Raw genomic sequence first — 461,373 nt, forward strand, 5'->3', positions numbered from 1 at the left:
ATGGATGAAAATTTAAATTTAATTTGGGATAAATGCCTTCAGTTTATGAGAGATAATCTCAATGCAGCGGAGGATCATTCTGACCTTAAGAAATTGGAAAATTCTTTTGATTTATTATTTGATAAAGTTAAACCATTATCTTTAGTGAATCATAATTTAACGTTATTTGTCCCAAGTGATTTTTATAAAGAATATATTGAAGAAAATTACTTGTCTTTGTTATCTGCTGCACTTAAAAAATATATTGGAAAAGGTGTTAAGCTTTGGTATTCTGTTATGGAAAACAAGCCTACAGGACAAGAAGCGCCAATTACAGTTAATGTAAAAGGCAACAGCACACAAACACCAAAAATCCAGGAAGCATTACCAGTTCAGAAAGAAGTTAACATCAATCCTTTTGTAGTACCGGGCATCAAAAAAGTGAATATTGAGTCTAACCTAAAAGCTGATTTGTCTTTTGATAATTTTGTAGAAGGTGAGAGCAATAAGTTGGCTGCAACAGTAGGGAAAACCATTGCAAAACGTCCTGGCTCGACAGCTTTTAACCCTTTATTTGTGCATGGTGGTTATGGTGTAGGGAAAACGCATTTGGCACAAGCTATCGGATTAGAAGTTAAAAACTCTTGTCCAGATAAAGTGGTATTGTACCAATCTTCAGAAAAATTTATTCAAGACTTTATAAAAGCAGCGAAGTCTCAAAACAAAACAGATTTCCAAAATTATTATCAATTGGTTGATGTTTTAATCATTGATGATATTCAGTTTTTGTCAGGAAAAGCGGCAACACAAGATAGCTTTTTCCATGTTTTTGATTATCTCCACCAAAATGGAAAACAGATTATATTAACATCTGATAAAGCACCAGCCGATATTATGGACATCCAGGAACGTATTGTTTCTCGTTTCAAATGGGGATTAACTGCAGAGATCAAATCACCAAACTTCGAGACAAGACGCCAAATTATCGTTGATAAATTGAGTCGCGATGGGATTGTGCTAACAGATGATATGTTGGATTTCTTAGCAACTGAGGTGAAAACCAATGTTCGCGAATTGATGGGCGTTATCAATTCTGTGATTGCATATTCTACGGTTTACAAATCGGATTTAAGTTTAGAACTTTTAAAAGAAACAATCAACAAAATTGCAACGACTCAAAAGAAAACCATCAATATTCCCTATATCCAAGAAGTGGTTTGCGAATATTTTGGAATCAACAGAGAGTTGCTGTTGTCAAAATCTAGAAAAAGAGAAATTGCTTTGCCCAGACAGTTAGCTATGTATTTTGCTAAAGAATATACCAATTCTACATTTACCAAAATAGGCGAAGAAATGGGCGGAAAAGACCATTCGACGGTCATGTATGCTTGCGATACCATTCGCGACGTATCAAAGATTGATAAAGAAATTAAAAAATACATCAAAGATTTGAAAGAGCGTATCAATCATTAATCGATGTAAAATAATACTATAAAAAGGGTTTAAAATTTTTTAAATCCTTTTCTTTTTTTATAAATTCATCACATGAAAATTTTAATGCTTTGTTTAGGGAATATTTGTCGAAGCCCTTTAGCCGAAGGTATCTTAAGAAGTAAACTTTCTAACGATCATGATATTGATAGCGCCGGAACTATCGCTATGCACGAAAGCGAAAAGGCCGATAAGCGTTCTATAAAAACGGCTGACAATCATCATATCGACATTAGCGAGCATCGCTCAAGACCAATTACTTCGAAGGATTTTGATGATTTTGATCGTATTTATTGTATGGATCTTCATAATCTTGAAGATGCTATTTCTATGGCAAAGACCAAAGAACATCGTCGAAAAGTAAGCTTGATTTTGGATGTTTTGGAAACGGGGAATGATAACGAAGTTCCGGATCCGTATTGGGGCGAGATGTCCGATTTTGAAAAAGTTTATCAAATGTTAGATAAAGCCTGTGACATCATCGCAAAGGATATTAAACTTAATTTTAAAACCAACTAAATGCTGTATTTATTACCTGCGTATTTGTCAGAAAATTCACCGATTGATTATTTTGCGCCGACAATCCGTGAGATTATTATGAATCTAGATCATTTTTTTGTGGAAAACGAAAAAACAGCGCGTCGCGTGATCAAATTTTTTGCACCCGAAAAAAAACAATCCGAATTAAAACTTTATGTACTCGATAAATATTCCGAAACTGCAGATTTAAAAGACGCGCAAGACTTGATGAAATCGGATGTCGATTTTGGTTTGTTGTCAGAAGCTGGACTGCCCTGTATCGGTGATCCAGGAAATATCATGGTGAAATGGAGCCACCAACATAACATAAAAGTTATTCCTGTCAATGGACCAAGTTCTTTTGTTTTGGCTCTGGTGGCGAGTGGTTTCAATGGGCAACAATTCAGTTTTAGTGGTTATTTAGCAATCGATAAACAAGAAAAGAAAAAGCAAATCCAACATCTCGAATCTTTGATGCAAAAGACAGGTTTTACCCAAATTTTTATGGAAACGCCTTATCGTAACAACCAAATGTTAGAAGATTTGTGCAAATTTCTTTCGCCACAGACGCAGTTGTGTGTCGCCGCCAATATCAACGATCCAGAACACGAATTTATAAAAACAAAATCGATTAAAGATTGGTCAAAACAAAAACCAGATTTACATAAAATTCCTGCTGTTTTTTTGATAGGAAAATAACAGATTAAAAACACCAACATCATGAAAACAACCTTTCCATTCTATCTAAAATTATCATGTGTACTTGTCAGTATTGTCGTTTTGGGGTTTTTAGCCAAACTTGGCGAACGCATTATTGTGCCTATGATTTTGGGTTTGCTTTTTTCAATTTTGTTGACACCAGCATGTCGATTTTTAGAAACTAAAATTAGGCTTCCGAGGAGTTTTGCATCCATTGTTGTATGTATTTTGGCGATGTTAGCAATTTCGGGAGTTGTGTATGTTATGGCGTTGCAGATCGGGAAGTTATCCCAAGATTGGCCAGCTTTTCAAAAACAAATTATGGATTTGTTCGACCAATTGCAAAGTTGGTTTTATAAAACTTTTGGTGTTAAACAAAGTGAGCAATTAACTTATATTAACGATACCGCCAGAAAAAGCATCAGCACAGGGACGGCTATTCTTGAAAAAATTGTCAGTTCGGTTTCTTATGTTTTGATGATTTCGGCATTCACATTTTTGTTTACTTTATTTTTTCTAATCTATCGAAGTCGACTGGTGCTTTTTCTGGTCATGAGCTTCAGTGATGATAGTCATAAAAATTTGGTCTACGAAGTGGTAGAAAACATTCAGTTTATGGTGAAAAAATATCTTGTAGGTTTGTTTTTACAAATGCTGCTTGTGATGATTTTGTCATTCATTGCCTTTACGATTATCGGGATAAAATACAATGTCATGTTAGCCGTTTTGACAGGTGTTCTTAACATTCTTCCATATATTGGGATTTTTACTGTTTTGTTAATTGGTGTTTTAATTACGTTCGCAACATCAGGTTTGAGCAGTGTTTTGTTCCTTGTTATTTCTATCATAATTATTCATGCGATCGACGCCAATATCATCATGCCAAAAGTTGTAGGCTCGAAAGTTAAAATTAATTCTTTAGTTGTTATCATCGGTTTGGTTATAGGAGAAATGCTTTGGGGGATTTCAGGGATGCTGTTAACGATTCCGATTTTAGCAATTGCCAAAATTGTTTTCGATAGGATAGACCATACCAAAGCTTGGGGCTATCTCATGGGTGAGGAAGAGGAATAAAAAATGATAGTATCATTTATGAATATTTGTGGAATATTTAACCAATGTTAACTCTGGACTTGCATTAGTTTTGCAATTAATATATCAAAACACTTTAGACAAAGATTCGTTATTAAGTTTAATAGTTGAGCGAAATTAAATCAAATTAAACAGTCTAAAATGCAATATTTCAAATTAAATTTTTCAATATTAAAACCATTCTTCGGAGTGGTTTTTTTATGCGTTAGTTTTTGGTTTTATTTAGATTTAAATATTTAAAATCGTTTTTATAACGGCAGCTTTTTTCGTATTTTTGTTAAAATCGAAAATATAGCAATTATGATTTCTAACAAGTATTTGGAATATTTACAAAACGAATTACAAAACATCGAAAACGATGGACTTTATAAAAGAGAACGTATTATTACATCTCAACAATCTGCGGAAATTGAAGCTAATGGAAAGAAGCTACTCAACTTCTGTGCCAACAACTACCTAGGACTTTCTAACAACTCTGAAGTGATGAAAGCGTCACAAGATGCCATTGCATCACATGGTTATGGGATGTCGTCCGTACGTTTCATTTGCGGAACACAAGATATACACAAAGATTTGGAAGCTAAGATTTCTAAATTCTTAGGTCTTGAAGATACCATTCTTTATGCAGCGTGTTTTGATGCCAATGGTGGGGTTTTCGAACCATTGTTTACCGAAGAAGATGCCATAATTTCCGACGAGCTCAATCATGCTTCAATTATTGATGGCGTAAGGTTGTGTAAAGCTGCAAGATACCGTTACAAAAACAACAATATGGAAGATCTGGAAGCGCAACTTATTGAGGCTTCAAAAAAAGATCATCGTTTCAAAATTATCGTAACAGACGGTGTTTTCTCAATGGATGGCATTGTTGCGGATCTTAAAGGTGTTTGTGATTTGGCAGACAAATATGACGCTTTGGTGATGGTGGATGACTCTCATGCAACTGGATTCATCGGGAAAACAGGCCGTGGTACGCACGAAGCTAACGAGGTTATGGGACGTGTGGACATTATCACATCAACTTTAGGAAAAGCTTTAGGTGGTGCTTTGGGAGGTTTTACTTCGGGAAAAAAAGAAATTATCGACATGCTTCGCCAAAGATCAAGACCTTATTTATTCTCAAATTCTTTGGCGCCAGGTATCGTGGGTGCAGCTTCAAAAGTTTTGGATATGATTTCGGATGATACAAGCCTAAGAGATAAGGTGATGGAAAATGCATCTTATTTTAGAACCGAAATGAAAGCAAAAGGTTTTGATATCCCAGATGGTGATGCTGCTATTGTTCCTGTAATGTTGTACGATGCACCACTATCTCAGAATATGGCGGAAAAACTGATGGATGAAGGTATTTATGTAATCGGATTCTTCTATCCAGTTGTTCCAAAGGGCAAAGCGAGAATTAGAGTTCAGTTATCTGCGGCACATACCAGAGCACATTTGGATAAAGCCATTGCTGCTTTCGAAAAAGTTGGAAAAGAATTAGGTGTAATTTAATACATCTAAATTATTAATACTTAAAAATCCCGTTCCTTGAGCGGGATTTTTTAATGGCAATATTCTTGCTTAGATTTTAGCCTAACATTCAATCACCATTATTATGAAAAAATTATCACTAGGAATTATTGCAATATTTGCACTTTCCATTTTAACAAGTTGCGAAGCCATTAATACTATTTTTAAAGCAGGAATGTGGTGGGCGTTTATACTCATGTTTGGAGGTATTGCTTTGATTATTTGGTTGCTTTCCAAATTTATGGGAGGTGGCAAAAAATAAAAAGGTGGGAAATTTTCCCACCTTTTATTTTATATAAACGAACTCAAATTACATCGTCTCATCTGCTGAAGGTCCATAGATTCCCGGAACAGGAATGTCTAATAATCTTAGATACACACTAAGTTGTCCTCTGTGATGGATCAAATGATTGGTGATGACAAATCGGTAAGCGCCCATTTTTTGCATCACACCGATAACATGTTCTCCATATTTGAAAGTCCATTCGTCAAACCAAAACTCATCGGATTTAGAATTTGCAAATTCGATGTTTTTTGCTAAACCCGCTTCTAAAATTTGGATAAGTTCTTCAAAAGTAGCTGATGGGTTAGGTTGGTAATCGGTTGCATAATTGAAAGAATCGCCTTCCAGCGCATTTGGTAACCACGATTGCAGCTCTACAATATGTTTTGCTAATGCACCTGCAGATATCGATTTTTCATGAGGTTTCCAAGTCCAGTGGTCTTGGTTAAGACGCTCCAACAGACGTTTCGTATTATCTGTTTCGCGTTGCATTTCTATGATCAAACTTTCTTTAATGCTCATCTTGTTAGATATTTTAAAGAAAATTATTGTTTAAGATTTTCAAGAACTTCGCTCAAATCACTATAAGCCCCACCATTGTAAACATCTGTCAAACCTTCTGCCTTGAAATATTCTGTAGCTTTTCCAGAACGATTTCCGCTTCGGCAGAAAAATATTTTTGTACCACTTAGGTTAAGAATTTCTTGTTTACGATCTTCCAACTCGCCTAACGGAATATTTTGTGCTTCTTCGATGTGACCATCCATTTCCAATTCCATAGGTTCGCGAACATCGATGAGATGATAATTTCCCGATAATAGGATATCTTCAATTGCCATTTTAATTTTTTTTTATTGTTATTAAACAAAACTACAATTTAATTTTTGGATTCAACTTTTCAACAATTATAAATTTTAGTAAAAACTTTTAAAATTTAATTTCATCGAAAATTTTATATTTAATTATAACTTTGCAGCAGTGATTTTTAATGCACAAAATACACAACTTATCAAAGAGAAAGCTAAGAAATTTGGCTTTCAGTCTTGCGGTATTTCCAAATCAGAATTTTTGGAAGAAGAAGCACCTCGTTTAGAAGAATGGCTAAAAAATAATTACCAAGGCGAAATGCAGTACATGGAAAATTATTTTGACAAACGTCTTGATCCAAGATTGTTGGTAGAAGGTTCAAAATCGATTATATCGTTAAGTTATAACTATTTTCCCAAAGAAGATATTTTTGAAAATAAATTTCAGAAAATCTCAAAATACGCCTACGGACAAGATTATCACGAAGTTATTAAAGAAATTCTACGCGAAATGATTTTGGAGCTTCGGGATGAGATTGGCGATTTCGAATGTCGTGTTTTTGTAGATTCAGCGCCAGTTTTGGAGCGGGCTTGGGCAAAAAAATCAGGCATTGGATGGGTTGGCAAAAACGCAAATCTTATTACAAAACAAAATGGTTCTTTTTATTTTTTAGCGGAAATAATTTGTGATTTGGATCTAGTTTATGACAATCCAACAACCGACCATTGTGGGACTTGTCGCAAATGTATTGAGGCTTGCCCTACCAATGCGATTGTCAGCGATAAGTTAATCGATGGATCCAAATGTATTTCTTACGCCACCATAGAATTAAAAGAAGAAATCCCGTCTTTTTTCAAAAATAAAATGGAAAATTGGATGTTCGGATGCGATATTTGTCAAGATGTCTGTCCTTGGAATCGTTTTTCGGCACCCACTTTAGAAGAAAAGTTTCAGCCTAATGAAGCTCTACAAAATTTCACCAAAAAAGAATGGATAGAGATGACGCAAGAGATTTTTTCTTCGGTTTTCAAAAAATCGCCTGTTAAGAGAACCAAATTTGCTGGGCTTAAGCGCAACTTGGATTTCCTGTCAGATTAGATTTTTTTGGTGTACTTTTAGCCTGAATCTCAATCGAGGCTTTTTCTCTCTATTTTGCATAGAATAATTTGTATTTATCTGCCCGAAATTGCTTATTTCGCGTGTTAAGAATATTATTTTTTTATGTTAAAAATTTTAAATTTTATTCTATATTTATTTTTTTAAATTCAGTTAATGAAAAAAATACTAATCAAAGTTTTAAAAATGATTGGCCTTATCATCGGTGCCGTTTTTTTGTATCTCATTTTAGCGTTTTTGCTACCCATGATTCCTGTCCAAGCCGAGGAAACCAAGAATCCCAAAGTTGTCGAAGTCTATATTCTGACCAATGGTGTCCATACGGATATTGTTGTGCCAACAAAAACTTCACACATCGATTGGAGCACCAAAATTTTATACGCGAATACCAAAGGGAAACAAACGGATTTCAAATACACTTCTTTCGGTTGGGGCGACAAGGGCTTTTATTTGGATACGCCGACTTGGGCGGATCTCAAATTTTCAACTGCTTTCAATGCTGCATTTTGGTTAAGCGATTCGGCTATGCATGTCACTTTTTACAACACCATGAAAGAAGGCAACGATTGTAAAAGAATGATGCTTACCGAAAAACAGTATAAAAATTTGATAGCCTTTATCGACAAAAAATTTGTTAAAGATACTAACGGAAAATATGTTTTAATTCCTACAGACGCTGTTTATGGTAAAGATGACGCGTTCTATGACGCCAATGGAAGTTATAGTTTTCTCTATACTTGCAATACCTGGGCAAATAATGCGCTGAAGGCAGCAGGACAAAAAGCAGCACTTTGGTCACCGTCCGACTTTGGAATATTTAGACATTATAAATAGTTAAAATCAAAAAATAAGTTCTGATTTATAATTTTTTTTGGGCGGACAATTCGCGCTATCCGCTATATCTTTTATTGAGCCTTTCCTTTTCCCAAAGCTTTCAATAAAAGGATGCCGCTTCTATCGCGGCCGCAATCCCAATTTAAGCCTTGTTAGGGCTCAAAGCCCTAACAAGGCTCTGCAAAAAGCCATTTTAAAATAAGAAAAGCTTGTTTTTTTTATTCCTAAACTCTTTAAAAATCACTAAATTTGCCAACTTAGAAAACGCTTAAAGCCTATAGCTTTTTGCTTAAAGCCAAAAATATGACTTCACAAGAAATACGCCAGCAATTTTTAGACTTTTTCAAAAGCAAAGAACACCTTATTGTGCCTTCTGCGCCTATTGTTTTGAAAGATGATTCCACTTTAATGTTTTCCAACTCTGGAATGACGCAGTTTAAAGATTATTTTTTAGGATACAAAGAACCAAAAGCCTCTAGAATTGCCGACACTCAAAAATGTTTAAGAGTTTCAGGAAAACATAACGATCTGGACGATGTTGGTCGTGATACCTATCACCATACCATGTTCGAAATGCTAGGAAACTGGTCTTTTGGCGATTATTTCAAGAAAGAAGCCATCGATTGGGCTTGGGAATTATTGACGAAAGTTTACGGAATTCCAAAGGAAAATCTTTACGTCACTATTTTTGAAGGCGACGCTTCCGAAAATTTAGCTAGAGATACCGAAGCTTACGATTTCTGGAAAGCGCATATCGACGAAAGCCGCATCATCAACGGAAATAAGAAAGACAATTTCTGGGAAATGGGTGCAAGTGGACCTTGTGGACCCTGTTCAGAAATTCACGTGGATTTAAGAACGGATGAAGAAAAAGCAAAAGTTTCTGGTCTTGAATTGGTGAACAACGACCATCCTCAAGTGGTGGAAATCTGGAATCTTGTTTTCATGCAATACAACCGTAAAGCAGACGGAAGTTTAGAAAATCTTCCTGCAAAACACATCGACACCGGAATGGGCTTCGAGCGTCTTTGTATGGCTTTACAACACAAAGAATCGAATTACGACACTGATGTTTTCACACCTTTAATTGCTAAGGTTGAAGAACTTTCAGGAAAAAAATATACCGGAATTTTAACCGACGAAAAAGATATCGCAATTCGTGTGGTTGTAGATCATATTCGTGCGGTTTCTTTCGCTATTGCAGACGGACAATTGCCTTCTAACAACGGCGCTGGCTACGTGATTCGTAGGATTTTAAGAAGAGGAATTTCTTACGCTTACCGTTTCTTGGGTATGAAAGAAGCTTTCCTTTTCGAATTAGTTTCAGTTTTGAAAGCTCAAATGGGTAAATTCTTCCCAGAACTTGAAAAACAAGGCGTCATTGTAACGGAAGTGATTAAAAGTGAAGAAGAATCTTTCCTAAAAACCATTGAAAGTGGCTTGGTACGTGTTGAAAAACTCATTGAACAAACCATCGCTAAGAACGAAAAAGTACTTCCAAGTGAAGAGGTTTTCGAGTTATATGACACTTACGGTTTTCCAGACGATTTAACGAGAATTATTGCGGAAGAAAAAGGTTTAACCATTGATGAAGCTGGTTTCGAAGCGGAAATGCAAAAACAAAAGCAACGATCTAAAAAAGATTCTGCTGCTAAAGTTTACGATTGGGTGGTTTTGGAAGAAAAACCTGAAAATTTCGTTGGTTACGACAAAACAGAAAACGAAGTAACGATTACACGTTACAGAAAAATTGAAAATAAAGACGGTGAATTCTACCAAATTGTTCTCGATAATACGCCTTTCTATCCTGAAGGTGGTGGACAAGTTGGTGATAAAGGAAGTTTAGAAAACGCCATTGAAAACATCGAAGTTTTAGAAACTAAAAAAGAAAATAACTTGATTATTTCTTTAATTAAGGAACTTCCAAAAGATGCAAGCGCTGTTTTTTACGCTAAAGTAAACGCTTCCGACAGAAGAAATTCTCAAGCCAACCATAGCGGAACTCACTTGTTGCACGAAGCTTTGAGAGATGTTTTGGGAACTCACGTAGAGCAAAAAGGCTCTTATGTAGGTCCAGATTATTTGCGTTTCGACTTCTCGCATTTTTCTAAGATGAATGAAGAAGAATTGGCTTTGGTAGAGCAAAAAGTAAATGCTAAAATCAAAGAAAATATCGCTTTGCAAGAATTCAGAAGCATTCCTATTCAAGAAGCTTTGGATAAAGGTGCAATGGCTTTATTTGGTGAAAAATACGGTGATAATGTAAGAATGATTCAGTTTGGATCGTCTAAAGAACTTTGTGGAGGAACGCATGTAAAATCAACGGGTGAAATTGGTCACTTCAAATTGGTTTCCGAAGCGTCTGCAGCAGCGGGAATCAGAAGAATTGAAGCTATTTCTGGCGATAAAGCTCAAGAATATTACCAATCTTTAGAACATCAAATTTCAGAACTATCTCAGTTGCTAAAATCGAAAGATGTTTTAAAATCTGTTGAAAAATTATTGGAAGAAAACCACAGTTTAAAAGCTGAATTAGACGCTTTCAAAAAAGAAAAAGCAAAAGGTGAAATATCCGACTGGAAAAACGCTTACGAACAAAAAGGCGACAAGCAACTCTTAGTAAAGAAAACATCTTTGGATGCCGCTTCTGTAAAAGATATCGTCTTTGAATTGAAACGTGAAATTCCAAATTCTGTAACCATTATTCTTTCTGATGCCGATGGAAAACCAATGATTACGGTTGGCGTTTCTGCAGATTTAGAAAAAACCTACCAAGCGGGAGCTATCGTGAAAAATTTAGCGAAGGAAATCCAAGGCGGCGGCGGCGGAAATCCAGGTTTTGCAACCGCAGGTGGTAAAAATCTTGACGGAATTGAAAATGCTTATCAAAAAGCCTTAGCGCTTTAAAATTTAAAAGCCTTATAAAACAAACAATCGGGAGTAACAATGTTGCTCCCGATTTGTTTTTGGTTAACTAAAAAAAATGATTAATTATATAGATAGTATTAGTGTTTTTTAAATTTTAAACTTTAAAAAAAGTAACAATTCATTCGACCTAGGCTACAGGAAGACGATAAAGCAAGTAGTAATATCCTTTTAGCAGTTTTTATTTTATAGATGTTAGATTGAAAAACTTTAAGTTTTCTTGATTTCGGATTGTGTTCAAATACGAAGTTTTCTACAAAATATTGACTTGTCGAATGATTGTTACAATTTTTCCTTAGTTCAAACAATACAAATCACCTACTTGCTTTTTTTGTTATTTTGCTGTACGGTAAGGGAAGTAGTTAACGACCTTTTCCATAAGATTGTTCATAAGCTTGTCCGTTTCATCGATTAGAGAATATTTAGACCCTGCATTTTCGTCAAGTTTCCAAACCCAATCGCCGGTTTTTCCATCGAATAAAGTGATTTTGATAACGCCAGATTTGCTGTCTTTATTTTTCATTTGTTGATCAAAGTCACCTGCAATTACAGCATCTACGCCCAAAGCTTTAGCGATTTCTTCTTTTGAAGTTGTGTAAAGCGTTGGCATAATGCCACTATTTTTTAGTTTTAAATTAGTGGTGCTAATGTCTTGGAATTCAATGGAATATTTGTCTTGATTTCTAAGTAAGAATTTGTAAAGACTCTCTTGGATTTTTTCCTCGATTTCTTTTTCGTTTCTTACACGTTCTTTTTTACTGGTAATTTGCTTTTTGTTTTCACCCTCAATTTCTACTGAAAAAGGGAGAATAGCAATGGTTTTGTGTTCTTTGATATAGTCGTCATAACGCTTGGATAAAAAGATATTTTTGTTCTTTGACTTGTCCAAGCTTTTTTGAATATCTGTACTTTTTTGAAATAAAATACCAGTTAACGGATCTCCGCCAAGTACGCCTCCTGTGGCTGCGCTTAGTAAAATATTACCTACACCAGAGCCTTTTTTCTTTTTTGGTTGTTCTGTAATTGTAGTTACAGCGGTTGTGATAGCATTAGCTGTATTATTTGTATTTGCAGCTGGTGTTGATGTATTAGCAGATGCTGAAATCATATTGATGTTTTTTGGTTTTTTTACCAAAGCATCGATTAAGCCAGGGTTGCTGTTAAGCGTGTTGACAATATTTGGATTCATGCTTAATGCTAAAACAACATCGTCATTTTTGGTTAACATTTTTAAAAAATCTGGGCTAGCATTTATCGTATTGATAATTGCAGGAATGTTTGTTACCAAATTTAAGATTTGAGGTTCATCAACTACTGCATCTAAAAGCTTTTCGTTCATATTTAATGAATTAACAAGCTGAGGATTAGCATTGATGGCATTTAGGAGTTGAGGGTTTTTCTTAATCGCCTTTGTAACTTGCTTACTTGGTGGCATCAGCATTTGCGCATCTAGTTGTGGCAAAGCACTCAAAAGAAATGCAGTGAATAGAAGTTTCTTCATGATTCAAGATTGTTTGTTATTATTTATTTTCGAAATAAGGGAAATTTTTGTTAAGTCGTTTGATGACATTGGCTACAGTTTTTGACATATCATAAATTCTGGTTTTAGAATTTTCGTTGATATATTGCCATAGAACCCTGTCATCATCTTTACCGAAAATGTTGATGGTAAACTTCGATTTGTCTTTCGGGTCAAGCGTTGGATCTAGGATAGATGCCGTTGTTTGTGAGAAGGTTTTTTCTCTTAAACTCACATTGTCGTATTTGTGTGACAGCGCATCTCTTCCGAAATCAAAGAACTGAAGATCAATCATATCGTTGAGTAACATTTGATTGATTTTTGAGTTAACGATAACTTCGGCTACCGTTTTTTGTTCTTGGGTTAAACCTTTTGAAATTTGTTTATAAAGATGCTTGTCGATGCCCAATTCTTCTTTAATTTCTGGACTTTCGAAGTTGGCGAAGATTTCTTGCTCATCACCTTTTACAATTCCGTTGAGAATGCCTTTGCTTTCTGAAATTTTATAAGCTAAAACTTCAATTTCTTCTGGTGTTTTATTAAGGATTGTAAAGTCTTCATCTGTAGAAATTCCTAAAAGACTATTGATTTTTGAACGATTATTAATCAGAATATCTGCTGCTTTTTCATTATTTCCTAAAAATCCTGAAAGTGCTGTTTTGTCACCTTTTAGAAGCGAAACGACAGCGTCTTTGTTATTAAGAATTGCATCAGAAGCTTTAGACATTGCAACGTCGTCAAGCCCTAGGTTAAGGTCTGAAAACCAAGCTTTCAAAGTGCCAGTTGGCGAATCGTCTTTTAGTAGATTTCCAAGAACGCCTGTCGTACTGCTAACAATTTGTGCAAATTGACCAATCTGGCTGAAGTTAAGCTCTATTCCGAAAAGATTCCTATTTTGTTGTAATAATGACGTTACAATATTGCTAATATTTCCACTGTTAATATTACTGATGAAATCTTTGTTATTGCTGATAAATAATCCTAATTTTTGAATGTCAAGACCTTCAATATTATTACCAAATAATTGACTGGCATTACTTGTCAGATTGTTAAGTATTTCATCTTGGTTGAGATGTAACAAACCTGAAATATTGTTTTTGTCTAATAATATGGATGTGTATTTTTGAGCTTCATCTGTATTGAGTTTGTCTCCCAAAATGACAGTGCTATTAGTCAAAGCGAGATTTACCAACCCAGAAATATCACCATTTATAATGCTGCTAACATTGTCTTTATTTTTTAGGATTAAATTGGTGTAGAACGATGTTGACTCATCACCGATGCTTCCTACCAATCTGCCAACATTGTTCGTGAGCGCGTCTTTAAGAGCATCAGATGCATCGCCAGAAGCTAGTTTGCCGATAAGTTCTGTATTGTCAATCAAGATATTTCCAAATTCGCCCAATTGATTTTTGTCCAGAACTGTTCCCAAAATTTTGCTGTCTTTGGAGAATAGGGAAGATAACATATTTTTGGTGTCTCCGTTTACAGCACTTCTTAAGAATTCTTTATTATCGCCCACTAACTTTGCAAATTTCTGTACGTCAACATTTCCTATCTGATCACCAAATAATGCCAAACCTTGCTCCGACAGTGTTGTAACAATAGATTGTGTATCGCCAGACAAAAGACCTTTTATAGCATCTTTGTTATTGAGTAAAGCGCCATATTTTTGTGCTTCTTCAGCAGGTAACAATTCGCCTATCAAAGATGTATTGTTCATTAATAGATCGGTGGTGAAAGATGAAAGATCACCGCTCATCGCTTTGCTGATTAAACTCTGATTTTTAACAATTAAATCCGTGTAGAACGAAGACGAATTATTTGCCACAACGCCTGATAAACTCGAAATGTTTTTACTTAAAACATCTTGTAAAAGATTTGAAGTATCGCCAGATGCTAACTTCACAATAATATCTGAGTTGTTGTTAAGTATTTCCCCGAATTTCCCTAACTGCGCACTACTCAAAGCGGTTCCTAAAATGTTACTGTCTTTACTAAGTAGCGAGTTCAGCATTTTTTTAGGATCCCCATCCAGCGTACTTTGTATAAAGTCTTTGTTGTTAGCAATCAGTTTTGCAAATTTCTGAACGTCAGCATTTCCGATTTGGTCACCAAAAAGTTGTGCACCACTTTGTGTTAAAGTTGTGATAATGGATTGCGTGTTTCCAGAAAGAAGTCCTTTTACGGCATCTTTGTTCGCCAGTAGCGCTGCATATTTTTGTGCTTCACCGAGAGGTAGTTTTTCCCCGATTAAAGAAATATTGTTAACCAACAGATCTGTAGTTAATGATGTAAAGTCACCTTTCAGCGCTTTACCTACCAGATCTTTATTATTTAAAATTAAATTTGAATAAAATGATGCGTTGTTACCACCAATCATGCTGGTAACTTGTCCAATGTTTTTATCTAAAACATTTTGCAAAAGGTTACTCGTATCACCAGTTGCTAGTTTTGCAATAATACTTGCGTTGTTGCTAATAGCTGTATTCAGAAACGAATTTTGTTCTCCCGCATATTTGCTGGTAATACTTCCAACATTGCTGGAGATAATATCAAACATAATTCCTTTGGTATTGCCGTCCATCACATTCTGTACAATCTTGGTGTTGTTTTGGATAAGCTTTACAACTTGTGGATTAAGATTAAGCTCGCTTCCTAAAAGTGATGCGTTATTCGAAACCAAATCACTGAATAAGTTGGAGGTATCTCCCTTTGCTAGTTTGTTTATCGTTTTCGAATTCTTAGCCGCAATTTCGGCAACTTTTTGCCAATTACCTTCTGGTAAAAGGGCTCCGGCAATAGATGTAATCGCGGCAATATCACCAGATTTCAACTTTTGGAAAAATTCGCCTGGCTTTGTAATAACATCTATTAAAGCATTTGGGTTTTTAATAAATTTTAATGCGTGGATACCAGGGATATTTCCTTTAAGTTGAGAAATTGCCAAATCGCTCATCGCTTTAGATAAATTCTGCCAACCCGTTTTTTGGTTATCAACTTCTAAGTCATAGGTACATATAAGAACGGCGTCTACATTTAATAATTTAGCTAAATAAGAAGGCGGAAAATCTCCTGGATGTAGAAAATAGCCAATATCCTGAAGAAGTTTATTGGTAATCCTAATGTCCTGAAGATAAATTTCGGATTTGTAATTGTCGAAAACATCCCAAAATTGTTCTTGCAACAATTTGCCTACCATTTGTTGATTTTCAAATTGTGTTTCTGCCTCTTCCTCGGTATATTCTGGAGGTTTTATGTAGCTAATGGTCGTGTTAAAAGGGATAATGGCTATCTTAACATGATCTTCAATCTCTTGATCGAGGTTTTCATCGGCGTAGATAACATCATTCTGATTAGATTTTAATAAAGTCGCGTACTTGCTAGCGATACTAATTACAGAAGTGATTTGACCAATTTGTCCATTGAACTGGGCAATAGGGAATAAGGTTGCCCCAAACAGTAAAAGAATTGAACACTTTCTTCTAAGCATGGTTTTTAGTATTAGTGGATAAAAGTTTAGTTTTTTTAGAATCGAAATCCTGTTTTTTCAATCTAGGGCAAAAATGCTCTTAATTACTTCTAAAACTGAATTTTTTCAAGGTAGTTTTGAGGTAGTTCAACAACTACCCGCATGGGTAGTTTGTTGTAAGGTTTTGATAGTCAATAACTAAATTAGTTTGATGAAATTTTAGTTTTATTTTTTATGAACTTAAAATTTTTGGAAAACACAGCGGTTATATTATTTTATACTTCTAAGGGTTTACTCAATTTGGGTTTATAAATCAAAAAAAGACGAATAATTTATCCGTCTTTTATTTTTAAAATACCAATATTAAATTAGCGATTTTTCTAATTTAATGGATTATCTTTTTAAAATTAATGAATTGATTTTGGAGAATAGAAATATAAAAATTTCTTTTTTGAAGTTTCAAAATCGGACCAACTGTCACAGTCTATTTCATATCCCGCAACACCACAAGTGGGAAGATTAACAATTTCGTCGCTTAGATAATTTGCAAAATTCGAGATGCCATTGTTATGGGAAAAAATTGCAACTGAGTTAATATCATCGGATAATCCATAAATTAGATTTTCAAAGTGAATTTCTCGGGCATTATACAATTGTTGTTCGGTATCGAAATCTTTATCATAAATTTTTGAAAACACGTCGCAGGTATCTTTTGCGCGTTTTGCGGGACTACTAATAAAACAATCGATTGCTGTATTTTTCTCTTTAAGAAATTCGGCCATTCTTATAGCGTTGGATTTTCCAACTTCTGTTAATGGCCTGTCAAAATCGTCTATGCCTTCTGGCCAATCGCTTTTTGCATGTCGTATTAGTAGAATTGTTTTCATAGTTTTTGCAATTTTTGGAAATTAAAATTAAGAAAAAAATCTTTTTAAAATGACTTTTATTTTAAAATCAAACTGCTATACATAAAAAAAGAGAGAAAACTTATGTTTTCTCTCTTTGGTGACCTTGACGAGCGTATCTTCAAACACTTTTATCGATGATTTGGTTCGATTAAGTCAAATTAAGAATGAATTATATTCTTCCATCTTATCAAGCAAATTCTGTTAAACTTTTTGTTTAATGTAATTTAATAATCTAAAAATTTAGAAATTAACATTCGAATAGTAAGTATTTATTTAGCTGTTGTGGTCTTGTATTGATAACTAAAGAAATATCGAAATGTTTAATGTAAGATTTGGAAAAAGGTTTGAAAAAAAACGGTGAATGGCTTCTATCAGTATCTATCTTTATTTATTTTCACTTTCTTTGCAAAACCTGTATTTAATATATTTGTTAAGGTCAATATAATTTATGCTGTTTATACTATTTAACTGAATAACAATGAAAACAAAAATACCTCTTTTATTATTAATCTTTAATATTGTTTTTTTTTATTCTCAGGAAAAAAAAACAGAAAAGCAAATCGACAGTATAACCACTGCTCTCTGGAGCTCTAAATTTTTTAATGATGAAGGACTTGTAAAACTAACAGAGCTTTACTATCAAGCTAAAGAAATAGATTATGAAGAAGGTCAGATAAGGTTATTAAAAAGAATTGTAGAAATTAAATCATCATACTCAGATTTTATATCAGCACTTCAATACTTAAAATATCTGAAATCTCTCTCTTTGTCGGTCCAACAATACGAAGAATATATTTATGCAAATTGTCTTGAAGCAAAGATTTTTTTCATGGATAAAAATTATTCTCAGGCAAAAAAAGTTCTCAATCTTGCAGAAAGATATCTTTATAAGATTCCGGATAAAGAAAAAAGGAGAAAAGCGAAAACTGAAATCTATATCTATCAATGGTATAATTTTGAAAAATCGAAACTTCCGAAATCTTCTTATGCAGATTCTTTATTATCTATTTCAAAAAAACTTTATAACGAAGCAGTATTAATCGAAAATGATCATAAGCGTGCAAAAAGTGTTCTGTATTCGACCAATTTAATGGTAAACTCTCTTATTCTGTTAAAAAAGTATGAAGAAGCAGTAAAATATTTAAAAATAGGAGGACAAGAGCTTAAGACATTCGGAGAGGTAACTTATCTGGGAGTTGATTATTATGAAGCAAAGGGCGATGTGGAATTTAATTTTAAGCATTATAAAGGTTCTTCAAATGACAGTGCATTAGCAAGCTATAATAAAGCCATAAAAATTGGAGAAGCGCTTGGATATACGGCTAAGACAAAAGAATTATATTCTAAAGTAGCTGAAATCTATAGAGAGAAAGAAGATTACGCAAAGCAAGCGCTGTTTTTACAAAAATCTAGTAATCTGGAAGATAGTATCCAGGTCAAAGAAAACAAAGGATTAAATGAGGTCAAGTCTCTACTATATGCTAATAAAGGAGACGTAACTGAAACTCCTTCTCAAAATAGGACACTGCTTTATTTCTTGTCGGCTGTTGCTTTAATAATTATAGTAATTGGAGGTGGAAAACTTTATTTCAATAAAAAGAAGAATAAAATACAACCTCTGGAAAAAGTAACTTCTGAAAAAGACCCGATTGTCAAAACGAATGCATATAATCATCTTATCAGTCTTGCATTAAAAAATGATTCTTCGTTTTATTTAACTTTTCTAGAAGCATTTCCTGACTTCAGTGAAAAGCTTCTTAATATTAACCCCTTGATGAAAATATCCGATATAGAATTTTGTGCATACATTAAACTTAATCTTGAAACCAAGCAGATTGCAATAATGAAAAAAATATCTGTAAGAGCCGTGGAAGGGAAAAAATATAGAATCCGGAAAAAATTAGGAATTTCAGCAGAGGAAAATATGTATATCTGGTTTTTAAAATTATAGCCAACATATATCTTTTTTACAAATGTAACATTCTAAAAATCAAAACAAAATAAATATCGTGTAGCTTCGTGTAGTTTGCGTGAAATACCGATAACACAAAATTTATACTAAACTGCACATGAAAAGTAATTTTGTAGATTAGAAAAATGACATACTATTTTTCAATACAAAAATTACACATTTGCAAAAACCAAATTTAAAATTATTTAGCGTTTCTGGGGTTATTTCTTTCAAAATGACTTCATTTTTTGCGTTGATATGTCTGTTTTTTGCCAATCTGATCTATGGAAAAATCAGCACTTCGGAAAGTAACGACGACTCTAAAATTATTCTATCAGGAAAAGCTATTGTTTTTGGGTCGGGAGACTTTGTAAATATTGAAAGAGTCCAGAGTGAGGATTTAAAAGAAATAAAAACTGAAAAAGCACAGATTTTTATTTCTGATAATGCTACAGTTTATAATATTGAAGCACTTAGCAAGGCTGAAATCAAAACAATAAAAAAGAATAAAACATCTTCTATCAAAAAAAAGGTTGTTAAAAAAACAGTAACTAATAAAGCCTTAATTGCTTATGTTCAAAAAGAGCCATTGCGGGCGTATTATAATTCTACACATCACTCAGATTTAATATCTCAGAATCAAAAAGAGAAAATTGTTTTTACTACAGGCAGCAGTCAATATTTAATTAAAATAATAATTTCTTTAATCAAAAGATCAGAGAGACGCTTGTATCTAATCACAGGACAAGTTTTTAGTTACTCGGATCCAAGTATCAGACTTTGTTATTTCTCTGGCAAACATTCGGTGAGGCCACCCACACATTTATCTTAAGTAACGTTTTCTGTTCGTAAGGACTGAAACTTCGATCAAAACACAAATTATTTGCCGCTTAAATTTCAGATAATCAGCACTTTGAATGGTTGTCTTAAGAAGTTGTATATCTATTTAAAAAATACAAATGATAGAAAAAGACCACTTTTTTTCTGCGCCGCCTGAAAGCAGAAGAATTCCGGTAAGTACACTTTTAAGGTTATTGAATGAAGATAGTACTTCATTTTATATTGCTTTTTTAGAAACTTATCCCGACTTCACCGAGAAATTGCTAAAAATTAATCCGGCAATGAAGTTCTCAGATATTGAGTTCTGTGCATACATAAAACTCAATTTGGAGACTAAGCAAATTGCGCAGTTTAAAAAAATATCCACAAGAGCAGTAGAAGGCAAAAAATACAGAATTCGGAAAAAACTGAATATTCCTCCCAATATCAATATGTATATATGGATGTCCAGACTTTAAGCTCTCAACATTAAACATCATTAGTTTATGATGCATTATGTCTATAATGATAAAAAAACATAAAAATTAAAAATAATTAAAATTAACAAATGATTAAATTAAAACAAATTTTGGCATTGCTGCTGGTCGTGTTTTCGGCGGTGGTATATGCGCAGTTGCCGGTGCCAACCTATGTTGGGTCGGCGAAATTTTCTGCCATAGGCAGTGGACTCACAGGTATCCCTACCATTAATTTTACCATCCCCAACGGTACAACCAATAAAAACAGGATGATGGTGATTACAATGGCAGGCGAAAGATATAATGCAGGAGCTCTTTCTAACTTTTTTTGTAATAGAAATAGTCCAGCTTCTAATAATTCTAATGTAATCGATTTGCCAGATGTATATGTTAATGGAGTAATATCGACGTTTGAAAATGGATATCATAAAAATGCCCTTAACAGTACCCCTACTGATTTACAAAATTGGAGCGGAGCAACATGGTCTTACAAAATGCCGGATAGTATGACAGGTACTTTACCAATCACTTTTCAATATCTACCAAATCCTCAAACGGCAAATGATGAAATTTCTTTCATTATTTCGGTATATGAAAATGTGAAATCCTCGCAATGGATTAATGGCCTTAATGATTTTGGATATACTAACGTAACAGCCGCACTAACTCCTACGCTGGGTAGAACTGCCCAAGAAATTATGTACATGGTAAATGGCGGTATTACTTATGATACCAATTTGTCTACACCATCTGGCTGGTCATTAGACCAGTTTAATAAAGTTACGAATAATGGTGTTGCTTGGTCTATTTCTCCAAATGAAAACGATGGGATTGCCCATATTGTAGCTCATAAATCTAATATAAGTGGAAATCCTACTGCACTAATAAATGTAACAGGCATACTTGGCTACTATTCAGGTGGATATGTATTCCATGGATTACTTCCTCTTGCCTCTCCCTCTGTTACTGGGCAAGTTGTAACTCCAACACTCAACTCCGCAACTGGCACACAAGGTGGTGGGCTTTGGATGAATGTAGTGGACAAAGCTACCAACAAAGTAGTAGCCGTAGTAGCTGTAGATGCAAGTGGTAATTTCACCATACCAAACGGTGCTTTGGTAGAAACCTATAACTATGATTTTATACTAAGCAAAAATGCAGGTTTTATTAATACCACCAACCCTATAACTGTTGCGCTCAATCCGGGTTGGACTACCGTGGCAGAAGGCATCAACGGCACAACTCCTGATGGTACAGCCAACAGTATTTTCAATTGGACTGCCGGAGATGTTAATGTTACAGGGGTAAGGTTTGCAATAAAAACTATAGACCCTTGTAATGCTTTGGAATCTGGCAATTTAGATTCAGATGGCGATGGCATATCTGATATTTGTGATTTGGATGACGATAACGATGGTATTTTAGATACCGATGAAGGCTTCTGCTTATCAACTCCATTATTGATTGCAAGTAAAACGTTTTCCGCAACTGGTAGTGGTCTAGCAGGAAGGCCAAATATTACATTTAGTGCTCCTACAACAGGTACGGGTAAAAGGTTAATGTTTTTAACACTTACTATTGAGCGAGATCACACACCTACACCTTACGGTGATAACTGGGAATCTACCTTGCCAGCCACTGGTAATTTTGCAAATGCTCCGGTGGTGAAATTTGGCAGTAATGATATGACTGCACGTGCCTACAGTTATTCTATGAAATCTTTAGCTAGTAATAAACATTCAGACGCAACAATTTCGGTTACACAATATGTTTATACATTATGGGATTCTCAAATTTCTCCCGGTTTAAACTCTATTGATTTATCAAAATTTCAATTACCAAAAAATGCTGGCGACGAATGGCATGCCGAAATATTAGTATTTGATAATGTAAACAATCTTGAATACATTGACAGTCAGAGTTCAAGTCAAGCAACAAATGATTTATCAATATCAGGTAATATGCTAGCTAGTAGTCAACCAGCGGGTACTATTCAACAAAATAATGTTTTATTGGCATTTGGTGCAACGTCAGCTCAAAGTGGAATGTCAATCAATTCTGGCTGGAACGCTATAACAACTAATTCTGTAGCCAATACAAGCGGAACTTATGCAACAGACCCAAATACATCAGATGATGTTTTACCTGAAAACGATGGTATTTCTGTATTTACTGCCACAAAAACGGGGGTTACAGGTAACCAAACTGCTACCTTTAGTTTTAATAAAAGTATGTCAACAGCAATAATGTACAGATTAATTCCATATCCTTGTAATCTTAGAGATACAGATGGTGATGGTATTCCAGATTATTTAGATTTAGATTCAGATGCTGATGGTTGTCCTGATGCTATAGAAGGCGATGGAAATTTTACAGCTTCTCAATTAACGTCAGCTTCAGGAACGCTTACATCTCAAACACCTAATCAAAATTTTGGTACTACGGTAGATGCTAATGGTGTGCCAACAGTAGTTGGTGCTAGTGGGCAAGGTATAGGTAATTCTCAAAACGAGATGCTGAACGATTGTATTGAGTTTGTTTGTCTGCCTGACCCTTACGCTGCACAGCAAACTTGGTGGTTGCCTTTTCAAGGAAATAAGGTAAGAATAGATTTCCAATCAGGCTCTGCTGTGCTTAATAATCCTGGGATAGGGTTTTTAGGACAGGGCGTTACTACTGATGGATTTGAAGGAAATACTGCCGTAACACATCCTGTAACCAACGAATTACTTTTCGTGACAGATGGTAATAAAGTGTATAAAGGTTCTACAGGTATTGCTGCTACAGGTTCGGTTGGAGGTAAGGCTTCAGCAGAAGAGGCTGCTGCAGTTATCCCAGATCCTCAAGGGGTTAAAGGTAGGGATTTTATCATTTTTGGTAATGCAACAGCAGATACAGCAGGGACTTTAGTAAGTGCAAAATATAATTTAGAGGCTAATACTCTTACCAATATTACTACTCCTCTTTTACCAGCTAGTTCTATTTACGAAGCGTTGGAAGTTATTCCACATACTAATGGTACTGATTATTGGATTTTAGTGAATACGGCTGATCAAAATGTAAAATCATATTTGTATTCAGAAGTTTCTGGTTTTAACTCGACTCCTGTTTCGTCAATTAGTGTTCCTAACCTTTCAGGGGTACTTGCTGCTAATATTGCTGGATATTCATTTATTACATGGGACCCAAGAACTCCTGGTAAAGTACTTATTGCTAGGCATAATAAAATGGGAATGGCTAATTTTAATCCTGCCACTGGTGCATTAGGAGTTTGGGACGTAAAGGTTACTGTTTCTACAGGTGTTCCAGATACGGACAAACTTTTGGGCTATTCAGTAGCTTTATCTCCTAACGGAAAGTATATTTATTATAAAAATGGAGGAGCCTTGATGTATTATGATAATACAACAGGAGTATCAACTCAGGCAGGAACTCTTCCTTCTATTTATGGATTGAAAGTTGCTAAAGATGGTAGATTATATATATCTAGTCATCCGGATCATCATGGACTATATTATTTGCCAGATGCAAATAATCCCACAGCTTCTACAGCTACACCATCATTCTTTTCTACTGACACAAGGCAGGTTTCTTATCAACTACCAAATAATGTTTACTGGGGATGTATCACGTGTCAGTCAGGTACAGCCGCGCCTGTTTTAACAAATCCTACTATTACGGTTTTACCATCAACGGTTGGTAATTTAATCAACTTGTTAACCGCTAGTAACAAACCTGCTGGTACTGCATTTTCTATCCATTCTGATGCAACAGCTACAGATGCTAATAAGCTATCAAGTTCAACACCTTTAGTGGCTGGAACTACATATTATATATCATTTTATGATGGTTTAGCGGTTTGCTATAGCCCTACAATATCCATAAAAATTGGAGAGACATTTTGCTACAAGCCAGCTATTACAGATGGTAATACTTATCCGTCAAAACATGGGATTACTGCCTTAGGAAGAGCAGGAACAGATAGTGACAATTGGCCAATGGTAAGACAAAGTGCTTGGACAGTTCTAGAAGCTAAAACAAAAGGGTTTGTCATCAACAGAGTGAAATTCAACACCAGCAATCAGCCTGTTGCAGATAATGGGACAACGTTGGTAATTACCGATCCAGTTGAAGGAATGATGGTTTATGATACCACTAACAATTGTTTGAAAGTTTATACAACTACCGACGGAACTACTTTCGCTTGGCATTGTATGACTACACAAGCCTGCCCTAATTAATATAAACACAATTTCATATATAAGAGGAGTTTTCCAAACGGGTGGCAGTAAAATCTTGCCACCATTGGAAATCTCAATTAAAAAACAGAATCAAAATTTAACAAAAAATAAATTACAGCTATGAAAAAAAAGACAACTATTTTAGTATTGATTGGAGTTTCTACAATGGCATTTTCTCAAGTAGCTATTGGAAAATCAGAAATCACGAAGCTATCGGATAACATCACGCCTAATCCGGGAATTTCTTTAGAATTTGGTCCAGATACAACCGAAAAAAAGGGAATTGTACTTCCTTGGGTGACAGCAACTACTAATTCTTCTCCTTTTATTACAGGATATGCAGGAAGTAACACAGTGGTAGACGGGACAATCGTTTATGACACATCTGATCACAAAGTAAAATATAAAAAAGCCGGAATCTGGTTTGATTTGAGCGTAGATGCCAATGGAAATGCAGATACCACATTACAAGATTCTAAATCAGATTTACCTAATGCAAAAGCAGCAATAGGAACAAACGGTGCAACGGATACTACTCCTGGAATTTTAGTTCTCACCGATACAGATAAGGCTATGATTTTGCCAAAAGTTGCTTTGCCACACCTTAATATTAAAAATCCGGCAGCAGGAATGTTGGTTTATGATACCACAAATAGACAATTAGCTGTTTTTAATGGTACCAATTGGTCATTTTGGAAGCCTTAAAATAAAGTAATCAATGTTGCTTTCAGTCTAAAAATGTCATTTGTGTTTTTAGAGATCTTTCAGATTTCTTTTTTCTTTTTTAGCTGAAGGCTTTTTTTAAATTAACCCCAAAGAATAATATTTGAGATTAGCCATCAATGATTTTTAGGTAAAACAAAATGTTCATCAATTATAAAATATTATTCAGGAATCACATATCGAAATTACTATGACATTAAATGATTTTTCAGATAAATATTTTGATCAGAATGATTTTTTAGATTCAAAAGACAGAGAAAAACTTTTAGAACTGGTTCAATTTGTCACTATTCCAAAAGATAAAATCTTACTTCATAGAGGTGAACAGATAAAACAGGTAGGAATAATTCTAAAAGGACTAATAAGAGTTTATAATAAGAATAATAGAACGGTTTGGTTTGTGCAAAATAATGGAATTTATGGATCAATAGATACTTTAGCTCTTGATCGCGCTTCATCCCTCACTTTTGAAACATTAGAAGAGACGAGTATGTTTTTACTTAATTATGATGATTTAGAAGAAGCAATTATATCATATCCGAATATTGCCAGCTTGCTTCTAATGTACTGGAAAAGAACAGCGGTAGAAATTTACCGTAATTTTTATACATCTTTAAGCTTATCTCCAGAAGAAAAGTATTTAGAAATTTTGCAAAAAAATCCTCAATTAATTTTAAATGTAAAATCAAAAGATCTTGCTTCTTATTTAGGAATTCATCCTACCTCATTAAGTAGATTAAAAAGAAGATACTTCGTTTCAAAAGAAAATAAAGATTGATTTACTGCGTGTTCTCATCTTTTGTTTATAATGTCATTGTCTATTGCTAATAATATAAATAGCGAAAGTATATTATTCTTCGTAATCGGATTTTTTATTTAATAATAATATGTAATTATTTTATTTTCGTTGAAATATTAAAATAAAAATTGATGAAATTTAAAATTTATTTCGAAAAAATTATTTATCAAATGAATTATAAAATGAGATCAAAAAGATTGATTAGTAATTCTTTAAATAAATTTAACCTAATAACACTAGATGAAGATGCAGAAACTTGAAAAAATCTCCCAACATAAATTTATTGAGTATAAAGAATGATTCATTCTTAGGGTAGAGTTCCCATTCAAAAGTTTCCTGTTCCGGACAAAATCTCTTAAAACAAAGCTAAATGTAAGCACCACACAGTTTCTAGGTAGCCCTACGCACCCAAAGCCTGTGACAACGGAGGTGTAAACTCCGAAAAAGATGGTAAAAAGTTATTGCAACAGCCAAAGAATAACTTCAAAAAACAAAACATAACAATCCAACATGAAAACTTAATGATTATGAATGTAAGATTTAAAAATTTTTTAGCATTGCTGGCAGTAGCGATTTCTGTTTTCTGCTATGCACAAACACCTACTCTCATTGCCAGTGGTACATACAAAGCAAGCGGTAGTGGGGCTTCTGGAATACCTCCGGTTAGTATAGATATACCTGCAGGGAAAAACAGAGTAATGATTATTAGCACTTTTTCCGAAAGAGTTCATAGTACATATAACAGTAATTTTGTATATAACACCGATGGAGCAACAGATGGAGATTATGCACATCCGATTTTTGTAAATGGTGTCTCTGGAACATTTTTATCTGCTCCTTGGACATCTAATAAAAATATCAGTGGTAACTCAGCTACTGTAAATTTTTCTACTAATAACACAGTAAGATATGTCTCAGATGCAATGGGACTGCCTACTGGAATAGCAACTGTAACATTTACTGGGATTAATTTGCCGGAAAATTCTGGTGATGAAATGATTGTAAATGTAGCTGTTTTTGCGAATGCAAGTGCCAATCTTTCTTTACTAAGCTGGAATAACGTTACAGATTTTGATACTACACCCTTTTTAACACTATCAGGTACTACTCCTACGATTCCTGTTGGAAATACAATTGGAAATATTGTTTTCTTAGGAACTGGTGGCATTACACAATCTAAAACCGTTACGTTTTCCACTGGATGGACAGCAATACAATCAGATATAGTAACTAATACAGCAGGAAGTTCTCCCTATACACTTTCTCCCAATGAACACGATGGTATTGGTTTTACTACAGCCTATAGAACCATCGCATCTGGTAATCCTACTTTCACATTGTCAAGAACAGCAACAAATCCTTCAACAGAAGCAGCATCTGCCAACTTAATTTCTATTTTGCCAATGGCAAGACCTTCTGTTTCTGGTACCGTTTATATTGACAATAATGGCTTAACAGGCGGAATAAACAATGGAGGGACAGGTGGAGGTATCTGGAACATCGCCAATGCATTATATGTAAATGCGGTAGATACCAACGGAAATGTTGTGGCTACAGCATTGGTTAATACATCTGGAGTTTTTACATTTGCTGCAGGTGGTGCATTGATAGAGGGAGATGTTATCAAATTTCAGTTAAGTAAAACACAGGGTACAGTAGGGCAACCTGCTCCAGTAAAAGAGTTGCCTGTAGGTTGGGGCACCGTGGGTGAAAGTACCACTAACGGAACTAGTGACGGAACTATTAATGGTGAATTTACCCTAACCATTGGTACTGTAAACAGCCCGAATAATACTACCAATAGATTTGGTGTTACTGCTTGCGCTGCAGGAACAGTTGCGCCAACAGTGGAAAATCTTTTCATCAATTGTCCTGCTACGTTTGTAAATCTTAATACAGCTCATACAGGTACAGTTCCTGCAAACACGTCCTTAGTATGGTTTACCAACAATACCCATACAGGTACAGCTTTATTCGGAACACAAATTACTCAGGCAGGAGCGGGTACTTATTATGCTTTTTATTATGACAGTACTAATATTTGCTACAGCCCAGCAGCTACAGTTAACGTTATTGCAAATACTATAGATTCTGATGGAGACGGAGTTCTAGACACCTGCGACCTTGATGATGATAATGATGGAATTTTGGATAGTAGCGAATGTCAATCATCCGATAGAATATCAAATGGAGTATTTCCTACTTCTGGATCTCTTACAGGATGGACTACAAGTGGTTCTTACTCCTTAACTTCCAGAGGTTTGGAATTCACAGCAGATAATAGTACAATTACTACTGTAAGCCAGAGCTTAACTGGTGTTTTCGCAAATAGCAATATATATGTAAATGACATCAATTGGCTTACAACAAATACTTCTGGTGCTACCTCAACGCTTGTTACTGAATTTTTGTATAATGGTACTGTTTATGCTACCATAGACACAGGAACTGGAGTAGCGGGTAGTATTCCTACTGTTAGAGGAAATAATGGTGCTGTAACCAATATCAGTACTTTACCCTCTATTGGCTCTGCTGGTACTTGGTCTACTACTAATACAGATTTGATTATAACTTTACCTCCAACTATTTCTTCATCCAGTGGTACTTTTCAAATCCGTTTCAGAGCAGGAACAAGTGGAAATTCAGTAGATGATATTTCGATAAGATCTGTGCAGCTTATTTCTTGTTCAGACTTTGATGGTGATGGAATTCCTAATTTTCTGGATTTAGATAGTGATGGCGATGGCTGTCCGGATGCGGTAGAAGGATCTGGTAATTTTAATCCAACTACTACAGCTTCAGGTACGCTTACATCTCAATCTCCAAATATCAATTTTGGAACAGCGGTAGATGCTAATGGTATTCCTACAACAGTTGGAGCAAGCGGACAAGGTATTGGAGACTCTTTAGACACCTTAAAACATTGTAAAGATTCTGATGGAGATGGTATTCCGGATTGGCAAGATCTTGATGATGACAATGATGGTATTTTGGATTGTGTGGAAAACGGCCTCAACACTACGGTTGATAAAATTTTTAAAGCCAATAATAGCGCTACCTTAATTACAAGCCCTTCTACAGGACCAGTACATCAATTTAGATTAACAAATGGAGGCTCTCAAAATGGACAGGTTTGGTCATATGGAAAGGTAGATTTTACAAAAAGTTTTTCTTTACCTATGAAGGCATTATTATCTGATGCCGATGGTATTGCCATTGTGTTTCACAATAGTCCGCTTGCACAATCAGCATCTGGCACAAATGGACAAGGTCTTGGCGCAAGAGGAATTGCCAATGGAATTGCTTTAGAATTAGATACCTTTGTAAATAGTTGTGCAAATGATGCTAACAATGGTGCAAACTGTGATCCAAATTTTGACCACGGAAGTATAAGAACCACCGCTGGTTGGATTGATGCTGGAAAATTGGCAGGGGACACTCAATTAGGTGATGGAACTGTAGATGACGGAGTTTGGCACAATGTTGTAATCAATTGGAATGCTGCAACCAGAAACCTTTCTTATACATTTGACGGCGTTCCTGTTACCAATTATACTTTTCCAACAACAGGTGCTAATGCTATCGAAACTATTTTAGGTGGAAATTCAGCGTATTTTGGATTTACAGCTTCCACAGGTGGAGCAGGTAATAATAATTCTGTAGGTTTTGATGATTTATGTGCTTTACCGTTAACATTAGATTTTGATAATGACGGTATTCCAAATCATTTAGATTTAGACAGTGACGGAGATGGCTGTACAGATGCCATAGAAGGTGCTGGAAATTTTACAGCTTCTCAATTAACGTCAGCTTCAGGAACGCTTACATCTCAAACACCTAATCAAAATTTTGGTACTACGGTAGATGCTAATGGTGTGCCAACAGTTGTTGGAGCTAGTGGGCAAGCTCTAGGAGATGCACAGAACGCTAGTGTAAATTCTCAATGTAATACTTTCTGCTACAAACCCGCTATTACAGATGGTAATACTTACCCATCAAAACATGGTATAACAGCTTTAGGAAGAGCAGGCGTAGAAAATGATAACTGGCCAATGGTAAGACAAAGTGCATGGACTGTTTTAGAAGCAAAAACGAAAGGTTTTGTAGTGAACAGAGTTAAATTTAACACCAGCAATCAGCCTGTTGCTGATAACGGAACCACTTTAGTTATTACCAATCCTGTTGAAGGGATGATGGTTTATGATACTACCAACAATTGTTTGAAAGTTTATACTTCTAATGATGGGGGAACAACTTTTAATTGGTATTGTATGAGTACACAGACTTGTCCTAATTAATCATTTTATAATATAAATAATTGAGGCGGAAATATGATTCAAACAAATCATACCCGTCTCAATTATTTAAAATTAACAATCTAAAAAAATTAAAATATAGGCTAAACCTTATGTAATCCAAACTGAGCACAGGATCACAACCTGACAAGTTCAATACTTTCATAATAGAGAAGTTTTTTAATAATTTAAAAGATAATGCTAATTCTAACAATTACAGTAAGCAATAGATAAATTGTTTTTGTTCTAAAAATTTGTTGCTTATTTATACCAAAATACTACGGCACAAACTGAAGTTTCTCAAGTTATAAGACCAAGATATCGTATGAGTTGAAATAATTTTAGAAAAAAGAAGACAAATAAAAGCGGATTCAATCCGAAAAAGAAGACAAATATATAATCAAGAAAAATTAGTAAGTTTATAACCCGAAATCCTCCTTAAGGATTGAATGAAATTTGTCCAAATTAGTTTGAAGACTTACAATTAAAATTAAGTTTTGTTTCATAGATTTAATACGTACTATTTTTTTGTGAGATTACATCTAACGAAAAAGTATTGGCGAAGTGCGGGAATTCGAAGGACTGAAAGTTCAAGAATTCAGAAACGAAACCGATGCTTTTTCACTTCTGCTAACTTACGAAAAATCGCAGAATTGAAAAGCATTCGGCGGAATATTTTTACAAAATTTCAACGTTTACAAAATCCCGCATTTTTCCAATACACTGTTAGCTGTAGTCCGAATTTACGGCTTTATTTTCACGATTTTATTCTCTTGAATTACAACAATTTCACTATTGTTTTTTCGTTTAAATTCAAGCATTTTTTCATAGGCTTTTTCAAGACCTTTTATTATTTTATTTCGTCTTTCTGTTTTAGCTTCTTTTGTCATAATAATTTTTTAATTCATTAAACTTTTCTTGATTGTGAATTGCAATATCTTCATCAAGATTTTTTTCTGCAATTAGCTCATGTTTTCCTTCCGAATTATCAAAAATCAAAACTTGATCCACAATTGGAAGATATATTTTAAAAAGATTATTGATGCCGTTTTGATAACGTCTTTCAATTACTTCTGTTGGAATATTATGTCCTCCTTCTTGAACTCTTATTTTTACTCTTTCTTTTGCCAATTCTGGGTTTTTCAGCCAAAAAAATAATAGAGTAGTATTGTATTTATTTTTTTGTGCGTTTAGAATTTTTTGCTTGTAAGTTTTTGTCGCTAAAGTTGTTTCAAATGCAAAACTTTCATTATATTCAAAAAGCTCATCTATTCTATTAAGCATTATTCTTCCTGCTTCAAAGGAAACTTTTTCAGGCTGAAATGGAGAAAGACCTTTTGCAATTTCATCAGCATTTACAAATTCTTTACAATCGAGAATTTCAGGCAAAATAGTAAAAGATGCTGTTGTTTTTCCAGCACCATTACAACCAGCAATTATGTAAAGATTTTTTTCTTTCATAATTACAAAGTTAGGATTTAATTTCTTGTTTTATAAAATTTTCTTTTGATGACGAAATTTCAAATCGGATTACAGCTAACGGAAAAAGTATTGGCGAAGTGAGGGAATTCGAAGGACTGAAAGTTCAAGAATTCAGAAACGTAGCAAATGCTTTTTCAGATTGTCTAATTTAGGTAAAAAAACAATATGAAAAGCAGTTGCGAATTTTTTTGACGAAATTTCAATTTATGACTAAACCCCGCATTTTGCAAAACCTATGTTAGCAGAAGGACTTTTATTTTATTTGTTTTATAATCCAATTCATTGTATCATTTGAATCCATTATACTCCAAGAATGTGGATGTTTCGTTCCGTTTAACCTTTTTCCTTTATTAAATGTCGATATAATTTCTGCATTTTTGTTTCCATTAAGTTGTAGCAGATTAATCATTGCAGAAATGTTTGTACAATTCAAATCATATAAATCTCGGTGTCTATTTTCTAACTGCCATTCAATTCCTGGTTCTGTATAAATTCTTATTGGAATGTCAATTAAGTATTTTGCGTTTCCACCATCTTCTTTTCTATATGTAAACATAGAGTATTTTTCATATTCGTTTGGAAAATCAGTAGGACTTCCACCAAAAGTTGTATTGAAATCATTAATTACCCAATTTGCTTCACTGACTCCAATCTCTGAAAAATTTCGTTTAATTTCTCGTTGTGCTCTCTCATACATTTGCTCATAATCAAGAGGAACATCAATTGCAAAAATTGCTTTTGGAATAAATGATGTATTTTTATCTCGAACAGCTCTTTCAGCAAAGGTAATGGAAAGCATTCCGCCTCCAGAAAAACCACCCAAAACAATTCTATTATTTGAAATATTATATTCTTTCATTAATTGATTTGCAATTATATTTGTAGAATTTATTTCTTCAAACATTTTTGTAGAATCATTTGAAAAATGGGGTAGAATGACTAAAAAATTATTTTTACTAGCTAATTTAGGCAATTCAATTTGTTTTAAAATATCTTCTGGGGTTTCTCCACCACCGTGAAATAAAAATAAAATTGCATTAGGTTTACCTTTAGGAATTATTTTTAGATAATAATCTTCAGGATTTTCTAATTTTATTTTTTCTGTTTTTTGTGCGAAAATATTTAATGAAAATGTAAAAATAATCAGAAATAAAATTTGGTGTTTCATTTATAGAGTACTGTTTGGTAAGTCTTTCTGCTAACTGAAAAAGGCTTTGCGAAGTGCGGGCTTAATTTGAACGAAAGTTCAAGTTCAGACCAATCGTAGCCAATATTTTTTCAATGGAACTAAGTTAAACAAAAATGTGGAATTGGAAAATATTGGTGGCTAAATATTACAAAAAGTTCAATTTCGCCTTAAATCCCGCATTTTGCCAATACAATGTTATTAAAAGTATTAAATCGTATGTCGCTTTTTGCACTCAAATACATAATTATCAATAAGTTATAAAATAAGAAAGAACAGAATAACGCAGAAAAAAGCAACGAAAAGTTAGGCTTGTTGTACCAAATGTTGTAGCTTTGTATCAGGTTGCACCGCTTTGAAATAACTGATTTATAAAGGGTTTCATCGTTTTGCACTCGATTGTTTTTTTTAGTACAACAAATATAATACTTTTTCTTATGGCTTCAATAAAATTAGTACTTCGGACAAATCAGGAAGATAAAACAGGTCATAGCCCTTTATATATAAGGGTTATAAAGGATAGGAAAGCCAAATTTGTAGCCACAGGCGTAAAACTGAAAAGCAACGAATGGGACGATGATAAGCAGAAGATAAAGAAGAACCACACCAACAGTGCGAGAATGAATGCCTTTATTTCTCAAAAGGTAGCAGATGCAGAGGGAACAGTTGCAGACCACGAACGCAAACGTAAATCCGTATCAGCCCGAAAACTAAAAGAAGCAATAAAAGGTAAGGATATGGCAAACTTCTTTGAATATGCTTACAACCGTTGCGAACGTATCAAAGGAACGGTATCGGTTGCCACTTACAGGAACTACAAACAGTATGTAGCCAAGTTTGAAAAATTTATCGGGTATAGAGAAATATACTTTGATGATATTACCGTTACGATGCTGAAAGATTACATCAATCATATGTCCAATAACTTGAAGAACGGAGCAACTACAGTACACTATTCTTTATTGATTTTATCCGTAATGTTTCGTGATGCCCAAAGGGAAGATATTATAGGCGAACATATTTACCCATTCTCAAAAGTTCGTGTGAAACGTGATAAAGGAAAGCGTTTATTTCTGAACAAAGAGCAGGTAGAAAAGCTACGCAATTTTAAAATCGAGTACACAGGCAAGGACGAAGTATTTAGAGATATGTTCATTTTTTCGGTGTATGCAGGTGGCTTGCGTTTTAGTGATGTAGTGAGCTTGAAATGGGAAAATTATAACGAGAAAGAACAACGCATTACAAAGACCATTCGCAAAACAGGAAGAACGCACAACTTTAAAATCGGGCAGATTGCGATTGACATTTTAAATAAATACAAAACCGAAATATCATTGCCAAGCGATTTCGTTTTTCCGATATTGGAAGACGTAGAAAGGTTTGATACTGATACCGATTATCAGGCATATATCATCAATGCAAAAAATATCCTATGCGGTCAGAAGTTACGTAGGTTGGGCAAGGATATGGAATTACCGTTTACTTTATCGTTCCATTTAAGCCGTCATACTTTTGCTACCAATGCTCTAAATAATGGTATGCGGATAGAATATGTTTCAAAGCTGTTAGACCATTCAGATATTGGTATTACACAGATTTACGCCAAAGTAATCAGTGAGGAATTAGACAAGGCAGTTGAGCAATACATCAATTAAAATGCTACCGAGATACTTATTTTTAACTTCGTAGTATAGTATTTTTAATACTGACAACTTGTTCCCCTACATTGGTTTCCGATTATCAAACACAACTACCCGATAAAAAGCTGTTACAACAGAAACTACACGAGTTGTTTGAAAACAGCCCAACGGAAGAATAATCTCATTTTTCATCCTTCTTAATTGCTTTGTTTATCAATGCGTTGCATTAAATTTCACAAATTTGCTGTAAAAATACTATCTCCATTAAAAAACTATCTCTATCTTTGTTAGCGAATGCTAACTAACATAATTTTGTTAGCAAACAAATAATATGGAAAAGTTCACAGACAGGCAAATAGAAATAATGGAAGCTGCAACGGCTCGGATTGATGCTTACGGTATTCAAAACCTGACTATCAAAACGCTGGCTGCCGATATTGGTTTATCCGAACCGGCTTTATACCGTCATTTTAAAAGCAAGAATGATATTTTACTTGGTTTGCTCAACTATTTCATAACAGGAATGAAAAACCGCCTCAATAATATTCCAGTAAACCCTGACGCAACAGCAGGAGATGAATTGAGAGCTATTTTTAAATCGCAACTGCAAACCTTTACAGATAAGCCTGCGATTGTTAGTGTCATTTTTGCGGAAAGTATTTTTCATTATGATGAGGGATTAAGTTATAAAGTTTCCGAAATAATGGAATTAATGCACCAATATGTCAATGCAAACATTGAAAAAGGACAAAAGGCAAGGCAGTACGGCAAGCTCATCAATGCTTCCACGCTTACCACTATTATACTTGGAGGAATGAGAATGACGGTTTTGAAATGGAAATTGTCAGGGCATAAATCCAACCTGATGAAAGACGGGAAAGCAGTTTTAGAGGGAATTTTAAAAATGATTGAAAAAAAATAATTGAGATATGAAAAAAGTAATTGTATTTGGAATGAGTCTTATGCTTTTGTGGGGATGTAATAATTCCACTGAAAAATCAACCACACATCAGGAAACAGAAAACCACGCAGAACATCGCCACGATGAGAGTTCCGAAGCTATTGAACTCAACAATGGCGAAAAATGGTTGGTGAACGAAGAAATGAAACCCTTTGTATTGAAAGGCGAAGAACTGGTAAATGCTTATATCCAAAATAATCAGACCGATTATAAAGCATTAGCTAAACAATTAAAAGAGCAAAACAACCAGCTCATAAAAAGTTGTACAATGGGCGGAAAAAGCCACGATGAATTACACAAATGGTTGCACCCACACCTTGAAATAGTAAAGGCGATAGAAAATGAAACAGATGCAAAAAAAGCAAATGAAACCGTTTTGCACCTGCAACATTCGTATCAGCACTATCATAAGTATTTTAACTAAATTTTCTAAGTAATGAAATCCCAACAAAAATTCACAATATTTCATCGGGTACTGCATTGGATAATGGCTTTTGCAATGCCTGTTTTATTCATTACAGGGTTTCTTCGTATGTATTGGATGAATAAAAACAATATTGTTGCTGTTATTGAAAGTAAAACATCGGCAATACCTAAAGAACAAATGACGGACATTGCCAAAGCGATAAGAGAACCAATGTGGCAATGGCACGAAGTTTTTGCTCACATAATGATTTTTGCCTTTTTAGCACGGATTATTTATATGCTTGTAAAAGGTATTCGTTTTCCAAATCCCTTTAAAAGCAATCAACCGCTTAAAGAACGGTTACAGGGTTTTACTTATGTGTACTTTTATCTTTTTGTTTTTATTTCGGCTGTTACAGGTATCTGTATAGAAAAAGGATTTTTACCACAATGGAAAGAAGATATTGAAACCGTACACAAATGGGGAATTTACTGGTTTCCTATTTTTATTCTTTTGCATTTGGCAGGAATTATAATCGCAGAATTTTCTAATAAAAAAGGAATTACCTCAAAAATGATAGGAGGAGATTAAATAATTTAAAATAATAAAAAACAAAAAAATTTGCTCAATCATGTTAGTGAACACTCACAAACTACTTATTATTCCGTTGATATTTATCGGGTGGAATACTGTTCAGGCACAAGAAGTCTGGACACTGAGACAATGTATTGATACGGCACAGGTCTATAACAAAACCCTGCAAATCAACAGAAACCATATCCGCATCAGCGAACAAAGGGAAAAAGAAGCAAAAGCCAATCTCATTCCGAAAGTTACAGCCAATGCCGATTACAAATATTTTATGGAATTGCCTACACAGCTAATGCCGATGAATGCACTCAATCCGCAAGCACCCGAAGGGCAATTCAGAGATTTGCAATTTGGTGTTCCGCACAACATCAATGCAAATGTGCAGTTGGCAATGCCGTTGTATAATCCGCAGGTTTATGGAGCGATTGAGAATACAAGAATTGCCAATGCACTGACACAGCTTCAATTTCAAAAATCGGAAGAACAGGTTTTATACGACATCACTACGCTGTATTATAACGCTCAAATATTGAAACATCAATTGGATTTTTTGGAAAGCAATCTGATAAATACCCAAAAGCTCTTAAAGAATATGGAACTTTTGAAAGAACAGTTATTGGCAAAGGGAACAGATGTGAGTAAAGTGAAATTGCAAGCCGAGCAGTTAAATACCCAAAGGGAAAACTTTCACAATAAATACATTTCAATTCTAAATGCACTAAAACTGAATATCGGTATCCCATTGGAGCGAAATATTACCGTTGTTTCTGAAATCGAACAGCAAACCTTGACGGAAAATAATGTAGAAAATATATTGGATTTGAAGATTATTCAGACACAAAACAAACTATTGAACAGCGAATTGAGTACGTTTAACAAATCACGATTTCTACCCTCGCTTAATTTGATTGCTTCCTACGGAACAACAGGTTTTGGCTACGACAAAACCCCAAATGACTTTCTGAAATTTTATCCCATAGGCTTTGCAGGCTTGCAACTGACTTACCCGCTTTTCAACGGAACAGTTACACAGCGAAAAATAAATCAAAAAAAACTGGAAATCAGCAATAACGAATTGCAGGCTCAACTGATTGGTGATAAAAACAAAATGGAAACTGAAAATGCTTTAAGGCAAAGAAAGATTGCACAGCAAACAGTCATCAATACCAAAAATCAAATCACTTTGGCTCAATCTATTTATGAGCAAACCATTTTACAACAAAAGCAAGGTACGGCAACACTTACCGATGTTTTATTGGCTGATAATGCACTTCGTGAAGCACAGCAAAATTACCTGTCGGCAGTTATAGATTATCTGAAAGCGGATTTGGAGCTAAAAAAGCTGGCAGGAACAATTACATCAATTAAGAATTAAGAGTTAAGAATTATAAATAAAGAATATGAAAAAGATAATCGGGATAATTGCTTTGATTGCGGTAATAGCACTTGTGTTTTTTAAGTTGAAAAACAATAAAGAAACTACCGAAAGCAAGGTGTATCAGTACGACAAAGAAAAACCGATTACTGTAAGTGCTGACACCATTCGTTTGCAGACTATTGATGATGCAACTACTTATACAGGCACATTTGAGCCGAACAAAGAAAGCAAAATCAGTACGGATATACAAGGAAAAATCAATGCTGTTTTGGTAGATGTGGGAAGCTATGTTTCCAAAGGACAAACACTTATTCAGTTGGATAATTCGTTGTTAAAGTTACAACTGCAAACGGTTGAAGTGCAGATTGAGGGTTTGGAAGACGATGTAAAACGATACACCATTTTAACGGAAGCCGATGCCGTTCAGGGCATACAATTGGAAAAAGCAAGATTGGGATTGAAATCTGCAAAAGTTCAGAAAGCGACTTTATTGGAGCAAATCAGTAAAACCACTATAAAAGCACCTTTCAATGGTGTGGTAACTGCCAAGCTCAATGAGGAGGGCGGTTTTGCAGCACCGGGTATTCCGTTGCTACAAATTACGGATATAAGCACTTTACGTTTTACGGTTAATGTTCCCGAAAATGATTTGGTGCAGTTTCAAAACAATCAAACCTACAAAATCAATGCTGATGTTTATCCCGATATTTCCCTTTCGGGAAAAGTAATAATGACAGGAAGCAAAGCCAATCTGGGCAATAGCTTTCCGGTACAGTTTCAGGTTACTAACACCAAAAACTTAACCATAAAATCGGGAATGTTCGGCAAGGTAAATCTTTCTGAAAGCAAGCAAGAGCAAGGTATTCTTATCCCTACATCTGCCATTACAGAAGAAAATGGAAAAGCGAAAGTGTATCTCATAAAAAACGGAAAAGCCGTATTGCAATCTATTACCATATCAGGAAATATCGGCAATAGAACGATTGTATCAGACGGATTGGCAACAGGCGATATTGTGGTAACGAATGGCTTTATCAATCTGTTTGAAGGAGCAAATGTGTCAATTAAGAATTAAAAATTAATAGTTAAGAGTTAAGAATATGAAAGAGGATATCATACAGCAAAAGAGTTTCGCATTTGCAATAAGAACAGTAAATGCTTACAAATATCTACAATTAGAGAAAAAAGAGTTTGTTTTATCGAAACAGCTTTTACGTTCTGGAACGAGCATTGGTGCTAATATAGAAGAAGCAACAGGAGGTCAATCTAAAAAAGATTTTATTGCGAAAATGTCCATTGCATATAAAGAGGTAGAGAGACCAAATATTGGATAAAACTCTTAGCTGCAACTGAATATCTTGAAAGTGATATGTCGAAATCATTATTAGATGATACAGAAGAATTGTACAAAATACTTTCTTCCATTTTGTTGAGTTCAAAACAAAACAATTCTTAATTCATCATTTTTAATTTTTAATTGAACAAAATGAATATTACAGAAATATCAATCAAACGTCCCTCGCTGATTATCGTACTTTTCAGCGTATTTGCCCTGTTGGGAATTATCGGCTACAAGAATTTGAGCTATGAACTGATGCCCGATTTTAATCAGCCTGTTGTAGTAATCCGAACGGTTTATCCCGGTGCAGAACCCAACGAAGTGGAAACTTCCGTTTCCCGAAAAATTGAAGATGCACTTTCCAATTTGGAGGGTGTAGATTATTTGCTTACCAAATCATTACCCAATGCTTCAATCATCATAGCCAACCTGAAATACGGAACGGATTTGGACAAAACAATGCAGGACGCTCAACGCTATATTGACAATATCCGAAAGGACTTGCCTAACGATATTCAAAACCCTGTAATGAGCAAAGTATCGCCTAATGATTTGCCGATCATGTCGGTAAGTGCAACAAGCAATTTAGAGCCGACAGTGTTTTATCAAAAAATGAAAGACGATTACCTGCCACAAATCCAACAGCTAAAAGGAGTGGCAGAGATAACCATTTTAGGTGGGGAAGAAAGGGAAATTCAAATCAAGGTAGATAAAGAAAAACTGAAGCTCTATAAAATTTCTTTGTACCAGGTTGTGGAAGCCGTCAATCGTTCGGGGATTGATTTACCTGCCGGAAAATTGCAAACCGATACAGAAAATAATTCGGTACGTTTGGTAGGAAAGTTCAACACCATTACGGACATAAAGAATGTTCAAGTTGCTATGCCTTTTCCAAACAGCCCTGTTTATGTGAAAGATATTGCAGAAGTAACGGACGGTATTAAAGAAACCGCTTCTTACAGCCGTTACAATGGTAAAAACGGTATTGGTTTAATGATAAAAAAACAAGGCGATGCCAATGCCGTTGATGTTTCAAAACTGATTAGAGAAAAATTTCAGTCCATTGAAAAACAAAATACCAATGCAGATGTAAAATTTGTAGTTACGGATGACAGCACCGATAACACCATTGCAGCCGTTAATTCGGTGGTATTTGACTTGATTTTAGCCGTTATTTTAGTGTCGTTAGTAATGTTGCTGTTCCTGCGAAGTTTCAGAAACTCACTGATTGTGTTGGTCGCTATTCCTACTTCCTTAATTACCGCTTTTGCCGTGATGTGGCTTTTGGGCTATACGCTCAACCTGATGACTTTGCTGGCGATGTCTTTAATCATCGGTATTTTGGTGGACGATGCTACCGTAGTTTTAGAAAATATCCAACGTCATTTGGATATGGGTAAAGAAAAAAGAACGGCAGCTATGGACGGAAGAATGGAAATCGGTTTTTCGGCATTGTCTATTACATTGGTTGATGTGATTGTGTTTCTGCCGATTTTATTCTTACAGGTTTTTGTTGCCGATATGCTCAAACAGTTTTCGGTGGTGGTTATCACTTCTACACTTACCAGTTTACTGGTAGGTTTTACTTTAACGCCTTGGCTGGCTTCACGCATCGGGAAAAAAGAAGATTTGCAGCCGACTAATATCTTCAACCGTTTTTTGCTTTGGTTTGAACATCAGTTAGACCAATTTATCAATTGGTATGGCAGAACATTGAATTGGGTTTTACATCACAAACTCATTTTTACAGGATTTGTTTTGTTGCTGTTCGTAGGGACGGCAGCAATGATGAAACAGGGAATTATTGGAAAGGAACTCATTTCCACAGGCGACCAAGGGAAATTCCGTTTGGCATTAGAGTTTGATAAAAGTACTTCCATTCAGCAAAACAATTTGGTTTCAAAAAAAATAGAAAACTATATTTTGAAGCAACCCGAAGTTGAAACAGTTTTCAGTAATGTGGGCGGACCAAGCACCGGTATTGGAAGTTTGGGAGTTGGCTCTGCCAATAAAACCGAATTTACCATTCAGCTAAAATCCAAGAAAGAAACAAATCATCTCTCTACCGAAACCTTTATGCGTAAATTGAGAACTGATTTGCAAAAAGAATATTCAGGCATCAATTTTTCAATGATAGCATTAGGCTTAATTCCACGTTCTGCACCGATAGAAATTACATTAAGCGGAAGCGACTTAGACCAGGTAATGCAGACAGGTAATGACTTAAAAACAGTGATTGAAAAAATACCCGGAGCAGATAATGTACGGCTTTCGGTAGAAGCAGGAAGTCCTGAATTAAAAGTAATTCCCGACAAAAACAAAATGCAGCGTTTGGGTTTGAATACGGCTTATGTGGGAATGAATTTGCGTACCGCTTTTACAGGAAATGACGATGCCACTTTAACGGAAAACGGAACAGAATATCCTGTACGGATTTGGTTGGATAAATTCAGCCGTAAAAATTATGATGATGTAAACCAACTCAACATTATAAATCCAATGGGCATTCCGATTGAAGTTTCACAGTTTGCAACTATTGAAAGAGATAATTCGCCTTCGCTTTTAGAACGAAAAGACCGACAACCTGCCGTTACCCTAACTGCTGATGCTTTGGGTCGTCCTTCGGGAACAGTTGCCGATGAAGTCGTAGCTTATGTAAAGAATAATCCCTTACCAAAGGGCATTGAAATGACTTGGGGGAGCGATATTAAACGGCAAAACGACAGTTTCGGGGCCTTGGGTTCGGTATTGCTAATTTCATTCTTACTGATTTATTTGATTATGGTAGCATTGTACGACAGTTACATTTATCCTTTCGTTGCATTATTTGCTATTCCAGTAGCAGCTATCGGAGCATTTTTAGCCTTGAATTTATCGTTAAGCAATTTGAGCTTATTTGCTTTGCTCGGCTTAATTATGCTAATGGGATTGGTAACAAAAAATTCTATCTTGATTGTGGACTTTACCAACCAGCTCAAAGCCGAGGGCAAACATTACAAAGAAGCATTGATTACCGCAGGAAAAGAACGAATGCGACCCATTTTGATGACAACCTTATCTATGGCAATAGGAATGTTGCCCATAGCATTAGCCAGCGGAACAGCAGCCGAATGGAAAAACGGTTTGGCGTGGGTAATTATTGGCGGTTTGCTCTCTTCATTGGCATTGACGGTTTATTTAGTGCCAATGGTTTACTACGGAGTAGATAGAATGAAAGAAAAATTGGGTTCAAATAAAAAACAACAATAAATGAAAGCAACAATTTTTATTATACTGACAGTTGGGTTATGTTTTTTTCTCTGTTCATTTTCGGAAAATCAGGCAGAAACCTACATCTTGACCGTTAAGGTAGAAAATTTACGAAATTCAAAGGGTGTTGTTCAATTCGCCCTCTATAACAAAGATAATTCAATCCCCGATGAAGATTACAAAAAATATTACCGATTAGAGAAAGCGAAAATCGGAAATGGGAAAGCCGAAATTACTTTTAAAAATCTGCCCCAAGGGAAATATGCCGTAAATATTTTACACGATGAAAACAATAACGGAAAGATTGATAAAGGTTTGCTTTTACCCAAAGAGGGAATTGGATTTTCTAATTATCAGTCAATAGGGTTAAGAAACAGCCCCAATTTTTCCAAAGCAAGTTTTTTATTAAATGTAGACAAGACGATTAGTGTAAGGATAATTTATATGTAAACAACAGAAATGATAAACAATATTCAAATAAAGCAAACCGTTCAATTTCCCGAACAAACGGCAGTTCCGAAAGAGCAGTCTGAAAATGCTTTGTTTGATATTTTGCAGGAAAACGTAAAAGATAATGATACCTATTGTCAGGAACTCATAAACAGAATACTAAAACTTCCTTACGCCAAATTGCCCGATTTCTTTTCTCATCATTGTGATTTTGTGGAAGACCCGATAAAATGGCTGAACAAGTTTGAAAAGCTGATTTCAGAAAATGAAGAACTATTTGTTTGCACTACCAAGCGTGGACGGATGATGAAGTGTTACACTATTATAGAAAGTAAACGGAAAGAATTAGAGATATTAAGAAACAGGCACACCCACGCCAAACCACCAATGCAATACATCAATGCCGAATGTGAAGAGCGGTATTTTTCATTCAGAGAAGTAAAAAGTAAAGTAAATGCAATGGGCGATTATACAGATAAAATAATGTTTTTGACAAATGAAAAGTTCGATTACGAACAGGCAAGTATAGATTTTATTAACCCAAAACTGCCCGATTATTCCGACCAATGCCAAAAGGAAATAGACCAGATACAGCATTTAATCCGTTTAACCGATGAATTTTCTAAACAACAGATGCAGAAGAATACAAACGGCATTCCTTTCAATAAATTAAAAATCAACTGTAATATCAATCAGTTAGTAGATATATTTTACCAACTGCACAGGGAACTGTTTACAGACGGCAAACCCATTATTGACGGCAATATAAATGATTTTGTTGCAGTCATTGTAAACAGCTTTGTAGATAAAGACGGCAGGGAATTAAGTCCCGAAACCGTAAAAACAATGCTTACACCGTCAAAGACCGATAAACGTCCCAAGCCCCACAAAAGAATAGACATTGATAAAATGTTGTAAATAAATCTTGTCCCGAAAGACCAAGTACGGACATAATGACTTTTTTATGTTGCTGTCCTTTGCTTCCATAATCATAAATATTTATACAAATGGAAGCAATTATTTTAAGCAAAGACCAATACACAGAATTGGTAGCAAGGTTAGACGAAATCGCAACACGTCTTAATGCAAAGAACGAACCAAAAAAGGACACGTTTTTAGACAATCAGGAGTTTTTAATGCTGATGAAAATTTCCAAACGTACAGCTCAAACGTGGAGGGACGAGGGGCGTATTTCATTCAGTCAGGTAGGCAACAAAATTTATTACAAGCTGTCAGACGTTGAAAAACTGTTGCAGGAACATTACAACAAAGCATTTGCTAAAAAGTAGTGCAGGTAAGGGTTTCACAACAATAAAAAACGTTTGATTATGGTAGTAAGTATTTTTAAAAACTTCAATGAAGTGGTAGAGAACCAAAAAATCATTGAGGTACTCAACGACATCAAAACAGGTAAGTATATCAATGTGATAACTTATTTAAGAAAGTCATTGGCAGAAAGCAAAATGGAAGCATACGAAAGGGCAAAGAAATCTTTGCCCGCTTTCAAGCCTTCGGCTTCCTTTAAAGGTGGCAGGAAATTAGAGTTTGTTACTGCATATACTCAAATTGTGGTATTAGACATTGACAAGCTCACAAAGGAACAATTAACCAATGCTAAAGCATTGGCACAGGAAACGCCTTATACTTATTCGGCTTTTATAAGTCCGTCAGGTAATGGGTTAAAGATTTTTGTAAAAGTCAATTCATCACAAGAAAACCACAAAGAAGCCTTTATAGCACTACAAAAATTCTATGAAGATTTTTTAGGATTGCCTATTGACAAATCAGGCAAAGACGTTCCAGTTCGGTTTTATCGTCTAAAACCACTTCTTTAGGCAGACCCCCATCATAATTTATAATTTGGCAATCGTCATATCAAAGAGTTGCGCTATCTTTTGGGCTTCTTCAATAGCCAAACTTCTTAATCCTTTTTCAATTTTAGAATAAGCAGACTTATCAACACTAATATAGTTAGCCACTGTATTTTTGTGGGAGTTTATTATTTTCAGCGCAGAAATTTTCCAGTGAGCCCATGCTAAAATGAGTCATTACTGAATACATAGTACTGAACACAGTATCATCAGATATTCTTATAAATGGTTTTTCCTGAACAGGATTTCCTAATAAAAAATGATCAACCTCAGCATCCTTTAAATCACCAAATTCAAAACTTATTTTTTGAAATATTTCCTTTAATCTATCCTCGGAAATGCTTGTATAAGTAGCTAAATTTTTTAAATCAAAGGAGAATATTTTTTCTAAAAAGTAATCAGAATGCATAAGGAACATCGCTTTAAGGTTTCGAAGATTTTTACCGAAATGTTTCCATAGATGATCATGATTTTCCTTAGGCATTTTATCAACCGGAAAAAGGGATTCATAGCTTTCGATAACAGATCTGTAAGAAGATTGCTTACAAAACTCTACTGTTTTGAGTCTATGTTCGTTAATCTTTTCCTCTACTATCTCTGTCATTTTATATAAAAGTTCTAAAAAATCGACTGGATCAAAACCATGATGATCTATAAAATTGGACGTTATTTTTTTTGCAATATCTAAAGTGATTTTCTTCATTTTGTGATCATAAGACCAATTTCGAACAGCTGTTGTATGCATAATCATTTCAGTCCGAAGAAGATGATGAGGAAGATCTTCAGCTGTTAAGACTGTATCAGGAAAATGCAATTGTTTGGTTCTGTATAATTTGCCCATTTCCTGTAAACTTTTTTTGAAATTACTAACCTCATTAGAAAACGGTGCTGCCTCATAAGATCTAGGCATCGTTAGTGCAAAAGCCTGCAATAATTCTTGATAGAAAGCAGGAAATTCTAATTTTCCTTTTACAGCTTCCTCATCATATCCTGCTTCAGATGTTAGGAAATAGTAAAAGCAAAAAGAGAGTAATTTGGGCTGATCATATTTTTGAAACCAATCCTGAATACTTTTATATTGTTTAGGAAATTTTTCGGCGGCAAGACTTCAAAATTCTCTTACTGATTCAAGTCGCTCTTCCACGGTATTTTCTAAATCACTTATAGATGCTTCAAAATATTTCATTTTAATCGGCGCTGGAGCAGAGCTATTATTCTTAAAATCTGAAGAATTTATACTACTTTTTGTAGATCTTTTTCCTTTTTGAGATGACTTACTATTTTTTCTTTTTTTGCGTGACATTTGTTATTAGTTTCATATAAAATTAGGATTTTTTTTAAAAAAAATATTGAACAAAATCGTAGGGATTATCTTTAGTAAAACATATTGATTAAGGATAAAATCGTGAGAAATGACACTATAATTTTTCATCAAAATAAATTTGAAAAATAAAACAATCAATATTTGACATATTTCGAAACTGTATTCAATACAGAAATTTCATCGTTACTACGAAAAGGTAGTGATTTTATCAGATATTCATAACTGAACTTTACCTCACAAAAGTTGATCAGCTGTTCAAAACATTTTAACATCAAAAATCACAGTTATGAATATCGAAAGAACAGAATTTTTAGCATGGATGGAAAGGATCATGGAACGATTCGACATCCTTAAAGAACAAATTATGTCCAATCAATCCAAGTTTATTGAAATCGATGGTGAAGTGCTGCTTGACAATCAGGATGTACTGCAACTCCTAAAAATAAGCTCAAGATCCCTGCAACGTTATCGTACCAATAAAAAACTACCATATTACACCATTAGTGGTAAGCTATATTACAAACTTTCTGATGTACATCAACTCATCAGAGAATGTTTAAGTTCCTAATTAAAGAAAGACAACGAAAGCCAATGATGTAGCTATCCCCTTAGTTTCCAAAGATTCGAATTGTTTGAATCTAATTTCACTGAATTAAATCTATTTACAATGGAAGAATTAATAGAAAATTCAGATAATGAAATCAAGCCAGCATCAGATACACTGTTAGTCCTTAACATCCATAACAATAAAATCGAGATGGTTCAAGGCGTTGATAAGGAAGGGAATCTTCAAAAATTCCCACCCGAAGAAAAAAAAGAAAATAACCAGTTGATTAGAGTTGATAAACATGGAGATATTTTCTCCAATTTCTTTTCCAATTTCTACAGGCAACTTAAAAATCCCACCCGTTTCAATTTTTTCAAGGTCTCAGAATATGATGCTTTGAAAACAGCTAAAGATTTACAGCAATATGTTAATCAGGCTAGTCCCGAAGAAAAGGAAAAGCTGAAAGACTATGATGTATCACCAAAAAATACAAACCCATTAAAAAATAAGAATACAATGGAAAACAACACAGACAATCAGGAATATCGTTTTCAGCCTGAGCAAATCGACTGGAAAACAATGGAGAAATTCGGGCTTAATCAGAAGAAGCTTGAAAAGATGAATGTAATGGATTCATTACTCAGAGGGTATAAGACCAATACTTTGATTCCTATCACCATTAATTTAGGAACAGCAGTTAGTAAAATGGATGTAAGGTTATCACTTCAAACCAATGACAGTGGAGAAGTTGCCGTCAATATTCATGGTATAAGAAGGGAGCCAAATCTCAATCAAAAATTTTTGGGTCACGAGTTCAGCGATGAAGACAAGAAGAATCTCAAAGAAAACGGAAACATGGGAAGAGTGGTGGATTTGGTCAATCCTAAAACCGATGAAATTATTCCCTCAGTTATCAGCCGAGACAGGTTAACAAACGAGCTTGTGGCTTACAGGGCAGAGTATATGAAAATCCCTGAAGAGATCAAAGGTGTTAAATTGAATGAACATCAAAAACAAACTTTATTGGAAGGAAAGCCTCTTTATCTGGAAGGAATGATTTCTAAGAAAGGTGATCCGTTTGACGCTACCTTGCAGTTCAATGCCGATAAGCGTTACGTGGAATTTATTTTTGAAAATAATCAAAACCAGCAAAAATCACAGCAGCAGTCCTTTCAACAACAACAACAACAACAACAACAACAACAACAACAACAACAAAATAACGGAGAAGCTCCAAGAATTTTCAGAGGCAAAGAATTGGATGATGCACAGTACAACAAATTTAAGGCAGGAGAGACCGTTTACGTGGACGGGCTTACCGACAGTAAGGGAAAATCTTACCAAGGTTACATTACTTTTAACAAAGACACCTCCAAAACTGATTTTTCGTTTACGAATCCCAATCAATTGAAAGAAAAAGCGCAGACAGAAGAAGAACATAAAACTCAGAAAGCGGTTAATACCGATGGTAAGACAAATGAAGCGACAAAAAATGTGAAAGACGCCTTAGAGCCTAAACAGCAACAATCCACCAAAAAACAGCAAGAGGTTCAACAGAAAAAGCCAACCCGATCACGAGGCCGTAAAATGTAGTCTAACTAAAAATCCAAACTTATGAAATGTATTATTGCAGAAAAACCCAGTGTTGCCAGAGAGATTGCCCATTTGCTAAATGCCAATGAAAGAAAAGAAGGTTACATTCAAGGTAACGGCTATTGTGTTACCTGGGCATTAGGGCATTTGGTTACATTAGGAATGCCGGAAGATTATGGGATAAGAGGTTTTGACAAAGCCTCTTTACCTATCTTTCCCAATCCTTTCCAGCTCACGCCCAGAAAAATAAGACAGACAAAACAATACGCTCCTGATCCTGCCGCAATGAAACAGCTGAAAGTCATTAAAACATTAGTCAATCGATGTGACAGTATTATTGTTGCAACCGATGCAGGAAGGGAAGGAGAGCTTATCTTCCGATATATTTACGAATATCTTGACTGTAACAAACCTTTTGAACGTTTATGGATCAGTTCCCTGACCGAAAAAGCCATACAGGAAGGGTTTAAAAAACTCCAGCGAGGATCAAATTTTGACGGCTTATCTCAGGCAGCAAAAGCCAGAAGTGAAGCTGACTGGCTAGTGGGAATCAATTCTACTCAGGCACTGAGTATTGCTGCTCATCAGGATATCTATTCGTTAGGGAGAGTTCAGACTCCCACATTAGCTTTAATCTGTAAAAGATTTGAAGACCATGACCAATTTACAAAACGAAAATATTGGCAGATCCAATTACAGCATCGTAAAGATTATATCAATTTTACAAGTCTATCAAATCTGCAATGGGAAGAAAAGAAACAGGCAGAGCAAGTTTTTAAATCCATAGAAAGAGAAGGGAAGATTATTGTTGAAAATGTTGCTGTTAATCCTGTAAAAGAACAGTCTCCCTTGCTTTTTGATTTGACAGAACTTCAAAAGGAAGCCAATAGAAAATTGGGATTATCGGCGGATGAGGTACTAAGTAGTGCTCAAAGCCTGTATGAGAAGAAATTTATTACCTACCCAAGAACAGGAAGTAAATATATTCCTGAAGATCTTTGGCCAGAAATTCCCGAGCTTGTTAGAATACTGAATATGACTGAGCAATTCAAACCGGCTATTTCAACTTTAAAATTTGGGAACTTCAATAAACGAATGGTCAGTAATTTAAAAGTCACGGATCATCATGGACTTCTGCCGACCACAAAGCTTCCATCAGCTTTAAAAGCTAGTGAAAAAGCCATTTATGATATGATTGTTTATCGATTATTAGAGTCTTTATCAGAACATTGCTTAAAAGAAGTCAGACAGATAATTGTCAAAGTCCATCATTATGAATTCAGCACCAAAGGTTCAAGGATTATCCGTAAAGGATGGCGTTCCATCAAAGGTATTTTGTCTGACATTAGTGACTCAGATAAAACTATTAACAATCATCAAAACACCCACGAAACCCTTAAGGAACTTCCAGAATTCAAAGTTGGTGACGAACTCAAAATCTCTCAAATTGAGTTACAGGAAAAAAACACCCAGCCGCCAAAACTTTATACCGAAGCTGATCTCTTATGTGCCATGGAAAATGCAGGCAGACAGATTGAGGATAAAGACCAACAAAAAATCTTGCAGAACATTGGTATCGGAACATCTGCAACGAGAGCATCCATTATTGAAACACTTTTCAGCCGAGACTACATCATCAGAAAAAACAAAACATTAGTTCCCACTGAAAAAGGTTTGCAGGTTTACAAGCTTGTCAAAGATAAAAAAATAGCCAATGTGGAAATGACTGCAGAGTGGGAAATGGCTTTACATCAAATTGAGAAGGGAGAACTCGACAAAGATCAGTTCATTAATGAAATTCAAGCATACACGAAAGAAATTACCCACGAACTCTTGTCACTCCACATACCCCAAGAAAATATGCCGGAACTAAAATGTCCGAAATGTAATCAACACAACTTAATCATAAAAGAAAAAGTTGTCAAATGCCCTGATGAGCAGTGCAACTGGATTTTATTCAGAATCATCTGTGGAGTTCAGCTCAGCGTCGAATACATAACTTCCCTCATCAACAATAAAAGAACAGCACTCATTAAAAATATGAAGACCAAAAACGGCAAAAAGTTCAGGGCATACATCGTTTTGAAAGATGACCACCAAAGCATATTTGAATTCCCCGATCACTAAATTTATTCTAAAAATAAGTATCTTAGAAATAAAAATTATGAAAGTTTTTTTATGTTACCAAAACGGATCAATAGAAATCAAATGGAACCTCCCATTCCTCCCCCGTATCGGAGAATATATTTCAACCACTGAACTTTTATCGGAGAAAGAATCCAAACAACTACGAGCCAAAACTGATTATCTCAAAATTATTAACATCTCATGGTTTCTGTATAAAGATGGCAGACAGTCTTTTGTGGAAATTCTGCTTGAGTAATCGGTAAATAGAATTATTGTGTACAGGCTATTATAATATTAAGCATTTTGACTGCTTCCCAACAATGCCGCTATAAAAGAAACTCCATTGCTCTCCAGTTTCTCAAAAATATTTTTTGTCGCCGAATTATTGCTTGAAACAACAGCCACACTTTGATTATTCATCACCGCATTGGCGATAATATTAAGAATGGTCTGTGTCTTTCCTGTTCCTGGTGAACCTTCAATTACACTTAACGGATTTGAAAATGCATTGTCAACTCCAGTTCTCTGACTTAAATTAAAAAAACGGAAAGATTCCAATAGGAGAGGCGCAGTAATTCCTACTAGGTTCTTTTCCATTGAGGAAATTGTAAAGAATAGATGTCGCAGGAATAAAAGATATCTTCCCATAACTAGACACTATCCCATAAAGTGTGTAAGTTAAAAAGTTAGGGCTTGGATTTTATAATCTGAGCCTTTTGTCAAAAATAATCATAAATTGGTTTAAAACAATTCCCCAATTGTGAATAGGCATTGTCCACTTCTTAGTAGATTCTTTGAGAGCTAAATAAACAGATTTCAACACGGCATCATCGGTAGGGAAAGACATTTTGTTTTTGGTATACTTTCTGATTTTCCCATTCAGATTTTCAATGAGATTAGTGGTATAAATGATTTTTCGAATTTCAAGTGGGAATTCAAAAAAGACGGTTAATTCATCCCAATTGTTTTTCCCAGATTGAATAGCGTACAAATATTTACTTTCCCACTTGGTTGCAAAATCTTCTAAAGCTGCTTTTGCAGCATCTTTGTTAGGTGCTGTATAAATGTGTTTCATGTCGGCAGAAAATTCTTTTCTATCCTTCCAGACTACATATTTACAAGCGTTCCTGATTTGATGAACCACACAAATTTGAGTTTGAGATTCAGGGAAAACCGAGCGAATAGTCTGAGTAAAACCATTAAGATTATCAGTAGCTGTAATCAAAATATCCTCAACTCCACGAGCTTTTAAATCCGTTAAAACATTCATCCAAAAACTGGAAACTTTCGTTTTTTCCAAGCCACATACCAAGAACATCTTTTCGTCCTTCTCGGTTTAATCCAACGGCTAAGTAAATGGTTTTGTTGATGACTTTTGAGTTTTCTCTGACTTTAAAAACTATTCCATCCATCCAAACAATAAGATACAAATCGTCTAACGGTCGGTTTTGCCAAGCAACTACTTCATTGGCAACAGCACTAGTAATTCTGGAAATGGTGGAGGTAGAAACATCAAAATCATACATTTCTTTAATCTGTTCTTCGATATCCGAAACGCTCATTCCTTTAGCATAAAACGAGATGATGATGTTCTCCAAACCATCAATAATATTGTGTCTTTTGGGAACTAAGGTGGGTTCAAAACTACCTTCACGGTCTCTGGGAACTTTAATCTCCGATTCTCCAAATGAGGATTTTATTTTCTTAGTTCCATGTCCGTTTCGGTAATTTCCACTTAATGTTTTTTCGTGTTTTTCATTGTCCAGATGGCTGTCTAATTCAGCATCTAGCATATGTTCTACTGCTTTTTTGTGCAGTTCTTTGAAAAAAGTGGTTAAATCTTCTCCATTCTTAAAGGACTTGTAAAAATCCTTGTTGTTTAATAATTCTTCTTTGTCGATCATAACTATGTAATGTTTAAAAATAGTAAAAAGTTATTTCCGAAAAATTATTTGAGCTTTGAGGGCTCATAATTTTTCAGAATAACTTTTCAACTTACACAGTTAGTGGGACGCTACCCATAACTATTGGCAAAAATATTATTGCATTCCTCTGTCTTCAAACCAACACTTTCTGCAATCGCCTTTAGATAATAAAAAATATTACCGGCTCTCTTACTTTGAATAGCAAATCTCACCATTTTAATTCTATGTTGAGGATAAGAATAGGCTTTAACACTATTTTTATATACTACTACACATTTATTGCCCTCAAAAGAATAAGATTCTATCTCGTCACTTATGTCTTTATTATCTATGTATAATGCTTCTCTTCTAACGTTTGTGTATAAATGTCTATAATAGTGTGCTAATCTAGATTCATGTCCTGTAAATGGTGCGTACTTAATATGAAGATCAATTTTCCCCGAGTTTAAATCAAAATCTTTCTTTCCACCAAAAGTTTCCTTATGTTCCTTTCTCTCATCTTTTAACTTAGCTCTACATTCCTTTATAAATATTTTATATTCATCTTCATTAATTAATTGTGAAAATGAACCAAAAAAGAAAAATCTATATCCGATTTTTAAAATAATATCATTTGGAACTTGCAAAGAATCTCCCATATCTTTACAAAAAGATAAACATGCGTTGAGCTCTTTAACCATTGAAACAAATGTCTTTCTTCCTTCAACTACTCTTTCAATTTGTGTTTTCGTTATAGTTTCATTTAAAGTATCACAAGAATTATGAGTAGTTGACAAGTGTTGTATTTCTTAATTTAACGTCTAAATTCTTTTCTTAAATGTTGTGGTTTAGTTATTAGTTTCATTGTATATTCTAAGTGGTATTTTTATCATTATTTTTTCATACCCATAATAATATCTTTTAAAATTTCAAATTCAGCATCGTCTAAAATATCTAAAGCATTATTTGTCGCCAATAATATTGATTCTCTGCATAGACTTATCCTGCGCAGCAAGGGTAGCACGATAGAATTTCCGTGTTGAACATATTTTTTTATTTCGTTATGGTTTACAGGTATTTTATACCCCTCACGACTGCTGCCAATCAGAATGCCTTTGTCTCTGAGGCCACCTACCATATTTACGAATTGCTCTTTACTCAGCTTAGATTCCCTATTAACATTAAGATGTTCGATAAATTCCTGGGCTGTTGTATAATTCTTGTAATGATTGGCTTCATGATACCGAACCAGTACCTTAAGAAAATTTATTGAATCCTGCATCTGTTGAGTTTCTGGTGATGCAGTATCAAGATAATCGAAAATACTTCGGAGACTGAGATCGGTTATTGCCTGGCTATAAAATTCATCCGCTTTCGCTTCATTATACTCATTGATTTTATAAACTTTTGGAAAATGATTAATACTAATGATTTTTCCGGATAAAATCTCTAAAAACTGCTGGGAATAATCACTCTTTTTATGTTCGTCAAAAATATATCCTAAAGTTCCGGCAATAAAATCTGCAACTTGTACTCCTAATTCTTTGTCGCTTTTATTGACAAAAAATTCAGAGCCTTCAAATAATGTACGAATGTGATTTTGTCGTACATACTCTTTAAATTCAAGCATAAATTCATTTCCTCCGTGTTCGTCTACTTTCAGTTCAAGCTTTGGAAATGTTTTATAAAGCTCTTTATACAAAATGCCGTTTAGATATTTGTAAAAAGATTTTTTGTATTTAAAACCTTCGCCATATAGTTTTGTTTTATCGACCACAACAGAATAAATATTGAACTTGAGTTTTGACAGCTCATTTAAAATAAGCAATCTTCTTCTGTGATTATCTTTTACTTTTGATGATTTAATTTCTCCGGTCTGAAAATATTTTGATCGGATTTTTTCCACCTCATTATAAAATTCTTCCAAGTCCTCATAATTGACAATAATACTAGCAATGATAAAGTGAGAACTTTCCGTAGAAAATTTAAATGAATTATTTCCGAATTCGTCGGCAAAGGCAATAACCTGTTTCATATCAATAAAGTAATACTATAAAAATACTGAAAAAAATGGTTTATCAGAAAAGTAACATCTAATCTTAAAAACAGTTTAGCTCATCTACTAAAATCAATATTTTACAAATCAAAATCAGTTAAATACTTATAATTGAATTTGCAATTCTTTTTTCCCCTCCAATTGGTGTTGTATAAAATCTTTGCTGTATTCCCCATAAAACAAATTTCAGATCATCATCTGTTTCAATTTTAAACTTTCCATCTTCAAAGACTACTTGACTATATTCGCTCGTGTAAGAATATACAGCTTGTTTTTCGGAATCCGATAAATTATTTAATGTCTCCATAACTAATGCAATTCTTTTTCTGTTGAGCACTGAAACACTTCTGTGGTCAAAATCAGAATCTACTTCAAGAAAATCTTTTTGTAAAAAAGAATCAGTCTCTGTAGCAGTTGCTTCTTTATATAACTGATCCATCCCTTTAAAAATTTTTTGAGCAGCCGTTAACCTTTTAAAATATAGCGTATCAGAATGTTTATCGTAGATCGCGTCGGCAAACGGATTCACTGTTATAATAGGTTTTTCTGTTTCAAGTGTCAGCTCGTCAATTGAAAACCATTTTTTACTTATAAAAATGCTAGAATTAATAATCTGGAAAAAATAGAGATTATTCTGTACCGTACAGATAAACGAAAGTTTTGTTAGATCAGTTCTTGTAATCTGGTCGTGATTTACAGAATTTAGATCGTTTTCTAAGAAATCAAAAGAATATCCAGATTGAGAAAATTGTGAAACCTTATAAAGTTCTTCATTTTCGATAATGGTAGCAGGATTATATTCAACTCCAGTTAAATTTAACTGTGAAGTATTATATACATCTTCTTCGGTTTCAATTACACGAAAGATGTTATTTTTTCTTTTTACTTTCCCATAAATAAAGGTTGCCATAAAAAATATTATTTTTAAAGTTCTATAAACGTATAATTATTGATTCTTCTTAAGCTATCAAAGCTATCATTGCCAGGAATTTTCAGTTGTTTTTTAGTTATTAAAAAGATTTTAATATTTGCCGAAGTTTTTATAAAATAAAAATGATATCCAAATAATAAAAAAATTGGATTGAAATAAAGTGTCTGTGATAAATATGTAAAAATATAAATGATTAAAAAGACAATTATTAGTGTCGGAATATCATTTATCCCTAGAGAAACAAAAAAGTAACCTAAATAAGTCGGTAAGAAATTATTGTTGGCTAATTCAATTTCCGTAACTGAACTTGCTTGTAACTGATCTCGAGGCAGTTTTCTAGCAATAAGAAAGCTTAAAGCTGTAAAGAGTATCGGAACTAAAATAAATAGCCCCCAGGATAAATACATTGAATATTGTTCAAGAAAATTAAAAACAAATTTATCTTTCACCAGAAATACAACAATGATTAACCACGTTGAGTTAAAAGCTAAAAATAATTGATAAAAATATTTCATTTCTTTTATTTTCTACATGATGATAAAATTGTAAAATTTTGAAACTATTGCAAATATAGCCTGTATATTTTCTTAATCATTACGGTTTCCCTTAAAAGCAAAAATATATATAAACTGAGTTTTTCAAATCCGTATTTTCACTGAAAATTTACTTTTATTAATTAAAACTTTATTGATTTACTTATATTAGTAAAATTAGAATATAATAACCACTAAAAAAACTAAAAAATGACACTCAATGAATTTATTGCAGAATCTTCTTCATTAGATAATTCTACAGGCAATTTCGCAAAGAAAATCTTAGATGATGAGAGATTTCCAGCTGAGCAATCAGAAAGACAAATGCTGGATTATTTAGATTTTGAAACCCGAAAAGAAGGAGTGAACAGAACATTCCAAAGATTTCTTGCAGAATTTAGAAAGAAAAATAATAAAACACTAAAGATTGTCTTAAATTTTTTAAAGGAGAATAATATACAATCACTCAATGATGCGACTGAAAAAGGAATAGCAATGGGCTACGTGGAGGCTTGCGGTTATATAGTAACTATACCTCTGGGAAATGATTATCCGCCATCTATATCGAAAGATATGGATCAGCTTGGAGAAATGAATATGCAATGGGTTGATATTTCGAATGGAGAACAAGTACAAAGTTTTTTATTTGATGGACCTAATTTAGGAGATGGTATAACGCTTCGTTTTTGTTGTCAGGAAATACAATTTAACTTTTTACTTTCATTAATAGACTAATAAATATTAAAAATGTAAAATTTAATTTCCAGAATTAGATTTTACATTTTTTTAATGCGCTTTTTTCGGTAGCGTCCCACTAACTGTGTAAGTTAAAAAGTTATTCTGAAAAATTATGAGCCCTCAAAGCTCAAATAATTTTTCGGAAATAACTTTTTACTATTTTTAAACATTACATAGTTATGATCGACAAAGAAGAATTATTAAACAACAAGGATCTTTACAAGTCCTTTAAGAATGGAGAAGATTTAACCACTTTTTTCAAAGAACTGCACAAAAAAGCAGTAGAACATATGCTAGATGCTGAATTAGACAGCCATCTGGACAATGAAAAATACGAAAAAACATTAAGTGGAAATTACCGAAACGGACATGGAACTAAGAAAATAAAATCCTCATTTGGAGAATCGGAGATTAAAGTTCCCAGAGACCGTGAAGGTAGTTTTGAACCCACCTTAGTTCCCAAAAGACACAATATTATTGATGGTTTGGAGAACATCATCATCTCGTTTTATGCTAAAGGAATGAGCGTTTCGGATATCGAAGAACAGATTAAAGAAATGTATGATTTTGATGTTTCTACCTCCACCATTTCCAGAATTACTAGTGCTGTTGCCAATGAAGTAGTTGCTTGGCAAAACCGACCGTTAGACGATTTGTATCTTATTGTTTGGATGGATGGAATAGTTTTTAAAGTCAGAGAAAACTCAAAAGTCATCAACAAAACCATTTACTTAGCCGTTGGATTAAACCGAGAAGGACGAAAAGATGTTCTTGGTATGTGGCTTGGAAAAAACGAAAGTTTCCAGTTTTTGGATGAATGTTTTAACGGATTTAAAAGCTCGTGGAGTTGAGGATATTTTGATTACAGCTACTGATAATCTTAATGGTTTTACTCAGACTATTCGCTCGGTTTTCCCTGAATCTCAAACTCAAATTTGTGTGGTTCATCAAATCAGGAACGCTTGTAAATATGTAGTCTGGAAGGATAGAAAAGAATTTTCTGCCGACATGAAACACATTTATACAGCACCTAACAAAGATGCTGCAAAAGCAGCTTTAGAAGATTTTGCAACCAAGTGGGAAAGTAAATATTTGTACGCTATTCAATCTGGGAAAAACAATTGGGATGAATTAACCGTCTTTTTTGAATTCCCACTTGAAATTCGAAAAATCATTTATACCACTAATCTCATTGAAAATCTGAATGGGAAAATCAGAAAGTATACCAAAAACAAAATGTCTTTCCCTACCGATGATGCCGTGTTGAAATCTGTTTATTTAGCTCTCAAAGAATCTACTAAGAAGTGGACAATGCCTATTCACAATTGGGGAATTGTTTTAAACCAATTTATGATTATTTTTGACAAAAGGCTCAGATTATAAAATCCAAGCCCTAACTTTTTAACTTACACACTTTATGGGATAGTGTCTCGAAAAAATAAAACAGACGGCAAAATTTTCTGCCCTCTGTTTTTCTTTACTAATTACAAATGTCTGTCATCTGCAAATGATATGTAAGCTGTAGAGCTTAATATACAATGGTCGAGCAATTGAATATTTAAAAACTGTGCAGCCTCTTTTATTTTCTGCGTCATTTTTAAATCTTCCTGAGATGGCTTCAAGTTTCCCGATGGGTGGTTATGTGCTAAAATAATTCCTGATGCATTGCACAAAAGTGCTGCTTGCATAATGATTCTGACATCAACAATCGTTGAAGATATTCCAGATTCTGAAATCTTCTTTATTCCTAAAACTCTGTTTGCTTGGTTTAAGTAAAGGGCAAAAAAAGATTCTCGGTAATCCATTTCATCACTGTCAAAATGCTCTTTAAAAATTTTGACCGCATCCCGTGAAGTAGTAATTAATTTTTCACAATTTCCTTTTCTTGAATAGCTTAACTTTATTTCGTTTACGATATTGAATTTCATATTTTGTACTCTGACTACGGCAGAGATTTGTTTTTCCCGTAATTGCAGTGATTAAAAAATTAGTTCACTAAAATTGAATCAGTTCCAAAACCTGCAAACTTTTCGCATAGTTCAAAAGCTTTTTGTGATTTCATTTGAGCTGTTCCACCCATAACAATAGACTTTAGTTTAGCTTCATCATCTTTATAGGTTTTTACATTCTGATAAAAGCCTGTCACCGCATTATATGCACCGAATAAAGTCCCTTTTGTGGTTTCCATTTGTTGAGTGTCACTCATCATTGCATAGGCAAAAGCATCATCAACAGTATTTTTAAAAACGGTTGACAGCTCGTCAAGATTTCCTTTTTGCAGATGTTTTAAAGTTTCTTTATTGGGACAGAGTGCCAACTGAATTAATTTTTTCATTTCATCGTCACCGACTTTAATTTTTGCCCAATAATTAAATGTTTCTTCTAATTGAGTGCTTAATGTATTGGCTAATCCCATAACTTTATGAGCATCTTCCAAACGTTGTTTAGCTCCTGCGGTATGTCTGATTCTTATGACATTGCTCATATTTTTAAGAGATGCGTTTAGAGTATTTTGACAAACAATACGAATAGGTGTAAAAGCGGCGGTAATACTTCCGCTCCCATCATGTGAAGTTGTCAAGAAAATGTATTTTTCTGTAATATCGTCACCGTTTCCAACTCGGATATAGTCGGGAAGTTTTGCGGTAATAAAAATACGCTCACCATTTCCCAAAGCTCCTGCAGTCTCATATAAAATACCATTTCCACCACCTACAATAGAATCAAAGAAAGAAAACGCTTCACGGTTTTGTACAATTTGGTAATCTTTTCCCACTACACCCAAAACAGTATTATTATCTGTTCGGATATTTGCAAAATAATTAGGAACTTCCAATTCAGAATCATTCATAATGATGTTATCATCTGTTTCAATGATGCCTGAACCTTTTGTAAACAATGCAGATTTTTCGACCTCGTAATCTAGACCTGCAAATCTTATTGCTTCTGCACTTGTGGGATATTCTTCTACCAATTGACCCAAGTTGTGCCAAGCTTTTTCTTTAACTGTGAAAAATGAATATTTTCCTGTTCTGCTGTTGAAATTTAAATTATGTGCCATTATGTTTGTATTTTAAAAATTAGAAAAATGTTTGAGAATATTTTTAGAATGGTAAATTGTCATCCTTTTCATTTTTGTCTGACGTTGATTTTTGAGCTTTAGTCTTTGCTGATTTAGGACTGTTTTTAGAAGCCGTTTTAGTAGCATCTGACTTATTTACTCCTCCATGAAATTTGATTTGTGAGGTATGGAAATTTAATCCTGCGTGTGCTTCCCCATCTTTTCCAATCCATGCACTTGTGTAAGCTCTTCCGCTTAATTCTACTAATACCCCTTTAGTGAAAATCTCAGCTACTTTTGGAGAAATCCAGTAAGAGCAATCAAAGTATGTTGTTTGCTCAATTCGTTCGCCTTGTTTATTGCGATAATTGTCATTGGTAGCAACTGAAAAATTTACTACTTGCTTTTTGTTTGACAGTGTACGGACCTCCGCATCTCTTGTCAGTCTTCCGATAATGTTCATAACATTGCTTTTTTAAGATTGTACATTTTGCTTTGTTCACAATCTCTTCTCCGCCCTTTCTCTAAAAGCCTCGCAAGGCTTCGCTTAATATTTTTCAAAAGAAAAACCGGAAAAAAGAAAGCAGATAATCTTATAGGGCAATAGGAAAAGCCAAGAGGAAACGGAATAATTGGAGGGTACCTTTAGGGAGGAAACCGTTTATGCCGTAGTCTTTTGGCTGGCATTAAGAATTGGATGAACTATATACCTTAGCTGCCTTTTTACCGGTTTATTATGGAAAATATTTATTACAATATTATCTCAATAAATATTTGTAGAATTTACTTTCTGTTCTTTTATAAATTTTGGTGAACTCTTACTTTTAAAAAATATTATAATTTAAAAATGTTAGAAAAATAAAGCCAATTCATGACTTACAAAGAAGTAAAAATAAAGTGATATAGCTGCTTTTCTAAATTACAATTATTGAGATACAATTCTCAATAAGATTGTCATGAAGAGAGAAATATCAAAGGAACAAAACATCCAAAAAGTTAAAATCGATACATACATTCCAACAATACAGTTAAAGAAAATTCCACCGGAAAAAGCTTTGCAGTTGCTTAATAAGGCTGGTTATGAAATAAATAGAGATGAGGCAGAAGAAATTATGGAATTTTTATATACTATCGTAAAACTTACGCTCAAAGAATTTTTTACATCTGATTGATAATTTGTATCTTAGCTGTATATCGGAATGATGAATTTCTATAGCATCACAATTTCTTTGATGCTTCCTAAACTAAATTTTAACGAAATCAATACAATTATGATTATTGCAGATTTGTATATAAGGGTGTCAACCGATGAACAGGCTGAAAAAGGTTATTCACAAAGAGATCAGAATGAAAGATTAAGAAAATATTGTGCTAACCACGATATAGCTATTAATAGGGTTATCTATGAAGATCATTCAGCTAAAAGTTTTGAACGTCCTGAATGGAAAAAATATCTCACTGAGATTAAGAGAAAAAGTCATAAAAGCAGTTTAGTTTTATTTACTAAATGGGATCGCTTCAGTCGTAACACTGGGGATGCTTATCAAATGATAAGTTTACTGCAAAAAAATCATATAGTTCCTCAGGCTATTGAACAGCCTTTGGATATGTCGGTTCCTGAAAATAAACTCATGCTGGCAATCTATCTTTCGACTCCTGAGGTAGAAAATGACCGAAGAGCTTTGAATACTTTCCACGGAATGCGAAGAGCAAAAAAAGAGGGTCGATTAATGGGAATCGCTCCTTACGGTTATATAAATAGAAGTCAAGAAGATGGTAAAAAATACATTGCTATAAAAGAACCAGAGGCATCAAATATCGTCTGGGCATTTAATGAGATTTCAAAAGGACATACTCCAGCTGACCACGTGAGACTGCAAATGAATAAAAGAGATGGTTTATCAATGTCACGGAGTGCATTTGCGAAAGCTATGAGAAACCCTGTTTATTGCGGTAAAATATATATAGAGGACTATAAGCGAGAAGAGGCTTACTATACTGATGGGAAACATGAAGCACTTGTAAGTGAAAAACTTTTTTATCAAGTTCAGCAGATAATGGACAAGAAAAGGAAAGTAGAAGGTCCTGGAGGGAGGGTTTTAGGTAATGAGAGGTTTCCGCTTCGAGGTCTTCTTACGTGTCCAAGATGTGGCAAGAACCTTACTGCAAGTGGTGCTAAAGGGAAATCAAAAACGTATTACTACTATCATTGTCATTACAAGTGTGGTTTTAGATTTGACTCTGATAAATTGAATGAACTTTTTGAAACAGAAATCTCAAAATTAGAGTACAATCCAATCATCAAAGACTTGATGAAAGAAATACTTTTAGACAATTATAAACAATTCACTTTTGATATTGATTCGAAAAGAAAATCTATTTCAAAAGAGATTAATTTGCTTAATGAAAAAGTTGCCAATGCAAGAGATAAATATCTAATTGATAAATTGGATGAGGATGACTATAAAGAGATAAAAAATCTCACAAAAACCCAAATTGAACAGTTGGAATTGGAACTTCAGCATATTGTTGCAGAAAGCAAAGAACTTGACATCAAGACAAAAATAGAAAATGCATTAGATTCAATGGAAAATCTTGTAAACCTCTATCAGCAGGGCGATTTGCAAACAAAAAGGACGATAGGGTGTTTGATATTTCCTCAAAAAGTCGAATTTGACGGAAAAAGTTTTCAAACACCTAAAATGAACATAGTTGCTCAATGTATTTATCAGTATAACAATGGGTTAGGAAATAAAAAAAACCGACATAAGAGAGTAAAATCTACAAATGTCGGTCTTGTGACCTCGACAGGATTCAAACCTGTAACCTTCTGAGCCGTAATCAGATGCGCTATTCAGTTGCGCCACGAGGCCTTGTATTTCGGTTTGCAAATATAGCAATATTTTCTTTACTTTGAAATATGAAAGCAACTTTTTTAAATTTATTTTGTTTTTTATTTCTTATCTCTTGCCAGAAAAAAAATGAAAAACAACTGGATGATTTCATAACTATTTCAGACAGATTGGGTTATCGCTATGAAGTTTCAGATTTGGTTATTAAAACTGGAAAATTCGAAAATCGCATCGACACAGAAAAATTAGGTTTAAAAAAAGTGGTTCTTCTCAATTCTTCGCTTTTGGGTTATTTTTCGGAGTTAAATCTGGTTGATAAAATCATTGGAATCTCTAGTCCCGAGTATATTTTTGATGATAGTATCAGAAATAAAGTTGAAACGGGTAAAATAGCAAATGTAGGAAATGAACAAAAATATGATCTTGAGAAAATAATTGCTTTGCAGCCCGACGCGGTTTTTACCAACTACGTTCCGAGTTTCGGAAATACTTATGATATCTTGAGACAATCAAACATCGAAGTTATTTTCCTAGACGAATATTTGGAAACGTCTCCATTAAGTAAGAGTAAATATTTATTGCTTTTTGGAGAGTTATTTAATGTTAAAAAAGAAGCGGAAATACGTTATAAAAAGATAGAGGACGATTATCATCAACTGCGAAATCTAGCGCAACAAGCGACGGAACAACCCGTTGTTTTGTGTAACGAAATCTACGGCAATCAATGGTTTTTGCCTGGCGGAAAATCATCTGCAGCTATTTATTTTAAAGATGCCAATGCTAGTTATATTTTGTCGGATAATCAGGAAGTCAATGCAATTCCGTTCAGTTTTGAAGAGGTTTTCAAAAAAGCAGAACAAGCAAAATATTGGGTTAATATTGGGTCTTACCAAAGTAAAAAAGCAATGTTAAATATCAACGCAAATTATGCTAAAATGAAGGTGTTCCAAAACGGAAAATTATACATGATAAACAATCGCGAACATGGATTGGCAAACGATTATTTCCAAAGTGGAAATGTGCGCGCCGATTTGGTTTTGAAAGATTATATCAATATTTTCCACCCCGAATTGTTCCCGAACGAAAATCTTTATTATTTTAAAGAATTGAAATAACGATGAAATCTACAATACTGCCATTTAATTTTTTTGCCGCCGTCATTTTGTTTTTAGGACTTTTGACTGGACAAATGTTAATCGCTCTTTTGGGCGTAGCTTGTCTATATTTTTTACATATCGACTATGCGGCATCGCCAGTATTTATGATTGTTGGTTATATTGTCAGCATGGCTTTCCCAGTTTTGTTTTATTATTTATTTATTCTAAAACCTCACAAGCTAAAACTACAATTTGATTTTAAAAAGAATTCTTTTTTAGTGTACTTGTTGGCATTCCCATGTATGTTTGGGATGATGTTGATGGCAGAATATTTGGTGACTTTTGTGCCAACAACAGGTCCTGTTTTTGGAGAATTGTACAAAAGTTTTGTAATGCAAATGTCGTCGTTGGCAATGGATAATGTCACGATGATTTTGTTAACGGTTATTTTAGCACCCATATTAGAAGAAGTATTATTCCGTGGTGTTATTCAAAAATCTATTGTAAAAAATGGGATTAATCCCCGAGTTGCAATCCTGATTTCGTCCTTTGTTTTTGGTGCTTTTCATGTCTATCCATGGCAGTTTGTTGGGGCTTTTTTGTTGGGACTTGTCTTGGGATTAATCTATGAAAAAACGCAGTCGTTATTGTTGCCAATACTTTTGCATGCTTTTAATAATCTTATTTCAGCTTTGCTAATGATGAAGTATGGCGCAGAAACATCACAAAACATTCTCTCTATTGATCCGATTTATAGTTTTATGATTGGTGCAGGGATTTTTAATGTTTTTATGTTGGCTCTAAATGTTTATTTTAAAAGAAAAGCTAGTATCTTTGAAGGATAATTTATGCGCGATGGAAATATTGGTAGCTACCCATAATCTTCACAAAAAAGAAGAAATTCAACAAATATTAGGATCAGATTATTTTGTATTAAGTCTTACCGATTATAATCTTAATGAAGAAATTATTGAAGACGGAAACACTTTCGCTGAAAACGCACTGATTAAAGCAAAATACTGTTTTGAAAAAACTGGAAAACCAAGCCTTGGTGATGATAGTGGATTGGTGGTTGAAGCATTAGATGGTCGCCCCGGAATTTATTCGGCGCGTTATGCAGGCGATCATGACTTTCAAAAAAACATCAAAAAAGTTTTGGAAGAAATGAAAGAAGAGACCAATCGACGTGCTTATTTTATAACTGTTTTGTGTTTGATGGACGAAACTGGCGAACATTATTTCGAAGGACGCGTGTATGGTAATTTGACAAAAGAAGCCTTTGGTGGTGGCGGTTTTGGTTATGATCCGATATTTATGCCAGACGATCATAATACCACTTTTGCTGAAATGCTGACAGAAGAAAAAAATAAAATTAGCCACAGAAGCGAAGCGCTTAAAAAATTTTTGGACTACCTTTCTGTTCATCCTTTGTAATTAAAATTTGTGAGCACTTATCTTACCATATTAGGATTTAATTCCGCAATTCCGACGATTAATTCTTCACCAACAGCACAACTTTTGGAGATGGAAGAACGTATGTTTCTCATTGATTGTGGCGAAGGGACGCAAGTGCAATTACGGAAAGCTAAAGCTCGATTTTCAAAACTTAATCATATTTTTATATCGCATCTTCATGGCGATCATTGTTTTGGATTACCTGGATTAATCGCTTCTTTCAGACTTTTGGGAAGAACTAATCCTTTGCACATCTACGGGCCGAAAGGTATCAAGAAAATGTTGGAAACGATTTTTACAATCACAGAAACCTACCGTGGATTCGAGCTTATTTATCATGAATTGGACAAAAAAGTTTCCGAAAAAATCTATGAAGACAAAAGAGTAGAAGTTTTTACAATTCCTTTGGACCATCGTATTTATTGCAATGGTTATTTGTTTAAGGAAAAACCAAAAGAACGCCATCTTAATATGCATGCTATTTCGCAATATTCGGAAATCGAAATTTGTGATTATCAAAATCTTAGAAATGGAAAAGATTTCGTTTGCGAGGATGGAAGTGTAATTCCAAATCAAGAATTAACAACTGATCCCAAAGCTTCGGTTTCTTACGCCTTTTGTAGTGATACAAGATATAAAGAAGATATTATTCCTCTTATAAAACATGTTGATGTCTTGTATCATGAATCAACATTTCTTCACGAACTGAAAGAAATGGCAGATTATACAGGCCACACAACAGCCCTAGAAGCAGCTACAATTGCGAAAAAAGCAGAAGTCAGTAAGTTGATTATGGGGCATTTTTCAAATCGTTATGATGATCTTACAGTAATGACTAACGAAGCGCGCCAAATCTTCCCCAATTCTTATCTTCCAAAAGCTTTAGAACCAATTAAGCTTTAGCAATTCGGTATTTTCGAAAGAGAAAGTCTCTATTTTACAGCTTTTATTCAATATCTTTGACTTCATAATTTATTAAGTATGAAGAAAAGATTTATGCTAATGTTCGTTTTGGCAACGTCTTCTTTTTGGGCGCAATTGCCAGAAGCCAAGCTAGACGAACTTATCAAAAACACCATCACAACTTTCGATGTTCCAGGAATGTCTGTCGGCATTGTAAAAGATGGTCAAGTGGTTTATTCTAAAGGATTCGGTGTACGATCGCTGAAGAATAATCTTCCTATGGATAGCAACACTTTGGTGGGGATTGCTTCCAATTCTAAAGGTTTTACGGCAACAGCATTGGCTATTTTAGCTGATGAAGGTAAATTGAATTGGGACGACAAAGTTTCCAAATTTATCCCAGAATTCCAGATGTATGATCCTTATGTTTCGCAAGAAATTACGATTCGTGATCTTATTACCCATCGCGCTGGTCTTGGTCTAGGACAAGGCGATTTGATGTTTTTTCCAGAAGGCGGAACACAAACAATCAAAGATATTGTGCACAATGTTCGGTATTTGAAACCAGATCATTCTTTCCGCACAAAACTTGAATATAACAACATTATGTTCATTGTCGCTGGAGAAGTTATTACAAGAATTAGTGGACTTTCTTGGGCGGATTTTATAGAGCAAAAAATTCTAAAACCAGTGGGAATGACCTCTAGTTTTGGATCTTATAATCGTGCAAAATCTTCATCAAACATCATTGATGCACACGCACCAGTTGACGGAAAAGCTATTGCGGTTCCGCATGACTGGAACGAAACAGCCAACGCAGCTGGCGGTATCATGAGTAACATTACAGATATGACGACGTGGGCAGATTGTCTGTTGAATAATTTTGTTATGAAAAACGGAAAACGTTTGGTTTCTCAGAAAAATGCACATGAGCTTTGGTCTTTGCAAATTTCAGATAAAGTGGCACCCAAAAATCCTTATGATTCCAAATTTTATGGTTATGGATTGGGTTGGTTCTTGACGGATGTTAAAGGCAAATTACAAGTTCAGCACAGTGGTGGACTTATTGGGACGGTAACTTTATTTACTTTAATTCCAGAATTAAAACTCGGTGTTGTGGTGTTGACCAATCAACAATCTGGCGCCGCATTTTCTACGGTAACCAATGCTATTAAAGATAGCTATCTCGGTATTGAGGATCGTAATTGGCTCAAAACTTATTCTGAAAGAATGACAAAAGCTGAAGAACGTTTTAACAAACAAAAGAAAGAGGTGTATAATCAAGTTAAAGTTGCTGAAAAATCAAATATTCTCAAACCAGAACAGTTTGTAGGAGCCTATAGAGATGCGTGGTTTGGCGATGTTGAAATAAAACAAGAAGGCAAAAAATACCGATTGTATTGCAAATCTTCTCCGCGTTTGAAAGGCGACTTGTTGTCTTACAATAATAATACGTTTGTGGTCAAATGGGACGACAGAAGTTACGATGCAGACGCATTTTTTGTGTTAAATTTTGATGAAAATGCAAAAGCGACTTCCGCAACGATGAAACCGATTTCTGATGTTACCGATTTTAGTTTTGACTTTGGCGATTTGGATTTGAAGAAAGTGAAATAATGCGATTGCAAATTCAATTATTATAATTAAAATGGTAAATCAACTGGTTTACCATTTTTTTCTTCTGAAATAAATAAATGTTACAATAACAATAAAAGCCATCACGCTCAAAGTTGCAAAATAACCGTAAGGATTCTTGAGTTCTGGCATGTTTTCAAAGTTCATTCCGTACAATCCTGCAATGAAAGTTAGTGGCAAAAAATAAACCGAAAACATGGCAAGAAGTTTCATCACCTGATTGGCTTTTTGATCAGACAATGCCAAAAACATCGATATCAAGTTGGTAGTTTGCGCGTTGAGGTGGTCAAAATCTGCTATTGCATCTTTCTGCTTGTCCACAAGGTCCATAACTTCCACATCTTCCAATTCCAAAGTATGAAATTTGTTAATCCATTCCGACGAAATATTTAAGATTCTTGTGTTAAGTCCCGATTTGCGTTTTAGTTTGTAAAGACGACGAATTTGATTGGTTTGGTTGGAGTTTTTAAGAAAAATTTCGTTTTCCATATTGTCCAGAACTTCCAGCAGATGTTGGCTTTCGTCATCGTAGGTTTTCATGACTTGCAGGGCAAGTTTTAGTGAGAGTTTATCGGGTTTTATTGTATTTTTTAATTCGGGTTTTTTCTCAATTTCTTCGACCACTTCGCGGATGCTTTTGCTTTTCATACGATGCACGCTGATGATGAGATTCGGTAATACAAAAAGACTTAGCTTGGTACTTACATCACTTATCGAGTTCAGGCTTTGGCGCTCAAGGTCGGTGTTTTCGCGCATCAAGAAGAATTTTACTTCATCAACTTCTTCATATTTAGGAAGGTGATTCGGGTCTATAGTATCTTCTAAAAGGAGATTGTTGATGTGATAACGATTGTGCAGAAAAGCTAAATCTTCTTCGGTTGCCATTTCAACATCGAGCCATTCACAAAATTCGTTTTTTAAAATACTTTCAATTGCCATAGCGCAAAGCTAAATATTTTTTGTAAAAATTGGTGTTTTTATGTAAAGGATAGTAATTATCATTTATTTAATTAAATGTTGGTTATATTGTATGATGTGTGTGTTGTTGGTTTAAATTATTTTTAAAATTTTATAAAATGTAAATATTGGTATTAAATTATAAATAAGTTATTATGTAATAAATAAAATATTATTTTTGCATAACTATTTGTAAACTTAAAATATGTTTAAAAGTAAAATTATAGGTGTAGGACATTACGTTCCTGAAAATATAGTAACCAACGATGATTTGTCAAAGTTAATGGCAACCAATGATGAGTGGATTACCGAAAGAACAGGTATTAAAGAAAGACGTCACCGTAAGAATAGAAATGACAGCGAAGAAACAACCGCTTTTTTAGGTTGTAAAGCCTCAGAAATTGCTATTAAAAATGCTAATCTTACAGCAAAAGATATCGATTATATTATTTTTGCAACTTTATCTCCAGACTATTTTTTTCCAGGAAATGGTGTGTTGTTGCAAGAAATGTTAGGTTGCGATAATATTGGCGCACTGGATGTCAGAAACCAATGTTCGGGTTTTGTCTATGCAATGAGTGTTGCCAATGCCTTGATCGCTTCAGGAACATACAAAAATATTTTGGTTGTAGGCGCAGAAATTCACTCATTTGGTTTGGATTTTTCAGATCGTGGTCGTGGCGTTTCGGTTATCTTTGGAGATGGCGCTGGCGCGGTGGTTTTATCGGCCACAGAAGATGAGAATGCTCAAGGTATTTTGGCTGTTAACATGCACTCGGAAGGGAAATATGCGGAAGAATTGGCTGTTAAATTCCCAGGATCCAAATTTGGCTGGTCGGATAGATTGTTAACAGAACCAGACGCTATTACTGCGGAAGATCTTTATCCTGTGATGAATGGGAATTTCGTTTTCAAACATGCGGTGACAAGGTTCCCAGAAAGTATCCTAGAAGCACTTAACAAAGCTGGAAAAACATTAGACGATTTGGATTTATTAATTCCACATCAAGCTAATATTCGTATTGCGCAATATGTTCAGCAATTGTTAAAATTACCAGACGAAAAGGTGTTTATTAATATTCAAAAATACGGAAATACAACGGCGGCTTCTATCCCAATTGCTCTAAGCGAGGCTATCCAAGAAGATCGAATGAAACGCGGCGATTTGGTATGTATGTCAGCTTTCGGAAGTGGATTTACTTGGGGAAGTGTTTTGTTTGAATATTAATTTTAAAGAAATTTAGTTTTAATAAAATAGACTTTTTGTAAGTCAAAGTCGGGGAATAATCTTCCGACTTTTTTGTTTAGATAATATAGTTTAGCATTATTAATTCCATTCAAAAAAGCATACATGATATTTTATGACGAGAAGATTTATAAAAATTATTTTACCAGACAATCTTTTTATGCTATTACACGTTTTTAGATTTTAAATACTCAACATTAATCGTATATTTAACGACCAAAAAAACGAAGCATTGAAAAATTATATTTCCTTATTTCTTTTGATGACGCCTTTGGCTGTTTTCTCTCAAATTAATTTAAAAGTTTTGGACGAAGATGGTAACGCAGTTGGGCAAGCAAAAGTCACTTATAACAATCAAGAATACCAAACCGATACCAAGGGTTTTATTAAAATTCCTTTAGCAGACCAGGTTACAAGCCTTTCTGTTGAGAAAGAAGATTTCAAATCTTTTACTAAAAGTATCCCGACTTCTCCAAAAACGCAGAATTTAAATATTTTGTTTTTGCCTGTTAATAAGGTTAATGAGATCAAAGAAGTGGTGTTTCAAAAAAGAGTTAAACCAAAATCTAATGATCTTAGCTCGATAGAAATTTCGCCTCGTGAAGCTCAAATTGTAGCTTCGCTTTCTGGAGGTGTCGAAGGATTGATTAAAACTTTACCCCAATTCAACTCCAATACAGAGCTCAGTTCGCAATATATGGTGCGTGGTGGTAACTACGATGAAAACCTAATCTACATCAATGATGTCGAAATCTACAGACCTTTCTTGATTCGTAATTCTATGCAAGAAGGGATGAGTATCATCAATCCTGATATGGTGGGATCTCTTAATGTTTCTGCCGGAGGTTTTGAAGCGCGCTATGGTGATAAGATGTCGTCTGTGCTTAATATCTATTACAGACAACCGAAAGAATTCGAGGTTTCTGGAGAAGCATCGCTTATTGGTGGACGTTTGACCGTTGGTGGTGCAAGCAAGGATAAAAAGTTTTCTGCATTGGTAAGTGGACGTTATAGAAATACCAATTTGGTATTGAATACGCTAAATGAAGATACAGACTTCAATCCTCAATATATGGACATACAGTCTTACATCAATTATGATTTTAATGACAAACTAAAATTATCATTTTTAGGATATTTTTCTAAAAACGATTACGAGATGATTCCAAAACAAAAAGATGTTGATTTTGGATCATTATTACAACCAATTCGTTTGACGGTGGGTTACAACGGTAAAGAAGATGACCAGTATAAAAATATGATGGGAACTTTGAGCCTTAACTATAAACCTACAAAAAAATGGAATATTGGGATTGATGCTTTTGCTTATCAAAACCGTGAGCGCGAATATTACAGCATTGCTTCGGGATATATGTTGCAAGCATTCGATCCAGAAACTGGTGATCCAGTGGCAACTTACGATGCGGGAGGACAAATCGATCATGCCAGAAATGATCTGAGAGTTCGTACAATGGGCGCGCAGGCGAAAGCACGTTTTTCCCCAAATGTGAATACCGATTTTGAAGTTGGCGTTAAATTCGAAAAAGAAAAATTACAAGACAATACCAACGAATGGCAATTGGTGGACTCGTTAGGTTATAATGTGCCGAGAGATTTTGTACTTCCAGGAAGTCTGGATGCATCTTCATTAAAACTAAAATACCTTATCGCAGGCGCTAATAATATCGATGCGACGAGAGTTTCGGCTTATGCACAATATTCTCAAAAATTTAATTGGGGCGACAACAAAGTATTTGTCAATGCTGGAGTGAGAATGCAAAACTGGAGTTTTAATAAAGAAACCTTGATTAGTCCAAGAGCACAGTTTGCTATAAAACCGAATTGGGATATGGACATGTTGTTTAAGTTAACCGGAGGTGTATATTACCAAGCGCCTTTCTATAAAGAGATCAAAGACCTTAATGGAGATTTTAACTCAGACATCAAAGCACAACGTTCTTACCAAATTATTTTAAGCAACGACTACGAATTCCGTTTGGGAAGCAACCGCGATTCAAAACCATTCAAATTGACAACAGAAGCTTATTATAAGAAATTTGATAATTTGATTCCTTATTATTTAGATAATGTAAGAATTCGTTATTCTGGTAAAAACAATGCGGAAGGTTATGCTTATGGTCTAGATACGCGATTGTTCGGTGAGTTTGTGCCAGGGGTTGACTCGTGGATTTCCGCAAGTTATGCCAGAGTTTACGAAAATATTGATAACAAAGGTTACATTCCAAGACCAACAGATCAGCGTTTCAGATTTTCATTATTCTATCAAGATTATATGCCAAAATTCCCGAGTATGCGGGTTAACTTGACATTGACGTATGCTAGCGGATTACCTTCTGGGACTCCAGTAATGTTTGATGATAATGGACAACCAGACTATTTGGCAGCCTATAATTATCAAAGAACTTTACCTGCTTATAAGCGTGTTGACATCGGTTTGACAAAAGTATTTATAGATCAAAAAGACAATAAAGTGGTTGGCGGATTTTGGTCTAACTTCCGCGAGTTGACGTTGGGTGTTCAGATTTTCAATGCCTTTAATATTAATAATACAGTTGCTAATCAATGGATTAACGATGTTAATAGTACGGGATATTATCCAGTTCCGGTTCGATTGACAGGACGATTCTTCAATGTGAAATTAGAATTTAAACTATAGCAATAAAAGCTTCGAAACATTTTCGAAGCTTTTATTTTTTTGGGCATATCCTCGCTCGGTAACTTCCGGCGCTTGCTACGCCGCGCCTCCAGTTCCTCACTCGGTCGGGCTGTCCGCTGTATCTTTTTTGTCACTCGGTCGGCTCCGCTTCGCTCCGCCACCTCGTTCCAAAAAAGGATGCCGCTTCCATCCCTTATGCGAAAAGTGAAATATTCCTGATGTAATTGAATCATATTCCCGAAATTTGTGCTTAGGAATTAGGAACAAGGAACAAGAAATTAGAAACAAGAAATTAGAAACAAGAAATTACATTTTAGAAAAAAATAAAAATGAACATTATATTAGCATCGACGTCAACCTTGTATGGAGACGAATATTTAGAGTATTTAAGATCAGAATTAGAACAGCTTTATCAAGATGTCACCGACATCCTTTTTGTGCCATTTGCCCGTCCAGGTGGAATATCGCATGAAGATTACACTGCAAAGGCCGCTGTTTTTTTTGAAACGATTGGTAAAAAAGTAAAAGGACTTCACGAGGTTAATGACAAAATCGAAGCCATTAATAGCGCCCAAGCTTATTTTACTGGAGGAGGAAATACTTTTCTGTTGGTAAAAAACTTACATGAAAACAACCTCATGTCCGTTCTTATGCAAAATGTAAAATCAGGAAAGCCTTATTTAGGTTGTAGCGCAGGAAGCAATATTGGCGGTGTTAATATGAGAACAACCAACGATATGCCGATTGTCTATCCATCGAGTTTTGACTGTATGGGATTGGTACCTTTCAACATCAATCCACATTATTTGGATCCAAATCCAGATTTGCATCACAATGGTGAAACCAGAGAAACGCGTATCCTCGAATTTTTAACACAAAACGATTTGAAAGTTGTCGGACTCCGCGAAGGCAACTGGATTCGTCGTGTAGGAGACAAGATAACAGTAGAAGGTACACATCTGACAAGGATTTTTGAACAAGGAAAAATGCCGTACGAAATTGAAGTTGGAACTGAATTATAAAAAAAATGAAACTACAAAAAGAAATCGATTTTATCCTAGCTGTTGACGCACTCAAAAATGTTAACAGAAGAAATTATAACGCTGACGACTCGCGGCGGGAAAACACGGCAGAACACAGCTGGCAAATCGTGATTCTTGCGCAGATACTTTATCCTTATGCGAAAGACAAGGGAAATGTCGATTTGCTACGGGTGATTCGTATGTTGTCGATTCATGATCTTGTGGAGATCTATGCTGGCGATACTTTTTTGTTTGATGAAAATGCCATGGAAGGCAAGTTCGAACGTGAGAAAATTGCGGCACGCAAGATTTTTGGCATTTTAGGAGAACATTTAGCAGATGAGTTTTACAATCTTTGGATAGAGTTCGAGGAAGAACAGACGCCAGATGCTATTTTTGCTTGTTCGATAGATCGTATTATGCCTTTTATACTTAACACGCATACTTCCGGGAAAAGCTGGACAGAAGCCAATGTTAAAGAAAATCAGGTTCGTCATATGTTGGAAGATGCCATCAAAAAAGCGTCCGACGAAATGGGCGAGGCTTTTGATATTTTGTTGCAGAAAGCTTTGGATCAAAATCTATTAATTCAGGAATAAATATTGTTCTTATTTCTAATCCATTTTTGTTTAAATAATATTAAGATTTAAACTATTGATTTATAGAGTTTTAATAAAATAATTGATGTTCGCAGTATGCTTTTGTATTTCCTTCTAAATAGGGTTTAAAAAAAATTAACAAGCTTTAACTATAAAAATAGTTGTACGAATAAAAAATTAGTTTACATTTGTATTACTAAGAAATTAGTGATATAAGATTGATTGACTTTTAAAAGAACTGACTATGACTAAATTAACAAAAGCCGAAGAACAAGTAATGCAATATTTGTGGCACATCCAAAAAGGTTTCTTAAAAGATATTTTGGAACTTTTTCCAGAACCAAAACCGCATACCAATACGGTGTCTACCATTTTGAAGATTTTGTTGGAGAAAGGTTTTGTCGATTATACAACCCACGGACGTCAACACGAATATTTTGCAGTGATTACCAAGGAACAATACAGTGGCAGAAGCATCAAAAGTCTGGTGAAAAACTACTTTGAAGGTTCTTACAAAAACGCGGTTTCTTTTTTGGTTGAAAAAAACGAAATAAGTGTTGAAGATTTAGAACACCTGTTAGACGAACTCAAAAACAAGGACTAATGGACGCTTTCTTACTTTATCTCATCAAGATGATGGTCTGCTCTGCGGTGATGTACGCTTATTATCTGTGGTTTCTGAAAGATAAAACCTTTCATCATTACAATCGTTTTTATCTTTTGTTGACGGTCTTTATTAGTTTCAGTTTGCCGTTGTTAAAGTTGTCTTACTTTACCATTGATATCAACCCGAAATTAATGTTTTTAATACAAAATTTACAAGAATCTCAAACAACTTCTACAGAACATGGTTTCCATATTTATCAAATTTTTTATGCTATTGTTGGATTGGTTTCAATCCTATTTTTAGCAAAACTTCTTTTAGGTTTATTAAGAATTAATCATATCAAAAAATCTTTTCCTCATGAGGAATTGCAAGGCATTAAGTTTTATCAAACCAATTTGGAAGAAGCACCATTTTCGTTTTTTAGGAATCTATTTTGGAAAAATTCTATCCAAATGGAATCTGCTGTTGGACGACAGATTTTAAAACACGAAATGGTCCATATCGAACAAAAACACACTTGGGACAAACTCTTCATGCAAATTGCGAAATCTATATTTTGGATGAACCCTTTGTTCTACATAATCAACCGAGAAATCAATCTTATACACGAATACTTAGCGGACAACAAAGCTGTAAAACGTTCTGACACCAAAGCATTTGCGCAGATGCTTTTGGAAAGTCACTTCCCGGGAACGACAATTCCAGCTACAAGTCCATTTTTATCATCTAACCTCAAAAAAAGATTAAAAATGCTTACAAAAAGTAAAACCAAATACAGTTATGCGCGCAGGATTTTTGCTTTGCCGCTACTGTTTATGCTATCTTTCGCGTACCTCGTAAATGCGAAAAACAACGAAATTAAAACAACCAATCTACAAATTGATAAAGCTGTTGACCAAATTAAAAAAGATACAGCCATTGTAGTGGAGACCAACATCTTGCCCGACAAAGTTAACCAAGCCCATGACGGATTGAGAGAAACCACAAAACAGATTTCTAAGGATAATCAAATGATTGCGGATATCAATAAAAAAATTGCTGATAAAAATAAAGCGATTAACGAATTGATTAAAAATAAAAAAACCGATACGCAAGAATTTGTTGATAAAGAAAAAGAAATTGATTTTCTAAATCTGCAAGCGGATAATATTATTAATTCTGAGCGTTATCAAAATCTTTTGAAGCAATCTGACGAATACGGAAAACAAATCGATGATTTTTATAACTCAGCAGAGTGGATCAATAAAGTGGCAGCAATAGAAAAAAATGCGGCGGAGATGGAAGCCAAATACAACTCTCCAGAATGGAAAAAGAAAGTAGCAATTATGGAGAAACGTGCGGCTGAGATGGAAGCCAAATATAACTCTCCAGAATGGAAAAAGAAAGTGGCGGCTATGGAGAAACGTGCTTCAGAAATTGAAAAACGCGTCAATTCTTCGGAGTTTAAAAAGAAAATTGAAGAAGCTAAAAAAAGCGGAAACAATGTTTATTTCTTTAACGATGCTAATCTAGCAAAGGCTTTTGAATTGAAAGATATCAATTTTGATGATTTTAAATTTAATAATGAAGAAGTTAAAAAATTATTAAAAGACTTACCAACTTTTGAATTGAAAGACATTAATTTTGGAGATGTTGCTTTCGGTAGAGAAATGACGCCAAAAGAAAAACGTCAGTACGAAAAGCGGAAAAAAGAAGTCAAAGAACTTCAGAAAAAACTCAACGAAAAACGTAAAGAACTTGGTGCTAATAATTTGATTGTTGATCGTCCTTGGATTGTTTCTAATGCTAAGGCCATGACAATTCCGAGATTTAATAACGGTATTTCGATTAATAAAAATGATAGCAAATCTGAGATTAATGGCAGCGATTTTAGAAATTATACTTCCGGAGATATGAAGTTTTTTATAAATGGTAAAGAAGTTTCTAAATCTGAAATGGACAAAATAAGTCCAAAAGATATCAAAAGTGTGAACGTCAACAAGTACAATGACAAAGGTGAAATAAAAATCGAAACCAAATAATCACATTAAATTTACAATAATCAGCCTCATTAGTTAATTTTAAATGGGGCTTTTTTTAACCCATTTTACAGAATACATGAAATCAGTTTTCTTAGCTTTTAGTTTTTTGATGAGTTTAAATTTACTTTCTCAAAATCAACGCTACATTTACGAATACAAATTAATAAAAGATTCTACGAACAAAACCAGTCAGCGCACCGAAATAATGTACCTCGACACCTCGAAAGAAGCTTCCAATTATTATAGTTATACCGCTTTTCATTCAGATTCTTTAGTTCGGGCCAATCTGGAAATGCAGCTGAAAGCTACGGGCGTTATTAACATCAAACCAAATATGAGAGTAGATGCAGAACGTTATTCGGTTTCAAAAACTTATCCAGATTTCCGAACAGAATTACATACACGAATTGGAATGGATGCTTACAAAATTCTTGAGAATCGAAAAATGAATTGGAACATTCTCCCCGAAAAACATCAAATAGGGAAGTGGCAAACGCAAAAGGCGACTTTGGATTTTGGTGGAAGACATTGGAAGGCTTGGTTCGCGACAGAAATTCCGTTGCAGGATGGACCTTACAAGTTTGCTGGACTACCAGGACTTATTGTTAAAATTGAAGACCAAACGCAATCTCATATTTTAGAATTAAAAGGTATTAAGAATCTGAGTTCTGAGGAATTTAGTGCGGTTCGAAAACCAAGAAATGAAATTTCGCTTAGTTTAAAACAATATCAAAAGTTGTTAGCCGATTATGCAAAAGATCCAACACTAGGTTTGAAACAAGCGACGATGGGTGCTGTTGTTATGATGGGTGCAGAAGGCGATAATAAAAAATGGATAAAAGAGCGCGAAGCCAAAATGAAAGAAGATCTTAAAAAAGATAATAATAACATCGAGTTAAGTTTTTAATAAATAAAAAGCCAAAGTTCAAAACTTTGGCTTTTTTTATCAATGTTAGGATTAATTATCCCATTTTTTTAGCGTCTGCTACAAATTGCGCAAGTCCACTATCTGTTAAAGGATGTTTTAACAAATTAAGAATTGAAGCTATTGGCGAAGTGATAACATCAGCACCTATTTTAGCACAATTAATAATATGAATAGGGTTTCTGATAGATGCTGCTAGAATTTGAGTGTCAAAAAGATAATTGTCATAGATTGTTCTAATATCTTGGATAAGCTCGATACCATCTACAGAAATATCGTCTAATCTTCCTAAGAAAGGCGATACATAAGTTGCACCAGCTTTAGCTGCTAACAAAGCCTGACCTGCTGAGAATACTAATGTACAATTGGTTTTTATACCTTTATCAGAGAAGTATTTTAAAGCTTTTACACCATCTTTTATCATTGGGATTTTAACAACGATTCTTTCGTGTAATGCCGCAAGTTCTTCTCCTTCTTTGATCATTTCATCATAAGTTGTAGAAAGTACTTCAGCTGATACATCACCATCTACAATGTTGCAGATATCCACATAATGTTTGTTGATAGCTTCTTTACCAGCAATTCCTTCTTTTGCCATTAACGAAGGATTGGTTGTAACACCATCCAAAATTCCCAAATCTTGAGCTTCTTTAATCTGCTCTAAGTTGGCAGTGTCGATAAAAAATTTCATTTATTTAGTTTTAATAATCTTAGTTACAAAGATAGTTTAAATATTCTGTTATACTAAAATTGGAAGCCGAGGCTCCCAATTTTTTTTATTTTTTAAGTTCTGCTTCTTTAGCTTTGAACTCATTAAATTTCGCAGTGTTTTGCGTTGCGTTGTAAAAGGCTTTGAGAAGTGAAACCATGTCAGCATCTTTTGGGTCTAATGCATAGGCTTTTTCCGCGTATGGAATAGCCTTTGCAAATCTTGCACGTCTTTGTTCCATTACTTTATTAGCTTCATCGATTTTCTTGGCTTTTCTTAATTCGTTGTAAGAGTTAATTGCTTTTTCGTCATCTCCCATAATTAAATATACCATATTGGTAAAGGCTGTTCTATTAGTAGGATCTATGCTGATTGCTTTATTAAAAGCTTCTTCAGCTTCTTTTTGTTTTGCTGGATCTTTGCTATAGATAACCCCTAGATTGTAATAAGCAATAGCATCGTTAGGATTTTTACTAATTTGAGATTTTAAACTTGTAACGAACTCTTCAGTTTTGCCAGCTTTGTAATAAGCGAGTCCTAGCGTATTTGCTAATTTAGCATTATTAGGGAATTTTTTTAATCCTTTTTGCGTAACTTCAATAGCTTCGTTATATTTTTCTAACTCCATTAATAAAGCCGATTGGATATCATAAATCTCTTCTTCTTTACTTGCTGTTCTCTCTTCTTTGAAGTCTGTATAATCGCTCGTAGCTCCCATCTTTTTGTAAAGATCGAAGGTGGTTTTATCTAAATTATCAATCGTGTTTGACTTTTTGCTTTTTGCGGTGTAAATAGTTTCTACACCAGTAAAATTCATTGCAATTAACTGATCAAAAATTTTAGAAGATTCCTCTTTTTTATTTCCTTGAGCATAGGCAACAGCTGATGAATACAACAGATTTTGATTTTCAGCACCAGCGGCTTTGGATAAAAAATAAGCTTCTTCGAACAACTTAGCAGCACCAGCGAAATCTTTTGCTTGGTATAAATCGTAGGCTTGCTTGTTGGTAGATTGATAAGAAGCGTTAAGTTGATTTCCTAGTTTGCTAGCCAAAGAAGGTGTGTATTTTTCTTCTTTTAGAGAAAGTCCAGCTCCAAATTTGTCAGCTGCTTCTTTACCTACAAAATAGACTTTCTTCTTGTCATTGTCTTTTCCTGTGTAGATTGTTGCTTTTCCTAAATCACTTATTTTTGACAAAATTTGTGCGCCTTCTGCAATTTTTCCAGATTTTACAAGACCTAAACCTTTTGCATAATAGTATTGTTCTTGTAAAGACGGTTCTAATAAATAAATTTTATCTCCAAAAATAGCTTCTGCTTTAGAAATTTCTGAGGCAGTTGTATTGGCATCACCTTGATCTGCCGCTTTAACAGCATTAGAAATTTCCTTTTTTTGAGCATAAGACAGCGAGGCTGCTATAATTGTTAAGCTTAAAAATAGTTTTTTCATATGATTATATTAAAATTTATTCTTCGTTATTGTTATCTTCTATATTGTCTAGGCTTTCTGTATTAGTCGGGTTTTCTGAGTTATCTTTTACTTCTTCATGTTCTGATATTTCTCCTTCGTCTTCTACATCTTTATCCATTTCGACTTTTGCAATAGCCGCAATCTCATCATTAGACTTAAGATTGATAAGTCTTACACCTTGTGTATTTCTACCCATAACACGAAGTTCTGAAGTATTCATACGGATGGCAACACCAGAACGGTTAATAATCATTAATCCATCTTCGTCTGTTACGGATTGTATCGCAATAAGATCCCCAGTTTTTTCAGTGATGTTAAGGGTGATAACACCTTTTCCACCACGGTTGGTTATACGGTAATCTTCCACTGCGGTACGCTTACCATATCCTTTTTCTGAAACTACTAATACGGTGTCATTCTCCAAGTCGTTAACTACAATCATCCCGATAACTTCATCTTTATCAGCGAGATCGATACCTCTAACACCAATAGATGTTCTACCTACAGCTCTTACTTTTTCTTCAGGGAAGCGGATACATTTACCAGCTTTTGTTGCAATCATGATTTCAGAATTTCCATTAGTCAATTTTGCACCAAGTAGCATATCGTCTTCACGGATTTCAATAGCGTTAACACCATTGGTTCTTGGTCGTGAGTAAGCTTCCAAAGATGTTTTCTTGATGGTTCCGTTTTTCGTAATCATCACAACATTCATCTGGCTTGTGTAGTCTTGGTTTTTCAAATCCTTGGTACGGATATAAGCTTTGATTTTGTCGTCCGGCTCTATGTTGATAAGGTTTTGGATAGCTCTACCTTTTGCTGTTTTTGAACCTTCTGGAACTTCGAATACTCTTAGCCAGAAACATTTTCCTTTTTCTGTAAAGAATAATAAATACTCGTGGTTGGTTGCTGACACGATGTATTCTAGGAAGTCTTCATCACGTGTTGTTGCGCCACGGTTACCTACGCCACCTCTAGATTGTACTTTGTATTCTGAAAGTAAAGTTCTTTTGATGTAACCAGCATGGGAAATTGTTAATACAACTTTTTCGTCTGGAATAAGATCTTCGATAGACATTTCGCCACCTGAGAAATCGATTTCTGAACGTCTTTCGTCGCCATATTTTTCTTTAACTTCTTGTAGCTCGTCTTTAATGATTTGGTATCTTCTGGGCTCGTTGGTTAAGATATCTTCCAAGTCGTGGATCAAAGCCATGATTTGTTCGTACTCATCACGGATTTTGTCCAATTCCATACCTGTAAGACGTGCAAGTCTTAGATCAAGAATGGCTTGTGCTTGGATTTCACTTAGTTCAAAAGCTTCGATTAATCCTTCTTTTGCAGCTTGTGGATTGGCAGAGTTACGAATGATTGCGATGGCTTTATCTAGGCTTTCTTTGGTTGCAATAACCTTCATGAAACCTTCTAAAATGTGCGCTCTTTCACGTGCTTTTTTCAGTTCGTATTCAGTACGTCTTACAATCACTTCGTGTCTGTGATCTACAAAGTGAAGTATGATCGATTTTAAATTAAGCTGCTCTGGACGACCTTTAACTAACGCAATATTGTTAACACTGAACGATGTTTGTAATGCTGTGTATTTGTAAAGAAGGTTGAGAACGACATTAGGAATAGCATCATTTTTAAGTTCGTAAACAATGCGTAGACCATTTCTGTCAGACTCGTCGCGGATCTCGTAGATACCAGGGATTTTTTCGTCCTTAACCAATTCAGCAGTACGTGCAATCATTTCGGCCTTGTTAACTTGGTAAGGAACTTCGGTAACGATAATCGCATTACGATTTCCGATTTCTTCAAAACCAACTTTAGCTCTCAAAATAATGCGTCCACGACCTGTATGGAAAGCATCTCTAACACCATCGTAACCGTAGATAATACCACCAGTTGGGAAGTCAGGCGCAATAATATGCTTCATCAATTCATCAATTGTAATTTCACGATTATCGATGTATGCGCAGATGGCATTAATACTTTCTGTTAAGTTGTGGGGAGCCATATTTGTCGCCATACCAACGGCAATACCAGATGTTCCGTTAACCAAAAGATTAGGGATTTTGGTTGGTAAAACTGTTGGTTCTTGCAAAGAGTCGTCGAAGTTGTTTTGGAAATCAACCGTTTCTTTATCAAGATCAGCAAGAATTTCGTCAGAGATTTTTTTCAGTCTTGCTTCTGTGTAACGCATTGCTGCTGGCGGATCACCATCCATCGATCCGAAGTTACCTTGCCCATCAACCTGTTCGTAACGAAGACTCCAAGGTTGTGCCATACGCACCATCGCATCGTAAACAGATCTGTCGCCATGTGGGTGATATTTACCCAAAACATCCCCAACAATTCTGGCAGATTTCAAATATTTTCTATTGGAAAAAACGCCCAAACCATACATCCCATAAAGGACTCTTCTGTGTACAGGTTTTAGTCCATCTCTTACATCTGGTAAAGCTCTCGAGACAATTACCGACATCGAGTAGTCGATGTAAGATGTTTTCATTTCATCAACAATGTTGATAGGAATTAACTTTTCTCCTTCTGATCTCATCTATATTCTTTAAAATTAATCGGGAAAATTCCCTATTTTTCTTTAATTAAAATTTGTTTTTAAATACTTTTTTGCTAAAAATCTTTATTAGCAAACGCATCTGCTAAAATACGAAAATTTTGCCTAATATTGCCTACAGAATTCAACTAATTATCTAATCAAAATCAAATAAATGAGTATTTTAAGTATTACTTTTCACACCACGGAAAACAGAATTACAGAATGGGATGATTATTGTGTGAATGAGCTACATACAATGATCGAAAATCTTATGGATGTTGACAAGTATATTTTGTCAGAAGTCCATTCGGACATGGTTAATGAGGGGCGCAATACCAATCTGTTATTGGTGTTTGCTAATGGTGATTTGCGATCCGATTTTTTACTTAGTGAGCTTCCTAATATAGAAGAAAGAGTTATGAAAAATTTTGGGCAAGAAGTTATGATTTTCCCAACCATGCTAAATCCAAAAAGGCTCAGATTTTAACATCCGAGCCTTTTCTTTTTTATATAGCGATTTGATTAATCCTTTCTACTCATCAAAATTCTTAAAATATACCAAAACAGTAACATAATAGATGCGAATAGTTGCAAGGATGCGCCAACATATTGGTTGGTAGCATAGACATCTTTTAGTTTGCTGGTTTCGTACAAAATGCTGGCAGAGGCAATTAAAACCATTCCAACAGAAAACCACAATCCTAAATTGAAACCGAAAATTGCGCCCGCAACGATTAATCCTAAAGCCACAAATCCACCGATGACAATAATTGATCTTAGAAAAGAAAAATCGGTTTTGCTAAAAAAAGCATAAGCGGTTAATCCAACAAATAATGCTAAAGTCAATACTGCAGCTTGATAGATTACTTCGAGTCCTGTATAGGCGACAGCGATATAGATTAAAGGAAGAAAAATAAGGGCTTCTAAGACGATATAAAAACCGAGTCCTAAATATTGGGTAGAACGACTTTGGGACAAAGTCCATTTGTTAGCCAACATAGATGCTAGCCAAAAAGCACCCAAGATAAATAACCATAAGAATTTTCCCGAAACCATAGCTACGATATATTGTTCAGGAACAATATTGATTAAAAAGCTTTCTACGGCAATAAAAATTAAAATCGCCAAAGCGACGTGTCCATAAGTTTTTTTGTAAAATTCCGCTTTTTCAACTTCGGAAGCTTGTGAAACAAGTGTTTGCATATTGAGATGTTTTGTATTCTTTTTTCGAATATAGAAAAATAAAGTTTTGTAACAAAAAAAGAATCCCGATCGAGATTCTTTTTGATGATATTTTTAATTAAAAATTATTCTGTAGGACCTTTTGGTTCTTTTGCTGGTCCACCAAAAAAGAACTTAATAACCACCGGAAGCGTTGTAATCAAAACGATGATGATAATGATCCATTCTAGATGAGACTTCAAATCTATTCCCAATTGGTCTTTGAAAAATTTGTCCAAATAATGTCCGGCAAATACCAAACTAAATGACCAAAGTACAGCACCAATAATGTTATCGATTAAAAAACGTTTTTTATCCATTTTTACAATTCCTGCAACGATAGGGGTGAAGGTTCTCACCACCGGTAAGAATCTCGCCATAATCACCGCAAGACTTCCGTGTGTTTCGAAGAAATCGTGTGCCTGGTAAAGATATTTTTTCTTAAAAAGCATCGAGTCTGGACGTTTGTACAAAGCAGGCCCAGTTTTAACACCGAAAAAGTATCCCACTTCGTTACCGATAATAGCTGCTAAAGAAATACAACTTGCAAGGATGGTCGTGTCCAGAAGATCGTTGCCAGTTCCGCCAAAAGTTTCCTTAATAATTTCAACGGCATAAATCCCTGATACAAAAAGCAAAGAATCCCCTGGCAAAAAGAACCCAACGAAAAGTCCTGTTTCTGCAAAAACGATGAATAATATTAGCCAAAATCCACCCATTTTGATATAAAACTCAGGGTTTAATAAATCTTTCCAACTTTCGAAGTGTTCCATAATAATTTTTGTGGCACAAATATACTTAAATGATTAATTTTATCTATTAATAAGGGCGTTAATTTTAGTTAAAATTTATCGCTCTTAAAACTGATTTTCGTCAGTTTCTGCTTGGCCTTCCGCCATAAGGAAGGATTTTAGAAAACCTGTAATATTTCCATTCATAACCGACTCTACATCAGAAGTTTCGTAACCAGACCGTACATCTTTTACTAATTTGTATGGATGCATTACATAATTTCGAATTTGACTTCCCCATTCAATTTTCATTTTATTGGCTTCAATTTCGTTTCGGGCGCGCATTTTTTCTTCGAGTTCTATTTCATAAAGACGCGATCTCAAAAGCTGCATGGCTTTTTCTTTGTTCTGAAGCTGGGAGCGCGATTCGGAATTTTCTATAATAATTCCTGTTGGTGCATGGCGCAGTCGTACTGCGGTTTCTACTTTGTTAACGTTTTGACCACCAGCACCAGAAGATCGCATGGTTTCAAAACTGATGTCTGCTGGGTTAATATTAATTTCTATAGTGTCGTCCACCAAAGGATAAACATAGACGGAAGCAAAACTCGTGTGACGTTTGGCATTGCTGTCGAATGGCGAAATTCTCACCAATCTGTGGACGCCGTTTTCACCTTTCAGATAACCAAAAGCAAATTCGCCTTCGATTTCTAAAGTTACTGTTTTGATACCCGCAACGTCGCCTTCCTGGAAGTTGAGTTCTTTGACTTTGTAAGCTTGCTTTTCTGCCCACATGATGTACATGCGCATCAGCATGCTCGCCCAGTCGCAACTCTCTGTGCCGCCTGCGCCAGATGTAATTTGGAGTACTGCGGAGAGTTCGTCGCCTTCGTTAGAAAGCATGTTTTTAAATTCAAGGTTTTCGATTTTTTCAACCAATTTTGGGAAATTGTCGTCCAATTCTTTTTCGCTTTCAGGATCTTCTTTTGCAAATTCTAATAAGACTTGCAAATCCTCAAATTCGGTGAAAATATCTTCGTAATCTTCAACCCATTTTTTTTTGGAACGAAGTTGTTTTAAAAAAACTTCTGCTTCTTTTGGATTGTCCCAAAATTCTGGCGCAGCAGTTTTTTCGTCATCATTGCTGATTTCGATTTTCTTTTTTTCGATTTGAAGATATTTGTATAAATCTTGAATTCTTGCGTTGACTTCTTTGATTTGGTCGTTGTTAATCACTGGAATTTGAAAATTTGTTTTGCAAAATTAGACATTAAGAGCTACAAATAATAATTTTAGGCCAACTAATTATTGTATGGGTGTTCTTTATTAAATCCAATGCTTCGCATAGGCTCTTCTTTTTTTATGTAAAATTGAAGTTCGTCTTTAAGTGTTACAATTCTCTTGTAAAATTCTTCTTCCGAGTTGATGCTGACTTCTTCTAAAAAAAGTAGAACGCTGTTGAGGTATTCTTCGGTTAATTTGCCTGTCGCTTCTTTCAATGCGGCATCCAGAAGGCTTTGGTCAATTTTTAAACTTATAACTTCTTTTTTAAGATAAAGATTTCGGATTCTCTTTTTCAAACTTTGGGTAAAGTCGATAATCATCGTGTTTGAAAAAGCTTTCATCTTTTGTGCGCTTTCTCGCCAGAAGGGTAATTGGTCTGCTTTGTTGAATTTCAGAACTTCTAAAAGTGTGGCATCTTGCGTTAAATTTTGTAACATATAATACAAAATCATTTCGGCGCGTTCCTGTGGATTGGGTGGGAATATCGGAATCATCATGTCAAATCGGCCAGGCGCTAGAATTTCTGGATCGATGTCTGATACGTTTTTTGCCGCGCCAATCATTAATATCTGTTCTTTCTCAAACTTGTCAATGGTATGGAGAATAATATTTTTTGTTTCTTTAAGCTCCCAGATATAATCTTCTTTTTCCTCTTTTTCTTCCATGATAACATCGAAATCATCAAGAAATAATAAGACTTTTTTCTGTTTCATGATCGATACCAAAAAGTCGTTGAAGTCTGATTTTTCGTGGTCGAAAAAGTTGGTTTTTAAAAATGATTTTCGGATCGCCTCAAATTTATATTTAATAATATCTGCAATACGTTTTGCCCAAAATATTTTGCCACTTCCTGGAGGTCCATACAAGATGATCCCCGCAGCGCGATGGATTCCCCAATTGTTGAGTTGGTTTTCATCTGTAAAGGGTTCTAGCATGTCTATAATATAAAAATACAAATCGCTGTAACCGATAAAATCCTTTTGACATAAAGGCGATTTTTTTCCGAAATAATCGTAAACGAATCGATAATCGCCACCCAATTCTCGATCGATATTAAAACTGGAAATCGAGGTTTTGTAAGGTCCATTGTCAAAAATGTTTGTATATTCTTTTTTGATGAGGTCTTCAACATCTTTAGATGGTTTTTGTATCGTGTTGGCAATGTCTTCGGTTGATTTTTCTTTTTCTAAATCTTCGCTGTATTTGGAAAGAAAATCTTTTTGCTCTTTGACAAATTTTGTGAATTCTGGGGTGACATTCATTTCGTTCGTTATTACAGAACTGAGGCTTAATTCAAAATCTTGCACGAATTTTTTTAAATTTTCGGTCGGTATGTTGATGTCTTTAGCAAGACTCGAAAAATCTTTTAGCATGTTTTTGTTTTGTTTAAAATTATCAAAAATTATACAAAATCAATTTTTAAGTAGTTTGTTTAAGTAATTTATTCGCTTTAATTTTGTGAAATGACATGGGAAGAAGTTTTAGCACCAATTAAAGAAACCGAGTATTTTAAAACATTATGGGAAAATGTAACCTATGAATATAGTGTTAATAAATGTTTTCCTCCGAAAAATCAAATTTTCAGAGCTTTGAAGGTGACGCCTTTTGATGTTATAAAAGTTGTAATTATCGGCCAAGATCCCTATCATAATGACGGCCAGGCCAATGGTTTGTCTTTTTCTGTTGCAGAAGGTGTGAAAGCACCACCTTCGCTTAAAAATATTTTTCTCGAACTAAAGTCGGATCTCGGCATTGAACGTTCCCGAACCGATCTTGAGGATTGGGGAAAACAAGGTGTTTTGATGCTGAATGTAAGTTTAACGGTTAAAGCGCATGAGCCAAATTCTCACAAATACCTAGATTGGTCAAGGTTTACAGATTTTATTATTCACCAAATCTCGGACCGAGGTGAGCATGTTGTATTTGTACTTTGGGGCGCATTTGCACAAAAAAAAGCAGCGTTAATCAACCCTGCCAAGCATTTTATTTTGACATCCGCACACCCGTCACCATTTTCGGTACATCGAGGTTTTTTTGGAAGTCAGCCTTTTTCTAGAATTAATCAATATCTTGAACAGCATTCAAAATCGTCAATTAATTGGTAGTTTTTATTCTGTTTTTGTGATGTCGATTAAAATGTTTTTTTGTGCCTCATTTTGTTTTCCTGATTCTTTTGGATAGGGATTTACGGATTTTAAAGTAAAATTATAACCATAGACATTTTCTGTGTTTTTCAGATTTCGGCTAGGCAAATCCATAGTTGCCAACTGGATCGTTCTTGGGCGCGACGATGGTGTCATCACTTCGATCTCGACAATGGCAACGCCAGCCCACACACAAGTTACACCTTCTGGACATCGGCTATCTTCTATAATTTCTTTAAAAGTAATATTGATTTTTCCATCGGCGATTTGGGTGTCTTTTCCTTGCAGAATTTCTACATTTTTATACATATTGCTTTGTGAAGTTTGCTTTGGTGTATCATTATTTTGCACCATTGTTTTTTGTGATTCGCAGCTTAGTAAACTTGCTAAAATCATTGTTGTAATAATCGTGGGACGTATCATAATTTATTTTATTTAAAAGAAAGCATAATAAAGTACTACCAAAAACATGGCCAATCCAATCATAAAGCTAAAACCTGCGCCATATATAAAGCCGATGAAAGCACCTTTCATAGAATTAAAAGCTTTTTTCTTGTCGCTGATGTCGTGCAAAAGCTCGCCAAGGAAAACGCCTAAAAGCATCCCAATAAGAAAGCCAAAAGGAATAGGGATTAAAAATATACCAGCTATAGTTCCGATAAAGGAGCCAATGCTTCCCCAGCGTGTTCCGCCATATTTTTTGTTGGTTCTTGCAGGAATGATATAATTAAGAATGCCTGAAATAATCGTTAAACCCGAAAAAATCCAAACATATAACATTGGCATTTCTGAGTCGGTCCCGAATTTAAAAATTAAAAGTCCAGCAAGACTCACCACCAAACCAGGTAAAACTGGTAAAAAAGTGCCGAGAAGCCCAATAATTAATAAAATGATACTGAGTAAGCTAATCAGTCCAACATCCATATTTTTATATTTGATATAAAAGTAAGGATTTTCGGTTAGGTGAAAAATAAATTGTTAATTTTGTCAATATGAAAGACGAGTTGGACGATACCAAAGATTTTTTGCAAAATATCAGTGATCAGATTAATGTCTTTTTTGATCAGTATTTCCGCGGAGATATCGCTTGGATTTTTCAGGTGACCTGCAAGATTTTGGTTCTTTTGGGCTTTTTGTTTTTGATGGATTTTTTAATAAAATTGGCTTTTAAACTGGTGTCCAACTATTTTTCGAAGCCCGAAAAATATCCATTTATTTATTCCTTATTCAAGGCGAAGTTTTTTAATTCTATTGCACATATTATTGCTTTGGGGCTTTGTACGTTTGCTTTAGATTCGATTTTTTATGCAGGTATGCACAGGATTACCAAAGGGGTTTTGGACAAGATTGTGGATGTCGGCCAAGTGGTTGTTATCGCGGGATTGGGGCTTCGACTTTATAACGCCGTCGAAAATTATTATATCTTAGTCAAAGACAGTTACAAGTTGATCGCTTTTCGTGCAATTTCTCAAACGCTAAAGATTTTTGGAGGCGTTGTATTGCTTTTTATTGCGATAAAAATTATTTTCAATATCAGTTCGGGGACTATTTTAGGAAGTCTAGGGGCGATAACTGCGATGTTGGTTTTGGTTTTTAGAGATACCATTTTGGGCTTTGTAACGGGGATTCATGTGGCAACTTCCAGAAGTCTGAAAGTAGGCGACTGGATCGGAATTCCAAAATATAACCTCGAAGGAAATGTGATGGAAATAAGCCTACTGACAACTAAAATTTTGAACTTCGATAAAACCATTTCTACAGTTCCGACTTACGATTTGATGACCACAGAGATTCGAAATTATCAAGTAATGACCGAAGGTAATCTTCGTCGTATAAAGCGTTCAATGATTTTTAATATTAAATCTTTCCATTTTTTGTCAGAAGAAGATCTTGATCGTTTAGAAAAAGTAAACTTAATTGCTGATTATATCAAATTAAAACGTTCCGAAATCGCCAAAGAACTTAATGATTATCATAATCCAGAAAATGATCTTAACCGCCAACAATTAACAAATATTGGTGTTTTTAGAAAATACGTCGAAACTTATCTCAAGCATAATCCTGATATCGAACAGAAAGAAATTATCCTCGTTCGACAACTAGAAAATACGCCGCAAGGTCTTCCATTGGAGATTTATTGCTTTACTATTTATTCGAATCTTGCGGATTATGAGCGTGTACAGTCCGATATTTTTGATCATCTTTTGGTAGGTGCTCAGGATTTCGGTTTAGAAATTATGCAAGTCAATAAAATTTAATCTTAATTATTTTAAACTTAAAATGACAACAAAACTTAGTGTCAATATTAATAAAATAGCCACTTTGCGAAATGCTAGAGGGGGCGATGTGCCAAGTGTTACTCAAATTGCGGTGGATGCTCAAAAATTTGGCGCGCAAGGCATCACCATTCATCCACGTCCAGACGAAAGACACATCACGAGAAAAGATGTTTATGATCTAAAGCCTTTGGTGACGACAGAGTTTAATATCGAAGGTAATCCGCATCCAGACTTTATCAAAATGGTTTTGGACGTGAAGCCAGAACAAGTCACGCTAGTGCCCGATGCTGATGATGCTATAACTTCTAATGCTGGTTGGGACTGCAAAACGCATTTGGATAAGTTGACGGATATTGTTGCTCAGTTTAAAAATGCGGGCATCCGTACATCCATTTTTTTGGATCCAAATCCAGAAATGGTGGAATGGGCGGCCAAAACAGGAACCGAGCGTATCGAACTTTATACCGAAGCTTATGCAAAGCATTATCTAGAAAATAAAGAAGCTGCGATTAAAGATTATTACGAAACGGCTGTTAAAGCAACCGAATATAACTTGGGCATCAATGCTGGACATGATTTGAGTTTAGAAAATTTAAAATATTTTTCAGATAATATCCCGAATCTTTTAGAAGTCTCTATCGGTCATGCTTTGATTTCTGAAGCTTTGTATATGGGATTAGAAAACACGATACAAGCTTATCTGAAGCGTTTGGCGAAATGGTAAATTGTTAAGTTAGAAGTTAGAAGTTAGAAGTTGAAAATTCGGTTTTGAAATTCAGAATCAAAAATTTAAAATCAAAAAATGGAAATTTTACATTCAAAAATATATGGAGAAGACAAATCTGGAACGCCGCTTTTGGTATTGCATGGTTTGTTTGGGATGTTAGACAATTGGGGAAGTTTTGGAAAAGAATTTGGAGAGCTGATGCCAACACATTTGTTGGACCTTCGCAATCATGGACGCAGCTTCCATTCTCAGTCGATGACACACGATGATTTAGCGAATGATATTATGAATTACATGCAAGCGCATCATATCGAAAAAGTTTATCTGCTAGGGCATTCTTTAGGAGGAAAAGCCGTGATGCAATGTGCGATAAATTTCCCTGAAAAAGTTGAAAAATTGATTGTTGTTGATATTTCGCCAAAAGCTTATCCGCCACATCACCAAGGTATTATAAAAGCCTTACAAACGGTTGATTTTTCTAAAGTAGAATCGCGTCATGATGTAGAAGAAGTGTTGAAGCAGTATATTCCAGAAACTTTTGTTATTCAGTTTTTGATGAAAAATTTGTATTGGAATGATGACAAAAAATTGGATTGGCGTTTTAACCTACAGACTTTAGCAGATAACTATACAGAATTTGTTTCTAATGCTATTAAATTCGGTGTTTACAACGGACCAACATTATTTATTAAAGGGTCAAAATCCAATTATATTTTGCCTCAAGATGATTTTTTAATCAAGCAACAATTCCCGAACTCTAGTTTGGCGGAAATTGCCAATGCGGCACATTGGGTACAAGCGAATAATCCTGTGGATTTTGCAACAGCGGTTAAGACATTTTTGTTTGATAAATAAGAAATTTTAATTTAGAGTTTCAATGCGTATCTTTGTCGGGATTTGATTAATTAATAACAACAGATTGGAGGCACATCCACAAGATCAATTTATTTTAGTAACGGGAGCAACAGGCATTTTGGGGCGCGTTATTGTTTTGGAACTTCTGAAACAAGGTAGAAAAGTACGAGCTACAAAACGTCCTAATAGCGATACAAAAGACGTGTTAAACTCGTTTAAGTTTTACACAGAGCAGCCCGATTTTTATTTTAATCAAATTGAATGGATTGATACCGATTTTAATGATGTTTTTTCTTTAGAACAAAGTCTACAACAAGTTTCCGAAGTTTATCATTGTGCTGCAAAAGTCAGCTTTCATCCGAAAGATCGCGACAAAATGTACAAAACCAATATCGAAGGCACCAAAAATCTTTTGTATGCCACTCAAGATTCTTCGGTTGAGAAGTTTTGTTTTGTGAGTTCCATCGCAGTTTTGGATGGTTTTAATGAAGATGGTTTTCAGGACGAAACTTGCGATTATAACTCTAAGTTCGAGCATTCTTCTTATGCCAAGTCCAAGCATTTTTCTGAAATGGAAATTTGGCGTTCCGCGGCAGAAGGCCTTAATGTGGTGATTGTCAATCCAGGAATTATCATAGGTTCTGGAAACTGGAAATCGAGTAGTGGTGAGATGTTTGGACAATTGGCGAAATCAAATTTTTCTACAGAAGGTTCGTCGGCTTATATCGATGTTCGCGATGTTGCTAATATTGCCATTTGTCTGATGGATTCTAATGTTTTTAGTGAGAGATTTGCTTTGGTTTCAGAAAATGTTAAAAACGAAATTGTTGCAAATAAAGTACGGCACACCGTTGGAAAATCGTCCGTTAGCATTATTTCTAAATCGATTTTAAATATTGGAAAAGCGCTTAATTTTCTTTTAGGATGGCTTATACCAAGCCTTAAAATGGCCAATAAAGTCAACATAGAAGCCATAACTTCCGAATCCAAAATCAGCAACAAAAAAATTAAAAAACAATTGGATTATCAGTTTATTCCAGTCATGGAAAGCCTCGATTTCCATTTGAAAAATTATATACAAGATCAACGATGAATATTGCGAATTTCCTAATAACGAATGCACAAAACTATCCTTTAAAACAAGCGATTGGCTTCAAAAGTGGCGCCGGTTGGTCGCATATTACATGGCGGAAATTCAAAACGGTGGTTTTCAAAACCGCAAATGCTTTGAAGGAGGCTGGCATCCAGAAAGGAGATCGCGTGGCAATCTATTCCGACAACTCAGCGGAGTGGATTACGATGGATTTGGCAATTCTCGCCATAGGTGCGGTTACGGTACCAATCTATGCGACCAATACGAAGGATCAGGCAAAATACGTGGTTCAGGATAGTGGTGCCAAAATGATTTTAACGGGCAACAAAGAGCAATATGACAATGCTATTGCGATGTTGGAAGAATGTCCAAATTTGGAAAAAATCATTGTTACCAAAACCTACGAACGTCTTATCCATGAGCAGAGTTTTCATCTTCAGAAGTTTATATTAAAAGCCAGCGAGCAATTGGAAATCGAAGATATGGCAGAAGATGATATCGCAACCATTATCTACACATCGGGGACAACTGGCGTTCCGAAAGGAGTTGTGTTGATGCATTCTAATTTTGTGAAAGCTTTTGATGCCCATTTTGAATTTTTTAAATTTAAAAATTTCGAGGATGAACATTCGTTTGCATTTTTGCCATTAACACACGTTTTTGAAAGAAGCTGGACATTGCTATCCTTGTATGGTGGTGCTAAAGTTTCGTTTTTGACAAATACCAAAACGATTGCAGAAGAACTTCCGATTGTAAAACCAACGATGATGTGTTCTGTTCCTAGATTTTATCAGAAAATTTACATTAAAATTCAGGAAACCATCAAAAATTCTTCACCAGCCAAACAGAAGATTTTCAATTGGGCATTGGCTATTGGGGCAGAATATCACGAATTAAAACGATTAGAAAAGTCAATTCCATTGGGATTGTCTGTAAAATATAATGTTGCCAACAGCTTAGTTTTCAAAAAAATTAAAAACCAACTAGGTGGGAAACTTTGGTTTATGCCATGTGGCGGCGCTTCGATATCGCCTGAGATTGCTAAGTTTTTTGACGCGTTGGGCATTCATTTAACCATTGGCTACGGTTTGACAGAGACTACGGCAACTTTGGCGCTTTATCCATTAACCAACTTTGTTTATGGAACAACTGGACGTGCTTTGCCTGGTGTTCAACTTAAAATTGGGGACAATGAAGAAATTCTTGCAAAAGGTAATGGTATTATGAAAGGTTATTACAACCGTCCCGAAGAGACAGCAGCGGTTTTCACAGAAGATGGCTGGTTCCGCACGGGCGATTGCGGAACGATTGACAAAGATGGAAATCTAACAATTACAGACCGCATCAAGGATTTGATGAAGACATCCAACGGAAAATACATTTCGCCACAAGCTATCGAAAACCTTTTGACCAACGATGCTTTTGTACAGCAAGCAGTTCTTGTTGCGGAAGGACGCTCGTATGTAACCGCGATTATTGTTCCGAATTTTGAGACTTTGGATGACATGGCAAAACAGCAAAATATTACATGCTCGTCGCACGAAGAACTGATTGAAAATCCCAAAATCATTGAATTTTATAATTCAAAAATTAATGAGCTTCAAAAGGATTTGGCGGATTACGAAAAAATCAAAAAAATAACATTATTACCTCGAGATTTTCAAATGGATTTGGGAGAAATGACTCCTACTCTTAAAGTAAGACGAAAAGTCGTTTTGGAAAAATACAGCAAGCTTATCGAAAAAATGTATAACTAATTGTAGTTTGACTTTACGAAGTCGAAGCCACAATACAACGATAAGGAAAATCAATAATTAAAATAAAATAGAAAAAGTGGAAAGCCAATTTTTAGGAAATAAAGATTTTAAAATTACTAACCAAAACGTGACAGAATCTTGTCCTTCGAATATTGCGATTATTAAATATTGGGGAAAATATGAAAATCAAATTCCAGCTAATCCCAGCATTAGTTATACTTTGAATCATTGCAAAACCAATACTTCAATGGAGTTTGTGGCTGGCGAAGCTTTTTCTGTTCAGACTTTTTTATCAGGAAACGAAGAGAAAAAATTCGCTGAAAAAATAGAAAAATATTTTAAAAGTATTGAAGTTTATCTTCCGTGGATTCTTCAAGGAAAATACATTATTAAGACCGAAAATACATTTCCACACAGCTCGGGAATTGCAAGTTCTGCATCAGGTTTTGGTGCCATTGCAAAATGTTTGATGACTTTGGATGAAGTGTTTAATCCAGAAGCTTATTCATTAGAATTCAAAATCCAGAAAGCGTCTTTTTTAGCAAGATTAGGAAGCGGAAGTGCTTGTCGTAGCTTGTATAACGGACTAGTTGTTTGGGGAAAAACGCAGGAACTTGCGACGAGTTCTGATCTATTTGCAGTGGCATATCCGAATGAGGAAATTCATCCAATATTCAAAAATTTTAATGATTGGGTATTGTTGATTCATGAAGGTGAAAAAAGCGTATCCTCAACGGTTGGACATGGTTTGATGACTACCAATCCTTATGCAGAAAGACGTTTCCAAGAAGCGCACGAAAATTTTGAAAAACTGAAAAGTATTCTAGCAACTGGAGATTTGGAAGCGTTCATAAAATTAACAGAGCATGAGGCTTTAACGCTTCACGCGATGATGATGATGAGCGATCCTGCTTTCATTTTGATGAAAACGGGGACTTTAGAAGTCATTAATAGAATTTGGGATTTCCGTAGAATTACTGGTTTGCCGTTATTTTTTACCTTGGATGCAGGGGCAAATGTCCATTTGTTATTTCCGAACGATTTGCAACAAGACAAAATTGAAAATTTCATCAATCAAGATTTATTACAATTTACCCAAAAAGGTGGCGTTGTAAAAGATGTGATGCAGTTTTAATCCTAGTTTTTAATGGGAGTATCCACTTACAAAACTAATAATCATGATGCAGAGAACGATTGCCGAAATAATAACGTAAGTGTAATCTTTCTCTTTCAAGTAACCGATTAGCGCAAAAATAATTCGCATCAACGGTGTAAGAATTAAAATTAATATTCCGAGTTGGATAATGCCAATTCCTTCAAAATTGGTTAAAGATGTCCAAAAAGTTTGCCATACATGATCTGTTGGCGTGCTAAGATCTTTATAATTTTCAGGCATTTTGAAGCCTTCCAGATACAATTTTATAAAACCAATTAATGACGTTATAACTGACAAAATAACCCCAAGACGGAGCAGATTGCCAACAGAACGATTAAGGTCGATGTCTGTAAATTCTTTTTTCATTTAAAATTATTAGTTACACCGTTATACATCATATATATTGACAAAATTGTAATGACAATCGCGAAAAAAGTTTTCAGTTTTTTAGTTTTAGAAACCATCAAAGTTTTAGAACCAATAAAACTTCCTACAACAACGCCAATAAGAACAGGCGCTACAATTACAGGAATAATTTCCCCACGTTGAAAAAAGATTAAAGCACCGGCTACAGCCGTTACGCCAATCATAAAATTACTCGTCGTGGTAGAAACTTTGAAGGGCAATCTCATCATATTATCCATGGCTAAAACCTTCAACGCGCCAGAGCCAATTCCTAAAAGTCCAGACATAGCACCTGCGAACATCATCATAAAAAATCCTGGAATTGTATGTCGGGCCGAATATTTTTTAATAACGCCTTTATCAGGAAAAGTGCCATAAAGTTTTAGTTTGTGTTCTAGACTGCCTTCGATAAGTGGTTCCTGATGGTCGGGCTTTCCTTTAAGATTTAGAATAACTGTTAAAATCAAAATACTTGCGAAGATGATTCCTATGGTATTGGGATTTAACATTCCTGATACCAAAGCTCCCAAAATAGCGCCCGCGGTTGTGGCAATTTCTAAGAACATCCCAATCCGCATATTTGTAAAACCTTCTTTTACAAAAGCTACGGCTGCACCAGAAGATGTTCCGATGACTGATATCAAAGAAGCGCCAATCGCATAATGCATAGGTACGCCGAAACCTAATGTTAAAAGCGGGATAATAATGACGCCGCCGCCTAATCCTGTTAACGATCCCAAAAGTCCTGCTGCGACCGCGCCTAAGAATAAAATGATGATTTCCGTCATGCCACAAATATAATTCTAATGCTTTGTTTTTACAAGATAATCGGGATTTTTCTCAGGGAAACTTTAGGTTCTTGTTTTTCTTCGGTATATTTGGGCTACAAATTTTAAAATTCTAAAAAATGAGCGATACACATATTTGCCCAAAATGTCAGTCGGAGTACACTTATGAAAACGGAAATCTTATGACTTGTTCACAATGTTTCCACGAATGGGATCCCGCAGAAATTGATATGGAAAGCAAAATTCTCGATGCCAATGGAAACGAATTACAAAATGGAGACTCTGTCGTTGTTGTAAAAGATCTTCCCGTAAAAGGTGCTCCAAAACCTGTGAAAGCAGGAACTAAAGTGAAAAATATTCGCCTTAATCCAGATAGCGATCATAATATCGATTGCAAAATTGATGGTTTCGGATCCATGGCTTTGAAGTCAGAATTTGTCAAAAAAGCTTAAGAATTCTTTTAAATCAAATAAAAAGTAAAAAGTAAAATGAAAATCGGAATTCTTGGAGGCGGACAACTGGGACGTATGTTTATACAAAATGCTTTGAAATATGACGACGAATTTTATACAATAGATCCCTCTGCTGATGCGCCTTGCCACAATATTTCTTATTTCACGAAAGCTAGTTTTAATGACTATCAATCGGTTTTGGATTTCGGAAAAGATAAAGATGTTGTCACCATAGAGATAGAACATGTTAATGCGCTTGCTCTGGAAGAATTGGAAAAACAAGGTGTAAAAGTGGTTCCTAATTCTCAAATTATTAAAACCATTCAGCAGAAAATTCTTCAAAAAGAATTTTACAAAATACATGACATTCCATCGCCAGATTTCGAAATTATGGATGGCACTTCCGATGAAATAAAAATGCCTTTTCCTTTCGTGCAAAAGCTTAACACAGGAGGCTATGATGGCAAAGGGGTTCAGCTGATCAAAGATGCTAACGATTTGGCAAAGCTTTGGGTGGAAGATTCTGTTTTAGAAAAATTGGTCGATATTGATAAAGAATTATCAGTAATTGTGGCTAAAAATGAGAATGGTGAAACCAAAACTTTTCCCGTAACAGAAATGGTTGCCGATCCAAAATTGAATTTGCTGGATTTTAATATTTGTCCAACCAACATTAGCGACGATGTAGCAAGGCAGATAGAAGCGATTACTGAAAAATTCTTAGCAGTTGTCGATTCGCCAGGACTTTTCGCCATCGAGTTATTTTTGGACACGGAAGGCAAAGTTTGGGTTAACGAAACCGCGCCAAGACTTCATAATTCGGGACATCAAAGTCAAGAAGGAAATGCCAATTCTCAGTTTGAGCAGATGTACCGCGTGGTGACCAATGCGCCTTTGGCAGATACCGACACGTTTGGTTTTTCGGGCATGTTAAACCTTGTCGGTGCAGAAAATTTTTCAGGAAAAGTCATTTATGAAGGTTTGGAAAATGTTCTCAAAATGCCGAAAACTTATGTTCACCTTTATGGAAAAACGGAAACAAAACCTGGACGAAAAATGGGACATATCAATGTTTTGGCGGATTCTCGTGAAGAATTGTTGGAAAAACTGATTCAGATTAAAACAATGATTAGGGTAAAAGCTTAGATAAAATTCTAAATCATAAAATAATAAAAACGAGTTCAAAAAATGTTTGAACTCGTTTTTTATTTGTAAGCTTAAAAGTTGAGGAAAACACCCAAATTAAAACTTCGGCCGCGTTCTAAAATCCGTTGTTGCGTATTGTCGCTCAAAGTTCTTGAAAGATGTTCCGCATAAGCGCGATTAAACAAATTGCTAACTTCAAACTGGAATTGAATGTTTGAATTTAATTTAAAATTCGAATACCAATCAAACACCGAAAAATCTTTGGTTTTCAGTTCTCCAAACTCTGGATGAATGCGGTTTTGTTTTCCAGAAAATCGATAATTTAATCCTAAAATAAGTTTCGAATATTGCGCTTCCAGATTCCATTTTATATTAATCGGAGCAATTTCTGCCAATGGCGTTTTCTTTTCTAAATCTTCTGCATAAGTGTATGCCACCGCCAAATCGGTTTTATAATTCGGTAAAAATTGCCAATGTGCTCTCGATTCAAAACCTGTTTTCATGGCTTTTTTAATATTCTGAATTTGTCGTACCGTCGGATTTTGCATAGATCCAGTTATCAAGTCACTTCTAAGAACGCCGCCAATATAATTTTGCATCAAAGCATAAAAAACGTCCGCTTGAAAATGAAAATTATCGGTATGAAACGTATAAATAATGTCCGCCTGATTATTAGTTTCGGGTTTTATATGCGGATTTCCTACCACTTCATAACTGTCGTTTCCCACCGCAAAACGATTGATAAAACGCTCTGTTAAACTTCCACTGCGTTGTCCACGTCCCACCCAAATGGCAAAATCCGAATGCGAGGCCAATTGCTTTTGAAAACCTAAACTAAAACTATGATTAATCTGCTCGCTATCAGCTTTTCCGTACAGTCTTTCAAATAATTTGGACAAATCTTCGGCGTTTGCAGTATTGTAATCCATTCGGTAAGAAGCGGTCAATTTGCTATTTCCAAAGCTTTTAGTAAACTCATTAAACCAACCTAATTGATTGATATGTGAATCTTGCCAACTGCTTCCATCGCGTGGCATCATTGGCATTTTCGAGGTCATAGAAAGACTTTTTGCCTCTTCATGTTTAACATCAAGACCAGAAAAAAGTTGCCAAGTCGATTTTTTCCAAAAGCTTTCTATACGTCCGCCATAAGTTTTAGAAGAAACATTGCTCACCATATTTCGGTTGGGCGATCCCATGGAATGGTCAACATTTGTGAGGTAGGCAGCGTAAGAAATTTCTTTTAAAACCGAATTTCTAAAATTTGTTTTGTGTTGCAATTGCGCCATCCAAGTTTTGTCATAAATAAGATCCATTTTTAAAGCCGCAAATTCTACATTTCTTCCTTGATTGGTTGTTACATTCAGGCTCGTAACATTATTTTCATTCCATTGATATTGCACTTTTGTCCCCACAGAATAGCGTTTGAAGGCTGCTCGAACTTCGTCGCCGTTGCCATCTTTGTATCTGTCGCCATCGTTGTAACTGGCGAAAATATCAAGATTGAATTTCTTTGAAGTTAATTGACTTAACCATTCATTTTTAAAAATGCTACCATTGCTGTCGTAACTGCTAGAAAAACGGTTTCTAAGTTTTAAACTGTCGTTGAACTTTGGCTTTTCTGATACAAAATTAATGGTGCCGCCCACAGCAGGACCAAAACGAAATTGATAAGGTCCTTTGTAAATGTTCGCTTCTTTTACGGTATTCATATTAATCTGCGAAATAGAAGGATCCATGCGGCTCGGACAAGCGTTGATGGCGTAGGTGGAACCATCTGTTACGATATTGAGTTGCTCGTATTTGAAACCACGCAAAACGGGATCTGTGCCGAAGTTTCCAGCTTTTTTAACTCCTGAAAATTCTGGAAGCGTTTTTAGGAAATTTCCCGCATCGTGATCCAAAAGTTGGTTGGAACTTACCTTGATTTGTTTAGAATTTTGATGGTTTTTTGATGTGAATTTTGTGAGTTTTACGACTTCAATATTTTGTATTTGAAGGCTGTCATTTTGTTGTGCATGAAGAAAATTAAGGCCAGCAATACTGCAAAAAAGACCTAGGCTAATCTTCGGAAAAGCTTTTATAATTGTATGAGACATGATTAATTTATTAATAATTAAACGGAACTTGATATATGAAACCAAGCTTAATAAATCTTAGAAAAAGTCTATACAGTTGGCGGTTCTTCCGCGATTTCAAAAGATGGAGAAATATAAATTTGGTTTTGGAAAATATTTACATCACGATTTTGTAAAGTGAAAGAAACTTTTTCTTCAAAATTGATGATTTTTGGACTAATAAAACTGTAATCGAAACAAATTTTCAGAAGTTGAGAATTGGCAATATTGGGATTTTCGGTTTGTGACATTTGACATTTTCCATGACAATCGAGCTCTGGTTGGTCTTTGTTCTCACAATGCAATTCGTAGAAATCTTGGTTAACGGCATAATCCAACTGTAGCAATGCAGATTGGCTGCTGCAAAGCAAAATTAAGCTAGAATATAGTATGGAAAACCAAAGTTTCATAGCCCAAATGTAGCCTCTATTCTCAATAATTTCAATATGACTTTTATCTTACATTATTAAATATAGAATTGTGATTTGTTGAATACTAAATATAAAAAACTGGATATTAGTGTGTTATGTTATTACTTTAAGATGTTTTATTCAAAATATTGAAATTTTAATAGCACATTTTATTCAGGCTGAAATTTATCATATTAAAATAAAATACCTTTTAGTCTTTTATTATTTAGATTTACATGTTTTTAAAATTTAATCATTAAAAATTCAAAATCATGAAACGTATCATTCTCTTATCAGGTTTTTTGTGTTTCGGAATGACAAGTGCCCAAGTTCCGCAAGGGACTCAGTTTATTTCTGGACAAATAGGCTTTTCAAACACCAAAGATCATTCTAAAAACAGCAGCATGGAATCCTACAAGTTTTTGCCGACTTATGGATATTTTTTTGCGCCCAATTGGGCAGTTGTGCTGAGTGCAGGTTATAAGCAGGACATCGACAAATCGCAATCTCAGAATGCAACATTGGATGTTCTTAGTTTAGAAAACAAAACTTCGGCTTTCGTTGTGACACCTTCTCTTAGAAAATTTTGGGTTCTGGATTCTAAATTCAGTTTGTTTTGTCAATTAGATTTTCCTTTAGAATTTGGAAATGTAAAACACACAACAATTTCTAACAATGGAGTAGGTGATGCACAAAGCAAAAATTCGTATTCTAGTTTTGGTGTAAGCATAAAACCCGGAATTGATTATTTTTTGAGTCCACGTTGGAAAATTGCGGCAAGTATCGGTGAAATTGGATATTTCAATACGAATTATAAAGAGAGCGATGCTAGTAAAAATCGTTTCAATATGGAAGCTAATTTGGCCAATATCCAATTGGGAGTGAAGTATATTATTCCCGCAAAAAATAAAGCTGATTAAAGTCATATCCAAATAAAAGAGTTTTTTATCTTTTATTGGAGAATTAGATTTAACTTTGTCATAGAAAAAAGAAAGAATATGTTTTCCAAAACTTGTGAATACGCTTTGAGAGCCTTAATCTACATCACTCAGCAGACGAAAGATGGCGGAAGAATTGGTATTAAGGATATTGCAAGCGGAATAGATTCTCCTGAATATTTTATCGCAAAAATATTGCAGGATCTCAGCAGAAAAGGTTTCGTACAATCTGCAAAAGGACCAACAGGCGGTTTTTATTTAGATAGTATTAGTCTTAACCGTTCTTTAGCAGAAATTGTAAAAGAAATGGATGGCGACAAAATTTTTACAGGTTGCGCCTTAGGATTGAAAGAATGTTCAGAATCGCATCCTTGTCCAGTTCATAATGAGTTTAGGCATATCAGAAATAATTTGCAAAATATGCTGAATGAAATGAAAATTGGAGATTTTGTTAGCCAATTAGAAGCTCAGAAAATATTTTTAAGAAGATAGAGAGAAATCTATTTTTCACATAAAAAAAGATAAAAATATATTATAGTATTTAATTAAATAAATTAAAGTTCAGTTATTCTTTATTAGTCTTAATTCAAATAAATAAAATAAAAATTACAACCGTTCACTATTAAATGTAAACCATCATGAAAAAGTACATTTTCCCCTTAGCCATTTTACTTGCAGGACTTTCGATTAATGCATGTAAAGAAAATACATCAGGAGCAGCTTCGAAATCTGCTGATACAGAAAATATCGCAGTTGCAGGAGAAGCAGAAGAAGCAAAATTGACAGAAGCTCCCAACGTTCCTGCTCCCATCGGAGATCGTGCTGCCAAAAAACTCATCGTTCGTCTTGAAACTATTGAGAAAACAGGAGAGTTAGCGGACGGAACGCAATACAATTTCTGGACATTCGGTGGTTCGGTTCCAGGAAGTTTTATCCGTGCAAGAGTAGGTGACGAAATTGAATTTCACCTTAAAAATAATGAAAACTCAGTTTTCCCTCATAATATCGACCTTCATGCGGTAAATGGTCCTGGAGGTGGTGCAGAAGCTACTTTCGTGGCACCCGGAAAAGAAGCGGTGTTTAATTTTAAAGCTTTAAATCCTGGATTGTATGTGTACCATTGTGCCACTGCACCAGTTGGAATGCACATCGCCAACGGAATGTATGGTTTGATTTTAATTGAACCTGAAGGAGGTCTTCCAAAAGTGGATAAAGAATTCTACATTATGCAAGGTGATTTCTATACCAAAGGAAAATTTGGAGACAAAGGATTGCAAGAATTTGATATGGATAAAGCCATTGCAGAACATCCAGATTATGTAGTGTTCAACGGACATACAGGTGCTTTGCTAGGTAAAGGAGAATTGGAAGCCAAAGTAGGCGAAACAGTAAGATTCTTTGTAGGAAACGGTGGTCCAAACATGACGTCTTCTTTCCACTTAATCGGGGAAATTTTCGATAGAGTATATGTTGAAGGTGGAAGCTTAATTAATGAAAACGTGCAAACTACTGTAATTCCTCCTGGAGGCGCTGCCATTGCAGAGTTTAAAGCAACTGTTCCTGGTGAATATGTGATTGTTGACCACGCTATTTTCAGAGCTTTCAACAAAGGCGCTTTGGGTAAAATTAAAATTACTGGGCCAGACAACCATAAGGTTTTTAAATCAAATAAATAGCTCCATAGTAATAGTTTTTTAAACTTTTGATAACCATTGAGTGGTTCACTTTTAAAATGAAAAATTGGATTTACATAGTATTTGTTTTGTTATTGTTTTCTTGCGGAGAGTCGTCTAAATCTTCACAACAAAAGCAAGAGCAGCCTAAGTTGGCATTCATTTCCAGCCATAAAAAAATGCAAAAAATTGACGGCGGTTACTACAAAGCATTTGTTGGAAAAGAAAACGATAGCCTAACCTACGTGAAATCCTTTTATCTGGACGAAACAGCCATAACTAACAATGAATACTTAGAATTTTTAAAAGCGAATCCTCAATGGGTCAAAAGTAAAATTATTAAACTCTATGCAGACAGCACATATCTCCATCATTGGAAAGGGGATTATGAGTTGCCAGCCGATGTAAGTCCCGATGCACCAGTTACCAATGTTTCTTGGTACGCCGCAAAAGCTTACGCCGAAAGTGTCGGAAAACGATTACCAACAGTGGATGAATGGGAATATGCAGCCAGAGCCAGTGAAAATCTAAAAGATGCAACCGAAGATCCTGATTTTACAGTGAAGATTTTGAATCTCTATCAACAAAAATTGTGGTATAAAAAACCTGTAAAACAGCACGCACCAAACGCTTGGGGAATTTACGATATGTACGGAACCATTTGGGAATGGACAGAAGATTTCAGCTCGGTGATGATTACAGGAGAATCCCGAAAAGACAATGCCGCCAACGAAACTTTGTTTTGTGCAGGTGCGTCGGTAACGTCATCGGATCTTAGGAATTATGCAGCCTTTGTTCGCTTTGCAATGCGAGGAAGTATGCAAGCCAATTATACGGTTAACAACCTCGGATTCCGTTGTGCAAAAGATAATATTGAAAAGTAAGAAATCATGAAAAATATATTTAAAACCATCGCAATAGCTTGTATTTCAGTCCTTATTTTGGGAAGCTGCAGCAAGCAAAAAACTGAAAACTTAGATCCCAATTCTATTTTCAATTTAAGTTCAAAATGGGAGCAACCCGATGGAACAAAAATTCAACTGGAAGATTTGAAGGGTAAAGTTCTTACAATGGTCATGGTTTACACCTCTTGCAAAACGGCATGTCCGAAATTAACCTTAGACATGAAACAAATTGAAGCCAAGGTAGCTCACAAAAATCCAGATGATTTGCGCTATGTTTTTATTTCTATTGATCCAGAACATGATACACCAGAAAAAATGCAAGAGTTTTTGAAAACTTATAAGCTAGACGGAAAACAATGGCTTTTCTTACGAAGCAGCGAAGCCAATACCCGCGAACTTGCCAACGTGTTGGCGATGAAATACAAACAAATTTCACCAATGGACTTTTCGCACTCCAATATCATCAGCGTTTACTCAAAAGATGGACTTTTGGTTCATCAAAAAGAAGGTCTTAATATCGACATCGATAATACAGTAAATGCCATTAAAAAAGAATTGAATAATTAAAATTAAATAGTAACATATAATAACAAAAACATCATGAAAAAGTTAATCTTAACAGGAATGCTAGCATCTTTAGTTATTGTGTCTTGTTCAAAAAAAGAAGCTACTGCAGAAGTACCCCAACAAGAATCTAACGTTATGTTAGAAGAACCAACTGAAAAAGCAGAAGCTGCTGTAGCAATGTCACCAGAAGAAGAAGGTAAACAATTGGTAGAAGGTACAGACTGTATGTCTTGTCATAAAATTGATGCCCAATTGGTAGGTCCTTCTTACCATGATGTCGCAGCTAAATATACTGAAGCCGACATCGATATGTTAGCCAATAAAATTATTGAAGGAGGAAAAGGAAATTGGGGGGAAATCCCAATGACTCCTCACACAGGATTAAGTCCAGAAAACGCAAAATTGATGGTGAAATATATTCTATCACAAAAAAAATAATTAACTTAGCTGTTCTAGAACTTGTTTTTTAGGTTAACATACTCCAACTATGTTTATTTTTTAAGATCTAGAGCAGCTTTTTTCGCTTAAAAAATTTTACAACAATAAAGGATAAAAAAGTATTTTATTATGAACACAAAAACAGATTTAATAGGGGATATGGTTGCTGAAGATTTTAGAACAGCAGCTGTTTTTAAAAAGTATGGTATCGATTTTTGTTGCAAAGGTGGCAGAACCATCGAAGAAGCTTGTGAGAAAAAAGATTTAGACCAAAATAAAATTTATGCTGAATTGGAAAGCCTTCCAAAAGCAGGCGCTTCTGGCATCGATTTTAAATCTTGGCCTTTGGATTTATTAGCGGATTATGTGGAAAAAACACACCACCGTTATGTAGAGGAAAAAACACCCATTATTCAACAGTTTTTAGACAAACTTTGTAAAGTACACGGTGGAAGACACCCAGAATTGTTCGAAATAACCAATCTTTTCAATGCTTCTGCACAAGATTTAGCAGCGCATTTAAAGAAAGAAGAAATGATTTTGTTCCCTTTCATTAGAAAAATGGTAAATGCAAAAATTTCTGGTCAAGCTATTGAACAACCTCATTTCGGAACGGTAGAAAATCCTGTAGAAATGATGAAACACGAGCACACAGTAGAAGGAGAAAGATTAGAAAAAATTGCAACATTAACGGATGGCTATACACCTCCAGCAGATGCTTGTAATACTTATCGTGTCACTTTTGCTATGCTTCAAGATTTTGAAAACGACTTGCATACGCATATTCATTTAGAAAATAATATTCTTTTTCCAAAATCTATAGAACTTGAAAAACAGTTTTCAGTAGCTAACTAAAAAATAAAAACTATGACACCTAAAAAACTATGGGGCTGGTTAGCATTTGTCATCATTGCTTCCTTTGCCGTGCTTATCTTCTATGGCGTTGATATTTACCGAAAAGTACCGCCAGTACCAGAAAAAGTGGTTACCACAGACGGAACATTACTCTACACAGGTCAAGATGTTAAAGATGGTCAAAATGTCTGGCAATCTATTGGTGGACAAACTGTTGGTAGTATCTGGGGACACGGGGCTTATATCGCTCCCGACTGGAACGCCGATTATCTTCACCGCGAATCCTTGCTTCTTCTTGATGAATTGGCTCTTAAAGACGGAAAAGTTTACAAAGACCTTCCCGATGAGGAGCAAGTGAAGTATCAACACTTACTTAAAAAAGAGCTTCGCACCAATACTTTAGACGAAACTACGAATACCATTACGTTCTCACCAGAACGTGCTAAAGTTCAAGCAAAATTAGCAGATTATTATACCAAGCTTTTCATGGATGTGGCTTCCATGGCTGAACTTCGTGATAATTATGCGATTCCGAAAAATACCGTGAAAGACAAGGAAAGAATGGACAAAATGAACGCCTTCTTCTCTTGGACCACTTGGGTGTGTATCACCAATCGTCCTAACGATGATGTGTCCTACACTAACAACTGGCCACACGATCCAACGGTAGGGAATATTCCTTCTAGTTCATTGCATTTATGGTCTGGTTTCAGTGTTTTAATGCTTTTGGTGGGTGTTGGCGCTTTGGTTTTCTATCATGCTAAAAACAGAGAAGAAGAAATATCTGAAGCACTTCCTTTGGAAGATCCAATGAGGAATATGAAGCCTACGCCTTCCATGCGTGCTACTTTAAAATATATTTGGGTAGTTGCTTTATTGATTCTTGTTCAAATGTTGGCGGGCGTTGTAACAGCGCATTATGGTGTGGAAGGAAGCGCATTTTATGGACTCCCTTTGGATGAAATCTTACCGCAACAAGTTTCCCGAAGCTGGCACGTTCAGTTGGCTATTTTCTGGATTGCAACTTCTTGGCTGGCAACAGGATTGTACATTGCACCTGCAGTTTCTGGCTACGAACCAAAATATCAAAAATTAGGTGTCAATATTCTATTCGGAGCGTTGTTAATTGTTGTTTTTGGATCATTAACGGGACAATGGTTTGGTGTGATGCAAAAATTAGGATATGTAGATAATTTCCTTTGGGGGCATGCAGGATATGAGTATATTGAACTGGGTAGAGTTTGGCAAATTTTATTGCTTGTTGGATTAGTTCTTTGGTTGATTTTAATGCTGAGAGCTTTGATGCCAGCGTTAAAACGCAAAGATGAAAACCGTCACATGCTTACCTTATTCGTAATTGCTTCTGTTGCTATTGCAGTATTCTACGCATCTGGATTAATGTACGGAAGACAAACGCACTTAGCCATTGCTGAATATTGGAGATGGTGGGTGGTTCACCTTTGGGTAGAAGGTTTCTTCGAGGTTTTTGCGACCGTTGTAGCAGCGTTCTTATTCACAAGATTAGGTTTATTAAGAATTAAATCGGCAACAGTTTCGGTATTATTCTCCACCATTATTTTCCTTGCAGGAGGTATTTTAGGAACGTTCCACCATTTGTATTTCAGTGCTACACCAACAGCGGTTTTAGCTTTGGGAGCTACTTTCAGTGCATTAGAAATTGTTCCTTTGGTATTAATTGGTTACGAAGCTTATCATAACTATCAAATTTCAAAATCTACAAAATGGATTAAAGCTTACAAATGGCCAATCTATTGTTTCATCGCGATGTGTTTTTGGAACTTCTTAGGGGCAGGAATCTTCGGATTTGCCATTAACCCACCCATTGCATTGTATTATATTCAAGGCTTAAATACCACTGCAGTTCACGGTCACGCCGCATTATTTGGAGTGTACGGAATTCTAGGAATTGGTTTAATGCTTTTCATCTTGAGAGGGTTGTACCCAGATAGAGAATGGAATGATAAATTAATTGGATGGGCATTTTGGCTAACAAATATCGGATTGTTTGTGATGACTACCATTAGTATTCTCCCAATCGGAATTATGCAGGCGGTAGCTTCTATTCAAGAAGGATATTGGTATGCACGTTCCGCAGAATTTATGCAAACCGAAATCATGCATTTCCTAAGATGGATGCGTGTTCCAGGAGATATTTTACTGGCCTTGGGTGAATTATTACTCGTAATTTTCATCATCGGATTAAAATTCGGTTGGTCAAATAAAGAAAAAAGATAATTTAAATTTAATTTGTTACCCCATCGTTTTTTAGGAAATGATGGGGTTTTTAATTCTATAAAATTTAAAAAAAATGAAAAGAAACGAAAACATCGTTGAGCTGTCTCGCGATCATCATTTTGGATTGCTTTGTTCATGGAAAATCCGCCAAGGCTTAAAGAAAAATATTGATGCAGAACGTATAAAAAAATATATAGACTATTTTTGGAATTACCATTTAAAAGAACATTTCCGTGAGGAAGAAGAAATCCTTTTTCCTTATTTAAAAGACGAAATGTCGGAGCGTATTGCCCAAGAACATTTGGAAATTAAAAATTGGGTTCAGAAAATTGTCAACGAAAATGAAGTTTCCAATTTTGAAAATCTCGCTGAGGTTTTAGAAAAGCATATCCGTTTCGAAGAACGAGAATGGTTTCCGCATTTGGAGAAAAACCTCAATGAAAATCAACTTTCAGAAATTGGAAAAGCTTTACAAGAAATTCATTCCCAGGAAAAAGATGATTATCAGGACGAATTTTGGAAGTAAATTTTATTTTTTGATAGTTCAATTGTTATAGGTTGGTGATTAATTAGTATTATTTTTGAATACTTAAAAAAAAATAAACGAGTTATGAAAAATCTTGTATTGATGTTGGCTTTAGGAAGCTTAGCTGCTTGTAGTACACCAAAAATGATAGGAAACGATAAAGACAGTCACGGTTGCAAAGCTTCTGCAGGACAAACTTGGAGCGAGTTGAAACAAAATTGTATTCAGGTTTTTAACGAAGGAACAAGACTGAATCCTATTGATTTTCAAAAAGATGAAGCTATTATCAGTGTATTTTTGGTTTTTAATGGTGATCAATCCAAAGCTGAATTGTTTTTATCTGATAAACCTAATGTAATTTTGAATAAAATTCAAGACGGAAATTTTACAGCTGGAAAATATGTATATAATTCTTCGGAATCTACTTTATACATTGATGGAAAAGCTGTTTACAAAAAAGAATAAATATTAAGCAATCATGAAAATTCTTCTCAAAAGAGTTTACGAAGATGCTTCACCGCAAGATGGTTATCGAGTTTTGGTGGACAGATTGTGGCCAAGAGGAATGTCTAAAGAACATGCCGATATTGATGAATGGAACAAAGATTTGGCACCTTCTACAGAATTGCGCTTGTGGTTTCATCACGATGTTTCTCGTTGGGAAGCGTTTTCTGAAAAATATTTAAAAGAACTTCAAGACAATAATTTTGGTCCAGATTTTCTAAAACGTTTACAACAACAAGAAATTGTAACATTAGTTTACGCCGCCAAAGATGAAAAACATTGTCATCCTTTGGTTTTAAAAGAATATTTGGAAAATTTGATGTAATCTTTAATTGCGATCAAATAAAGATAAATCCGAATAATTATAGGCATGCACAGCTTTCGCATAATGTAAAGCCTTCGATTCTGATCTTTGGAAAATAGAGCCTAAACATTGTGGTGTTTTGATATGGCAATGCTGAAAAACAGGCAAAAAAGTAACACCGTACATAAACCACGGAAAGTTTTTCGAATTTCAACATTCGGTAATATCTTCTAACAACAACTAGATTAATTCCCCTACGTACTAATATTTTTATCTTTTTTTATTATTAATTTGTTATAGTTTTTAAGATGGGAGGTTACAAAGAATTATAGATAATGTTAATTTTTTCTAAAACTTTCATTTGTAAGATAGCTTGATAAAAGCAGTTAAAAATTCTAAATTTAACGTTCTTTATATTAATATGTGGAATCCTTTTAAACGAAAAAAGAAAATGAAGTTTGATTTTGATTTTCAGACATTTAAGAATTTATTTAACCACCTTCAAAATGAAGAAAATCCTGTAGTAGTCTTAGTCGGTGGGCAGGAAGGAGAGTCGGAAATGACTTGGTATGAGTTCCCAGGTTCTTATGAAGATTCTGATGATGATAAAAAAGTTTTGAAAGAACGCGGCTTCAAGAATTTTTATGAATTACTAAATGTGCTTCACGAAAAAGCGGGAATCAGTCCAGTCGATATTAATCGGGATCTCGAAGTTAATGAACAATATAATTTGATGATTTTCAATTATTATGTTCCTCCAACAGCCGAAGAAAAATCTTTTTTTAAAAGTATAAAATGCAGTTTTTATTTATTTTTTGTTTGCGAAAACGAAGCCGAGGAAGTTAATGCTTTTAGAATTTTTTATTCAAAAGGGCTTGATTACAGAATTAGTGATCTGCTGGACGCTCAATTTTTAGTAGATATTAACAATCCTGACTTAAAAGATGAATTTTATATTGCAGAATTAGAGAAACTTGTCGCGGCGCTGGCTACTAAAACCGAAGTGGAAATAAATTCTGAAATTTTGAAGAAGCATCCAAAAGCTTTGTTGTCATCTGAGGTTTCAAAGAAAGATTTTTTAGAAGCTTTGGATTATCTTAATTTTTGGAAATTAGCAGATGTCGAGGAGAAGGCGCAAAAGTTTTATGAGCAATGGACGAAAGATTGGTCAGAGCTTTTTGAAGAAGATACTTATTACGATGACGCTTATTTTCCTTTGAGATTCGAATTTTTTAATGACGATAATACATGGCATAGCGATTGGAAATTCGATCCCGAAGATTTGGAAGGTATAGTTGCCCATATTTTGAATGAAGAAGATTGGACGTTCCAATATCCCGAAGAAACTTATAGTGACGATTTATTTCCTTATGTCCAAAAAGCATTGTCGGAGCGCGGTTTTGAACTTATGCAAATGAATACTTTGGGCGACTCTTACCAGTTTTTTATTACCAAAAAAGAAAATGTGCTACCACTGTTACATATCTCCAACAAATTAAAACTTGGCGTAGAGCAATTGATGTAAGCATTCTGCAATTTCTGTATCTTTGACGTTCTAATAAAAAATTAAACATGATAGGAATAATTATGGGAAGCCAAAGCGATCTTCCAATTATGGAGCAAGCCGCAAACTTCCTACAAAGTCTAGACATCCCTTACGAATTGACCGTGGTGTCGGCGCACAGAACACCAGAAAGAATGTTAGATTATGCAAAAACCGCAAAAGAACGTGGTCTGAAAGTCATCATCGCAGGCGCAGGTGGCGCGGCACATTTGCCAGGAATGGTCGCGAGTTGCACCACACTTCCCGTAATCGGTGTTCCTATTTTGTCCAGCAATTCTATAGATGGTTGGGATTCTGTATTGTCAATTTTGCAAATGCCAGGCGGTATTCCTGTCGCGACAGTCGCGTTAAATGGCGCGCTGAATGCCGGGATTCTAGCCGCAAAAATCTTAGGCGCAGCAGACGAAAATATTGCTAAGAAAATGCAAAACTACCAAGATACTTTAAAAGAAAAAGTATTGGGAACGGTAGATGACATTAAAAAATTGCACCCAAACAAATTCGATTGATTATATTTGAGATACTAACTTTTAAAACACAATATTATGCCAGTTATGTATTCTCTAAGTGAAAAAGGAATCCCCGGTAATCCCACTGCTCCAAAAAAATTCTATGCCACGGCAAAGTCTTCTGGCGAGGTAAGCTTCCGTAGTCTAAGTAAAGAAATTGCCGCAAGCTCTACCACCGTTAGCGATACAGATGTGCTTGCTGTTCTTAATGACCTTAGCAAAGCTTTGTCCAGACATCTTTCGGAAGGCAAAATTGTAAGATTTGGTGATTTTGGATCCTTCCAAATTAGCCTTAGCAGCGAGGGGGCAGATGTGGCTGCAAAGTTTAATCCTACACTTATTAAGAAAAGTAAAATCCTTTTCCGACCAGGGATAGACCTGCGCGAGATGCTCGCTATTGTAAAATATGAAAAGTCCAAATAACAGGTCGCAAAAGCCCTTTGTTAAAGCTTTTGTACAAGTGTATAAAATCATCGAGATCTTTTACTAAAAAGGTCTCGATGGTTTTATAAAAAGGTCTCGATGATTTTGTGAAAAGATCTCGATGTTTTTGTAAATTCATCATTATGATTAAAGAAAGCCCAACAGACCCGCCTTTTGTAATTCTCGACAATAATCATTTTTTAGTAAAAGGATTACCTCTTTGTTAGGCTTTTTGAAAGAGGTTTCTGTATTTTTGCCTTATGGATCTTAACCAACTTTTTACCAACCAGCGTACAGGAAATCACCAATCGAATTTTGTTTCGAGAACAGATTTCCAAAGAGATTTTGACCGTATTATTTTTTCGTCGGCTTTTCGAAGATTGCAAAACAAAACCCAAGTTTTTCCTCTGCCAGGAAGCGTCTTTGTACACAACCGTTTGACACATTCTCTGGAGGTTGCCTCGGTTGGTCGTAGTTTGGGAAGTTTGATCGGCGATTTTATTTCAAAAAAATACCAAAACGATTTGTCGGAGGTTTCGACCAACTTTTACCAATACCAACTAAGTGACGTTATTGCGGCAGCTTGCCTTTGCCATGACATCGGGAATCCCGCCTTTGGACATTCTGGCGAAGATGCTATTGCCAGTTATTTTGAGCAAAATGAAACCTCTATAAAATCGCTTTTCAATGAAAAAGAATGGGCAGATCTTGTCAATTTTGAAGGCAATGCCAATGCCATTCGCGTGTTGACACATCAACAGCAAGGCAAAGATGAAGGCGGGCTACAGTTAACTTATTCTACTTTAGCGAGTATTGCCAAATACCCTTGCGAAGCGATTGCAAGAAAAAAAACAATTATCCATCGTAAGAAGTTTGGTTTCTTCCAAAACTCAAAATCCAATTTTCTAGATATTGCAACATCTACAGGAATGCAACGCGAAAGCGACGATCCTATTATCCACAAAAGACATCCTTTTGTTTGGTTGGTAGAGGCGGCGGACGACATCTGTTACAGCATTATCGATATGGAAGATGCACACCGTTTGGGAATTGTTAACTCCAAAGATTGTGAAGAATTGTTTATTGATTTGATAAAATCTGTAAATCCTGACGATCTGAAACGCGTGAAGGACAAACTCGATATTATTTCGAACCCAAATGAGCGGGTTTCTTATCTAAGAGCAAAAGTCATTAATTCTTTAATTAATAAATCGGTTTCGGTTTATCAGTCGAATTTTGATAAGATTATTGCGGGCAATATGGACATGGCTTTGTTGGATATTTTCAAACAAGAAAGTTCTTCTTTAACAGAAATCGAACGTTTTTCCATTGACAAAATTTACAATCATAAAGCGGTTATCGAAATAGAAAATGCGGGTTACAATGTGATGTATGAGTTGTTGGATCATTTTATTCCATCCATTATTTTAGAAAAACCAGCGCGTAAAAATTATGATAAAATGGCACTGAAACTGATTCCAAAACAATTTGTTTATGAAGAGGGAAGTGCTTATGACAAAGTCTTGGGCGTTCTCGATTTTGTGTCTGGGATGACGGATAATTACGCAACGGATCTTTACAGAAAAATCAAAGGTATTGATATTGGAATGACGGTTTAGACATTTAATACATTATAAATAAAAACGACTTCAGAATAGAAGTCGTTTTTGTTTTTTAAACCAATTCGCAACCGAAAACCTCTACGAAATGTTTTTTAATTTTCTGTTTTACTTCTTCCACATCGACTTCGTGTTCCAGCTCGTTTTTAAGAGAAGTTACCTGTTTGTCGGTAATTCCACAAGGTACGATGTAATCGAAATATTTCATATTGGTGTTGACATTAAGCGCAAATCCATGGATGGTTACCCAGCGTGATGCCTTCACGCCCATGGCGCAAATCTTTCTGGCGTAAGGTTTTCCGACGTCTAGCCAAACGCCAGTTTCGCCTTCCGACCTCGTGCCGTGAAGTCCATATTCTGCAATTGTTCTGATGATAACTTCTTCCAAATCGCGCATATAACGGTGGATGTCTGTATAGAAATTTTCCAAATCCAAAACTGGATAACCTACAATCTGCCCGAATCCGTGATAGGTAATGTCGCCGCCGCGGTTGACTTTTACATAAGTAGCCTCAATTTCTTTAAGTTTTTCGGCATTGGCCAACATGTTTTCCTCGTGACCACTTTTTCCTAAAGTATAGACATGTGGATGTTCTACAAAAAGTAAATGATTCTTGGTTTCTGTTTGTTCTTCAGGTGCGGTATCTCTGTTTTTTACTTTGATATCGAGGTTTTCTTTCATCAATTCCTCTTGGTAATCCCAAGCTGGCATATAATCTCGAGTGCCCAAATCTTCGAAACGTACCTTTTTATTTAGTTTGTGGTTCATGTTCTAATTTATCTAAATACAAATTTAAGTTTAATTTCTTGATTTTAGAAATAGGCTTTGTTCTAGTTTTTTTGATTTTGTCATGGATAAATTCTTAATTTTAAATATTTTAAAAAAACAAAATTCTAATACACCAATTTTATATGATGAGATTTTTATTATTTAGTCTGCTAATAAGCCTTAATATAGCTTTTGGCCAAAAGTTTAGCAAGGAAGAACTTAGCATTATTAGACAAGGAAAAACCACTACAGCTTTGCCAATCTACCAGACGAACGTGGAAGCAGAGCATAAAAGTTTATTAAAAAGTTCGACAGACATTCAGGTTTTTGATAAAAATACTGAAATATTGATTAACCGAATGAAGTTATCATTACTCGCTTCTGGCGGGGTTGGTATTGCAGCGCCACAAGTTGGAGTCAATCGTAATGCTATTTGGGTGCAGCGCTTTGACAAACGAAATTCACCTTTTGAGTATTTTATTAATTCTAAAATTTTATGGAAATCGGAGATTCTTAACTTTGGTTTGGAAGGTGATTTGTCGATTAAAGACTATAAAAATATGTTTTACAGAAGTCAGGTTATACAAGTGCAATATCAAGATCTGAAAGGAAAAAAATATACAGAAATTGTGGAAGGTTTTACAGCAGTTATCTTCCAACACGAAATAGATCATCTTTTCGGTATTTTGATCGAAGATAAAGCCAACTCTGAGACCGACTCTACTGTTATAAAAGTCGAAGCTTACAAAAGAATACCTGTACAGAATTAGATTTTCAGCGAGTTTTTTGTATCTTTCCTAGTGTTTAACCCATAAATAAAGTAAACTATGAGATTAATAATTAACCTTCTTATCACTGCGGTTTCTGCATTTTTATTGAGTAAAATTTTGTCAGGCGTTCATTTTGAGGACTTTGGATCCACCATAATTTTTGCTATTGTTTTAGGAATTCTGAATTTGTTAGTACGTCCAATTTTAGCGATTCTGTCATTACCTATTACAATTCTTACATTAGGATTGTTTTCATTGGTTATCAATGCAGCAATTATTTTGTTATGCGATAATTTTATGGACAGCATGACGGTAGATGGCTTTTGGTGGGCTTTCTTATTTAGTATTTTACTTTCAATAGTTACCTCTGTTGTTGGTGCGCTTTTCGGGAAAGATTAAAAGTGATTTTAAATAAGAGCATAAAAAATCCGTAGAATTTCTGCGGATTTTTTGATTTTTAATTAAAACTAAGATTTACTTTATCGATCTTCTATTAATAATAAAATATATTGGCAAACCTATTAATATTAATCCAAGTCCTGGCCAAGTATATTGCGGTTTGTAAATGAATAGTAAAACGCAAAATGAAATTCCTATGATTAAATATAAAATGGGTGTAATTGGATATAACCAAGTTTTGTAGTCGCGTTGGAGTTCTGGCTTTTTGATGCGAAGATAAATCACGCCAGCCACGGTTAGCATATAAAATAAAACGATAACAAACGAAATCATATCCAACAAATCACCATATTGTCCACTAAGACAGAGCAAACTTGCCCAGATGCCTTGCATCCATAACGCGTTTTCGGGAACTTCAAAACGATTGTTTCTAATAGCTGATTTCAAGAAAAGCCCGTCCTTGGCCATCGTTTGGAAAACACGTGCGCCAGCCAAAATAATTCCGTTAACACAACCGAATGTTGAGATCATTACCAAAATCGCAACAATGGCTGTACCCGCGCTACCAAAGATGTTCTCAGCCGAAGCCACTGCGACACGATCATTAGCTGCAAATGCAATCTGATCGCGATCCAAAGTGTTGAGATAGACAAGATTAACTAATAGATAAAGTGCCATTACAGAAATGGTTCCGATAATCATAGCGCGAACAATATTTTTGCGAGGATTTTCAATTTCACCTGCCACAAAGGTTACATTTTCCCAAGCAACAGAACTAAATACGGAGCCAACCATAGCCGCAGCAATGCCTCCAAGAACTGTTGTTCCAGAAATACTGAGCCAACTAACAGTTTGTTTTTGACCATTAACTTCGATACCGAAATTTTGAAAAGCCTCCCATCCAAACTGAAAGTTATTTGCAAATTGAGAATGTTCCACAAGAACAAAACCTAAAATAATAAGCCCTAAAAGTGCAATAATTTTTGAAGATGTAAATATATTCTGTAGCAACTTACCACTTTGGACGCCTCGTGTGTTGATAAAAGTTAAAACCAAAATCACCAATATTGCTAAAAGCTGTATCCATGTTATTTTGAAAGTTCCACTTTGGAGGAGTGGCGCAGCATTGTTAAGACTTGGGATGAGGTAAGCGGTAAACTTACCAAAAGCAACAGCTACTGCGGCAATTGTGCCTGTTTGTATAACACTGAACATGCCCCAACCATAAAGAAAACCCATCATTTTTCCATAGATTTCGGTGATGTAAGTGTACTGCCCACCAGCTTTCGGAAACAATGCGGAAAGCTCGCCATAGCTAATGGCTGCGGCAACGGTCATAAGAGCGGTAATGAGCCATACGACAATCAGCCAATATCCCGAACCTAAATTGCGCATAATATCCGCACTCACAATAAAAATTCCGCTGCCAATCATAGATCCCATAACAATCATTACAGCATCCCAAAGTTTAAGCTTTTTCTTCATAGTTTAATTTGTACCAAATATATAAAACTGTTAAAAATAATTAATAAAAAATGATAAAAATACAATTTGTTTGGTTAAAATATAAAGCTATGCTATTAATAATGAATTCTGGAAACTTGAATATTTTTAACTTTAATTAATAGGTTGCCTTACGAATAAGCTCTAAATTTGTTTAAATCAATAAAAAATTAAATGGAATTAGAATACAAAGATCACCTAAGTCCCGTCTTAAAAGATGGTGTGAAGAATTACCTTATTGATATCGATGGTACTATTACCGAAGATGTCCCGAACGAAGAGCCAGAGCGTATGTCCACTTGTGAGCCTTTTGCCGATGCCTTGGAAACGATTAATCGTTGGTATGACGAAGGCCACCAGATTTGTTTTTTTACTTCCAGAACCGAGGATTTGAAAGCCATTACAGAAGAATGGCTGAATCGCCATGGTTTCAAATACCATAGTATTTTGTGTGGAAAACCGCGTGGTGGCAACTATCATTGGATTGACAATCACCTTGTTAAGGCTACGCGTTATCGAGGCAAATTCACAGATTTGGTGGAGAAAAATGTTAAAATTCAAGTTTTTAAAGATTAAATTCCCAATTGATAACCTAAGTTTTAGCCCCGATTGAACGGCATGTCTGAGCTCATCTTTTTTGAAAGGGAAAGTTGTGGCGAAAGATAGCGAGTAGTGAAAGCGGGAAAAAGCTTCTAAAAAAAATATGTATTTATATGAAAATTTTAGCAAATGACGGTTTGACCAAAAGTGGTGTAGATGCCCTTACAGAGAAAGGTTATACCGTTATTACCAACAAAGTTCCCCAGGAAGAATTAACGGATTACATTAATCGTGAAGCTATTAAAGTTCTTTTGGTACGCAGTGCAACTAAAGTAAGAAAAGATATGATTGATGCGTGTCCAGGTTTGGAAATTGTTGGGCGCGGTGGTGTTGGTATGGATAATATTGATGTGGAATATGCTCGTGAAAAAGGCATACATGTAATTAATACACCTTCGGCATCGTCGGAGTCGGTTGCAGAGTTGGTGTTTGCTCATCTTTTTGCAGGATGTCGATTTTTGCAAGAATCAAATCGTGCTATGCCAATGGAAGGACAGACGACTTTTAATGCCTTGAAAAAATCCTATGAAAAAGGCATCGAACTTCGTGGAAAGACCATTGGTATCGTTGGTATTGGACGCATAGGTCAGGAAGTTGCACGGATTGCGCTAGGACTTGGGATGAAGGTGATAGCTTCTGATACCCGAATCGGAAAAGCGAGTGTCCGTGTGGATTTTTATAATAAACAATTCATAAATGTTGAAATAGAAACCGAACCTTTGGAAGATTTGATAAAACATGCGGATTTTGTAACCTTACATGTGCCAGCGCAAGATGGCGCTATTATCGGTGCAAGAGAAATCGAAATGATGAAATATGGCGCCGCGATTGTTAATTGCGCGCGTGGTGGCGTGGTGGACGAAGTCGCGCTGATTAAAGCTCTAGATTCTGGCAAGTTGGCATTCGCAGGTCTTGATGTTTTTGAGAACGAACCGACTCCTTCGGAAGAAATTCTTAAACATCCTAAAATATCATTGACACCACATACAGGTGCTGCAACGCTGGAAGCGCAAGATAGGATAGGTACAAGTCTAGCAAAACAAATTGATAGTATATTCCATGCACAATAAGATAATCAAAACTCAGTTTTCGAACTGAGTTTTTTGTTTTTTGGAATTGGGAATATTGTTTATTTTTGAGCCATGAAAAGAAAAGTGCTTATCATCTACACAGGCGGTACCATTGGTATGGAAAAAGATTATAAAACGGGAAGTTTGGTACCTTTTGATTTTTCAAATATTTTTAAACGAATGCCAGAAATGAACCTTATGGAATGTGAGGTTTCTGTGAAATCTTTTGATTATCCCGTGGACTCGTCCGACATGGGACCGAAACAATGGCAAGGCATTGCGAAAATTATTAAAGAAAATTATGAAACTTTTGATGGTTTCGTTATTCTGCACGGGACAGATACCATGTCTTACACCGCATCAGCGCTTAGTTTTATGCTTCGGAATCTTAACAAACCTGTTGTATTGACGGGATCACAATTGCCTATTGGGGATTTGAGAACGGATGCCAAAGAAAATCTTTTGACGAGTCTTTATTACGCCAGCCTATACGAAGATGATGAAGCCGTAATTCGTGAAGTGACGCTTTATTTCGAATATAAATTATTGCGTGGCAACCGAAGTTTAAAAGTTTCCGCGGAATATTTTGATGCCTATCAAAGTCCAAATTATTCGATATTGGGACAATCTGGCGTCCATTTGAATATTGATAAAGAAAGTTTGCTAAAACCTAAAAATACTGATTTTGAAATCGATTTGCATCTCGATGAAAATGTATTGTTTTGGCGTATTTTTCCAGGAATGAATTTTGATTTTTTACTTGAGGTAACTTCTGTTAAAGTTATCATTCTTCAGGTTTTTGGGTCGGGAACGATTTTTAATAACGAAAAAACAGCGCGTGTTTTGGAAGAATTGCGCAACAGAAATGTTGAGATTGTCGTTATCAGCCAATGTGTTTCTGGTGGAATTAGTTTTGGAAAATATAGCAATAGCAACATTTTTAGTCAGGTTGGTGCTATTAATGGAAAAGATATGACTGCGGAAGCTGCGATTACCAAAGCCATGCATCTGCTTAATAACCCTTATTATCCGGGAGGTTTTGCAAGTAATTTTAATAAGGATTTGTGTGGCGAAGTAAGCAAAGATTTTCACTGAAAAGATTAGTAGACTTCAAATATTTGTCTATATTTGCAAACTGAAAAAGAGAGGTGTCCGAGTGGTTGAAGGAGCTAGCCTGGAAAGTTAGTATAGGGGTAACTCTATCGAGGGTTCGAATCCCTTCCTCTCTGCAATATCGACTGATTATCAATGGTTTATGATAATTACAGCCAAAAATACAGCCAAAACTTATCAAGTTTTGGCTTTTTGTTTTTTATGAGATTGTTTGATACTCAAAAGAAGATATAACGTAAAATACTAAATGTATCAAATTTTTACTACTTTAATACAACCTGCATTTTACCAATATCATATTTATAATTCACGATATTACCATTCATAAACAAATCGATTACTGTATTTATTTCCTCTAAAGGAACAGAAAACCATTCTCTGGGAATGTATCGATTGTCTTGTTTATCATACAAATCAATATTCAAACAAGCTTCAGCAAAGAAACGATGAATTAGATTTTCAAATTGATGAATATTGAGATTGTAACAAGCAAAAGAATCTACAATTTCTACATCAGCAAAAAGATAAGTAGCTTCTTTCTTCGCATTCTTTATTCTTTCTTTCACTGGTAATTTAGAAAATCCAATTTTATAAAGATTGCGAATGTTTTGGATTTCTTTATTTTCTGATTTCGATTTTAAAATATAAATCCAACCACTTTCAACATCTTCTTCTTTTACAATTCCAGCATTTTCAAATAATTGCTTTTCGATATTCTCATCAGGATTGGTAATCAGCTTACCATTCTTTTGAATAGCTTTACCCAAGGAACGAAACAGCATATTGGAAATGGTTGCATTCTCAAATATCGTTACAGTACGACCTTCCAATCTCATTCTGTCACCTGATTTATTTTCTCGAAGTACCTTTTCTGCTTTGGAAACTTTCAAATAACAAAGTAAACCATCTACTAAATAGAAATTGCCTTCCATCAAATTATCTTCAGCATTTTTAAATTCTAAAAATTTACGCTTGCCTTCTTTTAATTCACGATGGACTTGCCTGAACATCAGATCATATCTAGCGAATTCCGCTTCCGACATCGATTGCCTTTGTGCAACATAATCTGCTTTATCACGACTTCCGCTTTTGGGCGTATGTTTAAATTCAAAAATAGATGTATCTCCGCCGTTATCTAACAATCCTAAATCATCATCATTTAAGATATCGTCCAAACTTTCTATTTTCGTTTCAATTTTGCCAAGCAGGTTATGGCGGTCGAAAGTTTTCAAAAACGCTTTTCTATTTTCATTGGCTTTAAATTCCTTCAAGCGTGAAAACAGTGCATATTCTGACATGGACGCTTGCTTTGGTTCGCGTTTGTTTTTCTCAAAAAAATCGTTTATTTCTTCAAAAGATTCAATAAGACGATCTTCATCTGTTTTGATTTCAGATTTTTGAATTTTAGCATCTAAAAGTCCAAATTCATCATCATTTAAAATATCATCTAGACTCTTAGCCATTTTGCGCTTTTCTACGTTTTAAATCTTGAATAAATAATAATGCTTGAGCTAATCTTTGTTCTCTTGGATCATAAGAATTAATATCGGGAGGATTTCCGGTCTGTTGTTTCCAGCGTTTAATGCCTTCCCAAGATGCAAAAGCTTCTTCCTCAGTCATTTCAATACGGGTAATATTAATACTGTCTTGAATGGATCTCAAAACAGAAGTGGTTACGCTTTTAGAAAGGATTTCAAATGCTTTTTGGAAAGGGTTAACGGTATCAATTAAATCAATATTAACATCATCAATATTCACAAAACTTCCCGCCATACGAATGAATTTTTTAGAACCATGATCTTCGACAGTTCCGTTTTTTATAACTGAATCTACTACGACATGTTGACGAATAGCTTCAATATCTTCTTCGTTTAAATCAGGATATTTCTCTCGAATTATTTTTGGAATTAAAACCGTATTGATGACTTCGGGTTCAAGATTTCCAGGCATAGCTTTTAGCATGGTGTCATCTTGCAGAATGGTAGCTTTAAGATCATTCAAATCAGATTCGATAATGTCTTTGGCTCTTTGAGAAGTCGGTTTTTTGAATCCACGGATTTTAATAGTGTTTTCATCATCACCTTCATCATCAGGATCATCCATTGGTTTGAATTTGAAATTGGGAGCCAAAACTTGCTCCATCAATAACGAAGCTGTAATTGCTTTTAGCATGTTATTCACTGCTAATTTCACATCATCATCTACAGCATCGGGTTGTGCAATAAGATTGGTAAACTGTGCATGATTTTTATTGTTGCTGTCTCTGGTTGCTCGACCAATAATCTGAATTATTTCTGTTAAAGAACCTCGATAACCAATTGTTAAAGCATGTTGGCAAAAAGGCCAGTCAAAACCTTCTTTTGCCATTCCGAGGGCTATAATAATATCGATATCTTCCTCCGACTTTACCCCTCGTAAATAGGCTACAATTTTATCCCGCTCTTTCTGATTATCATTTACCAAATCCGCAACTTTTAAAATGCGTCCTGAACGTTTACTTTTGACATACAAAACGCCTGTTTCGGTATCTTGATATTCTAAAACTCCAAGGCAATCTATAATATGATCTACTTCTTGCGTTTTTTCTTTGGAAGATTCGGCTGAATTTACGCTTGGAATGTGAATAATGGTTTTAAGGTTTTCATCTAAAATTTCTTCCAATGCGGACATGCCTTTTTCATCATCGTGTTTGTAATATCTTCCACGATAAAAATGATAACCTATTCCTAGAGATCTCAAAAATTCATAGCCATTCAACTGATCGTAATAGTTATAGGTAACATTCGTAAATTTAGCCTCATCCTCTGGAGTTAAAACTGGAACACTATCTCCACGGAAATAAGATCCTGTCATTGCAATAATATGCGCATTGGATTTGGACATCATATTTCGCAGCACATTTCCTAAAATATTATCGCCATCAGCAGAAACATGATGAAATTCGTCAATCGCAATCAAACAATTATTAAAATCCTCTTCTTTCAATCCTTCAAAAGCAAAACGCAAAGTAGCATGTGTACAAATCAAAATCCTTTCTTCTGATTCTAAAAAATCGTAAAATGCTTTCACTTTCGATTTATCACTTCCTGCGGTACAAAGGTTATAACGTTGGTTATATTCCCAATTGGTAAAAAACCCATATTTGGATAATTCTGTAGGCGCAAAAGAATTTCCTATGGAACGTTCAGGAACTGCAACGATGGCTTTTTTAATGCCTTGATTTTGCAATTTATCTAACGCCAAAAACATTAACGCTCTCGATTTTCCCGATGCAGGTGGTGCTTTTATTAAAAGGTATTGAGCGGTTCGTGCTTCGTAAGCTTTGGCTTGCATTTCACGCATTCCCATTTCATTGGTAGATTTACTTTTACCTGTTTGGTCGTAAGTAACATTTACCAAATTGATGGGTTTTATATATTCTGGATGTTTGATTTCCATTGTTGATTTTTCTTTTTTTACTTGCTCTTTGGATTGTTGAGCTGTGGCATTATGATATTCTTTATCTGATTTTGAATCATATACAATTGATCCTAAAAGCAAATTGATGGTATCAGAAAACAATTCATGACCTTTTGGGTCTAATCCATTTGGATAGCCTGATTTATTGATTACCCAACCTTTTAATGTTATCAAAATACGTGGACTATCAGGATTGTACCCTCCTTGCAACAAAAGATGGGTAATGGGTTTTGGTTCAGCATACTTTCCTCCTTTATCTTTTTTATACAATTTATTCAGATAAAAATCGGTCAAATCTCTGTATTCTACATTTTTAACACCATTGCGCATTTCATCTATATACACATTTTTAATCGTCATGTATAGTATGTTTTCTTTGCGTAGATTTAGTTCATCTATTGTTTCTTGCAATTCGGTTGAATATCCCACGTTTTTTTTAGTTTTTATTTTCTATTGAGGACTATTTGATCTAGAGTTTGTCTAAAAGTTTGTCTAATTCTAAATTTTTATTTTAGATGTAGTTTAGTCGTTATAAATCAATCAATTAAATGTTTTTAATTTTAATCTTACGTCTAAAAGTATGTCTAAAGTTAATCTAATTAGATAATTATTTAGTCTTTTTAGATAAACTCAAAACCTAATTTATTTTTTTCCATTTTTTTACACCCTCACTAATCGCATCAATGGTTCAAAAGAATACAATGCAGCTCTTCGCCCTGACGCTTCTTCTTTTACAACCAAATAATCATTTTCCACAAGTTTTTTGATAATTAAAACAGCTGTTGCGTTTGGTATTTTTGTATTACTTACAAACTTATTATTTCTAAATACAGGATTGGTAAATATATAATCTACAATTTCCATATTCCATTTAGAAGAAAGCAAATCAGAAAATTCCATTTTCGTTTGTTCATACAAATTTTTGATATTTTCTGCAATTTGTAAATTTTTGACTGCTTGGCTTTCTACTGCTTTTAGAAAAAACTTAATCCAATCATCCCAATTATTTTTATTAGAAACTTCCCGCATTTGTTCAATGTATTCATCTTTGTTTTCTTCAAAATAACCACTGATGTAAAAGTGAGGTTGAGACAATATTTTTTCTCGCCATAAATTAAGTGTAATAAGCATTCTTCCTATTCTACCATTACCATCTTGAAATGGGTGAAGTGCCTCAAACTCGAGATGCATTAAAGCAGTCTTAATAAGTGGCGGAATATCTGAATTTTGTAAAAAAGAAAATAAATTATCCAAACCTTCTTCTAATTTTTCTGGATTAATGGGGACAAATTGGATTTCTTTTTTGCGCTTATCTGCTAAATAATTCTGCTCTTTTTTGAATTCGCCTGGTGATTTACTTGCTCCCCTTCCAAGATACAACAATTGCTGATGCATTTGTTTGATAAAATTGATAGAAAAAGGATAGCCACTCTCTAAAGCTTCCTGCGCATTCTTTAATGCTCTTTGATACAAAATAGTCTCAATAACATCAGATTTCACAGTAGTATTTTCAGTACCTTCATGATCTGCTTCATATTGCAAGATTTCATCCATAGTACTAATGGTTCCTTCTATACGAGAAGATATTACCGCTTCTTGATTACGTAAAGGTGCTAATAAGATTTCGGTATTGTGTAGGTTTTTCAACATTTGGTCAAACCTTGCCAAAGCATCGGTAGCACTCACCAGTTCTTGGATAAAGTGTATATAATCCACCTTTTCTGGAGGAAATTTTCCATAGTGATAGCGTACCGCATTGCTCAAATTATACTCCATAATCCTATTAATTTATTGACTACAAAAATAATAAAAAATCATCATCCAAATACATTTGCTTACAAAATATATTGTTTTTTTGTAAGCAAATATATTTGATGTCAGAAATTGTAAGCAAGCTTTTTTGTTTACAAAATATTACTTAAAATTGTAAACAAACTTTTTTGTTATCAAGAATTGTAAACAAAAACACTTGCTTCCAAAAATAATGCGTTTATTGTAAGCAAATATTTTATCCTGAAAAATAATTCGCTGAAATATTATTCTCAGACAACCATTCTGAAAGCACATCAAAACAATCTGCTCTGTCTTTCAGCATACTTACTAAGTGATCAAACATTTCTTCTTGCGGCACTTGCAACGCTTTCGCTACAGATTGTAAATGCGTGGTGGTTAAACTTCTTTCATATTCAAAATCTGGGGCAAGATCCTGCAAATCTATACGAAGAGTTCCCCCTGATTCTGTAGCCATACTTTACGCCCAAATTTATCACTATATAATTCTACGGTCATAATTATCTTTATTTCTTCTTCCTCGTTTTTTTCTCCTTTGCAAACAAGTTTTCTTTGGTGGTCATTTCCTCATAGAGTTTGAAAAGATACGCCAAACGTTCTTCGTCGGAGTTGAAAGGCGCGAGTCTGTAGATGCGTTCTATAGCTAGATCCAGCTCATGATGAGCTTGTTTTAAACCCGAAGGCATGGTTTCTGGGTTGTAAAGCCAAGCCATGGTTTTTTCTGGAAACTTAGCACGCTCGTCTAATACCGAAAATACATATTGCGTGATGCTTTCTTTTTGTTTCTCATTAAGCGTAGGGAACGGAAAGGTGTTGTAACATAATTTGGCAGAATAGCGGTAACGTGTTTCTAATTTACCACCCACAGCATCTACCCAAACCATGTGCATTTTAGAATGAAGAACGCCGAAAAGCCAAGGTTCGGCATCGTAAACACTCTGAACAGAATTTAAGGAAACATAATTTTTCTCAAAAACACCAATAGGAATATAATCTCTTGATTCTGAAGAAGTGCAAGGTATAATAAATTGTTGTTGTCTCGGCATATGTCTATACCTAAATTGATGAGATCTTTTAGATAAGGTACGAGCTACTTCACCACCATTAATTCTGAAATTTTCAACTAACGCAATTCTCTTTTTTATTTCATCAAATTGTAATGCTTCTTTTAATTCATCATCTTCAATCCAAAAACAATATCTATTTTGTCCTTTCAAGAATTCTTCTCCTCCAATTACCTTTCTAATAAATTTTTCAATTCCATAAAACTGAAAAACTTCTTTCTTTTCTTCTTCTGAAAATCTTAAAAATCCTCCTTCTAAAGGCATGTTACCATAAATCATTAATGGTAAATTTGAAATTGATTTGACATTTCCTGTTACGAATACATTTGGAGCATCCAACAAATAAGGATTAATGTTTTTCGATTCTTTAGCGACAGCATCAGTAAACAATAATTTGGGTTTTGCAGAAACATTTCTTAAGCCTACAATAATTACCGTAACACCAGCATTACCTTTCGCATTATTGGTCCATTTAAAGGATTGATAGGCGAAACCAATTTCTACTTTGTCGTTTAAAATCCGTTGCCACGTTAAAACTATTTGCTCACCTTGACATACAGAATTAGTAGAAACCAAAGCCAATTGTGCATTGATTCCTTCAATATACTTTGCGCCTTTATAAAACCAGATAGAAACGTAATCTAAACTTTTATAATCTTTCTTAAAAACCAATTCCAAATCCGATTTTTGTTCCGGATCTTGGTTTCTACTTCCCAAATACGGCGGATTTCCGATGATGTAGATTTCGTCGCCATCATTTTTTTGGCAAACATTTTCCCAATCCATTCTTGCGGCATTTCCTGCAACAATGTTTCCTGCTTCTTTTAAAGGAAGTATGGGTTTAGATTGTCCAAAATCCAACAATTCGGTTTCAAAAACTTGGTTCATTTGGTGCTCTGCCAACCAAAGGGATAAGATTGCCATTTCGTGCGCAAAATCTTTAATCTCTATCCCATAAAATTGGGTAAGTGAGATTTCGGTAAAAAACAATCGGTTTTCTCCCAAATCCAACAATTGTTTGATGATCTGGATTTCTAGATTTCGGAGTTCTTTATAGGTGATAATCAAAAAATTTCCACTTCCACAAGCGGGATCAAAAAATTTTATTTTGGACATCCGCACCAAAAGTTTGTTCAGCTCTCGGGCATTGTCTTTATTTTTTTCAAACTCTTCGTACAATTCATCGAGAAACAAAGGTTTGATGAGTTTCAGAATATTGATTACAGAAGTGTAGTGCATCCCAAGATTGTTCCGTTCTTCAGGATCTGCCACCGCTTGGATCATAGATCCGAAAATATCAGGATTGATGTCTGCCCATTCCAATTCGCCTGCATCTATCAGCATTTGCCTTGCTTTTTTGGAGAATTTAGGACATTCTATCGTATCTCGAAACAAGCCCCCATTAACATAGGGAAAACCAGAAAGATAATCGGGGAAAGTTATTTTTTTGTCGGGATTGCTGTCTAATTTAGTAAAAAGAGCATCCAAAAACTCGTGCATATCCGATCCATCTGGTTTGGTGTTGTTCACCATAGCTTCGGTAAAAACATTTTTGGTGTCAAAAATACCTGTGTCTTCCGCAAAAAAACAAAACAACAAACGGGAAAGAAAAAGATTGAGATGATGGCTTCCTTTTTCTACCCATTCAGGATTTTCTTTTACCAAAAGGTCATACAATTCACCTAGTTTGTAGGCTGCATCCCGATCGGCTTTGTTGTTATTGCTTACCCGATAGATTTCTGCACCCGAAAGCGGAAGGAAAAAATCGACTTGTTCTAATTCTCCTAAATCTTTAAGATCAAATACTTTGTTTAAGCTTTTCTTTGTATCTATCGCAACTCCTTTTTCAAAATCGGTTACAAAAAGGAAACGAGGTTTTTGTCGGGCAATTTTTTCGTCTTTAGAAATCTCATCAATCGTATGCAGTAAATCGTCTGATTTTTCTATTTTAAAGAAAATTTTTCCTTTATAGAATAGCTCTCCTTCTTTTTTAGAAAGATTGTAATCGCCTTTTTTAAGTCTAGTAATGGTAGTTTTGGAAAGCCCAAAAGACAATAAAAAATCATAAATAAAATTTTCTCCGTCTATATTTTGAGCTATATATTTGAGTTTGTCTTGGATTTCAGTTTTTTTCATTCGGCAGTTAACGTCTTTGCTAAAATTTTTAAGGGATAAAGTTAAGAAAATTACAGGAGGTATATCTCATGCTAATTTGAATATATGTCGTACTTCAATTTTATATAAATCACACTAATTAATAGCCTACAACCACATCATTTTTAAGATTTTCAAAGAGTTAAAGTTTTGGATTTGCTGAGATAATTCCATTTCTGAAAGCTTAATAACTTTTGCTGTCATTAGGGTTGGATTTTGCCCAATTTTTTATCATTCTCCCTAGCTTTTGTTACTGATCCATTGTCTTGTGTTTTTATTGATAATTATAGGTTTTATTCATTTTGTTTGAGGTTTATTATTTTGTGCATTTGTGTAAGTGTTTGATTAATAATTGAATATGTTTTGGTTTTTTAGTTAATCTTGTTTTTGGCATAAATTTTTCAAGTACTTAGCTCGTAAAACAAAAAAATTGAATTATGAAATTTTTAAAACAAGCATTATTTACAATTGGTGTATTAGCTGGAGGTCTGGCTTTCGCACAAGATTCGAATATGAACAATATGATTAAAGTTGGTGTTAATGGTGGTATATCCACAGGAGGTAATACTTCTGCCAATGTCGGATTGGACGTATCTTACCAGAATTTGGTTGCACCAGGATTTGGTTTGGGGATAGCAACGGGCTATAACCACTTCTTCGGAAAATCAGCAACGATTAATAACGTAAAAGTAGAGAATAACGATTTCGGTGTTGTACCTGTTGCTGCGTTATTTAGGATTTATCCTCAGCAATATGGATTTTATCTAGGCGCCGATCTTGGTTATGGATTTATCGTTGGTGATGACACCGTTACAAACAACGAAGTTTATAATACACAAAGACCAGATGGCGGTTTTTATATGCGACCAGAAATTGGTTACCATAACAAAGATTGGAATTTCTATGCACATTATACAAAAGTATTCACTGGAGATAAAGGTCAGGTTGCTGATCAGAAGTACAATGCAGGTACAGTTGGTGTAGGGGTTTCTTACAATTTACCTTTAGGAGACTAATCAATTTATTATAATCTTTTTTTTAAAGTCTATCTTCGGGTAGGCTTTTTTTAAATCAAATTCTTAACATAAATCAATTTTTATTTAGAATCATTATTGGTATGTTTGCACCAGAAATTTTTAAACAAATATATAATGAAAAAATTAGCATTGGTAGCCTTAATGATGGGTGGTTTAGCATTTGGTCAAACTAAAAAAGTGGTAGCATCAGATGTACATTGGTGGGGTTACAAAATTGCAAAATCAGAAGCTTCTTCACATGATGGTACAGTTGATGTAAAATCAGGAAATATTGTTGTTAAAGGAAACAAAGTGGTAGGAGGGTCTTTCGTATTAAATATGACCACTATTAGCGCTACGGATCTCCAAGGTGAGTACAAAGCAAAATTGGACGGACATCTTAAAAACGGCGACTTTTTTGAAGTTGAAAAATATCCAACTGCAACTTTTGTGATTACTTCTGTAAAACCAAATTCGGACAAAGTGTTTAATTCAACTATTACAGGTAATTTAACGATAAAAGGAAAAACAAACCCAGTGAGTTTTCCAGCAAAAGTTGGTGTTAGCAAAGGCGTTGCAAGCATCGTAAGTGACAAATTCAGTTTTGATCGTCAAAAATTCGATATCGCATACAAATCTACAATGCAAGATGTTTTGGTAAAAGACGATATCGATATGAAAGTAAAAGTTACTGCAAAATAATTGCAAACTTTAAGAATATTTAAAAAAGAACAGCTTGTCTGTTCTTTTTTTGTTTCCTAATTTTGGGAGTATTTTAGTGTATGAAATTATATGTTGTAAGCGGTCTCGGAGCCGATTTTACCGTTCTCGAAAAGTTAAATTTTGATCAAAATCTAGAAGTCGTATTTTTGGATTGGCTCATTCCGGAAAGTCAGGAAGAATTTTTACATTATGTCAAAAGAATGGCTGATAGGATAGATGATTCTCAAGAATTTTGTTTGTTGGGATATTCATTTGGAGGCATTATTGTACAAGAAATTCACCGTGTGAAGCCCGCCAAAAAAGTCGTTATTTTGGGCAGCATCCGTTCTGACGAAGAAAAATCCCATTTAATAAAATTTGGAGGTTACACAAAAATTCCAAGATGGATGCCCGAGCGTTTCTTTAATGACAATTCCACCATTGTCTATACCTTCCTCCGAAAGCTGTTTGATCCCAAAAATCCGCGTATTAACAACTACTTCCGTGTGCGGAATCCTTATTATCTTAAGTGGTCTATTGAGAAAATATCGGAGTGGAAGTTCAAGAAAATACCAGATATTATCCAGATAATGGCCGACAAAGACATCGTTTTTCCCATCAAAAATTCGAAGCCCGATTATATTATTAAAAATGCAACCCATTTATTCCCAGCGACTAAACCAAAAGAAGTTTCTGCAATTCTCCACGAAGTTTTTAAAATCTAACAAATTTTAAATTTGGTGCTTTTTAATTTGTAATTTGATAGTATCTTTAGAGCCCTAATTTTATTAAATGGAATCGATCAGTGTTTTTGAAATTATAAAAGTCGGAATAGGACCTTCTAGCTCACATACCATGGGACCTTGGAATGCTGCCGAAATGTTTTTGAATCTTATTAAAAAAGATAGAAAGCTTGAAGAGGTTAAAGAGGTTTTTGTGGAATTTTTTGGTTCTTTGGCAAAGACCGGAATTGGGCATGGGACAGATATTGCCGGCATGTTGGGACTTTCTGGTGAAGATTTTAAAACCATCGATACTACAAAAATTGATGAAAAGATAGAAACCATAAAAACATCGCAACATCTTTATTTGGACGGAACTCACAAGATTCCTTTTGTTTACGGTTTTCATTTAATTTTAAATAAAGAAAAAACGCTAGATTTTCATCCTAACGGTATGATTTTCAGGGCTGTTTTTAACAATGGTCAAGAATTAGTACAAGATTATTATTCGTTGGGTGGCGGTTTTGTCGGTACGAAAGAGGATAATACGTATAATGATATGTGTATCAGGACTTTGTATCCTTGCCATCAGGGTCGAGATATTCTTAAATATGTGGAGCATTTAAAGCTTGAGCGTATTTCAGATTTAATTTATCTCAACGAAGAATCTTGGCGTTCCAAAGAAGAAACCAATCAACAGGCATTGGAAATATGGAGAAATATTAAAGAATGTATTTATAAAGGAATCAACAAAAAAGGTATTCTCCCTGGCGGGCTCAATGTAACGCGCCGCGCTTCCGAAATGAACGAGAAACTTCTGGGCTCCAAAATTTATAAAAACCTGCATGAATGGTTTAAGTTGGTTTGTGAAGAAGAAAAAAGTTTTAATTCTATAACCAAATGGGTGAGTTGTTTTGCCTTGGCGGTTAACGAAGAAAACGCAGCTTTTGGCAGAATTATAACCGCACCAACCAATGGTGCAAGTGGTGTAATTCCTGCTGTGTTGATGTACGCACAGACTTTTACAGAATTTAATAAAGAAGACGATGTCATCCGTTTTATACTGACAGCTGGCGAAATCGGAACTTTATTCAAAAAGAATGCAACCATTTCGGCTGCCATGGGCGGTTGTCAGGCAGAAGTTGGCGTGTCATCAGCTATGGCTGCCGCAGCTTTAACAGAGATTTCAGGTGGTAGTCCAGGACAGGTTTTGATGGCTGCAGAAATTGCGATGGAGCATCATCTTGGCTTAACTTGCGATCCTATTGGCGGTTTGGTGCAAATCCCGTGTATCGAAAGAAATTCTATGGGCGCTATTAAAGCTATTACAGCATCATATCTAGCTTTAGAAGGCGATCCTAGCAAGGCAAGAGTTTCTCTAGATAATGTTATTAAATCCATGTGGGAAACTGCGCTGGACATGAATTCTAAATACAAAGAAACATCAGAAGGTGGTTTGGCTGTAGCAGTCAATGTCCCAGAATGTTAAGATATAGAAGGCGTACAAATTTTTGTACGCCTTTTTTTATTTATCCAAAATTCCTCGGATTTTGTTAGCATTGAGAATTAATTCTTCTAGGAATTCAAAATTTTCTTTTTCTAAAGCCGATTTAAATTTTTTGAGCTGCGAAATATGTTCATTTAAAACATCTAAAACATTTTCTTTATTTTGTTTAAAAATGGGAACCCACATTTCGGGATGCGATTTTGCGAGTCTTACCGTACTCGAAAATCCTGAACTTGCCAATTGGAAAATGGTATCTTCTTCGCGTTCTTTTTCCAAAACTGTATTGGCTAAAGCGTAGGATGTAATATGTGAGATATGTGAAATATAAGCCGTGTGCATATCGTGTTTTTCGGCATCCATGTAGAGAATATTCATGTCGAGATTTTCATAGATTTGTTTTACATATTCTATGGCAAAATCATAAGAATCTTCAGGATTACAAATAACAGCAGCACGATTGCTAAAGGCATCAACGGTCGCAGCGTTTGGACCACTATGTTCGGTTCCCCACATCGGATGGCTTGCAACATAGTTTTTACGTTTCGGATGATTGTCAACTATTTTTGAAATTTCATGTTTTGTGGAGCCTACATCCATAACGATTTGCTTATCAGAAATCCTGTCAAGAACTTCTAGCAAAACGACTTTCGTAGCTTCAACAGGTAAAGCGATGATGATGATTTGCGAGTTTTTTATCAAGCCTTCGAAACTAGAAATTCTATCAATAATCTGTCGTTCTTTCGCGGTTTGCAGATGCACATCACTTTTATCAAAAGCAATAATTTCTGAAGTAAATTTTTTTTCTTTGAGTTTTAAAGCCATGGATCCGCCAATGAGTCCAACGCCGATAAGTCCTATTTTCATTTTATATTTTAGTATTTAAAAACAAAAAACCCCGTCCTAGGACGAGGTTAATATCATGTACACGAAATGTTCATCCTAGATGCAGGTTGATATTCCGTAATAATATGTTGCTGGGCTAAACATGAATGCAAAGCTATGAAAAGTCTGTCAAATGTTTATCGGATTTTTTTGAAAGTTTTAATGTTTAATGAATCTTTTCCTTTTTCGTAAGTGATTTCGTACTTCGGATTTTTTTCCGGTGACGTCAAATAATATTCTGGAAAAGGCTGTTTTTGAGCCTGGCTTTTATCAAAATCGATTTTTCCTTTTCCAATGATGGAATCTTTAAGAAAAGCTTTGTCAATTTGCAAATTGGTTAATTCTGTTTCGATGTTTTTAGGTAACGAAACAGGTTTTGTCATACTTTCAGCGATAACGCGGTCGTTCGGAAAGTAGGAGCAACTCGTGCCTTTTTTGTTTAAAATAAACAATACAACGAGAAGTCCTGGAATAAATCCAATAAAATAAAATTTAAGTTTTTTGAGCATTATTTAATTTTAGAAAATCAATAAGTTGATGTCGTGATAGGGTAAATCGAATTTTTTACAAATAATTTGTTTGGTATGGCGACCTTTGTACATGTAAAGACTTTGCTTGACCTCTTTTTTTTGAAGTAGCAGATTCTCGAAACCGCCATCTTCGTCATTTCCAAGAATGTAGCTTAAAAAGAAATTACTAATTGCCTTGGTTGTGGTTCTTGGCATTTTCGATGTTAAATTGGGAAGTCCGCAATGTACAACGTCGTGTTTGGTGATGAAAGGCCTTTCTAGACTGGTTAATTCTGATGTTTCAATCGCTTTTCCGTTATCCACAGTGATGTCAATAATAACGCTTCCTTTTTTCATTTTTAAGACCATATCTTCTGTCACTATAGGCGGAAGGTTAGGACGTGGAAGCGCACCAATAATCACGTCAGCACGTCTTATGGCTTTGGTTAATTCGCGCGGATCGATGATGGAAGTCGGCACACGATGGTCAATTAAAGAATGCAATCGTCTTAGTTTTGACAACGAATTATCAAAAACACGAACGCTTGCGCCAAGTCCGATGGCTGCTTTGGTTGCAAATTCGCCAACGATGCCTGCACCGATGATGACCACTTCTGTAGGCCTAACACCTGTAATGCCACCTAACATCAAACCACTGGAAGACGCCAAAAGTTCTGAGGCGTAAAGTATCGAAATACTTCCTGCGATTTCTCCAATGAGTCGTACCAATGACAGTTGTTGATATTCGTCGGTGATAAATTCAAAAGCAATGGCATTCACTTTTTTCTCGGACAATTGTAAGAAATAATCTTTACTTTGAAGATTAAGTTGTAGTGCAGAGATGAGATACGTATTGGATTTTAAAAAACTAATTTCCTCTGATGTCGGTGGATTTATTTTTAAAATAATGTCTTGCGAAAAAGCTTCTTTGGGATCATCTGTAATAATGGCGCCCACCTCGGCATATTGCAAATCTGTAAAATGAGAGCCTTCGCCAGCACCACTTTCGATAATCACTTTGTGACCAGCTTGTACCAAAATATGGACGGCGTCTGGGATGAGGCAAAGTCTTTTTTCTGAAAGACAAGTTTCTTTTGGAACGCCTATACTATGCATTTTCCCTTTACGTACAATCTCTAACTTTTCCTCTTTCGGAATAAGTTCTTCCTCTTTGAAAGGTGTAAATATGGTAGAAGTATGACTCATTAACTCTGCAAAATTTATATTTTATTTAAAGATACAAATATAATCAACTTGCCTATTACTTTATTAACTGAAATTAATTATGCGCGCATCACCCGTATTGGTGATTTGCATGTCGTGAAATTCGGATGGCAAAAGTTCTGTTTCATAGATTTCGGGCCATTCGATAATGCAAAGAAAGGCGTTGTCCAGATATTCTTCGATACCGAAATCATAGGCTTCTTCAATGTTTTTTAAACGGTATAAATCGAAATGAAAAATTTTCCCTTGCGGAGAATTGTATTCATTAACAATGGAATAGGTTGGCGAGCTGACTTCGTCTTGACTTCCAAGCGCTGCAACCAATTGTTGCGTAAAAGTTGTTTTGCCAGCACCCAAATTTCCTTTTAATAAAAGAATCGGTCGATCCAGTTGTTCTTTAACATAATCAACGATAGATTGCCATTCTTCAATATTTTTAATCTTGAATTCCATTCTTAAAAATTTGGACAAAATTAAGTCTAAAACTTTTATTTAAAAACATTTATATATTTAATCTTTAAATATTAGCCTTCATCTTAAATTCAAATCTTAAATTTGTAAACTTTTATACAACGATTTTTAATACAATTCTGATATAATTGTGATAACCAAAGAGACAATTGATAAAATATTTTCCACCGTTCGTATCGAAGAAATTATCGGCGAATATGTGCAGCTCAAACGGGCAGGCTCTAACCTAAAAGGTCTGAGTCCTTTTGTGGATGAGAAGTCACCGAGTTTTATTGTGTCACCGAGTAAGCAGATTTTCAAAGATTTTTCTTCTGGTAAAGGTGGCGGTGTTATCACGTTTCTTAAAGAATTAGAAGGATTCTCTTATCCTGAGGCTTTACGTTTTTTAGCAAAAAAATATGGTATTGCCGTGGAGGAAGATGTTGTCGAGATGTCTCCTGAACAAAAGCAGCAACGTGACCAAAAAGATTTGATCTATAAAATCCATGAGGTTGCCAACGATTTCTTTATTCATCAGCTGTGGGATGACGAGGAAGGTCAACAGATCGGACTTTCGTATTTTAAAGAAAGAGAACTTCGACAAGATATTATTAAGAAATTTCAGTTAGGATATTCGCCAGAAAAGAAAGATGCTTTTACAGAATTTGCTTTAGCGAAAGGCTATGACAAGGAGATTTTAGAAAAATCGGGACTTTCTGTTTTTCCAGAAAATGCGCCAAAAGGTGTAGATCGTTTTCGCGAAAGGGTGATGTTTCCCATCCATAGTTTTTCGGGGCGTGTTTTAGGATTCGGAGGTAGAATTCTCAATAATACGATAAAAACGGCTAAATATCTTAATTCCCCAGAAACGGAAATTTACCACAAATCCAATGTTTTGTATGGTTTGTTTCAATCCAAACAAGCTATTTCGAAGCAGAATTTGTGTCTGTTGGTGGAAGGTTATATGGATGTTATTGCGCTGCATCAGGCTGGTATAGAACATGTTGTGGCGAGTAGCGGAACGGCCCTTACGGTAGAACAAATCAAATTAATCAAACGTCTTACGGAGAATGTGACGATTCTCTTCGATGGTGATGCAGCGGGTATTAAAGCGAGTTTCCGAAGTATTGATATGTTGCTTTCCGAAGGGATGAATATCCGCGTATTGTTATTTCCAGATGGTGATGATCCAGATAGTTTTTCCAGAAAGCATCCGCAAGATTACGTAGAATCTTTCATTCAGGAACATGCGCAGGATTTTATCGATTTTAAAGCTGAAATTCTTTTCAGAAATACAGAAAATGATCCGATAAAAAAAGCCGAAGCTATTCGCGAAATTGTAAAATCTGTAGCTTTTGTAACTAATGGATTAAAACAGGAGATTTATCTCAAAGAGGTTGCTAATAAGTTTAAACTTAGCGAGCAGAACTTGTTTAATGAGCTTCAGATACAGAAAGATTCTAAAGATAAAGAACACAAGCCGCGACCACAACAACTTCAACAAGTCCAAAAACTAGAAGTTGTCACAGAGCCAGAAATCAAAATCAGTCCACTTTTTGTGCTAGAAGAAAAGTTGATAGAATTGATGATGAAATTTGGTGATGTGGTTATAGAACGCAAGGATCCAGAAGGTGAATCTTACAAAATAACGGTGATAGAGGAGATTATCCAGCATTTGGAGGAAGACGATTGCCAACTTCAAACAGAGATTAATCAAAAAATTGTTCAAGAAATAAAATTGGGACTTCAAGAAGATGAGTTACGATCCAGTTCATTTTTCTTCTCATTATTGGACGAAGATATTTCGAGCAAAATGGCAGATACACTTATTAACCCTTACGAAACAAGTGATTGGTCGAAGTATAATATTTATTTCAGTTCAGAGGAAGAAGTGGTTCCCAAGATGGTACAAGATACCATCCTTCGTTACAAGCGTGAATATGTGATGAAAATCGTTGAAGAACTCAAACACCAACTGGAGGAAGAAGAACACAAAGAAGATATTTATTTAAAAATTATAAAACTGACGCAACTTCGTAACCAACTAGATGCTTTATTGTATAGGATTTTGTGACAGAATGACTTATTTTAGCAAAGGAATAGATATTGCAAAAGAGAACTAAGAAAAATACCAATCTATATGGACTTAAAAAAAGAATTTAGAGATTTCGCGGTAAAACACCAAGGGATCAACGGCTTAGCAACCGATCAATATATGGGATTGTTTAATCCAACCAATTTGACGCCTTATATTATGGAAGAGCGTCGTATGAATGTCGCACAAATGGATGTTTTCTCAAGATTGATGATGGACAGGATTATCTTCCTAGGAACTGGGATTGACGATCAAGTGGCAAATATCGTAACCGCTCAACTTTTGTTTTTAGAAAGTTCAGATCCGTCAAAAGATATTCAGATTTATATCAATTCGCCAGGTGGTAGCGTTTATGCAGGTTTGGGAATTTACGATACGATGCAGATTATCAAACCCGATGTAGCAACAATTTGTACAGGTATTGCAGCGTCTATGGGAGCAGTGCTGTTAGTAGCTGGTGAAAAAGGAAAACGTTCTGCTCTTAAGCATTCTCGTGTGATGATCCACCAACCAAGTGGCGGCGCGCAAGGTGTAGCATCGGATATGGAAATTAATTTGAGAGAAATGTTGAAGTTGAAAAAAGAACTTTATGACATTATTTCCCAACATTCTGGACAAACCTACGAGTGGGTGGAGAAAGCTTCGGATAGAGATTATTGGATGACTTCCGAAGAGGCTAAAAGCTACGGAATGGTCGATGAGGTCTTACAAAGAAAAATCGAAAAGTAATATATAAAACTCAGTGAAAACTGAGTTTTTTTATTTTTTAACATTCAGTTAATCTATGATGTTGAATTATTTTATACCTTTATTACAGAAATAATGGAAATGACACGTTCTACAAGACCTATTTTCGATATTACTATATTTGATTTGATACATTTTGAGATGGCTGGTTAGCTATCTCTTTTTTATAGAGTACTAACTAAACAAAATGAGATGTCTATCTACTGGAGCAGTTCCTAAAGAGCTGCTTCTTTTATTCAAACTCCTTGCTGATGCCAAGTCCGAATAAAGCATAATCGTACACGGCAGGATCATTATTATTAAGCTCTCGAAGAACCAAATCCAATTCTTCCAAAGTTTTCCAATCGTTTTGTTTGCGATTCACGAGATTAAGTTTTCTCGAAATATTGGCGGTATGTACATCCAACGGGATAGAAAGATATTTTTGATCAATATTTTTCCAAATGCCGAAGTCAACCCCACGATTATCTTCGCGTACCATCCATCGCAAAAACATCATGATTCGTTTGGAAGCAGAATTTTTGTACGGTGAGCTTAGATGTTTTTTGGCGCGATGTTCTTCTTGGATAAAAGTATTTCTGAAACGTTCTATCGCGTGATAAAAATTGGTTTCGTTGTCTTTTAAAAGGAACAAATCTTCCAAACTTTCATGTTTTAGATAGATTCTTTGGAATTGTTTTAAAAAATATTTTAAATCTTCCATGTGAAACGTACGATGCGCCGCTTTGTCAGGAAATGATTTTAGATCAGATTCTTTAAAATTAAGAACAAAATCATAAAGCGAATATTCTAGCAAAGACATGATAAAATCAGCATTTTTGATAATCGCTTTTCGGTTGCCCCACGCGATGCTTGCGGAGAGAAATCCCGCAATTTCAATATCTTGTTTTATCTCGAAACGATGCGGAATTTGGATAGGATCATTTTCTATAAAATCGATGTGATTGTAGAAGTCTGCTTTTTCATTAAGAAGATTGATGATATCTTGTGTAGGACGTTTCATATTGCAAATTTCCGAATTTTAAGCCGATTTTCCACGATTCGTAGCAAAAGCATACTTCTTTTTTACAAATTAAATTTTAACTTTGTAGAAAGTGAAAAGTAAAAATGGAAAGTAAAAAAGAATTCTTTTTAGAATGCTACAAACTAGGGATTATCAAATTTGGTCGCTTCACCCTAAAAAGTGGAATAGAAAGCCCTTTTTATGTCGATCTAAGACCTTTAGCATCCGAACCCAAAATTCTCAAAAAACTGGCAAATTATCTTTTGGATATGTTGCCTTTGGACAATTTTGATGTGATATGTGGTGTGCCTTATGCAGCGCTTCCCATGGCAACGGCGATGTCTTTGGAAAGTTATATTCCATTGATTATTAAAAGAAAAGAAGCCAAAACCTACGGGACCAAAAAACTTCTCGAAGGAATTTATAAAAAAGGCGATAATTGTCTTTTGGTAGAAGATGTCATCACTTCTGGAAAGTCTTTGATAGAAACTATTGATGAGGTAGAGAACGAAGGTCTTAATGTTTCCGATATCGTTGTAGTACTTGACAGAGAGCAAGGCGGAAAAGAAAAACTAGAAGCTAAAGGCTACAATGTTCATACATTATTCTCCATTTCGGAAGTTGTTGAAATTTTGAAAGAAGTTGAACAGCTTACTGATGAAGAAGTTCAAAGAATTAATGATTTTCTTAGCGGAAACCAAGTTCAGTTTCAAGAGAAGAGAAAAATTTCTTATGAAGACAAACTACACATTGTGGAACATCCGATGGGCAAACGACTTTTGGAAATTGCCATCGCTAAAAACTCAAACCTTATTGCTTCGGCTGATGTTTTGTCAACCAAAGAATTGTTAGACTTTGCAGATATGGTGGGACCGCATATTGTTGCGCTAAAAACACATATCGATATTTTAACCGATTTTGATCCAGATTCTACGATTTTACCATTAAAAGACTTAGCACAAAAACATAACTTCCTCATCATGGAAGATCGAAAATTTGCAGATATCGGAAATACACAGGAATTGCAATTCTCGTACGGCATGTACAAGATTTCCAATTGGGCAGATCTGGTAACCGCGCAAGTTATTGGTGGTAGCCAAAGTCTGGACGGTTTTCATAACGTTGGCGTTGTTGCTATTTTGGGGATGTCTTCCAAAGGAACTTTGACCGATGCACATTATCGTGAAGAAGCCACAAAAATCATCGAGTCACAAGCTAACGTGATGGCTTGTGTTGCACAAAACCAAATTGCAGATAATCTGCTGTTGATGACGCCGGGTGTCAACCTTTCGGATGCAGGCGATAACAAAGGTCAACAATACAATACGCCAGAGAAGGTGATTACAAATTATCATACCGATTTCATCATCGTAGGACGTGGCATTTATAAAGCTGAGAATCCAGAACAAGAAGCTGTGAAATACAAAATAGCGGGTTGGGAAGCTTACAAAAATGCTTTATAATTTGCCCAAATATTTAATTAATGTAAAAGCTGTCTTCGAGATTTATCGAAGGCAGCTTTTTTTTAAAAAAGTATTTAAATATTAAATTAGAATTAAGAAAAATTGAATCCTAATCGGTTTCATTGATAGGATTTTATAAAGAAAATCGAATTATTTTTTTGTAGATTTGATTATTCCAAATATTTGATGAAGAAATTATTTTTGAGTAGCTTGTTTTTGATGGGAGGATTTTGGTGTTTTGGACAACAAGATAGCATTAGGATTTCCGCAAAATTATCTGCTGATGCACAAAGTTTAATTGTGGCGCAGCAGATCGTTTATCACAATCCGTTTGATAAGCCTACCGACAAAATTAAACTTCAAAATTGGGTGGCTGCTTACCAAAACAGAAGTACGCCACTTCTTAAAAGAAAACTCCAAGACCGTAAAAAAGATTTGTATTTTGCAAAAGCCAATGAGCTTGGTGCACTTAAAAATCTGCATATTGAAGGCGCTAATAATAGCAAAGATTATGAGCAGCTTAACGAGGAGTTTTTATACTTTTATCTGGATAAAATGTTGGCACCAAAAGAAGCCATAACAATTAATTTAACTTATGAAATAAAACTCCCTAATGCCAAATTCACAGGTTATGGCGTTGGGGAAAAGGATATTAATCTGAAATATTTTTTCATCGTTCCGGATAGTTTTGAAAACGAAAATCAGTACCCGAAACATTTTTTGGATATCGAGCAGAACCTGAACAGCAATTCTTATTGGAAAGTCCATTTTGAGCTTTCAGAATTGTATAAATCGGAGTCGAGTCTTGTCAAAACAAATCCGCATACTTTCGAAGGTGTGTCCACCAATGATCCCGAATTTTTTATCAGTTATAACAAGATTGATGCGCTCGATGTTGAGGTTGATAACGAAACTATAAAACTCGTTTTTGGCTATGCAATTACCGAAGAAGACCGCCAAAGCTTGGCTTTTTTTGCACCGCTTCATTTTAAATTTTTGAAGAAACGCTTTGGAAATCTTCCAAAAAAGATATTTATAAGTGAAAGGTACAGATCCAGCGAAAAATTTGTCGGTATTGATGATATTAAGTTTTGGAAGTTTCATTACAAATTATTTTCTGATGCCGAAAAAGTAGATCTTCATTATTTTAGCATTTTATCAAAACAGCTTATGGATGCTTTATTTATTAATGAAAAGAATGAAGACCATTGGCTGAAAAACGGTTTGCAAACCTACAGCGAGATACAATATATTAAAGAATTTTATCCCCATCATAAACTTTTGGGCGATTTGCCAGAGCAAGCCAAAATTCTTGGGATGAAGCCTCTGAAAATCTTCCATGCGTCAAAACTTAAATTGACAGAGCGTTATCCGTTGGCTTATCAATATATATTGACGCAAAACTTAGATCAAAGCATTAATTCTAATTTTGAAGATCTCAGTAAGTTCAATACAGAAGCGATTAGCCATTTTGAAACAGGCCTCTTATTTAATTTCTTAGCGGATCAATTGGGACATTTTAAGTTTGACCGTTTTTTGAATTCTTATTTTTCAAAACATTACCAACAAACTGTAGTGGCACAAGATTTTTTGTCGGCTTTGGAAACAGAAACTGGTGGCAATTCAACTTTTCTAAAATCCTTAATTGAGGAGAAAAACCGAATTAATTTTAATCTTAAACGATTTACGCGTCAGGAAGATCATTTTGTTGTTAAAGTCAATAAAGTAGGTAAGGAGAAAATTCCGTTTAAACTTCAAACCGAATCGGAATCTATAATAAAAGAAACCGAATGGAACTTGGCAGACAAAGCTTCTGGACAATATAGCATTCAATCTAAAGATGCGGACAAACTGATTGTTAACGATGAGTTTATCTTTCCAGAAACCAATTTTCGGGACAACTATCTTTATACCAAAGGCTTGTTTTCGAATATGAAGCAAATTCGACTGAAACTTATTAAAGATGTCCCGAATCCTGAGTATAACGAACTTTATATTTCGCCACGGGCAAGTTTCAATGCGTATGATAAGGTCATGTTAGGTTTTAATCTGGTCAATCGTGGTGTTTTTGATCAGAAATTTGTTTATACCTTAACACCTTATTATAGTACTGGGACGGGAGAGTTAACCGGGAAAGCGGGTGCTTCTTACAACTTTTTACCAGCAGATAGTTTCTTTAGAAGCTGGCAGTTGGGTGGTGGTGCGTCGTATTTTCATTACGATTATGACTTGGCTTACCAGACTTACAATGTCTTTACCAATTTTTTGTTTAATAAAAATCCGAGAAGTGCCGTTAGCAGAAGCTTGTATTTTAGTTATGCCCATTTTCAAAAAGACCTGGACGAAAAACGTATTTTGGCGAAAGAATACGGCAAGTATAACTTGTGGAGTTTAGGATATTCTTATAATGACAATGCTGCGATCCACGAAAAATATTTCAATACAGGATTTCAGTGGATGGAAGATTTTCAAAAATGGTCCACAGAAGCTTTCTATCGTTGGGAGTATGCCAAGAATAAAAAGATAAGTTTCCGTTTTTTTGGTGGCTTATTTTTAAATAACAAAACGCAGAATGATATTTTTGATTATGGTATTTCGCGCGTTTCCAATTATGCCTTTTCCTATGGACTATTGGGACAGAGTGCAACGACGGGTATTTTGTCTCAACAATTTGTTTTAGCAGAAGGCGGCTTCAAGTCGGATTTTAAAACCAAATCCAATCAATGGATTACGAGCATCAATGTGGATGCTCATTTGTGGAAGATGTTCAACCTTTATGCGGATACTGGATTGTACAAAAGTAGGGGAGCGTCAACAAAATTTCTTTGGGATTCTGGTGTTAAACTAAAGATTATTCCAGATTTTTTTGAAATCTATTTCCCGATACAATCATCTTTGGGCTTCGAGCCCGCTATGAAAGATTATGGCTACCGGATACGTTATACCTTGATTTTTAATCTTAGTGCTTTGACGAGTAATTTGCGCAGAGGGGTTTATTAATTGTTTTTTAGAGCCTTGTTGAAGCGCCTTGCTCTAACAAGGCTTTTATATAAGTATGGAAAAATAGTTAGAAAGCTGTGGCTTTATAAACAACAAGGTGTTTTCATAAAAACCTCAAGGTGTTTTCATAAGAACAACAAGGTGTTTTTGGGAAGTATATAGTCTATTAAAAAAAATAGGTTGGTGTATTCATTTTTTTTTTTACATTAGTTTAGATATTAAAAACCAAATGTTTAACAAAAAATTTATTAGTTATGCCAATCAAATTTAATGTTGTAGCGCGCAAAAATCCAAGAGATTTTGCCGCACCACCCAAGTATTATGCCAATATCGTAGGCGATGGCAAGACCACACTAGAAGATCTTGCAAAGTATGCAGCCAGCACTTCTACAGTGTCCAAAGCGGATATACTGGCGGTTCTGGAAAGTACCTTTTCCAAAATTGCCGATGATGTTAGCGATGGTAAGATTGTCTATGTTGGTGAGTACTTTACCCTACAAGCAGGTGGCTCTAGCGAGGGCAAGGACACGCCAGAGGAAGTAGGTGCCAGTAGTATAAAAAGTGTAAAAACAGTCTTTCGACCGGGGAGGCTTATCAAGAATGCGATAAAGCTTTCTAGCTTTCAGAAAAAATCCTAAACACAAAAAAGGCTTCCAAATTTTGGAAGCCTTCTCTTTTTCTAAGAAAAATAATTATTTTTTGATAACTTTTTGAGAAACTGCTTTACCATTAACTGTTGCAGTAACGATGTAAGTTCCTTTTGTTAAGTTAGAAACATCTAGTCTAGTGTTTTCTTTAACTTCTGCAGTTTTAACAACTTGACCAGCCATGTTGATTACAGATACGTTAGCAGCTTGTCCGAAGATTAATTCGTTAGCAACTACTGTATTTTTCACCAAGTTAGCTTTAGTTCCGTTAACATCACCTACTGCTAATGTTGCAGTTCCTTTGATATCATCTACGAACAATGCGTTAGTTGAACTTTTTTGAAGTTTGATAGAGAAAGAATTAGTATCCCAAGAAACACCAGTAAGGTCTAATGTAACAGTAATCCAATCGCTAGCGTTGATACTTCCTGTATAAGCATTTTGCGTAGCAGCTGATAAAGTTACGTCGCTAGTTGTGTTAGCAGGAACGTTAAAAAACTTATCACCAGCATTGAAAGAGATACCTCCAGAAACACCTTTGAATTTAACAGTAATATAATTGATACCTGCAGTATTCATATTTTTATTAGCTGTCATAACGTAGATGTTTGACGTCGAAGTATTGTCAGTGATTTTTAAAGCACCTGTACCACCTACACCACCATCAACACTTTGTTCTCCTGATTTAAGAGCAAATCCTAAGCTTGATTGAAATGCTGCCCAGTCGTTAAAATCTGAACCTGCAAATAAATTTGTTTGAGCACTAGCAAACATTGCTGCAGATACACCTAAAATTGTAAAGATTTTTTTCATAATATAAAAATTTAAGTTTTATTAAAAATTGGATTGCTAATTTACATATTTTTTTAATTTGAAAAACAAAACATGAAAATTTAACAAATATTTAATCTTTCTTTATATAATGTTAAATACAAAAAAAGCTTATTAGATAATGCTTTAGCTAAAACAATAAGACTTTATCTTCTTATTATCTATTGCAAATTTAAGCATTATTTACACATTATAAATATGATACATATTATGTTTGTATGAACAAAAAAGCCTCCCAAAATAGGAGGCTAGCTTGTTTTTCGGCGTGAAAAACTATTTTTTGATGATCTTTTGTGATACCGCTTTACCGTTAACAGTAGCAGTTACAATATAAGTACCTTTTGCAAGATTAGAAACATCTAGTCTAGCATTTTCTTTAACCTCAGCCGTTTTTACAACTTGACCAGCCATGTTGATTACCGATACTTTTGCATCTTGACCGAAGATGATTTCGTTAGCTACCACTGTGTTTTTAACCAAGTTAGCTTTTGTAGCGTTGCTGTTACCAATAGCTTGAGTTGGAGTAGTTACTTTAATATCATCGATAAAGAATCTGGAGTTAGAAGCTGTTTCTCCTTCGAATTTAATTTTTACATCTCCGCTTGCATCAGTAATATTTACAGTATAAGTATCGAAAGCACCTTTTTGTAAAGTAACTGTCGCTAAATCTAGTGTAGCACCTGTAGCAGAAATTTTTAATGTTGTTTTCTCATTATTACCATTCCAAGCACCAGCTCTGAAAGTTAAGGTTGCTGTACCTTCAACAGTAATAGAGGGTGTTGTAATTGACCCTAGTTTAGAACCAGATCCCAGCTTTACAGAAGAAGCTCCTTTGTATGCATTGGCAAGTTCCCATGTTCCTCCTGTTGTATAAGAATTTAATGCTGTTCCAGCTATACTACCTGACCAGCTACCATCGTTACCACCAGTTCCGTCAACATCATCAAAAGTTGCTTCGAAAATTGTTTGTTGTGCGTTAACACCTACAGACATAGCAGCAATTGCTAATAAAGAATAAAATTTCTTCATAATAAAAAATATTTAAGTTTAAGTTTATCTTTTGCAAAGTTAATTTATGTTTCTCTATCTTAAAGTTTTAAAGGTTAATAAATGGTTAAGGATTTATATAAACTCGTTTTTTTTAAGAAAGGGTTACAAATATAAACTTTTAAATTGATTGTAAAATTTTTGTTCAAAATTCTCGTTAATCACTTGTAAATCTTTTATACATCTGTATTATTCGTAGATTTATGCTCAGAAATTATTTGAAATTGTATCGACAGATTTTTACCATTTTGTTGTGTTGCCTAGCTTGTGGACTTTTACAAGCTCAAATTTTTTCATGGAAAAACCCTAATATTCCCAGAGATTCGGTAAAAAAAGACAGCATTCTTTCCGCTAGGATTGATAAGGATTATTTTACCAAAGACACTTTAGATTTTATAAAAAAAGCCTCCCAGTTGGTGTATGACGAAGAGGTTTTGGTGAAAAATACGAAAGCCAGAATTCTTGGCGACCTCAATTCCAAAGGTTCTATCGTGCGGGGTATCACTTTTGGGAACAACCAAGGATCTTCGGTACAAAGTTCTATGGATATGCAAATCTCCGGAAAACTAAGCGAAGATGTTTCGATATTAGCATCGATTTCGGATCACAATTTACCAATTCAGGCGGATGGTTATACCCAAACTTTGCAAGAGTTTGATAAAATCTATGTTCAGCTAGATATCAAAAAACATAGCATTATTCGTGCAGGACATTTGGATTTAGATGATGACAGAACTTATTTCGGACGCTACCAAAGACGCAGTATGGGACTTCAATTTTTAACCAGCTGGGAACATAATGGCAACAAAACCAGTCTGGACGTTTCTGGAGGTATTGCAAGAAGTGAGTTCAACAGAATGCGATTTCAGGGGATTGAAGGCAACCAAGGACCTTATCGGCTACTCGGGAAAAATGGCGAACAGTTTATAACCATTATCTCTGGCTCCGAACAAGTTTATATAGATGGCGTATTGATGAAGCGTGGCGAAAACCTCGATTACACCATTAATTATAATACAGGCGAAATTACTTTCACGAGTTTTCGACCAATTTATAAACAGAATTTTATCACGATTACTTATAACTACACCAACCGCAATTATACACGCTTTCTTCTTACAGGAAATATCCAGCATCAGCGGGAAAAACTTAAGCTAGGTCTGTCGTGGTTCATGGAGAATGATAACAAAAATGCGCCACTTTCGCTTAATTTGAGTGACGAAGACAAACAATATCTCATCAATGCGGGTAACAATGCTGAGATGATGTATGCGCCTTCTGGTGTGAAAACCGATTATGATGTTAATAAAATTTTGTACAAAAAAGTAGTTTCCGGAACCAATTATCACTACGAGTTTTCTACCAATAAAGAGGATGAACTTTACCAAGTGAGTTTCACCTATTTTGGTAATACCAAAGGCGATTATAGAATCTCGCAAACCACGAATAATGGACGCGTTTTCGAATATGTAGGACTCGGGCTTGGTGATTATCTCGCGGTTCGTCGATTGCCAGCACCAGAGAAAAGCCAAGTCTTTTCAACCAATGCAGAATATGCTTTAGAAAACGGTGTTATCGGCGTAGATGCATCACTGAGTAATAACGATCTTAATCTTTTTTCATCCAAAGACAACAAACAAAATATTGGCTACGCAACAAGAATATATGCTAATAAAAGCTTTACCAAAAACAATTGGAAAGGAACACCAATGTTCGAATATCAGCATATCGACAAGCAATTTAAAGTTCTGGACAGAATTAACAATGTCGAATTTTGGCGCGATTTCAATCTAACAGAAGAATTTAGCCAGATTACTCAAAACAGATTTGTATTTGGTTTTGATAATATTTGGAAAGACCGAACTTTTTTAAATTATAAAATCAATTACCTCGATGAAAAAGCCAATTACAAAGGCCTGAAAAATGATTTTAGCTTTGGTTGGAAAAATCAACGTTGGATAACGCTTGCCAATGCGTCTTATCTTGATACCAAATCTACCGCGATGAATACGCAGTTTATTCGGGCAAATACTTCCGCGGAATTATTAACAAAGAAGGGAAGTTGGTCAGTCGGCGCAGCACTAGAACATAATCTTAAAAAATACAACCAAACGGGACTTTATGATGTGTCGAGTTTTAGCTGGAATGAAGTCTTTTTGCAAAAGAAAATTGCAGACAGCGCGCGGACAAAGCTTTTAACGAAAGTCTATTTGCGGGATAACGACTCCATTCGGGATAATCGTTTGCAACAGATGAACAATATTTTGGGAATTATGGCAGAAAGCCAAATCATTAAAACCGAAAAAACACAATTGTCGGCATTGGTGCATTATCGTAAATTTTTCTATAAAGATCAAACTTTAGCGAACGATCAAAATCAAGATTTTGTTGTCGGAAACATTATGTACAACCAACAACTTTTCCAAAACGGAATGCGTTTGCAAGCTTTTTATGAATTAGGAAATGGACAAGAAGCGCAACGCGAATTTCAGTACATCAAAGTGACAGATGGACAAGGCGTTTATAAATGGACGGATTATAATGGCGATGGCATTCAGCAACTGGACGAGTTCGAGGTCGCAGAATATATCGACCAGGCGCAATACATTAGGGTTTACACCAATACAGTCAAATATTTGGCTTCCAACAAAAACAAATTACAATTGGCCTTGTTTGTAAATCCCGCAGTAATTTTTAGTTCCGAAAACGAGTTTTTAAAACGTTGGAATTTCAATGTGTCCATGTTGTCGCAAAATGCTTTTATGAAAGGCGATCGCGTCGTGGTGCTCAATCCTTTTGCAAAGGAAAGCGACCAGATTATGAAAACCCAAAACATCTTGTTTTCGGCATTGTTCAATTCCAATGACAAATCTGGTTGGAACGCCAATTACCGCTACTCGGCGAATGACAATTTGCTCAACGCCAATTATAGTATAGAGGAGCGTTCACAAGATTCGCATTTCTTTAATTTGGGATATTGGTTTAATAAGAACTTCCGTGCCGATTGGGAAAATCAACTGCAAGATATTACCAATCACTCACAGATGTTCAGCACGCGCAACTATCTTTTACAAAATTGGGAAACCAAACCCAAAGCCACATACCGCCTAACGGAAAGTCTGCAAGCCGAACTTTTTGGCGCGCTTCGCCAAAAGAAAAGATCCGATGGCGACGAGCGTCTCAAAGCTTACGAACTTTCTGGGACTTTGCAATGGGATCACAAGAAAACCTCTTTGCGTGCTAACTTTTCATTTATCAATAACGAGTTTACGGGCAACAGTTTTAGCATCGTTGGGAACCAAATGTTGGAAGGTCTCAAAGCTGGGAAAAACCAAGTCTGGAGTGTTATTTTGCAACAAAACCTCAATTCATTTTTGCAGCTCAATGTCAATTACGAAGGTCGCAACTCTGGCGAACGCACCATCCACACGGGAAGCATGCAGATTCGCGCAAGTTTTTAGAAGTTTTATTTGGGCGGCATTTCGCGCTATTCAGGGGTTTCGTCTTCAGAAGCCAAGCTTTGTCCTGTCGCTGTTCTTCAGACCGCTCGCTTCGCTCGCGCCCTTACTATCCCGGCCGCAGATTCTAGATGATATTTTGGTGTTGTCATGCAATAAAAGCGTTGTTAGGGCTCAAAGCCCTAACAACGCTCAATACTCAATTATTTAAAACTAAAAAGAACACGTATAAATAATGTGTTAACTGCTTTATTTAGTAATTTTGAGTTTTAATTATTTCCCATGCCTTTGTACAAAGATTTTTCTGATGATAAAGCCAAAATTCTGATTTGGAAATTTGACGAAAACGAACATCTAGATATCAATACTTTATTAGAACCCGAAAATTATAATAAAGTCAAAGATTATCATCCCAAAAAAATTAATGAATTTTTGATGGTGCGTAAGATGCTACTGGAATTGTTGCCGGGTTATAAAATTTTATACAAAGAAAATGGCGAACCTTTTTTGGAACCCAGCGACTACAATATTTCCATAAGTCATTCTTTCCCATTAGCTGCCATTGCGATTTCAAAGATGAAAGTTGGCATCGACCTCGAACTCAAAAAAGAAAAAATAAAACACATTCGCCACAAATTTGTCCTTCACGAAAACGACTTTATAAATAATGATGCGGAAGTCGATTTTTTAACTGCGATCTGGAGTGTCAAAGAATCTTTGTACAAAATCCACCATTCCAAATATTGGTCTTTGAAAAAACATTACGACATCCAAAGTTTTGAACCAAGCGAAAATTTTAATGTGAAAGCCCGCGTCTATGACCAGAATTTTGAAGATGTTTTCGAAGTCAAGGTGAGAAGGCTTGGTGATTATTATTTTTCGGTCGTTTTGGAATAATCAATAATCAGTCATTCTTGTGTCGGTAATAGTTTTCGACCACTTTTCGTTGATCTTTTGCTACATCATAAATCAGTTCTAATAAATCCTGAATGTTTTTCAGCTCGGTTAAATGACTTATTTTTGTTGGATCTCTATGGTCAATATAGTCTCTTTCATCAAGTTCTTGTCGGCGTTTTTCTAGAAGTTCGTCCACGTGATCGTCGGGTTCTATTTTGCTTTGGTCGATAATTTCGTAATCAAATTCTTCCTTACGCAACAGCGAATTGCTTCTAATAAGTTCTGACGAAATTTTTATTTTCCAACTTTGGCTATCAATTTCGGGATACAACTCTTGATTTTTAGCAAACTGAGACAAAGACGCGGTATAAGCTGTTAATAGGTGAGAAGTGGTCACAAATTGATGAACTGTTTCTAATTTTTTTCGTTGATCTTTTGGATCCGAAATCATTCGTTGAAAGTTGTCGGATAAGTTGGCAAGGTCGATAATGGCGTTTTTTCTTTTGAGACGATAGTCTTCATCGTTTTCTTTTTTGTTAATGAAAAGATCCATCACCACCCGAAAATAATCGAGGTTGCTTTTTCCTGATTTTTTCATCAGTTGCAAATTTTGGGTGTATTCCCAAACCGGAAATACAAAATAGGCAACCAAAAATGTCACTGCGCCTGCAATAGCCGTATCTATAATTCTGTCTTTAAAAATGAGATTAATATTCCCTGGTTTTAAAAAATTAAACGAGAGAAAAACATAAATGGTCATAAAAAATACAGCCCAAAAATATTTTGATTTTAAGAGACTAAAACATAAAGTCATTGTCGTTAACAATATAGCTAGCAATAGACTTTGGTCGGTGATGTAATACAAAAGGATATATGCCGCGATGCCTCCTGCGACGGTGCCATACAGTCTGAGGAGATTGCGATGCTTGGTTGTGCTGTAAGCGGGTTTCAAAATAGCAGTTATCGTAATCATAATCCAATAGGCATGACCGATTCCTAAAAACTCGAGTTTCGAGATGATATAACCAATAAATAAGGCTAAAGTCACACGAACGGCATGGCGGAAATGCCCAGAATGCAAAGAGATATTGCTCAACAAAACCTTGCGGTTGAGGCGTTCTTCTTTTGGAACAAACTTGTTAAGATCCAGTCCTGTAGAAAGACTTTTGGCAAGTTTTATATCTTGGTCAAAGACACGGAAAATAGTTTTGATTTCGTCCGTAACTTCTGTTATTCTCATCAAAACCTGACGCAAAAGCATGAAATCTTCTAGGTTATCTGCATTGATGACTTCTGCGCGATGTTCGTAAAATTGGTGGTAAATATTTTTTAATTCTTTATCAAAATTATATTGTTCTTTGGTTCTGATGTTGCCTTGTAAAGCGATACCAATGTTGGTAATCTCGTTGGCCATATTCATCAGATAATCGTGCATTTGGTTTAGGATTTTAGTTTCTCCAAAAACATGATTTAGTTTTCGATAGTCGTTTTCTGAAGTTAAAAGTTTTTCAAATAAATCAATTGAATTCAGGAACATTAACATCAGGATTCTACTTTGTGTCGTAGATTCATTTACGATTTTTCTGGTTTTAAAAACGATTTCTCGGGTTGCTTCTTGTTGTTCTTTTATTTTTATTTGTTGTGCAATCAATTGGTTGATGAGGCCATCGACATTTTCATTTTTTTTATAAAATTTGGCTTTAATTCTTAAATAATCGGCAAGTTCGAGGTAGTTTTCGCCCACCATTTGACTTGCTAATTTGTAAGGTTGTAATGTAGAAACGACTAGGAATACAATGATAAACCAAATACAACCTGCTAAAAATACGATTAAGCTATGGAAAACATCATCCCCCGTGAGATGCCCATCGATAAAAATGCTGAGAACCACTAATGATAACGAACCAACGCCCGCGAGTCGACTTCCATAGACGCCAATCAATGAGAAAAACATTCCAAAAACTATGATTTCCAAATAGACGATCCACTGAAAATCTTTGACGAGACTGGCTATTAATGCAACTAAAAAATAAGAAATAACGGCAAAGGCTAATGTATTTCGTCGTCTTACGAAAGGTCCTGGTTGATCTGTTAATCCGACAAAGCTCGTGCCCATTGGGAATAAAAAATATTCTTGTAACAAACCGAAATGCGCCAAAATAATACTTGGAATAACAATGGCAAGCGCTATTCTTGTCCCTGCAAAAATATATTGGCTTGTCAGAAATTTTTTGAGTTCCGCAGTATAATTCATATAACAAAAATAAAAGAAAAATGCCTCATATTTGAGGCATTTTGAAATATTATCAGATTAATTATTAATAATCTTGAGAGTTGTAAGTTTCACCTCCGATGTTCCAAGTTAGACCAAATCTAAGTGTATTGTCTAAAGCACTATTTACTTTTGACATATTAACTAAGTATGATAAATCTAAACCGAAAGATTGATATTTGAGACCTACACCCACTGTTGCATATTGTCTAGCGCCTTGCTCTGGACTTTCTGTAAAGTACCCAGCACGGATTGCAAAGGCATCATCATAAGAATATTCTGCCGCGCCCGAGAACATGATACTTTTTTTGTTACCGAAAGATTTTCCGATACCTTCCATTACCCCAACATTCGGAATTCTGAATACAGGTTTTCCATTGGCGTCATATTCTGCGATTTCTGGACCAGGAACTAAAAGTTTGGATGCTTCACCACTGATACTGAATCTGTTAAGGTCGTCGATGAATAAGTCATAGCCAACACCCAATCTTGCCATTGTCGGAAGATAAGAGCGAGAATTTTCGTCACCCGTATAGTCTAATCTAGGACCTAGATTTTGTACTGCCCAACCAGCATTAACACGACCTTCGTAGTCACCAATACTTTGATGCTTAGGTGATCTATAGTAACCAGAAACATCTACTGCAAAGGTGTTAGCAGGTTGTAAAGTATTGTCAGAATTGAAACTACCGCCTAAGTCTGATCTGATGAAACGACCAGTAACCGCCATAGAGTAGTAGTCAGATAGTTTAAGACCATAAGCAACATCGATAGAGAATTCGTTTGGTTTGGTTGTACCACCAGAGATAACTTCGTTACCAACTAATGATGTTAAATCTACTTGTCCCATATTGAAATAGTAGATACTAGCACTCAACGTTGATCTTTCATCATCACCTAAAAATGTGTAAAAAGATCCGTATAATAAAAATACATCATTGGTCAGTTTACTCATATAGGGCGTATAGTTAACCCCAACACCAGAAGTGTTTTTCGCGAAAGGATATTTTGCTGCGTTCCAAAATTGTGAAAAAACATCAGTTGATGTCGCAACCCCTTGATCTCCCATACCTCCTGCTCTTGCGTCTGGCGAAATTCTTAAAAAAGGAGCTCCTGTTAGTACTGTGTAGTCAGACTGAGAGTAGGCGGCTATGCTCATCCCTAAACCCAAACCTAAAAAGAGTTTTTTTGTAAAATTCATAATTAGTTAGTTATTGGTAAAATTTACCGTTTAAATATTTATATTTTGCTATTTTAATAATACCATTTTTTCGACTGCTGTGGCGCTGCCTTTACACTTGTCTTGGTTTTGACTTTTTGCAAATATCTTAAAAATATATGTACCTTTTGCTACGGTATCTCCAAAGTCATCTTTTCCGTCCCATTCGATAGCTTGTCTTGGCGTTCTGTAACCTTCTAAAAATGGTTCAGCGGTTATGGAGTTACTTAGTGTTCTTACCAGTTTTCCAGTAATGGTAAATATCTGAACATTAACGTCCAAAATATCATCACAATTGTGCTCGAACTGTACATATGTTTTGTTGGTGAAAGGATTTGGCCAATTAAGCGGTCTGTTGATGATCAATTGTTGCTGGCTTTCGTCTTTCACTACAAAGTTTAACGTAGAGGTCGTTGAATTATTGTTAATATCCCAAACTTTAAATGTTAATTGATGCTCTCCAGGTTTCAAATTGCGGAAAGGATAACTCACATTTCCTTTTTGATAATCAGCCAGGCTCGGATTAACACAACCATTGCCTTCTCCCGCAGAGAAATAATCATTAAGCACTTTGGTATTGATAACCTCGCCGTCCAAAAGAACAGTTATATCATGCCCAATACCAGAGCCTGTAGAATTTATCCCGATATTGTCCGTAACGCAGGCTAAAAGCATTGGGTTTTGATCTGTAATACCACCGTTAGCAAAGTTAATATTATTCATGTAAAGATTAACTTTCGGAGGTTCGGTGTCGTTAATTCCGTTAGGGTTGATATCACCAATAGTTACCGATCCGTTATAGAAAACGTCGTGGGATTTGTTGTCAGCATAGATTAGAATTCTACCAGATCCCAAGTCATAATTAATATCTTTGGGTACATAGAATTCAATGGTGTAATTTCCATTAACGACTTGTCCCGAAGCCTTTACAATAGGGCTTCCTTCTTCAATATATTCTAAAATAGGAAGCATCTTAGGATTGTTGTCGTTGTTGAGGGTTTTCTTTTTAAGTTTTTTGTCATAGATATTGACTACAGCACGCCCATTAAAGCTATTGTCTAATGTGCCGTCTGGCTTTGTTACATGACCTTTTACCTTAACGAAATCCAATGCACGGATTTTTCCAGGTTCTGGAGATTCTATCTCATCAATCTTTGCAAGTCGCTGCGGACGAGAAAGTGTCATCGCAGGATCACCAAGATAATTCACCTTTAAGTGATTAATGTTGTTGCCTTGTTTTCTTTTGGCTTCAAGAAAAGAATCGCCTAGAGTACGGAATTTGTCGTTGTTTAATTTGAAAATACTCTCCGTAAAATTACCTGTAAATTGTTCCCCATATACCACTGCAATGGCGCGACTTGATGTAATCATGTTGGCAGCGCCACCCGATTTAAGCTTAATTACTTGTTCTCCAACGGAATTAGTAGCAGGGTCATCCCAAAGCGTGAATTCGCATGTGATGGTAGATACCAACGGAAATCTGCTATAAAGTGAAGTGTAATTATTGAAATTTTGAACTTCGGTCGATGTTAAAACTCGTTCTTGTGACCAACCATTGATTCCGCCATGACCGAAATAAAGAAGGAATGCGCTATTGCCGACATCATTGCTAATGGCTTGATTAATTTGTGGATAACGTTGTCCCCCCGCAGAGGTTTCCGCAGGAAAAGCATCGAGGTATAGTTTTCTAACATTATATTCAGATCTTGTGGTTCCTGTTTCAAAATTTGATACCAGAGATGTATTCATTGTATTGTGAAAAGGAGAATCATTATCTGCGTCGTCATCTACCACAAAATCCAATTTCATTCGCCATTCACCAAAAGGGGAAGATTGACCAGGGAGTGCATTGTAATAGGCTAATGTTTTGTCAATTAATAATTTAGCTTCTCCAGGATTAGCCGCAGGAAGTCGACCGATAGGTATGTCTGGTAACATACTTCCAAGGTCATTAACTGTTTGTGGTGAAGTCATTACAAAATAATCATCGGTCACATAAGTATTGGCATAGTCGTGACTTTCTTCACTTTGATAACTTGGAATAACGTCTGTATTATTAGCCAATCTGTTTTTGAAATCATAAGAGGTGTCTCCAAGTAAAAAGACGTATTTCAAAGTACCTTTGGGCGAATTAAGTTTAGATACAAAATCTCTTACGGCTGTAATGTCTTTGCTTCCACTACTAAATTCGTTGTATATTTTGTTAATATCAACAACTTCTACATTCATAGCATTGGTTGTCCGATGATAGTTGGCAAGACGTTGCGCATCATTCATCATGTTTGGTTGTGTAATGATGAGGTAGTCGACATTGGAAAGCCCAGATAGATTTTGCTGGTCTATACGTCCAACAAATGCTGGATTATAAGCAGCAGATGAACTAAAAGCGACAAATTCGTTATTGAAATAAGTGTTATTGGCAATATAGCCGATATTGTACACATTAGAATTTCCGCTACGATTATTTTTCCTTTTGACATTCGTAATGTCCGACACATCCCAGACTTGCTCTAAGCCTGCAATATTTGATAAAGAAAAGCCATATAGATTATTACTTGCTTCCTCTATACTGTAATCGCGGAAAGGCAATTGTCCAGCGTTGTTATAGGTAAGGTCTTGTTTGTATTTAACTTCAGCGTAATCCCAATAAAATTGTCCATAAGGATTATTCGCCGTATTCGGTTTGTAGGAAAAAGTAATACTAGAAGTTGGCGTATCTGTTATATTACCATTGCTAACTAAAAGTCCGAGGTCTTTGGAGCTGACATTCAGGTTTTTAATATCCTTGCCGTTTACGGAAAATTCCATCTGGTTCCTTTCACCATTTAGCGAGACGACTCTTGTCCTGTATGAAATGTTATCGTTAGCATTAAGCGGTGTTCGGAGATCAAATTTAACTTCTTTGTTTGTTGTAAATGCATCACCAACCCAAAGACGTCCCAACTTTATTAAGTTAAATTTTTCCTCATTGATATATTGGTAGTCATCATAGCGCGTTATCAGGTTATTGGGAGGAGCAATGTCGTAATCGCTAATTCTTTTTCCTGGACCGATATCAAAATTAATAAAGTAGTAAGAAAAATCTTCGTATAGATTGATAAAATTAGAACTTTTATCTTTTCTAGTTTCAGTTCTTTTATTATTGGTTTTTACATCTTGTGGGTTGTAAAGATTAAATCCATTAGGACCTTGTGCATAAAAAAGCACATAGTCCTGATCATTCCATACGCCATCTTCTTCGCCCACAACTTGGATAGCATTTTCCTGAAGTGCTGCGTAACGCGCATCTGTATTGTTTTCTGGAAGCATTAATCCACCATTTCCGTAGACACGAAAGTTTTTCGGATTAATCCCAGAAACATTAATGCCATTATCTTGTAAGAATTTTTTAGAAATTTTGAATACGCCAGATTTGTCCACTTTAATTTTATAAAAAGTACCGCTTTTCAAAGGGTTTTCTGTACTTCCCAAAGCATCCCCTTTTTTAAGAATCAGATTGTTGTTAGACAATTCGACATCTACAGACACCAAACGATAAATAGTATTAGCTTCTTTTTTAAAAGCAGGAATGTAGGCAGTGCCAATTTGAGCATTTTGTAGCTCATTAAAACTATAGGAAGCTTCGTAATGATCTGTGTTTACCAATAAGTCCTGGTTAATATCGTACAAATCTTCGGGTTTGGCCTTTTCCCAATTAAAGTTTTTAACAACAATTTCCTTACCCTCATTCTTTTTTTCGACAACTAGTGTAACGCCACGAGAACCAATATCATAACCACTATTTTTAAAAAAAGGCATGTTTTGCTTATAGGTACCAAAATCGAAAGTTTTGCTTCCTTCCCATTGTATGTTGACTTTTTGTCCAAAAGCACCTAGCGAGATAACAGCAAATAATAAAGAGTAAATATTCTTTTTCATTGAGTATGTATTCAATTTACAAAATAAACGAAAATTTCTAAAAAAAGATATATAACAATAAAACTTATTTATCCACGTTAGAAAAAAAGCATATCATTATTTGATTTATTAAAATATTTATTTTTTCTTTGTACTTTGTAAATGATTATATCAACTATGAAACAAATTAAATTGTTTTCACTAGCTATCGGCTCTGCTTTAGTACTTGCAAGTTGTGGCGGAGGTAATACGAAAAGTGGCGGTGGGACGAAACGTTTTACTAGTAAAACTGGTTGGAAACCAAACGAGAAGAATGGTTATTTCTTTTCGGGTAAACAACAAAAACAAAAAGGTTGGCCAGGCATGGTATATGTCGATGGAGGAACTTTTACAATGGGATTAGTGCAAGACGATGTCATGCATGATTGGAATAACACGCCCAGACGTATGCAGGTGAGCTCTTATTTCATTGGCGAAACCGAAATTACCAATTATGAATATCGAGAATATACGACATGGCTGAAATATGTATTTCCACCATCTGATCCTAATTTCAAAAATATTTATTCAGGCGCTTTACCTGATACTTTAGTATGGAATAATAAGTTATCAAGAAATTCTTATTCAGAAACTTATTTCCGTAGTCCAGAGTTTGACTATTACCCAGTTGTCGGTGTTTCTTGGCTACAAGCGACAAAATATTGCGATTGGTTAACCAACCGTGCCAACGAAAAAGCTTTAATGCAAAAAGGTATTCTTCCAAAAGATCTATACACCAACGAATCCAATTATCAAGGTGAAAGTACCTTCAACATGGATAAGTATAAATCCAATGATGCCGAGCTAGACGCTATTGTTGATAAAAATAAGTTACAAAAACAAACAGGTATTAAGACAACTAATACAAGATTGTTAGCCGCTAACAAAGGTGGTACATCTGGTTTGGTTGAAAAATTCAGATTGCCTACAGAAGTAGAATGGGAATTCGCAGCTTTAGGTATGCAAAAGAACCGTAAATACAACAATTACCTAGGTAAAAATCCTGAAATTGATAAACTAAAAGGTAAGAAAGGACGTAACAGAGGTATGTATCTTGAAAACTTTAAGATGGGTAAAGGTGATTACTCGGGTGTAGCAGGATGGAAAAATGATGGATCGCCAACCACTTCGGATGTTAAAAAGTATCAATCTAACGATTTAGGTATATTTGGGATGTATGGTAACGTTGCAGAATGGGTAGCAGATATCTATCGTCCACAGATTGATGAAGACTTTAATGATTTTAACTATTACAGAGGTAATGTTGTTTTAAAATCAGAGAAAAATGCAGACGGTACCTACAAAAAAGTTGGAAATGTAGAGATGAAATATGACACCATGGCCAACGGACAACTGGTATACAGAGGTCTTCCAGGTGAATATGAAAAACAAGTTGTTGCAGACGACAGAAATTATCGAGACGGCGATTATCAATCTTCTTTAGATATGTCTGGTGCTAATTCTGACAGTACATTCAATATGTATAATTCTGTAAGAAAAGGTTTCGTTGTTGACAAAAGCGGTAACGTTGTTCTTGAAAAACAGAAAAAACAAGTGACAACAGCTATCACTAACGAAGTAAGAGTTGTTAAAGGTGGATCTTGGCTAGATTCTTCTTATTGGTTAGATCCAGGACACAGAAGATACAAAGATCAAGGAAGAACTTTTAGTTGGATTGGTTTCCGTGTTGCTCAAGATGCTAAAGATAGTGGAAAACGAAGCAAAAGATAAAAATTCATATTAAGCAGTAGATTTTCTACTGCTTTTTTTATGCTCCTATTTTTTTAAATCTTAATTTTGAAGCATGAATATCGAATCTTTCTACAACTTATATAAAAAAGCTAACAACTGTATCATAGACAGTCGAAAGCTTCAAAATAACGACATCTTTTTTGCATTTTCTGGTGAAAGTTATAACGCAGCAGAAAAAGCCGAAGAAGCTATTGCAAATGGCGCTTTAGCAGTTATTGTTGAGGATATTACTTTTAGTAATCCAGGACGTAATATTTTTTATGTTGAATCGACTTTAAAGTTCTTGCAAGACTTAGCGATTTATCATCGTAGTCAATTAAAAATCCCGATAATAGGATTAACGGGTAGCAATGGTAAAACCACGACGAAAGAAATGATCAGCACAGTTCTCTCAAAGAAGTTCTACGTACAAAATACCTTTGGAAATCTTAACAATCATATTGGGGTGCCTTTAACAATTCTATCGATTAAACCTGAACACGAAATTGCAGTTGTCGAAATGGGGGCCAATCATCAAAAAGAAATAGAATCTCTTTGTAAAATCGCAAAACCCAATATAGGATACATCACTAATTTTGGAAAAGCACATCTCGAAGGTTTTGGCGGTTTCGAAGGTGTTATCAAAGGAAAGTCTGAACTTTATTATTATCTCAAATCCTATGAACAATGCATTTTGGTTAACGAAGCAGATGCGATACAGTTGGAGAAAACTAAAGATTATGTCAACAAAATAAGTTTTGGAAAATCAACTTCCGATTTCGTTTATGATGTTTTTGCTAAAGAGCATTTTGTAGGACTCATTTATCAAAACGAAAAATTATTATCCAACTTAACAGGTCAATATAATTTTACTAATTTGTCGGCGGCAGTTAGTTTGGGCTTACATTTTAAAATTGAATTCAAAGACATTAAAGAAGCTATAGAAAATTATTTTCCGAGCAATATGCGTTCGCAAGTTCAGAAAAAAGGTGACAAAACGCTGGTTTTAGATACTTACAATGCCAATCCGAGCAGTATGTCGGCGTCTTTGGATAATTTTAAAGAATTTGAAGGTTCAAAAACGATTATCATCGGCGATATGCTCGAACTTGGTAACGAGAGCGAAGCTGAACATCAATCTATTTATGAAAAAGCATCCCAGCTTAGTTTTGATCAAATAATTACTGTCGGAAAAGAATTTAAAAAAGTAAATCACCATGATTTAGCTTTTGAAAATACATCAGCATTAATCGATTATCTTAAAGAAAATCCTATTATCACACAGAATATTTTACTAAAAGCATCGCGTGGAATTGCTCTAGAACAAGCAATAGAATGTTTATGAAATATCGTGATTAGATAAAAAATCTTCGAGGACTAAAAGAATATTATTAAAAGTGGACTTTTCGACATCTTGTTGGATTTCCACTTTATTTTTCCATTCTACTTTGGTGATGCCTTCTTCTACTTGCGGAATTGGCGTTTTTGCATCGCTATAAGACATGTGGTACCAATAGGTTTTTTTAAGGACAGGCTGGGATTTTATATGATACATGTGATAAGTGGTGCTGATAAAGTCCAAAAGTTGCAAATTGCTCAAGCCACATTCTTCTTCAACTTCTCGCAAAGCCGCATCATCACGAGATTCACCAGATTCTATTTTCCCCTTTGGAAGATCCCATTTTCCGAGTCGGTAGATGAACAATATTTTGTTTTCAGGATTAATGACAATGCCGCCTGCCGCTTCGATAACCTGATAATGATTTTGAAATTTTGACCACAATTCTTCCACATCGTTGTGGTAGATCGCTACATCTTTGGTCGATGTATTCTGCAAAAGATCCATCGCAATATCGAATTGTAAATCCTGTTCAAAAGCTATGTTTCGCTCAACGATTTCAGGCTTTTCACTAAGGATTAATTTTTTTTCATTGATAAAAACTTTATACATTTGCGTAGCTTATTAATTATAATTACAAAAATAGAAAAATGAATCTAGAAGGACGAAAAATTATCGTAAATAAATCGGTTAAAGATTTAACAGAAATGCTGAAAAATGCTGAAGATTATAAAGCTTTGATGCCAGATAGTCTGCAAAATTTTGAAGCAAGAGAAGGTGGTTTCAAATTTGGATTGAAAGGAATGCCTGAGATTGCGCTTAAGATTCAGGAAGTTACAGAGCAAAAAGTGGTGTTGGCTTCTGCAAGTTCTAGTCTGGATTTTTCTTTGACAGGTAATATGTCACCAATTAGCGATAATCAGACAGAAGTCCAGCTATTGTTTGATGGGAAATTCAATCCGTTTATCAAGATGATGGTGGAGAAACCATTGAAAAACTTTATCGATGCTTTGACTGATAAAATCGAGCAACTTTAATATTTTAGAAAAATTCCTGATGAATGATCGTGTCCACTGCCTGTTACAGATGACAAAACGTTAACGTGATTATTCATTTTCAGGACAGCCATAAAAGCAAAAATCAAAGCCTCTTTGTAATCGATAATTTCTTTTGAAGGAATCTCGATTTGGGTTTTGGTTTTTGTTTTAATTTTTTTAATTAAATAATCGTTGTGCGTTCCACCGCCTGTAAATAGGGCGTTTTTAATATTATTCTCAGTTAGATTTTTAGCGATTTGTTCGGCAGAATGTTCTGTAAAAGTTGCCAAAATATCGATATCTGAATAGCCTTTTAATAAAGGAAAAATTTCAGTTTCTACCCATTCGTAACCCAAAGATTTAGGCGCATTTTTCTTATAAAATCCAAGTTGATTTAATGCTTGTAAAAGTTCAGGAATAATTTGTCCTTGTTTTGCTAAAAATCCGTCTTTATCGAAATTATAAGCTTGTTTCTGTGCAAAATAATTAAGAACAATATTGACAGGGCAAATGTCGTAACCGATTCTTTTATCTTCTTTTTTAAATGAAATATTAGAAAATCCTCCTAGATTAATACAAGCTTCGAAGTCTGAAAATAACAATTGATCGCCAATCGGGACCAACGGTGCGCCATTGCCACCCAAAAGCACATCTTGCATTCTGAAATCGTAAACGATATTCTTTTTCGTCAACAATTGCAAAGCGCGTCCGTCGCCTATCTGAACTGTGAAATTTTTTTGAGGTTGGTGGTAAACCGTATGTCCGTGAGAACCTATGATATCTAGGTTTTCGATATTATGATTTGAGATAAAAGCTTTGGTCAACTCACCAAGTAAAAACCCGTAATCTGAGTTAAGCTGGAACAAGTCTGGTGCATTGAGTTCGTTGGCTTTTCGAAGTTGATTTTCCCACGTTTCAGAATAAGAAATCGTCTCGGCTTGTAGAATTTCAAAAGACCAATGTTCATCAGTTTTCCAGAATTTTGAATAACAAATATCCAAGCCATCTAGGCTGGTTCCGGACATTAATCCAATTGCGAAATAATGTTTTGTAGCCATTATAAGCCAGTTTTTGGTAATCCTTTGGTGTTGAATTGTCCAGAGTTGTTGTAGAATGTGTATTCTGTAAAATCGTCTTTTGCCACCATACCGTTAGCACCAACCAAAACATTGCCATCTTGATCGGATACAAAAACAGTGTCTTTGGTGTACATTTTTCTATTTTTTTTGTCCCAATTAATAGTTTCTGTTACGAAAGTTCGGCCTTCGTTGGTGACAATTTTTACGCGACCTTTTGCAAAATAGAAATCTTTCTTTTCGTCGTATCTTGCATATTTGGCCCAAATTTTTCCAGGAACTTTTGGATTTTTTTTGTCAAAATATTCGAGGTAAATTCCTTTTTTGGCTTCTACGTAAGGCGAGTCAATCAGTTCGTATTTTTCGAGTAAAGCTGCATCGAATTTTACTTTGACTTTTCCAGAATCTCTTTGGACAATTTTCGCATTGTAAATCACTTGCGAAGGGAAATTGGTTTTTTTGTCTTGTTTTTTTTTCGTGATGTCTTCCTCACATGATTGCAAAACAAAAAGCATTAAGAAACTAAAAAAAATCTTGTTTCTTAATGCTGTATATTGTGATATTTTACTAATTCTAAAAATCATTAGTAACTATCTTTAATATTAGTTGTAAAGTCTTCTTCCGAACCATTTATCAGCAAAGTTAATACCTATCTTAAAGTTGATAAAATTCTGCTGAATAAGGTTGTTTTCCAAAGTTCCTCTGCGTCCTAGTTCTAAGCCAAGGTCAATGCTGTTCATTCTCGTTACACTACTTTTTTGGAAAGGTAATGTTACACCACCTGTGATAGCATATTTGTTGATGTCTTTTCCACCAATATTGAGCGCTCCTTTTTCATAATAAACACCATAACGGTAGATGACACGAGAAAAATAGTTTCTGAAGTTGTTGTAGTTAGGAACAATCCAGCCTCCTGCAGAAATTTTGTAAGAACTATTATATTTAAGCGTTTGTCCTAAGAAATTAAAGTTTTCGCCATTTTTATAATCCAACTGTGTTCCTACAAACCATTTGGTTTCATGACCGTAACCTAGACCCAATGAGAACTCTTGAGGTAAGAATTTTTTATCTCGGCTTTCTTTTTCATCAATGATGGTTTCGTAACCTTTAACATCACCAATACCTTTGAAATAAGTACTGTTGGTGTATACGCTTTCCATTTGACCAGTCGTTCCGAAAGTGTAAGTTGCTCCTAGTGTTAATTTATAATCGTTGATGAATTTTTTCTGATAGGTTGTACCTAGTGTAAAATTGAAAGAATTGATTTTGTTGCTGTTAGAATAACCGCTTATCAATTCGGCGTCAGAGAAAGTAACTTCTTCGATGTCGTACAATTTTCCAAAGTAATAATTGGTTCTCAAACCTAATGCAAAACTTGGCGTAATTTGATAGCCTAAAGCCGCTTGGATTGTGTTAAGCGTACCTTTGCCATTGTATTTATGGCCTTCGATATTGCCTTCAGAAGTCGTTAAAGTTCTTAGAATCTCGTATTGTTTAGAACTATATGGCTGGAAGCCCAATCCGAATTTTACTTTCTTGCTGAGAGGCATTGCAATGGCAATATTCGACAGATAATTAGAATGTTTGGTAACATTCGTATTGTTATAATCTGTTTTATAAAAGTTATTTTCGTTGGTACCTTCAACTTTAATAGTTGCCAATTCTAGGTTGGTATTAGCTGCTGGGTTTTTAAAATTGAAATTATTATTGAAATCCCAAATGTAAGCAGTAGAAACACCTCCCATAGAACTTACATCTACTGTGTTGTCATATTTTATATCACCAATTCCGTAGGCTGCATATGGAGAATTACCAATACTTTGGGCATGTAGGTAAAATCCCGCTGTAAGTAATGATGCGACAAAAGTCTTTTTCATTCGTTGTTATTATCAAAGCGCAAATATCTTAATTAATAATGAATCTCAAAAATTTATTTGGCGTTAAAGTTTGTTAAGTGCTTTGGGATTAATTTCATTCTTGCTATTTAGCCTTCTCAAATGACCTAAAGCTAGAACTTATTTTTTATATTTGTTGGCATGAAATGGGAAAAAATCGTCGGTCAAGAAAAATTGAAGCATCAGCTTTTGTCAAGTATTAATGATAATCGGGTAGGGCATGCACAATTATTTGTTGGAGAAGAAGGTTATGGCACTTTAGCGATGGCTCTTGCGTTTTCACAAGAGATTCTTTCGCGAGAAAATCCATTGGCTGTGCAAAAAGTAGAACATCTTAACCACCTCGATTTGCATTTCAGTTTTCCAATTTTTACCGAAAAAAATATTTCACTCAGCAAACGCTATTTCACAGAATGGCGTGAAATGATTCTTGCAAATCCTTATTCTAGTTTTGATGATTGGACCAATTATTTAGATTCCGAAAAAAAACAATTCTTTATCTCTGCACAAGAAGCCGAAGACATGCACACCAAATTTGCTTTAAAAAGCTTTGAAGGTGGTAGCAAAATTCTCATTATTTGGCGTGCTGACAAAATGAATGAAGAAGCGGCGAATAAAATCCTGAAATTCTTAGAAGAACCGCCCAAAAATACATATATTATACTTTGTGCTAATAGGATAGATACTATTTTGCCAACCATATTATCGCGTTGTCAAATGCTTGAAGTACCTCGTATTGAAGACGAAGACATTAAGAACGAATTGATAAAACGTTTCCCAAATCAGGAAGAATCATCTATTGATACGGTGGTCGGCCAATCGCGTGGTGATCTTAATATCGCTTCTAAAATCTTAGAAGCAGGAACTTCCGCCAACGAGTTCGAAGAGCTCTTTATCCAATGGGTTCGTAATGCTTTTATGGCGAAAAAGAAACCCGAAGTTTTGCGTGCAATTATCCGTTGGTCGCACGAGATCAGCGCATGGAACAGGGATAAACAAATTCGATTTTTAGAGTTTTGTACAGAAACTTTCCGTCTTGCATTGCTTCAAAACTATGCAAGTCCCAATTTGGTTTATAGAAAATTGGATAGCAATGGTTTTGGGTGGGATGCTTTTTCGACTTACATCAGCGGTGCCAATATTGAAGCTATTTTGGAAGAATTAACAGATGCCAGTTATCATATTTCTCGTAACGCAAATGCCAAAGTTGTACTTACAGATATGGGCATCAAATTGACAAGACATATCCATAAAAAGCACACATAATTTCAAAAAAAATAAATTTTAAGAATTAAAATCAATCAGTTGTTTGGTTTTTCTAAATACGATACATTTGCAAGTAAAATTGATGTGAATGAGAATCTCAAAAGAAGAAAATATTTTGTTTGCTGCCGAAAAACTTTTTGCTAAGAAGGGGTTTGGCGGTACATCTACGCGTGAGATTTGTAAAGAAGCAAAGGTTAATATTTCTATGATCTCCTATTATTTCGGTTCCAAGGACAAACTTTATGAACGTATTTTCGAATACCGAATGAACGAAAGTATCAGTTTTGGAAAAGATATTTTGGCACAACCCAAACTTAACGAATGGGAAAAATTAGTATTGTTAATTGATCAGTTTTGTGGTAAAATTATTCGTATGCGCGATTTTTATACCATTATGCAACGCGAACAATTATCGAATAAAACGCCTTATATTATTGATTTTTTGAAAACGTCACAAATGAATTTTTTAAACATATATGGTGCATTAATCACGTCTGGTTATCAAAATGCGGTCTTTACAAAATTACCAAGAGTAGAGTTTATCCATTCAACAATTTCTGGAACAATTTTCAGTGCAATTCATGGCTTACAGGTTTATAAAGAATTTGCTCATGCCGAAAATGATGCGAATTTTGAAACCCTTTATTTTACAGAACTAAAAGATCACTTAAAAAATATCTTAAAATATTTATTAGGCTATAACGAAAAATAAACATTTTTTTTAAAGCATACTAAAAGATTTTCGTAATCTAAAAATATTAAAACTGATACGCATTTATTTTTTCATCTTTCATTAAAATCTCAACGAGTTGTTGATGTTTGCTTAGTTTTCCTGTAAGTCGCCAAGTTGTAGAAATACTGTCTTTACCGTATTGTTGCCTGATAATTTCTTGTTTTAAATCCGTTTTTCGGAAAAGCATTTGACAATATTCGTAGTCGTTAACGCTTGTTGTAATTTTATAATCCCGAATTTTATTATTGCTGTCGATGATGTTTTGTAGAAATAGCAGAATTCTTAAAATCAACATTACCAAAAAAGTGCCCAACAAAGCCAAATAGATATGGCCAGATCCTACAGCCATCCCGAGCGAAGCGGTTGCCCAAATGGTGGTTGCTGTTGTTATGCCTCCGATTTTGTTATCATCTTTGAAAATAACGCCAGCGCCAAGAAAACCAATTCCGGTAATAATATTGGCTGCCAAACGGTCCGGATTATCAACACCTATTTTAAGACTCAGAATCGTGAAAATACATGACCCGAAACTGACTAAAATGAAAGTTCTTAATCCAGCTGATTTATTTTGATACTCGCGATCTGCACCGATAACAAGCCCTACCAATACCGAAATTAATATTAGTAAAACTTCGTTCTCAGTGCTTGGCATTCGTAGAATATCTAAGCTATCTTTGATGTCCATATTCTTTAATTCTGTATTAAAGTTAGGACTTTTCAGAATTAAATAATATTTATTTCTAAACTTTAAAATTCATATTCTGAATTCTTACCGCATTAAGAATCGCCAAAAGTGCGACGCCAACATCTGCAAAAACGGCTTCCCACATGGTTGCCAAACCACCAGCTCCCAGAATGAGAACAATAGCTTTTACACCAAAAGCAAGAATAATATTTTGCCAAACTACTTTTTTTGTGGCTTTACTAATTTTAATCGCTAAAGGGATTTTAGTCGCTTTATCATCCTGAATTACCACGTCTGCCGTTTCAATTGTCGCATCGCTCCCCAGCCCTCCCATCGCCATACCAACATCTGCCAAAGCCACAACAGGCGCATCGTTAACGCCATCTCCAACGAAGGCGACACTTCCGTATTGAGATCTTATTTTTTTAAGTTCAGCAACTTTATCTTCGGGTAAAAGTCCACCCGAAGCATGATTAATTTGGAGTTGCTGAGCCACAGACTCAACAACCTCTTTTTTGTCACCACTCAGCATAAAGCTGTTGATATTTAGTTTTTTAAGTTCTGCAATTGCTGTTGAAGCTTCAGGTTTTATTTGATCTGAAATTGTAATGTAGCCAACAAATTTATTATCGAAAGCAATAGCGATAAGACTTTCGGTGAAGTTTTTAGAATTGAGATCATGTGTGATTCCAAATTTTTCCATCAGCTTAAAGTTGCCTGCCAGAAAGTTTTTCCCCTGATAATTGGCTTTCAGTCCACGACCTGGAATTTCTTCAATATTTTCTAAAATTAAATTAGGATTTTGCTCCCCAACATATTCATGAATTGCCGTTGCAATAGGATGTGTAGAGTGGCTTTCTAATTTGTTTAAAACTTCAAGAATTTCTTTTTCATTAAAATCTTTAGAAATCTGAATGTCTTTTACTTTAAAAACACCTTCCGTTAAAGTTCCTGTTTTGTCCATTACTACATTTTTTATAGACGCCAAAGCATCGATAAAATTACCGCCTTTGAAGAGAATTCCGTTTTTGCTACCTGCGCCAATTCCACCAAAATAACCCAAAGGAATGGAGATAACCAAAGCACATGGACAAGAAATTACAAGAAAAATACAAGCGCGGTATAACCAAGTTTTATAATCGTAAACCTCGACAAATAGATAAGGAAGCACGAAAATACCTAATGCTAAAAAAGTAACTATCGGCGTGTATATTTTTGCGAATTTTCGGATAAATAATTCGGTGGGTGCTTTTTGCTGATTGGCATTTTGTACCAATTCTAAAATCTTACTGAGTTTGGAATCTTGGTAATCTGTTTTCACCAAAACCTCAGCGACAGAATTTAGATTAATCATTCCAGCCAATACTTCATCGCCTTTTTGTTTGGTGTCGGGTTTACTTTCACCAGTTAAAGCAGAAGTATTGAAAGAGGCTTGTTCACTAAAAAGTTCACCATCAAGGGCTAATTTTTCACCAGGTTTTAGAAGGATTTTTTGTCCAATGTTTACTTCTTTGGCTTTTACTGTTCTATGTTGATTATTTTTAATGATAGTTACCTCGTCAGGGCGCTGATCCATAAGACTTGCGATATTGTTTTTGGCTTTTTGTACTGCCAAACTTTGGAAAATTTCACCAACGGAATAAAACAACATAACGGCAACAGCTTCGGGATATTCTCCAATGATAATAGCACCAATTGTTGCGATTGACATCAAGAAAAACTCAGAAAAAATATCGCCATTTTTCATACTTTCAAAAGCTTCTTTTATAACAGGCCAACCGACAGGAAGATAAGCAATTGCATAAAGAATTATTCGACTCCAACCCTCAAACCAAGTTGGTTTAAAATAATAATCGAAAAGAATTCCGATAATTAAAACGACAAAGGAAATAATTGCTGGAGCGAACAATTGCAAAATGCTTTTGTCTGAGGTTTCATGAGAATGATCATGAGAATCATGAGAGTGTGAATGCTCATGGTCGTTTTTTATAGGTGGATTGCTACAACATTCTTTGTTACTCATATTTAAAGCTTTTACTCAAAGTTACAAAAGCAAAATTGATATCAAGAAAAAACCTATCACTTTTGATGATAGGTTTTAAAGTTTATTGATTTTAGTTTTTTATTTTGAATGAGCTCGGGTTTCGGCGGCAGCGAAGCTGCCGCCGAAAATTTTATCCTTCATTAATCAAATCCAAAAATTCTTGCTCATCCAAAATGGTGATTGTCCCAATATCCTGAGCTTTTTTCAATTTACTTCCTGCTTTTTCACCGACAACCAAATAATTTAAATTTTTAGAAACGGCTGAAATATTTTTTCCATTGTGTTTTTCCACCATTTCTTCGGCTTGTTCGCGCGTGAAAAGCGATAATTTACCAGTAAATAAAAAGGTTTTCCCTTCCAAAACATTGCTTAAAACTTCCTGCGTACTTTCCCCTTTTTCCAATTGAACACCATAATTTTTCAAGCGTTCAATCATAAGATTATTCTCAGGATTTTGGAAGAAATCAACTATGCTTACGGCAATTTTCCCACCGATGTCTTCCACTTGTGTAAGTTCTTCAATTGTAGCATTTTTCAAATCTTCGATTGTAGCAAAATTTTTAACTAATTTTTTAGCAACGGTTTCGCCTACATGTTTAATTCCGATTCCGTATAAAACTTTTTCAAATGGAATTTGTTTGGATTTTTCGATACCATCAATAATATTTTGAGCAGATTTCTCCGCCATTCTATCCAATGGAAGCAGTTGTTCTTTGGTTAAAGCATAAAAGTCGGCAGGATTTTCAATCAGTTTTTCTCGGTAAAGCTGTTCTATGGTTTCGCTGCCCAGATTTTCTATATTCAAAGCTTTTCTAGAAACATAATGTATCATTCTTCCTACAACTTGTGGCGGACAATGCAGATCGTTTGGGCAAAAATGTATGGCTTGATCTTCAATTTTCACCAATTCAGTTCCGCACTCTGGACAATTTTTTATGTATTCTATTTCTCGACTTTCAGACGTCCTTTTTTCTGTATTTACGCCAACAATTTTAGGAATAATTTCACCTCCTTTTTCTACATACACAAAATCATTTTCGTGCAAGTCCAATTTTTTTATGATGTCTTCATTATGCAAAGAAGCCCTTTTTACGATGGTTCCGGCCAACAAAACAGGTTTCAAATTAGCAACAGGGGTTATGGCTCCAGTTCTTCCGACTTGATAAGAAACACTTAAAAGTTCTGTTTCTACTTTTTCAGCTTTGAATTTATAAGACATCGCCCAACGCGGAGATTTTGCGGTGTAACCCAATTGTTTCTGCTGTTGAAGAGAATTTACTTTTATCACAATTCCATCTATTTCAAAAGGTAAATTGTGACGCTCAGCATCCCAAAAGTTGATGAAATTTTTAACATCATCTAAACTTGTGCACAATTTTGCTTGATCTTCAGATACCTTAAATCCCCAGTTTTTAGCCTTAGATAAAACATCCCAATGGGTTTGAGCAGGAAATTCCTCTGCGATATATTGATATAAAACTGCCGAAAGTCCACGTTTTCTAACCTCCGCAGAATCTTGCATTTTTAAACTTCCACTTGCTGTATTTCTTGGGTTCATAAACAAGTCTAAACCTTCTTCTTCACGCTGTTGGTTAATTTTATCGAAATTTTTTCTCGTTAAATAAATTTCACCGCGCATGAAGAATTTTTCAGGAAAATCACCTTTCAATTTTAAAGGAACATCCGAAATAGTTCTCACATTATTCGTGATTTCGTCCCCTTGGAAACCATCACCACGCGTTACAGCTTGAGAAAGTTTTCCGTTTTCATATAAAATAGAGATAGAAGCGCCGTCGTATTTTAATTCAGCAACAAATTCTACGGGCTCATCAATGGTTTTAATAATTCGTTTTTCCCAATCTTCAAGATCATTAAAATCGTAAGAATTATCCAAAGAATACATTCTGAATTGATGCAGAACTGTCGGGAAATTTTTGGTTACACCGCCACCAACACGCAAAGTTGGAGAATTAGCGTCTGCAAATTCAGGATGTTGTTTTTCTAAATCTTGAAGTTCTTTAAGCTTTGTATCAAATTCAAAATCTGAAATGCTTGGTTCGTCTAAAATATAGTAATTATAATTGTGTTGGTGGAGTTCTTCTCTTAGTTCTTCTATCTTCAATTGGATGTTTTCAGACATAAATAAATGTTTATAGCAAAGATAAAAAAACTTGCTTCTGAAAAGTGAATATCTTATTTTTAGAATTGAAAGATTTAGTAAAAAATGGAATGATGAAAACACAACTAATTGTGCATCGTGGATTTTGGAAATCCCAACCTGGAACTTCAGAAAATTCTATTCAAGCTTTAAAAAATGCTCAGAAATTAAAAGTTTACGGATCTGAGTTTGATGTTCAAATGACAAAAGATGAGAAATTAATTGTTTTTCATGATGAACAGATTGGCGATTTAGAAATTGCCGAAACAGATTTTGATATTTTAAAAAAGGTTAAACTTTCGAATGCTAAAAGTATTCCGAGGTTGGAGGATTATTTTATACAAGGTCAAAAATTTCCAAATTGTAAATTAATTGTTGAATTGAAACCATCTAAAAACCAAATATTAGAAGAGGTTATGGTTAGAAAAACCATGGATTTAATTCAAAAATACAATATTGAAAGTCAATGTGAGATTATATCTTTTAGCTTACATATTTGTTGTAAAATAAAAGAAATTAACCCAAAGATGTTAGTCTATTATTTGAACGGAAATTTAGCACCGAATGCATTGAAAAAGCTTGGCTTAGATGGTTTTGACTATGATTATGAAATACTTTTAGAACATCTGGATTGGATTGCGGAAGCAAGAAAAATAGGATTAAAAACCAATGCTTGGACAGTGGATGATGCCGAAGTTTATCAAAAATTAGTCAATGCCAATATTGATTTCGTTACTACCAATACACCAGATATATTTCTAAATGAATGATTGTTAAAAGGCTTTTTTAAGAAATTGCGTATTCATTTTGTACCTTTGCAGAAGATAAAGTTTAATCATAAAAACATAAGAAAATGACAAGCTTAAAAGGGAAAAATGCCATTATAACTGGTGGTGGAAGAGGTTTAGGAAAAGCCGTAGCTCTTGCTTTGGCTAATGAAGGTGTGAATATTGGAATTTCTGGAAGAAACAAAGAAAATCTTAAAAATACAGTTGCTGAACTTAGAAACTTAGGTGTAAATGCATCTTACTCAGTTTTCAGTATTGATGATGAAACGGCTGTTAATACAGGAATTAAAGCTTTAGCAAACGATTTGGGAAGCATTGATATTTTGGTGAATAACGCTGGTATTGGCGATTTCGGGAAATTAAATGATATGTCAACACAAGTGTGGGAACAAGTCATGAAAACCAATCTCTTCGGTGTATTATACACTTCTAAAGCGGTTTATCCTTTTCTAAAGGAAAAAGGTCAAGGTGATATCGTAAATGTAGCTTCTACAGCAGGTCTTAAAGGAGGCGCGGGAATGTCTGCTTATGCGGCTTCTAAAGCAGCGGTGATTTCTTTATCACAATCGATGATGGCAGAATGGAGAAAAGATAATATTCGTGTAATTACCTTAACTCCGAGTACTATTGCTTCGGATATGAGTATTCAAGGAGGTTTAACAGATGGAAATCCAGAAACAGTGCTTCAACCAGAAGATTTCGCAGAATGGGTAAGAGATATCTTGAAAATGAACAGAAGAGCTATGATTGCTAATGCTTCTATTTTCTCTACCAATCCGTAAATAATTATTTTAGTTTTAAAAATAAAAAATCGCAACCAAATTTTGATTGCGATTTTTTTATAATTTTAATTAAATAGGCTTGAACTCCAAATTTTGTTCAGCTAATAATTTTTCTGCTTGTTCTTTATAATGTCCATTAACTAGCTTGTCATGGATGGCCTCAAAAGCAGCCAACGTCTCATTAATCTCAGCATCTGTATGGGAAGCTGTAGGAATTAATCTCAGCAAAATCATGCCTTTCGGGATTACTGGATACACCACAACAGAGGTGAAGATGCCGAAGTTTTCGCGAAGGTCTTTTACCAAAAGTGTAGCTTCTACTGGTGTACCTTGCATCATAACTGGCGTTACACAAGTATTGGTATTTCCTAGGTTAAAGCCTCTTTCCGTAAGTCCGTTTTGTAATTTGTTAACGTTTTCCCAAAGTTTAGCTTTTATTTCAGGTCTTGTTCTTAATAGTTCTAATCTTTTAAGTCCACCAATAACCATCGGCATTGTCAAAGATTTAGCGAAAATTTGAGATCTAAGATTGAATTTTAAATATCTAATAATATCTTTATCTCCTGCGATGAAAGCCCCAAAACCTGCCATAGACTTAGCAAAAGTTGAGAAGTAAACATCGATTTGATCTTGACAACCTTGCTCTTCGCCAGCACCAGCGCCAGTTTCTCCCAAAGTTCCGAAACCATGAGCATCATCGACCAATAATCTGAACTTGTATTTATCTTTTAAAGCACAAATTTCTTTCAGTTTGCCTTGCTGTCCTCGCATTCCGAAAACCCCTTCAGTAATTACTAAAATACCGCCGCCAGTTTCTGCAGCGACTTTTGTTGCTCTTTCAAGGTTTTTTTCTAAACTTTCAATATCGTTATGCTTATACGTAAAACGTTTTCCAGAATGTAGTCTAACACCGTCAACGATACAAGCGTGAGAATCTACGTCATATACAATAACGTCATGGCGATCTACTAAAGCATCGATGGTTGATACCATACCTTGATAACCAAAGTTAAGCAGGTATGCGGAATCCTTTTTAACAAATTCGGCTAGTTCTTTTTCTAATTGTAAGTGCTGCTCTGTTTCTCCAGACATGGCACGAGCGCCCATTGGATAGAACATGCCGTAATCTGCTGCGGCTTTTGCATCTGCAGCAATAACTTCGGGATGATTACATAGTCCCAAATAATCATTGGCGCTCCAGAAAATAACTTCTTTGTTTTGAAATTTCATTCTTGGACCAATAGGTCCTTCTAATCTTGGGAAAATGAAATAACCTTCGCCATAGTCTGCAAATTGTCCTAATGGTCCAGGATTTTCTTTGATTCTGTCAAAAATATCCATTCTAATTTCTTTATTAAAAATAATCTCCCGATTAAGTATCGGGAGAAACTTTATTTTATGATTTCTGTTTTAAAAACTTCTTCGTAGTTGTGAAAGCAATTGTTAACAAAACCTTGTTCAGCCATCCATTTATCACTATATACTTTTGTGATGTAACGTGATCCATGGTCTGGGAAAATAACTACAACAACATGCTTCTCATTAAGAGGATTGATGTTGGCATACTGTATTAGCCCCTGTACTGCTGCGCCTGTAGTATAACCGCCCATAATAGCTTCTTTTAGAGCGATTTCTCTGGTACGGTAGGCACTCATTTCGTCATTAACTTTTACAAAATGGTCAACTTTATCAAACAAAAGCGCAGAAGGAATTAAGTTTTTCCCCATGCCTTCGATTTGATAAGGATGGATTTGGCTTTTGTCAATTTCACCCGTTTCATGGAAGGTTTTCAGTATGGAACCATCTGCATCAATACCAATAATTTGGATGTCAGGATTTTGTTCTTTTAGAAACTTAGCAGAACCTGTTAATGTTCCGCCCGTTCCTGTACAAGCAACGAGGTGCGTTATTTTACCTTGCGTTTGTTCCCAAATTTCTGGGCCAGTTGTTTGGTAATGCGCATCAATATTTAATTCATTAAAATATTGATTGATATAGATTGAGTTAGGTGTTTCGCTAGCGATACGCTTAGCGACTTCGTAATAAGATCGAGGATCGTCTGCTGCTACATTGGCAGGACATACAAAAACTGTTGCCCCCAAAGCTTTGAGGTAAGCAATTTTTTCGGGTTTTGTTTTGTCACTTACTGCAAGGATACATTTATAACCTTTGATAATACACACCATTGCCAGAGAGAAGCCTGTATTGCCTGAAGTTGTTTCTACAACTACAGAGCCAGGTTTCAATAGTCCTTTCTTTTCAGCATTTTCTATAATATGAAATGCGATTCTATCTTTGGTAGAATGTCCAGGGTTATAAGATTCCAACTTAGCGTATACAGTCGCAGGGATATCCTTTGTAACTTGATTTAATCTAATCAAAGGAGTATTCCCAATTAAACCAAGAATGTTATCGTATACATTAGTCATTATTTAACATTTTTCTCACTAAAAAAACTGTTTGCAAAAATACAAAAAAAATAATAGTAGTCTAATTCTTTGTGACTAAAAAAAATCAGCTATCCATTTTTTAGAGTATTTAACATTTGCAAAACTTCCAAATATTAAGCCAAAAATTAAAATTCTGTTAAAAGGAAGATAAAAATCAGTTAAAAGTCTTATTTTCGCACTAATTTGTGATAAAAATATGAAGAACTGGACATTTAAACAATGGAATACCATCTTAGGTTGGGTTGTTTTTGTAATTGCTCTTATAACTTATCTATCGACCATAGAGCATCGATTGAGTTTTTGGGATTGTGGAGAATATATTTCTTCTGCGGTTAAGCTGGAAGTGACGCATGCGCCTGGAGCGGCTCTATTCCAACTAATAGGTGCTGTTTTCGCTATTTTTGCGTTTGGAAATCCCGAAAATTATGCTTTGGTGATCAATGCACTTTCTGGGATTTGTAGCGCGGTAACCGTCTTGTTCTTATTCTGGACGATTACACATTTTACGAGACGATTATTGAATAAAGAATATTCTGAACTAAGCCCAGGTGAACAGATTGGTATTTTATTTTCAGGTGTCATAGGAGCCTTATGTTTCACATTTTCGGATACCTTTTGGTTTTCGGCGGTGGAAGGCGAAGTTTATGCCATGGCAACGATGTTTATCGCATTATTACTTTGGTTAATCACGAAATGGGAAAACGAATACCATGATCATGGAAACGAACGTTGGATTATTCTAACTTTCTTTATTGTAGGGCTTTCTGTAGGGGTTCACATGATGTGTATGTTGGCTTTGCCAGCGGCTTGTTTCGTCTATTATGCTCGTAATTATACATTTACTTGGAAGAACTTTATCATTGCAAATTTGGTAACTTTAGTTATTCTGGGTATTGTGTTTAAAGGGATTTTCCCCTTAATAATGACACTTTTCGGAAAAAGTGAAATCTTTTTTGTTAATGGATTGGGACTTCCTTTCCATAGTGGGACTATTTTCGCTTTTGCTATTTTAATATTAATTTGCTATTTAGTTATTAATTATTCAAGAAAGATAGGACAGTCACTTTATCAAACAATTGCATTGTCGCTTGTCTATATGATAATCGGATTTTCTTGTTGGATGGTGATCCCGATTCGTGCAAATGCCAATGCACCGATGAACCTTAATGATCCTGATAACGCCATTGGAATGTTGGATTATTACAACCGTGTACAATATGGTGATTGGCCTACAATGTATGGTCAAAACTATACTGCTTATCTTGATTATAATGGCATCCTTAAAAATGAGGACGGAAGCTTCCGTACAAATAAAACTGGAGATATTTACGAAAAAGATGAGAAAACAGGACGTTATCGTGTGGTTGGAGAGCGTTTTAATTACGTATTCAATCCGGCGCATGTAGGCTTTTTACCAAGAATGTTCAGTGAAGATCGTAGTGTTATTGCCAATTATATTTCGATGTACGGTGCGCCAGATTTTACCTTTAATTTTGATAATGAAGAAGCAGCAAACAGTCCAGAAGCACAACAATATTTTGATGGTTTAAGAAAAAAGTTTGAAGCTGGAACTTTGAAAGCGAGTGATTATTACGATGCAAAACCATTTGAAATAATCAATGTACAACGACCAAGTTTATCACAAAACTTAGACTATTTCTTTACTTTCCAAAATTATTATTATTTCGCGCGTTATCTACTTTGGAACTTCTCAGGAAGACAAAATGACCTTGAGGGAAATATGCAAAATACCAATGGTAACTTTATTACAGGTATTTCGTTTATAGATAATAATCTTTGGGGAAATCAGAGTGATATGCCTGCGAAATTCCGTAACGAAAGCACGGTATATTTTTTCATGTTACCTTTAATTTTGGGCTTGTTAGGTTTCTTTTTTCAACTCAATAGAGATTTTGGAAGATTCTATGCGATATTATCTTTATTTATATTAACAAGTGTTGGGATTGTCTTCTACACTGGTGTAAAACCTTTCGAAGTGAGAGAGCGTGACTATGCGATGGTTGGGGCATTTTATGCCTTTGCAATTTGGATTGGTCTGGGTGTGGCAACAGTATTTTCATTCGTTCAAAAGAAAGTTAAAACCAATGCAGCACAATGGGCAGTTGGGGTAATCATGTTGGGGATTCCGCTGATGATGGGCTTCCAAAATTATAATTCCCATGACAGAAGCAAAAGAACTGCAGCTTACGATTATTCTTATTCTTCTCTGAAATCTTTACCAAATAATGCTTTGTTATTTGTGTATGGAGATAATGATACTTATCCAGTCTGGGGATTGCAAGAAACTGAGGAATTCCGTTCGGATGTTAAAGTTGTTAACTTCACCTTATTGGCAACGCCTTGGTATTTGGATCAAATGAAGCGTCAAACTTATAAATCTGCGCCGGTGCCTTCGGTATTTACTCATGATGATTATCGCGATGGTGCTAACGACCAAATATATTTAATGACTAAAAAAGATTGGCAGAATATCTTTGCTAATCTTCAACAAGCTGGTGCGCCAGAAACCGAATTTGCAGAATATAGAAAATTCTTGGAACAAGACTCCATGACGGTGAAAGATGCGGTTAATTTCTTAAAACAAAAATCTGAAAATAAAACAGAAATCCTGAAAATGATTTTTGGAGAAAATAGCAAAACAGAGCGTTTTAATTTTATTCCGGTGTCCAAATTTGTGTTGCCTGTGAATGTTAATAATGCTGTGAAATCAGGAATTATTACACCAACAGAAGCTGCTTTGGCAGAACAATCGATTACAATCGATTATAAGAAAAACAGTATGTTCAAAAACAATTTGATGCTGTTGGATATTCTCGCAAACTTCGATTGGAAGCGACCTCTTAATTTCTCGAATGGCGGCGTTTATGATCCGGAAAATATTTTCTTCCTTCAAGATTATTTACAATTAGATGGTTTTAGTTATCGTTTGGTTCCTATCAAAACACCAGAGTCAGATTCTGGCGAAATGGGTAGAGTTAATGCTGACCAAATGTATAATGTCGTTAAAAACTACAAATGGGGCAACTTTAAGGATTTGAGTGTTCATTTTGATGGCACAGCTCAAGAAAATATTTTAGGTTATAGATTATCAACAAGTCGTACGGCGGTAGCTTTGGCACAAGCGGGACAAAAAGGAAAAGCTATTGAACTTCTCAATTTAATAAGCACAGAAATTCCTGGTTCCAAATACAATGATCCTAGATCGCTTAGCGCAATTGCCTATGCGTACATTGTTGCGGGCGATGAGAAAAAAGGTCTGGAAATGGCTGATGCCATCAAAAAAGATATCTTCACAGAGTATGATTATTATCTAAAACTTTCGCCTGAATACCGAGTTTACTCTGCTCGTCAAATGAATACCAAACCAATGGAATACGCTTATCTAGTGAATTCAATTTCGGATGCGTATCAAAAAATCGGTCAAAAGGAAAAAGCTTATAATTATACCATCAATGCAATTTCTGTTATTGACAAACGTTTTGATGCTTTTGTTAAAGAACTTCAAATGTTAGGCAAAGAAAAAGCGTTTGGCAGATTAGAAGAATCTCATAATATCACGAATTTTTATCAATATCTTTTCGATGTTACCAATAAGTTTGACACGACTTATGCTTCCGAAAAAGAAGAGCAAGTGACACGAGCTTTGATGAAAGTGGCGCAATAGATACTAACCCAATTATACAGCAGGTCTTGAGTTTTCTTGAGACCTGTTTTTAAAATACACAGATGAAGAAAAATTTACCTATCTATGCTTGTATCGCAATTGTGCTGATAAAGCTTTTGTTTTTGTTGACGCATCATATTCAGGAAGATGCATTTATCACTTGGCGTGTAGCCCAAAATCTTTTGGATTACGGCGTTATCGGTTTCAATGGTGACGAAAAGCTTTCTTCCTCTACCACGCATCTTTATGTCTTTGTTTCCTATTTTTTTAATTTGATATTTGGGAAGGCTTACTTCATGTATCCCATTCTCATTTTCAATTCTATATTATTTACGATAGGAAGTTATTTTTTGTCAAAAATGCTTCTGAAAGACTATTGGCAACAAGCTGTTTTCATTATTCTTTTTGGAATATTGCCGCCATCTATTAAGATTTCAATCTTGGGTATGGAATATGGCATTCTGTTTTTCCTAGAAATGGCTTTGCTCTATTATGCCTTCTATCAAAAGAAAAATTGGGCTTTGTTGGTGTTTCCGCCTTTAATTTTATTTACGAGAATCGATACCGTTATATTCTTAGGAATTGTCTTTTTGGTTGATCTTATTTGGAACAAAAAAATTAATTGGCGCTACATTCTAGGTGGTATTTTGGGCGTTGGGCTCGTTTTGGCGTTCAACTGGTTTTATTTTGGAGAAATTGTCAACAATACCATTACAGCAAAACAGATGGCTTACGATAAAGAATTTACACCGAGCCTTAGCTGGAAATATTTTTTGATTAATTATGGTAATTATTGGGGAATGTTAAAGATGACCACGACTTTCAATCCGTATACGATTTTGATATTGTTGTTTGAGTTGTGCGCTTTCATTTTCTTGGTTACTAAAAAGAATTCGCGCAATATTTTCTTGTGGATTATTTTCTTGTTTGCATGGGCAAAACAGATCATTTTCATATCTCAAAAATCTTATTTTGATTGGTATTATTGGGTGCCACAGATTTTACTTTTTGGGGTTATTATCGTATTTGTTTTAGAACAAAAATCAAAACGAAATCTTTGGTTGGCACTTTTAGTTTTATTTTATGTCGGACCAATGTTGGCGTACCAAACGATACATTCTATCGCGACGGGAAATGGCGAATGGAATTATAGACGAAACATCGGCATTTTTCTAGACCAACATGAAAAGGACAAAAGCCAATGGATTTTCTTAGAACCTGCTGGTTTTGTGCCGTATTTTTCACATCTCAAAACCATCGACGAAGTAGGTTTGGTTGACCGCGGTGTCCAGACAGAAATTGTGAAAGACAAAAAACATTATTGGTTTAATACCATTAAAAACAGACAACCAAAATATATTCTAGCTTACAAAGATATTTTTGAAGAACCAGAAGCGGATTATTACAAAACGCATTATAAATTATTGAAAGAGTTTAGGATTAAAGAGCATCTTAAAAGTGACAATCCGATTTTAGAAAAAATTTATAAACTAAAACCTTCTGGGAGAGATTACAATTTGTACGAAAGAATCCCGTAATTTTATAGCATGAAAAAATATTGCGCATTTCTGCGAGGTGTTAATGTCAACGGAACTTCCATGAAGATGAAAGAGGTTTGTGATGTTTTTACAAAAGCAGGAATGTTCGGTGTGCAAAGCATTTTAGCGAGCGGAAATATTTTGTTCGAATCGGATAAGAATGAATCTGATTTAAAATCAATTTTGGAAGAAGCCATGTCCAAAACGTTTAATTATGACGCTTTTCTCTTTATCAGAGATTTTAAAAGTATTGAAAATGTATTGATGAAAAAAGCTTTTGAGGACAAAGAGGATTGTCATAATTACGTTTTTATTTCGGATAAAAATACAGCGGAAAAGCTTCAACAATATTTTGAAGAAAAAGGAAATAAAGAACACGAATCTGCCAAAATTGTCGATGCGGTATTTTATTGGCAAACCCCCAAAGGAAATACGCTTAATTTTGAGTTTGGCAAAGTTTTAGGAATGAAAAGTCTGAAAGATAAATTCACCAGTCGTAATCTTAATACGATCGAAAAAATAGTTAACAAACTGAAATAATATCATGATACAATATTTAGAAAATATCAAACACAAAGATTCTAAAAACTTCTTTTTAATTGCGGGACCTTGTATTATCGAAGGCGAAGATATGGCGCTGCGCATTGCAGAAAAAGTTCTTGAATTAACGAATAAATACAATATACCCTATATTTTTAAAGGAAGTTTTAAAAAAGCCAACCGCAGTAGAGTAGATTCTTTCACAACAATTGGCGAAGAAAAATCTTTGGAAATCCTCAAGAAAGTAGGCGAGACTTTTGACATCCCTACAACCACAGATATCCACGAGAACGACCATGCAGCTTTGGCGGCGCGATATGTTGATGTATTGCAGATTCCAGCTTTTTTGGTGCGCCAGACCGACCTTTTGGTGGCAGCAGCGCAAACTGGAAAATGTGTGAGTCTTAAAAAAGGACAATTTTTGTCACCAGAAGCAATGCAGTTTGCGGTACAAAAAATTACAGATTCTAACAACCCAAAAGTTGCAATCATCGAAAGAGGAAATTCTTTTGGATACACAGATTTGGTAGTTGATTTTCGCGGTATTCCGACGATGCAACAATATGCACCAGTTATTTTGGATGTCACGCATTCGTTACAGCAACCCAACCAAAGTTCGGGGGTTACGGGCGGTCGTCCAGAACTTATCGAAACGATCGCAAAAGCAGGAATTGCTGTAGGAGCAGACGGTCTTTTTATAGAAACGCATCCGACGCCAGAAACAGCTTTGTCCGATGGTGCTAATATGCTAAGATTGGACAAACTAGACGATTTGTTACAAAAACTGACGCGTGTAAGAGAAGCGATTATTTAATATAAAAAGGAGTTTGAAATTGTCAAACTCCTTTTGTTTTAGTGAAAAAATTTTACAACATTAAAAATCTGAATGATTATTAAGCTTATAAAGCAAAGCTAAATATTTTGAATCTTTGTTATCTTAATTTTAAATTAAAATATAATTAAAATTTTTAATGCTTATTTAGTTTTAGAATCTGCAAAGTTTTTAGACTTTAATTTAATTCAAATCTTGCTTGTTGGATTCTGTGTTTTCCGATGTTTTTGATTTTTTCTTTTGCTGTCTTTTATAAAAATAAAATCCTATGCCTGCAATGATGAATATAGGCCAAAAAGGCAAAAGAAATAGAAAAATATCGCCCAAAACTTTGCCGCCATTTCCTATCGCATCCATCGCTTTTTGTGAGAAACTGGCATTAGGATTGGCTTCGTTTTCTTTTTTGGCAGATTGCGTTTCTATAATCGTAAGTTCTACAATACACAGTTGGTTGGACGAAAAATCTTCGCCTTTTATTTCAATGTTTTTATTTTTAATTGTTCCCAGATTGTTTGAAACCGCATCTACGAAATAATCAAATTTCGATAACGGAATATTTGCTACCACATACATCGTCTGGAATTCGTTATTGCTGACGATATTTTCGGACTGAATTCGGGCATCGAATTTCGAAATTTCATGATTTAGTTCCTGACGCGTTTGGGTCAGATTTTCCACATTGATTTCCAAATGGGCACTTTTAATTAAAGCATCTAGTTTGGGTAGATTTTGCGTCGGTTGTTGTTCTGGACGATTTTTGTAGATGACTTTAACTCGTTCTTTAACTTTTTTGAGTTGGTCAGCATTTTTTATTTTAGACTTTACAGAATCGATTTGTTGTTGGATGTCTTTTGATTCTAATTTCTCATTAAAATCCTTGATGTTTTTGCCTAAAGAGTCAATTGATTTTTTAGAATCATCAAAAACCTTTTCGAGCTTTTCTTTTTCTTTGATAATATGAGGAATGCTCACCGAATCCAAGTTAATGGAAAGCGAATCGATATTTTTAAGATGGTCGTTAACACTATTAATCAAACTGTCCGCGGAATTCAGGTGATCTTGCACTTTCTGAATTTCGGATTTTTGACACATCATCAAAGTGTTTAGAATAATGATGCCTGCTAGAATTTTTTTCATGCTCAAAATTTATGAGTTAAAACTAAAGGCTTTTTCGGAAATAAATTTGTAAATAACCAGTAAATCAATTGTATTGTCAAAAGCTTGATTGTCAGGATTTAAAATTTGATTTACAAAAATTTTACAAGAAAAAATACAGAGAAACGATTAATGATGGTGTGTTAAATGTCCCAGCATGGCTAGGCCGATACCCAGAATCACGAAAATAATTTTGGACCAATCCATTTTGTGATTCTTGTTGCTTTCAAAAATAATAACCGAAGAAATATGTAAGAATATTCCGGCAACAACGGCTAAGAAATATATTTTGTGTTCTGGGTTGAAATAATGTCCGATCCACATGCCCAGCGGAGAAGCCATTGCAAAAATCGCCACAACCAACCAAAACTTAGGAGAAAAGGTTTTACTTCTCGCCAAAAAGCTTCCCAAGACAAAAGAAATCGGAAGATTATGAAACAAAATTCCCGTTAAATAAGGTGATAAAACTTCTTTCTCCTGAGCCAACGGAATACCTTCGATAAATGCATGAACGAACAATCCTATAATCAGCGCCAAAGGTAAAATATGCTCATCTTCTGCATGGTGATGAAAATGGCCATGCTCAAAACCTTTGGTTAAACTTTCCAAAAGCATCTGAAGCAAAACGCCGCCAATTACAAAAATACCAATGTTATGATTGCCACTACCGTAGATTTCGGGGAAAACTTCATTGATACAAATGCTTATCAGAAACCCAGCACTCATCACCAAAAGATTTTTTGCAAACTTCTGCTGACTTCCAAAATATTTACCTAGAAAAACGCCCGATAAAACACTTAGTATCAATAAAATAACAATCATAATTCTATTATTTTTTTACGAATAAATTGATGCAACGTGGAGATGTGGCAGGATCAAAATCATTAAGTTCGTAATCGCCCCAGACTTTAGCACGCTCAAAACCAACTTGTTTGGCGTAAGCTTCAATCTGTTGTGGCGTTGACAATTTTACTTTTTCGAAGAAATGAAAATCTGTGCCTTCATCATGAAAATGAATGTCTTTAACAACGAAATTGTCTTCTATTCTTTTCGATATATTAAATTGAATGCCTTCTTTTTCAACAACCGCATGCGGCACCAAAGTATTTCTGACAAATCCTTCATTAAGAAAGTCCAGCACAAAATAACCGCCAGGCTTCATTGCATTATAAACCGATTGGAAAACTTTAAGATCATCCTCAGAGTTTTCAAAATATCCAAAACTGGTAAACAGATTGAAAACCGCATCAACAGGCTCGCTAACATGCATTGGATCTCGCATATCATGAATGGCAAAATTCAAAGTTTCGTTTTCGAATTGTTTGTTGTGAAGAATACTCTGTTCGGACAAGTCCAATCCCAAAACATTATAATCCATTTTGTTAAGGTAAATTGAATGTCGTCCTTTTCCACAAGCCAAATCTACGATCCGCGAATGAGGAGGCATTTCTAAATCCTTAATCAGCAGATTGATAAAATGTTCTGCCTCGTTGTAATCTCTATCTTTGTAGAGTATATGATAATAGGGTGTATTAAACCAAGATTCAAACCATTGCATAAGCGCAAAAATACGACATTTTAGGCATAGTAAATCTTAATAATTCTTTAAAATTTAATTCAAAATATCTATTAGATAACTTCTAGAAATAAAGAATTAAATTTCTAAGCATATTATTCCTAATTTTGCAGCATGAATATAGATAATCTGCAAATACAAATAAAAACTTTCTTTGGTCTGGAACCTATTTTGGCTGAGGAACTTAAAAAATTGGGAGGCCGCAATGTTGAGATAAAAAACAGAGCGGTGAACTGCGAAGGCGATCTTGGTTTTTTATACAAAATCAATTATTCTTGCCGAACGGCGCTTAAGATTTTGGTTCCTATAAAGAGTTTTAAAGCTTTTAATGAAGATCGTTTTTATGACAGATTGTTCGATGTTCAGTGGGACGAGTATATGTCGATCGATCAAAGTTTTGCCATAGATGCAACGGTTAATTCGGAGCGTTTTAGCCATTCCCAATTTATGACTTTGAAAATGAAAGACGCTATCGTGGATTTTTTTAAAATGAAATACAAAGAACGTCCCAATGTGGATAGCAAAAATCCAGATATCAAATTCCATTTGCATATCGACCGCGAATTGGTAGTCATCAGCCTTGACAGTTCTGGCGATCCACTTTTCAAAAGAGGCTATCGTCAAATCCAGACCGAAGCGCCGATTAATGAAGTTTTGGCGTCTGGACTTTTACAAATCGCAGGTTGGGATGGCAAAGGTAATTTCCTAGATCCTATGTGCGGAAGTGGCACACTTTTGATAGAAGCTGCCATGATTGCCATGGATCTTCCAGCGCAGATTTTTAGAAAGAAATTTGCGTTTCAAAATTGGAAAAACTACGACGCCGAATTGTTTAAAACGATAAAAGAATTCCGTATCAATCGCGTAAAAGAATTTACTGGAAAAATTGTCGGTTACGATATTGATCTTAAAGCTCTGAATGCTGCGAAAACTAATATTGAGTTTGCCGAAATGGAAGATGTGATTGAAGTTAGAAAGCAAAATTTCTTTGATTCTAAAAAAGATCTGTTCCCATTATTGATGGTTTTCAATCCACCATACAATGAGCGTATCGCGATAGATGTCGAAGATTTTTATAAAAAAATAGGAGATACTTTTAAACAAAATTATCCCAACACTTTGGCTTGGCTAATCACTTCAGACCTCGAAGCTTCTAAAAAAATTGGGCTAAGACCTTCCCGAAAAGTTAAGTTGTTTAATGGTAAATTAGAAACAAGATTCCTGCAATACGAAATGTATGAAGGCACCAAAAAAGCTAAATTTGACAATAAATAATTTCTCATTCAGAATTAAAATAAAAGAACATTGAACTCTATTTCCATCATCATAGCCATTTATAATCGTAGAGATGAACTCTTCGAATTATTAAATTCTTTAAGCCGACAATCCGATAAAGATTTCGAAATAATAGTTGTTGATGATGGTTCAAAAATAGATTTAAGTCATATAATTCAATTGTTTGAAAATCAATTAAATATATCGTTTTACCAAAAAAGCAATTCAGGTCCAGGATTAACTCGGAATTACGGTGCCAAACGTGCTAAAAATGATTGGTTGGTTTTTGTAGATTCAGACGTTATTGTTGAAAACGATTATATTGAAAGCATCAAAAAAGATTTAGAAACGACGTCTTGCGATGCTTTTGGTGGAGCTGATAAAGCGCACAAAGGATTCAATATTATGCAAAAAGCAATATCGTATTCTATGACTTCTGTTTTCACAACGGGTGGTATTCGCGGGAGTAAAAAAGCCGTTTCAAAATTCCAACCTCGCAGTTTTAATATGGGTGTTAACAAAGAAGTTTTTTTAGAAGTTGGTGGCTTTTCCGAAATGCGAATTGGTGAAGATCCAGATCTTTCGATGACACTTTGGGAAAACGGATACACCACGGCTTTTTTCGATAATATTGGTGTGTATCACAAAAGAAGGACTGATCTTGGTAAGTTTTCAAAACAAGTGTATCAATTCGGTTGTGCGCGTCCAATTCTTAACCAAAGACATCCAAAATATGTGAAGCCGACATTTTGGTTTCCGACATTATTTTTGCTCGGCTATGTTATGGGACTTTTCCACTATTTTGTTTGGGGTTATGGACTGTTGTTAGCGCTTTATGGCATCTACACCTTCGTTGTGTTTTTTCATGCTCTATTTGTGACGAAAAACGTTAATATCACCGCAATGGCAATTATTGCAACCTATGTCCAAATGTTTTCTTATGGTTATGGTTTTTTGAAATCTTGGTTTAAACTGAACATCCTTAGACAAAGTCCAAAACAAGCATTTCCTTCCCATTTTCATTAGGAAGGAAATGATATCTAAATTATTTCTTTAAATTTTAGTTGATTTTTAGCGCTTTATATTCGCTTTCGTTGCTCAGTTTATCAATGGCCTGAATGGCGATTGTGTTGAGGGATTTTCCATCTCTAGAGCTTGGAATAATAAGTGATGTGATGTCCGATGTTAGAATTTCTGTTTTCCAAGTATTAGCATATTTTGTATAAAGTACCCATTGGAAAACATTCGTGTTGTCTTCTGTGGACCAAAATGCTGTTGTATTTCCGTTGTCTTTTTTGTAGCCTAAAGTTGGTTTTTTCAAAGGTGTTATTTTTAACCAAGGACTTGTGGGAATTAAAGCTTTCTCTTGATAAACTTGCGTTTTGAGAGCATTTTGCATCGTATAACTTTTTGTTAAACCAGCGATGCTCCAATGGATTTCGCCTGCTTTATCTTTAAGAATTTCACGACTTATTTGGACTTGACTAACAATTTCTGTCGGTCTGTCAGAGGCTTTAACTTCCACGGTGTTAAGACCTGGCCAAAGATGTCTTTTCATGGTATTTTCACTTTCCCACCATTCTAAAAGCTTTGGAAAACTCTGTCCAGTAGAATTAATAGGCCAATACAATTGCGGTGCGAAATAATCAATCCAGCCTTTATTTAACCATAATTTAGCATCGGCATACAATTCGTCATATTGTGAAGAACCTTTGATGCCTTGTGGATATCCAGGTTTCCAAATTCCGAATGGACTTATCCCGAATTTAACATAATTCTTTTCTGTTTTAATTTCTTTGTAAATACGTTCTACGAATTTGTTCACATTGTCACGACGCCAATCTGATCTGGAAAGTTGGCCGCCAGCATTTTTGTATTGGTTCCAAGTTTTAGAATCTGGAAAATCTGCTCCGCCATTGTAGGTGGCGTATGGGTAAAAATAATCGTCAAAGTGAACGCCATCCAAATTGTAACGTTTTACCAAATCTTTTACAACTGTTGATGCATGATCCTGAATGATTTTGGCTGCGGGGTCGAACCAATACATGCCGTTTTTTAATCTGTAAGTATATTCTGAATATTTGTTGACCAAAGACGCGCTAGAAACTTTACCGCCATTGGAATGGTGAGCGCGGTAAGGATTTAGCCAAACATGTAGTTCCATACCTCTTTTGTGGGCTTCTTCAATCCAAAATTCTAATGGGTCGTAATAAGGAAATGGTTTTTTTCCTGTTTCACCTGTTAAGAAATAGGACCAAGGCTCGTGTGGGCTTTCGTATAATGCGTCACCAGAAGGACGAACTTGTAAAATGACCGCATTGAAATTGTTGGTCTTTAACATGTCCAATAACGCGATCGCATCTGTTTTTTGTTGATCTGTAGATAAGTTATTTTTTGATGGCCAATTGATATTGGCTACCGAAGCGATCCATGCACCGCGAAATTCTCTGTTTAGTTTAGGGAGTTCTACCTTGTAATCGTCAGATTTGGGTGGAGTAGGTGGTTTGGGCGTTGTAGGTTTTGTTGTAGTCGGCTTTGTGGTTGTAACTGGTTTTTTTTGACCGCCACAATTATAAAGTAAAAGTGCTAGAAGTAATAAAGAGAATGTCTTGAATCGACTAAAATCCCGTTTAAATGTCATTAGAAATAATTTAATGTTCGAAAGTAATAAAAAAGCCCCGATAATCGAGGCTTTTTATAATAATTAAGAATTTATTAAGCTTTCGCTTGTCTTTCTAATCTTTTTCTATCTTCTTCAGATAAGATTTTCTTTCTCATACGGATGAAGTTTGGCGTTACCTCAATCGCTTCATCAGCTTGGATATATTCCATACATTCTTCTAGTGAGAATAAGATTTTTGGAGCAACACCTGTATCTTTATCTTTACCAGCAGCACGCATGTTGTTCAATTGTTTTGCTTCTACGATGTTTACTACCAAATCTCCTGGTTTGTTTTGCTCACCGATAATCATCCCTGTGTAGATTTCTTCACCTGGATCTACGAAGAATTTGCCTCTATCTTGTAGTTTGTTGATTGAATATTCAGTTGCTGGACCAGTTCCTTTACTTACCAACACACCATTGTTTCTTCCTGGAATAGCACCTTTAAAAGGCTTATATTCTGTGAAACGGTGCGCCATGATAGCTTCACCTGCAGTTGCTGTCAACATTTGAGAACGCAATCCGATAAGACCTCTTGAAGGAATCTCGAATTCCATATGTTGCATTTCACCTTTAGTTTCCATAATGTGAAGGTCACCTTTTCTTTGCGTTGCTAAATCGATAACTCTTGAAGCAAATTCTTCAGGAACATCTACCACCAAAGATTCGTATGGTTCGCATTGTACACCATCAATTTCTCTTAAGATAACTTGTGGCTGACCAATTGTCATTTCATACCCTTCTCTTCTCATCGTTTCAATAAGAACTGACAAGTGAAGAATACCTCTACCGAAAACTAAGAATGTATTAGCATCATCCGTTTGTTGAACTCTTAATGCTAAATTCTTCTCTAATTCTTTTGTTAATCTTTCTTTAAGGTGGTTAGAAGTAACATATTTACCATCTTTACCAAAGAAAGGTGAATTGTTGATAGAGAACGTCATGTTCAACGTTGGCTCATCAATCGCTGTTCTTTCCAATGGTTCAGGATTTTCCAGGTCTACGAAAGAATCTCCAATTTGGAATGCATCGAAACCTACAACCGCACAGATATCTCCTGCCTTTACTTCAGTTACTTTTTTCTTTCCTAATCCTTCAAAAACGTAAAGTTCTTTTACTTTTCCTTTTACAATTTTTCCACCATCCTGAGCAAGACCAATCCATTGTCCTTCAGATACTGAACCTCTGGTCACTTTTCCGATAGCAATTCTTCCTAAGAAAGAAGAGAAATCTAAAGAAGTGATTTGCATTTGCAAGTTACCTTCTATAGTTTTTGGTTCTGGAACATATTGTAAAACACCATCCAAAATTGGTAAAATACTATCTGCTGGCTCCAATGAGGTGTTGAACCAACCTTGTTTTGAAGATCCGTAGAATGTTGGGAAATCCAACTGCTCTTCCGTAGCATCTAAAGCAAAGAATAAATCGAATACTTTGTCATGAACTTCTTCTGGACGACAGTTTGGCTTATCAACTTTATTAATAAGAACGATAGGTTTCAAGCCTAATTCTAGAGCTTTTTGAAGTACGAATCTTGTTTGTGGCATTGGTCCTTCAAAAGCATCTACTAACAAGATAACACCATCAGCCATTTTCAATACTCTTTCTACTTCACCTCCGAAATCGGCGTGACCAGGTGTATCGATAACGTTGATTTTTGTGTCTTTGTAGGTTACCGAAATGTTTTTCGATAAAATGGTGATTCCACGCTCTCTTTCCAGATCGTTGTTGTCCATAATCAGTTCTCCTGATTCTTGGTTTTCTCTAAAGATGCTGGTAGCATGGATAATTTTGTCCACCAAAGTAGTTTTACCATGGTCAACGTGTGCGATAATCGCAATATTTCTAATGTTTTGCATACAGAATTTTTACGAGCGCAAAATTACGGAATTTTCAGAAAAGAAAATTAAAACTAACAAAAAATTAACAAAAAAACAAAAAGCCCATTCAAGAGAATGGACTTTTTAAAATTTATAAGTGTAAAAATTAATTATTCCACAATTAATTTATCAGTTTGGACTACTTTTCCGTTTTCAGAAATACTTACTACATATACGCCTTTTGGCATGCTAGAAGTTGATACTGCTTCCACGCTGTTTTTCTTTCTGTCGAAAGATTTAATTACTTTTCCAGTAATATCCAACACTTCAACTTTTACCGAACCTTGGTTAAGTGTTGGTTTTCCAGCGATAAAGAATTCTCCTTTTGCTGGGTTTGGATAGACATTATAGGCTTTGTTTTTGCCAACTTCTGATGTTGCTAATTTACATTTTTCAGGAATGTTATAATCTTCTGTTTGGTCTTCCACGCTGTTGTTAGAGCCAGCATTAGCGTTAACACCAAGACCTCTTTTTGCAAAAACTTCCCAGATCATACATTCGTCAGCTCCGCCTTTTAGAGCATCGGCTTCTAAGATTGCATTTCTACCAGAAACGAAATCTGGTGAACAAGGTTGTAATTTAAGACCATCTACTACTAACTGCACAACTTTTGCACTACCGCTGTTAGGATTGGCTACAATGTCTGACGCATAGCCATATTTTTCTGCCATTTTCCAGTGAAGATCCCAAAGCATTGTTGCCCATACTTGACCAACATCGTGCGGTGAAAAAGCACCTCTAATATTGTTATATGTGTAGTTGTTAACTGCAAAATCAGGTGAATATTTTCTACCTCTAATACCTTGTCCTGTCGTTGATTGTCCCGAAGAATATGTTGCAATACCTCTAGCAGTTGCTTCAGTATATTCAGGTTTGTTGGTTAACATCAACGCGAAGAAGTCGGACCAGCCTTCACCCATTTGTTCAGCGTTGTTAAGGCATCCCATACTGTTACCTGTTAAACGGTTAGAGATTCCGTGTCCGTACTCGTGTATAATAACGCCATTATCAAAACTTGAGTTTTTATAGCCGTTGCCCATATCTCTCAAGTCAACATTAACAGTTATTCCGTTGTTAATTTGAGAAAGGATATAGTCGCCTTCGTCTTTTCCTAGCATTATAGAAGTCATTGTAATGCTATTGTCTACTCCTGACATATCGATTGGAGTATTGGAATTGGTTCTGTGAAGAACTGCTCCTTTTGCTCCTGCGGCTTGTGCATTTCTAACTTTGGTGATAGGAGTACATTCCCCAGCACCACCTGGTGAATATTGTATGAAAGCAATTTTCCCAGCCATAGAGGACATAGATGAGCATCCGTTTTGAACACTTGGAATTACAAGATCTCCTGTTATGGGGATGGAGAATAGTTGTTTGCCAAAGTTAGCGGCTCCTGCAGCTACTCCTGGTCTTGTTACAGCATCTGCTGGACTATTGTAGAATAATTTTTGTTTTAAACCTAAAGTACCAGACTTCCATAGATACATTTGCATTCTTGGTAGAGCAACAGAGCTTTCTGTTTCGTAGCCCGCGTTGAAGTTGGCGTTATTATAACCACTACCGTCAAAACCTTCGGCACGTACAGCATCGTTTCCTCTACCGCCTTTATCAAAATTATTTATTTGGAAATTTTTAGCCGATTCTGTAAAACCAAACTTGTAGAAAATGTCATGAATCATGTTGTTTGCGTAGAACAAGTTGGTAATTGCAGCGTGCTTATTAGAATAGGCTGAAATTTCTGCAGCTTCTGCATAAGGGAAATTAAAGTCTAAAGAAGAACCACCTTCTGTCATATCTGTATTTGGAGGTGAGTTGGTGCCAGCATTATCAAAATAAGCCCAAACATTATTTCCTCTTGTATATGTGAAGTTAGTGTTGCCTGTATCATGCCATCCTAAAGGAGAAGAGGCTATATCCCAAGGATCGGTTAATACGGATCTAGTTCCAAAAGTTGGTGCTTCTATAGGAAATGGGAAAACATTATATGAAGCACTTGCCACAGCTGCTGTGGAAGCTTTGTGAGCTTTATTGATTTGGTTTTCTACGTAAGCTGGCAAAAAGTGGCTATGCTCGTGTCCTTCGGTTTCTGTAGCGGCATATGCATCATCGTGAAAGTTACAAGAAATAACCATGTTGTTTTTTTCAAGAATCTCGTTATTCTCAAGGTTTACCATGATTTGCCAAAACGCATTATTCTTAGCATCATCTATAAAGAATAACCTAGAAGGAACCAACTTGTTATCTTTTTGGTAATAGTAAGCAAAATTAGCTACATCATTTGCTGAAGGATTGTCTAGTGTTGTACCGTCCGCTATAAGTTTGTAATTGGTGTTTGTTAAGCCTAAATGACTAAGAGCTGCCTCCAAAGCAGAAGTTACCGAGTTAACATTTGCATATTTGGAAACATTTAGGTTTTTATCAAAGTTATTTTTGAATGACCACATTTTTCCGTCTTTAATTACCGCTTTAGCCAAAGAGTGATAAATTGGAATACCATTCACTGTTTGTTGTACGTCCACAACATTAGATTTTAAACTAGAAGAACTATCTTCGTTTACAACTTTAAAATCCATTGGTTTTTGTACCCCTTTAAAACTTGCATCAGTTGAAATGAAATCTCTGATAATGTTTTCTGTACTTTGTCCGTTCACCACAGTCATAAAGAAGATTGCTCCGACCCCAATTGAACGCTTTAATAAAGAATTTTTCATATAGAAATAAGGAATTTTATAATTTGATTTTTGAATGGTCTAAAATTACATTATTTTTTAATGATTTTAAAATCTTATTAGGAAATAAATGGATTTATATTCAATAAATAAGAATGTTGAATTGTTATTTTGATAATTATTTGCATTTATAATGTTAATTTGATAATTGAATTGTTTTGAGTTATAAATACTTTTTTTAATTAAAATCTTTAGGCTAAGTCCCGAATAACCCAAAAAATATCTTTAATACTTAAAAAAGCAAAATTTATTATAAATTTAAAATAGCTTATGTATCTATCAAAAAAAAATGTATTTTTGTAAAAATTCAAAAAAAGTAAAAATGGCTGAATATAAGTTGTTATTACCTTCTATGGGAGAAGGTGTTATGGAAGCTACAATCATCAGTTGGTTATATAATGAAGGCGACATGGTCAAAGAAGATGATTCGGTTGTAGAAATTGCTACTGATAAAGTTGACTCGGATGTGCCGACACCTGTTTCAGGAAAAATCGTTAAAATTTTAAAACAAAAAGACGAGGTTGCAAAAATTGGTGAAGCTATTGCAATTTTAGAAACAGAGGCTGACGCTTCTTCTGATATTGCTTCTACGCAGACAGCTTCTACACCAGAGCCAGAAGTTATTAAAACTTTGGAAGAACCATTAGCTCATGTAACGACAACTAATGCGAAAGCTGCTATTTCTACAGATTTGTTTTTATCACCACTTGTAAAATCTATCGTTAATCAAGAAAACATTAGCGATGCAGAGCTTAAAACCATTACAGGTTCTGGATTGGAAGGCAGAATTACAAAAGAAGATATTTTAGAATTTCTTAAAAATAGAGGAAATACTCCAGTTGCAGCGCCAGTACAAACATCGCCAGCAGTTGTTGAAACTCCAAAACCAGTTGCTACAACGGCTCCGGTTACACCTATCTCTGTTGCTGAAGGTGACGAGATTATCCCGATGGATCGTATGCGTAAAATTATCGCAGAGAACATGGTGAAAGCTAAACATATTGCACCACATGTAACATCTTTCATCGAGACAGACGTTACGAATGTGGTAAGATGGAGAGCGAAACACAAATCAGCTTTCGAAAAAAGAGAAGGTGAGAAATTGACTTTCATGCCAATCTTTGTAAAAGCTGTAGTTAAGGCAATTCAGGATTTCCCGATGATCAATGTGTCCGTGAATGGTGACAACATTATCAAAAAGAAAAATATCAACATCGGTATGGCGACCGCTTTGCCAGATGGTAATCTTATTGTTCCCGTAATCAAAAATGCAGATCAATTATCACTTTCTGGACTTGCAAAAGCAATCAACGATTTGGCTTTTAGAGCAAGAAACAAAAAACTAAGACCAGAAGATACGCAAGGTGCAACATATACCATTTCCAACGTAGGAAGCTTCGGCAACCTTATGGGAACACCAATTATTCCACAACCACAAGTGGCTATTTTGGCAATTGGTGCGATTGTTAAAAAACCAGCAGTTCTAGAAACGCCAGATGGCGACGTTATTGCAATTCGTAACCTGATGTTCATGTCGCACTCATACGATCACCGCGTTGTGGACGGTTCTTTAGGAGGAATGATGTTGAAACATATTCACGATTATCTAGAAAATTGGGACATCAATACAGAAATTTAATTCTCATTATTATAGAATAAATATAAAGCCTTCAAATTATTTTGAGGGCTTTTTATTTGGGCGCCATTTCCGGCTGTCACTAGTCGCTGCGCCACGCCTTGGCTAATGCCCGCGCCTGCGGCGCGAGCTCCAACATGCCGTTCCATCCGGGGCGCAGAATGCTTATCCGTTGTTATTTTGCATCTTCAAAAGAAAAAGCCCTGTTAGGACTTAAAGCTCTAACAAGGCTCTCATAACTACAACGACATTGGTTTTAATTTTAATTTAAACCGATTATATAGGATTTAGAAAATATCGTTCAATACTTTGGCAAGACGAAGACCTCCATGCAAAAGTTGACGCTCCATCACTTCATTGAACTGATATTGATAATCGTAGGCCAACTTGCTGTCATTAGGTGTTGCAGCGTAAATTTCGTTGGCAATTTTATGCGAATCATACATCCAGTCTTCTAGTGTTCCTGCTTGTATAGCTTTTACTTCATTTTTAGTTTTAATGTCCAGAAGCTTTGCATATTCAGTATAACTGTATTTTTGAGAATCTACCAACTTCCCATCCCAAACCGAATGTAGATTGGTTTTGCTCCCAAAATAAGTCACGTTTATTCGGTTGCCACCAAGATCATCTTTGCGTCCTGTATGCATTGGTTGCGCAAGATCACCCACCAAATGAATCAAAAATATCAATGCGATTTTTCGATCATTTTCAGAAGTTTTTTCATCTTTTATTTGAGAGGAAAGTACGCGGATTTGCGTATATAGATTGGGACCTGCTTGAGCTTTTAGTTGTTCTTCAAAAGATTTAAAATCTGTCTGCGGATCAATGTTCACATAATGCCAAGTAGATGCTTCTTTCCATTTTCCTGTTTTATCAGATTTGATAAAGTCTGGCCAGTTGGCCCAGTAGGCGAGACGCTCTTGTCCCATTATTTTTTTTATTTCACGACGGGCTTTTCCGTTGAGGTTGTTTTCTGCAATTTCCGCAATAATGCGATGACCTGTAAGTCCCCAAGCATAAGTGTATAAAGAAGTTGTGATGCTGACTAATGTTAATACTTTTAACCAGATATTTTTCATATTTCTATCAATAAGATTTTAATTTACAAAGATAAGCACTGTAAGTACAAATATAACAAAGCTTGTTACTATTAAATTGAAGATATTGAATTTTAGTGAGTTTCTTTCTTATCCTTTTCAATTGCTGATATTTTTAGGATGAAATTTAATTCTAAATCTTAATTATACTAAGAAACCTTATGGGATTTTTTTGTTGCAATGATGTCTAAAGGTTTGATTATTCGTACCTTTGCAAAATCTATGGCAGAGCAAGAATTTATAGAAGTTTATGGTGCTAGAGAGCACAATCTTAAGGATATTAATGTAAAAATTCCGCGCAACGAATTAGTTGTTATTACGGGACTTTCGGGTAGTGGAAAATCATCTTTGGCGTTCGATACTATTTTTGCCGAAGGCCAACGCCGTTATATTGAAACTTTTTCAGCATATGCGAGACAGTTTTTGGGTGGTTTAGAACGTCCTGATGTTGACAAAATCGAAGGACTGTCACCAGTTATTGCGATCGAACAAAAAACAACCAACAAAAATCCACGTTCTACAGTGGGTACGATTACAGAATTGTATGACTTTCTGCGTCTTTTGTTTGCAAGAGTTTCGGATGCGTATTCTCAAACGTCAGGAAAAAAACTAGTAAGTTATTCGGAAGATCAAATTTTAGAAACCATTAAAGAAAATTTTAAAGGTCAAAAAATATTGTTGCTTTCGCCAGTTATACGTTCTAGAAAAGGGCACTATCACGAGCTTTTTGTTCAGTTGGCAAAGAAAGGTTATTCGCAAGCGAGGATTGATGGTCAACTTCAGGATATTGAATATGATCTAAAGCTTGATCGTTACAAAACCCACGATATAGAAGTGGTTATCGACCGTTGGATTATCGGTGAAAACGCTTCGGAGATACGAATGCCAAAATCCCTGAAAACCGCTATGGAAATGGGAGAAGGTATTATCGCAATACAGAAGATGGGCGAGGACGAGGTTCAGTATTTTAGTAAGAATTTAATGGACGATGCGACAGGAGATTCCTTAGCATTGCCAGAGCCTAATACCTTCTCATTCAATTCGCCAAAAGGAAGTTGCCCAACTTGTAAAGGATTGGGAACTATCAAAAAAGTGAATGTTGATTATTTTGTAGAGAATCCAAAACTATCGATTAACCAAGGTGCTTTGTTACCTTTAGAACAAATTAAGAATAACAAATGGATTGTTGCCCAGATCAAAACGATTTTAGAACAATTCGATTTGCCGATGTCCACTCCTTTTCAGGATATTCCCAAAGAAACTTTGGACATGATATATTATGGCGCGCATCAAGAGATTAACAAAGAGCTAAAACACGCTGGCATTTCTAAAAAACTAAAAATCAATTTTGATGGTTTGGTTGCAATTGTTGAAGAGCTAGTTGAAGAGCGGGAAAACTATGACGCGGTTGTTATGGAACGTAACTTTACAACCGAGGAGACTTGTCCTAGTTGTAAAGGCGCGAGATTGCAAGCCTCTAGCTTGAGTTTTAAAATCGATGGAAAAAATATCGCTGAAATCAATGCTTTGTCTTTGATTGATCTTAAAGTTTGGTTGGCAGAAGTTAAAGATAAATTCACTGAGAAAAATAAAATCATTGCGCACGAAATTTTAAAGGAAATAGAAACAAGGCTTCAGTTTTTGTTGGATGTTGGTTTGGATTATTTAAGCTTGAGCCGTAGTTCCAAAACTTTATCTGGCGGCGAATCACAAAGAATTCGTTTGGCAACTCAGATTGGATCGCAGCTTGTTAACGTTCTTTATATTTTGGACGAACCAAGTATCGGCTTGCACCAGCGCGATAACGAAAGATTAATAAAATCTCTTAAAAATCTGCGTGATATAGGCAATTCAGTTTTGGTGGTGGAGCATGATAAAGATATGATTTTGGAAGCCGATCATGTTTTGGATATTGGTCCGAGAGCAGGAAAATTTGGCGGAGAAATTCTTTGGCAAGGAAACCCAAAAGACATTACCAAAGCCAACACGATTACCGCAGATTACATCACAGGAAAAAGAAAAATTGAAATTCCTGAAAACAGGAGAGAAGGTAACGGGAAATCAATCGTTTTGAAAGGTGCAACGGGGAATAATCTTAAAAATGTAACCTTAGAAGTTCCTCTTGGGAAATTGGTGGTTGTGACTGGGATTTCGGGAAGTGGAAAATCTTCGCTCATCAACGGAACTTTGTATCCAATTCTTAATCGTCATTTTTATAGAGCTGTGCAAGAACCTTTGCCTTACAAAAGTATTGAAGGTATTGACAATATTGATAAAATTGTCGATGTGGACCAAAGTCCGATTGGTCGTACGCCGCGCTCGAATCCAGCAACTTATACAGGGATGTTTACCGATATTCGGAATCTTTTTGCCGAACTTCCAGAATCAAAAATCCGAGGTTACAAAGCGGGACGTTTCTCATTTAATGTGAAAGGTGGACGTTGCGAAACTTGCCAAGGTGGCGGTCTTAAAGTTATTGAAATGAATTTCCTTCCAGACGTTTATGTACATTGCGAAACTTGCCACGGCAAACGTTTTAACAGAGAAACTTTGGAAGTTCGCTACAAAGGAAAATCGATTTCTGACGTTTTGGAAATGACGATTAACGAAGCGGTTGAGTTTTTCCAGCCTATTCCCAAAATTTATAATAAAGTAAAAACACTGCAAGACGTTGGCTTGGGCTACATTACCATTGGACAACAATCAACCACTTTGAGCGGTGGAGAAGCACAACGTGTGAAACTGGCAACAGAACTTTCCAAAAAACAAACAGGAAATACGCTTTATATTTTGGATGAACCTACGACGGGGCTTCATTTTGAAGATGTTAAAGTTTTGATGGACGCCATTAATCAATTGGTAGAATTAGGGAATTCATTTATTATTATTGAGCATAATATGGATGTTATAAAACTCGCCGATCATATTATTGATGTTGGTCCAGAAGGCGGTAAACACGGCGGAACCATCGTCGCAAAAGGAACGCCCGAAGAAATTATTAGATCTAAAAAATCCTTAACAGGTAAGTTTTTGAAGAAAGAATTTTAAACAAAAATTTTAATAATTCAACACCAAATACCTTTTCTATTGAGAAGGTATTTTTTTTCTTTCAATATTAAATTTTAGGCTTAATGTTAATTTAATATTAACAGAATATTAAAAAGTTGTAACTTTGTATTTATAAATGATAGAACTAATCTAAAAATCAAACTATTATGAAAACAAATATCAAAATTTTATCACTTGCTATATTCACTTTAGGCTTCACAAGTTTTTTATCGAATGTCTCTGCACAAACGGCTCATAATGGCGAAATCCAAGGCGTTCTTGTTAAAGCGGGTGATGGTTTTGGCGAACTTAGAAACTTATTAAAAGATAATTTTGATTTCAATAACTCCGATTTTAAAGAAGGTGTTGTTAACTCGAATGTTAGCTTTAGCTTGACACCAGAAGGAAAATTAGCCAATGTACATGCAGAAGGAGATTGCAAAAATGTTAGTAAAGAAATCGAAAATGTTTTGACACATTTGTTATACAAAGTTGATACTTCGAAACTGAAAAAAAATATGATTGCTGAGAGTTATAATCTACCCGTTACGGTAACCATTGCTCAGCGTTAATTTTTATATTAAACTTTTTATAGAACCATACATTTAGAATGTGTGGTTTTTTTATTATTGAAATTAGCTTTCACAGAACAATTTCTTCAATAATTCTGATTGTTTAAAAATGATATTTTCAATCTTGGCATTTATATTGAATAAACTTAAACGAACGTAAAATTGAAAGTTATGAAATGGATTAAATTTTTGGGACTAAGTCTTGTCGGTGGTTTTTTGGCAATATCATGTTCAACAGGTTCTGTGTATGGAAAAAATGATAAAGTTTATCGTGCACCAGATGGAGGTATTTACAGACAAGGTGAAGTTTACCGAGATAGAAATGGTAGAGTTTATAGAAACGGGCAAATTATTGTTTATAACAAAAATTCTGGCGATTATAGAAGCCTTCCGCCAGGCCAAGCCAAGAAAATCTATGGCGACAAGTCAGCTAAAAAGTATGCACCTGGACAACGTAAAAAACATTATCGATATGACCAAGGCAATCAGGATGAAGGCAACAGAAAACACCATAAAAATAAAAAAAGTAAACATCACGACCACGATGATGATTAAAATAAAAACTCGGAGATTTTCCGAGTTTTTTGTTATATACCTTTGTTGATATTTCGATTGAGATAATTGCTGTAATTCGGGATTTCTACCAAATAGTCTTCGTCCATATATTTTGAAGTAATCAAAAAATCAGCACTTGCAGAATTGCTTGCTGTTGGGATGTTCCACACCACACAAAGACGAAGAAAAGCTTTTACGTCGCTATCATGCGGCTGAGACTCCATAGGATCCCAAAAGAAAATCACCATATTAATTTTTCCTTCCGCAATCATGGAACCGAGTTGTTGGTCGCCACCCAAAGGTCCACTTAGGACACGCTGGACGTCAACATTTAGGCTTTCTGAAATTAGTTTTCCAGTGGTTCCTGTCGCAACAAGATTGTGTTGGATAAGAATATTTTTATGCCGCTTTACCCAATCTAGAAGTTCGTCTTTTTTATGATCGTGAGCGACAAGCGCAATGGTTTTTTGCGCAGGAAGTTGTTTTTGTTCTTTCATGATTGTTCTTTCATGGCAAAGTTACGCATTTGCAAGAATAGATAGGTTTTCTTATAAGAAAGTTATGAATGTTAATCTTATTTTAAAATTAATATTAAATGATGTATATTTAGTAATTATCTTTTAATTTTAAATATAATTAAATAAGAATAATTAAATGTTAAATAGATGATTGGAATTGTATTAAAACAAATCAATTGATTTTATTTATCGAAAATTTAATTTTTATAAATTATAAAATCCGAGTTTGCAATTTATAAACCTATAGTTTTGCTACACTCAAAAAAATTATTAAAACAAATATATATGAACACAGAAAACGAGAAAGATAAATGCCCTTCCAATCACGGTGAAGGGTCCACAGAGAATAATCCAAATAAAGGAGAAACCATTCACAGCGAAAACGCAAAAGCGCCTAAAATAGAATCGGGTGCAAAATGCCCCGTAATTCATGGCGGACTTACTTCCAATAACGAATCGGTGATGGAATGGTGGCCAAATGCGCTTAATTTGGATATCTTATCTCAAAATGATACCAAAGTAAATCCATTGGGACAAGACTTTAATTACGCTGAAGAGTTTAAAAAACTAGATTTAGAGGCTGTAAAAAATGATATTAAAACATTACTAACGGACAGCCAAGATTGGTGGCCCGCAGATTACGGAAATTACGCTGGAATGTTTGCGCGTACGGCTTGGCATATGGCAGGGAGTTATCGTGCAATGGACGGAAGAGGAGGAGCGAATACCGGAAATCAACGCTTTGCACCCTTAAATTCTTGGCCAGATAATGTGAATACAGATAAAGGTCGACGTTTGTTGTGGCCTATTAAAAAGAAATACGGAAACAAAATTTCTTGGGGCGATTTAATTATCCTCGCAGGAACCGTGGCTTATGAAGCGGTTGGTCTTAAAACTTTTGGTTTTGGCGGCGGTCGTTTGGATATTTGGGCGCCCGAGAAAGATGTGTATTGGGGTTCGGAAAAAGAATGGTTAGCAGCTACAGAAAACCGTTATGGAAGTGATGAAAACCGTGATTCTTTAGAAAATCCTTTGGCAGCGGTGCAAATGGGTTTAATTTATGTAAATCCTGAAGGGGTTGATGGAAATCCAGATCCGCTAAAAACGGGTCACGACATTCGTGTAACCTTCAAAAGAATGGGAATGGATGATGAAGAAACAGTAGCTTTAACTGTTGGTGGACATACGATTGGAAAAGCCCATGGAAACGGAAATGCTTCCAATCTTGGTCCAGATCCTGAAGAAGCGGATGTTAACAGACAGGGGCTAGGTTGGCACAATTCCGAAGGAACGGGAAATGCTGGACATACCATGGTTTCTGGTATTGAAGGGGCTTGGACAACGCATCCAACACGTTGGGATAACGAATTTTTAACTTTACTTTTTAAATACGACTGGCAATTGACAAAATCTCCAGCGGGAGCCCATCAATACGAACCGGTAAATATCGCTGAAGAGGATAAACCTGTAGATGCTTTTAATCCAAATGTAAAGCGAAATCCAATGATGACGGATGCGGATATGGCATTGAAATTCGATCCTATTTATAGAGAAATTTCTTTGAACTTTTTAAATAATCCAGAAAAATTAAATGACGCTTTCGCAAGAGCTTGGTTCAAATTAACACACAGAGATTTAGGTCCTAGAAACCGATATTTAGGTGCTGATGTTCCTGCGGAAGATTTAATCTGGCAAGATCCAATTCCGAAAGTTGATTATACTTTAAATGATGCTGAAATTGCCGATTTAAAACAAACTTTATTAAACTCTGGATTATCAAGAGCAGAACTTATTAACACCGCTTGGGATTCTGCAAGAACCTGGAGAGGTTCAGATTATCGAGGTGGCGCAAATGGGGCAAGAATTCGTTTGGAACCTCAAAGAAGTTGGGTAGCTAACGAACCTGAAAGATTGAATAAAGTTTTAGCAAAATTAGAAGAAATTCAAGCTGGTTTGGCGAAGAAAGTTTCTATTGCGGATTTAATTGTTTTGGGAGGTTCTGCAGCCGTTGAAAAAGCAGCACAAGAAGCCGGAATCAGCATCACCGTTCCTTTTGTGGCGGGTAGAGGAGATGCGTTTCAAGACCAAACCGACATCGAATCTTTCGAATATTTGGAACCTTTGTACGATGGTTACAGAAATTTCTTGAAAGAAAACTATTCCGTAAAAGCCGAAGAATTGTTGTTGGATAGAACGCAATTAATGGGTTTAACAGCTCCTGAAATGGTGGTCCTTATAGGTGGAATGAGAGTTTTAGGAACGAATTATGGAAATTCTAAACACGGTGTTTTCACGGATAGAGAAGGTGTTTTGAGCAACGATTTCTTTGTGAATTTAACCGATATGCAAAACCAATGGATTCCTACAGGAGAAAATGTTTACAATATTGTTGACAGAAAATCTGGTGCTACCAAATGGACGGCCACAAGAGTGGATTTGGTTTTCGGATCTAATTCTATTTTGCGTTCTTATGCGGAAGTTTACGCTCAGGATGATAATAAAGAGAAATTTGTAAAAGATTTCGTGGCAGCTTGGGTAAAAATAATGAATGCCGACCGTTACGATTTAAAATAATGTAGCTTCTATAAAAGTAAAAACCTCAGGTGATGTCACTTGAGGTTTTTTGTTTATTAATTATTGGGTGATTTCATTATAATACATTATGCTATCGTCTTTTCCTATGCCGATGATGGTAACTTCAAAACTTTTAGCATCTTCATTATTAAAAAACTTAGCTCTTGGCGGAACATTGTCTGGTTCAGAAAGATTAGGATTCCAGTACAAAACTTCGCGAGAGTCGACGCTTATTTTTTTATAAATGTCTTTACTAAAATCTGGTAATTCGAATGGAAGAGATTTGTCGTATGTTTTAAGAGTTGTTTTGTTGTTTTTTGGAGTGCTTTTTTCTTGTGCAGCGCCCATATTTCCACGTTTTGTGTAGATGGCAACCGAATTACTAACAAGGCCACTATTTTTAAAAATTTTTACCATCGCAATATTAGAAATTGGTAAAGTGCTTATTAAGGTAGCATCCGTTTTTAATTCATCTAAGTAAATGTTGGCTTGCGAATTACGGATAAGTGGAACAAGATTTCCGCTAGAATCTCTTTGGAAAGTTAGTCCTGCTTCGCGGCCTTGCAGCCATTCAAAAATGTTTAGGCTGGTTGCTGCATCTTGGTTTTCATTAACAAAATTAAAGATTGTAGCGTCCTGAGAAGTGAACATTCCTCCAGATAGCTCCTCATTCAGTTTTTGTTTTAAATCTTGTTTTTTAGCAATGATTTTTACTTCCTCGATTTGGGTTTCATCGTCTTTAATTAGCTTTTCATTCGTTCTATTATTAATAGCTTTTGAAATGGAATTATTAATGGATGTTGCCGTTTTGGATGTTTTTAAATAATAATTAGTTTCGGGTAATTCGCCATTAAAAACAGTTGGCTCAACAAGATTCTGAAATAGTAATGTTAAGTTTTCTGGGATTTCTTCATTTTTATTTTTTGAGTTGAGATAATAATGTACGGTTACTGGCTCATCTATAAGAATATTGTTAAGAAAAATGTCGCCATTGGCATCTGTCACAAATCTTGATACATTGGAGTCTTCCGATTCTGTTTTAAAAATTAAATTAACAGGCGTATTGACCAACGGACGGCTATTAAGCGCAAGTCTTGCTTTATAGGAGAGAAAGTTGATTGGTTTATATTTTGTGTCAGGTAGTTCTCCTGATAAAACGCTATTCCAGTCGAAGCGTTGCCACTTTTCTGAAATTAATAAAGCATCCAAAGCTTCTGGATTGCTTCCCGATTGGAAATATTGAGCGGGTGAAAATATAGGACTCGAAAAATCACCACTTAACCAAAGACTGCTAAGGGTATTTTTTTTACTAAAATTTTGTCCTGCCAAAGCGGTATTGTCTTTTATAAGAACGCTATAATGTGTGTAGTTGTCATTTGGTGCAATATCAAAACTATTATAAGCTCTGGCTTTGGTATCCCATTTTTTACTTACAAAGTCGGGTTGATCAATGTAGATATTTTTAGGATTTATAAAATTAAGCCTTTGCGATACAGGATTGTCGTGTTGGTCAAATACTGTAAGTTGTAGCACGCCATTAACTTCGTCACTCGATTTCACAGGAATGATACTTGAGATTTCCTTATCGCCGGTTTTTATGTCTGCTTTGTAAGCCAGTCTGTTATTAATGGTCCCAACAACTTTATAGCCTTTAAGCCCTTCTGCCAAATTGTTGGAAATTAAAGTGTATTTAATGCCTTTTGAATCATCAGTAACTTTTATATTGACGCCTGTATTTTTTACATCAGGAAGAAGATAGGATTGTTTATTTCCTTTTTTATCCTCAACAACGATTTGGTACTTTTCAGTGTCTTTTGGGGTGAAAGAAAATAAAGCAACATTTTGATCAAGATTATTAAAAGTCACCAACTTTTCATTTGGTTTAGTCGTATTTACCAAATATCCAGACCAATTTTTGGGAGGTTCTGCTGCTGTAAGATAACGCACTGCGAGTTTTGTAGGAATATTATTTAACAAATTGCCACCTTCTGCTTGTGCAGAAATGGTCCATTTTGGATTGTCATGGATTGCTAGTTTTTGTTCCGATGTGGGATTAAAAATCGGAATCGTTTCTACAATTTCAAAATTTTGAGAAAAGTTTTCCATCCAAGTTGTGTAGGCTCTGATGAAGTAAATGTCTTCCTTAATATCATCTTTTAATTGAAAAGTTCCGTCGCTTTGTCCATGTTCTATCGGAAGCATTTTTTTATCAATGATTTTTTTATCACGATTATAAAGTTCAACAAACAAAGTCGTAGAAATATCAGTCGGATTATAAGCATTAAAAACAAAAGCTTTGAATCTTATCGGATCACCTGCGATATATTGATTTTTATCTAAAAGAAGGTAAACTTTTTCTTGTGAAAATTTATCCTGAATGGTTTTAATTGCTTGATCCAGTTTACTTTGTGCCTGGAATGTTGAGATTGAAAATAAATAAAGTAAAACGAAAGTAGTTTTTTTCATGTAATGAAGAATAATGACCTTTAAAATTACTCAAAATTTCTAGTATTAAAAGCTAATTAACGCGAGTTTAACATTTTAAAAATCAGTTTTATTAAAACTTATCAGCACAAAAAAAACGGCTACTTTAAAACAAAGTAGCCGATATCTTGAAATTTATTTCTAAAATCTTAAATTCCGTCAACTATAGCATTCAATGTAGCGCTAGGTCTCATTGCTGCGTAAGTTTTATCCTCATTTGGTTTGTAATAACCTTCAATATCCTGAGCTTTTCCTTGAGCGCCAATTAATTCTTCATTAATTTTAGCTTCATTTTCTTGCATTGATTTTGCAATTGCTGCAAACTTAGCCGCTAAATCAGCATTTTTAGTTTGAGCAGCCAAAGCTTCAGCCCAATACATAGCCAAATAGAAGTGAGAACCTCTGTTATCAATAGTTCCTAATTTTCTACCAGGAGACTTATCTGTTGCTAAGAATTTAGCGTTCGCTTCATCTAAAGCATCTGCTAAAATTTGAGCTTTTTCGTTGTTTTGAGTCTGAGCCAAATGCTCTAAAGAAGCTTGTAAAGCTAAGAATTCACCTAGAGAATCCCATCTTAAATATCCTTCTTCTAAAAATTGCTCAATATGTTTCGGGGCAGAACCTCCAGCTCCCGTTTCGAACAATCCACCACCATTCATCAACGGAACAATAGAAAGCATTTTTGCAGAAGTTCCAAGTTCTAAAATTGGGAAAAGGTCTGTTAAATAATCTCTCAATACGTTCCCAGAAACAGAAATAGTGTCTTTTCCTTCTCTAGCTCTTTTTAGAGTTTCTTTCATAGCATCTTTAACATCCATAATTCTGATGTCAAGACCTGTAGTATCGTAATCTTTTAAGTATTTCTCAACTTTATTAATGATTTGCTGATCGTGAGCTCTTCCTTTGTCTAACCAGAAAATTGCTGGAGTATCAGACAATCTTGCTCTGTTTACTGCAAGTTTTACCCAATCTTGGATAGGAGCATCTTTAGTTTGACACATTCTAAAGATATCATTAACTTCTACTTTTTGTTCTAATAATACATTTCCGTTAGCATCTTCCACTTTAATAGTTCCGTTGTCTGGAGCTTGGAAAGTTTTATCATGTGAACCATATTCTTCAGCTTTTTGAGCCATTAATCCAACGTTTGGAACAGAACCCATCGTTGTAGGATCTAGTTTTCCATGTGCTTTCATATCATCAACTACAGCTTCATAGAAACCTGCATAAGAACGATCTGGAATAATAGCAATTGTATCTTCTTCAGCACCATCTTTATTCCACATTTTACCGCCATTTCTTACCAAAGCCGCCATAGAAGCGTCAACAATAATATCTGAAGGAACGTGGAAGTTGGTAATTCCTTTATCAGAATTTACCATAGCAACACGTGGTCCATTGGCTAAAGCTTCATCGATAGCTGTTTTAATTTCAGCTTCTTGAGATTGGCCTTTAATTTTTTCGAAAAGATCAGCCAAACCGTTATTTGAATTAATGTCTAAAGATTTGAATAATTCGCCATATTTAGCAAAAACATCTTTGAAGAATGTTTCTACAATTGCACCAAAGATAACTGGATCAGAAACCTTCATCATGGTAGCTTTAAGGTGTGCAGAAAGCAATACATCTTTCTCTTTAGCTTCGTTAATAGCTTCTTGTACAAAAGATTTTAAAGCGTTAATATTCATTACAGAAGAATCAATCACTTCACCAGCTTTCAATGGAGAAAGGCCTTTTAGTTCTTTTGAAGAACCATCATTTCCGTAAAATACAATCTTAAATTGAGTATCGTTTTCAACAGTTGTTGAATTTTCAGTTCCATAGAAATCACCTTCAGTCATATTAGCAACTTCTGTTTTACTATCAGAAGCCCAATCTCCCATTTTGTGAGGATTAGCTTTTGCATAATTCTTAACTGCTTTTGGAGCACGTCTGTCAGAATTTCCTTCTCTTAAAACTGGGTTTACAGCAGAACCTAAAACTTTAGCATATTTAGCTTTAATCGCTTTTTCGTCATCATTTTTAGGCTCAGCAGGATAATTGGGAACCGCAAATCCTTTTGCTTGAAGTTCAGCAATAGCTTCATCTAATTGTGGAGCAGATGCAGAAATATTAGGGAGTTTAATAATATTTGCTTCTGGAGTTGTCGCCAAAGCTCCTAATTCTGCAAGAGCATCTGGAATTCTTTGTTCTTCTTTTAAGAATTCTGGGAAATTAGCCAAGATTCTTCCCGAAAGAGAAATGTCTGGAACTAGAATCTCAATATCTGCAGTTTTTGTAAAACCTTGAACTATTGGCAAAAATGAGTGTGTTGCCAGCATTGGTGCTTCATCTGTAAGCGTGTAATGAATTTTTGCTTGTGACATTATTGTAATTCTTTTTATTTACGATTTTAGCTACAAAAATAAGGATTATTATATGATTTTAAATTATTGAGAGCATGATTTTCAGACGTATTTGTAATGTGTTGCGTTAAATTTTCTTAAATCTTTTCAAAAGTTATAGGATTATAGAATTGCAAAACTTAAATTTGGTTTAAATAAAAAAAATTATGGCAAATATTACATTTAAAGGAAATCCAATTCATACCGTTGGCCAACTTCCAGAAGTAGGAACTTTAGCAAAAGATTTCAATCTTGTATCGTCTGATCTTTCCGAAAAAAAATTATCAGATTATAAAGGTAAAAAAGTTGTGCTTAACATTTTCCCAAGTATCGATACTGGCGTTTGTGCGGCATCGGCAAGACATTTTAACCAGGAGGCGAGTTCTTTGGAAAATACGGTTGTTATTAATGTTTCTCGCGATTTACCATTTGCGTTAAGTCGTTTTTGCGCGGCAGAAGGACTTAACGATGTTGAGGTTTTATCGGACTTTAGAGGACGTTTTGGTGAAGATTATGGCGTGACTTTGGAAGATTCTCCACTTTCTGGATTATTGAGCAGAGCGGTTGTTGTTCTTGATGAAAATGGAAAAGTGAAATACACAGAGCAGGTTCCAGAAATCGGACAAGAACCTAATTATAACGCAGCTTTGGAAGCTGTAAAATAATTTCTAAATCGATAGCAATAATAAAAAAGCATTTTTCAATGGAGAAAGATGCTTTTTTTATAATGTGTTGAAAAGAATATTGTTTAAAACTAATTAAATTTCGCTGTTTTTTTATTTTTACAAACAGCAAGAAAAATTTTCTCAATTAAATTTAGAATTAATGAATTTGGATACACCAGTTTTTAGGCATGTTTATCAACATTTTATGTTTTCCGAAGACGATTTGGAGCGCATTGCCGCATCACATGTTTTAATTAACATTTCAAAAGGTGAAACGATTTTAAAATCGGGCGAAATTCTGGATAGTTACTATCTTTTGGAGTCGGGGATTGTCCGTGCTTTTGTGCATGATTTTGATATGAACGAAATGTCCACGGAGTTTTTTATAAACAACGAAATTGTAATTATTCCAAGTTCTCTTTTTCAAAGAATCGCATCGCAAGAAACTTTGCAGGCGGTGACAGATTGTAAGCTTTGGCAAATTACGTATGATGATTTTCAGGTCTTGTTTCAGGAGATTCCAGGTTTTGCAGAGTGGGGAAGGATGTGGTTTACGTTTCAATTATTTTCTTTGAAACAACGTTCGCTCGACATGATTATGGAGCCTGCCAAAAACCGCTATTTAAAACTTTTGAAAGAACGTCCATCCATTGTACAAAATGTTCCGCTAAAGCAAATTGCAACTTACCTAGGCATTACAGACACATCGCTAAGTCGCATTCGTAAAGAGCTTGTTAAAGTTTAATTTTAAATATTTAAATAAAAAAAGCTACAAAATAATGTAGCTTTTAGAGTTATGAATTTGAAGATTTTGTAAGTTCTCGGGATTTTTCTTTTTCCTGTTTATTAAAAACATATTTGGATATAAAAATACTGAATTCGTACAATAATAAAAGTGGGAAAGCGGCAGCTAACATACTCAAGACATCGGCAGGTGTTATAATTGCAGCAACGACCATGATTAATACAATGGCGTGGCGGCGGTAAGTTTTAAGAAAAGTAGGGGTCAAAATTCCGATGGCCGTTAAAATATATACGATAATAGGGAATAAAAATACCAAGCCCATTCCCAAAACAACTTGTAAAAATAAAGTGGTATAATCGCTCAAATCAAAAAGTTGAACAATATTTTCGGAAACTGTAAAGAGTAAACCAAAATTAATCGCTAAAGGTAATATTAGAAAATAACCAGTTAATACACCAGCTAGAAACAAAATCCAAATAGCATTGATGTAAAGTAGAGAGTTTTTCTTTTCATTCGGCATTAATGCAGGACTTATGAATCGCCATATTTCCCAAATAATATAAGGAAAAGCTAGAATTATCCCACCAAATATGGAAACGGCCATCATCACATTGAACTGCTGAAATAGTTGCTTCTGTTGAATTTTAAATGTGTCTGGCAAAATAATACTATCCTGACCAGTGAATTCTCTAGAAAAATGATTGATGATTTTAAACGTTGGAAAATCGTTGCTTGTAGGACCAAAAAAAATATGATCCATAATCCAATTGATATTAAAACCAACAATTATTCCGCCCACAACAATAGCAATAATAGATCGCACAAGATGCGATCGTAGCTCTCCAACGTGTCCTAGAAAGGACATTTCCTTTTCTTCACTCATTCAGATATCTGCTTTACAGTATTTTCAGTTTGCGAAATTAAGAATAATCTAGCGAAAAACTTAGATAATTCCTTCGTCTAATAATTTATGCAAATCTATAATGCCGTAATATTTTCCATGGTCGGTAACGATAAGTTGTCCTATGTTGTTGTCTTTTAAAATGCGCATCGCTTCTTTTGCTAGTTCAGATTTATCAATATTTTTTGGATTTTTACTCATAATCTCTTTTGCAATAACGTTAGAAACATCATCTTGGTTAAGAAGCATTCTGCGCAAGTCACCATCGGTAATAACGCCTAAGATGTTATCATTTTCGGTAACAACAGTTATTCCGTGCTTAGAAGCGCTTACCGAAATTATCACCTCGCGAACGCTGGATTCTGGCTTAACCTCGGGTTTGGTTTGGGAAACAAATTGTTCCACTTTTGCAGTTAAATTTTTTCCTAAACTTCCTCCAGGATGGAATTTTGCAAAATCGATGTCTTTGAAATCTTTTAGTTCCATAAGGCAAACTGCCAAAGCGTCACCCAATGCCATTTGGACAGTTGTAGAACTTGTTGGCGCCAGTTTGTTAGGGCAAGCTTCTTTGTCAACATGTGTGTCAAGAATAATGGAGGAGGCTTGGCCCAGCTTGCTATCAGGATTTCCTGTCATACCAATAAGACAAGAAGAATAATCTTTGAGAAAAGGCAAAAGATTTACAATTTCTGGAGAATTTCCAGAATAAGAAATACAGAGTACAACATCTTGTTTTTGGATAACACCTAGATCGCCGTGTATTGCTTCCGCTGCGTGGAGGAATTGTGCTGGCGTACCCGTTGAGTTAAGAGTAGCGACAATTTTGTTACCGACATGGGCTGATTTTCCAATGCCGACTACAATTAGTTTTCCAGTAGCAGAATGGATGGTCTCTACGGCTTTAACAAAACTTTCGTTAAGACGATTTTTTAAAGATTCTAGTTCTGCAATTTCTATTGATAAGGCATTTTTTGCCAAGGAGAGAAGATTCATATTACTTATTTATTAAGCTTTATTTTTTTATTTTAAAATCACCATAAAATTTGCTATCTTCACGTTCCCAAAAAATATGGGAGTTTGGATTTTTCAATAAGCTTTAGTAACTTTAATTCATTAAAATCAACTTAATAGCTTTAGAAATTGGCAACAGGTTATTCTTGAAATAAATTTAACTTGTTATTCAGATTTATTATGCAAATTTAGTAAACAAAACTAAAGGATGGATACAAAGAACATCGACTTATCAAAGGAGTTAAAAAAATACTTTGGCTTTTCAACTTTTAAAGGACAACAACAAGAAATTGTAAAAACACTTTTGGATTCAAAAGATGTATTTGTTTTGATGCCGACAGGTGGCGGAAAATCACTTTGTTATCAATTGCCAGCTTTGATTTCGGAAGGTACTGCAATTGTAGTTTCACCGCTTATTGCCTTGATGAAAAATCAGGTCGATGCGGTTAATGGACTTTCAGAAGAAAGTGGTGTAGCGCATGTTCTTAATTCTTCTCTTAATAAAGCACAAACCAAACAGGTTTTTGATGATATTAAAACTGGAAAAACAAAATTGCTATATGTAGCACCAGAATCTTTGATAAAAGAAGAATATGTTGACTTTCTTCGCGATGTCAAAATATCTTTTGTAGCCATTGATGAGGCGCATTGTATCTCTGAATGGGGACACGATTTTCGTCCAGAATATCGTAATCTAAAAGGAATTATTGATAAAATTGCAGATGTTCCCGTGATGGCGCTTACCGCAACGGCAACGCCGAAAGTTCAAGACGATATCCAAAAAACTTTGGGGATGAATAATGCTCAGGTTTTTAAAGAAAGTTTTAACAGAGCCAATTTGTTTTATGAAATACGTCCTAAAGTTAATGTCGATAAAGAAATCGTAAAATTCATCAACCACCATAAAGGGAAATCTGGAATTATCTATTGTCTTAGCCGTAGAAAAGTTGAAGAATTTGCACAACTTCTTCAGGTTAATGGTATTAATGCATTGCCTTATCATGCTGGCTTGGATCAGAAAACAAGAATAACCAATCAAGATAAATTCTTGATGGAAGAAGTTGATGTTATCGTGGCAACTATCGCTTTTGGAATGGGGATTGACAAGCCAGATGTACGATTTGTCATCCATTACGATATTCCAAAATCTTTGGAAAGTTATTATCAAGAAACAGGACGTGCAGGCAGGGATGGTGGCGAAGGTCTTTGTTTGGCTTTTTATGATCCAAAGGATATTGAGAAATTAGAAAAATTTCTAGCTCAAAAACCTGTGTCAGAAAGAGAAATCGGTTTACAACTGCTTAACGAAGTTGTAGGTTATGTAGAAACCTCGATGAGCCGCCGCCAATATTTATTGCATTATTTTGGTGAAAAGTTTGATCCAGAACATGGACAAGGTGCCAAAATGTGTGATAACTCAGTTAATCCTCCAAAACTAATTGAAGCTGTTGTAGATTTAAAATTTGTTTTAAAAATTATAAAAGAACTTGGTGAAAAATTCAGAACCAAAGATCTTATTTCCATTATTGGCGGGAAAGAAACAGCTGTGACCAAGTCTTATAAATTAGAAAAATCAGAATTCTTTGGGGCTGGAAAAGAGAAAAGTGATAATTATTGGAAATCCATTATTCGCCAAGCGACCGTGCAGGAATATCTAAAAAAAGATATAGAAACCTATGGCGTTCTCAAGATTTCTGCGAAAGGATTGGAAATGCTAGACGGACAATGTACAGATTCTTTTTTCATCGCGGAAGATAGACAATATGATTTAGCTCAAACCAAAAAAACAGATGCTGAACAAGTCCAGGTACAAGCTGGAGGTGGTTTGGATCAGGTTTTATTCGGACAACTGAAAGAGCTTCGCAAGAAAATTGCCCACAAATTAGGAATTCCGCCGTACACCGTTTTTATGGATCCTAGCTTGGAAGATATGACGGTGCAATACCCGATTAGCTTGGAAGAAATTGCGAAAATCTATGGTGTTGGCGAAGGGAAAGCTAAAAAATATGGAAAAGATTTTGCCGAATTTATAAAAAAATATGTTGAAGAAAATAATATCGAGCGTATGCAGGATATGGTTCTGAAACAAGTCGCTAACAAGTCGAGTCATAAGGTTTTTATTATACAGAATACCGATAAAAAACTGGATTTTGAAGATATTGCAAGAGCGAAAAACTTATCAATGGTAGAGCTTTTGAAAGAAATGGAAGCTATTGTTTATCAAGGAACTAAACTGAATATCGATTATTATATTGATGAGAATTTTGATGAAGATATTGTCGATGAATTTATGGACTTTATGAAAGATTCTGAAAGTGACAGCATGAAAGTCCTTACAGGAGAATTTGGTGATGATCTTTCGGATGAAGAAATCCGAATGTTACGTATTAAATTCATTAGCGATGTCGCCAATTAAAATAGTATAAAATTTAAATAAACGCTTTACAAATCAGTAAAGCGTTTATTTTTTTATCTTTGGAAGGATGAAAAGAAAATCGATAATTTTTATTCTTCCAGATTTGGAAACAGGCGGTGCAGAACGTATTGTGATGACGATTGCCAACCATTTGCCACTCGAAAAATTCGAACCCAAAATCATGTTGCTTCGCAAAGAAGGCGGTTATTTGAAGTTTCTGCGTGAGGATGTTGAAGTTATTGACTTGAAAACACCGCGAATTCGCCATTCTTTAAAGCCAATTTTCAAAGAAATTAGAAAGAGAAAGCCCGATATTGTTTTTTCCGGATTTGGCGAGGTTAATGCCTATTTGTCTTTGTTTATCAAGCTTTTCCCAAAAACCAAATTTATCGCGCGCGAGACCAATGTGGTATCCCAACATGTGACCAGAAAAGAGATTCGTTTTTTCTATAAATTCTACAACAACTATCACAAAATCGTTTGCCAAAGCGATGATATGATGCAGGATCTGATTTCTAATTTTAAAATTAAACAAAGTAAAATCGAGAAAATAAACAATCCTGTTGATTTCGATTTTATTCATCAAAAATTAGAAGAATCATCTCGACCAAATGATTTTACAGAAAATTTTAAACATGTCGTGGCAATCGGAAATTTGTCTTCCAGAAAGGGTTTTGACAATTTGTTGAAAGTTTTTTATCATTTAAAAAATCAAAACATTCAACTTCATATTTTAGGCGATGGTCGTGATAAAGAGGTCTTGAATGATATAAAATCGGATTTGGAATTAGAGCATGTTATTTTTCATGGACGACAAGAAAATCCGTACCAATATTTGAAATTTGCTGATTTGTTCGTGCTTTCTTCACGCTACGAAGGTTTTCCAAATGTACTTTTGGAAGCGGGTGCTTGCGGCATTTTTTCCTTAGTCAACAATTGTCCTGGCGGAATTAATGAGATTATCCAAAAAGGAATTAATGGCGAAATTTCTGATATTGAAAATCATGAAGCTTTCGCAAACCGAATCCTAGAAGTTTTGGATGAAAATTACGACTCACAACTAATAATCAACAGTATAAAATCCCGGTTTTCTAAAGAAATTATTTTGGATCGTTACGAAAAATTACTACTGTCATTATAGTTTTTAATTTTAATTTTTTTTCAGTAATTATTTCGATAATTTATAACTTCTTAACAGAAAAAGTATATTATAGAAATAGATTGATTTCAATATTTGTAAACTTTTCTTATTGTGAAATATTTTAAATTGTTGTAAATCAATTATTTGGTTTTTATTATTTGTAAACTTTTTGTTATTCATAATTATTATTGTAGCTTTATATTGTTAAATAATAATCAAATATGGAGAGTTTAGTCTTAGAAAATAAATTACAAAAAGTTACATACGAAAAAGCAAATGCCGCAACATTAGATTACTTTAATGGTGACGATTTGGCAACAAGAGTATGGGTTAACAAATACGCGCTTAAAGATTCCGATGGTAATTTATACGAAACAACGCCAGACGATATGCATTGGCGCATCGCAAACGAAATTGCCCGGGTGGAAGCCAAATACGAAAATCCGCTTTCCGCAAAAGAGATTTTTAATCTAATCAAAAATTTCAAATACATCATTCCGCAAGGCAGCCCGATGACGGGAATTGGCAATCATTTTCAAATCGCTTCGCTTTCCAACTGTTTTGTCATTGGAAATGGCGCGAACAGCGATTCTTACGGCAGTATTATGAAGGTGGATGAAGAGCAAGTGCAACTGATGAAAAGACGCGGCGGCGTGGGACACGACTTGTCTTATATCCGTCCAAAAGGTTCTGCTGTCAAAAACTCTGCGCTTACTTCAACGGGGTTGGTGCCTTTTATGGAGCGTTATTCTAATTCTACACGAGAAGTAGCGCAGGATGGGCGCCGGGGCGCACTTATGCTTTCCGTTTCTATCAATCATCCAGATGTTCAGGATTTTATCGATGCTAAACTTGAACAAGGAAAAATTACAGGCGCCAATATTTCTGTACGTATCGATGACGACTTTATGAAAGCTGTAAAAGATGATACGCAATACACGCAAAAATATCCAATTCACAGTAAAAAACCGAAATTTACGAAAGAAGTTCAGGCAAAAGATATTTGGGATAAAATTGTACACAATGCTTGGAAATCTGCAGAACCAGGAATTTTGTTTTGGGATACTATTACACGCGAATCGGTTCCAGATTGTTATTCGGATCTGGGATTTGAGACGGTTTCCACCAATCCTTGTGGTGAAATTCCGCTTTGTCCCTATGATTCATGCCGACTTTTGGCGATTAATCTCTATTCTTATGTAGAAAATCCTTTCACTAAAAAAGCAAAATTCGATTTTGAACTTTTTAAAAATCACGCCGCTTATGCACAGCGTATGATGGATGATATAATTGATTTGGAAGTGGAAAAAATTGATGCGATTCTTCAAAAAATTGAATCTGATCCAGAATCTGATGAGATAAAATCTACCGAGAAAAATCTTTGGATTAAAATTCGTGAAAAAACTCTGCAAGGTCGACGAACAGGCGTGGGAATTACGGCGGAAGGCGATATGTTGGCAGCTTTGGGACTTATTTACGGAACTCAAAAAGCAACGGACTTTTCGGTTGAAATTCACAAAACTTTAGCATTGTCAGCTTATCGTTCGTCGGTGGAAATGGCGAAAGAAAGAGGCGCTTTTGAGGTTTACGATTCCAAAAAAGAAGCCAAAAATCCTTTTATACTTCGACTTAAAAAAGAAGATCCAGAACTGTATAAACTGATGAGCAAATATGGTCGCCGGAATATTGCTTTGCTTACCATTGCACCTACAGGAAGCACGTCGCTCTTGTCACAGACCACTTCCGGAATCGAACCCGTGTTTTTGCCAGTCTACAAAAGAAGACGAAAAGTGAATCCGAATGATAAAGACGTTCGTGTTGATTTTGTGGACGAAATTGGAGATTCTTGGGAAGAATACATTGTTTTTCACCATCATTTTAAAACTTGGATGAAAGTTCAAGGTCATGATGTCGAAAAAAATTATACGCAGGAAGAAATCAATGATCTTATTTCAAAATCGCCTTATCACAAAGCGACTTCTAATGATGTCGATTGGTTGAGCAAAGTTCACATGCAAGGTGCAATCCAAAAATGGGTGGATCATTCTATTTCCGTGACGATTAATATCCCGAACGATGCCACCGAAGAATTGGTTAATGATTTATATTTAACCGCTTGGGAAGTAGGTTGCAAAGGGGTTACCGTGTATAGAGATGGCTCTCGATCTGGCGTTTTGGTGTCAACAGAAGAATCAAACTCGAAAGAAGAATCAAATCCGTTGCAACATTTTTCAACCAAAAGACCTCAGGTTTTAGAAGCCAATGTGGTCAAATTTCAGAACAATAAAGAAAAGTGGATTGCTTTTGTAGGTTTGATGGATGGTAGGCCTTACGAAATTTTTACAGGTTTGGCAGATGATGAAGAAGGAATCGCTTTGCCACGCTGGGTTAACGAAGGTTTGATTATTAAAAATCGAGATGAAAACGGAACTTCTCGTTATGATTTTCAGTTTACAAATCTTCGCGGTTACAAAACTACTATCGAAGGGCTTTCTCATAAGTTTAATCCAGAATTTTGGAATTATGCAAAACTTATTTCTGGAACATTAAGACACGGTATGTCTTTAGAAAATGTGGTGGAACTTATTAACCGATTGGAGTTGGATTCAGAAAATATTAACAATTGGAAAGCGGGTGTAGCAAGAGCTTTGAAGCGTTATATCCCTGATGGAACCAATGCTGATGGACAAAAATGCAGCAATTGCGGATCGGATAAACTCATGTATCAGGAAGGTTGCCTCACTTGTAAAAGTTGCGGCAGCAGCAAATGTGGATAATCTCCGATAAACTAATGAAAATCCTTTTGGTGAAAACTGAAAGGATTTTTATCACTTATTTTACAATAAATTAATCCGCTTTTTTCTGTAGGATTTTTGTAATTTTGTAACGATACTGTTTATGAAAAGCAGTGAAATAAAAAAGTAAAACATTAAACAAAAAATAATATAATGTCACAATTCGATGTTACCGTAATCGGTTCTGGTCCTGGTGGATACGTTGCAGCTATTCGTGCGGCACAATTAGGTTTCAAAACAGCAATTATTGAAAAATACCCTACAATGGGCGGGACTTGCCTTAACGTTGGATGTATTCCTTCCAAAGCGCTTTTGGATAGTTCTGAACATTTCGCAAAAGCAAAACATGAATTTGCGGATTATGGCATCATCATCAACGAGCCCAAAGTAGATTTGGCGAAAATGATTGAGCGTAAAAACGGTGTTGTAGATATGACGACAAAAGGAATCAGCTTCTTAATGGACAAAAACAAAATCACTGTTTTTGAAGGCGTTGGGAGTTTCGAATCTGCTACAAAAATTAAAATTACGAAAAACGATGGTTCTGCAGAATCTATCGAATCAAAATACACGATTATCGCAACAGGATCCAAACCATCTTCGTTGCCATTTATCAATATCGATAAAGAAAGAATCATCACTTCAACGGAAGCTTTAAACTTAAAAGAAGTTCCAAAACACTTAATCGTAATCGGTGGAGGTGTTATCGGTCTTGAGTTGGGTTCTGTTTATTTAAGATTAGGATCTAAAGTAACCGTTGTAGAGTATATGGACAAAATTATCCCAGGAATGGACGGGGCTTTGTCTAAAGAACTCCAAAAAGTATTGAAAAAACAAGGCATGAAATTCGAGCTTTCTACAGCGGTTTCTGGTGTGGAAAGAAATGGCGATGCTGTAAAAGTAAGTGCTAAAAACAAAAAAGGCGAAGATGTAGCTTTCGAAGGTGATTATGTTTTGGTTTCTGTAGGTAGAAAACCTTATACGGACAGACTTGGATTAGAAAATGCAGGCGTGAATCTTGATGAAAGAGGAAGAGTACAGGTTAACGATCATCTTCAAACAAATGTTTCTAACATTTATGCCATTGGTGATGTTATTAAAGGTGCAATGTTGGCGCATAAAGCGGAAGAAGAAGGTGTTTTTGTAGCTGAAACTTTAGCAGGACAAAAACCTCACATCAATTATAATTTAATTCCAGGTGTTGTTTATACTTGGCCAGAAGTTGCCGGCGTTGGACAAACAGAAGAACAACTAAAAGAAGCTGGTGTAGACTACAAAGTTGGAAGTTTCCCAATGAGAGCTTTAGGAAGAAGCCGTGCTTCTGGTGATACAGATGGTTTTGTGAAAATTATCGCAGATGCTAAAACAGATGAAATCTTAGGTTTCCACATGATTGGCGCGAGAGCGGCTGACTTGGTTGCTGAAGGTGTTACCGCAATGGAATTCCGTGCAAGTGCTGAAGATTTAACAAGAATGTCTCATGCGCACCCAACTTACGCCGAAGCTGTAAAAGAAGCAGCATTGGACGCAACAGGAAAAAGAGCCATTCACATGTAAGATTTTATTACATCAAAATAATAGAAAGAGAAGTCAGTGTTGGCTTCTCTTTTTTAATGGGTTTTGTTGAGGTCATTTTTTGCACGTTTACGGCTTTTCATATTTCGGACATTTACCCCGTCGCGATCCGATAGTTTTAAATATTCGTAAAGTGTTACTAATCCTAAAATGCCAATGATGGCAAATGCCAAGTGGAAATCCTTAACTTGATATTGTCCTTCGGTGTCATTGAAAATGCTAGCGGTTTTTAACGAAAATGCCCCCAAAGTAATTCCCATTCCTAAAGTCATTTGTTGCGCTGTACTATATAGCGTATTCGCATTGTTCATCCTTTCTTTTGGAATATCGGCGTAGGCTAAAGTATTCAAACTACTAAATTGCATTGACCGCACACATCCTGAAACGAATAAAACCGTTACCGTCATCCAATGTGGCGTATCAGGGAATAAAAGTAGCATCGCAAAGGATGTCAAACTCAGTAAAAGTGTATTAGCCACCAAAACGCGTCTGAATGAAAATTTCTTTGTAATCCAAACGGTAGCGGGTTTCATAACCAAGCTGCCAATCATGCTGGCCATTAGCAAACTTCCAGATTCGAAAGCGCTTAACCCAAATCCAATCTGAAACATCAACGGCATAAGAAATGGTGCCATGCCAATAACCATTCTTGTAATAGAGCCAGAATAAATTGTAATTGCATAAGTTTTAGTTTTTAGTTCAGAAAAATCGAGTAGTGGATTTTTAACTTTTTTGGTATGTAAATAAAATAGATAAAAGATAATGATACTTACAGCGATCAGCGGAATACTGTAATAGATCGGCATCATATCGTTGGTAAAACTTTCTAGACCTAGCATAAAACCAATCATTCCCAAAGTACTTAGAACAAATCCTTTGACATCCAGTTTTTTATCAGTTCTTTCATAGGTGTCGGGAATATATTTCATGCTTAAGAAAAACGCTAATAACCCCAACGGAATATTAATGAAAAATATCCAATGCCAACTAAAATAAGTTGTAATGTAACCACCAACAAAAGGACCGAGGATAGGACCAATAAGGCCTGGCCAAGTAATAAAAGCAATGGCGCTCACCAAGTCGTTTTTCTCTGTATTTTTTAAAACAGAAAGTCGTCCTACGGGAACCATCATTGCGCCGAAAAACCCTTGTAAAGCTCTTGCAAACGTAAATTGTGTTAAGTTTTGACTAAATCCACAAATAGCAGAAGCAACCAAAAATCCTAAAATCGCGACACCAAAAACTTTTTTTACTCCAAATTTTTCAGAAATCCATCCGCTGACCGGGATAAAAACCGCAAGCATTATGATGTACACAGATACGCCAATACTCATGTGTAAAGGGTCGGCGGCAAAAGATTTTGCCATTTGTGGAAGCGCTGTCGTTATGACGGTGGAGTCTAGATTTTCCATCAAAAATGTTGCACCGACAATTAGAGAAACACGAAGAGCTTTGGCTTCCATAGTTTAGAATAAAATAGCAAGTCTTTGTTGCTAAAATAATGCCATGGCTTTATTTTAAAAACAAAAAAGCGACTGAAAAAATCAATCGCTTTATTTATATTTTTTTGATAGCTTTTACTGCTGTGCAGGCATCTGTGTTGCAGGAGCTGTAGAAGTAGCAGGTGTTTGTGCAGGCGCTTCTTGTTTTGCAGGCGCAGTTTTAGGAGCTTGGAAAGTTGTAGTTGGTTTACCAGTTACTACAATACTCAACAAGATCATAACGACGATAAAAATTCCTAAAGTCCAAGTTGCTTTTTCCATAAAGTCGTTGGTTCTTTGTACACCAAATGTTGCAGAAGAAGTACCCCCGAAAGTTCCTGAAAGACCGCCACCTTTTGGGTTTTGAGCCATAATAATAATGATTAGCAGAACGCAAGCGATCATAATCAATACCATAAATAGCGTAAATATAGTGCCCATGTAATTTTAAATTTTGAGTGGCAAATATAATGATAAAAATTTATTATCAAAAATATTAATAGCCTAATTTTTAATGAATTTCAGATAATGTTGAACAGCGTTATTTCCTAATAGTTTAATAATATAGGTTCCTTTTTGTAATTGTGATACATTAATCTCCTTTTCAAAATTTCTTTGAGCAATTATTTTTCCTGAAATATCTACAATTTGATAACTATCAAATTTGACATCAGACGTTATTTGTAGGATATCTTTTACAGGGTTTTCAGCAATTTTTACATTGGCAATTTTCGATGATTCTTGGGTGCCCAAAAGACAAGCTGGCGGATTGGTGATTGGCCCAGTACTAGAGTCATAATATACCGTATCTTCTGTAACAATGGTATATTCTACATAACTCGGTGATTGAGGAAGTAGACAATTGTTAAAACTAATATTTGACTTTCCAAAAGAGTAAGTCATTTTGTACCAACCTTCGCAAGCCTCCGTCATTTTTTGACCAGGAGGGTAAAAATCGATTGTTGTTTGTGGGTCCAACCAGTTCATATAAGAGCAAGGCTGGCCAGACCATGTTGTAGGTGGTTTAAAAAAAACATTTTTTTCAATCAAAGTATGCCAAAACTTTTGTATAAAAGTATTAGACAAGGTATTCTCTCCAGTTTTTAATTTGGCTTTGACTAAAGTATTTTCTGTGATGTTAAAGTCAATGTTGTTTTCTCCAAAAGACGAATTTAAAGTTGGTTCAGAACCATCTAAAGTATAATAAATTGTACCGTTGCCTGTAATACTAGCTTGGTAATTTTGACCAAAATTATAATTACTTTGAGGGGCGAAATAAATTTGTGAAAAAACAATTCCTGAGAAAATTGTTGTTAAAGAAAGTAGAATTTTTTTCATAGGTATTTGATTTAGGTTTATCGTTATAAATTTAATAAATTCGTTGTTCCAAAAAAATAAAAAATTCATGAAGTTAAAACATACATTAGTTGCGTTAGCAGCGCCCTTTATGATGAATGCACAACAAAATCTAACACCCGAAATCTTGTGGACGCTTAACAGATTAGGTGTTCAGGCTGTCTCTCCAGACCAAGCTTCTCTCATTTATAAACTTAGCAAAACAGACCTTAAAACCGAAAAATCAAATTCAACAACTTACTTCTTGAATTTGCTAAATCAGTCAGCAGACAAGATAGACTTTGGTAAAAAAGCCATTATCCAATGGGACAAAAATGGACTTTATGCCCTAGAAGGCGAAAAGATCCTTATTTCTAAAGATTCTGGAAAAACCTGGTCAGATTTTTATAGCATTGGTAAAGATGCCGAAAATATTGTGATATCTCCCGATGGGAAGAAAGTTGCGTTCAGCAAAGCGGTATTGGTAGAAGCGCTTATGGCAAAAGACAAATATGTAGATACGCCAAAATCTACCGCCCAAATCTATACCGACCTCAACCATCGTCATTGGGATGCTTGGAACGAAGGCAAGTACAACCATGTTTTTGTTGTTAATATTAGCGATGCTGTGGATAAGGCGAAAGATCTTTTGGAAGGAAAGAAATTCGATTCGCCACAAAAGCCTTTTGGTGGGAGTGAGGATTTTGTATGGAGTCCAGATTCTACAGAATTATTATATGTGACAAAAGCCAAAAGTGGCGCAGAATATGCGCAAAGTACCAATACCGATATTTTTGCATATAACTTAACAACTGGCGCAACTATCAATCTTACAGACGGAATGATGGGTTATGATGTGGCACCAAGTTTTAGTAAAGATGGCAAATCGCTGATGTGGCTAAGCATGGCTCGCGATGGTTATGAAGCCGACAAAAACGACATTATTGTGATGGATTGGCAGTCTAAAACTAAAAAAAATTTAACGCAATCTTGGGACGAAAGCGTTTCTGGTTCTACTTTTTGGAGTCAAGATTCTAAAAGTATTTATTTCACAGCAGCTTTTCGAGGGACAAAACAATTGTTTGGTGTGGATACAAAAGCCGCAAAAGTGACCCAAGTTACCAATGGACAATTTGATGTTAATGATATCTATGCGCAAAATAAAAATGGTTTAGTAGTTTCAAAAGTAGATATTAATCACAATGCTGATCTTTATAGTGTTGAATTAAAGAAAGGTCAATTGGCAAAAATGACCGATGTTAACAAAGCGACTTATGCTAAACTGGCTCAAGGAAAATCTGAGCTGAAAATGGTGAAAACTTCAGATGGAAAAGAAATGGGTGTTTGGTTCCATTATCCACCGAACTTCGATCCGAACAAAAAGTATCCAACTCTTTTGTATTGCCAAGGTGGGCCACAATCGGCTTTGACACAGTTTAACTCAGTAAGATGGAATTTTGCTTTGATGGCGGCTAATGATTATATCGTCGTAGCGCCTAACCGTCGAGGTATGCCAGGTTGGGGAACCAAATGGAACGAGGAGATTTCTGGAGATTGGGGTGGACAACCGATTCGTGATTATCTAGCAGCAACCGATTTTGCTAAAACTTTGCCTTATGTTGATAATGACAGAATTGCGGCTGTTGGTGCAAGTTACGGTGGCTATTCGGTGTTTATGTTGGCTGGCGTACATGAGAACAGGTTCAAGACTTTTATCGCGCACGATGGTTTGTTCGATATGACATCTTGGTACGGAACAACTGAAGAATTGTGGTTTGCAAATTGGGATTTGGGCGGACCTTATTGGAAAAATCCGACACCAAAAGCTTACACCGATTTTAATCCGATTAAAAAAGTAGGAAACTGGAATAAGCCTATTATGATTATCCAAGGCGGAATCGACTTCCGTGTGCCTTATGAGCAAGGACAGGAGGCTTTCCAAGCTGCAAAGTTGAAAGGTCTTAAAACTAAATTTTTGTATTTCCCGAACGAAAACCACTGGGTACTGCATCCTCAAAATGGCTTGGTATGGCAAAGAGAATTTTTCGATTGGTTGAAAGAAACTTTATAACAAACTGGGCATCTTAGCCCCGATAGAAGCGGCATCCTTTTTTGGGTGCCGTTTTGGTTGGGGAAGGCGGCGCCCAGAAAAGATATAGCGGATAGCGGGATTAGCTCCAAAAAAATAATTAAATTCGTAGCTCATGAAAAGGCTATATTTATTTTCTAAGATTAATAAATGGATTATCTACACGATGCTAACTGCCGTGGTTATTGGGATTGTGTTGGCATCGTCTGTGATGATTAATTATCTTCGGGAGAAAGAAACGGGACGTATCCAGTCGATTGCGACGGCGATGAAGTATATGCAAGATGTTAATTTTGATTATCGTCTTAACGAATTATCGCTGAATGTGATAAATGAGAATGAAGATATTCCGTTTATCTTGACAGATAAAAAAGGCAATTTGATTGAAAGCCGGAATATTCCTAAAGAAGTCTTGGAAGATCCAGAGAAGCTGAAAACAATTATGCGGCAGATGGAAAGTCGCTATCCGCCATTTGAGATACAGTTGCCAGAATATAACAATCAGTTTATTTATTATGATAATTCAAAACTGCTGAATAATCTAAGGTTTTATCCTTTTATTTTGGCATTATTTATTGGTGGCTATATTGCTTTTTCGTTTTGGTTTTTAAGAACATTGAAAAAAACGGATGAGGGTTTTTTGTGGGCTGGACTTGCAAAAGAAACAGCACACCAGATTGGGACGCCTTTGTCCTCGATGATTGGTTGGGTGGAAATTATGAAGCTGGAAGATGAGAATAGCCTTGGGGTGAAAGAGTTGGAACAAGATGTTGAGCGGTTGAAAACCATCTCGGAGCGATTTTCGAAAATCGGTTCTATTCCAACGCTTAATGATAGAGATTTGACGCAGACTTTGCAGCAGAATTACGATTACCTTAAAACGAGAATTTCTACTAAAGTGGATTTTACATTTCAGAAAACCTATGAAGATGTCATGGTTCCACATAGCCAAATCCTAATGAGTTGGGTTATCGAGAATCTTGTTAAAAATGCTGTTGATGCGATGAAAGGTGAAGGGAAATTGGAAATCCAACTTTATAAAAAAGGAAAAAATGTTTTTGTAGACGTAAAAGATAATGGGTCGGGAATGTCAAAAAGCCAAACCAGAAAGGTTTTTAAACCAGGATATTCCACAAAAAAACGGGGTTGGGGACTTGGGCTTTCGTTGTCACACCGTGTTGTTCACGAATATCATAATGGCGAAATAAAAGTGTCGCATTCCGAAATTGGCAAAGGCACGACTTTTCGTATTATTCTGAAAATACCAAAAGATGATAAAAAAGCGCAATCTTAGGAGTGCGCTTTTGGTTTGTATTGTTTGATGGTTTTATTAATCTACAAATTTGGCAATTACTTTTTTGTTGCTGTCAAGTAGGAATAATTTGTTGCTTTGGAGTTCGTAAAATTTAGCATTTTTTAGAACTTTTGCAAAAGACTGTTCTGCTTCCATGTTCTCACAAGCCATCATCGTAGAGATGCCTTGCATAAAATCGATTTTGTTGTCAGCGCTAATGTCAAACCCGCCGTTCATCTGGTTACAACCTGCATTTCCTGTAAAACGCTTTGTTTTGTCATCAAAGCTGATATAGCCTTCTTTTTTTGTAGTTTTCGACTTGTCAAATTGGATGCCGTACATTTCTTTTAATTTCCATTTTTTGTCAAAGATAGTCGCGTAATTTTTTGTTAAGGTGTAATGGTCTTTTAGAGAACCTGTAATTCTTTTACCATCTTGATCCAGCATGAATATGCGATTTTCACTAATGAAAAACTTCAGAGTTTGCCCATTTTTCGTTTTGGGTTTTAGCGTGATTGTATTACCTTCGTTGTTCCAAGAATAGCTTCCTTCTTCAAGAATAGTTGTGGTGCTTTTTCCTTGATAATTTTGTTTTAAAACATAAGTGTTGTCTTTATTAATGTATACACTTGTCGCGATGCCATCGCAGTCAGCACAAGGAAGTACGCCGTTATAGATACCGTTATAGTCTAACGAATTTTTGGCGTTGTGTTCATCAGAGAATGATGACTTTGGTGTTGACTTGCAAGAAGTCAAACTTAAAGTTATAATACTAACTGAAAGAAGACTGATGTTTCTTAATTTCTTTAGTGCGTTTTTGTTTATCATAATGTTATTTTTTTGTTGATATTCAAAATGTGTTCCTAAAATTAAATTAGATGTTTTTTAATTAAAAAATGCTTTTTCAAAAAAAGCTATCTTTGCGGAATGAAACCAAGTTTTGCAGACTTTGAGTTGCCAAAAGCCCTCAACGAAGCTTTGGAAAAGTTAAATATTTCCGAGCCTACACCTATACAGTACAAAAGTTTTTCTCCGATTCTGTCTGGTCGCGACATTATGGGAATTGCCCAGACGGGTACAGGAAAGACTTTAGCTTATCTTTTACCAATTCTTAAAGAGTACAAATATTCTAAAACGGATCAACCTAAAATTTTAATTTTAGTTCCTACAAGAGAATTGGTGGTTCAGGTTACGGAAGTACTGAACCAATTGACCGAATTTATAAATGCTAGAGTAATGGGCGTCTATGGTGGCGTTAACATCAATACACAAAGAAAAAATATCTACGAAGGGGGCGTTGACATCTTGGTGGGAACACCAGGTCGTGTGATGGATTTGGCGATTGACAACGTGATACAGTTTAAAGATTTAAAAAAACTTATCATTGATGAGTTCGACGAAATGTTGAGTCTTGGTTTCAAAAGACAACTCACGAATATCTTCACGATGATGAGTGAAAAACGTCAGAATATTTTGTTCTCGGCAACCATGACTGATCAGGTGGACGAAATGTTGACCGAATATTTCAAAAATCCATTAGAAATTTCGTTGGCAAGATCGGGGACGCCGTTGGAGAAAATTGCGCAATCCGTAGTACCTGTTCAGAATTTTAACACAAAGCTTAATCTTTTAATTCACTATCTCAATAAAGAAAATGATTTTGAAAAGATTTTGATATTTGCTAATAACAAACGCCATGCGGATTTAATCTTTACTAAAATTGATGAAGAATTTCCAGAGCAGTTTGGCGTGATACATTCCAATAAATCTCAAAATTTCCGTTTGCGTGTGATGGAGGAATTTTCGAATAATGAACTTCGCGGAATTATTACAACCGATATTATGGCGCGCGGTCTTGATATTCCGGATGTGTCGCATGTGTTCAACTTCGAGATTCCTGATATTCCAGAACAGTATATTCATAGAATTGGTAGAACAGGACGTGCAGATAAAGAGGGAATTGCTATAAGTTTTTATACGCCGAAAGAAGAAGCTTTGCTGCTTGATATTGAAGTGTTAATGAATAAAGAAGTCTCCAAAACCGAATTCCCTGCTGAGGTTAAACTTTCAGATGTCAAAATTGAAGCTGAGAAAGAGGTTGTCATCATGAAAAATCCAGTAGTAGTAAAAATCCAAGAAGGTGGAGGTGCTTTTCATGAGAAGAAAGACAAAAATAAAAAAGTCAATCTTGGTGGACCTACAAAAAGAAAACCGCCAAAGACAAAACCTGCCAACAGAGGACAACAAAAACAAAAAACGAAATCTCGAAAGAAAAAATAAATACTTAAATACAATCCGCGCCCGAACAAAGTTCGGGCGCGGATTGTATTATTATAATTAAAAAACTTAATAAGCCATTTCTACAATCTTTTTAGCATCGGCAGGACTTACCATTCGGTTTTCACCAAGTAGCCAACCACGAGATTCGAAAGCCGCTTGTATTTTTTCTGCCGTGCCTTCGTAAGCATCGGTATATTCCGAAAGTTTGGTTTTTATTTCTAAAGAGTGGAAGAAGTCTTCCATCGCTTCGATTGCTTTCTGAGCTTTTTCGTCGATAGAACCTTCCGTGATGTTCCATACACGTTCTGCGTATTGCGCTAATTTTTCTTTTTTCTTTTCAAAATAATAACGGTAATGTTGGGGAGCAACAATTGCTAAAGTTCTGGCGTGGTCGATACCATATTGTGCCGTCAGCTCATGCCCCATGCTATGCACCGCCCAATCCTGAGGAACGCCTTTTCCGATAAGACCATTAAGAGCCATGGTACAGCTCCACATAAATTCTGAAGCCGCTTCATAATCAAATCCGTCAGCCATCATTTTAGGTGCAATTTCTTGTAAAGTTTTCAAAATGCTTTCGGCAAAACGATCTTGCAAAGCAGCGCCAATTGGATAAGTCATATATTGCTCCAAAACGTGGGTGTAGGCGTCTGTAATGCCATTTGCGATTTGGTTTTTAGGAATCGATCGTACAACTTCTGGATCTAGAATTGAAAATTGAGGAAATAATCCTGGGCCCCCCATTCCTAGTTTTTCTTTTGTTGCACGACGAGAGATAACTGCTCCCGAATTCATCTCTGAAGCGGTCGCAGGTAAAGTTAATACACTCGCAAATGGCATACCTTGGCCTTCTTTGGTTACGATTCTTTTAGATAAAATATCCCAAGCTTCGCCTTCGTAATTAGCAGCAGCAGACAAAAACTTAACACCGTCAATCACCGATCCACCACCAACAGCAAGAATATACGTAATGTTTTTTTCTTTAATTACTTTAAGAGCTTCAAGCAGGACTTCGTATTCTGGATTAGCGGGTACACCTCCAAATTCTGTAAGTTGGAAGCCTTCCAAAGCAGCGATAACTTGTTCGTAAACGCCATTTTTTTTAATGCTTCCGCCACCGTACACCATTAGGATGTTAGCATCTTTAGGAATTTCGCGAGAAAGCTTTGCGATTTCGCCTTTTCCAAATATAATTTTTGTAGGATTTTTAAATTCGAAATTTAACATTGTTTTGTTTGTTTTTGAAAGCTATAAAATTACGCAATAAGTTTGTTTTGGACGTGACGTTTTAGGCCGTATTGAGGTTAAATATTGTTAAATTATAATATTGAATTTTTTGACTTAATTTCCGTGAGATAAAAGAATGAAATTAATTTCAATTTTGTCGTTCTTATTAATTTGAAGCTTTTTTTGTTTTTTTAATTCATATAATTAGCTCAATTTTTAATTCATTTCTTTAATTATTTATAATTTTTTATTAAAAATGTATAAAAAAATAGCAATATGCTTTTCATAAAATTATAATTATTCTAGAACTAGAATTGAATATTAAAAAAAGAGTTCAATATCTTCATTTATAAGTTGTTTTTAAAAAAATATATCATGTATTATAAGATAAGCTTATCATATTTTTAATGTTAATCTTATCATGTAAATTCGATAACTAAAGTATTGATTTATAGATAATAATGAATAAATATTTTTTTATATGAATTGAATTTTTATATTTGTAATGTTACGTAAATGTTAACAATTAATGAAACCGAATTTTATACATACTTATGTTTCTGTCGACTGTGTCGTTTTTGGCTTCGATCACGAAAATCAACTCAATATTCTTTTGGTGCAAAAACATGGTGCCAATTCTCAGGAGAAGTCACAACGCAAACTGCCAGGTAGTCTTATTTTTAGTCATGAAGATGTTGATGATGCGGCGCAAAGGGTTTTGCATGAATTGACAGGTATCAAAAAAATGGTTCTTAAACAGTTTAAATGTTTTGCGGATCCCAATCGCGCAAGTAGTAAAGCGGATATTAACTGGATGGCACAAGAGTATCAGCCCAATATTGATCGTATTATTACAGTGGCTTATTTGTCTCTTTGTAAGATAGATCATAAAATTAATAGTTCAAAATATGATACTGTTGACTGGTTCCCAATCAATCGGGTGCCAGAGTTGCCTTTTGATCATAATAAAATTATTACGGAATCTTTTGTAGAAATTAGAAAATGGATAGAGTCTGATTTTTCGATTATTTTCCAGTTGTTGCCAAAGAAATTTACTATTAGACAATTGTTTCAACTCTACAATGCTTTGAGTGAAAAACAAATTGATATTAAGAACTTTCATAAAAAGATTGCTGCTTTTGATTACATTATTGCTTTGGATGAAATTGAGACCAACGTAGCCCATCGTGCAGCACGATATTATAAGTTTGATCCAAAGATTTATAAAAAGAATAATACAAAACTTATTAAATAAATTTTTAACGCTATATGTATTTGTTAGGGTATGATATTGGTAGTTCTTCCGTTAAAGTAAGTCTTATTGAGGCTTCTAGCGGGAAAATTATAGCGTCTGATTTTTCTCCAAAAAAAGAGATGAAAATAATTGCCAATCAACCAGGATGGGCAGAGCAGAATCCGTCTGACTGGTGGATCAATCTTAAATTAGCGAACGAGTCTGTAATGCAGCAATCGAGAGTAGATGCTGAGGACATCAAAGCTATTGGTATTACCTGGCAAATGCACGGATTGATTTTGGTTGATAAAGATCAAAATCTTCTCAGACCATCTATCATCTGGTGCGATAGTCGCGCGGTTTCGTATGGAGAAAAAGCTTTTCAACAAATTGGAACCGAGAAATGTTTAAGCCATTTACTTAATTCTCCAGGTAATTTTACAGCGTCAAAACTGGCTTGGGTAAAAGAAAACGAGCCCGAAGTTTTTGATAAGATAGATAAAATTATGTTGCCAGGCGATTATATCGCTATGAAATTGTCTGGTCAAACAGGAATTACAATTGAAGGATTATCAGAAGGTATTTTTTGGGATTTTAAAAACCAATGTATTTCCGAAGATGTGACTAACTTTTACGGAATTCCGAAAAGCTTCTTTCCCGAGATTGTACCTAGCTTCGGTATCCAGGCAGAAGTATCTGCACAAGCCGCTGTTGAGTTGGGACTAAAAGCAGGAACGCCGATATCTTATCGTGCAGGCGACCAGCCTAATAATGCGATGTCTCTCAATGTGTTTAATCCAGGAGAGATTGCTTCTACAGCAGGAACTTCTGGCGTGGTATATGGTGTTTTGGACCAATTAGATTATGATCCGAAATCGAGAGTTAACACTTTTGCTCACGTTAATTATACAGAAGAATTGACAAGACTTGGTGTTTTGCTTTGTATTAATGGAACTGGGATTCTTAACTCTTGGTTGAAACATAATTTTGCAACCTCTTTATCGTCTTATGGTGATATGAACGAGCTGGCATCCCTCTCGCCAATTGGATCAAAAGGCATTAGTATTATTCCTTTTGGTAATGGGGCAGAAAGAGTTTTAGAAAATCAAGAAACAGATTGCTCCATTCATGGGATTAATTTTAATATTCATTCCAAAGGTGATATTCTACGAGCAGCTCAGGAAAGTATTGTATTTTCTTATGAATATGGGATGAATATCATGCGAGAAATGGGCATGGATATCAAAGTCATAAAAGCAGGAAATGCCAATATGTTTTTGAGTTCTATTTTTAGACAAACATTATCAAGTGTTAGTAATGCGGTTATAGAATTGTACGATACAGATGGATCGGTAGGTGCTGCGAGAGGTGCTGGTATTGGTATTGGCTTTTATGCCAATTCTGATGAAGCTTTTGCATCCCTCGAAAAAATCGCAATTATTGAACCTGAAACAGAAAAAAGAGAACAATATATAGAAGCCTATACCCATTGGATGAGACATCTCCAAGCGGCTTTATAAAATCAAAAAAACAAACATGAATGATTGTACTTACAAGTGTAAAAACTTGGTGAGCAGCTACAGTTATGTCAAAATTTAATAAACATTTTTAAGAAATATAAAACATACATTATGAACATTTTAAAAGGAACAAAAGAGTTTTTTCCTGGAATTCAACAAATCAAATTTGAAGGTAAAGAAAGCAAAAACCCAATGGCTTTTCGTTACTACGATGCTAACAGACCAGTCATGGGAAAACCTATGAAGGAATGGATGCGTTTTGCAATGGCTTGGTGGCATAGCTTATGCGCAGACGGTAGCGATCCATTTGGTAGTGGTACAATCCACCACCCTTGGAATGTAGGTTCTGATGCGCTTAGCCGGGCAAAATACAAAATGGACGCCGCTTTCGAATTTATGACCAAAATTGGTTTCGAGCATTATTGTTTCCATGATGTAGATTTAGTAGATCCTGCCAACAATTGGAAAGAATATGAATCCAATTTGCAAAGCATCGTAGATTATGCAAAAGAAAAGCAAGCGGCCTCTGGAATCAAATTATTATGGGGTACAGCTAATGTTTTTTCACACGAACGTTATATGAATGGCGCTTCTACCAATCCTAACTTTGATGTCGTAGCTTGTGCTGCCACGCAGGTGAAAAATTCTATAGACGCCACGATAGCTTTGGGTGGCGAAAACTATGTATTCTGGGGTGGTAGAGAAGGTTATATGACACTTCTAAATACCAATATGAAACGTGAAAAAGAGCATCTTGCACGCTTTTTAACAATTTCTAAAGATTATGCACGCTCACAAGGATTCCAAGGGACTTTTTTGATAGAACCCAAACCTATGGAACCTACAAAACATCAATATGATTATGACGCAGAAACAGTAATTGGATTCTTAAGACATTATGGACTGGATAAAGATTTTAAACTAAATCTAGAAGTCAACCATGCAACTTTGGCTGGTCATACTTTCGAGCACGAACTGCAAGTGGCTATTGACGCCGGCATGCTTGGCTCTATCGATGCCAATAGAGGAGATTATCAAAATGGATGGGATACAGACCAATTCCCGATTGATTATTTTGAACTAGCACAGGCTTGGTTAGCGATTCTCCCAAATGGTGGTATTGGTTCTGGCGGTATTAATTTCGATGCTAAGATTCGTCGTAATTCTGTAGATATGGAGGATTTATTTATTTCTCATATTTCTGGAATGGATGTTTTTGCGAAAGGACTTTTGATTGCTGCTGATGTTTTGGAAAACTCAGATTATAATAAACTTCGTACAGAACGTTACAGCTCTTTTGACTTTGGAAACGGAAAAGCTTTTGAAGAAGGAAAACTTAGCCTTCTTGACCTTCAAAAAATTGCTCACGAAACAGGAGAGCCTCAGGCAAAAAGTGGAAGACAAGAACTTTTTGAAGCGATTGTCAACATGCACATTTAATATAAACCAAGAGACTTTGGATTAAAATATCTTTTAAAAATTTTATTCTGAAGGTCAAATTCACAATCATTAAAAAATATTAATTATGAATCAATTTCATTTTATAAAACCGAACAAAGCAGCATTGTTTTTTGCAATGGCTTTGTTGCCGACTGGTTTGGCTTATTCGCAAGCTAAAAAAGACACTTTGGAGAAGGAACAAAAGATTGATGAAGTAGTTGTAATTGGTTATGGACAACAAAAGAAGGAAGCTGTTACAGGTTCTGTATCTTCACTAAGTGGAAGCGCTTTGAAAGAGGTGCCATCAGCAAACATCTCGGAGGCTTTACAGGGAAGATTGCCAGGTGTAGAAATAGGAAGATTGTCCAGCAAACCAGGTGCAGAACAGCAAATTAGAATTCGGGGGACAAGGTCTTTAACAGCAAGTAATGATCCACTTATTGTGCTAGACGGCATTCCGTTTGCGGGTTCTCTAGCGGATGTTAACCCGAATGATATCAAAAGTCTTGATATTCTTAAAGATGCTTCTGCTACAGCTATCTATGGATCTCGAGGTGCTAATGGGGTAATAATTATCACAACCAACCGTGGAACCAAAAATCAAAAGCCAAGGTTTTCATATAATGGATACACTGGCGTGCAAACGCTGTTTTCAAAATATCCAATGATGGATGGACCAAAATTTGAGGTTTTGAGAACTTTAGCTGATAAATTTACAAATGGGCCAGATGAAAAAAGTGGTTTGAATACAGATTGGCAAGATATGTATTATAAATCAGGAATGATCACCAGTCATGACATTGGTGTTACTGCTGGTACAGACGGAGGAAGCTATAGTACAGGATTAGCATATTATAAGCAAGAAGGTTTAGTCCCATTACAATATTATGAACGTTTGTCGATGCGGGCATCCGTAGATCAACAGATTGGATCATTGTTTCGAGTAGGGGTATCAACTTATAATAATTACTCAGTTAATAATGCTAATGGGCTTAATGCAGGCAATGTTTTACAATATTCTCCAATTGGCAACCCGTATAATGAGGATGGAACAAGAAAAACAATACTGAACACCGGAGCTGATCAAAACTGGGTATATTCCAAAGATAATCTAAACGCATTAGGTGATAGATATGTTGATAAAACAAAGACCTTTGCTTCATATAATAATTTCTTTGGGGAGTTATCAATTCCAGGAATTAAAGGTCTGAAATATCGTTTGAATGTCGGTCTTAATTTTAGAATGACAGATTCTGGTTCTTATGTAGGTACGGGAGTTTTTAACACAAATCCGTCATCAATTTCTAGTGCTGCAATAGGTCGTTCTAATATGACACAATGGGTTTTAGAAAACTTATTAACTTATGATAGAAACTTTGGGAAGCACAAAATTAACTTAACAGCTTTGTATTCTGCTGAAGAGAAAAGCTTTAATTCTTCCTACATTACAGCAAAAGATGTCCCAATTGATGCCTTTCAATACTTTAACTTAGGACATGCCCAAGGAGAAGTAACCATTGATCCAAAAAATCAAAATTATTATAAAACTGGCTTAATATCTTGGATGGGTCGCTTTATGTATCAGTACGATAACAAATACATGATAACGGCTACAATGCGATCTGATGCGGCTTCCGTTCTCGCTCCAGGTAACAAATGGCATACATATCCAGCGATTTCTGCAGGATGGAATGCGAAAAATGAATCTTTTCTAGTTGATAGCAAATATATTAGCCAATTAAAATTCAGGGTAGGTTATGGTGAAACTTCTAATCAAGCGGTAGGTCCATATTCTACATGGGGATTATTATCCACAGTTCCTTATAATTTTGGAGATTCTGGGACAGATTCTTACACCGTAGGTAATTATGTAACACAATTACCAAATGCAGATTTGGGATGGGAGTTTTCAGAAACTTGGAATTATGGTATTGACTTTGGCTTCTTTAATAATAGATTAACAGGGACTGTAGAATATTATAACACGCAGACAAAAGATATTCTATTATCTAAACAACTTCCACCAACTGCTGGCGCAGAGAGAGTAACGACAAATGTAGGACGTACCGAAAATAAAGGACTTGAAATTTCATTGAATGGTGTCATCTTTAATAATAATGATTTTGGTTGGGATGTAGGTGTCAATTTCTATTCAAACAAAAACAAAATTGTTGCACTGAACTCTAATCAATTAAGAGACGAAGGTAACTTGTGGTTTGTAGGACATAACATTAATGCAATTTTTGATTATCAAAATATTGGATTATGGCAAAATGGGGATCCTTATTTAAGTGTCCTTGAGCCAGGAGGCAACGTCGGGATGATTAAAGTTCTATATACTGGCGCTTATAATGCAGATGGTACACCTGTTAGAGCGATAGGTACAGAAGATTTGCAGGTAATTGATACGGATCCAGATTGGCAAGGAGGTTTTAGCTCAAAATGGAGATACAAAAATTTTGACCTTGGTGTTGTAGGAGGCTTCCAGCATGGAGGTGTTTTAATCAGTACACTTTATGGTTCTTCTAGTTATCTTAATATGTTGAACGGTAGAAGAGGACAAGTAGATGTCAACTATTGGACCGAAGAAAATCCAAATGTGAGATATCCTAAACCAGGAGGCATTACAAGTAATGATAATCCTAAATATGGATCGACATTGGGTTATTTCGATGCATCTTATTTAAAGATTCGTACCATTACATTAGGTTATAATTTCGAAAAATATTTTCTTGAAAACTTAAAATTAAGCAGCTTACGCATATATGCAACCGTTCAGAATCCGTTTGTATTTTTCTCACCATACCATAAAGAATCAGGCATGGATCCAGAGCCAAACTCAAGAGGTAATGAAAACCAAGCCGTCAATACAGCTTTCAAATCCCGACAATTAGTGATTGGAGCAACCAATCCTTCCACTCGTAATTTTTTAATGGGTATTAATTTAACTTTCTAAACGACCGAGTCATGATTAACATTAATAAAAAATTAGTTCTAGGTGTGCTTTTAGCCTCCTTAACACTTACCACAGCGTGTAATGATATCCTAGATGAAGAGCCAAAAGGGATATATACACCCGAAGATTTTTATACTGAAAGAGGAATTCAGCAAGGTGTTACAGCATTGTACCGCCATTTGAGATTGCTTTATGGTAATGGATATTACATGAGTACAACTATGGGCGGGACAGATGAGTTGACCTATGCCCAGAGTGCCGATAATAATTTTAAAGATTTAGACTTCTCAGGTGTCGGCAATTTAACACCAAGTTCTTTCCCTTCTAGTATGGTTTGGGCAGCTGTTTTTCCATACATTAATACTGCTAATGGCATTATTCAAAATGGTCCTACAGTCGGAATTAAAGAAAGTCTAATTTCGGAAGCTAGATTTTTCAGAGCTTTTGATTATTTCTTATTAGTACAGACTTATGGTGGCGTGCCATTAGATTTAGGCTCTGGAGATTTAAAATTTAACATCAGCGCATCAACATCTTCGAAACGTAATACTGTGTCAGAAGTTTATACCAAAGCTATTTTTCCAGATTTATTAACGGCTATTGATAATCTACCTGTTAGCCCGCGTGTGACAGGAGGTGTTACAAAAAATGTTGCAAGATTATATTTAGCAAAAGCTTATTTAACTTATGCTTGGTGGTTGCAAAATCCCAATAACATTCCAACTTACCCCGAAACTTCAAGAACAGATCCCAACGGACAATCAGCACAATGGTATTTTCAGCAGGCTTATGATGTAGCTTTAGAAGCTATTAATAATCCAGGACCTTATGCATTGCAACCGACTTATTATGATGTGAATTTGGGAGCGAATGACAGAAATAGTGAAACGATGCTTTATGCAGATCATACACAAAGTTCATCATTTTACAATGAAGGTGATCCATTTGGTTTTGCCTCAGGTTGGTCGCCAGATAATTTTGCTACATGGATTAGTACTTGGAATTATACCAACATTAGAAGTAGTTCTTCGGCAACTTCTTGGACTGCAGTAAGTTCTGTACAACGTGCTGCAACTCAAGATTTGGGACGTCCATGGACACGTATGGCGCCAACTATTGAAGCTATTAAAAATACCTTTGCAGACAAAACTCATGATTCTCGTTTCGATGGTACATTCCAAATGGTATTCCGGGCAAATTGGGACAAAGCAGGTCTCAAAGACGGCAATGGACAAGTCTATACAAAACTTTACAATGCTAACAACTTGGAGATTCATCCTGGAGATGCTGTATTATCTTTCTTGTCTGATGATTCTCAAGCCGATAATATTATCTACCCAATTGGCGCAGGAAAAAGCAATGTTGGCGCAGGAGAATTGCCTGGCAGAGCCGATTTTGTAATTCATACCAGTGGAATTAGCAGAATTGCATATCCTTCATTATGGAAGCTAGGAACCTATCGTACAGATGATCCCAATGGTCTAGGCTACCCAAATGCAGGGCTCACCCGACCAGGATATGCTGCAAAGTTTTCTGAATTTTATTTAATTGCTGCCGAAGCTGCTGTTAAAGGTGCTGCTGGAGCAAAATCTGCACGCGAACTTGTGAATGTGCTAAGAGCAAGAGCTGGAAAATGGAGATGGGATAATAATGGAAATATTGCTAAAAATATTGATTTTAGCGCAGAGATGATTGCTGCAACACCCGCTTCTATTGATATTGATTATATCTTAGCAGAGCGTTCTAGAGAGTTTTATGGTGAAGGTTACCGTTGGTATGATCTTGTTCGTACCCAAAGATGGGAACAATATGCAAAAACATACTCTATTGGTGGTAATAACTATGGTAATCACAGCCCTCAAGTTGTTAACAGAAATATCCAAGCGCATCACTATTTAAGACCAATTCCGCAAAGTCAGTTTGATTATATGGAAATGAGTGCTGCAGAAGAAGCTGCTTACCAAAATCCAGGTTACTAAATACTATTTTAATTACTTTTTATTTTTGACCAACAAGGCAGGTGTTTATCATCTGCTTTGTTTTCAAACAATTTTTTTAATATGGAAAAAGCATGGCGTTGGTTCGGTGAAAAAGATGCAATAAAACTCGATATGCTTCGTCAGATAGGTGTAGAAGCTATTGTCTCAGCATTACATGATATCAAAAATGGAGAAGTCTGGCCTTTGGAGGCGATCGCAGATTACAAAAACTATATCGAGAGTTTTGGTCTTCGATGGTCTGTTGTTGAAAGTCTTCCCGTTTCAGAATCTATTAAATATGCAGGTGATGATAGAGATCTGCTGATTGACAATTATATCCAAAGTTTAGAAAACCTCGGAAAAGCAGGCGTCAAAACTGTATGTTACAACTTTATGCCGGTTTTGGATTGGGCACGTACCGATTTGTATTACCAATGGGAAGACGGCTCATCATCACTGTATTTCGATAAGGCCAAATTTGCTTATTTCGAAATCCACATTTTAGGAAGAATTGAAGCTGTCAACGATTATTCAGAAGAAATTTTGAATAAAGTCAAAGCTATACATTCCTCTATTACTGAAAAAGAAAAAGAAGATTTAATAGATACAATCATTGTAAAAACTCAAGGTTTTGTCAATGGTAATATTAAAGAAGGAGAGCAGAATCCCGTTGAAAAATTCAAAAGCTTATTAACACTTTACAAAGGAATTGGTAAAGAGCAACTTCGCGAAAACATGAAATACTTCTTGGAGAAAATAATGCCTATTTGTGAAAAATGGAATATCCAAATGTGTGTGCATCCCGACGATCCACCATTTTCGCTGTTAGGTTTGCCAAGAATTGTAACCTGCGAAGACGATATTGATTGGCTTTTAAAAGCAGTTGATAATCCACACAACGGATTGACATTTTGTACAGGTTCGCTTAGCGCAGGAATTAATAATGACGTCCCCAAATTGGCGAAAAAATATGCATCACGAACCAAATTTGTTCATTTAAGAAGTACCAATATTTTAGAAAATGGTGATTTTGTCGAAGCGCATCATTTAGAAGGTCGCGGAAAACTGATAGACGTTATCAAAATTTTTGAAATCGAAAATCCAGGTTTGCCAATGCGCATCGATCACGGAAGATTGTTAACCGATGATATTGGGAAAAATTACAATCCAGGCTATTCATTTCTTGGAAGAATGTTGGCATTTGGCCAGATACACGGTGTTATAGAAACCCTTAAAGATGATTTAGAAAACTAAATTTTCAAACAAAATTACAAAACAATGAACGAGATTTTTAGCATAGCAGGAAAAGTAGCCATCATCACTGGAGCATCTGGTGTATTAGGCGGAAGTTTGGCAAAACATTTTGTAAAACAAGGGGCGAAAGTCGTGGCAATAGGACGTAGTTTAGAAAAACTCCAAAGCATCACTACTGAGTTAGAAAATGTGGGAGGCGATGTTTTAGCAATCGAAGCCAATGTTCTTGACATTCCGAGTCTAGAAGCGGCTTCAAAAAAAATTTTAGAGAAGTACGCAAAAATAGATATTCTTCTCAATATTGCTGGAGGAAATCTTCCCAATGCAACCTTAACAGCAGAACAATCCTTCTTCGATATGGCTATGGAAGCTTGGGATGAGGTTACTGATTTGAATATCAATGGAAGCGTTTATCCTTCTTTTGTTTTCGGTAAAATAATGGCAAATACAGGGTCAGGAAGTATCGTGAATGTTTCGTCGATGGCGGCATATTCGGCCATTACAAGAGTTGCAGGCTATTCGGCTGCAAAAACCGCAATTACCAATTTTACGCAGTGGTTAGCTTCTGATGTTGCACTCAAATTTGGGGACAAAATTCGGGTAAACGCCATTGCGCCAGGTTTTTTTATTGGAGATCAAAACCGAAAAATATTAATCAACGAAGACGGCACCTTTACAGATAGAAGCAAAAAAGTGATTGCCAAAACACCAATGGGACGTTTCGGTGATGCTGATGAGCTGAACGGCTCTGTACAGTTTTTATGCTCGGATGCAGCTAGTTTTATCACAGGTGCTTTATTGCCTGTTGATGGCGGTTTTAGCGCTTTCAGTGGTGTGTAATTTTTGAATTATTTTTTTCATATCAAAGCAAGATCTTACGCATGTCGTTGAAGATTTGTAAGGTCTTGTTTTTCTTTCAATTTTAAACATTTTATCATGCGTTCTGATTCTCAAAAAAGTGTTTTTAGCGATAATTTTTTATTAGATAACAAAGCGGCAGAGCAACTCTATTTTGGGTTTGCCGAGAAAATACCAATTATCGATTATCACAATCATCTAGAGCCCGATGTTATTTTCAATAATCAAAATTTCCGTTCTCCTACGGCGATTTGGTTGGATGGTGATCACTACAAATGGCGAGCAATGCGGAATTTTGGTATCGAAGAACATTTTATTTCTGGCGCAGCTTCCGATGGAGAGAAATTCCAAAAATGGGCTTTTGTTGTTCCGTATACCTTGCGAAATCCCTTATTCCATTGGACACATTTAGAACTCAAAAATCCCTTCGGAATTCAACATTATTTGAATTCTAATAATGCCGAAAATATTTATAATCAAATGCAAGAAAGCTTACAAACAGAAGCTTTTAGACCACAATCGATTATTAAAAATTTCAAGGTGACAACGCTTTGTACAACCGATGATCCTGCAGACGATTTAGGCTATCATAAAGCTTTAAAAACAAGTGCTTTTGAAACCCAAGTTTTACCTGCTTTCCGTCCCGATCTTTATATTAACATCATCAATCCAACAGAATATTTGAAGTCGATTAAAAAGTTAGAAAATGTGTCTGGAACAAGCATACAATCAACTTCTGATTTGTTAAATGCGCTTCAAAACCGAATCAATTACTTCGATGAGGTTGGTGCAAAAATATCAGATCATGGCTTCGAATATTTTCCAGATACCACGCTTTGGAACTCCGATTTAGAAAAAGAATATTCCGAATTTTTAAAAGGAAATAAAACAGCTTTTTCTAATCCAGATGCGCTTTGCGGTTATTTGCTGAAAGAACTTTGCAAGATGTATGCAGAGAAAAACTGGGTGCAACAATTCCATATTGGGGCAACCCGAAATAACAATTCTTTAATGCTTAAAAATATTGGGATTAATGCTGGTTATGACGCGATTGGTGAACAATATTTTGCACAACGAATGAGTCTTATGTTGGATGAACTCAATTCGGAAAACAAATTAGCAAAAAGCATTATATATAATCTTAATCCTGTTTATAACGAAGTTTTGGCTTCTCTTGCTGGAAATTTTAATGAAGCAGGAGTACAGTCTAAAGTCCAGTTGGGCGCCGCTTGGTGGTTTTTGGATCAACTAGATGGTATGGAAAAACACCTTAATGCCATTTCTAACATTGGGTTGTTAAGCACTTTTGTTGGGATGTTGACCGATTCGCGCAGTTTGTTATCCTTTTCTAGACACGATTATTTTAGACGTTTGCTTTGTAATATGTTGGGTTCCGAAATGGAACGTGGACTTTTGCCTAACGACGAACAGTGGGTTGGGAAAATCATACAAGACATTTGCTATAATAATACCAAAAACTACTTCGAATTTTAAAATGGAGCACAATAAAATATTATGTTTTGGAGAATTGTTGTTGCATTTTGCTCCTGATACAAGTGGTGATTGGTTACATAATCAATCATTAAAAATCTACGTTGGCGGTGCAGAATATAATGTGGCTTCCGCTTTAGCACAATGGAATAATCCAGTGAAATTCTTGTCTGCTTTGCCTCAAAATTTTATTGGAAATCAATTAAAATCAAAATTAAATAAACAAGGCATTGATGTTTTTTCTGATGATAATTCGGGACGTATAGGCACATTTTATCTTCCCTCGGATGGCGATATGCAAAATGCGGGTGTCATCTACGACCGTTTTCCGTCGGTGTTTACCGAGTCGGATTTTTCGAGTTGTGAGAACGAATTTATTTTTGATCAAGTATCTTGGCTGCACATCTCGACTATAACGCCAGCCTTAAGTGACAAAGCTTTTGAGAAGTCTTTGGATTTGATGCAAGAAGCAAAACGGAGAAATATTAAAGTTTCTCTAGATCTTAACTACCGTGAAGCTCTTTGGATTAATAAAAATCCAGTAGAGAAAATTGCGAAATTAATGCCTTACGTTAATGTTTTAATGGGGAATATTTGGTCTATTCAGCAGTTTCTAAACATCAAAATCGAATGTAATTTGAGTGGTCATTTTGATGATGAACAACTTTTGAAACAAGCCGAAAAATCAGCTTTAGAAATTCAGAAATCTTACCCGAATGTGGAAGCGGTGGCCAATACTTTTCGTTTCACACAAGGAGAAGAAGTCAACTATTACGCGACTTTGTTTACAAAGCAACAATTGTTGGTTTCAGAACAATATTATGCAGAAAAGCTAGAAGAACGCGTGGGAAGTGGCGATGCTTTTATGGCAGCTTTAATCCACGGAAATATACGCAACAATCCTCCACAACAAATCTTGAATGACGCGACCAAAGTGGCTTTCAAAAAGCTTTTTGTAAAAGGCGACACTATTGATAACAGTATTAATATCGAAAATTTATGAATCCAATTCATCACAAAATAAAAGAACAAAAAATTGTCCCGTTGTTTTACAATGCGTCTTTTGAGGTTTCTAAAAGCATAATCCAAACGCTTTACGATGCAGGAATTCGCGTTGTAGAATACACCAACCGAGGTGCGCAGGCTTTAGAAAATTTTAAAAATTTAAAAGAATATTCTATATCCGAATGTCCAGATTTATTTCTAGGTATCGGCACGATAAAAAATACAGAAGAACTCGATTTATTTATTAATGCCGAAGCGGATTTTATAATAACACCTGTTATTAATGAAGAGCTAATTCGACATGCGAAGGGCAGAAATAGCTTAATAATTCCAGGATGTCTTACGCCGTCGGAAGTTAATATTGCGTTTCAAAATGATTTAAAATTGGTAAAAATATTTCCAGCCGATGTGGTGGGTAAAAAGTATATCCAATCAATAAAAGCGGTTTTCCCTGGCATGGACTTTATGCCAACGGGTGGTATTTCTTCCGAGTTTGAAGATATTAAAGAATGGCTCAACGGTGGCGCGATTGCAGTTGGACAAGGCAGCGCTTTAATACAGAATAATCGCTCTTTAGAAGATCTAAAATCTAAAGTTCATGAATTGTTAAACCAACTAAAATCTTAAAATGCAAGCACCAAAAAAACAAAATTTAAGATGGTTTATGTTGTTCATGGTTTTTCTTGCAACAACAATTAATTACCTCGATCGTCAAGTTATGGGTCTTTTAAAACCCACATTGGAGGCCGAGTTTGGATGGTCGGAGAAGGACTATTCTTACATTGTTATGGCTTTTACAGCATCTTATGCATTAGGAAATCTTTTGATGGGACGTTTTATTGATAAAGTAGGTTCCAAAATAGGTTACGCTGTGTCTTTGGTGGTATGGAGTTTGGCTTCCGTGGGACATGGCTTCGTAAAAAGTACATTCGGTTTCTTGATTGCCAGAACTGCTTTGGGCGTTTCGGAAGCTGGGAATTTTCCTGCTGCAATTAAGTCCGTAGCAGAGTGGTTTCCCAAAAAAGAACGTGCTTTGGCAACAGGGATTTTTAATTCTGGTGCGACGGTAGGTGCCATTTTAGCGCCTATTTTGGTGCCCTTTATTTTGGGACATTATGGTTGGCAGGAGACTTTCGTCTGGATAGGTGCTGCGGGACTTTTGTGGATTATTCTTTGGTGGAAATTCTATAGCAAACCCGAAGACAACAAAAGATTATCAACCGAAGAATTGGCTTATATCAAAAGCGACCAAGAACAAATTGATAACCAACAAACCAATGTTCCGCTAAAAGACATTTTGAAACTAAAAGCAACATGGTCTTTCGCTATCGGAAAAATGCTGACAGATCCGATTTGGTATTTCTTTATGTTTTGGTTGCCAGCTTACTTTGCTGACGTTTTCAAAATGGATTTAACAAAACCTTCTTTACCCTTAATTTTGATTTATGGCGGTACCACAATCGGAAGTATTGGCGGTGGTTATATTTCTTCACTTTTAATAAAAAAAGGATGGAATATTAACAAGGCAAGAAGTATTACCATGCTAGGTTTTGCCTTATTGGTCGTGCCGGCTATGTTTTCAAAATACTTAGATAATATGTGGTTAATTACCGTAGTTATTGCTTTTGCAACGGCAGCGCATCAAGGTTGGGGAGCCAATCTTATGACCACAGTGGGCGATCGTTTGCCCAATCATTACGTTAGTTCTGTTATCGGATTTGGCGGGATGATGGGATCTGTCGCAGGGATTATTTTTCCATTGTTTATTGGGATTGTTTTAGATTATTTTAAAAAACAAGGGAACATTAATAACGGTTATAATATCATCTTCTTCATCGCAGGAATATCGTATATCCTCGCTTGGTGTCTTATTAAATACCTGAATCGTAAAGAAAAAAATGTCTTGAATTAATTTTAAAATTAAGCTTATGAATTTGAATGTTATGAATAAAAAAATCATTTTTTCGGCTGTAATGCTATCGTTATCGACTTCGATGTCGGCACAAGTTTTTTCAAATTTTAAATATCAAGGAAAAGATAAAATTTATGATGAAAATCCACTGAAAGAAGATGAGATGTATTCGCCGATTTTGCAAGGTTTTTATCCAGATCCTAGTATAACCAAAAAAGGAAACGATTACTATTTGGTAAATTCTTCATTTTCTGTATTTCCGGGTGTTCCGATTTTTCATTCCAAGGATTTGGTCAATTGGAAGCAGTTAGGACATGTTTTGGATCGTCCTTCTCAACTCAAAGTAGGCACGGCAGGTTTTTCGGAAGGCATCTACGCGCCAGCTATTCGATACAATCCTTACAACGATACTTTTTATATGATAACCACGCAAATTGCTAGTGGAATTGGGAATATGTTGGTGAAAACCAAAGATCCAAGACAATCTTGGAGCGAGGTGCAAAAGCTCAATTTTGATGGCATCGATCCTTCTTTATTTTTTGATGATGACGGGAAAGCCTATGTCGTTCATAACGATGCGCCACCTGTAGGAACCGAGCAATATTCGGGTCATCGTGTTATAAAAATATGGGAATTCGATTTAGAAAAAGATCAGGTTATTCCTAATACAGATAAAATCATAGTTAATGGTGGAGTTGACCTTTCTCAAAAACCTATTTGGATAGAAGCACCACATCTTTACAAAAAAGACGGAAAATACTTTTTGATGTGCGCAGAAGGAGGAACGGGCGATTGGCACAGCGAAGTTATTTTTATGAGTGATTCGCCAAAAGGGCCTTTTGTGCCGGCATCTAACAATCCGATTTTGACGCAACGCTATTTTCCAAAACACCGAGATAACAAAGTGGATTGGGCGGGTCATGCCGATCTGGTGGAAGGCCCAGACAATCATCATTATGGCGTGTTTTTGGGTGTGCGACCTAATAGCAAATGGCGCGTTAATACGGGGCGCGAGACGTATTTGCTTCCTGTAGATTGGTCGGGGGATTTTCCAGTATTCGAGAATGGATTACTACCTCTTAAGGCTAAAATTAAAATGCCAAAAGGGGTTAAAAACCAAACAGGACAAAATGGATTTTTACCAAATGGAAATTTTTCGTTTAATGATAAATTGAATAATGAAAAACTAGATTTTCGTTGGGTAGCCATGCGCGGTCCAAAAGAAGAGTTTGTTTCTGTTACCAAAAATGGGGTTAAGATTAATGCTTTCCAAACCAATGTTAAAGACAAAGCGCCTATTTCTGCATTATTTGTAAGACAGCAACATGTATCTTTTGAAGCCGAGGTACGTCTCGATTTCAAACCAAAATCCGAAAAAGAATTATCCGGAATTACTTGTTACCAAAGCGAAAACTTCAACTATGTATTCGGAATTGTTCAAAAAAATAAAGAAAATTTCTTGGTTTTAGAACGAACCGAAAAAGGACAATCCAAATTATTAGCAACAGAAAAAATCAAACTTACGCAACCAATTTTTCTTCAGGTGAAAGCTGATGGAGATGACTATCAATTTGGATATTCTTTGGATGGAAAAGATTTTAGAAATGTAGGAAATATCGTCTCTGGTGATATTTTGTCAACCGATGTTGCAGGAGGATTTTCGGGCACTTTAATAGGATTATATAGTACTGTAGGAAATGATGTTAAACTTTAAAAAGTAAAAATGAAAAGATTAAAAAGAAGTTTATTAATTATTGTAGTAGGATTAGGATTTGGTAAATTTTCTTGGGCAACCGAGCCTTTTATTATTAATAAAAAAACTAAAGAAAGCATCGCGCTGAAAAGCGGTAATGCTGTTTTCAAAATCTATACCGACGCTTCTTTAGATAAAGGTGTTTTGCGTGCCGTTCAGAATTTGCAAACCGATGTACAGCAGGTTTTGGGCGCTGCGCCAAGCTTGTATCATCAGGCTACAACTTCTAATGCAACTTTGATTATTGTAGGGACATTAGGACAAAACAGCATTATCGAGCAGTTGGTAAAATCCAAAGCAATCAATGCGAATGATCTTAAAAATAAAAGAGAAAAATATATCGTTCAGAACATCAAAAATCCATTTAATAAAAATCAGGATGCTATTGTAATTGCCGGAAGCGACAAACGTGGCGCCATATATGGTGTTTATGAATTTTCTAAACAAATAGGGGTTTCGCCTTGGCATTATTGGGCAGATGTTCCTGTTGAGAAAAAAGATAATCTTTACTTCAAAAAAGGAACTTATACCGATGGTGAACCAGAAGTTGAGCTTCGAGGAATTTTTTTGAATGATGAAGAACCTTCATTAGGCGGTTGGGCAAGACATACTTATGGAGGATTTAATTCTAAGTTTTATGAAAAAGTCTTCGAGTTGGTTCTACGTCTCAAAGGCAATTATATGTGGCCAGCGATGTGGGGAAGCGCCTTCTACGATGATGATCCACAAAATGGAGAATTAGCAAACGAAATGGGCATCGTTATGGGAACTTCGCATCACGAGCCAATGGCTTTGGCACAACAAGATTGGCGACGTTATATTAAGAAAAACAATTTGCCTAATATTTGGGATTATAATAAAAATGCTAAAGTCTTAAACGAATTTTGGACTAAAGGTATCGAACGCAGCAACAATTGGGAACGTCTGGTAACCATGGGTATGCGTGGCGATGGTGACGAAGCGATGGAGGAAGGGACTAATATTTCTCTTTTGGAAAATATCGTCAACAATCAACGTAAGATTATCGAAAAATCAACTGGAAAAAAAGCCAACAAAACACCGCAAGTTTGGGCTTTATACAAGGAAGTTCAGGATTATTACGACGCGGGAATGCGCGTTCCGGATGATGTCATGTTATTGTTTTGTGATGATAATTGGGGCAATGTGAGAAAACTTCCAGATCTTACAAAACCTTTACACAAAGGAGGTTACGGGATGTATTATCATTTTGACTATGTCGGAGGACCGCGCAATACGAAATGGATTAATATTAGCCCAATTCAAAGAATTTGGGAACAAATGAATCTAACCTACGAACATGAAGTGAAAAAACTTTGGGTGGTGAATGTTGGGGATCTAAAACCAATGGAATTTCCGATTTCATTTTTTATGGATATGGCATGGGATCCAAAACGTTTTAATCAAGATAATTTGATGGCTTATACCGAAGAATGGGCTTCGCAACAATTTGGAGAACAACATTCGAAAGCAATTGCCAGAATGATTAATTTGTACACCAAATACAACCGTCGCGTAACGCCAGAAATGCTGGATGATAAAACTTACAATCTCGAAAATTATAACGAATTCGAGCGTGTTGTTAACGAATACCAAAGCCTCGCGCTGGAAGCAAATAGATTGTATAACAAAATACCCCAAGCTTACAAAGATGCTTATTTTCAATTGGTTTTGTATCCGATAGATGCCTCTAGTAATTTGTACGAAATGTATTTCAATATCGCTAAAAATAAAAAACTCGCCTCAGAAAATAAACTTGAAGCTAATGTTTTTGCGGAGATTGCAAAGCAAAAATTCGAGTACGATACTCATTTGAGTAACAAATACAACAACGAAATTGCAGGCGGAAAGTGGAAACATATGATGGACCAAATCCATATTGGTTACACCAATTGGCAACAACCTCAAAAGAATGAAATGCCCAAAGTGCTTCATGTAGAAGATCATACTGCTTCAAAATTGTTTAAAGAACAAGACGGTTATGTTTCTATAGAAGCCGAAAACTTTGCCAGAAAAAATAATTCAACAACTATTGAATGGAAAGTGATTCCGGATTTCGGAAAAACAAAATCAGGGATTACAACTTTCCCACAAAAGCTTTACCCAACTTCAAAAGACGATTTGTATGTTGAGTATGATATCGATTTTGCAACAACAGGTACTTTCGATATCGAATTATTATTAGCACCGACGCTTAATTTTAATCACAACAAAGGATTACGTTACGAGTTGTCTTTAGACGGAAAAAATCCTCAAACAATTAATTTTAATGGACATTATAAAGGCGAATTGGCAGAATGGCAAGCAGAGCACATCATCAAATCAAAATCTAAAATAGCGATTGATAAGCGAGGAAAACATTCGTTGAGATTCAAAGTTTTGGAACCTGGTATTGTTCTTCAAAAAATACTCATTAACACTGGCGGGCTAAAGCCGTCTTATCTAGGCGCGCCAGAAAGTCCTTATACACAAAATTAAAATGACGATAAAACCAATTAACATACAGACAATTGGCGAAATGCCAGACGGGACTTTGGTTAAAGAATTTACGTTGACCAACCAAAATGGAATGTCGCTTAAAGTTATCAATCTTGGCGGAATTATCACATCAGTATCAACGCCTGACAAAAATGGAGTTTTCCAAGACATTATTTTGGGATATTCGGATTCTGCCGATTATATTCTTGGAAATCCTAATTATTTTGGAGCCATTATCGGACCTTATGCTAATAGGATTGCTGGGGGAAAGTTTAAAATTAATCATCAAGTTTATAATCTAGAAGTTAACGACGGCGAAAATACTTTGCATGGTGGAAACTCTGGATTCCATAACCAAATTTGGGATGTTGAGATTTTGCAAAATACGGTTTTCCAAACCTTGAAATTGACCTATATTAGTCCAGATGGCAAAGGTGGTTTTCCTGGAAATCTTAAAGTAATAGTTTATTATACACTGACCAATAATGATGAACTCCAGATTACTTACCAAGCTACGACTGACAAAACCAGCATTATTAATCTCACGCAACATGCTTATTTTAATCTTTCGGGAGATTTTTCGAAAGAGATTCTGGATCATGAGTGTCAATTCAATGCCTCTAGTTTTATTCCGATTGATAAAAATGCTATTCCGTTGGGAAATGTTAAAAGTGTTGAAAATTCCGCTTTCGATTTTAGAATTTCAAAAAAAATTGGCGAGCATATTAACAGCGAAGAAGAACAAATCCAAGTCGGAAAGGGTTACGATCATACTATGGTGATGGATGGTGCTGGGTTTCGATATTTTGGGGAAATTTTCCACACGACATCGGGTAGAATAATGCAGATTTTCTCGGATCAACCAGGTTTTCAACTGTATTCGGGAAATCATTTAGAATCTGATATTCGATGCAAAACTGATGAGAAGCTCAAAAAAAGAACAGGCTTTTGTATAGAAACTCAGGCTTTTCCAGATTCTCCAAATCAGGCAGAATTTCCAAAGTTTATCTTGAATCCAAATGAGACCTACCGTACCAAAACAGTTTTTAAATTTTTAATAAACAAATAAATAATGTATAACAAAACCAATATTAATAACGAAAAATTGGTCAATATTTAGCATTTGTATTGCGGTAATAAGTGCGATTTTAATTTTTTAATATCTTAAAAATCTTGATTGCCTCTATTTTTGGTGAATTTAATTGTTAATATTGATGTTTTTAAAGCAGTTATTAGATGAAATTATTAATAATTAAATGTTAAATTAATGTTAAAGTTAATCTATTGTCCTTTGCTTCAAAAGAAAATAAAAGCCCAAAAGGATATTGTAAAAAATACGATAAGTAAACTAAAGATTTTTTATAGACTTTATAAGACTGTTTTATAGCTTGTTATTAAAGATGTTGCCGTGAATAATTTGGACGGTTTTATTTTCTTATTTTGTATGATAAGTATGGGGCTTTTCTCTTTATTACTCGGTGTTTTGTTGTTGTGTTTTTGTTTGTATTCGCATTTTGTTGATTTGGATTCTTTGGTTTGTTAAGAGAAAATTTTATTTTAGAAAAACACAAATTGATGGTTTTGTAGATTATAAAATGATAAAGTGGATTTTATGGAGAATAACCACATTTTAATAAAACTTTTAACTCATTAATTTTTTTTTGAAATGCAGAATTGGCGTTAAGACACCAAGATCGCCATACTTAACTTTTTTTAGCACCAGTAATTATTATGAAAATATTTGTCAAAGCTTATCTCTCGCTTTTTGTTTGTTGCATTTTGGGAACGCTTCAAAATCTTGAAGCCAAAGTAAAACTTCCTGCTTTGGTCTCCGACGGAATGGTTTTACAACGTGACCAAAAACTTAGAATTTGGGGGAAAGCTGATGTGGGAGAAAAAGTTGATGTACATTTTAAGAACAAATATTACACAACAAAAGCCGATGCTAAAGGCGATTGGTCCTTAATCTTACCAGCAGTGAAAGCTGGCGGGCCATACACAATGCAGATTAATGATATTCTTTTAAAAGATATCCTCATAGGTGACGTGTGGCTGACTTCTGGACAATCGAATATGGAACTACCAATGTATCGTGTAAGAACACTTTATCCAGACGAGCTACAAAATGCTAACAATCCTAATATTCGGTTTTTTACAGTTCCTCAAAAATATAATTTTAAAAGTCCACAAACAGATTTGGAAAACGGAACTTGGGAAATCACGAATCCACAAACGATAAACAATTTTTCTGCGGCAGCTTATTTTTTTGCAAAAGATATTAACGCTAAATATAAAATCCCTGTAGGTATAATACATGCCAGTTTGGGAGGTTCTCCAATACAAGCCTGGATGGATATTAAAACATTAAGAAAATATCCCGAATATATTGCAGAAGCTCAAAAATGGAATAATGATGAACTTATAAAATCTACAGAGTTGAATGAAAAGTCATTAGCCGATACTTGGTATTCTGAGCTTAATCAAAATGATATTGGGCTTAGCCAAGATTGGAAAAGTAATCAGACAAATTATTCGGATTGGAAGATTATAAAAATGCCTAGTTCTTGGGAGAATCAGGAAAGCGCTTTCGACGGATCTGTTTGGTTAAAAAAAGAAATTTTTATTCCAAAAAATAAAGAAGGAAAAGCAGCTTTTCTTAATCTTGGTAGAATAAAAGATGCTGATGAAACCTACGTTAACGGAATTAAAGTCGGCAATATAACGTATGAATATCCGCCACGTTGGTACAACATTCCCTCAGGTTTATTAAAGTCAGGTAAAAATATTATCACCGTTCGTGTTATTAACGGAAGTGGAAAAGGCGAGTTTATCGCAGACAAACCTTATTATTTAGAAATTGACGGACAAAAAATAGATCTCAGGGGTGATTGGTATTACAAGATTGGGACAAAAATGGATCGCATAGCACCTGGACAAACTTTTATCCGTTGGAAGCCAACAGGATTATACAACGCAATGATACATCCTATAATCAACTATAATATAAAAGGCGCGCTTTGGTACCAAGGAGAAAGTAATACGAGCAAACCAAAAGAATATGGCGATTTGTTAACAAGTTTGATCGACGATTGGCGAACGAAATTTCAGCAAAAAAATATGCCTTTTTTAATCGTTCAGTTGGCCAATTTTATGGAACCAAAAAAGCAAGCATTAGAAAGTAATTGGGCAGAATTAAGAAATCAACAACGAAAAATTTCACAAAAGCTTTCTCATACAGGATTAGCTGTCGCGATTGATCTAGGAGAATGGAATGATATTCACCCTTTGGACAAAAAAAGCATCGGCGATAGATTGGCTTTACAAGCAGAAAAGCTTTCCTACAAAGCCAATATTATTGCAGATGGACCAATTTATCAATCCGTGAAATTCGAAAATAATAAAGCTATACTTAGTTTTAAAAAAGGAACTAATGATTTTCAAAATGTTCAAGAGCTGAAAGGATTTGCTATTAAAAATAAAGAAGGCAAATGGTTTTGGGCTAATGCCAAAATCCAAGCTGATAAGATTATTGTATGGAATGACGAGGTGTTAGAGCCAATTGCTGTTAGGTATGCGTGGGCTGATAATCCGGATCATGCAAATCTCAGAAACCAATCTGGACTTCCTGCGTCGCCATTTACAACAGAAGAATAATTAAATTAATTTGAAATGAAAAATATATCCTCAAAAATATCTGTCTTCGAAAAAGTAGGTTATAGTCTTGGAGATTTAGCCGCGAATTTGGTGTTCCAAACTTTAGTTACCTATTTAGCTTATTTTTATACAGACATTTATGGATTAAAAGCCGAAGATGCGTCTTTGATTACTTTATCGGTAGGTTTGGTCGCGGGCTTTGGATTCAATCCACTTATTGGGGCTTTGGCGGACAGAACATTGTCCAAATGGGGAAAATTTCGCCCATGGATTTTGTTTACTGCCATCCCGTTGGGGATTGCAGCGCTGTTGGCTTTTAGTACACCAGATTTCGATTATAAAGGAAAAGTAATATATGCGGCGATAACTTACAGCATTTTATTATTACTTTATGCTGCTAATAACTTGCCTTATTCCGCGCTTAGTGGTGTTATTACAGGCGATATGGGCGAGCGTAACAGCATCTCATCCTATCGTTTTGTAGCGGTGATGTTCGCGCAGTTTTTTGTTCAGGTTTTTATGTTGCCGATTATTTTATCCGTTGGTAATGGTGATAAAGCTGCGGGAATAGAGGTGGTCATGACATGGCTGGCTGTTATTGGAACGCTGATGTTGCTCATTACATTTTTTACTACTAAAGAAAGAGTTGTTCCTACCGAAGCGCAGAAGTCCGATCTGAAATCTGATTTGAAAGATTTATTTAAAAACAAACCTTGGCTTATTATGCTAAGTGTTACAACATTAGTTTTTATTACACTTGCCATGAAGGGTGGTGCTTACGTGTATTATTTTAATAACTATGTCGATGAAAAAGCTCTAGCAAGCTTTATCGCGCCAATAACAGTTTTTTTTAATTCCATTGGGATGAATTTTTTCGGTGAAGATGTTAAATCTGCTGGTTTTGGACTTTTCAATGCAGGCGGTATTATTATGATGATTATCGGAATTACTTTTTCTAAAAACTTAGCGGATAAATATGGTAAGAGAGATGTGTTCATGGCGTCTTTGTTTGTATCAACCTTGTTTATTCTAATGTTTATGTTTTACCCTCCCGAGTCGGTGTCAATGATGTTTTTATCACAGATTTTGCATGGCTTTTTCTATGGAATTGGTACACCCTTGTTATGGGCGATGATTGCCGATGTAGCTGATTACTCCGAATGGAAAAATAAGCGTCGTGCCACAGCCATTATTTTTTCAGCGATGATGGTTGGGCTAAAAGTTGGTTTGTCAATAGGAAGTGCTTTGGTGGCGTGGGTTATTAGCCAATATGGTTATATTTCAATTGAAAGTGGTGTACACATGACACAACCAGAAAGCGTTGCGGAAGGAGCCAAATTATTAGTGAGTGTTTTCCCTGCAATTCCTTTTCTTTTGGCTTGTGGATTACTTGCTTTTTACTCAATTAATAAAAAAATGGAAGTTCAAATCGAACATGATTTGGCTGAAAGACGAAATAAATAATTATGAAAAAACGTATTATTTTAATGACTTTGTTAGGATTAGTATCCTATAAAGTTGGTGCCCAAACTAAGAAGTCTGCAAGTTTGAAGCAGGCTTACGCTAAAGATTTCTATATCGGAACCGCGCTTAATCTTCAACATATTCATGACAAAGACAAAAAAGGAATTAACATTATTAAAAAAGATTTTTCCTCCATTGTCGCTGAAAACTGCATGAAAAGCATGTTCTTGCAACCTGTAGAAGGGCAATTCTTTTTTGATGATGCAGACAAGTTTGTGGCATTTGGTCAGCAGAACAATATGTTTACCATTGGTCATACTTTGGTGTGGCATTCGCAAGCGCCAGATTGGTTTTTTGTTGATAAAGACGGGAAAAATGTATCTGCTGACGTTCTCAAGCAACGTATGAAAAATCATATCCAAACCGTTGTTTCTCGCTACAAAGGAAAGATTAAAGGCTGGGACGTTGTCAACGAAGCGATTATGGAAGATGGCTCTTACAGGAAATCTAAATTTTATGAAATTCTAGGAGAGGAGTTTATTCCTTTAGCGTTCCAATGGGCTCACGAGGCAGATCCCGACGCCGAATTGTATTATAACGACTATAACGAATGGCATTCTGGAAAAGTACAACAAATAACCAAAATGATTAAAGATTTTAAATCTCGTGGAATCCGTATTGATGGTATCGGTATGCAAGCGCATGTCGGCTTAGATTACCCAAGTATTGAAGAATATGAAAAAGCCATTGTCGCTTATGCCAATGCAGGTGTTAAAGTAAGCGTAACCGAACTAGAAATTAGCGCTCTACCTTCTCCGCATAGGATATCATCCAACGTTGCCGATACACAAGCTTACGAAAAACAACTTAATCCTTACAATAATGGTATTTTACCAGCTGACGTAGAAGCGGCTTGGGAAAAACGCTATTTGGATTTTTTCAGTCTATTTCTAAAGCATAAAGACAAAGTGGAAAGAGTAACGCTGTGGGGCGTTACCGATGGCGATTCTTGGAAAAATGATTTCCCAATTGTTGGTCGAACAGATTATCCGCTCTTGTTTGATAGAAAATATAAGGAAAAACCAATTGTTAAAAAGCTGATACACTTAGCTAAAGAAAATTAGATTTTTAAATATTAGAAAAGATGATTATGAAGAAAGCAAAATATCTGTTCCCAAAAGATTATATGGCAGATCCATCTGTACATGTTTTTGAAGATAAAATTTATATCTATCCTTCACACGATCGCGAAAGCGGTATCGCAGAAAATGACAACGGTGACCATTTCGATATGGCGGATTACCATGTATTTTCTTTGGATGATGTAGAAAATGGAGAAGTTACAGACCATGGCGTTGTGTTATCGGTACAAGATATTCCATGGGCTGGCCGACAATTGTGGGATTGCGATGTGGCGCACAAAAATGGAAAATATTATATGTACTTCCCATTAAAGGATCAAAACGATATTTTCCGCATAGGCGTTGCTATAAGCGATAGACCTTATGGACCTTTTGTTCCCGAGAAACATCCGATAATGGGCAGTTACAGCATAGACCCATGTGTTTTTGAAGAAGATGGAAAACATTATATATATTTTGGCGGTATCTGGGGTGGACAACTTCAACGTTACCGAGATAACAAAGCTTTGGAAAGTGCCATTCTTCCAGAAAACGACGAAGCAGCAATTTGTCCCAAAGTGTCCATTCTTCGCGATGATATGTTAGAGTTTGGAGAAGAGCCAAAAGATGTTTTAATTCTTGACGAAAATGGAAAACCTTTGCCTCATGGTGACCAGCATCGATTTTTCGAAGCTTCTTGGATGCATAAGCACAATGGCAAGTATTATTTCTCTTATTCTACAGGCGATACGCATTTGCTTTGTTATGCAATTGGCGATAATCCTTACGGACCCTTCACTTATCAAGGTGTAATTTTAACACCAGTTGTTGGTTGGACAACGCATCATAGTATTGTGGAATACAAAGGCAAAACATATTTGTTCTTCCATGATTCTGTACCGAGTGGTGGTAAAACCTGGCTTCGTAGTATGAAGGTTATTGAATTAGAATATAATGAAGACGGGACTTTCAAAACCATTGAAGGTCTAGAAGCTTAATTTTTTCGGTTTTAAAAATAAAAGTTATGAATTTTAATCTGAGGCAATTAGCTTTCTTCTTACTGATTTGTTGCTGTATTCCATCATTTGTTTTAGCAGAAGACGGAAGCCAATTGTGGCTTCGTTTTCCTCATATTAAACAAGGGATTTCGAGTAATCAAATTTTTGTAAAAGGAAATTCGGCGACTATTAATATTGCAAAAAAAGAATTAATAAATTATTGGCAAGGTCAAGCAGTAGAACTAAAAACTGATACTTCTTTAAAATCTTTGAAAGATGGTTTTAAAATAACTTCTGATCCGAAGAAAATTACTATAAGTTCATCTACAGAAATTGGTTTGTTGTATGGGGTTTATCATATTTTGAGATTACAAGAAACTAAAGCGGATACGCAAAATCTTAATATCACCGAGAAGCCTTCTTATGACGTAAGAATCCTAAACCATTGGGACAATCTTGACAGAACGGTGGAGCGTGGCTATGCTGGTTATTCGCTTTGGAAATGGGACGAGTTGCCTAATGTAATTTCGCCACGTTATGAGGCCTATGCGCGTGCCAATGCATCAATTGGCATCAACTCTGTTGTGCTTAACAATGTTAACGCGTCACCTAATATTCTTAAAAAAGACTATTTGGAAAAAGTAAAAGTTTTAGCGGATATCTTTCGTCCTTATGGTATTAAAGTTTATTTGTCCGTTAATTTTTCTTCTCCAAAAGTTCTTGGAAATCTCGAAAACTCAGATCCTCTCAATAAAAGTGTAAAAGTGTGGTGGAAGGACAAAACTTCTGAGATTTATAAGCTCATTCCAGATTTTGGAGGTTTTTTGGTAAAAGCCAATTCGGAAGGCCAACCTGGTCCGCAAGATTATGGTAGAACTCATGCCGATGGTGCTAATATGATGGCAGATGTTCTGAAACCCTTTGGCGGTATTGTTATGTGGCGAGCATTTGTGTATAATCCGACGCCAGAAGATCGTGCAAAACAAGCTTATAATGAATTTGTCCCTTTGGATGGAAAATTTAGAGATAACGTAATCATTCAGATTAAAAATGGACCAGTAGATTTCCAACCAAGAGAAGCTTTTAGTCCATTATTTGGGGCGATGAAAAAAACTTCCAAAATGGTAGAATTTCAGATTACACAAGAATATTTAGGTTTTTCAAATCATTTGGTATTTTTAGCACCTTTGTTTAAAGAAACTTTAGACAGTGACACTTATGCGTTCGGAAAAGGCTCTAGCATTGCAAAAATAACCGATGGGACGCTGAAAACAACACAGTTGTCCGCGATTGCCGCTGTTGCCAATATTGGAGAAGATAACAACTGGACGGGACATCATTTCGCACAGGCCAATTGGTATGCCTTCGGGAGATTGGCTTGGAACAACGATTTAACATCTGATCATATTGCTGATGAATGGCTGAAGCAGACTTTTACCACTGAAACAAACTTCGTTAATCCAATTAAAAATATGATGTTGACATCGCGTGAAACGGCTGTCGATTATATGATGCCATTAGGATTACACCATATTTTTGCAAACGAACATCATTATGGACCAGAGCCTTGGGGAGATTATCCTGGAGCAAGACCAGATTGGACGCCTGTATATTATCACAAAGCAGATGCTAACGGATTAGGTTTTGATAGAACAATGTCGGGAAGTAATGCCGTGTCACAGTACAATTCTCCTCTTAAGGAAATCTACAATAATATCAACACAACGCCAGAAAACCTCTTGTTATGGTTTCATCATGTGCCTTGGGATTATCAAATGAAAAATAACAAATCCATGTGGGATAATCTGGCGTACAAATATGATAAAGGTGTAAAAGGTGTAAGAACTTATCAAAAAATTTGGGATCAAGTAGAATCGTATGTTGATAAAGAGCGATTTTTTGCGGTACAGTCTAAACTAAAAATCCAAGCTAAAGATGCTTTTTGGTGGAAAGATGCGTGCTTGTTGTATTTTCAAGGTTTTTCTAAAATGCCAATTCCTTATGATATAGAACGACCAATCCATGAGCTAGAAGATCTTAAAAAAATAAAGCTTAATATGAAACATCATAATTAATTATTAATATCAAATCTGTATAAAAATGATTAAAAGTAAAATCTCTCATAATCTTGAGAGATTTTTTTATAATTTGATTCAGAACTTTTATTCAAAAAGTGAAATCTAACAAAATAAGAACTAATTCGCGCGCGAAGGATAGTAGCGGATATCCTTTTTGTAAGCTTGGGAAAGTATGGTACAAAAAGATAGCAGCGGATAGCCTGACCCGAGTTGTGGGAAAAGCTTTGGCGAGGGACGCGCCCTAAAAATAAGATTTGATGAAGCGCAATTTGTGCGTATGTTTGTTTTGGTCTTTGTTGAAAATCCCCAAAGAGTCCAAATGGTCGATGCGAACTTTGCCGTGGGCATGGATGATTTTTTGATTTTCTAAAACGATGCCGACATGTACGATTTTCCCCTCCGAGTTTTCGAAAAAGGCGAGGTCGCCAGGTTGGGCCTCTTCTAGAAAAGTCAATGGCTCGCCACTTTCGGCTTGTTGTGAAGCGTCACGAAGAATTTTGAGGTCGTGGATTTTGTAAATCATCTGCGTAAAACCGCTGCAATCCAACCCGAAAAAGCTCTTGCCACCCCACAAATAAGGAACATTAAGAAATTCTTTGGCGCAAATGACAATGCTCTCGCGCTTGTCAGCACTGCGCGTGACAATGGGTGTTTTGTAAGTAACCTCCGAACCTAAAGACAAAAGAATATTGCCATTGTCTGTGGCTGCAGCGTCGAAAGTTTCTGTGATGTAATTGGTTTTTCGGGTGTTGAGATAAGTCTCGGAAACGGGTGTTATTTGTTTGGTGTCCATCCAGCCTTCGTAGCCATCGTAATGCATTTTGATTTTGGTAAAGTTGTTTTTCACTTCCAAAATATCGGCAGATTCGCCAAAAAGCATTTGTGTGACCATCTCGCTACGGTCAGTATTTTCGGCCCTTACTGGTGCTATGGATACATTACAAATTCCTTTTTCCATTATTTTTTTCTGATTAAATGAATACCGTCTCGCAAAGGTAAGATTAGATTTTCGAAATCGGGGTCTTCGGTCACGATTTTATTAACCAATTTTATCTGTTGTGTAGCTTTGTTGTTGGGATGTTCTTCCAAAACTTTGCCATACCAAAGTACATTGTCAATTAGGATAATGCTTCCAGATTTTAATTTTGGTTTTATAAGTTGAAGGTAATTTTCGTAATTTTCTTTGTCCGCATCAATGAATACCAAATCCCAGATAATATCTAAATTCTTAATTGTATGTGCTGCGTCGCCTAATATAAATTCGATTTGGGATGCATAGTCACTTTGTTGGAAATATTTTTGAGGAATATAAGCTAGGTCTTCGTTTTTGTCCAAAGTATAAATTTTTCCATCTTCGGAAAGCCCTTCTGCCAAACAAAGTGTAGCGTAACCAGTAAAAGTGCCAATTTCCAAAATGTTTTTTGGCGTAATCATTTTGGAAAGGATACTTAGTAATCGTCCTTGCAAATAGCCCGAAATCATGTGTGGCTGCGTTGTTTTTTGATAAGTTTCTTTACGCAGTTTTTTCAGGATGTCTGGTTCGGTGGAAGCGTGCGCTTCGAGATAACGATCCATAGGTAGGTCAAGTTCTTCGAAATAGCTCATTGCTTAAGGTTCAAAGTTTAAAAAAATTAAAAATCAAAGTTAAGATTATTTAAACAAAAAAACCTTGTCAAAGCGACAAGGTTTTATAGATTTTAGAAATTTTGAAAATCCCATTATTTCTTAACTGGTGCGATGTCCATCAACTTCATAAACTCGTCTAACTTCGGCATGATGATGATTTCTGTTCTACGGTTTTCTGCACGTCCAGATACAGAAGCATTGGTCGTTTTAGGATTGTATTCTGATCTACCTCCAGCTGTAATTCTGTTAGGGTTAACACCGAATTGTGTTTGCAGAATCTTCGCTACAGCAGTTGCTCTAAGTGCGGAAAGATCCCAATTGTCTCTCGGTACGGATGCGCTGTTAAGTGTTGCGTTATCTGTGTTACCTTCGATTAATACAGAATATGTGTCATAATCGTTGATAACTTTAGCAACTTTTCCTAAAACATCTTGCGCTGCTGGCAATACATCGAATTTACCAGTTTGGTATAGCATTTTATCCGACAGGGAAATCATTACAACACCTTTCAGTACTTTAACGTCAACATCTTGATCTGCGATATTGTCTAAAGAACGTTTTAGTTTGTTAGACAATGCCATATTCAAACTATCATTTTTAGAATTTGTAGAGATCAATTGCTTGATGTATTTGTTAGAAGCATTAATTTCTCCAACTAACTTGTCAATGTTGGTGGAGCTTTTTCCAGAATTGCTAAGGCACGCATCAAGACTAGATTTTAATGCATTATTTTGTCCCATTAGCAAGTCGTTTTGGCTTTGTAATCCAGAGTTTTTGGAAGTTAAATCTTGGATTTGTCTTTGTCTATCAGCGGCGTCGTTAACACATTGTTGATAGTTAAGGTTAAGGGCGTCGAATTGCTTTTTACTCACACACGATGTTGCAGTAATAGCCATTGCAGTGACACCAAGAATTTTAAATAATCTCATAGTTATGATTTTAAGAATTTGTCAAATTTACAAAATGCTTTTAAATAAAGGCTTATCTTTGCTTTGATTATAACGTAAAACTTAGTAATACATTTTGCTTAGTTCCTTTAATTTTAGCCAATCATTAAAAAAGCTTCTTCCACAAGCGCAGCAAAAAACATTCCTTTTAGCCGCGAGTGGTGGCGTGGACTCTATGGTTTTGCTGGATTTGTGCCATCAGTTGCAGCTTAATTTTGAAGTGGCGCATGTTAACTATCATCTTAGAAATGAGGATTCTAAGCTCGATATGCAACTGGTTGAAAATTGGTGCTCCGAAAAAAAAATAAAATTTCATCTTTACGAGGTTTCACAAAAAGATAACCAACCAAAAAATTCAATTGAGAATTGGGCGCGCGACATTCGGTACAGATTTTTTAATAAAATTTTAATAAAAAATAATATCGATTTTGTAATTACGGCGCATCATCTTAATGACAGATTGGAAACTTTTATCATTAATCTATCCAAAGCTTCTGGCCTGAAAGGCTTAAAATCTATTCCAGAAAAAACAGAAAAAATTCTGCGTCCTTTATTGGATTTTTCACGACAAGAGATTGAAGATTATGCGAAACAGCATCAAATAATTTTTCGCGAAGATTATACCAATGCAGAAAATATTTATGTAAGAAACAAAATCAGAAATCAGATAACGCCTTTGTTGAAAGAACTTAACAAAGATTTTCTAGAAAATTTTAAAACCTCACTCGAGATTATAAAAGATTCTAAAAACTTTATTGACCAACAAATTGATTTAGTTCTTGAAACGATTAAAATTCCGCATGATGAACTTTTAATTCTTAATCAAACCGAACTGGCTTTACAAACCGACTTTGTAAAATATGAAATCCTGAATCGCTTCGGAATGACAAGTTCTACAGAAATTAAAAAATTGATAACAGCCGAGAAAGGGAAAATTTTCTTTACACATTCTCATCAGTTTTCTGTGGGAAGACAAGAGATTTTAGTACAAGAACTGAAAGAAGAAATCGAAGTTGTTGAAGAATTTATTTTAGAAACAACTATAGTGTCTGATGCGGAAATTTTGGTTTCGGTTCCTGAAAATTTTAAAAATCCGTTTTGGGAATTTGATGCTGAAAAAATTGTTCTGCCTTTAAAATTAAGACCACTAAAAATCGGTGATGTTTTTTCTCCAAAAGGAATGAAAGGGAAAAAGAAAGTTTCAAAATTTTTGCGTGACGAAAAATTAAGTATTAGCGATGCTGCTGCTGTTCGGGTTTTGGTGGATGCTGAGGATCAAATTCTCGGCGTTTTTCCATTGCGACAATCTCAGCATTTTATTATTTCTGATAAAACAAATCAAACTTTAAAATTAATTTGATATCATATATTGGTATTTTTTGTTTTTGTGTTAATTTTTATTGTCTTTGAATAAAGAATTATGCTGTAATTAACATATTTTAATACTAGGTACGAAAATTGTAGTTCTGTTTTTAAGACATTTTCTAGTCTTATGAATTTCAATAATTGTTAATCTTAAAAATGTAATGCTATGGCAGATTTTCAACCCAATGCAAGAGGAGATTCTAAAGTGAGAACCCGCAAAAATCTAGTGAAAATGGATATGACGCCCATGGTTGATTTGGGCTTTCTATTGATTTCTTTTTTCATGTTTACGACCAATTTTTCCAAACCCAATGTTGTGGATCTTAGCCTTCCTGCTACGACCGAATCAAAAGGAAATGAGATTGATCTTAGCAATTCTATCACCTTAATTTTAGGTGAAGGCAACCGTGTTTTTTATCATCAATTGGATCAAAAATCCTTGACTCCCAATCTTCTGAAAGAAGTGTCTTATGATAAATTTGGTTTAACAAACTTAATAGAAAAAGCCAAAAAAGCAGCTAAGAATCCAAGCATCTTTACCATCATTATTAAACCGACAGATGATGCCAATTACAAAAACTTCGTTGATGCACTCGACGAAATGGCACTGACCAAAAGTCAACATTATGGCATCGCAGATATGCGAGAGTGGGAAACCAAAATCTATGATGACAAACTAAAGTAACCTTGAGACATTTTTCAAGGTTTTTGTTTTAAAATTGATTTATAAAATAATTCGTCTTGTATTTATTGACAAAAACGTCTTTTTTATATATTTTAGAGCAAAAATATAATTTATGAAAAAGCTGGTTTCTTTTTTGGCTTTAGTTGCGATAATCGCTTGTAAGAAGACAGACGAAACGACACATAAAAAGACAGATTCTTTAGAAATAATAGATTCCATTAACGCTGTAAGACAAAAGATTAACGATAGTATCCTGAGCCATAATCGATACAAAGATCTGGAAGGCGAACATGTTTTAACGCATAATATGATTAAAGGTCAAGGGAAAATCAGTTTCAAAAAAATAGGTAAAGACCAATACAAAATGGATGGTTTTCAAGAGTCTGGCAAAAATTATATTAAAATAAAAGGAACGGGAGAGATGATTTCTAAAAATAATCTGAGATTCCATGGACGGATAGAACAAAGAATCCAGGATTTCGAAAACGGAATGCTCGATGTCAGAAGTGGCAAGAAAATCTTTTATACAAAAGATGATGGCAAAAGTTTTAAATTACACGATGCTGTTAACCAAGCGGGTTTTCCGGATCAAATCTATATAAAATTTTAAAAAATGCTCAATTACGAAATTTCAGGAAAAGGCAAAGAAACGTTGATTTTACTTCATGGTTTTATGGAGAATTTGACGATTTGGGATGATATGGTGCCGAGTTTGTCCAAAGACTTTCAATTGGTAAAAGTGGATCTTCCTGGATTTGGAAAGTCAAAACCTACAGCAGAAATACAAACGATGGAATCCATGGCGGAAGATGTTAAAACATTGGTTGAACATTTGGATTTAGAAAAATTCCATCTTGTAGGACATTCTATGGGCGGTTATATCAGTTTGGCTTTTGCTGAAAAATATCCCGATTTTTTGAAAAGTTTTACTTTGTTTTTCTCAACTTATTTTGAAGATGATGCGGAAAAAAAGAAAATTCGCGAAAAAAGTCTTCGAGTGATTAAAGAGAATTACCAAGCTTATGCGGCTGCTGGGATACCAAATCTTTTCGGTCCCGAAGCTAGAAAATTAAAAAAAGATAAAATAGAACTTGCCAAGCAAATTGCTTATTCTGCGGATATAGAAGGTGTTTTGGCTTGTACGAAAGGAATGATCCTTCGTCCTGACCGCAAGTCTGTTTTAGAAAATTTTGACGGCAAAATCCTATTGTTGGCGGGAAGATTTGATAACGCTGTTAATGCTACAAAGACGATTGCAGAACTTCCAGAACGTGACAATATCAAAGCCTATCTTTTGGATTGTGGACACAACGGACATTGGGAAAAACCAAGTATTTGTACCGAGATTATTAATACAGAATTGCTGAATGAAATATAATCTCCCGAATATCACCTCGGCTAGATTTTTTCTAGCCTTGTTGGTGGTTTTGTTTCATGTCATGCAATTTGCTGAAAAACGCGGTTTTCCGAGCAATACAGATTGGGCAATTCTCAACAAAGGTACAGAAGCTGTTTTTGCATTTTTTTCGTTGAGTGGTTTTTTAATCATCAGAAACCTTTATCTCGAAAAGTTGAATACTGGAAGTGTGTCTATCAAAGATTTTTATAAACGAAGAATTTTCAGGATTTTCCCTTTGTATTATGCGGTTCTTATTTTCGGATTGTTGTATTACAATGTAATTTTGCCCTATTTTGGCTTCGAGATAGAAAGACTTTATTCTTATACTGAAGCGATATTGTTGGGCGGCACTTTTTTCTCTAATATTCTTAAAACCTATCAGCCAGGCGGCATTATAGAAGTTCTTTGGTCTATTGGTATTGAAGAACAATTTTACATTCTGATTGCCCCTTGTTTTTTAATTTTCTCTAAAAAGAATATTGTTTGGTTACTCGCTGTTTTTAGTATCGTCTATTTTATATTGTACAACTTTGACGTTATTGAATTTCTGAAGAAGTATGTGATGTATTTTTATTTCTTTTCAGTGAGTGGGCTTTTTGCGATTTTTACCATTCAATATCCGAATTATAAAATCCCGAATTGGATTAAAATATCGATTTACGCTTTTGTATTATTTTACTTTTTTTCGGATTGGATTTTAGAAAACACGGCAGAATGGATGTATCAATTGATAAGTACACTTTTTTTTCCTTTGATGATTATTAGTTTAATAAGTCAACCGATTTCTTTTTTAGAAAATAAAACGCTAAAATACTTCGGAAAAATCTCTTACGGAATCTACATGCTTCATGCCATCGTTATGCAGATTGTAGGATTTATGGTTTTAAAATTTATTCCGTTTGAGACGATTAATCCAAATCTATTTATCATTAGTTTTACGTTTGCAAATATAATTTTGACTTTGATATTTGCTCATATTTCCTATCAATATTTTGAAAAATTTTTCCTGAAATTAGGACACAAAAAAGAGGACTAAAAATCCTCTTTTTCTATAATGTTTTTAAAATCTTCGATAGTATCTTCTATACTTTTAAAGTATTTTCCGCCAGATGCGTTGATGTGTCCACCGCCGTTGAAGTGTTTTCTTGCCAACTGATTGGTGTCGACATCATCTTTGGATCGGAAAGATATTTTGATGAAATCTTCATAAAGATCTTCCATGAAAAACACGGACATTCTCGTCCCAGAAATACTTAATCCGTAATTAACAAATCCTTCGGTGTCACCTTTTTCGAATCCTAACGCTTTCAGTTCCTCACGTTTTAACCACATAATGGCAACTTTTCCATTGTTTACAACTTCAATACGGCTAAGAACGAGCGATAACAAATTGAGTCTAGAAATGGTGTTGTTATCCCAAGTATTACTAGAAATTTTTGCGGGATCTGCACCTTTTTCGATAAGATTAGCAACAATTCTGTGTGTTGTAGCACTTGTTGACCGAAATCTGAAACCACCAGTATCCGTCATAATACCTGTATAAAGACATTCTGCGATATCTTGATTAACCAAATCTTCTTCTTCTAAAGCCTGAATAAAATGATAAACCATTTGACAAGTCGCTGGCACATTGGTGTCGGAATAAACAAAATCAAATTGTTCTGGCATTTGGTGATGGTCAATCAATATTTTTTTTGCTCTTGATTTATAAATCCAATCTCCAATAATTCCTGCACGAACCGTGGCATTGTAATCCAAACAAAAAATAACATCTGCATTATAAATGGCTTCTCCAGCTTGTTTTCTTTTGTATTCTCCAATGATTGTTTTTTTTGCTTCGGGCATCCATTTTAAAAATTTCGGGAAATCATTTGGCGTAATAACCGTTGCATCAATACCTTTTGCTGCAAGAAAATGTTTGAGTCCAAGACTGGAACCTATAGCATCGCCGTCTGGATTATGATGTGTCGTGATGACAATATTTTTATCGGGAGAAAGTAGTTGTTTTATAGATGAAAGTTCGGAGTCGCTGAACATGATTTTTTTAATTTATAAGATTGCAAAGGTAATCAAATTCTATAGTTTTATTTTAACAAAGCATTTTTTGTAAAAAAATAGGTCTCAAATTTTGAAGTCTACTTGGTCGTTACTTTTTTTGTTTGTGCCTTAATATTTTAAACTCTTTTATTAAACATATTTCGTGATTCTCGATTTATAAATCCTTAACTTTGCAAATCTTAAAAGAATAAAAATGCACAAAGCAGGATTTGTAAACATAGTTGGTAAGCCAAATGCAGGAAAATCAACACTTCTCAATCAATTGATGGGCGAGAAGTTGGCGATTGTAACCCAAAAGGCACAAACCACAAGACATAGAATTTTCGGAATTTATAATGAAGAAGATTTGCAAATTGTTTTTTCTGACACGCCAGGCGTTTTGGATCCCAAATATGGTTTACAAGAAAAAATGATGGATTTTGTTAAAGAAAGTCTTCAGGATGCTGACGTATTCTTGTTTATTGTAGATGCTTTGGATAAAGAGGAACCGTCCGAATTTTTAATAGATAAACTAAATAAAATCCCAGTTCCTGTTTTATTGTTACTAAACAAAGTTGACCTTAGTAACCAAGCTGAATTGGAAGCAAAAGTAGAATATTGGCATAACAAAATTCCGAAAGCGGAGATCTTACCAGTTTCTGCGCTTAAAGCTTATAATACAGAATATATTCTTCCGAAACTGAAATCGCTTTTACCAGAAAATCCACCTTATTACGATAAAGATCAATTTACAGACAAGTCAGAACGTTTTTTTGTGAACGAATGTATTCGTGAGAAAATCCTTTTGAATTATGATAAAGAAATTCCTTATTCTGTAGAAGTTGTCACGGAGATTTTCAAAGAAAAAGAAGGCGTTATCTTAATCGACTCTATTATATATGTAGAACGCGATTCGCAAAAAGGAATTATCATAGGTCACAAAGGAGATGCGATAAAAAAAGTAGGTACAGAGGCAAGAATAGATTTAGAAAAATTCTTTGGAAAAAAAATCCATCTTAATCTTTTTGTAAAAGTGAAAAAAGATTGGAGAAAAAACGAACGTGATCTCAAAAATTTCGGTTACAGATAGGCCTTTTGGAACTTATTTTGTAGCTTTGGCTAAAAACGATCCCAAAAAACATACTAATGAAACTTATTTCATCCGAAACTAATCCTAGCTTAGTTAATGTAGCAGCGCTTGTTCTGCGCCTTTTTGTAGGTTTTTCAATGTTGACGCATGGTTATCCGAAATTAGAGAAATTAATGGGTAATGGCGAAATTCAGTTTATGGATTTCTTAGGATTGGGACCAATTATTACTTTGGTTTTAGTAGTCATTGCAGAAGTTATATGTTCCGTATTTATAATACTAGGTTTTTTAACGAGATTTGCAAGTTCGGTTCTCATCATGACCATGTTGATTGCTATATTTATGGCGCATGGCGCAGATCCATATTCAGGTAAAGAGATGGCGGTTTTATACCTTTTCCATTATATCGTTTTGATGCTTATTGGGCCAGGACGATTCTCAATAGATCAATTATTTACAAAAAAGAAAATTCGTTACTAGATAAGGTAACGAATTTTTTATTTCTGACTGCAACTTCCGAAAATTGCATCGGCACCAAAATAAAATATAGCCAACCAAACTAAGCCTTTTGCGGTGAAAAATATCAATCCGCCAATGCCAACTCTTTTGAACCAAAGTTTCAATTTGGAGTTTTTATTATCGTTTTGTTCCATTAAAAATTTTTAACAAATTTAAAACTTGGAATTGATTTAAACAAGTTATTTAGATTTAATGTAAATAATTAACAAACAATGGTTAGTTTGTTTCTGTGCCCATTATTATTGACTTTTTGTGGATTTCTGTTGTATGATTTTTATTTTTGAAACATGATTTTTGTTAGGATTTGAAAATTATTGTCTATTTTAGCCAAAGACAAATCAAATATAATAATGAATACACAAAACCAATTTTCAATTCAGAAATCATTGGAGAATTTAGGAATCAATGCCAAGAACTTAGGAAGCTCTACAGGTGTTGATTTTTTTGCATCAGGAGAAATTATCAAAAGTTATACGCCGACAGATGGGCAAGAGATAGCATCTATTGCGACAAGCTCGGAGGCGGATTACGACAAAGTTATTGCAAAAGCGGAGAAGGCTTTTCTAGAATTCAGACAAATACCAGCGCCTAAAAGAGGAGAAATTGTAAGACAATTTGGAGAAAAATTAAGACATTATAAAGATGACTTAGGAAAGTTAGTGTCTTATGAAATGGGGAAATCTCTACAAGAAGGACTTGGTGAAGTGCAAGAAATGATTGATATCTGTGACTTTGCAGTTGGATTATCCAGACAGCTTCATGGCTTTACTATGCATTCAGAAAGACCTGGACATCGTATGTACGAGCAATATCATCCTCTAGGAATTGTTGGGATTATCTCGGCATTCAATTTTCCAGTAGCTGTATGGAGTTGGAATACCACGCTTGCGTGGATTGCAGGAAATGTTTGTATCTGGAAACCTTCAGAAAAAACGCCTCTATGTGCGATTGCTTGTCAAAATATTATCGCAGAAGTTATCAAAGAAAACAATTTGCCAGAAGGAATTTCTAACCTTATCGTTGCGGATCATGTTATTGGTGACAAAATGGTGAATGATAAAAAAGTGGCACTTATTTCTTTCACAGGATCAACAAGAGTTGGTCGCGAGGTTAACAAAAATGTTGCAGCACGTTTCGGGAAAAGTATTTTAGAATTGGGTGGAAACAACGCAATTATTATCTCTAACCAAGCCGATTTGGATATGAGTATTATTGGTGCTGTTTTTGGCGCTGTTGGTACAGCAGGGCAACGTTGTACATCAACAAGACGATTAATCATTCAGGAAGATGTTTATGATGAAGTTAAAAACAGATTGGTTAAAGCTTATGGACAACTAAAAATCGGAAACCCATTGGATCAGCACAATCATGTGGGACCGCTTATCGATAAAGATGCCGTAAATCAATATCTTAATTCCATTGAAAAATGCAAACAGGAAGGCGGCAACTTTGTTGTTGAAGGTGGTGTATTAGAAGGTGTAGGTTATGAAAGCGGTTGTTATGTAAAACCTTGTATTGCAGAAGTTGAGAATAATTTTGCAATTGTTCAACACGAGACTTTTGCACCGATTTTATATTTAATCAAATACAAAACTTTAGACGAAGCTATTGCTTTACAAAATGATGTGCCGCAAGGTTTGAGTTCTGCTATTATGACTCAGAGTCTTAGAGAATCGGAGTTATTCCTTTCCAATGCAGGATCAGACTGCGGTATTGCCAATGTTAATATTGGGACGTCTGGCGCCGAGATTGGAGGTGCTTTCGGAGGCGAGAAAGAAACTGGTGGTGGCCGCGAAAGTGGATCCGATGCTTGGAAATATTATATGAGACGCCAGACCAATACGATCAATTATTCGACAGGATTGCCTTTGGCACAAGGAATTAAATTCGATATTTAAAATTTAACCAAATCAAACCAAAATAACTTAAAATAATATGAGTACAGTTACAACCAATGAAGTGAAAGAAGTCTTAGGAAGACATATTCTTGCAGATGGATTCGACTTCGTAATGGATTACGAAAAATCTCATGGATCTTGGATTGTTGACCGATTAACAGGCAAAGAATATCTCGATATGTTTTCGATGTTTGCGTCAGCATCTATCGGGTACAATCACCCATACGTTTTGCAAAGAGCAGAATGGTTGGGCAAAATGGCCGTTTACAAGCCCACACTTAGTGATGTTTATTTGCAAGAATATGCAGATTTTATGAAGGTTTTTGAACGTGTTGCCATTCCAAAAGAATTAGAATATTGCTTCTTTATCGAAGGTGGCGCACTTGCTGTTGAAAATGCTCTTAAAGCTGCTTTTGACTGGAAAACCAGAAAAAACTGGCAAAAAGATATCAAAACCGAAGGAAGCATTGCGATACATTTTAAACAAGCATTCCACGGAAGAAGTGGCTATACATTATGTTTAACCAATACTTCGGATCCTAGAAAATACCAATATTTTCCAAAATTCGAATGGCCAAGAATTCTTAATCCGAAAATCCATTTCCCAATTACGGAAGCCGGAATGGAGGAAACGATGAGAAACGAAAGTTTAGCATTACTAAATATTGAAGAAGCTATTTTAACAAATCCTGATAAAGTGGCATGTATTATCATAGAGCCCATCCAGGCGGAAGGTGGTGATAATCATTTCCGTGATGAGTTTTTTGTGGAGTTAAGACGTATCTGTGATGAGAACGATGTGCTTTTAATCTTTGATGAAGTGCAGACAGGTATTGGGATGACAGGCACAATGTGGGCTTTTCAGCAGAGTAGTATCAATCCAGATATCATCACGTTTGGGAAAAAAACTCAAGTTTGTGGCATTCTTGCCAATAAGGAAAAAATGAACATGGTGGCGCATAACGTCTTCACAGAAAGTTCGCGTATTAATTCGACTTTTGGCGGTAATTTTATTGATATGTTGCGTTTCCAATTGGTATTGGAAGTTATTGAACAAGAAGGCTTAATCGAAAAATCAAAAAAAGCAGGAGACTATCTTTTGAATGGATTGAAAGCTTTGGAACAAAAATTCCCAGATGAAGTATTTGCTTCCAGAGGAAAAGGTCTAATGTGCGCATTTGATTTAAAAGATGCTGAAACCAGAAATTGGTTGCAAAGCAGATTGTACCAAGAAGGAGTTATTATTTTAACTTGTGGCGATCAGTCTTTACGTTTCAGACCACACCTTAACGTAAAGGAAGAAGAATTACAAATTGTTTTAGATAAGATAGAAGAAATTTTATTAAAAAAATAAATCCAAAAACTTTTGTTGTTTTGTTAGAAAATTTGTAATTTTAAAAGCAGAAAGATAGAGGAAGTTGAATTAAAAATTCATTTTATGAGTGTTACAACAAAAGTTTCAGTTTTTGAAAGTAATAACCAGCAGGAGATACAATTGATAAAATCTAAATTAGAATCTGCGGGGATACAAAGTGAGGTTGATAATAGTTATTTATCATTTATGACGACACCAACTGCTACCAATATGATGCTGAAAGTGGATTTAAGAGAAGAACAAAAAGCATTTGAGATTATTGATGCTTATTTACAAGAGAACCAAAAATAATTTCATATTTTAAATTTTACGTTTTACAGAAATCGAGATTCAATTAATTTTGGGTCTCGATTTTTTTATGCTTTTTTGAAATATAAAATTATAAATTATTTGGAGTAGATATTTAGCCTTTAATACTGTTTAGTGAAAAATAGCAGAAAACAGCCTGTAGAAATCTGTCTAAAACCGCATGTGTAGGCAGTTTGTAATAGTGGAGAATACGGCTCTACTTTTTTAGATTTTATAAAACATACTAATTTTCCAAAATGTTCTATTTTAAGTATTTGTATCTTGTTTTGTGTTTAAAAGTGTTGCAAATAAAAATAAAAGGTTTAATTTTACCAAACAAAAATAAACAATTCTGTTTGGTAATATGGCAACTGTTTCCTACTTATATCGATCAACTAAACCAATAGGTTTTTTAACCGTTCGCGTTACTTTCAGATTGAAGTCTTCTGAGCCAATAAAAGGCTTTAAAGACGTTTATGAAATAAAGCGGAAAAACGGTCCCGTTATTTCGGAAATCACCAAAGAGAAAAATAGAGAAAGATATATCAAGGATGTGGTTCTTGTTGCTGCGACTAAAATTGAAGTCGAAAAACATTTTTATCTAAAACAATACAATTCAAAATCTAAAGACTCATCAATTCAAAAAAGGCAAGCTGAGATAAGTCAGAAAGAAAACGAGCTTCGAATATTTTTAACTGATGAAATTAGCAAATACCCACTAGAATCAATCAATACAGATTGGTTGAAGGCAACTGTGGGGCATTACTATTCACCCAAGGAGAAGATAGAAAATTCCGTCCCGCAAGATCTTTATAGTTTTTTACAATTTTATGCTGATGATAAGGCAAGAGAATTTGAAAAATACAATTCTTTACTTGAAGATAAGTCAATGCGTGAAAAGAACCCGATAACACTACGTAAGAAGCTAAAAACAATCCAAAAGAAAGTTTTAGAACTGCAAAATCTGGAAGGACGTCCGATATTGATAAGAGATGTTAATGTAAGTTTCAAAAATAGATATTTTGATTATTGCATGTCTATAAACTACGCTTATGATACTATTAAGAAAGATCTTGGATTCATTCGCTCTTGTTGCTACAAAGCCGAATCTCTTGGTATGGAAATAAGTAATGATGTCGCAGATGTGAAAATAAAAAATCTTACAAAATCAATAGAAGATGTTTATTTGTCATTTTCGCAATTAGACAAAATAAGAGATCTTGAATTAAAAACAGAAGACTTATACCTTGACAAATACAGAGATTGGTGCATAATATCTTGTTATTCTGGACAAAGAATATCTGATTTTTTAAGGTTTGAAAACAGTATGATAGAAAATGATATCATTTATTTCATTCAAGAAAAAACGAAAAAGAAAATTGCGGTTCCACTTCATCCAGAAATTAAAAGAATACTAGAAAAGTATGATAATGATTTTCCTCCAAAAGTTAGTGATCAGAAATATAATAAATACGTAAAAGAAGTTTGTCGCCTAGCTGGTTTTACTCAGCTGGTAAGAGGTCGGAAAAAAATCAAAAATGAAGAAGATCAATTTCGAAGTGTTACGAAGGATTATGAGTTCTGCGAGTTGGTTTCTGGACATACAGGAAGGCGGTCTTTTGCGACTAACTATTATGGAAAAATGCCAACATCATACATACGTCTTATAACTGGACATTCTTCAGAAAAACAATTACTAGAATATTTGAAAAAAGCTGATGCTGATATTTCAAAAGACATTGCAAATTATTTTTAATTTATAAATATTATTAATTATGAGATCAACTACACTACAAAACAGTTACATTAAAGAAAAGGGATTGCCAGGATATGAACCAGAAATGGAGATAGATATTTTGGTAAATATTGCAAAAAATGTTAATAGTAGCTTTTATGATGTAACGCAAGATAATAACGCAGGATTAGATATAGATAATATACTTAAAAGAGTTGAGAAGATAGCTGATAATCTATCTTATTTACTCGATTCTATTTATGATAAAAACATAATGTTTCACAAAGTGAATGAAGAAAAACATGATCTTAAAGGAAAATTTGAAACTGAAAAGTATTTAAAAAATTCGATGTATAGTTTGTTAGGAAAAAACAATTTACTCAATGAATATCATGATACACATAGGTATGCTTATGCATGGGATAATCCACTGGCTTTTAGTAAAACAAACATGTATTATGAATATAGGAACAAACTTAATCAGTCAGACCGGCTAAAATTTGATGATTTATTACGACGAGAGCGTGAAATAGAAGAAGATCACTTACAAAAAGTACAATAATGACAGCAGAACAAGCTTACCCAGCGATAAAAACTTTAATAGAGCAAGTGCAAGATTTGGGCGAACGTAAAAAATTAGAAAACTTGATACTAGGGGCAGTGGAAAGTAGAGAAAGAAAAAAAGCCCAAATTCTTGCCCAGCTCGATAAAAAGGAAAGATATCAAATAAAGTCTAAAACAAAGAAAAAGCTTTAGAACTGTATCAGAAACATCAATATAGAATTTAATTTATGTAATCTATGGACTATAAAAAGTATTTTGAAAATGATATAAAAAGTATTCCTTTTTCAGATGTAATTGACAAAGAAGCCTTTTACCTAGAATATAGAGAAACCGACGTATTTCCAGACATTAATATTTTTCTATCAAAAGCTTTTGAAAACATTAGTGAAAACTTAATTAATGATGAAATTGTACTTCAAAAAGAAGCTGAGTTTCTTGCATTAATGAAAGACAAAAGCAAAGCTGGCAAATTGAAGTTGTTAGAATACTCTAAGCCGTCTATAGCAACGACTAAAACATTTAAGGCTTTAGTACAAATACAAGAGGCTTATGATTTTATTTTGGATTTAATTGTAAAGGATGAAGATTACGAAAATGACAAGTTAACATTAATTCACTTAATTAGAAGTATTTTATCTCCCTATAATCAACAGGCTGTATTAAAAGCTATTATAGATGACAATAGTATAGCGACAAGAATTAAGTTAGGAGAGTTTGATAACAGTATGTCTAAGCTTGAAGCCGTACGATTTGACGGATTAAAAAACAGAACTAAGAAGGATGATTTAGATTTTACTAAAAAAAGCTTTGAAAAGCTTAAGCGGGATCTGAGAATGTTAATTCCTATAGAGATAAATAATCTTGAAAAGCCACATAGAGTCGAGCTTGATGAGAGAGTTTTAAAGTTTTTTTATAATGCTGAATTACCAGCAAAAATATTTACTGAGTGGAAATTGTTTTTTGGAAAAAAACACGCTTTAACACATTTTTCTTTTTTATTTTGGAAAATGGTAGATGATAATTTCATTGAAGATGAAAATGGGAAAGAAAGACCTAGAAAAACGCACAGGAATTATATTGATTTTGTTAATGAAATTTTTGACGAAGATGTAATAAATAGGAATCAATTAAAACGACCAAATGAGCCCGGATTAATGGATAATAATATTAGAATAATAAAATATAAAGAAGTAAAAGATTCTTTTATTTAGAGAGACTGTCCTTTTAAGACAGTCTCTTTTTTTTGAACACAAAATAACACGTAGCATGTCTATTGATAACACGCTACGTGTTATTTTTTTTGATTTTCGGTGGTCTACTTTTGTTAAAACATTTTAAAACCGAAAAGTAATGGATAAAACGACATTAGTAATGGTACCAGAAAGTGAATATAAAAATCTACTTCAAAAGGTGGATACAATATTCGATTCCATCGTAAAAAAAACACAAGAACCCATCTCCGAACATATTTCAAAAAATGAAGTTCTTTTTATGTTAGGGATTTCACGCGGAACATATTGGCGCTGGGTAAAAGACGGCAAACTTAAAGAATATGGCATCGGCGCAAAAAGATACTGCAAACGCAGCCAAATCCAAGAACTTTTAAAATAAAAAAAAGCCTAATCAGTGAAGGGAGACAGGCTTTAATTTAAATCTTAAAAAAAATGATATGGACAAATATACTACTGTTCCGGTTCAGGAGCAAAAATTACGGCAATTCTTTATCAGACACCAGCGGAATGGTGCCACTATGCTAATGGCAGCTAAGGCGACAGGCATCGAGCGCGCGAGCGTATGCCGTTATATCGCGGTTTTCGAAAGAAAAAATATTGTCAATTTCCACGGATTCCATTTGTGCCCTATTTCGGGTCATCGGGCTGGTTTTTACTCGATAAAAAAGTGAAATATAACATCAACATAAATCAGCGCGCCATAATGGAAAATAGTGCCAATATTGATATTGTGGATGCTGCCATACTTGACTTTATGGTTTCTTTTTCTGCTTCGCCTAAAATTGATAAAATCATAGAAAGCAACACTGTTTTCTTTTGGTTTTCACATGACGCGATTATTAGCCAATTACCTATGCTTAAGCTTAAAAAAGATAGTGTTTACAAGCGTCTAATCAAGCTTTGCGAAAAAGGGTTTTTAATAAAATTTCCAGCAAGTCAAAAACTAAACCGATCTTATTACGCTATCTCCGAAAAATCATTTGCGTTAAGCTTCGAACCTTCGGAAAATATTCCGAAGGGGTACGGAAATAAATCCGAAGGACCTTCGGAAAATAATCCGAACGATAATAATATAAGTAATAATCTAAATAAAATAAATACTACTACTTACTATGAGCCCGAAAAAGCAAAAATTTATTTAAAAAATAATCAACAAGTCCAAATGGATAGATTGATGATGCAGCATAAGCTTTCCAAAGATCAACTAGACTCTAAAATTGATGAATTTGTGAATTATGCTGAAAGTGTAAATAAAAATAAATGGATTGATAATTCTGATCTCGCAAGACATTTTGAATCTTGGTTATCCAAAAGACCGATTGTCATTAATAATTACAAGAACTGGACGGAAAAAGAATTTTGTGAGGAGGTTGAAAAAGTTGGCGGAAAAAACAGAAAAGAATATCTGCGAAAATTTATTGATGTCTTCAAACAAACTGGCGAAAATGGCAAAATGAGGTTTCAGAATCGTACAGCATGGGACACAGCAACAGAACTCAAATTGTTTATTCAAAAAGAGTTAAATAGTGTACATATTGATTTTCCAGCTAGACAAAAAGACAAGGTTTCGGCTAGGACGATACTCGCACAGCGACTTGCAGAAAATACTAAGCGAAATAAAGAAAACGGTAATACTACAATAGATATAGAAATTGTCGAATGAAAAATTTTAAACGTAAAATAAAAAAAAGCTATTCGTGGAATTATTTCAAAAAAAAGTATGGGATAAGCCTTTTTGAACTACATACAGAAAGATTATCTAATTTGATACAAATGTCCAGACTTTTTCCTGCTTTAGAATACTTGGAAGACTATGAAATAATTAATCGTAATAATGTAATTGATATTCTTTTAACTGAGTCGGCTCTAATTTATGTTGTTTATAAAATTAACGAAACTAATTTTTATGAGAAAAGCTCTCGCGTTAATATAAGAAAGTTGATAGAAGAGTTAAAATTTAAATGTGAAATAAATCAAGATTTTTCTTTGAATTGAAATTATGAAAGATCCAAGACAGAATAACATTGCCGGGAAAGGATTCGATAAGAACCCTCAAAACATTAATAGGAAAGGAAGACCTAGAAAAACCTATACCGTAATCAATGATATATTTAAAGACAAAGGCATTCAGCCTGTCTCTAAGTCGGAATACATTGAATTGTTCAGTAGGATAATGAATGCTACAGAAGCCGAAATAAATACGCTTAAAAGTGATAAAAACACACCGTTAGCTCTAAGAATAATCTTAGCAGAATTAAGCTCAAAAAACAAAAATAAAATTATTCGCGATCTACGAAATTTTATGTTTGGCCAATCTCAGCAAGAAATTATTCAAACCGTTAAAGCGCGCGTAATCACGCAAGAAGAAATTAAAAGATACAAGCGAATACTAGAAGATGAAAACTAAAAACAACGAGAAAACAACGAAACATAACATAATTATTAATCAAAATTTCAAAAAAATGGAAACAACTATTCAAAAAAGTGCAATTAGTGAAACACGAGTAAACAAAACTACTGAAGATGTCCTTTTAGACATTATTCTGGATCGAATGGAAGAAGATCTAATGATTGCTATCGAAAGAATGAGAGATTGCAGTGAAAAGGATTCTTTATGGCATGAAATGAAAGAAGAAGCCGCTAAGTTAACTGATGATCTTTTCATTGCGCAAAAGAATCGCGAGACTTTCAAACAATTACTAATTCAAAGAGCTAAAAATGAATATGGCTTAGATGTGAAAGAGATTACTTTCGAAAGAAGTGTTATTTATGATAGCGAAGAAGATTGTTTAGCTGGCGTAAATGGATCGGTTATGTACATTGATTCATTAAATGATCTTCCCATGATGTCACCGCAAGATATGATTTGTGAAATAGAACATCTTTTAAAAGATGGTTACATCGTGCGAGTTAAAGGAGAAGATTTAACACTACGATCATTGGAAGACATTGATAAAATATTCAAGCCACAATTTCCAGAATTACAGAGGGTAGCATTCGCAGATTTATAAAGTTCGAATCCTTATTACTCTATTATAGAATTTATTAAAGTATTAAAAATCAAGACTTTAAAAAATAATTTAACCTAAGTTGTTTGGTAAAGGTTTGGTAATGTGAAAACTCATTAAAAATGAAGATATCCAACTATGAAATTTTAGCGAATGTACTAAAAGTTAGCAGAATTTCTTTAAATGATTTTTTTGGAAAGACAAAGACGCAAAGAATTGTTTTTGCACGCGCATTATTTTCTAATGCTGCAAATGATAACGGATCTTCATTTGGTGAAATTGCCAAGTTTACCAAACAGCACAGGTCAACTTCCCATTATCATGTACAAAACTATGCTGTTTTCTTTAGATTCTATACTGATTTTAAAGAAAAAGCGGTGCAATTAAACAAACAATTATTAACCATAAAACAAATATTTGAAATGAGCGAGAAAATCGAAAAAGACGGGAAAGTCTATTATGAAGAATCAGCAGTTGCAAACGCAATTGGAACCGCGGTAAAAACTGCACTAGAAGCGGTTTCCGTTGGATTAGAAAAAAAAGAAGAAACGGATCAAGATGATTTGGAAGACAAAGAGCCAAGTTCAGGCGTAAAAGAGTATCTAAAAGATGCTTCAGGCGAAAGCCTTGGAGGTCGTGGGCTTGACTTTGATCGAGCAAAACAAAACTTGATGGCGAAGGGGCCGCTTGGAGGAAAAACAATTTAATATTCACCAAAACCGATGAATAATAGAAAATTAAAACAAAGATCGAGATTCAATAAAGTTGCGGCTATGGTTGCGTTGTATGAATTGAGAGCTGAAAAAGAGTCTGTTTATAGATACTTATTCAATGATTCTAATCCTTTTCTTTCGGAAATAGAATTTGGCTTTATTGACCGTTGTCAAACACGAAATATGATTCATGTAGCGTTTTATAATGCTCCAATACTTCAAGATTTTGAAATAGCAAAAACAAAAGATGAAGCAACAAACTACCTAATAGAGCTGGATAATCATTTTAAAGAGGTTAGCCATCATTCAGAAATTAATGATTTCTGTTTTACTCTATTTTGCAAATATGTGATTCGTGGGGAACTTCCAATTTTTACTAGTAAATCAATTATGTTAATCGAAATTTTTAATTTTTTCGCAAAACATGACTATGATATAAAAATTGTAAATGAGAAAGTTGAGCAAAATCCACTTTTAAAGAAAATGTTAAAAGATTTTTTGCCGATGTCAGTATTGAGACATGTCTTTTTAGAAATAGAAAATAAAATTCAAGAAGCTGAAAGTAATGGACAAAATTTGAAAGAAAAGTTAAGCGATATTATTTCAAATTTTACAGATAGAATTTTTCAAAAACTTAACTAAAAAACTAATAACCAAGAAAACTTAATTAAAATGGCAGGATTAGAAGATGGAATAAAATTTAAGATAGGAGCCGATCACAGCGAGTTTATGAAGGCTGTAGAAGAGAGTGGTATAAGACTTAAGGGATTTACTCAATTTGCACGTGAAGCAGGCGAAAACATTGATAGTGCTTTTGTTGAAGCTTTAAAAACTATTGAAGCACAAAAAACGGCATTAGCCGAGTTGCAGAAAAAATATGATGATCTTCAAAAAACACCAACAAAAATTGGAAATGATGAAGAAGTAGCGGCATTTACACAAGAGATTAATCGACTCAAGGAAGAAATTGATTTGTATAAAAATAAAATCAATGAAATGAATCTTGTTTTAGAGTCATTCAGCAATAAAAATGTCAATCTAACGCAGGATCTTGAAGAAGTCCGCGAAAAAATAGTTAAAACCACATCTGAAAACTACACTATTGAAGCTCTTGGCGTAACAAAAGAAAATATAGTTATCCAAAAGCAATATATTAAAGAACTGGAGTCACAATTAAAAGAACTTCAGAAAACTATTGACGACATGGCACCTAGTAAGGCTAAACTTACTGTTATGGGAGAAGCGTCTTCGATAGCTAAAGAAATTGAATTAGAAAAAAAGGCTTTACTAGAATTAGAGGAAGCTTTACGTAATACGGAAAAAGAGCATATTTCTTTACGTGAAAAATTATCGACTGTGCGTTCAGAAATGGAAGCGTTATCAGCAGATAACAAAAGAAATACAGCTGAATATAATGAGCTTAAAGAAAAGGCTCAAGAATATTCAGCGCAATTAAAACAAGTTGCTGACGATTTAAAGCCAAACATTGATAATCATGATAATCTTCGCGAAAAACTTTCTTCTGTAAAAACAGAAATGGAAGCTTTAATGCTTTCCGGTAAAGGACAATCCGAAGAATATGAAGAATTGAAGGGAAAGGCCCAAGAGTATTCTCAAATGATTGTCCAAGTCGCTAAAGATATTAAGCCGCTCGAAGAAAAAAACACCACATTACAATCCAAGCTACGTGCTGTAAAAGAAGAAATGCTTCAATTGGCTGCTGCTGGCGAAAAAGATTCAGCGCAATATAACGAATTGCGAAAGCAAGCTATCGCGTACCAAAGTGAGCTTCAACAGATGAATAAAGAATTAAAGTCTTTATCAGGAAGCACTAGCATCACCGCGATGGTTAATTCATTAGGATTATTGTCTGGAGGACTTTCTGCCGCCAATGGATTTATGGCAATGTTTGCAGGTAATAATGAAAACCTAGACAAAATTATGGTTCGTTTGCAGGCTACAATGTCGGCGGCGATAGGTATTCAGCAAATCCAAAATAGTTTGGCCAAAGAATCTGGCGTTATACAGTCCGTTGTAGCAGTGCAGACTTTAGCAAAGGCGAAAGCCGAAGCATTAGCAACAAAAAACACAATCGGCGCTACAATAGCGCAAAGAGCTTTTAATCTAGTCGCAAAAGCTAATCCTTATGTTTTATTGGCTGCTGGTTTGGTTACTGTTGTAGGCGCGTTGGTTATGTTTTCTGGTAAGACTAAGAAAGCGGCAGAAGATCAAGAAAAGTTAAATAAAGCCACAGCAGACGGTGCGGCCGAAAACATTGTTAAGTATAAGCAATTACAAACCGCTTGGAATGCACTTGGTGGTGATTTGAAGAAGCAACAAAAATACATTGAAGAAAATAAAGATAAGTTCCATGAGCTTGGTAGAGAAGTTAATAATGTTAATGAAGCTGAAAAATTCTTTAATACTAATTCAAATGATTTTATAGAATCTTTAAAGTTACGAGCTGAGGCAGCAGCTCACGCCCAAATCGCGGTTGAAAAATATAAAGAAGCGATTTTAGCCGATAAAGAAATAGAACAATTCGACAAAGATTGGGAAAACGCTGGTTTTTTTGGTAAAGTATGGCTGGGGGCAAAAGCTTCATATAATAGAATGGATGTTGCTGTAGGCGGTAAAGGTGGTGACAAATCAAGGGTAGAAGCTCAAAAAGAACTTGAGAAAGAACTTGAACTCAAAAAAAGAGCTGATGAACTAGGAAAAAAAGCTGCTAATCCATACAATGGAGGAAGTGGGAAAACACCCAAAACCAAAACGGCTAAAAAGGCGGCTGACGAGTTTCTTCCTCCTGGTTCTGTTGCTGAAATTCAGAAAAGATTATCGGAAATTGATAAAGCACTTTCAAAAGCAACTGGCGACAAACAAATTGCTGATCTAAAAACGAAGCGTATTGCTTTAGCTAAAGAATTGGCAGAAGCTGAAAAGAAAATCCAAATACAGAGCTTACAACAGCAATTTGACGAATCTCAAAAGCTTTGGACTGATTATTATTCAACGATCGAAAGCCTTGGAAAACCAACAGCTGACAAAATTTATGGTGATCTACTCGCAAATGATTCTTCCCAATTTGAGCAATTGCAAAAGAAACAGCAAGAACTTTTGGCGAAAGCCAACACGGCCGATAAAGATGGTAAATCTTTAATCACTGATGAAGAAAAAGAGGTTTTAAGCGAGGTTTCCCAAATCATTAATGAGATGTTGGGCAAGCAGTCACAACTGGACCAATTTAAGCAAAATGTCGCTGACACTCTTTCTACGATGGCCACAGAAGCGGAAAAAATTAAGTACTTAGAAGATATTCAAAAAACAGCTTCAAAAGACAGCGGTGAGTATGCTTATGTTGTGGAGCAGGAACGCGCAATACAAGACCAACTTCGCCAACAATACCAGCAATTCCTTAATGACCATAGAAGCTTTGAAGAGCAGAAAGCGATAATTACTGAAAGGTTCGCAAAAATTCGTGAGCAGATCGCAAGTGATGAAACTTTGTCGGCTTCTCAAAAAAGTGATGCTATGGCGAAAGCAGGGCAAGCAGAAGCAGACGAGTTTTCTCGTGCTTTTATGGATAGTATTTCAAACAATCCAGCATTCAGACAGGCTTTTGCAAACATGGAACATCAAGCTACTTCAAGCCTAGAAGCTTTACGTGGAAAATTAATTAAAAAATTAGAAGATTTAAAAGCATCTGGAAAAGGAACGATAGAAGCTATTGAACAACTTAAAAACTCTATTGGAAGCATCAACGATATGTTGTCTTCCAGAAATCCTTTTGTTGATTTAAAAAAGCTAATAAAAGACCTAGGAGATGAGAGTTTAACTACATCTCAAAAGATTGCCTTAATAAATGAAGCTAATCAGAAAGTGCAATCTAATATTGGATTCTTAAAAGGAGCCGTTAATGACATCCAAGGTATTGCAAAAGATTTAGGATTAAGCTTAGATAATGCGTTTGGAGATGCTTTAGAAAAGATAGGAGGGGTTTTAGATGGATTAGACCAGATGTCAGATGGTTTAACAGATATGGCGAAAGGCTTTGCAACAGGAAATCCAATCCAAATGGTTACTGGAGGGATCAAAGCGATTGGTGGTATTGTAAAAGCTGTGGGTTCTCTTTTTAACAATGACCGAAAAAAAGAAAGAAACATTAAAAAATGGGCAAATGAAGTCGCAAATTTAAAAGAACAATATGAGCAACTCCAGCACGCTATCAATAAAGCATTGGGAGAAGATGTCTATAAAAACCAACTAGATCAAGTTAAAAACCTTCAACAGCAACAAGCGAAATTGCGACAAATGATTAGCGAGGAACGCAGCAAGAAAGATACTGATGACGGTAAAATTGCTGATTGGGAAAACCAGATCAGACAAATGGATAGAATGATTGATGATATACGCGATAATATCATTAAAGATGTTCTTCAAACCGATGTTAAGCAACTAGCTTCTGGACTTGCTGATGCATTAGTAGATGCTTTTGAAAAAGGCGAAGATGCGGCAAAGTCACTAGATAAAGTTGCAAATGATGTGTTCAAAAACATGGTGAAGCACGCGCTTCAAATGAGAATGCAAGATGGTTTACAAGATGTCTTAAATCAAGTCTTAGCGGCTGCAGGTTTTGATAAGAACGGAAACGGATCATTTGCAGGATTCTCACCAGAGCAGATAGCCTATTACAAAAATCTCATTGCGCAGGTTGGATTACAACAACAAGGCTTTCTTGATGCTTACAGCTCATTATTTGCCGATGGTATTTCAGCTTCAAATCTTGAAGGCGCAATAAAAGGCGTAAGTGAAGAAACGGCTTCTATCATAGCAGGTCAAATGAACGCTATCAGAATTATGCAAGCGGAAGCCTTACAAGGGCAACAAAGTGGATTCGACTTAATGCAACAACAACTTAACCAACTCGTAATGATCGAATTTAACACGAGATATTTACGATTGATTTACGCCGCAATGGGAAAGTCAAATAACGATGATTTGAGAGCTAACGGATTAATTTAAAAATTTTATACAGATGGGATTTACATCAGATTTTGATTTGGAAGAGTTTAAGCGATATAGCGCGCAGTATGTAGATAATGTTTCAGCGGTTGTGTACTACGCTTTGGAATCCGCAATGATTGAGCTGGTTAACTATGCTAAAATGACTAATACCTACATAGATCAGACAAATAATTTACGTTCGTCAATAGGTTATGTTATTTACCAAGATGGAGAGTTAATAAAATCAAGTTTCTCAGCTTCTGGTTCGGGAGCGGGTGGCGATGGAAAAAAGGGGGTTGAAACAGGATTAGCTTTTGCTAAACGTGTTGCTGAAGAAGATGGGGATAAAGGACTTGTATGTGTTCTAGTAGCAGGTATGGAGTATGCAAAGTATGTTGAGAGTAAAAATCTAGACGTTTTGACGGGTGCAACTCTACAAGCTGATAATGTGTTTCAGGCAGAATGGAATAACATTAAAGATGCATTGAAGAAAATAAAATTCAATAAATAATAATTAGTAAATTTTAAAAAATGGAAAACGAGACAAAAAAAGTAGAATTTGAAAGAATTATAATTTCTTTCGATGAGGTGAGTTTTAATGAGGAAATAAATGTCCTGGAAGAAATTCTAAGCGAATGGAATACTGCAATAATTGAATTTAAAAATAAATTCAATTTAAAATTAAGCAGCAAGGAAACACAAGACATATTCTTGCAAAAATTAAATACTAAAGATTTTATACAAAAGTTATTTAGTGAAATAAAATCACCCTACTTACAGAAATTAGCTCAAGATGAAGTTGGTTCGTACTTAAAAAAAATGTTTAGTGAGTTAGAAGTTTATAAATGCTTTAAAAGTGAAAAATTTATTTATAAAGATGATGGGTTTTTACTATCTGAAAAGTATATTGAAGCGGTGAAAAAAAAGCATGAGAAAAGTATCAATTCAGCACAAGGAAAAGAATTTTACGATCTTCATGAGCAATCTTATCAAGCTATTAATAAGATGCTGGAAATTGCAAAAATAAAAGGAATTAACATGTCTTACTTAGCGCTTTTCGATATCAACCCTAAAACTTTATCATTCGAGAAACGAAGTTTAGCTTATGATAGGTTGTAACTAAACAAAATCAGTGAATGTTTTTTTATCATTCACTGATTTTGTTTTATGGATTAAAAACTGATAGTAACAATGTTAATCGCAGGTCAAAATATAGAAGTTTTGATGCTGACAGAGAACGTTTCAATATAGAATTTAGTTGCTTACTTAGTGACTATATCCGCAAATTTCTTGAAAAAGGAGTAATAAAAGTTTATTAAATTTAAATACGGTTTCAAACCGTATTATAAAACCAAAGTGGTTTGAAATCACTTTTGGTTTCAAAAGTTCGAAAATAGCACTTTTAAAATCAATAAAGAGGGAAAGGGGGAAACTACAATCCTACTTTCGGTCTCTACAGGCAAATTTTAGAGTAAAAAGACTGAAAATTATTTAGAAATATTATAAATTGCGTTCAATAGAATCAAAAGCAATCTAAAAGAATCTATTTTTTTACCAAACAAAAACCAAACATTCTATATTTTGTTTTGGTTTTTACTTCCTTATAATCAGTATGTTGCAATTTATAATAGTGGAGAATACGGGATTCGAACCCGTGACCTTTTGACTGCCAGTCAAACGCGCTAGCCAACTGCGCCAATCCCCCAGAGTTTATAGTTTGCAATGTTAACACAAAAACTTGACATTCGCAAAGAAATTTAAAGCATTTTCGTTATATTTGGGAGGTTTAAATGATTTTTAATGAAAAGTCTAGTCTATATTCTTATTGCTTCGGTGACTTTGTATTCTTGTTCAACCTCCAAAACGGTGAGTCGTAGTCACTCAAAGTCTAAATCCTATAAGTCGACGAGCAATATTAAAAAATACGCATCAAACAATTCTGGTTATAAAGTTTCTAAAGACCGCAACTCTGTTGTGAAAGATGCACAGCAATATCTAGGTGTTCCTTACAAATATGGAGGTAATACAAAAACGGGTTTGGACTGTTCTGGTCTTGTGACCAAGGTTTTTGATGAAAACAGTTACAAGCTTCCAAGACGTTCTTCGGATCAGGCTGAGGTTGGCTCTTCTATTCGTGTGGAAGAAGTGATGCCAGGTGACTTGTTGTTTTTTGCAACTGCTGGAGGACGCAACATTTCTCATGTCGGGATTGTTAACAATATTGAAAAAAATGGCGAAATTAAATTTATCCACGCTTCGACAAGCAAAGGCGTTATTATTTCATCTCTCAATGAGTCTTATTGGAATAAAGCTTTTCTTTTTGCGCGCAGCATTCTTTAATTTTGTTATTTTTGCGATGCGTTTTGCGTGAGGGCGAAGCACATTGTCGGAGCTCGTTATATTGCGGGCTGAGCGGTAGCGAAGTCCGCAATATAACAGCGACTGTGCGTAGACCGACCCGCGTGTTTTTTCGGAAGGCTTTAGTGCTTGGGAAAAACAAAGGGGCACGCCCAAAATTATAAATAAAAGTAAATTATTAAATATGTCTTTACAGGAATTAAGAGAAACCATTGAAAAAGTATGGGAAAACAGAGAGCTTTTGAAAGAAACTCAGTACACAGATGCTATTAGAAATGTTGTTGAAAAATTAGATTTGGGAGAACTTCGTGTTGCTGAACCTACAGAAAACGGATGGCAAGTGAATGAATGGGTGAAAAAAGCAGTGGTTTTGTATTTCCCTATTCAAACAATGGAAACTATTGAGGTGGGACCCTTCGAGTTTCATGATAAAATTCCTTTGAAGAAAAACTACGCAGAAAAAGGCGTGCGCGTTGTTCCTCATGCTATTGCAAGACACGGAAGTTTTGTTGCAAGTGGCGTTATTATGATGCCTTCTTACGTTAATATTGGAGCTTATGTAGATTCTGGAACCATGGTGGATACTTGGGCAACGGTAGGAAGCTGCGCTCAAATTGGTAAAAATGTTCACCTTTCTGGTGGTGTAGGTATTGGTGGTGTTTTAGAGCCTCTTCAAGCTGCCCCCGTAATTATTGAGGATGATGCATTTATTGGTTCACGTTGTATTGTTGTTGAAGGTGTAAGAGTGGGTAAAGAAGCTGTTTTAGGAGCTAATGTTTGTTTAACGATGTCTACAAAAATTATTGATATTACAGGCGATGAGCCAGTGGAAATGAAAGGTTATGTTCCGGAGCGTTCTGTGGTGATACCTGGAAGTTATACTAAAAAATTCCCAGCAGGAGAATACCAAGTTCCTTGTGCATTGATTATTGGAAAAAGAAAAGAATCTACCGACAAGAAAACCTCTCTTAATGATGCTTTAAGAGAAAATAATGTCGCGGTATAGCATTTATTTATAAAAAACTAATAACTAAACTTTGAAAACCAAATTCCTGAATTTTATATCGAATCCACGATATATAGGGATTATCTATATTGTTATAAGTGCCGTGTCGGCCTTGGCAAAGTACAACAGAGGACCCGGCGCTTATAATAATTATTTAATCTTTAAAAATGTATTTTTCAATACATTACAGCAACGCAACCTTTATGCATATTATCCCGATTTGTATTTTGATTGCAACCATTACGGGATTTTATTTAGTGCTTTGATTGCTCCTTTTGCTATAATGCCAGATTGGTTAGGGATTATATTGTGGAATGTTGCTAATACTTTGGTCTTTCTTTTCGCGATAAAAAATCTGCCTTTCAGTTCTAAGAATAAAGCTTTTTTTGCGTGGTTATGCTTGCAAGAATTTATTACCGCAGCGGTGAGTTTGCAGTTTAATATCGCATTGACAGGGCTTTTAATACTTTCCGCAACTTATATTTACAAGCAAAAAGAAATAAAATCTGCTTTGGCAATTGCCATAGGAATCTTTGTCAAAATATACGGAATTGTCGGTTTTTCCGCCTTTTTCTTTATTAAAAATAAAATCAAATTCATTCTTGCTTTAGCCGTATTTTGTGTTTTATTCTTTATAATTCCAATGCTGTATTCATCGACACATTTTGGCATACAATCTTATGTCGATTGGTACACAGAGTTGGTTCTTAAAAACAATAAAAACCAAGTTCTTGGAAATTATCAAGATATATCCTTGATGGGTTTTGTACGTCGTGTTTTGCAAGATGCCAGTATTTCTAATTTATCATTTTTGATGTTTGGTTTGCCATTGTTTGCTTTACCTTATATCAGAATCAGTCAGTACAAACATTTAGCATTTAAGCTTTTAATATTGTCTTCGACTTTATTGTTTACAGTGTTGTTCAGTTCTGGGTCGGAGTCGCCAACATACATTATTGCTGTTGCCGGAGTTATGATTTGGTTTTTAATTCAAAAAAACAAAAAAACTTTGGATATTGCTTTGTTAGTATTTGTTATCGTTCTGACTTGTTTCTCCAGTTCGGATTTATTTCCAAAATTTGTTAAAGAAAATTATATCATCAAATATTCGCTAAAATCTTTACCATGTAGTATTGTGTGGCTGAGAATTATTTATGAACTTATGACAAGAAATTTCGAAACCGATTATAAAGTTATTGCATGAAACAAGTCAGCATTGTTATCCCTGCCTATAATGAAGAAGGAAATCTAAATAAAATTTTCCATGAAATTGATTTGGTTTTTAAAGACTTAAAAAATTACAATTACGAAATAATCTTTGTTAATGACGGAAGTCGCGATAATACACAACATATTTTAGAAGAACTTTCCATAAAGTATCCACAAATAAAATACATTGAATTTTCTCGCAATTTTGGACATCAATTTGCCGTAAAAGCTGGTGTTGATGAGGCACACGGACAAATTGTAATTTCCATGGATGCAGACCTACAACATCCGCCTGTTTTAATTGTAGATATGATAAAAAAATGGGAAGAAGGTTATGACATGGTCTATACCATTCGGAAATATCCTAAGCAGATTTCGTATTTTAAAAAGAAAACGTCCAATTTTTTTTATAAACTTCTGAGTGCAATATCCGATGTACAAATTGATAAAGGAAGTTCGGATTTTAGGCTAATGGATAGAAAAGTGGTGGACAGTGTCAAGACGATTGGCGAGTCCGACCTTTTTTTACGAGGACTGGCAAAATGGGTTGGGTATAAACAATACGCCATACACTTTGTAGCAGACCAACGCTTTTCTGGAAATAGCAAATATAATTTTAACAAAATGTTGAAATTCGCGTTTACAGGTATTACCTCTTTCAGTGTAAAACCTTTGTATATGGCGGCTTATCTTGGCTTTTTGTTTTCTGGTATTGGGATGTTGTATATTCCTTACGTGATCTACGCTTTCATTACAAAAACTGAAATTTCGGGTTGGGCATCACTTATTATGACTATTGTGTTTTTTGGAGGTGTACAACTTATCATTTTAGGAATTATAGGTATCTATATGGGCAAAATGTTCCGACAACTAAAACAAAGACCAACCTATATCATTAGGTCAAAAAACTTTTAAACCATGATTTTACTGAGTTTCGATATTGAAGAATTTGATATGCCTTTGGAATATGACGGCCAAATTTCACTTGAGCAGCAACTACAAATTTCCAGAACCGGAACCATTGCGATTTTAGATGTATTAAAAAAATACAATGCCAAAGCAACATTTTTTTCAACCGTTATTTTTGCAGAGAGCAATCAAGATATTATCCATAGACTTCTAGAAGAAGGTCACGAGTTGGCAAGCCATACATGGTTTCACTCCGATTTTAAAAATGAACATCTTAAAAGCTCGCGAGAACGATTATCAGAACTTTTCGACACAGAAGTTATCGGCCTTCGTATGCCGCGGATGAGCCCCGTAGATGAAACCGAAGTTAAAACCGCAGGATACGTGTACAACTCGTCCATCAACCCGATTTTTTTGCCAGGACGTTACAATAATCTAGGTGTAAGCAAATCCTATTTTAAACTTAAAGAGGTTATCCAAATACCAGCCTCGGTTTCTCCAATTTTTCGGATCCCTTTGTTTTGGTTGAGCTTTCATAATTTTCCGACTTTTCTGTACCGTTATTTAGCGAAGCGAAGTTGGAAGGATAATGGCTATCTCAACATTTATTTTCATCCTTGGGAGTTTGCAGATATTAAAAATTCTGAGTTTAAATTGCCTAACTTTACAACCAAGAATACAGGACAAGATATGATTGCAAGGTTTGATACGTTCCTAGAATGGTTGGTTAAAAACAAGCAAAAATTTTGTACCATCAAAGAGTTTGTAGACATCATAAATTAGAGAAATTTGAAAATCGCATACGACGCCAAACGTTTTTTTAATAACACTTCGGGATTGGGTAATTATTCGCGCGACTTGGTGCGGATGTTAGCGCAATATTTTCCCGATAACCAATACAGTCTTTTGGCAAAACGCCAAAGTGAGCGTGGAAAAGAGATTCTAGAACTTTCAGCCGTAGATTTTCAGCCTATTTCTAAAGGAAATATGTCTCGACAGTTTAAAATGGGAATTGATGCTCAGAATCTCGATGCAGATATTTTCCATGGATTATCGGGCGAATTACCTTTAAAATGGAACAAAAAACCCATTAAGAAAATTGTGACCATCCATGATTTGATATTTGTGCATTATCCCAAATTTTACTCTTTTTTTGATCGTAAAGTTCATTTTTGGAAATTTAAAAAAGCAGCACATTCTGCAGACAAAATCATTGCTATTTCCGAGCAAACCAAACGCGATATTGTTAAATTTTTAAAAGTTCCGGAAGCTAAAATAGAAGTTATCTACCAAGGTTGTCACGAAGCTTTTAAAACCGAAAAAACCTTAGAAGAACTTAATGCCGTTAAAACTAAATACAATCTGCCAGAGCGTTTTGTACTGAATGTTGGTACGGTTGAAGAGCGAAAAAATCTTTTCTCTGTCGTTAAAGCCTTGAAGGGAACTGATATTCCGTTGGTTGTGGTTGGCCGAAAAACCAAATATGCAGACCAAATTTTAAGCTTTATAAAAAAAGAAAATATGACAGCGCAGGTTCAGTTTTTGGAAGGCGTATCGATGGTGGAGTTGGCTTGTATTTATCAATTGGCGGACATTTTTGTGTATCCCAGTTTGTTCGAAGGTTTCGGTATTCCTGTTATAGAAGCTCATTTTTCCAAAACGGCGGTTATCACCAGCAATACGAGTTGTCTTCCCGAGGCTGGCGGTAAAGATGCAGTCTATGTTGATCCTTTGAATAGTGATGATATCAAAGCCAAAGTTAATTTTATGTGGAATAATGCATCCGAAAGACAACGCCGCGCTGAGAGGTCTTATGATTTTGCAGTTGCTAATTTTAGTGATGAAAAAATTGCCAATGATGTGATGAGGGTTTATAATCAATTCATAAATTAGATTTCTCATGCTCATTTCGACCAGCTGAATGTTCATTCGAAATGACATTTTAGAGACAATTTCTTTATAGATAAAACTAAAAAAGCGATTCCTAAGAGTCGCTTTTTTTATGTTTCTTTTTCTTCTTGTCTTTGTCTTTCTTTTCCTTTTTGTCTTTCTTTTTGCTGTTTTTTTCGATAGTATGTTTTTCGACTTCAGAAGACATATTGTCTTTAGTTTTCGCATTTTCGTCTAAACTATCTTCGATAACTTCAGCAAGACTTTTTTCTTCTTTAGGCGCTTCTTCAATTTTGGAAGTTGTAGCAACAGAAATGTTTAAATCCTTTAACAGGAGCCGCTCGTCATTATTATAAAAAAGGTCGAGTAGATTTTCTAGTTGAAACTTGCGGTAATCCTCAAATTTAATTTTTGGGATATATTTAAAAATTCGGCCTTTCTTCTCAATGCTCAAATAGTTTTTCTCAACCAATATTTTTAAAAAAGTAGAAACCGTGTTTTGATGGGGTTTTGGTTCTGGATAAGCGGTCATAATGTCTTTCATATACGCAGAATCCAGCCCCCAAATGACCAACATCAATTGTTCTTCCGAACTTGTCAAACTAAGAATTTTCATGCTTTTCATGTTTTAATTAACCAAATAATAAGCGACGCCAACCAGGCAAGCCAAGTTGCCACCAGAAATGACTTCTGCTAAGGTATGTCTTTTTAAGATAATTCTTGTAATGCCGATAATAATAGATAGTATAAACCAAAAAATTCCCCAACGGATGTCAAAATTTAAAAACAAAAAAGCGACAAAAATATTGAGCGACGTGTGCATAGAACTTTTGATAAAAAAATTACTGATTTGCATCAAAATCAATAATATCCACAAAAACAAAATTTCATAATCCAGGTGTTGATGTACGACAAATTCAAAAGCCAAATAGATAAAGCACAGAAAAACGATGACGACATAGAGACTTTTGCGTTGTTCGCGATTCGAAACATCCATATTCGTGTAACGCCCTTTTTTAACATTCCAAATAATCCAAACGATGCAAGGCAAAGCTAAGATTAAGAGCAAAGCCCAAAGATTAGAAAAGCCTTTATCATAAGTCGTTTCGGCATTATTAAAAACGATATAATAAATAATTAAAGAAACAATAGGATTGAAAAAATTAGAAATAATTTTCGAAATACTGATGAGTAAAGAATGTTTTGATGTTTTCTCTTTCATTGATCCAATTAGAATAGGTTGCAATTTACGTTTTAGATTTTTAAAAGGAGTGATTTTAATCTTAATAAATCGGTTGATTTTTAAGCTTATACTAATTATAAACAAGGCTGTGCCAATAACTAAAGATATTTTCTTATTTTTGCTGAATATTTCGAAATCATATGAAAGAATTTTCCAAAGAGGTTTACCTTAAGTGGTACGAGGATATGACGATGTGGAGAAGGTTTGAAGATAAATGCCGTTCTCTTTATTTAAAACAAAAAATCAGAGGTTTTTTACATTTATATAATGGTCAGGAGGCAATTCCTGCAGGATTTACACATGCTATGGATTTGTCAAAAGATAGCATGATTACAGCATATAGATGTCATATACATCCAATGGCGATGGGGGTTGATCCCAAAAGAATCTTGGCAGAACTTTGTGGTAAAGCCACGGGAACTTCCAAAGGTATGGGTGGATCTATGCACATCTTCAGCAAGGAGCATCGTTTTTATGGTGGACATGGGATTGTTGGTGGACAGATTCCTTTGGGTGCAGGTATTGCCTTTGCAGACAAATATTTTGACAGAAAAGCAGTTAACATCTGTTTTATGGGAGATGGTGCTGTACGTCAAGGTGCTTTGCATGAAACTTTCAACATGGCGATGAATTGGAAACTTCCAGTAGTTTTCGTTTGTGAAAATAACCAATACGCCATGGGAACTTCCGTTAAAAGAACCGCTAATCACGAAGATATATACAAGCTAGGTTTGGGTTACGAAATGCCTTGTCTTCCTGTAGATGCTATGGATCCTGAAAAAGTTGCCGAAGCTGCTTACGAAGCTATCGAAAGAGCTAGACGTGGCGATGGTCCTACCTTTATCGAAGCCAGAACTTACCGTTATAGAGGACACTCGATGTCGGATGCTGAGCCATACAGGACTAAAGAGGAAGTTGCAGAGCATAAAAAAGATGACCCTATCGAAATTGTGAAACACAGAATTCTAGAAAATAATTGGGCAACAGAAACAGAACTTGAAACGATGGATGAAAAATCAAGAGCATTTGTGGAAGAATGCATAGAGTTTATGGAAAATTCTCCATATCCAGAAGCTTCACAAGTTTATGACTTTGTTTATGCAAGTCAGGATTATCCTTTTTTAGATAAATTAGAAAATTAATCATTAAATTATTTATTTGATGTTTGAAATTTGACGTTTGAATCTTCGGATCAAATCTCGAATCTCAAATCTCGAATCTCAAATCAATATAATTATGGCTGAAGTAATCACAATGCCGCGTCTGTCCGATACTATGACAGAAGGAAAAGTTTCCAAATGGCACAAAAAAGTTGGAGACGCAGTTAAAGAAGGCGATATCTTAGCAGAAATTGAAACAGATAAAGCTGTACAAGATTTTGAATCTGAATTAAACGGAACTTTATTATATATCGGTGTTGAAGAAGGTGCGCAAGCACCTGTTGACAATGTTTTAGCAATTATTGGTAATCAAGGAGAAGATATCTCTGCACTTATCGGTGGCGGTCAAATGCCTGCAAATAATGATGCTAAAGTAGAAGAAAAAACATCAGGAGCTGAGCCTGTTGCAAACGAGGTTGCGACAACTGCAGAAATGCCAGCAGGTGTTGAAATTATTACAATGCCAAGACTTTCTGATACCATGACAGAAGGTAAAGTTGCGAAATGGCATAAGAATGTTGGCGATGCTGTTAAAGAAGGTGACATCTTAGCAGAAATCGAAACGGATAAAGCGGTTCAGGATTTTGAATCTGAGTTTAACGGAACTTTATTATACCAAGGTGTTGCAGAAAATGATGCTGCAGAAGTGGACAAAATTTTAGCAATCATTGGCCCTGCTGGGACAGATGTATCTGCAATTGTGGCAGGAGGTAGCAAACCTGTAGCTGCAACGATGTCTAATGCTCCAAAAGATACTGCTACGCCAACGGGGTCAACCCAAACTTCAACCTCTCCAGCTACAACATCTTCTAACGGAAGTCGTGTTCATATTTCACCTCTAGCTAAAAAAATGGCCGAGGATAAAGGTATTGACATTCAGTCTGTACAAGGTTCTGGCGAAGGTGGACGTATCGTAAAAAAAGATATTGAAAATTATCAAGCGCCAGCGGCACAAACTTCTGCATCACCTGCTCCAAAAGTAGTTGCTGCTCCAGCGGTTAATTTCGTGGCAGGAGAAGATACAGAAACCGTTAACTCTCAAGTTAGAAATGTTATTGCAAAACGCCTAGCTGAAAGCAAATTTACAGCACCGCATTACTATCTAATGGTAGAAATTAACATGGATAAAGCCATCCAAGCGCGTAAAGAAATCAACAGCATTCCAGATACGAAAGTGTCTTTTAATGATATGGTGATTAAAGCAACAGCCATGGCTTTAAGAAAACATCCTCAGGTTAATTCTTCATGGGCTGGTGATAAAATCATTCACCATGCTAATATCAATGTTGGCGTGGCGGTAGCAATTCCTGACGGATTAGTTGTTCCTGTATTGAAAAATGCAGATTATATGAACTATACTCAGATTTCTGCTTCGGTAAAAGATATGGCTTCTAGAGCTAAAAATAAAGGTCTTAAAGCTAATGAAATGGAAGGTTCTACATTCTCAGTTTCTAACTTAGGAATGTTCGGGATTGAAACCTTTACATCAATTATCAACCAACCAAACTCAGCAATTCTTTCAGTAGGTGCTATCATCGAGAAGCCTATTGTAAAAGATGGTCAAATCGTTGTTGGTAATACTATGAAGTTATCTTTGGCATGCGACCATAGAGTGGTAGATGGTGCAACAGGTGCAGAATTCTTACAAACATTAAGGTTGTATTTAGAAAATCCATTATCTCTTTTGTTGGGCTAACTTGGGAGCTAAATACTTATGATATAAATCCTTTCGATTTTCGGAAGGATTTTTTTTGAATTCTAAAAAATAGAATAAATTTGCAACATGAAAAAATTACTCCTTCCATTTGTAATAATCTTAGGAATTGTCGCGCAGGCTCAAAACAAAGAAAATCTTTCAGGATTTAATATGCTTTCTTTTACGTATAAATTTGCCCCAAAATGGATGGCTTATGTAGAACTTCAGACACGCTCAATTGAAGATTATACTTATATCGATTACTACGAAACCAAAGGAGGAGTTGGCTATAGTATTAATAAAAACAATCAAGCATTTATAGGTGTAGGACGTTACGGAACTTATAAAAAGCACAAAATAAGCCAAGAAGAACACCGCGTTTGGTTACAATATACATTGACAAATCGTATCAAAAGTTTAAAGTTCGATCACCGTCTGAGGGCAGAACAACGTTTTTTTCACAATGCTATTACGGACGAAAATACGAATACACAGCGCTATCGTTATAGACTAAGTGCGACTTTGCCACTTAATAATACCAAAGTCCAACCAGGAACTATTTTTGCAAATGCTTTTGAAGAAGTTTTTGTTGGACCACAGGATCAATTTTTCAAAAGAAGTAGGACTTTTGCAGGAATTGGCTACCAATTCAATGATAATATGAATGCCACTTCAGGTTATATGTTCCAAAGAGAATTTGCTTCCAAAGGCAATACCACTTTACATTTCTTGTATTTTGCCCTCAATTTTACGATAGACCCTTCGGATGACGAAAGAGATATCCATATTCCAATGGCTGATTAATAAGTGCTCGTAAGATATTGATAAGCAGTTAGATATTTGTTAAGACGTTTTAGGTCTTTACTTTCTATGGGTCTTGTGAAACGGCGAAGATCCATATTGTCTTTCAAATCATTGATTTTGACTTTTACTGCCAACGGATTTTTTTCAATACGTTTGATAAAATCATCATAATTTTCTTGCAATTCGGGATCTCCATTATCGCGTTTGGTTAAGCATTCCACAGCCTCGACAATATAAGCCGGAAATCCTTGTTCCAAAAGGTATTCAAACGAAAATTGGGGATGATCTTCTACCACATCATGCAACGCGCCAACTATTTTTTCATCAATGGTTTTGCCCGCTTCCATAACACGGAAAACGTGTCCTAGATAGGGCGCATCGTATTTGTCAGTTTGTCTTTTGTGGGCTTTTTGTGCAATTTTAATTGCTTTATAAAGTAATTGAATATCTGCCATTAGATAAGTGTGACTTATGGATTATTTGCTAGTTATTTTTTGGTGAAATAGTTTTTATTTTCGAGACTTTTATCAAACTCAGATTTTTTTAACCAACAGATTTTAGAACGAATGTAATAATTAATACTTTCATAATCCTATTTTATAAAAGTAAAGTTATAAAATTGACTTATTAGATAATCGTTTTTATAAAATATTTATCCAAAAAAACGCCAATCTGTAGGAGTGACGTTATTTCTGTTTTTAAGATTTATAATTTATTATATAAAATGTAATAGTTTTTGCTAAATTCTACTGGTTGAAAAGATTTTAATTCCGTTGTTTGCCAAGTGTCTTTAGGAATGATGCTTTCTCCTGAAGGAAGATAAAGCGGCATAGTAAATCCTTTAATTGTATGTGTCCAGCGGTATTCTAGTTTAGTTCCATTTTGTTTATATTCCAAAGTTGGGATATAGGTTGTTGTTAAATATTGATCAAAAATCGACTGTAAATTAATCCCCGATTTTTGAATGAAATAATTTTCAATTTGCTTTCCTGTAACGGTTTGGTGGTAAAAATCTTTGTTAAGTCCTCGTAGTATTTGACGGAATTTTTCATCGTCATTTATTACTTGTCGGATGGTGTGCAACATATTTGCGCCTTTGTAATACATATCGCCACTGCCTTCGTGTCGAACACCAAATTTTCCAATAATAGGTCGGTCATTTTGTATGGCTTTTCTGGTTCCTATCACATAAGCATTGGCATCTTCTTTTCCAAAAAGGCTTTCGGTGTACAGCGTTTCCGAATAACTTGTGAAAGCCTCATGGATCCACATATCGGCTTGGTCTTTCGCTGTAATATTATTGGCGAACCATTCGTGTCCAGATTCATGAATGATAATAAAATCCCATTTTAGCCCAACGCCAGAACCAGAAAGATCGCGACCCAGATAGCCGTTTTCAAATCGGTTTCCATAGGCGACATTGCTTTGGTGCTCCATACCAAGATGTGGCGACTCCACAATTTTGTAAGAATCCTCATAAAATGGATAAGCACCGAACCAATATTCGAAAGACTTCATCATAGGTTTGACCTGAGAAAATTGCTTCTTGGCTTTATCAAGATTGTAGTCCAAAACCCAATAGCTAAGATCTAATTTTCCTTTTTCACCATCAAAAGTTTCATTAAAATTAACATATTTTCCGATGGATGGAATAATAGAGTAAGCATTGATTGGATTTTTAACTTCCCACAAATACGATGTTTTTTTACCTAATTTTTTTGTTTCTATAAGTTTTCCGTTGGCAACGCCGACCAAATCTTTTGATGTTATAATTTTAAAACTAATGCCATAATCTGGTTCGTCCTCCCAAATATCTTTGCAAGGTAACCAAATGCTCGCGCCAATCCCTTCGTCTGCAGCGGTCATCCAAGGATTTCCGTTGTTGTCTGTTGTGAAAATCCAGCCGCCATCCCAAGGGGCTTTTTGGGCTATTACAGGATTGCCCTCGTAGTCAATGGTAATGCTAAGTTTTTCACCTTTTTTAAATGTCCTTTTTGTGGGAATAAAAATAAAATCATCTTCATGCTTGTAAGTTGTGTTCTTGGCAAAACTGCTTTTTAGTTTTGCTGTTTTCATCGGTTGTTGAAGATCAATTTGGAAAGTTGGATTAACCACATCTGTAGTAATCTCAAAACTGATTTTGTTACTCCCTTTTATGCTTTTTGTTTGATAATCAGCTTCCAGAGTGATGTCGTATTTTTTAACGTCCCAAAAATTACGGTATTCTGTATTAGAACCCTTTAAAGTGTCTTGTTTGGTAAAATTCTGTCCAAAGATGCCAATCGATACAAAACTTAATAATAGTGCTGTTTTAGTCATAGTTACAAAAATAAGAGGTTTCTAAAAACCGCTTAAAGTTACAAATCATTTTATTTTGGCGTGGTCATAAATTTTGTTAAAAGAAAATTAAATTGTCTTATGACAAGTTTAGCTAAATCATTATTTAATTAAATTTGATTTAATAATATTTACAAATAATAGTATTTTTTATAATCTTGAATTATGGATAAAATATTAGTAAAAATAGAGATTAATAAACCAATTAACCAAGTTTGGGAAAGTTACAATGAGCCAAAACATATTACAAAATGGTGTTTTGCAAATGACGATTGGCATTGTCCGCATTCAGAAAATGATTTGAGAACAGGTGGCGCTTTCAAATCCCGAATGGAGGCAAAAGATGGAAGTTTTGGTTTTGACTTTGGCGGTATTTATGACGAAGTGAAAACCTTGGAACGTATACAATACCGCATGGAAGACGGTCGAGAGGTGGAAACTTGTTTTTCAAAATTGGATGCCAATCGTACAGAAATTGTTCAACAATTCGATCCAGAAATCGAAAATCCCGAGGAAATGCAACGCGAAGGTTGGCAAGCAATTCTTAATAATTTTAAGAAATATACCGAAACCGAATTTTAATTCAAAACAATCAACTCAGGTAAAAAAATAAAATTATGATTAGTTCTAATATATTTCCTTGTTTTTGGTTTAATGCTAATGGCAAGGAAGCAGCGGAAAAATACAGCAATTTGTTCCCAAATACCAAGATTACAGTAGATACGCCGATGGTCATTATGCTTGATATGAATGGTCAACAAATGATGTTGCTGAATGGCGGACCGACTTTTCAACCCAATCCAAGTATTTCGTTGATGGTGATGTGTGATACACCAGAAGAAGTTGAAAAATATTACAAAGCACTTTCACAAAATGGCGAAATTTTGATGGACTTGGGCGCTTATCCTTGGAGTGAAAAATATGCGTGGATTTCTGATGAATACGGGGTGAGTTGGCAATTTTATCTCGGTGAGCATAAGGGACAAAAATTTGTACCGACTTTAATGTATATCCAACAAAATAATGGAAAATGTCGCGAAGCTATGTCGCTTTATACTTCGGTTTTTCCAAATTCTAAAATCGATGGAATTATGGATCATCAAGAAGGCGATTTGAAAGGAATGATCGCGCATGCGCAGTTCACAATCGACGATTATTCGTTGTATGCGATGGATGGCGGAACGATGCATGATTTTAATTTTTCAGAAGGTGTTTCGATTGTTGTGATGACGTCAAATCAAGAAGAAACCGACAGATATTGGAACGCGTTAACAGCAAATGCTGGACAAGAAAGTATGTGCGGTTGGCTGAAAGATCCTTATGGCGTTAGCTGGCAAATTACACCGCGCCGATTGATTGAATTGACGAATGATGCGGATTCTGAAAAAGCCAAAAAAGTTTTTGATGCAATGCTTAAAATGAAAAAAATTATCATTGCAGACCTCGAAATGGCTTATTCATCTTAAATGTAAATTCGAATAAATAAAAAAAATGTCACCAAAAGAATCTGGTTTTAAGCAAGTTAATAGCATTAATCTCTATTACGAAATCTATGGAGAAGGAAAAACTTTGGTACTGATTCATGGCGGTGGCGGTTCTATTGTAAACGATTTTGGGCTAGTAATTCCTGTCCTTTCAAAATATTATAAAGTCCTAGGAATCGACTTGCAAAATCATGGTAGAAGCGATCATAGATCTACTCCTGAAACTTTTGAACAAGACGCAGACGATGTTGCGGAACTTTTAGAACAACTGGATATTTCAAGTGCTTCTTTTCTAGGATTCAGCAATGGAGGAAATACTGTGATGCAGATTGCGTATCGGCACCCAAAACTAGTGGAAAAATTGATTATAGGATCCGCCTTTTATAAACAGGAAGGCATGATTCCTAATTTTTTCAAAGATTTTGAACATGTAAGTTTAGAAATGATGCCAAAGTCCCTGCAAGATAATTTTTTACAATTAAATCCTAGTAATGAGAAACTTCTTAATATGTTCGAAAAAGACAGCCAAAGGATGAAAAATTTTAAAAATTGGGACGAGGACATTTTGAAATCCATTCAAGCGAAAACCTTGCTGATAAATGGAGCACAAGATATTGTTTTGAATGAACATATTTTGGAAATGAATCAGTTAATTCCGAATTCCGAAGTTTTGATTTTACCAGCAACTCATGGCGCATATCTAATGCCCGATTTTGAGGGGAAGATTAATCACAAGTTAATTGATTGTACAACCGAAAAGATTCTTTCTTTTCTTGAGAATTAAATATAACGACAAACAATATAGCTGTGTCAATCACTCGAATTTATGTCAATTTGCCCGTGAAAGATGTCCAAAAAACAAGAACGTTTTGGGTGAAATTAGGATTTTCTATTGACGAACTTTATTCTAACGAAAACGGAATTTGCGTCGTCATGAAAGAGGAAAACATCTATGTTATGTTTTTGTTAGAAACTTTTTTCCAGACGTTTACAGACAGGCCAATTGCGAAAGGCGATACAACGCAAACACTTCTTGCAATCTGTGTTAATACGAGAGAAGAAGTGGACAATATGCTAGATATAGCCATAGAAAACGGTGGCTCATCATATAGTGGGGCACGCGATTATAGTTGGATGTACCAACGTGTATTTACGGATATCGATGGACATCAGTGGGAAGTTTTCTTTATGGACGCCTCTCAGTTTCCAAAAGAATAATATTGTAATTTAAAAAAAAGGACAATGACTATTAGCGAAGTTTACATCAATTTGCCAATTAAAGACGTGTAAAAGACAAAAGAATTTTGGTCAAAGTTAGGTTTTCAAATCAATGAACAATTTTCTGATGACAAAGCTGTTTGCGTGGTTTTTAAAGAAAATAGTATTTCTGCTATGTTTTTGATCGAGGACTATTTCGAAACATTCTCCGAAAAACCAGTCGCAAAAGGCGACACAACGCAGGTTTTGGTCGCTATTTCGTTAGGTAGCCGCGAAGAAGTTGATAAAGTCGTTAATACTGCTTTGCAAAACGGCGCTTATCAACACGAAGAACCACAAGACGATGGCTGGATGTATCAAAATTCGTTTTGGGATATCAACGGTCATGGCTGGAATATTATTTTCGCTGACGTTTCGAAACTTCCAAAAGGATAATTTAATCTAGAAAAAAAACTTATGAAACATTTAAAATACAGCATCGAGATAGATGCGCCAAAAGAAAAAGTTTGGGATGTTCTTTGGAATACCAAAACTTATAATCAATGGACAGCTTTTTTCTCGCCAGGATCAAGTTTTGAGACCGATTGGAAAGTTGGCGGCGATACAAGATTTATAGACGCAGATTCCAAAGATGGGATGATTAGCACTATTAAAGAATTAAAAGAAAATGAACTTGTCAATTTTGAACACCTCGGTATGATAAAAGATGGCATTGTTGACAAAGATTCCGACGAAGTAAAACAGTGGTCTGGCATAACAGAGCGTTATGAACTTATCGACAACAATGGAAAAACACAGCTCAATGTTGATACCAAAACCAGTGATGATTATGTCGATTTTATGAATCAAGGTTTTGAAAAAGGATTGAATAAAATTAAAGAACTTTCTGAACAATAATCTCATGGATACACCCAAATCACAGAAATTAGAAATTATTCTTCCAGCTTACAGAATGCATTCGCAGAATTTTATAAATGTTCTCGATACAGTTTCTGAAGAAGATGCTTTGAAAAGAATTGAAGATAAAACCAATCATATTATCTGGATGGCAGGTAATTTTGTGAACATACGTTATGGTATGGCTTGGGTTTTGGGACTTCGCGAAGAAGATCCTTATTCTGATTTGTTTTTTCAAGGAAAAACTTTGAACACCGAATTAAAATACCCAAGTTTGGAAGCATTAAAAAAGAACTTTCATCATATCTCGCCTTTGGTTTATCAAAAACTTTTGGAAGCAACAGACGAAGATTTGGACAAGATGTTTCCTATGGGGATGAACATTGATTTCTGCATAGAAAACACTCTCAATTTCGTGGGAATGTGTATTAGCAGAGAAGATTATCTGTGTGGACAACTCGGGCTCATGCGAAAACTCTTAGGTTACGAAGGCATGAAGTACGAGATTCATTCAGAAATTAAATATTAAAACAAGGCTATGTTTAGTCTGTTAACTTTAATCACTAATATAACGTTAAATCATAAAACTATGGCAAAATTAAATTCGTACCTCAATTTTGATGGTCAAGCAGAAGAAGCATTCAATTTTTACAAATCCGTTTTCGGAGGCGAATTTGCTGGAGAAATCCACAGAATGGGCAATGCTCCAGGAATGGAGCAACTTTCCGAAGATTCAAAAAAACGTGTCATGCACATTGCTTTGCCAATTGGCGGCGACCTTTTGATGGGCTCGGATACCATTCCAGAATTCGGGCAAGCTTTGGTAAAAGGCAATAACAATTATGTTTCTATTTTTCCAGAATCCCGAGAAGATGCCGAACGTATTTTCAATGGACTTTCTGCTGGAGGCAAAATAGAAATGCCATTAGAGGATCAGTTTTGGGGTGATTATTTTGGAAGTTTCGAAGATAAATTCGGAATTGGCTGGATGGTAAATTACAGCAATGACGCTGGCTACGAAGGATAATTTTTTATTTAAAACTAAAAAAATACAGAAACGAAGGGAAATCTCTCTTCGTTTTTTTAATTTTGTCCAAGTTATCAGATGAAGGACTATTACTATTTTCTTGGTATTTCTCAAGATGCTTCTGCGGAAGACATCAAAAAAGTCTATCGAAAATTGTCAATGAAATACCATCCTGATAAAAATGATAACGATGATTTTTTCGAGTTGCGGTTCCGAGAAGTTCAGGAAGCTTATGAAGTTTTAATTGATACCGAACGTCGCAGATCTTACGATGAGCAGCTGAATAGCGCGCACCAGAATATAAAATCTAAACTTCCTCCAAAAATCCAGAAATTCCATTCCGACAAAATTAGAGCAAGATTAGGCGATGAGATCCGATTGTATTGGCAAACTTATGACGCCGATTTGGTGAAGATTTTACCTTTTGGTTTAGAAAAAGCGAGTGGTGAAAGACGTTTCAAAATAACGCAGTTTGATAGTCAGGGAAAATTTCAACTATTGTTACATGCGACCAATACAAGTTTACACAAAACCGTGGTACAGGCGATTACGATTACAAAATTGGGCGAAAATGAAGTAGAGGAGAAGCCCGAAAGAAAACAGCGACTAGAAAATCCGCGTCAAGAAGATAAGGTGAAAACCACTGAAAGGAAAAGTCAGACTGAGATTTTAAAAATCATCAGTTTCGTATTATTTGTTGTCATTGTTTTATTATTTGCAAAGAAATGCTTCTAAGCCATTTTGGCTCTTCCAGGACATTTTTTGCAACGTTTTCCTTTTTTAAACTTTTTGCAACAATTTTTTTTACTACAAAACATTTCATCACTTGCTGAAAATGCAGGTGTCAAAGCTGGAACTTTAAAAGCAATAATTGGCTGATTCATAATGCAAATATAAATTAATTTAGAATAATTACAAACAATACTTTTATTAATTCTAAATAGCATTATAAGATTTTTGTCATGTCATAAATACTTTTGGTAGTTTGGTAAAAGTTGATTTTTAAAAGTTTTTAAGCATTTGTCAATTCATAATTGATGTACAATTTTTAGTTTGTTTGAATTTTTATTATTTAATAATAGATTTCAGTCATAATTTAAGACATACTTTGTGGTTTTTTTGAAATGATGAAATTCATGTTTTCAATTGTTATGTTATCAATAATAGGCTTTGAGATTTCTGTTATTTATCGTAAATTTACACGCATTAATTTGATAATTTCTAATAAAAAGTATAGATGAATACACAGCAGTTTGTGAACCGTCACATTAGCCTGAATGACGCTGACAAAGCGGCAATGTTAAAAAGAATAGGCGTTGATTCTATTGAAGAACTCATTTCGCAAACCATTCCAGATGCCATCCGTTTAGAAAAAGATTTAGAGATTTCGGAAGCTCTTTCGGAGTACGAAATGCTTTTACATTCTAAAGACTTGGCTTCGCAAAATGCGATGTTCGATAATTACATTGGATTTGGATATCATAACACGATTTTGCCATCGGCAATACAAAGGAATATCTTAGAAAATCCATCTTGGTACACAGCTTACACACCATATCAGGCAGAAATTGCACAAGGTCGTCTAGAAGCTTTGCTTAACTTCCAAACGGTAGTTTGTGATTTGACCGGTTTTCAGTTGGCTAATGCATCATTGCTAGATGAGTCTACTGCGGCTGCAGAAGCTATGCACATGTTTTTCAACAACAGAACTAAAGATCAAAAGAAAAGTAATGCGATTAAGTTTTTTGTTTCGGATTTAGTTTTACCTCAAACGATTTCGGTTCTTAAAACCAAAGCAGAAGGTTTAGGAATTGACTTGGTTGTTGGTAATTATGAAGAACAACTTAACGATTCTTACTATGGTGTATTATTGCAGTATCCAGGGAAGAACGGCATTGTTATAGACTATACAGAAAAAATCGCGGAGTATAAAACATTAGACCTACAAGTGGTTGTAGCTTGTGATCCAATGGCGTTGGTGAAATTAAAATCGCCAGCTTCTATGGGCGCAGATTGTGCCGTTGGTACCACGCAACGTTTCGGAATTCCTATGGGGTATGGTGGCCCTCACGCGGCATTTTATGCTTGTAAAGAAGATTACAAAAGAGATATTCCTGGTCGTATCATAGGGGTTTCTCAAGATATATATGGAAGACGTGCGCTTCGTATGGCTTTACAAACGAGAGAGCAACATATCAAACGAGAGAAAGCAACTTCCAACATTTGCACAGCGCAAGTATTATTAGCCGTTATGGCAGGGATGTATGCGGTTTATCATGGGCCTCAAGGTTTAGATTTTATCGCAAATCAAATTCATTACAAAACGAATGCGCTAAAAAGCACATTGCAAATTTTAGGTTATGATGTGGTTGCAGAACCTGTTTTTGACACTGTTAAATTCAGAATGCAAGAGGAGGAAAAAACGGCTTTACGTATGTTGATGCTTGATCATAAGATTAACCTTAACTATTTCACAGAAGGTTTTGTAAGCATTGCTATTAACGAAACAAGCACACTTGCTAAACTTCAGAAATTAGTTAATACGCTTGCAAGCTTTAAGGGCAAACAAGCTTATCAATTAGAATTAAAAGAAGAAATTTCGATTCCTGCGGATATGCTTAGAAAAGACGAAATTCTAAAAGAAGAAGTCTTTAACAAATACCATACAGAAACCGAATTAATGCGTTATATTAAACGTCTAGAACGTAAAGATTTATCATTAACACACTCGATGATTTCTCTAGGTTCTTGTACAATGAAACTGAATGCTGCAACAGAAATGTTGCCTTTATCTTGGCCAGAATGGGGAAGTGTTCACCCATTTGTACCAAGAGATCAAGCAGCAGGTTACCAAAAATTAATTCAAGAATTAGAAAAAGATTTAGCTGAAATTACTGGTTTTGCAGGAACTTCACTTCAACCAAATTCTGGTGCGCAAGGAGAATACGCAGGACTTATGGTAATCCGCGAATATCATAAATCAAGAGGCGAACATCACAGAAATGTCGTTGTAATTCCACAATCTGCTCATGGTACCAACCCAGCTTCGGCAGCGATGGCAGGAATGAAAATCGTTGTGGTTAAAAACTTAGAAAACGGAGAAATTGATTTTGAAGATCTAAAAGCTAAAGTTGAGCAACACTCAGAAAATCTTTCGGCGATTATGATTACTTATCCGTCAACCTACGGATTCTTCGATAAAAACGTGAAAGAAATTACAGAACTTATCCACGCACATGGCGGACAAGTCTATATGGATGGCGCGAATATGAATGCGCAAGTAGGTTTCACAAGTCCAGGTAATATCGGGGCAGACGTTTGTCACCTTAACTTACACAAAACTTTTGCGATTCCTCATGGTGGCGGCGGTCCAGGCGTTGGCCCAATCTGTGTGGCAGAACATTTGGTGCCATTCTTACCGAGCAATGCCAATATCCAAACGGGTGGAAAAGAGGCGATTGATGCTATTTCTGCAGCGCCTTATGGTTCAGGTTTAATTCTTAATATTTCTTATGCTTACATCAAAATGTTAGGAACTTATGGTCTTAAAAAATCAACAGAGCATGCGATTCTTAATGCTAATTATCTGAAAGAAATTTTGGCAGATCATTTCCCAATTTTATATTCGAATGAAAATGGAAAAGTAGCTCACGAATGTATCGTTGATTTCCGCCAATTCAAAGCTTTAGGAATTGAGGTTGCTGATGTTGCAAAGCGTTTGATGGACTACGGATTCCATGCGCCAACAGTTAGTTTCCCAGTAGCTGGAACTTTAATGATTGAACCAACAGAATCTGAAAGTAAAGCAGAAATCGACAGATTCGCGGAAGCGCTAATCGCAATCAAACATGAGATTGACGAAATTGCAAATGGTGAAGCGGACAAAGACAACAATGTCTTGAAAAATGCACCACACACAGAGCAAGTTATTATTTCTGACGCTTGGGACAAACCTTATGGTAGAGAGAAAGCGGCTTATCCATTGGATTGGGTACGCGATCACAAATTCTTTGCAACCGTATCAAGAATTGATGAAGCTTATGGTGACAGAAACTTAATCTGTACTTGTGAGCCAATTGAAGCTTATATGTAAAATTGATATTTGGATTTTTAATCCTTTTTTAAATAAAATAAGAACAGCAACAAAATTTATTGTTGCTGTTTTTTATGTTTCAAGACCGAAATTTTGAGATAATTTTTATTTAGTCATTATTAATTGCATCAGCCAAAAATTGATTGAACGGATGTATGATTTTAAAAACATCTACAGCGTTTTTAACAACATGAGGATCCAAAATTTCTTTATCCGATAATTCATGAAAAACAGTGAATTGCTTGAATTTTAGATAATCTTCCATAGGATCTTCTTTGTCAAATCCTTGTGGAATCCTCACTAATTTTTCACCGCGCATTTCTAGTTTTTCCTTAAAATTTTTGTTATTAATAATGTTTAAAAAGCTTTGAGATTCAGTACTTATTTTTTGTCGAATAAGTTTCAGATTGGCAGTTTCGGTCATATAAACGCCACCCGCCAAAAAAGATTTGCCAGGTTCTAGATGAATGTAATAACCAGAATGGCTCAAGGTTTTGCTGCCTTTTTCTCGCAAAGAAGCGCCCATATTGGTTTTGTAAGGTATTTTATCTTTTGAAAATCGTGTGTCTTTATAAATTCTGAAAACACAAGATTTTGCTTCCAGTCGTTCGACACTTTCATCAAAATTCGCAATTCCGTGGATGATGTCGTCAACAACTTTTATGAAGTTCTGTTGCGCTTCGATATATAAAGCTTTGTTTTCGTTGAACCAATCGCGCTTGTTATTGCGTTGCAATTCTTTTAGAAAGTCTAAAGTAGATTCCAGAATATAATGTTCCATCTTAGATATTTTTATAAAATTAGACTTTTTTAAGCTTTTGATATTTAAAAATAAAAAAATCCTCAATAATTATTTGAGGATTTATATTGCTTTATAATGCGATTTCAATTTTTACTTTTTTACCTTTTAGCTTTCTATTAACAAGATTGGCAAGTAAGTTTTTGACTTTAGTTTCTTTAACCGCAACGTAAGCGCTGGTATCCTTGACTTCGATAAGACCGACATCATCTTTTTCCAAACCACCAGTTTTGATAAGGTATCCAACGATATCGACTTTGTTGATTTTGTCTTTTTTTCCTGCGCTGATGTACAAGGTTTTGAAAGCTGCGGTCTGTGGAAGTTTGTAATCTGTGCTTAGTTTGACTTCTTCAACATTTGGTTTTATAAAAGGATATTGTTCTTCTGTGGTCATGATGAGATAGGCAATTCCTGAGGCATTCATACGCGCTGTACGACCATTTCTGTGGATAAAAGCATCTTCTTTTGGAGGAAGCTGATAGTGGATAATCGCTTCAACTTCTGGAATGTCGAGGCCGCGCGCTGCCAAATCTGTCGTTATCAAAATACGGATACTTCCGTTTCGGAACTTTAGCAAAGCGCGCTCGCGTTCGTCTTGTTCCATCCCGCCATGAAAAGATTCGTGGGTGACTTTGTTTTGTTTTAAAAGTTCACTTATTCGGTTAACCGCATCGCGATGGTTGCAGAATATCAAGGTGTTTTTTGCGCCAATTTTTCCGATAAGCGCAATTAAAGTTTCCAGTTTTTCCTCTGGTTCACTCATTACTTTTTTCAAAGTGAGATTAGATTTAACTTGCTTTTCGCGTAAGAAGTCAATGTACTTAGCTTCTTCAAGTCCAGTAAAATCAGGGATTTCCTTAAGGTCGGTTGCGGATGTTAGCAAACGATGTTTCAGACCATTCATTTTTCCTATGATAAAAGACATGTCTTCTGTAAATCCAAATTCCAGAGATTTATCAAACTCATCCAATACCAAAGTTTCTATAGTTTTTGGATTAAAATTTTGATTCCGAATATGAAATGCAATTCGTCCAGGCGTCCCAACCAAAACTGCTGGCGGCTCGATAAAATTGTTCTCTTCAATCTTGACAGCGTGTCCGCCATAACAAGAATTGACTTTAAAACCGGTTCCCATACTTTTGAAAACCTGTTCAATTTGCAGAGCCAATTCTCTGGAAGGCGCCATGATAAGTGCTTGTACGCCTTTTTTGTCTTTTTTTAGATTTCGTAAAATCGGGAACAAAAAGGCTAAGGTTTTTCCAGAACCTGTGGGAGAAAGTAAGACTAAATCTTGATGTTTGTCGCTGGTTTTGTAAGCTGCATGTTGCATGGTATTGAGCGACTCAATCTGTAGTTTAGCTAAAATAGTATCGATTTGCATTTTGCAAAGTTAATCTAAAGCAAGAGTCAATAAAAATTAATTTTATTTTTAAGTTCTGTCATATTAAACAGAAATGGACATAGGCGTAAAAAAATAAATTTAGTTTTCAATTAAATTACTATTTTAGGGACTTTATTTAAAACAAAAAATTTGGAGACACAACAACAAACTACAGAATCTAAAACCGAATTAAAACGCGGGCTTAAAAATCGTCATATTCAATTGATTGCTTTGGGAGGCGCGATTGGTACAGGATTATTTCTTGGTATTGGCCCGGCCGCGGTTTTAGCAGGTCCATCTGTAATTTTGGGATATGCCGTTGCAGGACTTATCGCATTTTTTATTATGCGACAATTAGGAGAAATGGTTGTTCAGGAACCTGTATCTGGGAGTTTTAGTCATTTCGCGTACAAGTATTGGGGAAGTTTTGCCGGTTTTGCTTCTGGCTGGAATTATTGGTTGTTGTACATTCTCGTAAGTATGGCAGAGTTGACCGCTATTGGAGTATATGTACAGTTTTGGTGGCCCGAGATTCCGTTGTGGGTATCAAGTTTGTTTTTCTTTTTTGTTATTAATGCCCTTAACTTAGCTTCTGTAAAAGTGTATGGTGAAGCAGAATTTTGGTTCTCTATTGTTAAAGTTGTTGCGATTATAGCGATGATTATTTTTGGAAGTTATTTGTTGTTAAGTGGAACAGGAGGCGAGGATGCCAAAGTCTCAAACCTTTGGAACAACGGTGGATTTTTCCCAAAAGGTTGGATAGATTCTGACGGGCAAGGTGGATTTGTGGGACTTTTGGCGGCTATGGCATTGATTATGTTTTCGTTTGGCGGTTTGGAGCTTGTCGGCATTACTGCTGCAGAAGCCGAAAATCCTGAGAAAAATATTCCTAAAGCGACCAATCAAGTTATCTATAGAATTTTGATTTTCTATGTTGGTGCGTTAATTATTTTGTTTTCGTTGTCACCTTGGGAAAAAATTACGGCCGGAAGTAGTCCTTTCGTTATGGTTTTTGAACGACTAAATGGTTTCCAATTAGATGTGTTTGGGACGACCATTTATTTTACAAAACTCATTGCTAATGTTCTTAATATTATTGTTTTAACAGCGGCGCTATCTGTTTATAATAGTAGTGTTTACAGTAATAGTCGCATGTTATTCGGGCTTGCAGAACAAGGAAATGCCCCGAAGTTTTTAACCAGATTAAACAAAAGTCATGTTCCTGTGATGGCGATTTTGGTATCGGCCGCTTTTGCTGCAATCTGTATCGTTATTAATAAATTAATTCCAGAAGAAGCATTAGAGATATTGATGTCTTTGGTCGTTTCTTGTTTGGTGATTAACTGGATTATGATTAGCTACACACATCTTAAATTCAAGCAAGCGCAGAAAGGTGAAAAAACAAAGTTTCCAAGTTTTGCATATCCTTTGACCAATTATATTTGTTTGGTTTTCTTATTCGGGGTTCTGGTAATTATGTGGTTTACAGGACTTAAAATTTCAGTGGAATTAATTCCGATTTGGCTCATATTTTTATACTTATGTTATTTGGGAGTGAAGCGTTATAAAAGAGGAAATTAAACAATTGTTTGGTATAGAACTTGCCACTAAAACCGAAATTTAAAGTTTATGAAAAAATTAATGGCGGTGAGCCTTTTTACTGGTGCAATTTTAATAAGCGGAACTTTTTCTGCACAAAATACAATGAAAGTAGATATTACACCTTTTCCAAAAGCTGAAAAAGGGATGAAGCAAGTGGTGATAGAAGTGCCACATTCTGAAAATGATATCAATAAAAAACTTGAAATTTTTGTTGGTAAAACCATGCAGACAGATGGTTGTAACAAAATTTGGTTATCTGGAGAATTCTCAACTTCGGAGCTGAAAGGTTGGGGGTATAATTATTTAACCTTCAAAACAGATGGTGCAACGCCTTCAACGATGATGGCTTGTCCTAATGCAAAACCAAAAAATGAATTTGTTAAATCTAAAGGTTACTTTACAGATTATAACGGAAGAATGCCGATTGTACTTTATATTCCAGATGGTTACGAAGCCAAATTCAGAATTTACAAAGCAGAACGCGAGCTTTACAAAGCACAAGAAATCATGACAAAATCTAAATAAATTAATAAAAGAGTTTCAACATTTGTTGAAGCTCTTTTTATTTTAAACGCATCATGGTTACAAGAGAAGTGGCAACATGCGACTCTTTTCCGTTGTCACTGATGCAATAGATTTCCGTACGGATAACACTGATACTTTTTCCGCCTTTCACCACATAGGATTTACTTAGTAAAGCTTCACCAATTGCAGGTCTCAGATAATTAACTTTTAGTTCTACGGTCACAACATAGCAATCGTCTTCGTAATGACTAACAGCAGCATAACCAGACGACACATCAACCAATGAAGCCATCATTGCACCGTTGAACATGCCCGCTTTGCGCGTCATCATCTCTTGTTTCGGGATTTTTATCGATATAAAATCCTTGTCAAGCTTTTCTAAGTTTGCTTTGTAAAATTTGAGCGTTTCCGAATTGTTAAAACTTTTTTCTATAAGTTGTCGTTTCTCAGCTGTCATTTTACAAATTTAGTTTTTAAATTTAATTCTAGACAATTGATTTTTCCAACAAAGATCTTTAATAAAAAATTTAAAACTAAAGCAAATTGTCTTTTAACTAAAAATTGTCGAAGTTTGTAAAACTTTCAAAAAATGAAGTGGTTCCTATGAAATTGTGTATTGCCGAAAAACCAAGTGTTGCCCGAGATATTGCCAAAGTATTGGGCGCAGATATGCCCAAACAAGGCTATTACGAAGGTAATGGTTATTGTGTGACATGGACATTTGGTCACCTTTGCACCCTCAAAGAACCGCAAGATTACAGCCCACATTACAAATCTTGGGATTTAATTTTTCTTCCCATTATTCCACAGAATTTTGGAATTAAACTAATCCAAAATCCAGGCGTAGAAAAACAATTCCGAACCATAGAAAAATTAGTTGAAGAATGCGACGAAGTCATCAACTGCGGGGATGCTGGACAAGAAGGAGAGTTGATACAACGTTGGGTTTTGCAAAAAGCAAAATGTAACAAACCGATGAAGCGCCTTTGGATTTCGTCTTTGACAGAAGATGCTATTAAAGATGGTTTCTCGAATTTGAAATCTGCAGACGATTACAAAAATCTATATTTAGCAGGAAATGCACGCGCCATTGGCGATTGGCTTTTAGGCATAAATGCTACCCGACTTTTCACAAAAAAATATGGCGGAAACAAAGCAGTTTTGTCCATAGGTCGCGTCCAGACGCCAACTTTAGCGATGTTGGTACAGCGTCAAAAAGAGATTGATGCTTTCCAAACAGAAGAATATTGGGAGCTGAAAACGAAATATAGAGAAGTCGTTTTTAATGCCGCTATCGATCGTTTAAAAACTTTGGACAAAGCCGAAAAAGGTTTAGAATATCTCAAACAACATTTGTTTGAAATCATAGCTTTTGAGATTAAAGAAGGACGAGAAAAAAATCCACGTTTATTTGATTTGACGGCGCTTCAGGTTGAGGCTAACAAAAAATATGGCTTTTCTGCTGAGAATACGCTGAAATATATCCAGAGTCTTTACGAGAAAAAACACACGACTTACCCCAGAGTTGATACGACTTATCTTTCGGAAAATTTGTACCCAAAAATTGCTGGGATTTTAGCATCGATGAAGTTTTATGCTGAATGGACTGCGCCTTTATTATCGCAAGCAATTCCGAAATCAAAAGCGGTTTTTGATGATTCTAAAGTGACGGATCACCACGCGATTATTCCGACAGAAATTCCACCGAGTTCCAATCTTAGCAAGGAAGAAAAGCTGATTTATGATTTGATAGCAAAACGTTTTATTGCTGTATTCTATCCAGAATGTAAAATCTCGAACACTTTGGTAGAAGCGCAAGTAGGAACAATCCCTTTCAAAGCTTCGGGAAAACAAATTTTGGAACTTGGCTGGCGCGAAGTTTATGCAAAAGACAAAAAAGACGATTCTGAAAAAAAAGATAAAGACGAAGAACAAGCAATTCCGAGTTTTGAAATAGGAGAGAAAGGTGAGCACGAACCTTTGATCCATCAAGGGAAAACAAGTCCACCCAAAGCTTATACAGAGGCAACTTTGCTACGTGCTATGGAAACTGCGGGTAAGCAAGTCGAAGATGAAGAGCTTCGCGAAATGCTCAAAAATAATGGTATCGGACGACCTTCTACAAGAGCCAATATCATCGAAACTTTGTTTAAAAGAAAATATATTGATCGTAAAAAGAAAAATATTTTTGCAACTTCAGTCGGTATAGAACTCATTGATACCATTGAAGACGAACTCCTCAAAAGCCCTGAATTAACAGGAGAATGGGAGTTTAAACTTCGTAAAATCGAACGTGGCGAATATGAAGCCAATCATTTTAAAGATGAACTGATCCAGATGGTGACCAATCTTACCAGAAAAGTTATTCACGAAAAACCGAAAGTAATTGTTCATCAGGATGCTATTGAAGTTAAAGAGAAGAAAGAACGCGCACCAAGAAAACCGACAGTCATTATTTGGGAAGAAGAAAATTGTCCAAAATGTAAGGCGAATAAGTTGATGAAGGGCAAAACTGCAATTGGCTGTTCGGATTATAAAGCTTGTGGTTTCAAAGTTCCGTTTGACGTTTTTGGAAAAAAATTAAATGAAAAGCAGATTTTTGATTTAGTGAAAAAAGGAAAAACATCGAAACTAAAAGGTTTCACTTCTCACCCAAATACGATACAAGAAGGTAGTTTGAGTTTTAATGATAATTTTGAAATAATTCTATAGATGATGAAAATTCCAAAAGAAAAGTACGGGCTCTTGGCGAGCATTATTTGTTTTGTACTGAGTTTAATATTGCCAGTTTATCTAAGATTTCCGTTAAACACGACGACTTCTGGCTATGGTCTAGAAGGTTTTGGATACGAGTTTTTAACATTGGGCTGGATAATGCTTTTGGAGTATGTTCCAGATTTTATTGTGTGGTTTTCCAACATCACTTTGGTTTTGTCTTGGCTATTTTATAAGAAGAAAATTTCTAATTATTTCGCCTATTTTTCAGCCGGAATGATGTCGCTTTACTTTTTAGATTATCTATTAAATTTAGAAATTTTCGAAATTGTATATCATCAATATTGGCCTTGTGGCTTGTTGTTTTGGGTCGCTTCTGGCGTGTTGATGGCGATATTTAGTTTTAAAAAGACAAAAGCTTTAAATAAATAAAATTTAAATAAACCATTGGTCCATTTGCGAGTCATCTTTAAGATCAAACTTATAGACTTTTCCAAAACCAACCTGAATTTTAAAAATATTTTCCAAAGGAATTTGTAACATATTTGCAATCATACAACGGATGACGCCAGCATGCGCGACAACCACAATATCTTGATCGTCTAACAATCTTAATGTGTTAAAAAAATGGCCAGTACGTTCAAACAATTCCAGAAGGTTTTCGCCATGAGTAGGGCGTTCGGTTACGAAATTTTCACTCCATATTTTTAGTTCGTTTTCTGGAATCTCTTGCCACAGTTGACCTTCCCAATCTCCAAAATTAAGTTCGAGTAAAGCTTTATCGGTTTTATATTTAGGATCAAGAAATTTAGCAAAAGCTGTACAACGTTGGCTAGGACTACTGTAAACAAGATCAATTTTTTTGGGAAGCAGTCGTTTTAGTTTCGCAAATTCCTTTTCAAAATTTTTCTTCAGAGGCACGTCCAATTGCCCATAACAAGTCCCTTTCGGAATATCCACTTCGGTGTGACGTACTATATATATTGACATACTGCAATTATCGTTAATAAAATAAAAATCTCTGCAAACTGTTCTACAGCGCCGAGGCAATCTCCTGTGAAGCCATCTATCCATTTATTAAAATAATATTTTGAATAGATTATTAATAGCATTAAAACAGGGATTGTCGCTAAAAAATGCAGGGAGAAAGTTACTAAAAATATCAAGCTAAAACAACCAAAAATGTAAGCGCCAAAAACCTCTTTCCAAGTGAAAGATTTTGCCAATGGTTTGCTCTTACTCGTTGCATCTTCGCGAGAATAAGGTATCAAAAAACTTAGCGTAATGCCCGCAGTTCTTGCCAAAGCATGATAACAAATAAAACCAGCAAAAATGAAAAGCCAATCGCCTTTTGCAAAATTGATAAAAGTGGTCAATGTATAAACTTTTAGACCAAACAGAAAAATCAAAGCCACAGTTCCGTAAGTTCCTAGTCGGCTGTCTTTCATAATGTCAAGGATTTTTGTTTTGGTCCAACCGCCACCAAAACCATCGAAGACATCTGCAAAACCATCTTCGTGAAAAGCGCCTGTTACCAGAACACCTGCCACCAAAGACCATATCACTGCAATCTCTGTAGGGAACAGAAAGCTTGATAATGCAAAAGCCAGAAATGAAATCGCGCCCACTAAAATTCCTACCAAAGAAAAATAGCGTGTGCATTGGTTAAGAAGTTTTTCGTCATAGTTTTTGAAACTCGGAATCGGGATTCTGGTAAAAAACATTAATGCCGTTAAAAAAATATGGAATTCTCTTTTCATTTTTAAATTACAATCAAAGCTGTGTATTATTTGTTGCTAACGCCTGCACTTTCGAAACTTGCCATGTCGTTTAAAAAATTAACCGAAGCCAAAATCAAAGGATAGGCGAGCGCGCAGCCTGTGCCTTCCCCTAATCTTAAATCTAAATCCAGCAAAGCTTTTTCTCCGAAATATTCTAATAATAAACGATGCCCAGCTTCTTGACTACGATGACAGAATATGGCATTATTTAATATGTCAGGATTCATTTTGTAAGCTACCAAAAATGCGGCGCTTGCGATAAAACCGTCAATCATTAGTAGCATTTTGTTTTCAAAAGCCGATAACATTGCACCAGTCATTTGGGCAACTTCGTAACCTCCGAAAGTTTGTAAAACCTGTTGTGGATCTTTAATTTCAGCATGGAAATTTTTTGCATTTTGGAGAATTTCAATTTTTTTAAGAACAGCTTGTTCATCAAGACCAGTGCCGCGTCCTACGCAATTTTCTAAAGGGATATCTGTCAGAGCATTGATAATCATAGATGCCGACGAGGTATTGCCGATGCCCATTTCTCCGAAACCAATAATGTTACAATCGGATTTTGCAATCTCGTCTATCATTTGTTGAGAATAGTCGAAACAAGCTTTTAGCTCGTCTTCTGACATGGCTTTGTGCTTTAAAAAGTTTTTGGTTCCTTTCGCGATTTTGCGATGAAGCAAATTGTCATGGGCTTCAAAATTGCCATTAACACCAGCATCAACAATTTTTAGATTAATATTATTTTGTTTACAAAAAACATTGATTGCTGCGCCATCGTTTAGAAAATTAAAAACCATTTGATAGGTTACTTCTGGAGGATATGCGCTGACAGCTTCCTGCGCAATGCCGTGGTCACCAGCAAACACGATAAGATGTGGATTTTTAAGCTCTGGAGTTAAAGTGTTTTGAGAAGCGCCAATTTTGAAGGCTAGCTGTTCTAATTGTCCTAAAGCGCCTAGTGGTTTTGTTTTTAAATCTATTTTTTGTTGAAGTTGTTCGAGCATTTTTTGAAGGTAATTTTGCTAGTCTTAAGTTATTTGTGTTGGATGTTTTTTATTTTTAAGATTAAAAAAGAATTAATAAATTCTTTGTCCAAAAATGGCTGAGCCGACACGTACAGAATTGGCACCATTCTCAATGGCTAAAGGGAAATCGTCGCTCATTCCCATGGATAAAATCTCTAGCTTTTTTTGAATAGATAGTTGGTCAAAAAGTCTTTTTAGAAAAGAAAACTCGCGGGCAACTTGTGCTTTGTCATCTACGAAACTTGCCATACCCATTAATCCAACTATTTCTACATTTGGGAATTCGTCTTGCAAATATTTTAAAAATAATTCTTTAGCTTCTGAAACTTCGAGACCTGTTTTGGTGTCTTCTTCAGCGATTTTAACTTGTAGAAGAACTTTTATAATTCGGTTGTTTTTGGCTGCTTGTTTATCTATTTCGGATAAGAGTTTTTCGCTATCAACACTTTGTATTAAAGCTACAAAAGGTGCGATATATTTAACCTTATTCGTTTGCAAATGTCCGATAAGGTGCCACTGGATATCATCGGGAAGATTGGGTTGTTTTTCCGTCATCTCCTGTACTTTGTTTTCACCAAAAATTCGTTGTCCAAGATTATAAATTTCTTGGATTTTTTCAATGGGATGATTTTTGGAAACCGCTACTAATGTAACATGTTTTGGAAGTTGGTTTTTGATATGTTGATAGTTTTCTGCTAAGCTCATTTTTAAATTATTAAAGTTTAGTTCTTTGTATTATAATAAGATTAAAACCCAAATTACGAATTATCTTTTTTAATCGTTTCATAAAGATCTTTTCGACGGTCTTTGATAACTTGTACAGATCCGTTGAAATGGAGTTCTTTCAACAGGTTAAGATCCACATCGACGATGAGTGTCATTTCTGTATTGGGTGTGGCTTCACCTTTTATCGCGTTGGAAGGAAAAGCGAAATCCGACGGTGTGAAAACCGCAGCTTGCCCGAACTGAATGTCCATGTTGCTAACCCCTGGAAGGTTGCCTACACAACCTGTTATGGCTACGTAACATTCGTTTTCTATAGCTCTTGCTGCTGCGCAATTTCGCACGCGTGTATAGGCATTTTGCGTATCTGTAAGATAAGGGACAAACAAAAGCTTCATCCCTTCATCTGCGAGAATTCTCGGTAACTCTGGGAATTCGACATCATAGCAAATAACGATGCCGACTTTTCCACAGTCTGTATCAAAAACTTTGATGTCGCTACCACCCTGCATGCCATAGTATCTTCTTTCATTGGGCGTGATATGTATTTTGCGGTATTCGTCTATTTTGCCATCGCGGTGGAGTAGATAACTGGCGTTATACATTTTGCCATCTTCCATAATTGGCATACTTCCTGCGATGATGTTTACGTTATAACTTACGGCATATTCCGAAATTTTATTTCTGATTTCTTCTGTTAATTCCGCTAGTTTTTCCATGGCTTCGCGCTCGTGCATTTCATTGAATTGCGCCAGCAATGGTGTGTTAAAAAGTTCTGGGAATACACAAAAATCGGACTCGTAACTTCCTAAGACATCGACGAAAAACTCGACTTGTTGATAAAAAGCATCAATATCTTTGAAATGTCGCATTTGCCATTGTACTAATCCCAATCGAATAACGCTGTCTTTCATCGTATTTTTTTTGGAGGTATAGTAGATGTTGTTCCATTGCAAAAGCACTGCGTATTCTTCGGACTCGACATCGCCTTTTAGATAACCTTTTAAAACTTTGATGGGCGAAAAATTATTCGACAACTGAAAGCTAAGTACAGGGTCGTAGATTTCTTTTTGTCTTACTTTTTTGATGTATTCTCGCGGCGTTAACTCATCGCTGTATAGATGGTAGTTTGGGATACGACCACCGATGACAATGGACTTAAGATTTTTGATTTCGCAAAGTTCTTTTCGCGCATCATAAAGACGCCGTCCCAAGCGCAAAGTTCGGTATTCAGGATCTACAAAAACTTCGATGCCGTAAAGTGTATTTCCGATATTGCTATGGGTGTTAAAACTTTCGTGCCCCGTAATTTCTTCATAAGTATGTTGGTCGCCAAAAATCTCATAGATTACAACAATGGAAAGCGCAGCAGCTACCAATTTGCCATCAACGGTGATACACAATTGTCCTTCTGGAAAAATAGAAGTTAGCTTCTGAATATTCCGTTTTGCCCAAACATTATCTTCGATATCGGGATAAGCTTTTTTCATTGCCGTTGCCAGCTCATCATAATCATCAATAGATAATTTTCTAATGTCTACTTGCATATTGTGTTTTTTTAATTGTTTGATTTTGAATGAATTAATCTAGATGATAATTTTAAAAAACGTGTTACCAACAGGACTGCCGAAATTGTTAATCCAATTCCTAATGCGATCCACATTCCCAATGCCCCCATTTTCTGAATGTAGCAAAGATAATATCCTAACGGAATGGTAAAAATCCAATAAGCGACAAAGGTAATAATGCTTGGGATTTTAACATCCTGAATGCCACGCAAAGCGCCTAAAGCCGCCACTTGTATGCCATCTGATAATTGGAATAAAGCCGCAATAATTAATAATTGTGAAGCCAAACTTATAACTTCTACCTCACTTTTCTTGGTGAAGAAATGTGGTAAAATGTCTCGGAATGAGATAAATATTAAACCACAAAAAATCATAAATATAAAGGCCATTTTCAGATTATTAATACCGACTTTTCGTAAACCAACAAAATCATGATTTCCTAGCCTGTTCCCAATCATAACCGTAGAAGCAACACTGAATCCTATACACAGATTAAATGTGAAAGATGCCATCGACAATGCAATCTGGTGCGACGCAATGTCTTTGGAACTTATCAAACCACAAATAAAAGCTGCGCCTGCAAAAGCGGTTACTTCAAAAAACATTTGCAATGCTGTTGGAAGTCCAAGTTTTATCATTTTGTTGAACATCGATTTGCTAAATTCTGATATTTTTAAACTGAATTCTTGGATGTAGCGTTTTGTTTTCGGTTCTTTAATCAGCACAAAATACAAGAAAACAACCATGAAAATTCTAGCAATTAAAGTTGCCGTTGCCGAACCCTGGACGCCCATTGCTGGTAATCCGAACATGCCTTTAATTAAAACATAATTCAGAATAATATTGATGATATTGGCGAGTATTGTCGCTTTTGTTACGCCTATCGTATAACTAAGACCTTCCGAAACTTCGCGTAAAGTTTGAAACATCATAAACGGAATCATACTTATCGCCATAATGTGCAAAAAATCAATGGTGTCAGGAAGGATTTCCTTCGGTTGATCCATGTGATAAAGTAGAGGAAGTGCAAAAATTAATGCGAGCATGAGAACAATGCCGACTGTCATATTAATTACAAAACCATGCCGAAAAACATTATTAATCATCGAATGATTTTCCTGAGTTTTGGCTTCTGATACCAAGGGCGGAATGGCAAAAGAAAATCCTAATGCCAGAACAAAAATCGAAAAAAATACCGCATTTCCTAACGAAACAGATGCTAAAGCTTGGGCACCTAGTAGTTTTCCCACGATAATATTATCGAATAAGTTAACAGAAACCTGCCCAACTTGTGTTAACATAACAGGTAACGCCAAGGTCAAGGATTCTCGGGTATATCTCGGGTTTAGAAATTTCATATATTAATTTTTTAAACAAAAAACCGCAGATTTTAATGTTCTGCGGTTTCCAAAGAATATTAAAATCGATTATTTTCTTACAAAATTAGCTACATCTTCTGTAGATACAGGATTTGCACCTAATATTACCAACCTTTCTACAACATTTCTAAGCTCGCGGATGTTACCTGTCCAACTGTATTGTTGAAGTGCTTTTATCGCTTTATCATCAAATTTTTTAATTGCGGTACCTTGCTCATCAGCAATAATTTTTGCGAAATGTTCTACCAAAAGTGGAATATCATTTTTGCGATCATCAAGCGCTGGAACATTGATTTCGATGACAGAAAGTCTGTGGAACAAATCTTCACGGAATTTGCCTTCTGCAATTTCTTTATTTAAATCTTTGTTGGTGGCAGCAACCACGCGAACGTCAACTTTTATTTCTTTGTCGCTACCTACAGGAGAAACTTTACTTTCTTGTAAAGCGCGAAGCACTTTGGCTTGAGCCACCAAACTCATATCCCCGATTTCGTCCAAGAAAATGGTTCCGCCGTTGGCTTGCTCAAACTTCCCTGACTTATCTTTTATCGCGCCAGTAAAAGAACCTTTAACATGTCCAAATAGTTCACTTTCAATAAGTTCTGACGGTATTGCAGCACAGTTAACTTCAATCATTGGACCTTTTGATCTTTCGCTTTGAGAGTGGATGGCGTGTGCGACCAATTCTTTACCAGCACCATTGGGACCTGTGATAAGAACTCTAGCATCCGAAGGCGCTACTTTTTCGATCATTTCTTGTATCATTTTCAAGGCTGGAGATTCTCCAATCATTTGATACTTTTTATTGACTTTCTTTTTAAGTTGAGAATTTTCGGACTTTAAACTTTTATTATCTTTTTGAAGATTACCTTTGTCTAAAGCGTTTTTAACGCTAGTAATCAGTCGGTTAATATCAATGGGTTTTGATATGAAATCATAAGCGCCATCTTTAAGACAACTAACAGCGGTATCGATATCGGCATGTCCAGAAATCATCACAAACGTTGTTTCTGGTTTTATTTGCAATGTTTCTTTCAGTAGTTCTGTACCAGAAAGTTTTGGCATTTTGATGTCAGAAATGACCAATGAAAAATCTTCTTTTTCAAGAATTTTCAAAGCTTCTAAACCGTCGTTGGCGATTTGGAATTCGTAATCTGTAAGCTCCTCTGATAAGATGCTGTGAAGTACACCAGAAATGGCTTTTTCGTCTTCTACAATAAGAATTTTTTGCATAGGGCAAAGTTAACAAAAATTGTGCTATAATTAATTATTGAACTTAGTGGGGATAACTTTACTTAATCGATTAATATTTTTTTGGTTTTTGAAATGCCATCAATTGTTAATGTCCCGAAGTAGATCCCTTTTTTCAGATTCTGAATGTTGATACGGTCTTCATTTTTTACCGATAAAATTGTTTTTCCTAAAACATCTACCAAGCTGAATTCGAAGGTTTTAAGTTTTTTATTTAAAAATTCTAAAGTGATAAAATCTTTAGCAGGATTAGGAGAAATCTGAAGACTATTAACTTGATCTTCGGGCGTACATACTGCTAAATTCGAAATTTTGGCATTTGTAAAATGAAGTGCCGCGCCAGTAGCTGCTTTAGCAACATTATATACATAAGTTGGATCCAGGTTGGCAAGTGTATCGTTCTGCGTGTGTGGATAAGAACTTTCTGTGCCTTCATAAAATCCTGTAATCACCTCGCCATTGGCTTCGAAAGGCATATAGTCTGATCCGTAAGCATGGGCTAATTTTGGCTGAAGCGTCGAGTAGTAGCCAACGTAAGTCATTAAATCCTGTGTAATGGCTGCCGAAGCTGCATTGTTGGAACTCGGTGAGTAGGTTTCGTCTTGCTCGCAAGTAATTTGGTTATTAATCCTTCCTTTAACTCCGCCCACTTCATCGATGTTGAAGACTAATTTGATATTCATTTTTGGAGAAGTAGCATTCACCACATTGCTTACATAACGCGAACTTCCGATAAGGCCTTGTTCTTCACCTGCAAAGTTGATGAATTTAATAGAATACTCGGTTTCTATATTTTGTAAAAGTCGTGCGATTTCCAGAATTACCGATACGCCACTTCCGTTATCGTTGGTCCCAGGCCCGTTAAGCGTGTCGTAATGTCCACAAATAATGACAAAAGTATTTGGATATTTGGTGCCAGTTTTGGTAACAATTAAGTTGCTGGAAGTAGAACCTTGATAGCTAAAGCTTTGTTCTGTAATTTGGGATGCTGTATAACCAAAACTGGTGTATTTTCCTTTAAGCCAAGCTAAAGCCTGATTAAGTTTGGAGCTTCCTGTTGTTTTAACACCGATATTTTCAAACTCCTGAAGATGGTTGGTAATATTGGTTTGTGTAACTTGGTTAGCGATAGACGAATAGTAAGGCACCGCTTGCGAAAACATCCAATTTCCGAATAAACTTGCTCCAATTATTAAATATGATTTAATTGTCATTGATAAACTTTTGATTGTCAAAGATAATTTTATTCTTAAACAAAAAAAAGAGGAAATTCAATTTCCTCTCTTCTGAAAAATAGTGTGTTAATATGAAGATGACTCTCAAGTTAATTTTCTTTCTGAGAATCGAGTTTGTCATTGATGTCGTCTTTGATTTCTTCAGCCTTGTCCGATGCTTTGTCGTAAAGCTCCGAGCTTGTATGTTTTGTTTTTTGCCAAGCTTCTTCCGCAAAATCTTTCGTATCGTCCCAGGCATTGGCAACTGAATTTTTTAATTGATCAAAAAAGCCATTTTTGCTAGGTTCCTGATTGTTTCTTTTTTGTTCTTCTATGTAGTTTTTGGCTTGGTTAGCCAGTTGTGTGATTTTTTCTTGGGTATCGTTCGTGAAGCTGTTCAAAGATTCTTTGGCGTCATTCACAAGATTTTTGGCTTTGTTGTAATCCTGATTTTCCATTGTATTTTGATTTTAATGTTTGTGTTTAATTATTTTCAAATATTGTTCCATAGGATTTGTAAAGGATGTTAAATAAAATCTGTATTTTCACAAAAGTTTCATAATAAATTTTTCACAATATGGAAAAAATACGTTGCGGTTGGTGCGGCAAAGATGCGTTGTACATCGACTATCACGATAACGAATGGGGAAAACCGGTGTATGATGATGAAACCATATTTGAGTTTTTGGTGTTAGAAAGTTTTCAGGCGGGACTTAGCTGGATTACGATTCTTAGAAAACGTGATAACTTCAAACGCGCTTTTGATAATTTTGATTATAAAGTAATTGCGAATTATGATGATTCTAAAATTGAAGAATTGCTGGCAAATGCAGGAATTATCAGAAATAGATTAAAAATTTTAGCCACCGTGAATAATGCCAAACGTTTTATGGAAGTTCAAAAAGACTTTGGAAGTTTTTCAAAATATATCTGGGGATTTGTTAACGGAAAACCTATTGAAAACCAACCGAAAGTTTTAAAAGATGTTCCTGCAACAACCGAAATATCGGACGCGCTAGCAAAAGATTTGAAAAAACGGGGCTTCAAATTTTTAGGTTCCACCGTTGTCTATGCGCACATGCAAGCAACGGGAATGGTAAATGATCATCTTGTCGATTGTTGCGCACGATGATTGTTTTATGATTTTAATTTAATTTTCATTTAATTTTCATTAAGTTTTGATAGAATAAGCTGTTCCTTAGTTTGAAGAAACAGCTTATTGTACTTAATCTATTTTTATTAATTCTACTCTGCGGTTTTTAGCTTTGTTGCTCTCGGAATCGTTAGCCACCAAAGGTTTTTCTGTTCCGAAACCTTTAGCAGATAATCGCGATTCTTCTATACCTTGTTTTATCAAATTGGTTAAAACTGCATTGGCGCGATCTTCTGATAATTTTTTGTTGCGTGTGGCGTCGCCAGTATTGTCGGTATGTCCTTCTATGGCTATTTTTAAAGATGTATTATTTTTAAGCGCTTCACTTATTTGCTTTACTACATCTTGACCTTCTGTAGAAAGATGGGCTTTGTCGGTTTCAAAATTAATGTAAAGTACCGATTTTCCTTTTTCGGATAAGTCTTTTGCAATGTCATCTGCACTAACTTTTGTCATCGTTTGCACAAAGGTTTCTTCTTGCAAAATGTTAAGCTTGGCGCCAGCATTATTGGAAGAATACTGAACATAAATATTGCCTTTTTCTTGACTTCGAATGACATAAAATTTAATAGGCTCATCCCAATAACCGATGTCTCCAGTTCCACCTTTGTTTGGATCTTGTTTGTTGTAACGTTCGTATTCTTCTTTGGTAATTTCACCATCAAAAATTTTGACCGCGCCGATAGATGTTAAATAGTCGGCCATGCTTTTTTCAAAGTAGCGTTGCGAAAATTCTTCACCTCGTTCTGCGCCGATATTTGCTTTGTAAAGTTGACCTTCAAAAGGCGTCATTACAGCGTTTATAGGAAAAAAACAAACATCCAATTTTTTTTGCATTGGACTTTTCCCAGCGACCAAAGTTTTGGGCAAAGTAAAGAAAGGAAAATCACCTAAGTCAGCATTTGAAAACGGAATATCTTCAATATTAAAATTTTCTGTTGTCTCAATTGTTTTTTCTTTAACAGCAATGTCATCACGCATTATTTCTGTGTTTTTAATTTCTTTGGCGGTTTTGTCACAAGAGATTATCAAGACAGCGGAAGCGAGCAAAAGTTTTATTTTTCTCATGTTTTACATTAGATATGTCCAGGGATTTTTTTGATACTGTATTTACTTTTTTAAAATCAAAAACTTAAAACTATTGTTTCACGCCATCAAAATAAAAAGTTACATCTGTAGCAGATTGTTTTTGTGTCCCCATTTCGAGTGTTTTAACCTCTTTTGTGTACCAAAAATAACCTTCTAAAATTCCGCTTACATTGTGGATGTCTCCATTGTATAAATTTTCTACTTTAAAAGTTTTGGACGTCACAGTAGAATAAGCTTCTCCAGTTTTGGCTGTAACTTTTAAATGTTGATCGTCCACTTTTGTAACATACATTACAACATCGAAATGTTCATAATCATCAAGATTGGGGGATGTCAATTTCCCTTTATAGGTTCCGACAGCTTCGTCAATTTTTGTTGTTACAACTTCATCATGTCTTTCTTCGTCTTTGCTACAGCTGGTCGCGATTGTTCCGAAAGTTAATGTTGATAAAACACTTAGCATTGCAATTTTTGAACTTACTTTATTCATAACTTTTATATTTTGTTATATGTTTAGCAAAATTCAATTATTATTAATTTAAAGACAATCGTAATTAACTATGATTTTATTTCTAATGGTTTACCATGAATTTTTGTATTTTTTGGAATAGCGTTTTTTTTATTTGGATATTTGTAACATAAATAGGTATGAATGTTCAAAAAGATATTCTTTTTCATTGGTGTTTTTCTGGTTTTTAATAAGCTGCAGGCACAAGAATTAATTCCGCTAGACGAATCGAATTATTTAAAACAAATAAATATTAATATCGAAACTGCTAAAAATGATAGCATCCGATTACAAAATCATCTCTTGCTTTCTGAATATTGGGCACAAAGAGATAGCATAAAAAGCAGGCAAGCACTTAATGTTGTATTTTCAATTCCGCTAAAAGAATCTTTATCTAAAGGTGTTTTAGAATATTATCAAGCCATTTTTTATTCGCATCAAAACGATAAGGCTAAAGCTAAAAAACATTATGAAAATGCAATAAATCTGTTGGAGAAAGACACGAAAAACACAGATTTGTTAATAAAAGCTTTGTATCATTTTGCCTATCTACAGGTTGAAGAAAAAGGTTATGATTTTATGGTTAAAACTTTGACAGAACGCTGTATTCCGTTGAGCAAAAAGTCTGGGAATATTGAGTTGTTGGCATACTCTTATACGAAGTTAGGATTAAGTTTTATGTCTGTTGCACAGTTTTCTAAAGCAGAAGAATATCATAAAAAAGCTTTGGAACAATTGGCGAAAATAACAACGCCCAATACAATTCATTTGCTTACTTATCTCAATCTTGTTAGTAATTATTGTTACAAACCAGATAGTAAATCGGCTAAGATGTATTTGGATAAAGCAAAAGATATTATAAAATCCTACCCAAACTCTCAACATTATTCCAACTATTATTATCAGGAAGCCATGTATTTTACAACCATTCAGGATTATCACAAGGCATTGGCAAGTTTGGATAAAGGTGCAAAATTAGCCAAAGCTAATAATCAGCCCAAATTGTTGCACATGCTGTATTTTCGGATGTATAATGTTTATTTGATGCAAAAAGATTATCATAAAGCCAAGTCGCAATTAGAATATATTCTGAAAGAAAATATCTTGAGCAAAGAAGCGGTTAACCGAAAGATTACCTATACGCAACTGGCGGCTGTTAATAATGTATTGGGAGATTATAAACAAGCTTATGAATGGATGAAAAAGTCGAGCGCTTTGAATGATAGTTTGCAAGAAAAAAAACTACTGGAGAAAATGAACGAACTCGAAATCTTGCACCAAACGGCCGATAGAAAACAAAAAATTAAAAGACTCGAACTCGAGAAAAAAGAAAACGAATTGATCGCAAATAACAAAAATCTGCGTATAAGTATTTTAGCAACTGCTTTGGGATTGAGTATCATTATCGCGTTTCTAATTTATCTGACCTATAGAAAACAACAGAAATTAAACCATCAAATCAATATTGGGCATCAACAAGATCTTTTACATATTGAAAATGAAAGAAAGTATGAAGCCACACAAGCCGTCTTACAAGGCGAAGAGCAAGAACGACAACGCATCGCGCAAGATTTGCATGATAGCATGGGCGGAATGCTTGCTAATATAAGAATGTCCATCGCAGCATTAGATCCAGAAAAATCAACAAACATTTATGAAAAAATCGATAAGTCTATTTCTGAAATGCGACGAATCTCCCGAAATCTAATGCCCGAAACTTTAAAAAACTTAGGTTTAGAAATAGCGATTAAAGAACTTTGTGAGTCGATGAGTCACAAACATTTTTCTATTCAGTTTGAGTCGTTTAATCTGTCAGATAACATTCCGTTTCAAGTTCAGTTGGTGTTTTATCGCATTGCGCAAGAAAGCATTAGTAATATTATAAAATATGCACAAGCTAATAATGTTATTGTGCAAATAAGCCAAAATGAAAACATACTTAATCTAACTATTGAAGATGACGGAATTGGATTCGAAAAGTCCGAAATTGTTTATGGATTAGGTCTTAAAAATATGGAAAACCGCGTACGATTGATCAACGGGACCGTCGATATTATTTCCTCTAAAGGGGAAGGAACCACCATAAATGTTGAATGTAATGTGTAATAAAACTATTTTGAATTTAGCGATAGTTGACGATCATCCCATGATTTTGGAAGGATTGAAATCGCTTTTGGAAAAAGATGAAAAATTTCAGATTTTTTCTTTTACCAAAGGATTGGCTATTTTGGATTTTATCCAAGAAAATAAAATTGATGTTGTTTTGCTGGATATTGTTTTAAACGATGGAAGCGGTTTGGATTTTTGTAAAAGTATCAAACAGAAATCACCCCAAACCCATATCATCGCCATAAGCAATCAGGCGGAAAGAAGCATTATTTTTCGTTTTTTAGAAAATGGCGGAAGTGGCTATATTCTTAAAAATGCAGATGCAAAAGAAATAACAAATTGTATTAATAATGCATTAAACGGTAATTTGGCTTTAAGTAAAGAAGTGCAAGAGATTATGTTGCATTCTTCGTCTAATAATTTTGAATTACCAAGACTCACCAAACGCGAACAACAGATTTTGCAAGCTGTAGCTATGGGAAAAACTTCTGCCGAAATTGCCGATAATTTATTTATATCCATTATTACTGTAGAAACGCATCGTAGGAATCTTTTGCAAAAATTCAAAGCAAAAAATATGATCGAGCTGGTCAGGATTGCAGCCGAAAACAAATTGATATAAGCGCAAGCAACATCCTTTATTTTGGACTTGGCTGAAAACAAAACGCGCGGAACAAAAATTTTTGTTCCGCGCGTTTTAATTATAACAGTCTTATTTTATAACACGTTCCAGTACCCATTCGATCATCATTTTTTCTGATGCGTGGTGATCTGCTGCGAATTCGCCACGTCTTCTGTTGGCGATGACACAGTTCACTGTAATGGCTTTGTGTCCCAGAAGTTTAGAAAGTCCATAGATTGCAGATGTTTCCATTTCGAAGTTAGCAACGCCAAGGTCATTTAGTTTTTCCAAGAATTGATCGTCCAAAGCTTTCAGACGCAGTTGGCGTCCTTGTGGTGCATAGAATCCTGGGAAAGTTGCCGTGTTACCGAAGTATTTTGCATCTTTATAAAGTTCTAATAATTCTGGAGCACAATCTGCGAAATACAACATCGGCTTGATATTCGCGTAAGGAAAGTTTTCTAAAAAGTTCTTACTAAAATCGTTTTCAAATTTATAATCGCTGTAGAAATGCATTAGCCCATCAAGACCAACAACATTTTCGCTTACCAAAAGATTATCCACTTGGATGTCTGGATTAACGCTACCACAAGTCCCCATACGGAAAAGTTGAAGTGTTTTGTGTTCGGTTTTAAATTCTTTGGCTTTCAGATCGATGTTTACCAAAGCGTCCAATTCGTTCATCACGATATCGATGTTTTCTGTCCCGATACCTGTTGACATTACTGTAATTCTTTCGCCGCGAAGTGTTCCTGTGTGGGTGTAGAATTCGCGTTTATTTTTTTTAACCTCGATAGTATCAAAATATTTTGAAACACGTGGGACACGATCGGGATCTCCAACTAACAAAATTTTGTCAGCGATATCTTCTGGTAAAAGATTAAGGTGATAAACACTTCCGTCGTCATTAAGAACTAGCTCCGAAGCTGCAAGTTTATTAAGCATATTATTTTTATTTATTAATTAAATTATTTTTATTGTTACGTAAGGTTTTTATTGATTATCCTCCTACACGTTTGGTTTTGTAACCCATTTCTTTTAAAATAGTCATAATCTTATCACGCTTATCACCTTGGATAATGATGACGCCATCTTTTTCCGAACCACCGATTCCTAAGGTCGTTTTAATTTTTTTAGAAATTACTTTTAGTTCTTCTTCACTTCCTTCAAAACCTTCGATTAAGGTGACTGGTTTTCCATTTCTGCCCTTTTTTTCGAACTTACAAATAAGGGCTTCTTTTTGCTCAAATTTTTCCTCTGGCATTATAAAATCTTGTTCTTCGTGATCGGGAAAAAGATTCTTAAGTTGGTCTCTAAGATCCATAATTTTTTGATTTTAGAAAAAGGTTTTAAAGATAACGAAAATATCAATACTAAAAACATTAATTTTACTAGAATTCTAACTGCTTATTTTCTAAATTTGTAGAGAGAAAAATTTTCGAAATCATGTCAAAAAAAGCTTTACTTGCCATCTTGGATGGTTGGGGTTTGGGGACAAATCCAGAAGTTTCTGCAATTGCAAAAGCCAAAACACCTTTTATCGATAGTTGTCTGAAAAACTTCCCCAACACAACTTTGGAAGCTAGCGGTCTTGCCGTTGGTTTGCCAGCTGGACAAATGGGAAATTCTGAAGTGGGACATATGAATTTGGGTGCTGGTCGCGTGGTGTATCAGAATCTGGTGAAGCTTAATATGGCTGTAGAAAACGGAACTTTAGGAATTCAAAAAGAAATTCAAGATGCTTTTGAATACGCGAAAGTTAACTTTAAGAAAGTGCATTTTATAGGTTTGGTTTCCAATGGCGGTGTGCATTCTCACATTAATCACCTAAAGGCACTTTTGACTGCAGCACATAATTTCGGTTTAGAAAAAAATGTTTTTGTACATGCTTTTACCGATGGCCGCGACTGCGATCCGCATTCTGGATTAGGTTTTGTCAAAGAACTTTTGGATCACATGAAATTATCTACAGGCCGCTTGGCTTCTGTTATTGGGCGTTATTATGCCATGGACCGCGACAAACGTTGGGAGCGTGTTAAATTGGCTTACGATCTTTTAGTAAAAGGAAGAGGACAAGAAACAAAAAATCCTTTGGAAGCGATAGAACAGTCATATCTTAATGAAGTTTCAGATGAGTTTATTAAACCAATCGTTTGTATCCAAAATGGACTGCCTATCGCAATGATTGAAGAAGGAGATGTTGTAATTTGTTTCAATTTCAGAACCGATAGAGGTCGCGAAATTACCGAAGTATTGTCTCAGCAAGATTTTCCTGATTATGACATGCACAAGTTGGATTTAAAATATATTACCTTAACCAATTATGATAAAACTTTCCAAAATGTTGACGTTGTTTTTGATGAAAATGTTTTAGAAAATACGATGGGCGAAGTTTTGGAACGCGCAGGAAAAACTCAAATTCGAATTGCAGAAACCGAAAAGTATCCGCATGTAACTTTCTTCTTTTCCGGAGGGCGCGAGAAAGAATTCGATGGTGAAAAACGTTTGCTTTGTCCAAGTCCAAAAGATGTGGCAACTTATGATCTGAAACCAGAGATGTCCGCTTACGATATTACAAACGCTATTCTCCCAGAATTAGAATACGAAACAGCTGATTTTATTTGTCTTAATTTTGCGAATACCGATATGGTAGGACATACAGGTGTTTTTGAAGCAGCGGTTAAAGCAGCGGAAGTTGTAGATTCTTGCATTGAAAAAGTGGCAACTATGGCTTACGAACATGGTTATGCGGTGTTTATCCTTGCGGATCATGGAAATTCCGATATTATGATAAATAACGACGGATCGCCAAACACGCAACATACGACCAATTTGGTTCCTTTCATTGTAATGGATAAAGACCATACTTGGAACTTAAAACCTGGCAAACTTGGTGATGTTGCTCCAACAATTCTAAGTGTGATGAATGTTGTTAAACCAGAGATAATGACAGGGGATAGTCTTGTTTCTCATTAGTAAAATAATAAAAATATAAAAAACCAGTATTATCTTATGCATAATATTGTTAAATTTGCAAAAACTTAAAATTAAATAATTGATGTACGCTGAATTGGTAAGAAAAGAAGTAATGAAAAATTTGGAGGTTGAAATGTCGAGCTTTATCTCGAAATTTTTAACACCAATTGAGAAAATATGGCAACCATCGGATTTTTTGCCAGACACTTCTAGTGCCGATTTCAAAGATCAGCTCGATGAGTTGCAGACTTTTGCTCATGAGATGCCTTATGATCTTTTTGTAACACTTATTGGCGACTGTATAACAGAAGAAGCACTTCCTAGCTACGAATCTTGGATTATGGGAATCGATGGGATTAACCAAGAAGAAAGAGTAGGTTGGTCACAATGGGTGCGTGCATGGACTGCCGAGGAGAATCGTCATGGCGATTTGCTTGGTAAATATCTTTATCTCTGTGGACGTGTCAATATGCGCGAAATGGAAGTTACAACGCATTATTTGATAAATGATGGTTTTGATCTTCAGACCAGTATGGATCCTTACAGAAATTTTGTGTACACAAGTTTTCAAGAAACAGCGACTAATATTTCGCACCGTCGTGTAGGGACTTTAGCAAAACAAACAGGTAATGTCAAATTGGCTAAAATGTGCGGCGTTATCGCTGCAGATGAGGCAAGACATGCTAAAGCCTACAAGCATTTTGTAGAGAAAATCTTTGAATTGGATCCTAGCGAAATGATGCTGGCTTTTGAAGATATGATGAAAAAGAAAATCGTAATGCCCGCGCACTTGATGAGAGAGTCTGGACAAAAAGCAGGCGAACTTTGGGAGCATTTCTCAGATGCTGCACAGCGTTGCATGGTTTACACAGCGCAAGATTACATTGATATTTTGAAAGATCTATTAGTAGACTGGAAGATTGATGGTATTACAGGGCTTAATGAGTCTGCAGAAAAAGCCAGAGATTATCTGATGAAGTTACCATCTAGATTACAACGCATTACAGATCGTATCAGCACGCCAGATAGAGAATATAGTTTTAAATGGGTGAAAAGTTAATTTGTAATTTACATATCATAAAAATCCAGTCGTATTAGTGCTGGATTTTGTTTTTATAAAATCAAATATAACTTCTTAAAAATTCTTATATTTGCATACTTTTTAAGCTTTGAAATAATGATGATTAACAACAAAAAATTGGCAATTGATTTTGATGGTACAATCGTAGATGACGCTTATCCAGGAATTGGAAAAGCTAAAATTTTCGCTTTTGATACCTTGAAGAAATTACAATCAGAAGGTTATAGATTGATACTTTGGACATATCGCCATGGTAAAACTTTGGATGAAGCAGTGGAGTTTTGTAGAAAAAATGGATTAGAGTTTTATGCTGTTAACTCAAGCTTCGAAGGCGAAGTTTTTGATTCTGAAACCCAAAGTAGAAAAATTGATGCCGATTTGTTCATCGATGACCGCAACTTAGGTGGTTTTCCAGGTTGGGGAGAAGTTTATCAAATCGTGAAAGAGCGTATCGAATTCCAGGTAGCGGGAGGCGAAGTACATGCTTATTCTAAAATGAAAAAAGAAAAAAAGAAAGGCCTTTTTTGGTAAGAGGCCTAGACAAACATTATAAATGCTGGTTTTTTTAATCAGCATTTTAATTTTTTTTATATCATGATACAGTTAAAAACAATAGAAGAACTTCGACTAATGAAAGAAAGTGCCCAATTGGTTTCCAAGACTTTGGGTATGTTAGCGAAAGAAATAAAACCAGGAGTTACGACCAATTATTTGGACAAACTTGGTGGTGAATTTATACGTGACAATGGCGGTTATCCCGCTTTTTTAGGAATGTATGGTTTTCCTAAAAATTTGTGTATTTCACCCAATGATCAAGTGGTGCATGGTATCCCAAATGATGAACCTTTAAAAGATGGCGATATTTTATCTGTTGATTGTGGCGTTTTTATGAACGATTTTTATGGCGATCATGCCTATACTTTCGAAGTAGGAGAAGTCGCACCAGAAGTTAGAAAACTACTTCGTGTCACCAAAGAATCTTTGTATAAAGGTATCGAACAATGTATTCGTGGAAAACGTGTTGGCGATATTGCTAATGCAATTCAGGTGCATTGTGAAAAAGAAGGTTATGGCGTAGTTCGCGAGTTGGTGGGGCATGGCTTAGGTCGAAAAATGCATGAAGATCCACAAGTGCCTAATTATGGAAAAAAAGGAAGTGGAAAAGTTCTGAAAGATGGTATTGCTTTAGCGATTGAACCGATGACAAATCTAGGAACAGAAAAAGTAAAATTCCATGATGATGGTTGGACAGTGACAACACTTGATAATTTGCCTTCAGCACACTTCGAACATGATGTATGTATTATAAAAGGTAAACCTGTTTTGCTATCAACTTATCAATATATTTACGAGGCTTTAGGAATAAAGTCGGATGAGGAAAAAGCTTTTCAATTAGATTTTTAAATTTAAAATCAATTTTAGATAAACCTTAATAATAATTGTATTACATGTTGTTATGAAATTTATTTAAAGTAAAATATAGACATGTAGCCTTTGAAAAAAGTTGCAAAATTTCTTCTTAACAAACTGCCAAGGCCAATGCTTATACAGCTAAGTATTTTGGCTCGCCCGCTTATTTATCAAATTTTCAAAGGGGACCGTTTTACAGATCCTATAGATGGAAAATCTTATAGGAAGTTTTTGCCTTATGGTTATGGAAAACAAAGAGAGAATGCGCTTTCGCCAGGTACACTTTCTTTGGAAAGACATCGTCAAATGTGGTTGTATCTTAAAAATGAAACAAGCTTTTTTTCTGACTCTTTTAAGGTTTTACATATCGCACCAGAGCAAGAGTTTCTTCGCCGTTTCAAAAAGATGAACAATTTGGATTATACTTCTGCGGATTTGTATTCTCCAATTGTAGACGTAAAAGCTGATATTTTAGATTTACCATTTGAGGATAATAGTTTTGATGTTATCATTTGTAATCATGTTTTAGAGCATATTGTTGATGACCGCAAAGCGATGTCAGAATTGTATCGCGTGATGAAAAAAGGCGGTTGGGGAATTGTACAAGTCCCTATGAAAAATAGCTTGGAGAAAACGTATGAGGATTTTTCAATAACAGATCCCAAAGAAAAGCAAAAGCATTTTGGGCAATACGATCATGTCCGTTGGTATGGGATGGATTATTTTGAAAGACTTAAAAGTGTGGGTTTTGAAGCTGAAGTCAACTTTTATTCACAACAATTTTCTGAGTATGACCAAATCCGATTTGGACTCAATAAAAATGAAATTTTACCAATAATCCGAAAGGCATAAACTTTCGGATTTTTTTTGTTAAGTAAACGTTAAACCTTGTTTTAAGATGTTATTCTATGCATTTTATCTATTATCTTTAATCGTTTTTATTGATATAAATCAATCATTTGTTTGGTTTTAAAACTCTATTTTAGCGAATCATTTAATTTTATGTATTTATGAGAAGAATTTCGATACTGATGATGACTTCAGCATTGATGTTAGCATCTTGTTCAAAAGAAAAAAAACAAGATGGTCAAAAGGAAGTGAAACCGCAACCCTATGAATATATTGTGGCGAAATCTGGTGCTGCCGACAATCATACAGAATATCCAGCTAGGCTAGAAGGTGTGGAAAATGTTGAAATTCGTCCAAAAATCGATGGATTTATAGAAAATCTTTATGTTGACGAAGGACAAATGGTAAGTAGAGGACAGCATCTCTTCCGTATCCGAAATCCTCAGTACGAGCAATTCGTACGTGTAGCACAGGCTTCAGTTAATAGTGCGCAAGCAGCTGTGGCAACTGCGCAGATGCAGGTTACCAAAACAAAGCCTTTGGTGGATCGTAAAATTGTTTCCGCTTACGAATTGCAAGCAGCACAACTTAATTTGAAAGCAGCTCAGGCCAGTCTTGCAGAACAAGAAGCGCAATTAACCAACGCTAAAGTTAATCAAGGCTATACGATAATTACAAGTCCAGTTTCGGGGGTTGTAGGAACACTTCCTCTAAAAGCGGGTAGTTATGTTAGCGCAAGCACGTCTCAGCCTTTGACGACGGTTTCTAATATTTCCAAAATATTTGCTTATTTCTCAATTAACGAGAAAGATCAACTTAACTTTTTAAAGCATTCTCCTGGCGCATCTATTCAAGAGAAAATTAAAAATACGCCACTTATTACTTTGCGTCTTTCAGATGGAAGTATTTATAACGAAAAGGGGAAATTAGAATCCATTAGTGGATTGGTCGATCCTAATACGGGATCTTTCAGTATGCGTGCTACTTTTCCTAATCCACAAGGATTGTTGAGAAGTGGATACAGCGCGACAATTATTTTGCCTAACAATTTGGAAGATGTTATCATAGTTCCTCAAAAAGCAACTTTTGAGCTTCAAGGTAAAATTTTTGTTTATGTAATCGGTGCAAATAATAAAGTGAAATCTCAAGAAATAAAAGTAACTGAATTGGCGGACGGAGTGACTTACGCTGTAGAATCAGGACTGAAAAATGGAGATAAAATTGTAGTACAAGGGATTGGTATTTTGAAAGATGATACCGAGGTTATACCCAAGGAAACCAATCTTCAAACGGTTTTAAAAACTAATTAATACGAGATTTTTCTGATTTTTATATAAGATTTATGTTTAAAAAATTCATAGAACGCCCCGTACTTTCCACGGTAATTTCCATCATTATCGTGATTTTGGGAGTATTGGGTATTGTAACATTGCCAGTAGCGCAGTATCCAGACATTGCACCACCTACAGTGGTGGTTAATGCTAATTATATGGGAGCCAATGCAGATGTCATTCTCAAAAGTGTTATTGTCCCACTAGAAGAGCAAATTAACGGTGTTGAAGGGATGACGTATATGACATCTTCAGCAACCAATGATGGATCCGGATCTGTAACAGTATATTTTAAACAAGGGATCGATCCAGATATCGCTGCGGTTAACGTACAAAATAGAGTTTCTAGAGCGAATAGTTTGCTTCCTCGTGAGGTAACGCAAGCTGGGGTTACCGTTGTTAAACGACAAAGTTCCAATGTGTTGATTTTCTCTTTATACAGCGAGAATCCACAATTCGATCAAACTTTTATACAAAACTTTGCGAATATTAATATTATTCCACAGATTAAAAGGGTGCCTGGTGTAGGTGATGCTACAGTTTTCGGAACAAAAGATTACTCCATAAGAATTTGGTTAGATCCACAAAAGATGGCTGCCTACAGTTTGGTTCCTTCCGATATTAATGCTGTTTTAGCTGACCAAAATATTGAAGCAGCACCTGGTAGTTTGGGCGATGAGGCCAATACAAGTTTCAGATACACTTTAAAATATAAAGGACGTTTGACAGAAATTCCAGAATTCGAAAATATCGTTTTAAAAAGTACTGAAAATGGACAAGTTCTTCGTCTAAAAGATGTTGCTAAAATTGAACTAGGAGCACAAGATTATACTGGGAAAAGTTTTACAGATGGTAACCCGAGTATCGGTATTGCTATTTCGCAAACGGCAGGTTCTAACGCACAAGATGTTATTGACCAAACACTCGCTGTATTAACAGAAGCAGAAAAAAGCTTCCCAAATGGTATAAAATGGACAACACTTATTAATGCTAACGAGTTTTTGGACGCCTCAATAGAAAAAGTTGTTCACACCCTAATTGAAGCTTTTATTTTGGTATTTATTGTTGTATTCATTTTCTTGCAAGATTGGCGCTCAACATTAATTCCGGCTATTGCCGTACCAGTGGCGATTATTGGAACATTTTTCTTCTTAAATGTTTTTGGTTTTACCATTAACCTATTGACCTTGTTTGCTTTAATCCTGGCAGTTGGTATTGTTGTCGATGATGCCATTGTGGTGGTGGAAGCCGTACATAGTAAAATGGAACAAGGGGAAACATCTCCACTTCGGGCATCGATTAATGCGATGGGCGAGATTAGTGGCGCGATTATCAGTATTACTTTGGTAATGTCTGCGGTGTTTGTCCCAGTAAGTTTTATTACTGGTTCTACAGGAGTTTTCTACAAGCAATTTGGTTTGACACTAGCAATTTCAATCGTATTATCAGCGGTTAATGCATTAACATTGAGCCCTGCATTATGTGCTATTTTCTTAAAACCTCACTCACATGAGGAAAAGAAAATGAATATTATGGAGCGATTTTTCCTATATTTTAATACCATTTTTGATGCATTTGTAAAACGTTATTCAAAATGGGTATTATTTTTAGTTCGGAAAAAATGGATTACAGGCTTAGGACTTGCTGCCTTTACTGCCATCTTTGTTTACTTGATGAATACAACACCCAAATCTTTTGTACCTTCCGAGGATATGGGGGGTGTTATGGCGGATATATCATTGCCTTTAGGAGCTAATGAAGTTCGTACGCAAGCCGTTATGGACGAGCTGGAAGCTATTGTGAAAAAACAACCAGAAATTGCACATGTTCTGAAAGTGTCTGGACGAGGGATGATGTCTGGTGTAGGTAGTAATAACGGGATGTTAATTTTAAAATTAAAACCTTGGGCAGAACGTAAATCTAAAGAAGAAAGTACACAAGCTTTGATCGCAAGATTATATCAACTAACTGCTGGTATTAAAGATGCGAAATTGGTATTCTTCGGACGTCCAACTTTGCAAGGTTTTGGTAATGCAGCAGGTTTCGAATTCCAAGTTCAGGATCAGAAGGGAGGAAGTATAGAAGACCTTACCAAGGTCAGCAATGATTTTATCAATACGCTGAAAGAAAGACCAGAAATCCAAAATGCATTTACATCATTTAATCCTAATTACCCACAATATATGGTGGATATTGATGTGCCGACAGCTAAAGCTGCAGGTTTCTCTGTGAATGATATTTTGTCGGTGATGCAAGGTTATTTTGGAGGAGTATATTCTTCTAATGTTAACTTATTTGGAAAACAATATCGTGTAATTTATCAAGCACCAGCGGAGCATCGCCAAAGTTTAGAAAACTTAAATTCGATGATGGTTCGTAATCAAAATGGCGTTATGGCACCTTTAAGCCGTTTTGTAACAACCAAAAAAGTATATGGTCCACAAGCTATTGGTAGGTTTAACCTCTTTACATCTGTTGGGGTCAATGGTACGCCTAACGCAGGTTATAGCTCTGGTGACGCAATTGATGTTGTTAAACAAGTTGCTGCCGAAACTTTGCCAAAAGGTTATGGGTATGAGTTTTCTGGATTGACAAGAGAAGAGGTTAACTCCGGAAGTCAGACGATAATTATTTTCATATTATGTTGTGTATTTGTTTATTTCTTATTGGCTGCACAGTATGAGAGTTATTTGCTACCATTTGCAGTAATGTTATCATTGCCAGTTGGTTTAGCAGGAGCGATGATTTTCTCTAGCTGGATTGGAAAATCAAATAACATTTACACCCAGATTTCCCTTATTATGTTGATTGGACTTTTGGCAAAAAATGCAATTTTGATTGTAGAATTTGCTTTAGATGCGCGTAAGAAAGGTTTTTCTATAGGTCGAGCAGCAGTCACAGGAGCAAAACAAAGGATACGTCCTATTTTGATGACGTCCTTTGCCTTCATCTTTGGTTTGCTACCTTTAGCAAATGCAAGTGGTGCTGGTGCAATAGGTAACCAGTCTATTGGTATTGGAGCAATCGGAGGGATGTTAATAGGAACTATTTTCGGTGTTTTGTTCATTCCTGCATTGTTTGCAATTTTCCAATATTTACAAGAACGAGTTTCTAAAAAGAAAGTTTTTGAAGAAGATTACGGAAGTAGGCTTAGCGAATAACACCACACTCAATTTTATTTAGAAATGAAAATTAAAACATCACATATCTTTTCCACTATTGGTTTAGCGGCTTTGCTACAATCTTGTAAAGTCACGGAAACCTATCAGAAACCCAACATAAAATCGGAGTGGGAAAATTCCTTATTCCGAAATCAAACCAATCAAGATTCTTTATCGGTTGCAAAATTGGCATTTAGTCAAATTTTCACGGATGATAAACTGCAAGGAATTATTAAAAAAACAATTGAGAATAATTATGATTTGAAAATTGCGGTAGCCAGAATTAATGAAGCTGATGCTGTTTTCAAACAATCTCAGCTTAATAATCTGCCTACTGTAGATGCCGTTGCAGGTATTAAGGATTCTAAAAATAGCGCCGCCGCGCAAGGTAACAACTTCCGAATGCCAGATGTTATGAATTACCAACTTGGGATTTCTGCCGGTTGGGAAATTGATGTATGGGGAAAAATGGCATCCATGAAACGTTCTGCTTATGCGGGCTTTCTACAAACAGAAGCTGCCAAAAGAGCAGTACAGACGCAGTTGGTATCCCAAACAGCAAGTTTGTATTATCAATTATTGTCTTTGGACAAACAGTTGGAAATCACAAAACAGACCATTGCACTCCGTGAGAAAAATGTAGAAGCTGTACAACTATTGATGGATGCAGCTTATTTGACAGGTGCGGATGTTGAGCAAAGTAAAGCTAATCTTTATGCGGTACAATTAATGGTGCCAGATTTGGAAACGCAGATTCAGCAGATAGAGAACTCATTAAATATATTAATGGGAGAAACGCCAAAATCAATTGAAAGAAATACCATCGATTCGCAAGCCATCCTTATGGATTTCAAAACAGGATTACCAGCATCTTTATTACAAAATCGTCCAGATGTTTTGGCCGCGGAGATGGCTTTTAGACAAGCATTTGAAAATAAAAATATCGCTTTGGCACAAGTCTATCCTTCATTGAATATTACAGGAACATTGGGACTTTCTTCCCAAAATTTAAAAGACTTTTTCACAGAATCCTTGTTTTATTCAATTGGTGGAAGTTTGACACAAAATATCTTCCAACAAGGTAATAGAAAAGCCCAAGTGAAAATTGCGGAAGCGCGTCAACAACAAGCTTATTTAGGTTTTGAAAAGACCTTGTTAATTGCAGGTGCCGAAGTGTCGGATGCTTTGGTCGGCTACGAAAAAGCCAAGTCCAAGGAGACAACACGTGAACTGCAAATACAATCCTTACAAAAGGCTCTTGATTATAGCAATGAGTTGTTAACATATTCCTCAAAAGTTAATTATGTGAATGTTTTGACTGCGGAACAAGCGCTTTTACAAGCCAAACTTTCGGCGGTGAATGACAAGTTGCAACAATTGCAAGCAATGACTGAGTTTTACCGCGCATTGGGCGGTGGACAGTTTTAAAATAAAAGTCTGACTATCTGGTCAGACTTTTTCATTTTTTAGGAGCTATTTCCCGCTATCCGCTATATCTTTTGGCTTGACGCTCGGACGGCTCCGCTACGCTCCGCCGCCTCGCGCCAAGCCAAAAGGATGCCGCTGCTATCGGGGCTAGAGATCTGTAATACTTATTTTAATATCAGCATATTATTAAAATTCAACAATTCCAGTTTCATTAAAATAAAAAAATAGGATTGTAAAACTTAATATTCTTACTTTTGAACAAATAAATTCATGTGAATTTTGATGGTATAAAAGTTTTCAGTCAGGAAAACCTTTTGGAACATTTGGTCGTTGGACATCCGTATTATCCAACCAAACCTGCGTTTTTCATGCTTAAAAAAGGAAATTTAAAGCTGAAAGAACAAATTAACATTCACAATCTTTCCGAATTCAGCATTGTTTTATTGGACACGGCTTCCGTTTATGAAATCATTGAATACAGCAAGGATATAGAAATCCAAATTGTTGTCTACGAAAGGGAATTCATTGAAAAACTAAACCTTAGATTCAATCGATTAAACGCTTTTAGAGCCATAAAACTGGAACTAAGAAAAAGTTATCAATCGACAGAAAACGAATTCATGGCGCTTTGGAACAATGTTTTGAACATCCAGTATTATCTTTCCAACAGCGAAAAACAAGAATACGGAATGGAAGTTTTGGAATCTTTTTTCACTGCTTTCATTTATCAATTGGCCAATATTGTCTCTTATCAAAGGAAAATTTCCAAGCAAAAAATGTCACGCTCTCAGGAAACGGCTCTCAGTTTCATTCGATTGGTTAGTATTCATTTTAAACAGGAACGTTCAGTGGAATTTTACGCCAACAAATTAATGTTATCAAGCCGACATTTGACGGTAGTTTTAAAAGAAATATTTGGAAAAAGTGCGATCCAGATTATTAATGAATTCATTTTAAACGAAGCCAAAGCGCAACTTTCATCAACATCCAAACCTATTAATGAAATCGCAAGTCAATTACAATTTAGCGATCAATATTCATTTTCTCATTTCTTTAAAAAACATGAAAACTTGAGTCCCAAAGAATACCGAAATCAATTCTAAGCATAAATCTTACTTTTAAACATCTTTTTCCTTTTCTTAAACATTTGTTTGACCTTATGCGCAGCCTAACTTTGCGGCCGTAAAACAAGGTACAATGAAACAACAAATAAAAGTGTTGGGATTGCTTTTCGTAGGCTTTTCATCGCTTTTTCGTGCGCAAAGCGTAGAAATGTCTGTTCAGCAAGTTGCAGATATGGCGGTAAAAAACCATCAGCAGCTTAAGATTTCAGAAAAGAATATTTCTATTTCTCAACAACAAACGGAAGTGGCAAAATTGCAGAAACTTCCTTCTATCACGGCATCTACAAGTCAGTTCTTTTTAGGAGATGCATTAATTATCGATAAAGATTTTTCCAATTCTACAAAAGTGAGCATGCCACATTACGGAAGCACGTATTCTGTACAGGCGCAGCAACTCATTTTTAAAGGCGGATTGGTGAATAAATCTATTGAAGCATCCACTTTAAGAGAGCAATTGGCGGAATTGGATCTAGCAAAAGATCAGCAAAATGTAAAATTTCTGGTGACTTCTAATTATCTGGACATTTACAGATTGATTAATCAAACCGAAGTTTACAAAAACAACAAAAAACTCGCTCAGGAACGATTAAAAAACATTCAAAAATTTTATAATCAAGGAATGCTGACTCGTAACGAAGTAATTCGTGCGGAATTGGCGATTAAAAATTTGGATCAAGGGATTTTAGTTTTAGAAAACAATCGTAAAATTTTAAACTATCAATTGAATGTCGCTTTGGGCTTGCCAACCGATACAGAGCTTGTTCCCGTTGAAGATATCGAAGCAAAACAGGAATATTTAGACATTGCTTCCTTCAAAAAATTGGCGTTGGAAAACAATCCACTTTTAAAATCTGCGCAAACCAATATTCAATTGGCGGACAAAAATATTGAAATCATTAATACCGATAAAATGCCTACCATTGGTGCTTTTGGAGGTTACAATATGCAAAGACCTATTACCACGAGAACACCCGCGATGGATATGTACACCAATTCTTGGCAAGCTGGGGTTTCTTTGAGTTATAATATTGATAATCTGTACAAAACCAAAGAAAAAGTAAAACTGGGCGAGATGCAAAAGGAAATGGCCAATGAAGCTTTAACACTTACCGAACAAAATATCGACATCGCCGTAAATGCTGCATTTATCAAACATCAAGAAGCCATACAACAAGCTGAAATTCTGAACGAAGCTAAAAAATTAGCCGAAGAAAACTACAAAATTACAGAAGCTAAATACCTCAATCAGTTGGTTGTACAAGCTGAAATGACGGATGCTCAGAACCAAAAATTACAATCCGAATTGGATTATGCCAATGCAGAAATCAATATTCTGTATCAATATTACAACTTATTAAAAACTACAGGAACGCTATAAAAACTGACAATTACAATGGAAAACAAGGATATACCACAAGAAAATACTACACAACAAACCGCACAACCTGCCGAACCAAAAACGCAGCATGTTGCAAAACCAACGACTGCCGAAAAGGTAAAACAAAATAAGAAAAATAAAACCAAATCTACCATTACCAACTATGTTGTATTGGCGATTATTGGCTTCGGGATTTATTGGCTGGTGACGCAATATTTCCACATTGGTGATAAAAATTACACCGAAGCTGCACAAGTTGAGGAATTCATTAATCCCATTAACACAAGGGTTTCCGGATATATTAAAGAGATAAAATTTAATGAACATCAAGCCGTGAAAAAAGGCGACACGCTTTTGGTTTTGGATGATCGCGAAATTTTAACACAATTGGGTCAAGCCGAAGCGGCTTATCAAAATGCTTTAGCTCAGAAAAACGCGACAGGAAACTCTGTAAATACCGTTTCGAACAGCGTCAATGTAATGGAATCGAATATTGCAGGAGCCAAAGCAAGATTGTGGAATGCAGAACAAAATTTAAACCGATATAAAAATTTGTTGGCTGCGGAAGCGGTTACCAAACAACAATACGATGCGGTAAAAACCGAATATGATGCTACAAAAGCGTCTTACGAAACATTAATTAATCAGAAACAATCAGCGCAACTTTCTACTCAGGAAGTGAAATCTAAAATCGGAATTAACGATGCCGAAATTAAAAGAACAAAAGCCGCTTTGGACATGGCAAAACTCAATTTGTCTTACACCGTAATTACCGCTCCTTACGATGGGGTGATGGGAAGAAGAACGATTTCTGAAGGACAATTGATACAACCTGGACAACAAATTGGAACTATTGTTTTGAACGGTCAAAAATGGGTTACTGCTAACTTTTTAGAAAAGCAAATGCCGAATATTCAATTGGGAAGCAAAATCAACATGACCGCCGACGCTTTGGGTGGACAATCCTTTGAAGGCGTGGTTACTGCCATTTCTGCGGCGACAGGTTCTAAATATTCTGCCGTTCCTACGGATAATTCTACGGGGAATTTTGTGAAAGTTCAGCAACGTATTCCTGTAAGAATTGAATTTACTGAGAAAAACGATTCTAAAAAAGTTGAGCAACTGAGAGCCGGAATGAACATGGTTTTGAAACTTGAAAAGTAAAAAGAGAGCTAAGAACTAAGAATTAAGAATCAAGAATCAAGAGTCAAGATGAGAGATTTTTAGACATGAAAATCTTAGTTCTTGGTTCCTGCCTCTTGACTCAAAAAAAATACTAAACAATGTACAATCAAGGTATATTTAATAATTGGGTTCCCAAACCTGTTCAGCTTTTGCTCATTATACTTTTTGCGGGTATTTTGATGCCAATGAGTGGGATTTATACGGGAAACCTGACCTTCATGATGAGTGATACCGGAACGATGACGGAATATTATATGATGGCAAATTTTGCTTCATCTATTGGGATGGGAGCCATTATGCCTATTGCCGTTCGTTTAAAATTACGTTTTAAAATTCGGGATAAAGTAACTTTTATTCTGGTTTTACTGGCGTTGCTCTTATTCGTGAACGGAACAACAGACAATCCGTGGATTATCATCATCAATTGTTTGTTGATTGGTTTTCTGAAAATGGCTGTGATAATGGAATTTATGCTTCCATTAATGATGATAACACCGAGTAGAGGCGCGTTTTATTCCATTCTTTATGGTTTTGTTTTAACCTTATCACAATTGGTGAATTATTACGTGGTTGAATATTCTATTCTATACAACTGGGAATATTTCTTCATTTTAACCGCGATTATTTGTTTGATTTTGGCTTTAATAAGTTGGATTTTCATGCACGATAAAAGATTTGCGCTGAAAATGCCGATGTATTATATCGATTGGATGAGTATGCTGATGTTCATCGCGACATTTACCATGCTCTCTTATGTTTTATCTTTCGGGAAACAGCAGGATTGGTTTAATTCGTCTTATATCATTTGGAATAGCATTGGATTTTTGGTGACTTTTATTTTGTTAATTGTTCGTCAATCTTTTTTGAAACGTCCGTTTTTGTCCTTCAATATTTTTAAAAAGAATAACGTCGTTCATGGCTTGTTCATGCTGTTTTGTTTAGGGATTTATATGGCGCTAGGATCTATGCAAACCAGTTTTGCCATAGGGGTTTTACAATACGACCAATTGACAAATGCTAAACTGAATTTATTAATGATTCCAGGTTTAATTGTTGGTGCCATTGTCGCCATTGTTTGGTTTAAACATACTATTAATTTAAGAATGTTCGTTTTTTCGGGCTTTGGAGCGATGTTGATGTTTACCATTATCCTATATTTTTCCATGGTTCCCGAAATGAATTTTGAACGTTGGTATCTTCCGATGTTTTTGAAGGGCTATGGCATGTGTTCTTTATTTATCGCGGTTTGGTACTACACCATGGATAAATTGGAGGTGAACGATCTTTTGCCCGCTTTCGGATTTGTGTTGTGTTGGAGATCCTTTATAACGATAGGTTTCTTTTCTGCGTTGTTTTCTTGGATTCAATATCAGTTTCAAATTCAAGCCATTGGAGATTTAGCGGTACATTGGGACAGTTTGCAAGTTAGCCAACAAGCGGTAATGACGCAGTTAAAACCAATGCAACTGAACGCAATGTTAGTTGCCAATAAAAAGCTTTTAGGTTATATTATTTATGCTGGATTTTTGATTCAGATTTACGTTTATTTTCATCGATTTGGAAAAACAAAATACACTCAAATTCGTATGATTCGTGTATTGAAAGGAAAAGCCTTCATCGCAAAACGCAGACGCAGAGAACAAATTGCACTTAGTCAAACGCTAAATCCTATAAAAGATGCTGGCGGAATTAATCCGCTATAAAATACCTTGTTTTCACGGAGGCTCTGCTATTCACAAGATAGTGGGGCTTCTTTTTTTTGGATGATTTTTTTCTTTTTCGGGGCGGCGGCGAAGCCGCCGCTCCGAAAACCAAAAAACGTTAAAAAAAACTTTCGGCGCCGCAGGCGCCGAAAGTTTTCTCAATATTTGATATTCAATTCTCTCAGAATAAAACTCAGCAACCACGCTGGTCCAACTAACAAAAACTGAAGATCTTTCAGGAAACTCGGTTTTTTACCTTCAATTTTGTGACCTACAAATTGTAGAATCCATGTGACTACAAAAACAATTAGATAAACCAACCAAGGAGAACTAACATGAATATTTACCGCATAGGCTAAATGTTCCATCAGCAGCATGACAACAAGCATGATAATGGCGATCACCCAAGATAAGCGGAAATAGAAAATGGTTACAAAAATAACAGCAATAATACTCGCAACCGAAATACAACCGAAGTAGGCCAAACAAAAATGTGGTGCCGGAATCAGCGAAATAAAACCTAAAATAGTCCAAAATATAAGCGGAACACAAATCCAATGAATTAATTTATTGGTTCCGTTTTGGTGGCTTTCACCGTATTCGTTGAATAGTTGGTCAATCTTTCGCATGGCAATTTTTTTTTTGTAAAAATAAATGTACAATTTATTTTAATGAATAACCGTTATCTGAATATCAAAACCTTAACCAGTGTCTTCGCGCTTAATCCGCAGTTTTCAAAAAGGAGCATGAGAGATTGGAAGAAAAACATGACTGACTTCACGTTAAATTGAAAAGTTTTCGGCGCCGCAGGCGCCGAAAACTTGTTTTATACATCGAATCTCAAATCTCAAATCTCAAATCTTGACTTTTGACTCTAACTTACCCAATCTCAATACCGTTTTGTACGGGACTATCTGGCGTCACAAAAGACAATTTTCCATCTTCCTTAGTCGTCAACAACAACATACCTTGCGATTCGATGCCACGGATTTTTCTTGGAGCCAAATTCAGTAAAATCATCACTTGTTTTCCAATTACTTCTTCAGGAGTGAAACTCTCCGCAATCCCCGAAACAACCGTTCTTACATCAACGCCAGTATCTACTTTTAGTTTTAAAAGTTTGTCTGCTTTTTCCACTTTTTCAGCTTCTAAAATGGTTGCAGTTCTAAGATCTATTTTTGTAAAATCGTCAAAAGTGATTTCTTCTTTCATGGGATTAGCGTTAGGATTTGTTTTTGCGTTATTTTGTTTTGTTTGTTCCAATTTTTGAATTTGAGCATCAATAACATCATCTTCAATTTTTGAGAAAAGTAGCGATGCTTCATTCATTTGGTGACCCGTTTCAATTAAAATGGGTGTGTTTTCAATATCCATCCAATTCATTTTTTGAACATTGAACATCTTCAATAATTTTTCTGAACTGAAAGGCATAAAGGGCTCGCACAACTGTGCTAAACCAACTGCAATTTGGGCACTAACAAATAAAGAATGAGCCGCTTTTTCAGGAGAATCTTTAATCGTTTTCCAAGGTTCTTCGGTTTGAAGATATTGGTTTCCGAAACGAGCTAAATTCATTAAAGCTGTTAAAGCATTTCTAAATTCAAACTTCTCTAAAAACTCATGAATTTCTTTTGCGGATTTAGAAACTTCCGCTAATTCAGGAGCGTTGATATCACCTTGCGGAACAACTCCGTTGTAATATTTATGAATGAGAACCGCAACTCTATTGATAAAGTTTCCGAAAATCCCCACCAATTCTGAGTTATTTTTGGTTTGAAAATCCTTCCAAGTGAAGTTATTATCTTTAGTTTCTGGCGCTGAAGAAAGCAATGCATAACGCAAAACATCTTGCTGACCAGGGAAATCTTCCACATATTCATTCGCCCAAACCGCCCAGTTTCTTGAAGTTGAAATTTTATCGTTTTCAAGGTTCAAAAACTCAAAAGCGGGAACATTTTTCGGCATATTGTAATTCCCGTGAGCCTTCATCATTGCAGGGAAAATAATGCAGTGGAATACAATATTATCCTTTCCAATAAAATGAATTAAATCCGAATCGTTTCCTTGCCAATATTCTTTCCAATCTTTACCATTTTTCTCAGCCCATTGTTGTGTGAAAGAAATATAACCAATTGGCGCATCAAACCAAACATAAAGCACCTTTCCATCGGCATCTGGAAGAGGAACTGGAACGCCCCAATTCAAATCTCTGGTCATCGCACGAGGTTTTAAACCATCATTCAACCAAGATTTTACTTGTCCGTAAACATTGGGTTTCCAATCGTCTTTATGACCTTCAATAATCCATTCATTTAAGAAATCTTCATAGTCATTTAAAGGCAAATACCAGTTTTTGGTTTCTTTTAAAACAGGAATATTTCCACTCAACATCGATTTTGGATTAATCAATTCCGAAGGCGAAAGTGTAGAGCCACATTTCTCGCATTGATCTCCGTAAGCATTGTCGTTGCCACAATTTGGACAAGTTCCAACGATGTAACGATCGGCTAAAAACTCACCTGCTTGTTCATCAAAATACTGCTCAGAAACCTCTTCCGTAAACTTTCCGTTGTCGTATAAAGTTTTGAAGAAATCCTGACTTACTTCGTAATGTTTTTTATCGGTAGTTCTGGAATATTCATCGAAAGAAATTCCTAAATCTGAGAACGATTTTTTAATGATTTCATGGTATTTATCCACCACATCTTGAGGCGTAACCCCTTCTTTTTTTGCACGAATCGTAATGGGAATTCCGTGTTCATCCGAACCACAAATAAAAGCCACGTCTTTTCCTAATCTTCTCTCGAATCTTGCGTACACATCCGCAGGAATATAAACTCCCGCCAAATGGCCTATATGAACCGGTCCGTTTGCGTAAGGCAACGCCGCCGTAATCAGTTTTTTATTTGACATTCTTATATGTAAAATTTTATGTTGCAAAAGTACGTATTTTAATCTTTTGATTGATAATGCTAATAATATTAAATACAGGTTCGAAACAAATTTCGAGAAATTGATGTATTTTTAAACCAAAAATTAAAAATATGAAGTCAAAATTAGTTTTAATATGTCTTTTGATTGGGATTTCGTTGAGTGTAAATGCCCAAAAAAAAGGATTTTACGAAAATGTACAAAAGAAAAATATTAACAAATTGTTGGACGACTTCAACACATTTGCGGGGAATGCCGATTTTCAAAATTATTTCGATTGTTTTGCTGAAGAATCAACTTTTATTGGGACGGATGCAACAGAAGTTTGGAACAAAAAAGAATTTATGAATTGGGCAAAACCATTTTTTGATAGCAAAAAAACTTGGAATTTCAAATCTTTGAAACGTAATATCTATTTTAGTAAAGACGGAAATTACGCATGGTTTGATGAAATTCTGGATACCCAAATGAAAATTTGTCGCGGTTCTGGAGTTCTCGAAAAAATAGGGGGAAAATGGAAAGTTAAACAATATGTACTTTCTATGACTATTCCGAATGATGTTATTAACGATATATTGAAAGTGAAATCACCTATAGAAGAAGCTCTTTTAGAAAGGATGAAATAAAATGCAACATTTTTATTAACACACATCAATTTATTTTTAATCTTATTTGTAGAGATTTGTATTATAAAAATGAGATTAAAATGAAAACAATATTTTATAAATCAGACAGTCGCGGATATGCGGATCATGGTTGGCTAAAAAGCCATCACACTTTTAGTTTTGCCAATTATTACAATCCAGAAAGAGTTAACTTCGGAGTGCTTCGAGTAGTTAATGATGATTCTGTAGAAGCAGGAATGGGCTTTGGACGTCATCCGCATCGCGATATGGAAATAATATCTATCCCATTAGATGGTCAGTTGCGACATGGTGACAATATGGGGAATGTTGGCATTATCAAAAAAGGTGATATCCAAGTTTTGTCAGCAGGTACTGGCATTATGCACTCTGAAGAAAATGCGAGTGATGTTGATGATGTTAAGTTTTTGCAAATTTGGTTAATGCCAAAAGAAAATGATGTGAAACCGCGTTATGACCAACAAAACTTTGAACAAAAATTAGTTCCCAATCAATTACTTCAAATTTTATCACCTAATAAAGATGATGATGGCGTTTGGATTCATCAAGATGCTTGGTTCAACTGGGGCAAATTCACGGAAGATATAGATATCGATTATCAATTTCATAAAGAAGGAAATGGCTTGTATATTTTTGTGTTAGAAGGCGCTGCAACGATAGGCGATCAAAAGTTGAGTCGTCGTGATGCGATTGGCGTTTGGGACATCAATCAATTAGATTTAAAAGTAAAAAAATCTTCAGAAATATTATTAATGGAAGTTCCTATGAGTTTGCCTGTATAATATTTAATAATTTTTTAAGAAATTTTAAGCCTTGTAATAAAATTATTATGAGGCTTTTTGATGAAAAAGTAGTATTTTTGACACAATAAATCAAATAAGAAATAAATAACATAATGAGAGTACTTATCGTTGGCAACGGAGGTCGAGAATCTGCAATCGCTCAAAAACTTAGTGAGGATCAACGCATTACCAAAATGTATTTTTCACATGGGAATGCGACAACTGAGCAATTAGGCGAAAATATTTACGAAAAAGACATTCAAGAACTTAAAGATTTTGCCATTAAGCAAAGAATAGATATGACCATTGTAGGACCAGAAGCCCCTTTGGTAGAAGGTCTAGTTGACGAGTTCAAAAAGTCGGATTTAGCGGTTTTCGGACCAACAAAAAAAGCGGCTTCTTTGGAAGGCTCAAAAGCCTATTCTAAAAAATTCATGCAAACTTATAATATCAAAACTGCAAGAGCAAAAGTTTTTGATGCTTTTACGGAAGCTGTAGAATATGTAAAAGATGAGAAGTTTCCATTGGTGATTAAAGCAAGCGGATTGGCTGGTGGAAAAGGCGTTGTAATTTGCGAAAATCTAGAAGAAGCAGAAGCAACTTTACGCGATTTCATGATCAAAAGAATCTTCGGCGACGCTGGTATAAAAGTAGTTGTAGAAGAACACCTTAAAGGTTTCGAAGCTTCAATCATTGCTTTTTCAAATGGCGACAAATTATTCCCTTGTATCTCTGCTAAAGATTATAAAAAAGTAGGAAATGGCGACAAAGGCGCTAACACTGGCGGAATGGGATCTGTTGCACCAAGCCCAGAATACACCGCAGAACATCAAGCAGATTTTGAAAAAAATATTTTACATCCAACCATCGAAGGACTCAAAAAAGAAGGTCTTAGCTTCAAAGGATTTATCTTCTTCGGGTTGATGGTTACCAAAAACGGAACTTATCTTTTAGAATACAATATGCGTCTGGGGGATCCAGAAACGCAAGTATTATTACCATTGTTAGAAAACAATCTATTAGACGTCATCGAAGATTGCTACAACGGAAAAGAAATTAACCTTAAGTTTAAAAATAAAAAAGCCGTTTGTCTGGTAATGTGCTCAGGCGGTTATCCGAAGAATTTCGAAACAGGTTTTGAAATTAGCGGAACAGAAAAGGTGAAACACAGTCAAGTTTTGTTCGCAGGAGCAAGACAACAAGGCGACAAGATTATCTCAGACGGTGGACGCGTTCTTAACATCGTGGCAACCGGCGACACCTACGAAGAAGCACGAAAGAAAGTGTACGAAGATGCCGTTCCGGTAGATTTCGATTACGGATTCTACAGAGATGATATCGGAAAATTCTAAATAAAGGATAAGAGATGTTGGGCGACCAATGTCTCTTTTTATTTGGAGCTATTTTCCGCTCTTTGTTGCAATCTTTTTTGGATGGCTGAGCGGAGCCGAAGCCATCCAAAAAAGGATTTCCACGTCGATCGGGGCTATTTTAACAACAACCAACAATTAAAAATTTCAATACAATATAAAAACCTATGCAAAACGGAATTATCATTTTAGACTTTGGCTCGCAGTACAACCAACTCATTGGACGTCGTATTCGCGAGATGGAAGTTTATTCAGAAATCATCCCTTTCAATACACCTTTAGAAGATATTTTAGCCAAACAACCCAAAGGGATTATCCTTTCTGGAGGTCCTAGCTCTGTCAATGCAGAAGATGCCAATTTGATAGAAAAAGCTTTGTTTGAACAAGGTATTCCCGTTTTAGGAATTTGCTACGGTATGCAGTTGACGGCACATCTATTGGGCGGAAAGGTTGACAAAGGCCAAAAAGGAGAATATGGAAAGGCCAATCTAGAAATCATCAAAGAAAATGCTTTATTGAAAGGCGTTTCTCAAAACTCAGTAGTTTGGATGAGCCATTTTGATGAAGTATCAACACTTCCACAAGGCTTCGAACTGAATGCCAAATCAGGCGTTATTGCAGCGATTTCAGATCCTGTTAAAAATATATTCTGCGTACAATTCCATCCCGAAGTATCACACAGTGAGGAAGGTGGTAAAATGTTAGAAAATTTCGTTTTCGACATTTGTAAAGCTGAAAAAAACTGGCAACTTACCAATTATATCGAAACAACCGTTGCTTCAATTAAAGAAAAAGTAGGTGACCAAAAAGTGATTTTGGGACTTTCAGGCGGTGTTGATTCTTCGGTTGCCGCAGTGCTCATCCAGAGAGCCATTGGAGATCAACTGACTTGCATCTTCGTAGATACAGGACTTCTTCGCAAAGATGAAGCTAAAAAAGTGATGGAAAATTATGGCGAGCATTTTCACATGAACATCAAATTGGTTGATGCTGCAGATCGTTTTCTTTCAAAATTGGCTGGCGTAGATGATCCAGAGCAAAAACGTAAAATCATTGGTAACGAATTTATCGCTGTTTTTGATGAAGAATCTCATAAAATAGAAGGCGCAAAATTCTTAGCGCAAGGCACCATTTATCCAGATGTTATCGAATCTCAATCTGTGAAAGGACCTTCAGCGGTTATCAAATCACATCATAATGTTGGGGGACTTCCAGAAGATATGGACTTTGAACTTCTTGAGCCACTTCGTGAACTTTTCAAAGATGAAGTGCGAAAAGTAGGAGAGGAGCTTGGTATTCCGCATCATTTGGTGTACCGTCATCCTTTTCCTGGACCAGGTTTAGGAATTCGGGTTTTGGGTGCTGTAGATGCTGAGAAAGTTAGAATTCTCCAAGAAGCGGACGATATCTTCATCGAAGAACTTTACAAGAATGATCTTTATGAAAAAGTATCTCAAGCTTTTGTGGTTTTGCTTCCCGTAAAATCAGTTGGCGTAATGGGTGACGAGAGAACTTATGAATATACAGCTGTTGTGCGTTCTGCCAATACAATAGATTTTATGACAGCTACTTGGAGCAAGTTGCCTTATGAGTTTTTGGAAACTGTTTCTAATCGAATTATTAATGAAGTCCGCGGAATTAACAGAGTAGCTTACGATATTTCCAGCAAACCACCTGCAACAATCGAGTGGGAATAAATACATGATAAAACTCTTAGAATTTTTCTAAGAGTTTTTTTATCTCTTGTATGATTATTGATATATCGGAAATATTTTTAAAAATCGAGACGTTAGGATTTGATTAATGCCTAATTTTGTACTTCAAAAATTTAAGCTAAAAATAAATTATTTAAAAAATGCATCATCAACATCAAAGCATTATGGAATTGCATCCTGGACTTGTCTGGGGATTTGCAATTGTTGTCATTATAATGCTTCTTTTAGATTTAGGGATTTTCAATAAGAAAGCACATGTCGTATCGTCCAAAGAAGCTACCGTTTGGTCCATTGTGTGGATATCCTTGGCCATGGCATTTTCGGGTGTTGTGTATTGGGTTTTCAATCATGACATGGGCGGACACAAGTTAGCCGTTGAAAAGTTCACCGAATTCCAAGCGGCCTATTGGATAGAAAAAGCATTATCCGTCGATAATTTGTTTGTATTTATCATGGTTTTCAACTTTTTTCGTGTTCCAAAACATTTGCATCACAAGGTTTTGTTCTGGGGCATTATTGGTGCACTTATTTTCCGGGCGATATTTATTTTTGTAGGTGTTGAGATTATTAACTTAACGTATTTACCAGAGTTTGAACTATTTGAACAAGTTGTGAAAATCAATGCTGTAATGACCATTTTCGGATTCTTTTTATTGTATTCTGGGATTAAATCTTGGGGCGGACACAAAGAGAGTGATGACGATGCCGAAGATTTCGCTGACAATGCTGGTGCTAGATTGGTAAAACGTTTTTATAAAATATCAAAAACCTACGATGGTGACAAGTTCTTCACGATAGAAAATGGAGTTAAGATGGCAACGCCACTTTTGGTTGTTGTAGCGGTTATCGAGTTTACAGATGTTATTTTTGCGGTAGATTCTATTCCGGCGATTTTTGCAATTTCGGACGATCCATTTATTCTTTACACCTCTAATATTTTTGCGATTCTAGGACTTCGTTCGTTGTATTTTTTATTGGCAAACTTCATTTATATGTTCAGTAAACTGTCTTATGGATTAGCAATTATCCTTGCTTTCATCGGTGCCAAAATGATTGTTGCGCCTTGGTTGCATGTGCCGTCCCCTGTTTCTTTAGGAATTGTTGGAGGTATTTTGGTAATTTCGGTTCTTATTTCGTTTTTGTTTCCAGACAAGCCAAAACATGCAGATTCTCATTAATTAGAAAATTGAGTTATATACAAAAATCGCCGTTTCTGAAATTTCAGAATCGGCGTTATTTTATTTTAAAGGAAAATGTATGGCTTTGGAAAGTTCTACAGGATTATTCTTTTTTCTGGTTTGCTCCTGGACTTCTTTAGCGTAAATATCTAAATCTTTTATATTATCAATTTTCCTATTTTGATCTGGATTTATACTCCAAGTGCCAGGTTTCATACTTCTGTATTCGGAATACGGATTTTTATAACCATCAACTATAAGTTGTACAAACTTTTTTCTGGTAATGGCAATAGGTTTTATTCCAAAATGAGTTTCGATGATGTTGGAAGTGTCGTAGGTTGTATCAAGTTTTTTAACTTCAATCAATTCATAAGCGAAATTATCGTTATTGTCTTTAACTTCATATATTAATCCTGGTAAAGCACGGAATTTGAAAGGGCCTTCCATAATAGGGATTTCTGGGATAAACCAAGCTTCCCATTGGCGTCCTCCGAATCTTGTTATTGCTTTTTGTAGTTTGTAAGTGTTTTCTTCTTTTGTGTCATTTTTTATTTCCCATACGATAGGATCGTTTGATGGATAACTATAATAATTTTGAAAGATAACATTGTAATTAATATAGTCATCTGTATTTCGTGGATGAGAAACAACCTGCTCCATTGGAAGATTATAGAACATCTTAGTATTAGACTCTAATATTTTATTATTCGAAATCAGATCTTTAAGAATAAATTTTGTTTTGTCTTTTTCAACCTGCAAAACATAATTTTTGTTTGTATAATTTGATGATAAAGAATCTTCTTTAAATCTAAAATTATATGTGATGTGATAATCCTGAGCAAAAGCAAACTGCCCAATAACACTGAATCCCAATAAGAGTTTTTTCATTTAATCATTTTTAATAAAGATATAAAAAAAGCCGATTAACAAACGAAAGTTAATCGGCTTTTTCGAAGACCTGTTCTTTATACAAAAGGTGTTTTAACAACTTTTGCAGGAATGTTTTTATTTCTTACTTGGATGAAGATTTCCGAACCAATTTTGTTATGCGATGTGTTAACATAAGCCAATCCAATTCCGATTTTTCTCATGGGAGATTGCGTACCAGAAGTTACTTTCCCGATAACATTAGCCTCGGCGTCAACCACTGGATAATCATGTCTAGGCACGCCTTTATCTGTTAACTCAAAACCAACTAATTTTCTAGTAACGCCTTCTTCTTTTTGTTTTGCAAAAATATCTTTAGACACAAAATCTTTATCGAATTTTGTAATCCAGCCCAATCCAGCTTCCATGGGTGATGTTGTATCATCGATATCATTGCCGTAAAGACAGAAGCCTTTTTCTAATCTCAAAGTATCTCTAGAAGCAAGTCCACAAGGTACAATTCCGAAGTCTGTACCAGCTTTCATCACCGCATTCCAAAGTGTTTCGGCATCTTCGTTTTTAAAATAAATTTCGAAACCGCCAGAACCAGTATAACCTGTATTAGAAATAATAACATCTTGTACACCTGCTACTGTACCTATTGTGAAATGATAATAAGGAATGTCTCCTAAATTGATATCTGTTAATTTTTGTAAAGTCTCAACAGCTTTTGGACCTTGGATTGCTAACAATGCCATATCATCTGAAGCATTGGTCATTGTTGCGCCAAATTCTGTATTGTATTTAGAAATATGATTCCAATCTTTATCGATATTAGAAGCATTAACAACTACAAAATATTTTTCATCATTCATTTTGTAAATGATAAGGTCGTCAACAATACCGCCTTGTTCGTTGGGAAGACAAGAGTATTGCGCTTTGCCATCTTCTAATGTATTTAGATTGTTGGTAGTCACTTTTTGTAAAAGATCAATAGCCTGTGGACCTTCAATAAAAAACTGTCCCATGTGTGACACATCGAAAAGTCCCACTTTCTCGCGCACGGCGAAATGTTCTTCTGTAACGCCAGAATATTGTACAGGCATATCAAATCCTGCAAACGGAACCATCTTTGCGCCTAAGGCAACGTGTTTGTCGTATAATGCTGTTTTTTTCATTTTTAAATTCTAAAATTCGTGATGCGCAAAGCTAATGATTTGTATGCTGAAAATAAAGTTTTTTTGAAAGCTTTGTAGATGATGAAAATCAATTTCGGAAATATTCTTTTAATTACTTTTAAAATTAATTAAATTTGAGGTATAGTTTTAATAATATGAATGCTGAAGAAATAAGAGAATATTGTCTTTTAAAAGTTGGTGTTACAGAAGATTTTCCGTTCGATAACGAAACTTTGGTTTTTAAAATCGGCGGAAAAATTTTTCTTTTGATGTCTTTGGAAAAGCAGCCCACGACAATCAATCTAAAAGCTAATCCTGATTGGAGTATCGAACTTCGTGAAGAATATGTGCAAATTGTTTCAGGTTATCACATGAACAAGAAACACTGGAATACCATTATAACAGAGGGCTTAAAGAGAGATTTTCTAATTAAATTAATTAATCATTCCTATGATTTGGTTTTCGCATCTTTAACAAAAAAATTGCGTGAAGAACTAATGAACGAAAATTCTTAAACGATTTTAAAACTGAAATTCTTCTGTAAGACGTTTGTCATCGTCTAGTTTTTCAATAAGTTTTTCTAAACCTTCGAATTTAATTTCATCATGTAAAAACTCTCGGAATTTCACACGAATTATTTGGTCATACAAATCGCCATCGAAATTAAGAATGTGCACTTCGGTGCTCAACTTTTCACCATTAACAGTCGGATTGGTGCCAATGCTCAACATGCCTTTGTAAAATTGATTGTCTAACCAAACTTCCACAATATAAGCGCCTTTTTTGGGTAGAATTTTTCCTTCGGGCACTTCGATATTTGCAGTAGGATAACCAATTGTTCTACCGATTTTTTTACCATGAATGACCATTCCCGAAAGCGAGTAGGCGTAACCCAACATGTCGTTAGCTTCTACAATATGAGCCGTTGCCAAGGCCGTTCTTATTTTCGTCGAGCTAATATGTTGATGCTGAAAATCGACTGGACCGAGCTGTTCAACTTGGAAATCTAATTCTTTTGAGAGTTGTTGCAGCAATTCAAAATTACCGCTTTTGTTTTTTCCAAAAGTGTGATCGTATCCTATAATAAGATGTTTAACATTTAGTTTTTTAATTAAAATTTCTCGGCAAAATTCTTCTCCTGTCAAATTTCGGAAGGCTTCATCGAATGTTTTTAAGAATAAATTCTGAATGCCAGCTTTGTCAAGAAGTTCAATTTTTTCGTCCAATGTATTTAATAATAATACATCATCTTGTGGATTGAGCACTTTGCGTGGATGTGGCCAAAAAGTTAAAATGCCAGATTCCAATTCCTTTTCGGTGGCAATTTGGTTGAGTTTATCAATGATGGAAAAGTGCCCACGGTGGACACCATCGAACATTCCTAAAGATAAAGCAAGTGGCTTTGCGCTATGATATTGATCTAAATCTTGGATGATTTTCAAAACAAAATAATTTTGTAAAAAGTCTTAATATTAATAGATAAATCAAGACTTCTTGAACTTTTAAAAATAGAATTTCAAGAACCTAAAGTTCTATTTTGCAAATATGATAAAAATCTTTATTTGTGACAATGCAGATTTACAAACTTTTATTATCTTTGTGCGCAAGAAAAAATTTAGTAATGGCAAACCAAATTAAAGGAAAGATTTCACAAATTATTGGACCAGTTATCGACGTGGTTTTTAATGAAGTTGAAGAATTACCAAGAATATATGACGCTCTAGAAGTTGTGAAAACTGGCGGGCAAAACCTTGTTCTAGAAGTTGAGCAACACATCGGAGAAGATACAGTAAGATGTATCGCGATGGATGCAACAGACGGTTTACAAAGAGGACAAGATGTAATAGGAACAGGGAAACAAATCACAATGCCAATTGGTGAAGGTGTTAACGGTAGACTATTTAATGTTGTTGGTGATGCTATCGATGGTATCCAAAGTTTGTCAAAAGAAGGAGGTTTGCCAATTCACAGACCTGCACCTAAATTTGATCAATTAACAACTTCTGCTGAAGTTTTATTTACAGGTATTAAAGTAATCGACCTTATTGAGCCTTATGCAAAAGGTGGTAAAATTGGATTATTCGGTGGTGCTGGTGTAGGTAAAACAGTACTTATTCAGGAGTTGATTAATAATATCGCTAAAGGACACGGTGGTCTTTCGGTTTTCGCAGGAGTAGGTGAAAGAACGAGAGAAGGTAACGACCTTTTGAGAGAGATGTTGGAGTCTGGTATTATTAAATATGGTGATGAGTTCATGCACTCTATGGAAAATGGAGGTTGGGATCTTTCTAAAGTTGATCTTGAAGAAATGAAAGATTCTAAAGCAACATTCGTTTTCGGTCAGATGAATGAGCCACCTGGAGCAAGAGCACGTGTTGCATTGTCTGGTCTTACAATTGCAGAATATTTCCGTGATGGTGGAGAGTCAGGACAAGGTCGTGACGTATTATTCTTCGTAGATAATATCTTCCGTTTTACACAAGCAGGTTCAGAGGTGTCAGCACTTCTTGGACGTATGCCATCAGCGGTAGGTTACCAACCAACCTTAGCATCAGAAATGGGTGCGATGCAGGAAAGAATTACATCGACTAAAAACGGTTCAATTACTTCAGTACAAGCGGTTTATGTACCTGCGGATGACTTAACAGACCCGGCGCCGGCTACAACCTTTGCTCACTTAGATGCAACTACGGTACTAGATAGAAAGATTGCTTCATTAGGTATTTATCCAGCAGTAGATCCATTGGCATCAACTTCTAGAATCTTAGCACCAGAAATTATTGGTCAGGAGCACTATAACTGTGCACAAAGAGTAAAAGAAATTCTTCAAAGATATAAAGCATTACAAGATATCATCGCGATTCTTGGTATGGAAGAACTTTCTGAAGAAGATAAATTGGTTGTTTACCGTGCTAGAAAAGTACAAAGATTCTTATCTCAGCCTTTCCACGTAGCAGAGCAGTTTACAGGTATTCCAGGATCTTTAGTAGATATTAAAGATACAATTAAAGGTTTTAACATGATTATTGATGGTGAGTTAGATCACCTTCCAGAAGCTTGTTTCAACCTAAAAGGAACTATCGATGAAGCTATCGAAGCTGGTGAAAAAATGTTAGCTGATAACAAAGCTTAATAATTAGACACTAGGTATCAGAGTTTTGACATGAGACTTTAATGTCTGAAATCTGAAATCTGAAATCTTTTAATCTAAATTAAAATGACAATCAAAATTATAACTCCAGAATATGTAGTATTTGAAGGTTCGGTGAACTCGATTTTATTACCAGGAAAACAAGGTGAGTTTCATATTTTTAAAAACCACGCCGCTATTGTTTCAGCATTAGTGAATGGTCATATAAAAATCTATACCGAAGAAATTTCTGCACAGTATTCTAAATATTTCACCAAGGAAGACGAGGCTAACACAGCATTCTCTTTTCCGATAAGAAGTGGTGTTCTAGAATTTAACAACGATAAAGGAATTATCCTTTGCGAGTAAGAATAGAATAAATATATTGAAGCACCCCGAATTTTCGGGGTGTTTTATTTTTTGTTATTTTAAATATTTAAAATTAAATTATAGCATCTTGGCTAAGACCTTGTTAAATATTTGAAAAAAACACTAAATTTGTATCTTAATTTTTTATATCATTATGCTTAAAATTACGCTTCCTGATGCTAGCATCAGAGAATTTGATGGAGCAGTGACTCCACTTCAAGTTGCACAAAGTATCAGCGATGGATTAGCAAGAAATACCATCTCTGCAATTGTTAATGGCCAACAGACAGAAGTTGACACGCCAATAACGACCGACTCTACCGTGCAATTGTTGACGTGGAATGATGATATGGGAAAAAAAGCATTTTGGCATTCTTCAGCCCACCTTTTAGCACAAGCCATTATGGAGTATTATCCAGAAGCTAAGTTGACAATAGGTCCTGCGATTGCTAATGGATTTTATTATGATGTAGATTTTGGTGATAAAGCATTGTCAGAAAAAGATTTTGAAATGCTTGAGAAGAAAATCATTGAAAATGCTAAAAAGAATTCAACTTTCAATTTAAGACATGTTTCAAAAGAAGAGGCATTGAAAGAATATGCTGACAATCCTTTTAAAACTGAATTAATAAACAATCTTCAAGACGGCGAAATTACTTTTGTGACGCACGATAACTTTACAGACCTTTGTCGTGGTGGACACATCCCTGCAACAGGAATTGTGAAAGCTGTTAAAATTCTTAATGCTGCAGGGGCTTATTGGAGAGGAGATGAAAAGAACAAGCAATTGACGCGTGTATATGGTATTTCATTTCCAAAACAAAAAGAACTTACCGAATATCTTGAAAGGCTTGAAGAAGCAAAACGTCGCGACCACCGTAAGTTAGGCAAAGAGATGGGGATTTTTACTTTCTCAGAAAAAGTTGGAGCAGGTCTTCCACTTTGGCTACCAAAAGGTGCTGCGCTTAGAAAAAAATTAGAAAATTTCTTATCTGCTGCTCAAAGAAAACAAGGCTACGAATTTGTGATTTCTCCACATATTGGGCACAAAGATTTATATGTAACTTCGGGACATTACGAAAAATACGGTGCTGATAGTTTTCAACCAATAAAAACACCAAACGAAGGGGAAGAGTTTTTATTAAAACCAATGAACTGTCCACACCATTGCGAGATCTACAAAGCGCAACAATGGTCGTACAGAGATCTTCCAAAACGCTATGCAGAATTTGGAACGGTGTATAGATACGAACAATCAGGAGAATTACATGGCTTGACACGTGTACGTGGATTTACGCAAGATGATGCGCATTTATTCTGTATGCCAGATCAGTTGAATGAAGAATTTGAAAAAGTTATAGATTTGGTTCTTTACGTTTTTGGTTCTTTAGGATTCGAAGATTTTACAGCGCAGATTTCTTTAAGAGATCCTGAAAATAAACAAAAATATATCGGTAGCGACGACAACTGGGAAAAAGCAGAAAGCGCCATTATCAATGCTGCAAAGGCTAAAAATCTTAAGACGGTAACAGAATATGGTGAAGCAGCGTTCTATGGCCCGAAGCTGGATTTTATGGTGAAAGATGCATTGGGTAGAAGTTGGCAGCTAGGAACCATTCAGGTAGATTACAACCTACCAGAACGTTTTGACCTTTGGTATGTTGGTAATGATAATGAAAAGCATCGTCCAGTAATGATCCACAGAGCACCATTCGGTTCTATGGAACGTTTTATCGCGATTTTAATTGAAAATACAGCTGGTGATTTTCCATTATGGCTGAGTCCAGATCAGTTTATTATTCTCCCTATTAGCGAAAAATATGTAGACTATGCTAAAAAAGTTTCACAATTGTTGGAAAATCACGATATTAGCGGTCTAATTGATGAGCGTAACGAGAAAACAGGGAAAAAGATTCGCGATGCAGAGATTAACAAGATTCCGTTCATGTTAATTGTAGGCGAAAATGAAGCTGGTAACAATACGATATCGGTAAGAAGAAGAGGCGAGGGCGATCTTGGCGAGATGAAAATCGAAGATTTCGTTTCTTATTTTAAAACAGAAAGTATGAAAGGCATTAAACCTTTCGGCGAAAATAATTAGTAATAACTTTAAAATTTTAATACAATAGCACTAAAACGTAACAACAGCAGAAGAGGTCCAATGCGTCGTCCAGTACAGGAAGATTTGCATATGATTAACGACAAAATCCACGTAAAAGAAGTACGTCTAGTTGGTGAAAATGTCGAGCCAGGCGTATATCCTACGGCTAAAGCAAAAGATATTGCTAGAGAGCAAGAGTTGGATTTGGTAGTAATATCAGATAAGTCCGAGCCATTTATCGCTAGGATTTTGGATTACAAAAAGTTCTTATATGAGCAAAAGAAAAAGCAAAAAGAACTAAAAGCAAAGCAAGTAAAAGTTGTGGTTAAAGAGATTCGTTTTGGTCCTCAGACAGATGAGCACGATTACGAATTTAAGAAAAAGCACGCTGAAAAATTCTTAGAAGAAGGTTCTAAACTTAAAACTTATGTATTCTTCAAAGGACGTTCTATTATCTTTAAAGATCAAGGAGAAATTTTACTTTTAAAACTAGCTCAAGAATTAGAGCATGTTGGTAAAGTGGATCAACTTCCTAAGCTAGAGGGTAAAAGGATGATTATGATGATGAGTCCTAAAAAACCTGCTAAATAATAACTGTTTTTTTTAAATATATAGCAAGAGATTAATTTAGGTCTCTTGCTTTTAATATAAGTCCGCAAGATTCAAAATAATTTTGTAATTTTGCAGATTCAAAGAATATTGATAACAAATTATAAAAAGCAAAACAATGCCAAAATTAAAAACGAAATCTGGTGCTAAGAAACGTTTTGCTCTTACTGGAACAGGTAAGATCAAAAGAAAAAATGCTTACAAAAGCCACATCTTGACAAAAAAGGAGACAAAGCAAAAGAGAAATCTTACGCAAACTTCTTATGTTGCTAATGTGGACGAGAGAAGTGTTAAACGTCAATTAGCAATTAAGTAGTTTTTATAACCAATTTTCGGTTTATAAGAATTCACAAAACAATTCAAAATTTTAACCCTGAAACGGCGCACAAAAGAGAGTTATAACAACTACGCCCTTTTCAAAAAAACAATTACATTATGCCAAGATCAGTAAACGCTGTAGCGTCTAGAGCGCGCAGAAAAAAAATTATGAAGCAGGCTAAAGGTTTTTTCGGTAGAAGAAAAAATGTTTGGACTGTAGCTAAAAACGCCGTGGAAAAAGCAATGCAATATGCTTACCGCGGTAGAAAAGAGAAGAAAAGAAACTTCAGAGCACTTTGGATTACGCGTATCAATGCGGGAGCTAGAGAGCACGGGATGTCTTACTCTCAGTTCATGGGAGCTCTTAAAAAGAACAACATCGAGCTTAACAGAAAAGTTCTTGCAGACCTTGCAATGAACCACCCTGAAGCTTTCAAAGCTGTTGTAGATCAAGTAAAATAATTAATCAATTTTGTTATCAATATAAAACCTGAGCATTAGCTCAGGTTTTTTTATTTAATCCCAATCAATTCGACTTCGAAAATTAAAGTAGAATTTGGTCCAATTTCTTTCGAGATTTGTTGACCGCCATAGGCCAAATGCGGTGGAATTACAAACTTCCATTTGCTGCCCGTTGACATCAACTGTAAACCTTCTGTCCAACCAGAAATAACGCGATTAAGTGGAAAACTGGCTGGTTTGTTTCTTTCTACAGAGCTGTCAAAAACTTCTCCTTTGATGGTTGTGCCATGATAATGACAAATTACCGTATCTCTAGCCTCGGGTTTTCTTCCTTCTTCATCCGTGATAATTTGATATTGTAATCCGCTTTCCAATGTTACAACGCCTTCTTGTTTGCCAAACTCTTCCTGAAAGGCTTTACCTTCGTTAAGGTTTTTTTCGGCTAAAGCTTTTTTCTTTTTTGCTAAAAAATCAGCTACTCCCATGTTTTAAATTTTTTCAAATTTACGGATTTTAGAATTTTAAAAGGAGGTTAAATTAAGCTTTTACAATCTATTAGTGCTAAAGTCAAGATATATTTTTATTTTCGTAGGTTCTTACATGTTTTAAACAATGAAAAAACTTTATAGTTTATTATTTTTTTGTATCAGTCTTTTCACATTTTCACAATCAACAATTTGGGTGAGAATTGCTGGTAAAAATATGCCTTTGTCACATGCTTCAGTCTATTGTAACAAGCAATTATTGGGCAATACCGATAATCATGGTAAATTAGAATTCAAGACAAAATGCGATCAAGTTACAGTAAAACATCCCGATTATGAAGATGCCGATGTTGTTGTTGACAAGGTGATGGAAGTGTCTTTAGAAAAAGAAGAATCCAAGGTTAACAAGATAGAAGCTGTCATTGTCAATGATAAAAGCGATCCGAAAGCGATAGCAATCTTGGATAAAGTTAATAATCATTTCAAAGACAATTCGCCACGAAGTTTGGATTCTTATGCCTTCAAATCCTACGAGAAAATGTCGTTTGATTTTGATGAAGATAGTATTAAACTCTATCAAACTTATATGACAAAACGTTTGGATTCTTTAAAATTGGTTCCTGCTAAAAATCTTAAACAATCCAAAGGTGAAAAAAAAGATTCTTTGATGGAAAATGACATGACCAAAACGATGATGCAAAGCAAACTTTTCCTTTGGGAACGGGCGAACGAATATCTTTATTCCAAAGAATATGGCGAAAAAGTCAATGTGTTGGATAATCGTGTTTCTGGACTCAAAGAGCCTATTTATCAGCTTTTGGCTTTGCGTTCTAACCGTAACAAAATTCCTCGTGAGATTATTCCAGAAAATCGAAATCTTTACCGCTACTATTTAACCGATTCTATAGAGATTGACGGACGCGAGAATTATGTGATTCGGTTTCGTCAGGTTGGTAAAAAATCGGAACCCAATCGACGAAAATATAATGGTTACCTGTATGTAGATCAACAAACGTTTGCCATAAAAAAAATTGAAAGTAACAGCAACAAAATCAATGATGGTAGCATAACATCAATTTGGATTCCTATTGAAAACAAATGGTTTTTACAAAAAGAAAATCTTAAACTTCGTGCAGGAAGTATGAGTTTTAATAATACCGAAAATAAATCGGACCAGAAAGATAAATCCGAAAAATCCACAGAAGAAAAAAGAGAAGAATTAAAAAAACGACGTACCAAATTCGGGAATTATGTCTCTATGAAAGTCGATTATTTTGATTTTAAAACACCAGTGGATTTTAGTGCTAAAGATTTTAAAGGTTATACAATGTCTATCAAAAATACAGATGGCAGTCTTTTGGATCAATACAGAACAGATAGTCTGTCCTCGCGAGAAAAGATGACCTATGTAAAAATCGATAGCCTTGGACAAAAATATAATCTTGACAAAAAAGCAAGTTTCATAAGCAATTTGGTACGAGGCAAAATTCGTCTTGGTGTATTGGATGTCGATCCTTTTGGCAGCAATTATAATCGTTACGAAGGCATAAGACTAGGATTAAAAGCAAAACTAAACGAGAAGTTTAACCAATATATTTCTCCAGATATTTATATAGCTTATGGCTTCAAAGATTCTAAATTAAAATATGCTGTTGGCGTTGACATTAGAACGACTTTGGATTATAACTCGTTTTTCCGAGCCGAATATTATGACGATGTAGAATCTTCGGGAAGATTTAGCCAAAATTTATGGAACTTCAAAATGCAGTTTATGAATTCGGGTGTCGACCTTCAGAATGATAGATTCTATCGTTTCCAAGGAGGAAAACTCAGCTACGAAGTTGATCTTAATAATGCTTTAACTATGAAGATTTCTGCAAAACGCCAAAATGAAGAAACCAAATTCGATTATTATTACGAAGGCGAAAAGCGTGTTTTTAAGAACTTTGCGACGATGTTAACTTTAAAATATTCGCCCAATTCTAAAAACATCATGACACCGTCTGGGAAATATACGTATGAGCAACAATATCCAGAAGTTTATTTTAATTTCGAACAAGCTGGGAAAGTTTTGGGTGGCGAATTTTCTTATTCAAGGTTTGATGTGTTGTTTGCACACCAGTTCAAAACCAAACTAGGCGTTACGGGAACACGTTTGTATGGCGGTTTTATGACAGGCGATGCTCCTATTTGGCATCATTTCCAGATGGGTGGCTTGAACACTTCCAATAATGATAAATTCTTTTCGCATTTCAATTTGACGACCTATTTGGGATTTGCAACAATGGAGGCGGGGAAGTATTTTAATGACAAATTCATGGGTTATTATGTGACACACAGAATACCGTGGTATTTCAAGAGTTTTGGTAGAAATACTTCTAGTTTTGACGTGGTTTATAAAGGAACGATTGGCGATATGAAAAATATGGATCAACATACGTTCAACTATGATAAACTGGATCATCTGTATCAGGAAGTCGGACTAGAATACAATAACTTTTTGAGCACGAGACTTAATCTAGGTTTGTTTTATAGAGTTGGATATTATTCAACTAATAAATTCAGTGAAAATTTTGCAATTCAGTTAAAATTTAAATTTTTAGGTTTTTAATTGAAAAGACTTTTTAATATTGATTTTTATAATTTAAATTAAAACTTTGCCTGACTGAAAAATCGATAAAAAAACTTCATTAAAATTAATAGGTATATAAAATAAAAAAATCCTTATTTTTGGTAAAAATTTTTTAAAGTAATGAAATACGATATTATTGTCATCGGTAGTGGACCAGGAGGATATGTTACAGCAATCAGAGCTGCGCAATTGGGCTTCAAAGTAGCCATTGTAGAGAAGGAGAATCTTGGAGGAATCTGCCTTAACTGGGGATGTATTCCAACAAAAGCATTATTAAAATCTGCTCAAGTTTTCAAATATATCAATCATTCTGAAGACTTCGGTCTTAACAAAGTTGAAGCTTCTTTCGAATTTCCAAACGTTATTAAAAGAAGTCGTGGCGTTGCCGAAAATATGAGCAAAGGAATACAATTCCTAATGCGTAAGAATAAAATCGATGTGATTATGGGCGCTGCAAAAGTGAAGAAAGATCGCAAAATCGATGTTACAGATAAAGAGGGAAAAGTTACAGAATATAGTGCAGATCATATTATTTTAGCCACTGGTGCAAGATCTAGAGAACTTCCTAATCTTCCACAAGATGGTAAAAAAGTAATAGGTTACAGACAAGCCTTATCTCTTCCTGAGCAACCAAAATCTATGATTGTTGTTGGTTCTGGAGCTATCGGTGTAGAGTTCGCTTACTTCTATGCAACAATGGGTACGAAAGTTACCGTTGTAGAATTTATGCCAAACATTGTCCCTGTTGAAGATGAAGAAGTTTCTAAACATTTAGAAAAATCTTTGAAAAAAGCAGGCATCGAAGTAATGACCAATGCATCAGTAGAATCTGTAGATACAAGTGGAGCAGGCGTTAAAGCAAATGTTAAAACGGCTAACGGAAATATTACTTTAGAAGCTGATATTCTTCTTTCTGCTGTTGGTATTGCTGCTAATATCGAAAATATCGGACTAGAAGAAGTTGGTATCCAAACAGACAAAGGCCGCGTTTTGGTTAACGAATGGTACCAAACTTCGGTTCCAGGATATTATGCAATTGGAGATATTATCCCGACGCAGGCTTTAGCACACGTTGCTTCTGCGGAAGGTATTACTTGCGTTGAAAAAATCAAAGGTCTTCATGTTGAGAAAATCAACTATGGTAATATCCCAGGATGTACCTACTGTTTACCAGAAATCGCTTCTGTAGGTCTTACAGAAAAGCAAGCTAAAGAAAAAGGTTACGAACTTAAAGTTGGAAAATTCCCATTCTCTGCAAGTGGAAAAGCTACTGCTAACGGCGATACCGACGGCTTTGTAAAAGTAATTTTTGATGCTAAATATGGCGAATGGTTAGGATGTCACATGGTGGGTGTTGGCGTTACAGAGATGATTGCGGAAGCAGTTGTTGCACGTAATCTGGAGACAACAGGACATGAGATTCTTAAATCAATCCACCCGCATCCAACATTATCAGAAGCGGTAATGGAAGCGGTAGCAGCAGCTTATGGAGAAGTTATTCATATTTAACATGAGGATTTTACTTTTAGGATTTTTGTTATTTTTAGGTAATTTAACTTTTGCCCAAAAGAAATTTGAGTATAAAGAACATCATTTACCAGTAAAATACGTTCTTAAAAAATCAAGCGACACAGTACATACGAGAATACTGGCGCAGTGGGCTTTTAAGAAAAATTATTTTTATCCAACAACTATTATTAACAAATTAAGTTTTGTTGATAGTATAGGAAAGAAAACAAATATAAAAGATGCTGAAATTGATTTTATCGAAATTACAGATTTTGATGGTAGCAAAAAGAAATTTGTAAATTCTGAACGTTTTCCAGTATTAAAATCAAAAAAAGATTTGCTTTTAGTATTATTTGAAGGGGTTAAAACCGGCTATTATGTTGACTTTTTTATAGCGAATATTTATGGCAACGTTAACGCAGTAGAATATATTATAAATGGAAATAATGCTATCAGTTCTAATTTATTTTCTGGAAGAGATAAAAAACTAAAAGAATTATTTGCAAAACATCCTGATCTAATTGCTAAAATTGATGAGCTCAAAACCCGCGAAGATATGATCCATCTTCTCGAAGAATATGATAAAAAATAAATCAACTTTTGATTTACAAATAAACAATGCTGTGTCTTGTATAAGATGCAGCATTGTTTTATTTTAGACTAATGAAAAAGATGCAGAATAAAATAGGATTGGTGCTTTCAGGAGGAGGTACGCGAGGTTTGGCACATGCTGGCGTTATTAAATTTTTGAACGAAATAGGCATCCAACCAGACGTTTTATCATGTTGCAGCGCAGGTTCTATTGTTGGAGCGTTTTATGCTGTGGGGAAAACACCAGAGGAAATTCTAGACTTTTTTAAATCTATTTATTTTTTTAACTGGAAACATTTTACCTTTAACAAGCCAGGTTTTGTGTCATCACAATTATTCACACATTATTTGGATCCTATTTTTGGAAATTCTAAGATTGGAGATTTAAAAACAGATATTCGTATCATTGCGACAGACCTTATCAGTGGCGAACAAGATATTTTTGATAAAAAGGCCAAAGTTGTTGATGCCATTATCGCATCGTCTTCCATTCCGGGGATTGCGACGCCTTATATCATTGGTGATGCGATGTACAGCGATGGAGGTGTGCTTAATAATTTTCCTGCCGACATTATTTTAAACGAATGTAAAAAATTAATTGGCGTCTATGTTACGCCAATACAAGATGTGAAAATGAGTGATCTTAATAGCATCCGAGCCATTACAACACGCGCTTATGATTTACTTTCACACAGAACCGAAATTCATAAATTCGCTTATTGCGATTGGTTTATAACGTCTAAGAAATTAGCACAATACGGTACATTCGAGCGAAAACCACAGCGTCTTGAAGAGATTTTTGAAATTGGTTATGAGAGTGCCAAAAAAACTTTTTATGAACAAGAAGAGGACTTTACTTCACTGTTTTTAAAAACTTAGTAAGCGCAGTCCAATATTCCTCCGAGCCTATAAAATTACTGCTTAACGTAATTTCACCATGATAACCTTGCCAATTGTTGGGGAGGAAATACTCTTTTTGTTGCGAATTTGTATTATTAAATATGTCGATCCAAGTCGATTTTTCGCCTTTTGCAGAACTTAAAAATATCGGAATAGTGACCTCTTTCGCATAGTTTTCAATTTTCTTTTGATCAATTTTTAAATATTCTCCAGGCGAAAAGACAACCAAAGCTTTGTAATCTTCAGGATGCTGACTTACATTATAAAAACCTAAAGAAGCAGAATAAGAACTTCCGAAGTAGATGATTTTTTTTGCTTTCAAAACCTTTCTTGCATAGTCATAACTGGCTTCTATATCTGGAATACTATTTTCAAATTCTGTGGGTAGATTTTTAGTTTTGGCTTCTTCAAAAGTTTCGTTGGGAACGTTTCCAAATTTTTCACCAGAACGCAAATCTACCGCCAAGACATTAAAACCTAAAGCCACCAATCTTGGCGCAATATCTCGATAAACACCGCGACTGTAGCCAGCCTGATGAAAGGCTAAAATAAGTGGCGCCGACTTAGAATTTGCAGAATAATAATCCGCATAAACTCTTATTTTATTATCTTTTGATGGGAAGCTTATACTTTTATAATTGAATTTATCTTGCGAAACATCGGCAAGGTTTTTGGGTTGACTTTCACAAGAAATTACAAAAGACCCCAGAACAATTGATGTAGTTATAAGTCGTTTTTTCATTTTAATTCCAATTAATTATTTCCAATATTGATCAACCATATAGACAAGCTGCGTCATAACAGTTGCCCCGAGTAGCAGTTCCCGACGATTCACTTTTTCAAAAGTATCTTCTTCGGTATGGTGTATATCAAAATAGCGTTGCGAATCTGGAACCAGTCCTGCGAGATCAGTTCCTGTTGATTTCATCGGCGTGATGTCTGTTCCGGCATAAGTTTCTGTAAAATCATAAACGCCATAAGGTAAAAAAAGTGTTTTCCAAGATTTTATAATCTCTTTTTTATCGTCAGACATATCGAGACCAAATCCTCTTGGACTAAATCCGCCAGTATCGCTTTCGATGGCAAAAATATTTTTTTCGCCTTTTTCAGCGATACTTTTCGCATAAGCAGTTCCGCCTTTTACGCCGTTTTCTTCATTGGCAAAACACACCACACGAATTGTATTTCTATTGGGGATATTCAGATTTTTAAAAGTTTTTAAAACTTCGATGGATTGTACAATTCCAGCGCCGTCGTCGTGCGCGCCTTCACCGACATCCCAAGAATCAAGATGACCACCGACAACGATCACGTTTTTGCTTTCTTTTCCAGTAATTTCGCCAATGACATTGTAAGACCTTACAACACCTTTCATGCTACAATTGGAGTTTATTTTTGCTGATATTTGTTGTGTTTTTGCTAGCTCCGAAAGTTCCATTGCAGATTTTGGACCGATGGCAATTGCAGGGATTTTTTCTATACCATCTTCATATTTCATAGCTCCCGTATGCGGAACATCATCATAAGCAGAACTTAGCGATCGTATGATTACCGCTTTTCCTCCTTTTTTGGCTACTTCCGTAGCGGCGACACGTCTTACTTTGCCTGCTTGGCTGTAGGCGTGCATGGTTTTGATGTGTTCTTGTGGAAATTCGTTATTGAATAAAACAATTTTGCCTTTAACTTTTTCAGTTGGGGTTTTTGCAAATTCTTCTAAAGAATTGACAACCAAAATTTCGCCAATTAGGTCTTTTCCTTTGGTTCCTTCTGAGTTTCCTAGCGAAAGCATTTTGATATTTTTCCAAGTGCCATCGGCAGATTTTATATGTAGCGATTCGTCACCGCGATACCAATTCGGGACCATCACTCTTTCTAACCAAACTTTGTCTGCGCCCGCTTCTTTCAGTTTTTGTTCTGCCCATTTTACGGCCTTTTCATTCGCTAAAGAACCACTAAGACGATGACCAATATTTTTTGTTAAATCATAAAGCCAGTCATAAGCTTGACCTTCTGTCATGATCTTATCCGAGATATTTTTAAACTTAATGGAATCTTGTTTGCTTTGCGCGAATCCAAAAATAGAGGAAGATACAGCTAATGTAAGAACTAATTTTTTCATTAATTTGGAATTTAATTAAGCGAATTTTTCACCACATTGTTTACAATATCGCGCATCGTTGTCGTTATCTTCGTTACCGCAACGTCCACATACCAAATGATAACGTTTCCCTTTTCGGAATTCTGAGGTTACAATACCTGTAGGAACGGCAATGATGCTATAACCGCACAACATAACGATAATGGACAAGAATTTACCAATTGGCGTGGCTGGAGAAATGTCACCATACCCTACGGTTGTTATGGTTACAACCGCCCAATATACACTTTGTGGAATGCTAGTAAATCCATTTTTTCCACCTTCTATTAAGTACATTAATGCGCCAATTATCACAATGAAAATGACCATGAACAATAGAAAAATATAAATTTTTCTAGAACTGTGACTTAGCGCTCTCAAAATATATTGGCCATCATGCATATAATCGGCAAGGTTGAAAATTCTGAAAATTCTCAGCATTCTCAACATTCTTAAAATACCGATATAATGAATAATAGGAAAAAATAAACTTAGATAAAAAGGGATAATCGATAAGAAATCTATAATCCCAATTGGACTAAAAATGTATTCTCTTTTGTCTTTGATACAAGCGATTCGCAGGATATATTCCACCGTGAAAATCATTGTAATGATAAACTCTAGTGTGTAGAAAGTATTATGATATTTTAAGTTGATTAATGGTATGGTTTCGACCATCAAAAGGCCAACACTTATCAAGATTAAAATAAGAAGGCTAATATCAAAAATTTTTCCTTGACGCGTGTTGTCGAGATAGATAACGTTATAAACTTTTCTGAGCCAGCCATCTTCAGGAGTCAAGTCAAACTCAGGTTTTATTATTCTTCTCATAATTTTTAAAATAAATGTAAATTTACACTTAGTTTTGACATAAGAAAAAGTTCTAGAAGAAATATGAGCCCAAAAACATTAAAAGAAGTTTGCAATCAGTTAGATACAATTTTTAAAATAAAACAAGCCGAAGATTTTGACAATGTCGGTTTGTTATGTGGAAATACTGCTCGCGAAGTGACAGGTATTTTGATAACACATGATGCCTTAGAAGATGTCGTTGATGAAGCGATAGAAAGAGGCTTTAATCTTATTGTAGCTTTTCATCCCATTATTTTTTCAGGTTTAAAATCTTTAACAGGGAAAAACTATGTTGAAAAAGCAGTTCTCAAAGCAATTGAAAACAAAATCGCCATCTACGCCATGCATACGGCTTTTGATAATGATTTCTTTGGTGTTAATTTTAAAATATGTGAAGCTTTAGGTTTGCAAAATCAGAAAATATTAATGCCAAAGTCCCAAAACTTAAAAAAACTGGAAGTCTATGTTCCTATACTTCAAGCTGAGAAAGTGAAAGAAGCTATCTTTGAAGCCGGAGCGGGAAATATTGGTTTTTATGACGAATGTAGTTTTTCAATAGAAGGTAAAGGGAGTTTTCGACCAAAACATGGCGCCAATCCTTTTTTAGGCGAGGTTAATCAACGCGAAAATGCTGATGAAGTTTTATTATCATTTATATTTGAAAATTATAGACAATCGGCGGTTCTGAAAGCTATGTTTGGTACGCATCCTTACGAAGAAATTGCTTATCAAATTATTAGTTTAGAAAATGATAATCAATACGCTGGTTTGGGAAGATTTGGAGATTTGGAGAACGAAATGTGCGTTGAAGATTTTTTAAAATTAGTTAAAAATACCTTTAACCTCGAGGTCATTAGATACAGTAATACAGAACAGAAAACTATAAAAAGAGTAGGCGTTCTCGGTGGAAGCGGTGCTAGTGGAATAAAAGCGGCCATGGCTGCGGGCTGCGAGGCTTATCTTACTGGAGATGTCAAATACCACGACTTCTTTTCCGGTGAAAATAAAATATTAATTGCCGATATTGGACATTTTGAAAGCGAACAATTTGTTACTCAACAATTATATGAAATATTGTCCGAAAATTTTATTAACTTTGCAATCGCTAAAACGAGCAAAAAAAACAACCCTGTAAATTATTTTATTTAAGATATGGCTAAAAAAGCAAACGATATCTCGGTTGAAGAGAAACTAAGAGCACTTTATGACCTACAAATCATTGACTCTAGATTGGACGAAATTCGCAATACGAGAGGAGAATTGCCTATCGAGGTTGAAGATTTAGAAATCGAAATTGAAGGCTTAGAGAAAAGAGCCAACAAATTCGATGCGGATATTAAAGAGCAGAACGGTGAAATTAACGCCAAAAAAGAATTGATTACACAAGCTCAGAATCTTATTTCTAAATACAAATCTCAACAAGATAATGTTAGAAATAACAAAGAGTACGAGTCTTTGGATAAAGAAATTGAATACCAAACTTTGGAAATTCAATTAGCTGAAAAAAGAATCAAAGAATACAGCGCAAAAATTGCTCACAAAAACGAAACACTTAGCGAGCTAAATAGCAAAATTGATGATCTACGCAACCACCTTACGCATAAAAAAAGTGAGTTGGATGAGTTGATCGCAGAAACACAAAAAGAAGAAGATTTTTTATTAGAAAAATCTAAAGAATTTTCTGAAAAAATTGATGCAAGATTACTATCCTCTTACCAAAGAATTCGTCTAGGATCTATCAACGGTTTAGCGGTTGTTGGTCTTGAAAGAGGCGCACCGAAAGGATCTTTCTTCACAATTCCACCTCAAAAACAAATGGAAATTGCACAAAGAAAGAAAATCATTATCGATGAAAACAGTGGAAAAATCCTTGTAGATGATGAGTTGGTAAATGAGGAAAATGCTAAAATGGCAGAAATCATTAACTTTAATTAAGAATAATTTACTCCCAAATAGAAGTCCGAAAGCTTTAGCTTTCGGACTTTTTTATTGTGTCATGATGCCGCAGGTTTTCATAAATAACTTGACAAGTTCGGGCGTTTCGCCTTTCGGAATTATAAATTGAAATTGCCTTTTAATTTCAAATTGTTTGACGTCGATAATGCTTAGTTTGTTGTATTTCAGCTCGTTGGTAATCGTGCTTACCGATAGAAAAGCCATTGCGTTAGAATGTAATAAATAGTTTTTGATAATTTCGCTGCTGTCCAGATTCATAATTTTTTTGAACTCCGTTGTTGGGATTTTCATTTTTCGTAGTTCCGAATCGATAAAATCCTGAGTGCCAGAACCATTTTCCCGACTGATAAGATCAATATCATGAAGGTCTTTCATCGCTAAAGTTCTGTTGGCTAGCGGATGTCCCGTTCTTGCGACCAATACAATTTCATCAGAAATAAAAGGAATATAATCAAATAATGGCGACTGGAAAGGCCCTTCGATAATACCAAGATCAATAGAATTGTTTTTTAAAAGCTCCGAAACTTTGTCCGTGTTTTGGGAAGTCAATTCGATATGAATATCCTCATAATAAGAATGGAATTTAACCAAGATTTCCGGTAGAATATATTGTGCAATCGTTGTGCTAGCACCAATTTTGAGATTTCCTTTTAATTTGTTGTTAAGTTTATTAATCTCAAATTCTGCCTCGCGATAAATTTCAAAAATAAGATTGGATTTTTCTAAAAGTATTTTTCCGCTCGACGTTACCTCTATGCTGGTGCCATTTCTGGTGAAAAGTTTGGTGCTAAGCTGTTGCTCCAATTCCTGAATGTGCTTATTAACCGCAGGTTGCGAAATATGCAGCTCTTGTGCTGCTTTAGTAAAACTCAATCTTTTAGCAACGCAAGAAAATAATTTTAATCGGAAATCAAACATTAGATTGTCGTTGTTTTATCTTCTCAAACCTAACTTTATTAAGGGCTTCGACACGATCTTTACGTTTTATTTTTCTTAGATTACTTATTGCAAAAACGTATTCTGCATTTTGATCAATAACTTGGATAATATCGCTTTTTTGCGTCATATTATCAGGATTAAAAGTATTCCAAACAATTTTTGCGAAAGAGATTGTCTGTCTTTTTTTATCAAGATTCAGAAAATCTAAACCTTTAAGATAAGGAAAGGAAGGGTTTTTTTTACCATTCAGTTGTTTTCCATGTTGGTTGAAGATTTCACCATTTTCATTAACCATGAAAGTTTTTATGGAAGGGATATTGGCTTTCAGTGTTTTCATCTACATTTTTGCTTAACTAAGTAAATATATAAAAAAATAATCGTAGGTGTTTTATGGAATGTCACATTTAATCTTAGAGATTGTTTTAGTTTTTATTTTGTGAGTAGTTCGATATGGGTTTTTTACTTTATAGTTGAAGGTTTCTCAATCCAAATGAAAAATATAAAGCGAGAAAGAAGCTCTCAACAAATCAAAAAAAATCGGTGCAAAAATTAATTTGTACCGATTAATACTCTGTTATAATTATTTATTGAATGACAATCTTTGTTGAAGATTTTGCCGTTTCATTTTGATAATTTAAAATATAAACTCCTGCGGTTGCTTTCAGGTTGATTTTGTTTTCACCTTTAATAACCGAACCAGAATAAACTGTTCGTCCTGAAAAATCGGTGATTACAACATTGCCTTCCGATTCCGATTTTAAATTAAATGTTCCTTGGCTAGGATTTGGGTACACTTGAAGTTTTGCTTTTTGTAAGTCAGTAACAGCTTGTACAGCGCCACAATTATAAGGTTTGAAATTTACAACGCCGTAAGCGGTATCATCAACTTGATGGGTTATAACATCTTCTACCATAGCATCGTTAGATAATTCGCCTTCTCTCCAACAATTGAATTTTGCCTCAATATTATTCGGTGTATTATTATACAAAGCATAGACTTTACCCTCATTAATATTGTTTTTGAAAATATTTTTCCCCTCGTTTTCTTTTCCAGGGATATCGCTGCCAAAATTAGCTTGCGCAGTTCCTTGTAAAGTTACACCCCACAGATTTCCGCGTACTTGGTTTCCGCTTACTTTAATATCCATAACGGCAGTTCCTGATCCAATAAAGTTGATTCCACTGCCACCTTGTAAAGGATTGTTCTGGGTATTGTTGTTTTCAATAATATTTCTTGTGACTGTTCCGTAAGAAGAGTTACCCGCAACGGTTATCCCGTAACGGTTGTCACGAATAATATTGTATTCGATTTTAACATTATTAGCGCCACCTATCAAAGCAGAAGCAGATATACCACCTGTCATTGTAAGATTTCTGTTACCAATAATTTCGTTATTGGTGATGACAATACCTGCTGTGCCACCAGGTCCCATATTGATTTGTGGTCGATTTTGGTTACTAGTATTGTTGCCATAAAAATAGTTGCTGTCAATAGTTCCCGATACGCTGATGTTAGCACCTGATCCTAGTGCAGAACCGTAATTTTCTATAAATCCAGAATTTTTTATCAAGGTATTGTTAACGCTTCCAAATTGTATAGCGGCGCTAGAAGTGGCACCACCACTCATTGTAACATTTTTTCGAATAATACAGTTATTCATGACAAAGTTTGACGTATTTACTCTCATACCGCCACCTTTCTCGATAGTCGTATTTTTGATATCTACTGTAGAAGTATCTTCAAAACGGATACCTTTATAAGCTTCGCCTTCCACATTGGTTGTGTAGATAAGCTGTGGAGAATTGGTTTGATAAGTTCCGAAAATATAAAGCATAACATCTTTGTTAAGCTTAACGATTGTGTTTTCGTCAATAATTAATTTATCATTGGCAGAAATAGTAACATTCTGGGAGATTAAAAAGTGATCTCCATTGTTAGTCACAGTTCCTGGAGCTGCTTGCGCGAGACTTGTCAGGTTGTATGTGACGCCTGTATTAGGACTTGTAAACTGAGCAAATGCTCCAAGATAAGCCATTACAGCTATTAAGGATAGAGTTTTTTTCATAACTAAAATTTTATCAAAGTTAAAAATTCTTTACAATTTTGTAACATTATAAAATAAATCTAAACAATTAAAATTAAAAAGTGTAAATTGCACATGTTTTTATAGTCGAATTCAATATGTTCATTCTATTTTGTCTTCTCTTATAACGACAAATTTTTATTACCAATTTAATTTTTTTATACAATGAACATTTTTGTTTCAAACATCAATTACGCAACTAAAGAAGAACAGTTGTTATCATTATTCGAAAATCACGGAGAAGTTTCTTCTGCAAAGATTATTATGGACCGTGATACAGGAAGATCAAAAGGCTTTGGTTTCGTTGAAATGCCAAACGACGACGAAGCTAAGCAAGCTATCGAAGCACTTAATCAACAAGATTTTAATGGAAAAACTTTGAACGTTAGCGAAGCTAGACCTAGAGAAGAAAAACCAAGAAGATCATTTGATAATAATAGAGGCGGTGGTTACGGTAACGGAGGAAACCGTGGCGGTGGCCGTTGGTAAGATATCTTTAAAAAAAGGCTCCTTTTGAGCATTAGTAGTCGGAAGAACAATCTTCCGGCTTTTTTGTTTTTATAAATTCATAGTTATTTAATTTTAATGATTTCATATTAATTTATTCGAAATAATATTTGTGAAAAATTCCAAAATTGATAAATTTTATTTAAGAAATAAGTAGGATAGGGACGCAGACAAATATTGCCCACTGTTAGATTTTAGTTTGATTTTTAATTGGTGTGCTCTCATTTTCTTATACGTATGCATCTAATTTAAAAAATTCTTTAAGTTTATAGAAATATAAAACAAGACGATAACTATTAATAATTTAAAAATGATTAAAAGGTCTTCGGTAATTTAATTCTTATAGGTCACAACTCGACCATGCCCACCAATATTTTTGCTCCAAAATAGAGCTTATGAATATTGGGATTTTTTGATAATAATTTTGCCTTGCAGGAGATAATTTAGTTTGATTTGCATCAGAAAGATGGATACTTACATATCCATTCATATCTTCTTTATATGCAAATCCTTCGTAATATCTTTCAGGCACAAAACTTTTTAATGTTGATAATACTTCTTGAACTAAATAAGCTTGTTCTATAACTTGTAAAATATTACCATAATCTCTCAAAAGTACAATTGGTGACTGTTCTACTATAGAGGCTCTATTCATTCTAAAAGCTCCTAAAAAATGTTCAAACCATTTACTATATGCCTCGATATTTTCGTTACCAAATTTATCATAATACATAACTATTGCAATTTGATATAGATTAATGAAATACTCGTTATAAAGATGATATACTAAATTGGTTACCGGTAATATTAAAATTTGATGTTTTTTGTCTTCACCTTTTTCTATTGTAAATTCGTGCAACAAATATTTAAATGTATCTTTATCGTAATGTTCATCTAAATCTCCATAAGCTTTTTCGATTCGTTTTAAATTACTAATACGCGAAGCTATGGTTTCCTTTTTTTGTAAAATAATATCTTTTAAATAGTCTTTAAACTCTTTTTCTTTCATAAATAATAGTATTCTCTTTGTTAGTTTTTTATTTTACGGTGACTGAGGCTCTCGAAGTCACACCTCTATCATCCCCATCATCAATCTTGGCAACAAAATATCCCGTGCCTCGCGTAAACGTTGGTTTTGGTTTAAAAAGATTTATTCCATGGTGGTAAACAGCCGTAGACTTCAAAGTACCGTTGTAATAACAATCCCTCAACATAACCTGGTAAATCATTATGTTCATCATCCACGGTAACAAACCAATAAATATCCAAAGCTTCAATGTTTTCTTCCTCTATTTTATTCAAGAATTAGTATTCTCTTCGAATACCATCCTGTTTATTATTTAATCTCTTATTCAATAATTGATCTTTGAATTGACCATTTTGTAACATAGAACCAGATTTTCCTATATAAACCAATTCCACTTTACCTCTAGCTAATTTTAGGATATAGTAAACTCCTGGTAGATTAGGAACATCTTTACTTTTATTTCTAAGGTTGTCATTTTTTTCGAAGAAAAAATGCCCGTTTGTTTTGTATTTTTCTAATTCTGCAAACATGTATTCGTATTTTTTATAGTAGTTTAGTTTTTGTTTGTTGTATTTACACCTCTATCATCCCCATCATCAAGCGTGGCAACAGAATATCACGCGCCTCACGTAAACGTTGGTTTTGGTTTTGAAGATTTAAAATGTTTTCAAAGCAAGGTTTAGCTATGTTAAAAAATGATTTTAAAATCTCATCATTGGGAACAACAATTTTAGTTTTATCCAAAATTCGCATTGTCAAAAATTTTGTTGAAGCTCCAGAACTTACTATTTTAAAATGTGGTAAATAAGTTCTTAATACTTGATAAACGTAAACCAATGGCAAATCATTTATTTTACTTGTTACGATATAAGTTCTTTGATAAGCATCAAATTTAGAATCAGCATAGAATAAAGCAAAATCACCAGTAGCATTATTCCCTCCTAATAATACTGCCTCGCCTTCAAAGCAATATGAATTAGTTTTATAAACTTCTTTCGCGCAAGTATAGAAATCAAATTCGCCATTTATATCCAAAGCATTTGAATCTAATTTTCCTGTCTTAAAATTTAAAATATTTTTGAAATACAATCTCTCCCACCCCTCAGGTAATCCAGTTTCCTTATTAATCTTTACGGATTCGTACCCAGGAAAACGCATACGCACAAACCATTCTTCGTAGGTTTGCTGTGCCATTTCTTCCAAAATTTTGATGCGCTTGAGGTTGTTTTCTATCAAATCATCATAAGCGGATAAGATCGAAGCTATTTTCTTTTGGGTTTCGAGTGGGGGAAGATTGATTTTTAAATCTTCCAAAATAGATTTTGTTAAAGCGTTACGTGTTGCTCCTGCTCCTGTAGCTATACTTAACAAAACAGACTGATAATACGGAGAAATAAGTGTATATTTTAAAAATCTAGATTCTATTTTATTTTTATTACATCTTAAAATAGAAACGTGTTGATTTATTCTAGCAGGCAAAATCTCCTTTGGAACAATCGTACATCTAGCAACAGAATCTCCAGTGATATTAATTAAAACGTCATTTTCAAATATTTCTACGTTTGACATTTTCTTAGCAGTTTCATCATTTATATAAACAAGACCACCTGTGTCAAAATACCCATTGTAAATATTTTGACTTCTAATTAACGATGTTCCATTATTAATATAAACACTAGAACCACCTATAGGAGTAACACCACTACCAATTTTTGTAGTAACTTCTTTTAAACTAATCTCTTCCCAATCTTTTTGCGAACTTATAGTACAACCCTCTCTCATAATTTCACCGCTTGTATTTGGTTCATCAATTGGTTAGCTTCTTCGTTTAAGGTCGCTAATTCACTGTTGAGCTCTTGCATACGGCTTTGGTAATCAAAATCCATATCAATATCAATATTCACACCTACATAACGTCCTAGTGTAAGGCTATAATCTTGTTCGGCTACTTCATCTAAAGTCACAATCTTGCACAAGCCTTCGATATCACGATAGGTTCCATCTGGGAAATGCTCGTTGAACCAGGCGTTATCCGCAGCTACTTCGGGCTTTTCGCCTCTGTAAAGCGCCATAATTGCGGTTAAGCCTTCTAATTGCTCTTCCGAGAAATCGTTAATCGTGGTCGTTACCTTTCGGTACACATTTCGTGCATCGATCATTAAGATTTTGTTTTTGTTTGCTTCACGTTTTCCTTTGTCAAAAAACCAAACGTGGCAAGGCAACGAGCGTGTGTAGAAGAAGTTGTTCCCGATAGAAACAATACAATCTACATTGCCGGTTTTTACCAATTCTTCACGAATGCGTTTTTCGGCATTTCCGGCATCAGTCGCCGAAGACGCCATCACAAATCCGGCACGCCCTGTATCATTCAGGTAACTCATAAAGTACTGAATCCACAGGTAATTTCCGTTACCAATGCTTCCTTTTCCTGTTAAAGGCGCACCAAAAGGCAAACGTTTATCTTCTGCCAAAAACTTGTTTTTCGCATCGACTTTGTCCACGTTAAACGGCGGATTGGCCATCACAAAATCACATTTTCCGTACAACTCGTGCGGATCCGAATAGAAGGAATTGTTGTTGGCTATTTTCCCTTCAATGCCGTGAATCGCTAAGTTCATCTTCGCCAATTTGGTAGTACCAGTTTTATATTCGGTACCGTACACCGTAATAGCTTCGTTTACTTTTTTATTAAGATGATCTTTGATGAAATGCGCTGTTTGCACAAACATACCGCCCGATCCACAAGCCGGATCGTGGACAATGCCGTGATTCGGCTGAATGAAATTGACAATCAACTGTACCAAAGACGGTGGCGTAAAGAACTCGCCTCCTTCTTGCGCACCTGCTCCCATCATGGAAAGTTTCATCAAGAAATATTCGTACACACGCCCAAACACGTCGCCTTTGGCATTGCGAACCGAGTCGCTGTTGAAAATACGGATCAGGTTGGCCAACAGGTTGCTGTCGGTATCATCTTCCGGCGTTAAATCGTGGAAATTTTTCGGTAAAATACCAGCTAAATCTTCGTACTCCGCTTCGATGAGCTTCATCGCAGTATTTACTGCTTCGGCCAAATCTTCGGATTCGGGCAAAGCCGCTAAATACGAATATTGCGCTTTTTCGGGCAGATACATCGCACCGATAGCCGCATAATCGTCTTTGGTCGCTTCGCGTCGTTGTTTCGTTCGTGGATTGATCGGAAGTGTTTCTGCTAATTGTGCTTTGGCTTCTATGAATTTATTCTCCGCAAATCGCAATAAAATCAATCCCAACAGAGGGTCTTTGTATTCACCAGCAGTCAGTTTTGAATTCGCACGCAATTCGTCTGCTGCTTCCCATAATTCTATTTCGAGTTGTTTGATATGTTGTTGTGTCATTATTTAATTGATTGTCCGTTTTTAAGCATTATTCTGAATTTTAATGTAAAGCCTACAACGTTTTTTTATTTTCTAAATTTTCCCCACAATTCCACCCATTCGTCAAAAATAACACGAAGGGAATCTGAAGTTTCGATATAATATTCTACCGCATTATTGGGAAACGAACGAAGTTCTAATTCTTCAGTATCAGGGTTTTCCACGGGAATTACAAAATTATCAAACTCGAAAACTAGATTTCCACCTTGCTTAAGAAATTCGGTTTTTATGGCTTTTACTTTTGAAATATCAACGGCAATACCGCCATTATTTAGAATCATGTTTTATTTTTTTTTAAAAGGTCTCTAAAATACAATAAATTTCGATGAAAATGCTTACGGAAAACCGTAAAAATAGATTTTTTTAACCGTTCAGATTTTTCAAAAATTGCCACAAAACAACCATGGCATAAGTATCTAGCTTGCAATATTCCAAAAGATTGTTCTTTAAATTTTCGTTTAAAAATTCTCCGTTTTTAATTGAATCATGAAATAAACTGCTTGCCAAATCGCCATTAGAAACTTCCAAATCTTTGTAAGTAAGCTCGGGAATTAATGCAGGCAAAACCGCTTTTATGGAATAAGATTTTCCCATTTGGGGATCGTAATACCAATTCTTTTGGAAAATCACCATTAAATCTACCATTCTTGAGATAATTTCTTCTAAAAATTCGCGGTCTTCGGGAAACTTTTCTGCTAAACTCGTCAAAACTTTTTTTTCAAAAGTCATATTGTAGGCCACAATACTTCCGTGATTTCCAAAATGAATTTTCATTTGATGAATAAGGCTTTTGAGTGGGTTTTCACTTGAATTGTGAAAGGAATTTGGATCGGCTAAAAACTCAAAATGTTTTAAATTTCCTTGCTCATCTAATTGATGAAGCGAATATTGAAACGGAACCTGCTCGTAAGGTCGTGTTCCGTCCAAAACAGGAATTGCAGGAAAAATGGTTTCGAAATCGAAGAAATACAGCGGAAATTGCCACTTATCAATAAAATTTTGAATGCTAGAAACATCTATATATTTCTCCCCAAACTTGCTTCCCCGAACTTGTAAAGTTTGGAAATTCGTCAACGGATAATCCTCAGGAATATCATCAATAGCCAGAATATTTTGATGATACAAATCCCAAGCTTTTGCACCCGCTCGGTTCAATTCAAAAACCGAATTCTCGGGAACGTGAGACCAACAATGATGCTGATATTCGCATGCAAAAGGATTTCCACAATGTCCACCAATTTTTACATCTGGCTCTTTTTCAGATTGTATAATTTGGAGTAAATAATCAAGATTTTCAGCTACCCAAGCTTGTTTTTCGATAATAATGTCAGTAATATCTTCCAAATGGAAAAGTTCAGTTGTAATTTCCCCATTTTTCACATATTGATTGTTGATATGCATCAAATAAAAACGATCTGGCGTAAAACCAGTTTGAGTCATTACGAAATACTGAAAACCCGCATCTGTAAGGTGATAATCTTTAACGCTTGTGGAATTTTTAACCTCAATGGCATTCCATTTTCCATTTTTGTGCTCCAAAATATCCAGCATCACCAAGGTGTTTTTTGACGAAAAAGTGGCTTCATAAATACTATTTTTGGAATTGATTAAATCTTGAGTGTCTTTTATAGATTTCGAAAAGTTAGAGTAATCTTCTGGCGAAACATCCACACCATTTGGAAAAGCCTTTTGCGCAAGAAAACCAATATGATGGCCTAGATCGAATATTCTTTGCTGAGCTTCATCCACAGGAGGTTTTAAATCTTTTCTATGGTAATCGAAATAGATTTTTTTGGAACATTGTACGCCCGAAACAAATCGGGATTTAGAAATATTTTTCATCATTTGTGTTTTTAGATTAAGAGTAATTTTGAAGCATATTTTCAATTTCAGAACGCATTTTTTCTTTAAAACTCAAGGGTTCCAAGACTTTTACACGTTGTCCGTAAGAGATGATTTCCCTTTCAAAATCGAAAGTAGGGACTAGAAAGACTTCAAAAATTGTTTCGGTTTCATTTTCAGAAATCACTTGTTGAGAGTGGTGAATAGGCAGCGCTTTAATATAATTCGCCTGAACAGGATCAAAAGAAAGTCTTATTTTTTGCGGTTTTTCATCATCAGCATTAATAATCCCAAAAGAGTTTTCAAACATTTTCTGAATGTCACATTTCTCTTTTTGGAAGCTGGTTTTGGTAATTTCAAGTTCAGAGATTCTGTCCAAACCAAAAATCTTGATGAAAAAACTACCATCCGACTTAAAATCTCTCGCTAAAAGGTACCAACGGTGACGAAATTCTTTCAACGCATAAGGTTCTACTGTTCTTTCAAAAGTCTCATCCGTCCAAAATTTCTGATACGTAAATTTCACCACTTTTTTGTTGGTGATGGCGTGAATTAAGCCATGCAAATGATGAAGACCACGGGATTTTCTGGCTTCAAAAAACATCACATTCGTTCTCTCTTTGGTTTCTCGGTAAGCCTCCCACCAATAAGAGATTATCGTAGATATTTTCTTGATAAAGCTCCAACTCTTCGTCTTCAATATAATAAGCGTTGTTTTTTCGGGAATAAGAAATCTCGATACCCGAAACTTCAAGAATAGCAATTTTATCCCTCTGGAAAGTTCTTTCCGTGAATTTTAGTTTGTCACCGATATCTTTATTTTCAAATTTCTCTTCCAGATAATCGTAGATTTCCTGAAAAGAAGCACCTTTTTCCTTTCTCTTACGAAGAAGTTCCTCAATATATTTTAATCGGAGCATTTGTTCATTCTTAGCCATATTAGTTTTTTTGATACAGCAAATGTAAACAAGCAAAACGACAAAACAGGTCGGTTAATTTCTAATGAATTATTTCTTATGCATTCATAAAGCCCGTTCTGCTTAATCGAACAAAGCGTGGGCTCAAATATATTTTTTGTCTATAAATCACTTCTATGTAGTTTTTTATGATTCATTGTTTTTACTTATTTTATGTATGCATATAGAATCTTAAAAAAAATAAAAAATTATTAAGAATTACGAACAAACATAAATGAATATGACCGGAAAAATCCGACCATGTTTGTAACCACTATACATTCATTTTTAAATTCGCGTCGCTGTACATTCGATTTCTATAAGACAACCGCTATTAAGAGGACCAATTGGGATAATACAACGCACCGGTTTGTGATCGCCAAAAAACTCTGAATAAACGGTGTTAACATCTGCCCAATAGGCAATATCCGTAATATATACCACCATACGTATAACCGAAGTTTTATCTTGTCCAAAAGCCTTTAGAACATTTTCTACGTTTTCAAGTGCCAGTTGTGTTTGTGCTTTTATGCCATCAGGAACTTCTTTGGTTTCAGGGTGTTTTGGAAGTTGTCCAGACAAGTATAATACGCCATTGTGTTCTATAGCAGGAGAAAAATGTCCCGCAGGAGTAGGAAGTGTAGCGCTTTCTAAAATTTTCATATCCTTTAAATTTTTATTGAGCCGAAAATAAACTTTCTTTTAATAACAAACAAGATTTAAAATTTGAAAATCTTACGATACATCAATGCGAAACTTCTAAAAGTCCTTTATCTTTGCAACATTAATTTTGAAAATAAATAGATACATGAAAATATTAGCAATCTCTGGAAGTAATGCCAGTAACTCAATGAACAGTATTTTGGTAAAATATGCAGCAAAACAATTTGGTGGAGAAAACGACATTGATTTTGTGGACATGGCCGATTTTGAAATGCCAATTTACCGTCACGAAGTTGAAGTTAACTCTGGAATTCCTGTAGAAGCACAACATTTTGCTGACAAAGTTGATACAGCAGATGTCATTTTGTTATCTCTTCCAGAACACAACGGGACTTATACAACAGCATTTAAAAACGTTTTCGACTGGGTTTCCAGAATTAAAGACAGAACAGTTTGGGCAGAAGTGCCCATGTTGTTGATGGCGACTTCGCCGGGTGCACGTGGTGGTGCAGGCGTGTTGGAGGCAGCGAGCAAAAGATTCCCTTTACATGGCGGTAATATTATCGAAACTTTCTCTGTTCCGTTTTATAATGACAATTTGAGCAAAACAGAAGGATTGATTAATGCTGATAAAATCAATGAATTAAAAGAAAAAATAATGAAAATTGAAAAGTTAGAAAGCATCCTTTCAAAATAGAATTAAAATTTAGTTAGGATATTTATATAAAAAGTTTTAATTTTGTCAAAAAGAACGAAAGTGAATATTCAGACCAATTTCATGAAGCAACATTACGATTCCAACAAAGGGAAAATTGTGAGCTCTGAAATACTGAACTAAAATAACGGCCGACGATCTGAAAGATTGTCGGCTTTTTTATTGTCCTTTTTTGGACAACCGAAAACATGCAAACAATATAAGTTTGAAATAAATCTGAAAGCGTTTGTAAACTATTACAAACAAAAAATGAAAAGTGAAAAGGAAGTACGACATTGTCGGATTTCGATCTGGATCTAAAGGCGTGAAACCTAATCTATTTTACGTCTTTAGGATTCCAAAAAACCTTAAAAAGTAAAGAAATCATGAGCAACACCTACAAGTCTGCAGGCGTAGACAAAGAAGAAGGTTACAAAACCATTGACAAAATTAAATCTGCCGTTGCAGAAACACATAACAAAAATGTCCTTAACAATTTGGGAAGCTTCGGCGCTTTCTACGAAATAGGAAACTATAAAAACCCTGTTTTGGTATCTGGGACAGATGGTGTTGGGACAAAATTAAAAGTAGCTTTGGATACAAAACAATACGATTCTATCGGAGTTGATTGTTTTGCAATGTGTGCCAACGATATTCTATGTCATGGTGCAAAACCTTTGTTTTTCTTAGATTATCTCGCTTGTGGAAAGCTAGATTCTGACATCGCAGCAGAAATCGTTTTAGGCATGGTAAAAGCTTGTAAAGACAACGAATGTGCATTAATTGGTGGCGAAACGGCAGAAATGCCAGGAATGTATCAGCCAGGTGATTACGATGTAGCAGGATTCTGCGTTGGCATTGTTGAAAAAGACGAAATTATCGATGGTACAAAAATTAAAGTTGGTGACAAGATTATTGCATTGCCAAGTTCGGGCTTCCATTCCAACGGCTTTTCATTGGTGAGAAAAGTGTTTCCAAATTTTGAAGAAGAATTTGATGGAAAACCTTTATATGAAACACTATTAGTGCCTACAAAATTGTATTATCAAGATATACAAAAGTTACTGAACGAAATGCCACTCAATGGGATTGCGCATATTACAGGCGGCGGATTATACGAAAATGTTCCAAGGATTATTGCCGATGGACTTTGTGCGACGATTGACGCTTCTAAAATCCAAATTCCAAAGGTAATGTTGGAGTTGGAAAAACGCGGAAATATTACCCGCGAAGAGATGTTCGGGACTTTCAATATGGGAGTAGGGATGATTGTTGTGGTGAATGCCAATCATGCGCATAAGGTATTAGAATTAATTGATGATGCTTATGAGATTGGTGAAATAACTGAATCTAATGAAAAAATTGATTTGAAAATTTGATAATTAAACCAAGATTAAATTACAATATTTTCAAGTTAACTTAATATGAAAAATATAGTTGTTTTAGTTTCCGGTTCAGGCACCAATTTGCAAAGAATTATCGATTGTACAGAGACAGGAGAAATCCGAAATGCTAAAGTCAGCTTGGTAATCGCAGATCGTGAGTGTTATGGTCTTGCCAGGGCTTCAAAACATCATATTGACAATGTTTTAATTCCGAGAGGGAAAGCATTTTCAGATGAGTTGGAAAAGATCATCCCTGCAAACACAGATTTAATTGTATTGGCCGGATTTTTATCAATACTAAAACCTGAGTTCTGCCAAAAATGGGATAATAAAATTATTAATATTCATCCGTCTTTATTGCCAAAATTTGGAGGAAAAGGGATGTGGGGACATCATGTTCACGATGCTGTTATACAAGCTCAAGAAAAAGAGAGTGGTGCGACTGTACATTTTGTGACTTCTCAGATTGATGAAGGTGGAATTATTTTGCAAGGAAAAGTAGATGTTAATTCTGATGATACAGCAGTAAGTTTAGCTCAAAAAATTCATCATATTGAATATGAAATTTTTCCAAAAGCAATTGATAAAGTACTTAATAATTGAATTTTAAATATTAAACCTAAATTTAATTAAATGATTTAGTAACCTGTTTATCAGGTGTTAAAGAACGAGTTAGTTAAATTAAAACTTTAAGTTCATTAAACCTATAAATAAATCAGTAAAAAATAAAATCCGGAGGTGAAAGAACCGGTAAAACTGCAGTTTTGAGATAACTGTAAAAAGTAAAATTGAAATGAAAAAAAGAGCATTAATTAGTGTTTCCGACAAAAGTGGTTTGCAGGATTTTGCAAAATTTTTGGAACAAAAAGACTGGGAATTAATTTCTACAGGAGGAACTTTTAAACATCTTAAAGATGCGGGGCTTAACCCGATCCAAATTGATGAAGTGACCAATTTCCCTGAAATGTTGGATGGTCGTGTTAAAACTTTGCATCCAAAAGTGCATGGCGGTCTTTTAGCGGTTCGTGATAACCAAGAACACATGGATACTGTGAAAGCACACGAAATTGCGCTTATTGACATGGTAATCGTTAATCTTTATCCATTTTTCGAAAACGCTAACAAAGATATTTCATTAGACGAGAAGGTTGAGTTTATCGATATTGGTGGACCTTCTATGTTGCGTTCTGCAGCTAAAAATTTCAAATCTGTAGCAGTTATCACCAATGTGGAAGATTATGACTTGGTAAAACAAGAAATGGAAACCTTGGGTGACACCAGTTTAGAAACAAGAAAAACATTAGCGGGCAAAGTTTTCAACCTTACTGCAGCTTATGACGCTGCTATTGCAAAAATGTTATTGAACGAAGATTATCCGCAATATTTGAATGCTTCCTACAAAAAAGTTGCTGACTTGCGTTATGGTGAAAATCCACATCAATCTGCGGCTTATTACGTATCAACAGTTGAGAATGGCGCCATGAAGGATTTTGAACAGTTAGGTGGTAAGGAATTGTCTTTCAATAATTTGAGAGATATGGATTTGTGTTGGAAAGTGGTTAACGAGTTTAAAGAAGAAATGGCTTGTTGTGCTGTAAAACATTCGACGCCGTGTGGTGTTGCCATTGGAACGTCCGCTTTAGAAACCTATCAAAAAACTTTCGAGTGCGATCCAGTTTCTATCTTTGGTGGAATTGTAGCAATGAACTATACCATCGATGCTGCAACAGCTGAAGAACTTAACAAAACATTTTTAGAAATTGTTATGGCTCCAGATTTCACACAAGAGGCTTTAGAGGTTTTAAGAAAGAAAAAGAATTTAAGAATTATCCAAATAAAAAATTCGGTTTCAGATAAGCAAACTTGGGTGAAAGTAGATGGAGGTATTTTGGTTCAAGATAATGACAATCAGTTTTCTACAGATATAAAAGTTGTTACCGAAATTCAACCAACCGAAGAGCAAAAGAAAGCTTTATTGTTATCTCAACGTGTTGTTAAATATGTGAAATCCAATGCAATTGTGGTGTCGAATGGCATTCAGGCTTTTGGAATTGGTGGTGGTCAAGTTAATAGAATTTGGGCCACACAACAAGCAATAGAAAGAGCAAAAGGAAAATTCTCTGGTGATTTGGTTTTAGCTTCTGATGCATTTTTCCCTTTCCGTGATGTTGTCGATTTTTGTGCACAAGAAGGCATTACAGCGATTATTCAACCAGGAGGAAGCGTGAAAGATCAAGAAAGTATCGACGCGGCTAATGAGCATAAAATTCCAATGATGTTCACAGGAATGAGACATTTCCTACATTAATGAATTGATTAAGTAATAGTTAGTAATCGCGCCCGAAGCTTTGCTTCGGGCGCGACTTTTATAATGTAGAGTACGATAGATAATAAGTCTTAATTGCTCAATTATTTAATTTTTTTTAAAATCAATGTGTTTAAAAGAAGTATATTTATCATTATGAAATATCTATTAATTATGTTATTTGGTTTATTCAGTTGTTCGAAAGGAACGTCACAAGCAAAGTCCATTCACAGCTATAAAGTTGAAGCATTGGATGGTAGCACCATCGATTTTGCGAAATTTGAAGGAAAGAAGATTTTGATAGTTAATACGGCGTCAGAATGTGGTTTTACGCCACAATATGCTCAGCTTGAAGAATTGTATGAAAAGTATAAAGATAAACTGGTTGTAGTAGGTTTTCCCGCGAATAATTTTGGAAGTCAAGAGCCTGGAACCAATCAAGAAATCTCCACATTTTGTCAAAAAAATTATGGTGTGAGTTTTCCTATGGCTGCAAAAATTTCAGTGAAAGGAAATGACATTGCTCCGATTTATAAATTCTTAACCGATAAAGATGAAAACGGCGTAATGAATATTTCAATTCTTTGGAATTTCACCAAAATTCTACTGAATGAAAATGGCGAAGTTATCGACAGTTTTGTGAGTACGACCAAGCCAACAAGCGATAAAATAACTAAGTATTTAGAATGAAAAAAGAACCTCATAATTGAGGCTCTTTTCTTTTTATTGTTCTCGTTTTGTTTTAGAAATTTGTTTTATCAAAGTATATTTGATAGAACTAGCGTCCGCTGGCGGATTGGCGATTTTGGCTGTAGAAACTGTCAATACATAATCGTAGCCAGGTTCATAATTAAAACCATCGATGTTACTATAAAAATAAGACCATTGTTCGGTTGGTTTTTCACGAACCAACATGCATTTTTGAGTTCCAGCGCCATTCGAGCAATCTTTCTGTTCTGCACTTACGAAAAGTGTTTTAATACTTGTATTTTCGGAAGTTTGTACGCTACATTGTGCCAAAACAAATAGGAAAATACCTAGAAAAAAGATTTTAATAGCTGATTTCATACTTTTAGATTTAATGTTTCGAAGTTTTCAATTATTATGCCATCAGATTTTTAATTCAAATAAAAAAGTCGGAACTCTTTTTAAGTATCCGACTCTTAGTGTTTTTTTGAATGCTTTTTAAGCTCTATTAAGTTTGCTATGTTTTCTTCCGTAAGCAAAGTAAATTACAAGGCCTATAGCGAACCATACGCCGAACCAAAACCAGTTGTTATGCGTCATTCCAGTTAATAAATAAAGACAAGAGCTTAGGCCAACCAACGGAATTAATGATAAATTTTTGATGAATGCTAAAACGACTAAACCAAAATTAATCAATAAAAATACAGTCACAGATAATCGGAATTCGCCTTCTACTGGATCGCTCCAATTAAGTAAGTTGTGGAAAAATTCGGGTTGCCAAAAGTAGAAAAATGCTAAGCCTCCTAAGAAAAATAAGGGAAATATAAATTTAGCATTGATATAAGGCATGTGAAAACGACCTTTAATTTTTTCCTTTTTGGGAAGCATCAGAACACCCCCACAAACCAATACAAATGCGAAAATTGTCCCAATACTTGTAAAATCCAAAATGAAAGATTTATCGGTGAATAAAATCGGGATTCCCACCACAATTCCTGTGATAATTGTTGCGAAAGAAGGGACTTTGTTTTTACTGTGTACTTCTTGAAATTTCTTTGGAATAAGACCATCGCGGCTCATGGCCATCCATATTCTCGGCTGTCCCATTTGGAATACCAAAAGTACAGTTGTAATCGCTACAATTGCAATAAGTGCAACGACAAACTCCATCCAAGGAATATTAAGATTTTCTTTTTGAAAGACGAAAGCCAATGGATCACCAACCCCGTCGAATTTTCTGTAATCTACCAAGCCTGTAAGCACCAATGTTAAAACAATATATATCGCCGTACAAATTCCTAACGAAATCATCATTCCGCGGGGCAAATCACGTTGTGGATTTTTAGTTTCTTCGGATAAAACACTTAAAGCATCAAATCCGATGTATGCGAAAAATACGCCACTTACCGCTGTCATAACACCAGAAAAACCGTTGGGCATTAGACTCGGTATTCCTTCATGATTGCTTGGGAACCAGTTACCTGTATTGACATAACCAACGCCAACGGCAATCACCAAAAGAATTACAAATAGCTTTAATATTACAAAAAAGTTATTGAAGTTTTTACTTTCTTTAATTCCTTGATAACAAAGCCAAGTGATAATTCCGTTAATTGCCAAAGCGGGAATATCTACTATAAAACGCAAATTTCCAATGGTTGGTGCAGAGCTCCAAGCGTTAAGAAGTTCTTTATTGGTAGAATTATTTAAAACCGCTTTTTTTGCTTCAGTATAGCTACATGTCAGATAATCAGGTATATGGATGCCGATTCGGCTCATGAAACTGGTGAAATAATCTGACCAAGAAAAGGCGACATAGATGTTACCAAAGCTATATTCCATAATCAAAGCCCAACCAATAACCCAAGCAATTAATTCTCCAAAACTTGCATAAGCATAGGTGTACGCACTTCCTGCAGTTGGAATTCTACTGGCAAATTCGGCATAACAAATTGCGGTGAAGGCACAGGCAAATCCACAAATAAGGTACAAAACAATAACACCTGGACCGCCCCGAAAAATGGCTTCACCCAAGCTGCTAAAACTTCCTGCTCCTATAATTGCGGCAATACCAAAAAATACAATGTCCCAAGTCCCCAAAACGCGATTCAGCTGTCCTTCGTTGAGATCGCTTGAATATTGTTTCCTTCTAAAAAGTGAGTTCATTAAAGATGCTTAATTTTTGAAAATAAAAGCAAATGTAACGATTTTTTGATAGGCTGTTAGATTTGTGTTAATAAACTTAAACTTTGTTAAAGTTTATTTTTTCATAAGATTCGGATATTTCTCTATAATTCTTTTGTTTTTTAATTAAAAAATCTTTATAATATTGTTAAACAGAGAATTTAACTTATAAAATAAAAATATTTGGATGAAGCTTTTATTTCTATCAAATATGGATTTTTGAATTCGCTTTATTAAGAAATTTTTAATTTTTTAAACTTGTTTTTTTAAAAAAAATTAAATTATAAAATCCTTTTGTAAGTTGCTTAGATAATAAGTTTTGCCTATTTTCGTTCCTTTACTATAACTTAAGTTTTAGATATAAAGTTTTTAGACTTAGATGAATTCAAAAAAAATAATCTTAGCATCCTTACTTTCCATTTATGGACTGTCACAAGGACAACAATCAAAATACTTTAACGATAAAGAAGCTTACCGCTACAATCTGGCCGAAAACCTTTATCAATCCAAGATCTACGCAGCTTCGCAATACGAATTTGCTAGACAGTATTTTTACAACCAAACTTTATCGCAGTCCAAAAAAGAGGCGGCTTTATTTTTTAATCAAGTCATTTCTATGATATTGCAACAAAATCATTCGGAGGAAGGTTTTGAAGCATTCATGAAAGAATATCCAAATTCATCATACTTTGCGCAAGCCAATGGACCTTTGGCGGATTATTATTTGGCTAAAAAAGATTTCCCAAAAGCTTTGGAAACTTTGCAAAAGATTAATCAATATCAGCTAAGTCAAGAAGAAAATACGCAATATATTATGAAATTGGGTTATGCCAAATTCATGACGGGCGATTCTTCTGGCGCTATTGAGGCTTTGGAAGAAGCTAGCAAAAATGCAAGTAATGAAAACGATAAAGCTGGGATTTCTTATATGTTGGGACATTTGTATTATGCAGATTATCAGACGGACAAAGCATTTTCCTATTTTGATCAGGTAAAATATAATGAACAATATGCGACCATGGTACGTCCATATTATGTCCAGATGTATTTTAATAATAAAGATTATGATAAAGCGATTTCTGAAGCGCAAGATCTTTTAGCTTCGGGAACATCATCCAATTACGAAACCGAAATTCAGAAAATTATCGGTGAAAGTTATTTTATGAAAGGAGATTACCAATCGGCTTATCCTTATCTTAAAAAATACCTGGATCAAGCAGGAAATCCTACAGAAAGTGATTTGTACGAAATGGGATTTGTGGCAGCGAAAGCTGGCAAAGCGGACGAAGCGGTTTACTATTATAATCAGTTGATTAACAGTAATTCGCCTTTGGCGCAAAATGCTTATTATCAATTAGGGAATGCTTATTTGCAAACCAACAAAAAGCAAGAAGCACTTTCGGCTTATCGTAACGCGGCAGAAATGAATTACGATGCCAAACTTCAACAATTGTCGATGGAGCAATATGCAAAGTTGAGTTACGATATTGGAAATCCATTCGAAACGGCGCCAAAAGTTCTACAACGCTATATCGATAAATATCCAAAATCGCCGAAAGTCTCAGAAATGAAATCCCTTTTGGTGAAATCTTATTTGTATTCTGGTAATTATCAAGAAACTTTAAATGCTTTAAAAAAGATTGATAACAAAACGCCCGAAACTAAAAAAATAGAGCAAGAGGTAGCCTATCTTTTGGGAAGTGAAGAATTTAATAAAGGTAATTACGACGCGGCCGAACAATATTTTAAACAAAGTCTGCAATACAATCTTAACAAAGATTTTTCTAAAAAAGCACAATATTGGTTAGGTCAAACTTACTATCAAAAAGGGGATTACCGTTCGGCGATTATTGCTTATTTAAAACTAGAAAACGAAACTTCTGAAAATTTTCCAGAACGTGAACAATTAGATTATGATTTGGGTTATGCTTATTTTAAAAATAAAAACTTTGAATCGGCGCAAGAGCATTTTAAAGAATATTTGAGATTCCCAAGACCCGAGTTCAAGACAGATGCAGAACTTCGTTTGGCCGATACCTATTATGCAGATAACAAGCTTAACGAGGCTATCGATATTTATAATAAAACCGAAGGTGCCGCAGATTATGTGCTGTTTCAAAAGGCTATGGCTTTAGGTTTTAAAGGCGATACGGTTTCGAAAATTAATGAGCTTAAAAAGTTGATTTCGTCATATTCTAACAGCGAATATAAAGACGATGCACAATACGAAATCGGGACGGCCTACGCTGCCAACGATGATTACAGCAATTCTAATAATTATTTTGATCAAGTTATCAAAACAAGTTCGGATAAAGACTTAGTTGCTAATTCACAAATCTATCGTGCACAGAATTTTATTGATCAAAACCAAATTGATAAAGCTTTATCGGAACTAAAACAACTCGGAACTCAATACAAAAACTCGGCTTATGCTGATAAAATAGTTGCGGCTTCTCGACCTGCTTTTGTTAAAAAAGGCGATATTTGGGGTTATGAAAGCTTTGCAAAAAGTTTGGGCGTTAACATTTCGAGCTCCGAAAAAGACCAGCTTAATCTTTCTTTAGCACAAGAAAGTTATGCAAAAAAAGATTTTACTAAAGCGATTGTTTATTACGAAAAATATTTAGCAAACGATCCTTCGGGTTCTAGTTTTTACCAAGCGCAATATGAGTTAGGCGAAAGTTATTATCAAACCAAAAATCTTAGTAAAGCCTTATTAATTCTACAAAATGTTGCAGATTTCCAAAATGATTATCAGCAAGATGCACAGGTGAGATTGGCGCAGATTTATATCAATCAGGGCAAATCGGCGGAGGCGCAAGCTTATTTGGAAGCTGTTGCTACTTCGGCGGATGTTAATATCAAAAACTTTGCTTCTTTAGAATTGATGAAGATTTTTGCTGATAAAAAAGATTTTTCGAAAGCGGAACAATATGCAGATGCTGTGTTGAAGAATACCAAAAACTCGGTAGCAGTTATCGAACAAGCTAAAATTGTGAAGGCGAGAAGTGCAATGCAAAATGGCAAAGATAAAGAAGCACAAGCGGCTTTTTCGGGTTTAGAAAAATCATCAAATCCGGAAGTGGCAGCAGAAGCCTTATATGCAAAAGCTTTTTACCAAAATAAAGGAAAAGCCTTTAAGTCGAGTAACGAAACGATTTTTAAACTCGCTAATAATTACGCATCAGAAGAATATTGGGGCGCAAAAGCCTTGGTAATTATGGCCAAAAATTATGTGGGTCTCAAAGATAATTATCAAGCCTCATATACTTGTGACCAGATTATTTCCAATTATGCTGATTTCCCCGATGTTGTGGCGGAAGCGAAAGAGGTAAAAGCGAAAATTAAGAAATAGCGATTGTAAAACTTTAATTAGAAAAAAATGAACAAATTAAAATACATCGTTTTTGCCGTTGCTGTTTGTGGTTTTGGAATTAAATCTTTTGCGCAACAAGATCTTAAAACATCAATACAGACTATTCTTAAAGATAAAAAGGCCAACGTTGGTGTGGCTGTTTGGCATTTGGAAAAGCAAGATACTTTGAGTGTAAATGGACATCGCCATCTGCCAATGCAAAGTGTTTTCAAACTTCCAATTGGTTTGGCAGTTTTGGATTTGGTGGATAAAGGAAAATTTAAAATAGATCAAAAAATTAAATTTACCAAAGCAGAAATGATGCCTGTAACGCACAGTCCAATGCGTGATGCATATCCTGAAGGTGGCGCGTTGACCGTCCGCGAAATGTTGAAATATGTCGTAGCAAACAGCGATAACAATACATGTGATATTTTGCTGGATAGAATAGGAGGTCCAGAAGTTGTACAGAAATATATGGACAAAATTGGGATTAAAGATTTCCAAATTGTTTCAAACGAAAGAATTATGCACGAAACACCAAGCTTCCAATATCAAAACTATTGGAATGCCAATTCTGCAAACGATTTGTTAAATAAACTTTATACAAAACCTATTTTAAAAGAAGCTTCCAAAAAAGAAATAATCAAAATTTTGGAAGAAACCAATACGGGGCTTAATCGTCTAAAAGCCGAATTGCCAGTCGGGACCATCGTTGCACATAAGACCGGAAGTTCGGCCACAGAAAACGGGAAAACTGCCGCAACCAACGATATTGGCGTTATCACTTTACCCAATAAAGAGCATATGATTGTGAGTGTTTTTGTGAGCGATTCTTACGAAAACGATGCGACCAACGAAAAAATTATAGCAGATATTGCAAAAGCAAGTTTCGATTATTATTCGAAATAAATAAAGATTAAATAAGATTTTTCAATCTAATTATAGATAATGAACAAATTAAAATACATAGCAGTTATTGCATTTTTGAGTGGTTTTGGCACTCAATATTCTTACGCGCAACTCAAAGAAGAAAAATTGGTGTTGGATAGAAAGCGCGAGCCAGAAGTCAAACGTATCGAAAAAAAGAAAACTTCTGTGCAGCAAGAAAAAAATTATCCACCCGAATCCAAAGCTAACGAAGTTGTAAAATACGATATTACCGACGTTCCGCCAGTTTCGGATTTCAAAACCTCCGAAATACAAGCGGAAGATATTTCACCAAAATTTGATTTTGAAAAGCAAAATAATTATTTCCAAATCGGTTATGGCAACTACGCTAAATTTTTAGCAGATGCTAATATTTCGGGAAAAGTTAATGATAATGTGGAAGTGGGTGCCGATATCCATTATCTTTCTACGAATGGTCTGAAAAAAGAATATGACTGGTCATCGAAACAAACGCAACTGAGTGCAGGAATATTCCTGAATGCTTATACAGAGCAAGGTAAATTCAATATCGATGCTAATTTTGCATCGGATAAATACAACTATTACGGTATATATGCATTTAATCCAGATTCAAATATCGATTTGGAACAGCGTGTTAATCGTTTTAAAATTAATGGATTCTATGACCATTATTCGAATGAGTATCTTAACAATGTTCGTGTGAAATCGTCAATTCTCAGCGATTATTTTGATTCTAAAGAAACACATGCCGAGGTTTTAGCTAATTTTTCTAAACACGATTTGGATATCTATACCGATATTAAAATGAACGCTGATTTGGGCGCTGGTCTAGAAACGGTCAATACGAAATTCGGAATTTTAGATAAAAATCAAAGCGATTTATTTAATTTTAATTTAGGTCCAAAATTGACATTTTATAAAGGCAATTCTTATTTGAGCATTGGTTCGGACTTTTCATTTTTTAATCAAAAACATCAAAGTTTAATTTTAGAACAAGAAAAAAACAGCAAATTTTATTGGTTTCCAAAAGCCGAATTACAGATTGCTGCGACAGAGGATTTCAAATTTTATGGCGGGGTAGAAGGTGGACTAAAATTGAATTCTTACAACCAACTTTTGGACGAAAATCCTTATATGATTTCGGATCTTTATCTAAAACCAACGGAAACTAAATACCGTTTTTATATAGGAATAAAAGGTGATGTTGACCAGACTCTGAAATATGATATCCACGCAGGATTTAGTAAACAGAATGATATTTTGTTTTTCCAAAACAATTCTGTGATTGACGCGACAGTGACCAACAATCGTAAAGCTTATGACTTTGCCAATACTTTCGGTGCAATCTATGACAACGGAACAGTTAGCGAGGTTAAAGCAAGTGTGCAGGTTTTTCCGTTAGAAAATTTAGCGATAGATGGTGAATTGCATTTTGCAAAATACAAGTTGGATCATCTTAACGAAGTTTATTACAAACCTTTGGTGCAATCCAGTTTTGGTGCGAAATATTCGATGTTGGCTAAGAAGTTGAATCTCGGTTTCAAAGGGATTTTTGTAACAGACAGAACGGCAAATAGTTTTGAAATTTCCGAAAATACAACCAATATGCCAGCGTCTTACGACATCAAAGAAAATGATAATCAGAAAGTTGGCGGATATGTTGATCTTAACTTGTCTGCAGAGTACAAAATCCATAAAAATTTCAGTATTTTTGTGCTCGGAAATAATCTTCTCAACACAAAATATCAGACGTTCTATGGCTACAAAGTTTTGGGCGCTCAAGTTTTGGGAGGTGTTAAAATTTCCTTCTAATTGCACAACAATTAAAGGCTGCATAGTTTAATGGATAGAACTTCGGATTTCGGCTCCGACGGTGAGGGTTCGAATCCTTCTGCGGTCACAAAAAGCCCTGTTTATTGGGCTTTTTTTTATTTCTTTTTTCTAAATATTTTAAGAATTAGTATTGAAATTATCTGTAAAATACTTGTAAAATTCAAGATGTTTATTTCAAAATACCAATCTGTACAAGCCATGAAAATTGTCTGTACATTTGATTAGTAAAATAAAAACTTGAAAACATGGAAACTAATAACAGATTATTTATAAAATCAGTTCTTATGCTCTCTGCTTTATTTTTTTTAAGTTGTAGCTCAAGCGATAAGAACGAAATCGAGCATTCGAAAAATATTGTTGTTTTGGTGAAATATAAAACGCAGCCATCAAAAGAAAAAGAAACGCTTTCTGCTTTATCGGATCTCATAGAAAGTGTAAAGAAAGAACCCCATTTTGTGAAGATTAAACTTCATATAGATTCAAAAGATAAAAGCAATATTTTGCTTTACGAAGAGTGGAATGATGCAGCGTATTACAATTCCAAACATTTGCAAACCAGTCATCTGTAAAAGTTTATTCTAGATTCTAGAAACTTTCTTGCGCGGCCGCCAGAAATTTCATTTTGGAAAGTAGAAAAAGAATTTTAATACATTATTTAATTTTTAATGTTGAGCGTTTCACCTTATTTCGTGTAACTAATTTTTCAACAACTATATAAAAAAGACTAAGCCGAAAAGCCTAGTCTTTTTTTAGATTTATCAAAATAATACTTCGACAAATTTATTTCTCAAGTTTCCAATTTTTAGAATAAATCATGATGACAAATCCAGCTAGCATAAAAGGAATACTTAATATTTGTCCCGTGTTAAGTCCTGCAAACTGGATAAACTCGTCGCCTTGTGGTTCTTTTAAAAATTCAACAAAGAATCTTATCGCCCAAAGTATGATGAAGAATAATCCAAATAGCCAACCTTGCTGGTATTTTTTGTCTGTTTTTCTGTACAAAAACCATAACAAGACAAATAGTAAAACATAACCAATTGCTTCAAATAATTGCGTTGGATAACGCGGAATTGTTACGCCATATTCTGAGCTTTGTTGTGGGAACAAAATAGCGAATGGCGAAGTGGGATCAACTGGTTTTCCGATAATTTCGGAGTTGAAAAAGTTCCCCATTCTCACAAAAGCACCACCCAAAGCAACAACAATGCCTAGACGGTCATATACCCAAAACGGATTCTTTTTAATGATTTTGAAGCTGTAATACAAAGTCGTGAAAATCAAAGCAATGGTTGCGCCATGACTTGCAAGTCCCGAAAATCCTGTGAAATGTAGTCCGCCTTTTGTAGAAATTGGTAAGAAAACACTTAGAAAATCTTCTTTAAAAAGTTCTGGCTGATAGAAAATAACATGTCCTAATCTTGCACCAAGAATTGTCCCTACAAGTGTCCACGTGAATAATGGGTCCAAAAACTTCTCGTCAACATTATCGATTTTGAAGATTTTTTTCATTAAAATATATCCAAATCCAAATGCAAACACAAACATCAAACTATAATAATGTAAGGTAAATGGTCCTAGATGGATACCTGTGTTGGGATCCCAAATGTTGTATGTTGAATTTAATTTTACATAATCTGTAGGTTTTATCGTGTCCTCAGCATTGTTGGCGTGATAGAAATATTTTATCGTTTGTACATCTGTAATGGTTGTCGGATCTGCCAATAATTTCAAATCCTTATCTAAAAACTGATAATTTTTTGATTTATAATTCTGAATTGTTGAAAGAATAAAGTTTTCGTAATCTGTGCTGACAGGTTCGATATTGTCTTTGTTAACAATAACCAAAGTATTTTTTGCAGGTGCTTCAAAAGAAAACTGACTGAATTTGTTACCGTTAACTGTTGCGAAAACTTCGACAGGAATGTTCTTTCCCTGGATGTTAAGTTCTGCAGCACTCGTTTCAAAATCTGGATTTTGTGCTGAGAAGATTTGGAAAAGTCCAACTAAGATGGTTAAATAAAAGCTTAAAAATTTCTGTTGCATTTAGATTTAATTTAATGTTTGTGTTTTGGCGGAACAGGATCGTAGCCTTCGCCGCCCCAAGGATGACAACTCATGATTCGTTTTATAGCTAACCAACTTCCTTTAAAAAGACCGTGCACTTGCAAAGCCTCAACGGTGTAGTGGGAGCAGGTTGGCTCATAACGACAATTTTTCCCCAACCAAGGCGAAATCGCAAGTTGATAAAACTTGATCAAAACAACCAACGGAAAAGTCAAAATTTTGTTTATCATTCTATTGTTAAAGTTACAAAAATAGCGGATTTTTATTTTATTTCCTGATTTTTTGCTGTTAAAGATTCGCTAACATAAGTTCGGAAAGTTAAGTTAATGCGTGGCGTTGCAATTTTTTTGGAAGGCGGAAGGCGATGTAGCCAATGTTGCTGTGTCTCATCTTTCATGATTAAAAGACTTCCAGATTCTAAAGTCAAGGAAACTGTTTCGCCAGAAGTTTTATGCTTAAAAGAAAATTTGCGTTCTGCCCCAAAACTTACCGAAGCAATGGCAGCATTTTTTTTCATTTCGCGTTCGGCATCGCTGTGCCAAGCCATGCCTTCGGCGCCGTCATGATAAAGATTTAATAAACAAGAATTAAAACTTTCTTGACTGATTTTTTCGATATTTTTTTTAATTTCTAAAAGCTCGGGCGTCCATTGTTTCGCAACTTTTGTCCTTTTAGAATAAGTATAGGGAGAGGTGTCATCGCCGTACCAAGCGACTTTACGTTTGGTCGTGATGAGTTTTCCGAAGATTAAAGCTTCATCATGTTGCCACGAAATATCATTTAATAATTTCGAATAAAATTCTAAAGTTTCTTCTGTTGAAAATATTTTTCCATAATATAGAACACAACCATCAAAAGGCAGAATATTCTTTGTAGGATTAATAAATTCTGGAAATAAAGACATCTATTCGAAAACGAGATTATGTTGTATGGCTAAAGATTTTAATTCGGTTTCTGTCCATTCTTTTTGGGGATCACTTTTTTCTGTAATACCGCCGCCAACATACAGAATTGCATAACTTTTGAAAAATTCTGCACAACGAAGATTTACGAAATAATAGATTTCTTCTTCGGTTTCCACTTTTATAAAACCTGAATAAAACTCGCGGCTATTAAACTCAATAATCTTAATGCCTTGCATGCAAACATCTTTTGGGAAGCCACATACAGCAGGCGTGGGATGAAGTTCTTTAATTAAGTTTTCTAGATCTTGCGGATAAACGGTGGCTTTGAAGTCAGTCCTTAAATGTTTGATATTTCCCGAAATATGATCCTGAACTTTTGATATGCTAATGTCAACTGCAAAGCGTTTCAGAACAGATTGTACATATTCTGTAACAGGTTTTTGTTCTTCAATTTCTTTTTCGGTCCAGGCTTCGTCCACAGGCATAGTTCCTGCGAGGCTCATGGTTTCAAAAGCATTGGTTTTCTTATTGTATTTTCCTAAAACTTCCGAAAACCCGCCCATCCAACATTGTCCATCTTTCTCAAAAAGATAACAAAAAGCATTGGGGTAATTTTTGGAAAACTGAAGAAAACTTTTTCCCAGAGATAACTTTTTATCATGCGAAATATCGGTGTACATCAAAATTTTTCCACGAGAAATAACCAGCTTACGCAGCTGATTGGTCGTAATGTAGTCGATAGCTTGTTGGACTTTTCGAGAATAAGAATCCTCGGTATCTTTATAAAGCTCGATACGTTCTTTTTTAGATTTCGGAATGTATTCTTCTTGAGCAATTTGTTCGCTAGAAATTGGAATGAGATTACCTTTGAAGTCCAATTCTTTTTTACGATCAAAACTTATAAAACTTATGTTTACCGCAGAAGAATCATCGTCTGTGGTAAAAAAAGTTTCACTATCTGGAAATCGGAAATATAACATGACTATTTGCGAATGACGATGTTTGTCATTGTTGTATGGTTGAGTAGGTCGCCTTTTTCATTACGGATTTCGATTTCAGAATAGTGCAAAGTTGCGCCTTTTCTGACGAATCTCGCTGTACCAGTTACGATGCCTTTGGTAGCGCTTTTCAGGTGATTGCTGTTGATATTAGTCCCTACACAATAATATTTTTCTGTATCCAAAGCGGTTACGGAAAGGGTAGAGCCAAGGCTTTCGGCCAATACACAACTTGCGCCGCCATGCATAAGTCCCATCGGTTGATGTACCTTCCAGGTTACAGGCATTGTTGCCGTTAGGCTGTCTTCGGTAATATCTGTAAAAGTAATTTCTAAAACTTCTAATATTGTATGCTTGCACCAATCGTTAAGGTGCTTTAGTTTAGCTTCTTTCGTTGCTTGATCCATTTCTAAATCTCTGATTAATAAATTTGAGGATTCCAATTTTCTGGAACTCTTGGGGTGATTTTTTTCAAATAGTTTTGGATTTCTTCCATCACGTCTTCGTAAGGGCGATTTACCAAATCTTCATAACTTATTTTATAACCCAAATACATGGTGTTGGTTGCGAAATCTCCTGTTGCAATAACAATAGGCACTTTGGCTTCCAATGCCATATGGTAAAAACCTTTGCGCCATTTTTCCACGCGAGATCGTGTACCTTCTGGGGTGATAACCAAACTGAAACTTTCTTTTTTGAACAAATCAGCAACGAATTGCACCAAATTATTTTTTTGAGTGCGGTCGATACCAATACCTCCTAAAGCTTTTACTACAAAGCCATACCAAGCTTTTGTATGGGCGTCTTTTATGATGACCTTCAGGGGTTTTTGTAATTTCCAATAGGCGAAGTTTCCTAAAATATATTCAAGATTATGGGTGTGCGGTGCCACAACTAAAATACAACGATCGAGGTTATTGACATCTCCATCAAGATGGATTTTCCATCCCATTATTTTAAGCATCAAACTACCAATAAGTTTTTTCATAAGTCTTTATTTATGATAAAAAAAAGTATAACCATAATGGCTATACTTTACAAAGCTACACAAATTTAGCTTTAATTTTTGATTGGAATATTTATTTTATTTCCGTATATTCTAAAAGCTAAAATCCACGGAATGTCTTATTGATTCTAATGTTTTAGAATAAGTTTGATATAAAATCTACAATTGTGATAGCAAACTCGATGACGATCTGGATCATGATAATTGTTTTTAATGTTTAGCAAATTTAATAATTATTTTCAGACTGGTAATTTTATCTAAGTTAAAAAAGTCTTAAATTTAATTACAATGGGCGTTTCGAATGGATTAATGAAAATTATTTGCTTGCTTTAACTTTCACTTCGTTGTTCCCATTTTTGATGTTGATGTCAAGATCTTTCAACTCGTTTCTATCGATTTTAAGTCTATCCAAAACATTCTCAGCGCTGTCTATTGGGTATTTTTTACCATTTATTTTGATGAAATTTTCATCGTTTGAGTTATATTCTATAGTACTGCCATTGATTTTGATTCTATTCTTTTCGATGCTGATTCCTTTAGAATAGTTGTCATAATCAAAATCCATGTTGTCGGTCGTGTCATCCGAATCGTCATTAATATCGCCGCGGAAGCTTACCCCGTTACCATGCTCTTTTATAACAGTCATGCGCGACGGAATTACCAATTCGTAATCTACTCTGTAATTTCTGAAACGATAGTCGTAAGGATAGGAAAAATAATTTGGAAGTGAAATTTTGTTCCCAACCACTTCTACCGGAACCGACATCCTAAGTGGGCTGTTGTAACCTTCGCCGTCTTTGTTAATTATCAGGTAAGGTGTTTTAACATCTGCTCTTTTCACAACTTCAAGACTTGGATAATCTTGTTTGTAGATGCTTTTTTTGTCGGAGTAGATGCGTCCCCAATAGCTTTTGAATTGTTGTGGAATTGCTACATTTTTGCTTCCCACATAGATGCTATCAGATGTTGTGTTGATAGAGATATTTTCTGTTTCCTCATTATGTCCTTCGTACTGACTTTCTACAGAAATGGCACTGTAAGAAAATATACCGATTACGGCTAACCAAATAATTCCTAATAATCCCATGAATGGCCATACGTAGTTAAATTTTGATTTTGGTGCAAAGATTTTGATTGATAGCAATAAAAATCCAATTGCACACATCAGAACTGGTATTCCTGCCAAAGCCAGCATTAGATAATGCAAGTTGTTTTCCTGTAGATAGAACGACAAATTGTCTCCTACATTAAACTGTCCAGAATTGAACGCTGCAAACATAGCAAACATGCCTATAAAGCAGCCCGCTGTACAAAGGATAGCGAATATACCGATGATATATTTCATCATGTTCCAAAAGCTACTTCCTGCGTTGTTGATATTTTGCTTGTTCGAGTTATAGATTTCTCCAACTCGTTGTGTAGAATCATTGGCAAACTGAATAATCTTGTTGGATTCTTCTTTCAAGTTATCAAAATTAAGCGCTTTACCCTTTAATTTTAAATAATCTGAAGCCGATTCTGCTTTTGGAAGCACTGCCCAAAGAATACCATAAAGTACAACCACTAAAAACGAAGATCCTGGCGCTACCCAAAGTAGAATAAAAGTACCTACCCAAATAAGACGCATCCATGTCACATCTAGTCCAAAATATTCTGCTAAACCAGCACAGACACCCGCAATCTTTTGTTGTCCTGGATCACGGAAAAGTTGTCTTTGTCCATTGTTTCGGTTGGCAAAAGATGCTTTAGAAGTTCTTTTTGTATTTTGTCTACTTTCTGAGTAATAGGCTTCTTCTTGCTCATCGATTTGCTCTGGCGTACCGATTTGCGCAATTACTTTTTCTACATCTGTATCGTTGATAACGTCTCTTTTGCTGAGGCTTTCTTTAAAGATTTCAACCATTCTGATCTCGATATCGTGCATCACTTCATCAGCCTCTTCTGCGTCTAGAGAACTACGCAAAGCGCTAAGATAGTCGCTAAGTTTTATATAAGCATGCTCATCAATGATGAAGGAAAATCCTGCTAATGCTATTGATAATGTCTTGTTCATAGTTTCTTAGATTTGTGAGTTTTTGGTTATTTGATTAACCGATTCTGTCAGCTCATTCCAAGTCGATTGTAGTTCCTTTAGGAATAGGCTTCCTTTTTCTGTTATTTGATAATATTTTCGTGGGGGACCACTTGTGGATTCTTCCCAACGATAAGTAAGGAATTCAGCATTTTTTAGTCTTGTCAGAAGCGGGTAGAGTGTACCTTCCACCACGTCCAACTTTCCTTTTTTCAGTTCGTCCATAAGATCAGAAACATACATTTCGCGACTTTGGATCAAACTTAAAATACAGAATTCCAGAATTCCTTTACGCATTTGCGCTTTTGTATTCTCTGTATTCATTATTTTTTGGTATTTAATAGATCAAATTCTCTTAAAAGTCAAATAGACTTTTCGCACTTTAAGTAATATTACATAGCAAAGATATGTATTTAGTTTGGTATTATGCAATACAAAGTAGTAAATAAATTTAAATATTATATTTAACTTATTGATTATCAGTGTTAAATATTTTAGAAGCCAGGAACCTGCTTTCGCTACTCGCTGTTACAAAGCCAAAATCCTAAGCCTTTACTTTTTGTAGCGAGCTCAGACACGCCGCTCAATCAGGGCTAGAAAAGACGTTACGAATTAAGAGTTAAGAGTTAGAGATTATAACAGGTGATTTTGTAGCAGAGTGGTGGCCAAATAAGCTTTATAATTTTTATCTTTATTAAATATTAATTCCAATGAACGAGCTTTTCAAAAATCAGGTTTATGAAATTACAAAACTAATTCCCAAAGGTCGGGTCACCACCTATGGAAGCATTGCAAAAGCGATGGGCTTTCCGAATCATGCGCGCCAGGTTGGAAAAGTAATGGGAAATTGTCCCAAAGATGTCCCTGCACATCGTGTGGTTGCAAGTTGTGGACATCTATCAGTTGTTGGGTTTAAAGAAATACTAGAAGGGGAAGATATTCTCGTGGAAAATAACAGAGTTAAAAATTTCAAAAATCTATTTTGGAACCCTTTGGACGAGATCTGAGCATAGGTATTATATCCAAGTTTTCTAGCAAAATATTGTTACTATTTCAAATAGCTTTTGGCGGTCAGCAACTTCCACAATCTAGAATTTCTTTAAGATTATTTTCGGGTATGCTTTAATGTATTTTACAGCAAATAATGATTACATTAAGGATTTTCGGCCGTTGCATTTCTTGCCATTTCGGCTTCGTCAGGCATTTTAGCTAAAGTTTGATCTAATGTGAACAAGGATTCGTCCGTCGCTTGGTCACCTCCAGCGATATTCAGCTTATCAATAAGGTCCATTGCTAAACTTTCTTCTTCAATTTGCTCTTTTACAAACCATTGCAGAAAATTCCATGTGGCCCAGTCTTTTTCTGCAAAAGCTAAATCGACTAATGCGTAGATTTTTTCTGTATTCTCCACTTCATGTTTGAAAACCAAATTGAAGCAGTCTGCCAGATTTTTAGGATCATTTCCTGGCGCAGGCAAAGCTTCTACTTTAGGCTTTCCACCACGGTTTAGGATATATTCCATGAATTTTATGGCATGGTTGCGTTCTTCTTGGGCATGACGAAAAAGGAAATTTCCAATGCCGTTATAGCCTTTATCCGTTGCCCAAATACCGTAGCTAAGATAGACATGAGATTGTAAATCTTCTACATTCATTTGAGCGCTTAAGGCTTGTTCTAGTTTTGATGAAATTCTTTTTGTATCCATGATTTTGTTGTATTTATTGGTTTTTTAGTATCAAAAACGATTCCAGAAGTTGGACTCTTTTATGTCTTATTTATGATTACAATATTTTTCAGTTTTATAAAAACAAATTTTTTATTAATATAGATAATGGATACCTATATTCTTTTTAATGCCATAAATTCTTATAGCGCATATTTGAGACTTTTTTTCGGCTTGTTGTTTTTATGATTAATGCTTTTCCAAATCAACACACCAATGCCAATTGCTAATCCTGCAGAAATAATATTGTTGCTTGTTTTTGAAGGAACGGGAAAACTAGTTTCTCCATATATTTGATGGGGTTCTCCCGACGCCTGCAAGATATTTCCTGATGTATCTTCGGAATGGTCATTTTTCATCATCATTCTTAAAGCAGTTGTGGCAATATTGCTGATGCTGTGCGGAAAAAGCCCATAAATAGTTTTTAAAGCATAAGACATAAGCCCTGGAAATTTATCATTTTGAGGCTTTTTTGTCAGCTCATAAATGACTTTTGCAGTGTCTTTGGGGTCGGCAGCAAAAGGTGGAATTTTAAAATCTAAACCTGAATATTTCGCAGAATGCATATTTCCTGTTGATTGTTGAATTTGAGGATAAATATTACAAATATGGATGTTTTTTTCATTACTGTATTCACTTTGTAAACCGCTCATCAAACCTTTTATTCCGAATTTTGTGGCGGAATAAACCGAGCTGTAAGGCGCTGGCATGTAACCACCAATAGAAACGTTATTAATAAGAATACCTTGTTTTTGTTCTTTAAAAACGGGCAAAATATAATATGCCCCGAGCATATATCCCATAAGATTGGTCTTGATGACTTGCTCATTAATTTCTAAAGGAATTTCCTCAAATTTTCCACTCGCCATAACGCCAGCATTATTAACCCAAATGTCTATTTTCCCAAATTCATCTAGTCCCACTTGTACCAATGTTTTAACCTCTTTTGCAATGGACATATCTGTGGATTTAACAATTACTTTTGCACCTAGCCTTCGACATTCTTCAGCCGCTTTTTCTAAAGCAGGAAGTCCTCGCGAGGCAAGTATCAAATTGTAGCCTTTTTTTGCAAATAGTTGCGCTGTAGCCAAGCCTACACCACTAGAAGCTCCAGTGATAACCGCTGTTTTGCTAATGTGGGCTTGGTTGTTTGTAAGATTGTTTTCCATTTTTTATTGTGTATTAATTGATTGTTTCCTCAATGATGTTTTTGAATTAAAACAAGTATTATGCCTTAAATAATATCAAGAATATAGATAAATTCTTTTATTTTTCTGAAAACACTTATTATAGGCGGTTTAAAGTGAATTAAATAAAATTAAGGTAAATGCTATCACTTGAATCTTTATGTTTGGCTTAGTTTTCGATATTTACCTCAAAATCATCAAGAATATAGAAGATAAAATTAAAAATTCTAAGATGAATTTCTAATCTTCAAATACAGAATATTATGAAACGAAAAAATCTTAAATATCCGCTTGCTGCTTTGGTAGGATTTGGATTGATGTATGGATTATTGGCTTGTTCCAGCAATAACAAAATGAGTTCTAAAGTGAAAGTTGTACAAAACTTTGATTCAGAAAAATACTTGGGGCAATGGTACGAAATCGCAAGACTGGATTTTAAATATGAAAAAGATCTCAAAAATGTTACCGCAAATTATTCTAAACGAGAAGATGGCAAAATAAAAGTCGTCAACAAAGGTTACAATTATGTGAAAAACAAATGGGAAGAAGCCACGGGAAAAGCAAAATTTGCAGATTCTGAAAAATCCGCAGCTCTGAAAGTCTCTTTTTTTGGACCATTTTACTCAGAATATAATGTGGTAATGTTGGATCCAGATTACCAATCGGCTTTAGTGTTTGGAGAAAGCACCGACTATATTTGGATGCTGTCCCGAAGCAAAAATCTTCCAGAAACCACCAAACAAGCCTATTTAGAATTTGCCAAAAAACATGGTTACGACGTGAGCAAACTGGTGTGGACTAAGCAAGATTAATAAAAATATCATTTTTTAGGACCTGTCGCGAATTTTGATGGGACTTTTTTTCTTTCTAAATCAAAATTTTTAATATAAACAACAGGTATGGATTTAAAATCTAATGAAGCATTTTGGCTGGTGAAAAATGGAATCATCCATTCTTATCCCTCACTTCACGAGGATAAATCTTGTGATGTTTTGATAATAGGAGGTGGAATAACAGGAAGTCTTATGGCGCACCAATGCATCAAAGATGGTTATCAAACAATATTGATTGACAAACGGGAAATTGCACACGGAAGTTCTTCTGCTACCACATCTATGCTTCAATATGAAATTGATATTCCGCTGTATCAACTTTCGGAAATAATGGGCGGAAAATCGGCGGTCAATTGCTACAAAGCTTGCGCAGAATCGATCGATTTGTTGCAAAATATTTGTCAGGAAATTCATTCTAAAGCAGGTTTTAGAAAGAAGAAATCTCTGTATTTTGCGGCGTTCAAAAAAGATAAACAATGGCTTAAGAAAGAATTTGAAGCTCGAAAGAAAGCTGGTTTTTCTGTAAAGTGGTTAGACGAGAAAGAAATCGACAAACGATTTAAAATACCAACTTCCCACGGCGGAATTCTCTCCGAGCAGGGGGGAAGTGTGGATGCTTTTCAACTGGTGCATGAGCTTTTGGATTATAATCTTAAAAAAGGTTTAGAAGTTTATGACAAAACAGAAATGATTGCTATACAATCAATAAAGAAAAAAACTCATATAAAATTAAATACGGGAGCAAATATCATTGCTAAGAAAGTGGTTTTTTGTACAGGCTATGAAAGTACCAATTTGATTAAAGAAAAATTTGTGAATCTGTTGAGTACTTATGCAATTATTTCCGAGGTGGATGAAGAATTAACCAAAGCTTACCAAGATCTTCTTATCTGGAATACTGCAAATCCGTATTTGTATTTGCGCACGACGGACGATCACCGAATGCTGATAGGTGGCGAAGATGAAGACTTTTACAATCCTCAATTAAGAGATCAGCTACTAAACAAAAAAGCTAAAATTCTGAATAAAAAGTTTCATAAAAACTTTCCGTCTTTTATTTTTAGGGAAGATTTCGCATGGTCTGGAACTTTTGGTTCCACCAAAGATGGACTGCCTTATATTGGAACTCACAAGGATTATAAAAATGCCTATTTTGTTTTAGGATTTGGTGGGAATGGCATCACTTTTTCGGTAGTGGGAATGGAAATGCTATCCTATTGGCTAAAAAATAAAAAACATCCTTTAGCGACCTATTTTGCTTTTGGAAGATAAAAATAAACTTGTTTTGTTGTGTTTCGGATTTCATTTTTATCTAAATTTATTTTATTGATGAAATAGATTATAGTTGGTGAAAAGAACGTTAATAAAAAAGTTAATTAACTATTTTAAATTAAATAAGAAAGGGAAATGAATGTATTTTCCTTGTATAATTTTTTTAGAATTTAGTGATGTCTTTAAGTATATTGATGATGTTTAATTTTTAGATTATTTTCCTAAGATGTTAATTTTTTTATCATAAGAAACATTGTCTTGAAAGCTTAAATTATTTTGTCATCAAACAAATATATCGTAATATTGCGATACGAAATTAATCTATGGGAACTACAAAATCAGAAATGTTTACAGACGAACAAAATAGATTAGCACTCATGTTCAAAGTATTTGGAAATCCGGCACGTATTGCTATTTTACAATACATTATCAATCAGAAAGCGTGTATTTGCAATGATTTGGTTGATGAATTAGGCTTGGCACAAGCAACGATTTCTCAGCATTTAAAGGAGCTCAAAACACTTGGAATTATTAAAGGTACTATCGAAGGAAAGTCTGTTTGCTATTGTATTGATGAAAAAGTTTGGAATGATGTTCAAAACGATTTGATTGCATTTTTCAAACAAGATGTTCACATTCAACAATGCTGTTAAGACTTTTTTTATATTAATTATCATCGTAATATTACGATAATGGTAAAAGTAAATAAATATTAATCATAACAAGTTAAATTATAAATAATAAGCTATGACACTTGAACAAATTAAAGAAATTCTACCAACATTAGAGAATGTTGAATTTCAATTAGAAAATGGGACTTTTGTTCCCGAACACTTTCACGTAACAGAAGTTGGTCAAATTACAAAAAACTTTATCGATTGTGGTGGAACCATTCGGAACGAAAAAGTAGTTAACTTTCAGTTATGGAATGCAGATGATTACGAACATCGTCTAAAACCAGGTAAACTATTAAACATCATTCAATTATCCGAGGAAAAATTAGGTATTGAAAATGCTGAAATTGAAGTAGAGTATCAAGCCGAAACGATTGGAAAATTTGATTTAGATTTTAACGGAAAATCTTTTGTTTTAAAAAACAAAACAACGGCATGTTTAGCAGAAGATGCGTGTGGAATTCCTAGCCAAAAACAAAAAGTGAATTTGTCGGAACTAAACAATACTTGTTGTACACCTAATTCGGGTTGTTGCTAAGAATGTAAAATAAATCAATAAAAATCAACGAAATGGAGGATATTTTTGATGTTATTGTTATTGGTGGCGGTCAAAGTGCATTGGCGTGTGGCTATTATCTACGACGTGCAAAATTGAATTATCTTATTTTAGATAAACAAAATACTCCTGGAGGCGCTTGGCTTCATGCTTGGGATAGTTTAACGCTTTTTTCTCCAGCAGATTACAGCTCGTTGCCTGGATGGATAATGCCAAAAACAGAACATAAATTTCCACAGAAACAACAGGTTATAGATTATTTAGAACAGTACGAAAAGCATTATCAACTTCATATCAAACGGAATAGTGAAGTTATTGAAATTAAAAAAGTTGATGGTATTTTTTACGTTCATACGCGCCAAAGTTTCTTTAAAACCAAAGCTGTTATTTCTGCAACTGGAACGTGGGGGAATCCTTTTATTCCCCATACAAAAGGAATAGAAAAATACAAGGGAATTCAAATTCATTCTAGTAACTATAAAAATCCAGAGAAATTTAACGGCTTAAAAACCCTAGTTGTTGGAGAAGGTAATTCGGGTGCTCAAATTGTCGCTGAAGTTTCAAAAATTACATCAGTAAAATGGGCAACAAAAAAAGCTCCTGATTTTTTACCAGATGAAGTAGATGGATATTATCTTTTTAAAGTAGCTAATGCAAAATATAAAGCAGAATTAGAGGGCAAAGTCTTTGACGCTTCACAGTATAGTTTAGGTAGTGTTGTAATGGTTCCACCTGTAAAAGAAGCTCGTGAAAGAGGAGCTTTAATTTCCAATGGCTCATTCCTCGAATTATACGAAAAAGGAGTGATTTGGAATGATGGCAATCAAGAAGAATTTGATGCTATTATTTGGTGCACAGGCTTTGGTTACGATACTTCTTTCCTAAAATCCTTAGTAAAAACAGATGAGAAAGGAGCGGCTAAAACCAATGAAACCAAATCTTTAGAAGTTGAAGGCTTGTGGTTTGTTGGGTATGGGAATTGGTCGGGTTACGCTTCCGCAACGTTAATAGGTGTGAACAGGACTGCAAAACAAACAGTTATAGAAATTGAAGATTTTTTGTCTAAGCATTTCGAAATCAATTAGATCTATGTACCCAGCGATAAAAAAAACAGTAGAAAGTTTTCATTTATTAAAAATTAACGAAGACCGAAAAATTCTACTAGAGCCATTGATAGATTTTATTCAAAATAAAATAAATGAAAAACAGCAAATAAATCTCAATTTCATTTGCACCCACAATTCGCGTAGAAGCCATTTTGCACAAATTTGGGCTCAAGTTTCAGCCGCACATTTTAATATATACAATGTAAATTGTTATTCGGGTGGTACAGAAGAAACGGCTTTATTTCCAAAAATCGTAGAAACATTAAGTCAGCAAGGTTTTCAAATTCTAAAAATAGCGGAAAGTAACAATCCAATTTATGCTATTAAGTTTGATGAAAATGCGCGGCCTATTATTGGTTTTTCTAAAAAATATGATAGTCTTTACAATCCAGTTTCAAAATTTGCAGCCATTCTGACTTGTTCACATGCAGACAAGGAATGCCCTTTTGTAGCAGGTGCAGAAAAAAGAATTCCCATAACTTTTGAAGATCCTAAAATTGCAGATAATACCCCTGAACAAGATAAAGTTTACACAGAACGAAGTTGGCAAATCGCCACAGAAATGTTTTATGTCTTTTCAAAAATCAATAAATAAAAATGCAACCAAAATTAAAATTCTTAGACCGATACCTTACTCTCTGGATATTCCTTGCAATGGCATTAGGAATTGGTTTAGGCGTTATTTTTCCGAATAGTTCAAATTTTACCAATGCTTTATCCGTAGGCACAACAAATATTCCGTTAGCAATTGGACTTATTTTAATGATGTATCCGCCTTTAGCAAAAGTCGATTATTCTTTGCTTCCAACTGCATTTAAGGACAAAAAAGTGATTGGGATATCCTTGTTACTCAATTGGATTATTGGGCCAATCTTGATGTTTGTTTTGGCAATTATTTTCTTACAAAACGAACCTGATTATATGATTGGTTTAATTCTGATAGGATTAGCAAGATGTATCGCAATGGTTATTGTTTGGAGTGATCTGGCCAAAGCAAATAGAGAATACACAGCGATGTTGGTAGCATTAAACTCTATTTTTCAAGTATTATCGTACAGTTTTTTCGTATGGCTTTTTATCAATGTGTTACCAAACAAATTAGGATTAGCCACCTTTAATGTCAGCGTTTCTATGAAAGACGTTACAGAAAGTGTTGTCATATATTTAGGAATTCCATTTTTAGCAGGCTTTTTAAGTCGCTATTTTTTAATGAAATTTAAAGGTAAAGAATGGTATCATCACAAATTTATTCCTGCTATTTCTCCAATAACATTATATGCATTATTATTTACAATTGTATTAATGTTTAGTTTAAAAGGAGATCAAATTTTAGAATTACCAATGGATGTTTTAAAAATTGCAATACCTTTAATTATCTACTTTGTATTGATGTTTTTTGTGAGTTTCTTTCTTAATAAATCTGTAAAGATTCCTTATGATAAAAACGCATCTATCGCATTTACTGCCACTGGTAATAATTTCGAGTTAGCTATTGCTGTTTCTATTGCTGTTTTTGGACTTCATTCTCCTCAAGCATTTGTTGGTGTTATTGGTCCTTTGGTAGAAGTTCCTGTTTTGATTCTATTGGTAAAAGCAAGTTTATGGTTGAAAAAGAAATATTATTAAGCTCAAAATCACTCATATGATGGGTGATGATATTCTGTTTTGATTTAACTGCTGCATTATTTTCTTACTCAGTTTGTTGATGTTTTTTTATAATCTTTATCTTAAAAACAGGTTATAAATATAAAATTTAAAGAAAGGATTTGCGATATTCCAATGGCGTTACTTGAGTTTTGGATTTGAATAGCTTATTAAAAGACTGCGAATGTTCAAAACCCAATTCGTAGGCTATTTCACTTACGGACAAATCTGTTGTAGATAGCTTTTCTTTAGCTATTTCAATAATCTTTTTATGAATATGTTGTTGCGTATTTTTACAAGATAATAAAAAGAATCCATTTGACAGGATTAACACAAAAGTTGTTTTGAAATTTAATGCCATTTTACGTTTTTTAAGATTGATAAAATAGTTTCTGTACGAGCTATTAATATAGCAGGAACAATACCAATCGTACTAAATTATTTAAACACTTTTTCAATTTCAAAATCGATGATTTTTTTTGTATAAGAGTGTAAAAGTAATTTTTACAAAAGCTTTATTAATTTCAAAATAATGAATAACATTTCACTGCATTACAAAAAATTGGAAAATATCAGTAGCGAAAGGAATAGGGTATTGCAGAACTTGTGATTACTCCTGAATTTTGTTAATTAAGGTTTACAAAGATTTTTTTATTAAAAATCTTTGTAAACGCTTAATAGCTCTTTTTTTGAATATTCTCCATTTTTTAGATAATATTCTTTATTGGGTTTTATGATTACAAAACCACCATTCAAACTCTCATAATTAAAAAATATTTTTTTTATTATTGAATTCTGGTCTTTTAGCCAATTAATTTTATTACCGTGATAATAATATAAATTTGTTACTTTTTTATTTATAACCCAAAAATGTGAGCATTGCTTGGTTTTATTTGATTTTGAACTTAAATTTCTGTTAAAAATATCCCAAGGAACCTGATAGTTTTTATTATTGATTCGTGGATTGTCATCAATATAATTAATAATAATATTTTTAGATTTATCAATTTTAGAACTTGAAATTTCATTCAATTGGCTAATCAAGTTGTCATATGATTTTTCATCTAGAGTTCCTTTAGTATCACTTAAAATTGTAATGGTTTTTCCTGTATTATCTTTTACTTCGTATTTTGAAATTGAGTTGTTTTTTTGAGCTAATAGTGGAAGACAATTTGTTAGTAATAATACTAAAAAAGATATTAATTGTAATTGTTTCATGAATTTTCTGCTTTTTAAATTCTACACCTTCTCTCTGCATTTGAGCTCCCTTCTGTTGTCGAACCAATTCGTTATGTTTTACCGAGGCAATATTATGAGGTGGTGTTTTTTTATTAAGTTACCTATGATTAAAAACTTTCAGAATTTCGGGAAAATCATACCCTTTACATACATTTGGGAGTCGAACCCAAATTCAATACTGTTTTACAATTTTACATTTTTACGGTTTACATTTTTATCCTTTTTACGTCAATGTAACTGTAATTGTTGCAATTTTTTTTCGGCTTATTCAGCCTATTTTGTATTCGGACAAAAACCTACACAAATTCATCGGCAATTTGTTGCGTCCTTACTTTTCTGAAAGCCAATTTTTTTATCCTAACTCAAATTATCAACATCCTGATATTCAAAAGTGAGTTCAATCATTTTTTGATTCAATTTTTCAACTTTCGTTTGTATTTCTCTGATGCTGTTTTTATAGATTTTTATTTTTTCTTTAATTTCTTTCGATTGTAATAAGGGTCTGTATTCCGTTAATACTTGTTTTCGAACTTCGCCTAAAATAACCCAAGAGTTTGAAGCTGTAGGTTTGGTTTTGGGTAAAATACTTTCATAGACTTCTTTCAGCATTTTTAGATTTTGCTTCTGTCTTATCAAATCATCAATATGATTTACTCTATTAAAATCGGCTATTTTTCCATTAATTTCTTCCGAAAACTTCAAAACAAGTTCAAGTTTTTCCATTGTTTCTTTATAAGGAAAACCTTCGCCATCTGTAGTTTTTACACCGTCTTCATAGATGTTTCCTACCACCATATTATTTTTTGCATTAAATTCCAAATCTCTAACATGATTAGAAATCTCGTTTTTCAATCTCAATGCTTCTATGATCTGTATTTCCATTTGTGTCTTTTTGTTTTATTAAATTTTTGCTTTTTTCAGGTTGCTAAAGTTAAAGAATAAAACAATATGAATTCTCAGAATCTCCGATTCCATTGAAAGATTATAAAGATAGAGGAAAAAGCAGCGGCGGGATATTTTCAAAAAATTCAACTTTTACAAAAACCCGCATTTTGCCAATACACTGTTAGCGGAAGTCGCAATTTTAGTTAATTAGTAAATTAATTCTTCTTCCAAGTCCAAACTCAAAAATTTTATATAAAGTTGAAAGTTGAATATCACATTTACCATTTTCCAATCTTGAAATATAACTTTTCTTAGTTCCAACTTTTTCAGCAAGTTGCTCTTGTGTCATTTTCGCTTCTTTACGTGCTTCTTTCAACATTTCACTAATTACAAAATATTGTGCTTTTTCTTCGAATTCATCGCGTTTTTCAGTTCCTATTTCCCCGTATTTGATGTTTAATAATTCATCGAAATTATTCACATCACTTATTTTATTTTTCATTTTCTATTTTTTAGAATTTAAATATTTATTTTTCAATTTAAGAGCTAATTCAATTTCTTTTTTTGGTGTTTTTTGAGTTTTCTTTTGGAAAGCGTTGAACAAAACAACTAAATTTCCTTTATCAAAACAGCAAAAAATTCTATAAATATTACTTTCAAACTCAATTCGAATTTCGTAAAGTCCGTCTGTTTCTGCCATATGTTGCAAAAACTTCTTCGGAACATTTTGAACTGTTCTGACAAGTTTAAAAACATATTCAATTTTCTCTTGAACTTTTTCGTTTTGTTCCAAATAGAAATTAACAAAATACCGTTCGTAGAAAATAATTTTTCTCTCAAAATTCATGTTACAAAGTTAACTTAAAAGTTATCAATTTGCAAGTTTATTCTGAAATATTTTTAAAGCGGAAAGCTTGGATGCGATTTCTGCTAACGGAAAAAGTATTGGCGAAGTGCGGGCTTTCGAAGAACTAAAAGTTCAAGAAAGTTCGGGCGTAGCCAATATTTTTTCAATGGAACTAAGTTAAACAAAAATGTGGAATTGGAAAATATTGACGGCTAAATATTACAAATAGTTCAACTTAGAGCTTCACCCCGCATTTTGCCAATACAATGTTAGCAGAAGTATTTTTTAACTTCCTTGAAAAAGATAACAGGCAATATTAGATTTTGGTGAGTAAAAAACATACAAGTTTCCATTTCCACTGCCGAATTGAAGATTTTCTTCAGGAAAATTTACAGGAGAACTAGTAATTTCGGGGCCGCTATTCAATTGTAATATGAAATTCATAGTTTCATTAGTTTTTGGACATTTTGGAATTTCAGGATATTGCACCCATAGTGGAATTCCCGAATGACCAATTTCTCCTAATTCATCAGATTCATGGAAATTGAATTTCAAAGTTTTGTAAATTACATTTTGATTATTTTCTTCTAATTCATCGTATAGATATTCTAATTCTTCCAATTCATCATCTGTATCTAGAATTGAAATTACATTCTCTTTACTGTAGTCCAAATAAATTTTTGTAAAATCTGTGTAAACTGGAACAAAAAGGTGTAATGGTGAAGTCAAATAATCCAAATATTTATTTCTTTGACTGATAAAACCTAAATATTGAAATTTGATATTTGAATTATTTATAAAAGAAATTTCAGGTGGTGGTGTTCCTCCAAGTTGGTTAATTCCATTCTCTGAAAGATTAATATTAGAAAATGTATGTTCTTTAAATTTTCTGAAAGTAAGATTTTTCTCTTTTTTCAATAAAATTCTATTATGTTTTTCCTGATTTTCATAATCAAACATTTTAGTCAATTTTTCATCTTCAAAAATTAATTCCCGAAATTCATCAAATTTTAATGCGGTCTCTTTGCTCACAGAATGAGTTTTTAGGATATCAAAATATTCATCTTCGCTTTCAAAGTTTATTTCAGGTAGAACTAGAAAAATACTTTTAGTTTTTTCACTTGAAAATAGATTTTTAAACATATTGTTGGGATAATATTTCTGCTAACGGAAAAAGTATTGGCGAAGTGCGGGAATTCGAAGGACTGAATGTTCAAGAATTCAGAAACGTAGCCGATGCTTTTTCACTTCTGCTAACTTACAAAAAATTGCAGAATTGAAAAGCATTCGGCGGAATATTTTTACAAAATTTCAACGTTCCCTAAATCCAGCATTTTGCAAAACCTATGTTAGCAGAAGTTTATTTTTTGTAAAAGAATGTTCCTTCTTCTTCTGTTACCTTCCAATCTTGGTTTTTTATACCTTTGACTTTCAGTTTTTCATAAAGTTCCTTTGTTCCTTGAATTGTCATGGTATATTGTTCACGGTTACTCATATTTTTTTCATCTAAAACATAGCTAACACTGTATTCTCCCTTTTTTGTAATTTTTTCAATCAACGGATCTAAATACTCGCTAATACCTTTTGGATGTGGGAACTCTGAAGATTTTTTAAATTCCATTTTGAAACTTCCCTCATATTTAAATTGCGGTGAATAATTAAATAAATATTTTGGATTCTTTTTCTGTTCTAAAAGAAAGGATTTGTAATTTTCTTTTGAATTAAATTTCACTTTCTTAAATTCATAATCAAAAGGATTAGTTTTGTTTAATTCCGAAATTTGATTTAAATCGAATTTATATGTATGACCGTCATGTGTCATAGCACTTTTCTGAGTAGGATTAATTGTCCAAGAACCTATTTCTTTATAATTTTTAATTACAGTAAGTTTAAAATTTGGATTTTCCAATGAGTTTGGAACTTCTTCTCCAAGCTTTATATTTTTTGTAAATTTTTCAATTTGACTTTGGTCTTCAATTACAAAATTATAATTCTCATAAGTTTTGTTTTTGTCAAATTGAGGATATCGTCCAATTATCTTAGTAGTATTATCAATTTTTAGTGTATCAAATAAAACTTTTTGTGCAAAAGTTTGAACACTTAAGATTAATATTAATGGAATGATTTTCTTTGTCATGCTGTTTGGTGATAAATTTCTGCTAACGGAAAAAGTATTGGCGAAGTGCGGGCTTTCGAAGAACTGAAAGTTCAAGAACGACCAAGCGTAGCGAATGCTTTTTCAAGTACACTAAAATAAGAAAAAAAAGTGGAATTGAAAAGCATGAGCGGATTATTTTTTCTGCTTTTCAATTCTTCCCTAAATCCCGCATTTTGCCAATACATTGTTACGCGCAGTAGAAAATGAGAACTTTTCAACGCTGAAAAATAGTTCTAAAAAATTATGAGCAATTAAATCACAAACAAATCAGATGAATAAAACGAAGCTTAACCAGTTTTCAAACTGCATTTTTCCAGCAAAATTTAAAACTCAATTATCTGAAATTTTTCTCGATGGTTTCTGCGAAAAGTAAAATTGAAAATTCGTAAAAAATAAAAGTTATTTTTATGAAAATATTAAAATGATAAATTTTTCAACTATGGTTTCTGAAGTTGATATTTTCTGATTTTTTCAAATGAGAAAAATTTCAATTATAAAAAAAGAAAAGAGTAGAAGAAGCTTAAAACGTTAGAAAATTTTAAGCGAAAAAAACTCGAAATTTATTTGTCGAGAAAAGTGTTTCCAAGAAAATTTAAGAACTTTTTAAACCCAATATTTCTACTGAATTTTTTCTTATAAAAACCAAAAATATAAATGTTAAAAAAAGAGAAATTATTATCCGAAAACGCGCTAATCTATTGCGTGTAACGAAAAAGTATTTGCGAAGTGCGGGCTGGATTTAACTGAAAGTTTAATTCAGACTGTGGTGAGCAAAATGCTTTTTCAGATTGTTAAATTACAAATAAAATCAAGATGAAAAGCATTTTTGCGTGTAAATTGTTGATGCTTTTCAACTTTGATTTAACCCCGCATTTTGCCAATACAATGTTAGCTGTAGTTTCTTTGCTTTTTCAATTGTTTTTTTGAAATCATAATTATGAAAATTGAATTTATTGCAAACAAATAATAACCAATTTTAAATTGATTTATATTTTCAACAATTTCTGTAATAATTAATCCAAATGTTGATAAAATTAAAATTCCAAAATTTAAAATACCCAATTTGAAGGTTAGTCTGTAATTATTGATAAAAGTAAAAATTAATATTACAGCTGAGTTTAGTAAAATTAACAAAAATCCAAATAATGGATAAAAAGTTTTATCATCTAAAATTGATTTCAATTTTATTTCTCCAAAAACCTGAAATATTAGTTCATAAAAGTTTAGGGTGCTTTTTTTCTTAGCTTCAGTAAATTCCTGATCTCTTTGTTTATTATTCTTAATTACTTCAGTTTCAGCAGTAGGGGAATTTATAACTTTTCCATTTTCTAATTGAGTTATTTCTACAGTTTCTACTTTATGAATAGGCAACTTTTCTAATTTACTATCAGAACAAGTTTGTAAAAATGGAAGTAAAAAAATCATAAAACTTAAGGAAACCAAAGTTCTCAATTTTATTGAATTTTTCATTTATGGATGATTTTTTTTTGAAATTACAGCTAACGAAAAAGTATTGGCGAAGTGCGGGCTTTCGAAGAACGAAAAGTTCAAGAAAGACTGTACGAAGCAAATTGCTTTTTCAGATTGTTAAATTACAAAAATAATCAATATGAAAAGCAAGTTGCGACTAAAAAAGTAGAGTAGTTCAACTCAGACTTAACCCCGCATTTTGCCAATACAATGTTAGCTGTAGTTTTTATGCACCAATATTTAATTCAGTAGATATTATTGCAAAAAGTATTAATGCATAAATTTCAAACGGACTTTTGGATGAGAATTCAAAATTATAGTTTATAGGATTTAAAAATTTTCCAGTCTGTTTTACAACTCCAAAATTATTTCCATTTATTTGAATTTTGCCTTCATAAAAACCCATAAGTTTGCTTTTTGTTTCTATTGAAATAATATTATTTCTGACAGATAATTCTATTGAATTTTGCTTTTCGAGAAATTCTATGTTTTCTGACAAATTTTGTTCATTAATTATAAAATTTTTTCGTGAAGTATTAAAAAGACCTCTTGTAAATTGATATTCGAGTAATATTTTATCGTTTATGTCTACAATTTGAAATGTGCTTTTATATTTAAAAAATCTCCATTTTCCTAACTCTTTTATTCGAAATAAGAAAAAATTGTTTTCATCAAAAAAATTTTCTACACTTGCTCGATATTTCATTAAACCTTCTGTTTTGAAAAATTACAGGTAACGGAAAAAGTATTGGCGAAGTGCGGGCTGGATTTAACTGAAAGTTCAATTCAGACTGAGCGAAGCCGATGCTTTTTCAGATTGTCTAAATTAAGAAAAAAAACAATATGAAAAGCAGCGGCGAATAAAAAAGTAGAGTAGTTCAACTTACCCTTAAACCCCGCATTTTGCCAATACAATGTTACCTGCAGTTTTTTTATTTCTTTATTCCTCCAAATATTTCTCTTAATTCTATTCGCTTTTCTGTAATAATTTCGTTGTTACTATTTTTGAAAAGTGATTTTAAATTCTCCCAAAAAGTCTTTTTTTCAAAATTTATAGTTGTTGAATATTCATCTTGTTCATCAATATATATTTTTGACTTAAATAATTTTCCATTTTTATAAAATTGGACTTCAGTTCCTTTTAATCCGTTGTCAAGTTGATTATTTATGGCGTTCTTGTTAATTTCGTTAAATTCTAGACCTGGATTTCCGTACGATTCATTTTCTGTAAAATCGTTGGCATAAAAATATTCAATTTCTTGTTGTTTCGTAAAACCAATTGTTTTTGGATTTTCAAAATGCATCCAAATTAATTTGTCACCTAAATATCCAATTTTTATTTTCGTTTTTTCATTTTGATTTATTGATATATATTCTTCTATATCAGTATCTCCATGTTTTCCATGATCAATTCGACAATATAAATTTGATTCTTTTAATTTGTCTTTGAAAAATGATTTCCAATTTTCTTCTTTATTGATGCTCATTTGCGTTATGTTTGGAAAAATTGCAGGTAACGGAAAAAGTATTGGCGAAGTGCGGGAATTCGAAGGACTGAAAGTTCAAGAATTCAGAAACGTAGCCGATGCTTTTTCACTTCTGCTAACTTACAAAAAATCGCAGAATTGAAAAGCATTCGGCGGAATATTTTTACAAAATTTCAACGTTTACAAAATCCCGCATTTTGCCAATACACTGTTATATGCAGTGCTTTTTGTTCATACAGTTTGTAAATATGCAGGAGTAGCGGAGGGAAATTTATTCTTTTTTGACGGTGGGAAAAAGAGGAACGGGAAAAGCTCTTTTGCAGTCTTTGGTTTTGCGGCTGGTGGAGCGGACTGCAAATGTGCTTTTTCCTTTACGGTGGACTTTTTTGCAAGTCTGATTTTCAATTATGTAAGAATATTGTTTACAATCGGAAGAATGTAATTTACAAACACGAAAATAGAACTTTCAAACGCTCCAATATAAATTACAAACACGAAAATATAATTTACAAATGCAAGAATATAACTACACATCGTGCCAATATAATTTATAAACGTAAGAATATAAAAAAATCCTAACAGAATATTCCGTTAGGATACAAGAATATAAAATCAAGATGGTCTAATTGAAAATCTTCCTGCTGCAATACTACTTTTGAGTGGTAAACTTAATTGAAGACCCATTTGCATATTCGGGAGAGGTGGCTCCGTAAAGGCTTTTTACATATTTTTTGACGTTTTGAGCAATGGTGTAGAGTCCTGTTCCGTCTGCGTATAAAATGTTGTCCCGTTCTATTAGTTTGATGTTGAGTTCTGCTTCGGTTTGGTCTACGGATTGAGTAGCACTCATCAATGATGCTTGATAGGTTGTTAGATTTGTTAACTTCAACTCGTCTTCGTTGGGATCATATGTTGGAATGGTTGCCAATAACTGTAACAAAATCCCAAAATTATCCGCCATTTGTGTGTAAGATTGTCGGGATGTGGAAACGGTTGGTGCTGGTTGTCCGTTTTCATCGGGTGGAGTGGTGGTTTTCTTTTGTCCTCCTTGGATCACTCGATTTAAAGATTTTGCCTGTTCCAATATTCCTTCTGCTAATCCCAAAATTCCTAAATGATTGATGATTTTGGTGCAAGTTGGTTTTAGGTTTTCAAATGCAGTTTGGCGTAATGCAATCGCATTTTTGTTGGCGTTTCGTTTTTCTTCGACTTCGGTAAGTTTTGTAGAAGCTGTTGTGTAAAGTGTTTGAAGACTTACGATTGTCAGGTTTTCTACAGGTGGATTGTATAAGGTATATACGGTGACTTGTTCGGTTAGCTTTTGCAGGTTGGCTACATTTTTGGCGTGCCCTACTTCTGATTGTGATGCCATGATATTTTGTTTTTGATGTTAGGTAATGATAATTTATAATTTAGGGAAGAAACATTTTCTTCCATTTCGTTACGGTGTTTCTGCTTAATCTGAAATGATTTGCTAATTCAGAATTGTTCAGGTTGTTCTTTTTCTGGAAGTCCAGTATTTTGAGAATGTCGGATTGGGAGTAGGAACGAAGTTTCTGGTTTTGTATCGGGTTTGCACCGAAGATTTTTTCATTAAGTGAAATGATATCAAAGGATGATAAGTTTTCTTTTTCGATAATATAGTTACACACTTCTTTTTTCTCCGGATATTTTTTTTCAAGGATATCCGAATAAATGCGTTTGTAATTGGGAGTTTTTATTTGTGCTTGCTGATCCATTTGTATAAGGTCGTTTTTGGGATGTTATATCTTGCCATTACTTCATTTTTCGTCATTTCACCGGTCTCTATCTGTTCAATAATAAAGTCGATCACTTCTTTGGTGTAAATATTTTTACGGAACCTCGGAAGGTTTGATTTTTTGTTTCCTTTTTCTTTTCCGGCAGAAGGAGGAGCATAGAGGATCAGATGTTGAGAATATATCCTGAAAAAATCATATTCCAATAATTTGCTCCAACGCAACAAAACCTCCGTATCCAAACTTTTGGCTTGATACATTTTCTGAATTTCCTCTTTCGTGCATTTAAAGAAATTACAGATGCGAGATAGTTCTATCCCGCTTTCTGCAATTCTTTTTTCAATCATTTGTCCTATGTGGATGTTTTTGAAGTTCATATCAATTCATGTAAAACTGTTTGCAGGTATTATAAAATACCTGCAAACTTGAAATCATCGTATATTTAGTTGTATTACGGTTTCCAGAAACTCCAAACCGTACCATTATAAACTGCTAATTGTTTAGCAGTTGTATCATATACCATCATTCCCGGTGCAGGATTGATGATATTAACATGCGGACTCGCCACCTTTGGCAAAACCATTGCTTTATCCGTATCAGTTAGGACTAAGGTTCCTGTAGTGGTATCTGTAGCTCCATTGATTCCGATGGCTGCTTTGGCATTTTCCTGCTCATTTTTATTGTCTTGCAAAGAGGAATCAATAGTGTTGAAAGCCGTGAACGTAACATCGTTATTAGATGCATCTTTCACTATTAATGGAAAAGTAGGGCTTCCCGTAAGATCAAACCAAGCACCCGCTTTCCTGTATTTCATTTTTTTGTCTGAAAGATCAAAGATGATGGTGCCATCAACTACCGTACCCTGCATTCCCCGATAACCTGTTTTGGTTACGGAATTATATGATACAGGATTATTGGTAACTGTTGATACCCAAGGGACAACAATTCCTCTTGTATTATCTGCGGAATCGTAAAATTCCAGTGAAATACTTGGGTTTGGCGTAATACCATCTGCTAATTTTGTTATTCCAGTCTTACCAATTGCCACTTGTGCTGTTGATAAAGAGGCAATAAAGATTGTAAATATTATTGTGATTTTTTTCATTGTATAAAATTTAGTTGAACCGAACTTTTCGGAGGCTTTTAACACAATGGTTGAAAGCCTTCCTTTAAGTTCTATATAAACATTTGTGTTTTTATTAATTTGGGCACGCTTGGGTATTAAAACATTGCCAGCTGAATGTAGTGCCATCTGTGGTGGTATAGATTTTCAGACAATCTGCTTCTTCATCATATACCATCATACCTTCCACCGGATTGGAGATAGCTTCTACCTGTGCAGTTGTGGGAATTCTATTAATCACAAATCCTTTTTCTTTTGATTCTAAAGCTGTCCATGCACCTTTACGAACCATAGGCCATTGATCTGCATCGCCTGCACCGGCTCTGCTAAGAGCTGTAATGCCATGATTGGTATCTAAGACTGTCCCGGATGTTGCGGCGGGTTTGTAACAATAGCAACTATTAACAGTTGCATCTTTAGATGTACCATAAGTTTGTCCCGAAGCTCCTGCAATAGTTGGTATTCCGTTGCTGTCTACACAATTGCTTGATGCACAAAGATTCTGATTGACAGATGAACCTGTGCCGGCAGATAAACTACCGCCTGCAGTAACTAAATTTGCACTTGTAAAACTGCCGCCTCCTTCAATGGCATCGGGACAGCCGTCATTGTCCGAATCCAAATCCAAATAGTCCGGAATACCGTCATTGTCACTGTCCATTTCAATGGGCAAATCCAGGCAGGGATCTACAAACTTGATTTTCTGCAAGTTGTTAAATCCTCCCGTTGATGCTGTATATCCAAAATATACATTAGTGGCTCCGCCAAAAATTTCGCTGACAATTCCCCCCGAATTAAATGTATAAGTACCGGCATTAGTGCCATCAACCGTATATGAAATGGTTTGAGTGTCAGCATTCCAGGTAATTTCTACCAATCTCCATTGACCGTCTTTTAAGTTCCCCAGTTCAATATTATTGGTAAGATTGGATTGATTAGATGTTTTCCAAATTCTTCCATGTCCGTTGCTTCCTGTGGGATCATAGGCCGGAGAGCCGGTGTTGGCGTATGTGTCCAATTCCAATGCAATACCGTTGGCAATACCTCTTGCTCCCAAACCATCGCCATCAGCACCTGTTGCGCTGGTACCTGCAGAAGAATTTTGGAAGACAATAGCTATGCCATCGGCTCCTGAAATATTAGTTCCTAAATTTGCTTGAAATCTTAACTGAAAACTTTTAGAAAAATCAATCTTTCCTTTAGACCAAGCTTGACCAGACTGGCTATTAGAAGCAGTTGTCAAGGTTATTTCATAATAATCAGAATTGGTTGCAGTTCCATTCAATTGGAAATAGGTACTTACGGGGCCTGTAAAACCGTTTTCTTCACAGTCTAATATCCCATCATTGTCGTCATCTAAATCGATGGCGTTAATAATGCCATCCCCATCCAAATCATCGTTTGGACCGTATTGTGCTTTAAGCAGATTGCCCCAAGACAATACTACTAAAGCGAGTAAAAAAGAAATTTTTTTTATCATAGTATTATTTTTGCCAATGAAGGTCGTCCAATCAACTATTTCATTGTTATTATATATAAATTAGTATTTGTTTAAACTTAATATGTCCAATTAAGTCCAAATCACATTATTTAAAATTTAATTTCAAATATTGGAGGAGGTCGTATAAAAGAGCAACATTGATAAATATCTAAAATCCGTTTATTCTCATATTTATTGACCTTATTTTTTACTTCTTTTATTGGAATAATGTTGTCAATGTATTTCTGACTATTATCGGATATAAATTTCTTTTGATTATTTGAAGATGGAGAAGTGGCAAGATTACTTTTTGTTATGTACAGAGCCGAGGGATTGGATTGATCATTGTTAATAAAGACTTTTTGTAAATCCGATACCGATTTTTTTATGATTGCTCGTTCTTTATTTTTCTTTTCTACCTTTCCGCCCTTTTCTACTGCATAGATTTGTCTATTTTTATTGCTGTCTTTGGTGATGTAGGCTACTTTGGCAGAAGAGAAATTCTGTAAGTTTACGACTGTAGTGCCATCTGTAATATAAATTGTAGCCTGGGGTTCCTGAGGGATTTGGATAATAACAGCCTTGTCTGATATGTGTATTAAGGAGCTATCTTTTACATATATTTGGGACCATATACACAAAGGAAAAAAACACAAAAGAAAGAATGAGAACCATGACCTCATTCTTAGTGGTACTTTTGTGTTTTTCATTTCATCCATTTGATTGCTTTTGGAATCAAAATAGTCCTATGTAGACTACTTTTATCCGCACAAATTTAAACAAAATATATTAAGACGCAAATAATATAAAAGATTGCTAATTAATGAATTGCTTTTATATGAATTCATCTAAATGTGTCTTTTCTATCATAGTTAATACACTTATAAATACTTATGATTACAAATACCAAATCTGAAAAATATTGATTTGTAAATCAATTTGTTAATAAAGTAGTCTACATAGGACTACTTTTTTTATGTTAAATTCGTTGGCGAATAACCTAAAAACCCCAACGAAATGACATTTGAATTCTTTTTGCCTTCCGCAGGTACCGTAAAAAACATCCAACTCAGACTTACCGACCAACAACAGAATAAGACCTTTAGCTTCAGAACATTTTTAATAATCTCTGAAGAAGATTGGGACACGGGAAAACAACGCCCGAAAAACATTTACCTGAAAAAATACAAGAAACTGAATACCAAGTTGGATATGATAAAGAAAGAACTTGCAGAGTATGTCTGTAAAATGCGGATGGAAAAAAAATTGCTGGTTCAAAGGGCAATGTCACGTGAGATTAAAGATATTTGTTCGGGTAAAAAAAATATTCTTCCGGAACAGTCATTACTCCATTATATGAAGTGGTACATTGAAGTAAAGCAAGATCTTATTTGCCATTCTACGTTCAAACGCTATATGGTTTTTTTTCATCTTCTGGAGCGTTTTGAAGGCTATATTTGCAAGAAACTTTATATAGGAGAAATCAATTCAGATTTTATTAAAGATTTTATGGTTTTCGGTAAAGAGGAAGAGTACAGTGAGAATACGATTTACAGAACCATTCATTTCGTAAAAACAATTTTGAATTTTGCGGAAAGAAAAGGAATAAGAACCTGTGTTCGGGAACTGGAAATACGAAGGGAAAGACAGAAAAAAGAAGTTGTTACTTTAACGGAAAACGAAATCAGTACAATACAACAAACAGAAGTTCCTAAAGAATTACAGGCAGCAAAAGACTGGTTGCTTATCAGTTGTTATACCGGACAGCGTTTTTCAGATTTTATGAAGTTTGATTTTCAAAACTTACAATATATCGGTGAAAAAAAATGTTTGCCATTTATACAACAGAAAACTAAAAAAGATATTTTGTTACCATTGCATCCAAATGTATTAAATAAGGTTAAAAGAAATGGAAATAATTTTCCTAGACTGATGGATATTCAGCATTACAATAACGAAATAAAGGAAATTGCGAAACTCGCTAATCTGAACGAATCGGTGAAAGCAAGGAAACGTTTGGGATTTCGCACTAAGGAAGTTGAAGCAGAGAAATGGGAAATTTTATCAAGCCACATTGGCAGACGAAGTTTTGCCACGAATTTTTACGGTAAAATCCCAACCCCTCTTCTAATTGAAGCCATCGGGCATAGTACGGAACAGATGTTTCTGAGATATATCAATCCTGTGGATAAGGATAGGATTTTGTCTCTAAGTAATTATTTTGACAGGATGTATGAGGAAAGGGTGGCGGTTTAGACTGTTTTATGTAGCACTTTCTTTTTTAGATTCAATATGTTTTAAGAAATTACGATAGGTATCATCTTTCTTCGCTTCAAATAAATCTAATAAAGCATTTTTGATGTGAGATTTGTCTTTTGTTGAATAATCACTACCATTTTCTAAGCTAAAGTTTGAAATGTTAATTTCAAACTCGGCATTGTTTCCTTTTGTAGGGAAATCTCTAAAAGAAAACACTACATTGCAAGAACCTTTATGCTGTTGATATGTGAAATCAAAAGAGGATTCCATTTCCCAAAATTGCAAATTAGGATGATACTCTTTTTCCCTAATGAAGAAAGTATCATGAATTTGATTTCCTTTTAGTTTTAAAGCACTTTTGTTTTCCATCCAATCAATTTGCTTTGGTAGAGGGACATTATCATCTGGTTTGAATTCCATATTAATAATATCCTTAAAAGTAAAATAGATGCTATTTTGCATGTAAGATGATAGCCTGTAAAAAAACACAATACGATCTTCATTTGAAAAATCGCCAAATAGAATCTTTTTTAATTCTTTGTCTTCTTGAACAATGTTTATTGCTTTGAAGTGTTGAACAAGGCTTCGTTGAATATTTTCTGCTACAAAATTACTTTCGAAAGATGTGTAAGATTTTATAAATTTAATTTCGTTATCATCTACTTTTTCAACTACGATTCTTCCCTTAAAAATATTTTTAGACTCATACCAACTTTTATTCAGATCGTGTCTTTCTATTTCATAATCAATAGCTATCGTATCTTGATTTTTGTCAAGAACCGATATACTAGGTTCGGAATTGAACCAAAAATTAATACCATCATCAGGAATGATATTCTGAAACGAAAAGTCTGTAAGTGTATCTATTATTGATTTATCAGAATGCCATTCGAGACGACTTGTATTTTTCTTTATATTATCTTCTCTTGTATTTTGGCAGGTTCTCAAATCATCAAATTCCGTAGGACTTAAAAGGAGTGTGGAAATGCAAGGAACTAATGTTTCTTTTTCAGAATTTGTGAAAAATATCCCTCTTTTTCGAAGCGATTTTTTAAGGTCAGATTTACTGAGGTAGGATTGATTGGCGAAGCCACGAATTAATTCTCCATACGGTAGAAACTTGTCTATATCTTTATGTTGAGTTTTCATAGTTATTTTTGTAATGTTTTAAAGTTATCATTAAAGCATTCTACATATACATTTTCTGTAAATGTATCATCTTCAAATGAATTTTTTGCATTTCTAACATCTTTAGAATGTCGAAGTTCATTATAATCAGGGAAGCAGATAATGATTTCACCAGGCCAGGATTTAGACAGCTCTCTACTTAATCCTATCAATCTTTTTAAATCTCCAAGCTCGAAGCCATCATTAGTACAAAGAACAAGTGATGTTTTTTTACTTTGTGTATCTTCAACTCTAAATGGTAGAAGTGTTGAATTTATATATTCAATAGGAAGAACTTTACCATAGTTTTTTTTGGTAGTCGGATTTAAATTCTTTCCGGTATCAGGATAAAAAAATGTAATATCAGAATTTTGATATTTGTTTTTGACATACGTGATTGAGTTGTAGGTAAAATCTATTCGCTTATTATCAACAACATAAAAACTGGCAAAACTGTAATCGGAGTTCAGTTGAATATTTTCAATTTTAGATAGTACGTCCCCAGATTCATCATCTTCATTTGAGAGCCAAAAGAGTAATCCTATATTTTCAGCAGAAGAATATCCTTTTATACCATTAAGTTCTTTTAATTCAGGACTATATTTAAAGCAGTCAATTGCTTGTGCTAAATCATCATAATATTCTTTGAACTTTGTACTGAGACTATTAGGATAAGATTTATCTGTGAATTTTACAGACACGCATATTCGCTTTAGAACACCATCTGTTAAAGGCGATAAATATGAGAAAAAGAAATCAATACCATGAGTTCTCTTTTCATGAACATCTTTATTACAACTAAATTCTATATTTCGAGGAGGTTCTCCCCAGCCGATTAATTTTAGAAAATTCTCGACTGATTTTTCGCCGTATTCTCCAATAAGTTTAGATTTTTCTCCCATAGAGCATTAGATTTTTCCTGTAATGCTAATTTACGTTTTTTGAATAAATAATTTTAAGAATAATAATTATATGTGAAAATCTAAGTTACAGCCTATGATAAAGGGTGGGAAAATCAGCTCTTTTGCAAAATATGTTGTTGGTTTAGCTTTGGTGTTTTGCAAATGTGCTGATGTGTGTTGGCAAAAAAGCGGCCGGAAAAAGAATAAATTTTGTGTTGGAAGGGTTATAGATTTTATTCGGGTTATTTTTCAGATCAGTTATTGATAAATTTTAATTTTTAGTCACCGCTCTGATAGCATTGCGTGTAACGGAAAAAGTATTGGCGAAGTGCGGGCTTTCGAAGAACTAAAAGTTCAAGAACGACCAAACGTAGCCGATATTTTTTCCATGAAACGAACTTACAAAAAATTAGTGAAATGGAAAAATAGCGGCGGCGAAAGTTGCAGGATTTTTCAATTCAGACTTCTCCCCGCATTTTTCCAATACAATGTTATATGAATAATTAAATTTTATGTAACTATTTTCATTTAAATACTTATTAATAAAGTGTTTATAAAATTAAACTGATTAAAATAAAGCATAAAAAAGTAACAAAAACTGTAATTTGTTGTACTTAAAGTTGTATCTTTGTTTCAGGTTGCAGTCAATTATAAATCGTTGATTTTCTTTTGATTTATTCGATTGCTTTTCTTTTCCAAAACTGTTTAATTCATCTAAAATTTTAAGATTATGGCAACGGTTAAATTAATACTTCGAACATTTCAGGAAGATAAAAACGGAGAATGTCCTTTGTATATCCGTGTTATAAAAGATCGTAAGGCAAAGTTTATATCTACTGGATACAAATTCAAACCTTCACAATGGGATGAAGAAAAGCAGCGTGTAAAAAAGATTTATAAAAGCTCTGCAAGGGTTAATGCTTTTCTTGCTCAGAAAGTGGCAGATGCTGAAGGTCAGGTTGCGGATATGGAAAGACAAACAAAAAGTGTTTCTGCAAGAAAACTAAAGGAAGCTATTAAAGGAAAATCATCGTTGAACTATTTTGATTATTCCTACAATCGTTGTGAGAAGATTAAGTCGACAGTTTCATTGAAAACCTATGTTTGTTACAAAGGCGTTTTGGATAAGTTGAAGCGATTCAATCAAAATAGAGATTTGAATTTTGATGATATGACGGTTACTTTTCTGAAAGATTATGTCAATTACTGTTCTTCCAAGTTGGGAAATAGCAATACAACGATAAAACATTCGCTTATCATTATGGGGCAGTTTTTTAAAGATGCAATCAATGAAGATTTAGTTTATGCTAATCTGTACAATTTTAATAAAATAAGCATTAAAAAAGAACCCAGTAAAAGAATGTATCTCAATAAAAAGCAAATTGAGGATTTTAAAAATTTAGAAGTCAATCAGGATTCAAAAGCTCCCGTTATAAAAGATATGTTTTTGTTCAGTATTTATGCAGGAGGTTTGAGGTTGAGTGATGTTTTGGAACTGAAATGGAGCAATATTAACCTCGATGAAAACAGAATTATAAAAACGATTAAGAAAACCGGAAGACAGCATAGTTTTAAATTTGGACAATCAGCCTTGGATGTTTTAACTAAATACCATTCAAAAACTTCGGAGGAAGATGATTTTGTTTTCCCGATGTTGGACAAAGAAACGCCTTATTTTACCAATAGAAATTTTGCTTTAGCAGAAATGGCGCGATGTACGTCATTATCAAGTTTGCATCTTAGAAATATGGAAAAGGCTATGAAATTGCCGTTCAGATTGTCCTTTCATATCAGCAGACATACATTTGCTACCAATGCTTTGAATAACGGAATGAGAATAGAACACGTTTCAAAATTATTAGACCATTCGGATATTGGGATTACTCAGATTTATGCCAAAGTGATTAGTGAAGAATTGGACAAAGCAGTGGAGCAGTACATCAATTAGTTTTTATGGAGCTTCGGTAATATTATTTTTAAATTTGTAAATCATAAAATTGAATATGGACACACAATTTTTAGACATCCTGCATCTTATACAGCAATCCCGAAACAATGCGATAAAAGCCGTAAATGTGGAGCTGATAAACCTGTATTGGAATGTTGGAGCTTACATAAAGCAAAAACTTTCGGTTTCGGAATGGGGAGATAAAACAGTGGAAGAATTGGCGATTTATATTCAGAAAAACAATCCGGAACTGAAAGGCTTCAATCGTAGAGGTCTTTACAGGATGATTCAATTTTATGAAACTTACGCTTCTCACTCAATTGTGTCCGCAGTGAGGACACAATTACAAAATGCTGAAAACCAAAACGATATAATTGTCGCCTCATCGAGGACACAATTTGAACCGCAGGATATTAAAAACACTATTTTGGTACAGTTGAGTTGGACGCATCATCGCACCATATTTTCAAGATGCAAAACGGAAGAAGAAAGAGAGTTTTATATCCGAATGAGCATCAAAGAAAATTACAGCGTGAGAGAATTAGACCGTCAGATTTCCGCAAGTCTTTTTGAGCGTACAATGATTGGTAACGAAAAACTTTCTCCTGCAGCAAAAGAAATTCATACGGATATTGCAAATACATTCAAGGATAGCTATGTTTTTGAATTTCTAAATCTTCCGGAACCTCACAACGAAACAGATTTGCAGAAGGGACTAATCAAACAGATGAAAAATTTCATTCTTGAGTTGGGAAGGGATTTTCTTTTCATTAGTGAAGAATACAAGGTTCAGGTTGGTAATAGTGATTTTTATATTGATTTGCTTTTTTACCATCGTGGTTTACAGTGTTTAGTAGCTTTTGAGTTGAAAGCCGATAAATTTAAACCGGAACATTTAGGACAGCTTAATTTTTATTTAGAAGCTTTGGATCGCAATGTGAAAAGAGAAAATGAAAATCCAAGCATTGGTATTTTACTTTGCAAAGATAAAGATACCGAAGTGGTAGAATTTGCTTTGAGCAGAAGCCTTTCGCCTACAATGGTCGCAGAATATCAAACCCAATTGCCGGATAAAAAACTGCTTCAGCAGAAATTACACGATTTGTTTGAAAGGAGTAAAGAAATTGAATAATTTTTTTGGAAATTATTATTATATAGAGTAAAAATAGTTTGTTAAAGATTTAGAGAAATGGTTTAAATAATTAGTTGTCAAAACATAAATAATAATATTACTAAATTGAATGTTACAATTGATTTTACCCATAAATAACTATGCAAAATGTAGTATATTTGCACAACTTAATATAATTAATGAAACATTTGTTTCCCATACTTATCATTTTCATGATGGTACTACGTCCAGTAATGCCAATTGTTAATTATATGGTTAATTATGATTTTATTGTACAAAATCTTTGTGAAAACAGGGAAAAGCCTGAAATGATGTGTAATGGCAAATGCTATCTTAGTAAAGAGCTTGCAAAAACTACAGATAATATTCCAAAACAGGATAATTCTAAAATTAATATTACACTATTGGTAGACTCATTTGTTGTCAGAGATATATTTTCATTCTCCCAGCTAAATATTGGTATTAATGAAACACCGAAGCAAAATTCATATTTGGCTTTATTCTATAACTTTTCTATAAGTTCAAGTATATTTCATCCACCTTTGGTTTAGTTATTTATTCTACCATTTTTACTGTTTTCTTCCACAGAAAGCAGGCATTTATTTTATAATTAAATCAAATTTCGAAAAAATGAAAATCAATATTCTTATGATACTGCTTTCAGTATCTGTCATGTCATGTGCTCAGGAAACTCCTAAAGTGAAACAAGTTAAGAAAATGGCACCTAAAAAAGAAATAAAAGGTGTAAAGGTCGTAAATTCTGAAGACCCAATTTGTCATATGAAAACCGCAGAATTTCTTAAAGACACTGCAATTTATAAAAGTAAAACTTACGGTTTTTGTAGCGATTATTGCAAAAAAGAATTTAAGAAAAATCCAGCAAAGTATGTCCAAAAATAAAAAAAGAACAAACTCATCTAAAAACAAAATCATCATTCCCGTGGTTGTTTTCGCTTTACTTTTTGTAGCAATCGGATTCGGAATGTCTTATTTCAAAAAGAACTTGTACACAGTAATGAAAGTTCCAGATTTTGAATTGACAGATCAAAACAGCAAAGCAATTTCCAATAAAGACATGTTAGGAAAAGTGTATCTCGTAGAATTTTTTTTCAGTAAATGTCCAACTATTTGCCCCATAATGAACCAGAATATGAAATATATTCAAAATGAAATAAACAGTCCGGATTTTGGAATTATTTCCATCAGTATCGATCCTGAAAACGATACTTCGGAAGTCCTAAAAAATCATGCAAAAATGGTGGGCGCAACTTCCCCCAATTGGCATTTTTTGACAGGAGATAGAAATTATATTGGCAATATAGCGGATAAATTTAATATTTATGTTGGAGACAAAGAGGACGAAGCAGAAAGTCTCAATCACAGTGGAATGATTGCCTTGGTAGACAAAGAAGGAAATCTTCGTTGCCGTTTTGACGAAAATAATATGCCGATTCTCTATTATTCTGGACTTAATTACGAAGATGAAAAAGGAAAAACACCAAATCTACGAGGAAAATATCACCCTGATCGTGAAAAATTAATCGAAGACATCCGTAAACTTTTAAACTAAAATTTGAAATATACTCTTCACATATTCCTTGTATTTTACTTAATGCTGAAACCTCTGTTTCCAGTATTGGATTATGCTGTTAATTACGATTATATTTCTACGGAACTTTGTGTCAACAAAACTCAGCCGGAGCTTCATTGCAATGGGAAATGCTATCTTTCCAAAGAACTTGCAAAGTCTTCGCAGGAAGATACTTCACCTTTCTCAAAAACTAAAAATCAGCCGCAGAAAGTGCTGGATTTCTATCTTCCTGCCGAAATTTCTGAAATTCAAATTGTAACAAAAGAATTTTATACAAGTTTTTTCTTTATTTATAAAGCAGATTATTCATATCTATTTCTTAAGCATATTTTCCGACCTCCTATTTTTTAAGTTTTAATTTTTTATAACAATCCTATTTGTTGGACAACTAGTCCAACAAAGGATTCTAATCATTCAATTAAAACTTAAAATATTTAAAAATGAAAATTTACAAATTTTTATCATTATTCTTTATTGCCTTTGCTTTATTAATCGTTTCATCTTGTAGAAACAACGATGATGAAGATATTCAAGACACAACTCCGGGAAACCTCCAAATTAAATTTGAAAATGGTTTCAACAACCTTGGGAATATTGTTTTGAATCAAACAACACAAACTTCTAGTAATGGACAAAAGCATCAGTTTTCCACTTTAAAATATATTGTCAGTAACATCACTCTGATTGATGAAAGCGGAAACGAATTCAAATACAATTATAATAATCCTGATAAAGGAGCTTTCATTGTAGATCAGGCAGAGGCAACAGGTGGAGTTGTTTATCTTAACCTTAACGATATTCAAAAAGGAAACTATAAAAAAGTTAAATTCGGTTTGGGTGTAAGTCCACAAGCTTACTTATTAGGACAAAACGGACAAGGCGTATTTTGGGATAAAGCTAAAACAGCAGGCATGGCCTGGTCCTGGGCAGCAGGATATATCTTCACCAAACTGGAAGGAAAATACGGAACATCTTCTCCTGACACCGAATTTATGAATCACGCAGGAAATATGGGCGATACCACTGCCAACGGAACACCAGATCTTTACAGGGAAATTACTTTGGATTTGCCAACAACAGCAAGAGTTTCAAAAGATATTACACCATCTATTCATATTTTGGCAGACCTTAATCAGTATTTAAGCGGACAAACTGCGTTAACGTTGAACACTGCTAATAATATGGCAATGGGAAGTAGTCAGCATTTGGTAAATGTAACGGATAATTTGTCTAAAATGTTTAAAGTAGATCACGTTCACAATGATTAATTTTTTTACTAAAACCCAGAGAGAACACAATTGTTCTCTCTGGGTTTTTATTCTTATGATTGGATTTCTTCAATCCTGCTCGGATGAATATGAAGGAATCCCGATGGATAAAGATGAAGCTTACAATCTAGAAAAACCAAATGGTTTTCCCGAAATAGCATTTGATATTACAGGAAATCCCGTTACTGTAAATGGTGTTGCTCTTGGAAAAAAACTGTTTTACGAAGGAAAATTATCGAGAAATAATACTATTTCGTGTGGATTTTGTCATATTCAGGAAAATGCTTTTACCCATCACGGGCATCCTGTAAGTCACGGAATTGATAATAGACTCGGAATACGAAATGCACCTCCGATTCAGAATATGGCTTTTCTTAAAAATTATACTTGGGATGGTGTAAGTCATAATCTGGACGAACGTTCATTAGTGCCTATCACAACTGATTTTGAAATGGACAGTTCTATACCCGAAGTAGTTTCAAAGCTAAATGCAGACACCAATTACAAAAAAATGTTTAAAGCGGCTTTTGGAGATGAAACAATCACAGGACAAAGAATATTAAAAGCTCTTTCACAATTTATGGTAACTATGGTTTCCTCAGATTCCAAGTACGATCAAATGAAAAAAGGAATAGCCACTTTTACCAATGATGAAACCAAAGGGTATCAGCTGTTTCAGAACAAATGCATCAGTTGTCATTCCGGAGAATTATTTACAGACCAAAGTTACCGAAATACCGGAATGTATTACAATTCGCAATATGATGACAGAGGAAGATACAGAGTTACATTGGATTGGGACGACAACATGAAATTTCGTGTGCCAAGTCTTAGAAATGTAGAATATACAGCACCTTATATGCACGACGGAAGATTTTACACATTAGAGGCTGTGCTCAATTTTTATACAGACGGTGTAGAAAACCAACCCAATCTCGACCCTTTATTAAAACAGAACGGACATATCGGAATCCCGATGAATGCTCAGGAGAAGCAATACATCATCGCTTTTCTGAAAACATTAAGTGACAAAAATTTTATTACAAACCCAAAATTTGCAGAATAATGAAGAAGCTTATTTTAATTTTATTTTTTATCTCAAATATTTCTGTTTTTGCCATAGAAAAAGACAGTTTATATATTCCAAAACCTCTATTATCCGGGAATTACATTTTATTAGACGATTGTGATGCTTGTGGTTGTGCAGCCGGAAATGGCTCATCTGGTTTCGAATCACTTTTGAATCCGCAATTTATCGGGATTAAATACTTTAACCAACACTACAAAGCCAAAGAAAATTTATTTGTAAATGGTGTTACCCAAAATCAATACTTCAATACTTTACAACTTTGGGGCAAAATTCCGGTATCAAAAAAATTAAGCATATACGGAAACATACCATTTCAATTTCATGAAAAAAGAACGCTCCAAGGAGATATTAAAATTAATGGAATTGGAGACGCAAGTCTAATGGGAATTTATGAAATTCTACAATCAAAAGACAGCTACCACCAATTAAGTGGAGGATTTGGTGTAAAAATTCCAATCGGAAAATTTGATGAAAAAGGAATTACAGGCGTTAATCCAAGTTTTCAATTGGGAACAGGAAGTTGGGATTATCAATTGGCTTTAAGTTATAAATATCAAAAAAACTTATTTGCATTAATGCTAAACTCCGACTATACCATTAAAACCGAAAACAAAAAACATTATCAATTCGGGAACCAATGGAATTATGCAGTAACAGGATTTCAAAGGCTTTGGAGAAACGAAAACAGTATTTTCTCTGGAAAATTAGGATTACAAGGCGAAGTCTATGACTGGAATAAACAATTTGGGGAGCTTATGCCGAGAACCGCCGGAAGCGCATTGTACGGAAAGTTGGGTTTTGAGTTTTCATATAAAAAATTCAGTTTGGGAAGTGAACTGATGCTACCTGCTTATACCAATTTAGCAAGTGGAGATATTGAAGCTAAATCCAGGTTCAGTGTTTTTGTAAATTTTGGATTGTAATAGTGTAGTCTGTTTTAAAATAATAAACAATGATTTTTTATTATTAGTAAATTATAAAATTTAAAAATTAAGATGTCTCCAAGTAGTAAAATTAAGCATATAGTACAATTTACAGAACTGACTTCGGTTTATAAAGAGGAGGCAGATAATTCGGTATACAATATTTACAAAGAAGAAACAAAAACTAATAAAGCTTATTGTCAGGCAGTAATAGATAAAATTTTCAACCTGCCTTATGCTAAACTTCCGGAGTTTTTTAGTCATCATTGTATTTTTCTTGCAGATCCTATAAAATGGCTCAATAAGTTTGAGAAACTAATTTCCGAAAACGAAGAATTATTTACCACTTCAGGGAATCAGGGAAGAATGATAAAATGCTATACAATTATTGAAAGCAAACGGAAAGAAATAGAACAAACAGGCTATAAGCATACAGCAGCAAAACTTCCGATGATGTATGTCAATGCAGAATGCGAAGAACGGTATTTTTCTTTTAAGGAAACCAAAAAGAAAGTTCATTTGGCGGGAAGTTATACGGACAAAATAATGTTTCTGACAAAGGAGAAGTTCGATTATGAACAGGCAAGTATCGATTTTATTAATCCCAAATTGCCGGATTATTCTACACAATGTCAGAAAGAAATTGACCAGATTCAGCATATCAACAGATTGACCAATGAGTTTTCTCTTGATGTATCACAAAGCAATATTGGAATTATGCCACATAATAAATTGAAAATCAATTGCAATATCAATCAATTGGTAGATGTGTATTATCAACTGCACAGAGAATTATTTACAGATGGAAAACCTATTATTGATGGGCATATCAATGATATTACAGCAGTAATTGTCAATTCTTTTGTCGACAAAGATGGAAGAGAATTAAGTCCTCAAACCATCAGAACACTATTGACACCATCAAGGACGGATAAACGTCCTAAACCTCATAAAAGAATAGACATCGACAAATTGCTATAAAAGTTTTTAGTCCTGAAAGACCATTTTAGGACTAAAAGACTTTTTTTCTTTTATCACATTTGCTTCATAATCATAAAACCAAATGAATTATGGAAGCAATAATTTTATCCAAAGACCAATTCGATGGTCTGATGTTCAAAGTAAATGAAATTTCAGAAAAACTAAATTCAAAGAACAATCCGAAGCAGGATGTATTTTTGGATAATGAAGAATTTCTAAAGATGATGAAGATTTCCCGCAGAACCGCTCAAACGTGGAGAGACGAAGGAAAGATTTCATTTTCGCAGGTGGGTAATAAGATTTACTACAAATTGTCGGATGTAGAAAAGACCTTACAGAATTATTACAACAAATCTTTCGCAAAGTAACGGTTATGAACAATCTATACATCCGAAAAAGAAAGCCCAGAGTTACTCGCTGGGCTTTTTTCAAAATTTATAGTCACTATTTCTATAAATAATATGAATGAAAATCTGAAATCTCACGTCTGAAATCTAACATCTAATCCAATGAAAACCTCATTATTCAAAAACTTCAACGAAGTTGTAGAAAACAAAAACATCATAGAAATTCTGAACAATATCCAATCTGGAGTTTACAGAAATCAAATCACGTATTTACGAAAATCTTTGGCAGACAATAAAACCGAAGCAGCAGAAAGAGCCAAGAAATCACTTCCGGCATTTACTCCAAGTGCTACATTCAAAGGAGGTCGGAAAATGGAATTTTTGCAACAATACAATCAATTGGTTGTTTTGGATATTGATAAATTGAGTTTGGAAAAACTAACTGATACGAAGCAAAAAGCAAAAGAGAACGAATTTGTATTTTCAGCATTTATAAGTCCTTCAGGAAATGGTTTGAAAGTATTTGTAAAAGTAAATTCAGAATTAGAACAACATAAAGAAGCATTCATAAAACTGCAGAACTATTTTGAAAAACTTTTAGAAATCGAAATAGACAAATCCGGAAAAGATAGTACAAGACTATGCTTTGTTTCCTTTGATTCCGAATTATACTTAAATGAAAATTCTGCAATATTTTCTATAATTGAACAACCTGTAGACTGTCACACTGAGCGAAGTCGAAGTGTCCCCGAAAAATACCAATCATCAACCGACAACTATACTACAATCTACGAACATTGTGTTCGATTTACTGAAAAAAAAGAATCATTCGTGGAAGGCAACCGTAATAATTTTGTTTTTCAGTTGGCAAATAATCTCAATAGAAAAGGGCTTCCGGAATCTATGGCTTTAGGTTATTTGTTAGCAGATTATGGATATAATGACAAAGAAGTTACGGAAGCGGTAAAAAGTGCTTATGGTAATTCCGAACAGCATAATATCGATACTTTCAAACCAAGAAATTCAAATGGAAGAAACGAGAATAAAAAGACTGTCACATTGAGCGGTGTCGAAGTGTCTAAAAGAGTAAAAGAAGGAGATCCCGATTTTGAGGACGAAGAAGAAAAACCAAGTTTTATCGATAAATTGGAAATGTTTCTCAATAATCGTTACAATTTCAGATACAATACCGTTTTAGGAAAATTAGAATTTAAACTTTTGAATTCCTCCAAATGGAAACCAATGACTGACTTTTCAGAAAATTCCATATTAAGAGAAATCCTGAAAGCCAAAGTAAAATGCAACATCAATTCCTTACGGAATCTCTTGCATTCCGATTATTGCGAAATGTATGATCCTTTTGTAGAATACTTCAACAATCTCCCTGAAAATACAGATGAAACCGATTGGATAGAACAATTGGCAGATACCATTACAACAACAAAACAGGATTTGTGGCGGTTATGTTTTAAGAAATGGTTTGTGGCTATGGTGGCTTGTGTATTGGACGAAAAACAGGTCAATCAAACGGTAATTGTCTTTTCAGGAAAGCAAGGATTAGGAAAAACAACATGGATAGAAAAGCTAATGCCGAAAACACTTAAAGAATACATTTTTTCAGGAACCATCAATCCGAGCAATAAAGATACTTTGATACACCTTGCAGAATGTATGCTCATAAATTTGGACGAATTAGAAAATCTGAACAGAACCGAAATTGGAACGCTTAAAGAAATCATTACGAAAACCCATATCAGAATGCGGAAAGCCTATGGACACAATAATGAAAATATGCCGAGAAGAGCCAGTTTTGCAGGAAGTGTAAACACTGCACAATTTCTGAATGATACCACAGGTTCACGCCGTTTTCTTTGCTTTGAAGTAGAACATATAGAATATACCCACGAAATTGATATTAATAAAGTTTATGTTCAGGCTTTAAAATTAAAAAATGAAGGTTTTCGCCATTGGTTCAATCAGGAGGAAATCAAAGAAATCAATCAGAACAATGAGCAATACCAATTACGAAGTCCTGAAGAAGAATTACTATTAACATGGTTTGAACCTGCAACAAGAGAAAATGCAAATGCCTATTACAATGCTTCGCAAATAGCAGTGAGGTTGTCCGAAGTTGCCAAACTAAATGTGACTGATGGAACGGTAAACAAATTAGGAAAAGCATTGAAGAAACATCAATTTCAAAGATTTTCACGAAACCATGCTTATGTGTATGCTGTAAAAGAAATGTCTTATGAACAAGTTGAAGCCAAAAATAAAGACAACGGAATTCCACCAATTGAACCACCAACACAACAAAAAATACCCTTCCGATTTGATAATTGAAATTATAGATAATAATGTTATATGATATTCTTTCAAATCCACCATTTTACTCTGTTTTATGTGAGTAAGTAACGTAAGCAGATTTTAGCAAAAGAAAATTTAAAAATTTTCATTCTCAAAAAATATGCTGATTGAGGATAATCCAAAGCAATCTATTCATTAGACTTCACTCAACCGCTTCTAAATCGACAAATAAAATAGTTTTTTCAAAATCTCAAAAATTAAAAATTCTTTTTCTTTATTTTTTGGTTACGTTACTTACTTATTTCAGAAATCACGTTTTTTTCATTAAATTGCATTGTTTATTTTCTAATGAAGAATTTATGAAAATAGTGTTCCTCTTAAGAACCTATTTTTTCATTTTTTAATGACTTTTCATTATAAAGTATAAGATAATTAATATTAAAAAAAACATATGTAATAATGGCAGATAATCATTCTACATTTTTAGAATTTAATGATATTATTCGGTTAAATTCTACTAAAAAGAAACAGTTGAGAACTTCAAGAAAATCGGTTAGAGACGATATTTCTAAATACTTTAAAGATAATCGAGAAAAACATTCGGTTAGTTTCAAAGGACAAGGATCTTTTCCTATGGACACTACAATTTTACCTATAAATAATGAGTACGATGTTGATGATGGTGTTTACATCTTTGGTAAATCTGAAGATAGACCTTCTGTACAAACAGCTCATGACTGGATTTATGATGCTGTAAAAAATAGAACGGATCAAGAAACTTTAGATAAAAAATCATGTATTAGAGTTCAGTATGCAGCACAATACCATATTGATTTGCCTATTTACTATAAAACAGAGAAGGGACATGAATCTGAAATTGATGAAGAAATTCCTTTGCTCGCACACAAAACAAATGGATGGATTGAGAGTGATCCGTATAAGTTTGTAAAATGGTTTGATGAGCAGGCGAATGGTAAACCCCAACTAAAAAGAATAATAAGATATTTAAAAGCTTGGGCAGATCATCGTAGTGAAAAAAACAAAAGCTTGAAATTCCCAAATGGATTAATCTTCACAATATTAGCATGTAAACATTTTTCTGATAATTCGAGAGATGATAAATCACTATTGGATACATTAAAAAATATTCAATCAAGTATTGATGATCGTTTTCCATTCTATGGTTCTTACGAGTGTTATAGACCTACGATAGATACAAATGAAGATTTGTTAAATAAGTTTTCTGCAGAAACTGTAAAAAATAATTTCCTTGATGAGCTAAAAAAAATTATAGAATCTGGTAATCAAGCAATAGAAATGGAAAGTGCAAAAGATTCTTGTTCTAAATGGCAAAAACATTTAGGGGATAGATTTCCTTGTCAAAATATTACCGAAGATTCAGAAAAATTAGCAAAATCATTTTCAGTACAAGAAATTTTTAGACACGATAATAAATCAGCATAATGATTGATGAAATTATTAATGAAATTTCCAAAACTGAAAACTGTCGCATTCTATCTTTAGATGAAATTCGTAAAATTTCACATTTAAAAAAAAATAAGAATGTTATTGAAATAAATACAGATTTATCATCTGAATCTGGGTATATTTCAGTTGTTCTATATCTGACTTTAGAAAATGCCGAGTTACCTAAATTATATGTAAACGAGGATAGCTATGAATTAATAAAATTTATTCCGCATGTAAATCAGGATTTTAGTATTTGCATTGTTGAAGATGAATCAATAAGTTTTCATGAATCAAATCTTCCTAGAATTGCAACATATTTTATTCATAAAGCAAAAGAGATTTTATCAATAAAAAATGTTGATAAAGTGTCTGAATTTGAAGATGAGTTTAAAGCTTATTGGGAAATTCAGTATAATGGAGAAAAGGCTATTTATGAAGCTGGAATGGTTTTAATTACAAATGATGCACCTATAAAATGTGTAAGATTTACTTACAATTTTAATTTTTTCACATTTTTGCTTTACACAGATTCAGAAGAATCAAGCCGTTTATTTAATTTTTTTGATGTACGGAAAATTAAATATTACGAGATAGAAGCAATAGAAGCTACATATGATAAAGCCGTACCACCTTTCGACCTGAGTTTTACAGAATCTATTAAACTCCTTTCAGCAGAACAAATTAATATTCTAAGAAAGAAGATTAATAAAGAAGGACTAGATTCTGTAATACTTTTTTTTAGGAATAATAAAAATGAATGCTATGGATGGTGGTATGAAGAATTTATTCCAAAGATAAATCCTAAAATAGTAAAAGGACATACTTATAGTAATTGGGAGAAAATTAATTTACCACTTTATAAAAATAGTAAAGTTAGAAGGATATCCTTTTCCAATATCGGCAAAAAAAGATTGGATGTAAGGACTGCCGGTCAATTAATTGATGATGATAAAAAAGTTTGTATAATAGGATTAGGAAGTATTGGTTCTCAATTGCTTCATTTATTAACTAAAATATCATTTAACCAATACAAATTAGTGGATCATGATCTCTTGAAAGTTGAAAATATTGCACGTCACCAATATGGTTTTTCCGAGATAAATAAATTTAAGGTAGATATAGCTGAAAGAAATATTTTAGAAAAAAATCCTTTTGTTAAAGTATTAACATACAATAAATCAATAGTAAACCTTTTGAATGAGAATACAAGTTTTTTTGAAAATGACGATTTTATTTTCATTGTATTAGGAATAACGAGATATGAAATTTTCATTTTGGATTATTTAATAAAAAATGGAATAAACAAGCCAGTAATAATTATTTGGGTAGAGGCATATTTATCAGGAGGTCAAATGATTTTTTCGCATCCGAATGACTTTTCTAAAGCGAAACAACTCGTTTCTAATTTTCAATATCGAGTTTTAGATGAAGAAGTATATTTGAAGGAAGGGAGTTGCCAAGGAACATATATGCCATATTCGATGGAGCATATTAATTTATATTTATCATCAATTTTTGTAGAGATTTATAAAATAATCAGCCGCCAACAAAATTATTCTACCATTTTTACATGGTTTGGAGATTTGGATTTTGTGAAAGCTAAAAATCTTAAATTGACTACTTTTGCACAAAATAAAGAATCATTTTCTTTACATAAAACTAACATCTAATGAATTTCAAATATTATAAACGAGCCAATCTTATTATTTTTATTCTTGTGCTGTCGGTTGCACTTGGTAAAATAATGATTTATCTTGAACCCCACATTAATGAATATGAAATACTAAAACAAATTAATGATTTAATGGGTGTTTTTAGTGTGGTTGGCTTGCTGGGACTAGTACTATGGTTCATTGATGAAATTGGTTGGAAATGGATTTGTTTTAATTGGTTAATTGATGTGCCAAATCTCAATGGTAGGTATAAAGGGACATTAGTTTCAAACTATAATGGTAGAACTGAAATGGATTGTATCATTGAAATCATCCAAACCGCATCAATCGTTAAATTGTATTGTTATTTTGGGAATCTATCAACCGGAGAAATATCTTCGGAGTCTAGAAGCCATACAGAAGAAATTATATGTGAGCCAAATAAATTAAATAGATTAATTTATACTTTTAAGAATAATTCAGATATTGAAGTAAATCTTAACGATCATGAAGGAGCAGGTTCTTTATCGTATTTTAAAGATATAAAAAAGTTGGATGGCACCTATTTTAATAGAAGAGGTAATACTGGTAAAATCGAAGTAATATTTGAACAAAAAAAACTTTTAAAAAGATTTATATGAAAGCTGTTTCCGAATTTACAGAATTACTAATTGAACTTGCTGAAATACAAGATGTAGATTTTTCTGGAATAGGTTTAATTCTATATTCTTCTTTAGATAATTTGGATTTTATTCTAATGAAAGATAATGCAATCCTTTCAAATAAGCTAATTAGAGGTAAAGTAGAATTATTGAAATTTATCAAAGAAATATCTAGCCACGATAATTATTTTCATGACGGATTTCATTTAATAAATGAAAAATTAGAATTAACCCATTTATCCGCATTTATATCTCCTAAAATTAATAATGATTTAATTGTTTTTGATGGATATGGAAGCAGATATCGTACTGCTATATATTCTTCATTGTGTCCAGGTATCTTAGCAACAGGAGTAATAGGAAAGTCTTATGGACCATTTGTTTTTCAAAATGGTAATACTTACAATGTTAGTATATGATAGAGGAGTTATTGGTTGACTTCGATGTGATAATGCTAAGAATATATTCTGAAGTAATTTTAGTATTTAAAAAATATAAACAAGAGGCAAATAATAAAAATGAATCAGGAGGTGTTTTATCAGGTTTTTATTTGGACGAATATTCATATAGAATTACTGATGCATCAGTTCCTACAGAATTAGATAGGTCAGGAAAATATTTTTTTAATAGAGCTAAAGGAAGTGCACAAAGTTTTATAAGTAAACTATTTAAAAAAAGTAAAGGTAGAAAGATTTATCTTGGAGAATGGCATACTCACCCAGAAGATATTCCTACTCCTTCATATCTTGATATAAGATCTATTAAAAAACAAATTAAAACTGTCAATTTAAATACATCTCGTATATTTTTAGTTATTGTAGGGCGTAAAAAAACTTATTTAGGCATTTATGACACCAAAGGTAATTTGATTGTAGAAAATCATATTATTATATAAAAGACTTTACTCTTCTTATACTTCCGCTCAGCCACAGCAAATTACATAATCGAAATTATACGCAAAAGCCTACGCAACAACGTGCGTTTCCACTACGCTACACCGCAACCAGCACCATCTTTGCCTATAATTTGAGATTATGTAAAATGCTTTCCTTGCAACGGGCATAGCCCTTTTGCTCCAACGCCTTTCCAACGCTTTTTTCCCACCCACCCATTTTCATAGGATGCACAAAAAGTGATGCAGAAAGTTTGGTTTTATTGCCATCGGAGAAACCCGCTTCACATCCGGAAATATTTTAAAAGCAATAAAAAAATATTCCGACTGTTCAGCAGGTTCTTCCTTCCCGCACAGCAGTATTCCGTACTGAATAAAATTGCTTTCCTGAAGCAAATCCAAGCAAAAAGCATTTTCTTTCAGCACTCCATACCGCTGTCGTTCCAACACCTTTTCACGATAGATTTACAAAACAGATTTGTTGATAATTGACCATTTCGTAAAACATCATTTTTGTGCGAGTTGTTTTACCCATTTTTGCCAACGCTTTCCAATGTTCCTTCACACCATACAAAGCAGGCTTATGTATGCCGTTTCGTCACGGCTTGCAGAAGTATGTCGCCAATTCCTAAATCCAAAGCAACATACCTCTGCTTTTTCCATTCCTTCCCAACGCTTTATGGTCATTCTTTGAAGATTTGGGTTCCTACAAAAAATAAAAAAAGGAAAGTAAGTTAGGGGGCTTCCTGAATCCAGCCGCTAAGTTCTGTAAAGGTCAAGCACTTCGTGTTTTTGGAAAAAGATTTTTTCGTATAAAATATACGCAAAAATTTTTTCCAAAAAACCTTGACAGAACGCCCCGCCCCCTTTTGAAAGGGCTTTCTTTTTTTCTTTTTTTTTCGGTTTTTTTCTTGGTTTTCTTTTAAAAATATTTCGGCGGAGCATCAATTTTTAAATCGAAAACTATGCTCAATTTCAAAGTACGCACGTACAATTCCGAAAAGGAAACGCCTGAAAATTCAATTTTCATTTTATCAAGAGGAAAAAACGCAGGAAAACCGCTTTTTGAACCTTGCCCGAATTGTTTTATCCTATATTGTAGGAACGAAACCGAAAAAGAAAACCTGTACTGGATATTTTACACCCTTTGGAAAAACGGATTTTTCCATCCGTATCTCTGCGGAAGTGTAATTGATATGCTTCGACTTTCAGAACTCAAAAAAGTCCTTCAAAAATGGATTATTCCAAGTTTTTCCAAAATGGAACAAAACGGAAAAATCCTGCAGGACATCAAAGCGGTCTATCAACTCGAACAACATTATTCCAAACAATTGAAGCAACTTGCAGAACTTCGTAGTGTTCTTGTACAGAAATACTATTACAAGATTTGATGATTTTAGCCCTTACTTTAAGGGCTTTTTTATTGCAATAACTCTGAATGAACAATAAAGGCAGTTTATTTCATAGATAATTGCTACCTATTTCATCCACTTAAATAAGGAGCTGAAAGCAAATGAATATAAAAGAAATACCCACTTAAAAAGCGGGTATTTTGGTACATAAGGAATGTTTTAAAATAGATAAACTATTTAATTTTCCTGATTTTCGGCGGAATTTTTCGGAATTACTTCCGAATTTTTGTCCGGTTCTTCAGAATTGATTGCGGTTTGTGAAATAGCTGTTGCTAAAGTTCCTCCAAGAAGTAAATAACCTCCGACTGTAATCAAAGTAGCAGGCAAAGCAACCGGAGCGGCTACTAAAACACCGCCAACTGCGGATAAAACCAAACCTGCAGAACGGATAATTTTGAACCATTTTGGAGTGGGTTCTTTAATTCTGCTGACTAAATTCAAATTGTTATTTTTCATTGTCTGAATGTTTAATGAGGTTTAATTCGATTTTATTGATTCTTTGTTCTAAATATTCTACTTTCTGATTGATAAGATCATACGAATTTTTGAACTCTGTTTTTATGACCAAAGCCATTGTTTTGACTTCGGAAATGTCTTTTTCCATACTTTTAAAATCAGTGTGCAACTGTTTTATAAAGTAGGCAACGATGCCTAAAAGTAAGCTGCTTAATGCTCCGAAAAGGATGTTTATGGTGTATTCATTTTCCATTCTTTATGATATTTAGAATTGAAAATTGTTTTCTACCAAAATTCCTTTATCCGTTCCCTGAACAACTTTAAGAAGTTTTGGATAAATAATTTTGTAGGCTTCACGACTTTGAAGAACCTGAAAATCCCCATCTTTTTTAATCCAGCTCAATCCGGTAAGCGGACAACCTGCAGTTTGCGTAATAGTATTTCCAACGTGAATATATACAGCATCAAATGTAGGTAGACCATCAATTTCTATCATTCCCCGATGCATAACGGGATAAGTATTGGCGTAAGTCTTATTCATACCGCCCCAAGTATTTAAGGTTAAATAGAATTCTCCCGTAGGAATGGCGGTTTGTTTCATTATTTTAACCAAACGTATTTTATCCTCTAATAGAAAACATTGAAAAATTCCGTCAATATACAAATGGGATAATGTACTTTGTTTGCCTTCGGCAACTCTGATTATTTTTATTCTCATAATTCATAAATGTTTTAAAAGTTCGACGAATGAAAAATAAAAGCCCTCTTTTTTGAAGAAGGCTTTCAACTGAACCATTTTAAAAAGCTTCCTCAATTTTGAGACAGTTACCGGAAGCAAAAGGATAATATTGACCGTTAACTTCCTGAAAAAATTCAATTCCTATACATTGGACAACAGAAACATTTGCTCCAAGTGTTGGCGTTCCAGGTAGAGTAGCGGTTATCGTTGCTCCTGAATAAGATTGGTTTAAAGGGATGTAAGGAGAATATTCTACTACATTCAATTCGTTATTGTCCATATCGTCAGGTTCATAACTTCCTGTCGTTGGATTATAGGAAAAGTCAGCCAATACGGCTAAAGCATTCAATAAACGGAAATGCGTAGAACCTGACGGAGCAGAAATCAAATCCACTGGCAGAAATTCATCTACGATGAAATCTGCAGATGTTCTGTCCACATCGTGATTCACATCATAAGGAGCATTGAAAATACCTGAGATAGAAAGATTTTTATTGAACTCAAATCCGTCCAAATATTTTCTTTGTGTGGAAATTTCAACTTTTCGGTAACCTCTGGCTTCGGTTCCGTCCTCCAAATTGATTTTCTTCATAATTGAAGTTAAACGACCTGTAACCTGTGGATCAGTAAATTTACCCATCAAAGCGGATAAAGCAGTTCTTAGCGATTTTCCGGCTTTGGCACATCCGCCAAATTCGTTCATGTTTTCCCGAGTTCTTTCAAACTCCGGAGCAGATTTAACCTGTTGAGCAGTAGGACCTCCTACCAATCCGGCAAAAAATCCCTGCTGACCTTTGATTTTGAAATGTCTTACGTCACCAATAGTTCCGGTGTACTTCATAAGACCTTTTTGTCTTGCCATTGTAATACGATTTTGTAATTAGAAAAGATTGAAAAACACTGTTGTCTAGACACTTACAAATATCATTTATTATCTTTATAAAATCAATAGTTAAAATACTGTAAACCAATGAAATACAACGAAATTAGTGACTTTATAGAAGAAACTCACGTCAAAATAGAAGAAGTATTGGACGGAGACACGATAAAAGTAAAGCAGGAATTCGGGCAAATATCGAAGGAAATCCGTTTGTATGGATTAGATGCCCCAGAAGTGAGAATAAACCGTAAAATGTTGGAAGATGAAGCCAAGAGCCATATTCCAAGTTCTATGCTATTGCAATATGGTTTGATGAGTTTGGATTTTGTATTGCAAGTAGCACCAATCGGAACAAGAGTAACATTACTCACGGAAAGAAAACATCAATTGGATTTTTGGAAAAGGCAATTGGCTTATGTGATTTTGCCGAATGGTTTGTGCTTGAACGAAGAACTAATAAAAAATGGATATGCAAAAGCTAGTAATAATTATTACTGTCAACTACTTCCTAAATATCAAGCGTTAAACCTACAAGCTAAACAGCAAAAGCAGGGAATCTACCAATTTACTGATGTTTTCTAATTTGTTGTATTTATGTTGTACAATGATAAGTAAGTGAGTAAGATAACCCTGTATTTATAGGCTTTTTGGAACAAAGTTTATATAATACAATGTTAGCAGAAGTGGTTTTCTATTCAACGATTATCTTATAATAGCCATTTTCACTGGTTGAATTTATATCTTCAATTTGAATATTATCAATTTTGTAACCAGAACATTTTCCAGTTATTTTTGAAGATGTAGTTTTAAATCTAAATGTTTTTACAGGATTTATTGTTAAGTAAACATCATAATCTTTACTTCCTTCACTCCAACCAACTCCCTCTAAAGAAATTTTATTGTCCTCTCTAATATTTGTTTTAATTCCGATTGAATTTCCATTTCCTTCATTTTGCTGAACAATAATTTTGGATTTATCTAATGTTCCATTTTGCAATAAATTTTCTCCAGACACATTCACGAATTCAAATACAATATTTTCAGGTGGTATAAAGCAATCATCTTCGCTACAGTTAAACAAAATTAAACTTGTCAAAATTATAGTAATAATTAAAAAATATTTTTTCATATTATTTTTCTTTGGTTTTAGGTTTCAGCGGAGTATTTGTCAACCATTTCTGCTAACGGAAAGGGGCTTTGCGAGGTGTGGGCTTTCGAAGAACTGAAAGTTCAAGAACGACCAAGCGTAGCGAATGCTTTTTCAAGTACACTAAAATAAGAAAAAAAAGTGGAATTGAAAAGCATGAGCGGATTATTTTTTCTGCTTTTCAATTTTGCACTTCACCCCGCATTTTGCCAATACAATGTGCTTGTTGCACAACTCAAATATACAAATAAACTTGTATAAAAACGGGATATTTCGTAAATTGATGTATGCAAGGAAAGAAGAGTTTTACACCACAATTATTTGTTTCGGTCAATTTATTAGACCTAGTTCCAGAGGATAATTTTTATAGAAAAATGTTATCCGAACTCAATTTAGATTTCATTTATAAAGCAACTCAAAAGTATTATGGTAAGGAAGGACAAGAGAGTATAGATCCTGTTGTTTTCTTTAAGATATTATTGGTGGGATATTTAAACAATATCAATTCAGATAGACAGTTGATAGCTTTTTGTAGTGATAGCTTGTCGATAAGATTGTTTTTAGGTTATGATGTACATGAGCAGCTTCCTTGGCACAGTACCATTAGCCGAACTCGCGGTTTGTATGGCGAAGAAGTCTTTTTAAACTTGTTTAAAGAAGTCTTGAGAATGTGCGTTTCTAAAAATATGGTTCGTGGTAAACGACAAGCGGTGGACAGCGTTTTCATCAAAGCTAATGCTTCTATGGATAGCTTGGTAGAGAAAGAAGTTTTAGAAGACGCCAGTGCTTTTGTAAACGAACTAGAAGAAAACAGCGAATACAAAGTAACTACCACCCGCAAGAAACTCGTTGAACGCCACCATGATTGGAAAGCAGAAGCGTATAAAGGAATGCCAGCAAATAGCAATAGTAGACAGATAGATGAAAACGGCAATCTCATCCGTCCCAAATACCTATCTAATCACACCCATTATTCTCCCACAGATAGCGATGCTAGAGTGAGTGTAAAACCCGGCAAAGCGCGACAATTAAATTATTTTGGACAAATCGCAGTTGACGATGCGCACCATGTCATTACAGGAGCGTGTTCAGATTTTGCGGATAAACGCGACAGTCAGTGTTTAGAACAAATTGTAGAACTCACAGAAGAAAACCTAAAGGAAAACGGAATAGAATTACAAGAACTTTTAGCCGATGGTGGTTACAGCAGTGGCGAAGCATTGGCGTATTTGCACGAAAAAAACATCAACGCCTACATCCCTAACTTCGGACAATACAAATCAGAGCGAGAAGGTTTTACTTACCACAAAGAAGAAAACTATTATCAATGCACAAAACCCGAAGGTAAGCAAGCTAAACTGCTTTTCAAAGGCGAAAAAATGGATAGTAAAGGCTACACCAAACGAACGTACCGAAGCAGTGAAACAGATTGCAAAAACTGTCCACTAAGAGAACAATGCTGTGGCAAAAGCACCAAGTTTAAAAAGCTAGACGACAGCATCCACAAAGAACATTACGACCGTATGCATCAAAAACTCACCCAAAACGAGAAATATGCCAAGAAAATGGTTAGAGTGCGAAGCAAAACGGTAGAACCCGTCATTGGAACGTTGATCAACTTTACCAACATGAAACGAGTCAACACTCGAGGCATCAAAAACGCAAACAAACATGTACTGATGGCAAGTTTAACCTACAACTTGAAGAAATACATGCGTTTTACCATTAAAAAACCAAGTATTTTAGCCCAAGTTCTATCTCTAAAACAAGGGAAGAACTTTGCTTTTTCAAAACGCGCCTTTTCAGTCTATAAAAACTCGATTTTAAGCTATTCAAATTCTAGAATTTTGAACTACAACTAAAAAAAAACCTCTCTAAAATTGCTTCTAAAGAGGTCAAAATTTCATGTTTTTGAAAACTATTTTCTAAAAAAAAGGAGTTGTGCAACAGTTACCAATGTTAGCTGCAGGTGGTATGTTTTTTTTAGTTATAAATTATTCAGATTAACTATTTCGGTAACTTCACATTCAGCTGTTTTATGTGGTCCTTCCATAAAGAAACCTTTTTGTCCAATCTTAATTCGTTTTTTATGCAACTCAAAAAATGATTCATTTAAAATCCACATTTTTGCATGTCCAGATTTTGGAACTGATATTGTTTTGTTTAATATTACATTGTTTTCAGAGTCCAAAAATTCGGGATGAATCATCCACATTTGTGATTGAATTATATTTTCAACTTCATCTTCGTAATACATAAAATCTGACCGATAACCTTGAAATGGTTCTCCCGTTTTTCTTCCGCCTTCTTTTTTTGAATAAAATTTATATTTTACAATAAAATCGCATGGACGATTACGAATTTGTTCATAAGGAATATGTTTTTCTATGCTCATAATTTTGCGGAAAGTTGTTTGCCACTTCTGACTAACGTTAAACTTTACTATTGATAATCAAGTTGTTTTGAATTCAATATCCTTATTAGTCAGTCCAAATTTAGTGATTTGTTTTTGTATTCTTTTGGCTGCTGCTATTTTTCTTTTCTCGTCCAGAAAAAGGTATTGTGAAGGCGGATTGTAACCTTGCCCCTTAACGAGCATATTCCATATAATGACGGCGAGCTTTCGGGCGAGTGCAGAAACAGCAGTTGCCCTTCCTTTTTTGTAGCTTAATCTTTTGAAGAACTCAGCGAGCCATCCCTCCTTTAGGTTGCCCATGGCATTGGCCGTGTTTCTGAATGCTATTTTCAGCCGCGAACTTCCCTTCGGAATGTGGTTGGATAATACTTTGCCACCACTTATTTTGTTGTTGGGGGCGAGCCTGAGCCATGCAGTGAATTGTTTTGCAGTGGGAAATTTTCTAATCCCATCTAATCCGACTTCTGCGATGAGAGCCATAATCAACCCTTCGCTTACTCCCTCAATCGCCATCAAGTCTATCCCTTCAAAATATTGGTAAGCAATTAAATTCATGTCGGTTTGGCTTACTGCGTTTTTATTTTTACGCTTGTGCTTTTTTTTTCAATGGTATGCTGTTTCTTATGCTCGTCCTTTTCGATGAATTCCTTCAGGAGCCGGTCGATCTGCAAATCCGTATCCATGATTTGTTGCTGGAGGTGTTTGTAGGAATCCCACTCTTGCTTCAAGGCAAAGAGATAATCTTTGCGCCCATTGAACTGCAGAGCTTTTGCGATTTCCTCCTCTGATTTTCGGCAATTGTAATGACGGAGTTTTGCCAATTCCTCTCCCTTGTGCTCTCCGTTTAGAAAAGCTTCAATAATGCAAGATCCTGTAAGACCGACTATATCCCTTACCACAACTTCAAGCCTCATATTCATCAATCGCAGATATTTTTGCATCCTCCTGGTGCATGATGCAGATTGCTTGAGCAGGTTTTGACGGTGTCTGGAATAGGTTCGTACGGTGTCCGTGTCCGAATCGGGTAAAAAGCTGGCACTCAAAAGCCCCAGAGAGTGAAGTTTTTGAATCCATTGGCAATCTTTAATGTCTGTCTTTTTTCCTTTGATATTTTTGGTTTGTCTGCCATTAACCAAAATCACATCAAAACCTTGTCCCACCAAAGTTGAGAACAGATTTTGCCAATAAGTTCCGGTGGATTCCATGGCGATCGAGGTAACGCCATTCGAGTGTAACCAGTGGCACATCTCCAACTGGTCTTGGCTGTACACGCCAAATTCTTTTACATCCTCTGCATTTTGCCCTACTGCTACCCAATGGCTACGGCTTCCAATATCTATTCCCGCAGCATTGGAATTTACCACTTCGAGTGAAATCTGCTTCTTAGTTTCCATGTCTTAATTTTTTCAATTAAACCAATAAAAAACTCCAAGGACTGCACTTTGCTAAATTTGAAATTATTCTGATCGGGATATCTGCTTATCGCAGACTCGCCATTAAAAACTAACGCCGTCTGAAGTATTACTACCAAAGACTTTTGTGCAATCTTACCTGAATTGCAGACGGGTTTTTAAACACCATTGCTTAAACCGGTCTTTTCAAGGAGCGATTACTAAGATAAGAATAAAGAATTTAAGATATTAATATGAGGTACCGACTTATCTCGTTAGCGGCTAAAAACAACTTCGTTTTCGAGTAGGGGAATTTCTGCTAACGAAAAAAGTATTGGCGAAGTGCGGGAATTCGAAGAACTGAAAGTTCAAGAAAGACTAAACGTAGCCGATATTTTTTTCGTGGAACTAAGTTATAAAAAATTTGTGGAATGAAAAAATAGCGGCGGCAAAAAAGTACAAAAAGTTCAACTTTGACTTAAACCCCGCATTTTGCCAATACAATGTTAGCTGAAGGTTTTTATTTCCTTTTTTTATATCCAAGTGATGGAATTTTAGCTCCAAATTCTTGTAATTCAATCTCGTTTTTAGTTAGTTTTGTAATGTAATATTTTAATATTTTTCGGTTATCTAATTTTATGATGAGTTCATTATTATTCAACTCCCATTTTCCATTCCATTTATCTGTTGAATCATCAATTACAATATTATCATTATTAATTTTCATATCTGTAAAGAAAAAATTATCGTTTTTTTCCATTTCAGAAATTGCAACAGCTATAGTATCATAAGCTACATTATATTCCCATTTTCCATTCAACATTTTTTTATATTCAGAATGTTTACTCTGACCAAAACTTGAAATTCCAATTAATAAATTTAAAATAATTAGAAATGATTTAGTTTTCATTTTTGTTTTTTTTTAGATTTCTTTTGTTAACTCGCATTTTAATAAACTTTCTGCTAACGAAAAAGTATTGGCGAAGTGCGGGGAATTCGAAGAACTGTAAGTTCAAGAATTCACAAACGAAGCCGATGCTTTTTCAGATTGACTAAATTAAATAAAAAAACAATATGAAAAGCAGCGGCGAATGAAAATTTTAAAATTTCAGCGCAAACTTCAACCCCGCATTTTGCCAATATAATGTTGTGTGCAGCGTAATTTTCCATTTTTCAGCAGTTTTTTCAGATATTTTCAAGAAAATTTGTCAAAATTTCAGGATTAAAATGTCAAAACTTATCCATTTTCATTTTCAAGAAAATATTTTCGGTTGCTTTTCAAATAATTTTATTCGGTTTTTCTCAATAATAAACAACAATTTTTTTCAGTTTGAAGATTTTCAACTGCAAATTTTTCAAGCGTTTATTTTTTCGATTTTGTTTTGAGAAAAATATTTTTCAGAGTATTTTTTTCAGAATAATTTTTGTCAAATTTCAGCGCCAAATTTTTCAGATTTTTGAAGAATTAAAATTCAAAATTTCAAGCGGAATTTTTTGGGCGATTGCACACAACGGAAAAAGTATTGGCGAAGTGCGGGATTAATTGAACGAAAGTTCAAGTTCAGACTAATTGTAGCCAATATTTTTTCAATGGAACTAAATTAGTAAAAAATGTGGAATTGGAAAATATTGGCGGATAAATATTACAAAAAGTTCAATTTGCCCTTAAATCCCGCATTTTGCCAATACAATGTTAGCAGAAGGTGTTTTTTATAATGCTTTATTTTCATCTTTGAAAGAGGTTTATAGTTTCTTTTTCTTGTATATTATATTTCTTTTCTGTCATTGAATAATCCTAAACAGTCATAGTATATTTCTTTCCGCGCATTGAATAATTCTAAATTTGTATGTCATATTTCTTTTCCGTCATTGAATATTTCTCTTATCGCATTGAATAATTCTAAATTTGTATGTCATATTTCTTTTCCGTCATTGAATATTTCTCTTATCGCATCGAATAATACTAAATCCGTATGTCGTATTTCTTTTTCATTATTGGGTATTTCTAAACTTACGATTATGAAATCTTTTCTGACTTTTTCTAAATCCTAGGTTTTGTGAATTCTATTCCTTTTACTTGTGCGTATTCGGGACTGGTGACTCCAAATACGGATTTGATGTATTTCTTTACTTCATTGGCGGTTTCTACAAGGGAAGTAGGGTCTGTATAAAGTACTTTGTTTCGTGAGATTCTTGAATTGCTGACGTTGGCATAGGCTGTTGAGACTGCAGTATTTTTTGAAGTGAGGTCTGAAATTTTTGTATCAAGAGAAGCGATTTGTAAATCGGTTTCGTTTGGAGTGTAGCTTGGTTCGGCTTCTAATACGGATTTGAGACCTATAAAATGTTGTATGAGTTGGTCGTAGGATTGTTGGCTTGTGGAAATGGTGTTTGGTGCAGGTGTATTGGTGTCGGGTGGGATTTGGGTTGATATTGCTTTCTTGCCTTGTAGTTTTCGGTTGTAGGTTTTGGCGTCGTCAATCGTTTGCTTAGTAGCATCCGTGGTTTGTAATGCGTTAATCAGTCTTGTGGAAAGTGATTTTAAACCACTGAATGCGGAAACTCTTTCGTTTACTTTGTTATTATACTCAGTGTTTTTTGTGATGACATCTGTTAATGTGGTTTCAGCGGATGTTTTTTGTGTAATGAGCTGTGGCAGTTTTAGACTTTCTTTTGATGGATTATAGTTTGTTCCGTAAGTGGTAACAAATTCGATTAGGTCTTGAAAGTTGGCTACGTTTTTGGCGTGTCCTGTTTCTGATGTGGATTTCATGATATTTATGTTTTTTGGTTGATAGTGTTTCAAATATAAGGAATATTTTGTTTTGCTGATGATTAAAATAATATCGGCTTGCTACAAGCAAGCCGATTAATTTATTACCACTCTCTAACTTTAAATATTAAGATAATTGATGATATTGCGTAAACTATTAAAGGTATTAGAAATTGAAGGGTAATTTTATTAGAATCATTTAAATGAATAATGCCAGATTCAGAAATAATAAATAGGAATAATGAAATAAAGCATATTATCATCAAA

415 protein-coding genes, 4 tRNA genes and 4 pseudogenes are annotated in these 461,373 nt (G+C 34.9%); 257 read left to right on the plus strand and 166 right to left on the minus strand.

Going from position 1 to position 461,373, the window contains the following annotated elements; genetic code table 11:
• From dnaA to G6R40_RS00030, 6 genes are all read left to right on the plus strand, one after another.
• Nucleotides 1–1,452: a chromosomal replication initiator protein DnaA gene (gene dnaA, locus G6R40_RS00005; RefSeq protein WP_165130355.1), complete on the plus strand. Its 1,452-nt coding sequence runs from the start codon at nt 1–3 to the stop codon at nt 1,450–1,452.
• Between the two features lie 72 nt (nt 1,453–1,524).
• On the plus strand, nt 1,525–1,989 hold the full coding sequence (locus G6R40_RS00010) for a low molecular weight protein-tyrosine-phosphatase (protein WP_165130357.1): 465 nt from the start codon (nt 1,525–1,527) through the stop codon (nt 1,987–1,989).
• Entirely contained in the window at nt 1,990–2,688 is a 699-nt protein-coding gene (locus G6R40_RS00015) for an SAM-dependent methyltransferase (RefSeq protein WP_165130359.1), read from the plus strand. It begins immediately after the preceding gene.
• Nucleotides 2,689–2,709: 21 nt separating this feature from the next.
• Nucleotides 2,710–3,762, plus strand: a complete 1,053-nt coding sequence (locus G6R40_RS00020) for an AI-2E family transporter (RefSeq protein ID WP_165130361.1) — start codon at nt 2,710–2,712, stop codon at nt 3,760–3,762.
• A 318-nt stretch (nt 3,763–4,080) separates the two neighbouring features.
• Nucleotides 4,081–5,274, plus strand: a complete 1,194-nt coding sequence (kbl, locus tag G6R40_RS00025; protein WP_165130363.1) for a glycine C-acetyltransferase — start codon at nt 4,081–4,083, stop codon at nt 5,272–5,274.
• A gap of 103 nt (nt 5,275–5,377) precedes the next feature.
• The gene (locus G6R40_RS00030; RefSeq protein ID WP_165130365.1) at nt 5,378–5,554 is read left to right on the plus strand and encodes a phosphatidate cytidylyltransferase; all 177 of its coding nucleotides are present in this window, start codon (nt 5,378–5,380) and stop codon (nt 5,552–5,554) included.
• A gap of 48 nt (nt 5,555–5,602) precedes the next feature.
• Here the strand turns inward: G6R40_RS00030 and G6R40_RS00035 are convergent, their stop codons facing one another.
• Together G6R40_RS00035 and G6R40_RS00040 are read right to left on the minus strand one after the other, a co-directional pair.
• Complete coding sequence (locus G6R40_RS00035) at nt 5,603–6,097, minus strand: DinB family protein (RefSeq protein WP_165130367.1); 495 nt, start codon at nt 6,095–6,097, stop codon at nt 5,603–5,605.
• Nucleotides 6,098–6,120: 23 nt separating this feature from the next.
• Entirely contained in the window at nt 6,121–6,414 is a 294-nt protein-coding gene (locus tag G6R40_RS00040; RefSeq protein ID WP_165130369.1) for a rhodanese-like domain-containing protein, read from the minus strand.
• Nucleotides 6,415–6,553: 139 nt separating this feature from the next.
• Here G6R40_RS00040 and queG point away from each other — a divergent pair, with 139 nt between their 5' ends.
• The 3 genes from queG (at nt 6,554) to alaS (ending at nt 11,239) form a co-directional block, all read left to right on the plus strand.
• On the plus strand, nt 6,554–7,480 hold the full coding sequence (gene queG / locus G6R40_RS00045; RefSeq protein ID WP_165130371.1) for a tRNA epoxyqueuosine(34) reductase QueG: 927 nt from the start codon (nt 6,554–6,556) through the stop codon (nt 7,478–7,480).
• Nucleotides 7,481–7,654: 174 nt separating this feature from the next.
• Entirely contained in the window at nt 7,655–8,332 is a 678-nt protein-coding gene (locus G6R40_RS00050; protein WP_165130373.1) for a TIGR02117 family protein, read from the plus strand.
• A gap of 303 nt (nt 8,333–8,635) precedes the next feature.
• Nucleotides 8,636–11,239 carry an alanine--tRNA ligase gene (gene alaS, locus G6R40_RS00055; RefSeq protein ID WP_165130375.1) on the plus strand — a complete coding sequence of 868 codons (2,604 nt, stop codon included), beginning with the start codon at nt 8,636–8,638 and terminating at the stop codon, nt 11,237–11,239.
• Between the two features lie 352 nt (nt 11,240–11,591).
• On the opposite strand, the gene G6R40_RS00060 is transcribed toward alaS, so the two are convergent.
• From G6R40_RS00060 to G6R40_RS00070, 3 genes are all read right to left on the minus strand, one after another.
• Nucleotides 11,592–12,758: a hypothetical protein gene (locus tag G6R40_RS00060; RefSeq protein WP_165130377.1), complete on the minus strand. Its 1,167-nt coding sequence runs from the start codon at nt 12,756–12,758 to the stop codon at nt 11,592–11,594.
• A 19-nt stretch (nt 12,759–12,777) separates the two neighbouring features.
• Complete coding sequence (locus tag G6R40_RS00065) at nt 12,778–16,269, minus strand: hypothetical protein (RefSeq protein ID WP_165130379.1); 3,492 nt, start codon at nt 16,267–16,269, stop codon at nt 12,778–12,780.
• A 386-nt stretch (nt 16,270–16,655) separates the two neighbouring features.
• Nucleotides 16,656–17,135, minus strand: coding sequence for a SixA phosphatase family protein (locus tag G6R40_RS00070; protein ID WP_165130381.1), 480 nt, complete (start codon nt 17,133–17,135; stop codon nt 16,656–16,658).
• Nucleotides 17,136–17,634: 499 nt separating this feature from the next.
• On the opposite strand from G6R40_RS00070, the gene G6R40_RS00075 reads away from it, so the two are divergent.
• The 7 genes from G6R40_RS00075 (at nt 17,635) to G6R40_RS00105 (ending at nt 30,466) form a co-directional block, all read left to right on the plus strand.
• Nucleotides 17,635–19,107, plus strand: coding sequence for a helix-turn-helix transcriptional regulator (locus tag G6R40_RS00075; protein WP_165130383.1), 1,473 nt, complete (start codon nt 17,635–17,637; stop codon nt 19,105–19,107).
• Nucleotides 19,108–19,342: 235 nt separating this feature from the next.
• A complete protein-coding gene (locus G6R40_RS00080) occupies nt 19,343–19,939 on the plus strand; it encodes a hypothetical protein (RefSeq protein WP_165130385.1) in 597 nt (198 codons plus the stop codon).
• A gap of 127 nt (nt 19,940–20,066) precedes the next feature.
• Nucleotides 20,067–20,405 (plus strand): helix-turn-helix transcriptional regulator, encoded by a 339-nt coding sequence (locus tag G6R40_RS00085; protein ID WP_165130387.1) that lies wholly within the window; start codon nt 20,067–20,069, stop codon nt 20,403–20,405.
• A 116-nt stretch (nt 20,406–20,521) separates the two neighbouring features.
• Entirely contained in the window at nt 20,522–24,646 is a 4,125-nt protein-coding gene (locus G6R40_RS00090; RefSeq protein WP_165130352.1) for a hypothetical protein, read from the plus strand.
• A 120-nt stretch (nt 24,647–24,766) separates the two neighbouring features.
• Nucleotides 24,767–25,351 carry a hypothetical protein gene (locus G6R40_RS00095; protein ID WP_165130389.1) on the plus strand — a complete coding sequence of 195 codons (585 nt, stop codon included), beginning with the start codon at nt 24,767–24,769 and terminating at the stop codon, nt 25,349–25,351.
• A 208-nt stretch (nt 25,352–25,559) separates the two neighbouring features.
• A complete protein-coding gene (locus tag G6R40_RS00100) occupies nt 25,560–26,147 on the plus strand; it encodes a Crp/Fnr family transcriptional regulator (RefSeq protein ID WP_165130391.1) in 588 nt (195 codons plus the stop codon).
• A 548-nt stretch (nt 26,148–26,695) separates the two neighbouring features.
• A complete protein-coding gene (locus G6R40_RS00105) occupies nt 26,696–30,466 on the plus strand; it encodes an L-type lectin-domain containing protein (protein ID WP_165130393.1) in 3,771 nt (1,256 codons plus the stop codon).
• Between the two features lie 740 nt (nt 30,467–31,206).
• On the opposite strand, the gene G6R40_RS00110 is transcribed toward G6R40_RS00105, so the two are convergent.
• The 3 genes from G6R40_RS00110 to G6R40_RS00120 form a co-directional block, all read right to left on the minus strand.
• Entirely contained in the window at nt 31,207–31,353 is a 147-nt protein-coding gene (locus G6R40_RS00110; protein WP_165130395.1) for a hypothetical protein, read from the minus strand.
• A complete protein-coding gene (locus G6R40_RS00115) occupies nt 31,337–31,924 on the minus strand; it encodes a zeta toxin family protein (protein ID WP_165130396.1) in 588 nt (195 codons plus the stop codon). The genes G6R40_RS00110 and G6R40_RS00115 overlap by 17 nt, the downstream gene beginning before the upstream one ends.
• A gap of 274 nt (nt 31,925–32,198) precedes the next feature.
• Nucleotides 32,199–33,113, minus strand: a complete 915-nt coding sequence (locus tag G6R40_RS00120; RefSeq protein WP_165130397.1) for a hypothetical protein — start codon at nt 33,111–33,113, stop codon at nt 32,199–32,201.
• 455 nt (nt 33,114–33,568) lie between these two features.
• Between G6R40_RS00120 and G6R40_RS00125 the strand changes: the two genes are divergently transcribed.
• The 12 genes and pseudogenes from G6R40_RS00125 (at nt 33,569) to G6R40_RS00185 (ending at nt 44,980) form a co-directional block, all read left to right on the plus strand.
• Nucleotides 33,569–34,786 (plus strand): site-specific integrase, encoded by a 1,218-nt coding sequence (locus G6R40_RS00125; protein ID WP_165130398.1) that lies wholly within the window; start codon nt 33,569–33,571, stop codon nt 34,784–34,786.
• 316 nt (nt 34,787–35,102) lie between these two features.
• On the plus strand, nt 35,103–35,693 hold the full coding sequence (locus tag G6R40_RS00135; protein WP_165130399.1) for a TetR/AcrR family transcriptional regulator: 591 nt from the start codon (nt 35,103–35,105) through the stop codon (nt 35,691–35,693).
• A gap of 7 nt (nt 35,694–35,700) precedes the next feature.
• Entirely contained in the window at nt 35,701–36,156 is a 456-nt protein-coding gene (locus G6R40_RS00140; RefSeq protein WP_165130400.1) for a hypothetical protein, read from the plus strand.
• A 12-nt stretch (nt 36,157–36,168) separates the two neighbouring features.
• Nucleotides 36,169–36,729, plus strand: coding sequence for a cytochrome b/b6 domain-containing protein (locus G6R40_RS00145; RefSeq protein ID WP_165130401.1), 561 nt, complete (start codon nt 36,169–36,171; stop codon nt 36,727–36,729).
• Nucleotides 36,730–36,769: 40 nt separating this feature from the next.
• Entirely contained in the window at nt 36,770–38,104 is a 1,335-nt protein-coding gene (locus G6R40_RS00150; protein WP_165130402.1) for a TolC family protein, read from the plus strand.
• A gap of 25 nt (nt 38,105–38,129) precedes the next feature.
• Nucleotides 38,130–39,182 (plus strand): efflux RND transporter periplasmic adaptor subunit, encoded by a 1,053-nt coding sequence (locus G6R40_RS00155; RefSeq protein ID WP_165130403.1) that lies wholly within the window; start codon nt 38,130–38,132, stop codon nt 39,180–39,182.
• A gap of 25 nt (nt 39,183–39,207) precedes the next feature.
• Nucleotides 39,208–39,563: pseudogene (locus tag G6R40_RS00160) on the plus strand (four helix bundle protein).
• A gap of 30 nt (nt 39,564–39,593) precedes the next feature.
• Nucleotides 39,594–42,695: an efflux RND transporter permease subunit gene (locus G6R40_RS00165; RefSeq protein WP_165130405.1), complete on the plus strand. Its 3,102-nt coding sequence runs from the start codon at nt 39,594–39,596 to the stop codon at nt 42,693–42,695.
• The gene (locus tag G6R40_RS00170) at nt 42,696–43,145 is read left to right on the plus strand and encodes a DUF2141 domain-containing protein (RefSeq protein ID WP_165130407.1); all 450 of its coding nucleotides are present in this window, start codon (nt 42,696–42,698) and stop codon (nt 43,143–43,145) included.
• Nucleotides 43,146–43,154: 9 nt separating this feature from the next.
• Nucleotides 43,155–44,063 (plus strand): hypothetical protein, encoded by a 909-nt coding sequence (locus G6R40_RS00175; RefSeq protein ID WP_165130409.1) that lies wholly within the window; start codon nt 43,155–43,157, stop codon nt 44,061–44,063.
• A gap of 89 nt (nt 44,064–44,152) precedes the next feature.
• On the plus strand, nt 44,153–44,434 hold the full coding sequence (locus tag G6R40_RS00180; protein ID WP_165130411.1) for a helix-turn-helix domain-containing protein: 282 nt from the start codon (nt 44,153–44,155) through the stop codon (nt 44,432–44,434).
• A 39-nt stretch (nt 44,435–44,473) separates the two neighbouring features.
• Nucleotides 44,474–44,980 (plus strand): BT4734/BF3469 family protein, encoded by a 507-nt coding sequence (locus G6R40_RS00185; protein ID WP_228455878.1) that lies wholly within the window; start codon nt 44,474–44,476, stop codon nt 44,978–44,980.
• Nucleotides 44,981–44,998: 18 nt separating this feature from the next.
• Here the strand turns inward: G6R40_RS00185 and G6R40_RS15070 are convergent, their stop codons facing one another.
• The 3 genes from G6R40_RS15070 to G6R40_RS00200 all read right to left on the minus strand — a co-directional run bounded on the left by G6R40_RS15070 (nt 44,999) and on the right by G6R40_RS00200 (nt 46,319).
• Entirely contained in the window at nt 44,999–45,124 is a 126-nt protein-coding gene (locus tag G6R40_RS15070; protein WP_228455879.1) for a helix-turn-helix domain-containing protein, read from the minus strand.
• Nucleotides 45,117–45,857, minus strand: a complete 741-nt coding sequence (locus tag G6R40_RS00195; RefSeq protein WP_165130413.1) for a hypothetical protein — start codon at nt 45,855–45,857, stop codon at nt 45,117–45,119. Before G6R40_RS00195 ends, G6R40_RS15070 begins: the two co-directional genes overlap by 8 nt.
• A gap of 267 nt (nt 45,858–46,124) precedes the next feature.
• Nucleotides 46,125–46,319 carry a hypothetical protein gene (locus G6R40_RS00200; protein ID WP_165130415.1) on the minus strand — a complete coding sequence of 65 codons (195 nt, stop codon included), beginning with the start codon at nt 46,317–46,319 and terminating at the stop codon, nt 46,125–46,127.
• A gap of 307 nt (nt 46,320–46,626) precedes the next feature.
• On the opposite strand from G6R40_RS00200, the gene G6R40_RS00205 reads away from it, so the two are divergent.
• From G6R40_RS00205 to G6R40_RS00220, 4 genes are all read left to right on the plus strand, one after another.
• On the plus strand, nt 46,627–46,908 hold the full coding sequence (locus G6R40_RS00205) for a helix-turn-helix domain-containing protein (RefSeq protein ID WP_165130417.1): 282 nt from the start codon (nt 46,627–46,629) through the stop codon (nt 46,906–46,908).
• A gap of 99 nt (nt 46,909–47,007) precedes the next feature.
• Nucleotides 47,008–48,480 carry a DUF3945 domain-containing protein gene (locus tag G6R40_RS00210; RefSeq protein WP_165130418.1) on the plus strand — a complete coding sequence of 491 codons (1,473 nt, stop codon included), beginning with the start codon at nt 47,008–47,010 and terminating at the stop codon, nt 48,478–48,480.
• A 21-nt stretch (nt 48,481–48,501) separates the two neighbouring features.
• Nucleotides 48,502–50,607: a type IA DNA topoisomerase gene (locus tag G6R40_RS00215; protein ID WP_165130420.1), complete on the plus strand. Its 2,106-nt coding sequence runs from the start codon at nt 48,502–48,504 to the stop codon at nt 50,605–50,607.
• A gap of 37 nt (nt 50,608–50,644) precedes the next feature.
• Entirely contained in the window at nt 50,645–50,863 is a 219-nt protein-coding gene (locus tag G6R40_RS00220) for a hypothetical protein (protein WP_165130422.1), read from the plus strand.
• A gap of 38 nt (nt 50,864–50,901) precedes the next feature.
• Here the strand turns inward: G6R40_RS00220 and G6R40_RS00225 are convergent, their stop codons facing one another.
• The 6 genes and pseudogenes from G6R40_RS00225 to G6R40_RS00250 form a co-directional block, all read right to left on the minus strand.
• Nucleotides 50,902–51,204, minus strand: a complete 303-nt coding sequence (locus tag G6R40_RS00225; RefSeq protein WP_228455880.1) for an AAA family ATPase — start codon at nt 51,202–51,204, stop codon at nt 50,902–50,904.
• Nucleotides 51,205–51,307: 103 nt separating this feature from the next.
• Nucleotides 51,308–52,511: pseudogene (locus G6R40_RS00230) on the minus strand (IS256 family transposase).
• 110 nt (nt 52,512–52,621) lie between these two features.
• Nucleotides 52,622–53,308, minus strand: a complete 687-nt coding sequence (locus tag G6R40_RS00235) for a hypothetical protein (protein ID WP_165130426.1) — start codon at nt 53,306–53,308, stop codon at nt 52,622–52,624.
• 95 nt (nt 53,309–53,403) lie between these two features.
• Nucleotides 53,404–54,546, minus strand: a complete 1,143-nt coding sequence (locus tag G6R40_RS00240; protein WP_165130428.1) for a DUF3800 domain-containing protein — start codon at nt 54,544–54,546, stop codon at nt 53,404–53,406.
• Nucleotides 54,547–54,664: 118 nt separating this feature from the next.
• On the minus strand, nt 54,665–55,477 hold the full coding sequence (locus tag G6R40_RS00245) for a hypothetical protein (protein WP_165130438.1): 813 nt from the start codon (nt 55,475–55,477) through the stop codon (nt 54,665–54,667).
• A 14-nt stretch (nt 55,478–55,491) separates the two neighbouring features.
• The gene (locus tag G6R40_RS00250; protein WP_165130440.1) at nt 55,492–56,013 is read right to left on the minus strand and encodes a hypothetical protein; all 522 of its coding nucleotides are present in this window, start codon (nt 56,011–56,013) and stop codon (nt 55,492–55,494) included.
• Between the two features lie 228 nt (nt 56,014–56,241).
• On the opposite strand from G6R40_RS00250, the gene G6R40_RS00255 reads away from it, so the two are divergent.
• Both G6R40_RS00255 and G6R40_RS00260 read left to right on the plus strand, forming a co-directional pair.
• Nucleotides 56,242–56,766, plus strand: coding sequence for a hypothetical protein (locus G6R40_RS00255; protein ID WP_165130442.1), 525 nt, complete (start codon nt 56,242–56,244; stop codon nt 56,764–56,766).
• 182 nt (nt 56,767–56,948) lie between these two features.
• A pseudogene (locus G6R40_RS00260) lies at nt 56,949–58,152 on the plus strand (IS256 family transposase).
• 101 nt (nt 58,153–58,253) lie between these two features.
• Here G6R40_RS00260 and G6R40_RS00265 read toward each other — a convergent pair.
• From G6R40_RS00265 to G6R40_RS00275, 3 genes are read right to left on the minus strand one after another with little or no spacing between them, the layout of a single operon-like run.
• Nucleotides 58,254–58,697 carry a JAB domain-containing protein gene (locus tag G6R40_RS00265; RefSeq protein ID WP_165130444.1) on the minus strand — a complete coding sequence of 148 codons (444 nt, stop codon included), beginning with the start codon at nt 58,695–58,697 and terminating at the stop codon, nt 58,254–58,256.
• Nucleotides 58,698–58,756: 59 nt separating this feature from the next.
• A complete protein-coding gene (locus G6R40_RS00270) occupies nt 58,757–59,830 on the minus strand; it encodes a DUF932 domain-containing protein (RefSeq protein ID WP_165130446.1) in 1,074 nt (357 codons plus the stop codon).
• Nucleotides 59,831–59,873: 43 nt separating this feature from the next.
• On the minus strand, nt 59,874–60,293 hold the full coding sequence (locus G6R40_RS00275) for a single-stranded DNA-binding protein (RefSeq protein ID WP_165130448.1): 420 nt from the start codon (nt 60,291–60,293) through the stop codon (nt 59,874–59,876).
• Between the two features lie 493 nt (nt 60,294–60,786).
• Between G6R40_RS00275 and G6R40_RS00280 the strand changes: the two genes are divergently transcribed.
• Nucleotides 60,787–61,002 carry a hypothetical protein gene (locus G6R40_RS00280; RefSeq protein WP_165130450.1) on the plus strand — a complete coding sequence of 72 codons (216 nt, stop codon included), beginning with the start codon at nt 60,787–60,789 and terminating at the stop codon, nt 61,000–61,002.
• A 99-nt stretch (nt 61,003–61,101) separates the two neighbouring features.
• Nucleotides 61,102–62,664, plus strand: coding sequence for a recombinase family protein (locus G6R40_RS00285; RefSeq protein WP_165130452.1), 1,563 nt, complete (start codon nt 61,102–61,104; stop codon nt 62,662–62,664).
• Here G6R40_RS00285 and G6R40_RS00290 read toward each other — a convergent pair.
• Nucleotides 62,630–62,703 (minus strand) — tRNA-Arg (locus tag G6R40_RS00290). The genes G6R40_RS00285 and G6R40_RS00290 overlap by 35 nt on opposite strands.
• Before the next feature lie 47 nt (nt 62,704–62,750).
• Here G6R40_RS00290 and G6R40_RS00295 point away from each other — a divergent pair.
• From G6R40_RS00295 to G6R40_RS00315, 5 genes are all read left to right on the plus strand, one after another.
• Nucleotides 62,751–63,797, plus strand: a complete 1,047-nt coding sequence (locus tag G6R40_RS00295; protein WP_165130454.1) for an ABC transporter substrate-binding protein — start codon at nt 62,751–62,753, stop codon at nt 63,795–63,797.
• A gap of 2 nt (nt 63,798–63,799) precedes the next feature.
• Nucleotides 63,800–64,624 (plus strand): CPBP family intramembrane glutamic endopeptidase, encoded by an 825-nt coding sequence (locus tag G6R40_RS00300; protein ID WP_165130456.1) that lies wholly within the window; start codon nt 63,800–63,802, stop codon nt 64,622–64,624.
• A gap of 10 nt (nt 64,625–64,634) precedes the next feature.
• Nucleotides 64,635–65,213, plus strand: coding sequence for an RdgB/HAM1 family non-canonical purine NTP pyrophosphatase (gene rdgB, locus G6R40_RS00305; RefSeq protein ID WP_165137422.1), 579 nt, complete (start codon nt 64,635–64,637; stop codon nt 65,211–65,213).
• A 9-nt stretch (nt 65,214–65,222) separates the two neighbouring features.
• Entirely contained in the window at nt 65,223–66,137 is a 915-nt protein-coding gene (locus G6R40_RS00310; RefSeq protein ID WP_165130458.1) for a ribonuclease Z, read from the plus strand.
• A gap of 78 nt (nt 66,138–66,215) precedes the next feature.
• Complete coding sequence (locus G6R40_RS00315; RefSeq protein WP_165130460.1) at nt 66,216–67,754, plus strand: serine hydrolase; 1,539 nt, start codon at nt 66,216–66,218, stop codon at nt 67,752–67,754.
• 48 nt (nt 67,755–67,802) lie between these two features.
• On the opposite strand, the gene G6R40_RS00320 is transcribed toward G6R40_RS00315, so the two are convergent.
• Nucleotides 67,803–68,711 (minus strand): CorA family divalent cation transporter, encoded by a 909-nt coding sequence (locus tag G6R40_RS00320; RefSeq protein ID WP_165130462.1) that lies wholly within the window; start codon nt 68,709–68,711, stop codon nt 67,803–67,805.
• Between the two features lie 223 nt (nt 68,712–68,934).
• On the opposite strand from G6R40_RS00320, the gene G6R40_RS00325 reads away from it, so the two are divergent.
• The 7 genes from G6R40_RS00325 (at nt 68,935) to G6R40_RS00355 (ending at nt 77,808) form a co-directional block, all read left to right on the plus strand.
• The gene (locus tag G6R40_RS00325) at nt 68,935–69,957 is read left to right on the plus strand and encodes a 3-oxoacyl-ACP synthase III family protein (protein WP_165130464.1); all 1,023 of its coding nucleotides are present in this window, start codon (nt 68,935–68,937) and stop codon (nt 69,955–69,957) included.
• 280 nt (nt 69,958–70,237) lie between these two features.
• Nucleotides 70,238–72,652: a TonB-dependent receptor plug domain-containing protein gene (locus G6R40_RS00330; protein WP_165137425.1), complete on the plus strand. Its 2,415-nt coding sequence runs from the start codon at nt 70,238–70,240 to the stop codon at nt 72,650–72,652.
• 329 nt (nt 72,653–72,981) lie between these two features.
• Nucleotides 72,982–73,674 carry a dipeptidase PepE gene (pepE, locus tag G6R40_RS00335; RefSeq protein ID WP_165130466.1) on the plus strand — a complete coding sequence of 231 codons (693 nt, stop codon included), beginning with the start codon at nt 72,982–72,984 and terminating at the stop codon, nt 73,672–73,674.
• Between the two features lie 5 nt (nt 73,675–73,679).
• Nucleotides 73,680–74,273, plus strand: a complete 594-nt coding sequence (locus G6R40_RS00340; RefSeq protein WP_165130468.1) for an HD domain-containing protein — start codon at nt 73,680–73,682, stop codon at nt 74,271–74,273.
• 244 nt (nt 74,274–74,517) lie between these two features.
• Nucleotides 74,518–74,877 (plus strand): BlaI/MecI/CopY family transcriptional regulator, encoded by a 360-nt coding sequence (locus G6R40_RS00345; protein ID WP_165130470.1) that lies wholly within the window; start codon nt 74,518–74,520, stop codon nt 74,875–74,877.
• On the plus strand, nt 74,877–76,901 hold the full coding sequence (locus G6R40_RS00350; RefSeq protein WP_165130472.1) for a M56 family metallopeptidase: 2,025 nt from the start codon (nt 74,877–74,879) through the stop codon (nt 76,899–76,901). The genes G6R40_RS00345 and G6R40_RS00350 overlap by 1 nt, the downstream gene beginning before the upstream one ends.
• 76 nt (nt 76,902–76,977) lie before the next feature.
• The gene (locus G6R40_RS00355) at nt 76,978–77,808 is read left to right on the plus strand and encodes a GLPGLI family protein (RefSeq protein WP_165130474.1); all 831 of its coding nucleotides are present in this window, start codon (nt 76,978–76,980) and stop codon (nt 77,806–77,808) included.
• Between the two features lie 55 nt (nt 77,809–77,863).
• Here the strand turns inward: G6R40_RS00355 and fsa are convergent, their stop codons facing one another.
• The 3 genes from fsa to gyrA all read right to left on the minus strand — a co-directional run bounded on the left by fsa (nt 77,864) and on the right by gyrA (nt 82,566).
• Nucleotides 77,864–78,517 carry a fructose-6-phosphate aldolase gene (gene fsa, locus G6R40_RS00360; protein ID WP_165130476.1) on the minus strand — a complete coding sequence of 218 codons (654 nt, stop codon included), beginning with the start codon at nt 78,515–78,517 and terminating at the stop codon, nt 77,864–77,866.
• 85 nt (nt 78,518–78,602) lie between these two features.
• On the minus strand, nt 78,603–79,985 hold the full coding sequence (locus G6R40_RS00365) for a tetratricopeptide repeat protein (protein WP_165130478.1): 1,383 nt from the start codon (nt 79,983–79,985) through the stop codon (nt 78,603–78,605).
• A 16-nt stretch (nt 79,986–80,001) separates the two neighbouring features.
• The gene (gene gyrA, locus G6R40_RS00370) at nt 80,002–82,566 is read right to left on the minus strand and encodes a DNA gyrase subunit A (RefSeq protein ID WP_165130480.1); all 2,565 of its coding nucleotides are present in this window, start codon (nt 82,564–82,566) and stop codon (nt 80,002–80,004) included.
• Nucleotides 82,567–82,738: 172 nt separating this feature from the next.
• Between gyrA and G6R40_RS00375 the strand changes: the two genes are divergently transcribed.
• Nucleotides 82,739–83,053 (plus strand): DUF4286 family protein, encoded by a 315-nt coding sequence (locus tag G6R40_RS00375; RefSeq protein ID WP_165130482.1) that lies wholly within the window; start codon nt 82,739–82,741, stop codon nt 83,051–83,053.
• A gap of 35 nt (nt 83,054–83,088) precedes the next feature.
• Here the strand turns inward: G6R40_RS00375 and G6R40_RS00380 are convergent, their stop codons facing one another.
• The 4 genes from G6R40_RS00380 to G6R40_RS00395 all read right to left on the minus strand — a co-directional run bounded on the left by G6R40_RS00380 (nt 83,089) and on the right by G6R40_RS00395 (nt 87,175).
• Nucleotides 83,089–83,769 (minus strand): Bax inhibitor-1 family protein, encoded by a 681-nt coding sequence (locus G6R40_RS00380; RefSeq protein WP_165130484.1) that lies wholly within the window; start codon nt 83,767–83,769, stop codon nt 83,089–83,091.
• 104 nt (nt 83,770–83,873) lie between these two features.
• Nucleotides 83,874–84,560, minus strand: coding sequence for a DedA family protein (locus G6R40_RS00385; protein WP_165130486.1), 687 nt, complete (start codon nt 84,558–84,560; stop codon nt 83,874–83,876).
• 84 nt (nt 84,561–84,644) lie between these two features.
• Nucleotides 84,645–85,754, minus strand: coding sequence for a peptide chain release factor 2 (gene prfB / locus G6R40_RS00390; RefSeq protein WP_165130488.1), 1,110 nt, complete (start codon nt 85,752–85,754; stop codon nt 84,645–84,647).
• A gap of 65 nt (nt 85,755–85,819) precedes the next feature.
• Nucleotides 85,820–87,175, minus strand: a complete 1,356-nt coding sequence (locus tag G6R40_RS00395) for an AAA family ATPase (RefSeq protein ID WP_165130489.1) — start codon at nt 87,173–87,175, stop codon at nt 85,820–85,822.
• A 90-nt stretch (nt 87,176–87,265) separates the two neighbouring features.
• On the opposite strand from G6R40_RS00395, the gene G6R40_RS00400 reads away from it, so the two are divergent.
• A complete protein-coding gene (locus tag G6R40_RS00400; RefSeq protein ID WP_165130490.1) occupies nt 87,266–87,907 on the plus strand; it encodes a uracil-DNA glycosylase in 642 nt (213 codons plus the stop codon).
• Between the two features lie 3 nt (nt 87,908–87,910).
• On the opposite strand, the gene G6R40_RS00405 is transcribed toward G6R40_RS00400, so the two are convergent.
• Nucleotides 87,911–88,369 carry a hypothetical protein gene (locus G6R40_RS00405; protein WP_165130491.1) on the minus strand — a complete coding sequence of 153 codons (459 nt, stop codon included), beginning with the start codon at nt 88,367–88,369 and terminating at the stop codon, nt 87,911–87,913.
• 12 nt (nt 88,370–88,381) lie between these two features.
• Nucleotides 88,382–88,870 carry a DUF456 domain-containing protein gene (locus tag G6R40_RS00410; RefSeq protein ID WP_165130492.1) on the minus strand — a complete coding sequence of 163 codons (489 nt, stop codon included), beginning with the start codon at nt 88,868–88,870 and terminating at the stop codon, nt 88,382–88,384.
• A gap of 68 nt (nt 88,871–88,938) precedes the next feature.
• On the opposite strand from G6R40_RS00410, the gene G6R40_RS00415 reads away from it, so the two are divergent.
• The 6 genes from G6R40_RS00415 to G6R40_RS00440 all read left to right on the plus strand — a co-directional run bounded on the left by G6R40_RS00415 (nt 88,939) and on the right by G6R40_RS00440 (nt 95,792).
• The gene (locus tag G6R40_RS00415; protein ID WP_165130493.1) at nt 88,939–90,204 is read left to right on the plus strand and encodes a mechanosensitive ion channel family protein; all 1,266 of its coding nucleotides are present in this window, start codon (nt 88,939–88,941) and stop codon (nt 90,202–90,204) included.
• A gap of 22 nt (nt 90,205–90,226) precedes the next feature.
• On the plus strand, nt 90,227–90,949 hold the full coding sequence (locus G6R40_RS00420) for a pyridoxine 5'-phosphate synthase (protein WP_165130494.1): 723 nt from the start codon (nt 90,227–90,229) through the stop codon (nt 90,947–90,949).
• Between the two features lie 78 nt (nt 90,950–91,027).
• Entirely contained in the window at nt 91,028–91,807 is a 780-nt protein-coding gene (locus tag G6R40_RS00425; RefSeq protein WP_165130495.1) for an alpha/beta fold hydrolase, read from the plus strand.
• A gap of 64 nt (nt 91,808–91,871) precedes the next feature.
• Nucleotides 91,872–92,900 (plus strand): NAD-dependent epimerase/dehydratase family protein, encoded by a 1,029-nt coding sequence (locus tag G6R40_RS00430; protein WP_228455881.1) that lies wholly within the window; start codon nt 91,872–91,874, stop codon nt 92,898–92,900.
• The gene (locus G6R40_RS00435; protein WP_165130496.1) at nt 92,897–94,657 is read left to right on the plus strand and encodes an AMP-dependent synthetase/ligase; all 1,761 of its coding nucleotides are present in this window, start codon (nt 92,897–92,899) and stop codon (nt 94,655–94,657) included. Before G6R40_RS00430 ends, G6R40_RS00435 begins: the two co-directional genes overlap by 4 nt.
• A 76-nt stretch (nt 94,658–94,733) precedes the next feature.
• Nucleotides 94,734–95,792 (plus strand): diphosphomevalonate/mevalonate 3,5-bisphosphate decarboxylase family protein, encoded by a 1,059-nt coding sequence (locus G6R40_RS00440; RefSeq protein ID WP_165130497.1) that lies wholly within the window; start codon nt 94,734–94,736, stop codon nt 95,790–95,792.
• Between the two features lie 9 nt (nt 95,793–95,801).
• Here G6R40_RS00440 and G6R40_RS00445 read toward each other — a convergent pair whose 3' ends face one another.
• Together G6R40_RS00445 and G6R40_RS00450 are read right to left on the minus strand one after the other, a co-directional pair.
• On the minus strand, nt 95,802–96,179 hold the full coding sequence (locus tag G6R40_RS00445) for a DUF1634 domain-containing protein (RefSeq protein WP_165130498.1): 378 nt from the start codon (nt 96,177–96,179) through the stop codon (nt 95,802–95,804).
• Nucleotides 96,176–97,006, minus strand: a complete 831-nt coding sequence (locus G6R40_RS00450; RefSeq protein ID WP_165130499.1) for a sulfite exporter TauE/SafE family protein — start codon at nt 97,004–97,006, stop codon at nt 96,176–96,178. The genes G6R40_RS00445 and G6R40_RS00450 overlap by 4 nt, the downstream gene beginning before the upstream one ends.
• A gap of 119 nt (nt 97,007–97,125) precedes the next feature.
• Between G6R40_RS00450 and G6R40_RS00455 the strand changes: the two genes are divergently transcribed.
• Both G6R40_RS00455 and G6R40_RS00460 read left to right on the plus strand, forming a co-directional pair.
• Nucleotides 97,126–97,458, plus strand: a complete 333-nt coding sequence (locus G6R40_RS00455; RefSeq protein ID WP_165130501.1) for a zinc ribbon domain-containing protein YjdM — start codon at nt 97,126–97,128, stop codon at nt 97,456–97,458.
• Nucleotides 97,459–97,494: 36 nt separating this feature from the next.
• Nucleotides 97,495–98,604 (plus strand): 5-(carboxyamino)imidazole ribonucleotide synthase, encoded by a 1,110-nt coding sequence (locus G6R40_RS00460; protein ID WP_165130503.1) that lies wholly within the window; start codon nt 97,495–97,497, stop codon nt 98,602–98,604.
• Between the two features lie 71 nt (nt 98,605–98,675).
• Here the strand turns inward: G6R40_RS00460 and G6R40_RS00465 are convergent, their stop codons facing one another.
• Both G6R40_RS00465 and G6R40_RS00470 read right to left on the minus strand, forming a co-directional pair.
• A complete protein-coding gene (locus tag G6R40_RS00465) occupies nt 98,676–100,703 on the minus strand; it encodes a TonB-dependent receptor domain-containing protein (protein ID WP_165130505.1) in 2,028 nt (675 codons plus the stop codon).
• A 68-nt stretch (nt 100,704–100,771) separates the two neighbouring features.
• A complete protein-coding gene (locus G6R40_RS00470) occupies nt 100,772–101,131 on the minus strand; it encodes a hypothetical protein (RefSeq protein ID WP_165130507.1) in 360 nt (119 codons plus the stop codon).
• A gap of 272 nt (nt 101,132–101,403) precedes the next feature.
• Here G6R40_RS00470 and G6R40_RS00475 point away from each other — a divergent pair, with 272 nt between their 5' ends.
• From G6R40_RS00475 to dgt, 15 genes are all read left to right on the plus strand, one after another.
• Complete coding sequence (locus G6R40_RS00475) at nt 101,404–102,051, plus strand: outer membrane beta-barrel protein (RefSeq protein WP_165130509.1); 648 nt, start codon at nt 101,404–101,406, stop codon at nt 102,049–102,051.
• 78 nt (nt 102,052–102,129) lie between these two features.
• Nucleotides 102,130–102,561 carry an RrF2 family transcriptional regulator gene (locus G6R40_RS00480; RefSeq protein WP_165130511.1) on the plus strand — a complete coding sequence of 144 codons (432 nt, stop codon included), beginning with the start codon at nt 102,130–102,132 and terminating at the stop codon, nt 102,559–102,561.
• 146 nt (nt 102,562–102,707) lie between these two features.
• On the plus strand, nt 102,708–103,745 hold the full coding sequence (nirK, locus tag G6R40_RS00485) for a copper-containing nitrite reductase (RefSeq protein WP_165130513.1): 1,038 nt from the start codon (nt 102,708–102,710) through the stop codon (nt 103,743–103,745).
• Nucleotides 103,746–103,921: 176 nt separating this feature from the next.
• Nucleotides 103,922–104,626 carry a formylglycine-generating enzyme family protein gene (locus G6R40_RS00490; RefSeq protein ID WP_228455882.1) on the plus strand — a complete coding sequence of 235 codons (705 nt, stop codon included), beginning with the start codon at nt 103,922–103,924 and terminating at the stop codon, nt 104,624–104,626.
• 6 nt (nt 104,627–104,632) lie between these two features.
• Nucleotides 104,633–105,214, plus strand: coding sequence for an SCO family protein (locus tag G6R40_RS00495; RefSeq protein ID WP_185670495.1), 582 nt, complete (start codon nt 104,633–104,635; stop codon nt 105,212–105,214).
• 33 nt (nt 105,215–105,247) lie between these two features.
• Nucleotides 105,248–105,652 carry a c-type cytochrome gene (locus G6R40_RS00500; RefSeq protein WP_165130526.1) on the plus strand — a complete coding sequence of 135 codons (405 nt, stop codon included), beginning with the start codon at nt 105,248–105,250 and terminating at the stop codon, nt 105,650–105,652.
• Nucleotides 105,653–105,781: 129 nt separating this feature from the next.
• On the plus strand, nt 105,782–106,507 hold the full coding sequence (ric, locus tag G6R40_RS00505) for an iron-sulfur cluster repair di-iron protein (RefSeq protein WP_165130528.1): 726 nt from the start codon (nt 105,782–105,784) through the stop codon (nt 106,505–106,507).
• Nucleotides 106,508–106,519: 12 nt separating this feature from the next.
• The gene (locus tag G6R40_RS00510) at nt 106,520–108,763 is read left to right on the plus strand and encodes a nitric-oxide reductase large subunit (RefSeq protein WP_165130530.1); all 2,244 of its coding nucleotides are present in this window, start codon (nt 106,520–106,522) and stop codon (nt 108,761–108,763) included.
• Nucleotides 108,764–108,836: 73 nt separating this feature from the next.
• Nucleotides 108,837–109,289, plus strand: coding sequence for a hemerythrin domain-containing protein (locus tag G6R40_RS00515; RefSeq protein ID WP_165130532.1), 453 nt, complete (start codon nt 108,837–108,839; stop codon nt 109,287–109,289).
• Nucleotides 109,290–109,373: 84 nt separating this feature from the next.
• On the plus strand, nt 109,374–109,754 hold the full coding sequence (locus G6R40_RS00520) for a hypothetical protein (protein WP_165130534.1): 381 nt from the start codon (nt 109,374–109,376) through the stop codon (nt 109,752–109,754).
• A 10-nt stretch (nt 109,755–109,764) separates the two neighbouring features.
• Nucleotides 109,765–110,118 (plus strand): DUF488 domain-containing protein, encoded by a 354-nt coding sequence (locus G6R40_RS00525; protein WP_165137434.1) that lies wholly within the window; start codon nt 109,765–109,767, stop codon nt 110,116–110,118.
• Nucleotides 110,119–110,548: 430 nt separating this feature from the next.
• The gene (locus G6R40_RS00530; protein ID WP_228455883.1) at nt 110,549–111,622 is read left to right on the plus strand and encodes a hypothetical protein; all 1,074 of its coding nucleotides are present in this window, start codon (nt 110,549–110,551) and stop codon (nt 111,620–111,622) included.
• Nucleotides 111,623–111,669: 47 nt separating this feature from the next.
• On the plus strand, nt 111,670–112,170 hold the full coding sequence (gene purE, locus G6R40_RS00535; protein WP_165130538.1) for a 5-(carboxyamino)imidazole ribonucleotide mutase: 501 nt from the start codon (nt 111,670–111,672) through the stop codon (nt 112,168–112,170).
• Nucleotides 112,171–112,206: 36 nt separating this feature from the next.
• The gene (locus G6R40_RS00540) at nt 112,207–112,593 is read left to right on the plus strand and encodes an HU family DNA-binding protein (RefSeq protein ID WP_165130540.1); all 387 of its coding nucleotides are present in this window, start codon (nt 112,207–112,209) and stop codon (nt 112,591–112,593) included.
• A gap of 260 nt (nt 112,594–112,853) precedes the next feature.
• Complete coding sequence (gene dgt / locus G6R40_RS00545) at nt 112,854–114,212, plus strand: dGTP triphosphohydrolase (RefSeq protein WP_165130542.1); 1,359 nt, start codon at nt 112,854–112,856, stop codon at nt 114,210–114,212.
• A gap of 55 nt (nt 114,213–114,267) precedes the next feature.
• Here dgt and lipB read toward each other — a convergent pair whose 3' ends face one another.
• Entirely contained in the window at nt 114,268–114,981 is a 714-nt protein-coding gene (gene lipB / locus G6R40_RS00550; protein WP_165130544.1) for a lipoyl(octanoyl) transferase LipB, read from the minus strand.
• 143 nt (nt 114,982–115,124) lie between these two features.
• Here lipB and G6R40_RS00555 point away from each other — a divergent pair, with 143 nt between their 5' ends.
• Both G6R40_RS00555 and G6R40_RS00560 read left to right on the plus strand, forming a co-directional pair.
• Nucleotides 115,125–115,751 (plus strand): peptide deformylase, encoded by a 627-nt coding sequence (locus G6R40_RS00555; protein WP_228455884.1) that lies wholly within the window; start codon nt 115,125–115,127, stop codon nt 115,749–115,751.
• A gap of 57 nt (nt 115,752–115,808) precedes the next feature.
• Complete coding sequence (locus G6R40_RS00560) at nt 115,809–116,150, plus strand: phage holin family protein (RefSeq protein ID WP_165130546.1); 342 nt, start codon at nt 115,809–115,811, stop codon at nt 116,148–116,150.
• 75 nt (nt 116,151–116,225) lie between these two features.
• On the opposite strand, the gene G6R40_RS00565 is transcribed toward G6R40_RS00560, so the two are convergent.
• A complete protein-coding gene (locus G6R40_RS00565; RefSeq protein WP_165130548.1) occupies nt 116,226–117,635 on the minus strand; it encodes an APC family permease in 1,410 nt (469 codons plus the stop codon).
• Nucleotides 117,636–117,827: 192 nt separating this feature from the next.
• Here G6R40_RS00565 and G6R40_RS00570 point away from each other — a divergent pair, with 192 nt between their 5' ends.
• The 4 genes from G6R40_RS00570 (at nt 117,828) to G6R40_RS00585 (ending at nt 120,552) form a co-directional block, all read left to right on the plus strand.
• Nucleotides 117,828–118,229 carry a phosphoheptose isomerase gene (locus G6R40_RS00570; RefSeq protein ID WP_165130550.1) on the plus strand — a complete coding sequence of 134 codons (402 nt, stop codon included), beginning with the start codon at nt 117,828–117,830 and terminating at the stop codon, nt 118,227–118,229.
• 137 nt (nt 118,230–118,366) lie between these two features.
• The gene (locus tag G6R40_RS00575; RefSeq protein WP_165130552.1) at nt 118,367–119,323 is read left to right on the plus strand and encodes a D-2-hydroxyacid dehydrogenase; all 957 of its coding nucleotides are present in this window, start codon (nt 118,367–118,369) and stop codon (nt 119,321–119,323) included.
• A gap of 72 nt (nt 119,324–119,395) precedes the next feature.
• Complete coding sequence (locus tag G6R40_RS00580) at nt 119,396–120,418, plus strand: asparaginase (RefSeq protein ID WP_165130554.1); 1,023 nt, start codon at nt 119,396–119,398, stop codon at nt 120,416–120,418.
• A gap of 47 nt (nt 120,419–120,465) precedes the next feature.
• A tRNA-Ser gene (locus G6R40_RS00585) sits at nt 120,466–120,552 on the plus strand.
• Between the two features lie 147 nt (nt 120,553–120,699).
• Here the strand turns inward: G6R40_RS00585 and G6R40_RS00590 are convergent.
• The 5 genes from G6R40_RS00590 to G6R40_RS00610 form a co-directional block, all read right to left on the minus strand.
• Nucleotides 120,700–121,899 (minus strand): GIY-YIG nuclease family protein, encoded by a 1,200-nt coding sequence (locus tag G6R40_RS00590; protein WP_165130556.1) that lies wholly within the window; start codon nt 121,897–121,899, stop codon nt 120,700–120,702.
• Nucleotides 121,892–123,874 (minus strand): DEAD/DEAH box helicase, encoded by a 1,983-nt coding sequence (locus G6R40_RS00595; protein WP_165137440.1) that lies wholly within the window; start codon nt 123,872–123,874, stop codon nt 121,892–121,894. Before G6R40_RS00595 ends, G6R40_RS00590 begins: the two co-directional genes overlap by 8 nt.
• Before the next feature lie 681 nt (nt 123,875–124,555).
• Nucleotides 124,556–125,671, minus strand: a complete 1,116-nt coding sequence (locus G6R40_RS00600) for a Fic family protein (RefSeq protein WP_165130558.1) — start codon at nt 125,669–125,671, stop codon at nt 124,556–124,558.
• 232 nt (nt 125,672–125,903) lie between these two features.
• Nucleotides 125,904–126,143: a hypothetical protein gene (locus G6R40_RS00605; protein ID WP_165130560.1), complete on the minus strand. Its 240-nt coding sequence runs from the start codon at nt 126,141–126,143 to the stop codon at nt 125,904–125,906.
• 49 nt (nt 126,144–126,192) lie between these two features.
• The gene (locus G6R40_RS00610; protein WP_165130562.1) at nt 126,193–128,886 is read right to left on the minus strand and encodes a class I SAM-dependent DNA methyltransferase; all 2,694 of its coding nucleotides are present in this window, start codon (nt 128,884–128,886) and stop codon (nt 126,193–126,195) included.
• Nucleotides 128,887–129,341: 455 nt separating this feature from the next.
• On the opposite strand from G6R40_RS00610, the gene G6R40_RS00615 reads away from it, so the two are divergent.
• From G6R40_RS00615 to G6R40_RS00630, 4 genes are all read left to right on the plus strand, one after another.
• Entirely contained in the window at nt 129,342–129,920 is a 579-nt protein-coding gene (locus tag G6R40_RS00615) for a hypothetical protein (protein WP_165130564.1), read from the plus strand.
• A gap of 135 nt (nt 129,921–130,055) precedes the next feature.
• Nucleotides 130,056–130,622: a YceI family protein gene (locus tag G6R40_RS00620; protein WP_165130566.1), complete on the plus strand. Its 567-nt coding sequence runs from the start codon at nt 130,056–130,058 to the stop codon at nt 130,620–130,622.
• 80 nt (nt 130,623–130,702) lie between these two features.
• Complete coding sequence (locus tag G6R40_RS00625) at nt 130,703–131,347, plus strand: alpha/beta hydrolase (RefSeq protein WP_165130568.1); 645 nt, start codon at nt 130,703–130,705, stop codon at nt 131,345–131,347.
• A 67-nt stretch (nt 131,348–131,414) separates the two neighbouring features.
• Nucleotides 131,415–132,833 carry an L-serine ammonia-lyase gene (locus G6R40_RS00630; protein ID WP_165130570.1) on the plus strand — a complete coding sequence of 473 codons (1,419 nt, stop codon included), beginning with the start codon at nt 131,415–131,417 and terminating at the stop codon, nt 132,831–132,833.
• Between the two features lie 36 nt (nt 132,834–132,869).
• On the opposite strand, the gene G6R40_RS00635 is transcribed toward G6R40_RS00630, so the two are convergent.
• The 4 genes from G6R40_RS00635 to tsaE form a co-directional block, all read right to left on the minus strand.
• Nucleotides 132,870–133,715, minus strand: a complete 846-nt coding sequence (locus G6R40_RS00635) for a prephenate dehydrogenase (RefSeq protein WP_165130572.1) — start codon at nt 133,713–133,715, stop codon at nt 132,870–132,872.
• A gap of 155 nt (nt 133,716–133,870) precedes the next feature.
• Nucleotides 133,871–134,242, minus strand: coding sequence for a hypothetical protein (locus G6R40_RS00640; protein WP_165130574.1), 372 nt, complete (start codon nt 134,240–134,242; stop codon nt 133,871–133,873).
• Between the two features lie 9 nt (nt 134,243–134,251).
• The gene (locus tag G6R40_RS00645) at nt 134,252–135,448 is read right to left on the minus strand and encodes an alanine dehydrogenase (RefSeq protein WP_165130576.1); all 1,197 of its coding nucleotides are present in this window, start codon (nt 135,446–135,448) and stop codon (nt 134,252–134,254) included.
• A gap of 63 nt (nt 135,449–135,511) precedes the next feature.
• The gene (gene tsaE / locus G6R40_RS00650; protein ID WP_165130578.1) at nt 135,512–135,919 is read right to left on the minus strand and encodes a tRNA (adenosine(37)-N6)-threonylcarbamoyltransferase complex ATPase subunit type 1 TsaE; all 408 of its coding nucleotides are present in this window, start codon (nt 135,917–135,919) and stop codon (nt 135,512–135,514) included.
• A gap of 148 nt (nt 135,920–136,067) precedes the next feature.
• Between tsaE and dnaG the strand changes: the two genes are divergently transcribed.
• Entirely contained in the window at nt 136,068–137,990 is a 1,923-nt protein-coding gene (gene dnaG, locus G6R40_RS00655) for a DNA primase (RefSeq protein ID WP_165130580.1), read from the plus strand.
• A gap of 66 nt (nt 137,991–138,056) precedes the next feature.
• Nucleotides 138,057–138,740 (plus strand): ATP-dependent Clp endopeptidase proteolytic subunit ClpP, encoded by a 684-nt coding sequence (clpP, locus tag G6R40_RS00660; protein WP_165130582.1) that lies wholly within the window; start codon nt 138,057–138,059, stop codon nt 138,738–138,740.
• A 250-nt stretch (nt 138,741–138,990) separates the two neighbouring features.
• On the opposite strand, the gene G6R40_RS00665 is transcribed toward clpP, so the two are convergent.
• A complete protein-coding gene (locus G6R40_RS00665) occupies nt 138,991–139,761 on the minus strand; it encodes a TIGR02757 family protein (protein WP_165130584.1) in 771 nt (256 codons plus the stop codon).
• Between the two features lie 104 nt (nt 139,762–139,865).
• Between G6R40_RS00665 and pyrF the strand changes: the two genes are divergently transcribed.
• From pyrF to G6R40_RS00680, 3 genes are all read left to right on the plus strand, one after another.
• Nucleotides 139,866–141,224: an orotidine-5'-phosphate decarboxylase gene (gene pyrF / locus G6R40_RS00670; RefSeq protein WP_165130586.1), complete on the plus strand. Its 1,359-nt coding sequence runs from the start codon at nt 139,866–139,868 to the stop codon at nt 141,222–141,224.
• Between the two features lie 186 nt (nt 141,225–141,410).
• Nucleotides 141,411–144,224, plus strand: a complete 2,814-nt coding sequence (locus G6R40_RS00675) for an aminopeptidase (RefSeq protein WP_228455885.1) — start codon at nt 141,411–141,413, stop codon at nt 144,222–144,224.
• A 254-nt stretch (nt 144,225–144,478) separates the two neighbouring features.
• On the plus strand, nt 144,479–144,862 hold the full coding sequence (locus tag G6R40_RS00680) for a DNA-binding protein (protein ID WP_165130588.1): 384 nt from the start codon (nt 144,479–144,481) through the stop codon (nt 144,860–144,862).
• 54 nt (nt 144,863–144,916) lie between these two features.
• Here G6R40_RS00680 and G6R40_RS00685 read toward each other — a convergent pair whose 3' ends face one another.
• Both G6R40_RS00685 and G6R40_RS00690 read right to left on the minus strand, forming a co-directional pair.
• Entirely contained in the window at nt 144,917–145,684 is a 768-nt protein-coding gene (locus tag G6R40_RS00685; RefSeq protein ID WP_165130590.1) for a T9SS type A sorting domain-containing protein, read from the minus strand.
• Between the two features lie 291 nt (nt 145,685–145,975).
• Complete coding sequence (locus G6R40_RS00690) at nt 145,976–146,731, minus strand: T9SS type A sorting domain-containing protein (RefSeq protein WP_165130592.1); 756 nt, start codon at nt 146,729–146,731, stop codon at nt 145,976–145,978.
• 221 nt (nt 146,732–146,952) lie between these two features.
• Between G6R40_RS00690 and G6R40_RS00695 the strand changes: the two genes are divergently transcribed.
• Together G6R40_RS00695 and G6R40_RS00700 are read left to right on the plus strand one after the other, a co-directional pair.
• Nucleotides 146,953–150,210, plus strand: coding sequence for a hypothetical protein (locus G6R40_RS00695; protein ID WP_228455886.1), 3,258 nt, complete (start codon nt 146,953–146,955; stop codon nt 150,208–150,210).
• 279 nt (nt 150,211–150,489) lie between these two features.
• Nucleotides 150,490–151,104 (plus strand): 4'-phosphopantetheinyl transferase family protein, encoded by a 615-nt coding sequence (locus tag G6R40_RS00700; RefSeq protein WP_165130594.1) that lies wholly within the window; start codon nt 150,490–150,492, stop codon nt 151,102–151,104.
• 7 nt (nt 151,105–151,111) lie between these two features.
• Here the strand turns inward: G6R40_RS00700 and G6R40_RS00705 are convergent, their stop codons facing one another.
• The 3 genes from G6R40_RS00705 to porU all read right to left on the minus strand — a co-directional run bounded on the left by G6R40_RS00705 (nt 151,112) and on the right by porU (nt 158,513).
• A complete protein-coding gene (locus G6R40_RS00705; RefSeq protein WP_165130596.1) occupies nt 151,112–153,358 on the minus strand; it encodes an FUSC family protein in 2,247 nt (748 codons plus the stop codon).
• 64 nt (nt 153,359–153,422) lie between these two features.
• Complete coding sequence (gene porV / locus G6R40_RS00710; RefSeq protein WP_165130598.1) at nt 153,423–154,577, minus strand: type IX secretion system outer membrane channel protein PorV; 1,155 nt, start codon at nt 154,575–154,577, stop codon at nt 153,423–153,425.
• Between the two features lie 48 nt (nt 154,578–154,625).
• Nucleotides 154,626–158,513, minus strand: coding sequence for a type IX secretion system sortase PorU (gene porU / locus G6R40_RS00715; protein ID WP_165130600.1), 3,888 nt, complete (start codon nt 158,511–158,513; stop codon nt 154,626–154,628).
• A 156-nt stretch (nt 158,514–158,669) separates the two neighbouring features.
• Here porU and gldJ point away from each other — a divergent pair, with 156 nt between their 5' ends.
• Nucleotides 158,670–160,262 (plus strand): gliding motility lipoprotein GldJ, encoded by a 1,593-nt coding sequence (gene gldJ, locus G6R40_RS00720; protein WP_165130601.1) that lies wholly within the window; start codon nt 158,670–158,672, stop codon nt 160,260–160,262.
• A 73-nt stretch (nt 160,263–160,335) separates the two neighbouring features.
• Nucleotides 160,336–161,607 (plus strand): UDP-N-acetylmuramoyl-tripeptide--D-alanyl-D-alanine ligase, encoded by a 1,272-nt coding sequence (locus G6R40_RS00725; protein ID WP_165130602.1) that lies wholly within the window; start codon nt 160,336–160,338, stop codon nt 161,605–161,607.
• Here the strand turns inward: G6R40_RS00725 and G6R40_RS00730 are convergent.
• Nucleotides 161,602–162,213 carry an NUDIX hydrolase gene (locus tag G6R40_RS00730; protein ID WP_165130603.1) on the minus strand — a complete coding sequence of 204 codons (612 nt, stop codon included), beginning with the start codon at nt 162,211–162,213 and terminating at the stop codon, nt 161,602–161,604. The two genes, G6R40_RS00725 and G6R40_RS00730, sit on opposite strands and share 6 nt — an antisense overlap.
• Nucleotides 162,214–162,251: 38 nt before the next feature.
• Here G6R40_RS00730 and G6R40_RS00735 point away from each other — a divergent pair, with 38 nt between their 5' ends.
• A complete protein-coding gene (locus tag G6R40_RS00735; protein ID WP_165130604.1) occupies nt 162,252–162,638 on the plus strand; it encodes an SRPBCC family protein in 387 nt (128 codons plus the stop codon).
• Here the strand turns inward: G6R40_RS00735 and G6R40_RS00740 are convergent.
• The 3 genes from G6R40_RS00740 to G6R40_RS00750 form a co-directional block, all read right to left on the minus strand.
• A complete protein-coding gene (locus tag G6R40_RS00740; protein ID WP_165130605.1) occupies nt 162,635–163,696 on the minus strand; it encodes an anhydro-N-acetylmuramic acid kinase in 1,062 nt (353 codons plus the stop codon). The two genes, G6R40_RS00735 and G6R40_RS00740, sit on opposite strands and share 4 nt — an antisense overlap.
• Complete coding sequence (locus G6R40_RS00745) at nt 163,696–164,229, minus strand: LPS export ABC transporter periplasmic protein LptC (protein WP_262887681.1); 534 nt, start codon at nt 164,227–164,229, stop codon at nt 163,696–163,698. The genes G6R40_RS00740 and G6R40_RS00745 overlap by 1 nt, the downstream gene beginning before the upstream one ends.
• Nucleotides 164,230–164,316: 87 nt before the next feature.
• Nucleotides 164,317–165,591, minus strand: a complete 1,275-nt coding sequence (locus G6R40_RS00750; protein ID WP_165130607.1) for a hypothetical protein — start codon at nt 165,589–165,591, stop codon at nt 164,317–164,319.
• A gap of 159 nt (nt 165,592–165,750) precedes the next feature.
• Between G6R40_RS00750 and G6R40_RS00755 the strand changes: the two genes are divergently transcribed.
• Nucleotides 165,751–166,875 (plus strand): ATP-binding protein, encoded by a 1,125-nt coding sequence (locus G6R40_RS00755; protein WP_165130609.1) that lies wholly within the window; start codon nt 165,751–165,753, stop codon nt 166,873–166,875.
• An 88-nt stretch (nt 166,876–166,963) separates the two neighbouring features.
• Complete coding sequence (locus G6R40_RS00760; protein ID WP_165130611.1) at nt 166,964–167,587, plus strand: TetR/AcrR family transcriptional regulator; 624 nt, start codon at nt 166,964–166,966, stop codon at nt 167,585–167,587.
• Between the two features lie 46 nt (nt 167,588–167,633).
• On the opposite strand, the gene G6R40_RS00765 is transcribed toward G6R40_RS00760, so the two are convergent.
• The 3 genes from G6R40_RS00765 to ligA all read right to left on the minus strand — a co-directional run bounded on the left by G6R40_RS00765 (nt 167,634) and on the right by ligA (nt 172,477).
• Nucleotides 167,634–168,293 (minus strand): MgtC/SapB family protein, encoded by a 660-nt coding sequence (locus G6R40_RS00765; protein WP_165130612.1) that lies wholly within the window; start codon nt 168,291–168,293, stop codon nt 167,634–167,636.
• Between the two features lie 55 nt (nt 168,294–168,348).
• On the minus strand, nt 168,349–170,316 hold the full coding sequence (locus G6R40_RS00770; protein ID WP_165130614.1) for a heavy metal translocating P-type ATPase: 1,968 nt from the start codon (nt 170,314–170,316) through the stop codon (nt 168,349–168,351).
• Nucleotides 170,317–170,467: 151 nt separating this feature from the next.
• Nucleotides 170,468–172,477 (minus strand): NAD-dependent DNA ligase LigA, encoded by a 2,010-nt coding sequence (ligA, locus tag G6R40_RS00775; protein ID WP_165130616.1) that lies wholly within the window; start codon nt 172,475–172,477, stop codon nt 170,468–170,470.
• Between the two features lie 44 nt (nt 172,478–172,521).
• On the opposite strand from ligA, the gene G6R40_RS00780 reads away from it, so the two are divergent.
• Nucleotides 172,522–173,265 (plus strand): glycerophosphodiester phosphodiesterase, encoded by a 744-nt coding sequence (locus tag G6R40_RS00780; RefSeq protein ID WP_228455887.1) that lies wholly within the window; start codon nt 172,522–172,524, stop codon nt 173,263–173,265.
• 83 nt (nt 173,266–173,348) lie between these two features.
• Nucleotides 173,349–174,065 (plus strand): 3-ketoacyl-ACP reductase, encoded by a 717-nt coding sequence (locus tag G6R40_RS00785; protein WP_165130618.1) that lies wholly within the window; start codon nt 173,349–173,351, stop codon nt 174,063–174,065.
• 69 nt (nt 174,066–174,134) lie between these two features.
• On the opposite strand, the gene G6R40_RS00790 is transcribed toward G6R40_RS00785, so the two are convergent.
• Together G6R40_RS00790 and G6R40_RS00795 are read right to left on the minus strand one after the other, a co-directional pair.
• Entirely contained in the window at nt 174,135–175,406 is a 1,272-nt protein-coding gene (locus G6R40_RS00790) for an aminotransferase class I/II-fold pyridoxal phosphate-dependent enzyme (RefSeq protein WP_165130620.1), read from the minus strand.
• A gap of 50 nt (nt 175,407–175,456) precedes the next feature.
• A complete protein-coding gene (locus G6R40_RS00795) occupies nt 175,457–176,494 on the minus strand; it encodes a PLP-dependent cysteine synthase family protein (protein WP_165130622.1) in 1,038 nt (345 codons plus the stop codon).
• A 217-nt stretch (nt 176,495–176,711) separates the two neighbouring features.
• Between G6R40_RS00795 and G6R40_RS00800 the strand changes: the two genes are divergently transcribed.
• From G6R40_RS00800 to kdsA, 4 genes are all read left to right on the plus strand, one after another.
• Nucleotides 176,712–180,200 (plus strand): DUF2723 domain-containing protein, encoded by a 3,489-nt coding sequence (locus G6R40_RS00800; RefSeq protein ID WP_165130624.1) that lies wholly within the window; start codon nt 176,712–176,714, stop codon nt 180,198–180,200.
• 62 nt (nt 180,201–180,262) lie between these two features.
• Complete coding sequence (locus tag G6R40_RS00805) at nt 180,263–181,738, plus strand: hypothetical protein (RefSeq protein ID WP_165130626.1); 1,476 nt, start codon at nt 180,263–180,265, stop codon at nt 181,736–181,738.
• Between the two features lie 9 nt (nt 181,739–181,747).
• The gene (locus G6R40_RS00810) at nt 181,748–182,278 is read left to right on the plus strand and encodes a DUF1697 domain-containing protein (RefSeq protein WP_165130628.1); all 531 of its coding nucleotides are present in this window, start codon (nt 181,748–181,750) and stop codon (nt 182,276–182,278) included.
• Nucleotides 182,279–182,282: 4 nt separating this feature from the next.
• Nucleotides 182,283–183,092: a 3-deoxy-8-phosphooctulonate synthase gene (gene kdsA / locus G6R40_RS00815; protein WP_165130630.1), complete on the plus strand. Its 810-nt coding sequence runs from the start codon at nt 182,283–182,285 to the stop codon at nt 183,090–183,092.
• A 201-nt stretch (nt 183,093–183,293) separates the two neighbouring features.
• Here the strand turns inward: kdsA and G6R40_RS00820 are convergent, their stop codons facing one another.
• The 3 genes from G6R40_RS00820 to G6R40_RS00830 all read right to left on the minus strand — a co-directional run bounded on the left by G6R40_RS00820 (nt 183,294) and on the right by G6R40_RS00830 (nt 185,823).
• Nucleotides 183,294–184,247: a DUF4349 domain-containing protein gene (locus G6R40_RS00820; RefSeq protein ID WP_165130632.1), complete on the minus strand. Its 954-nt coding sequence runs from the start codon at nt 184,245–184,247 to the stop codon at nt 183,294–183,296.
• Nucleotides 184,248–184,394: 147 nt separating this feature from the next.
• A complete protein-coding gene (locus G6R40_RS00825) occupies nt 184,395–185,087 on the minus strand; it encodes a ZIP family metal transporter (RefSeq protein WP_165130634.1) in 693 nt (230 codons plus the stop codon).
• A gap of 7 nt (nt 185,088–185,094) precedes the next feature.
• Complete coding sequence (locus tag G6R40_RS00830; protein WP_165130636.1) at nt 185,095–185,823, minus strand: class I SAM-dependent DNA methyltransferase; 729 nt, start codon at nt 185,821–185,823, stop codon at nt 185,095–185,097.
• 132 nt (nt 185,824–185,955) lie between these two features.
• On the opposite strand from G6R40_RS00830, the gene G6R40_RS00835 reads away from it, so the two are divergent.
• Together G6R40_RS00835 and G6R40_RS00840 are read left to right on the plus strand one after the other, a co-directional pair.
• Nucleotides 185,956–187,116: a class I SAM-dependent RNA methyltransferase gene (locus G6R40_RS00835; RefSeq protein WP_165130638.1), complete on the plus strand. Its 1,161-nt coding sequence runs from the start codon at nt 185,956–185,958 to the stop codon at nt 187,114–187,116.
• A 30-nt stretch (nt 187,117–187,146) separates the two neighbouring features.
• Entirely contained in the window at nt 187,147–188,142 is a 996-nt protein-coding gene (locus G6R40_RS00840) for a glycosyltransferase (protein WP_165130640.1), read from the plus strand.
• A 34-nt stretch (nt 188,143–188,176) separates the two neighbouring features.
• Here G6R40_RS00840 and G6R40_RS00845 read toward each other — a convergent pair whose 3' ends face one another.
• The 3 genes from G6R40_RS00845 to G6R40_RS00855 all read right to left on the minus strand — a co-directional run bounded on the left by G6R40_RS00845 (nt 188,177) and on the right by G6R40_RS00855 (nt 194,369).
• Nucleotides 188,177–189,757: a glycoside hydrolase family 10 protein gene (locus G6R40_RS00845; RefSeq protein WP_165130642.1), complete on the minus strand. Its 1,581-nt coding sequence runs from the start codon at nt 189,755–189,757 to the stop codon at nt 188,177–188,179.
• Between the two features lie 74 nt (nt 189,758–189,831).
• The gene (gene typA / locus G6R40_RS00850; protein WP_165130644.1) at nt 189,832–191,637 is read right to left on the minus strand and encodes a translational GTPase TypA; all 1,806 of its coding nucleotides are present in this window, start codon (nt 191,635–191,637) and stop codon (nt 189,832–189,834) included.
• 131 nt (nt 191,638–191,768) lie between these two features.
• The gene (locus tag G6R40_RS00855) at nt 191,769–194,369 is read right to left on the minus strand and encodes a T9SS-dependent M36 family metallopeptidase (protein WP_165130646.1); all 2,601 of its coding nucleotides are present in this window, start codon (nt 194,367–194,369) and stop codon (nt 191,769–191,771) included.
• A gap of 340 nt (nt 194,370–194,709) precedes the next feature.
• Here G6R40_RS00855 and G6R40_RS00860 point away from each other — a divergent pair, with 340 nt between their 5' ends.
• A complete protein-coding gene (locus G6R40_RS00860) occupies nt 194,710–196,026 on the plus strand; it encodes a dihydrolipoamide acetyltransferase family protein (RefSeq protein ID WP_165130648.1) in 1,317 nt (438 codons plus the stop codon).
• A gap of 284 nt (nt 196,027–196,310) precedes the next feature.
• On the opposite strand, the gene G6R40_RS00865 is transcribed toward G6R40_RS00860, so the two are convergent.
• The gene (locus G6R40_RS00865; protein ID WP_165130650.1) at nt 196,311–197,102 is read right to left on the minus strand and encodes a S1/P1 nuclease; all 792 of its coding nucleotides are present in this window, start codon (nt 197,100–197,102) and stop codon (nt 196,311–196,313) included.
• Nucleotides 197,103–197,342: 240 nt separating this feature from the next.
• Between G6R40_RS00865 and uvrA the strand changes: the two genes are divergently transcribed.
• From uvrA to G6R40_RS15030, 3 genes are all read left to right on the plus strand, one after another.
• Nucleotides 197,343–200,168, plus strand: coding sequence for an excinuclease ABC subunit UvrA (gene uvrA, locus G6R40_RS00870; protein WP_165130652.1), 2,826 nt, complete (start codon nt 197,343–197,345; stop codon nt 200,166–200,168).
• A gap of 167 nt (nt 200,169–200,335) precedes the next feature.
• A complete protein-coding gene (locus G6R40_RS00875; protein WP_165130654.1) occupies nt 200,336–200,740 on the plus strand; it encodes a hypothetical protein in 405 nt (134 codons plus the stop codon).
• Nucleotides 200,741–200,911: 171 nt separating this feature from the next.
• Nucleotides 200,912–201,295, plus strand: coding sequence for a hypothetical protein (locus G6R40_RS15030; RefSeq protein ID WP_185670512.1), 384 nt, complete (start codon nt 200,912–200,914; stop codon nt 201,293–201,295).
• Nucleotides 201,296–201,327: 32 nt separating this feature from the next.
• Here G6R40_RS15030 and G6R40_RS00885 read toward each other — a convergent pair whose 3' ends face one another.
• A complete protein-coding gene (locus tag G6R40_RS00885) occupies nt 201,328–201,792 on the minus strand; it encodes a methylglyoxal synthase (RefSeq protein ID WP_165130656.1) in 465 nt (154 codons plus the stop codon).
• A 306-nt stretch (nt 201,793–202,098) separates the two neighbouring features.
• On the opposite strand from G6R40_RS00885, the gene katG reads away from it, so the two are divergent.
• A complete protein-coding gene (katG, locus tag G6R40_RS00890; RefSeq protein ID WP_165130658.1) occupies nt 202,099–204,387 on the plus strand; it encodes a catalase/peroxidase HPI in 2,289 nt (762 codons plus the stop codon).
• Between the two features lie 60 nt (nt 204,388–204,447).
• Here katG and G6R40_RS00895 read toward each other — a convergent pair whose 3' ends face one another.
• Both G6R40_RS00895 and G6R40_RS00900 read right to left on the minus strand, forming a co-directional pair.
• Entirely contained in the window at nt 204,448–206,853 is a 2,406-nt protein-coding gene (locus G6R40_RS00895; protein ID WP_165130660.1) for a hypothetical protein, read from the minus strand.
• A 167-nt stretch (nt 206,854–207,020) separates the two neighbouring features.
• A complete protein-coding gene (locus G6R40_RS00900) occupies nt 207,021–209,237 on the minus strand; it encodes an NADP-dependent isocitrate dehydrogenase (RefSeq protein WP_165130662.1) in 2,217 nt (738 codons plus the stop codon).
• Nucleotides 209,238–209,422: 185 nt separating this feature from the next.
• On the opposite strand from G6R40_RS00900, the gene tpx reads away from it, so the two are divergent.
• Nucleotides 209,423–209,920 carry a thiol peroxidase gene (tpx, locus tag G6R40_RS00905; RefSeq protein WP_165130664.1) on the plus strand — a complete coding sequence of 166 codons (498 nt, stop codon included), beginning with the start codon at nt 209,423–209,425 and terminating at the stop codon, nt 209,918–209,920.
• A 160-nt stretch (nt 209,921–210,080) separates the two neighbouring features.
• Nucleotides 210,081–210,665 carry a Crp/Fnr family transcriptional regulator gene (locus G6R40_RS00910; RefSeq protein ID WP_165130666.1) on the plus strand — a complete coding sequence of 195 codons (585 nt, stop codon included), beginning with the start codon at nt 210,081–210,083 and terminating at the stop codon, nt 210,663–210,665.
• Nucleotides 210,666–210,714: 49 nt separating this feature from the next.
• On the opposite strand, the gene tatC is transcribed toward G6R40_RS00910, so the two are convergent.
• Entirely contained in the window at nt 210,715–211,548 is an 834-nt protein-coding gene (gene tatC, locus G6R40_RS00915; RefSeq protein WP_165130668.1) for a twin-arginine translocase subunit TatC, read from the minus strand.
• A gap of 60 nt (nt 211,549–211,608) precedes the next feature.
• On the minus strand, nt 211,609–212,559 hold the full coding sequence (locus tag G6R40_RS00920; RefSeq protein ID WP_410497341.1) for an SIS domain-containing protein: 951 nt from the start codon (nt 212,557–212,559) through the stop codon (nt 211,609–211,611).
• A gap of 226 nt (nt 212,560–212,785) precedes the next feature.
• Between G6R40_RS00920 and recQ the strand changes: the two genes are divergently transcribed.
• The 4 genes from recQ (at nt 212,786) to lpdA (G6R40_RS00940) (ending at nt 220,486) form a co-directional block, all read left to right on the plus strand.
• Nucleotides 212,786–214,993: a DNA helicase RecQ gene (recQ, locus tag G6R40_RS00925; RefSeq protein ID WP_165130670.1), complete on the plus strand. Its 2,208-nt coding sequence runs from the start codon at nt 212,786–212,788 to the stop codon at nt 214,991–214,993.
• Between the two features lie 67 nt (nt 214,994–215,060).
• Complete coding sequence (locus tag G6R40_RS00930; RefSeq protein WP_165130672.1) at nt 215,061–216,134, plus strand: glycosyltransferase; 1,074 nt, start codon at nt 215,061–215,063, stop codon at nt 216,132–216,134.
• Nucleotides 216,135–216,355: 221 nt separating this feature from the next.
• Nucleotides 216,356–218,911, plus strand: coding sequence for an adenosylcobalamin-dependent ribonucleoside-diphosphate reductase (locus G6R40_RS00935; RefSeq protein ID WP_165130674.1), 2,556 nt, complete (start codon nt 216,356–216,358; stop codon nt 218,909–218,911).
• A 171-nt stretch (nt 218,912–219,082) separates the two neighbouring features.
• Nucleotides 219,083–220,486 (plus strand): dihydrolipoyl dehydrogenase, encoded by a 1,404-nt coding sequence (gene lpdA / locus G6R40_RS00940; RefSeq protein WP_165130676.1) that lies wholly within the window; start codon nt 219,083–219,085, stop codon nt 220,484–220,486.
• A gap of 53 nt (nt 220,487–220,539) precedes the next feature.
• Here the strand turns inward: lpdA (G6R40_RS00940) and G6R40_RS00945 are convergent, their stop codons facing one another.
• The 3 genes from G6R40_RS00945 to G6R40_RS00955 all read right to left on the minus strand — a co-directional run bounded on the left by G6R40_RS00945 (nt 220,540) and on the right by G6R40_RS00955 (nt 223,323).
• A complete protein-coding gene (locus tag G6R40_RS00945) occupies nt 220,540–221,967 on the minus strand; it encodes an MFS transporter (RefSeq protein ID WP_165130678.1) in 1,428 nt (475 codons plus the stop codon).
• A 114-nt stretch (nt 221,968–222,081) separates the two neighbouring features.
• Nucleotides 222,082–222,426 (minus strand): preprotein translocase subunit SecG, encoded by a 345-nt coding sequence (gene secG / locus G6R40_RS00950; protein WP_165130680.1) that lies wholly within the window; start codon nt 222,424–222,426, stop codon nt 222,082–222,084.
• Between the two features lie 63 nt (nt 222,427–222,489).
• A complete protein-coding gene (locus G6R40_RS00955; protein WP_165130682.1) occupies nt 222,490–223,323 on the minus strand; it encodes a T9SS type A sorting domain-containing protein in 834 nt (277 codons plus the stop codon).
• 67 nt (nt 223,324–223,390) lie between these two features.
• On the opposite strand from G6R40_RS00955, the gene G6R40_RS00960 reads away from it, so the two are divergent.
• Nucleotides 223,391–225,391, plus strand: coding sequence for a S9 family peptidase (locus G6R40_RS00960; protein WP_165130684.1), 2,001 nt, complete (start codon nt 223,391–223,393; stop codon nt 225,389–225,391).
• Nucleotides 225,392–225,524: 133 nt separating this feature from the next.
• Nucleotides 225,525–226,703 (plus strand): sensor histidine kinase, encoded by a 1,179-nt coding sequence (locus G6R40_RS00965; RefSeq protein ID WP_165130686.1) that lies wholly within the window; start codon nt 225,525–225,527, stop codon nt 226,701–226,703.
• Between the two features lie 36 nt (nt 226,704–226,739).
• On the opposite strand, the gene G6R40_RS00970 is transcribed toward G6R40_RS00965, so the two are convergent.
• Nucleotides 226,740–227,531 (minus strand): copper resistance protein NlpE N-terminal domain-containing protein, encoded by a 792-nt coding sequence (locus tag G6R40_RS00970; protein ID WP_165130688.1) that lies wholly within the window; start codon nt 227,529–227,531, stop codon nt 226,740–226,742.
• Between the two features lie 99 nt (nt 227,532–227,630).
• On the opposite strand from G6R40_RS00970, the gene G6R40_RS00975 reads away from it, so the two are divergent.
• Nucleotides 227,631–228,983, plus strand: coding sequence for a DEAD/DEAH box helicase (locus tag G6R40_RS00975; protein WP_165130690.1), 1,353 nt, complete (start codon nt 227,631–227,633; stop codon nt 228,981–228,983).
• Between the two features lie 66 nt (nt 228,984–229,049).
• On the opposite strand, the gene G6R40_RS00980 is transcribed toward G6R40_RS00975, so the two are convergent.
• Complete coding sequence (locus G6R40_RS00980) at nt 229,050–230,210, minus strand: iron-containing alcohol dehydrogenase (protein ID WP_165130692.1); 1,161 nt, start codon at nt 230,208–230,210, stop codon at nt 229,050–229,052.
• 529 nt (nt 230,211–230,739) lie between these two features.
• Here G6R40_RS00980 and G6R40_RS00985 point away from each other — a divergent pair.
• From G6R40_RS00985 to G6R40_RS01075, 19 genes are all read left to right on the plus strand, one after another.
• The gene (locus tag G6R40_RS00985; RefSeq protein WP_165130694.1) at nt 230,740–231,465 is read left to right on the plus strand and encodes an NUDIX hydrolase; all 726 of its coding nucleotides are present in this window, start codon (nt 230,740–230,742) and stop codon (nt 231,463–231,465) included.
• 14 nt (nt 231,466–231,479) lie between these two features.
• Complete coding sequence (locus tag G6R40_RS00990) at nt 231,480–232,964, plus strand: xylulokinase (protein ID WP_165130696.1); 1,485 nt, start codon at nt 231,480–231,482, stop codon at nt 232,962–232,964.
• 111 nt (nt 232,965–233,075) lie between these two features.
• On the plus strand, nt 233,076–234,404 hold the full coding sequence (gene xylA, locus G6R40_RS00995) for a xylose isomerase (RefSeq protein ID WP_165130698.1): 1,329 nt from the start codon (nt 233,076–233,078) through the stop codon (nt 234,402–234,404).
• A gap of 85 nt (nt 234,405–234,489) precedes the next feature.
• Nucleotides 234,490–237,360, plus strand: a complete 2,871-nt coding sequence (locus G6R40_RS01000; protein WP_165130700.1) for a SusC/RagA family TonB-linked outer membrane protein — start codon at nt 234,490–234,492, stop codon at nt 237,358–237,360.
• Between the two features lie 11 nt (nt 237,361–237,371).
• Nucleotides 237,372–239,339, plus strand: coding sequence for a RagB/SusD family nutrient uptake outer membrane protein (locus tag G6R40_RS01005; RefSeq protein WP_165130702.1), 1,968 nt, complete (start codon nt 237,372–237,374; stop codon nt 239,337–239,339).
• A gap of 81 nt (nt 239,340–239,420) precedes the next feature.
• Nucleotides 239,421–240,593: a mannonate dehydratase gene (uxuA, locus tag G6R40_RS01010; RefSeq protein ID WP_165130705.1), complete on the plus strand. Its 1,173-nt coding sequence runs from the start codon at nt 239,421–239,423 to the stop codon at nt 240,591–240,593.
• 24 nt (nt 240,594–240,617) lie between these two features.
• The gene (locus G6R40_RS01015) at nt 240,618–241,433 is read left to right on the plus strand and encodes an SDR family oxidoreductase (protein ID WP_165130707.1); all 816 of its coding nucleotides are present in this window, start codon (nt 240,618–240,620) and stop codon (nt 241,431–241,433) included.
• Nucleotides 241,434–241,529: 96 nt separating this feature from the next.
• A complete protein-coding gene (gene uxaC, locus G6R40_RS01020) occupies nt 241,530–242,945 on the plus strand; it encodes a glucuronate isomerase (RefSeq protein ID WP_165130709.1) in 1,416 nt (471 codons plus the stop codon).
• A 1-nt stretch (nt 242,946) separates the two neighbouring features.
• Nucleotides 242,947–243,945, plus strand: coding sequence for a sugar kinase (locus tag G6R40_RS01025; protein WP_165130711.1), 999 nt, complete (start codon nt 242,947–242,949; stop codon nt 243,943–243,945).
• Complete coding sequence (locus tag G6R40_RS01030; protein WP_165130713.1) at nt 243,942–244,574, plus strand: bifunctional 4-hydroxy-2-oxoglutarate aldolase/2-dehydro-3-deoxy-phosphogluconate aldolase; 633 nt, start codon at nt 243,942–243,944, stop codon at nt 244,572–244,574. The genes G6R40_RS01025 and G6R40_RS01030 overlap by 4 nt, the downstream gene beginning before the upstream one ends.
• A 1-nt stretch (nt 244,575) precedes the next feature.
• Nucleotides 244,576–245,859 (plus strand): MFS transporter, encoded by a 1,284-nt coding sequence (locus tag G6R40_RS01035; protein WP_165130715.1) that lies wholly within the window; start codon nt 244,576–244,578, stop codon nt 245,857–245,859.
• A gap of 16 nt (nt 245,860–245,875) precedes the next feature.
• The gene (locus G6R40_RS01040; RefSeq protein WP_165130717.1) at nt 245,876–247,573 is read left to right on the plus strand and encodes a glycoside hydrolase family 43 protein; all 1,698 of its coding nucleotides are present in this window, start codon (nt 245,876–245,878) and stop codon (nt 247,571–247,573) included.
• 9 nt (nt 247,574–247,582) lie between these two features.
• Nucleotides 247,583–250,108 carry a glycosyl hydrolase 115 family protein gene (locus G6R40_RS01045; RefSeq protein ID WP_165130719.1) on the plus strand — a complete coding sequence of 842 codons (2,526 nt, stop codon included), beginning with the start codon at nt 247,583–247,585 and terminating at the stop codon, nt 250,106–250,108.
• A gap of 1 nt (nt 250,109) precedes the next feature.
• Complete coding sequence (locus G6R40_RS01050) at nt 250,110–251,177, plus strand: aldose epimerase family protein (RefSeq protein WP_228455888.1); 1,068 nt, start codon at nt 250,110–250,112, stop codon at nt 251,175–251,177.
• 662 nt (nt 251,178–251,839) lie between these two features.
• Complete coding sequence (locus G6R40_RS01055) at nt 251,840–253,762, plus strand: sialate O-acetylesterase (protein ID WP_165130721.1); 1,923 nt, start codon at nt 251,840–251,842, stop codon at nt 253,760–253,762.
• Nucleotides 253,763–253,777: 15 nt separating this feature from the next.
• Complete coding sequence (locus G6R40_RS01060) at nt 253,778–255,226, plus strand: MFS transporter (protein WP_165130723.1); 1,449 nt, start codon at nt 253,778–253,780, stop codon at nt 255,224–255,226.
• Nucleotides 255,227–255,228: 2 nt separating this feature from the next.
• On the plus strand, nt 255,229–256,350 hold the full coding sequence (locus G6R40_RS01065; protein ID WP_165130725.1) for an endo-1,4-beta-xylanase: 1,122 nt from the start codon (nt 255,229–255,231) through the stop codon (nt 256,348–256,350).
• 26 nt (nt 256,351–256,376) lie between these two features.
• Entirely contained in the window at nt 256,377–257,345 is a 969-nt protein-coding gene (locus G6R40_RS01070) for a glycoside hydrolase family 43 protein (RefSeq protein WP_165130727.1), read from the plus strand.
• A gap of 26 nt (nt 257,346–257,371) precedes the next feature.
• A complete protein-coding gene (locus tag G6R40_RS01075; protein WP_165130729.1) occupies nt 257,372–259,420 on the plus strand; it encodes an alpha-glucuronidase in 2,049 nt (682 codons plus the stop codon).
• A 244-nt stretch (nt 259,421–259,664) separates the two neighbouring features.
• On the opposite strand, the gene G6R40_RS01080 is transcribed toward G6R40_RS01075, so the two are convergent.
• The 3 genes from G6R40_RS01080 to G6R40_RS01090 all read right to left on the minus strand — a co-directional run bounded on the left by G6R40_RS01080 (nt 259,665) and on the right by G6R40_RS01090 (nt 261,978).
• Nucleotides 259,665–260,381 carry a C40 family peptidase gene (locus G6R40_RS01080; protein ID WP_165130731.1) on the minus strand — a complete coding sequence of 239 codons (717 nt, stop codon included), beginning with the start codon at nt 260,379–260,381 and terminating at the stop codon, nt 259,665–259,667.
• Nucleotides 260,381–261,028 (minus strand): O-methyltransferase, encoded by a 648-nt coding sequence (locus G6R40_RS01085; protein ID WP_165130733.1) that lies wholly within the window; start codon nt 261,026–261,028, stop codon nt 260,381–260,383. Before G6R40_RS01085 ends, G6R40_RS01080 begins: the two co-directional genes overlap by 1 nt.
• Before the next feature lie 113 nt (nt 261,029–261,141).
• Nucleotides 261,142–261,978 (minus strand): flagellar motor protein MotB, encoded by an 837-nt coding sequence (locus G6R40_RS01090; RefSeq protein ID WP_165130735.1) that lies wholly within the window; start codon nt 261,976–261,978, stop codon nt 261,142–261,144.
• 94 nt (nt 261,979–262,072) lie between these two features.
• Here G6R40_RS01090 and tilS point away from each other — a divergent pair, with 94 nt between their 5' ends.
• The 5 genes from tilS (at nt 262,073) to G6R40_RS01115 (ending at nt 266,481) form a co-directional block, all read left to right on the plus strand.
• Complete coding sequence (tilS, locus tag G6R40_RS01095) at nt 262,073–263,356, plus strand: tRNA lysidine(34) synthetase TilS (protein ID WP_165130737.1); 1,284 nt, start codon at nt 262,073–262,075, stop codon at nt 263,354–263,356.
• 171 nt (nt 263,357–263,527) lie between these two features.
• Nucleotides 263,528–264,046: an ExbD/TolR family protein gene (locus tag G6R40_RS01100; protein ID WP_165130739.1), complete on the plus strand. Its 519-nt coding sequence runs from the start codon at nt 263,528–263,530 to the stop codon at nt 264,044–264,046.
• A gap of 112 nt (nt 264,047–264,158) precedes the next feature.
• Complete coding sequence (locus tag G6R40_RS01105) at nt 264,159–264,656, plus strand: hypothetical protein (protein ID WP_165130741.1); 498 nt, start codon at nt 264,159–264,161, stop codon at nt 264,654–264,656.
• A 3-nt stretch (nt 264,657–264,659) separates the two neighbouring features.
• Entirely contained in the window at nt 264,660–265,424 is a 765-nt protein-coding gene (locus G6R40_RS01110; RefSeq protein ID WP_165130743.1) for an alpha/beta fold hydrolase, read from the plus strand.
• A complete protein-coding gene (locus tag G6R40_RS01115; protein WP_165130745.1) occupies nt 265,414–266,481 on the plus strand; it encodes an acyltransferase family protein in 1,068 nt (355 codons plus the stop codon). The genes G6R40_RS01110 and G6R40_RS01115 overlap by 11 nt, the downstream gene beginning before the upstream one ends.
• Here G6R40_RS01115 and G6R40_RS01120 read toward each other — a convergent pair.
• Nucleotides 266,478–267,482 (minus strand): DHH family phosphoesterase, encoded by a 1,005-nt coding sequence (locus G6R40_RS01120; RefSeq protein ID WP_165130747.1) that lies wholly within the window; start codon nt 267,480–267,482, stop codon nt 266,478–266,480. The two genes, G6R40_RS01115 and G6R40_RS01120, sit on opposite strands and share 4 nt — an antisense overlap.
• Nucleotides 267,483–267,696: 214 nt before the next feature.
• Here G6R40_RS01120 and era point away from each other — a divergent pair, with 214 nt between their 5' ends.
• Both era and G6R40_RS01130 read left to right on the plus strand, forming a co-directional pair.
• Complete coding sequence (era, locus tag G6R40_RS01125; protein ID WP_165130749.1) at nt 267,697–268,572, plus strand: GTPase Era; 876 nt, start codon at nt 267,697–267,699, stop codon at nt 268,570–268,572.
• A gap of 56 nt (nt 268,573–268,628) precedes the next feature.
• A complete protein-coding gene (locus G6R40_RS01130; RefSeq protein ID WP_165130751.1) occupies nt 268,629–269,051 on the plus strand; it encodes a DoxX family protein in 423 nt (140 codons plus the stop codon).
• 17 nt (nt 269,052–269,068) lie between these two features.
• On the opposite strand, the gene G6R40_RS01135 is transcribed toward G6R40_RS01130, so the two are convergent.
• A complete protein-coding gene (locus tag G6R40_RS01135) occupies nt 269,069–269,224 on the minus strand; it encodes a hypothetical protein (protein ID WP_165130753.1) in 156 nt (51 codons plus the stop codon).
• 216 nt (nt 269,225–269,440) lie between these two features.
• Here G6R40_RS01135 and G6R40_RS01140 point away from each other — a divergent pair, with 216 nt between their 5' ends.
• From G6R40_RS01140 to G6R40_RS01220, 17 genes are all read left to right on the plus strand, one after another.
• Nucleotides 269,441–270,988, plus strand: coding sequence for an aldehyde dehydrogenase family protein (locus G6R40_RS01140; RefSeq protein ID WP_165130755.1), 1,548 nt, complete (start codon nt 269,441–269,443; stop codon nt 270,986–270,988).
• 37 nt (nt 270,989–271,025) lie between these two features.
• Nucleotides 271,026–272,342, plus strand: coding sequence for an L-lysine 6-transaminase (gene lat / locus G6R40_RS01145; protein ID WP_165130757.1), 1,317 nt, complete (start codon nt 271,026–271,028; stop codon nt 272,340–272,342).
• 84 nt (nt 272,343–272,426) lie between these two features.
• Entirely contained in the window at nt 272,427–272,654 is a 228-nt protein-coding gene (locus tag G6R40_RS01150) for a DUF2007 domain-containing protein (RefSeq protein WP_165130759.1), read from the plus strand.
• A 361-nt stretch (nt 272,655–273,015) separates the two neighbouring features.
• Nucleotides 273,016–274,407, plus strand: a complete 1,392-nt coding sequence (locus tag G6R40_RS01155) for a tyrosine-type recombinase/integrase (protein WP_165130761.1) — start codon at nt 273,016–273,018, stop codon at nt 274,405–274,407.
• A gap of 19 nt (nt 274,408–274,426) precedes the next feature.
• Nucleotides 274,427–274,948, plus strand: coding sequence for a hypothetical protein (locus tag G6R40_RS01160; protein WP_165130763.1), 522 nt, complete (start codon nt 274,427–274,429; stop codon nt 274,946–274,948).
• Nucleotides 274,948–275,142 (plus strand): hypothetical protein, encoded by a 195-nt coding sequence (locus tag G6R40_RS01165; RefSeq protein ID WP_165130765.1) that lies wholly within the window; start codon nt 274,948–274,950, stop codon nt 275,140–275,142. Before G6R40_RS01160 ends, G6R40_RS01165 begins: the two co-directional genes overlap by 1 nt.
• A gap of 44 nt (nt 275,143–275,186) precedes the next feature.
• Entirely contained in the window at nt 275,187–276,161 is a 975-nt protein-coding gene (locus G6R40_RS01170) for a hypothetical protein (RefSeq protein WP_165130767.1), read from the plus strand.
• A 139-nt stretch (nt 276,162–276,300) separates the two neighbouring features.
• Nucleotides 276,301–276,561 carry a helix-turn-helix domain-containing protein gene (locus G6R40_RS01175; protein ID WP_165130769.1) on the plus strand — a complete coding sequence of 87 codons (261 nt, stop codon included), beginning with the start codon at nt 276,301–276,303 and terminating at the stop codon, nt 276,559–276,561.
• 288 nt (nt 276,562–276,849) lie between these two features.
• Complete coding sequence (locus G6R40_RS01180) at nt 276,850–277,845, plus strand: hypothetical protein (RefSeq protein ID WP_165130771.1); 996 nt, start codon at nt 276,850–276,852, stop codon at nt 277,843–277,845.
• Nucleotides 277,842–278,177, plus strand: a complete 336-nt coding sequence (locus G6R40_RS01185; protein WP_165130773.1) for a hypothetical protein — start codon at nt 277,842–277,844, stop codon at nt 278,175–278,177. Before G6R40_RS01180 ends, G6R40_RS01185 begins: the two co-directional genes overlap by 4 nt.
• Nucleotides 278,178–278,181: 4 nt before the next feature.
• Nucleotides 278,182–278,589, plus strand: a complete 408-nt coding sequence (locus G6R40_RS01190) for a hypothetical protein (RefSeq protein ID WP_165130775.1) — start codon at nt 278,182–278,184, stop codon at nt 278,587–278,589.
• A 55-nt stretch (nt 278,590–278,644) separates the two neighbouring features.
• A complete protein-coding gene (locus tag G6R40_RS01195) occupies nt 278,645–279,193 on the plus strand; it encodes a hypothetical protein (RefSeq protein ID WP_165130777.1) in 549 nt (182 codons plus the stop codon).
• Between the two features lie 119 nt (nt 279,194–279,312).
• On the plus strand, nt 279,313–279,897 hold the full coding sequence (locus tag G6R40_RS01200; protein ID WP_165130779.1) for a hypothetical protein: 585 nt from the start codon (nt 279,313–279,315) through the stop codon (nt 279,895–279,897).
• Between the two features lie 15 nt (nt 279,898–279,912).
• Nucleotides 279,913–280,545: a hypothetical protein gene (locus G6R40_RS01205; protein ID WP_165130781.1), complete on the plus strand. Its 633-nt coding sequence runs from the start codon at nt 279,913–279,915 to the stop codon at nt 280,543–280,545.
• A 30-nt stretch (nt 280,546–280,575) separates the two neighbouring features.
• Nucleotides 280,576–284,925 (plus strand): hypothetical protein, encoded by a 4,350-nt coding sequence (locus tag G6R40_RS01210; RefSeq protein ID WP_165130783.1) that lies wholly within the window; start codon nt 280,576–280,578, stop codon nt 284,923–284,925.
• A gap of 13 nt (nt 284,926–284,938) precedes the next feature.
• Complete coding sequence (locus G6R40_RS01215) at nt 284,939–285,418, plus strand: hypothetical protein (protein ID WP_165130785.1); 480 nt, start codon at nt 284,939–284,941, stop codon at nt 285,416–285,418.
• Nucleotides 285,419–285,438: 20 nt separating this feature from the next.
• Nucleotides 285,439–286,026 carry a hypothetical protein gene (locus tag G6R40_RS01220; RefSeq protein WP_165130787.1) on the plus strand — a complete coding sequence of 196 codons (588 nt, stop codon included), beginning with the start codon at nt 285,439–285,441 and terminating at the stop codon, nt 286,024–286,026.
• Between the two features lie 512 nt (nt 286,027–286,538).
• On the opposite strand, the gene G6R40_RS01225 is transcribed toward G6R40_RS01220, so the two are convergent.
• Nucleotides 286,539–286,612 (minus strand) — tRNA-Ala (locus G6R40_RS01225).
• 95 nt (nt 286,613–286,707) lie between these two features.
• On the opposite strand from G6R40_RS01225, the gene G6R40_RS01230 reads away from it, so the two are divergent.
• From G6R40_RS01230 to G6R40_RS01255, 6 genes are all read left to right on the plus strand, one after another.
• Nucleotides 286,708–287,247 carry a C40 family peptidase gene (locus tag G6R40_RS01230; protein WP_165130789.1) on the plus strand — a complete coding sequence of 180 codons (540 nt, stop codon included), beginning with the start codon at nt 286,708–286,710 and terminating at the stop codon, nt 287,245–287,247.
• Nucleotides 287,248–287,449: 202 nt separating this feature from the next.
• Complete coding sequence (locus G6R40_RS01235; RefSeq protein WP_165130791.1) at nt 287,450–288,271, plus strand: 2,3,4,5-tetrahydropyridine-2,6-dicarboxylate N-succinyltransferase; 822 nt, start codon at nt 287,450–287,452, stop codon at nt 288,269–288,271.
• 31 nt (nt 288,272–288,302) lie between these two features.
• Complete coding sequence (locus G6R40_RS01240) at nt 288,303–289,475, plus strand: glycosyltransferase family 87 protein (RefSeq protein ID WP_165130793.1); 1,173 nt, start codon at nt 288,303–288,305, stop codon at nt 289,473–289,475.
• Nucleotides 289,472–290,395 (plus strand): glycosyltransferase family 2 protein, encoded by a 924-nt coding sequence (locus G6R40_RS01245; RefSeq protein ID WP_165130795.1) that lies wholly within the window; start codon nt 289,472–289,474, stop codon nt 290,393–290,395. The genes G6R40_RS01240 and G6R40_RS01245 overlap by 4 nt, the downstream gene beginning before the upstream one ends.
• Nucleotides 290,396–290,398: 3 nt before the next feature.
• The gene (locus tag G6R40_RS01250; RefSeq protein WP_165130797.1) at nt 290,399–291,172 is read left to right on the plus strand and encodes a polysaccharide deacetylase family protein; all 774 of its coding nucleotides are present in this window, start codon (nt 290,399–290,401) and stop codon (nt 291,170–291,172) included.
• Nucleotides 291,173–291,178: 6 nt separating this feature from the next.
• Nucleotides 291,179–292,282: a glycosyltransferase family 4 protein gene (locus tag G6R40_RS01255; protein ID WP_165130799.1), complete on the plus strand. Its 1,104-nt coding sequence runs from the start codon at nt 291,179–291,181 to the stop codon at nt 292,280–292,282.
• Between the two features lie 91 nt (nt 292,283–292,373).
• On the opposite strand, the gene G6R40_RS01260 is transcribed toward G6R40_RS01255, so the two are convergent.
• Complete coding sequence (locus G6R40_RS01260; protein ID WP_165130801.1) at nt 292,374–292,895, minus strand: BlaI/MecI/CopY family transcriptional regulator; 522 nt, start codon at nt 292,893–292,895, stop codon at nt 292,374–292,376.
• 12 nt (nt 292,896–292,907) lie between these two features.
• Nucleotides 292,908–293,501 carry an ABC transporter permease gene (locus G6R40_RS01265; protein ID WP_165130803.1) on the minus strand — a complete coding sequence of 198 codons (594 nt, stop codon included), beginning with the start codon at nt 293,499–293,501 and terminating at the stop codon, nt 292,908–292,910.
• A 161-nt stretch (nt 293,502–293,662) separates the two neighbouring features.
• Here G6R40_RS01265 and pdhA point away from each other — a divergent pair, with 161 nt between their 5' ends.
• From pdhA to G6R40_RS01280, 3 genes are all read left to right on the plus strand, one after another.
• Complete coding sequence (gene pdhA / locus G6R40_RS01270; RefSeq protein ID WP_165130805.1) at nt 293,663–294,664, plus strand: pyruvate dehydrogenase (acetyl-transferring) E1 component subunit alpha; 1,002 nt, start codon at nt 293,663–293,665, stop codon at nt 294,662–294,664.
• Between the two features lie 94 nt (nt 294,665–294,758).
• The gene (locus G6R40_RS01275; RefSeq protein ID WP_165130807.1) at nt 294,759–296,378 is read left to right on the plus strand and encodes a 2-oxo acid dehydrogenase subunit E2; all 1,620 of its coding nucleotides are present in this window, start codon (nt 294,759–294,761) and stop codon (nt 296,376–296,378) included.
• Between the two features lie 87 nt (nt 296,379–296,465).
• A complete protein-coding gene (locus tag G6R40_RS01280) occupies nt 296,466–297,182 on the plus strand; it encodes a DUF2490 domain-containing protein (protein WP_165130809.1) in 717 nt (238 codons plus the stop codon).
• Here the strand turns inward: G6R40_RS01280 and G6R40_RS01285 are convergent.
• Entirely contained in the window at nt 297,179–297,637 is a 459-nt protein-coding gene (locus tag G6R40_RS01285; protein WP_165130811.1) for a phosphohydrolase, read from the minus strand. The genes G6R40_RS01280 and G6R40_RS01285 overlap by 4 nt on opposite strands.
• Before the next feature lie 250 nt (nt 297,638–297,887).
• Complete coding sequence (locus G6R40_RS01290) at nt 297,888–299,501, minus strand: M1 family metallopeptidase (RefSeq protein WP_165130813.1); 1,614 nt, start codon at nt 299,499–299,501, stop codon at nt 297,888–297,890.
• Between the two features lie 183 nt (nt 299,502–299,684).
• Here G6R40_RS01290 and G6R40_RS01295 point away from each other — a divergent pair, with 183 nt between their 5' ends.
• From G6R40_RS01295 to gcvP, 10 genes are all read left to right on the plus strand, one after another.
• Entirely contained in the window at nt 299,685–300,101 is a 417-nt protein-coding gene (locus G6R40_RS01295; RefSeq protein WP_165130815.1) for an SRPBCC family protein, read from the plus strand.
• Between the two features lie 35 nt (nt 300,102–300,136).
• Nucleotides 300,137–300,985: a VOC family protein gene (locus tag G6R40_RS01300; RefSeq protein ID WP_228455889.1), complete on the plus strand. Its 849-nt coding sequence runs from the start codon at nt 300,137–300,139 to the stop codon at nt 300,983–300,985.
• Between the two features lie 25 nt (nt 300,986–301,010).
• A complete protein-coding gene (locus tag G6R40_RS01305; protein ID WP_165130817.1) occupies nt 301,011–301,787 on the plus strand; it encodes an alpha/beta fold hydrolase in 777 nt (258 codons plus the stop codon).
• A gap of 23 nt (nt 301,788–301,810) precedes the next feature.
• Nucleotides 301,811–302,221 carry a VOC family protein gene (locus tag G6R40_RS01310; protein WP_165130819.1) on the plus strand — a complete coding sequence of 137 codons (411 nt, stop codon included), beginning with the start codon at nt 301,811–301,813 and terminating at the stop codon, nt 302,219–302,221.
• Nucleotides 302,222–302,395: 174 nt separating this feature from the next.
• The gene (locus G6R40_RS15075) at nt 302,396–302,656 is read left to right on the plus strand and encodes a VOC family protein (protein WP_228455890.1); all 261 of its coding nucleotides are present in this window, start codon (nt 302,396–302,398) and stop codon (nt 302,654–302,656) included.
• Between the two features lie 21 nt (nt 302,657–302,677).
• Nucleotides 302,678–303,118: an SRPBCC family protein gene (locus G6R40_RS01320; protein WP_165130821.1), complete on the plus strand. Its 441-nt coding sequence runs from the start codon at nt 302,678–302,680 to the stop codon at nt 303,116–303,118.
• A gap of 4 nt (nt 303,119–303,122) precedes the next feature.
• On the plus strand, nt 303,123–303,647 hold the full coding sequence (locus G6R40_RS01325; protein ID WP_165130823.1) for a DinB family protein: 525 nt from the start codon (nt 303,123–303,125) through the stop codon (nt 303,645–303,647).
• A 60-nt stretch (nt 303,648–303,707) separates the two neighbouring features.
• The gene (locus G6R40_RS01330; RefSeq protein WP_165130825.1) at nt 303,708–304,145 is read left to right on the plus strand and encodes a VOC family protein; all 438 of its coding nucleotides are present in this window, start codon (nt 303,708–303,710) and stop codon (nt 304,143–304,145) included.
• A 78-nt stretch (nt 304,146–304,223) separates the two neighbouring features.
• Nucleotides 304,224–304,880, plus strand: a complete 657-nt coding sequence (locus G6R40_RS01335; RefSeq protein WP_165130827.1) for a J domain-containing protein — start codon at nt 304,224–304,226, stop codon at nt 304,878–304,880.
• A gap of 502 nt (nt 304,881–305,382) precedes the next feature.
• Nucleotides 305,383–308,238: an aminomethyl-transferring glycine dehydrogenase gene (gene gcvP, locus G6R40_RS01340; protein ID WP_165130829.1), complete on the plus strand. Its 2,856-nt coding sequence runs from the start codon at nt 305,383–305,385 to the stop codon at nt 308,236–308,238.
• Nucleotides 308,239–308,347: 109 nt separating this feature from the next.
• Here gcvP and G6R40_RS01345 read toward each other — a convergent pair whose 3' ends face one another.
• The gene (locus G6R40_RS01345; protein ID WP_165130831.1) at nt 308,348–309,019 is read right to left on the minus strand and encodes a DUF2461 domain-containing protein; all 672 of its coding nucleotides are present in this window, start codon (nt 309,017–309,019) and stop codon (nt 308,348–308,350) included.
• Between the two features lie 91 nt (nt 309,020–309,110).
• Nucleotides 309,111–310,418 carry a DEAD/DEAH box helicase gene (locus tag G6R40_RS01350; RefSeq protein WP_165130833.1) on the minus strand — a complete coding sequence of 436 codons (1,308 nt, stop codon included), beginning with the start codon at nt 310,416–310,418 and terminating at the stop codon, nt 309,111–309,113.
• 150 nt (nt 310,419–310,568) lie between these two features.
• Between G6R40_RS01350 and G6R40_RS01355 the strand changes: the two genes are divergently transcribed.
• Nucleotides 310,569–311,999 carry an amino acid permease gene (locus tag G6R40_RS01355; RefSeq protein WP_165130835.1) on the plus strand — a complete coding sequence of 477 codons (1,431 nt, stop codon included), beginning with the start codon at nt 310,569–310,571 and terminating at the stop codon, nt 311,997–311,999.
• Nucleotides 312,000–312,047: 48 nt separating this feature from the next.
• Nucleotides 312,048–312,545, plus strand: coding sequence for an ecotin family protein (locus tag G6R40_RS01360; RefSeq protein ID WP_165130837.1), 498 nt, complete (start codon nt 312,048–312,050; stop codon nt 312,543–312,545).
• Nucleotides 312,546–312,582: 37 nt separating this feature from the next.
• On the opposite strand, the gene G6R40_RS01365 is transcribed toward G6R40_RS01360, so the two are convergent.
• Nucleotides 312,583–313,002: a PaaI family thioesterase gene (locus G6R40_RS01365; RefSeq protein WP_165130839.1), complete on the minus strand. Its 420-nt coding sequence runs from the start codon at nt 313,000–313,002 to the stop codon at nt 312,583–312,585.
• 146 nt (nt 313,003–313,148) lie between these two features.
• Here G6R40_RS01365 and G6R40_RS01370 point away from each other — a divergent pair, with 146 nt between their 5' ends.
• Nucleotides 313,149–315,257, plus strand: coding sequence for a type IA DNA topoisomerase (locus G6R40_RS01370; RefSeq protein WP_165137461.1), 2,109 nt, complete (start codon nt 313,149–313,151; stop codon nt 315,255–315,257).
• On the plus strand, nt 315,258–315,692 hold the full coding sequence (locus tag G6R40_RS01375) for a hypothetical protein (RefSeq protein ID WP_165130841.1): 435 nt from the start codon (nt 315,258–315,260) through the stop codon (nt 315,690–315,692).
• 3 nt (nt 315,693–315,695) lie between these two features.
• Here the strand turns inward: G6R40_RS01375 and cobC are convergent, their stop codons facing one another.
• From cobC to G6R40_RS01420, 9 genes are all read right to left on the minus strand, one after another.
• A complete protein-coding gene (cobC, locus tag G6R40_RS01380) occupies nt 315,696–316,250 on the minus strand; it encodes an alpha-ribazole phosphatase (protein WP_165130843.1) in 555 nt (184 codons plus the stop codon).
• On the minus strand, nt 316,235–317,020 hold the full coding sequence (locus G6R40_RS01385; protein WP_165130845.1) for an adenosylcobinamide-GDP ribazoletransferase: 786 nt from the start codon (nt 317,018–317,020) through the stop codon (nt 316,235–316,237). The genes cobC and G6R40_RS01385 overlap by 16 nt, the downstream gene beginning before the upstream one ends.
• 26 nt (nt 317,021–317,046) lie before the next feature.
• The gene (gene cobT / locus G6R40_RS01390) at nt 317,047–318,045 is read right to left on the minus strand and encodes a nicotinate-nucleotide--dimethylbenzimidazole phosphoribosyltransferase (protein ID WP_165130847.1); all 999 of its coding nucleotides are present in this window, start codon (nt 318,043–318,045) and stop codon (nt 317,047–317,049) included.
• Between the two features lie 72 nt (nt 318,046–318,117).
• The gene (locus G6R40_RS01395) at nt 318,118–318,771 is read right to left on the minus strand and encodes a YggS family pyridoxal phosphate-dependent enzyme (RefSeq protein ID WP_165130849.1); all 654 of its coding nucleotides are present in this window, start codon (nt 318,769–318,771) and stop codon (nt 318,118–318,120) included.
• Between the two features lie 53 nt (nt 318,772–318,824).
• The gene (locus G6R40_RS01400) at nt 318,825–320,336 is read right to left on the minus strand and encodes a carbon-nitrogen hydrolase family protein (protein ID WP_165130851.1); all 1,512 of its coding nucleotides are present in this window, start codon (nt 320,334–320,336) and stop codon (nt 318,825–318,827) included.
• An 11-nt stretch (nt 320,337–320,347) separates the two neighbouring features.
• Nucleotides 320,348–321,715, minus strand: coding sequence for an MATE family efflux transporter (locus G6R40_RS01405; RefSeq protein WP_165130853.1), 1,368 nt, complete (start codon nt 321,713–321,715; stop codon nt 320,348–320,350).
• Nucleotides 321,716–321,784: 69 nt separating this feature from the next.
• The gene (locus tag G6R40_RS01410) at nt 321,785–322,969 is read right to left on the minus strand and encodes a sigma-54-dependent transcriptional regulator (protein WP_165130855.1); all 1,185 of its coding nucleotides are present in this window, start codon (nt 322,967–322,969) and stop codon (nt 321,785–321,787) included.
• A gap of 62 nt (nt 322,970–323,031) precedes the next feature.
• On the minus strand, nt 323,032–324,201 hold the full coding sequence (locus tag G6R40_RS01415) for a M28 family peptidase (RefSeq protein ID WP_165130857.1): 1,170 nt from the start codon (nt 324,199–324,201) through the stop codon (nt 323,032–323,034).
• Nucleotides 324,202–324,311: 110 nt separating this feature from the next.
• Nucleotides 324,312–324,659, minus strand: coding sequence for a hypothetical protein (locus G6R40_RS01420; RefSeq protein ID WP_165130859.1), 348 nt, complete (start codon nt 324,657–324,659; stop codon nt 324,312–324,314).
• A gap of 119 nt (nt 324,660–324,778) precedes the next feature.
• Here G6R40_RS01420 and G6R40_RS01425 point away from each other — a divergent pair, with 119 nt between their 5' ends.
• Nucleotides 324,779–325,333 carry a DNA-3-methyladenine glycosylase I gene (locus tag G6R40_RS01425; protein WP_165130861.1) on the plus strand — a complete coding sequence of 185 codons (555 nt, stop codon included), beginning with the start codon at nt 324,779–324,781 and terminating at the stop codon, nt 325,331–325,333.
• A gap of 93 nt (nt 325,334–325,426) precedes the next feature.
• On the opposite strand, the gene G6R40_RS01430 is transcribed toward G6R40_RS01425, so the two are convergent.
• Entirely contained in the window at nt 325,427–326,422 is a 996-nt protein-coding gene (locus G6R40_RS01430; protein WP_165130862.1) for an OmpA family protein, read from the minus strand.
• Nucleotides 326,423–326,492: 70 nt separating this feature from the next.
• Complete coding sequence (locus G6R40_RS01435; protein ID WP_165130864.1) at nt 326,493–326,933, minus strand: hypothetical protein; 441 nt, start codon at nt 326,931–326,933, stop codon at nt 326,493–326,495.
• 162 nt (nt 326,934–327,095) lie between these two features.
• On the opposite strand from G6R40_RS01435, the gene G6R40_RS01440 reads away from it, so the two are divergent.
• Nucleotides 327,096–329,057 (plus strand): ATP-binding protein, encoded by a 1,962-nt coding sequence (locus tag G6R40_RS01440; RefSeq protein ID WP_165130866.1) that lies wholly within the window; start codon nt 327,096–327,098, stop codon nt 329,055–329,057.
• A 10-nt stretch (nt 329,058–329,067) separates the two neighbouring features.
• A complete protein-coding gene (locus G6R40_RS01445) occupies nt 329,068–329,682 on the plus strand; it encodes a response regulator (protein ID WP_228455891.1) in 615 nt (204 codons plus the stop codon).
• Between the two features lie 90 nt (nt 329,683–329,772).
• Here G6R40_RS01445 and G6R40_RS01450 read toward each other — a convergent pair whose 3' ends face one another.
• Together G6R40_RS01450 and G6R40_RS01455 are read right to left on the minus strand one after the other, a co-directional pair.
• Nucleotides 329,773–330,627 (minus strand): nucleoside phosphorylase, encoded by an 855-nt coding sequence (locus G6R40_RS01450; protein WP_165130870.1) that lies wholly within the window; start codon nt 330,625–330,627, stop codon nt 329,773–329,775.
• A gap of 55 nt (nt 330,628–330,682) precedes the next feature.
• Nucleotides 330,683–331,006, minus strand: a complete 324-nt coding sequence (locus G6R40_RS01455; protein ID WP_165130872.1) for a translation initiation factor — start codon at nt 331,004–331,006, stop codon at nt 330,683–330,685.
• A 122-nt stretch (nt 331,007–331,128) separates the two neighbouring features.
• Here G6R40_RS01455 and gpmI point away from each other — a divergent pair, with 122 nt between their 5' ends.
• From gpmI to G6R40_RS01515, 12 genes are all read left to right on the plus strand, one after another.
• Complete coding sequence (gene gpmI, locus G6R40_RS01460; protein ID WP_165130874.1) at nt 331,129–332,658, plus strand: 2,3-bisphosphoglycerate-independent phosphoglycerate mutase; 1,530 nt, start codon at nt 331,129–331,131, stop codon at nt 332,656–332,658.
• Nucleotides 332,659–332,740: 82 nt separating this feature from the next.
• Entirely contained in the window at nt 332,741–333,718 is a 978-nt protein-coding gene (locus G6R40_RS01465) for an acyl-ACP desaturase (RefSeq protein WP_165130876.1), read from the plus strand.
• Nucleotides 333,719–333,838: 120 nt separating this feature from the next.
• Nucleotides 333,839–334,270 (plus strand): BT0820 family HAD-type phosphatase, encoded by a 432-nt coding sequence (locus G6R40_RS01470; RefSeq protein ID WP_165137464.1) that lies wholly within the window; start codon nt 333,839–333,841, stop codon nt 334,268–334,270.
• Nucleotides 334,271–334,333: 63 nt separating this feature from the next.
• The gene (gene map, locus G6R40_RS01475) at nt 334,334–335,143 is read left to right on the plus strand and encodes a type I methionyl aminopeptidase (protein WP_165130878.1); all 810 of its coding nucleotides are present in this window, start codon (nt 334,334–334,336) and stop codon (nt 335,141–335,143) included.
• A gap of 90 nt (nt 335,144–335,233) precedes the next feature.
• A complete protein-coding gene (locus G6R40_RS01480; RefSeq protein ID WP_165130880.1) occupies nt 335,234–336,001 on the plus strand; it encodes a class I SAM-dependent methyltransferase in 768 nt (255 codons plus the stop codon).
• 158 nt (nt 336,002–336,159) lie between these two features.
• The gene (locus tag G6R40_RS01485) at nt 336,160–337,308 is read left to right on the plus strand and encodes an efflux RND transporter periplasmic adaptor subunit (RefSeq protein WP_228455892.1); all 1,149 of its coding nucleotides are present in this window, start codon (nt 336,160–336,162) and stop codon (nt 337,306–337,308) included.
• Between the two features lie 32 nt (nt 337,309–337,340).
• A complete protein-coding gene (locus G6R40_RS01490; protein WP_165130882.1) occupies nt 337,341–340,490 on the plus strand; it encodes an efflux RND transporter permease subunit in 3,150 nt (1,049 codons plus the stop codon).
• Nucleotides 340,491–340,514: 24 nt separating this feature from the next.
• Nucleotides 340,515–341,918, plus strand: coding sequence for a TolC family protein (locus tag G6R40_RS01495; RefSeq protein ID WP_165130884.1), 1,404 nt, complete (start codon nt 340,515–340,517; stop codon nt 341,916–341,918).
• A 272-nt stretch (nt 341,919–342,190) separates the two neighbouring features.
• Nucleotides 342,191–343,021: a helix-turn-helix domain-containing protein gene (locus tag G6R40_RS01500; protein ID WP_165130886.1), complete on the plus strand. Its 831-nt coding sequence runs from the start codon at nt 342,191–342,193 to the stop codon at nt 343,019–343,021.
• A gap of 94 nt (nt 343,022–343,115) precedes the next feature.
• Nucleotides 343,116–344,420, plus strand: a complete 1,305-nt coding sequence (locus G6R40_RS01505) for a TolC family protein (RefSeq protein ID WP_165130888.1) — start codon at nt 343,116–343,118, stop codon at nt 344,418–344,420.
• A 15-nt stretch (nt 344,421–344,435) separates the two neighbouring features.
• Nucleotides 344,436–345,584: an HlyD family secretion protein gene (locus G6R40_RS01510; protein ID WP_165130890.1), complete on the plus strand. Its 1,149-nt coding sequence runs from the start codon at nt 344,436–344,438 to the stop codon at nt 345,582–345,584.
• A gap of 119 nt (nt 345,585–345,703) precedes the next feature.
• A complete protein-coding gene (locus G6R40_RS01515; protein ID WP_165130892.1) occupies nt 345,704–347,308 on the plus strand; it encodes an MFS transporter in 1,605 nt (534 codons plus the stop codon).
• Nucleotides 347,309–347,466: 158 nt separating this feature from the next.
• Here G6R40_RS01515 and G6R40_RS01520 read toward each other — a convergent pair whose 3' ends face one another.
• Both G6R40_RS01520 and metG read right to left on the minus strand, forming a co-directional pair.
• On the minus strand, nt 347,467–347,937 hold the full coding sequence (locus tag G6R40_RS01520; protein ID WP_165130894.1) for a DUF962 domain-containing protein: 471 nt from the start codon (nt 347,935–347,937) through the stop codon (nt 347,467–347,469).
• A 250-nt stretch (nt 347,938–348,187) separates the two neighbouring features.
• Nucleotides 348,188–350,221, minus strand: a complete 2,034-nt coding sequence (gene metG / locus G6R40_RS01525; protein WP_165130896.1) for a methionine--tRNA ligase — start codon at nt 350,219–350,221, stop codon at nt 348,188–348,190.
• 131 nt (nt 350,222–350,352) lie between these two features.
• Between metG and G6R40_RS01530 the strand changes: the two genes are divergently transcribed.
• The 5 genes from G6R40_RS01530 (at nt 350,353) to G6R40_RS01550 (ending at nt 355,928) form a co-directional block, all read left to right on the plus strand.
• Nucleotides 350,353–350,865 carry a nuclear transport factor 2 family protein gene (locus G6R40_RS01530; protein ID WP_165130898.1) on the plus strand — a complete coding sequence of 171 codons (513 nt, stop codon included), beginning with the start codon at nt 350,353–350,355 and terminating at the stop codon, nt 350,863–350,865.
• An 80-nt stretch (nt 350,866–350,945) separates the two neighbouring features.
• On the plus strand, nt 350,946–351,665 hold the full coding sequence (locus G6R40_RS01535; protein WP_165130900.1) for a pirin family protein: 720 nt from the start codon (nt 350,946–350,948) through the stop codon (nt 351,663–351,665).
• 113 nt (nt 351,666–351,778) lie between these two features.
• Nucleotides 351,779–353,017, plus strand: coding sequence for a phosphoribosylamine--glycine ligase (purD, locus tag G6R40_RS01540; RefSeq protein WP_165130902.1), 1,239 nt, complete (start codon nt 351,779–351,781; stop codon nt 353,015–353,017).
• A gap of 185 nt (nt 353,018–353,202) precedes the next feature.
• Nucleotides 353,203–354,732 (plus strand): glutamine-hydrolyzing GMP synthase, encoded by a 1,530-nt coding sequence (gene guaA / locus G6R40_RS01545; RefSeq protein ID WP_165130904.1) that lies wholly within the window; start codon nt 353,203–353,205, stop codon nt 354,730–354,732.
• A 158-nt stretch (nt 354,733–354,890) separates the two neighbouring features.
• Nucleotides 354,891–355,928, plus strand: coding sequence for a TerC family protein (locus tag G6R40_RS01550; protein ID WP_165130906.1), 1,038 nt, complete (start codon nt 354,891–354,893; stop codon nt 355,926–355,928).
• Between the two features lie 60 nt (nt 355,929–355,988).
• Here the strand turns inward: G6R40_RS01550 and G6R40_RS01555 are convergent, their stop codons facing one another.
• Entirely contained in the window at nt 355,989–356,816 is an 828-nt protein-coding gene (locus G6R40_RS01555; RefSeq protein WP_165130908.1) for a GLPGLI family protein, read from the minus strand.
• A 77-nt stretch (nt 356,817–356,893) separates the two neighbouring features.
• Complete coding sequence (gcvT, locus tag G6R40_RS01560) at nt 356,894–357,973, minus strand: glycine cleavage system aminomethyltransferase GcvT (protein WP_165130910.1); 1,080 nt, start codon at nt 357,971–357,973, stop codon at nt 356,894–356,896.
• A gap of 155 nt (nt 357,974–358,128) precedes the next feature.
• Here gcvT and G6R40_RS01565 point away from each other — a divergent pair, with 155 nt between their 5' ends.
• Nucleotides 358,129–358,488, plus strand: coding sequence for an MmcQ/YjbR family DNA-binding protein (locus G6R40_RS01565; protein WP_165130912.1), 360 nt, complete (start codon nt 358,129–358,131; stop codon nt 358,486–358,488).
• A 6-nt stretch (nt 358,489–358,494) separates the two neighbouring features.
• Here G6R40_RS01565 and G6R40_RS01570 read toward each other — a convergent pair whose 3' ends face one another.
• Nucleotides 358,495–359,415: a bifunctional riboflavin kinase/FAD synthetase gene (locus G6R40_RS01570; protein WP_165130914.1), complete on the minus strand. Its 921-nt coding sequence runs from the start codon at nt 359,413–359,415 to the stop codon at nt 358,495–358,497.
• A gap of 179 nt (nt 359,416–359,594) precedes the next feature.
• On the opposite strand from G6R40_RS01570, the gene atpD reads away from it, so the two are divergent.
• From atpD to rplT, 6 genes are all read left to right on the plus strand, one after another.
• Nucleotides 359,595–361,106, plus strand: a complete 1,512-nt coding sequence (gene atpD, locus G6R40_RS01575; RefSeq protein ID WP_165130916.1) for a F0F1 ATP synthase subunit beta — start codon at nt 359,595–359,597, stop codon at nt 361,104–361,106.
• An 84-nt stretch (nt 361,107–361,190) separates the two neighbouring features.
• A complete protein-coding gene (locus G6R40_RS01580) occupies nt 361,191–361,472 on the plus strand; it encodes a F0F1 ATP synthase subunit epsilon (RefSeq protein WP_165130918.1) in 282 nt (93 codons plus the stop codon).
• Between the two features lie 154 nt (nt 361,473–361,626).
• Entirely contained in the window at nt 361,627–363,573 is a 1,947-nt protein-coding gene (gene thrS, locus G6R40_RS01585) for a threonine--tRNA ligase (RefSeq protein ID WP_165130920.1), read from the plus strand.
• Nucleotides 363,574–363,633: 60 nt separating this feature from the next.
• On the plus strand, nt 363,634–364,164 hold the full coding sequence (gene infC / locus G6R40_RS01590) for a translation initiation factor IF-3 (RefSeq protein WP_165130922.1): 531 nt from the start codon (nt 363,634–363,636) through the stop codon (nt 364,162–364,164).
• A gap of 136 nt (nt 364,165–364,300) precedes the next feature.
• Nucleotides 364,301–364,498 carry a 50S ribosomal protein L35 gene (gene rpmI / locus G6R40_RS01595; protein ID WP_165130924.1) on the plus strand — a complete coding sequence of 66 codons (198 nt, stop codon included), beginning with the start codon at nt 364,301–364,303 and terminating at the stop codon, nt 364,496–364,498.
• 119 nt (nt 364,499–364,617) lie between these two features.
• Nucleotides 364,618–364,962: a 50S ribosomal protein L20 gene (rplT, locus tag G6R40_RS01600; protein ID WP_165130926.1), complete on the plus strand. Its 345-nt coding sequence runs from the start codon at nt 364,618–364,620 to the stop codon at nt 364,960–364,962.
• A 50-nt stretch (nt 364,963–365,012) separates the two neighbouring features.
• Here the strand turns inward: rplT and G6R40_RS01605 are convergent, their stop codons facing one another.
• The gene (locus G6R40_RS01605; protein WP_165130928.1) at nt 365,013–365,447 is read right to left on the minus strand and encodes an FKBP-type peptidyl-prolyl cis-trans isomerase; all 435 of its coding nucleotides are present in this window, start codon (nt 365,445–365,447) and stop codon (nt 365,013–365,015) included.
• A gap of 127 nt (nt 365,448–365,574) precedes the next feature.
• Here G6R40_RS01605 and G6R40_RS01610 point away from each other — a divergent pair, with 127 nt between their 5' ends.
• The 4 genes from G6R40_RS01610 to G6R40_RS01625 all read left to right on the plus strand — a co-directional run bounded on the left by G6R40_RS01610 (nt 365,575) and on the right by G6R40_RS01625 (nt 371,058).
• Entirely contained in the window at nt 365,575–368,058 is a 2,484-nt protein-coding gene (locus G6R40_RS01610) for a hypothetical protein (protein WP_165130930.1), read from the plus strand.
• A gap of 141 nt (nt 368,059–368,199) precedes the next feature.
• The gene (gene lpdA, locus G6R40_RS01615) at nt 368,200–369,588 is read left to right on the plus strand and encodes a dihydrolipoyl dehydrogenase (RefSeq protein WP_165130932.1); all 1,389 of its coding nucleotides are present in this window, start codon (nt 368,200–368,202) and stop codon (nt 369,586–369,588) included.
• Nucleotide 369,589: 1 nt separating this feature from the next.
• The gene (locus G6R40_RS01620) at nt 369,590–370,180 is read left to right on the plus strand and encodes a hypothetical protein (RefSeq protein ID WP_165130934.1); all 591 of its coding nucleotides are present in this window, start codon (nt 369,590–369,592) and stop codon (nt 370,178–370,180) included.
• Nucleotides 370,181–370,260: 80 nt separating this feature from the next.
• Nucleotides 370,261–371,058: a patatin-like phospholipase family protein gene (locus tag G6R40_RS01625; RefSeq protein WP_165130936.1), complete on the plus strand. Its 798-nt coding sequence runs from the start codon at nt 370,261–370,263 to the stop codon at nt 371,056–371,058.
• On the opposite strand, the gene G6R40_RS01630 is transcribed toward G6R40_RS01625, so the two are convergent.
• The 3 genes from G6R40_RS01630 to G6R40_RS01640 are packed head-to-tail and all read right to left on the minus strand — an operon-like array spanning nt 371,033 to nt 374,047.
• Nucleotides 371,033–371,821, minus strand: a complete 789-nt coding sequence (locus tag G6R40_RS01630) for an alpha/beta hydrolase family protein (protein ID WP_165130938.1) — start codon at nt 371,819–371,821, stop codon at nt 371,033–371,035. The genes G6R40_RS01625 and G6R40_RS01630 overlap by 26 nt on opposite strands.
• Before the next feature lie 15 nt (nt 371,822–371,836).
• Entirely contained in the window at nt 371,837–373,198 is a 1,362-nt protein-coding gene (locus tag G6R40_RS01635; protein WP_165130940.1) for a M28 family peptidase, read from the minus strand.
• Nucleotides 373,199–373,213: 15 nt separating this feature from the next.
• Nucleotides 373,214–374,047, minus strand: coding sequence for an ion transporter (locus tag G6R40_RS01640; protein WP_165130942.1), 834 nt, complete (start codon nt 374,045–374,047; stop codon nt 373,214–373,216).
• Nucleotides 374,048–374,110: 63 nt separating this feature from the next.
• On the opposite strand from G6R40_RS01640, the gene G6R40_RS01645 reads away from it, so the two are divergent.
• Both G6R40_RS01645 and G6R40_RS01650 read left to right on the plus strand, forming a co-directional pair.
• Nucleotides 374,111–375,217, plus strand: a complete 1,107-nt coding sequence (locus G6R40_RS01645) for a Nif3-like dinuclear metal center hexameric protein (protein WP_165130944.1) — start codon at nt 374,111–374,113, stop codon at nt 375,215–375,217.
• A gap of 3 nt (nt 375,218–375,220) precedes the next feature.
• Nucleotides 375,221–376,003 carry a zinc ribbon domain-containing protein gene (locus tag G6R40_RS01650; RefSeq protein ID WP_165130946.1) on the plus strand — a complete coding sequence of 261 codons (783 nt, stop codon included), beginning with the start codon at nt 375,221–375,223 and terminating at the stop codon, nt 376,001–376,003.
• 51 nt (nt 376,004–376,054) lie between these two features.
• Here the strand turns inward: G6R40_RS01650 and G6R40_RS01655 are convergent, their stop codons facing one another.
• The 3 genes from G6R40_RS01655 to G6R40_RS01665 form a co-directional block, all read right to left on the minus strand.
• Nucleotides 376,055–376,897, minus strand: a complete 843-nt coding sequence (locus G6R40_RS01655) for a LysR family transcriptional regulator (RefSeq protein WP_262887658.1) — start codon at nt 376,895–376,897, stop codon at nt 376,055–376,057.
• A 37-nt stretch (nt 376,898–376,934) separates the two neighbouring features.
• The gene (locus G6R40_RS01660) at nt 376,935–377,300 is read right to left on the minus strand and encodes a hypothetical protein (RefSeq protein WP_165130950.1); all 366 of its coding nucleotides are present in this window, start codon (nt 377,298–377,300) and stop codon (nt 376,935–376,937) included.
• A gap of 247 nt (nt 377,301–377,547) precedes the next feature.
• Nucleotides 377,548–379,029 (minus strand): T9SS type A sorting domain-containing protein, encoded by a 1,482-nt coding sequence (locus tag G6R40_RS01665; protein WP_165130952.1) that lies wholly within the window; start codon nt 379,027–379,029, stop codon nt 377,548–377,550.
• A gap of 183 nt (nt 379,030–379,212) precedes the next feature.
• On the opposite strand from G6R40_RS01665, the gene G6R40_RS01670 reads away from it, so the two are divergent.
• Entirely contained in the window at nt 379,213–379,536 is a 324-nt protein-coding gene (locus G6R40_RS01670) for an RNA recognition motif domain-containing protein (protein WP_165130954.1), read from the plus strand.
• Between the two features lie 358 nt (nt 379,537–379,894).
• Here the strand turns inward: G6R40_RS01670 and G6R40_RS01675 are convergent, their stop codons facing one another.
• From G6R40_RS01675 to G6R40_RS01715, 10 genes are all read right to left on the minus strand, one after another.
• Nucleotides 379,895–380,563, minus strand: coding sequence for a hypothetical protein (locus tag G6R40_RS01675; protein WP_165130956.1), 669 nt, complete (start codon nt 380,561–380,563; stop codon nt 379,895–379,897).
• 28 nt (nt 380,564–380,591) lie between these two features.
• Nucleotides 380,592–380,783: a hypothetical protein gene (locus tag G6R40_RS01680; protein ID WP_165130958.1), complete on the minus strand. Its 192-nt coding sequence runs from the start codon at nt 380,781–380,783 to the stop codon at nt 380,592–380,594.
• A gap of 76 nt (nt 380,784–380,859) precedes the next feature.
• Nucleotides 380,860–381,111: a hypothetical protein gene (locus G6R40_RS01685; RefSeq protein ID WP_165130960.1), complete on the minus strand. Its 252-nt coding sequence runs from the start codon at nt 381,109–381,111 to the stop codon at nt 380,860–380,862.
• 43 nt (nt 381,112–381,154) lie between these two features.
• Nucleotides 381,155–382,363, minus strand: a complete 1,209-nt coding sequence (locus G6R40_RS01690) for a restriction endonuclease subunit S (RefSeq protein WP_165130962.1) — start codon at nt 382,361–382,363, stop codon at nt 381,155–381,157.
• Nucleotides 382,360–383,958 (minus strand): class I SAM-dependent DNA methyltransferase, encoded by a 1,599-nt coding sequence (locus G6R40_RS01695; RefSeq protein ID WP_165130964.1) that lies wholly within the window; start codon nt 383,956–383,958, stop codon nt 382,360–382,362. Before G6R40_RS01695 ends, G6R40_RS01690 begins: the two co-directional genes overlap by 4 nt.
• A gap of 65 nt (nt 383,959–384,023) precedes the next feature.
• Nucleotides 384,024–384,278, minus strand: a complete 255-nt coding sequence (locus tag G6R40_RS01700; RefSeq protein WP_165130966.1) for a hypothetical protein — start codon at nt 384,276–384,278, stop codon at nt 384,024–384,026.
• Nucleotides 384,279–384,360: 82 nt separating this feature from the next.
• Nucleotides 384,361–385,842, minus strand: a complete 1,482-nt coding sequence (locus G6R40_RS01705; RefSeq protein WP_165130968.1) for a DUF2779 domain-containing protein — start codon at nt 385,840–385,842, stop codon at nt 384,361–384,363.
• Between the two features lie 13 nt (nt 385,843–385,855).
• Nucleotides 385,856–386,443, minus strand: a complete 588-nt coding sequence (locus G6R40_RS15080; RefSeq protein WP_228455969.1) for a helix-turn-helix transcriptional regulator — start codon at nt 386,441–386,443, stop codon at nt 385,856–385,858.
• Nucleotides 386,433–386,777, minus strand: a complete 345-nt coding sequence (locus G6R40_RS15085; protein ID WP_228455893.1) for a hypothetical protein — start codon at nt 386,775–386,777, stop codon at nt 386,433–386,435. Before G6R40_RS15085 ends, G6R40_RS15080 begins: the two co-directional genes overlap by 11 nt.
• Nucleotides 386,778–387,083: 306 nt before the next feature.
• Nucleotides 387,084–387,458 carry a RidA family protein gene (locus G6R40_RS01715; protein WP_165130970.1) on the minus strand — a complete coding sequence of 125 codons (375 nt, stop codon included), beginning with the start codon at nt 387,456–387,458 and terminating at the stop codon, nt 387,084–387,086.
• A gap of 145 nt (nt 387,459–387,603) precedes the next feature.
• Between G6R40_RS01715 and G6R40_RS01720 the strand changes: the two genes are divergently transcribed.
• The 5 genes from G6R40_RS01720 (at nt 387,604) to G6R40_RS01740 (ending at nt 392,532) form a co-directional block, all read left to right on the plus strand.
• Nucleotides 387,604–388,155, plus strand: coding sequence for an NAD(P)H-dependent oxidoreductase (locus G6R40_RS01720; protein WP_165130972.1), 552 nt, complete (start codon nt 387,604–387,606; stop codon nt 388,153–388,155).
• Between the two features lie 383 nt (nt 388,156–388,538).
• Nucleotides 388,539–389,531, plus strand: coding sequence for a phosphoribosylformylglycinamidine cyclo-ligase (gene purM, locus G6R40_RS01725; RefSeq protein ID WP_165130974.1), 993 nt, complete (start codon nt 388,539–388,541; stop codon nt 389,529–389,531).
• 45 nt (nt 389,532–389,576) lie between these two features.
• Nucleotides 389,577–390,140, plus strand: coding sequence for a phosphoribosylglycinamide formyltransferase (purN, locus tag G6R40_RS01730; RefSeq protein WP_165130976.1), 564 nt, complete (start codon nt 389,577–389,579; stop codon nt 390,138–390,140).
• Nucleotides 390,141–390,330: 190 nt separating this feature from the next.
• Nucleotides 390,331–391,845, plus strand: a complete 1,515-nt coding sequence (gene purH, locus G6R40_RS01735; RefSeq protein ID WP_165130978.1) for a bifunctional phosphoribosylaminoimidazolecarboxamide formyltransferase/IMP cyclohydrolase — start codon at nt 390,331–390,333, stop codon at nt 391,843–391,845.
• A gap of 153 nt (nt 391,846–391,998) precedes the next feature.
• A complete protein-coding gene (locus G6R40_RS01740; RefSeq protein WP_165130980.1) occupies nt 391,999–392,532 on the plus strand; it encodes a glutathione peroxidase in 534 nt (177 codons plus the stop codon).
• A 33-nt stretch (nt 392,533–392,565) separates the two neighbouring features.
• On the opposite strand, the gene G6R40_RS01745 is transcribed toward G6R40_RS01740, so the two are convergent.
• On the minus strand, nt 392,566–392,910 hold the full coding sequence (locus tag G6R40_RS01745; RefSeq protein WP_165130982.1) for a DUF4377 domain-containing protein: 345 nt from the start codon (nt 392,908–392,910) through the stop codon (nt 392,566–392,568).
• A 117-nt stretch (nt 392,911–393,027) separates the two neighbouring features.
• Nucleotides 393,028–394,695 carry an APC family permease gene (locus G6R40_RS01750; protein WP_165130984.1) on the minus strand — a complete coding sequence of 556 codons (1,668 nt, stop codon included), beginning with the start codon at nt 394,693–394,695 and terminating at the stop codon, nt 393,028–393,030.
• A gap of 397 nt (nt 394,696–395,092) precedes the next feature.
• Here G6R40_RS01750 and G6R40_RS01755 point away from each other — a divergent pair, with 397 nt between their 5' ends.
• The 5 genes from G6R40_RS01755 to G6R40_RS01775 all read left to right on the plus strand — a co-directional run bounded on the left by G6R40_RS01755 (nt 395,093) and on the right by G6R40_RS01775 (nt 401,382).
• Entirely contained in the window at nt 395,093–398,068 is a 2,976-nt protein-coding gene (locus G6R40_RS01755; RefSeq protein WP_165130986.1) for a tetratricopeptide repeat protein, read from the plus strand.
• A 27-nt stretch (nt 398,069–398,095) separates the two neighbouring features.
• The gene (gene bla / locus G6R40_RS01760) at nt 398,096–398,980 is read left to right on the plus strand and encodes a class A beta-lactamase, subclass A2 (RefSeq protein ID WP_165130988.1); all 885 of its coding nucleotides are present in this window, start codon (nt 398,096–398,098) and stop codon (nt 398,978–398,980) included.
• Between the two features lie 39 nt (nt 398,981–399,019).
• The gene (locus tag G6R40_RS01765; RefSeq protein WP_165130990.1) at nt 399,020–400,792 is read left to right on the plus strand and encodes a TonB-dependent receptor; all 1,773 of its coding nucleotides are present in this window, start codon (nt 399,020–399,022) and stop codon (nt 400,790–400,792) included.
• 16 nt (nt 400,793–400,808) lie between these two features.
• Nucleotides 400,809–400,880 (plus strand) — tRNA-Arg (locus G6R40_RS01770).
• 178 nt (nt 400,881–401,058) lie between these two features.
• The gene (locus tag G6R40_RS01775; RefSeq protein WP_165130992.1) at nt 401,059–401,382 is read left to right on the plus strand and encodes a putative quinol monooxygenase; all 324 of its coding nucleotides are present in this window, start codon (nt 401,059–401,061) and stop codon (nt 401,380–401,382) included.
• A gap of 211 nt (nt 401,383–401,593) precedes the next feature.
• Here G6R40_RS01775 and lgt read toward each other — a convergent pair whose 3' ends face one another.
• From lgt to G6R40_RS01810, 8 genes are all read right to left on the minus strand, one after another.
• Nucleotides 401,594–402,421: a prolipoprotein diacylglyceryl transferase gene (gene lgt, locus G6R40_RS01780; RefSeq protein ID WP_165137470.1), complete on the minus strand. Its 828-nt coding sequence runs from the start codon at nt 402,419–402,421 to the stop codon at nt 401,594–401,596.
• Nucleotides 402,422–402,870: 449 nt separating this feature from the next.
• Nucleotides 402,871–403,110, minus strand: a complete 240-nt coding sequence (gene yidD, locus G6R40_RS01785; RefSeq protein WP_165130994.1) for a membrane protein insertion efficiency factor YidD — start codon at nt 403,108–403,110, stop codon at nt 402,871–402,873.
• Nucleotides 403,111–403,142: 32 nt separating this feature from the next.
• Entirely contained in the window at nt 403,143–403,784 is a 642-nt protein-coding gene (locus tag G6R40_RS15035) for an alpha-ketoglutarate-dependent dioxygenase AlkB family protein (protein ID WP_185670497.1), read from the minus strand.
• A complete protein-coding gene (locus G6R40_RS15040) occupies nt 403,785–404,765 on the minus strand; it encodes a chorismate-binding protein (protein ID WP_185670498.1) in 981 nt (326 codons plus the stop codon).
• Nucleotides 404,766–404,767: 2 nt separating this feature from the next.
• The gene (locus G6R40_RS01795) at nt 404,768–405,190 is read right to left on the minus strand and encodes a PaaI family thioesterase (protein ID WP_165130996.1); all 423 of its coding nucleotides are present in this window, start codon (nt 405,188–405,190) and stop codon (nt 404,768–404,770) included.
• Between the two features lie 14 nt (nt 405,191–405,204).
• On the minus strand, nt 405,205–405,771 hold the full coding sequence (locus G6R40_RS01800; RefSeq protein ID WP_165130998.1) for a 1-acyl-sn-glycerol-3-phosphate acyltransferase: 567 nt from the start codon (nt 405,769–405,771) through the stop codon (nt 405,205–405,207).
• A gap of 334 nt (nt 405,772–406,105) precedes the next feature.
• Entirely contained in the window at nt 406,106–407,842 is a 1,737-nt protein-coding gene (locus G6R40_RS01805) for a PspC domain-containing protein (RefSeq protein ID WP_165131000.1), read from the minus strand.
• 6 nt (nt 407,843–407,848) lie between these two features.
• Nucleotides 407,849–408,184: a PadR family transcriptional regulator gene (locus G6R40_RS01810; protein ID WP_165131002.1), complete on the minus strand. Its 336-nt coding sequence runs from the start codon at nt 408,182–408,184 to the stop codon at nt 407,849–407,851.
• Nucleotides 408,185–408,570: 386 nt separating this feature from the next.
• On the opposite strand from G6R40_RS01810, the gene G6R40_RS01815 reads away from it, so the two are divergent.
• Nucleotides 408,571–408,867, plus strand: coding sequence for an MGMT family protein (locus tag G6R40_RS01815; protein WP_165131004.1), 297 nt, complete (start codon nt 408,571–408,573; stop codon nt 408,865–408,867).
• Nucleotides 408,868–409,013: 146 nt separating this feature from the next.
• On the opposite strand, the gene G6R40_RS01820 is transcribed toward G6R40_RS01815, so the two are convergent.
• Nucleotides 409,014–409,565, minus strand: coding sequence for a ferritin (locus tag G6R40_RS01820; RefSeq protein WP_165131006.1), 552 nt, complete (start codon nt 409,563–409,565; stop codon nt 409,014–409,016).
• Between the two features lie 161 nt (nt 409,566–409,726).
• Entirely contained in the window at nt 409,727–410,752 is a 1,026-nt protein-coding gene (locus G6R40_RS01825; protein ID WP_165131008.1) for an SDR family NAD(P)-dependent oxidoreductase, read from the minus strand.
• Between the two features lie 281 nt (nt 410,753–411,033).
• Between G6R40_RS01825 and G6R40_RS01830 the strand changes: the two genes are divergently transcribed.
• From G6R40_RS01830 to arsB, 7 genes are all read left to right on the plus strand, one after another.
• Entirely contained in the window at nt 411,034–411,582 is a 549-nt protein-coding gene (locus tag G6R40_RS01830; RefSeq protein ID WP_165131010.1) for a lipocalin family protein, read from the plus strand.
• A gap of 87 nt (nt 411,583–411,669) precedes the next feature.
• The gene (locus G6R40_RS01835; RefSeq protein WP_165131012.1) at nt 411,670–412,875 is read left to right on the plus strand and encodes an NAD(P)/FAD-dependent oxidoreductase; all 1,206 of its coding nucleotides are present in this window, start codon (nt 411,670–411,672) and stop codon (nt 412,873–412,875) included.
• A 323-nt stretch (nt 412,876–413,198) separates the two neighbouring features.
• Complete coding sequence (locus tag G6R40_RS01840; RefSeq protein WP_165131014.1) at nt 413,199–413,528, plus strand: ArsR/SmtB family transcription factor; 330 nt, start codon at nt 413,199–413,201, stop codon at nt 413,526–413,528.
• Between the two features lie 94 nt (nt 413,529–413,622).
• The gene (locus tag G6R40_RS01845; protein ID WP_165131016.1) at nt 413,623–414,087 is read left to right on the plus strand and encodes a DUF6428 family protein; all 465 of its coding nucleotides are present in this window, start codon (nt 413,623–413,625) and stop codon (nt 414,085–414,087) included.
• 32 nt (nt 414,088–414,119) lie between these two features.
• A complete protein-coding gene (locus G6R40_RS01850) occupies nt 414,120–415,190 on the plus strand; it encodes an ArsO family NAD(P)H-dependent flavin-containing monooxygenase (RefSeq protein WP_165131018.1) in 1,071 nt (356 codons plus the stop codon).
• Between the two features lie 4 nt (nt 415,191–415,194).
• Complete coding sequence (locus G6R40_RS01855; protein ID WP_165131020.1) at nt 415,195–415,806, plus strand: protein-tyrosine-phosphatase; 612 nt, start codon at nt 415,195–415,197, stop codon at nt 415,804–415,806.
• 2 nt (nt 415,807–415,808) lie between these two features.
• A complete protein-coding gene (gene arsB, locus G6R40_RS01860; protein WP_165131022.1) occupies nt 415,809–416,837 on the plus strand; it encodes an ACR3 family arsenite efflux transporter in 1,029 nt (342 codons plus the stop codon).
• A 127-nt stretch (nt 416,838–416,964) separates the two neighbouring features.
• Here the strand turns inward: arsB and G6R40_RS01865 are convergent.
• The 10 genes and pseudogenes from G6R40_RS01865 to G6R40_RS01910 form a co-directional block, all read right to left on the minus strand.
• Nucleotides 416,965–417,150: pseudogene (locus G6R40_RS01865) on the minus strand (helix-turn-helix domain-containing protein); the annotation flags it as partial.
• A 359-nt stretch (nt 417,151–417,509) separates the two neighbouring features.
• Nucleotides 417,510–418,073, minus strand: coding sequence for a hypothetical protein (locus tag G6R40_RS01870; RefSeq protein WP_165131026.1), 564 nt, complete (start codon nt 418,071–418,073; stop codon nt 417,510–417,512).
• A 378-nt stretch (nt 418,074–418,451) separates the two neighbouring features.
• A complete protein-coding gene (locus tag G6R40_RS01875; RefSeq protein WP_165131028.1) occupies nt 418,452–418,976 on the minus strand; it encodes a hypothetical protein in 525 nt (174 codons plus the stop codon).
• Nucleotides 418,977–419,178: 202 nt separating this feature from the next.
• Nucleotides 419,179–419,481: a helix-turn-helix domain-containing protein gene (locus G6R40_RS01880; RefSeq protein ID WP_055041225.1), complete on the minus strand. Its 303-nt coding sequence runs from the start codon at nt 419,479–419,481 to the stop codon at nt 419,179–419,181.
• Between the two features lie 3 nt (nt 419,482–419,484).
• Nucleotides 419,485–419,772 carry a type II toxin-antitoxin system RelE/ParE family toxin gene (locus tag G6R40_RS01885; RefSeq protein WP_317164541.1) on the minus strand — a complete coding sequence of 96 codons (288 nt, stop codon included), beginning with the start codon at nt 419,770–419,772 and terminating at the stop codon, nt 419,485–419,487.
• A 339-nt stretch (nt 419,773–420,111) separates the two neighbouring features.
• Entirely contained in the window at nt 420,112–420,858 is a 747-nt protein-coding gene (locus G6R40_RS01890; protein WP_165131032.1) for a hypothetical protein, read from the minus strand.
• Nucleotides 420,859–421,186: 328 nt separating this feature from the next.
• The gene (locus G6R40_RS01895; RefSeq protein ID WP_165131034.1) at nt 421,187–421,963 is read right to left on the minus strand and encodes a hypothetical protein; all 777 of its coding nucleotides are present in this window, start codon (nt 421,961–421,963) and stop codon (nt 421,187–421,189) included.
• 909 nt (nt 421,964–422,872) lie between these two features.
• Nucleotides 422,873–423,454: a hypothetical protein gene (locus G6R40_RS01900; protein WP_165131036.1), complete on the minus strand. Its 582-nt coding sequence runs from the start codon at nt 423,452–423,454 to the stop codon at nt 422,873–422,875.
• A 226-nt stretch (nt 423,455–423,680) separates the two neighbouring features.
• Complete coding sequence (locus G6R40_RS01905) at nt 423,681–424,160, minus strand: hypothetical protein (RefSeq protein WP_165131038.1); 480 nt, start codon at nt 424,158–424,160, stop codon at nt 423,681–423,683.
• Nucleotides 424,161–424,386: 226 nt separating this feature from the next.
• On the minus strand, nt 424,387–424,941 hold the full coding sequence (locus tag G6R40_RS01910) for a hypothetical protein (protein ID WP_165131040.1): 555 nt from the start codon (nt 424,939–424,941) through the stop codon (nt 424,387–424,389).
• 7 nt (nt 424,942–424,948) lie between these two features.
• Between G6R40_RS01910 and G6R40_RS15235 the strand changes: the two genes are divergently transcribed.
• The gene (locus G6R40_RS15235) at nt 424,949–425,083 is read left to right on the plus strand and encodes a hypothetical protein (protein WP_262887659.1); all 135 of its coding nucleotides are present in this window, start codon (nt 424,949–424,951) and stop codon (nt 425,081–425,083) included.
• A gap of 507 nt (nt 425,084–425,590) precedes the next feature.
• On the opposite strand, the gene G6R40_RS01915 is transcribed toward G6R40_RS15235, so the two are convergent.
• The 6 genes from G6R40_RS01915 to G6R40_RS01940 all read right to left on the minus strand — a co-directional run bounded on the left by G6R40_RS01915 (nt 425,591) and on the right by G6R40_RS01940 (nt 430,020).
• Complete coding sequence (locus G6R40_RS01915; RefSeq protein ID WP_165131042.1) at nt 425,591–426,313, minus strand: hypothetical protein; 723 nt, start codon at nt 426,311–426,313, stop codon at nt 425,591–425,593.
• A gap of 40 nt (nt 426,314–426,353) precedes the next feature.
• Nucleotides 426,354–426,680, minus strand: coding sequence for a helix-turn-helix domain-containing protein (locus G6R40_RS01920; protein ID WP_165131044.1), 327 nt, complete (start codon nt 426,678–426,680; stop codon nt 426,354–426,356).
• Nucleotides 426,659–427,075: a recombinase family protein gene (locus G6R40_RS01925; protein WP_165131046.1), complete on the minus strand. Its 417-nt coding sequence runs from the start codon at nt 427,073–427,075 to the stop codon at nt 426,659–426,661. Before G6R40_RS01925 ends, G6R40_RS01920 begins: the two co-directional genes overlap by 22 nt.
• Nucleotides 427,076–427,149: 74 nt before the next feature.
• Nucleotides 427,150–427,803: a hypothetical protein gene (locus G6R40_RS01930; protein WP_165131048.1), complete on the minus strand. Its 654-nt coding sequence runs from the start codon at nt 427,801–427,803 to the stop codon at nt 427,150–427,152.
• A 94-nt stretch (nt 427,804–427,897) separates the two neighbouring features.
• Nucleotides 427,898–429,301: a lectin-like domain-containing protein gene (locus G6R40_RS01935; RefSeq protein ID WP_165131050.1), complete on the minus strand. Its 1,404-nt coding sequence runs from the start codon at nt 429,299–429,301 to the stop codon at nt 427,898–427,900.
• A 110-nt stretch (nt 429,302–429,411) separates the two neighbouring features.
• A complete protein-coding gene (locus G6R40_RS01940) occupies nt 429,412–430,020 on the minus strand; it encodes a hypothetical protein (RefSeq protein ID WP_165131052.1) in 609 nt (202 codons plus the stop codon).
• Nucleotides 430,021–430,318: 298 nt separating this feature from the next.
• Here G6R40_RS01940 and G6R40_RS01945 point away from each other — a divergent pair, with 298 nt between their 5' ends.
• Nucleotides 430,319–431,557: a phage integrase SAM-like domain-containing protein gene (locus G6R40_RS01945; protein ID WP_165131054.1), complete on the plus strand. Its 1,239-nt coding sequence runs from the start codon at nt 430,319–430,321 to the stop codon at nt 431,555–431,557.
• A 6-nt stretch (nt 431,558–431,563) separates the two neighbouring features.
• Here the strand turns inward: G6R40_RS01945 and G6R40_RS01950 are convergent, their stop codons facing one another.
• Nucleotides 431,564–432,709, minus strand: a complete 1,146-nt coding sequence (locus G6R40_RS01950) for a hypothetical protein (RefSeq protein ID WP_165131056.1) — start codon at nt 432,707–432,709, stop codon at nt 431,564–431,566.
• A gap of 2 nt (nt 432,710–432,711) precedes the next feature.
• Nucleotides 432,712–433,629: a hypothetical protein gene (locus G6R40_RS01955; protein ID WP_165131058.1), complete on the minus strand. Its 918-nt coding sequence runs from the start codon at nt 433,627–433,629 to the stop codon at nt 432,712–432,714.
• Nucleotides 433,630–434,359: 730 nt separating this feature from the next.
• Here G6R40_RS01955 and G6R40_RS01960 point away from each other — a divergent pair.
• The 18 genes from G6R40_RS01960 to G6R40_RS02045 all read left to right on the plus strand — a co-directional run bounded on the left by G6R40_RS01960 (nt 434,360) and on the right by G6R40_RS02045 (nt 451,283).
• On the plus strand, nt 434,360–435,577 hold the full coding sequence (locus G6R40_RS01960; RefSeq protein WP_165131060.1) for a site-specific integrase: 1,218 nt from the start codon (nt 434,360–434,362) through the stop codon (nt 435,575–435,577).
• A gap of 55 nt (nt 435,578–435,632) precedes the next feature.
• Nucleotides 435,633–436,709 carry a YhcG family protein gene (locus G6R40_RS01965; RefSeq protein ID WP_165131062.1) on the plus strand — a complete coding sequence of 359 codons (1,077 nt, stop codon included), beginning with the start codon at nt 435,633–435,635 and terminating at the stop codon, nt 436,707–436,709.
• A gap of 212 nt (nt 436,710–436,921) precedes the next feature.
• Nucleotides 436,922–437,260, plus strand: coding sequence for a hypothetical protein (locus tag G6R40_RS01970; RefSeq protein WP_317164542.1), 339 nt, complete (start codon nt 436,922–436,924; stop codon nt 437,258–437,260).
• Between the two features lie 79 nt (nt 437,261–437,339).
• Nucleotides 437,340–437,609 (plus strand): YHS domain-containing protein, encoded by a 270-nt coding sequence (locus G6R40_RS01975; RefSeq protein WP_165131066.1) that lies wholly within the window; start codon nt 437,340–437,342, stop codon nt 437,607–437,609.
• Complete coding sequence (locus G6R40_RS01980; protein WP_165131068.1) at nt 437,596–438,279, plus strand: SCO family protein; 684 nt, start codon at nt 437,596–437,598, stop codon at nt 438,277–438,279. Before G6R40_RS01975 ends, G6R40_RS01980 begins: the two co-directional genes overlap by 14 nt.
• 42 nt (nt 438,280–438,321) lie before the next feature.
• Nucleotides 438,322–438,651, plus strand: a complete 330-nt coding sequence (locus tag G6R40_RS01985; RefSeq protein WP_185670499.1) for a hypothetical protein — start codon at nt 438,322–438,324, stop codon at nt 438,649–438,651.
• 89 nt (nt 438,652–438,740) lie between these two features.
• Nucleotides 438,741–439,568 carry an MbnP family protein gene (locus tag G6R40_RS01990; protein ID WP_165131072.1) on the plus strand — a complete coding sequence of 276 codons (828 nt, stop codon included), beginning with the start codon at nt 438,741–438,743 and terminating at the stop codon, nt 439,566–439,568.
• Nucleotides 439,569–439,623: 55 nt separating this feature from the next.
• Nucleotides 439,624–440,634 (plus strand): cytochrome-c peroxidase, encoded by a 1,011-nt coding sequence (locus tag G6R40_RS01995; protein ID WP_228455895.1) that lies wholly within the window; start codon nt 439,624–439,626, stop codon nt 440,632–440,634.
• Nucleotides 440,634–441,581, plus strand: a complete 948-nt coding sequence (locus tag G6R40_RS02000) for a transporter (RefSeq protein ID WP_165131076.1) — start codon at nt 440,634–440,636, stop codon at nt 441,579–441,581. Before G6R40_RS01995 ends, G6R40_RS02000 begins: the two co-directional genes overlap by 1 nt.
• A 72-nt stretch (nt 441,582–441,653) precedes the next feature.
• Nucleotides 441,654–442,562, plus strand: a complete 909-nt coding sequence (locus G6R40_RS02005; RefSeq protein WP_165131078.1) for a hypothetical protein — start codon at nt 441,654–441,656, stop codon at nt 442,560–442,562.
• An 89-nt stretch (nt 442,563–442,651) separates the two neighbouring features.
• Nucleotides 442,652–442,930 (plus strand): helix-turn-helix domain-containing protein, encoded by a 279-nt coding sequence (locus G6R40_RS02010; protein ID WP_165131080.1) that lies wholly within the window; start codon nt 442,652–442,654, stop codon nt 442,928–442,930.
• 141 nt (nt 442,931–443,071) lie between these two features.
• Complete coding sequence (locus G6R40_RS02015; RefSeq protein ID WP_165131082.1) at nt 443,072–445,252, plus strand: VapE domain-containing protein; 2,181 nt, start codon at nt 443,072–443,074, stop codon at nt 445,250–445,252.
• Nucleotides 445,253–445,675: 423 nt separating this feature from the next.
• On the plus strand, nt 445,676–446,680 hold the full coding sequence (locus G6R40_RS02020; protein ID WP_165131084.1) for a CBASS cGAMP synthase: 1,005 nt from the start codon (nt 445,676–445,678) through the stop codon (nt 446,678–446,680).
• Nucleotides 446,680–448,356, plus strand: coding sequence for a ThiF family adenylyltransferase (locus G6R40_RS02025; protein ID WP_165131085.1), 1,677 nt, complete (start codon nt 446,680–446,682; stop codon nt 448,354–448,356). The genes G6R40_RS02020 and G6R40_RS02025 overlap by 1 nt, the downstream gene beginning before the upstream one ends.
• A complete protein-coding gene (locus G6R40_RS02030) occupies nt 448,356–448,979 on the plus strand; it encodes a hypothetical protein (protein ID WP_165131086.1) in 624 nt (207 codons plus the stop codon). Before G6R40_RS02025 ends, G6R40_RS02030 begins: the two co-directional genes overlap by 1 nt.
• Nucleotides 448,976–449,419 (plus strand): hypothetical protein, encoded by a 444-nt coding sequence (locus tag G6R40_RS02035; RefSeq protein ID WP_165131087.1) that lies wholly within the window; start codon nt 448,976–448,978, stop codon nt 449,417–449,419. Before G6R40_RS02030 ends, G6R40_RS02035 begins: the two co-directional genes overlap by 4 nt.
• Nucleotides 449,416–449,895: a Mov34/MPN/PAD-1 family protein gene (locus G6R40_RS02040; protein WP_165131088.1), complete on the plus strand. Its 480-nt coding sequence runs from the start codon at nt 449,416–449,418 to the stop codon at nt 449,893–449,895. The genes G6R40_RS02035 and G6R40_RS02040 overlap by 4 nt, the downstream gene beginning before the upstream one ends.
• Nucleotides 449,896–450,857: 962 nt before the next feature.
• Complete coding sequence (locus tag G6R40_RS02045) at nt 450,858–451,283, plus strand: DUF6943 family protein (RefSeq protein ID WP_165131089.1); 426 nt, start codon at nt 450,858–450,860, stop codon at nt 451,281–451,283.
• 198 nt (nt 451,284–451,481) lie between these two features.
• On the opposite strand, the gene G6R40_RS02050 is transcribed toward G6R40_RS02045, so the two are convergent.
• From G6R40_RS02050 to G6R40_RS02065, 4 genes are all read right to left on the minus strand, one after another.
• Nucleotides 451,482–451,760 carry a hypothetical protein gene (locus G6R40_RS02050; protein WP_165131090.1) on the minus strand — a complete coding sequence of 93 codons (279 nt, stop codon included), beginning with the start codon at nt 451,758–451,760 and terminating at the stop codon, nt 451,482–451,484.
• Nucleotides 451,750–452,013, minus strand: a complete 264-nt coding sequence (locus G6R40_RS02055) for a hypothetical protein (protein WP_165131091.1) — start codon at nt 452,011–452,013, stop codon at nt 451,750–451,752. The genes G6R40_RS02050 and G6R40_RS02055 overlap by 11 nt, the downstream gene beginning before the upstream one ends.
• Before the next feature lie 12 nt (nt 452,014–452,025).
• Nucleotides 452,026–452,478, minus strand: coding sequence for a DUF5675 family protein (locus tag G6R40_RS02060; protein WP_165131092.1), 453 nt, complete (start codon nt 452,476–452,478; stop codon nt 452,026–452,028).
• A 79-nt stretch (nt 452,479–452,557) separates the two neighbouring features.
• Complete coding sequence (locus G6R40_RS02065) at nt 452,558–453,361, minus strand: hypothetical protein (protein ID WP_165131094.1); 804 nt, start codon at nt 453,359–453,361, stop codon at nt 452,558–452,560.
• 108 nt (nt 453,362–453,469) lie between these two features.
• On the opposite strand from G6R40_RS02065, the gene G6R40_RS02070 reads away from it, so the two are divergent.
• Nucleotides 453,470–453,961: a thermonuclease family protein gene (locus G6R40_RS02070; protein ID WP_165131096.1), complete on the plus strand. Its 492-nt coding sequence runs from the start codon at nt 453,470–453,472 to the stop codon at nt 453,959–453,961.
• A gap of 109 nt (nt 453,962–454,070) precedes the next feature.
• On the opposite strand, the gene G6R40_RS02075 is transcribed toward G6R40_RS02070, so the two are convergent.
• On the minus strand, nt 454,071–454,508 hold the full coding sequence (locus G6R40_RS02075; RefSeq protein WP_165131098.1) for a hypothetical protein: 438 nt from the start codon (nt 454,506–454,508) through the stop codon (nt 454,071–454,073).
• A gap of 305 nt (nt 454,509–454,813) precedes the next feature.
• Between G6R40_RS02075 and G6R40_RS02080 the strand changes: the two genes are divergently transcribed.
• Nucleotides 454,814–456,388 (plus strand): IS1182 family transposase, encoded by a 1,575-nt coding sequence (locus tag G6R40_RS02080; protein ID WP_165131100.1) that lies wholly within the window; start codon nt 454,814–454,816, stop codon nt 456,386–456,388.
• A 125-nt stretch (nt 456,389–456,513) separates the two neighbouring features.
• On the opposite strand, the gene G6R40_RS02085 is transcribed toward G6R40_RS02080, so the two are convergent.
• The 5 genes from G6R40_RS02085 to G6R40_RS02100 form a co-directional block, all read right to left on the minus strand.
• A complete protein-coding gene (locus G6R40_RS02085) occupies nt 456,514–456,921 on the minus strand; it encodes a hypothetical protein (protein ID WP_165131102.1) in 408 nt (135 codons plus the stop codon).
• Between the two features lie 57 nt (nt 456,922–456,978).
• On the minus strand, nt 456,979–457,497 hold the full coding sequence (locus G6R40_RS15090; RefSeq protein ID WP_228455896.1) for a transposase: 519 nt from the start codon (nt 457,495–457,497) through the stop codon (nt 456,979–456,981).
• A gap of 11 nt (nt 457,498–457,508) precedes the next feature.
• Nucleotides 457,509–458,336 carry an IS110 family transposase gene (locus G6R40_RS15095; protein WP_228455897.1) on the minus strand — a complete coding sequence of 276 codons (828 nt, stop codon included), beginning with the start codon at nt 458,334–458,336 and terminating at the stop codon, nt 457,509–457,511.
• A 517-nt stretch (nt 458,337–458,853) separates the two neighbouring features.
• Nucleotides 458,854–459,243 carry a lipocalin family protein gene (locus G6R40_RS02095; protein WP_165131104.1) on the minus strand — a complete coding sequence of 130 codons (390 nt, stop codon included), beginning with the start codon at nt 459,241–459,243 and terminating at the stop codon, nt 458,854–458,856.
• 1,131 nt (nt 459,244–460,374) lie between these two features.
• Nucleotides 460,375–461,106 carry a hypothetical protein gene (locus tag G6R40_RS02100; RefSeq protein WP_165131106.1) on the minus strand — a complete coding sequence of 244 codons (732 nt, stop codon included), beginning with the start codon at nt 461,104–461,106 and terminating at the stop codon, nt 460,375–460,377.
• Between the last annotated feature and the right edge of the window lie 267 nt (nt 461,107–461,373).

It is taken from the genome of Chryseobacterium sp. POL2 (assembly GCF_011058315.1).
Lineage (GTDB): Bacteria > Bacteroidota > Bacteroidia > Flavobacteriales > Weeksellaceae > Soonwooa.

Excerpts from the sequence above, each read along its gene's own strand:
- dnaA (WP_165130355.1), top strand. The coding sequence starts at position 1 with ATGGATGAAAATTTAAATTTAATTTGGGATAAATGCCTTCAGTTTATG.
- G6R40_RS00010 (WP_165130357.1), top strand. The coding sequence starts at position 1,525 with ATGAAAATTTTAATGCTTTGTTTAGGGAATATTTGTCGAAGCCCTTTA.
- G6R40_RS00015 (WP_165130359.1), top strand. The coding sequence starts at position 1,990 with ATGCTGTATTTATTACCTGCGTATTTGTCAGAAAATTCACCGATTGAT.
- G6R40_RS00020 (WP_165130361.1), top strand. The coding sequence starts at position 2,710 with ATGAAAACAACCTTTCCATTCTATCTAAAATTATCATGTGTACTTGTC.
- kbl (WP_165130363.1), top strand. The coding sequence starts at position 4,081 with ATGATTTCTAACAAGTATTTGGAATATTTACAAAACGAATTACAAAAC.
- G6R40_RS00030 (WP_165130365.1), top strand. The coding sequence starts at position 5,378 with ATGAAAAAATTATCACTAGGAATTATTGCAATATTTGCACTTTCCATT.
- G6R40_RS00035 (WP_165130367.1), bottom strand. The coding sequence starts at position 6,097 with ATGAGCATTAAAGAAAGTTTGATCATAGAAATGCAACGCGAAACAGAT.
- G6R40_RS00040 (WP_165130369.1), bottom strand. The coding sequence starts at position 6,414 with ATGGCAATTGAAGATATCCTATTATCGGGAAATTATCATCTCATCGAT.
- G6R40_RS00050 (WP_165130373.1), top strand. The coding sequence starts at position 7,655 with ATGAAAAAAATACTAATCAAAGTTTTAAAAATGATTGGCCTTATCATC.
- alaS (WP_165130375.1), top strand. The coding sequence starts at position 8,636 with ATGACTTCACAAGAAATACGCCAGCAATTTTTAGACTTTTTCAAAAGC.
- G6R40_RS00060 (WP_165130377.1), bottom strand. The coding sequence starts at position 12,758 with ATGAAGAAACTTCTATTCACTGCATTTCTTTTGAGTGCTTTGCCACAA.
- G6R40_RS00065 (WP_165130379.1), bottom strand. The coding sequence starts at position 16,269 with ATGCTTAGAAGAAAGTGTTCAATTCTTTTACTGTTTGGGGCAACCTTA.
- G6R40_RS00070 (WP_165130381.1), bottom strand. The coding sequence starts at position 17,135 with ATGAAAACAATTCTACTAATACGACATGCAAAAAGCGATTGGCCAGAA.
- G6R40_RS00075 (WP_165130383.1), top strand. The coding sequence starts at position 17,635 with ATGAAAACAAAAATACCTCTTTTATTATTAATCTTTAATATTGTTTTT.
- G6R40_RS00080 (WP_165130385.1), top strand. The coding sequence starts at position 19,343 with ATGACTTCATTTTTTGCGTTGATATGTCTGTTTTTTGCCAATCTGATC.
- G6R40_RS00085 (WP_165130387.1), top strand. The coding sequence starts at position 20,067 with ATGATAGAAAAAGACCACTTTTTTTCTGCGCCGCCTGAAAGCAGAAGA.
- G6R40_RS00095 (WP_165130389.1), top strand. The coding sequence starts at position 24,767 with ATGAAAAAAAAGACAACTATTTTAGTATTGATTGGAGTTTCTACAATG.
- G6R40_RS00100 (WP_165130391.1), top strand. The coding sequence starts at position 25,560 with ATGACATTAAATGATTTTTCAGATAAATATTTTGATCAGAATGATTTT.
- G6R40_RS00105 (WP_165130393.1), top strand. The coding sequence starts at position 26,696 with ATGAATGTAAGATTTAAAAATTTTTTAGCATTGCTGGCAGTAGCGATT.
- G6R40_RS00110 (WP_165130395.1), bottom strand. The coding sequence starts at position 31,353 with ATGACAAAAGAAGCTAAAACAGAAAGACGAAATAAAATAATAAAAGGT.
- G6R40_RS00115 (WP_165130396.1), bottom strand. The coding sequence starts at position 31,924 with ATGAAAGAAAAAAATCTTTACATAATTGCTGGTTGTAATGGTGCTGGA.
- G6R40_RS00120 (WP_165130397.1), bottom strand. The coding sequence starts at position 33,113 with ATGAAACACCAAATTTTATTTCTGATTATTTTTACATTTTCATTAAAT.
- G6R40_RS00125 (WP_165130398.1), top strand. The coding sequence starts at position 33,569 with ATGGCTTCAATAAAATTAGTACTTCGGACAAATCAGGAAGATAAAACA.
- G6R40_RS00135 (WP_165130399.1), top strand. The coding sequence starts at position 35,103 with ATGGAAAAGTTCACAGACAGGCAAATAGAAATAATGGAAGCTGCAACG.
- G6R40_RS00140 (WP_165130400.1), top strand. The coding sequence starts at position 35,701 with ATGAAAAAAGTAATTGTATTTGGAATGAGTCTTATGCTTTTGTGGGGA.
- G6R40_RS00145 (WP_165130401.1), top strand. The coding sequence starts at position 36,169 with ATGAAATCCCAACAAAAATTCACAATATTTCATCGGGTACTGCATTGG.
- G6R40_RS00150 (WP_165130402.1), top strand. The coding sequence starts at position 36,770 with ATGTTAGTGAACACTCACAAACTACTTATTATTCCGTTGATATTTATC.
- G6R40_RS00155 (WP_165130403.1), top strand. The coding sequence starts at position 38,130 with ATGAAAAAGATAATCGGGATAATTGCTTTGATTGCGGTAATAGCACTT.
- G6R40_RS00165 (WP_165130405.1), top strand. The coding sequence starts at position 39,594 with ATGAATATTACAGAAATATCAATCAAACGTCCCTCGCTGATTATCGTA.
- G6R40_RS00170 (WP_165130407.1), top strand. The coding sequence starts at position 42,696 with ATGAAAGCAACAATTTTTATTATACTGACAGTTGGGTTATGTTTTTTT.
- G6R40_RS00175 (WP_165130409.1), top strand. The coding sequence starts at position 43,155 with ATGATAAACAATATTCAAATAAAGCAAACCGTTCAATTTCCCGAACAA.
- G6R40_RS00180 (WP_165130411.1), top strand. The coding sequence starts at position 44,153 with ATGGAAGCAATTATTTTAAGCAAAGACCAATACACAGAATTGGTAGCA.
- G6R40_RS00185 (WP_228455878.1), top strand. The coding sequence starts at position 44,474 with ATGGTAGTAAGTATTTTTAAAAACTTCAATGAAGTGGTAGAGAACCAA.
- G6R40_RS00195 (WP_165130413.1), bottom strand. The coding sequence starts at position 45,857 with ATGGGCAAATTATACAGAACCAAACAATTGCATTTTCCTGATACAGTC.
- G6R40_RS00200 (WP_165130415.1), bottom strand. The coding sequence starts at position 46,319 with ATGTCACGCAAAAAAAGAAAAAATAGTAAGTCATCTCAAAAAGGAAAA.
- G6R40_RS00205 (WP_165130417.1), top strand. The coding sequence starts at position 46,627 with ATGAATATCGAAAGAACAGAATTTTTAGCATGGATGGAAAGGATCATG.
- G6R40_RS00210 (WP_165130418.1), top strand. The coding sequence starts at position 47,008 with ATGGAAGAATTAATAGAAAATTCAGATAATGAAATCAAGCCAGCATCA.
- G6R40_RS00215 (WP_165130420.1), top strand. The coding sequence starts at position 48,502 with ATGAAATGTATTATTGCAGAAAAACCCAGTGTTGCCAGAGAGATTGCC.
- G6R40_RS00220 (WP_165130422.1), top strand. The coding sequence starts at position 50,645 with ATGAAAGTTTTTTTATGTTACCAAAACGGATCAATAGAAATCAAATGG.
- G6R40_RS00225 (WP_228455880.1), bottom strand. The coding sequence starts at position 51,204 with ATGGAAAAGAACCTAGTAGGAATTACTGCGCCTCTCCTATTGGAATCT.
- G6R40_RS00240 (WP_165130428.1), bottom strand. The coding sequence starts at position 54,546 with ATGAAACAGGTTATTGCCTTTGCCGACGAATTCGGAAATAATTCATTT.
- G6R40_RS00245 (WP_165130438.1), bottom strand. The coding sequence starts at position 55,477 with ATGGCAACCTTTATTTATGGGAAAGTAAAAAGAAAAAATAACATCTTT.
- G6R40_RS00250 (WP_165130440.1), bottom strand. The coding sequence starts at position 56,013 with ATGAAATATTTTTATCAATTATTTTTAGCTTTTAACTCAACGTGGTTA.
- G6R40_RS00255 (WP_165130442.1), top strand. The coding sequence starts at position 56,242 with ATGACACTCAATGAATTTATTGCAGAATCTTCTTCATTAGATAATTCT.
- G6R40_RS00265 (WP_165130444.1), bottom strand. The coding sequence starts at position 58,697 with ATGAAATTCAATATCGTAAACGAAATAAAGTTAAGCTATTCAAGAAAA.
- G6R40_RS00270 (WP_165130446.1), bottom strand. The coding sequence starts at position 59,830 with ATGGCACATAATTTAAATTTCAACAGCAGAACAGGAAAATATTCATTT.
- G6R40_RS00275 (WP_165130448.1), bottom strand. The coding sequence starts at position 60,293 with ATGAACATTATCGGAAGACTGACAAGAGATGCGGAGGTCCGTACACTG.
- G6R40_RS00280 (WP_165130450.1), top strand. The coding sequence starts at position 60,787 with ATGAAGAGAGAAATATCAAAGGAACAAAACATCCAAAAAGTTAAAATC.
- G6R40_RS00285 (WP_165130452.1), top strand. The coding sequence starts at position 61,102 with ATGATTATTGCAGATTTGTATATAAGGGTGTCAACCGATGAACAGGCT.
- G6R40_RS00295 (WP_165130454.1), top strand. The coding sequence starts at position 62,751 with ATGAAAGCAACTTTTTTAAATTTATTTTGTTTTTTATTTCTTATCTCT.
- G6R40_RS00300 (WP_165130456.1), top strand. The coding sequence starts at position 63,800 with ATGAAATCTACAATACTGCCATTTAATTTTTTTGCCGCCGTCATTTTG.
- rdgB (WP_165137422.1), top strand. The coding sequence starts at position 64,635 with ATGGAAATATTGGTAGCTACCCATAATCTTCACAAAAAAGAAGAAATT.
- G6R40_RS00315 (WP_165130460.1), top strand. The coding sequence starts at position 66,216 with ATGAAGAAAAGATTTATGCTAATGTTCGTTTTGGCAACGTCTTCTTTT.
- G6R40_RS00320 (WP_165130462.1), bottom strand. The coding sequence starts at position 68,711 with ATGGCAATTGAAAGTATTTTAAAAAACGAATTTTGTGAATGGCTCGAT.
- G6R40_RS00325 (WP_165130464.1), top strand. The coding sequence starts at position 68,935 with ATGTTTAAAAGTAAAATTATAGGTGTAGGACATTACGTTCCTGAAAAT.
- G6R40_RS00330 (WP_165137425.1), top strand. The coding sequence starts at position 70,238 with ATGACGCCTTTGGCTGTTTTCTCTCAAATTAATTTAAAAGTTTTGGAC.
- pepE (WP_165130466.1), top strand. The coding sequence starts at position 72,982 with ATGAACATTATATTAGCATCGACGTCAACCTTGTATGGAGACGAATAT.
- G6R40_RS00340 (WP_165130468.1), top strand. The coding sequence starts at position 73,680 with ATGAAACTACAAAAAGAAATCGATTTTATCCTAGCTGTTGACGCACTC.
- G6R40_RS00345 (WP_165130470.1), top strand. The coding sequence starts at position 74,518 with ATGACTAAATTAACAAAAGCCGAAGAACAAGTAATGCAATATTTGTGG.
- G6R40_RS00350 (WP_165130472.1), top strand. The coding sequence starts at position 74,877 with ATGGACGCTTTCTTACTTTATCTCATCAAGATGATGGTCTGCTCTGCG.
- G6R40_RS00355 (WP_165130474.1), top strand. The coding sequence starts at position 76,978 with ATGAAATCAGTTTTCTTAGCTTTTAGTTTTTTGATGAGTTTAAATTTA.
- fsa (WP_165130476.1), bottom strand. The coding sequence starts at position 78,517 with ATGAAATTTTTTATCGACACTGCCAACTTAGAGCAGATTAAAGAAGCT.
- G6R40_RS00365 (WP_165130478.1), bottom strand. The coding sequence starts at position 79,985 with ATGAAAAAACTATTTTTAAGCTTAACAATTATAGCAGCCTCGCTGTCT.
- gyrA (WP_165130480.1), bottom strand. The coding sequence starts at position 82,566 with ATGAGATCAGAAGGAGAAAAGTTAATTCCTATCAACATTGTTGATGAA.
- G6R40_RS00375 (WP_165130482.1), top strand. The coding sequence starts at position 82,739 with ATGAGTATTTTAAGTATTACTTTTCACACCACGGAAAACAGAATTACA.
- G6R40_RS00380 (WP_165130484.1), bottom strand. The coding sequence starts at position 83,769 with ATGCAAACACTTGTTTCACAAGCTTCCGAAGTTGAAAAAGCGGAATTT.
- G6R40_RS00385 (WP_165130486.1), bottom strand. The coding sequence starts at position 84,560 with ATGGAACACTTCGAAAGTTGGAAAGATTTATTAAACCCTGAGTTTTAT.
- G6R40_RS00395 (WP_165130489.1), bottom strand. The coding sequence starts at position 87,175 with ATGCTAAAAGATTTTTCGAGTCTTGCTAAAGACATCAACATACCGACC.
- G6R40_RS00400 (WP_165130490.1), top strand. The coding sequence starts at position 87,266 with ATGACATGGGAAGAAGTTTTAGCACCAATTAAAGAAACCGAGTATTTT.
- G6R40_RS00405 (WP_165130491.1), bottom strand. The coding sequence starts at position 88,369 with ATGATACGTCCCACGATTATTACAACAATGATTTTAGCAAGTTTACTA.
- G6R40_RS00410 (WP_165130492.1), bottom strand. The coding sequence starts at position 88,870 with ATGGATGTTGGACTGATTAGCTTACTCAGTATCATTTTATTAATTATT.
- G6R40_RS00415 (WP_165130493.1), top strand. The coding sequence starts at position 88,939 with ATGAAAGACGAGTTGGACGATACCAAAGATTTTTTGCAAAATATCAGT.
- G6R40_RS00420 (WP_165130494.1), top strand. The coding sequence starts at position 90,227 with ATGACAACAAAACTTAGTGTCAATATTAATAAAATAGCCACTTTGCGA.
- G6R40_RS00425 (WP_165130495.1), top strand. The coding sequence starts at position 91,028 with ATGGAAATTTTACATTCAAAAATATATGGAGAAGACAAATCTGGAACG.
- G6R40_RS00435 (WP_165130496.1), top strand. The coding sequence starts at position 92,897 with ATGAATATTGCGAATTTCCTAATAACGAATGCACAAAACTATCCTTTA.
- G6R40_RS00445 (WP_165130498.1), bottom strand. The coding sequence starts at position 96,179 with ATGAAAAAAGAATTTACAGACATCGACCTTAATCGTTCTGTTGGCAAT.
- G6R40_RS00450 (WP_165130499.1), bottom strand. The coding sequence starts at position 97,006 with ATGACGGAAATCATCATTTTATTCTTAGGCGCGGTCGCAGCAGGACTT.
- G6R40_RS00455 (WP_165130501.1), top strand. The coding sequence starts at position 97,126 with ATGAGCGATACACATATTTGCCCAAAATGTCAGTCGGAGTACACTTAT.
- G6R40_RS00460 (WP_165130503.1), top strand. The coding sequence starts at position 97,495 with ATGAAAATCGGAATTCTTGGAGGCGGACAACTGGGACGTATGTTTATA.
- G6R40_RS00465 (WP_165130505.1), bottom strand. The coding sequence starts at position 100,703 with ATGTCTCATACAATTATAAAAGCTTTTCCGAAGATTAGCCTAGGTCTT.
- G6R40_RS00470 (WP_165130507.1), bottom strand. The coding sequence starts at position 101,131 with ATGAAACTTTGGTTTTCCATACTATATTCTAGCTTAATTTTGCTTTGC.
- G6R40_RS00475 (WP_165130509.1), top strand. The coding sequence starts at position 101,404 with ATGAAACGTATCATTCTCTTATCAGGTTTTTTGTGTTTCGGAATGACA.
- G6R40_RS00480 (WP_165130511.1), top strand. The coding sequence starts at position 102,130 with ATGTTTTCCAAAACTTGTGAATACGCTTTGAGAGCCTTAATCTACATC.
- nirK (WP_165130513.1), top strand. The coding sequence starts at position 102,708 with ATGAAAAAGTACATTTTCCCCTTAGCCATTTTACTTGCAGGACTTTCG.
- G6R40_RS00490 (WP_228455882.1), top strand. The coding sequence starts at position 103,922 with ATGCAAAAAATTGACGGCGGTTACTACAAAGCATTTGTTGGAAAAGAA.
- G6R40_RS00495 (WP_185670495.1), top strand. The coding sequence starts at position 104,633 with ATGAAAAATATATTTAAAACCATCGCAATAGCTTGTATTTCAGTCCTT.
- G6R40_RS00500 (WP_165130526.1), top strand. The coding sequence starts at position 105,248 with ATGAAAAAGTTAATCTTAACAGGAATGCTAGCATCTTTAGTTATTGTG.
- ric (WP_165130528.1), top strand. The coding sequence starts at position 105,782 with ATGAACACAAAAACAGATTTAATAGGGGATATGGTTGCTGAAGATTTT.
- G6R40_RS00510 (WP_165130530.1), top strand. The coding sequence starts at position 106,520 with ATGACACCTAAAAAACTATGGGGCTGGTTAGCATTTGTCATCATTGCT.
- G6R40_RS00515 (WP_165130532.1), top strand. The coding sequence starts at position 108,837 with ATGAAAAGAAACGAAAACATCGTTGAGCTGTCTCGCGATCATCATTTT.
- G6R40_RS00520 (WP_165130534.1), top strand. The coding sequence starts at position 109,374 with ATGAAAAATCTTGTATTGATGTTGGCTTTAGGAAGCTTAGCTGCTTGT.
- G6R40_RS00530 (WP_228455883.1), top strand. The coding sequence starts at position 110,549 with ATGAAGTTTGATTTTGATTTTCAGACATTTAAGAATTTATTTAACCAC.
- purE (WP_165130538.1), top strand. The coding sequence starts at position 111,670 with ATGATAGGAATAATTATGGGAAGCCAAAGCGATCTTCCAATTATGGAG.
- G6R40_RS00540 (WP_165130540.1), top strand. The coding sequence starts at position 112,207 with ATGCCAGTTATGTATTCTCTAAGTGAAAAAGGAATCCCCGGTAATCCC.
- dgt (WP_165130542.1), top strand. The coding sequence starts at position 112,854 with ATGGATCTTAACCAACTTTTTACCAACCAGCGTACAGGAAATCACCAA.
- lipB (WP_165130544.1), bottom strand. The coding sequence starts at position 114,981 with ATGAACCACAAACTAAATAAAAAGGTACGTTTCGAAGATTTGGGCACT.
- G6R40_RS00555 (WP_228455884.1), top strand. The coding sequence starts at position 115,125 with ATGATGAGATTTTTATTATTTAGTCTGCTAATAAGCCTTAATATAGCT.
- G6R40_RS00560 (WP_165130546.1), top strand. The coding sequence starts at position 115,809 with ATGAGATTAATAATTAACCTTCTTATCACTGCGGTTTCTGCATTTTTA.
- G6R40_RS00565 (WP_165130548.1), bottom strand. The coding sequence starts at position 117,635 with ATGAAGAAAAAGCTTAAACTTTGGGATGCTGTAATGATTGTTATGGGA.
- G6R40_RS00570 (WP_165130550.1), top strand. The coding sequence starts at position 117,828 with ATGGAATTAGAATACAAAGATCACCTAAGTCCCGTCTTAAAAGATGGT.
- G6R40_RS00575 (WP_165130552.1), top strand. The coding sequence starts at position 118,367 with ATGAAAATTTTAGCAAATGACGGTTTGACCAAAAGTGGTGTAGATGCC.
- G6R40_RS00580 (WP_165130554.1), top strand. The coding sequence starts at position 119,396 with ATGAAAAGAAAAGTGCTTATCATCTACACAGGCGGTACCATTGGTATG.
- G6R40_RS00590 (WP_165130556.1), bottom strand. The coding sequence starts at position 121,899 with ATGGCTAAGAGTCTAGATGATATTTTAAATGATGATGAATTTGGACTT.
- G6R40_RS00595 (WP_165137440.1), bottom strand. The coding sequence starts at position 123,874 with ATGGAAATCAAACATCCAGAATATATAAAACCCATCAATTTGGTAAAT.
- G6R40_RS00600 (WP_165130558.1), bottom strand. The coding sequence starts at position 125,671 with ATGGAGTATAATTTGAGCAATGCGGTACGCTATCACTATGGAAAATTT.
- G6R40_RS00605 (WP_165130560.1), bottom strand. The coding sequence starts at position 126,143 with ATGGCTACAGAATCAGGGGGAACTCTTCGTATAGATTTGCAGGATCTT.
- G6R40_RS00610 (WP_165130562.1), bottom strand. The coding sequence starts at position 128,886 with ATGAAAAAAACTGAAATCCAAGACAAACTCAAATATATAGCTCAAAAT.
- G6R40_RS00615 (WP_165130564.1), top strand. The coding sequence starts at position 129,342 with ATGAAATTTTTAAAACAAGCATTATTTACAATTGGTGTATTAGCTGGA.
- G6R40_RS00620 (WP_165130566.1), top strand. The coding sequence starts at position 130,056 with ATGAAAAAATTAGCATTGGTAGCCTTAATGATGGGTGGTTTAGCATTT.
- G6R40_RS00625 (WP_165130568.1), top strand. The coding sequence starts at position 130,703 with ATGAAATTATATGTTGTAAGCGGTCTCGGAGCCGATTTTACCGTTCTC.
- G6R40_RS00630 (WP_165130570.1), top strand. The coding sequence starts at position 131,415 with ATGGAATCGATCAGTGTTTTTGAAATTATAAAAGTCGGAATAGGACCT.
- G6R40_RS00635 (WP_165130572.1), bottom strand. The coding sequence starts at position 133,715 with ATGAAAATAGGACTTATCGGCGTTGGACTCATTGGCGGATCCATGGCT.
- G6R40_RS00640 (WP_165130574.1), bottom strand. The coding sequence starts at position 134,242 with ATGCTCAAAAAACTTAAATTTTATTTTATTGGATTTATTCCAGGACTT.
- G6R40_RS00645 (WP_165130576.1), bottom strand. The coding sequence starts at position 135,448 with ATGAGTCATACTTCTACCATATTTACACCTTTCAAAGAGGAAGAACTT.
- tsaE (WP_165130578.1), bottom strand. The coding sequence starts at position 135,919 with ATGGAATTCAAGATTAAAAATATTGAAGAATGGCAATCTATCGTTGAT.
- clpP (WP_165130582.1), top strand. The coding sequence starts at position 138,057 with ATGGACTTAAAAAAAGAATTTAGAGATTTCGCGGTAAAACACCAAGGG.
- G6R40_RS00665 (WP_165130584.1), bottom strand. The coding sequence starts at position 139,761 with ATGAAACGTCCTACACAAGATATCATCAATCTTCTTAATGAAAAAGCA.
- pyrF (WP_165130586.1), top strand. The coding sequence starts at position 139,866 with ATGGAAAGTAAAAAAGAATTCTTTTTAGAATGCTACAAACTAGGGATT.
- G6R40_RS00675 (WP_228455885.1), top strand. The coding sequence starts at position 141,411 with ATGAAGAAATTATTTTTGAGTAGCTTGTTTTTGATGGGAGGATTTTGG.
- G6R40_RS00680 (WP_165130588.1), top strand. The coding sequence starts at position 144,479 with ATGCCAATCAAATTTAATGTTGTAGCGCGCAAAAATCCAAGAGATTTT.
- G6R40_RS00685 (WP_165130590.1), bottom strand. The coding sequence starts at position 145,684 with ATGAAAAAAATCTTTACAATTTTAGGTGTATCTGCAGCAATGTTTGCT.
- G6R40_RS00690 (WP_165130592.1), bottom strand. The coding sequence starts at position 146,731 with ATGAAGAAATTTTATTCTTTATTAGCAATTGCTGCTATGTCTGTAGGT.
- G6R40_RS00695 (WP_228455886.1), top strand. The coding sequence starts at position 146,953 with ATGCTCAGAAATTATTTGAAATTGTATCGACAGATTTTTACCATTTTG.
- G6R40_RS00700 (WP_165130594.1), top strand. The coding sequence starts at position 150,490 with ATGCCTTTGTACAAAGATTTTTCTGATGATAAAGCCAAAATTCTGATT.
- G6R40_RS00705 (WP_165130596.1), bottom strand. The coding sequence starts at position 153,358 with ATGAATTATACTGCGGAACTCAAAAAATTTCTGACAAGCCAATATATT.
- porV (WP_165130598.1), bottom strand. The coding sequence starts at position 154,577 with ATGAATTTTACAAAAAAACTCTTTTTAGGTTTGGGTTTAGGGATGAGC.
- porU (WP_165130600.1), bottom strand. The coding sequence starts at position 158,513 with ATGAAAAAGAATATTTACTCTTTATTATTTGCTGTTATCTCGCTAGGT.
- gldJ (WP_165130601.1), top strand. The coding sequence starts at position 158,670 with ATGAAACAAATTAAATTGTTTTCACTAGCTATCGGCTCTGCTTTAGTA.
- G6R40_RS00725 (WP_165130602.1), top strand. The coding sequence starts at position 160,336 with ATGAATATCGAATCTTTCTACAACTTATATAAAAAAGCTAACAACTGT.
- G6R40_RS00730 (WP_165130603.1), bottom strand. The coding sequence starts at position 162,213 with ATGTATAAAGTTTTTATCAATGAAAAAAAATTAATCCTTAGTGAAAAG.
- G6R40_RS00735 (WP_165130604.1), top strand. The coding sequence starts at position 162,252 with ATGAATCTAGAAGGACGAAAAATTATCGTAAATAAATCGGTTAAAGAT.
- G6R40_RS00740 (WP_165130605.1), bottom strand. The coding sequence starts at position 163,696 with ATGGCTACAAAACATTATTTCGCAATTGGATTAATGTCCGGAACCAGC.
- G6R40_RS00745 (WP_262887681.1), bottom strand. The coding sequence starts at position 164,229 with ATGCTTTTTGTTTTGCAATCATGTGAGGAAGACATCACGAAAAAAAAA.
- G6R40_RS00750 (WP_165130607.1), bottom strand. The coding sequence starts at position 165,591 with ATGAAAAAGACTTTTGTCGCATCATTACTTACAGCGGGATTTTACCTA.
- G6R40_RS00755 (WP_165130609.1), top strand. The coding sequence starts at position 165,751 with ATGAAATGGGAAAAAATCGTCGGTCAAGAAAAATTGAAGCATCAGCTT.
- G6R40_RS00760 (WP_165130611.1), top strand. The coding sequence starts at position 166,964 with ATGAGAATCTCAAAAGAAGAAAATATTTTGTTTGCTGCCGAAAAACTT.
- G6R40_RS00765 (WP_165130612.1), bottom strand. The coding sequence starts at position 168,293 with ATGGACATCAAAGATAGCTTAGATATTCTACGAATGCCAAGCACTGAG.
- G6R40_RS00770 (WP_165130614.1), bottom strand. The coding sequence starts at position 170,316 with ATGAGTAACAAAGAATGTTGTAGCAATCCACCTATAAAAAACGACCAT.
- ligA (WP_165130616.1), bottom strand. The coding sequence starts at position 172,477 with ATGTCTGAAAACATCCAATTGAAGATAGAAGAACTAAGAGAAGAACTC.
- G6R40_RS00785 (WP_165130618.1), top strand. The coding sequence starts at position 173,349 with ATGACAAGCTTAAAAGGGAAAAATGCCATTATAACTGGTGGTGGAAGA.
- G6R40_RS00790 (WP_165130620.1), bottom strand. The coding sequence starts at position 175,406 with ATGGATATTTTTGACAGAATCAAAGAAAATCCTGGACCATTAGGACAA.
- G6R40_RS00795 (WP_165130622.1), bottom strand. The coding sequence starts at position 176,494 with ATGACTAATGTATACGATAACATTCTTGGTTTAATTGGGAATACTCCT.
- G6R40_RS00800 (WP_165130624.1), top strand. The coding sequence starts at position 176,712 with ATGAAGAACTGGACATTTAAACAATGGAATACCATCTTAGGTTGGGTT.
- G6R40_RS00805 (WP_165130626.1), top strand. The coding sequence starts at position 180,263 with ATGAAGAAAAATTTACCTATCTATGCTTGTATCGCAATTGTGCTGATA.
- G6R40_RS00810 (WP_165130628.1), top strand. The coding sequence starts at position 181,748 with ATGAAAAAATATTGCGCATTTCTGCGAGGTGTTAATGTCAACGGAACT.
- kdsA (WP_165130630.1), top strand. The coding sequence starts at position 182,283 with ATGATACAATATTTAGAAAATATCAAACACAAAGATTCTAAAAACTTC.
- G6R40_RS00820 (WP_165130632.1), bottom strand. The coding sequence starts at position 184,247 with ATGAAAAAAATTCTAGCAGGCATCATTATTCTAAACACTTTGATGATG.
- G6R40_RS00825 (WP_165130634.1), bottom strand. The coding sequence starts at position 185,087 with ATGATTGTTATTTTATTGATACTAAGTGTTTTATCGGGCGTTTTTCTA.
- G6R40_RS00830 (WP_165130636.1), bottom strand. The coding sequence starts at position 185,823 with ATGCAATGGTTTGAATCTTGGTTTAATACACCCTATTATCATATACTC.
- G6R40_RS00835 (WP_165130638.1), top strand. The coding sequence starts at position 185,956 with ATGAATATAGATAATCTGCAAATACAAATAAAAACTTTCTTTGGTCTG.
- G6R40_RS00845 (WP_165130642.1), bottom strand. The coding sequence starts at position 189,757 with ATGACATTTAAACGGGATTTTAGTCGATTCAAGACATTCTCTTTATTA.
- typA (WP_165130644.1), bottom strand. The coding sequence starts at position 191,637 with ATGCAAAACATTAGAAATATTGCGATTATCGCACACGTTGACCATGGT.
- G6R40_RS00855 (WP_165130646.1), bottom strand. The coding sequence starts at position 194,369 with ATGAAAAATTCTTTATTAAAGCGTTCAATTGGGGTCGGAGCAATCTTC.
- G6R40_RS00860 (WP_165130648.1), top strand. The coding sequence starts at position 194,710 with ATGGCTGAATATAAGTTGTTATTACCTTCTATGGGAGAAGGTGTTATG.
- G6R40_RS00865 (WP_165130650.1), bottom strand. The coding sequence starts at position 197,102 with ATGAAAAATATCTGGTTAAAAGTATTAACATTAGTCAGCATCACAACT.
- uvrA (WP_165130652.1), top strand. The coding sequence starts at position 197,343 with ATGGCAGAGCAAGAATTTATAGAAGTTTATGGTGCTAGAGAGCACAAT.
- G6R40_RS00875 (WP_165130654.1), top strand. The coding sequence starts at position 200,336 with ATGAAAACAAATATCAAAATTTTATCACTTGCTATATTCACTTTAGGC.
- G6R40_RS15030 (WP_185670512.1), top strand. The coding sequence starts at position 200,912 with ATGAAATGGATTAAATTTTTGGGACTAAGTCTTGTCGGTGGTTTTTTG.
- G6R40_RS00885 (WP_165130656.1), bottom strand. The coding sequence starts at position 201,792 with ATGAAAGAACAAAAACAACTTCCTGCGCAAAAAACCATTGCGCTTGTC.
- katG (WP_165130658.1), top strand. The coding sequence starts at position 202,099 with ATGAACACAGAAAACGAGAAAGATAAATGCCCTTCCAATCACGGTGAA.
- G6R40_RS00895 (WP_165130660.1), bottom strand. The coding sequence starts at position 206,853 with ATGAAAAAAACTACTTTCGTTTTACTTTATTTATTTTCAATCTCAACA.
- G6R40_RS00900 (WP_165130662.1), bottom strand. The coding sequence starts at position 209,237 with ATGTCACAAGCAAAAATTCATTACACGCTTACAGATGAAGCACCAATG.
- tpx (WP_165130664.1), top strand. The coding sequence starts at position 209,423 with ATGGCAAATATTACATTTAAAGGAAATCCAATTCATACCGTTGGCCAA.
- G6R40_RS00910 (WP_165130666.1), top strand. The coding sequence starts at position 210,081 with ATGAATTTGGATACACCAGTTTTTAGGCATGTTTATCAACATTTTATG.
- tatC (WP_165130668.1), bottom strand. The coding sequence starts at position 211,548 with ATGAGTGAAGAAAAGGAAATGTCCTTTCTAGGACACGTTGGAGAGCTA.
- G6R40_RS00920 (WP_410497341.1), bottom strand. The coding sequence starts at position 212,559 with ATGAATCTTCTCTCCTTGGCAAAAAATGCCTTATCAATAGAAATTGCA.
- recQ (WP_165130670.1), top strand. The coding sequence starts at position 212,786 with ATGGATACAAAGAACATCGACTTATCAAAGGAGTTAAAAAAATACTTT.
- G6R40_RS00930 (WP_165130672.1), top strand. The coding sequence starts at position 215,061 with ATGAAAAGAAAATCGATAATTTTTATTCTTCCAGATTTGGAAACAGGC.
- G6R40_RS00935 (WP_165130674.1), top strand. The coding sequence starts at position 216,356 with ATGGAGAGTTTAGTCTTAGAAAATAAATTACAAAAAGTTACATACGAA.
- lpdA (WP_165130676.1), top strand. The coding sequence starts at position 219,083 with ATGTCACAATTCGATGTTACCGTAATCGGTTCTGGTCCTGGTGGATAC.
- G6R40_RS00945 (WP_165130678.1), bottom strand. The coding sequence starts at position 221,967 with ATGGAAGCCAAAGCTCTTCGTGTTTCTCTAATTGTCGGTGCAACATTT.
- secG (WP_165130680.1), bottom strand. The coding sequence starts at position 222,426 with ATGGGCACTATATTTACGCTATTTATGGTATTGATTATGATCGCTTGC.
- G6R40_RS00955 (WP_165130682.1), bottom strand. The coding sequence starts at position 223,323 with ATGAAAAAAATTCTACTTTCTTTAACAACAATTTTCTCAGGAATTGTT.
- G6R40_RS00960 (WP_165130684.1), top strand. The coding sequence starts at position 223,391 with ATGAAGTTAAAACATACATTAGTTGCGTTAGCAGCGCCCTTTATGATG.
- G6R40_RS00965 (WP_165130686.1), top strand. The coding sequence starts at position 225,525 with ATGAAAAGGCTATATTTATTTTCTAAGATTAATAAATGGATTATCTAC.
- G6R40_RS00970 (WP_165130688.1), bottom strand. The coding sequence starts at position 227,531 with ATGATAAACAAAAACGCACTAAAGAAATTAAGAAACATCAGTCTTCTT.
- G6R40_RS00975 (WP_165130690.1), top strand. The coding sequence starts at position 227,631 with ATGAAACCAAGTTTTGCAGACTTTGAGTTGCCAAAAGCCCTCAACGAA.
- G6R40_RS00980 (WP_165130692.1), bottom strand. The coding sequence starts at position 230,210 with ATGTTAAATTTCGAATTTAAAAATCCTACAAAAATTATATTTGGAAAA.
- G6R40_RS00985 (WP_165130694.1), top strand. The coding sequence starts at position 230,740 with ATGAAACCGAATTTTATACATACTTATGTTTCTGTCGACTGTGTCGTT.
- G6R40_RS00990 (WP_165130696.1), top strand. The coding sequence starts at position 231,480 with ATGTATTTGTTAGGGTATGATATTGGTAGTTCTTCCGTTAAAGTAAGT.
- xylA (WP_165130698.1), top strand. The coding sequence starts at position 233,076 with ATGAACATTTTAAAAGGAACAAAAGAGTTTTTTCCTGGAATTCAACAA.
- G6R40_RS01000 (WP_165130700.1), top strand. The coding sequence starts at position 234,490 with ATGAATCAATTTCATTTTATAAAACCGAACAAAGCAGCATTGTTTTTT.
- G6R40_RS01005 (WP_165130702.1), top strand. The coding sequence starts at position 237,372 with ATGATTAACATTAATAAAAAATTAGTTCTAGGTGTGCTTTTAGCCTCC.
- uxuA (WP_165130705.1), top strand. The coding sequence starts at position 239,421 with ATGGAAAAAGCATGGCGTTGGTTCGGTGAAAAAGATGCAATAAAACTC.
- G6R40_RS01015 (WP_165130707.1), top strand. The coding sequence starts at position 240,618 with ATGAACGAGATTTTTAGCATAGCAGGAAAAGTAGCCATCATCACTGGA.
- uxaC (WP_165130709.1), top strand. The coding sequence starts at position 241,530 with ATGCGTTCTGATTCTCAAAAAAGTGTTTTTAGCGATAATTTTTTATTA.
- G6R40_RS01025 (WP_165130711.1), top strand. The coding sequence starts at position 242,947 with ATGGAGCACAATAAAATATTATGTTTTGGAGAATTGTTGTTGCATTTT.
- G6R40_RS01030 (WP_165130713.1), top strand. The coding sequence starts at position 243,942 with ATGAATCCAATTCATCACAAAATAAAAGAACAAAAAATTGTCCCGTTG.
- G6R40_RS01035 (WP_165130715.1), top strand. The coding sequence starts at position 244,576 with ATGCAAGCACCAAAAAAACAAAATTTAAGATGGTTTATGTTGTTCATG.
- G6R40_RS01040 (WP_165130717.1), top strand. The coding sequence starts at position 245,876 with ATGAATTTGAATGTTATGAATAAAAAAATCATTTTTTCGGCTGTAATG.
- G6R40_RS01045 (WP_165130719.1), top strand. The coding sequence starts at position 247,583 with ATGAAAAGATTAAAAAGAAGTTTATTAATTATTGTAGTAGGATTAGGA.
- G6R40_RS01050 (WP_228455888.1), top strand. The coding sequence starts at position 250,110 with ATGACGATAAAACCAATTAACATACAGACAATTGGCGAAATGCCAGAC.
- G6R40_RS01055 (WP_165130721.1), top strand. The coding sequence starts at position 251,840 with ATGAAAATATTTGTCAAAGCTTATCTCTCGCTTTTTGTTTGTTGCATT.
- G6R40_RS01060 (WP_165130723.1), top strand. The coding sequence starts at position 253,778 with ATGAAAAATATATCCTCAAAAATATCTGTCTTCGAAAAAGTAGGTTAT.
- G6R40_RS01065 (WP_165130725.1), top strand. The coding sequence starts at position 255,229 with ATGAAAAAACGTATTATTTTAATGACTTTGTTAGGATTAGTATCCTAT.
- G6R40_RS01070 (WP_165130727.1), top strand. The coding sequence starts at position 256,377 with ATGAAGAAAGCAAAATATCTGTTCCCAAAAGATTATATGGCAGATCCA.
- G6R40_RS01075 (WP_165130729.1), top strand. The coding sequence starts at position 257,372 with ATGAATTTTAATCTGAGGCAATTAGCTTTCTTCTTACTGATTTGTTGC.
- G6R40_RS01080 (WP_165130731.1), bottom strand. The coding sequence starts at position 260,381 with ATGGAAAAAGGAATTTGTAATGTATCCATAGCACCAGTAAGGGCCGAA.
- G6R40_RS01085 (WP_165130733.1), bottom strand. The coding sequence starts at position 261,028 with ATGAGCTATTTCGAAGAACTTGACCTACCTATGGATCGTTATCTCGAA.
- G6R40_RS01090 (WP_165130735.1), bottom strand. The coding sequence starts at position 261,978 with ATGAGATTATTTAAAATTCTTGGTGTCACTGCAATGGCTATTACTGCA.
- G6R40_RS01100 (WP_165130739.1), top strand. The coding sequence starts at position 263,528 with ATGGCAGATTTTCAACCCAATGCAAGAGGAGATTCTAAAGTGAGAACC.
- G6R40_RS01105 (WP_165130741.1), top strand. The coding sequence starts at position 264,159 with ATGAAAAAGCTGGTTTCTTTTTTGGCTTTAGTTGCGATAATCGCTTGT.
- G6R40_RS01110 (WP_165130743.1), top strand. The coding sequence starts at position 264,660 with ATGCTCAATTACGAAATTTCAGGAAAAGGCAAAGAAACGTTGATTTTA.
- G6R40_RS01115 (WP_165130745.1), top strand. The coding sequence starts at position 265,414 with ATGAAATATAATCTCCCGAATATCACCTCGGCTAGATTTTTTCTAGCC.
- G6R40_RS01120 (WP_165130747.1), bottom strand. The coding sequence starts at position 267,482 with ATGTTCAGCGACTCCGAACTTTCATCTATAAAACAACTACTTTCTCCC.
- era (WP_165130749.1), top strand. The coding sequence starts at position 267,697 with ATGCACAAAGCAGGATTTGTAAACATAGTTGGTAAGCCAAATGCAGGA.
- G6R40_RS01130 (WP_165130751.1), top strand. The coding sequence starts at position 268,629 with ATGAAACTTATTTCATCCGAAACTAATCCTAGCTTAGTTAATGTAGCA.
- G6R40_RS01135 (WP_165130753.1), bottom strand. The coding sequence starts at position 269,224 with ATGGAACAAAACGATAATAAAAACTCCAAATTGAAACTTTGGTTCAAA.
- G6R40_RS01140 (WP_165130755.1), top strand. The coding sequence starts at position 269,441 with ATGAATACACAAAACCAATTTTCAATTCAGAAATCATTGGAGAATTTA.
- lat (WP_165130757.1), top strand. The coding sequence starts at position 271,026 with ATGAGTACAGTTACAACCAATGAAGTGAAAGAAGTCTTAGGAAGACAT.
- G6R40_RS01150 (WP_165130759.1), top strand. The coding sequence starts at position 272,427 with ATGAGTGTTACAACAAAAGTTTCAGTTTTTGAAAGTAATAACCAGCAG.
- G6R40_RS01155 (WP_165130761.1), top strand. The coding sequence starts at position 273,016 with ATGGCAACTGTTTCCTACTTATATCGATCAACTAAACCAATAGGTTTT.
- G6R40_RS01160 (WP_165130763.1), top strand. The coding sequence starts at position 274,427 with ATGAGATCAACTACACTACAAAACAGTTACATTAAAGAAAAGGGATTG.
- G6R40_RS01165 (WP_165130765.1), top strand. The coding sequence starts at position 274,948 with ATGACAGCAGAACAAGCTTACCCAGCGATAAAAACTTTAATAGAGCAA.
- G6R40_RS01170 (WP_165130767.1), top strand. The coding sequence starts at position 275,187 with ATGGACTATAAAAAGTATTTTGAAAATGATATAAAAAGTATTCCTTTT.
- G6R40_RS01175 (WP_165130769.1), top strand. The coding sequence starts at position 276,301 with ATGGATAAAACGACATTAGTAATGGTACCAGAAAGTGAATATAAAAAT.
- G6R40_RS01185 (WP_165130773.1), top strand. The coding sequence starts at position 277,842 with ATGAAAAATTTTAAACGTAAAATAAAAAAAAGCTATTCGTGGAATTAT.
- G6R40_RS01190 (WP_165130775.1), top strand. The coding sequence starts at position 278,182 with ATGAAAGATCCAAGACAGAATAACATTGCCGGGAAAGGATTCGATAAG.
- G6R40_RS01195 (WP_165130777.1), top strand. The coding sequence starts at position 278,645 with ATGGAAACAACTATTCAAAAAAGTGCAATTAGTGAAACACGAGTAAAC.
- G6R40_RS01200 (WP_165130779.1), top strand. The coding sequence starts at position 279,313 with ATGAAGATATCCAACTATGAAATTTTAGCGAATGTACTAAAAGTTAGC.
- G6R40_RS01205 (WP_165130781.1), top strand. The coding sequence starts at position 279,913 with ATGAATAATAGAAAATTAAAACAAAGATCGAGATTCAATAAAGTTGCG.
- G6R40_RS01210 (WP_165130783.1), top strand. The coding sequence starts at position 280,576 with ATGGCAGGATTAGAAGATGGAATAAAATTTAAGATAGGAGCCGATCAC.
- G6R40_RS01215 (WP_165130785.1), top strand. The coding sequence starts at position 284,939 with ATGGGATTTACATCAGATTTTGATTTGGAAGAGTTTAAGCGATATAGC.
- G6R40_RS01220 (WP_165130787.1), top strand. The coding sequence starts at position 285,439 with ATGGAAAACGAGACAAAAAAAGTAGAATTTGAAAGAATTATAATTTCT.
- G6R40_RS01230 (WP_165130789.1), top strand. The coding sequence starts at position 286,708 with ATGAAAAGTCTAGTCTATATTCTTATTGCTTCGGTGACTTTGTATTCT.
- G6R40_RS01235 (WP_165130791.1), top strand. The coding sequence starts at position 287,450 with ATGTCTTTACAGGAATTAAGAGAAACCATTGAAAAAGTATGGGAAAAC.
- G6R40_RS01245 (WP_165130795.1), top strand. The coding sequence starts at position 289,472 with ATGAAACAAGTCAGCATTGTTATCCCTGCCTATAATGAAGAAGGAAAT.
- G6R40_RS01250 (WP_165130797.1), top strand. The coding sequence starts at position 290,399 with ATGATTTTACTGAGTTTCGATATTGAAGAATTTGATATGCCTTTGGAA.
- G6R40_RS01260 (WP_165130801.1), bottom strand. The coding sequence starts at position 292,895 with ATGAAAATTCTTAGTTTGACAAGTTCGGAAGAACAATTGATGTTGGTC.
- G6R40_RS01265 (WP_165130803.1), bottom strand. The coding sequence starts at position 293,501 with ATGAAAGAGAAAACATCAAAACATTCTTTACTCATCAGTATTTCGAAA.
- pdhA (WP_165130805.1), top strand. The coding sequence starts at position 293,663 with ATGAAAGAATTTTCCAAAGAGGTTTACCTTAAGTGGTACGAGGATATG.
- G6R40_RS01275 (WP_165130807.1), top strand. The coding sequence starts at position 294,759 with ATGGCTGAAGTAATCACAATGCCGCGTCTGTCCGATACTATGACAGAA.
- G6R40_RS01280 (WP_165130809.1), top strand. The coding sequence starts at position 296,466 with ATGAAAAAATTACTCCTTCCATTTGTAATAATCTTAGGAATTGTCGCG.
- G6R40_RS01285 (WP_165130811.1), bottom strand. The coding sequence starts at position 297,637 with ATGGCAGATATTCAATTACTTTATAAAGCAATTAAAATTGCACAAAAA.
- G6R40_RS01290 (WP_165130813.1), bottom strand. The coding sequence starts at position 299,501 with ATGACTAAAACAGCACTATTATTAAGTTTTGTATCGATTGGCATCTTT.
- G6R40_RS01295 (WP_165130815.1), top strand. The coding sequence starts at position 299,685 with ATGGATAAAATATTAGTAAAAATAGAGATTAATAAACCAATTAACCAA.
- G6R40_RS01300 (WP_228455889.1), top strand. The coding sequence starts at position 300,137 with ATGATTAGTTCTAATATATTTCCTTGTTTTTGGTTTAATGCTAATGGC.
- G6R40_RS01305 (WP_165130817.1), top strand. The coding sequence starts at position 301,011 with ATGTCACCAAAAGAATCTGGTTTTAAGCAAGTTAATAGCATTAATCTC.
- G6R40_RS15075 (WP_228455890.1), top strand. The coding sequence starts at position 302,396 with ATGTTTTTGATCGAGGACTATTTCGAAACATTCTCCGAAAAACCAGTC.
- G6R40_RS01320 (WP_165130821.1), top strand. The coding sequence starts at position 302,678 with ATGAAACATTTAAAATACAGCATCGAGATAGATGCGCCAAAAGAAAAA.
- G6R40_RS01325 (WP_165130823.1), top strand. The coding sequence starts at position 303,123 with ATGGATACACCCAAATCACAGAAATTAGAAATTATTCTTCCAGCTTAC.
- G6R40_RS01330 (WP_165130825.1), top strand. The coding sequence starts at position 303,708 with ATGGCAAAATTAAATTCGTACCTCAATTTTGATGGTCAAGCAGAAGAA.
- G6R40_RS01335 (WP_165130827.1), top strand. The coding sequence starts at position 304,224 with ATGAAGGACTATTACTATTTTCTTGGTATTTCTCAAGATGCTTCTGCG.
- gcvP (WP_165130829.1), top strand. The coding sequence starts at position 305,383 with ATGAATACACAGCAGTTTGTGAACCGTCACATTAGCCTGAATGACGCT.
- G6R40_RS01345 (WP_165130831.1), bottom strand. The coding sequence starts at position 309,019 with ATGGAACATTATATTCTGGAATCTACTTTAGACTTTCTAAAAGAATTG.
- G6R40_RS01350 (WP_165130833.1), bottom strand. The coding sequence starts at position 310,418 with ATGCAAATCGATACTATTTTAGCTAAACTACAGATTGAGTCGCTCAAT.
- G6R40_RS01360 (WP_165130837.1), top strand. The coding sequence starts at position 312,048 with ATGAAAAAATTAATGGCGGTGAGCCTTTTTACTGGTGCAATTTTAATA.
- G6R40_RS01365 (WP_165130839.1), bottom strand. The coding sequence starts at position 313,002 with ATGACAGCTGAGAAACGACAACTTATAGAAAAAAGTTTTAACAATTCG.
- G6R40_RS01370 (WP_165137461.1), top strand. The coding sequence starts at position 313,149 with ATGAAATTGTGTATTGCCGAAAAACCAAGTGTTGCCCGAGATATTGCC.
- G6R40_RS01375 (WP_165130841.1), top strand. The coding sequence starts at position 315,258 with ATGATGAAAATTCCAAAAGAAAAGTACGGGCTCTTGGCGAGCATTATT.
- cobC (WP_165130843.1), bottom strand. The coding sequence starts at position 316,250 with ATGTCAATATATATAGTACGTCACACCGAAGTGGATATTCCGAAAGGG.
- G6R40_RS01385 (WP_165130845.1), bottom strand. The coding sequence starts at position 317,020 with ATGAAAAGAGAATTCCATATTTTTTTAACGGCATTAATGTTTTTTACC.
- cobT (WP_165130847.1), bottom strand. The coding sequence starts at position 318,045 with ATGCTCGAACAACTTCAACAAAAAATAGATTTAAAAACAAAACCACTA.
- G6R40_RS01395 (WP_165130849.1), bottom strand. The coding sequence starts at position 318,771 with ATGAGCTTAGCAGAAAACTATCAACATATCAAAAACCAACTTCCAAAA.
- G6R40_RS01400 (WP_165130851.1), bottom strand. The coding sequence starts at position 320,336 with ATGCAAGTAGACATTAGAAAATTATCTATTGATGATTATGATGAGCTG.
- G6R40_RS01405 (WP_165130853.1), bottom strand. The coding sequence starts at position 321,715 with ATGAAATTTCTAAACCCGAGATATACCCGAGAATCCTTGACCTTGGCG.
- G6R40_RS01410 (WP_165130855.1), bottom strand. The coding sequence starts at position 322,969 with ATGCAAAAAATTCTTATTGTAGAAGACGAAAAAGCCATTTCTGGTGTA.
- G6R40_RS01415 (WP_165130857.1), bottom strand. The coding sequence starts at position 324,201 with ATGACAATTAAATCATATTTAATAATTGGAGCAAGTTTATTCGGAAAT.
- G6R40_RS01420 (WP_165130859.1), bottom strand. The coding sequence starts at position 324,659 with ATGGAAAATCAGGATTACAACAAAGCCAAAAATCTTGTGAATGACGCC.
- G6R40_RS01425 (WP_165130861.1), top strand. The coding sequence starts at position 324,779 with ATGGAAAAAATACGTTGCGGTTGGTGCGGCAAAGATGCGTTGTACATC.
- G6R40_RS01430 (WP_165130862.1), bottom strand. The coding sequence starts at position 326,422 with ATGAGAAAAATAAAACTTTTGCTCGCTTCCGCTGTCTTGATAATCTCT.
- G6R40_RS01435 (WP_165130864.1), bottom strand. The coding sequence starts at position 326,933 with ATGAATAAAGTAAGTTCAAAAATTGCAATGCTAAGTGTTTTATCAACA.
- G6R40_RS01440 (WP_165130866.1), top strand. The coding sequence starts at position 327,096 with ATGTTCAAAAAGATATTCTTTTTCATTGGTGTTTTTCTGGTTTTTAAT.
- G6R40_RS01450 (WP_165130870.1), bottom strand. The coding sequence starts at position 330,627 with ATGCTTAATAAACTTGCAGCTTCGGAGCTAGTTCTTAATGACGACGGA.
- G6R40_RS01455 (WP_165130872.1), bottom strand. The coding sequence starts at position 331,006 with ATGGATCTTAGAGACCAACTTAAGAATCTTTTTCCCGATCACGAAGAA.
- gpmI (WP_165130874.1), top strand. The coding sequence starts at position 331,129 with ATGTCAAAAAAAGCTTTACTTGCCATCTTGGATGGTTGGGGTTTGGGG.
- G6R40_RS01465 (WP_165130876.1), top strand. The coding sequence starts at position 332,741 with ATGTACGCTGAATTGGTAAGAAAAGAAGTAATGAAAAATTTGGAGGTT.
- G6R40_RS01470 (WP_165137464.1), top strand. The coding sequence starts at position 333,839 with ATGATTAACAACAAAAAATTGGCAATTGATTTTGATGGTACAATCGTA.
- map (WP_165130878.1), top strand. The coding sequence starts at position 334,334 with ATGATACAGTTAAAAACAATAGAAGAACTTCGACTAATGAAAGAAAGT.
- G6R40_RS01485 (WP_228455892.1), top strand. The coding sequence starts at position 336,160 with ATGAGAAGAATTTCGATACTGATGATGACTTCAGCATTGATGTTAGCA.
- G6R40_RS01490 (WP_165130882.1), top strand. The coding sequence starts at position 337,341 with ATGTTTAAAAAATTCATAGAACGCCCCGTACTTTCCACGGTAATTTCC.
- G6R40_RS01495 (WP_165130884.1), top strand. The coding sequence starts at position 340,515 with ATGAAAATTAAAACATCACATATCTTTTCCACTATTGGTTTAGCGGCT.
- G6R40_RS01505 (WP_165130888.1), top strand. The coding sequence starts at position 343,116 with ATGAAACAACAAATAAAAGTGTTGGGATTGCTTTTCGTAGGCTTTTCA.
- G6R40_RS01510 (WP_165130890.1), top strand. The coding sequence starts at position 344,436 with ATGGAAAACAAGGATATACCACAAGAAAATACTACACAACAAACCGCA.
- G6R40_RS01515 (WP_165130892.1), top strand. The coding sequence starts at position 345,704 with ATGTACAATCAAGGTATATTTAATAATTGGGTTCCCAAACCTGTTCAG.
- G6R40_RS01520 (WP_165130894.1), bottom strand. The coding sequence starts at position 347,937 with ATGCGAAAGATTGACCAACTATTCAACGAATACGGTGAAAGCCACCAA.
- metG (WP_165130896.1), bottom strand. The coding sequence starts at position 350,221 with ATGTCAAATAAAAAACTGATTACGGCGGCGTTGCCTTACGCAAACGGA.
- G6R40_RS01530 (WP_165130898.1), top strand. The coding sequence starts at position 350,353 with ATGAAGTCAAAATTAGTTTTAATATGTCTTTTGATTGGGATTTCGTTG.
- G6R40_RS01535 (WP_165130900.1), top strand. The coding sequence starts at position 350,946 with ATGAAAACAATATTTTATAAATCAGACAGTCGCGGATATGCGGATCAT.
- purD (WP_165130902.1), top strand. The coding sequence starts at position 351,779 with ATGAGAGTACTTATCGTTGGCAACGGAGGTCGAGAATCTGCAATCGCT.
- guaA (WP_165130904.1), top strand. The coding sequence starts at position 353,203 with ATGCAAAACGGAATTATCATTTTAGACTTTGGCTCGCAGTACAACCAA.
- G6R40_RS01550 (WP_165130906.1), top strand. The coding sequence starts at position 354,891 with ATGCATCATCAACATCAAAGCATTATGGAATTGCATCCTGGACTTGTC.
- G6R40_RS01555 (WP_165130908.1), bottom strand. The coding sequence starts at position 356,816 with ATGAAAAAACTCTTATTGGGATTCAGTGTTATTGGGCAGTTTGCTTTT.
- gcvT (WP_165130910.1), bottom strand. The coding sequence starts at position 357,973 with ATGAAAAAAACAGCATTATACGACAAACACGTTGCCTTAGGCGCAAAG.
- G6R40_RS01565 (WP_165130912.1), top strand. The coding sequence starts at position 358,129 with ATGAATGCTGAAGAAATAAGAGAATATTGTCTTTTAAAAGTTGGTGTT.
- atpD (WP_165130916.1), top strand. The coding sequence starts at position 359,595 with ATGGCAAACCAAATTAAAGGAAAGATTTCACAAATTATTGGACCAGTT.
- G6R40_RS01580 (WP_165130918.1), top strand. The coding sequence starts at position 361,191 with ATGACAATCAAAATTATAACTCCAGAATATGTAGTATTTGAAGGTTCG.
- thrS (WP_165130920.1), top strand. The coding sequence starts at position 361,627 with ATGCTTAAAATTACGCTTCCTGATGCTAGCATCAGAGAATTTGATGGA.
- infC (WP_165130922.1), top strand. The coding sequence starts at position 363,634 with ATGCGTCGTCCAGTACAGGAAGATTTGCATATGATTAACGACAAAATC.
- rpmI (WP_165130924.1), top strand. The coding sequence starts at position 364,301 with ATGCCAAAATTAAAAACGAAATCTGGTGCTAAGAAACGTTTTGCTCTT.
- rplT (WP_165130926.1), top strand. The coding sequence starts at position 364,618 with ATGCCAAGATCAGTAAACGCTGTAGCGTCTAGAGCGCGCAGAAAAAAA.
- G6R40_RS01605 (WP_165130928.1), bottom strand. The coding sequence starts at position 365,447 with ATGGGAGTAGCTGATTTTTTAGCAAAAAAGAAAAAAGCTTTAGCCGAA.
- G6R40_RS01610 (WP_165130930.1), top strand. The coding sequence starts at position 365,575 with ATGAAAAAACTTTATAGTTTATTATTTTTTTGTATCAGTCTTTTCACA.
- lpdA (WP_165130932.1), top strand. The coding sequence starts at position 368,200 with ATGAAATACGATATTATTGTCATCGGTAGTGGACCAGGAGGATATGTT.
- G6R40_RS01620 (WP_165130934.1), top strand. The coding sequence starts at position 369,590 with ATGAGGATTTTACTTTTAGGATTTTTGTTATTTTTAGGTAATTTAACT.
- G6R40_RS01625 (WP_165130936.1), top strand. The coding sequence starts at position 370,261 with ATGCAGAATAAAATAGGATTGGTGCTTTCAGGAGGAGGTACGCGAGGT.
- G6R40_RS01630 (WP_165130938.1), bottom strand. The coding sequence starts at position 371,821 with ATGAAAAAACGACTTATAACTACATCAATTGTTCTGGGGTCTTTTGTA.
- G6R40_RS01635 (WP_165130940.1), bottom strand. The coding sequence starts at position 373,198 with ATGAAAAAATTAGTTCTTACATTAGCTGTATCTTCCTCTATTTTTGGA.
- G6R40_RS01640 (WP_165130942.1), bottom strand. The coding sequence starts at position 374,047 with ATGAGAAGAATAATAAAACCTGAGTTTGACTTGACTCCTGAAGATGGC.
- G6R40_RS01645 (WP_165130944.1), top strand. The coding sequence starts at position 374,111 with ATGAGCCCAAAAACATTAAAAGAAGTTTGCAATCAGTTAGATACAATT.
- G6R40_RS01650 (WP_165130946.1), top strand. The coding sequence starts at position 375,221 with ATGGCTAAAAAAGCAAACGATATCTCGGTTGAAGAGAAACTAAGAGCA.
- G6R40_RS01660 (WP_165130950.1), bottom strand. The coding sequence starts at position 377,300 with ATGAAAACACTGAAAGCCAATATCCCTTCCATAAAAACTTTCATGGTT.
- G6R40_RS01665 (WP_165130952.1), bottom strand. The coding sequence starts at position 379,029 with ATGAAAAAAACTCTATCCTTAATAGCTGTAATGGCTTATCTTGGAGCA.
- G6R40_RS01670 (WP_165130954.1), top strand. The coding sequence starts at position 379,213 with ATGAACATTTTTGTTTCAAACATCAATTACGCAACTAAAGAAGAACAG.
- G6R40_RS01675 (WP_165130956.1), bottom strand. The coding sequence starts at position 380,563 with ATGAAAGAAAAAGAGTTTAAAGACTATTTAAAAGATATTATTTTACAA.
- G6R40_RS01680 (WP_165130958.1), bottom strand. The coding sequence starts at position 380,783 with ATGATTTACCAGGTTATGTTGAGGGATTGTTATTACAACGGTACTTTG.
- G6R40_RS01685 (WP_165130960.1), bottom strand. The coding sequence starts at position 381,111 with ATGTTTGCAGAATTAGAAAAATACAAAACAAACGGGCATTTTTTCTTC.
- G6R40_RS01690 (WP_165130962.1), bottom strand. The coding sequence starts at position 382,363 with ATGAGAGAGGGTTGTACTATAAGTTCGCAAAAAGATTGGGAAGAGATT.
- G6R40_RS01695 (WP_165130964.1), bottom strand. The coding sequence starts at position 383,958 with ATGACACAACAACATATCAAACAACTCGAAATAGAATTATGGGAAGCA.
- G6R40_RS01700 (WP_165130966.1), bottom strand. The coding sequence starts at position 384,278 with ATGATTCTAAATAATGGCGGTATTGCCGTTGATATTTCAAAAGTAAAA.
- G6R40_RS01705 (WP_165130968.1), bottom strand. The coding sequence starts at position 385,842 with ATGATGAAAAATATTTCTAAATCCCGATTTGTTTCGGGCGTACAATGT.
- G6R40_RS15080 (WP_228455969.1), bottom strand. The coding sequence starts at position 386,443 with ATGTTTTTTGAAGCCAGAAAATCCCGTGGTCTTCATCATTTGCATGGC.
- G6R40_RS15085 (WP_228455893.1), bottom strand. The coding sequence starts at position 386,777 with ATGGCTAAGAATGAACAAATGCTCCGATTAAAATATATTGAGGAACTT.
- G6R40_RS01715 (WP_165130970.1), bottom strand. The coding sequence starts at position 387,458 with ATGAAAATTTTAGAAAGCGCTACACTTCCTACTCCTGCGGGACATTTT.
- G6R40_RS01720 (WP_165130972.1), top strand. The coding sequence starts at position 387,604 with ATGAAAATATTAGCAATCTCTGGAAGTAATGCCAGTAACTCAATGAAC.
- purM (WP_165130974.1), top strand. The coding sequence starts at position 388,539 with ATGAGCAACACCTACAAGTCTGCAGGCGTAGACAAAGAAGAAGGTTAC.
- purN (WP_165130976.1), top strand. The coding sequence starts at position 389,577 with ATGAAAAATATAGTTGTTTTAGTTTCCGGTTCAGGCACCAATTTGCAA.
- purH (WP_165130978.1), top strand. The coding sequence starts at position 390,331 with ATGAAAAAAAGAGCATTAATTAGTGTTTCCGACAAAAGTGGTTTGCAG.
- G6R40_RS01740 (WP_165130980.1), top strand. The coding sequence starts at position 391,999 with ATGAAATATCTATTAATTATGTTATTTGGTTTATTCAGTTGTTCGAAA.
- G6R40_RS01745 (WP_165130982.1), bottom strand. The coding sequence starts at position 392,910 with ATGAAATCAGCTATTAAAATCTTTTTTCTAGGTATTTTCCTATTTGTT.
- G6R40_RS01750 (WP_165130984.1), bottom strand. The coding sequence starts at position 394,695 with ATGAACTCACTTTTTAGAAGGAAACAATATTCAAGCGATCTCAACGAA.
- G6R40_RS01755 (WP_165130986.1), top strand. The coding sequence starts at position 395,093 with ATGAATTCAAAAAAAATAATCTTAGCATCCTTACTTTCCATTTATGGA.
- bla (WP_165130988.1), top strand. The coding sequence starts at position 398,096 with ATGAACAAATTAAAATACATCGTTTTTGCCGTTGCTGTTTGTGGTTTT.
- G6R40_RS01765 (WP_165130990.1), top strand. The coding sequence starts at position 399,020 with ATGAACAAATTAAAATACATAGCAGTTATTGCATTTTTGAGTGGTTTT.
- G6R40_RS01775 (WP_165130992.1), top strand. The coding sequence starts at position 401,059 with ATGGAAACTAATAACAGATTATTTATAAAATCAGTTCTTATGCTCTCT.
- yidD (WP_165130994.1), bottom strand. The coding sequence starts at position 403,110 with ATGATAAACAAAATTTTGACTTTTCCGTTGGTTGTTTTGATCAAGTTT.
- G6R40_RS15035 (WP_185670497.1), bottom strand. The coding sequence starts at position 403,784 with ATGTCTTTATTTCCAGAATTTATTAATCCTACAAAGAATATTCTGCCT.
- G6R40_RS15040 (WP_185670498.1), bottom strand. The coding sequence starts at position 404,765 with ATGTTATATTTCCGATTTCCAGATAGTGAAACTTTTTTTACCACAGAC.
- G6R40_RS01795 (WP_165130996.1), bottom strand. The coding sequence starts at position 405,190 with ATGGATCAAGCAACGAAAGAAGCTAAACTAAAGCACCTTAACGATTGG.
- G6R40_RS01800 (WP_165130998.1), bottom strand. The coding sequence starts at position 405,771 with ATGAAAAAACTTATTGGTAGTTTGATGCTTAAAATAATGGGATGGAAA.
- G6R40_RS01805 (WP_165131000.1), bottom strand. The coding sequence starts at position 407,842 with ATGAACAAGACATTATCAATAGCATTAGCAGGATTTTCCTTCATCATT.
- G6R40_RS01810 (WP_165131002.1), bottom strand. The coding sequence starts at position 408,184 with ATGAATACAGAGAATACAAAAGCGCAAATGCGTAAAGGAATTCTGGAA.
- G6R40_RS01815 (WP_165131004.1), top strand. The coding sequence starts at position 408,571 with ATGAACGAGCTTTTCAAAAATCAGGTTTATGAAATTACAAAACTAATT.
- G6R40_RS01820 (WP_165131006.1), bottom strand. The coding sequence starts at position 409,565 with ATGGATACAAAAAGAATTTCATCAAAACTAGAACAAGCCTTAAGCGCT.
- G6R40_RS01825 (WP_165131008.1), bottom strand. The coding sequence starts at position 410,752 with ATGGAAAACAATCTTACAAACAACCAAGCCCACATTAGCAAAACAGCG.
- G6R40_RS01830 (WP_165131010.1), top strand. The coding sequence starts at position 411,034 with ATGAAACGAAAAAATCTTAAATATCCGCTTGCTGCTTTGGTAGGATTT.
- G6R40_RS01835 (WP_165131012.1), top strand. The coding sequence starts at position 411,670 with ATGGATTTAAAATCTAATGAAGCATTTTGGCTGGTGAAAAATGGAATC.
- G6R40_RS01840 (WP_165131014.1), top strand. The coding sequence starts at position 413,199 with ATGGGAACTACAAAATCAGAAATGTTTACAGACGAACAAAATAGATTA.
- G6R40_RS01845 (WP_165131016.1), top strand. The coding sequence starts at position 413,623 with ATGACACTTGAACAAATTAAAGAAATTCTACCAACATTAGAGAATGTT.
- G6R40_RS01850 (WP_165131018.1), top strand. The coding sequence starts at position 414,120 with ATGGAGGATATTTTTGATGTTATTGTTATTGGTGGCGGTCAAAGTGCA.
- G6R40_RS01855 (WP_165131020.1), top strand. The coding sequence starts at position 415,195 with ATGTACCCAGCGATAAAAAAAACAGTAGAAAGTTTTCATTTATTAAAA.
- arsB (WP_165131022.1), top strand. The coding sequence starts at position 415,809 with ATGCAACCAAAATTAAAATTCTTAGACCGATACCTTACTCTCTGGATA.
- G6R40_RS01870 (WP_165131026.1), bottom strand. The coding sequence starts at position 418,073 with ATGAAACAATTACAATTAATATCTTTTTTAGTATTATTACTAACAAAT.
- G6R40_RS01875 (WP_165131028.1), bottom strand. The coding sequence starts at position 418,976 with ATGGAAATACAGATCATAGAAGCATTGAGATTGAAAAACGAGATTTCT.
- G6R40_RS01880 (WP_055041225.1), bottom strand. The coding sequence starts at position 419,481 with ATGAAAAATAAAATAAGTGATGTGAATAATTTCGATGAATTATTAAAC.
- G6R40_RS01895 (WP_165131034.1), bottom strand. The coding sequence starts at position 421,963 with ATGACAAAGAAAATCATTCCATTAATATTAATCTTAAGTGTTCAAACT.
- G6R40_RS01900 (WP_165131036.1), bottom strand. The coding sequence starts at position 423,454 with ATGAAAAATTCAATAAAATTGAGAACTTTGGTTTCCTTAAGTTTTATG.
- G6R40_RS01905 (WP_165131038.1), bottom strand. The coding sequence starts at position 424,160 with ATGAAATATCGAGCAAGTGTAGAAAATTTTTTTGATGAAAACAATTTT.
- G6R40_RS01910 (WP_165131040.1), bottom strand. The coding sequence starts at position 424,941 with ATGAGCATCAATAAAGAAGAAAATTGGAAATCATTTTTCAAAGACAAA.
- G6R40_RS15235 (WP_262887659.1), top strand. The coding sequence starts at position 424,949 with ATGTTTGGAAAAATTGCAGGTAACGGAAAAAGTATTGGCGAAGTGCGG.
- G6R40_RS01915 (WP_165131042.1), bottom strand. The coding sequence starts at position 426,313 with ATGGCATCACAATCAGAAGTAGGGCACGCCAAAAATGTAGCCAACCTG.
- G6R40_RS01920 (WP_165131044.1), bottom strand. The coding sequence starts at position 426,680 with ATGGATCAGCAAGCACAAATAAAAACTCCCAATTACAAACGCATTTAT.
- G6R40_RS01925 (WP_165131046.1), bottom strand. The coding sequence starts at position 427,075 with ATGAACTTCAAAAACATCCACATAGGACAAATGATTGAAAAAAGAATT.
- G6R40_RS01930 (WP_165131048.1), bottom strand. The coding sequence starts at position 427,803 with ATGAAAAAAATCACAATAATATTTACAATCTTTATTGCCTCTTTATCA.
- G6R40_RS01935 (WP_165131050.1), bottom strand. The coding sequence starts at position 429,301 with ATGATAAAAAAAATTTCTTTTTTACTCGCTTTAGTAGTATTGTCTTGG.
- G6R40_RS01940 (WP_165131052.1), bottom strand. The coding sequence starts at position 430,020 with ATGGATGAAATGAAAAACACAAAAGTACCACTAAGAATGAGGTCATGG.
- G6R40_RS01945 (WP_165131054.1), top strand. The coding sequence starts at position 430,319 with ATGACATTTGAATTCTTTTTGCCTTCCGCAGGTACCGTAAAAAACATC.
- G6R40_RS01950 (WP_165131056.1), bottom strand. The coding sequence starts at position 432,709 with ATGAAAACTCAACATAAAGATATAGACAAGTTTCTACCGTATGGAGAA.
- G6R40_RS01955 (WP_165131058.1), bottom strand. The coding sequence starts at position 433,629 with ATGGGAGAAAAATCTAAACTTATTGGAGAATACGGCGAAAAATCAGTC.
- G6R40_RS01960 (WP_165131060.1), top strand. The coding sequence starts at position 434,360 with ATGGCAACGGTTAAATTAATACTTCGAACATTTCAGGAAGATAAAAAC.
- G6R40_RS01965 (WP_165131062.1), top strand. The coding sequence starts at position 435,633 with ATGGACACACAATTTTTAGACATCCTGCATCTTATACAGCAATCCCGA.
- G6R40_RS01970 (WP_317164542.1), top strand. The coding sequence starts at position 436,922 with ATGATGGTACTACGTCCAGTAATGCCAATTGTTAATTATATGGTTAAT.
- G6R40_RS01975 (WP_165131066.1), top strand. The coding sequence starts at position 437,340 with ATGAAAATCAATATTCTTATGATACTGCTTTCAGTATCTGTCATGTCA.
- G6R40_RS01980 (WP_165131068.1), top strand. The coding sequence starts at position 437,596 with ATGTCCAAAAATAAAAAAAGAACAAACTCATCTAAAAACAAAATCATC.
- G6R40_RS01985 (WP_185670499.1), top strand. The coding sequence starts at position 438,322 with ATGCTGAAACCTCTGTTTCCAGTATTGGATTATGCTGTTAATTACGAT.
- G6R40_RS01990 (WP_165131072.1), top strand. The coding sequence starts at position 438,741 with ATGAAAATTTACAAATTTTTATCATTATTCTTTATTGCCTTTGCTTTA.
- G6R40_RS01995 (WP_228455895.1), top strand. The coding sequence starts at position 439,624 with ATGATTGGATTTCTTCAATCCTGCTCGGATGAATATGAAGGAATCCCG.
- G6R40_RS02000 (WP_165131076.1), top strand. The coding sequence starts at position 440,634 with ATGAAGAAGCTTATTTTAATTTTATTTTTTATCTCAAATATTTCTGTT.
- G6R40_RS02005 (WP_165131078.1), top strand. The coding sequence starts at position 441,654 with ATGTCTCCAAGTAGTAAAATTAAGCATATAGTACAATTTACAGAACTG.
- G6R40_RS02010 (WP_165131080.1), top strand. The coding sequence starts at position 442,652 with ATGGAAGCAATAATTTTATCCAAAGACCAATTCGATGGTCTGATGTTC.
- G6R40_RS02015 (WP_165131082.1), top strand. The coding sequence starts at position 443,072 with ATGAAAACCTCATTATTCAAAAACTTCAACGAAGTTGTAGAAAACAAA.
- G6R40_RS02020 (WP_165131084.1), top strand. The coding sequence starts at position 445,676 with ATGGCAGATAATCATTCTACATTTTTAGAATTTAATGATATTATTCGG.
- G6R40_RS02025 (WP_165131085.1), top strand. The coding sequence starts at position 446,680 with ATGATTGATGAAATTATTAATGAAATTTCCAAAACTGAAAACTGTCGC.
- G6R40_RS02030 (WP_165131086.1), top strand. The coding sequence starts at position 448,356 with ATGAATTTCAAATATTATAAACGAGCCAATCTTATTATTTTTATTCTT.
- G6R40_RS02035 (WP_165131087.1), top strand. The coding sequence starts at position 448,976 with ATGAAAGCTGTTTCCGAATTTACAGAATTACTAATTGAACTTGCTGAA.
- G6R40_RS02040 (WP_165131088.1), top strand. The coding sequence starts at position 449,416 with ATGATAGAGGAGTTATTGGTTGACTTCGATGTGATAATGCTAAGAATA.
- G6R40_RS02045 (WP_165131089.1), top strand. The coding sequence starts at position 450,858 with ATGCTCAATTTCAAAGTACGCACGTACAATTCCGAAAAGGAAACGCCT.
- G6R40_RS02050 (WP_165131090.1), bottom strand. The coding sequence starts at position 451,760 with ATGAAAAATAACAATTTGAATTTAGTCAGCAGAATTAAAGAACCCACT.
- G6R40_RS02055 (WP_165131091.1), bottom strand. The coding sequence starts at position 452,013 with ATGGAAAATGAATACACCATAAACATCCTTTTCGGAGCATTAAGCAGC.
- G6R40_RS02060 (WP_165131092.1), bottom strand. The coding sequence starts at position 452,478 with ATGAGAATAAAAATAATCAGAGTTGCCGAAGGCAAACAAAGTACATTA.
- G6R40_RS02065 (WP_165131094.1), bottom strand. The coding sequence starts at position 453,361 with ATGGCAAGACAAAAAGGTCTTATGAAGTACACCGGAACTATTGGTGAC.
- G6R40_RS02070 (WP_165131096.1), top strand. The coding sequence starts at position 453,470 with ATGAAATACAACGAAATTAGTGACTTTATAGAAGAAACTCACGTCAAA.
- G6R40_RS02075 (WP_165131098.1), bottom strand. The coding sequence starts at position 454,508 with ATGAAAAAATATTTTTTAATTATTACTATAATTTTGACAAGTTTAATT.
- G6R40_RS02080 (WP_165131100.1), top strand. The coding sequence starts at position 454,814 with ATGCAAGGAAAGAAGAGTTTTACACCACAATTATTTGTTTCGGTCAAT.
- G6R40_RS02085 (WP_165131102.1), bottom strand. The coding sequence starts at position 456,921 with ATGAGCATAGAAAAACATATTCCTTATGAACAAATTCGTAATCGTCCA.
- G6R40_RS15090 (WP_228455896.1), bottom strand. The coding sequence starts at position 457,497 with ATGAATTTAATTGCTTACCAATATTTTGAAGGGATAGACTTGATGGCG.
- G6R40_RS15095 (WP_228455897.1), bottom strand. The coding sequence starts at position 458,336 with ATGGAAACTAAGAAGCAGATTTCACTCGAAGTGGTAAATTCCAATGCT.
- G6R40_RS02095 (WP_165131104.1), bottom strand. The coding sequence starts at position 459,243 with ATGAAAACTAAATCATTTCTAATTATTTTAAATTTATTAATTGGAATT.
- G6R40_RS02100 (WP_165131106.1), bottom strand. The coding sequence starts at position 461,106 with ATGAAATCCACATCAGAAACAGGACACGCCAAAAACGTAGCCAACTTT.